The sequence below is a fragment of the Psychrobacter sp. SZ93C1 genome, from assembly GCF_015864635.1.
Taxonomy (GTDB): Bacteria; Pseudomonadota; Gammaproteobacteria; order Pseudomonadales; family Moraxellaceae; genus Psychrobacter; species Psychrobacter fozii.
The window spans coordinates 57,672-519,044 of the sequence record NZ_JADYWY010000001.1; the positions used below are offsets into that span (position 1 = coordinate 57,672).

At 42.1% G+C, this 461,373-nt stretch carries 383 protein-coding genes, 9 tRNA genes and 1 riboswitch (1 of these 393 cut by a window edge); of the genes, 214 read left to right on the top strand and 178 right to left on the bottom strand.

Features of this window, described 5'->3' with window-relative positions; translation table 11 throughout:
- The 11 genes from I6E83_RS00270 to fmt all read right to left on the bottom strand — a co-directional run.
- Positions 1–322: the 5' portion of a hypothetical protein gene (locus I6E83_RS00270; protein ID WP_197099462.1), read on the bottom strand. Its footprint begins 140 nt before the window's first position; 322 of the gene's 462 nt are visible here — the first part of the coding sequence; it begins with the start codon at positions 320–322; its stop codon lies beyond the left edge, outside the window.
- 44 nt (positions 323–366) lie between these two features.
- Complete coding sequence (locus tag I6E83_RS00275) at positions 367–816, bottom strand: hypothetical protein (RefSeq protein WP_197099464.1); 450 nt, start codon at positions 814–816, stop codon at positions 367–369.
- A gap of 41 nt (positions 817–857) precedes the next feature.
- Positions 858–1,811, bottom strand: coding sequence for a fatty acid desaturase family protein (locus I6E83_RS00280; RefSeq protein ID WP_197099466.1), 954 nt, complete (start codon positions 1,809–1,811; stop codon positions 858–860).
- 154 nt (positions 1,812–1,965) lie between these two features.
- Entirely contained in the window at positions 1,966–2,484 is a 519-nt protein-coding gene (locus tag I6E83_RS00285; protein WP_110922156.1) for a GbsR/MarR family transcriptional regulator, read from the bottom strand.
- A 167-nt stretch (positions 2,485–2,651) separates the two neighbouring features.
- A complete protein-coding gene (locus I6E83_RS00290) occupies positions 2,652–3,290 on the bottom strand; it encodes an L-threonylcarbamoyladenylate synthase (protein WP_197099474.1) in 639 nt (212 codons plus the stop codon).
- 158 nt (positions 3,291–3,448) lie between these two features.
- On the bottom strand, positions 3,449–4,687 hold the full coding sequence (gene dprA, locus I6E83_RS00295) for a DNA-processing protein DprA (protein WP_197099475.1): 1,239 nt from the start codon (positions 4,685–4,687) through the stop codon (positions 3,449–3,451).
- Between the two features lie 62 nt (positions 4,688–4,749).
- Positions 4,750–5,847 (bottom strand): LysM peptidoglycan-binding domain-containing protein, encoded by a 1,098-nt coding sequence (locus I6E83_RS00300; RefSeq protein WP_227680754.1) that lies wholly within the window; start codon positions 5,845–5,847, stop codon positions 4,750–4,752.
- 354 nt (positions 5,848–6,201) lie between these two features.
- Positions 6,202–7,623, bottom strand: coding sequence for a threonine synthase (gene thrC / locus I6E83_RS00305; protein WP_197099476.1), 1,422 nt, complete (start codon positions 7,621–7,623; stop codon positions 6,202–6,204).
- Positions 7,624–7,673: 50 nt separating this feature from the next.
- On the bottom strand, positions 7,674–8,207 hold the full coding sequence (locus tag I6E83_RS00310) for a hypothetical protein (RefSeq protein WP_197099477.1): 534 nt from the start codon (positions 8,205–8,207) through the stop codon (positions 7,674–7,676).
- 9 nt (positions 8,208–8,216) lie between these two features.
- On the bottom strand, positions 8,217–9,797 hold the full coding sequence (locus tag I6E83_RS00315) for a transcription antitermination factor NusB (protein ID WP_197099478.1): 1,581 nt from the start codon (positions 9,795–9,797) through the stop codon (positions 8,217–8,219).
- 66 nt (positions 9,798–9,863) lie between these two features.
- Positions 9,864–10,934 carry a methionyl-tRNA formyltransferase gene (gene fmt, locus I6E83_RS00320; protein ID WP_197099479.1) on the bottom strand — a complete coding sequence of 357 codons (1,071 nt, stop codon included), beginning with the start codon at positions 10,932–10,934 and terminating at the stop codon, positions 9,864–9,866.
- Between the two features lie 217 nt (positions 10,935–11,151).
- Here fmt and I6E83_RS00325 point away from each other — a divergent pair, with 217 nt between their 5' ends.
- A complete protein-coding gene (locus I6E83_RS00325; protein ID WP_197099480.1) occupies positions 11,152–13,992 on the top strand; it encodes a response regulator in 2,841 nt (946 codons plus the stop codon).
- Between the two features lie 82 nt (positions 13,993–14,074).
- Here the strand turns inward: I6E83_RS00325 and I6E83_RS00330 are convergent, their stop codons facing one another.
- The 8 genes from I6E83_RS00330 to rpmH form a co-directional block, all read right to left on the bottom strand.
- Positions 14,075–14,749, bottom strand: a complete 675-nt coding sequence (locus tag I6E83_RS00330) for a riboflavin synthase (RefSeq protein ID WP_110922149.1) — start codon at positions 14,747–14,749, stop codon at positions 14,075–14,077.
- 422 nt (positions 14,750–15,171) lie between these two features.
- The gene (gene ribD, locus I6E83_RS00335) at positions 15,172–16,227 is read right to left on the bottom strand and encodes a bifunctional diaminohydroxyphosphoribosylaminopyrimidine deaminase/5-amino-6-(5-phosphoribosylamino)uracil reductase RibD (RefSeq protein WP_197099481.1); all 1,056 of its coding nucleotides are present in this window, start codon (positions 16,225–16,227) and stop codon (positions 15,172–15,174) included.
- Positions 16,228–16,307: 80 nt separating this feature from the next.
- A complete protein-coding gene (gene nrdR / locus I6E83_RS00340; RefSeq protein ID WP_110922147.1) occupies positions 16,308–16,787 on the bottom strand; it encodes a transcriptional regulator NrdR in 480 nt (159 codons plus the stop codon).
- 84 nt (positions 16,788–16,871) lie between these two features.
- Positions 16,872–18,260, bottom strand: coding sequence for a tRNA uridine-5-carboxymethylaminomethyl(34) synthesis GTPase MnmE (gene mnmE / locus I6E83_RS00345; protein WP_197099879.1), 1,389 nt, complete (start codon positions 18,258–18,260; stop codon positions 16,872–16,874).
- Positions 18,261–18,526: 266 nt separating this feature from the next.
- Positions 18,527–20,215, bottom strand: a complete 1,689-nt coding sequence (gene yidC / locus I6E83_RS00350; RefSeq protein ID WP_197099482.1) for a membrane protein insertase YidC — start codon at positions 20,213–20,215, stop codon at positions 18,527–18,529.
- Positions 20,216–20,425: 210 nt separating this feature from the next.
- On the bottom strand, positions 20,426–20,806 hold the full coding sequence (gene yidD / locus I6E83_RS00355; protein ID WP_197099483.1) for a membrane protein insertion efficiency factor YidD: 381 nt from the start codon (positions 20,804–20,806) through the stop codon (positions 20,426–20,428).
- Position 20,807: 1 nt separating this feature from the next.
- Positions 20,808–21,179, bottom strand: a complete 372-nt coding sequence (gene rnpA, locus I6E83_RS00360) for a ribonuclease P protein component (protein WP_197099484.1) — start codon at positions 21,177–21,179, stop codon at positions 20,808–20,810.
- A gap of 186 nt (positions 21,180–21,365) precedes the next feature.
- Positions 21,366–21,500: a 50S ribosomal protein L34 gene (gene rpmH / locus I6E83_RS00365; RefSeq protein WP_007394757.1), complete on the bottom strand. Its 135-nt coding sequence runs from the start codon at positions 21,498–21,500 to the stop codon at positions 21,366–21,368.
- A gap of 610 nt (positions 21,501–22,110) precedes the next feature.
- Between rpmH and dnaA the strand changes: the two genes are divergently transcribed.
- The 5 genes from dnaA (at position 22,111) to I6E83_RS00390 (ending at position 30,118) form a co-directional block, all read left to right on the top strand.
- Positions 22,111–23,553, top strand: coding sequence for a chromosomal replication initiator protein DnaA (gene dnaA, locus I6E83_RS00370; protein ID WP_197099485.1), 1,443 nt, complete (start codon positions 22,111–22,113; stop codon positions 23,551–23,553).
- Between the two features lie 167 nt (positions 23,554–23,720).
- Positions 23,721–24,896 carry a DNA polymerase III subunit beta gene (gene dnaN / locus I6E83_RS00375; RefSeq protein ID WP_110922142.1) on the top strand — a complete coding sequence of 392 codons (1,176 nt, stop codon included), beginning with the start codon at positions 23,721–23,723 and terminating at the stop codon, positions 24,894–24,896.
- A gap of 168 nt (positions 24,897–25,064) precedes the next feature.
- The gene (gene recF / locus I6E83_RS00380; RefSeq protein ID WP_197099486.1) at positions 25,065–26,270 is read left to right on the top strand and encodes a DNA replication/repair protein RecF; all 1,206 of its coding nucleotides are present in this window, start codon (positions 25,065–25,067) and stop codon (positions 26,268–26,270) included.
- A gap of 503 nt (positions 26,271–26,773) precedes the next feature.
- A complete protein-coding gene (gene gyrB / locus I6E83_RS00385) occupies positions 26,774–29,383 on the top strand; it encodes a DNA topoisomerase (ATP-hydrolyzing) subunit B (RefSeq protein WP_227680755.1) in 2,610 nt (869 codons plus the stop codon).
- Between the two features lie 105 nt (positions 29,384–29,488).
- Positions 29,489–30,118: a manganese efflux pump MntP family protein gene (locus tag I6E83_RS00390; protein ID WP_197099487.1), complete on the top strand. Its 630-nt coding sequence runs from the start codon at positions 29,489–29,491 to the stop codon at positions 30,116–30,118.
- A gap of 214 nt (positions 30,119–30,332) precedes the next feature.
- Here I6E83_RS00390 and rlmF read toward each other — a convergent pair whose 3' ends face one another.
- A complete protein-coding gene (gene rlmF, locus I6E83_RS00395) occupies positions 30,333–31,391 on the bottom strand; it encodes a 23S rRNA (adenine(1618)-N(6))-methyltransferase RlmF (RefSeq protein ID WP_194363728.1) in 1,059 nt (352 codons plus the stop codon).
- A gap of 29 nt (positions 31,392–31,420) precedes the next feature.
- Positions 31,421–32,152, bottom strand: coding sequence for a LysE family translocator (locus tag I6E83_RS00400; protein WP_197099488.1), 732 nt, complete (start codon positions 32,150–32,152; stop codon positions 31,421–31,423).
- 239 nt (positions 32,153–32,391) lie between these two features.
- On the opposite strand from I6E83_RS00400, the gene I6E83_RS00405 reads away from it, so the two are divergent.
- The 3 genes from I6E83_RS00405 to I6E83_RS00415 all read left to right on the top strand — a co-directional run bounded on the left by I6E83_RS00405 (position 32,392) and on the right by I6E83_RS00415 (position 35,940).
- Positions 32,392–33,192, top strand: a complete 801-nt coding sequence (locus I6E83_RS00405) for a crotonase/enoyl-CoA hydratase family protein (protein WP_197099490.1) — start codon at positions 32,392–32,394, stop codon at positions 33,190–33,192.
- A gap of 195 nt (positions 33,193–33,387) precedes the next feature.
- Positions 33,388–34,767: a HEPN/Toprim-associated domain-containing protein gene (locus I6E83_RS00410; RefSeq protein ID WP_197099491.1), complete on the top strand. Its 1,380-nt coding sequence runs from the start codon at positions 33,388–33,390 to the stop codon at positions 34,765–34,767.
- A gap of 420 nt (positions 34,768–35,187) precedes the next feature.
- Complete coding sequence (locus tag I6E83_RS00415; RefSeq protein ID WP_197099493.1) at positions 35,188–35,940, top strand: IS5 family transposase; 753 nt, start codon at positions 35,188–35,190, stop codon at positions 35,938–35,940.
- 76 nt (positions 35,941–36,016) lie between these two features.
- Here the strand turns inward: I6E83_RS00415 and I6E83_RS00420 are convergent, their stop codons facing one another.
- Positions 36,017–36,853: a hypothetical protein gene (locus I6E83_RS00420; protein ID WP_197099495.1), complete on the bottom strand. Its 837-nt coding sequence runs from the start codon at positions 36,851–36,853 to the stop codon at positions 36,017–36,019.
- A 561-nt stretch (positions 36,854–37,414) separates the two neighbouring features.
- Here I6E83_RS00420 and I6E83_RS00425 point away from each other — a divergent pair.
- The 5 genes from I6E83_RS00425 (at position 37,415) to I6E83_RS00445 (ending at position 44,016) form a co-directional block, all read left to right on the top strand.
- Positions 37,415–38,572, top strand: a complete 1,158-nt coding sequence (locus I6E83_RS00425) for a MalY/PatB family protein (RefSeq protein WP_197099497.1) — start codon at positions 37,415–37,417, stop codon at positions 38,570–38,572.
- Between the two features lie 241 nt (positions 38,573–38,813).
- On the top strand, positions 38,814–40,409 hold the full coding sequence (gene guaA / locus I6E83_RS00430; RefSeq protein ID WP_197099499.1) for a glutamine-hydrolyzing GMP synthase: 1,596 nt from the start codon (positions 38,814–38,816) through the stop codon (positions 40,407–40,409).
- 809 nt (positions 40,410–41,218) lie between these two features.
- Positions 41,219–41,905, top strand: a complete 687-nt coding sequence (locus tag I6E83_RS00435) for a zinc ribbon domain-containing protein (RefSeq protein WP_197099501.1) — start codon at positions 41,219–41,221, stop codon at positions 41,903–41,905.
- A gap of 202 nt (positions 41,906–42,107) precedes the next feature.
- Entirely contained in the window at positions 42,108–42,254 is a 147-nt protein-coding gene (locus tag I6E83_RS00440; protein WP_197099503.1) for a hypothetical protein, read from the top strand.
- A gap of 91 nt (positions 42,255–42,345) precedes the next feature.
- The gene (locus I6E83_RS00445) at positions 42,346–44,016 is read left to right on the top strand and encodes a hypothetical protein (protein WP_197099505.1); all 1,671 of its coding nucleotides are present in this window, start codon (positions 42,346–42,348) and stop codon (positions 44,014–44,016) included.
- A gap of 70 nt (positions 44,017–44,086) precedes the next feature.
- Here the strand turns inward: I6E83_RS00445 and I6E83_RS00450 are convergent, their stop codons facing one another.
- The 3 genes from I6E83_RS00450 to I6E83_RS00460 all read right to left on the bottom strand — a co-directional run bounded on the left by I6E83_RS00450 (position 44,087) and on the right by I6E83_RS00460 (position 46,909).
- Positions 44,087–45,091 (bottom strand): YhdH/YhfP family quinone oxidoreductase, encoded by a 1,005-nt coding sequence (locus I6E83_RS00450; protein ID WP_197099506.1) that lies wholly within the window; start codon positions 45,089–45,091, stop codon positions 44,087–44,089.
- A gap of 174 nt (positions 45,092–45,265) precedes the next feature.
- Positions 45,266–46,243, bottom strand: coding sequence for a zinc-binding dehydrogenase (locus tag I6E83_RS00455; protein WP_197099508.1), 978 nt, complete (start codon positions 46,241–46,243; stop codon positions 45,266–45,268).
- 411 nt (positions 46,244–46,654) lie between these two features.
- Entirely contained in the window at positions 46,655–46,909 is a 255-nt protein-coding gene (locus I6E83_RS00460; protein ID WP_110922124.1) for a DUF2798 domain-containing protein, read from the bottom strand.
- A gap of 294 nt (positions 46,910–47,203) precedes the next feature.
- Here I6E83_RS00460 and I6E83_RS00465 point away from each other — a divergent pair, with 294 nt between their 5' ends.
- Positions 47,204–47,917 carry an aspartate/glutamate racemase family protein gene (locus I6E83_RS00465; protein WP_197099510.1) on the top strand — a complete coding sequence of 238 codons (714 nt, stop codon included), beginning with the start codon at positions 47,204–47,206 and terminating at the stop codon, positions 47,915–47,917.
- Between the two features lie 304 nt (positions 47,918–48,221).
- The gene (locus tag I6E83_RS00470) at positions 48,222–49,172 is read left to right on the top strand and encodes an alpha/beta fold hydrolase (protein WP_197099512.1); all 951 of its coding nucleotides are present in this window, start codon (positions 48,222–48,224) and stop codon (positions 49,170–49,172) included.
- A 2-nt stretch (positions 49,173–49,174) separates the two neighbouring features.
- Here I6E83_RS00470 and I6E83_RS00475 read toward each other — a convergent pair whose 3' ends face one another.
- From I6E83_RS00475 to I6E83_RS00500, 6 genes are all read right to left on the bottom strand, one after another.
- Positions 49,175–50,218: an NAD(P)H-dependent flavin oxidoreductase gene (locus I6E83_RS00475; protein ID WP_197099514.1), complete on the bottom strand. Its 1,044-nt coding sequence runs from the start codon at positions 50,216–50,218 to the stop codon at positions 49,175–49,177.
- A 148-nt stretch (positions 50,219–50,366) separates the two neighbouring features.
- The gene (locus I6E83_RS00480; protein WP_197099515.1) at positions 50,367–51,821 is read right to left on the bottom strand and encodes a hypothetical protein; all 1,455 of its coding nucleotides are present in this window, start codon (positions 51,819–51,821) and stop codon (positions 50,367–50,369) included.
- A 180-nt stretch (positions 51,822–52,001) separates the two neighbouring features.
- The gene (locus tag I6E83_RS00485; protein ID WP_197099517.1) at positions 52,002–52,379 is read right to left on the bottom strand and encodes a DsrE family protein; all 378 of its coding nucleotides are present in this window, start codon (positions 52,377–52,379) and stop codon (positions 52,002–52,004) included.
- 192 nt (positions 52,380–52,571) lie between these two features.
- Complete coding sequence (locus tag I6E83_RS00490) at positions 52,572–53,114, bottom strand: acyl-CoA thioesterase (RefSeq protein WP_197099519.1); 543 nt, start codon at positions 53,112–53,114, stop codon at positions 52,572–52,574.
- A 243-nt stretch (positions 53,115–53,357) separates the two neighbouring features.
- Positions 53,358–54,488 (bottom strand): YheT family hydrolase, encoded by a 1,131-nt coding sequence (locus I6E83_RS00495; protein WP_197099521.1) that lies wholly within the window; start codon positions 54,486–54,488, stop codon positions 53,358–53,360.
- A gap of 234 nt (positions 54,489–54,722) precedes the next feature.
- Positions 54,723–55,319: a YigZ family protein gene (locus tag I6E83_RS00500; protein WP_197099523.1), complete on the bottom strand. Its 597-nt coding sequence runs from the start codon at positions 55,317–55,319 to the stop codon at positions 54,723–54,725.
- A 302-nt stretch (positions 55,320–55,621) separates the two neighbouring features.
- Here I6E83_RS00500 and I6E83_RS00505 point away from each other — a divergent pair, with 302 nt between their 5' ends.
- The gene (locus tag I6E83_RS00505) at positions 55,622–56,326 is read left to right on the top strand and encodes a pseudouridine synthase (RefSeq protein ID WP_197099524.1); all 705 of its coding nucleotides are present in this window, start codon (positions 55,622–55,624) and stop codon (positions 56,324–56,326) included.
- 354 nt (positions 56,327–56,680) lie between these two features.
- Positions 56,681–57,745: a disulfide isomerase DsbC N-terminal domain-containing protein gene (locus tag I6E83_RS00510; protein ID WP_197099526.1), complete on the top strand. Its 1,065-nt coding sequence runs from the start codon at positions 56,681–56,683 to the stop codon at positions 57,743–57,745.
- A 32-nt stretch (positions 57,746–57,777) separates the two neighbouring features.
- On the opposite strand, the gene I6E83_RS00515 is transcribed toward I6E83_RS00510, so the two are convergent.
- Positions 57,778–58,866: a homocysteine S-methyltransferase family protein gene (locus I6E83_RS00515; RefSeq protein WP_413787038.1), complete on the bottom strand. Its 1,089-nt coding sequence runs from the start codon at positions 58,864–58,866 to the stop codon at positions 57,778–57,780.
- Between the two features lie 284 nt (positions 58,867–59,150).
- On the bottom strand, positions 59,151–59,801 hold the full coding sequence (locus I6E83_RS00520; RefSeq protein ID WP_197099528.1) for a DUF2939 domain-containing protein: 651 nt from the start codon (positions 59,799–59,801) through the stop codon (positions 59,151–59,153).
- Between the two features lie 412 nt (positions 59,802–60,213).
- Here I6E83_RS00520 and dnaJ point away from each other — a divergent pair, with 412 nt between their 5' ends.
- The 3 genes from dnaJ to I6E83_RS00535 all read left to right on the top strand — a co-directional run bounded on the left by dnaJ (position 60,214) and on the right by I6E83_RS00535 (position 63,330).
- Positions 60,214–61,347, top strand: coding sequence for a molecular chaperone DnaJ (gene dnaJ, locus I6E83_RS00525; RefSeq protein WP_197099530.1), 1,134 nt, complete (start codon positions 60,214–60,216; stop codon positions 61,345–61,347).
- Positions 61,348–61,519: 172 nt separating this feature from the next.
- The gene (dapB, locus tag I6E83_RS00530) at positions 61,520–62,350 is read left to right on the top strand and encodes a 4-hydroxy-tetrahydrodipicolinate reductase (RefSeq protein ID WP_197099532.1); all 831 of its coding nucleotides are present in this window, start codon (positions 61,520–61,522) and stop codon (positions 62,348–62,350) included.
- Between the two features lie 74 nt (positions 62,351–62,424).
- On the top strand, positions 62,425–63,330 hold the full coding sequence (locus tag I6E83_RS00535) for a hypothetical protein (protein WP_110922108.1): 906 nt from the start codon (positions 62,425–62,427) through the stop codon (positions 63,328–63,330).
- A gap of 92 nt (positions 63,331–63,422) precedes the next feature.
- On the opposite strand, the gene I6E83_RS00540 is transcribed toward I6E83_RS00535, so the two are convergent.
- The 8 genes from I6E83_RS00540 to erpA form a co-directional block, all read right to left on the bottom strand.
- A complete protein-coding gene (locus I6E83_RS00540) occupies positions 63,423–64,598 on the bottom strand; it encodes a type III PLP-dependent enzyme (protein ID WP_110922225.1) in 1,176 nt (391 codons plus the stop codon).
- Positions 64,599–64,738: 140 nt separating this feature from the next.
- The gene (def, locus tag I6E83_RS00545; protein WP_110922107.1) at positions 64,739–65,287 is read right to left on the bottom strand and encodes a peptide deformylase; all 549 of its coding nucleotides are present in this window, start codon (positions 65,285–65,287) and stop codon (positions 64,739–64,741) included.
- Between the two features lie 218 nt (positions 65,288–65,505).
- The gene (locus tag I6E83_RS00550) at positions 65,506–65,760 is read right to left on the bottom strand and encodes a GlsB/YeaQ/YmgE family stress response membrane protein (RefSeq protein WP_110922106.1); all 255 of its coding nucleotides are present in this window, start codon (positions 65,758–65,760) and stop codon (positions 65,506–65,508) included.
- A 286-nt stretch (positions 65,761–66,046) separates the two neighbouring features.
- Positions 66,047–67,516 (bottom strand): UDP-N-acetylmuramate:L-alanyl-gamma-D-glutamyl-meso-diaminopimelate ligase, encoded by a 1,470-nt coding sequence (gene mpl / locus I6E83_RS00555; protein ID WP_197099533.1) that lies wholly within the window; start codon positions 67,514–67,516, stop codon positions 66,047–66,049.
- A gap of 301 nt (positions 67,517–67,817) precedes the next feature.
- A complete protein-coding gene (locus I6E83_RS00560) occupies positions 67,818–68,450 on the bottom strand; it encodes a copper resistance protein NlpE N-terminal domain-containing protein (protein ID WP_110922224.1) in 633 nt (210 codons plus the stop codon).
- Positions 68,451–68,933: 483 nt separating this feature from the next.
- Positions 68,934–69,461: a disulfide bond formation protein B gene (locus I6E83_RS00565; protein WP_110922104.1), complete on the bottom strand. Its 528-nt coding sequence runs from the start codon at positions 69,459–69,461 to the stop codon at positions 68,934–68,936.
- A gap of 55 nt (positions 69,462–69,516) precedes the next feature.
- Positions 69,517–71,091, bottom strand: a complete 1,575-nt coding sequence (gene gshA / locus I6E83_RS00570) for a glutamate--cysteine ligase (protein WP_110922103.1) — start codon at positions 71,089–71,091, stop codon at positions 69,517–69,519.
- Positions 71,092–71,442: 351 nt separating this feature from the next.
- A complete protein-coding gene (gene erpA / locus I6E83_RS00575; protein ID WP_110922102.1) occupies positions 71,443–71,823 on the bottom strand; it encodes an iron-sulfur cluster insertion protein ErpA in 381 nt (126 codons plus the stop codon).
- Positions 71,824–72,276: 453 nt separating this feature from the next.
- Here erpA and I6E83_RS00580 point away from each other — a divergent pair, with 453 nt between their 5' ends.
- A complete protein-coding gene (locus I6E83_RS00580; RefSeq protein ID WP_110922101.1) occupies positions 72,277–74,298 on the top strand; it encodes an ABC-F family ATP-binding cassette domain-containing protein in 2,022 nt (673 codons plus the stop codon).
- 113 nt (positions 74,299–74,411) lie between these two features.
- On the opposite strand, the gene I6E83_RS00585 is transcribed toward I6E83_RS00580, so the two are convergent.
- Positions 74,412–74,774, bottom strand: a complete 363-nt coding sequence (locus I6E83_RS00585) for a septal ring lytic transglycosylase RlpA family protein (RefSeq protein ID WP_110922100.1) — start codon at positions 74,772–74,774, stop codon at positions 74,412–74,414.
- A gap of 501 nt (positions 74,775–75,275) precedes the next feature.
- Here I6E83_RS00585 and I6E83_RS00590 point away from each other — a divergent pair.
- The 5 genes from I6E83_RS00590 (at position 75,276) to I6E83_RS00610 (ending at position 80,083) form a co-directional block, all read left to right on the top strand.
- Positions 75,276–75,767 carry a DUF3015 family protein gene (locus I6E83_RS00590; protein WP_110922099.1) on the top strand — a complete coding sequence of 164 codons (492 nt, stop codon included), beginning with the start codon at positions 75,276–75,278 and terminating at the stop codon, positions 75,765–75,767.
- A 128-nt stretch (positions 75,768–75,895) separates the two neighbouring features.
- Positions 75,896–77,956, top strand: a complete 2,061-nt coding sequence (locus tag I6E83_RS00595) for a DUF4105 domain-containing protein (RefSeq protein WP_181416217.1) — start codon at positions 75,896–75,898, stop codon at positions 77,954–77,956.
- Between the two features lie 151 nt (positions 77,957–78,107).
- Positions 78,108–79,109 carry a DnaJ C-terminal domain-containing protein gene (locus I6E83_RS00600; protein ID WP_110922097.1) on the top strand — a complete coding sequence of 334 codons (1,002 nt, stop codon included), beginning with the start codon at positions 78,108–78,110 and terminating at the stop codon, positions 79,107–79,109.
- Positions 79,110–79,219: 110 nt separating this feature from the next.
- The gene (locus I6E83_RS00605) at positions 79,220–79,540 is read left to right on the top strand and encodes a chaperone modulator CbpM (protein WP_110922096.1); all 321 of its coding nucleotides are present in this window, start codon (positions 79,220–79,222) and stop codon (positions 79,538–79,540) included.
- Positions 79,541–79,543: 3 nt separating this feature from the next.
- Positions 79,544–80,083, top strand: coding sequence for a hypothetical protein (locus I6E83_RS00610; RefSeq protein WP_110922095.1), 540 nt, complete (start codon positions 79,544–79,546; stop codon positions 80,081–80,083).
- Between the two features lie 92 nt (positions 80,084–80,175).
- Here I6E83_RS00610 and sstT read toward each other — a convergent pair whose 3' ends face one another.
- From sstT to I6E83_RS00630, 4 genes are all read right to left on the bottom strand, one after another.
- A complete protein-coding gene (sstT, locus tag I6E83_RS00615; protein WP_110922094.1) occupies positions 80,176–81,378 on the bottom strand; it encodes a serine/threonine transporter SstT in 1,203 nt (400 codons plus the stop codon).
- 326 nt (positions 81,379–81,704) lie between these two features.
- Positions 81,705–82,205 (bottom strand): DNA polymerase III subunit chi, encoded by a 501-nt coding sequence (locus tag I6E83_RS00620; RefSeq protein WP_110922093.1) that lies wholly within the window; start codon positions 82,203–82,205, stop codon positions 81,705–81,707.
- Positions 82,206–82,268: 63 nt separating this feature from the next.
- A complete protein-coding gene (locus I6E83_RS00625) occupies positions 82,269–83,915 on the bottom strand; it encodes a leucyl aminopeptidase (protein WP_110922092.1) in 1,647 nt (548 codons plus the stop codon).
- 409 nt (positions 83,916–84,324) lie between these two features.
- Positions 84,325–84,942, bottom strand: coding sequence for a cysteine hydrolase family protein (locus tag I6E83_RS00630; protein WP_197099535.1), 618 nt, complete (start codon positions 84,940–84,942; stop codon positions 84,325–84,327).
- A 543-nt stretch (positions 84,943–85,485) separates the two neighbouring features.
- On the opposite strand from I6E83_RS00630, the gene I6E83_RS00635 reads away from it, so the two are divergent.
- Both I6E83_RS00635 and lptG read left to right on the top strand, forming a co-directional pair.
- Positions 85,486–86,757 carry an LPS export ABC transporter permease LptF gene (locus tag I6E83_RS00635; RefSeq protein WP_197099537.1) on the top strand — a complete coding sequence of 424 codons (1,272 nt, stop codon included), beginning with the start codon at positions 85,486–85,488 and terminating at the stop codon, positions 86,755–86,757.
- Positions 86,757–88,013: an LPS export ABC transporter permease LptG gene (gene lptG, locus I6E83_RS00640; protein ID WP_197099539.1), complete on the top strand. Its 1,257-nt coding sequence runs from the start codon at positions 86,757–86,759 to the stop codon at positions 88,011–88,013. Before I6E83_RS00635 ends, lptG begins: the two co-directional genes overlap by 1 nt.
- A gap of 79 nt (positions 88,014–88,092) precedes the next feature.
- Here the strand turns inward: lptG and I6E83_RS00645 are convergent, their stop codons facing one another.
- Positions 88,093–88,701 (bottom strand): class I SAM-dependent methyltransferase, encoded by a 609-nt coding sequence (locus I6E83_RS00645; RefSeq protein ID WP_197099540.1) that lies wholly within the window; start codon positions 88,699–88,701, stop codon positions 88,093–88,095.
- A gap of 240 nt (positions 88,702–88,941) precedes the next feature.
- Here I6E83_RS00645 and I6E83_RS00650 point away from each other — a divergent pair, with 240 nt between their 5' ends.
- Positions 88,942–89,385, top strand: a complete 444-nt coding sequence (locus tag I6E83_RS00650; protein ID WP_197099542.1) for a PH domain-containing protein — start codon at positions 88,942–88,944, stop codon at positions 89,383–89,385.
- A 181-nt stretch (positions 89,386–89,566) separates the two neighbouring features.
- Here I6E83_RS00650 and I6E83_RS00655 read toward each other — a convergent pair whose 3' ends face one another.
- The 10 genes from I6E83_RS00655 to recN all read right to left on the bottom strand — a co-directional run bounded on the left by I6E83_RS00655 (position 89,567) and on the right by recN (position 97,142).
- On the bottom strand, positions 89,567–90,190 hold the full coding sequence (locus I6E83_RS00655; protein WP_197099544.1) for a hypothetical protein: 624 nt from the start codon (positions 90,188–90,190) through the stop codon (positions 89,567–89,569).
- Between the two features lie 4 nt (positions 90,191–90,194).
- A complete protein-coding gene (locus I6E83_RS00660) occupies positions 90,195–90,458 on the bottom strand; it encodes a hypothetical protein (RefSeq protein ID WP_197099545.1) in 264 nt (87 codons plus the stop codon).
- A gap of 41 nt (positions 90,459–90,499) precedes the next feature.
- The gene (xerD, locus tag I6E83_RS00665; protein ID WP_197099547.1) at positions 90,500–91,438 is read right to left on the bottom strand and encodes a site-specific tyrosine recombinase XerD; all 939 of its coding nucleotides are present in this window, start codon (positions 91,436–91,438) and stop codon (positions 90,500–90,502) included.
- A gap of 52 nt (positions 91,439–91,490) precedes the next feature.
- Positions 91,491–91,883: a hypothetical protein gene (locus I6E83_RS00670; RefSeq protein WP_197099548.1), complete on the bottom strand. Its 393-nt coding sequence runs from the start codon at positions 91,881–91,883 to the stop codon at positions 91,491–91,493.
- A 36-nt stretch (positions 91,884–91,919) separates the two neighbouring features.
- Entirely contained in the window at positions 91,920–93,107 is a 1,188-nt protein-coding gene (locus I6E83_RS00675) for a methyltransferase (RefSeq protein WP_197099550.1), read from the bottom strand.
- Between the two features lie 87 nt (positions 93,108–93,194).
- Positions 93,195–93,521 (bottom strand): sulfurtransferase TusA, encoded by a 327-nt coding sequence (tusA, locus tag I6E83_RS00680; RefSeq protein ID WP_197099552.1) that lies wholly within the window; start codon positions 93,519–93,521, stop codon positions 93,195–93,197.
- A 59-nt stretch (positions 93,522–93,580) separates the two neighbouring features.
- Positions 93,581–94,096 (bottom strand): hypothetical protein, encoded by a 516-nt coding sequence (locus I6E83_RS00685; RefSeq protein WP_197099553.1) that lies wholly within the window; start codon positions 94,094–94,096, stop codon positions 93,581–93,583.
- Positions 94,097–94,186: 90 nt separating this feature from the next.
- Entirely contained in the window at positions 94,187–94,723 is a 537-nt protein-coding gene (gene ruvX, locus I6E83_RS00690) for a Holliday junction resolvase RuvX (protein ID WP_197099555.1), read from the bottom strand.
- Positions 94,724–94,780: 57 nt separating this feature from the next.
- Entirely contained in the window at positions 94,781–95,344 is a 564-nt protein-coding gene (locus I6E83_RS00695) for a YqgE/AlgH family protein (RefSeq protein ID WP_194196217.1), read from the bottom strand.
- Positions 95,345–95,462: 118 nt separating this feature from the next.
- Positions 95,463–97,142, bottom strand: coding sequence for a DNA repair protein RecN (gene recN, locus I6E83_RS00700; RefSeq protein ID WP_197099557.1), 1,680 nt, complete (start codon positions 97,140–97,142; stop codon positions 95,463–95,465).
- 674 nt (positions 97,143–97,816) lie between these two features.
- Between recN and I6E83_RS00705 the strand changes: the two genes are divergently transcribed.
- The gene (locus I6E83_RS00705) at positions 97,817–98,152 is read left to right on the top strand and encodes a pyrimidine/purine nucleoside phosphorylase (RefSeq protein ID WP_197099558.1); all 336 of its coding nucleotides are present in this window, start codon (positions 97,817–97,819) and stop codon (positions 98,150–98,152) included.
- Between the two features lie 252 nt (positions 98,153–98,404).
- Positions 98,405–99,175: a 23S rRNA (guanosine(2251)-2'-O)-methyltransferase RlmB gene (rlmB, locus tag I6E83_RS00710; protein WP_197099560.1), complete on the top strand. Its 771-nt coding sequence runs from the start codon at positions 98,405–98,407 to the stop codon at positions 99,173–99,175.
- On the opposite strand, the gene coaE is transcribed toward rlmB, so the two are convergent.
- The 4 genes from coaE to pilB all read right to left on the bottom strand — a co-directional run bounded on the left by coaE (position 99,138) and on the right by pilB (position 104,041).
- Positions 99,138–99,830 carry a dephospho-CoA kinase gene (gene coaE, locus I6E83_RS00715; protein ID WP_197099562.1) on the bottom strand — a complete coding sequence of 231 codons (693 nt, stop codon included), beginning with the start codon at positions 99,828–99,830 and terminating at the stop codon, positions 99,138–99,140. The genes rlmB and coaE overlap by 38 nt on opposite strands.
- 124 nt (positions 99,831–99,954) lie before the next feature.
- Positions 99,955–100,854: a prepilin peptidase gene (locus tag I6E83_RS00720; protein WP_197099564.1), complete on the bottom strand. Its 900-nt coding sequence runs from the start codon at positions 100,852–100,854 to the stop codon at positions 99,955–99,957.
- Between the two features lie 25 nt (positions 100,855–100,879).
- On the bottom strand, positions 100,880–102,103 hold the full coding sequence (locus I6E83_RS00725) for a type II secretion system F family protein (protein ID WP_197099566.1): 1,224 nt from the start codon (positions 102,101–102,103) through the stop codon (positions 100,880–100,882).
- A 222-nt stretch (positions 102,104–102,325) separates the two neighbouring features.
- A complete protein-coding gene (gene pilB / locus I6E83_RS00730; RefSeq protein WP_197099568.1) occupies positions 102,326–104,041 on the bottom strand; it encodes a type IV-A pilus assembly ATPase PilB in 1,716 nt (571 codons plus the stop codon).
- A 451-nt stretch (positions 104,042–104,492) separates the two neighbouring features.
- Here pilB and tpiA point away from each other — a divergent pair, with 451 nt between their 5' ends.
- The 14 genes from tpiA to pnp all read left to right on the top strand — a co-directional run bounded on the left by tpiA (position 104,493) and on the right by pnp (position 118,368).
- A complete protein-coding gene (gene tpiA / locus I6E83_RS00735; RefSeq protein WP_197099570.1) occupies positions 104,493–105,305 on the top strand; it encodes a triose-phosphate isomerase in 813 nt (270 codons plus the stop codon).
- 204 nt (positions 105,306–105,509) lie between these two features.
- Positions 105,510–105,818 carry a preprotein translocase subunit SecG gene (secG, locus tag I6E83_RS00740; RefSeq protein ID WP_110922073.1) on the top strand — a complete coding sequence of 103 codons (309 nt, stop codon included), beginning with the start codon at positions 105,510–105,512 and terminating at the stop codon, positions 105,816–105,818.
- Positions 105,819–105,960: 142 nt separating this feature from the next.
- Positions 105,961–106,044, top strand: a tRNA-Leu gene (locus I6E83_RS00745).
- Between the two features lie 124 nt (positions 106,045–106,168).
- Positions 106,169–106,245, top strand: a tRNA-Met gene (locus I6E83_RS00750).
- Between the two features lie 464 nt (positions 106,246–106,709).
- Positions 106,710–107,210, top strand: a complete 501-nt coding sequence (rimP, locus tag I6E83_RS00755) for a ribosome maturation factor RimP (protein ID WP_110922072.1) — start codon at positions 106,710–106,712, stop codon at positions 107,208–107,210.
- A 169-nt stretch (positions 107,211–107,379) separates the two neighbouring features.
- Positions 107,380–108,864, top strand: a complete 1,485-nt coding sequence (gene nusA, locus I6E83_RS00760) for a transcription termination factor NusA (RefSeq protein ID WP_197099572.1) — start codon at positions 107,380–107,382, stop codon at positions 108,862–108,864.
- Between the two features lie 151 nt (positions 108,865–109,015).
- The gene (infB, locus tag I6E83_RS00765; protein WP_194196209.1) at positions 109,016–111,739 is read left to right on the top strand and encodes a translation initiation factor IF-2; all 2,724 of its coding nucleotides are present in this window, start codon (positions 109,016–109,018) and stop codon (positions 111,737–111,739) included.
- Positions 111,740–111,942: 203 nt separating this feature from the next.
- Complete coding sequence (locus tag I6E83_RS00770) at positions 111,943–112,332, top strand: ribosome-binding factor A (protein WP_110922069.1); 390 nt, start codon at positions 111,943–111,945, stop codon at positions 112,330–112,332.
- Between the two features lie 9 nt (positions 112,333–112,341).
- Positions 112,342–113,415, top strand: coding sequence for a tRNA pseudouridine(55) synthase TruB (truB, locus tag I6E83_RS00775; RefSeq protein ID WP_197099574.1), 1,074 nt, complete (start codon positions 112,342–112,344; stop codon positions 113,413–113,415).
- Between the two features lie 406 nt (positions 113,416–113,821).
- The gene (locus tag I6E83_RS00780) at positions 113,822–114,346 is read left to right on the top strand and encodes a type 1 glutamine amidotransferase domain-containing protein (RefSeq protein WP_197099576.1); all 525 of its coding nucleotides are present in this window, start codon (positions 113,822–113,824) and stop codon (positions 114,344–114,346) included.
- A gap of 74 nt (positions 114,347–114,420) precedes the next feature.
- Positions 114,421–114,582, top strand: a complete 162-nt coding sequence (locus tag I6E83_RS00785; protein ID WP_197099578.1) for a hypothetical protein — start codon at positions 114,421–114,423, stop codon at positions 114,580–114,582.
- Positions 114,583–114,698: 116 nt separating this feature from the next.
- Complete coding sequence (locus I6E83_RS00790; RefSeq protein WP_197099579.1) at positions 114,699–114,875, top strand: hypothetical protein; 177 nt, start codon at positions 114,699–114,701, stop codon at positions 114,873–114,875.
- Between the two features lie 400 nt (positions 114,876–115,275).
- On the top strand, positions 115,276–115,542 hold the full coding sequence (gene rpsO, locus I6E83_RS00795; protein WP_110922066.1) for a 30S ribosomal protein S15: 267 nt from the start codon (positions 115,276–115,278) through the stop codon (positions 115,540–115,542).
- 723 nt (positions 115,543–116,265) lie between these two features.
- Positions 116,266–118,368 carry a polyribonucleotide nucleotidyltransferase gene (gene pnp, locus I6E83_RS00800; protein WP_197099581.1) on the top strand — a complete coding sequence of 701 codons (2,103 nt, stop codon included), beginning with the start codon at positions 116,266–116,268 and terminating at the stop codon, positions 118,366–118,368.
- A gap of 288 nt (positions 118,369–118,656) precedes the next feature.
- Here pnp and I6E83_RS00805 read toward each other — a convergent pair whose 3' ends face one another.
- The 5 genes from I6E83_RS00805 to I6E83_RS00825 form a co-directional block, all read right to left on the bottom strand.
- Positions 118,657–119,694, bottom strand: coding sequence for a tetratricopeptide repeat protein (locus tag I6E83_RS00805; protein ID WP_197099583.1), 1,038 nt, complete (start codon positions 119,692–119,694; stop codon positions 118,657–118,659).
- Positions 119,695–120,464: 770 nt separating this feature from the next.
- Positions 120,465–121,034: a hypothetical protein gene (locus I6E83_RS00810; RefSeq protein ID WP_197099585.1), complete on the bottom strand. Its 570-nt coding sequence runs from the start codon at positions 121,032–121,034 to the stop codon at positions 120,465–120,467.
- A 28-nt stretch (positions 121,035–121,062) separates the two neighbouring features.
- The gene (locus I6E83_RS00815) at positions 121,063–121,563 is read right to left on the bottom strand and encodes a hypothetical protein (protein WP_197099587.1); all 501 of its coding nucleotides are present in this window, start codon (positions 121,561–121,563) and stop codon (positions 121,063–121,065) included.
- Between the two features lie 120 nt (positions 121,564–121,683).
- Positions 121,684–121,941: a YheV family putative metal-binding protein gene (locus I6E83_RS00820; RefSeq protein WP_197099589.1), complete on the bottom strand. Its 258-nt coding sequence runs from the start codon at positions 121,939–121,941 to the stop codon at positions 121,684–121,686.
- Positions 121,942–124,101: a M3 family metallopeptidase gene (locus I6E83_RS00825; protein ID WP_197099591.1), complete on the bottom strand. Its 2,160-nt coding sequence runs from the start codon at positions 124,099–124,101 to the stop codon at positions 121,942–121,944.
- An 816-nt stretch (positions 124,102–124,917) separates the two neighbouring features.
- Here I6E83_RS00825 and I6E83_RS00830 point away from each other — a divergent pair.
- From I6E83_RS00830 to I6E83_RS00840, 3 genes are all read left to right on the top strand, one after another.
- Positions 124,918–126,030: a hypothetical protein gene (locus tag I6E83_RS00830; protein WP_197099593.1), complete on the top strand. Its 1,113-nt coding sequence runs from the start codon at positions 124,918–124,920 to the stop codon at positions 126,028–126,030.
- A gap of 208 nt (positions 126,031–126,238) precedes the next feature.
- Complete coding sequence (locus I6E83_RS00835; RefSeq protein WP_197099595.1) at positions 126,239–126,997, top strand: endonuclease/exonuclease/phosphatase family protein; 759 nt, start codon at positions 126,239–126,241, stop codon at positions 126,995–126,997.
- Between the two features lie 123 nt (positions 126,998–127,120).
- Positions 127,121–128,116: an NADP-dependent oxidoreductase gene (locus I6E83_RS00840; protein WP_197099597.1), complete on the top strand. Its 996-nt coding sequence runs from the start codon at positions 127,121–127,123 to the stop codon at positions 128,114–128,116.
- Positions 128,117–128,140: 24 nt separating this feature from the next.
- On the opposite strand, the gene I6E83_RS00845 is transcribed toward I6E83_RS00840, so the two are convergent.
- The 3 genes from I6E83_RS00845 to I6E83_RS00855 all read right to left on the bottom strand — a co-directional run bounded on the left by I6E83_RS00845 (position 128,141) and on the right by I6E83_RS00855 (position 131,655).
- Positions 128,141–128,758: an alpha-ketoglutarate-dependent dioxygenase AlkB family protein gene (locus I6E83_RS00845; RefSeq protein ID WP_197099598.1), complete on the bottom strand. Its 618-nt coding sequence runs from the start codon at positions 128,756–128,758 to the stop codon at positions 128,141–128,143.
- An 8-nt stretch (positions 128,759–128,766) separates the two neighbouring features.
- The gene (locus I6E83_RS00850; protein WP_197099599.1) at positions 128,767–129,657 is read right to left on the bottom strand and encodes an alpha/beta fold hydrolase; all 891 of its coding nucleotides are present in this window, start codon (positions 129,655–129,657) and stop codon (positions 128,767–128,769) included.
- A gap of 90 nt (positions 129,658–129,747) precedes the next feature.
- Positions 129,748–131,655 (bottom strand): ABC transporter ATP-binding protein, encoded by a 1,908-nt coding sequence (locus I6E83_RS00855; RefSeq protein ID WP_197099600.1) that lies wholly within the window; start codon positions 131,653–131,655, stop codon positions 129,748–129,750.
- A gap of 349 nt (positions 131,656–132,004) precedes the next feature.
- On the opposite strand from I6E83_RS00855, the gene I6E83_RS00860 reads away from it, so the two are divergent.
- The 3 genes from I6E83_RS00860 to I6E83_RS00870 all read left to right on the top strand — a co-directional run bounded on the left by I6E83_RS00860 (position 132,005) and on the right by I6E83_RS00870 (position 135,117).
- Entirely contained in the window at positions 132,005–132,853 is an 849-nt protein-coding gene (locus I6E83_RS00860; RefSeq protein ID WP_197099601.1) for an EamA/RhaT family transporter, read from the top strand.
- Between the two features lie 182 nt (positions 132,854–133,035).
- The gene (locus I6E83_RS00865; protein ID WP_197099602.1) at positions 133,036–133,926 is read left to right on the top strand and encodes a fructose bisphosphate aldolase; all 891 of its coding nucleotides are present in this window, start codon (positions 133,036–133,038) and stop codon (positions 133,924–133,926) included.
- Positions 133,927–134,049: 123 nt separating this feature from the next.
- A complete protein-coding gene (locus I6E83_RS00870) occupies positions 134,050–135,117 on the top strand; it encodes a hypothetical protein (protein ID WP_197099603.1) in 1,068 nt (355 codons plus the stop codon).
- A 55-nt stretch (positions 135,118–135,172) separates the two neighbouring features.
- On the opposite strand, the gene thiC is transcribed toward I6E83_RS00870, so the two are convergent.
- A complete protein-coding gene (gene thiC / locus I6E83_RS00875) occupies positions 135,173–137,308 on the bottom strand; it encodes a phosphomethylpyrimidine synthase ThiC (protein WP_227680756.1) in 2,136 nt (711 codons plus the stop codon).
- A 252-nt stretch (positions 137,309–137,560) separates the two neighbouring features.
- Positions 137,561–137,691: riboswitch (TPP riboswitch) on the bottom strand.
- A 332-nt stretch (positions 137,692–138,023) separates the two neighbouring features.
- On the opposite strand from thiC, the gene pstS reads away from it, so the two are divergent.
- The 5 genes from pstS to phoU all read left to right on the top strand — a co-directional run bounded on the left by pstS (position 138,024) and on the right by phoU (position 143,234).
- On the top strand, positions 138,024–139,181 hold the full coding sequence (pstS, locus tag I6E83_RS00880; RefSeq protein WP_197099604.1) for a phosphate ABC transporter substrate-binding protein PstS: 1,158 nt from the start codon (positions 138,024–138,026) through the stop codon (positions 139,179–139,181).
- A 166-nt stretch (positions 139,182–139,347) separates the two neighbouring features.
- Positions 139,348–140,298, top strand: a complete 951-nt coding sequence (gene pstC, locus I6E83_RS00885; protein WP_197099605.1) for a phosphate ABC transporter permease subunit PstC — start codon at positions 139,348–139,350, stop codon at positions 140,296–140,298.
- Positions 140,299–140,362: 64 nt separating this feature from the next.
- Entirely contained in the window at positions 140,363–141,277 is a 915-nt protein-coding gene (pstA, locus tag I6E83_RS00890) for a phosphate ABC transporter permease PstA (RefSeq protein WP_197099606.1), read from the top strand.
- Between the two features lie 288 nt (positions 141,278–141,565).
- The gene (gene pstB, locus I6E83_RS00895) at positions 141,566–142,324 is read left to right on the top strand and encodes a phosphate ABC transporter ATP-binding protein PstB (RefSeq protein ID WP_227680781.1); all 759 of its coding nucleotides are present in this window, start codon (positions 141,566–141,568) and stop codon (positions 142,322–142,324) included.
- 118 nt (positions 142,325–142,442) lie between these two features.
- On the top strand, positions 142,443–143,234 hold the full coding sequence (gene phoU / locus I6E83_RS00900; RefSeq protein ID WP_197099608.1) for a phosphate signaling complex protein PhoU: 792 nt from the start codon (positions 142,443–142,445) through the stop codon (positions 143,232–143,234).
- 90 nt (positions 143,235–143,324) lie between these two features.
- Here phoU and I6E83_RS00905 read toward each other — a convergent pair whose 3' ends face one another.
- Both I6E83_RS00905 and argH read right to left on the bottom strand, forming a co-directional pair.
- Positions 143,325–143,615, bottom strand: a complete 291-nt coding sequence (locus tag I6E83_RS00905; RefSeq protein ID WP_110922046.1) for an oxidative damage protection protein — start codon at positions 143,613–143,615, stop codon at positions 143,325–143,327.
- Positions 143,616–143,755: 140 nt separating this feature from the next.
- A complete protein-coding gene (gene argH / locus I6E83_RS00910; protein ID WP_197099883.1) occupies positions 143,756–145,129 on the bottom strand; it encodes an argininosuccinate lyase in 1,374 nt (457 codons plus the stop codon).
- A 206-nt stretch (positions 145,130–145,335) separates the two neighbouring features.
- Between argH and I6E83_RS00915 the strand changes: the two genes are divergently transcribed.
- The 6 genes from I6E83_RS00915 (at position 145,336) to I6E83_RS00940 (ending at position 151,351) form a co-directional block, all read left to right on the top strand.
- Positions 145,336–146,382, top strand: a complete 1,047-nt coding sequence (locus tag I6E83_RS00915) for a histidine kinase (RefSeq protein WP_227680757.1) — start codon at positions 145,336–145,338, stop codon at positions 146,380–146,382.
- 328 nt (positions 146,383–146,710) lie between these two features.
- The gene (locus tag I6E83_RS00920) at positions 146,711–147,448 is read left to right on the top strand and encodes a LytR/AlgR family response regulator transcription factor (RefSeq protein ID WP_197099610.1); all 738 of its coding nucleotides are present in this window, start codon (positions 146,711–146,713) and stop codon (positions 147,446–147,448) included.
- Positions 147,449–147,714: 266 nt separating this feature from the next.
- The gene (hemC, locus tag I6E83_RS00925; RefSeq protein WP_197099611.1) at positions 147,715–148,749 is read left to right on the top strand and encodes a hydroxymethylbilane synthase; all 1,035 of its coding nucleotides are present in this window, start codon (positions 147,715–147,717) and stop codon (positions 148,747–148,749) included.
- Positions 148,750–148,846: 97 nt separating this feature from the next.
- Positions 148,847–149,800 carry a uroporphyrinogen-III synthase gene (locus I6E83_RS00930; RefSeq protein ID WP_197099612.1) on the top strand — a complete coding sequence of 318 codons (954 nt, stop codon included), beginning with the start codon at positions 148,847–148,849 and terminating at the stop codon, positions 149,798–149,800.
- Positions 149,801–149,856: 56 nt separating this feature from the next.
- Entirely contained in the window at positions 149,857–150,798 is a 942-nt protein-coding gene (locus tag I6E83_RS00935; RefSeq protein ID WP_197099613.1) for a hypothetical protein, read from the top strand.
- Positions 150,799–150,859: 61 nt separating this feature from the next.
- Entirely contained in the window at positions 150,860–151,351 is a 492-nt protein-coding gene (locus I6E83_RS00940) for an acyl-CoA thioesterase (RefSeq protein ID WP_197099614.1), read from the top strand.
- 137 nt (positions 151,352–151,488) lie between these two features.
- On the opposite strand, the gene ribBA is transcribed toward I6E83_RS00940, so the two are convergent.
- Positions 151,489–152,601 (bottom strand): bifunctional 3,4-dihydroxy-2-butanone-4-phosphate synthase/GTP cyclohydrolase II, encoded by a 1,113-nt coding sequence (gene ribBA, locus I6E83_RS00945; protein WP_197099615.1) that lies wholly within the window; start codon positions 152,599–152,601, stop codon positions 151,489–151,491.
- 348 nt (positions 152,602–152,949) lie between these two features.
- A complete protein-coding gene (locus I6E83_RS00950; RefSeq protein WP_197099616.1) occupies positions 152,950–154,239 on the bottom strand; it encodes a replication-associated recombination protein A in 1,290 nt (429 codons plus the stop codon).
- 411 nt (positions 154,240–154,650) lie between these two features.
- Between I6E83_RS00950 and I6E83_RS00955 the strand changes: the two genes are divergently transcribed.
- On the top strand, positions 154,651–155,184 hold the full coding sequence (locus I6E83_RS00955) for a type IV secretion protein Rhs (protein WP_227680782.1): 534 nt from the start codon (positions 154,651–154,653) through the stop codon (positions 155,182–155,184).
- Between the two features lie 265 nt (positions 155,185–155,449).
- Complete coding sequence (locus I6E83_RS00960; RefSeq protein WP_227680758.1) at positions 155,450–156,427, top strand: hypothetical protein; 978 nt, start codon at positions 155,450–155,452, stop codon at positions 156,425–156,427.
- 86 nt (positions 156,428–156,513) lie between these two features.
- Here the strand turns inward: I6E83_RS00960 and gltA are convergent, their stop codons facing one another.
- Positions 156,514–157,794: a citrate synthase gene (gene gltA, locus I6E83_RS00965; protein ID WP_110922036.1), complete on the bottom strand. Its 1,281-nt coding sequence runs from the start codon at positions 157,792–157,794 to the stop codon at positions 156,514–156,516.
- Between the two features lie 1,069 nt (positions 157,795–158,863).
- On the opposite strand from gltA, the gene sdhC reads away from it, so the two are divergent.
- The 25 genes from sdhC to I6E83_RS01090 all read left to right on the top strand — a co-directional run bounded on the left by sdhC (position 158,864) and on the right by I6E83_RS01090 (position 192,163).
- On the top strand, positions 158,864–159,250 hold the full coding sequence (gene sdhC / locus I6E83_RS00970) for a succinate dehydrogenase, cytochrome b556 subunit (RefSeq protein WP_110922035.1): 387 nt from the start codon (positions 158,864–158,866) through the stop codon (positions 159,248–159,250).
- Positions 159,251–159,270: 20 nt separating this feature from the next.
- Positions 159,271–159,657: a succinate dehydrogenase, hydrophobic membrane anchor protein gene (sdhD, locus tag I6E83_RS00975; protein ID WP_227686587.1), complete on the top strand. Its 387-nt coding sequence runs from the start codon at positions 159,271–159,273 to the stop codon at positions 159,655–159,657.
- 352 nt (positions 159,658–160,009) lie between these two features.
- The gene (sdhA, locus tag I6E83_RS00980; RefSeq protein ID WP_110922034.1) at positions 160,010–161,860 is read left to right on the top strand and encodes a succinate dehydrogenase flavoprotein subunit; all 1,851 of its coding nucleotides are present in this window, start codon (positions 160,010–160,012) and stop codon (positions 161,858–161,860) included.
- Positions 161,861–162,072: 212 nt separating this feature from the next.
- Positions 162,073–162,783 carry a succinate dehydrogenase iron-sulfur subunit gene (locus tag I6E83_RS00985; RefSeq protein ID WP_055123743.1) on the top strand — a complete coding sequence of 237 codons (711 nt, stop codon included), beginning with the start codon at positions 162,073–162,075 and terminating at the stop codon, positions 162,781–162,783.
- 786 nt (positions 162,784–163,569) lie between these two features.
- Positions 163,570–166,455 carry a 2-oxoglutarate dehydrogenase E1 component gene (locus tag I6E83_RS00990; protein ID WP_197099617.1) on the top strand — a complete coding sequence of 962 codons (2,886 nt, stop codon included), beginning with the start codon at positions 163,570–163,572 and terminating at the stop codon, positions 166,453–166,455.
- A 153-nt stretch (positions 166,456–166,608) separates the two neighbouring features.
- Positions 166,609–167,832: a 2-oxoglutarate dehydrogenase complex dihydrolipoyllysine-residue succinyltransferase gene (gene odhB, locus I6E83_RS00995; protein WP_197099618.1), complete on the top strand. Its 1,224-nt coding sequence runs from the start codon at positions 166,609–166,611 to the stop codon at positions 167,830–167,832.
- 221 nt (positions 167,833–168,053) lie between these two features.
- Positions 168,054–169,508, top strand: a complete 1,455-nt coding sequence (lpdA, locus tag I6E83_RS01000; protein WP_110922031.1) for a dihydrolipoyl dehydrogenase — start codon at positions 168,054–168,056, stop codon at positions 169,506–169,508.
- 152 nt (positions 169,509–169,660) lie between these two features.
- On the top strand, positions 169,661–170,827 hold the full coding sequence (gene sucC / locus I6E83_RS01005; protein ID WP_110922030.1) for an ADP-forming succinate--CoA ligase subunit beta: 1,167 nt from the start codon (positions 169,661–169,663) through the stop codon (positions 170,825–170,827).
- Between the two features lie 149 nt (positions 170,828–170,976).
- Positions 170,977–171,852 (top strand): succinate--CoA ligase subunit alpha, encoded by an 876-nt coding sequence (gene sucD / locus I6E83_RS01010; protein ID WP_110922029.1) that lies wholly within the window; start codon positions 170,977–170,979, stop codon positions 171,850–171,852.
- 100 nt (positions 171,853–171,952) lie between these two features.
- On the top strand, positions 171,953–173,005 hold the full coding sequence (gene galE / locus I6E83_RS01015; RefSeq protein ID WP_197099619.1) for a UDP-glucose 4-epimerase GalE: 1,053 nt from the start codon (positions 171,953–171,955) through the stop codon (positions 173,003–173,005).
- Positions 173,006–173,228: 223 nt separating this feature from the next.
- A complete protein-coding gene (pseB, locus tag I6E83_RS01020; RefSeq protein ID WP_197099620.1) occupies positions 173,229–174,227 on the top strand; it encodes a UDP-N-acetylglucosamine 4,6-dehydratase (inverting) in 999 nt (332 codons plus the stop codon).
- Positions 174,227–175,393: a UDP-4-amino-4,6-dideoxy-N-acetyl-beta-L-altrosamine transaminase gene (gene pseC / locus I6E83_RS01025; protein ID WP_197099621.1), complete on the top strand. Its 1,167-nt coding sequence runs from the start codon at positions 174,227–174,229 to the stop codon at positions 175,391–175,393. The genes pseB and pseC overlap by 1 nt, the downstream gene beginning before the upstream one ends.
- Complete coding sequence (pseF, locus tag I6E83_RS01030) at positions 175,390–176,076, top strand: pseudaminic acid cytidylyltransferase (RefSeq protein ID WP_197099622.1); 687 nt, start codon at positions 175,390–175,392, stop codon at positions 176,074–176,076. Before pseC ends, pseF begins: the two co-directional genes overlap by 4 nt.
- Before the next feature lie 8 nt (positions 176,077–176,084).
- Entirely contained in the window at positions 176,085–177,224 is a 1,140-nt protein-coding gene (locus I6E83_RS01035; RefSeq protein WP_197099623.1) for an ATP-grasp domain-containing protein, read from the top strand.
- Positions 177,221–178,123: an NAD-dependent epimerase/dehydratase family protein gene (locus I6E83_RS01040; protein ID WP_197099624.1), complete on the top strand. Its 903-nt coding sequence runs from the start codon at positions 177,221–177,223 to the stop codon at positions 178,121–178,123. Before I6E83_RS01035 ends, I6E83_RS01040 begins: the two co-directional genes overlap by 4 nt.
- The gene (gene pseI, locus I6E83_RS01045) at positions 178,120–179,184 is read left to right on the top strand and encodes a pseudaminic acid synthase (RefSeq protein WP_197099625.1); all 1,065 of its coding nucleotides are present in this window, start codon (positions 178,120–178,122) and stop codon (positions 179,182–179,184) included. Before I6E83_RS01040 ends, pseI begins: the two co-directional genes overlap by 4 nt.
- A gap of 2 nt (positions 179,185–179,186) precedes the next feature.
- Complete coding sequence (locus I6E83_RS01050) at positions 179,187–182,135, top strand: hypothetical protein (RefSeq protein WP_197099626.1); 2,949 nt, start codon at positions 179,187–179,189, stop codon at positions 182,133–182,135.
- Between the two features lie 9 nt (positions 182,136–182,144).
- The gene (locus tag I6E83_RS01055) at positions 182,145–183,182 is read left to right on the top strand and encodes a PseG/SpsG family protein (RefSeq protein ID WP_197099627.1); all 1,038 of its coding nucleotides are present in this window, start codon (positions 182,145–182,147) and stop codon (positions 183,180–183,182) included.
- A complete protein-coding gene (locus I6E83_RS01060; protein ID WP_197099628.1) occupies positions 183,175–184,332 on the top strand; it encodes a tetratricopeptide repeat protein in 1,158 nt (385 codons plus the stop codon). The genes I6E83_RS01055 and I6E83_RS01060 overlap by 8 nt, the downstream gene beginning before the upstream one ends.
- Positions 184,333–184,560: 228 nt before the next feature.
- The gene (locus tag I6E83_RS01065; protein WP_197099629.1) at positions 184,561–185,553 is read left to right on the top strand and encodes a GSCFA domain-containing protein; all 993 of its coding nucleotides are present in this window, start codon (positions 184,561–184,563) and stop codon (positions 185,551–185,553) included.
- 24 nt (positions 185,554–185,577) lie between these two features.
- Positions 185,578–186,705 carry a phytanoyl-CoA dioxygenase family protein gene (locus I6E83_RS01070; RefSeq protein ID WP_197099630.1) on the top strand — a complete coding sequence of 376 codons (1,128 nt, stop codon included), beginning with the start codon at positions 185,578–185,580 and terminating at the stop codon, positions 186,703–186,705.
- Positions 186,706–186,857: 152 nt separating this feature from the next.
- A complete protein-coding gene (locus I6E83_RS01075) occupies positions 186,858–187,973 on the top strand; it encodes a hypothetical protein (RefSeq protein ID WP_197099631.1) in 1,116 nt (371 codons plus the stop codon).
- Positions 187,974–188,178: 205 nt separating this feature from the next.
- Complete coding sequence (locus I6E83_RS01080; protein WP_197099632.1) at positions 188,179–189,057, top strand: UTP--glucose-1-phosphate uridylyltransferase; 879 nt, start codon at positions 188,179–188,181, stop codon at positions 189,055–189,057.
- Between the two features lie 3 nt (positions 189,058–189,060).
- Entirely contained in the window at positions 189,061–190,737 is a 1,677-nt protein-coding gene (gene pgi, locus I6E83_RS01085; RefSeq protein WP_197099633.1) for a glucose-6-phosphate isomerase, read from the top strand.
- 79 nt (positions 190,738–190,816) lie between these two features.
- A complete protein-coding gene (locus I6E83_RS01090) occupies positions 190,817–192,163 on the top strand; it encodes a UDP-glucose/GDP-mannose dehydrogenase family protein (protein ID WP_413787043.1) in 1,347 nt (448 codons plus the stop codon).
- 99 nt (positions 192,164–192,262) lie between these two features.
- Here the strand turns inward: I6E83_RS01090 and I6E83_RS01095 are convergent, their stop codons facing one another.
- Positions 192,263–193,750 carry a phosphomannomutase CpsG gene (locus tag I6E83_RS01095; RefSeq protein ID WP_197099635.1) on the bottom strand — a complete coding sequence of 496 codons (1,488 nt, stop codon included), beginning with the start codon at positions 193,748–193,750 and terminating at the stop codon, positions 192,263–192,265.
- Between the two features lie 188 nt (positions 193,751–193,938).
- Between I6E83_RS01095 and mazG the strand changes: the two genes are divergently transcribed.
- The 8 genes from mazG (at position 193,939) to yjgA (ending at position 201,623) form a co-directional block, all read left to right on the top strand.
- Positions 193,939–194,820, top strand: a complete 882-nt coding sequence (gene mazG, locus I6E83_RS01100) for a nucleoside triphosphate pyrophosphohydrolase (RefSeq protein WP_197099636.1) — start codon at positions 193,939–193,941, stop codon at positions 194,818–194,820.
- Positions 194,804–195,178: a ComEA family DNA-binding protein gene (locus I6E83_RS01105; protein ID WP_197099637.1), complete on the top strand. Its 375-nt coding sequence runs from the start codon at positions 194,804–194,806 to the stop codon at positions 195,176–195,178. The genes mazG and I6E83_RS01105 overlap by 17 nt, the downstream gene beginning before the upstream one ends.
- A 166-nt stretch (positions 195,179–195,344) precedes the next feature.
- Complete coding sequence (gene pcnB, locus I6E83_RS01110; protein ID WP_197099638.1) at positions 195,345–197,573, top strand: polynucleotide adenylyltransferase PcnB; 2,229 nt, start codon at positions 195,345–195,347, stop codon at positions 197,571–197,573.
- A gap of 1 nt (position 197,574) precedes the next feature.
- Positions 197,575–198,099, top strand: coding sequence for a 2-amino-4-hydroxy-6-hydroxymethyldihydropteridine diphosphokinase (gene folK / locus I6E83_RS01115; RefSeq protein ID WP_413787039.1), 525 nt, complete (start codon positions 197,575–197,577; stop codon positions 198,097–198,099).
- A 92-nt stretch (positions 198,100–198,191) separates the two neighbouring features.
- Positions 198,192–198,992 (top strand): 3-methyl-2-oxobutanoate hydroxymethyltransferase, encoded by an 801-nt coding sequence (gene panB / locus I6E83_RS01120; RefSeq protein WP_197099640.1) that lies wholly within the window; start codon positions 198,192–198,194, stop codon positions 198,990–198,992.
- A 39-nt stretch (positions 198,993–199,031) separates the two neighbouring features.
- Positions 199,032–199,931: a pantoate--beta-alanine ligase gene (panC, locus tag I6E83_RS01125; protein WP_197099641.1), complete on the top strand. Its 900-nt coding sequence runs from the start codon at positions 199,032–199,034 to the stop codon at positions 199,929–199,931.
- 164 nt (positions 199,932–200,095) lie between these two features.
- Positions 200,096–201,061 carry an RNase adapter RapZ gene (gene rapZ / locus I6E83_RS01130; RefSeq protein ID WP_197099642.1) on the top strand — a complete coding sequence of 322 codons (966 nt, stop codon included), beginning with the start codon at positions 200,096–200,098 and terminating at the stop codon, positions 201,059–201,061.
- A gap of 49 nt (positions 201,062–201,110) precedes the next feature.
- A complete protein-coding gene (gene yjgA, locus I6E83_RS01135; protein WP_110922009.1) occupies positions 201,111–201,623 on the top strand; it encodes a ribosome biogenesis factor YjgA in 513 nt (170 codons plus the stop codon).
- Between the two features lie 195 nt (positions 201,624–201,818).
- On the opposite strand, the gene I6E83_RS01140 is transcribed toward yjgA, so the two are convergent.
- Positions 201,819–202,442, bottom strand: coding sequence for a thiol:disulfide interchange protein DsbA/DsbL (locus tag I6E83_RS01140; RefSeq protein WP_197099643.1), 624 nt, complete (start codon positions 202,440–202,442; stop codon positions 201,819–201,821).
- Between the two features lie 462 nt (positions 202,443–202,904).
- Here I6E83_RS01140 and ubiG point away from each other — a divergent pair, with 462 nt between their 5' ends.
- The 4 genes from ubiG to I6E83_RS01160 all read left to right on the top strand — a co-directional run bounded on the left by ubiG (position 202,905) and on the right by I6E83_RS01160 (position 205,870).
- Positions 202,905–203,732: a bifunctional 2-polyprenyl-6-hydroxyphenol methylase/3-demethylubiquinol 3-O-methyltransferase UbiG gene (gene ubiG / locus I6E83_RS01145; RefSeq protein WP_197099644.1), complete on the top strand. Its 828-nt coding sequence runs from the start codon at positions 202,905–202,907 to the stop codon at positions 203,730–203,732.
- Positions 203,733–203,809: 77 nt separating this feature from the next.
- Positions 203,810–204,520, top strand: coding sequence for an HAD family hydrolase (locus I6E83_RS01150; RefSeq protein ID WP_197099645.1), 711 nt, complete (start codon positions 203,810–203,812; stop codon positions 204,518–204,520).
- A gap of 146 nt (positions 204,521–204,666) precedes the next feature.
- Positions 204,667–205,452, top strand: coding sequence for a YciK family oxidoreductase (locus I6E83_RS01155; RefSeq protein WP_110922217.1), 786 nt, complete (start codon positions 204,667–204,669; stop codon positions 205,450–205,452).
- 151 nt (positions 205,453–205,603) lie between these two features.
- On the top strand, positions 205,604–205,870 hold the full coding sequence (locus I6E83_RS01160; RefSeq protein ID WP_197099646.1) for a DksA/TraR family C4-type zinc finger protein: 267 nt from the start codon (positions 205,604–205,606) through the stop codon (positions 205,868–205,870).
- 61 nt (positions 205,871–205,931) lie between these two features.
- Here the strand turns inward: I6E83_RS01160 and I6E83_RS01165 are convergent, their stop codons facing one another.
- Together I6E83_RS01165 and ompR are read right to left on the bottom strand one after the other, a co-directional pair.
- The gene (locus I6E83_RS01165; RefSeq protein ID WP_320158373.1) at positions 205,932–207,158 is read right to left on the bottom strand and encodes a GTP-binding protein; all 1,227 of its coding nucleotides are present in this window, start codon (positions 207,156–207,158) and stop codon (positions 205,932–205,934) included.
- Positions 207,159–207,237: 79 nt separating this feature from the next.
- Complete coding sequence (gene ompR, locus I6E83_RS01170) at positions 207,238–207,996, bottom strand: two-component system response regulator OmpR (protein WP_197099647.1); 759 nt, start codon at positions 207,994–207,996, stop codon at positions 207,238–207,240.
- A 391-nt stretch (positions 207,997–208,387) separates the two neighbouring features.
- On the opposite strand from ompR, the gene I6E83_RS01175 reads away from it, so the two are divergent.
- Positions 208,388–210,925, top strand: coding sequence for a Tex family protein (locus tag I6E83_RS01175; RefSeq protein WP_197099648.1), 2,538 nt, complete (start codon positions 208,388–208,390; stop codon positions 210,923–210,925).
- Positions 210,926–211,123: 198 nt separating this feature from the next.
- Here the strand turns inward: I6E83_RS01175 and I6E83_RS14810 are convergent, their stop codons facing one another.
- On the bottom strand, positions 211,124–211,648 hold the full coding sequence (locus I6E83_RS14810; protein ID WP_265091195.1) for a hypothetical protein: 525 nt from the start codon (positions 211,646–211,648) through the stop codon (positions 211,124–211,126).
- Between the two features lie 613 nt (positions 211,649–212,261).
- Entirely contained in the window at positions 212,262–213,548 is a 1,287-nt protein-coding gene (locus I6E83_RS01185; protein WP_110922000.1) for a saccharopine dehydrogenase family protein, read from the bottom strand.
- 578 nt (positions 213,549–214,126) lie between these two features.
- Here I6E83_RS01185 and I6E83_RS01190 point away from each other — a divergent pair.
- Entirely contained in the window at positions 214,127–214,282 is a 156-nt protein-coding gene (locus I6E83_RS01190) for a DUF1328 domain-containing protein (RefSeq protein ID WP_082624527.1), read from the top strand.
- Between the two features lie 145 nt (positions 214,283–214,427).
- Here I6E83_RS01190 and I6E83_RS01195 read toward each other — a convergent pair whose 3' ends face one another.
- The 4 genes from I6E83_RS01195 to I6E83_RS01210 all read right to left on the bottom strand — a co-directional run bounded on the left by I6E83_RS01195 (position 214,428) and on the right by I6E83_RS01210 (position 218,134).
- A complete protein-coding gene (locus I6E83_RS01195) occupies positions 214,428–214,721 on the bottom strand; it encodes a 4a-hydroxytetrahydrobiopterin dehydratase (RefSeq protein WP_110921998.1) in 294 nt (97 codons plus the stop codon).
- Between the two features lie 248 nt (positions 214,722–214,969).
- The gene (locus I6E83_RS01200; RefSeq protein ID WP_110921997.1) at positions 214,970–215,263 is read right to left on the bottom strand and encodes a GNAT family N-acetyltransferase; all 294 of its coding nucleotides are present in this window, start codon (positions 215,261–215,263) and stop codon (positions 214,970–214,972) included.
- A gap of 168 nt (positions 215,264–215,431) precedes the next feature.
- A complete protein-coding gene (locus I6E83_RS01205; RefSeq protein WP_197099650.1) occupies positions 215,432–216,760 on the bottom strand; it encodes a fatty acid desaturase family protein in 1,329 nt (442 codons plus the stop codon).
- Between the two features lie 102 nt (positions 216,761–216,862).
- On the bottom strand, positions 216,863–218,134 hold the full coding sequence (locus I6E83_RS01210; protein ID WP_197099651.1) for a flavin reductase family protein: 1,272 nt from the start codon (positions 218,132–218,134) through the stop codon (positions 216,863–216,865).
- Positions 218,135–218,613: 479 nt separating this feature from the next.
- Here I6E83_RS01210 and ettA point away from each other — a divergent pair, with 479 nt between their 5' ends.
- Positions 218,614–220,275 (top strand): energy-dependent translational throttle protein EttA, encoded by a 1,662-nt coding sequence (gene ettA, locus I6E83_RS01215; RefSeq protein ID WP_110921994.1) that lies wholly within the window; start codon positions 218,614–218,616, stop codon positions 220,273–220,275.
- 77 nt (positions 220,276–220,352) lie between these two features.
- Here ettA and plsB read toward each other — a convergent pair whose 3' ends face one another.
- Positions 220,353–223,136, bottom strand: a complete 2,784-nt coding sequence (gene plsB, locus I6E83_RS01220) for a glycerol-3-phosphate 1-O-acyltransferase PlsB (RefSeq protein ID WP_197099652.1) — start codon at positions 223,134–223,136, stop codon at positions 220,353–220,355.
- Between the two features lie 247 nt (positions 223,137–223,383).
- Between plsB and ybaK the strand changes: the two genes are divergently transcribed.
- Both ybaK and I6E83_RS01230 read left to right on the top strand, forming a co-directional pair.
- Entirely contained in the window at positions 223,384–223,872 is a 489-nt protein-coding gene (ybaK, locus tag I6E83_RS01225; RefSeq protein ID WP_194196136.1) for a Cys-tRNA(Pro) deacylase, read from the top strand.
- Between the two features lie 102 nt (positions 223,873–223,974).
- Positions 223,975–224,349 (top strand): 5-carboxymethyl-2-hydroxymuconate Delta-isomerase, encoded by a 375-nt coding sequence (locus I6E83_RS01230; RefSeq protein WP_194196135.1) that lies wholly within the window; start codon positions 223,975–223,977, stop codon positions 224,347–224,349.
- Between the two features lie 123 nt (positions 224,350–224,472).
- Here the strand turns inward: I6E83_RS01230 and I6E83_RS01235 are convergent, their stop codons facing one another.
- Positions 224,473–226,293: an acyl-CoA dehydrogenase C-terminal domain-containing protein gene (locus I6E83_RS01235; protein ID WP_197099653.1), complete on the bottom strand. Its 1,821-nt coding sequence runs from the start codon at positions 226,291–226,293 to the stop codon at positions 224,473–224,475.
- Between the two features lie 432 nt (positions 226,294–226,725).
- Here I6E83_RS01235 and I6E83_RS01240 point away from each other — a divergent pair, with 432 nt between their 5' ends.
- Complete coding sequence (locus I6E83_RS01240) at positions 226,726–227,853, top strand: FUSC family protein (RefSeq protein ID WP_197099654.1); 1,128 nt, start codon at positions 226,726–226,728, stop codon at positions 227,851–227,853.
- A gap of 83 nt (positions 227,854–227,936) precedes the next feature.
- Here I6E83_RS01240 and aroE read toward each other — a convergent pair whose 3' ends face one another.
- Complete coding sequence (aroE, locus tag I6E83_RS01245; RefSeq protein ID WP_197099655.1) at positions 227,937–228,797, bottom strand: shikimate dehydrogenase; 861 nt, start codon at positions 228,795–228,797, stop codon at positions 227,937–227,939.
- A gap of 479 nt (positions 228,798–229,276) precedes the next feature.
- On the opposite strand from aroE, the gene I6E83_RS01250 reads away from it, so the two are divergent.
- On the top strand, positions 229,277–229,945 hold the full coding sequence (locus tag I6E83_RS01250) for a hypothetical protein (protein ID WP_197099656.1): 669 nt from the start codon (positions 229,277–229,279) through the stop codon (positions 229,943–229,945).
- Positions 229,946–229,960: 15 nt separating this feature from the next.
- Entirely contained in the window at positions 229,961–230,950 is a 990-nt protein-coding gene (locus I6E83_RS01255; RefSeq protein ID WP_197099657.1) for an aminotransferase class IV, read from the top strand.
- Positions 230,951–230,953: 3 nt separating this feature from the next.
- Here I6E83_RS01255 and I6E83_RS01260 read toward each other — a convergent pair whose 3' ends face one another.
- On the bottom strand, positions 230,954–231,142 hold the full coding sequence (locus tag I6E83_RS01260) for a DpnD/PcfM family protein (RefSeq protein WP_197099658.1): 189 nt from the start codon (positions 231,140–231,142) through the stop codon (positions 230,954–230,956).
- 153 nt (positions 231,143–231,295) lie between these two features.
- Here I6E83_RS01260 and I6E83_RS01265 point away from each other — a divergent pair, with 153 nt between their 5' ends.
- Complete coding sequence (locus I6E83_RS01265) at positions 231,296–231,862, top strand: hypothetical protein (protein ID WP_197099659.1); 567 nt, start codon at positions 231,296–231,298, stop codon at positions 231,860–231,862.
- Here the strand turns inward: I6E83_RS01265 and I6E83_RS01270 are convergent.
- On the bottom strand, positions 231,854–232,618 hold the full coding sequence (locus I6E83_RS01270) for a DpnI domain-containing protein (RefSeq protein WP_197099660.1): 765 nt from the start codon (positions 232,616–232,618) through the stop codon (positions 231,854–231,856). The two genes, I6E83_RS01265 and I6E83_RS01270, sit on opposite strands and share 9 nt — an antisense overlap.
- A 170-nt stretch (positions 232,619–232,788) precedes the next feature.
- Between I6E83_RS01270 and mltG the strand changes: the two genes are divergently transcribed.
- Both mltG and tmk read left to right on the top strand, forming a co-directional pair.
- A complete protein-coding gene (mltG, locus tag I6E83_RS01275; RefSeq protein ID WP_197099661.1) occupies positions 232,789–234,069 on the top strand; it encodes an endolytic transglycosylase MltG in 1,281 nt (426 codons plus the stop codon).
- Between the two features lie 88 nt (positions 234,070–234,157).
- Positions 234,158–234,859, top strand: coding sequence for a dTMP kinase (tmk, locus tag I6E83_RS01280; protein WP_197099662.1), 702 nt, complete (start codon positions 234,158–234,160; stop codon positions 234,857–234,859).
- Positions 234,860–235,059: 200 nt separating this feature from the next.
- On the opposite strand, the gene I6E83_RS01285 is transcribed toward tmk, so the two are convergent.
- The gene (locus I6E83_RS01285) at positions 235,060–237,381 is read right to left on the bottom strand and encodes a cation:proton antiporter (protein ID WP_197099663.1); all 2,322 of its coding nucleotides are present in this window, start codon (positions 237,379–237,381) and stop codon (positions 235,060–235,062) included.
- Between the two features lie 992 nt (positions 237,382–238,373).
- Between I6E83_RS01285 and I6E83_RS01290 the strand changes: the two genes are divergently transcribed.
- The 8 genes from I6E83_RS01290 (at position 238,374) to I6E83_RS01325 (ending at position 246,501) form a co-directional block, all read left to right on the top strand.
- Positions 238,374–239,789 (top strand): Do family serine endopeptidase, encoded by a 1,416-nt coding sequence (locus tag I6E83_RS01290; protein ID WP_406947819.1) that lies wholly within the window; start codon positions 238,374–238,376, stop codon positions 239,787–239,789.
- Between the two features lie 455 nt (positions 239,790–240,244).
- Positions 240,245–241,432: a hypothetical protein gene (locus I6E83_RS01295; RefSeq protein WP_197099665.1), complete on the top strand. Its 1,188-nt coding sequence runs from the start codon at positions 240,245–240,247 to the stop codon at positions 241,430–241,432.
- A 520-nt stretch (positions 241,433–241,952) separates the two neighbouring features.
- Complete coding sequence (gene dapA / locus I6E83_RS01300) at positions 241,953–242,858, top strand: 4-hydroxy-tetrahydrodipicolinate synthase (protein ID WP_110921977.1); 906 nt, start codon at positions 241,953–241,955, stop codon at positions 242,856–242,858.
- Between the two features lie 135 nt (positions 242,859–242,993).
- Positions 242,994–243,308, top strand: a complete 315-nt coding sequence (locus I6E83_RS01305; RefSeq protein ID WP_227680760.1) for a hypothetical protein — start codon at positions 242,994–242,996, stop codon at positions 243,306–243,308.
- A gap of 127 nt (positions 243,309–243,435) precedes the next feature.
- Positions 243,436–244,149, top strand: a complete 714-nt coding sequence (gene purC, locus I6E83_RS01310; RefSeq protein WP_110921975.1) for a phosphoribosylaminoimidazolesuccinocarboxamide synthase — start codon at positions 243,436–243,438, stop codon at positions 244,147–244,149.
- Between the two features lie 398 nt (positions 244,150–244,547).
- Positions 244,548–245,102, top strand: coding sequence for a hypothetical protein (locus tag I6E83_RS01315; RefSeq protein WP_197099667.1), 555 nt, complete (start codon positions 244,548–244,550; stop codon positions 245,100–245,102).
- A 385-nt stretch (positions 245,103–245,487) separates the two neighbouring features.
- A complete protein-coding gene (locus I6E83_RS01320; RefSeq protein WP_197099668.1) occupies positions 245,488–246,120 on the top strand; it encodes a DNA-3-methyladenine glycosylase in 633 nt (210 codons plus the stop codon).
- Positions 246,121–246,189: 69 nt separating this feature from the next.
- Positions 246,190–246,501 carry an NGG1p interacting factor NIF3 gene (locus I6E83_RS01325; RefSeq protein ID WP_197099669.1) on the top strand — a complete coding sequence of 104 codons (312 nt, stop codon included), beginning with the start codon at positions 246,190–246,192 and terminating at the stop codon, positions 246,499–246,501.
- Between the two features lie 169 nt (positions 246,502–246,670).
- Here I6E83_RS01325 and I6E83_RS01330 read toward each other — a convergent pair whose 3' ends face one another.
- A complete protein-coding gene (locus I6E83_RS01330) occupies positions 246,671–247,330 on the bottom strand; it encodes a hypothetical protein (RefSeq protein WP_197099670.1) in 660 nt (219 codons plus the stop codon).
- A gap of 355 nt (positions 247,331–247,685) precedes the next feature.
- On the opposite strand from I6E83_RS01330, the gene I6E83_RS01335 reads away from it, so the two are divergent.
- Complete coding sequence (locus I6E83_RS01335) at positions 247,686–248,393, top strand: ZIP family metal transporter (RefSeq protein WP_197099671.1); 708 nt, start codon at positions 247,686–247,688, stop codon at positions 248,391–248,393.
- A 546-nt stretch (positions 248,394–248,939) separates the two neighbouring features.
- On the opposite strand, the gene I6E83_RS01340 is transcribed toward I6E83_RS01335, so the two are convergent.
- Positions 248,940–249,143, bottom strand: coding sequence for a CsbD family protein (locus tag I6E83_RS01340; RefSeq protein ID WP_110921969.1), 204 nt, complete (start codon positions 249,141–249,143; stop codon positions 248,940–248,942).
- Positions 249,144–249,562: 419 nt separating this feature from the next.
- Positions 249,563–250,810, bottom strand: a complete 1,248-nt coding sequence (locus I6E83_RS01345; RefSeq protein WP_197099672.1) for an NADH:flavin oxidoreductase/NADH oxidase family protein — start codon at positions 250,808–250,810, stop codon at positions 249,563–249,565.
- Positions 250,811–251,031: 221 nt separating this feature from the next.
- Here I6E83_RS01345 and I6E83_RS01350 point away from each other — a divergent pair, with 221 nt between their 5' ends.
- Together I6E83_RS01350 and I6E83_RS01355 are read left to right on the top strand one after the other, a co-directional pair.
- A complete protein-coding gene (locus tag I6E83_RS01350; protein ID WP_197099673.1) occupies positions 251,032–251,730 on the top strand; it encodes a TetR/AcrR family transcriptional regulator in 699 nt (232 codons plus the stop codon).
- Between the two features lie 65 nt (positions 251,731–251,795).
- Positions 251,796–253,994 (top strand): molybdopterin oxidoreductase family protein, encoded by a 2,199-nt coding sequence (locus tag I6E83_RS01355; protein WP_227680761.1) that lies wholly within the window; start codon positions 251,796–251,798, stop codon positions 253,992–253,994.
- Positions 253,995–254,087: 93 nt separating this feature from the next.
- On the opposite strand, the gene I6E83_RS01360 is transcribed toward I6E83_RS01355, so the two are convergent.
- Positions 254,088–255,413: a D-amino acid dehydrogenase gene (locus I6E83_RS01360; protein WP_197099674.1), complete on the bottom strand. Its 1,326-nt coding sequence runs from the start codon at positions 255,411–255,413 to the stop codon at positions 254,088–254,090.
- Between the two features lie 76 nt (positions 255,414–255,489).
- On the bottom strand, positions 255,490–256,242 hold the full coding sequence (locus tag I6E83_RS01365; RefSeq protein WP_197099675.1) for a YgfZ/GcvT domain-containing protein: 753 nt from the start codon (positions 256,240–256,242) through the stop codon (positions 255,490–255,492).
- 299 nt (positions 256,243–256,541) lie between these two features.
- Between I6E83_RS01365 and I6E83_RS01370 the strand changes: the two genes are divergently transcribed.
- Both I6E83_RS01370 and hemL read left to right on the top strand, forming a co-directional pair.
- Entirely contained in the window at positions 256,542–256,895 is a 354-nt protein-coding gene (locus tag I6E83_RS01370) for a zinc ribbon domain-containing protein YjdM (RefSeq protein WP_058025320.1), read from the top strand.
- A gap of 107 nt (positions 256,896–257,002) precedes the next feature.
- Positions 257,003–258,304 carry a glutamate-1-semialdehyde 2,1-aminomutase gene (gene hemL / locus I6E83_RS01375; protein ID WP_197099676.1) on the top strand — a complete coding sequence of 434 codons (1,302 nt, stop codon included), beginning with the start codon at positions 257,003–257,005 and terminating at the stop codon, positions 258,302–258,304.
- Between the two features lie 132 nt (positions 258,305–258,436).
- Here hemL and I6E83_RS01380 read toward each other — a convergent pair whose 3' ends face one another.
- On the bottom strand, positions 258,437–258,826 hold the full coding sequence (locus I6E83_RS01380) for a lysozyme inhibitor LprI family protein (RefSeq protein WP_197099677.1): 390 nt from the start codon (positions 258,824–258,826) through the stop codon (positions 258,437–258,439).
- Between the two features lie 292 nt (positions 258,827–259,118).
- Here I6E83_RS01380 and I6E83_RS01385 point away from each other — a divergent pair, with 292 nt between their 5' ends.
- Positions 259,119–260,867 carry an AMP-binding protein gene (locus I6E83_RS01385; protein WP_197099678.1) on the top strand — a complete coding sequence of 583 codons (1,749 nt, stop codon included), beginning with the start codon at positions 259,119–259,121 and terminating at the stop codon, positions 260,865–260,867.
- A gap of 126 nt (positions 260,868–260,993) precedes the next feature.
- On the opposite strand, the gene I6E83_RS01390 is transcribed toward I6E83_RS01385, so the two are convergent.
- A complete protein-coding gene (locus I6E83_RS01390; protein WP_197099679.1) occupies positions 260,994–261,401 on the bottom strand; it encodes a DUF962 domain-containing protein in 408 nt (135 codons plus the stop codon).
- Positions 261,402–261,821: 420 nt separating this feature from the next.
- On the opposite strand from I6E83_RS01390, the gene ppx reads away from it, so the two are divergent.
- The 5 genes from ppx to I6E83_RS01415 all read left to right on the top strand — a co-directional run bounded on the left by ppx (position 261,822) and on the right by I6E83_RS01415 (position 267,841).
- The gene (gene ppx / locus I6E83_RS01395; RefSeq protein WP_110921959.1) at positions 261,822–263,348 is read left to right on the top strand and encodes an exopolyphosphatase; all 1,527 of its coding nucleotides are present in this window, start codon (positions 261,822–261,824) and stop codon (positions 263,346–263,348) included.
- A 201-nt stretch (positions 263,349–263,549) separates the two neighbouring features.
- Positions 263,550–264,353, top strand: coding sequence for an acetyl-CoA carboxylase carboxyltransferase subunit alpha (locus I6E83_RS01400; RefSeq protein ID WP_110921958.1), 804 nt, complete (start codon positions 263,550–263,552; stop codon positions 264,351–264,353).
- Positions 264,354–264,516: 163 nt separating this feature from the next.
- Positions 264,517–266,127: a tRNA lysidine(34) synthetase TilS gene (gene tilS / locus I6E83_RS01405; RefSeq protein WP_197099680.1), complete on the top strand. Its 1,611-nt coding sequence runs from the start codon at positions 264,517–264,519 to the stop codon at positions 266,125–266,127.
- A gap of 145 nt (positions 266,128–266,272) precedes the next feature.
- Positions 266,273–267,106: a pyrroline-5-carboxylate reductase gene (proC, locus tag I6E83_RS01410; RefSeq protein WP_197099681.1), complete on the top strand. Its 834-nt coding sequence runs from the start codon at positions 266,273–266,275 to the stop codon at positions 267,104–267,106.
- 165 nt (positions 267,107–267,271) lie between these two features.
- Positions 267,272–267,841, top strand: coding sequence for a YggT family protein (locus I6E83_RS01415; protein ID WP_110921955.1), 570 nt, complete (start codon positions 267,272–267,274; stop codon positions 267,839–267,841).
- A gap of 132 nt (positions 267,842–267,973) precedes the next feature.
- Here the strand turns inward: I6E83_RS01415 and I6E83_RS01420 are convergent, their stop codons facing one another.
- Positions 267,974–268,762 carry a hydroxymethylpyrimidine/phosphomethylpyrimidine kinase gene (locus tag I6E83_RS01420; protein WP_197099682.1) on the bottom strand — a complete coding sequence of 263 codons (789 nt, stop codon included), beginning with the start codon at positions 268,760–268,762 and terminating at the stop codon, positions 267,974–267,976.
- Between the two features lie 466 nt (positions 268,763–269,228).
- Between I6E83_RS01420 and I6E83_RS01425 the strand changes: the two genes are divergently transcribed.
- The 3 genes from I6E83_RS01425 to I6E83_RS01435 all read left to right on the top strand — a co-directional run bounded on the left by I6E83_RS01425 (position 269,229) and on the right by I6E83_RS01435 (position 270,459).
- Positions 269,229–269,318, top strand: a tRNA-Ser gene (locus I6E83_RS01425).
- A 176-nt stretch (positions 269,319–269,494) separates the two neighbouring features.
- Positions 269,495–269,571, top strand: a tRNA-Arg gene (locus tag I6E83_RS01430).
- A gap of 216 nt (positions 269,572–269,787) precedes the next feature.
- Positions 269,788–270,459 carry an RDD family protein gene (locus I6E83_RS01435; RefSeq protein ID WP_197099683.1) on the top strand — a complete coding sequence of 224 codons (672 nt, stop codon included), beginning with the start codon at positions 269,788–269,790 and terminating at the stop codon, positions 270,457–270,459.
- Positions 270,460–270,532: 73 nt separating this feature from the next.
- On the opposite strand, the gene I6E83_RS01440 is transcribed toward I6E83_RS01435, so the two are convergent.
- From I6E83_RS01440 to I6E83_RS01485, 10 genes are all read right to left on the bottom strand, one after another.
- Entirely contained in the window at positions 270,533–271,516 is a 984-nt protein-coding gene (locus I6E83_RS01440) for a calcium/sodium antiporter (RefSeq protein WP_197099684.1), read from the bottom strand.
- Between the two features lie 209 nt (positions 271,517–271,725).
- Complete coding sequence (gene panD, locus I6E83_RS01445) at positions 271,726–272,106, bottom strand: aspartate 1-decarboxylase (protein ID WP_025651868.1); 381 nt, start codon at positions 272,104–272,106, stop codon at positions 271,726–271,728.
- Between the two features lie 173 nt (positions 272,107–272,279).
- Positions 272,280–272,861 carry an aminoacyl-tRNA hydrolase gene (gene pth, locus I6E83_RS01450; RefSeq protein ID WP_197099685.1) on the bottom strand — a complete coding sequence of 194 codons (582 nt, stop codon included), beginning with the start codon at positions 272,859–272,861 and terminating at the stop codon, positions 272,280–272,282.
- 208 nt (positions 272,862–273,069) lie between these two features.
- Positions 273,070–273,744: a 50S ribosomal protein L25/general stress protein Ctc gene (locus I6E83_RS01455; protein WP_110921950.1), complete on the bottom strand. Its 675-nt coding sequence runs from the start codon at positions 273,742–273,744 to the stop codon at positions 273,070–273,072.
- A gap of 381 nt (positions 273,745–274,125) precedes the next feature.
- Positions 274,126–275,073, bottom strand: coding sequence for a ribose-phosphate pyrophosphokinase (locus tag I6E83_RS01460; protein ID WP_110921948.1), 948 nt, complete (start codon positions 275,071–275,073; stop codon positions 274,126–274,128).
- Positions 275,074–275,183: 110 nt separating this feature from the next.
- A tRNA-Gln gene (locus I6E83_RS01465) sits at positions 275,184–275,259 on the bottom strand.
- 245 nt (positions 275,260–275,504) lie between these two features.
- A tRNA-Gln gene (locus I6E83_RS01470) sits at positions 275,505–275,580 on the bottom strand.
- Positions 275,581–275,746: 166 nt separating this feature from the next.
- On the bottom strand, positions 275,747–276,712 hold the full coding sequence (gene ispE, locus I6E83_RS01475) for a 4-(cytidine 5'-diphospho)-2-C-methyl-D-erythritol kinase (RefSeq protein ID WP_197099686.1): 966 nt from the start codon (positions 276,710–276,712) through the stop codon (positions 275,747–275,749).
- Positions 276,713–276,815: 103 nt separating this feature from the next.
- A complete protein-coding gene (gene lolB, locus I6E83_RS01480; RefSeq protein WP_197099687.1) occupies positions 276,816–277,439 on the bottom strand; it encodes a lipoprotein insertase outer membrane protein LolB in 624 nt (207 codons plus the stop codon).
- Between the two features lie 193 nt (positions 277,440–277,632).
- Entirely contained in the window at positions 277,633–279,585 is a 1,953-nt protein-coding gene (locus tag I6E83_RS01485; protein WP_197099688.1) for a tetratricopeptide repeat protein, read from the bottom strand.
- A 541-nt stretch (positions 279,586–280,126) separates the two neighbouring features.
- Here I6E83_RS01485 and hemA point away from each other — a divergent pair.
- The 4 genes from hemA (at position 280,127) to I6E83_RS01505 (ending at position 284,480) form a co-directional block, all read left to right on the top strand.
- Entirely contained in the window at positions 280,127–281,569 is a 1,443-nt protein-coding gene (gene hemA / locus I6E83_RS01490) for a glutamyl-tRNA reductase (RefSeq protein WP_197099689.1), read from the top strand.
- A 695-nt stretch (positions 281,570–282,264) separates the two neighbouring features.
- Positions 282,265–283,398, top strand: coding sequence for an aminotransferase class V-fold PLP-dependent enzyme (locus tag I6E83_RS01495; protein WP_197099690.1), 1,134 nt, complete (start codon positions 282,265–282,267; stop codon positions 283,396–283,398).
- A gap of 151 nt (positions 283,399–283,549) precedes the next feature.
- Entirely contained in the window at positions 283,550–283,987 is a 438-nt protein-coding gene (locus I6E83_RS01500; RefSeq protein WP_197099691.1) for a YeeE/YedE family protein, read from the top strand.
- A 73-nt stretch (positions 283,988–284,060) separates the two neighbouring features.
- Positions 284,061–284,480 (top strand): DUF6691 family protein, encoded by a 420-nt coding sequence (locus I6E83_RS01505; RefSeq protein ID WP_197099692.1) that lies wholly within the window; start codon positions 284,061–284,063, stop codon positions 284,478–284,480.
- Between the two features lie 103 nt (positions 284,481–284,583).
- Here the strand turns inward: I6E83_RS01505 and I6E83_RS01510 are convergent, their stop codons facing one another.
- Complete coding sequence (locus I6E83_RS01510) at positions 284,584–286,248, bottom strand: AMP-binding protein (RefSeq protein ID WP_197099693.1); 1,665 nt, start codon at positions 286,246–286,248, stop codon at positions 284,584–284,586.
- A 363-nt stretch (positions 286,249–286,611) separates the two neighbouring features.
- On the opposite strand from I6E83_RS01510, the gene I6E83_RS01515 reads away from it, so the two are divergent.
- Complete coding sequence (locus I6E83_RS01515; protein WP_197099694.1) at positions 286,612–288,747, top strand: NADPH-dependent 2,4-dienoyl-CoA reductase; 2,136 nt, start codon at positions 286,612–286,614, stop codon at positions 288,745–288,747.
- A gap of 149 nt (positions 288,748–288,896) precedes the next feature.
- Here the strand turns inward: I6E83_RS01515 and I6E83_RS01520 are convergent, their stop codons facing one another.
- From I6E83_RS01520 to I6E83_RS01560, 9 genes are all read right to left on the bottom strand, one after another.
- Positions 288,897–289,670 carry a lysozyme inhibitor LprI family protein gene (locus I6E83_RS01520; RefSeq protein ID WP_197099695.1) on the bottom strand — a complete coding sequence of 258 codons (774 nt, stop codon included), beginning with the start codon at positions 289,668–289,670 and terminating at the stop codon, positions 288,897–288,899.
- Between the two features lie 50 nt (positions 289,671–289,720).
- A complete protein-coding gene (locus tag I6E83_RS01525) occupies positions 289,721–290,155 on the bottom strand; it encodes a hypothetical protein (RefSeq protein ID WP_197099696.1) in 435 nt (144 codons plus the stop codon).
- Between the two features lie 120 nt (positions 290,156–290,275).
- A complete protein-coding gene (locus I6E83_RS01530) occupies positions 290,276–290,809 on the bottom strand; it encodes a carboxypeptidase-like regulatory domain-containing protein (RefSeq protein WP_197099697.1) in 534 nt (177 codons plus the stop codon).
- Positions 290,810–290,857: 48 nt separating this feature from the next.
- Positions 290,858–291,427 carry a hypothetical protein gene (locus I6E83_RS01535; protein WP_110921934.1) on the bottom strand — a complete coding sequence of 190 codons (570 nt, stop codon included), beginning with the start codon at positions 291,425–291,427 and terminating at the stop codon, positions 290,858–290,860.
- A complete protein-coding gene (locus I6E83_RS01540; protein WP_110921933.1) occupies positions 291,414–291,965 on the bottom strand; it encodes a hypothetical protein in 552 nt (183 codons plus the stop codon). Before I6E83_RS01540 ends, I6E83_RS01535 begins: the two co-directional genes overlap by 14 nt.
- A gap of 57 nt (positions 291,966–292,022) precedes the next feature.
- Positions 292,023–292,703, bottom strand: coding sequence for a hypothetical protein (locus tag I6E83_RS01545; protein WP_110921932.1), 681 nt, complete (start codon positions 292,701–292,703; stop codon positions 292,023–292,025).
- A 70-nt stretch (positions 292,704–292,773) separates the two neighbouring features.
- Positions 292,774–293,286, bottom strand: a complete 513-nt coding sequence (locus I6E83_RS01550) for a hypothetical protein (protein ID WP_110921931.1) — start codon at positions 293,284–293,286, stop codon at positions 292,774–292,776.
- A gap of 44 nt (positions 293,287–293,330) precedes the next feature.
- On the bottom strand, positions 293,331–293,939 hold the full coding sequence (locus I6E83_RS01555) for a hypothetical protein (protein ID WP_197099698.1): 609 nt from the start codon (positions 293,937–293,939) through the stop codon (positions 293,331–293,333).
- 1 nt (position 293,940) lies between these two features.
- The gene (locus I6E83_RS01560) at positions 293,941–294,468 is read right to left on the bottom strand and encodes a PAAR domain-containing protein (RefSeq protein WP_197099699.1); all 528 of its coding nucleotides are present in this window, start codon (positions 294,466–294,468) and stop codon (positions 293,941–293,943) included.
- Between the two features lie 306 nt (positions 294,469–294,774).
- On the opposite strand from I6E83_RS01560, the gene I6E83_RS01565 reads away from it, so the two are divergent.
- On the top strand, positions 294,775–295,473 hold the full coding sequence (locus tag I6E83_RS01565; RefSeq protein ID WP_197099700.1) for a hypothetical protein: 699 nt from the start codon (positions 294,775–294,777) through the stop codon (positions 295,471–295,473).
- Positions 295,474–295,510: 37 nt separating this feature from the next.
- Here the strand turns inward: I6E83_RS01565 and I6E83_RS01570 are convergent, their stop codons facing one another.
- A complete protein-coding gene (locus tag I6E83_RS01570) occupies positions 295,511–296,515 on the bottom strand; it encodes a lipoate--protein ligase (RefSeq protein WP_197099701.1) in 1,005 nt (334 codons plus the stop codon).
- 476 nt (positions 296,516–296,991) lie between these two features.
- Here I6E83_RS01570 and I6E83_RS01575 point away from each other — a divergent pair, with 476 nt between their 5' ends.
- The 3 genes from I6E83_RS01575 to I6E83_RS01585 all read left to right on the top strand — a co-directional run bounded on the left by I6E83_RS01575 (position 296,992) and on the right by I6E83_RS01585 (position 300,779).
- Entirely contained in the window at positions 296,992–298,044 is a 1,053-nt protein-coding gene (locus tag I6E83_RS01575) for a helix-turn-helix domain-containing protein (protein WP_197099702.1), read from the top strand.
- 428 nt (positions 298,045–298,472) lie between these two features.
- Positions 298,473–299,699, top strand: coding sequence for a tryptophan synthase subunit beta (gene trpB / locus I6E83_RS01580; RefSeq protein WP_197099703.1), 1,227 nt, complete (start codon positions 298,473–298,475; stop codon positions 299,697–299,699).
- 183 nt (positions 299,700–299,882) lie between these two features.
- Complete coding sequence (locus I6E83_RS01585) at positions 299,883–300,779, top strand: DMT family transporter (RefSeq protein ID WP_110921924.1); 897 nt, start codon at positions 299,883–299,885, stop codon at positions 300,777–300,779.
- A 32-nt stretch (positions 300,780–300,811) separates the two neighbouring features.
- Here I6E83_RS01585 and I6E83_RS01590 read toward each other — a convergent pair whose 3' ends face one another.
- Together I6E83_RS01590 and I6E83_RS01595 are read right to left on the bottom strand one after the other, a co-directional pair.
- Positions 300,812–301,963 carry a hypothetical protein gene (locus I6E83_RS01590; protein WP_197099704.1) on the bottom strand — a complete coding sequence of 384 codons (1,152 nt, stop codon included), beginning with the start codon at positions 301,961–301,963 and terminating at the stop codon, positions 300,812–300,814.
- A gap of 88 nt (positions 301,964–302,051) precedes the next feature.
- Positions 302,052–303,443: a hypothetical protein gene (locus I6E83_RS01595; RefSeq protein ID WP_197099705.1), complete on the bottom strand. Its 1,392-nt coding sequence runs from the start codon at positions 303,441–303,443 to the stop codon at positions 302,052–302,054.
- A gap of 425 nt (positions 303,444–303,868) precedes the next feature.
- Here I6E83_RS01595 and I6E83_RS01600 point away from each other — a divergent pair, with 425 nt between their 5' ends.
- On the top strand, positions 303,869–304,972 hold the full coding sequence (locus tag I6E83_RS01600; RefSeq protein WP_197099706.1) for an alkene reductase: 1,104 nt from the start codon (positions 303,869–303,871) through the stop codon (positions 304,970–304,972).
- A gap of 124 nt (positions 304,973–305,096) precedes the next feature.
- Here I6E83_RS01600 and I6E83_RS01605 read toward each other — a convergent pair whose 3' ends face one another.
- Positions 305,097–306,080 carry a pirin family protein gene (locus I6E83_RS01605; protein ID WP_197099707.1) on the bottom strand — a complete coding sequence of 328 codons (984 nt, stop codon included), beginning with the start codon at positions 306,078–306,080 and terminating at the stop codon, positions 305,097–305,099.
- 389 nt (positions 306,081–306,469) lie between these two features.
- On the bottom strand, positions 306,470–307,771 hold the full coding sequence (locus tag I6E83_RS01610; protein ID WP_197099708.1) for an NAD(P)/FAD-dependent oxidoreductase: 1,302 nt from the start codon (positions 307,769–307,771) through the stop codon (positions 306,470–306,472).
- A 475-nt stretch (positions 307,772–308,246) separates the two neighbouring features.
- On the opposite strand from I6E83_RS01610, the gene acs reads away from it, so the two are divergent.
- From acs to I6E83_RS01635, 5 genes are all read left to right on the top strand, one after another.
- Positions 308,247–310,208 carry an acetate--CoA ligase gene (gene acs / locus I6E83_RS01615; RefSeq protein ID WP_197099709.1) on the top strand — a complete coding sequence of 654 codons (1,962 nt, stop codon included), beginning with the start codon at positions 308,247–308,249 and terminating at the stop codon, positions 310,206–310,208.
- A 193-nt stretch (positions 310,209–310,401) separates the two neighbouring features.
- The gene (locus I6E83_RS01620; RefSeq protein ID WP_197099710.1) at positions 310,402–311,583 is read left to right on the top strand and encodes an NAD(P)/FAD-dependent oxidoreductase; all 1,182 of its coding nucleotides are present in this window, start codon (positions 310,402–310,404) and stop codon (positions 311,581–311,583) included.
- Between the two features lie 261 nt (positions 311,584–311,844).
- Positions 311,845–312,099: a hypothetical protein gene (locus I6E83_RS01625; protein WP_110921916.1), complete on the top strand. Its 255-nt coding sequence runs from the start codon at positions 311,845–311,847 to the stop codon at positions 312,097–312,099.
- A 687-nt stretch (positions 312,100–312,786) separates the two neighbouring features.
- Positions 312,787–313,467 (top strand): CDP-diacylglycerol--glycerol-3-phosphate 3-phosphatidyltransferase, encoded by a 681-nt coding sequence (gene pgsA / locus I6E83_RS01630; RefSeq protein WP_110922213.1) that lies wholly within the window; start codon positions 312,787–312,789, stop codon positions 313,465–313,467.
- Between the two features lie 214 nt (positions 313,468–313,681).
- Positions 313,682–314,455: a hypothetical protein gene (locus I6E83_RS01635; protein ID WP_197099711.1), complete on the top strand. Its 774-nt coding sequence runs from the start codon at positions 313,682–313,684 to the stop codon at positions 314,453–314,455.
- Positions 314,456–314,589: 134 nt separating this feature from the next.
- On the opposite strand, the gene I6E83_RS01640 is transcribed toward I6E83_RS01635, so the two are convergent.
- Complete coding sequence (locus I6E83_RS01640; protein WP_197099712.1) at positions 314,590–315,084, bottom strand: pyridoxamine 5'-phosphate oxidase family protein; 495 nt, start codon at positions 315,082–315,084, stop codon at positions 314,590–314,592.
- A gap of 557 nt (positions 315,085–315,641) precedes the next feature.
- On the opposite strand from I6E83_RS01640, the gene purL reads away from it, so the two are divergent.
- Positions 315,642–319,652, top strand: coding sequence for a phosphoribosylformylglycinamidine synthase (purL, locus tag I6E83_RS01645; protein ID WP_197099713.1), 4,011 nt, complete (start codon positions 315,642–315,644; stop codon positions 319,650–319,652).
- A gap of 111 nt (positions 319,653–319,763) precedes the next feature.
- On the opposite strand, the gene I6E83_RS01650 is transcribed toward purL, so the two are convergent.
- Positions 319,764–320,384 carry a glutathione S-transferase family protein gene (locus I6E83_RS01650; RefSeq protein WP_197099714.1) on the bottom strand — a complete coding sequence of 207 codons (621 nt, stop codon included), beginning with the start codon at positions 320,382–320,384 and terminating at the stop codon, positions 319,764–319,766.
- Between the two features lie 86 nt (positions 320,385–320,470).
- On the opposite strand from I6E83_RS01650, the gene I6E83_RS01655 reads away from it, so the two are divergent.
- From I6E83_RS01655 to I6E83_RS01670, 4 genes are all read left to right on the top strand, one after another.
- Positions 320,471–320,869: an ACT domain-containing protein gene (locus tag I6E83_RS01655; RefSeq protein WP_197099715.1), complete on the top strand. Its 399-nt coding sequence runs from the start codon at positions 320,471–320,473 to the stop codon at positions 320,867–320,869.
- A gap of 660 nt (positions 320,870–321,529) precedes the next feature.
- Positions 321,530–321,877, top strand: a complete 348-nt coding sequence (locus tag I6E83_RS01660) for a TIR domain-containing protein (protein WP_320158376.1) — start codon at positions 321,530–321,532, stop codon at positions 321,875–321,877.
- Positions 321,870–322,769 (top strand): DUF4231 domain-containing protein, encoded by a 900-nt coding sequence (locus I6E83_RS01665; protein WP_197099716.1) that lies wholly within the window; start codon positions 321,870–321,872, stop codon positions 322,767–322,769. The genes I6E83_RS01660 and I6E83_RS01665 overlap by 8 nt, the downstream gene beginning before the upstream one ends.
- A 117-nt stretch (positions 322,770–322,886) precedes the next feature.
- Entirely contained in the window at positions 322,887–323,933 is a 1,047-nt protein-coding gene (locus tag I6E83_RS01670; RefSeq protein WP_197099717.1) for a hypothetical protein, read from the top strand.
- Positions 323,934–324,020: 87 nt separating this feature from the next.
- Here I6E83_RS01670 and I6E83_RS01675 read toward each other — a convergent pair whose 3' ends face one another.
- The 9 genes from I6E83_RS01675 to I6E83_RS01715 all read right to left on the bottom strand — a co-directional run bounded on the left by I6E83_RS01675 (position 324,021) and on the right by I6E83_RS01715 (position 333,472).
- Positions 324,021–324,188 carry a hypothetical protein gene (locus I6E83_RS01675; protein WP_197099718.1) on the bottom strand — a complete coding sequence of 56 codons (168 nt, stop codon included), beginning with the start codon at positions 324,186–324,188 and terminating at the stop codon, positions 324,021–324,023.
- Between the two features lie 19 nt (positions 324,189–324,207).
- On the bottom strand, positions 324,208–324,954 hold the full coding sequence (locus I6E83_RS01680; RefSeq protein WP_197099719.1) for a pyridoxine 5'-phosphate synthase: 747 nt from the start codon (positions 324,952–324,954) through the stop codon (positions 324,208–324,210).
- Positions 324,955–324,998: 44 nt separating this feature from the next.
- Positions 324,999–325,874, bottom strand: coding sequence for an N-acetylmuramoyl-L-alanine amidase (locus tag I6E83_RS01685; protein ID WP_197099720.1), 876 nt, complete (start codon positions 325,872–325,874; stop codon positions 324,999–325,001).
- Positions 325,875–325,966: 92 nt separating this feature from the next.
- Positions 325,967–327,154 (bottom strand): hypothetical protein, encoded by a 1,188-nt coding sequence (locus tag I6E83_RS01690; protein WP_197099721.1) that lies wholly within the window; start codon positions 327,152–327,154, stop codon positions 325,967–325,969.
- Positions 327,155–327,198: 44 nt separating this feature from the next.
- Complete coding sequence (locus tag I6E83_RS01695; protein ID WP_197099888.1) at positions 327,199–327,972, bottom strand: MOSC domain-containing protein; 774 nt, start codon at positions 327,970–327,972, stop codon at positions 327,199–327,201.
- Between the two features lie 227 nt (positions 327,973–328,199).
- Positions 328,200–328,613: a ribosome silencing factor gene (gene rsfS / locus I6E83_RS01700; RefSeq protein WP_110921901.1), complete on the bottom strand. Its 414-nt coding sequence runs from the start codon at positions 328,611–328,613 to the stop codon at positions 328,200–328,202.
- Positions 328,614–328,754: 141 nt separating this feature from the next.
- Entirely contained in the window at positions 328,755–329,660 is a 906-nt protein-coding gene (locus I6E83_RS01705) for a nicotinate-nicotinamide nucleotide adenylyltransferase (RefSeq protein ID WP_227680762.1), read from the bottom strand.
- A 247-nt stretch (positions 329,661–329,907) separates the two neighbouring features.
- Positions 329,908–332,055 carry a phosphate acetyltransferase gene (pta, locus tag I6E83_RS01710; RefSeq protein WP_197099723.1) on the bottom strand — a complete coding sequence of 716 codons (2,148 nt, stop codon included), beginning with the start codon at positions 332,053–332,055 and terminating at the stop codon, positions 329,908–329,910.
- 187 nt (positions 332,056–332,242) lie between these two features.
- Positions 332,243–333,472 (bottom strand): acetate/propionate family kinase, encoded by a 1,230-nt coding sequence (locus tag I6E83_RS01715; protein ID WP_197099724.1) that lies wholly within the window; start codon positions 333,470–333,472, stop codon positions 332,243–332,245.
- 644 nt (positions 333,473–334,116) lie between these two features.
- Here I6E83_RS01715 and lptM point away from each other — a divergent pair.
- The 4 genes from lptM to I6E83_RS01735 all read left to right on the top strand — a co-directional run bounded on the left by lptM (position 334,117) and on the right by I6E83_RS01735 (position 338,118).
- On the top strand, positions 334,117–334,416 hold the full coding sequence (gene lptM / locus I6E83_RS01720; RefSeq protein ID WP_197099725.1) for an LPS translocon maturation chaperone LptM: 300 nt from the start codon (positions 334,117–334,119) through the stop codon (positions 334,414–334,416).
- Between the two features lie 62 nt (positions 334,417–334,478).
- Positions 334,479–335,810: a diaminopimelate decarboxylase gene (lysA, locus tag I6E83_RS01725; RefSeq protein ID WP_197099726.1), complete on the top strand. Its 1,332-nt coding sequence runs from the start codon at positions 334,479–334,481 to the stop codon at positions 335,808–335,810.
- A gap of 329 nt (positions 335,811–336,139) precedes the next feature.
- Entirely contained in the window at positions 336,140–337,027 is an 888-nt protein-coding gene (gene dapF / locus I6E83_RS01730) for a diaminopimelate epimerase (RefSeq protein WP_110921895.1), read from the top strand.
- Positions 337,028–337,074: 47 nt separating this feature from the next.
- Positions 337,075–338,118: a tyrosine recombinase XerC gene (locus tag I6E83_RS01735; protein ID WP_197099727.1), complete on the top strand. Its 1,044-nt coding sequence runs from the start codon at positions 337,075–337,077 to the stop codon at positions 338,116–338,118.
- Positions 338,119–338,153: 35 nt separating this feature from the next.
- Here I6E83_RS01735 and I6E83_RS01740 read toward each other — a convergent pair whose 3' ends face one another.
- Positions 338,154–339,050, bottom strand: coding sequence for a nitrilase-related carbon-nitrogen hydrolase (locus I6E83_RS01740; RefSeq protein ID WP_197099728.1), 897 nt, complete (start codon positions 339,048–339,050; stop codon positions 338,154–338,156).
- A 315-nt stretch (positions 339,051–339,365) separates the two neighbouring features.
- Between I6E83_RS01740 and rpoN the strand changes: the two genes are divergently transcribed.
- Together rpoN and hpf are read left to right on the top strand one after the other, a co-directional pair.
- Complete coding sequence (rpoN, locus tag I6E83_RS01745) at positions 339,366–341,030, top strand: RNA polymerase factor sigma-54 (RefSeq protein ID WP_197099729.1); 1,665 nt, start codon at positions 339,366–339,368, stop codon at positions 341,028–341,030.
- Between the two features lie 372 nt (positions 341,031–341,402).
- Positions 341,403–341,783, top strand: coding sequence for a ribosome hibernation-promoting factor, HPF/YfiA family (hpf, locus tag I6E83_RS01750; protein ID WP_197099730.1), 381 nt, complete (start codon positions 341,403–341,405; stop codon positions 341,781–341,783).
- 349 nt (positions 341,784–342,132) lie between these two features.
- On the opposite strand, the gene thiS is transcribed toward hpf, so the two are convergent.
- The 4 genes from thiS to I6E83_RS01770 form a co-directional block, all read right to left on the bottom strand.
- A complete protein-coding gene (thiS, locus tag I6E83_RS01755) occupies positions 342,133–342,333 on the bottom strand; it encodes a sulfur carrier protein ThiS (protein ID WP_194196045.1) in 201 nt (66 codons plus the stop codon).
- A gap of 72 nt (positions 342,334–342,405) precedes the next feature.
- A complete protein-coding gene (locus tag I6E83_RS01760; RefSeq protein ID WP_197099731.1) occupies positions 342,406–342,777 on the bottom strand; it encodes a DUF423 domain-containing protein in 372 nt (123 codons plus the stop codon).
- 46 nt (positions 342,778–342,823) lie between these two features.
- Positions 342,824–343,687 carry an RNA polymerase sigma factor RpoH gene (gene rpoH / locus I6E83_RS01765; protein ID WP_197099889.1) on the bottom strand — a complete coding sequence of 288 codons (864 nt, stop codon included), beginning with the start codon at positions 343,685–343,687 and terminating at the stop codon, positions 342,824–342,826.
- Positions 343,688–343,928: 241 nt separating this feature from the next.
- Complete coding sequence (locus tag I6E83_RS01770; RefSeq protein ID WP_197099732.1) at positions 343,929–344,387, bottom strand: sulfurtransferase TusA family protein; 459 nt, start codon at positions 344,385–344,387, stop codon at positions 343,929–343,931.
- A gap of 346 nt (positions 344,388–344,733) precedes the next feature.
- Here I6E83_RS01770 and I6E83_RS01775 point away from each other — a divergent pair, with 346 nt between their 5' ends.
- Positions 344,734–346,449 carry a M48 family metallopeptidase gene (locus I6E83_RS01775; RefSeq protein ID WP_227680764.1) on the top strand — a complete coding sequence of 572 codons (1,716 nt, stop codon included), beginning with the start codon at positions 344,734–344,736 and terminating at the stop codon, positions 346,447–346,449.
- A 54-nt stretch (positions 346,450–346,503) separates the two neighbouring features.
- Here I6E83_RS01775 and I6E83_RS01780 read toward each other — a convergent pair whose 3' ends face one another.
- Together I6E83_RS01780 and rpsU are read right to left on the bottom strand one after the other, a co-directional pair.
- A complete protein-coding gene (locus I6E83_RS01780) occupies positions 346,504–346,953 on the bottom strand; it encodes a GatB/YqeY domain-containing protein (protein WP_197099733.1) in 450 nt (149 codons plus the stop codon).
- Positions 346,954–347,096: 143 nt separating this feature from the next.
- Positions 347,097–347,312, bottom strand: a complete 216-nt coding sequence (gene rpsU / locus I6E83_RS01785) for a 30S ribosomal protein S21 (protein ID WP_110921885.1) — start codon at positions 347,310–347,312, stop codon at positions 347,097–347,099.
- A 409-nt stretch (positions 347,313–347,721) separates the two neighbouring features.
- Here rpsU and I6E83_RS01790 point away from each other — a divergent pair, with 409 nt between their 5' ends.
- From I6E83_RS01790 to I6E83_RS01805, 4 genes are all read left to right on the top strand, one after another.
- Positions 347,722–348,081 carry a hypothetical protein gene (locus I6E83_RS01790; RefSeq protein WP_110921884.1) on the top strand — a complete coding sequence of 120 codons (360 nt, stop codon included), beginning with the start codon at positions 347,722–347,724 and terminating at the stop codon, positions 348,079–348,081.
- 186 nt (positions 348,082–348,267) lie between these two features.
- Positions 348,268–348,816: a c-type cytochrome gene (locus I6E83_RS01795; protein WP_197099734.1), complete on the top strand. Its 549-nt coding sequence runs from the start codon at positions 348,268–348,270 to the stop codon at positions 348,814–348,816.
- Positions 348,817–348,955: 139 nt separating this feature from the next.
- The gene (gene tsaD, locus I6E83_RS01800) at positions 348,956–350,014 is read left to right on the top strand and encodes a tRNA (adenosine(37)-N6)-threonylcarbamoyltransferase complex transferase subunit TsaD (RefSeq protein ID WP_110921882.1); all 1,059 of its coding nucleotides are present in this window, start codon (positions 348,956–348,958) and stop codon (positions 350,012–350,014) included.
- An 81-nt stretch (positions 350,015–350,095) separates the two neighbouring features.
- Complete coding sequence (locus I6E83_RS01805; RefSeq protein ID WP_025651934.1) at positions 350,096–350,467, top strand: CrcB family protein; 372 nt, start codon at positions 350,096–350,098, stop codon at positions 350,465–350,467.
- A 204-nt stretch (positions 350,468–350,671) separates the two neighbouring features.
- Here I6E83_RS01805 and I6E83_RS01810 read toward each other — a convergent pair whose 3' ends face one another.
- The 5 genes from I6E83_RS01810 to potA all read right to left on the bottom strand — a co-directional run bounded on the left by I6E83_RS01810 (position 350,672) and on the right by potA (position 355,778).
- Positions 350,672–351,658 carry an RICIN domain-containing protein gene (locus I6E83_RS01810; protein WP_110921880.1) on the bottom strand — a complete coding sequence of 329 codons (987 nt, stop codon included), beginning with the start codon at positions 351,656–351,658 and terminating at the stop codon, positions 350,672–350,674.
- Positions 351,659–351,830: 172 nt separating this feature from the next.
- Positions 351,831–352,721, bottom strand: a complete 891-nt coding sequence (locus I6E83_RS01815; RefSeq protein WP_025651936.1) for a LysR family transcriptional regulator — start codon at positions 352,719–352,721, stop codon at positions 351,831–351,833.
- Positions 352,722–352,858: 137 nt separating this feature from the next.
- Entirely contained in the window at positions 352,859–353,647 is a 789-nt protein-coding gene (gene potC / locus I6E83_RS01820; RefSeq protein WP_197099735.1) for a spermidine/putrescine ABC transporter permease PotC, read from the bottom strand.
- On the bottom strand, positions 353,647–354,525 hold the full coding sequence (gene potB, locus I6E83_RS01825; RefSeq protein WP_197099736.1) for a spermidine/putrescine ABC transporter permease PotB: 879 nt from the start codon (positions 354,523–354,525) through the stop codon (positions 353,647–353,649). The genes potC and potB overlap by 1 nt, the downstream gene beginning before the upstream one ends.
- On the bottom strand, positions 354,525–355,778 hold the full coding sequence (potA, locus tag I6E83_RS01830; RefSeq protein WP_197099737.1) for a spermidine/putrescine ABC transporter ATP-binding protein PotA: 1,254 nt from the start codon (positions 355,776–355,778) through the stop codon (positions 354,525–354,527). The genes potB and potA overlap by 1 nt, the downstream gene beginning before the upstream one ends.
- 743 nt (positions 355,779–356,521) lie before the next feature.
- On the opposite strand from potA, the gene I6E83_RS01835 reads away from it, so the two are divergent.
- The 3 genes from I6E83_RS01835 (at position 356,522) to I6E83_RS01845 (ending at position 358,958) form a co-directional block, all read left to right on the top strand.
- Positions 356,522–357,160 carry a carbonic anhydrase gene (locus I6E83_RS01835; protein ID WP_110921876.1) on the top strand — a complete coding sequence of 213 codons (639 nt, stop codon included), beginning with the start codon at positions 356,522–356,524 and terminating at the stop codon, positions 357,158–357,160.
- 153 nt (positions 357,161–357,313) lie between these two features.
- Complete coding sequence (gene gloA / locus I6E83_RS01840) at positions 357,314–357,895, top strand: lactoylglutathione lyase (protein WP_197099738.1); 582 nt, start codon at positions 357,314–357,316, stop codon at positions 357,893–357,895.
- Positions 357,896–357,998: 103 nt separating this feature from the next.
- Positions 357,999–358,958: a mechanosensitive ion channel family protein gene (locus tag I6E83_RS01845; RefSeq protein WP_197099739.1), complete on the top strand. Its 960-nt coding sequence runs from the start codon at positions 357,999–358,001 to the stop codon at positions 358,956–358,958.
- A 109-nt stretch (positions 358,959–359,067) separates the two neighbouring features.
- Here the strand turns inward: I6E83_RS01845 and I6E83_RS01850 are convergent, their stop codons facing one another.
- From I6E83_RS01850 to ribA, 3 genes are all read right to left on the bottom strand, one after another.
- Positions 359,068–359,550: a c-type cytochrome gene (locus I6E83_RS01850; RefSeq protein WP_197099740.1), complete on the bottom strand. Its 483-nt coding sequence runs from the start codon at positions 359,548–359,550 to the stop codon at positions 359,068–359,070.
- A gap of 412 nt (positions 359,551–359,962) precedes the next feature.
- Entirely contained in the window at positions 359,963–360,955 is a 993-nt protein-coding gene (hemF, locus tag I6E83_RS01855) for an oxygen-dependent coproporphyrinogen oxidase (RefSeq protein ID WP_227680765.1), read from the bottom strand.
- Between the two features lie 7 nt (positions 360,956–360,962).
- Positions 360,963–361,607, bottom strand: coding sequence for a GTP cyclohydrolase II (gene ribA / locus I6E83_RS01860; protein WP_110921872.1), 645 nt, complete (start codon positions 361,605–361,607; stop codon positions 360,963–360,965).
- A 519-nt stretch (positions 361,608–362,126) separates the two neighbouring features.
- Between ribA and dxs the strand changes: the two genes are divergently transcribed.
- Both dxs and I6E83_RS01870 read left to right on the top strand, forming a co-directional pair.
- Entirely contained in the window at positions 362,127–364,190 is a 2,064-nt protein-coding gene (gene dxs, locus I6E83_RS01865) for a 1-deoxy-D-xylulose-5-phosphate synthase (RefSeq protein ID WP_197099741.1), read from the top strand.
- A gap of 405 nt (positions 364,191–364,595) precedes the next feature.
- Entirely contained in the window at positions 364,596–365,423 is an 828-nt protein-coding gene (locus I6E83_RS01870; protein ID WP_110921870.1) for an inositol monophosphatase family protein, read from the top strand.
- A 42-nt stretch (positions 365,424–365,465) separates the two neighbouring features.
- Here I6E83_RS01870 and I6E83_RS01875 read toward each other — a convergent pair whose 3' ends face one another.
- The 3 genes from I6E83_RS01875 to I6E83_RS01885 form a co-directional block, all read right to left on the bottom strand.
- Positions 365,466–366,893, bottom strand: coding sequence for a WS/DGAT/MGAT family O-acyltransferase (locus I6E83_RS01875; RefSeq protein WP_197099742.1), 1,428 nt, complete (start codon positions 366,891–366,893; stop codon positions 365,466–365,468).
- 243 nt (positions 366,894–367,136) lie between these two features.
- Positions 367,137–367,964: a thiazole synthase gene (locus I6E83_RS01880; protein ID WP_197099743.1), complete on the bottom strand. Its 828-nt coding sequence runs from the start codon at positions 367,962–367,964 to the stop codon at positions 367,137–367,139.
- Between the two features lie 594 nt (positions 367,965–368,558).
- Positions 368,559–369,281, bottom strand: a complete 723-nt coding sequence (locus I6E83_RS01885) for a DUF4442 domain-containing protein (protein ID WP_197099744.1) — start codon at positions 369,279–369,281, stop codon at positions 368,559–368,561.
- 327 nt (positions 369,282–369,608) lie between these two features.
- Between I6E83_RS01885 and I6E83_RS01890 the strand changes: the two genes are divergently transcribed.
- From I6E83_RS01890 to tfpZ, 20 genes are all read left to right on the top strand, one after another.
- Positions 369,609–371,087: an McrB family protein gene (locus I6E83_RS01890; RefSeq protein WP_227680766.1), complete on the top strand. Its 1,479-nt coding sequence runs from the start codon at positions 369,609–369,611 to the stop codon at positions 371,085–371,087.
- Positions 371,088–371,102: 15 nt separating this feature from the next.
- Positions 371,103–372,611 carry an McrC family protein gene (locus I6E83_RS01895; RefSeq protein WP_227680767.1) on the top strand — a complete coding sequence of 503 codons (1,509 nt, stop codon included), beginning with the start codon at positions 371,103–371,105 and terminating at the stop codon, positions 372,609–372,611.
- Positions 372,612–372,845: 234 nt separating this feature from the next.
- Positions 372,846–372,922 (top strand) — tRNA-Pro (locus tag I6E83_RS01900).
- A 96-nt stretch (positions 372,923–373,018) separates the two neighbouring features.
- Positions 373,019–373,095, top strand: a tRNA-Arg gene (locus I6E83_RS01905).
- A 39-nt stretch (positions 373,096–373,134) separates the two neighbouring features.
- Positions 373,135–373,210: transfer RNA gene (locus I6E83_RS01910), tRNA-His, on the top strand.
- A gap of 558 nt (positions 373,211–373,768) precedes the next feature.
- Complete coding sequence (locus I6E83_RS01915) at positions 373,769–374,704, top strand: AraC family transcriptional regulator (protein ID WP_197099745.1); 936 nt, start codon at positions 373,769–373,771, stop codon at positions 374,702–374,704.
- Between the two features lie 290 nt (positions 374,705–374,994).
- Positions 374,995–376,095, top strand: a complete 1,101-nt coding sequence (locus I6E83_RS01920) for a hypothetical protein (RefSeq protein ID WP_197099746.1) — start codon at positions 374,995–374,997, stop codon at positions 376,093–376,095.
- A 617-nt stretch (positions 376,096–376,712) separates the two neighbouring features.
- Positions 376,713–377,267, top strand: a complete 555-nt coding sequence (locus I6E83_RS01925) for a protein-disulfide reductase DsbD N-terminal domain-containing protein (RefSeq protein ID WP_197099747.1) — start codon at positions 376,713–376,715, stop codon at positions 377,265–377,267.
- 167 nt (positions 377,268–377,434) lie between these two features.
- Positions 377,435–379,582: a protein-disulfide reductase DsbD gene (dsbD, locus tag I6E83_RS01930; protein ID WP_197099748.1), complete on the top strand. Its 2,148-nt coding sequence runs from the start codon at positions 377,435–377,437 to the stop codon at positions 379,580–379,582.
- A gap of 391 nt (positions 379,583–379,973) precedes the next feature.
- On the top strand, positions 379,974–381,446 hold the full coding sequence (locus tag I6E83_RS01935) for a phospholipase A (protein ID WP_197099749.1): 1,473 nt from the start codon (positions 379,974–379,976) through the stop codon (positions 381,444–381,446).
- Positions 381,447–381,470: 24 nt separating this feature from the next.
- Positions 381,471–382,310 (top strand): ComF family protein, encoded by an 840-nt coding sequence (locus I6E83_RS01940; protein ID WP_197099750.1) that lies wholly within the window; start codon positions 381,471–381,473, stop codon positions 382,308–382,310.
- 361 nt (positions 382,311–382,671) lie between these two features.
- Positions 382,672–383,178, top strand: a complete 507-nt coding sequence (locus I6E83_RS01945; RefSeq protein WP_227686568.1) for a prepilin-type N-terminal cleavage/methylation domain-containing protein — start codon at positions 382,672–382,674, stop codon at positions 383,176–383,178.
- Entirely contained in the window at positions 383,178–383,744 is a 567-nt protein-coding gene (locus I6E83_RS01950) for a prepilin-type N-terminal cleavage/methylation domain-containing protein (RefSeq protein ID WP_197099751.1), read from the top strand. Before I6E83_RS01945 ends, I6E83_RS01950 begins: the two co-directional genes overlap by 1 nt.
- Positions 383,744–384,727, top strand: coding sequence for a PilW family protein (locus tag I6E83_RS01955; protein WP_197099752.1), 984 nt, complete (start codon positions 383,744–383,746; stop codon positions 384,725–384,727). Before I6E83_RS01950 ends, I6E83_RS01955 begins: the two co-directional genes overlap by 1 nt.
- Before the next feature lie 15 nt (positions 384,728–384,742).
- Entirely contained in the window at positions 384,743–385,603 is an 861-nt protein-coding gene (locus tag I6E83_RS01960; protein WP_197099753.1) for a pilus assembly protein PilX, read from the top strand.
- Positions 385,604–385,644: 41 nt separating this feature from the next.
- On the top strand, positions 385,645–389,541 hold the full coding sequence (locus tag I6E83_RS01965) for a pilus assembly protein PilY (protein WP_197099754.1): 3,897 nt from the start codon (positions 385,645–385,647) through the stop codon (positions 389,539–389,541).
- Positions 389,542–389,554: 13 nt separating this feature from the next.
- Positions 389,555–390,106, top strand: coding sequence for a type IV pilin protein (locus I6E83_RS01970; RefSeq protein WP_197099755.1), 552 nt, complete (start codon positions 389,555–389,557; stop codon positions 390,104–390,106).
- Between the two features lie 5 nt (positions 390,107–390,111).
- Positions 390,112–390,576 carry a type IV pilin protein gene (locus I6E83_RS01975; protein ID WP_197099756.1) on the top strand — a complete coding sequence of 155 codons (465 nt, stop codon included), beginning with the start codon at positions 390,112–390,114 and terminating at the stop codon, positions 390,574–390,576.
- A 612-nt stretch (positions 390,577–391,188) separates the two neighbouring features.
- On the top strand, positions 391,189–391,731 hold the full coding sequence (locus I6E83_RS01980; protein ID WP_197099757.1) for a pilin: 543 nt from the start codon (positions 391,189–391,191) through the stop codon (positions 391,729–391,731).
- A 151-nt stretch (positions 391,732–391,882) separates the two neighbouring features.
- On the top strand, positions 391,883–392,623 hold the full coding sequence (gene tfpZ / locus I6E83_RS01985; protein WP_197099758.1) for a TfpX/TfpZ family type IV pilin accessory protein: 741 nt from the start codon (positions 391,883–391,885) through the stop codon (positions 392,621–392,623).
- A gap of 460 nt (positions 392,624–393,083) precedes the next feature.
- Here tfpZ and fdxA read toward each other — a convergent pair whose 3' ends face one another.
- Entirely contained in the window at positions 393,084–393,407 is a 324-nt protein-coding gene (fdxA, locus tag I6E83_RS01990; RefSeq protein ID WP_110921842.1) for a ferredoxin FdxA, read from the bottom strand.
- A 92-nt stretch (positions 393,408–393,499) separates the two neighbouring features.
- The gene (mutS, locus tag I6E83_RS01995) at positions 393,500–396,634 is read right to left on the bottom strand and encodes a DNA mismatch repair protein MutS (RefSeq protein ID WP_197099759.1); all 3,135 of its coding nucleotides are present in this window, start codon (positions 396,632–396,634) and stop codon (positions 393,500–393,502) included.
- A gap of 588 nt (positions 396,635–397,222) precedes the next feature.
- Between mutS and secA the strand changes: the two genes are divergently transcribed.
- Positions 397,223–400,024, top strand: a complete 2,802-nt coding sequence (gene secA / locus I6E83_RS02000) for a preprotein translocase subunit SecA (protein ID WP_197099760.1) — start codon at positions 397,223–397,225, stop codon at positions 400,022–400,024.
- 260 nt (positions 400,025–400,284) lie between these two features.
- A complete protein-coding gene (locus tag I6E83_RS02005) occupies positions 400,285–400,554 on the top strand; it encodes a hypothetical protein (protein ID WP_197099761.1) in 270 nt (89 codons plus the stop codon).
- A gap of 213 nt (positions 400,555–400,767) precedes the next feature.
- Here I6E83_RS02005 and I6E83_RS02010 read toward each other — a convergent pair whose 3' ends face one another.
- The 5 genes from I6E83_RS02010 to I6E83_RS02030 form a co-directional block, all read right to left on the bottom strand.
- Positions 400,768–401,355: a YsnF/AvaK domain-containing protein gene (locus tag I6E83_RS02010; protein WP_227680768.1), complete on the bottom strand. Its 588-nt coding sequence runs from the start codon at positions 401,353–401,355 to the stop codon at positions 400,768–400,770.
- Positions 401,356–401,596: 241 nt separating this feature from the next.
- Positions 401,597–402,445 carry a DUF2382 domain-containing protein gene (locus I6E83_RS02015; RefSeq protein WP_110921837.1) on the bottom strand — a complete coding sequence of 283 codons (849 nt, stop codon included), beginning with the start codon at positions 402,443–402,445 and terminating at the stop codon, positions 401,597–401,599.
- A gap of 422 nt (positions 402,446–402,867) precedes the next feature.
- Positions 402,868–404,049 (bottom strand): thiolase family protein, encoded by a 1,182-nt coding sequence (locus I6E83_RS02020; protein WP_197099763.1) that lies wholly within the window; start codon positions 404,047–404,049, stop codon positions 402,868–402,870.
- 107 nt (positions 404,050–404,156) lie between these two features.
- The gene (locus I6E83_RS02025) at positions 404,157–405,515 is read right to left on the bottom strand and encodes a homoserine dehydrogenase (protein WP_110921835.1); all 1,359 of its coding nucleotides are present in this window, start codon (positions 405,513–405,515) and stop codon (positions 404,157–404,159) included.
- 362 nt (positions 405,516–405,877) lie between these two features.
- Entirely contained in the window at positions 405,878–406,732 is an 855-nt protein-coding gene (locus I6E83_RS02030) for a DsbC family protein (protein WP_110921834.1), read from the bottom strand.
- Positions 406,733–407,508: 776 nt separating this feature from the next.
- On the opposite strand from I6E83_RS02030, the gene I6E83_RS02035 reads away from it, so the two are divergent.
- Positions 407,509–408,444 (top strand): DUF808 domain-containing protein, encoded by a 936-nt coding sequence (locus tag I6E83_RS02035; RefSeq protein WP_110921833.1) that lies wholly within the window; start codon positions 407,509–407,511, stop codon positions 408,442–408,444.
- Positions 408,445–408,528: 84 nt separating this feature from the next.
- Here I6E83_RS02035 and I6E83_RS02040 read toward each other — a convergent pair whose 3' ends face one another.
- Complete coding sequence (locus tag I6E83_RS02040; protein WP_197099764.1) at positions 408,529–412,803, bottom strand: Rne/Rng family ribonuclease; 4,275 nt, start codon at positions 412,801–412,803, stop codon at positions 408,529–408,531.
- Between the two features lie 1,158 nt (positions 412,804–413,961).
- On the opposite strand from I6E83_RS02040, the gene I6E83_RS02045 reads away from it, so the two are divergent.
- Positions 413,962–414,972, top strand: coding sequence for an RluA family pseudouridine synthase (locus tag I6E83_RS02045; protein WP_197099765.1), 1,011 nt, complete (start codon positions 413,962–413,964; stop codon positions 414,970–414,972).
- A 127-nt stretch (positions 414,973–415,099) separates the two neighbouring features.
- Positions 415,100–415,813, top strand: coding sequence for an HAD family hydrolase (locus I6E83_RS02050; protein ID WP_197099766.1), 714 nt, complete (start codon positions 415,100–415,102; stop codon positions 415,811–415,813).
- A gap of 117 nt (positions 415,814–415,930) precedes the next feature.
- On the opposite strand, the gene yihA is transcribed toward I6E83_RS02050, so the two are convergent.
- Positions 415,931–416,716, bottom strand: coding sequence for a ribosome biogenesis GTP-binding protein YihA/YsxC (gene yihA, locus I6E83_RS02055; RefSeq protein WP_197099767.1), 786 nt, complete (start codon positions 416,714–416,716; stop codon positions 415,931–415,933).
- 396 nt (positions 416,717–417,112) lie between these two features.
- Here yihA and I6E83_RS02060 point away from each other — a divergent pair, with 396 nt between their 5' ends.
- From I6E83_RS02060 to I6E83_RS02075, 4 genes are all read left to right on the top strand, one after another.
- Positions 417,113–417,448 carry a c-type cytochrome gene (locus I6E83_RS02060; protein WP_197099768.1) on the top strand — a complete coding sequence of 112 codons (336 nt, stop codon included), beginning with the start codon at positions 417,113–417,115 and terminating at the stop codon, positions 417,446–417,448.
- Positions 417,449–417,769: 321 nt separating this feature from the next.
- Positions 417,770–418,438, top strand: a complete 669-nt coding sequence (locus tag I6E83_RS02065; RefSeq protein WP_110921827.1) for a c-type cytochrome — start codon at positions 417,770–417,772, stop codon at positions 418,436–418,438.
- Positions 418,439–418,768: 330 nt separating this feature from the next.
- Positions 418,769–419,911, top strand: a complete 1,143-nt coding sequence (locus I6E83_RS02070) for a hypothetical protein (protein ID WP_110921826.1) — start codon at positions 418,769–418,771, stop codon at positions 419,909–419,911.
- The gene (locus I6E83_RS02075) at positions 419,899–420,282 is read left to right on the top strand and encodes an RnfH family protein (RefSeq protein ID WP_320158374.1); all 384 of its coding nucleotides are present in this window, start codon (positions 419,899–419,901) and stop codon (positions 420,280–420,282) included. The genes I6E83_RS02070 and I6E83_RS02075 overlap by 13 nt, the downstream gene beginning before the upstream one ends.
- A gap of 11 nt (positions 420,283–420,293) precedes the next feature.
- Here I6E83_RS02075 and I6E83_RS02080 read toward each other — a convergent pair whose 3' ends face one another.
- On the bottom strand, positions 420,294–420,713 hold the full coding sequence (locus tag I6E83_RS02080; RefSeq protein WP_194195994.1) for an outer membrane protein assembly factor BamE: 420 nt from the start codon (positions 420,711–420,713) through the stop codon (positions 420,294–420,296).
- A 326-nt stretch (positions 420,714–421,039) separates the two neighbouring features.
- Between I6E83_RS02080 and fur the strand changes: the two genes are divergently transcribed.
- Positions 421,040–421,474 carry a ferric iron uptake transcriptional regulator gene (fur, locus tag I6E83_RS02085; RefSeq protein ID WP_110921825.1) on the top strand — a complete coding sequence of 145 codons (435 nt, stop codon included), beginning with the start codon at positions 421,040–421,042 and terminating at the stop codon, positions 421,472–421,474.
- Between the two features lie 166 nt (positions 421,475–421,640).
- On the opposite strand, the gene I6E83_RS02090 is transcribed toward fur, so the two are convergent.
- Both I6E83_RS02090 and I6E83_RS02095 read right to left on the bottom strand, forming a co-directional pair.
- The gene (locus tag I6E83_RS02090; protein WP_197099769.1) at positions 421,641–422,762 is read right to left on the bottom strand and encodes a PilT/PilU family type 4a pilus ATPase; all 1,122 of its coding nucleotides are present in this window, start codon (positions 422,760–422,762) and stop codon (positions 421,641–421,643) included.
- An 87-nt stretch (positions 422,763–422,849) separates the two neighbouring features.
- On the bottom strand, positions 422,850–423,905 hold the full coding sequence (locus I6E83_RS02095) for a type IV pilus twitching motility protein PilT (RefSeq protein WP_110921823.1): 1,056 nt from the start codon (positions 423,903–423,905) through the stop codon (positions 422,850–422,852).
- A 477-nt stretch (positions 423,906–424,382) separates the two neighbouring features.
- On the opposite strand from I6E83_RS02095, the gene I6E83_RS02100 reads away from it, so the two are divergent.
- Positions 424,383–425,099: a YggS family pyridoxal phosphate-dependent enzyme gene (locus I6E83_RS02100; protein ID WP_197099770.1), complete on the top strand. Its 717-nt coding sequence runs from the start codon at positions 424,383–424,385 to the stop codon at positions 425,097–425,099.
- A gap of 115 nt (positions 425,100–425,214) precedes the next feature.
- Here the strand turns inward: I6E83_RS02100 and I6E83_RS02105 are convergent, their stop codons facing one another.
- Both I6E83_RS02105 and I6E83_RS02110 read right to left on the bottom strand, forming a co-directional pair.
- Positions 425,215–426,489 (bottom strand): hemolysin family protein, encoded by a 1,275-nt coding sequence (locus I6E83_RS02105; protein WP_197099771.1) that lies wholly within the window; start codon positions 426,487–426,489, stop codon positions 425,215–425,217.
- Positions 426,490–426,746: 257 nt separating this feature from the next.
- A complete protein-coding gene (locus I6E83_RS02110) occupies positions 426,747–428,438 on the bottom strand; it encodes an NAD+ synthase (protein ID WP_197099772.1) in 1,692 nt (563 codons plus the stop codon).
- A gap of 853 nt (positions 428,439–429,291) precedes the next feature.
- Between I6E83_RS02110 and I6E83_RS02115 the strand changes: the two genes are divergently transcribed.
- The 3 genes from I6E83_RS02115 to epmA are packed head-to-tail and all read left to right on the top strand — an operon-like array spanning position 429,292 to position 432,691.
- Positions 429,292–430,419: an AI-2E family transporter gene (locus I6E83_RS02115; RefSeq protein WP_197099773.1), complete on the top strand. Its 1,128-nt coding sequence runs from the start codon at positions 429,292–429,294 to the stop codon at positions 430,417–430,419.
- Between the two features lie 47 nt (positions 430,420–430,466).
- Positions 430,467–431,579 (top strand): 4-phosphoerythronate dehydrogenase, encoded by a 1,113-nt coding sequence (locus I6E83_RS02120; RefSeq protein ID WP_227680769.1) that lies wholly within the window; start codon positions 430,467–430,469, stop codon positions 431,577–431,579.
- A gap of 56 nt (positions 431,580–431,635) precedes the next feature.
- Complete coding sequence (epmA, locus tag I6E83_RS02125; RefSeq protein ID WP_197099774.1) at positions 431,636–432,691, top strand: EF-P lysine aminoacylase EpmA; 1,056 nt, start codon at positions 431,636–431,638, stop codon at positions 432,689–432,691.
- A 229-nt stretch (positions 432,692–432,920) separates the two neighbouring features.
- Here the strand turns inward: epmA and I6E83_RS02130 are convergent, their stop codons facing one another.
- The 6 genes from I6E83_RS02130 to I6E83_RS02155 all read right to left on the bottom strand — a co-directional run bounded on the left by I6E83_RS02130 (position 432,921) and on the right by I6E83_RS02155 (position 438,301).
- Positions 432,921–433,553: an NAD(P)H-binding protein gene (locus I6E83_RS02130; protein ID WP_197099775.1), complete on the bottom strand. Its 633-nt coding sequence runs from the start codon at positions 433,551–433,553 to the stop codon at positions 432,921–432,923.
- Between the two features lie 310 nt (positions 433,554–433,863).
- The gene (locus I6E83_RS02135) at positions 433,864–434,313 is read right to left on the bottom strand and encodes a YaiI/YqxD family protein (RefSeq protein WP_197099776.1); all 450 of its coding nucleotides are present in this window, start codon (positions 434,311–434,313) and stop codon (positions 433,864–433,866) included.
- Entirely contained in the window at positions 434,313–435,665 is a 1,353-nt protein-coding gene (locus I6E83_RS02140) for a 5-(carboxyamino)imidazole ribonucleotide synthase (RefSeq protein WP_197099777.1), read from the bottom strand. The genes I6E83_RS02135 and I6E83_RS02140 overlap by 1 nt, the downstream gene beginning before the upstream one ends.
- Positions 435,666–435,862: 197 nt before the next feature.
- Positions 435,863–436,423 (bottom strand): 5-(carboxyamino)imidazole ribonucleotide mutase, encoded by a 561-nt coding sequence (gene purE / locus I6E83_RS02145; protein ID WP_197099778.1) that lies wholly within the window; start codon positions 436,421–436,423, stop codon positions 435,863–435,865.
- A gap of 99 nt (positions 436,424–436,522) precedes the next feature.
- A complete protein-coding gene (locus tag I6E83_RS02150; RefSeq protein WP_197099779.1) occupies positions 436,523–437,488 on the bottom strand; it encodes a metallophosphoesterase in 966 nt (321 codons plus the stop codon).
- 204 nt (positions 437,489–437,692) lie between these two features.
- On the bottom strand, positions 437,693–438,301 hold the full coding sequence (locus I6E83_RS02155; protein ID WP_110921813.1) for a rhomboid family intramembrane serine protease: 609 nt from the start codon (positions 438,299–438,301) through the stop codon (positions 437,693–437,695).
- A gap of 450 nt (positions 438,302–438,751) precedes the next feature.
- Between I6E83_RS02155 and I6E83_RS02160 the strand changes: the two genes are divergently transcribed.
- Positions 438,752–440,347 carry a hypothetical protein gene (locus tag I6E83_RS02160; RefSeq protein WP_197099780.1) on the top strand — a complete coding sequence of 532 codons (1,596 nt, stop codon included), beginning with the start codon at positions 438,752–438,754 and terminating at the stop codon, positions 440,345–440,347.
- Between the two features lie 366 nt (positions 440,348–440,713).
- Positions 440,714–442,285 (top strand): OmpA family protein, encoded by a 1,572-nt coding sequence (locus I6E83_RS02165; RefSeq protein ID WP_197099781.1) that lies wholly within the window; start codon positions 440,714–440,716, stop codon positions 442,283–442,285.
- 94 nt (positions 442,286–442,379) lie between these two features.
- On the opposite strand, the gene nagZ is transcribed toward I6E83_RS02165, so the two are convergent.
- Positions 442,380–443,465, bottom strand: a complete 1,086-nt coding sequence (gene nagZ / locus I6E83_RS02170; protein ID WP_197099782.1) for a beta-N-acetylhexosaminidase — start codon at positions 443,463–443,465, stop codon at positions 442,380–442,382.
- A 520-nt stretch (positions 443,466–443,985) separates the two neighbouring features.
- Between nagZ and I6E83_RS02175 the strand changes: the two genes are divergently transcribed.
- Entirely contained in the window at positions 443,986–446,196 is a 2,211-nt protein-coding gene (locus tag I6E83_RS02175) for a carboxy terminal-processing peptidase (RefSeq protein WP_197099783.1), read from the top strand.
- Positions 446,197–446,720: 524 nt separating this feature from the next.
- Here I6E83_RS02175 and I6E83_RS02180 read toward each other — a convergent pair.
- Positions 446,721–447,206, bottom strand: coding sequence for an FKBP-type peptidyl-prolyl cis-trans isomerase (locus I6E83_RS02180; RefSeq protein WP_194195977.1), 486 nt, complete (start codon positions 447,204–447,206; stop codon positions 446,721–446,723).
- A 322-nt stretch (positions 447,207–447,528) separates the two neighbouring features.
- Here I6E83_RS02180 and I6E83_RS02185 point away from each other — a divergent pair, with 322 nt between their 5' ends.
- Entirely contained in the window at positions 447,529–449,589 is a 2,061-nt protein-coding gene (locus tag I6E83_RS02185; RefSeq protein ID WP_413787040.1) for a M61 family metallopeptidase, read from the top strand.
- A gap of 197 nt (positions 449,590–449,786) precedes the next feature.
- Here the strand turns inward: I6E83_RS02185 and I6E83_RS02190 are convergent, their stop codons facing one another.
- The 3 genes from I6E83_RS02190 to I6E83_RS02200 form a co-directional block, all read right to left on the bottom strand.
- A complete protein-coding gene (locus I6E83_RS02190) occupies positions 449,787–450,596 on the bottom strand; it encodes a DUF305 domain-containing protein (protein ID WP_197099784.1) in 810 nt (269 codons plus the stop codon).
- 262 nt (positions 450,597–450,858) lie between these two features.
- Positions 450,859–451,473, bottom strand: coding sequence for a pseudouridine synthase (locus I6E83_RS02195; protein ID WP_197099785.1), 615 nt, complete (start codon positions 451,471–451,473; stop codon positions 450,859–450,861).
- A gap of 495 nt (positions 451,474–451,968) precedes the next feature.
- Positions 451,969–454,188 (bottom strand): NADP-dependent isocitrate dehydrogenase, encoded by a 2,220-nt coding sequence (locus I6E83_RS02200; RefSeq protein ID WP_197099786.1) that lies wholly within the window; start codon positions 454,186–454,188, stop codon positions 451,969–451,971.
- Between the two features lie 627 nt (positions 454,189–454,815).
- Between I6E83_RS02200 and I6E83_RS02205 the strand changes: the two genes are divergently transcribed.
- From I6E83_RS02205 to I6E83_RS02225, 5 genes are all read left to right on the top strand, one after another.
- A complete protein-coding gene (locus I6E83_RS02205; protein ID WP_197099787.1) occupies positions 454,816–456,189 on the top strand; it encodes a GNAT family N-acetyltransferase in 1,374 nt (457 codons plus the stop codon).
- 43 nt (positions 456,190–456,232) lie between these two features.
- Positions 456,233–456,724, top strand: coding sequence for a chorismate--pyruvate lyase family protein (locus tag I6E83_RS02210; protein WP_197099788.1), 492 nt, complete (start codon positions 456,233–456,235; stop codon positions 456,722–456,724).
- Positions 456,725–457,324: 600 nt separating this feature from the next.
- Positions 457,325–458,581 (top strand): serine hydroxymethyltransferase, encoded by a 1,257-nt coding sequence (glyA, locus tag I6E83_RS02215; RefSeq protein ID WP_197099789.1) that lies wholly within the window; start codon positions 457,325–457,327, stop codon positions 458,579–458,581.
- A 105-nt stretch (positions 458,582–458,686) separates the two neighbouring features.
- Complete coding sequence (locus I6E83_RS02220) at positions 458,687–459,433, top strand: type 1 glutamine amidotransferase (protein WP_197099790.1); 747 nt, start codon at positions 458,687–458,689, stop codon at positions 459,431–459,433.
- 382 nt (positions 459,434–459,815) lie between these two features.
- A complete protein-coding gene (locus tag I6E83_RS02225; RefSeq protein ID WP_197099791.1) occupies positions 459,816–461,351 on the top strand; it encodes an alanine/glycine:cation symporter family protein in 1,536 nt (511 codons plus the stop codon).
- Positions 461,352–461,373: the final 22 nt, after the last annotated feature.

Consider the following 461,373-nt stretch of genomic DNA (forward strand, 5'->3'; position numbering starts at 1 on the left):
TACCGATGATAGCTGAATACGATAAACCTTTATAATTGCGGTATAGCTTCAAACTCGCGACTAAACAACCAGTCAATGTTGCAGGAATCAGACCTATCATGAAACCAAAGAATGCACAGATAGGTACTGCTAATACAGCTAGCACTATTGATCTAACGATATTCTGCAAGACATCACTTTGCAAGACAGCTTCTAAGACCATCAGCATAGCTATTATTAATCCTATTAAGCTGCCACCAATGGCTCCACCAAAGAATAAATAGGATGCTATGACATTGGCTTTTGAATAATTTTCATGACCTTTGTTAGAATCTGAACCCATGACGATATCCTTAGAGACAGTTTTTTAGCTATTTTTTCAGTCGATTAGCTCAAGCATTCAACATTTTCTTCTAACGTAGGTAATGCTGACATGCCTGCTAACACAGCACTTATGCCTCCCGTTAGACCAATCCCTAACAAATAAGGGATACCTGCTATAGAACTTAAAAAAAGAAGATAGAATACCGTTGTTACAATATAGCCAACTAGGAAAGTCTGTATCCACCATCCTTTTTTGATAAATCGCTTTTTACTGACGTGCCAAGCACTAATGATAGACATCATACTCATCCCAAGTAGCCCACCACCTATGATATATATTGGAAAAAACAAGATAACCAATAAGCCTATGCTTTCATCAGAGGTGAATAAAATCGCTATAAATGGAAATAAGATTAGCTGAAATAAAGTACCCAAAAGTATGAATGTTCTATGCACTTTTTTCTCAGGGTAAATATTCAAACTATTACTTGGCTGAGTCAATAATATTTGCATACAACTATCCTTTTATTCAACTGTCTAATTTAATAAGCACACTAAGCAAAACGCTTACGAATAGGACATTCACTATCATTACTATTTTGATCTTTATCTTTTAACTTACTCGCATAATGATTTATAAATTCCATCACAGTCGCCATATTTGGCAATACATATGCCTTAGTCAGATGTGGTGCTGCTGCATCTAAACGCTTAGCAAGCTCAGGTAAATGATTGGATGGCACAGCAGGAAATAGATGATGCTCTACGTGATATAGCAGGTTAAAAGTTAGGAGATTGACCAAAGGATTGCGCTCGGTTCGGGCGATTGTCTCATCACAATCATGATGCACGCCCCACACGGCGATAATGCCGACACTCGCATTGGCCAACATCATCGTCAGTAGGTGATATATCAACACTTGCGCCAACGTTGAAATAGCAGGAACAGCTACAGGAAGCACAATCAATACCAGCGCAGTGATAATAACAAGGAAAATCAAGCCAAACTCTAACCAAGCAATACGTTGATTACGACGGCTGCTGAGACGCAATCCTTGGCGATAAATATCCAATCGATACGCTATTCCGCCAAGCAGCGCTTGCCACCACGAACCTTTTGCCAAACGGCCTTCGATATCACTGTCACCCAATGGATTGCGGTGATGTTCCATGTGGGTGGCTCGGATACTATGCAAACTGGTCATCAATAGTACACTGAGCAATAGCAATATCGCGGTGGTCGCGCGCTTACCTGTCCCTAAACTACGGTGATAGCCATCATGGGCTTGGCGAAAAGCGGCAGCAAAGAATAAATAAGAAGCGCCACATGCCAACACATACAAAGACTGGCTGGCGAACCACCAAGACAGCAATAAAAATGGATAAGGCAAAATGAGGTTATAAGCAATTTGAGCGCACGTCAGTTGGCGCAAATCCTGCCACTCGACTGAAGCAATCGCGCTTTTAATGGTCTTCTCTTTATCAGCGTGTATTTTGTTTGCATTCATTTTGCACATCCATTTGTCGTTGCTGTTTCTTGCTGCTATTTTTATCGAAACTCGTATCACTTAAACTTGGCTAGCCTTTATACTTTTTACATAAATTTCTGTCTAAAAAGAAATAGTTACTCAAATTTTTTATTTTAGATAACACATATCACTATCAACGTAGGATTTTTTTAATACTCGCACCCAGTTTAAGAACTTTTTTGAGGATGCTTGTGGGTAGCTTGAGCATCTCAGCAGACCAAGTGGTGAGCGTACTAACGAACTCTTGGGTGTCACGGATGCGTGCTTTTACGTCGCTGTTTTCGTGTTCGAATTCAGGACTGTCCATCAGCTCTTGTAAGAATTGCACCGTAGGCTCTAACTCGCGCTTTTGTCGTTCAACCACAATAATGCGTGCTAATTCCCAAACGTCGGTATTGGTCGTGAAATGGTCACGACGATCACCCAATATGGAGACCTTTTGTACCAAGCCCCAATGCTGCAACTCTTTGATACTGTTTGAGACGTTAGAGCGAGCAACACCAAGTGTTTCGGTAATTTCTTCAGCATTTAGCGGCTTACCGATGATGAATAGCAACGCATGAATCTGTGACATGGTGCGATTGACGCCCCACTGCGAGCCCATCTCACCCCAATGTAAGATAAATTTTTCGGTCACAGGATTTAGTTTCATAATGGCTATTCACTTATTTTTTTGCGATATGGCTTATTTCTTGATTGTTCTGCTTATTAACTTATCTTGCACCATTCTTTTATTTCTGTCAATAGTGAAATATAAAAACAATACCTATCATTTGTATGATGACGCTTAACTCATTATATTTAAATGACTGCTACTCTCTAACGAATGATTAAGCCAGTGGTTGCATCGCGAATTTGACTAGGCAAGGTATAGCCCAACGTATCAGCTTGTAAGTAACTGATGTGCTCGCCAAAATAGGCATAAGCATCGTCGAAGGTCATGGCAGGTTGCTGTCCTGATGGATTGCAGCTGGTAGAGACCAACAGTCCAAATGGATTGTGTACGCTGACCAATTTCTGGCACAACTGACGAATAATAGGATGAGCAATGACTCTTACTGCTATCGTCTGATGCTGGCCAGTAATCCAAGTGGGTATAGCTGTAGCCAGTGTCTGAGGAATAGGCAATAACCATGTATGTGCTTGCCTATATTGCAAACTATCATCGTTATTATGGCCACTATCTGTCTGCCAACTCTTTAGAATAGGGTCACGCTGTTCATCCGTTAAAGACGATAGCAAAGGAGCCAGACGTTCTGCGCTGTCCGTAATGACAATCATACCTTTGGCTTGTGGACGCTGCTTAATATCTAGAATACGTTGAACAGCTTGTTGATTATAAGCATCACAACCAATGCCCCACACGCTCTCGGTAGGATACGCGAGCAACTGCCCTTCTTTGAGGCTCTGAGCTGCTTGTGAGATAGAATCGGTGATAAAAGGTGTGAAATGGTTCATGGCTGAAATGGTTTAAGATAGTAAAAGATTAAGCGCTAATCATAACACAGGAGAAAGTTAGGCTCAGACAACAAATTTCAAAAGCTGCCAATTTTTTACTATGTTAAATGAATCAGAGACTAGCAAACAGAAACGTTTAAAGTTAGGCAAGTGTAGCGTTAGACGCGTAAATAACGTCCGCCCTGTACACTAATAATACCCATTAATTCAAGTTCCATTAGCTGCCCAATCAATTGCGGTGGTGCAAGCGCAGTTGCTACGATAAGCGCGTCTAAATCCTGTCCATGCCAATCAAGCTGCTCATAAACAGGCGTCAAATGCTCAGGTACTACGATAGCGCTAGGAGGAGTTTTGATGTTAGAGGGTGACGAAGTATCATGGCTAGATGCGACTTCACTTCTATCCGCACCTATCGTTTTTTGGGATGAGTTGTCATTCGATTGCAATACACTTGTTGTTTTATAAGAACCACGGTCATAGTTCAACTGACCGCTGACATCTTCTAAGACTTGCTGAGGATGATAAATCAAAGTGGCACCTTCACGTATCAAGTGATGACAGCCCTCGGCATTGCTATTGTCAATATGACTTGGAATCGCAAAGACTTGCTTGCCCTGCTCAGAGGTTAGGCGTGCAGTAATGAGCGAACCACTCTGAATAGTAGCTTCTGTCACGATAGTCGCTAGCCCAAGTCCAGCGACCAAACGGTTGCGACGTGGAAAAGTATGTTTGTGCGGCTGAGTATGAGGCAATAGCTCACTGATAATACAGCCACCTTGATCGATAATCTGAGCGAACAACTTATCATGATGGTTGGGATAATTAACATCAATACCCGTACCCATCACCCCAATTGTTCGACCTTGGTATTCAGCGTCCGCTTGAGCCAACGCACCTAAATGCGCTCGTTTATCCACACCCATGGCTAGACCACTGGTAATAATATAGCCTGCCTGTGCCAAATATTGAGCAATATCAAACGTGATTTTCTGTGCATGTGCGGTGGGTTTTCGGCTACCGACGATAGCGATTTGTGCTTGATGTAGACGCGCATGATTACCACGATAAAATAGTAATGGCGGTGGATCATAGATTTGTAAGAGTTGGGCGGGATAGTCAGATTCGTCAGCAAATAGTAGACCATAGCGTCCCTCTATAAGAGCTTGCTGAATTTTATCGATATTGGTGAGTGTTTGCTCTGGCTGTTCATGACGTTTGAGATGAGTATGATGAATACCTGCTTGCCGCCATGCTTCTACTTTGGCTTGCCAAGCAAGTTCTGCATTTCCAAAGGAAGTAAGTAGCTTATGATAAGCAGATAATGACGCATTCACTTCGTACCACAGCGCCAGTACAGTGCGCTGATCGTCTGTTAAAGAAGAAGTGACTGCTGTCATAGTCCTTTATCTCTTATAGGTGGATTTGGAATGGTTAGCCTTCCAACAATCCTGTTACTTCCTTATAAATAAGGAGGCGGTAGTAACTGGTCACCGACATTAAGCGGTAGCTCAGAACTAAGCACATAAGCATAGCTAATATGATCAAATGTATTGAAGACCATTACCATACCAGTTTGTTCATTTGGCAAACGTACAGGCGTATCTTCATCTTTGATATCACGTACCAAAGCACCTTTTTGATAGACCGTCAGGACATCACCAGGCTTAGCACCTTCGGTACTACCTAGATTAATAGCGACCACACTGCCCTTCGCGGCTGAACTGATTGAATCCATCACACGTACAATCATACCACCACGACTGGTACTAGCAGGCGTTGGATAAAACACAGGTGGAATAGAGTTATTCAATTCAACAAATACGCGGTCACCTTCACGTACTTCTTTGCCATAACTGTCGGTAAGCTGCAAGCTAGTAACACCATTGGTTTCGGTAGATGTGACTAAACCCGTTGCTACTTGCGTGACTTCTAAGCCAATAATATTTTTCGTCGTGGGATCAGTATATAACTCGCCTTCACGATAGATACCGTAGCGCTGTCCGATGATAAGCGGCACACCTTTAGCATATATCTTGTCACCAGTTGCAGTGATTAAGTTACCTTTTTTAGAGGCCAGTATATAAGGAGTCGTATTAAAATCTTGTGGATTAACAATGACTGTTTTATCTAGCCAATGTTGAATAGCAGACCGAGGAATAGAAGGAATGCTGTTGGCAGTTGACGTAACCGTTACCTTGTTAGCAACCACGTTGCCTGTAAGTTGCTTTTCAACCCCAGCACAACCTTCACCTGTATCCACACCAATGAGCGTCTGACCTTTAATCACACACAAGATAAGAATGTCGTTAGGATAGATAAGATTGGGGTTTTTGATTTGCTTGTTGGTCGCCCAAATCTCTTTCCAGCGCCATGGACTATCCAGATAGCGCCCTGAGATATCCCACAACGTATCACCTTTTTTGACAGTGTAGCGGTTGGGTGCATCTGCTTTAAGAGTGGGTGGTGGATTGTTAGCGTGGGCAGTGCTCATCAGCATCGCACTGCTAAATGTCGTCAGTAACAGTGCTTTTGCTATCTTGTTTAAGCTCATCTTCATTGTTATATCCACAATATGTACCGCTATTATCGCCATTAAAATCGCACTTAAGTCTATTTTTCTAGAAGCTCTTTGTCCGATACTTAAGCAAATAAGCCAGCATCAAGATCCAAAAAAAATATAGACTTAAAGTTGCATTTATTGTGACGCCTAGAGGGCAGCTGTTCAGTGTAGTTGACTGGTTTTATTCCTAAAAAAGCGCCTAGCACAATGATGACTCGCTGACGCTGTTCCTAATATTACAATTATATCTACCATAACACAATCATAAACACTTTATTACAATAGTGTAACCTTTATGTGGATATTTTCTTTAGGTTTTCTATTGAATATAAGCTCACCATTAGCAGTGGTTTATGCAGGGTTTGGCGTGACATGTTGGCGAATCTGCTCAGCAACCAATTCAGCATTGTTGTCTAGCACGACCACATGCTGCGGCAAACTCTCTAATCCTTCAGTATGAGCTGGGCGAGCGATATCTATCTGGCCGATAGCTTCAACGATGGTATCCGCAAACTTAACAGGTAATGCTGTTTCTGCACAAACAATGATTTCGCCCTCTTTCTGCAACTCTTTAGCGACCTTGATACCGTCAGCTGTGTGTGGATCAACCAGTTCACCATGTTGCTCATACAGTGCTTTGATGGTCTGCAAGCGATCACTGTGGGTAGATTTGCCAGCAGCAAATCCATAGCGAGTATTAACCGTTTCCATTAGCTCAGATAGATCGAAACCTTGACCAGACTTCACCCCTTCAAATAACTCATGGACGCGGGCGCTGTCTTTCTCTAGTAGCAGATAAACAAAACGCTCAAAGTTAGAGGCTTTTGAGATATCCATCGACGGGCTTGAGGTGATATAGGTTTTTTCAGTTGGACGCGGCTGATAAGCACCTTGATTAAAGAAGTCATTCAACACGTCGTTTTCATTTGTTGCGACAATCAAACGGTCAATTGGCAGTCCCATTTCACGAGCGATGTGACCGGCACAAATATTACCGAAGTTACCTGATGGTACGCTAAAGCTGACTTTTTCATCATTGCTCGTTGTGACTGCAAAGTAAGCTTTAAAGTAATAAACAATCTGCGCTAGGATACGACCCCAGTTGATAGAGTTTACCGTGCCTAGGTTATAAGCAGCTTTAAACTCAGCATCTTGCTGAAGTGCTTTAACGATATCTTGGCAATCATCAAACATACCATCGATAGCGATATTGTGAATATTAGCATCCGTCAAACTATACATCTGAGCACGCTGGAATTCACTCATTTTGCCATGTGGTGACAGCATAAACACTTCGACATTTTCTTTACCGCGTAGTGCATATTCCGCTGCACTACCCGTATCACCACTGGTCGCACCAATGATAGTAATACGCGCGTCTTTTTTCTTAAGCACATATTCAAAAGCATTGCCCAAAAACTGCATGGCAACATCTTTAAATGCCAATGTCGGACCGTTTGATAATCCTAGAATATATAAGTTATCTTCAAGCTTGCGGACAGGAACAATCTCGTCAGAGCCAAACACCTCGGTGGTATAAGTGCGCTCAATGAGGTCTTGCAAATCAGCCGCAGGAATATCTGTCGCAAAACGCTGCATAATCGCCATCGCAAGCTGTGGATAGCTGAGCGTACGCCACTCATCAAGCGTTGCGCTATCAATATTTGGATAATGCTCAGGCAACATCAAACCACCATCTGGGGCAAGACCCATCAAAAGCACATCACTAAAATCCATTGGCGCTGTCTGACCACGGGTACTGATATATTTCATGGTTTATCCTATATAAGCTTAGTTTTATGTGACTTCAGTCAGTATAAGTATCAATTAATACGAAAATTCGTTGGAAAATCAATATCTACAAATTCATCTCGGTGTTGATAAGCTTCAGTAAAGTCCCTCATAAACTGACTGAACACCTTTTCAAAATTATCTTTAGCAAACGTTAATTCAGGTACAGTATCAAACCAATCTATAGCATCTGGGTTTTGCTTTTCGATTGAACCTGTAAGCAGTCCAAAACGCTTCCATACCACTTTATCATCGATAATATATTGCTCAGTGGCAATGGTAGTACAAGACAAATCATTATCTTCCGGGCAGACTAATAATGGTACATAGCTAACATTACCATCACCTAACTGCCCTAAATAGTACCAAACAATCTTAGTATCGGAATATAAATCTAGGTTTAGACTCAGCCCTAACTCTTCAACACCTAGATTTCTGAACTGAGTAGCCTTATCTATATACTCAGCAAGCCACTCACTAAGTGCCACACTATCCACTGTGAGTTCTGAATGAAATACTTCAGGATTATAGTCTTGCTGAATATTAATCATAGAAAGGTTGTTCATGCTATTACATTAACTCTTCATCAACAACGCATAATAGAAACCATCGCCACTCGCGCTATCAATCGGTAAGCACTGACGACCGATCGCTTGTTCGATACCCCAACTGCAATCGTCAGTAAACTCAATCGCTACCGCATCATTATGATGAGTGATAAAGTCCTGCATTTGCTCAACGTTCTCTTGCTTTAAGATAGAACATGTCACGTACAGCAGATAACCACCAGCTTTGAGTTGTGGCCATAGATTATGCAAGATGTCTGCTTGTAGCAGCGCCGTTTGCTCGATGTCTTCTTCGGTACGCAAGATACTGATATCAGGATGACGACGAATCACTCCCGTCGCGGTACAAGGAGAGTCCAATAATATCGCATCAAATACTGGTTCATTTGTCGCTGCTTTTTTATTCTTGCCATGCTGCCATCTGGTCGCATCTGCACAGACAATGTTCAATGCAATGCTGTTATCTGCTTGCTGCAAATCATGCTGACTCAAATTTAGGCGCTGTAAATTCTCACGAATACGCTCGATACGTGGTGCTTCGTTATCGATAGCCGTTACCTTGATATCAGTAATTGCAGGTGACGTTTCAGCATTATCTTGTTTCACGTGAAACAACGATGATTCGTCATTAGCGCTTATGAGCTCTAACCAGTGAGCCAATTTACCACCAGGGGCCGCACAAGCATCTAAAATGTGTATCTCATTATTACTTTCATCACTGTCGCTGTCAGTATTCGCACTTTCAGCAATGAGCTTAGCCATCAATGCTTTATTAATAATCGGTGCAGCTAGCTGGGCATGCATGTCTTGAACGCTAGCCGTTCCTAAAGCGAAATCAGGCAAAGCGTTAACGGCAGTACTTTGATGTAGTCTAAGACCTTTGGTTGATAGCGTGGTAGAATCGGTAGTCTCTGATGAATTCGCTACCTTAAAACCAGTCGTTAGCTCAACAATATCTGCATCAATTTCTGCCCCGTCCAATGCATGCTGATAATCCTCTACCGAAGTAACCGCAGAATTCACTCGTAAAAACATCGGTGCTGGCTGGCGCAAGCCTTGTGTCAGATCATCATACTCCTCGCTCCAGTCTTGCTTAAGCTGATAAGCGAGCCAGTTCGGTAAACTATGTTTTTTATCGCACTTCTTACGGAATTTACTTGGGTTTTTGGCAACTTTACGCAAAATAGCATTCACCAAACCAGTAGAATGAGCGAACTCAATCTCTTTGGCAGCTTCAACGGTTTCATGAATCGCAGCATGGTCAGCTACTTCTAAATAAAGCAGCTGCACTAAACCTACTTGAATGGTGGTACGAACTTCAACTTCATCAATAGGGTTATCTGCTAAGCTGTCGAGCAAACGTGCCAGCGCGTGCCATTGACGCAATGTCGTGAGCAATAATGCATGGGCAAAGCCTTTGTCACCATCATGCAGACTATTCAATAATGGATCAAGGACGCTTGAGAGCGACTGACCGTTTTGAATGGCCAGTAAGGTACGAATCACACGCACGCGTACGCTACCATTCATAATAAGGTTGCTTGATGGTTTGAGCTTATTGTTTCTAGGCGCAGTACTGTTTTGTCTCATTAAATTTCATTTCCTTGACGTATGATCGATAGCGTCTTGTGCAAGTAGGTTAAATATAAGTAAAAGTTATTCTGATTCTGTCGTAAATTGATCGCCGTCATTTAATTGGTTGCCGTGGCAAACTTGTTCAGCAGTCATCGGCTTACCACCTGCAAACTGTAAATGAGTAATGGCTAAAGTAGTAGCCGACGACTCGTTATTGTTATCCTTACCACAAGCCACTAAAATCGCTTTTCGTCCGACACTGATAACAGTTCCAGCAGATTCATTAGTTTGCTGAGAGGCATTCACAGGCAAACTCGCCAACACTTTGACACGTTGCCCTGCAAGAAAAGTATAAGCACCTGGCCATGGGGTCAGCCCTCGGATTTGGCGTTCAATAGCAGCAGCAGGCTGTGACCAGTCAACTTCGCCTTCCGTTTTGACCAGCTTTTCAGCATAGTTGGCTTGACTATCATCTTGAGCGATAGCTTGCGCTTGATAAGTAGATAAGTCTTTTAGCACCGTACTGATGGCTGTCGCACCAAGCGCAGCCATTTTATCGTGTAGACTGGCAGCAGTATCAATAAGATCAATACTAGCGCTGACTTTATAAATCATATCGCCTGTATCCAATCCTTTGTCCATCTGCATAATGGTAATACCCGTCTCATCATCTCCGGCCAAAAGTGCACGATGAATAGGTGCAGCACCGCGCCAACGCGGTAATAGTGAGGCATGGATATTTAGGCAACCATGAGTAGGCGTCTCTAATACACCGATAGGTAAAATCAATCCGTAAGCGGCGACAATCATAATATCTGGTTGGTAAGTACGTAGAGTTTGCCTAGCAGCCAATCCTTCTGTACTAGATTTTTTAAAGGTGAGTGGTTGCTCTATAGGGATATCGTTTGTGAGTGCAACCTCTTTCACCGCAGAAGCCGCCAACTTTTGGCCACGACCTGCTTTGCGATCAGGCTGTGTGTACACCGCGACAATCTCTATATTCAGTACGTCTTGCTGACTAATTAGTGACTCCAGACTAATCGCTGCAAACTCAGGCGTCCCCGCAAATACCACCCTCAATCGGCCAGTAGATAGAGGATTATAGGGAATAGATGGCGTAGATAGTTCTGAGGTAGAAGCAATTGTAGTCATAATCATGCATTATATAGGGTTAAGTTGCTCATTATAGGTGAGTTTACAACGTTGTGCCATGATTGTAACTGTAGCAATGGGGCGTTACTAATGACGCCGTTTATCTTTATAATAGTTAAAGAACTTAAAACCATAAGGAATTAAGCAAACTACCTACTGATTCAAACTTACGATTCACTCACTATGTTTTTTCGTGTCGATATAGGACCACGTTTTCATGCAACAATTTCAGTCCTTAAAGCGCTTACTTATATTTTATGCACTGACGTTGCTAGTGATGCTAGTACTGTATTACTTTACGCTTTTTCACGAAATAAAGACAAACAGTGAACAACAAAGTATCAATACCTTTTACTCATTACAACATGAAATCACTGAGCATGCAGGCCCACTAAACCCTGAAATTGACAGATTTTTGAAGCAGCTTGCCTTTGAAGGTATCAGCTATCAGTTGGTGTTTATGATGCCATCTGGTCAGACTTATATTCACCGCTATACCCGTCCAGATGAGCGTGCTTTCCCTACTGTCAGCTTTCCCACTATTACATCGTCACCTCCTGATAACAGTAGTCATAGCGCCTATAAGCTTAACAGCCGTAACTTGACTGGTACCATCAAGCTCAAAAGTGGTCATCAAATTTATATTATATTACGTCATAAACCGCTTATCATTGACTGGATATCTTACCGCTATTGGTTACCGCTAATGACAGCGATTGTACTTTTTATCATCGCTTTGCTTTACATGTTCAACCGTCGTATCAATTGGGAACAGCTAATAAGTTATACCGACAGCCTAAACAGTCATAAACAAGAAGTTTATAGCACACCACCTTTTCTATATAAAAAATCCACGCCTGAGTTTTTGCGTTTAGGTCATGCGCTGAGCCGTGTCAGCTATCAACTACACAGTAACTATCGCCGTATAAAAACCCTAACACATCGTCTTGAACGTTTGGTAAACCAAGCACCACTGCCGATGATTATGATTATGCGTCACGGTCAGATTAGCTTTTGTAATCAACGTTTTGACCAAGTATTTACTTGTCCACCTGAGAGTAATAAAAACTATGAGCTAATAGACTTCGTCGCAGGTAAGGATGAGTCTACCCAGTTGCTATTACAATCACTGTCTAATCTACGTGTCACTCGTACCTTGAGCGTTTATGGATTAGAGGATGGACAAGCTTACCAATTAAATATCACACCATGGTTCGGTGAACACGGACAAGTTCATGGCTTTACAGTGATTTTTAACAACATCAATGAAATCGTTAAGCAAAACGAGCAATTGCAGCAAAAAAACAAACAACTGAAATCTAAGCTTGACGAATTCTATAAGCTTCGCCTTGTTATCGGTCATAAGCTGCGTGTACCGATAGAGGCAATGATCGATACTCTTGAGCCTATCGATCCCAAGAGACTGGATGCTAGGCAGAATAAGACGTTAGATACTCTGATAAAAACCAGCCAAAACATGCTAACCGTACTCAACGATACGCTGCATATTGGCAATATTGAAGTTAGAAAAAGTCGACTGAGTATTGAACCTGTTGATATTTATCAACTGACTAAGGAAGTTAATAGTCTAGTCATCAATGACATAAAACAGCAGGGATTGGAGTTAATTTACTTCTTTGCCCCAGACTGCCCACGTTACATTGATACTGATGACGTTCGTCTACGTCACATCCTATTAGACTTATTAAAAAATGCCATAAAATTTACAACTTCAGGCTATGTCGCACTCACGATAGATCGCGTCACAGAAGAGCAAATCAAACGCATAAATAGCGATCGTATACTTCCTACCCATAATACGATGGTACCTACTCAGGCTTCCCACTGGGTTCATTTCAGTATAAAAGATACAGGGGTTGGCATTGATGCTGATAAAAAAAATCAGCTCATCACTGTTTTTAATCAAGAAACCAATCTAGATAATAACAAACCAACTCAAGCTACTGAGCAAGCAGGCACAGGGTTAGATAATGCCAATAGCTTTGCACAATTATTAGGTGGTTTTATCGAGTTGAAAAGTACGATAGGCAAGGAGAGCATATTTAATGTTTACCTCCCTTGCCGCCGCCCTAACTATCAGCCGGTATATCATCAGAATCAACATTTAAGTGGCATCCACCTCATCGCTGTCATCGAGCAACCTCTTGTTGCTGAAAATTTACAGCGCTTGTGCAAACACTTAGCCATCCCGATGACTATTCATACCACTGTAGACTTAGTCACCTTGAGGCAATTAACAAATACATTAATACAGAACGAGCAGATGCTCACGCCTATCCTATTATTGGATTACGAGTACTACAAAACCATCACTTTAACTGATAATGATGACAACTCTCAAAATATAGAAACAGATATAGTAGAGAAGCAAATAGATTGGAAGTATAAAACACTCAATAATAGCGATAAGCTTCAGGCTTTGAACGACTTGCTAGCGACGCCTTTATTACCAAAATTATTATTTAGCATGAAGCCTGAACGTCATATTCCGTCTGTACTGTTAGACAAATATGATGGCTTTTTAACCAAACCACTAGATGCTAACTTACTGGTTTCTGAATTGCTGCGCTTAACGATATCAGCTAGGCAAAAGCTTGCGGCACCTATCAGCTGTGAAAAAGAGAGTAACCAACAACCAATAGACATAGCTGAACCAAAACCAGAAACCTTGTCACCACTTATTTTGGTAGCAGAAGACAGTCCAACCAATCAAAAAATAACCTGCAAAATATTGAGCAAACTAGGCTACCGTAGTGTTGTCGCAGAAGATGGTCAGCAAGCATTACACAAACTGAAAGAGCAGCGTCAGGATATTTCCCTTATCTTGATGGATTGTAGAATGCCTATCATGGACGGGTTACAGGCTACTCGGGCTATCCGTGCGCAAGATGACGATATTCCTATCGTGGCGCTGACAGCAAACAATGCACAAGAAGATCGTGATGCTTGTATGCATGTAGGAATGGATGATTTTCTATCTAAACCGATTAATAAGAAAGAATTAGAAGCAGTGTTAGAGCGCTTGATAGAAGCATAAAAATCACGCTAATTGCAACTGAGTAGTATGTTATTAGACAGCTACTCAATTGCTCAAATACTTATTTTTATATGGTTAGCGATTACTTCATAAAGCCATTATCTGCTAAGAAAGCTTCCGTAATCTGACTTTGTGGACTTGGCGCATTCATACCGCCCGTTTGCGACTTATTTAATAAACGCTCTAAATAGCGTGCAACAATGTCCACTTCGATATTAACTTTGTTTCCAACCAGCCAATGTTTAGCGATATTGGTTACTTGAGCCGTATGTGGAATAATATTTAAAGAAACAATATTGTCACGTACAAGGTTGGTTGTCAGGCTAATGCCATCAATCGTAATAGAGCCTTTCGTCGCTGTGTAATGTGCCAGCTCTTGTGGTATTTCGATTTCAATATAGATAGAGCGTGCATCTTGTTGTATCTTGCTTACTACCCCAACGCCATCCACGTGACCAGCCACAATGTGACCACCGAAACGTGTTGTTGGTAGCATGGCTTTTTCTAGATTGACAATATGACCAGGTTTTAAAGTCTCTAACGCTGTACGAGCGATAGTCTCACGTGAAACATCGACAGAATAATGGTTGCTACCGAACTCTACTACCGTCAGACAAATACCATTTGAGGCAATAGAGTCTCCCAGCTTTACATCACTGAAATCTAAATCATTAGATTCTATTGTCAAACGTATATCACCGCCCGTAGGCTGCATAGATTTTACTTTTCCCACACTCTCTATAATTCCAGTAAACATATTGGCCTCATCTCTTTGTAATATTGCCGTTATCGACAATATATTTTATTTCATTCGTATTTTAGTGGTGTTTGTCCAAACTAGATTTTTAGTGAAACCTAAGCTAATTCTATGCTCATTATGGGATAACTTGTGGATAAGTAATGATAAATCAACCTTTAGTAAGCCAAAAACCCTCGATAATAACAAGTTATCCACAGAAAAATAAAATTCAAGAATAGAATAAGCTACTTGTAAATTAAGTTTAAGTTATTGATTCAATTGTTTTTATTAATATTATTGTATGGAGACGTATAATATAAGTTTCATGTGAAACGAAGTTATACACAGTTTCATGTGAAACCTAGGTTATATAACATTACTTATCCACATTTAGCCCACACCAGATATAAATTATAGATAAACCCTTTACACTCAATGGCTTATAGAGGTAACAGCATTAACTTAAGGTCGGAGCCTACCTGTTCATGGCTACTAACACTAAAACGTAGCTGCTCTGCTAAAGACAGCGGATTGAACTCGACCATTGGTTTGGCCTGTGTGCCCAATAAACAAGGTGCTTGATAGACGATTAATTCATCCACCAATTGTTGGCTTAAAAAGCTACCAGCGACGCTAGCACCAGCCTCTACTAACACGTCATAACATTGATACTCACTCACTAATATTTTTAATAGTGTAGTCAGATCATCTGTACGCCAATATAGTATATTTGGACGACGACATAACTGATGACTAGACTCTAGATTATGCTCTAGCCGCTGACGTCTATCTAGCACTACTACGATAGGTGGCGGCACTTGCTCAGGTGGAATACCCAATTTTCCAGAACGTACATTGAGCTGTGGATTATCAGCAATAACCGTTTCACTACCCGTAATAATCGCGCCACTTTGTGCGCGTAGTTTCTGTACGTCTTCACGGGCAGCTGTTGATGTGATCCATTTTGACTCACCGGATGCCATCGCTGTGCGACCGTCCAGACTGGTAGCAATTTTGAGACGTACATACGGCATCTGAGTACGCATCGCCTTTAGAAACCCGCGATTTAATGCTTCTGCTTGCTCTGTCAGTACGCCAACTATAACCTCAATACCAGCTTGTTCTAACAACCTTACACCGCGACCTGCGACTTGTGGATTCGGATCTAGACCTGCAATCACGACACGCTTTATACCCGCATTAATGAGACCTAATGCGCACGGCGGCGTACGTCCTGTATGACTACAAGGCTCTAAAGTTACGTAAGCAGTTGCTCCTACTGCCTTCATACCTGCTTCTTTGAGCGCAAATACTTCTGCGTGAGGCTCACCTGCTTTGGGATGAAATCCTTGTCCGACTACTTCTCCTGCTTGGACAATGACACAGCCCACTGCAGGATTAGGCCTTGTGGTATACAAACCTTGTTTCGCCTGCTCAATAGCAAGCATCATAAAGTAGCGATCTTGTGCATCTTGAGCATGGTTTTGAATAGACATAACAGTAGACTTAATCAATAATTGAGGGTTCTATATAAGAAAGTAAGTGTTTGAGACCTGATTAATAGAGTAACTATGACTTATTTATCAGTTTCGTTCGATTGTTTTTCATTTGGGCGGATATTCGCAATTTCTTGATGAAAAGCATCAATATCTTGAAAGTCCCGATAGACACTAGCAAAGCGCACATAAGCGACATCATCTAGTGTTTTGAGTTCACTCATGATTATTTCACCTAAGACTTTACTACTAATCTCACGCTCACCCATTTGTCTAACACGCTTCTCAATTCGGCTAATCATCGCCTCTTGCTCATCAATTGTGATAGGACGCTTTTGCAAAGGCAATAAAATAGAGCGACGCAATTTTTCATTATCATAAGGCTCAATCTTGCCACTTGATTTGATAATTCTTGGCATCACGACTTCGACCATCTCAAAGGTCGTAAACCGCTCTTGGCAGCTATTGCATGAGCGGCGGCGGCGAACTTGCGCACCTTCCGCAGCAAGACGCGAGTCAATAACCTTAGTCTCTGACGCATTACAATACGGACAGTGCATAGCATTTTCCTTGTTTTAATATTGAGAGTCAGAGTCTTTATTTATGAGACCCATGTTAGATAAGCACATCATAGTAATACTTTATTATTTGCCAATACAAAAGCTACCAAAAATCTTACCCAGCAGATCATCAGCGCTAAATTCACCCGTAATCTCACCCAGACTGCGCTGTGCTTGACGTAAGCTTTCAGCGACTAACTCTCCTGCTTGAAAGACCGTTAATTGTTCATGCGCTTCAACCAGATAATCAGCCGTCCGCCTAAGGGCATCTAAATGTCTTGTACGAGCAATAAGACTGTTTTCTGGTGGATGAAAACCCACTTTAGCACACAATGTTTCGACCAAATTATCGATACCAACCCCTGTTTCACATGAAACATTTACTTGTTCATAGCCACGACTTTCTATTTCAGCTTGCGAAGTGGAAATAGCGCGCTCGCGCTTACTGTCGTTTAACAAGTCGCTTTTATTAGCAATGATTAATAAGCGTTTGGCCTCTGGCAACTCGCCAAATAATTGCTCTGCAAGCTGTAGCGGTGTACTTTCTTCCTCAAGATCACGGGTGACATCATAGACCATGAGTAGCATATCAGCCTGAGTAATGGCCGTACGTGCACGCTCAATACCAATACGCTCTACCGTGTCTTCTGTGTCACGTAGACCTGCCGTATCAGTCAAATGAAGTGTGAGCCCATTGAGAACTACTGTCTCTTGCAGCGTATCACGAGTAGTCCCTGCTACGTCAGTAACGATAGCCCTCTCCTGACCCGCTAGACGATTGAGCAGGCTTGATTTCCCTGCATTTGGTCTACCTGCTAGTACCACATGAATACCATCCCGTAGCAGCTGGCCTTGTTTTGCCGTTGCCAGTACTTGTTGTATTTTTTCCTGTGTTTGCTCAAGCTTATTTTGTATCACACCATCAGATAAAAAGTCGACATCTTCTTCATCAGGAAAATCAATAGCCGCTTCAACGTGCAAGCGCAGATGAATCAGCTGCTCTAATAACTGGTTGATTTTTTGTGAAAACTCACCGCTTAGTGAGCGAATAGCACTGCTGGCTGCAGCGGCACTGGTTGCATCAATGGCGTCAGCAATCGCCTCTGCTTGAACCAAATCCAACTTATCATTATCAAAGGCTCTATAAGAGAACTCCCCTGCACTGGCTTGTTTTGCACCCAATTCAAACACACGTGCTAGCAATTGATTTTGTAAAATCATGCCGCCATGTCCCTGCAGCTCAATCACATCTTCACCGGTGAATGAATGTGGACCTTTGAAGTACAGTACCAAACCTTCATCAATCACTGTGCCATCAGCCTGATAAAATCGGCAAAAACTGGCCATACGTGGCGTAAAGGCAGACTTACCTGTTAAGGCACAGGCCATATCATACGCACGCGCACCTGACAAACGTATAACACCGACACCACCACGCCCAAGCGGTGTTGCAATGGCTGCAATCGTAGCCAATCCAGCCGAGCTAGGTTTATTAGATGAGTGATGCGAGGTTGACGCGTTTTCTAGGGAATCCACTATAACTCTCAATAACTAAAAACCCCATTATAGACGCCTCAGCACAGACTGACAAAGCAAACTTTACATAGTGATACTTTAAGCATGTGGCACGTTTCTTTTATTTTTTATAGAGAGAATATTAAAGGTGATAGATATGTGCCACGCATAAAAAAACCACCGCCGTAGCGATGGTTTTCTATCAGTTCATAAGCTAGAGCTAGTTAGTCCAGTACTTTCACAGTACGGCGCTTTTGCTCTTCTTCAACTTTTTTGTTGACGATATATTGCTGAGTCATACTAAACAAGTTGTTCACCGTCCAATATAGAACCAGACCCGCTGGGAAGAACAGCATGAATGCAGTAAAGATAATCGGTAAGAACTTCATAACCTTTGCTTGCATTGGATCAGCTGGTTGCGGATTAAGCTGTTGCTGAATAAACATGGACGCGCCCATTAATAGCGGCAAAATAAACCATGGATCCATCGATGATAGATCCTGAATCCACAAGATCCAAGGGGCATGGCGCAGCTCAACACTTTCGACCAGTACCCAATATAACGCTAAGAAAATCGGCATTTGCATCAGAATAGGCAAACAACCCGCCATTGGATTGACTTTCTCTTCTTTATAAATGGCCATCATCTCTTGCGACATCTTCATACGATCATCGCCATGCTCTTCTTTGAGCGCTTTGAGTTTCGGTCCGATAGCTCGCATTTTTGCCATTGAGTAATAGCTCTTGTTAGAGAACCACATCAAGGCAATTTTAACTAAAACCGTCAATAGAATAATTGACCAACCCCAGTTACCGATGATTTTGTGAATACCATCCAAGATAGCAAACAAGATCTTAGATATTGGCCATAACAGACCATAATCGACCGTTTTGTTGAGGCCTACCGAAACTTCTTTGAGTTCAGACTGTACTTTTGGACCAGCATATAACGTGGCATTCAACGTCAACTGCTTGTTTGGTGCTACATTAATAGGCTGACTGTTAAAACCGATAAAGTAATCATCACCCGTTTCGCGGCTGAAGAAATTACCGGTAAAGTTTTCAGGCGTCCATGCAGATACAAAGTAATGCTGCACGATGCCAACCCAACCTTTATCACTGGTCGTCGTCAACTCACCATCACTAAAGTCACCAAACTTCAGCTTATTATAAGGATCGTCTGGAGTACCCCAAGCGCCGCCCAAATAAGTAGCCATGCTCAATGCGCCTTTGTCAGACGTACCAGGGTCTTTACTGTCATCACGCTTTAACTGCGCAAACATCTGACCTTGCCAAGCATTGGTAGAGGTGTTTTGAATTTGATAGCTAATATCAATCGGATACTTACTTTCAGTAAAGGTGAAAGTCTTGGTAATTGTCACGCCATCTTTTTTGTAAGTTAGCGGTACAGACAGTGTTTGCTGCCCTTCTTCCATTACATAATTATTGGCAGTATGACTGTAATTAGCACGACCTTCTGCCGTATCAATACCATCTTGACCAATTAGACCTGACTGAGCCACGTATACACGATTGCTATTATTTTCTAGCAATACGAAAGGCTTATCGCTATCGAGCTTCGCGTTATATTGCTTAAGAGCAGCATAAACAATATCGCCGCCTTCTGGATTGATTTTTATATCATAGCGATCGGTCGTAACCGTGATTAGACCTGTGTCTTTAGCAGGAGTAGGGATCGCAGTCACTGTGTCGCTGTCGACAGGTTGTGTCTGTGCCGGAATATCACCTGCTGCACCGGTCGAAGATGGAATGTCAGCACCCACTGAAGTGGTCGTTTCTGGCAGCACATCTACCGCTGGTGCATCGGCATAATCATCTCGCCATGCCAAAATCAGCAGATAAGCGGTGATTAGCATCGCAATGATGATCATCACCCGAAATATCTTTTGCATAAACCTTTCCTAGATTAAAAAATTAGGGAATGAAAAATTAGGGCATGTGTCATGACTGTACAGCACGGCTGTCCTGATGTTTAACAACAGTATTGCGAGTCATTTACATAAAATGTGCATTATTTTACTAAAAATCAGCCTCAAATGATACCAAGAGTGTGGATAACTTGTGGGTAACTCCTTGGTCTTTGTATCAAAGCCAATCGATATTCACTTCGATCCTAACGTCATCAAATGATTAAGGCGTGAAACATAGCTTTTGCTATCTCGATAAACACCCAATCCCTGAACATTTATATTTGGTAAGTAAGCTAAAGATACGTAACTATATTGGTAAGAAGCTAAAGGTAGCGGCACGAAATCAATACCATGTCCACCTAGAGGGTGACATCTGCCAATACGTTTTAACAGTAGCCAGCTGCCAGATCGGACACCGTGCCACATCAAAGCTTGTTTACCGTAATTTGAACAAGTTGGATAATATCTACAACGAGCAGGTATTATTGGGCTAATTATTTTCTGATAAAAAGTAATTATATTTAATAAAATTTTATAAAAAATAACTTTATTAGTTTTTATAAAAAAATTCATTTTATTTTATTTCTATTTTTTTAAAAATATTACTTATTTGATTTTTTAATTCTTTTTTATCTATGTCTTTTATTGATTTCTTAACAATAAAAACAATGTCTTTACTTTCTATTTTAAAAGCCTTTGATCGAAACTGTTCACGTATTTGACGTTTAATTAGATTTCGAGCGACTGCAGTAGGTACTTTGCGCTTTGTAATAGCCATACCAACTCTCGGTTTATCATGAGTATTAGTACGTACAAAAGCCATTAAATGACTTTGGTGAATCTTACGTTCAGGCGCATCAAACACCTCACGAAAGGCCGCTGGTGTTAGCAGTCGCTGTTCTTTAGTGAAATGGGCGGTAGGTGTAGCTGAAACAGTATTTGGCATATTAAGACCTAGTATAAGAGCTAATAGCAAGATTAGAAATAATAGTAAAATATAGAGACAAAAAAAGCGCCTATTTGGGCGCTTTTAATATATGGCTAAGTGTCAGTTGTGATGATTGACTATCGCAATCTATGAATAATAGAGACACAACAAGCACAATTAGCCATGCTTATCGCAATCTACTGATTATACAGTAAGGCGATGACGTCCTTTAGCGCGGCGACGAGCTAAGACCTGACGGCCTTTTTTAGTTGCCATACGAGCACGGAAACCGTGAGTACGTTTACGCTTGATCACGCTTGGTTGGAATGTACGTTTCATAACTCACCTATCAAAATAATGGACTAAATTCGTAATAACGGAGGATTATACCACCAGATACTCTCTTGGTCAATGAACTAATTTAATCAGTATTTATACAAGTAAAAATTACTATTGTTAGAAGCAAGTTTTTAGTAGCTGATTTTTGATAAGTAGAAATAACTAGCATTAGTTTAACTGCTCAGTAAACCTAGTTTGTGAAACTAATATTTAAAAGTTATCCACAGTTTGTCTCGAACTCTATAATAATTAACTATTGATATATATAAGTATTGTTGTTATTGGGAGCCCTATTATCTGTGGTTAACTCTAATTTTCTTTTTATAATCAAAATACTAGGCTATGGGCAAACCTGTGGATAACCTGTGGGTTAAATATGGATAACTCAAGATTCGAATTTGTCCACAAAACTATCCACAGTCTTATCCCCAAAAAACAAGGTTTTATCCACAGGGTAACTGTGTTAAATTAGCTACCTACTCGACGTGTAGTTTTACTCGGTTTACAGTGACTATCTTCGGTCTAGCAAGTAGGCACTGCATTAGTGCTCTAATAGCGATTTATACCGTTGAGATATCTGTTATTTCAAATTATAGGGTTAGTACTTTTCATGATAGACACAGCAAATATTTGGGATAAATGTTTAAACGATTTACGCTATAACGTAAAAGACAATGTATTTACTATGTGGTTGAGACCATTATCAGCCCATCAAGAGGCTCAAACCCTTATAATACTTGCCCCTAACGATTATTTTGTCACTTATATTAAAAAGAACCATTTGCAAGATATCCAGCAATTGGTCGCCAAGCATAGCCAAGGAAGTATTGAAGAGGTTATCGTACGTGTTGATAATGCAGGTCGTGATATCGACGATAACCAACCACAGTCAGGGTCTTTATTTGCAGAAGATAAGCCCTCCCCTCCCCCAGCAGAACATAATTTTGAGACGATCCATCACAATAATGCGAAAGCGGATATTGATGCCAACATGCGTCATGCAGAACTGGTTAATTCTGCTGATGCTAAGTCACTTAGTTATCTTAATCCTGAGTTTACTTTTGAAACATTCGTGACGGGTAAGTCTAATAACCTTGCTTACAAAGCTTGTTATGAGCTTGGTAAACGTCAGTCGAAAAATCGTCACAATCCTCTATTTATATATGGCCCTTCTGGTTTGGGAAAAACGCATTTAATGCATTCTGTAGCACATCGCTATTTAAAAAATAATCAAAGTTTTTATTATTTCACTTCTGAAAAATTTATTAATCAATTAGTTTATTCATTAAGAAATAATAAAATAGAAGATTTTAAAAAGAAAATTAAAAAAGTAGATTTATTAATTGTAGATGATATTCATGTATTAGCTGGAAAGACCAAAAGTAGTAATGAATTTTTGACGTTGTTTGCAGATTTCACTAGCGGTGACAAACAACTTATTTTGGCCTCTGATCGTCATCCATCACAAATGACTGAGTTTGACGAGCGCTTTAGATCGAGATTCTCTTGGGGTTTGACCGTAGCAGTTGATCCACCTGAGATAGATACTCGTGTGCAAATCTTGCAAAAAAAGGCAGCCTCATACGGCATGCTATTGCCTAAAGAATGTGCGCTATTTATTGCTCAGAATGTGGTGTCGAATGTGAGGCGTCTAGAAGGTGCTTTGAACCAAGTATTTGCTAATGCTAACTTAACTGGCGCGCAAATAACGCTTGAGATGGTGCAATATGCGCTAAAAGACATCGTTGCAATGCGCGTACAAGCCGTTAATATGGATAATATTCGTAAAGTAGTCGCTGAATACTATGATGTGACTATCAAAGATATGATGGGTCGTAAGCGCACGCGCAGTATTGCTAGACCTCGCCAAATTGCAATGGCTCTATCACGTGAATTGACGGGAGATAGTTTTCCTGAGATTGGTCAGTCATTTGGTGGACGTGATCACACAACGGTGATGCATGCTTGTGATAAAGTTAATGAACTACGAGCCGCAGATCCTGCGTTTGATAAGGATTACAAGACCCTAGCGCTAATGTTGCAAGCAGGTTAGTAGGCCACAGTATCACTATGTTTTAGTAGGATGATATGGTTTATAATATTGACGATATATGCACACAGATAGCTAATGGATTATAGTCAGTAGACAAGGTATTATTAAGCCTAAGCTATTGTTCTGAATTGATAAAAATACAGTCATTTAAATAAGAGTAACTAAGCATGCAATTATCGATTAATCGAGAGTCGTTACTAAAAGCCATTAATTTGATCGCCAAGGCTGCTGATAAACGCCATAACATGGTTATTTTAGGCAATATCAAGTTACAGCTGTCTGAATCAGCGCTTGTTTTGACAGCTTCTGATTTAGAAGTAGAGCTGACGTCGACGTTGAAATTGCCTGCAGGTGCTTGTGTTGAAGCTGGGACAACAACGTTACCTGCGACGAAGCTGAAAGATATTTGCAAATCATTACCAGCACAGGCGCAAGTCAATCTGGCGACTCAAGAGAATGAACGTTGCCTACTGACCAGCGGTAAAAGCCGTTTTACATTAGGTACATTACCAGCCGAAGACTATCCAAGCTTGGGTAATCCAGAAAACATCACACCATTAATCATCAGCCGTAGCCGCCTTACTGATTTGATCCACAAGACCCAGTTTGCGATGGCCATTCAAGATGTGCGTTATTATCTAACTGGCATGTTGTTTGATGTATCACAGCAGCAGCTAACCACGGTTGCAACTGATGGGCATAGATTGGCTTTAGCGCGTAGTGTCATTGATGTGAGTGCTGATCTGAATATGCAGGCTATCTTGCCACGCAAAGCTGTCATTGAGCTTGAGCGCTTGGCTTCTGAGCTTGGTAAAATGCTCGGAGATAAAGATAATCCAGTGACGTTAAGCTTTGGGCGTGAGTTTTTGCAAGTCAGCTTACCGTTTGGTGATGTTGATAGTGCAGGGCAGGTGAGCGATAATTTAATGGTCACGTTTACAGCACGTCTGATCGATGGCAAGTTCCCAGATTATCGCCGTGTTATGCCGAGTAATACGGATAAATTGGCTTTGTTCAACCAAGAAAAAATGACTGATGTGCTACGTCGTGTCGCGATTTTGAGTAATGAAAAATCTCGCGGTGTTGTATTTAATTTTGCCAGTGACGGTATGGTAGAAGTACGTGCCAATAATGCTGAGCAAGACGAAGCGGTGGAAATGATACAAGCTAAGTATCAAGGTGAGCCAATGGAGCTGTCGTTTAACGCGGCTTATTTACAAGATGTATTGGGCGTTATTCAAGGTGATTTGCAAATGCATATGAGCCAATCAAATGCTTCTGTGTTGGTTAATCAGCTGAATGATGAATTCCATCAGTATGTCATTATGCCCATGCGAATATAGTGATATTCGTTTTGCATAAGCAGCAGAATTGGATTTTGACGCTTTGTTTAAGTGTAAATTTACTCTTAGAGTAGATTTGCACCTTTAAGTTTTAATCTTTTTTACCTACAATTTAGTCAACTTATGATTACTTATTATATACTATTTTAATAGGCGGCTATCGGTATTATGATTGAACGTCTGCAAATATCACACCTTCGCAACCTAACACAAGTCAATCTACAGTCCGCTGCGTGTAACGTCATTATCGGCGCGAACGGTAGTGGAAAAACATCCTTACTTGAAGCTATATTTTTGCTGTCCAGAGGCAAAAGTTTCCGGCATCACCAGCCCAAGCGCTATATTCAACATCATCAAAATATGGTCACTGTACATGCTAAGCTTAATGATAGCAGTACCTTAGCTATCCAAAAACAAGCTGATGCTACAACACTCTTGCGTCTTAATCAGACTACTGTCTACAACCAAAGCATCTTAACTGAGCAACTGCCAACACTACTGATAGATCCTTCAACGATGGATATGTTAGAGCAGGGTAGTGCCAGTCGTAGACAGCTATTGGATTGGCTAGTGTTTCACATGAAACAAGGCTTTCATCCGCAGTGGGTTGCTTATCAACGATTGCTAAAACAGCGCAATAGTTTACTAAAAAAATCGCGACATTTGACCCAAGTGCAGCTTGCTGAGTTGAAATCATGGGATAAAGGCTTGAGTAGCCATGCAGCACTCATTCATCATTATCGCGAGCGGATATTTACTGAATGGCAGCCCTATTTTGCTGAGAGCATTGAGCAGTTACTGCCATCTTATGCTGAACAGCTGAGCTTAAGCTATAACGCTGGCTATGATACGAGTATTGCGCTAGATGTGCAGCTTAACGAGCGACTAGAGCAGGATCTGCAGCTAGGATACACTCGCATCGGTAACCACCGAGCTGATGTTCATGTGCATTGGCATTCTGATGATTCAGTAGAGATGAATAATGAGTCTGCAAGCACAGCGCTAAAAAACGATGTTAGTGCTAAATTGCCGACTCTAAAAGAGCAAGCGGCTAATGTATTGTCTCGTGGGGAAAAGAAGCTGTTAATCACGGCATTAAGGCTGTCTCAGTTACCACTATTGCTCAATGCTGAACAGGATATTGATTCACAGAGAGACGGCTTTAATACTAGAGCCACGCCAGTCGTATTGCTAGACGATATAACGGCAGAGCTTGATGGTAGGGCAATAGAGATTTTATTATCGACTTTATCGCAGTTGCCCTGTCAGGTATTTATGAGCAGTTTGACTGATGATATCGTGCCAATGATCCAAGATTTATGGTCAAATCCTAATATGTTTCATGTGAAACAAGGTAATATCCAACCTCTTTAATAACTCGCTTATACTGTCTATTTCATCCTGATTTACAACCTCATAAATCCTCTATACCTACCATCATTTTCCTACAATACCGTTTATTTTTTGAGAGCCATCAATACTAAGAAAACTGTCAGTAAACAGTGACTTAGAAGCAAAAAAATGCTAAAATTAGGCTTTATTTTTATCCTGTTTTCAGCAAGTTGTTTAATAGTGTTGTGTAGATATTTTTTATTATCTACAGGTTTCTAAGTGTTTGATAAGTATGTTTTTAATTTATTTTACTGGCTTTAATAATGTTTAAAAAAAAGAAGCTGATTGTGAAGTTATAAAGCACTGACTTTGTGTTCTCTGAGTCAATATCATCTCTGACGAAATTTTGGTTAATTATGCTTTAGCCAATGATGCGTATCGAAGATTTTTACTACAACAGTTGAGTCTAAAATAACGTTATGAGGCATCATCGTAGTGGTGAGTCCATAGCAAACGGCTGATTATGGCTAGATTAAGGAAGACACATGAGTGATTCATTACCTACCGACCACGAGCAACTGACATCAGATAGTATTGCTGCAACGACGTTGCCAGCTGTGGCGCCTGAAGTATTACCCTCTGATTATAGCTCTAAAGATATTCGCGTATTACGTGGGCTAGAAGCGGTACGTGTACGTCCTGGTATGTATATCGGTGATACCGATGATGGTACAGGCCTCCACCACATGGTCTTTGAGGTAGTGGATAACTCTATTGACGAAGCGCTTGCGGGTCATTGTGATCAGATTGACATCATTATCCATGAAGACGAATCTGTCAGTGTGATGGACAACGGTCGCGGCGTGCCTGTCGATATCCATCCAGAAGAGGGTGTATCTGCAGCACAGGTTATCATGACGGTACTTCATGCTGGTGGTAAGTTCGATGACAATAGCTATAAAGTGTCAGGTGGTCTGCACGGTGTAGGCATCTCAGTGGTCAATGCTTTATCTAAAAAGCTAGAGATGAATATCTGGCGTGAAGGCTATCACTATAATCAGACTTATACCGATGGTGTACCTGATGCTGATATTCAGCAGATGGAAGCCACGAATCAGACGGGCACGCAAATCCGTTTTTACCCTAGTAGTGATGTGTTCACCGGTACTATTTTTGAATATGATATCTTAGCAAAACGCTTACGTGAGCTATCATTTTTGAACTCTGGTGTGCGTATTGTATTGACTGATGAGCGCATTGATAAGCGTCATGAGTTTGAACATAAAGGTGGATTGCTCGAGTTCGTTAGCTATATCAATGCTGGCAAAGACGGTGTCAACGAAGTCTTCCATTTTACCAGTCAACAAGATGACGGTATCAGTGTTGAAGTCGCACTGCAGTGGACAGATACTTATAACGAAAAAGTACTATGTTTCACCAACAACATCCCTCAAAAAGATGGTGGTACGCATCTATCAGGTTTTCGCTCAGCGTTGACGCGCTGCCTGAATAGCTATATGGATCGTGAAAATTTATTCAAAAAAGAAAAAGTAGCTGCAACGGGTGATGATGCGCGTGAAGGTCTAACGGCTATCGTCTCTGTAAAAGTACCGGATCCAAAATTCTCTAGTCAGACTAAAGATAAGCTGGTATCAAGCGAAGTAAAATCAGCTGTTGAATCAGCGATGCATGATAAGTTTAATGACTATCTATTAGAGAACCCAAGTGCGGGTAAAGCGATTGCGAGTAAGATTATCGATGCAGCACGCGCACGTGATGCTGCTCGTAAAGCGCGTGAGATGACGCGTCGCAAGACGACTTTGGATATCGCAGGTTTACCGGGCAAGTTGGCTGATTGCCAAGAAAAAGATCCAGTATTGTCAGAGCTATATATTGTGGAGGGTGACTCTGCAGGTGGTTCAGCCAAACAGGGGCGCAGTCGTAAAACCCAAGCCATTTTGCCGTTAAAAGGTAAAATCTTGAACGTTGAGCGTGCTCGTTTTGATAAAATGCTGTCTTCTGCTGAAGTGGGTAACCTGATTACGGCACTTGGCTGTGGCATTGGCCCTGACGAATATAACCCTGACAAAGTACGCTATCATAAAATCATTATCATGACCGATGCTGATGTTGATGGATCTCACATTCGTACGTTGCTGTTGACTTTCTTCTTCCGTCAAACGCCTGAATTAATCGAGCGTGGCTATGTTTATATCGCTCAGCCACCGCTATATAAAGTCAAAAAAGGTCGTCAAGAACTATACCTAAAAGACGATGAAGCACTTAAAGCGTATCTACTGTCATCGACAATTGACAATACTAAGCTGCATATCAGTGCTGATGCGCCTGCGATCACTGGTCAAGCGCTTGAGACACTACTGAATGACTATAACCAAACGCAGCTAATCAAAGCACGTTTGCAAATTCGTTTCCCAGCGGTGCTTTTGGATGCTTTGACGCATACACCAAAGCTGACGACGGATATGACTAACGATAAATCTGCTATGCAAGCATGGAAAGAAGCCATGCAAACGCAGCTGGACCATTTCGGTAGTGATCTAAGTCCTGAGATTGAACTGATCAATATCCATGCACCGCAACCAAAAAATATGGATGCGGCAGCAGCTGATCTATTGGGTATGAAGCCAGAAGTCGTCGCTGAAGAAACTATCGATGGCGAAGCATTATCTACCAAAGCACAGTGGCTACCACGTATCACTGTCTATGTGCATCAGTTGGCTCATCATTATCTACTGGATGCGAGTTTCATCAGTTCAGGTGAATACAGTAAGCTGTTGCGCTTATCCGCTGAATGGAACACGTTGCTTGAAAGTGATGCCTTTATCCGCCGTGAAGCAACAGCGGGTACGACGAAAGATATCCCAGTACGTGACTTCGATTATCTCTGGCAGCAAATGATGGTCGATGCACGTCGTGGCCTAGCCATCCAGCGTTATAAAGGGCTAGGAGAAATGAACGCCGATCAGCTTTGGGACACAACGATGGACCCTGAAAACCGTCGTATGCTACGCGTCACTATCGAAGATGCTATCGCTGCTGATCATATGTTCACTTGCCTAATGGGTGATCATGTTGAGCCGCGCCGTATCTTCATCGAAGAGAATGCACTGACAGTGTCAAACCTAGACATCTAAGTCTGAGACTATCGTTAATAACATATAAAATACCGCTTCGAATATCGAAGCGGTATTTTTGTTTCACGTGGAACAAATAACTGATTACTTTACGAGAAAAATAAAATGATTGAAGTCGTATTACTCGCTATCGCATTAGCAATGGATGCATTCGCTGTGGCTATTGGACTGGGTGCTAAGTCACAAAAACAGAGTAAGTCTTATCTGCTGCGATTGGCTATTTATGCTGCCTTATATTTTGGCATTGCACAGGGCGTGATGCCACTTATTGGTTATCTATTAGGGGCAGCACTTTTGGGTTGGTTAGCTGCGGCTGCACCTTGGATTGGTGGGTTTATTCTTATCGCTCTCGGTGGAAAGATGCTTTACGAAGTATTTACTGCGGATGAAGAAGATGCTGTCGACAGTGAGCTTCACACAAACGGCAACGCTATAAATGCAGATAGTGAAGCAATGTCGGTGGTTCATCATGGCCACAAAACTGTCAATCATCGCACCTTATTTACACTCGCCATTGCGACGAGTATTGATGCGATGGCAGCAGGATTCACACTTAATCTGTTAGAGCTAAATGCATGGTTAGCTTGTTTAATCATCGCGTTAATCACTGCTATATTTGGCCTGTTTGGTGTTTATTTGGGCTGGCGATCTGGTACGTGGTTAGAGGACAAAGCAGAAGCGCTAGGTGGGTTGGTGCTTATCGCCATTGGATTCAAGGTGATGTTTTTTAGTTAATATAGTCAAAGAATGACTAAACTGCTACGGCGTTACCCTCCTTAGATGTACGACTTGTACTATCTGCAATCGGCTGCCTTGTACCTGTTTTAGACTTCTTTGACTATCAGTTGTTTTCCAAATTTGTTATTCTCAATAAAAAGCACCGCTCTAAACTTTAGAGCGGTGCTTTTTTGTTTCACGTGAAACTCAAACTAGTAAGCTTGCTTAGTGACTACTCTTCGTCAGTGTTAAAACGCCATGCTAATACACGGGTGCTTTTTTGACCCTGACTCATCTCAATAATACGCATTTGGGCGACATCAAGTTGCTTTAATAACAGCTGTAATGGTTTTACATTTTCAGATTTTGAGACTAGTGTCGTAAACCAACCGACATGCTCTGCAAAATCTTGGCTCTCTTTTGCCATTTTGGTCAAAAAGGCAATCTCGCCACCTTCACTCCATAGCTCTTTATGCTGACCACCGAAGTTTAGGTTTTGTGCAGCGTTACCTGTCTTCGACGAACTACGGCTTATTTGCTCGTTTTCATTTTTGCCGCGATGTCTTTGCAAGTTATGTTGCTTGCGGCTGTTGGATTCCATTGCTTCCTCTAATGACGCATGGAATGGAGGGTTACAGACCACCACATCGAAGTAGTCTTGGCGACCGATGATGCCTGCGAACATATGCTTAGGATTGGTTTGTAGTTTGACTTTTACGGCACCTTTTAGCTTTGGATTGGCATCGCAAATAAGCGCAGCGGTATTGACCGAAATTGGATCAATATCGCTGGCAGTAAAGCGCCAACCGTAGCTCTGGCTACCGATGATTGGATAGATGGCACTGGCACCCGTTCCAATATCTAAGGCATGGATTTCTTTACCTGTTGGCGGTGTGTTATCCGCATTCACATGAGTGGTCTGCGCAAGCAAGTCCGCAATATAGTGAATATAATCAGCGCGTCCTGGGATAGGTGGGCACAAATAGCCTTCTGGAATGTCCCAAAACTTCACGCCATAATAATGGGCCAGTAGCGCCTGATTGAGGACACGTACGGCTTGGTGATCCGAGAAGTTAATCGTCGGCTCGCCTTTAGGGTTGGTAATAGTATGCTTGGCAAGCTCAGGCAACGCGCGAGTCAATACCGCAAAGTCATAACGACCTTGATGCGGGTTGCGCGGATGTAGCTGACCGAGTTTTTTAGCGGTCGCCGGTGATCTGTTTCTGTGTGTACTATTTGCTGGAATACGGGTCATAGTGTGTGGCTTTGATGTTTGAATATAATCCACCATTTTAGCAGATTTCACGAGTAACGAATGTCTTATCGACTACGTAAAATCAGATTTAATCCCAATACTATCATCGCTGTACCCAATACGCGGTTGATCCAATGCTCAAAACGCTGAAACCGGCGATGAATAGCAGGGATGGACAGGAGCATCACGACCGTACTAAACCATGCCATTTGTAAGAGCATCATCCATACGCCATAAATGGCCAACTGCCACAGCGGTATATCAGGTGACAATACGAGTGTGAATATCGCGACAAAATATACGGGCGCTTTTGGATTAAAGACATTGCAAAAAAAGCCACGGCGCAACGTAGCAAAGGTGGATTCGCTATTGCTAGGTAACTTTTTGGTAGAGATGTTTTTAGCTGAGGGGGTGGCTTGGCTAATCATCGCATCCTGTGAAACGTGAGCGCTTGAACTTACTTCTGAGTCTGCTGCACTTGTTAAGTTGGCTAAATCTGATGGCTTTTTAGGTTTGGCTTGAATACCTTGCCAACCAAGATAAATCAGATAACCACCGCCCAGCCATTTAATCGTAGTCAATAGTGGCTGCGAATGAGCAATGACCGTTGCCAGTCCTAACACTGAATAGATAATGTGTACGGCAAGACCCAAGGTAATACCGAGACTACAGATCAAACCTGTGCGTCGACCCTTTGCCAACGTCTGCTGTGATACCAAGACAAAATCAGGCCCTGGGGAGGCTGCAGCCAGTAAGTGAACGGTAGTAATCAGCAAAAAACCGTGCCAAAATTCCATAGAATGCTCTGAGTAATGTCTATATTTTTCTCATGGTTACACTTAACGTGAGTGGGGTCAACTGATATTGATATGAGCTTTATTCGTAGCAGTTCTACTGCTTGTGTTATCGTGCGAGGGTGTCTATATTAAAAGTGGGTTTATCGACAAATTTCTATGAATGAAGTACCGAGATTCGACTATACCTATTGTATGACAACCTATTATATAACAATGATTATTTCAACAAGGACAGAACTATGACTACGGACAGCAACGCTACAGAAAACCGCATCACTTATAACACGCAAGGCCATGTTTGCCTTGTCGGGCTAAATCGTGCCAATAAACGCAACGCCTTTGACAGTCATATGATCGGTCAGCTGTCTGATGCGATGACCCGCTACGAGCAAGACGACAACTTACGCTGTGCGTTGATATTTGCGCATGGTGATCACTTTACCGCTGGACTAGATTTGGTCGAGCTGCAAGACAAGCTAAACGATGGCGTGTTTGAGTTTAATGATGATCAAATCGACCCGTGGGGCATCGGCGGCAAACTGCGTACCAAACCAGTAGTGGTCGCGGTCAAAGGCACCTGCTTTACGGTAGCCATTGAGCTGATGCTCAACAGTGATGTGGTCATTGCCAGTGATAACTGCAACTTTGCACAAATGGAAGTTCAGCGTGGCATCATGCCATTTGGCGGTGCGACGGTACGCTTTGTCGCGGCGGCAGGTTGGCAAAAAGCCATGCCGTATCTACTTACTGGCAAAGCATTCGATGCGCAGACGGCAGATAGACTGAATTTGGTCAGTGAAGTAGTGGCAAATGGTACTGAGTACGATCGAGCATTGACGCTGGCGCAAGAGATCTGTAAAGCCGCGCCTTTAGGTGTGAGAGGGGCATTGTCATCAGCACAAGATGCCAGCCGTAATGGTGCGGCGACTGCATTAGCCAATATTCATAGCTATTTGCCGCCGCTCTTTCATTCAGAAGATGCGAAAGAGGGTGTGATAGCGATGGTTGAGAGACGTGAGGCTGAGTTTAAGGGTAGGTAGGACATCAATTTAAATAACTCTTAAATGAAGCGTATGAGCTATAAATAATTTTCTTATCCACTATTTTTGTTTATATATTATAAAAGGGCTAAATTTTAACGTTTAATCTGATATATATATATGCTGCCTCAAACCGGATCTTCTATCTGAAATATACAATAAGCAATAGCAAGTAAAATATGGGATATATTCTTTATGGGAAGTTATGCACAGTGTTGGGTAAGCAGTATCAATGTAGACTGGACTAAAGGAGATGTTGCACCTTATATCATGAAGTTATTTAGCTCAAGTGATAAAAAAATTGTTACATCAAATAGTGAGTGCATTCCCAAAAAAATCAGTATTGTATGGAAAGATTATCTTGAGAAAGAAAAGGATGTTAATTTAGTTTTTTACTCTATTCCTCTAAGTACTTTAAAATCTAGATTAGAGCTTTTTGGATATACTTTTGAAACTTCTGAAAAAGCATTCAAGCATTCTTTAGAGAAAAAAATACTGCGGTGTGAGGACATGTCTACAAGACATGATATTTTTGACTCTACATTAACTATTCTTAAAGAGATGAATCTTGATAAATGGTTAGATGCTTTTAAAGAAATTTATGAGCAAGGACTGACATATGAAGGATATAAAAGTAATCACGAAACCGTATCACTAAGTGAAAAAAATGACTGCTCATTATCTTATATAAAATATAATTCTTTACTAGAATATATGTTGCGGAACGAAGATAGTTTCTATGGATTTCCTAGCGATTCTATATATTTGGCATTAAGACTTTGTCTTGAGGTTATACCAGAAGATGAAGACCTAGTTTACGATATTGGAGATTTGATTTTAGGTGGATATTTTGATGTGAACGAGGATTTAATTGAATATGTGACTGATCTAAGTTCTATTGAATATTACGATACTGGTAAATCTATTGTTCTAACTGAAGGAAAGTCAGATGCATTCATATTATCAGAATCCTTAAACTTACTTTACCCTAATTTAGCTGAATATTTTACTTTTATGGATTTCGAAGGTGCTAAAGTTGGAGGCGGTGCAGGAAGTCTTGCTAATCTTGTTAAGTCATTCTCTAGTGTTGGCATAGTTAACAAAATCATTGCAGTTTTTGATAATGATACCGCTGCTCATGCTGCATTGAAAGGAATAGAAAGAGTTAAAATTTCTAGTAATATTAAGATATTTATTCTACCTAACATAGATATACTCAATAATTATCCAACTATTGGTCCAAATGGGTTACTTAATATGAATGTCAATGGAATGGCAGGAAGTATAGAACCTTACCTTGGAAAGGAGTGTATTTCTGACTGTAGTGGCAATTATTTTCCTATTCAGTGGGCGGGATTTGATAAAGGTTTAGAGAAGTTTCAGGGAGAAATTACTGAAAAGGATAGGATTCAAAAGTGCTTTCGAGAAAAAATAAAGCTTTGTGCTGACAATAATTTGCTAATCAATGAATATGACTGGTCAGGTATTAAAGTGATACTTGAGGGGATTTTTAAGGTTTTTCATGATGATTATGAAAATAGTATACTTTCACAGGCGGAAGGATACTATGAATAATTATAAATTACTATTTTTTCCAATGAAACTGTGAATAGCTATAAAGTATTAAGCTAAGGACAAAATAATATTACGTTTTGTTTATTGGAATGATGAAGCTAAATCTACGATAGATATTTGTGAGAATTAGACTTAATCACCAGTTCTGACAGTAGAGGCTATCCTGTTTAAGCAGATAATAGCAGATAATAGCGGATGGCAGGATTGGCTCCAGCTTCATAGTAGCTCTAATAACCACAAAATCTAATACAGCACTTCGAAACACCATCAAGCAAACTAACCACACAAACCAAAAAAACCTCGCAATTGCGAGGTTTTTTGTTTTATCTAGGGCGTGTTGAACATTGGGAATAAAACGATGGCAAAAAAATAGCAAACGGTTAGTCTTTAAGTTCTCACACAAAAAAGACATCGTTTGCTATGCCTCGTACAATGCTCAAAGATCAACACTGGACAAGACTAAGACCTATATTACTAGAACTTAATATCTATGACAAAGGGAATCTTAGACAAACAGTCGAAGGCGTATTATATCGTATGCGTGTTGGCTGTCCTTGGCGTGATCTGCCATCTTACTTTGGTAAGCCTAATACCATCTACAAGGCTTATCAGCGCTGGTTTCGTAGCAATAAACTGATTGCGCTGTTCGCTTTATTAATGAAAGACTCAGACTGTGAATGGGTGTTTATCGATGGCACACACATCAAAGCACATCAGCACAGTAATGGTAGCAATGAGGTGGAACAAGCCATTAGTAAAAGTGTGGCAGGACGCACCACCAAGATTCATTTGGCGGTTGATGCTCACGGCAACCCTATTACTTTTATCTTATCAGATGGTACGACTCACGATGTAAAGGTGGCTCCAGACTTAGTTGATAAGATTAATTTAAGTGGTACAGATATGCTATGTGCCGATAAGGGCTATGATTCTGATCCGCTGCGAGACCATATTGAACAATCGGGTTGCTTCAACAATATTCCTCGAAAACAGAATGCTAAGTCCACCAATAACCATATGGACTGGCACTTGTACAAGGCTCGACACTTAGTAGAAAATGCTTTTGCTAAGTTAAAAAACTATAGGGCGGTTGCAACTAGATTTGATAAGCTCAAGCAAAGTTATGAGAATACGGTGGCTCTCGATTGTGCCTATCTTTGGTTGAAACTTTGAATGTTCAACACGCCCTAGTATGACTGGCTATAACTAAAACAGCGTCAGTGTTGACCATTCAATTATAGCTATTTAGCTATTTAGCTTTTTGGTAGTAATCAACCATCATAGTGCCTAAAGTGCCGTTGTCATCGATAGTGATGATTCTGACCGTACCTGATTGTGCTGCGGTACTCGACTGCACTTGTCCGGCCTTACCTAAGACGACTTGGTTGTTTTTAGCTGCCTTTGCTTCGTTACCGATAGCGATGCTATTCATGCCAGCTGCCATAGATTTATTACCGACAGCGACCGAATTTGCACCTTGTGCTGCTGCCGCTTCACCGACTGCCGTAGCACGAACACCACTAGCATCAGCTAAATGACCGAATGCTTGTGCGCGCTCGCTTGTGGCTTTGGATTTCCAGCCGATAGACGTTGAGCCTAGACCAGCAGCATTGGCTTCGCCGCCGACAGCGGTTGCTGAGTTCAGGCCTGCATTGGCTTTGTTACCGACAGCGACCGTATCATTAGTACCACCAGCCATGGCGGCTTCACCAACGGCGGTAGAGCGTACACCGCTAGCATTGGCTAGATGACCGAACGCCTGCGCGCGTTCAGCGGTTGCTTTTGATTGCCAACCGATAGAGGTTGAGCCTAGCCCTGCTGCATTGGCTTGACCACCGACAGCCGTTGCCGAGTTCAGACCTGCATTGGCTTGACTACCGATAGCGACAGTATCATTAGTGCCGCTAGTTGTGGCAGCGTTGCCAAGCGTGATGGCAGTACTGCTAGTCGCAGTTGCAGTGGTTGGAGCATCTGACATCTTATGCTCAGCGCCTGTTGCCATCGTCGTGCATGCCGTGGTTGCGGCGATGGCTAACGTGAGCGCACTGGTTTTTAGCACTAAATTCGGTAGAAAGTCCATTTTCATTCTTAATTCCTTTTTGATAGCCTTAACGGCTTAGTAGGTGGTTTGGATGGATCAAAGCCATCAGGTATATAGTGTTGACATACTATGATGACATTAGTTCCAGTCGGTAGATAAGCTTAACTCTAGTCAATCCCCTATACATTGGATACGGTGTCAGTCTCGCTTAGTCTACGATTTGTAGTACTTTCACTCGCCTTCCTTGTATCCAAATGATATTGAACCGACTATATACGACTTTTACATTAACTTATAGTGACCGTTCAAGCAATCAATATTCTATATAGTCAATCCTCTATAAAAGAGTGACAGCGTTAACCTCACTTGAGGTATCAGATATACATCTGCGCTCGGTTGCCTTGACCCTCTTTTAAACTGAATCAACTATCTCTTAAAAAAGTGGTTCAGCGAATGAGTAAACAGTAATTAAACAGCTGAACAAACAGTCATGCTCTAACACACGCTAACCATTCGTCTATCCATATAACCACCATAAAGCCATTGGCGATGACGCCCTTCATGTTGTACCCTAAACCACTATTTTTATAATTAAGAAGAAGTCCAATGCAATACAACTTTGATGAGATAGTCGATAGACGTAATACAGGGTCACTCAAATGGCACTATACCGATGACACGATTCCGTTATGGGTGGCGGATATGGATTTTAAGGCTGCGCAGCCTATCTTAAACGCAATTGAGCAAACAGTGCAGCATGGCATATTGGGTTATACCAAACCTACTGAGGCTTTGTATGAATCAATTATTCAGTGGCATGGCAGTCGTTATGACTTGCAGCTGACCAAAGAGAATATATTGTTCTCACCCGGTGTCGTGCCAAGCTTAGCGCTGATGATGAACGTCTTTACCGAAGTAGGCGAAGCGGTATTGGTGAATGATCCTATTTATACACCTTTTATGAGTAAAGTTGAGCAAAATGGCCGCAAGCTTGTGCTCTCTGCATTAAAGGAAGTCGAGGGTAAGTATCATCTGGACTTGGCCGATATCGAAGCCAAAATAGTCGAACATGATGTTAAGCTTTATTTATTGTGTAATCCACACAATCCGGGCGGGCGCGTGTGGACGGTTGATGAGCTTGAAGCGCTGCTTGCGATTTGTAAAAAGCACAATGTGGCGATTGTCAGTGATGAGATTCATCAAGATTTGACCTTGACTGGTCACACATTTATACCGTTTCTAACGTTAGCAAAAGGCTACGAGCACAATGTCGTAAGCCTGACCTCGATGACCAAAACCTTTAACATCGCAGGTATCAAAGGCTCGATGATATTTGCGACAGATGCCGCATTAATCAAAAAAATCAGTCAGCAGCAGCACTTAAATGACGAGTACGAGCTGAATTTATTTGCGTATACGGCCATGCGTGTGGCTTATGAGCAAGGCAATGAGTGGTTGACGCAGGCGCTGAATTATATCGAAGCCAATATTGATTTAACGGTGCAGTTTTTAGAAGAAAATTTGCCTAAGATTAAGGTCATGCGTCCAGAAGCCTCGTATTTAATTTGGGTAGATTGCTCGGCGTATGGTCAAGATGATCAAGTGCTTTATGACATGCTTAGAGAAGCTAAAGTTGAGCTGAGTGCAGGATTCAAATATGGTGAGGAAGGTCATCTTAAAATGCGTATTAATGTCGCATGTCCTAGAGCATTGCTATTAGAAGGGTTGACTCGTATGCATGCAGCGTTGGGTGATGCTACGTAGTAAGTGCAGTAAGTAGTACGGGTCTTTGCTAAATGGAGAGGCAGATAGCTTGTTTGTCACTGGGCTTATGATTGGGCTTACTGTCTCTTCTGTTCTTATTTTTAGCCCATTTAGACGACTATCGAGTGAATTGAAGGCACGCTCTAATAATAATCGCGAATAATTCATCATCTAATAGCCAATAGAGGGCGTAAACTTGTTAAAATAGGGCACCAATTTATCTATTGATGGACATCGATTTATGACCACAACTGCTGCCACTCCTACCATTAAAGAAGACCGCATCTTAATCCTCGATTTTGGCTCGCAATATAGCCAGCTGATCGCCCGCCGTGTGCGCGATTCTGGGGTGTTTTGTGAGATGTTCCCTTATGACATCGACGCTCAGCGCATCATCGATTTTGGTGCAAAAGGCGTCATCCTATCGGGCGGCCCTGAGAGCGTCCATGCTGAAAACAGCCCACGTATCAACGATGCGGTGTTTGATTTGGGCGTACCAGTACTAGGTATTTGCTACGGTATGCAAGCGATGGCAGATCGTTTCGGCGGGCAGGTTCATGCCAGTGATATTCATGAGTTTGGTGCAGCGACGATCAACATCAATGGCACGTCTACCTTGATCGATGGCATCGAAGACGCTGCTGGCACGCTCAATGTCTGGATGAGTCATGGCGATAAAGTGATTGAAGTCCCTGAAGGCTTCGATATCGTTGCCAGTACACCAAGCTGCCCGATTGCGATTATGGCCAATGATGACAAGCAATATTACGGTCTACAGTTCCATCCAGAAGTGACGCATACCTTACAAGGTCAGGCGTTGCTAGGTCGTTTCGTTCATGAAATATGTGAGTGCGCAGGCGATTGGACGCCAGACAACATCGCTGAGATGCGTATCGCACAATTAAAAGAGCAAATCGGTGACAAGCAAGTATTGCTAGGTCTATCAGGCGGTGTCGATAGCTCAGTGGTAGCAGCGTTACTGCACAAAGCCATTGGCGATCAGCTGACTTGCGTCTTTGTGGACAACGGCTTACTTCGTTTGAACGAAGGCGACCAAGTCATGCAAATCTTTGCAGAAAACATGGGCGTAAAAGTCATCCGTGTTGATGCAGAAGACTTGTTCTTAAATGCGCTAGCAGGCGAGTCTGATCCAGAGAAGAAACGTAAAATCATCGGTAAAACGTTCATCGACGTATTCGCTGATAGCGCCCGTCAAGTGAGTGAGCAAAGCGATGGTAAAGTCGTTGAATTCTTGGCGCAGGGTACGATTTATCCTGACGTTATCGAATCTGCTAAGTCGCATCAAGGCAAAGCACACGTGATTAAGAGCCATCACAACGTTGGCGGTTTGCCAGACGACTTGGCCTTTAAGCTGATTGAGCCGTTACGTGATTTGTTCAAAGACGAAGTGCGTAAGCTTGGTATTACCTTAGGTCTACCAGCTAAAATGATCTATCGCCATCCGTTCCCAGGTCCAGGTTTGGGTGTGCGTATCCTTGGTGAAGTGAAAAAAGAATATGCGGATATCTTGCGTTTAGCTGATGCGATATTTATGGCGGAGTTAGAAAAATCAGGCTGGTATGACAAAACGGCACAAGCATTTGCCGTATTCCAACCAATCAAATCAGTCGGTGTGGTCGGTGATGGCCGCCGCTATGCATGGGTGATTGCGTTACGTGCGGTTGAGACGGTAGACTTTATGACGGCTCGCTTTGCGCATCTGCCGTATGATTTGATTGAAACGGTATCGAACCGTATCATGAATGAAATAGCTGAAGTATCGCGTGTGACTTATGATGTTTCGAGCAAGCCGCCTGCAACGATTGAGTGGGAATAATTCTTCCTTAAGTAGCGCTGTTAGTCATAAAAAAAGCCCACGATAGCGTGGGCTTTTTTATGTTTATCATCTTTTCACTGATAACTTATATAGATTGGTAAGTTGGGAATATTACCTAACTCTCTTTTATCTAACTCATTGAATTAGGATGTTCAACGTAAATTTCTAAGACTAAGACTAAGACTTACTAGACTAAATTGGCTAATAAGAAAAGGCAATTTCGGTACTATTGTATTGAAGAGAAGCCAGTACAATTAGTTCTGGCTTGCTATTAAAAGTAAGATTATTTTATCCTCATTTGGAGGATTTACTTGGCTTTACAGATGGAGTATTTCCTGGAGTATTTTTATTATCACGTCGACGTTGATCTGGCTTCCCAGTCGACTTAGCAATTGGTTTCGGTCCTGGCTTCAAACTCATGATTTAATCCTTTAATTTAGAGAGGTTATTCCTCATCTATGAAATAAGGTCTTCGTCAGTAAAATTCAATATATAATTAAGAAAATATAAAAAATTATAAGTAACATTATTAGAATTATCAATAATATCCGTAAAGAGGCAGTTACTGGCGGTTACGACTGAGTGATAGTAAGATTCTAGATAATACTTAGCTTCAAATGATAAAAAAACACTCAACTTGGTTGGGTGTTTTTTTTGGCTTGAAGAAATAGGCAACTAAGAAGGCTTTAGTTTTTTATTGAACATTTGTCTTTATTATCTATAATATAGTCAACTTTAATTGGCTATTGATTATTGAAGTCGAGATAAGACAACTAACCGTTCAGTATTTAGTAAAACTAAGGGATAAGATGCTTTGTAATAATTGTGATCAAGTAAACTCAAGTGACGCAGGATTTTGCTCAAAATGTGGACAGCAGCTCTCTGATATTCAAGCACAGACACCACCACCGCTCACAGCCGTAAATATCTCAAAAGATGCGCAAAGCTCACAAAACACAATATCTTCTGACTCTGAGACAGCGGATACTTTACTGGCGGCCTTCGTCGGTGAAAAGTATGATGGTTTTTACCGTGATAAATGGTTTAAGGACAGTGAGCCACGCTTAGACGTCAATAATGAGGGTTCGAGCATTCACAGTTTTAATATTGCCGGACTTCTTTTGGGAATATCTTGGTTGTGTTATCGCAAGATGTACCTAGTGTCTTTATGTATTTTGCTCAGTATTAATATCTTTGATTTGGTCTTAATGTATTCGCTCGGTATGGAAGTATATAGCTCTATAGGTCAAACCAGTTTTCTTGTGGCATTGGCAATGTTTGTAGGTTTTTTAGGTAATTATTTTTACTTTAATCATAGTGCCAAAAATATAAAGAAAGTTATGAGCAACACAGTAGATCCAGCTACGCTTAAACAAGCACTAGCGGAGAAGGGTGGGACATCATGGGTTGGCGCAATTGTGGGTAGTATATTGAATATATTACTGACAGCGTGTATGTCTTACTTTTTTGCGCCTGATTGGTATTGGTTGGTGTAGTCGGTTTTTCTCTCTACTTAGCCTTTAGCTGAAATAAAAAGCACTCAACTTGTTTGGGTGTTTTTTATGGGTACGGTGGATAGTAAATTTATGTCGCCAAAATTATTGGTTATTAGAACCTTGTTTAACTATAGTGAACTTACTCACAGAGCAGTGAGTAGTAAGCCTAAATCTTCTAATTAAGTTTTTAAAGGAATTCTATATGAGCGCGAAGAAAACTACTGTAGCAGACAACAATTCTAACATGAGAAACCCAAATAAAGGAACGGGTGGTACTAATAAAGCTTATGACCAAGCCCAAGGAAACCGAGGTAAGCAAATGAATCCTAATCGAAAAAATAAAGGCTAGCTTTAACACTATATAGTCAGCCGTTAAGTCTTCTATAACCAGAAGACTTAACTACTTATTTTTGGGATAATATATCAATTTAGGAATTATTATGTCTGATTTAGCACAATTTCCGTCACAAGGTGATTTAATTAAATTTATTTATAATGCAACAGGCATTATCCCATCTAAGAATAAGAAAAATTTCATCATCGATATTGATATGGACGATAAAAGTTTACATAAAAGTCTTGATAGATTAGCTAAAGAAGAAGGTGATTTCTTAAAGAATTTTGAACAACATATTAGCGAGTTTAGGTCAGCAATACATAGTTTGTTTACGAATGCCATGTATAGCGGTACATTGTATGACCCACTTTTAGAATTATTCCAAATATATACTCAGACTGTACTAACTAACCAAACCTATCTAGGAAAAAAAGAGTCATTGTTTTTCCTAATAAGTACTGTTTTCCTACGAAGCTCTACAATCTCAATATTCCAGTATCAGCAATGTTATAGCGTGTTTTTAGACGCTTCTGTTTCACCTAGCAAGAAATTTTGGTACTTGGAATACGGAGATACAACACCGTTAGCTTATATTATTCATTGGATATATAATTGTGAGAATAAAAGCCAAGAAGGTTTTCATAATACTTTTTGCGAGAAACGTGGTGGAAATATTGATCAAATCGATAAGGATTTGGCTAACGTAAATAATTGGGTGTCTGGTGCTGTTAAGCTACCAACGTTCTCAAGTATTCTGGATGTGTTTGATAGAGGGTTCCAGTTCCATAATATTGATGATGATAGAAAGCAAAAATATAGATTTTTCTTATTGATAGCTAGATTTGTCACTTACTGTCTGAAAAGCTTATATGAAAACTATAAAGAAGAAGATGTTTCTAATATTTTAAAAAAATTAAGAGATTATTTAACTCTGATAAATAAAGATTTCGAGCAGTTTTACTCAATTAATGAAGTCAAGAGAGACTCTAAGTTAACAGGTATAGAAAAAGATATAGTTGAGAGTTGGCAGCAAATGCAAATTATAAATTTTTTTCTTGATAAATCCAAAGAAACCGAAAGAAAAATTGCTCATAACTTAAGTAAGATCCAGAAAAAGTATATTGAAGAATCTTCGAAAAACAGTCATATGTACACCAAATCTCTTGAAAAAGTTTATCAAGAAGAACTTGAAAGATGGTATAGCACTGCACCAAATAAGTTCGTTATTAGGTCTTTTCAAGATACTTTAACTCCTTTCAATGATGAAAGTTATAGGAAAAACATTGAAAACTGTGGGTATGGGTATTATGTAATGAAAGAAAAATATGACCATCAAAAATGGCTAAATGAGTATCATGATGTTGGTAATGATATTGTGTTTCCATGGTTAAAATATTGGATAGATGGTATGAAGCTATTTTATAGTAGGGATTTTGAATCGTCTCTTACTAGAATGAGAGAAGCATTTAATACCATTAGATATTCAGCAGGTAATCGTCAAATTAAATTTATAGAAGACTATATGCTAGTAGCGTTAGCACAACCTAATAAGAATGGTAACGTACAAGGTTGGAAGGATTTTAAAATAGCGTTCAAATGGGGCGTATTTATGAATCATTTTGACGCTTTTCCTGAATTTTATTCTGATAAAAATAATAAAGAACTAAAAACTATGTTCGAGGAAAAGAAGAAAGATTTTATAGCTTTTCCTTCAAATAGCATGGATACTAAAATTTTAGCAAAACTACTCTTTCATTGGAAATATGACACATAGTTAAAAATCACCTTAAAAAAAGCAGCACTGAGAAGTGCTGCTTTTTCAATCGATACTAACTCTTAAAGAACTACCCCTTCACATTCACCACATAACGCCCAACCACCTTACTCGACATAAAGCGATCTAAGTATTCTGGCGTTTGCTCTAGCGTAATCTCTTCGCCATAGCTTTCAAGGTTAGGCAGTTTCATATCAGTGGCGACACGTTTCCAAATAGCTTCTTTATCAGCCAGTGGGATATAGACCGAGTCGATACCCAATAGCGACACCGCGCGGGTGATAAAAGGTATCACTGACATTGAAAAATCCGCACCACTAGCTAGGCCACAACTGGTCACTGCACCACCAGATTTGGTTTGCTTGAGCAGGTTGGGTAAGTAGTCGCCACCGATGGTATCAATAGCGTTTGCCCATAGCTCACGGCCGATAGGTTTGTTACCGATTTCATTGATGGTATCGCGATGACGTACTTCGCTTGCACCCAATGCTTTTAGGTGCTCACTTTGCTCTGGCTTACCTGAGAACGCAATCACCTCATAGCCGAGCTGCTTTAAGATAGCGATACTGATCGTACCGACGCCACCTGTTGCACCTGTTACAGCAACTGGACCATCACTTGGTTTTGCGCCCATTTTCTCTAATTTTTGGACACTCAGCGCTGCGGTTAAGCCGCCTGTACCATAGGTCATCGCTTCTTTTAGTGTCAGCGTTTCTGGGCAAGCCAGCGCCCAATCTGCAGGGATTGAGATCATCTGACCAAGGCCACCATCGGTATCCATACCGAGATCATAGCCGAATACCAATACTTCTTGCCCTACGGTAAACGTGCCTGACTTGTCACTGACTACGACGCCTGCTGCATCGATACCAGGGGTATGCGGGTACTGTTTGGTGATTCTTTTATTACCCGATGCCGACATCGCATCTTTAAAGTTTAACGACGAATAATGTACTTCGATGAGCAAGTCATTCTCTGGTAAATCACTGATATTGCGTTCTTGAATGCTTTTTTTAAATTCACCATCGCTGGTTTCTTCGACGACTAATGCTTTGAATGTTGTATCGTTTGACATGGTTATATCCTTATTAAATCTTATTATTTGCGCTGATTGGCTTAGCGATACTATTACAGCAGAATGGTTAAAAAAGCCCACCGTATCTTATAGCTAATACAAATGGGCTTGCTTATATTTGTTAATACCGCTGGTTTTTGCCCTTATTACGAAATTACGAGGCGAGTATAGGAATTAAGGTTTTAAAAGAACTTTGCCTTTTTTACTTGATTGTACTTTTCCAGAGACCGCTGTTGCGATATCGTCCAAGCTATAAACAGCTTCGATTGGTAGCTTCAAATCGCCATTCGACGCACGTTCTAGCAATTCAGTGATCAGACGTTGTTTGTTGTCTAGATCCATTTCTTGGCTGGTTTTGCTACCCCAGAATCCTTTGACAGTCGCTTGCTTAAAGATCAAGCTACCAGCGTCCAGTGCCATGGGCTTGCCTGACATGATACCGAAAGAGACCAGTGTGCCTTTGCTACCCAGTAGCGATAGCAGCTCATTGCTCGACTCACCACCGACTGAATCAACGGCTGCTGTGATCTTGTCATCGCCGATGATGGCGCGGACTTGGTCTTTCCAGTCGTCATCAGCTGTGACCACATTGTTTTTGATACCGAGTGAGGTCAGCTCTTCTATCGCGTCTTTGCTACGGACGAGGTTAATCGTGTTCACGCCGCGCGCTGCTGCGAGCATGGCAAGGGTTTTACCGACAGCGCCATTCGCCGCATTGTGGATAATCCACTGACCGCTATTCACTTCTAAGAATTCTAATAGCATTAGGGCAGACAGCGGCATGGCAATCAGCTGGGCAGCCAACTCGTCTTCGATACTATCAGGCATGTTAAATACCATGCTGGCAGGAGCGACAAAATACTCTGCCCACGTCTCATGCACACTGGCACAAGCCACACGCTGACCCACACTAAAGTCTGTCACGTCATCGCCTACCGCATCGATAATGCCTAGCGCTTCACTACCACCGATGGCTGGCATCTCAGGCTTGTAGCCATATTGTCCACTCACTGTCAGCATGTCATGGTTGTGAATAGGTGAGAGAATGGTTTTGATACGGACTTCGTTGGCAGCCGGCTGCGGCATAGGACTGTCGCCCACGCTCAATACGTCAGAAGGTTTGCCAAAGCTGTTATGGATAGCACTACGCATAATAATTTCCTTTATGTATTTATGATTTGGTTTATTTATAAGTGTATTAAGAGTACGAATAACCGACTATAAATATCATGTTATCAAGGTCATTCACCAATGTATTTTTTCTTCTAGTAGAAACGATACCATGATAATGATGCTTATAGGTTATCGGCTAACAAAGACACTATACTTAAAAATAGACTGGTCGTCTAGACGTCAGATACATTTGCGCTAACGGGATTTTATTATAGAAAGCTTGGCTTACATCAGTAATATTTTCTAGCGTTAGATAGCCAAGCCCATATACATGGGATACGGCATCAGGCCAGTTCAGTCTATTCTCTGTAGAACCTTGACTGGCCTGCCTTACATCTAAACTATCTTAGACTGATGATGACTCAGAATGATGATAGCTATCGATACTATTTAATAAAACTCAATACGACTAAGCACATGCTCTTGTACCAGATAAGCACAAATATAAGCACTTGGCCACGCAAACATAAAGGCCAGTCCCCACGAATGCATCAACTCCATAAAAAAGCCGTCGATAAAGCCTTGTTTTACCACCAATAAGGCCGTTGAGATAATCAGTGACATCATCATTGCCATGATACCTGTGAAGATAAGGCGGTAGTATTTGCGCCGTGTGCGTATTCTGATGGTAGGAAAATTTGCCATAGTTTTAGAGTGTCCTGAGTGGTGCTAAAGACACTTCACTGATGAGGTAAGTGTCAATTTTATATAATAAGTGGTGGTGGGGGCCGTTAGAGTTTGCCATTGAGTACTATCATATCGCGTGCTGACCAATGAATAAAATGGTTATTATAAATGGCGAGGTTTGTTATGGTTAAACTATAGCCATTCTCACAACAGAATAGTTTTTACAGGAGTACAGTATAAAGAAATAGCGCACTAAATCTGATTAATTTTGCTACGATAAAGTCGATCACAATAAACATGTAGGACAATGAAATGGCAGCTCGAAAGCAGCGCACATTAGGTATCATTGGTGGTATGAGTTGGGAGAGTACTCAGGTCTATTATCGCTTAATCAATGACGGCATCAAAGTTGAATTGGGTAACTTACACTCAGCAGATTTGCTGATTCATAGTGTCGACTTTGCACCGATTGGTGTGTTGCAAGCACAAGGAGCATGGACTGAGCTTGGCGCAATGATGGCAAATAGTGGCGAGCGATTACAAGCCGCTGGCGTAGACGGGCTAATGATTGCTTCTAATACGATGCATAAATTGATTGATGATGTGCAAGCAGTGACCGACTTGCCACTAATACATATCGCTGATGCCACCACTCACGCCATCAAAAAGCAGAAGCTCACTAAAATTGCGTTGCTAGGTACGCAGTTTACGATGACCCAAGATTTTTATAAGCAGCGCCTTATCGATGCAGGATTACAAGTATTGATTCCTGAGACTGATGCTCGCGCAGAGGTGCATCGTATTATCTATGACGAGCTGTGCCAAGGACAGATAATCGATAGCTCACGTCAGTATTATCGCCAAGTCATTACAGATTTAGCCAATGAGGGGGCAGAGGGTGTGATATTGGGCTGTACCGAGATAGGCTTACTTATCAGTCAAGCCGATAGCCCGATTCCAGTATTTGATACCACGGCTATTCATGCTGCCGCAGCGGTTAATTTTCTGTTAGGTAAAAATGATTAGGTAAAGATTGATGGAAAGCAGTTAGGGCATGTCCTCAATTCAAACGAGTATTCTCTAAATGGGCTAAAAATAGCTAAATTTTGCCAAACATCGTCAAATAGTTGGTCAATATCTCGATATTATCTGCACTACTTTCCTCGTTTGACGGCAATTTATCTCATTTTTATCACCATTTTTAAAATGAGGACATGTCCTAGTGTATAAATTTTATTGTTTGGTGGCGAGTTATAGTAGATTGACTATACGCAGCACTAGCCGCATCTTGCACATCAGTCTATTACTGTTTCTTAATAGGGAAGTTTCGATGATATTAAAACGCCTAAGCCTCGCCACTGTACTCAGCTTGTCAGTCGTCGGCTGCACCACCGCACCCAATACATTAGCCGTAAATACGACTCAAAAAATCATCCAACACGAACGTGCTAAATCAGACCTTACCAGTAAAGTATTCACACTCGCCTCTGGTGAACAAATTACTTATACCGAAAATAACGCTATCAATGCTGAGCCTTTATTATTGATTCATGGTTTTGGCGGTAATAAAGACAATTTCACTCGTATCGCTGACATGTTGGCAGACTATCACCTTGTTATCCCAGATTTATTAGGGTTTGGCGATTCGAGTAAGCCTGATACTGCGGATTATCGCGCTGATGCTCAAGCGCAACGTCTGCATGAATTAATGCAAGCGACAGGCTTGGTATCGAATATCCATATCGGCGGTAATTCAATGGGCGGGGCGATCAGTGTGGCTTATGCGGCAAAGTATCCAGACGATGTCAAAAGTCTATGGCTCATCGATAGTGCAGGGTTTTGGTCAGTAGGCATTCCTAAATCATTGGAAAATGCCACGCTTGAGAACAACCCGCTATTGGTCAATAAGACGGAAGATATCTACGATATGTATGACTTTGTCATGTATAAGCCGCCTTATTTGCCCAAAACTGTGCAAGCGGTGTTTGCGCAAGAGCGTATTGCTAATAAAGCGCTTGAGTCCAAAATACTAGAGCAGATCGTCACAGACAATGTCGAAGAGCGTGCCAAAGTCATTGCGAACTATCAGATTCCGACGCTGGTCGTTTGGGGCGAAAAAGACCAAGTCATCAAGCCTGAAACGACTACGTTGATTAAAGAAATCATCCCGCAGTCAACGGTTATTATGATGCCAGAAGTCGGCCACGTACCGATGATAGAGTCGGTAAAAGAGACCGCCGAGGATTATAAAAAATTTCGGGCAACGCTAAAAGATGAGTAAATTTATAACGCTTTTACCAATCTCTCAAGCAGTTCAAGCGTGCTTTCTTGTTTGACCAAAGCTACCCCTTGTCCAGCCCAAAGGGATTGATGCTCTGCATCTCTGTTCTGAGAAGCATTGGCTCGCATAAATTTGGTCATGGCATTTAATTGAGGATAGGGCGGTAGCTCATTAGCACTGTCAAATTTGGCAAAATCACGTAGATAGTCATTCAATAAACCACGAGCGAGCTTACCTGAGAATAATCTAGTTAAGCGTGTCTCAGCGCTGCGTTTGCTATGACTGGCATCCAGTAAAGCTTGTTTATAAATGTCATTGATACCGCATGTATCGGTGGTCAAAAATGCTGTCCCTATTTGTGCCAGCTCGGCACCAGCTGCCTGAATAGCTTTGATAGCTTGTCCAGTCATAATACCACCTGCTGCGATCAACGGAATATCGGTACAGGCACGTGTCTGACCAATCAACGTCAATAACCCTAATGGATCACTTTCACTTTGCGGTAGCCAACCACCGCGATGCCCACCAGCTTCGACTCCTTGTACACATACCGCATCTGCGCCAATATCCGCCCACGCTTTCGCTTCTAATGGATGATTGGCGGTGCCGATGACGCGCGTGCCGAGACCTTGGAGATGCTGAACTTGCTCGGCACTGATAATACCAAAGGTAAAACTGGCAACAGGAACAGGATTGTCATAGAGCACTTGTAGCTGGTCTAAAAAGCTTAGCGCTGGGCGTTCAGGTAGTGCATATTCGATATTATTGTCTTGATAGTATTGACTTAACCAAGCAGGCATTGAGGTATCAAAGGTCGTACAGTCCTGCTCAGAGAGCACCATCAGATTGATCATAAAAGGTCGGTCGGTGAGCGATTGAATGGTATCAATTTGGCCAGTTAAAACATCTGGCGCAGTCATGCCAGACCCCAATGAGCCCAGTCCACCAAAGTTACTCACCGTCGCTGCCAGCTCAGGTGTGGTTGCACCTGCCATTGGCGCTTGGACGATAGGGTAGGTTAAGTTTAGGGTATTAAGTAAGGTCATGACTGACTGCCTTTTATTAGGGTGTTTGCATGACTTACTTTAACAGAGCTGAGTACAGAGTATGTGAGATAGTGTTTATTTAGTTGCTGAATAGGAGGGGTAGGTTTTGGCTACAGTTTTGTAGTTAACTATCAATACTAAGTAATTTTTATTCCTTAGAATTGATAGAAGGTAATTTATCAATAGTTTTGTCAAACATTCCAATTAGAGGGATATTATCACCATGCTTTTTATCCAATGTACTTGAGGCATTTGTAGCTATAGTATCAATAGCAACAGCCAAAAGTTTCTCTAATAAAGGCTCTTTGTTTTCACCGTCAAGCTCTTCTATTTGAAGCTTGAAGCTTTGATACGATTTAGCTAACGCCTCTTTATGTGCATATTCTTGTTTTAATCTTTCCGCTTCACTTCTTCTTTTTGAGGCGAATATTGCAAGCCATATTACTGGTAGAACTATTGGTAATCGTTGCAGTAAAAAGATAGCAATATCTTTCAAAATAGTGATATCAGAAGTAGTAGGAACATCAGTTAAAATTGCATTTTGATTAGTAAAATATAGGGCTAGTCCTAGAAGTACAACTATAGATAGAAAGAACAAACGTGTATATATTGTTATCGGCTTAACGAAAGAAACGCTTAGATCATGATATGCACTTGCTAGTCCCGCACTTGTGGCACCAGGCAACAAACTTTCAATATTTGCTTTTATAGCTTGATACTGATTTGTCTGCGTAGTTATAAGTGAGTCTAAGTTGTTCTTTCTCTCATTAATTTCAAATTTAAGTCCGTTTTCCACATCTCCTTCTGCATTGGGTTCACCAAATACTTTCTTGTGAAAATCTTTAAGCTCACTTAGCTTTTCAGATAAATCGTCACTAATTTGTTGAGTCTCTAAGTTTGTAGTGATTATTAGTTCTTGTGCTTCCTCAATTTTAGATTTTATTGAACCTTCATCTACTAAAAGAGAGCTATAAAACTCGTCTATTTTAGAATGTTGCTCATCTATGGATTGCTCTAAATCTTTTAATTTTTCTTGTAATGATGTTTCTTGATCTGTACCTACTACAAGCTCACCGTATAACTTTGAAAGATTTTCTTTGTATCCATGTAATTCATCATTAATATCTGAAGAAATAGTTAGTTTTTGCTCAAGATCTTTCACCAAATCGTCATTTTTCTTTTTATAAGCATCTAGCTGATTTGTGATGTATTTAATATAGGCATTAAAAGCAGGCTTCAGTGCCTTGATTTTTACCAAAGAGTCTTGAAAATAGGGAGCAAGTTTAGAAAGTAAGATATCTACTTGATTATTGGCTGTTAGAATAGTTGCTTCAGTACGGGTATTAACAGCTTCTTCAACACTTGGTTTGCAACTTATAGAATGATTTTTGCATTCACTCCATAAGGTCAAAGGAACCAGCTCACTATCAATACTTTTTATCGCTTCATCTATATAAGTAGTGACTTTTATTAGTCTGGCAAAATCTTGAGTGGAATCAATATTTTCATTATCGGTATCTACTATAGATATATTTTCAGTTACTTCTATCACTTCTTGCCATGCGTCCAAGAAGCTTTCATATTCATTATTCCTGTTGGTCATCTTTAAACCCACTCGTTCTTTACAGTTTATAATGAGATATTAGCACACTAAAGTTTATGTATTGATTTAAGTTACGAGCATTTCTATTGACAAAAAAAAGCCAGCCTCCGAACCATCCAAAATGATGATTAAGAAAACTGACCCACTTCTATAGCTTTATTAACTAACTTTGCTTACTGTTTAACTCAACTGCAAAGAGCCTTTCGCATTCATCAGTAGCTCAACCACGTCATCACCACTGATGACCGTGAAGCGCTTGTCGATGGCTGACTCTCCGATACCGTTATGTTTCATGCAAGCACTACAGACCAATACTTGGCCGCCTTTTTCAATAAAGGCTTCTAGTAACTCGCCAGCAGGTTCAAACGGCGCACCGATGTCCACTTTAGCCAACGCATTGGGCAATGCCAGATGTACCGCATCTACCATCAATATTACTGAGGCAGAGTGTCCTTTTTTGAGTGCCACACCTGCCATGGTAAAAGCCAAGGTGATTTTGCTTGGGTTTGATTCGCTATTGTCGAATAGCGTACCGACGTAATCCGTATTATTAATCATATTATTTTCCTTATGAGACTATTTTTAATTAGATAGTATTTGGTTGAGTGTCAAACTCACTACCATCCTAACATTTAATATATTTATTTGTATAATGTATTGTTATGCAATAGTAGCCATAAGGTGGCTTGTTTGTGACGTGCTTTCAATAAACGCTTATCAAGAGTTGTTCTAAGGTAAGATTTCTTGCCACTACTCCGTTGGTGGCCATGGGCGGTCGGCATCACTCTCTATCCATTCGGCGACGTAGCCAGTTGGTGGTAGATCCCACTCAGACTGCCCCAATGCTGCTAGCACTTGTGCCGTGTCGATCACTCTGCCACCCTTGGTCGCACCCGTACGCAGTAGCGCAGATGAGCAGGGCTTTCCCTTGACCCACATTGATTGCTCGATATAGAGCCAACGCGCATCGATACCGACGATTTTTGTCTTTAGCGTGACTTTTTGAAAGGCGCGAATACGCTTACGATATTGAATAGTACTGCCAGCGATGACCAAACCCCAACGCTGTTTCAACAGCTGCTTGCCAAGTCCAGTCCGTACCGCAAAGTCCATACGACCCAAATCGTACAGCGTGAATACGCGGCCGTTATTCATCTCCAAAAAGTTATCGATATCAGATAAGCGGCAGCGAAATTGAATCTCACTGGTATCCTTGAATGTCAATGTATCGCCTCGTTTTGCTTTTAGGACGGCATGAACGATGGTACTAGCGTAGCGGATAAATGGGTACATAAAACACTCTCAAAAGTTTATAAACGTTGGCGTTATTATTTTGTCATCTATGGCAATAATTATTTATTGTCAGAGATCGCATCTTGATAAGGTTCTCTAGGGCGTGTCCTCATTTTAAAAATGGTGATAAAAATGAGATAAATTGCCGTCAAACAAGGAAAATAGCGCAGATAATATCGAGATATTAGTCAGCTATTTGACGCCATTTGGCAAGATTTAGCCATTTTTAACCCATTTAGATAACTATCGATTGAATTGAGGACACGCCCTAATAGAAGCCACGCCAATATGATTAAAATAAGCACTGACAGTTTCTGGTATCCAGTTGATATCGAACTTTGAGGTTTTTGCTTTTTTACCATTGGTTCCAGATTGCTTAACGTTAGATTTATCATCAGTAGATTGACCGTTTACTGAAGAACTGTCTGTGCCATTTTCTGAATGATAACGCAAATAACCGATATGTCCACCGTGTTCCGTATCCAAGATAGTGACGCTATCAGAAACATCGTTTGGCGTCGCGGTAAAGCCAATAAAAGGATCGTCCTTTGCACTAATTAATAGTAGAGGCTTGGTTACGTTGATCAAATAAGGTAGCGCAGAAGAAGAGTGATAATAGTGATTGTTGGAGCGGTAGCCATGACGCGGGGCGGTGAAGATATCATCAAAGTCGCTAATACGATTGACGGCTTTGATAGCATCAATTTCTTCTTTGGTAATATCGTTCGCCAACGCTTTTTTGATAATTGGATTGAGTAGATACGGCGTATAAATACGATGACTCAAAAAGCTGTGCATGGTAATGGCCGCTGACGACATATCGACGGGAGCAGAGATGACCGCAGCGCCTTTGCAGATGGCTTCGTCACCATACTCGCCCATGTACTTCGCTAGTGCATTACCACCGAGTGACACGCCAGCCGCATAGATATTGGCGTACTGCGCGCGTAGGTTTTGTAGCGCGTGATGCACCTCGGCAGTATCACCTGCATTATAAAAAACTCGACCATTAGCTGGAATACCGCCACAACTACGAAAGTGCACCACCACAAAATGCCAGCCTTGCGCATGCATTTGATATGCCAGCGCGCGAGCATAATGGCTATCGCTGCTGCCTTCCATACCATGAAATAGCACAATCAATGGCGTTTGCTCAAGCTCACCAGCTTTTGATGCCTCTACAGAATGCGCATCATAAAAGTCGTAAGCAATATCGGTTTCACTTAAGGAATCTTGCATCACCACACGGCGATAGGTTGGTGCTTTGGGTGCAAAGAACTTGGGCAAGATGCTTTGTAGATGAGGATTGGTCAACCAAAATGGCGGTTTGAAAGGGGCTGGAGAGAATGGCTTGTTTGATTTGGAAACAGACATAAAGGGCTCTTATTTAATTATTGTTAAAAAGCAATGGCTTATCATACCGATGGCAATGGCCAAAACCAATGCTTTTCAGTGAACGCATGGTTACTGAATATCAGTTCCTCAATGTCATATACTCAAAACAGCTACTTAAAACCGTTACTTAAAACAACCACTGCAAAGTAGACGCTTAAAAACAGTCATTCAAAAGTAAATGCTGAGAAGCGGTCAATTAGCATCATGTATCATTTAGGGCTTATCCAACACCCGCCCATCCATTGCCAAGCGTTCTTTTAAATTATCGATATCGGCCTCAGCTAGCGTCACGGTCAGTGTCACTTGCTTACTATAAGCGACGTCATCGATGCTGCCGTTCAGACTATCGACGACGTAACGACATTGGGCTTCGGTGGCAAACTCTGCCAATATCTGTACTTGTGCCATTGGGACATAAGGGTTTAATGTCATCTGGTCAACGGCTGCTTGCGCTGAACCTGCATACGCACGGGTCAGACCACCTGCGCCTAGCTTGATACCACCGAAATAACGCACCACGATGATAATGACATTGCCGATAGATTTGTGCTGCAATACATTTAATATCGGGCGTCCTGCCGTGCCATTTGGCTCACCATCATCATCGAAGCCAGCACTGGTGGTATTATTTGGATCGCCAATGATATAAGCCCAGCAGTGGTGACGAGCATCGGGATATTGCGTACGTAGTTGTTCCACGTGAAACATTGCGTCCTCGCGTGAGGCCACGGGATAAGCGTAAGCAATAAACTCAGATTTCTTAATTTCTAAGCGAGCAGTGACGGTACGTTTTAGCGTTTGATAGCTCATATTTCATCAGGTCTAGGTTGGATATGGTAAACTTGTCTTACTTTCACTGTCGTCCGTATTTGGCGCAGTGTTTATTTAATTTTTATTATAGTACCACTTCTTACCCGTGAAGATAGCGATGCAAGCTCAATGTGAGTGCCTGCGTTGCTGCTATAGTCGGTTCAAGATAATTTAGAGACAAGGACGACTAGTGAAAGGACTACAAACAGTAGACGACACTAGCCTGACATCCTCTCTAATTTAGATAGAACTGAATATACCGAGGTAGAGTAGGTATCATAAAATGGATGGTAGTAAATAGTATGCGTCTAGATAAATTTATTAGTAAAGCCACTGAGCTGTCACGTAAAGAATCCAAAAAAATCATGCACGCTGGTGAGATTATGGTGAACGAGCAGGTCGTCAAAGATCCTGGTTTGCATGTCGATATCGTCAATGACGAAGTGATGTGGGGCGGCGAACCACTCTCGGTAGCAGCGGGCAATCGTTATATTTTACTTCATAAACCTGAAGGTTTTGAATGTACGTTAAAGGCCAAAGAATACCCTATCGTTACTGAGCTGATTTCAGTTCCAGAGCTTGGTAGCTTGCGTATTGCTGGTCGCCTCGATGTCGATACCACGGGTGCGCTGCTGATCAGTGATGATGGTGGTTGGCTACATCGTGTGACCAGTCCTAAGCACGAGCATGCAAAAACATATGAGCTGACCTTAGCTGATGCAATGGATAGTGATGCTCAAGCCAATGCAGTCAAAGAAGTAGCGGAAGGTATCTTGTTAGAAGGTGATCACGAAGAAACCAAGCCTGCGGTTCTTGAGTTCATCGACGCAACACATGCTCGCCTGACGTTAGAGCAAGGCAAATACCATCAAGTTAAACGTATGATGGGCTACTTTGGCAATCGAGTGACTGAGCTACATCGTGCCAGTATTGGGCATATCAATTTAGAAGGGTTGGAGAAAGGCGACAGTCGTTTCTTAACACCAGAAGAAGTTGCTAAATTCTAAATCGTTACTTTCTTTCGTTTTAAGATGATTTCGCTTTAAAATAACGCATAAGTATATTTTCAGAAAGAGCAGCCACTAAACAGTGTGCTGCTTTTTTTCGTTCATTTTCAGGGCAGTATGTGTTGCCTATCTCTTAAAGCTAGGTAGCAATTTTGCAAAATTGAGTCTTTAGTACTTTGCAACCATTGTCCTTGTGCTAAAGTCTTCTCACCTCTTTAATCTCTATATTTACATGGAATGGTACTTGTTATGCCACGTGGCTAGCATGAACAATGTGGTTATTAAAAACCATCGCTATTAAACACTATCGTTATTAAATACTGTCATTACTACAAATCAGATAGGACTGTCTCTGTGAAATTATCCGTATTAAAATCTGCTGGTCTAATCAGTACCATACTGTTGGCAACGACTGCATGTGCTGAGCCTAGTGCCAATGATGCTACCAGTAAGAATGTCAGTCAAAGTGCTCAAAGCCCTCAAGGTACTGGCACAGTAAGTAAATCTGTTGACAGTCGCTTACGCCAATTGCTAACTCAGGCAGGTATCAAAACGCAAATCACCTCTATTGTGCCTTCCAACTTACCCAATATGTATCAAGTCAATTTGGCTGGGCAGTTGCCTTTGCACATCACTGAAGATGGCAGATATGTCATCCAAGGTGAGCTACAAAAGAATCCAAGCAAGAGGGTAGTGACCAAAACACCTGCACGTAGCACGAGTGCGCAGGTAGGTAAACCTGTCAGTGCTAGCATCAAATCTGACATGCTAGCAAATATGGCAGCGCTGAAAAACATGAGTGCTAAAACACCGTTTTTCTATACTGCCGTACCTGGTGTTATTTGGGGAGCAACGTTAGAAGGCGTACCTTTCTTGTTGTCAGATGATGCGCAGTACATCACCGATGGCGAGATATCTGTCATCGAAAATGGCCAGTTTATTGGGCTTGACGAAGCGTTTGAATCACTGAAAAACCAGTCTGTGTTTGCGACGTTGGATAAGAGCCAACTGATTACTTACACAGCGACCAGCAAAGAACGTGCTGTCATCTATGTGGCTGATGATGTGAATTGTCCGTACTGCCGCCGATTGCATCAACAGATACCAATGCTCAATACAAAAGGTGTCACCGTCAACGTTATCGGCTATCCGATATACGAGGCGTCACCTGCGCAAATGCGTGGTATTTGGTGTCAAGCTGATGAAAGTAGTCGCCGCAAAGCTTTTGACAAAGCAATGCTAGCGGGTCAGATGACACCTGCACCAGCGAGCTGTAACATCGATCATATAACGCCAAACCGTGAAAAAGCAGCGGGTCTGGCCGTAATGGCGACGCCTGCTATTTACCGCGAGGATGGCGTACTCTATCAAGCCAGCTTTGAGAGTCCTGAATTCTTAGAGTTCTTAGGCGTAGACTGAACCACGCCACTAGCGATGCTACTAAGATATCGTTATCTATCGGTTAGGTGCTGCGCGAGTCGTTCGATATGCTCAACACCAATCCCGCAGCAACCGCCAATGATATTTGCACCCGAAGCTTGCCAGAGCTCAGCCCATGTCAGGTAATGCTCAGGTGTGGTGTCCTCACGCATAACGCGCAGTTGTGCATTGGCTTGTTTATGGACTTGCTCTGAGACAAAAGCATTGGCATAGACGCCCAGTTGCATAGGGTGCGCTGCTTTATCAATCAACTCTTTCGCAGTTTGCAATGCTGTATTCATGACCTCTGGCTGACTACAGTTAAACAGTACGGCATCGACATTCAATGCCATCATCGCCTGTACAGCCTCGGCTACTGATTCACCGGAGCGTAACGTCGGTGTGCTCACAGCACGATTGGGCTCAGCACTGCTATCAAGGTCATCGGCAGCAATATCTAACTGACTGTCATCTAGTGTAAATGCAATCCAAATAGGTTTGGCTACAGTTTCTGTTTTGGATATGCTTTCTTCCCAATCCGCTGTAAATTCTGTAATTAGCTGATGCCACGTTTGTGCTTCAACGATACTGCTTTGCGTCTCTACCAGCCACATATCCACATAATCTATCTGTGCAGACAACAACGGATGCGCAATCGTAGGGGCTTGCTTGGCATCGAACAAATCTGGACGGTAAGAGCCAAACAGTGGCGGTAAACAGCCAGCGATTTGTACGGCTTCAGACCTACTATGCTTGTCGCTTGCTTGTACGGCTTCAAATGCGAGCTGCGCCGCAGTTCTGATGAGCTGTTCACCGTCACTAAAAAATCTGTCTCCCAGATGGTAAGGAGTGACCGCATAGCTGTTGACGGTGATAACAGTCGCACCCGCTTTTATGTAGTCTAAATGGACATCACGAACACTATCTGGCGCTAGGCTCAATGACAGTGCTGACCATTCAGGTTGGCGAAAAGGAGCGCCGCGTCGCTCAAGTTCACGTCCCATACCACCATCTAGTATCGTGATTGGTGGTAGAGAGTTAGGCGCTGGCATGGTAAGCGAGTCATTAGGCTGAGTAGCTGTTACTGTATTTGTCATTGGAGAGGTTGTTTGAGTGTGCATCGTACGCTCACTTATAAATTGGTTTGATGTAGGGCGTATCATCAATTAGCACATTAATACATTTAGTGAATTTAAAATGGCTAAATTTTTCTCATTTTAAGCCCACAATCTAATTGAAGACACGCCTTCGTTGATTCAAAAAACAGCCAAGGCAATCTTGCTAAGAATATAGGTGATACTCCTAGCGAGGTTCGCGCCGTGACTGTTTTATAACGGATTATGATAGGTGCTTTTTTTATAGATAATTAGCGATAGCGCAAAAGTCGCAACCGCAGCGTCTTGTACTATGGCAACACGATATCGACGATTTTCCAGTCAATCAGACCCTCACGTTGCATCTCTATCGTGAGTGGGTAGCCTTTAACTTGCCCGCTAATAGTGAAGCAATTGATACCACAATAGCTCAGCTTAGGTTTGTCACTATCAGAGCCTTGAGCCACTTGTTTCTCAAGTTCAGCGGCTTGTTTTGTCATTATTTCCTGCATTTGGCTTTTGACTACCGCATCGACATCACCGCGCTGGATAATGAGGTTTTGAATCAAGTTTTTCAGATTGACCTGATTGCTTGCGATCGCCCATGCCGCTGCTAACTCTTTGGTTGCTGTATTGGCCTGACCCTGAGTGTTAATCACTTTTTCGATATTCTGCGGAGTGATGGCACCATCAACGGCTTTTGCGATAAAACTATTGGCAGCTTCGGTCAAAGGCTCGCCACCCAGCTGAGAAACTAACGGATATTGGGTCATCGTCGCCGTAAACTGACTGGTCAATTGGTTTTGGACACTAGGCCGTACTTGGTCATAGTCAATGGCCGCTGCAATAGTGGCACCGTCTTTGTCATCGTAGGCATTTTTGAGCTGATACGCACTGTAATAAGGCGAGCCTGCATAGACGGCGACTACGATGATGATTAATAAAACAATCAGCTTCTTCATAAAAAACGATACCTTGTCGCAAACTTAGTAATTTTAAGATAAATGGCTATAAACTTGGCGATAAATACTAGCACGGCTTAATTGTATTAAGGTATGAAAAACTTTGTTCGTTCCTTAATAAAACCTTTTTGTAGTGACGAAATACTCTTAAACGATACTTTCCATCCCTGAGAGCTTGATAAATCATTATGCCATCTCCATAAATAGCGCAAACTTTTAATAATTGATTTGGCTAAGCAGCATCCCGCCGTATTCGCTTGTAAGATTCTTAACATTATCATCTCTTTTTCTTCACTATTCATTGTGTTTCATGTGAAACCTTTAAGTGAGAAAACGAGTAGCAATAATATAATGATTGATAAGGGTTACTGAATCGACCGGCCGGTGGACTGTAAAGACGATAGGAGAGCCCATGAGTAAGCGTGATTTTTATGAAATATTAGGTGTCAGTAAGACCGCTGATAGCAAGGAAATTAAGCGAGCTTACCGCAAGCTGGCCATGAAATACCATCCAGACCGTAACTCTGACGACCCTGATGCAGAAGACAAGTTTAAAGAAGCATCAATGGCTTATGAAGTACTGAGCAGCGAAGAAAAACGCTCAGCCTACGATCGTATGGGTCATTCAGCGTTTGAAAATGGCATGGGCGGCGGTGGATTTGGCGGCGGTGGTGGCGGTAATTTCCAAGATATCTTTGGTGATATCTTCGGCAACTTCGGCGATATCTTCGGTCAGCAGCGTGGCGGCGGCGGGCGTTCACGTCGTGGTTCTGATTTGCGTTACGTCATTGAGCTGACGCTAGAAGAAGCGGTACGTGGCTGTAAAAAGGAAATCAGCTTTACAGCACCTGCACCTTGCGACACTTGTGATGGCAAAGGCGCAAAAAATGCCTCTGACGTTGTGACTTGTCAGACGTGTCATGGTCAAGGTCAAGTCCGTATGCAGCAGGGTTTCTTTGCTGTTCAGCAAGCTTGCCCACATTGCGGCGGCACTGGTAAGCAAATCAAAAACCCATGCTCTGACTGTCATGGTAATGGTGTCAAAGACAAATCACGTACGCTCGAAGTATCTATCCCAGCGGGTGTCGATGATGGTGATCGCGTTCGTCTAGCAGGTGAAGGTGAAGCCGGCGGTGCTGGTGTTCAAAATGGTGATTTGTATGTCGAAGTGCGTGTTAAACAGCACAACGTCTTCACGCGCCAAGGTGCCGATCTCTATATGGATGTGCCAGTGAGTATCACTGATGCAGCATTGGGTAAAGAAGTTGAAATCCCAACGTTAGATGGCAAAGTGAAAATCAAGGTTGCCGAAGGCACTCAAAGTGGTAAGTTGCTACGTGTCCGCGGTAAAGGCGTGACGCCAGTTCGTACGACCATGAAAGGTGATTTGATTTGCCGTGTCGTCATCGAGACACCAGTCAATCTAACTCGTGAGCAAAAAGACTTGTTACGTCAATTCCAAGATACATTAGATGGTGACAGCAAGCATCAACAGTCACCACATAAAAAGTCATTCTTCAAAAAGATTGGCGAATTATTTGACTGATAGTTTTGCTTAACTGAACAACGTCATTGTTGTAAGCCCAATAGTTTCACGTGAAACTATTGGGCTTTTTGCTGAGTGTATAAAAAGCCACTCGGGTAGGGATATTTGCTAAACTTACGATAAATAGTATTTAAAAACGCCTTTACTAAAACAAAGCATTTAGGACAAAGATATGAGTCAACAAGTAAAAGAACAAGCCATCAAAGTCGGTGTCATTGGTGCGGGAGGTCGTATGGGCCGTATGCTTATCGAAGCGGTAAAAGACAATACGCAAACGACATTAAGCGCAGCGATTGAGCGTCAAGGATCGAGCCTAGTGGGTGCTGATGCCGGTGAGGTTGCCGCTATCGGGCGCTTGGATGTGCAGATTGTCGATGATCTAAAGGCAGTCGTAGACGACATCGACGTATTAATTGATTTTAGCTTACCTGATGCGACTGAAAAAAATATGCAAGTTTGTGCTGAGCATAATGTTGCGATGGTCATCGGTACGACAGGATTCAATGAGCAGCAAGAGCAAGTATTGGCAAAAGTGAGTGAGCAAATTGCGATTGTTTATGCAGGCAACTATTCGACGGGTGTGAATCTGTCATTGAAGCTATTAGGTATGGCAGCGAAAGCATTTGGCAATGACGCAGATGTAGAAGTCATCGAGGCACATCATAAGCACAAAATCGACGCGCCATCAGGTACGGCTTATATGATGGCAGAAGCTGTCGCAGAAGCTCGTGGACAGAATCTAAAAGACGTCGCTGTTTATGGCCGAGAAGGACAAACGGGCGAACGTGAAGCAGGTACGATTGGTATCCATGCGATTCGTGGTGGTGAAATCATCGGCGATCACACCGTAATGTTTATCGCTGACGGCGAGGTAGTTGAGATTACGCATCGTGCTCGTGCGCGCATGACTTTTGCCGCTGGTGCTGTACGCGCTGCGACTTGGATTATCAAGCAAGAAGTAGGGCAGTACAATATGCAAGACGTGTTAGGGTTAAATGATTAATAATTGAATGATTAATTTTTCAGTCTCGTTTGATTAAATCTCAATAAATGATAAGTCGCTGCTAGGAGCCAAACATGAATACGTTTAGACGGAGTTTGATAAAGGTGCTTAGCAGTGCTGTTACTGCTAGTAAAAATATTGGCTATGCAGGTCAAACAGTCTTGGCAATCAGTCTGGTGGCTCTGCCTGTCGTTGTCCAAGCTGCCACTTATCAGACTTATGTTATTCATACTTATGGCGGTGACACATTACTACCTGCGGTGCGTCAGCAGTTAAACAGCAGCCGTGACGGCGGTACAGTCACAACTTATCAAGACAAATTAGTACTGAACACCACAGCGGTTAATTATCAGGCAATACAGCAGCTTTTGACTCAAATAGATGGCCAACCACAAGCGTTAACCGTCTCAGTACGCGTTGGCAATGATAGCAGCGCTCAGAGTAGTATCCAGCAAAGTCAGGTCATTATTACCAATCGTGGTATCCAAGGGTCAGGTATCATTAATCAAAGTAACAGTCAGCAGCAGGGCAGTAATTCATACCAAATAAAAACTTTATCTGGCAGCGCAGCGAGCATTAGCACTGGCACGCTCTACTCTCTAACTCAGGCTTATAGTAGCAATCGCTATGCAAATAACTATAATCTAAAGCCGCAGATTATTATTCAGCAGCAAGTATTGCTACCAACGACACAGGGAATTGCGGTAACACCAAGACTGCTGCCTACTGGCCAAGTTGAAGTACAACTGTCTCAAGTAGAAGAAAAACTGGTGCGATCTAATTCGCCCTATAATCGAAGCGGTTCTGTTAATAATGCTATTCAAGGTCAAAGTCTGAATAGTACGATTATCGTGCCTCGCGGACAATGGGTGACTATCGGAGAAATTTCTCAAAACAGTCAAAATCAAAGTACCAGCTATGGTGGTAATCAGACAATCAGTAGTAGTAACAGTGTGCCTATTTCACTCTTGGTACAGTAGCCAGTTATCAATGATACTGCCAAACAAACACAAAAAAGCGCGATACTGTGATTAACAGTACCGCGCTTTTTTATTAACAGTAGAGCAAAAAACTAGTCAATGTAAATCACTTCTAATGGCGGAAAACCATTGAATTCAACTGATGAGTAAGAATTGGTATAGGCACCAGTGGTTAGCCAATAGATTTTATCGCCAATCTCTAACTCTTCTGGTAACTGATAACCCGCTTCTTCGTACATGATATCAGTTGAGTCACACGTTGGACCGGCCAATACCACAGTACCTTCGCTAGTTGATGTTTCCATCTTAGGCGTATAGATAGGGTATTTGATGGCTTCACCTAAGGTTTCAATTAATCCTTGGAATAGACCCACGTCCGTATAGACCCAGCGTGTTAAATCAGTATGAGATTTACGAGAAATCAAAACGATGTCGCTGACTAGAACGCCTGAACCGCCAACCAATGAACGGCCTGGCTCAAGAATAATCTCAGGCATGTCCTCTTCGTTGTAGTCATCTGTCAGATAACGCGTAATCTCTTCAGCATAAACTTTGATAGGGTTTACTTCGCTGATATAGTTGGCTGGGAACCCACCGCCCAAATTAATCATTTGTAGCTTGATGTCTTCTTCATTTTTCATCCAGTCAAACATATATTTGACCTTGGCTAATGCATCATCCCAAGCGGCAACGTCTTTTTGCTGACTGCCTACATGGAAAGAGATACCGTAAGGTACCAAGCCTAGATCTCGGGCTTGAATCAATAGTTCAATTGCCATATTAGGGTGACAGCCGAATTTACGTGATAGTGGCCATTCAGCAGTCTCTGAACCCTGAACCAAAATACGAACGAATATTTTAGAGCCAGGCGCATGTTTCGCGATATTTTTTAAATCGGCTTCTGAGTCAGTCGCATATAGATCGACGCCTTTCTCAAAGGCATATTTGACATGATCCGCTTTTTTAATCGTATTACCATAAGAGATACGTGATGGCTCAACACCGCAATCAAGCACACGGTCAAGCTCGTAAATTGAGGCACAGTCAAAGTTTGAACCCAATTCAGCCAGTAGATTGATGACCTGAACAGCAGGACTGGCCTTCATGGCATAATGGATTTTGGCATTAGGAAAAAACCCAACCATCTCATGATACTTGGTCTTAATACGGCTAAGGTCCACCATCAAAAACGGTGTCTCACGACCTTCAGCAGCTTTGGTGAATTTCTGCCAGTTGGCAGGGTCAAAATATTGGTCAATTTTGATCATGGTCATGGTAGGGAACCTTTAGTATAGACAGCACATGTTATAGGGTAAAACGAGTATCATAATATTGTCATCGAGCCATTAGTAACACTTAGCTGATGTGACAATTAGTTTATATGACAATCAATTTATATGATGAATCATTAAGAGTTGGTAGGCTGTGGCTCAGCAGTTTGTTCGCCTTGTTTTTCACGTATTTTGACGACTTTACGTACTTTATCGCGAGCACGAGTCTGTTTTAGACGCGATAAATAATCGACGAATATGACGCCATTTAGGTGATCCATTTCGTGTTGGATACATACCGCGAGTAAGCCTTCTACTTCTTCGTCGATTTTTTCGCCATTCTCATCCAAGGCTTCAATACGTACTTTGTTTGGACGTTCAACGCTATCATAAACCTCAGGAACTGACAAACAACCTTCTTCATACGGCTGCTTCTCTTCTACCAGTGGCGTCACCTTTGGGTTAATAAAAACTCTAGGGCTATCTTTATCTTCTGATAAATCCATGACGATCAGTTGAATATGGCGATCCACTTGGCTGGCAGCCAAACCAATACCTTGAGCGTCATACATCGTCTCAATCATGTCGGTGATTAAGGTTTTTATTTCAGCAGTCACTTCTTTGACAGGCTTGGCAAGTGTGCGCAGGCGTGGATCTGGATAATTTAAGATAGGGAGTAAAGCCATAACGCTTACCTCAATGATAAGGATAAAATAGGGTTGATATTATAAGATAAATGGGGGCAAAAGTAATGTTTATCAATACTTTCCCGCAACTATCACCTCTTCCTGATACCAGATAACGAAGGTGAGGGCTTATCGTATGACAAACGAAAAGGCCTCGCAATCAGCAAGGCCTTCTCTTTATATCGTTATTACTGCATTACAATCAATACTGCGATTGACTATACACCGCGTTTGTTGGTAATCATCTCATATGCAAACAGCAGTATGATTGCACCGATAACTGAGAATATTAGACCAGTGAAACCGCCGTCAGCATTGATACCGACTAGGTTAGCCAGTAAACCACCAACTAAAGCACCGACGATACCCAATACGATAGTCATTATCCAACCCATAGGGTCACTGCCTGGCTTAATAGCTCGTGCCAATAAACCTGCGACCAGTCCTACAATAATCATCCAAATAAAACCCATAGTATTCTCCTAACTTATTATCATTTATAGTAATTTTCTCGTTTTGATAGGTACATTGTAAGCACTGAATCGAAGTAAAGGTAAGCGCGAAATGTTACCAGTGTATGAGCTATGTGAGGAAATCCATTGATTTGCTAATATGAAGATAGGATAAGTAAATGAAAGGTTACAAAGGTAGTAAAGTCGCAAACGTTGGTCGTGATTGATGCTTATTAAAACCAAAAAAAACGTGGCTCGTCGATAACAATGCCACGCTTTCACTTTAATAAAACTATATTCAGCTCAGTTATTTACTATGTAGAGCCGTTAATAGACGCTGATGAATCCCTTCAAAGCCGCCATTAGACATGATGACAATCGCATCACCTGATTGTGCATGTGTGCCGATATATTCAATGATAGCGTCAGTACTAGACAGTACTTGTTGGTCGCCCATATTCGGATTTGCAGCATTAGCGCGTTCGATGACTTCTCTTAAACCCCATTCAAGACCTGTAGGCTCATACCACAGTGTATGGTCAGCGAGTGCAGCAGATTCGGCTAGACTATCTTGATGAATGCCCATTTTCATTGTATTGCTACGTGGTTCGATAATAGCCCAAATACGTCTGTCAGACAGCTTCTTTTTGGCACCATCTAACGTCGTGGTAATAGCGGTTGGATGGTGGGCAAAATCATCGAAGACCAAGATATCATTTACATCACCGATCAGTTCCATACGGCGTTTGATACCAGCAAAAGCAGACAAAGCGGCACAAGCAGTAGAGACGCTGACACCCACATTGTAAGCTGCGGATACCGCAACTAATGCATTATTAACATTATGGATGCCGCTCATTGCCCAATTGACGGTGGCGGCAGAATCAAGGTCTTCGCTGAATCTTACTTTAAATTGGCTACCATCTTCGCTAATAAGCTCAGCTTGCCAGTCGCTATCATTTACAAGGTTGTCAGCGGCGCTCTTATCAACCACTGATGTACGCCAAACAGGTGTCCAAACGCCTTTCGCCAACGTGTCTTCTAAACTGGCGGTCGCTGCTGGCATGATGATTTTGCCAGTGCTTGGAATCATACGCACCATATGATGAAATTGAGTCTGAATTGCGTTGAGATCTGCAAAGATATCAGCATGATCAAATTCAAGATTATTTAGAATGGCGGTACGCGGGCGATAATGCACAAACTTTGAACGCTTATCAAAAAATGCAGAGTCATACTCATCGGCTTCAATGACAAAATAGCCAGTATCTGAGCTATCATCACTCGCCCTTTCTGCGCCCAAATAACTGCTGTGCGCAAAGACTTTTTGTAGACGCTCATCAGTCGTATCGACTAATGGTACACCGCCAATCAAAAACCCAGTATCGATACCAGCATAGTGCAATATCCAAGCGAGCATGGTAGTCGTTGTGGTCTTGCCATGAGTGCCTGCTACGGCTATCACGTGGCGCGATTGCAACACTTCCTCAGATAAAAACTGTGGCCCTGACGTATAGCGTAGTCCTGTGTCCAACATATATTCGATCACGTCCATGCCGCGCTTCATCGCATTACCGACAACGACCAAGTCTGGTGCTGGCTGCAAATGTTCTATCAGGTAGCCTGCTTCAATAGTGACGCCTGCATTTTCTAATTGGGTGGACATAGGCGGATACACATTGGCATCAGAGCCAGTTACGGTGTGCCCAAGTTCTCGCGCTAGTAAGGCCAACGAGCCCATAAAAGTACCACAAATACCAAGAATATGAATGTGCATAGACGTTCCGTATGAGCATAAATTGAAAGAATGAAAACGTAAAGTCGTTTGTAATATCAGCAGAATAAACAGCTGATTATTATAGGTCGAACCCCGCCTACATATTACCCGTACCAAGGACCTTTATTGCAGAATGAGCAAGCAGTCATCAAAGTATCAACAGGGTAAACAGCCACTCATTGTAAAGTAAACACTATTAGATGACCAATAAAAAACGCCTTAAAAGTAGGCGTTGTTTGGTGTATTGGCTTAGGTGTTTATTTATTCGAACTTGTTGATATCTGACGGTCTGCCTACAGTCTTATTTACGTGACAAGGTATAGTCATTATTAGGACTCTTATTTTCGTCCATCAATATAAGATGATTGTCTTGAATACTATAGGTCTCAATCTGTTTTTGTTGGTAGACAATCGTAATCTTATTATTATCTTGACGATAGATGCCAGACTCAAAAAGCGGTGAACGTGGCGTCTCAGGACTATTGTAAATACTGGTCTTGAGTACTGAGCCATCAGCGAATAAGTTCAGTGTGACATCGATATTATCACAAGACGAACAAGGCACCATACCACCATAATCGCCCATTAACGTCGCTTGTAATGCGCTGCTATGTGACTTTGAATCTGTCTGTGTTTGGTAGGTGTTCGACTCATTACTTGGTTGCGCAGCAGCAATAAGTGATTGGCCTTCTGCGTTATCTTGCTCACTATCAGAGCCTTGTAACCCGTCACTATTATCTGACAAGCTATTTGTAAGGTCAGCTGACGCTGAGCCATCAACAGGGATAACTTCATTTACCATACCCTGATCAGTATTAGGCGAAGCATTGTCACAGCTGATAAGGACTACGCAAAAAGGTAGTGCCAGCAAAAAACGGCCATAGCGTCTGATGACAGTCAATGTAATAGAGCAAACAGGCGCAAAATATATCATGGTCACACCAAAAACAGTTTTTAAATAATATTTCTGTAGATTACCCATACTATGAGCAATGTGATTCTATCGTCAAAAATACAAGATAGTGGGAAATATAAGCGTTGAAAGAGCATTATTTGAGGTTTTGTTGCCAAAAGATATGATACGAAGCAGACGGAACATTAGCCAAAAACAAACATCAGAGTAAAAGCTATCTCAGTCATATCAACCAATGAGAAAAAAAATAAGCAGGGTCAAGATACCAAAGATTGAAGATATCTCTGTAGAATTTTTGTTATGGGGGGCTTAAAGGGGAGTGTTGTTTAAGGAATGAAAGCTTTGGATAAGAAAGCGTAGTAGAGGTGGTTATCAGGTCAGCAGAGCTTAGTGGTAAAGCAGTTTTCATCTAAATAGATATCGAGTCATATTGCCTGCATATCTATCTAGATGAACGATGGTAGCGTAAAAAAGTATGGAATTTACGTACTTGTTAAGCAGTTATTAAGCGGTGTGGCTAGGGGTGACAGGTCGTAAGATACGCCATAATATCAGCACATGTACCAATAACAGCACGCTAAATAGAATCAAAGACTGCTCAGGGATACTTAATCCTATAAAGGTCCAAGCAATTTCAGCACATTCACCAGAGCCTGCAAAAACTTCTTTGAATACTTGCAACACAGGTAGGGTGTCTATCCAATAATTTAGACCTGGGCCACAAGATGGAACTAAATCGGCAGGTAAGTGCTGTAACCAGACATGGCGTACTGCGACTGCTGTAGACCAGCCAATGCCTATCAAGCTACCCAGCCACAATAGCAGTCTCATGCCTTTAGACTTGGGATTAAATACTGCCGATATCAGAGCAAAACTGCCCATGACAATTAGGCCAACACGTTGAAAAATACAAAGTGGGCACGGTAAAAGCCCCAAATGACGCTGTAGAAAAAACAGCGCAAAACTCATACCGATGACGGTCATAATGACCAAAAACACTTGCAAAGAGCGGTAGGTGGCTAGCTTTAGCATTGGGCAGTTACTCTTATAAAATAGTCAGCTATAAATGTTAAATGGTAATCAGAACTTAGCGGTACTGTTGCAAAAATTCCATAAAATCTTCTGTTTCTGCTTTTTCGATATCTGCTTGCTGCAGTATCGATTTTTCTGCCAGCACTTCATACTTAGCTTGAGTGTTTGGACTAAGCGTTTGCTGCAATAACGAATTGCGATGCTGCTGCGCCAAAGTAAAGCCAAGCTGCCATAGGCTGCCCAAACGCTGACTATCAGAATTGACTTGTGCTGAGATGGTTGACTCAGAGTGTCCTGCTTTGCCTTGCATTAACGCAACTGCTGCACGGTAATCATTGCCGCCATAATGAGCATCAAGTAATGCGGCAAGTGGCTGCATACGCTCTAGGTGTGTCAGCATCCAGCTCTCAAGCAATTGCTCCTCGCCGTTATTGATGATGTGTAGATCATCACGGCGACCCTCGTTTACCACACGTTCAAGGTTGATAGCCAGTGCTTCTTCTTCCTCAGGTAGCAAGTCAGGAGAGTCATTGAACAGGCAATACAGTGCCATGACTTCTAAGAAGCAGGCACTAGACAGACGAATACCGACATCACTATAAGGGTCAAGATCAATGGCGCGGAACTCAACATAAGCGATACCACGACGTTCAAGCGCTTCAGTTGGCGTCTCGCCACTCATCGCAATTTGTTTGGGACGGATAGGGCTATAGTATTCATTTTCTATTTGCAAAATATGATTATTGATCTGAATAGGGTTGCCCTCAGCATCCTCTAATCCAAGCTTGGCGAAGCTCTCATGCGGCGTTTGAATCGCACGGCGCAATCCTTCTACATATTCTGGCAAGTAGTTATAACGAATATCGAGCTGCTCTTGCACACTATTGGTATAGCCAAGCTTGCCCATACGTAGGCTAGTAGCAGTCGGCTTATAATAGGTTGAGTTGTTTAGCAGTTCTAAATCATGCTCGCGACCCGCTAAGAAACAAGGACAAACGCTTGGACTGGCACCCAATAGATAGAGAACCAGACTGGTTAGTCGCTTGAAGTTACGGATAAGCCCAAGGTATTTTTCATTTTTGAATTCTGTGGGCGTTTGGTCTTGCGCGGTAGGTGTTTGCGCTTGCCAGACGTCAAAGAGTCCGTCACCGAAAGACAAGTTATAATGCAAACCAGCAATCGTCTGCATACGGCGACCATAACGAATGCCCAAACCACTACGATATAACGTCTTGAGCTTACCAGTATTAGAGCTACCATAATCAGCTAATGGGATGTCTTCATCTTTTGATGACAGCATGCAAGGCATCGACAGTGGCCACATCAGCTCACCTTCAGGCATGGCTTGATAGACCAGTACGTGCAACTGACGCAGCATGTTTAGCGTTTCTTTTGGTGAAGTCTTGGGGTCAGTAATGAGCTCAAGTAGGCTTTCTGAATAGTCAGTAGTGATAAATGGATGGGTGAGTTTTGATCCAAGTTTGGCTGGGTGTGGTGTTTGAGCCAGATATCCGTCAGGTCTAACGCGCAGACCTTCTTTTTCGATACCGCGTAACATGCCCGTTAAATGCTTGCTGTCAAACCAGTTAGGGATTTCAAAGTTCACAAAGCTACTCGCAAAATTACTCATAATAGTCATCTATTGTTATTTATTATGGAGGATCAAAACACGACTAGCGTTCGACCATAAAAGAGGTAAATATTGGATTAAGAATTCCGTCAGTTTAGCTCAAAGCTGCCTTGAAAACCACGGACGATTACAAATACGATAAGCTTTACAATGGCTTATCTGTCTGAATGTCAGCGGATATTTAAGCCACACTGGTTTTTGAATAACGTGTCATTTATGCACTATAAAACCAAGTGAATAAAAAGCACCTACCTAGCAGATAGATGCTTTTAATAGATGACGTCAAGCTACTTATCATCGCTATAGCCAATAACTAGGGCATCTGAATGAACACTCACGGATACCGCTAATTTAGATTGAGAATGAAGAGCCACAGCCACAAGTAGTCGTTGCGTTCGGGTTGGTCACGATAAAGCGTGCGCCTTCTAACCCTTCAGTGTAGTCAACAGTAGAACCTTGCAAATACTGGTAGCTTAGTGAGTCTACCACTAAGGTCACATCTTCATTGTCAAAGTTGGCATCATCTTCATTCAACTCATTGGCAAAATTAAAGCCATAAGAGAAACCTGAGCAGCCACCGCCAGTCACATAGACGCGTAGCATAAGGTCGCTATCACCTTCTTCTTCACGTAGGCGACGTACTTTTTGTGCGGCACTATCGGTTAGGCTTAGTACCGTTGGATCTACTGGCTGGCTCGAGCTTGGACTAAATTGGTTGGCTGATTCGTTCATATCTACCTCAGTTGCTAGGATCAAATGCGGTCGTCGTCCTGTTTGGGTTTGCAATGAAATGGTTGCAAATAAAGATACGCACGGCGTTTGATTTAATTGGGTGCTGTTATTAGGATAAAGCTATTGGAGCAATATAAGCTGTTTGTGCCATCCAAACGCTTGGGCATACAGTCGGCACTTATCTTTTAGCATTATATCATAATGGGGGTCGCGAATCGTTTGTCAAGAGTGACGCTGCTAATCGAATTTATCGCATTCAACATAAGCCTTTGTGACCCTGATAATTGCTTATAAGGCGAAAGGCTTTTTACCTCAATAAATACTTAGTTTTGAAATAGTTATTTAATCGTTTGCCTATCGGGCAAGCGTTTGAAATAATAGCCGCCAGTTAGCATGCCAGATGTGTGTTTTTATTGCCTTATTTTTATATTACTGTTGAGATGAAGAAATTATATGATCGAATTTAAAGACGTTGGTGTTCGCCGTGATGGTCGTGAATTGTTTGCAGGTGCAAGCTTCCAGCTACATCCGGGTCACAAGGTTGGCTTAACAGGCAATAACGGCACAGGCAAATCTACTTTGTTCGCTTTATTACTCACGCGAATGGGTAAGGGCGATACTGAAGTTACCCTTGATAAGGGCGAAGTGAGTATTCCTGATAGCTGGCATGTGGCGCATATGGCGCAGGAAGTTGGTGCGACTAAGCAGACGGCCATTGATTATGTATTAAGTGGTGATGAGCAGTGGTATGAGATTAATGCTTCATTGAATGATTTGAGCAGCGTCAGTGATGAGCAGATTGGCATATTGCATCAGCAGTTTGATGAAATTGATGGCTATCGTACGCCAACTAAAGCCGCGCAAATTATGGCGGGCTTGGGTTTCAATACCAATCAGCATGAGCTACCAGTAGAAGGTTTTTCGGGTGGTTGGCGTATGCGCTTAAACCTTGCCAAAACTTTGATGAGCCGTGCGGATCTTATGTTACTCGATGAGCCAACCAACCATTTGGATTTGGATGCGATCCTTTGGCTAGAGACTTGGATCAATGCTTTTATGGGTCTCGTGATTGTCATCTCGCATGACCAAGCATTTTTGGATGCGACGGTCGGTCATATTTTGCATGTCGAACAACAAAAAATCACCCTTTATACCGGTAACTATCAGCAGTTCATTCGCACGCGTCATGAGCGTATGGCACAACAGCAGCAAGCGTTTGAGAAGCAAGAAGCGACCAAGGCACATTTGGATGACTTTATTCGTCGTTTCCGTGCCAAAGCCAGTAAAGCCAAACAGGCCCAGAGCCGTATCAAGCAGCTTGAGCGTATGGCGGAGCTGTCGCCAATGATGGCGGACAACCCGTTCTCGTTCCGTTTTTATGAGCCAGCCAATATGAGCTCACCGCTGATTGAGCTGACGAAAGCGGATATTGGTTATAGCGACGTACCACTGCTGCATAATGCCAATGTACAGGTGACGCCAGATACGCGTCTTGGCTTGCTGGGTATGAATGGTGCAGGTAAATCTACACTGATTAAGGCGTTGGTTGGCGAGCTTGGTGTATTAACAGGCACGTATCGTATGTCTGATACACTGAAACTGGGCTATTTTAACCAGCATCAAATGGACATCTTAGATGCCAAGGCAACACCGATAGAGATGCTGCGTCGTCTAGCAGGCAAAACGTCTGATGCGATGCTACGTTCATTCTTAGGCAGCTTTGACTTCCGTGGTGATCGTATTGACACCCCAAGCGAGCTGTTCTCAGGTGGTGAACGTGCACGTTTGACGCTAGCATTAATTGTCTGGCAGCGCCCGAACGTTCTAGTGCTTGATGAGCCAACCAACCATTTAGACTTACAGATGCGTCAAGCATTGACCATCGCGCTACAAGGCTTCGAAGGGGCAGTGGTCTTGGTCTCGCATGATCGTGAATTGATTGCTAACGTTTGTGATGAGCTGTATTTGGTACATGACGGTATTATCGAAGAGTTCGATGGCGACATCAGCGACTATGGTAAATGGTTGGCAGAAAAGCGCAAGCAAGAGAATTCATCAGATAAAAACACTGGTAAGAAAAAAAGTAAAAAAGAGAGCAAGAAGTTTGTTTCACGTGAAACAAATATCAGTCAAGTGAACAGTCAAGCATCTGATACTTCATCAAAAAGCAAAGCTACTGAGCCTGCACTAAGTAAAGAAGAGCAGCGTAAGTTAGCGGCTGAACAACGCAAACTTACTGCTCCTATTCGCCGTGAGATAGAAGACACAGAAAAGCTATTGGCTAAAATTGATGGACAGCTTGCGACGCTTGAAGAGAAGCTTGCGGATACCACATTGTATGAAGAGAGTCGTAAGTCTGATTTGCTTGTTTTGCTCAATGAGCAAACAGCACTACAACAGCAGCATAGTAATAACGAAGAGAAACTATTGCTATCAATGACGACGTTAGAGGAAATAGAATCTGCTGCCAAGTAGAGAGGGTTATATAGAGAACTGCAATCAGAAGGTTTAAGTGTTTGTTCAGCAGTTTTTAGATTATATAAGCAGGCATAAAAAAGGGAGAGCTAACGCTCTCCCTTTTTATTACATTATTCCTTACGGTATTTACCATCACCATAAGAGAGTATTTCCATTGTCGTCGTGCACAATTGACAGTTTATTTGACCAGCAGCGGCTTTTGATAAATCAAGAATACGGCCTCGAATAAAAGGTCCTCTATCAGTGATTTTTACGATTACGCTCTGCTTTGTCTTTTGGTTGGTTACTTGTACCTTCGTGCCGAACGGTAACGTGCGATGCGCAGCGGTCAATGAGTTCATGTTGAAGATACTACCACTAGCCGTACGTTTCCCATGAAACTTGCTGCCATAATAGCTGGTGTTGCCAGCGAAAACAGTGGTACTAAGCAGTAGTGATAAAGTGATAACTAAAGACTTGATTAAATAAGACATTTAATACCTTTAAGCAATTTATAAGATAGACAGATACTCTTGCCTACGTTATCTATACTCCCTATGAGTATGAATAATAGGGGGATTTTACAAGAAGGAGCTTGTCATATTATTACTGTCATGTAAAAAAACTCATAGGGTCAAATGCCTGTTTTTTAAGGGAAAAAGACATTTTTTGGAATAAGTAATAAGATAATGAGTTCTAAAAATGGTCTTATAGAGATTGATTCTTATAAAGAGCTCAACAAAATACTGGAGAGCTAGCAACACGACATAGATAGGTAATATATAAAGGCTGAAACTGTTCATATAGTACAATTAACGTCCAATAAGCCTAATCAAAAATATCGAAACTAATGTAAAAAAACCTTGCTATATTCTTACTATTTTGTACAATGCGAAAGGTTAAACAATATTCTGGAATATCTATCAAAAATACTCAAAATAAATTTGATTGTATTACTGGATAACCTATCTTTTATCATCCTTTAAGGAAGTTTTATGTTGAAAAAAATTGTATTTGCTTCAGTTGTCGCCGCAATGATTCCGTTTAGCACAGCGAATGCTGACCTTGGTTCTAACTTTAAGACAGCAGATACCGGCCGTACTATCGAACAGATTTATAAGCAATGTGGTATCGGTGGCGCTTTGTTCGGTAACTCAAGCCCTATCCTTGCTATTATCTCTAACGTGACTTGGGATTTAGGTACAACAGCGGCTACTTCTGATTCTATGTCTCCTGCCACTTGCCAAGGTGGTAATGTTAGAGCTGCTGTCTTGATCAAAGAAGCATTCCCAAGTGTAGAAAAAGACTTAGCTTCAGGCCAAGGCGCTCATTTATCAGCACTACAGAGTGTTGCCAACTGTGATTCAGCTGCTAGCGTACGTGCACAATATGGTCAATATGCTCAAACTTCTGCCTATCGTACTGCTACGCAAGATCAAAATGCAGAAGCGCTATTTGGTATCGTTAAGCAAAACTGTGCTATCTAAAGATTAAAAGTATTAGGTATTCAGCTGTTATTTGAATGCGGAAGCTTTTGATTATTTTATGATGAAAACACGTAAGCCTAGCGCTTACGTGTTTTTTATTGCTCATGTATTTAGGGTGTCTGGATAGAATGCAAAAATTATTTTTATGGGTAGCTTGTTTTGCGGCAACGACTGCTGGTGCGGCAGAGGTTGATGAGTTAAATGCTTATACGCCAAAGCCAATAATGATGGACAAAGAAGATAAGATTGCTTCTAACACTGATACGGCTATTGAAGCGCATTTAGCTATCAGCGAACTGGATAGTTTGCCAAGTGTTGAGCAGAGCATACAACCACTGGCAGAAGAGCAAGTACAAGAGCAAAAACCAAGTGCCAATAAAAATATTGTTATCGACCCCTTAATTCTAAAGTCATTGGCGAAGCATCCTCAGTGGCAGCATTTATTATTTTATAAAAATGGTAAGGCGGAAGTTATCTCGCCAGATTTTTATTTAACCAACCCCAAGCCACGTTCGAAACGCAATTTTGATCCTTATGCAGAGCTCTTGGCAACGATAGAGCAAAGTAACGATGAAAGCGTCGTCTGTAAATATCCGGCCAGATATTTATGGCTCACTCATCACTTACCTGAATTGAATGTCGATCTTAAAAATTGCTCACAATTACCAGATCCCAATCAGGAAATAAGCCTGATTTTGGTGAGCAATTACCTAAAAAATCCAGCCTCTTCATTTGGTCATGTACTGGTCAAGACCAATATGCCTATCGATGATTCAGACTCTACGGAACAGGATGTTAGAGAGCTTTCTAGCGAGGATTTGCTTAATAGCTCATACAATTTTGGTGCTCGCATTCCAGCAAATGAAAATGGTGCTATGTACGCTATTAAAGGGCTTTTTGGGCTTTATGATGCGGGGTTTTCGGAGACGGAATTCTTTAAACAAGATGCGGTATACTCTAAGAATGAGCAACGAGATATGTGGGAGTATGTGCTCAATCTTGATACATTCGATACGCAATTATTGAACTACCATTTATACGAAGCAAAATCCGCTCGTTTTGACTATTACTTCATCAAGCAAAACTGTGGTTATCGTTCAGGCGAGATACTTGAGCTGATAAGCGATGTAAAAACGACTGAGCGAATAGGCCCTTGGTATGCGCCAGATTATGTGTTCGATCAGTTATTAGAGCATGAAGGCGAAACTGAGTCTGAGTCACTCGTATCTTCGGTACGTTATTTGCCGTCTGAGCAAACGCAGCTGCGTGAGAAGTTTGTACAGCTCTCAAAGCCAATACAAGACATCATAAATGCTGTCATTCGTACAGAAGACACTGCGCCGCTTGCTACGTTGGATGAAGAGAGCAAAGCACTGGCGCTTGATTTCTTGATTTTGCATCGTACTTATAAAATATCACAAGACAACACACCGAAGCAGCAAGCCTTTAAAAGCGTGCTGCTCAGTCAGCGTTTTACACTACCAGCCAGCAATGGTTTGGCTCAACTGCCTGTCCCGAATAAAGCGTCTCCAGCATTGAGCAACAAAACCACGCAGACCAAAATCGTTTTATCTGATGAGATGGCAGAAGTTAGTTTATCACTATTTGTAAAAGACCCACTCAACGCCTATACGGATATTGATAAACGTTTTGAAGCGGTCAAGGCTTCATTGGGCTATAATTTTGATGAGCGTCAATGGACGTTAACGGATTTTGTATTTTTAGACATGCAACAGATTGAAGATCTTAGACAACCGTTATCAGGTGAGCCTAAACTGTCTTGGCAACTAAAAACAGGCGCTCGTACCGATTGGTTTACGGGTAACCACCATAGCCCTTATGCGCAATCGGGCATTGGTGCAGGTGCCAAATTTGGCAAGCACTTACTTGGCTATGGTATGGTCAATGCGACTGTCCATGACCAAGACAAACACGCAGATGTTGGTATTGAGCTTGGTTTACGTGCAAAACGTGATGGTCGAAGTGCTGAGTTATCTTACATTGCTTCCAAACGAGAAGGGCGTAATGCCATTGATTTGACCAAACTCACAGTACGCCAACAGTTATCGAAGAATAACGATGCCAGACTGATAGTGACGTACTCTGACACAGTAACGGCTGATAATGATGTGATATTAGACGACTCAGATACGTTGAATGCTGCAATAGCTTGGCATCATTATTGGTAATATTTATATGACCGTCTTTATTTATTATTGCTATTATAATTAGGTCATAGCCACAACTTGATATGTCGCAGTCAAATAAGCTGTCACACTATACCGTTTAAAATTGGCATACCAGTATCATCAACATGCTTTTATTTTGAGGACTAATAACATGGCAGAGAAAAACTACTATGACATTTTAGGGGTCAAAAAAGACGCCTCAGACGCCGATATCAAAAAAAAATACCGTAAGCTCGTTCGTCAATATCACCCTGATGTCAGCGATCATCCAGATGCTGATAACAAGATTGCGGAGATTAATAATGCCTACGAGACCATCAGAGACAAAGACAAACGTGCTGAATATGATGCCATGTTAGACAATCCTTTTGCAGGTCAAGCTGGTGCCGGCGGCTTCGGTGGTCAATCTACAAGTGGTGGTCAGGGCGGATTCCGTTGGGAAGATGTCAAAGACCAGTTCGGTGATGGTGAAGCCTATGGTGATGGTGGTTTTCGCTTCGATGATATTTTTTCAGCATTTGGTCATGGCGCGCGTGGCTCGACTAATGGTCAAGCTGGTGGCCAATCACAACGTGGCGGCTTTGGGTCGCAAGATAGCAAAGGTCAAGACCAACATGCAGAGATTACGGTTGATTTGGCCTCGGTCTATAATGGTGACGACTACAGTATCAAATTAAACGTACCTGTTCGTCAGACCAATGGCAGCGTAGATTATGATAATAAGACGCTCAAAATTAAAATTCCTAAAGGCATCACTGATGGCAAGCAGATTCGTCTAGCAGGACAGGGTGCTGCGGGTGCTGGTCGTGGTAAAAATGGTGATTTATTTCTAAAAGTCAAAATCTTGCATGCAGACAATATCCGGATAGAAGGTGCTGATGTCTATCAGACTGTCAATATAGCGCCATGGGAAGCGGCTTTGGGTGAGAAAATAACTGTCAGTACGCCTGCAGGCAAACTTGGTGTGACCATTCCTAAAAACAGTAAGTCTGGCAGCAATCTACGACTGAAAGGTAAGGGCATTCCAGCCAAGCAAGTGGGGGATTTATATTTAACCCTGAATATTATTAATCCTGATATCAATACTGAGGCTGCGAGCCAAGCTTATGAGCAATTAAAACAAGCCTTTGCCGAGACGAGTATAGAACGTTAATGGCAATGGAAATGCTTAGTAACAGTGCTTAATAACAGTCAGAAACCACTGCAACAGAGATGAAGACCATACGATAACGATGAAATAAAGCGCAAACGAGGATAATAGCTATGAAACACTCGCCTGAATTGACCGATATTATCATGAGCTTAGATGAGCTAGTATCTGCCTGTGGCCAAGAGCGCCAATGGGTCATCGAATTGATTGAAGAAAATATTATTGAATATGATGTGCCAGAGCGTGAGCAGTTTACTGGTTATCAGCTGACGACCGTGCGCCGTGCCTCACGACTTAGCCGCGACTTTGAAGCCAGTGTCCCTGCAATTGGTCTGATACTCGAGCTGTTAGATGAGGTGGAGCAGTTACGCCAATTAAAACGCCAACTAGACCTGCAAGCACCAGTGATTGAAGTGGATATTGAGGTGAAATAATTAGTGGTAAAAATTACTCCTATTAGAAAACTCGATTTCTTTCTTGCTGTAAATTTATTTGTTGTGAGTGGTGTGCTAATGACGGCATATCCTGATATGAGCTTTCCCAAGGAAAACGAGCTAAATTATTATTCTGGCAAGCTAGATGTTTTGAGAGTAAGGCCTGATCCTGACTCAAAGTCGATGCACCAATATTTGGCTTTTTATGATAAAAAGACTAAAACAATACTGGAGTTTTCCTGCGCATATTCACAAGCATTTTTTGGTACATCTGACCGCAGTTGTGGTTCAAATGAAGATTTTGAGCCCTATATTGGTCAGATGGCCACTGTTGGATGGTATGAACAAGACGGTTTTCCAAGTTGGTCCAATAACAGGCTGCAGGTGGTCACTTTAGAGTCAGAAGATAAAGTTATACGTAGTTATGACGACACTGTGGCAATACTTGAGAGTGATAAAAAACGATTAAGATATTTCATGCTGTTTATTTCATTAGCGTCTATATTTGTGTACTGGTCTTTTGGTAAGCTGCCACGACACTAATAAATAATAGCCAATAAAAAAGGGCCTCAATGATAAATTGGGCCCTTTTTTATTTTTAGTTTCTCTATTTATAGCGTTTTATTTTCTATAAATTAACGAGAATACGTCGGATCAGCTGCTGCTGTGAATAGTACATCCGTTGACGAGTTCAGCGCTGTTTCTGCCGAGTCTTGTATCACCCCGATGATAAAGCCAATCGCAACTACTTGCATAGCGATGTCGTTTGGAATGTTGAATAAGCTAGCAGCTAGTGGAATCAGTAGCAATGAACCACCGGCGACACCAGAGGCTCCGCAAGCACTGATGGTTGCGACCAGACTCAGTAGAAGTGCTGAAGCAAAGCTCACTTCGATACCTAAAGTATGTGCTGCTGCAAGCGTTAAGACGTTAATCGTAATCGCTGCACCTGCCATATTAATAGTAGCACCGAGTGGAATAGTCACAGAATAAGTATCTTCGTGCAGGCCCAGTTTGCGCGCAAGGTTCATGTTAACGGGAATGTTGGCCGCTGAACTGCGAGTGAAGAAAGCCGTAATCCCTGATTCACGTAGGCATCTGAATACGAGCGGATAAGGGTTTTTGCCCGTTTTGACCAGCACGATAACTGGATTTGCAACTAGAGCGATAAATAACATACAACCGATAAGTACCATCAAGATACGTGCATAACCTGCCAAAGAAGCAAAGCCTGTTTCAGCGACAGTGTTTGCAACCAAGCCTAAGATACCGAAAGGTGCTAGAGCAATGATCCATTTGACCACTTGCGAGATTGCATCAGAAAAGTCACTGACCACTGTTCGTGCAGTATCACTGGCTTGACGTAGTGCAAAACCAATGATGATGGCCCATGCCAGAATACCAATATAATTGGCTTCAGCAATAGCATTGATAGGATTGGCCACCAAGTTCATCAGTAAGTTGGTTAATACGGCTTCTAAGTTGGCTGGTGGTACTTGCTCAATCGTCGCATTTATCAAAACTAAGTTCGTCGGGAATAAAAAGCTGGCACCTACCGCGGTCAGTGCAGCCAAAAAAGTGCCGAACATATACATGATAAGTACGGGTTTGACATAAACTTTGTTGCCGCTACGGTGTTTGCTGATAGCAGCCATGACCAAAACAAATACCAGTATCGGAGCAACGGCTTTTAGCGCGCCTACAAACAGCGTGCCCAATAATCCCAATGCAATACCGATTCCTGGTGCTAGCCAACCAATCAACACCCCTAAAATTAAACCAATAATAATGAGCGGCACTAGCCCTATACGCTGGTACATCGCAATTAGTGAACGCATCTATACATCCTCGATTTAGTCAATATTCCAAATTATTTATAAATGGTTATCGCGTTAATCTTGCTTAAAATAAGCAGTTTCCGCTCGGTTGCTTTGTCGCCATTTTGAAATAATTCGACTGTAAATAAGACGTTTATAGTGAAAACAGAAAATTAATCGAAGGATGGTAGCATTTTTTAAGATAAGCGCCTACCTTTACCACGAACCGGCATAGGCGGGTAAGCTGAAGGTAGAGACTTAATATGAGAAAATTGGCAAATATTCTCTGATGAGAAATCGTGATTTTTCGTGAGAAATTGAAGAAAAGTTATGAAGCAGGATGCAACTTAAACTTTGAAATGAGTTAGCTCATAGCCTAATTGTTGATAGGTTTTATACTTATTACGACCTTCTTCAACACTGGTCGCATCAGGTTTTATCAGCTCAAGCACTCGAGTTGGTTGGGCATTACTGGTCGCTGCCATAAAGGTATTCACGGGACGTATCGTAGTATTGAGCACGATTCCCTTGAAGTCGGCTGGCATATGGTTGCCAAGTAGGACAGGTGCTAGCGATTCGTTATTAGTATGTGCAGTAGCAGTATCCACATCAGTGCCTTCAGTATCAGTACCTTGCGCACCCGTATCCAAAAGGCATTGATGTGGTATAAAGCTCGTGGCCTCTTGTGCCCATAGCGCTTCATCAAGCGACGACAGTAACGCATCATCTTCGATAAGAATCAGCAGTGACTGCGTGCTTTTATTGAGCGCCGTTTGGGTCAATTGACAAATAAAGCCCAAGAAATCTTGGGCTTTACTCTCGCTTAAAACATAAAAACTGATCTTCATAGAATTGTTTTCATAAAGTGATTTTCATCAAATAGTTTTCATAAGTTGACTGTCATTGATTGACTAGACCATATCTGCGCTATTTTTTAGATATTGCATAAATAGTGGTACTGGACGACCAGTTGCAGCTTTGTCTTTACCTGAGTTCCATGCCGTGCCAGCGATGTCTAAATGCGCCCATGCTTGACCTTCTTCTACAAAGCGAGACAAGAAGCACGCAGCAGTGACAGCACCTGCACCTTTACCACCGATGTTTTGCAAATCAGCGATAGGTGATTCAAGCTGCGCTTGATATTCGTCATCTAACGGCATATGCCAAATGAGATCGCCTGATAAGTTACTAGCATTTTCTAAGTCAAACAATACGTCTTCGTCATTACTAAAGACGGCCGAGCGAACACTACCAAGTGCAACCACACAAGCGCCGGTCAAGGTTGCAACATCAATAATTGCTTTTGGCTGATAACGCTGTACGTAGCATAAAGTATCTGCCAATACTAAGCGACCTTCGGCATCAGTATTCAAGATTTCAACCGATAGACCATTCATTGCCTTGACGATATCGCCTGGACGCGTCGCATCACCTGATGGCATGTTTTCAGCACAGGCTAGTGCGCCGACTACATTGATTGGTAGACGCGCTTCACACAATGCTTTGATGGTACCTAATACTGAAGCCGAACCACCCATGTCAAATTTCATCTCATCCATCGCCGCACCTGGCTTGATAGAGATACCACCTGAATCAAAGGTCACGCCTTTGCCGACCAATACGATAGGAGCATCATCATTTATTGCTTGCACATTTGCATCGTTGGTTTTAGCCGCTTTCTTGGTTGGCAGTTTATCAGCCAAGGCTTTTAGACCGCCGCTGACTTTAGCACTGCTAGTCGTTGCTTTGGTAGAGCCAGCATCACTACTGAAGTTAGACTTACCGCGGTACTCCATGAGTACGAGCTTGCCTTCTTTGGTAGAGCCTTGCGCGACTGCTAAGAAGCAATGCATACCTAGCTCTGACATTTCATCTTCGCCCAGTACCTTAACGGTTAGTAGGTCAGGATAGGTCGCTGCAAGTTCTTGGGCTTTTTCTGCCATGTAAGCCGGGAAGCAAATGTTACCTGGTTCATTGGCTACATCGCGAGTCAGGCTTTGACCTGCAAATACTGACTGTGCAAATGCTAACGCAGGCTGTAAAGCAGCATCAGCAACTAGGTAGATATCAGTTAATATAGGCGTCGCTTGCTCAGATTTATATTTATCAAAGCGGTAGCTCGCAGCCAACAGATTAAGCGCAAATTGACCGAAGTGATTTTCTTCTAGTGCATCACCCAACGCGACAGTGATAGAAGACACACGCTTTTGCGTGCTGCTATAAATAGTGTTGGCAATTTTTTGCAGGACAGTGTTGTTAAACTTATCCGTATTACCCACACCGACCAATAACAGTTGTACAGGGTTTTGCTTGGTGGTTTTTTTGTCGCCTGCCAATGCGTAGTCAACAACCGTTTCACCAGCCTTACCTTTAAAGTGTGACACGTCAATCAATTGTTCAATACGTGCAGTGTAATCAGTCAGAGCAGATTCAGCCAAGATGTTTTTCTTGTCATCGATTAAAACAACCAGACAAGCTTCATCTTTGCTCTTTGCTTCTTTTTTTAGAATTTTTTGTGTATGAGTCTTTGGTAGGTGCTGAGATAATTTAATATTCATATAGTTATCCTTATTAGAGTTATGAAAATTGCAGGATTTGTGTGATTGCTTATACCTGTCAGATTATTAGATTATTTGGTCTATCGAGCAACCACAATAGTGTAGCATATTGCGATGACAGTGCGCAGTTAGCAAGTCTTGGGTAATGAGTTTGAACCATTCTGCTGTACCAATTTACACAATCATTTAATACTGTATGAATGGTTTATGGTGAGTAATATTAAGTGAAATAGTTAACTAGGGCATGTCCTCATTTCAAAAATGGAGATAAAAATGAGATAAATTGCCGTCAAACGAGAAAAATAGTGTAGATAATATCGAGATATTAACCAACTATTTGACGCTGTTTGGCAAAATTTAGCCATTTTTAGCCCAGTTAGATGACTATCGCTTGAGTTGAGGATATGCCCTAACCGTTAACCAATTCGTCCGTTGTTACTAATGCGCTAAATCTATCTTGTAGTGCTGCCATGGCGGTGTCATGCATGACATCGGCACTTATCGTTTCTTTTGTGGCACTAGGTAGGTCACGAGTGGCACAGGCGTCATGGCACACAAAATTTTGAAAACCCAAATCAAATGCAGCGCGGGCGGTTGAGCTGACACACATATGGCTCATAAAGCCAGCAAAGATAATTTGCTTTTTTTGTGCCGCTGTAATAAGTGCTTGAAGCTGGGTGTCGTGAAAAGAATTGGGATGCTTTTTGGCAATTACCGTTTCGCCATCATGCGGCTTTAATAGCTCGACAATCTCGATGTTGGGTGACAATGGATCGAAGACATTACCATTCTCCGGGCCGTGATGCATGATATGAAAGACAGGGATATCTTGCTGACGGGCTTTATCAAGCAGTAAGCGCGCGTTTGCGATGGCTTTGGTGCCAGCTTGCCCTAATGGCATAGCACCATCGACATATTCGTTTTGATAATCGATAAGGACAATAGCGCAATTGGACCAATCAAGCGTATCGAATGAGCCACCAGCGAGCTCAAGTAGGGTAGAGGGTGTAGACGTGGTTTTATTCATTAGTTGTGTTTCTCCGTATGGCATAAACATATTTTTTGAATATTCAACAGATGTCATTCAGTCTAGCAATTAATCTTAGTCATCCGCGTGACATGATACGAATGACAAACAAACCTTTATAAAATAAATAAAGCAAAAATGCCACAACAGAAGCATGGTCAACTCAAACGTTGCTACAAGCCTAACTGTTAATATGACTAATAACGAATATATATTTCATTTACTGCTTTATGGTCTATCATCTATTGAATGGGGATGGGCTGTTAGCAATAGGAATGTAATGTTTCCAAACACATTTCACCGCCATTTTTAGGCAAAACATGCTAGCATTAGCGGTTATCTTTATCGCCAGTATTTATAGGGTGTCACTAACAAGTGACGCTGTTATCTTTATACCTGCTTAAGTCTTTCACTAAGCGGTGCTGTCCCTATAATACTCAATTATCGCGCTTGAATTTGTCAGTACTCTGTCAATAATTGTGTAATTAATGAGTGCGAATACCAACCCTTTTAAGAGTGCCTATTGTGATATTACGCCGCTACATGACCCAACAAGTTGCCTCAACCACTGCTCTGGTATTGGGGTTTTTAGTGGTGATGATGCTCGGTGGTCGTTTGATACGTTACTTTGGCATTGCAGCAGAAGGTAACCTGGACATAAGCTTATTATTTACCATCATTGGTTATAATTTGCCGTATTTTTTAGAGTTGATTCTACCTTTAGCTTTTTTTATCGCGCTAATGCTAGTGTTTGGACGCTTGTACGTCGATCAAGAGATGGCAGTCATCAATGCCAGTGGCGTCTCGCGCGGTAAGCTTGCCCGCTTGATAACACCTTTGATATTGGCACTGTTCGTCGGTGAAGCCGCGCTTTCAATTGTCGGAAAACCGTGGGGCGTACGCTCTTCTGAGAGTGTTTGGCAGCAGCAAGCGTTGACCAGTGCTTTTGATTTGATACGTCCAAATGAATTTATCAGTAGTGGCAATTATCATTTGTATGTGGGCAGCTTGAGTGATGATAAAAAACAATTACAGAATGTGATATTGATTCAGTCTGAACCTGAAGCAAAGGGTAGTGCGGCTAAAAATGCAGCGGTTGATACCAGTAACAGTATCGACCCAGAAACGGCAGAATCATTAGATATACCAGACCTACCAGCCGCTGTTATCAATGCTAATATTAGCAAAGACACCATCACACTCGCCAATCGTGCTGAGCAAGTAGACACGGGAGATAGCGGCGTGACCCAGTTGGATTTATTCCAAGGTCGCCGTTATGAAGTTGGTGCAGGCAGTCTAAAATACAATCAAGTGGGCTTTGATCGTTATCGCATCACGTTGACGGAATCATCCAAAGAAGCGGTAACCGAAGACAATATCGAAACGCAAGAGATAGGCCCATTATGGCAGGCGGCGACTGGTAGCGGGCAAGTGGGCAATACCAATGCACTACGAGCAGCACAAGGTGAGCTTGGGTATCGTTTTGCCTTACCGTGGCTAATGATTATCGCGCCTATGCTGGCCGTACCACTCGCGCAAGTACGTCCGCGTCAAGGTCGCTGGTTACGTCTGTTCCCCTCTATTTTATTATTTGTCAGCTGTGCACTGGGTATTATTTCACTCAAAAATGCCGTGAGTAAAGGCAGTGTGAGTGTGTGGGCTAATGCATGGTTGGTGCTTGGGTTTATGGCACTAGCGCTTTATATGAACTGGGGCAGCCGCGTGCAGCATCGATTACGCTTTCGCAAACAAGAGAGTGAGCCACTAACGGTTATCGACAGTCAGAGCAATGGCTCACAAGGAGGGCAACCTTAATGAGTGCTTTATTCTCTAAATCTCAGGATGCTAAGTCTCAAAACACTAAGTCTCCAAACACTGGCCCTCAAGACCCTAAAGCTAAGTTTGCGAAAAGACCTGCCAATCTAAAAGTCCTTAGTCGCTACGTCAAACTTAATGCGTTGCTCGCGATTATCGGCGCAGTTTTAGGTCTGTGGGCTTTGCAGCTGGTATTCTCTTATTTGTCAGAGCTTGATTCACTAGATGACAGTTACACGATGGGTCAGGCGATTAAATATATTTTTTATCGCTCGCCTTACTTCTTAGAGCAGTTTATTCCAACGGGTGCGTTACTTGGTGCCGTAGTAGGCTTGGGCTTACTCGCCAACAAAAGCGAGCTGGTAGTGATGCGTGCCGCTGGGGTGAGTGTATATCGCATTGTCGGTTGGGTGCTACAGCCTGCAATGATTTTTGTGTTAATTGCATTGGCGATCAATCAGTTTGTCTTACCTTCTTCTAATCAATTGGCAAAAGAGATCAACGATGCAGATAGCCGTTCGTTGGTCACTTCGGTACGTGGCTACTGGACAGTGCAGCCACGGTTTGCGCGCGCAGAGGATGGCGGCACGACACCTGATGGTAGCGACGTTCTGTATATTGATTATGCTGATGTACAAGGCAATATCGGTGAAGTAAAACGCTGGCATTTGGATAATAATGGTAGCTTGCAAACGGCTGTTCATGCGGAAGATGGAAAGTATATTGGTCGTGAACCACTTGACACCACTACTGATGAACCAAGCGAGCAGTATCGTTACGAGTGGCAGCTGAATAATATGACCAAACTGAATATCGGTCAGGGTTTTGATAGCAGTCAAGCCATCTCACCGTCAGATACTTTAAGTCTGCCGTTTGCTCCTGAGTCAGTGTATTTGCTCACTCGTAAGGCAGAGGATTTATCTCTGACTCAGCTGTATGAACATCGTCAGTTTATGGGCCAGCAAGGCACACGTTCCTTAAGTCATGAGCTGGCATTTTGGCAAAAGCTGTTATCACCGTTGTCTATTCTGTCATTGGTGATCGTCGCTTGCTCATTCGTCTTTGGCTCATTGCGTACACATAGCTTAGGCTTGCGTATCGTAGTGGCGTTATTGTTTGGTTTGCTGTTTAGTTACGTGCAAGATTTGGTTGGTTTTGTCTCGCTCGCGACTGGGTTTTCGCCATTATTGATGGTGCTACTACCGATCATCGCTAGTGCGATATTGGGTGGCTATTTGCTCAAACGGCAGATGTAGCCAGATATCATTTGCCATAAAGAAGCCCGCTAAAACATATTGTTTTAGCGGGCTTCTTATTTGTATCACTTTCAGAAATTTAGTCTTTAGTTGCCATGGTAATGGTGTATGTTTTACCTTGTTTTACCTTATCGCTGTTGCCAAATACCTCGGTAAACGAGCGCTTCACAAACTGGCGCAAACCATTGATGGTCACTACATAAAAACGGCCGCCTTTACGCATGCGTGCATAAGCATCGAGGAAATACAGATAATGCTGCTCTTTACCCACCTTGGCTGGCAAGTTCGACATCACCAAGCTAAAGTCTTTGTCTTTTGCCACATGGTTAAAGCCGTTTGATAAATGCACATCGACATTTTTCAAACCGTTTTTCTCGCAGTTACGGCGCGCATATTCGACTGCCATAAAGTCTTTATCAATTAACGTATGCAGCCCGTTCGGACATTCACGTGCTGCTGTCATACCAAGTACGCCATAGCCACAACCCAAATCGATCGAATCATCGTCAGCTTCAAAATCAATATAATCAAGCAGCATCAAGCTACCATCATCAAGCTTCTGCGGAGAGAAAATACCCCACGTGGTCGCAAAATCAAACGGCTTTCCCAGTACATCTTGGCGAAAGTTAATGTCTTCGCGCCAGTGTTGGGCGTTTTTTAATAGGTCAGCAGGTGGTCTATGGCTCATGAGATTCTCAGATAATGGATAAGTAAAAGGTGGTGCGTTGCTCAGTTATGCAGCGTGCACATCATACGCGTATTGTAGCGAGAAAAGAGGGAGTTTGCAGTATCGTATTGCGAGAATTGTTCTAGCAGCTAATTTTTCTATGTAGAAAAAACTTATCAGAAAAAGATATTGGAAACATTAGGTAAGAGGCATAGCCTAAGATAGAATCTAGTTTAACCTGATAGTTTCTAAGTATCATTTATGCCAGACATTCTATTCGTATCTAAAGTCGACTTTTGGATTGCATCAGTTTTGTGGCTTGGTAGTTTGTCACTTATCCTGATTCCATTGTGGGAATGGCGATGGGGCAAAAGCGATTCACGTATGCGAAACATACTGCTTATGGCCATCCTACTGCCTTTCGCAGCACTCATGCTCATGCCTTTTTTTGAGACTAAATATACACTAACCGATAGCCAGCTACACGTAAATAGCGGCCTTTCTACTCAAAAAATCGAGCTGACAGATATTACGTATATTACGCCAACTCGAAGCATGAGTTCTGCGCCAGCACTATCATTGGATAGACTTAAAATAGCCTATCGAAATCAAGAAGTATTGATATCACCAAAAGACAAGTCGCGCTTTTATCAAGAGATACAGGCACGTAATCCTAAAATAGTGATAGATGAGGTCAGTGAATAGTCTTAGTTGACAGATGAAACAGCTAAAAACACCTCTATAGTATCACTAGCCACAGTTCTTAAAGTTGTCGTTTGCAACAGGATGTCGCTATGAAATGAGAAAGTAATTTGCGCTATTTAACTCAGATAATATCTAACACTAGTATACGAAGCGTGTCTTATGACTGGATAAACGATTAATTTTAAAACCCAAAATTGGACAGTTCTTTCCTATTTTCTTTTAGTACTTGTGCAACGAAGTCAGGGTCAACTTTTAAGAACAGTTCAATAACATCATGAATTCTCCAATAATTATCTTCTGGATTCTTAATTATGATTTGAAGATGTTCTTTTAGTAATGGAATATATTCATTAAAGTCATCATCAAGCACTAGTCGAAATATTTTATCAATTTGGAATAATTGTGTATTAGATGCTTTAATTATAATAGACACAGGCTCAAATATCGCTTTTCTGGCTTGTTCTCCTTTACCCATATCTGATTGATTTGCCCAATAGCTAATAAACGCATATAGAACGTGTTTATAAGTCTCATCATATCCATATATACGATGCTGTATCATTCCTTGCAACTCATTCTCTACCAGTAATTTTTCTAAAGTATGGAAGCCTTCTTCAATGCCCCAAGAAGTTAATAATCGTGCTGCCTGAAAAACGATATAATCATCTTCATGGCTTAAAAGATCGACAATACCTTTAATACGTTCGGGTGGTATGTCCTCAGGATCTATATCTTCAGGCAACTCTGTGTAATCAACACCTGTTGGAATATCACGTAGTAATGAGTTAATGTGAGCTTCATTCATTGTATTACCCTGACATAAAAAAATATTTTTCAGGTAACTTACCATTTTTCTTATAACTTTTCATGACGGCTACCATTGCTCTTTGATAGTGCGCCTCAGGAGCATAACCATCAATAGGCTTAATCAACCGACATGACATATCAAAGGTAAATGGCTCCATTCTATCCTTGTATAGTACAAAAATTCCATTAGAGACACACGACCCATTAAAAAACTCATATGTTATCTCATTACCATCTTCTTTAATTTTTTTGACTTCAACATACATAGCAAAACTCTTTATTTATCAATATTACTATGATAAGAAATCTAACCTCTCGGGTGATGCTCCGCATGTAATTTCTGCAATCTTGCCGTTGCCACATGAGTATAGATTTGCGTGGTTGATAAATCACTGTGCCCTAGCAATAATTGCACGCTACGTAAGTCTGCGCCATGATTCAGTAGATGCGTGGCAAAAGCGTGACGCAGGGTATGCGGCGATAGCTCTTTATCGATACTGGCGACTTTGGCATACTTTTTAAGCAAATACCAAAAATTCTGCCGTGTCATATAGCCACCTTGTGCGGTCAAAAATACCGCTTGGCAATTTCCTGATTTCAAATGCGCAATCAAATCACCACGAGCATGCGTTAGATAATCTTCTAGCGCATCGTTTGCATATTCGCCTAATGGCACCAGTCGTGTTTTATTGCCTTTCCCCGTAATTTGTAGCCAGCCAGCGTTTAGATTCACTTGTTCTAATGAGAGATTAATCAACTCGCTCACACGCAGGCCACAGGCATAGAGCACCTCTAGCATGGCTTTATCACGCAGTCCGAGTGCAGTGCTGGTATCAGGCGAGGCAAGTAGATTGTCGACATCTGCTTCAGCCAAATCTTTCGGTAGTGGACGACCTAGCTTTGGGCTTTTGATACGCTCGCAAGGATTGTCTTCACGCAGATTACTGGCAATCATCCACAGATAAAACTGACGCAAGCTTGAGAGCATGCGTGCTTGGGTACGTGGGGTTTTGCCTTCTTGAGTGAGTGTCGATAAGCAGTGCAGCACGTCGTCAGGCTGCCAGCGTGTCAGGGCGATAGGATTGGTCAGCTCGCAGGAGCGCAGGTCGCGGACATACGCATTACGAGTACGCGTCGCTAGACCACGTGCCAGCATGGCTTGACGAAACTCAGTCATATAACTGGGTTCGTCATCTACTGCCAGCGCCTTGGGTTGGCGCTGTTGCACGGCACGATCACGACTCATAAGATTTACTCTAATATAAGGGTCGACTTTATCTCTAAGTAAAGGTATCAAATCAATTAATTGAACTAGATAGCTTTAAGTCTGGTGAATTTAAAAGCGAGTTTTTTTGGCAAATATGCAAAATTGATAACAACTCATTAATTGTTTTTAAAGCAGACTCCTTATTTGAGATTGTTTCCATAGCATCTATTTCATCAAAATTTTTGACACAATTTAATAATTCATCAGATAAAAAATTTGTTTTATCAAAACTGTTCCAAAAAGCTGGTCTTCCCAAACTCCAAATACCTTCTTCAAAAGATACTGTACCAGACTTCATCCCCTCAAGTATGCCGATAGCAAGTGAAGATATATAAAACTCACTGCTGGCAATGTTAGTCTCAAGTTTTAGTATCTTAGTCATGCTGGCTTCTACATCCTCACTCTCAATCGGTACTTGAAGCATACCCTGCAAAAAATTATCGAAAAGTAGTTTTTTACTTTAAGAGTTAATGACTGTTAAACACCATAACGAGGTGACTTCAGCACTGCGCGCGACATGTAGAGGGTCGGTATCATCTTGGCTGCGACCATGCTTCGGTTTTGTATCGAGACGGTATTTCACTGCCAATCCAGCATCGGCAAACAAGTTTAATAACTCATCACGGGTGCGTAGCTGTAAATGCTCAGCTAAGTCCGACATTATCAACCAAAGCTCTCCGTGCTCAGCTAAGTGCTGTTTAGCACCCTGCAACACCCCACGCAACATCGCGCTATTGGCATCATAGACTGCATATTCGAGCGGTGAGCTTGGCTTAGTAGGTAACCAAGGAGGATTGCAGACAATGAGGTTAGCAAGTGGCGCATCAGTTGGATACAAATCTGCTTGCTGTAACTGTACGTTAGATAACGTCAAACGCGCAAAGTTCTCGCTAGCACAGGCCAAAGAACGCGGATTCAAATCCGTTGCTATCACTTGTGGGATGCCGCGCTGCGCTAAGATAATGGCCAGTAAACCCGTGCCAGTACCGATGTCATAGGCGACATCATGAGTCGCTGGTAGCGGTGCATCGAGCAACAGCTGCACATACTCATGACGGGTTGGCGCAAATACACCATAATGCGGGAAAATCGATAACCCTAAGCTGTCTATTGGGACGCCTTTTTCGCGCCATCCTGCTGCGCCAAGTGCGCCTTGCATATCACGAAATGATAATACGCATGGCTCATCAATTTCACCAAACGCTGCTGTACAGGCCGCACTGACATCAGGTGCGCGGCGTAGTTGACTGACATAACTGGCATCAAGCTCTAGTAGCAAACGGCTCAATATGCGTGAGCGCTGTGCTTGTAATTGACGCTGCTGATGAAATAAGTTGGGAATGCCCTTAACCTTTGCTGTGTTAGGTTTATTCGCCGCTTTTTTAATCTTACGCTGTTCAGATCGTTCATTCGTGCGATCTATGCGACGACCAAGTGCTTGTAGCAATTGCCGTGCATTATGGAAGTCACCATGCCATAGCAGCGATGTGCCTTCGCAAGCTAAACGGTAAGCATCATCTGCGGTCGTTGTATCATCGACCAATACAATGCGCGCAGGTGGCATATGATTGCTTTCAGACAACCAAAGAGCATTACGTAGAGTTTCGTTTTCTTGCCATTGTACATACTGCTTTTCTGTTTGTAACACGTAGTAGCCTACCTTTTGTGAAAGATATATCTCGTAAAAATCAAAGATATCTTTATATTATTAGTGTTCTAAAGTTGTTGAACGTTTTTAAGCGCTTTTTTTCTTAACCAAATAGCGATAAAGCGTCACGCTCATAGGTGCAGTATCATCACTATCGACCTTGATTTCATCAGGGTCAGTATCTAAGCTCACGTTCTCAGCCAGCGTCTCTTGAGCCAATAGTTCGTGACCCAAATGACGACAGAAATTAGGAATATCGCGCGTGGTGGCAGGATCAGTCGCCAATATTTCAATCACCTCGCCACTGTCTGCTTTGCGAATGACTCGATGTAGCATCATCACAGGCTCAGGGCAAATAAGCCCCTGCGTGTCCAGATGATGGCTGATAGAAATATCTGTTATTGAAGTTGTCATAATTGTTTTAATAAACCTAAGAGATAAGTTTGATAATGGATAGTTTGTTGATGTGCTTATTAGGATATGCTTTCTGATTTTTCTACAATCTCTGTCTCTAGCACTTCGTCAGTATCAGGCAAATCAGCCACTTCTAAAAAGTTAAAAAAGCGCTTAAAGCTCACTTTGAATAAAAATGCCACACCCAACCAACAGGACAACCCTAACCATGCAGTGTCAGCGAATAATAGACCACCAATTAATATGATGGTCGATACACCGATACTCATGGCAATCATCGAAGGTTGGTTCAAACGATAACGATAAACGACTAAGGCGTCATAAAGCGTAATGGGAATCGTGAGCGCAACCAAGGCGTATGGCAAATTATAAAATAGTTGGTAAAGCAGCTGATTGTCATGAAAGGCTTTAATACTGGCAATGGTGCCAAAGACCATGAACGCAAAGATAGCAGCATAAATAAGATAAATGGCTGCTTGGTTTATCCGTTGTGCGCCTTTAATGCGGGCAATGGCAAGCGGAGAAAAACCATGTTGCGATTTATTTTGCGTGGATTGGTCTGAAACAGTAGTCATAATAATCAGTCATTTATCCGTTGAGATGATATGGTCAATCCACTATATAGCAGAAATTATTGGCATAGGAGTGACAAGCTTGTTGCTAAGTTAATCTGCTTTGATTGCATCGATGGCGATACTGCTATTCGGATCAGCAAAGTACGTCGACATCAGGATACATGCAGAAATATCATCAATAGGGTCGCGCTCATTCTTAATCCAGCCATTGTCCCAAGCGATTTCGCGTGCTGCGACAGAGGTCAGGCGCTCATCACAGAGTGACACGACCACTGGCAGATGCTGCTCCATAACTCTATGTGCTAGGCGACGAGAAAATTTATGCGCACGCTTAGACAGCATCGAGCTACTACCATCCATATTAAGCGGTAGGCCAACGACCACCTTTGACACGCCCCACACCTTAATAATACCGAGTAGATTGTCCCAGTCAGGTTGACCATTATTCATCGCTAAAATATCAAAGGCACGTGCTGTCTCGGTAATGGTATTACCAAGTGCCATGCCCATTTTTTTGACGCCATAATCTAGGGCTAAGACAAGATGTGGCTTAACGGTCGCTTCAGCAACGCCAGTATCAGTCTCTATTGCATTGGTGCTATCTGTTATGAGAGTGCTATCTACCATAGTAATGGATGTATCCTGTTTTGATTTTTTATTTCTGTATTCATGGAACATCTGAGGTTAAGCGTGACCGATATCACTGCTTAGGTAATCAAAGTTGATCCCGATTTTATCAGCGGCTATTTGCCAGCGCTCTTCAAATGGCGTATCAAACAATAAGTTTAGATCCGCAGGGCAGACCAACCAGTCACCATTATTCAATTCTTGGTCTAGCTGTTTTTTGCCCCAGCTGGCATGGCCCAAGCACAGTTGATAGTGACCAACACCTTGACCGGCGGCGATACGCTTGAGGATATCTTGACTGGTCGTGATGCAGACATTCTCTGAGATAGCAAAAGAAGACGCCCACTCTGGCTGACCCGTATGCAGCACAAAGCCAACCTCAGGATACATAGGGCCGCCCTCTAATGCCAAATCTTCCATTACCTGTGGATCAGTCACCTCAATATCTAAATCTTCTAGCAGCTTACCCACATGTGATTGCTCTAATGGACGATTGATGACCAAGCCGAGTGCACCGTGCTTATCATGACGGCAGATATAGATTAGCGCCTGCTCAAACCTTGGGTCTGACAGTTCTGGCGCCGCGATTAAGAAATGATGAGTCAAATTGGTTTTAGACATAGAGACAAGCAAAACCTAATAATGAAGGTGAAAGACCACTATATGGCGATAGTGAGTAAAAAATCAACTAAAGCAAATATTTAGCCGTGATGTAGAGCTAATCATAAACTTAGAATGTTTATTTAACATCTGTCAATAAACTACGAGCATGGTCACGGGTAACGTCAGTAATAATCACACCACCGGACATACGTGCCAGCTCATCGACCTGTGCACTATCGGTCAATATCAACAGTTCACTCTCAGTCTGCTCCTGATGATGCTTTTGTACCAAGATATGCTGATGCGCTTGCGCCGCCACTTGTGCTTGGTGCGTAATGGCTAATAATTGTTGTGTACGGCCAAGCTCACGTAATAACTCGCCGACGACTTGCGCCGTGCCTCCACTAATACCGACATCAACCTCATCAAATACTAGCATTGGCTTGGCAGCGTTATTGTCCGCATTGGTGGCTTGCAATACTTGCATGACTAAAGCCATTCTTGACAGCTCGCCACCTGACGCAATCTTGTGCAGTGGCTGCATCGGCATACCAACATTGGCGCTAAATAACAGGTCAATATCAAAACAACCTTGCGCACTATATTGGCTAGGATTTACTTTTTTGGTAAAGACAAACTCGCAGCGGGCATTGGGTAGCGCAAGCGGTTGTAATTGCTTAATCAATTGCTTACTGACAATTGGTGCAGCTTTAGTGCGTTCTTTATTTAACTTAGTGGCTAGTGTCAGATATTCTTGCCAAGCTTGTTCAATTTGTGCTGCCATCGCATCGCTACTTGGCTCATTTTCTAATTGCTCTAATTGTGTTTCCCAGCCTTTTGCTTCCTCAATTAAATCACTGGCTGGCAAGCTGTGCTTTCGTGATAAACGATGCCCCAAGCTGATAAGACTGTCTAGTGTTTGCAAGCGCTCAGGATCAGGCAGTTGTTGCTCTGCATAATCTGATAATAGGCCAGTCACTTCAGTGATTTGCTGCTGTGCTAAATGTAGCTGTTCAGACGCTTGCTCAAAGGTTTGGCTGACGCTCATTTGATTGTCACAGAGCTTAATAGCTTGCCCTAATAGGGTCATAACATCTGGCTCATCTGTATCATTATCGAGCAGATGTAAGCCGTGGCTGGCCTCTTGCATCAGTGCTTCTATATTCGACAACTCTTCATGCTCTGCTTCGACTTCTGCGTAATCGACGGCTAGTAATGGGGCAATGTCTGCTAGTTGGCTTTGCAAAAGTTGAATACGGTCTTGACGTTGGGCTTCACGACTGGCGATATCATCGGCGCGGCGTTTGAGCTGCTGATAGGTTTGATAGCTGCTGGCTGTTTGTAAGGCTAGAGGTGTGATTTGCGCCATCTCGTCTAACCATTTCACTACAAACTGTGGTTTAAGCAACGCTTGCTGAGCATGCTGACTATGGATATTGACCAGTAGTGTGCCCAAACTTTTTAGCTCAGCCAAACTCACTGGCACACCATTTAACCATGCCTTTGAGCGGCCGTTGTTACTGAGTTGGCGGCGAATTAATACTTCCGGCTCTTCTAGCCCTCTATCGTTTTTAGCGAACCAGTCAGCAATGACATGGTTGTCTTCTACATCAAACTGCGCATAAATATCTGCATGTGCAGCACCATGTCTGACCATGGCACTGTCTGCACGCTCACCCGCACACAGTGATAACGCATCAAGTAAGAGCGATTTGCCAGCTCCCGTTTCGCCAGTGATGACATTGAAGCCTTCAGCCACACTCAGCTCATGCTGAGCGATCAACGCAAACTGATGTAAAGTTAATGATACTAGCATCAACGCCTCTCATGATAGACAATGAGCTTCACTTATAAAACAGTAAAGCCATATCTAAAATAGAATAAATAAGTGAAATCGTTCAGGTACTAATACTAGCTATATAACGATAATTAGCAAATATTATGGTGTTAAATGTGGTCAAATACAAATTTTAATAGCAGTGAATACAATAAATTGAGGAAAAAATATTATCACAAAATTTGCAATAGCTAATGGTTCATTGCTGTCATTTGCTGCTTAATATTAGTCATGAATTGAATAAGTTAATCAAATTTCAGTGAGATATTAGAATCAAATATTCAGCCGAAAAGACATTCTAGAATGGGCATTAGATAAAATTTTCCTAACCGCTTTAACAAACTTTATAGATATAATGTGGTAGCATAATCTAACATAATGATAAACTCTTACTGGCTAGCTTTTATGCCTCATGTTACATGACAACGAGTCACAATACTTTCAAATTAAGCAGGTATAGTGCTAAAGGTAAGAATCTCAACTATGAGTCTATATCGTCTTTGTAAAGCCTGCGCCCACAGCTAGAGCACAGGTTCTAGAACAATAGAAAACACAAATTAGAATCTATATTTTCTAAAATATACACTTTCACGGTACTCTACCCAGTTACTTATTTTTTAGTTTTGCAATAATTATTTGATAAGGAAGCCACTATGACAGCGGCGCAATTTACTAATGTAACAGTCAATGCTCAAGCAACGATATCTTATGATGGTCGTTGTTCTAGCCACACTATTATGTTCGAAGATGGTCGACATAAGACATTGGGCGTAATTTTGCCTTGTGATAATTTGGTCGAGCACTATCACTTTAGCACCAACACCTCTGAGCGTATCGAAATCATCAGCGGTGAGTGTGAAGTCAAAACGAATGGTGAAGAAGAGTTCAGTTACTACCGTGCAGGTCAGTCATTCGTGGTTGAAGGCAATAGTGGTTTTAACTTACGTACCGAAGAAATTGTACAATATGTTTGTCACCTAGAGGGCTAATTTGATTGGCAGGTCTTTATCAAAACCAGCCGGTTGAAATCATAGTTTAGTGGCTTACCATTTATCATGCCAAGCACTTCTCATTCAAAAGAAATAAACAATACTGAATTGGCATTGTTTATTTCTTTTTCAATTGTCACACCCTTTTATTCACAGTGACTTGCTACAATCATTTCTCTATTCTTTTTCTGTTTTATCGCATTAGGCGTTGACCACCTTATAAACAATCACTTCATAACTAGTAGGCCTACTATGGCAAAACCTATTTACTTCTATGGTATTCATGCAATTGATGCCTTACTCGAACATCGTCCTCTTGATGGGCTTAGCTTGTTCGTACAGCAAGGCCGCGAAACTGATAGTCATGTCCAAGCAATTATGGCACAGGCAAGCGCCAATGGCATAAGCATTCAGCCAACGCAAAAAGACAATCTCACGCAATTATGTGGTAGCCCGCAACATCAAGGCGTCGTGCTAAATGCTCGCCCATTAGGCTTTGCTAACGAAGGGTTGCTGGATACGATTGTTGGACGTGATCAGTGCTTGCTATTAGTTTTAGACCAAATCACTGATGCGCATAACTTTGGCGCTTGCTTGCGTACTGCTGTAGCAATGGGCGTGGATGCTGTGGTTTGTCCAAAGCATCATGCGGCAAGCCTAACACCAACGGTTTCCAAAGTATCTGTTGGCGCAGCTGAGATGATGCCGATCATCAGTGTAACCAATCTGGCTCGTACACTGTCACAGATAAAGAGTGCAGGCGTATTTGTTTTTGGGACCGCGCTCAATTCTGATGCCAAGCCGATACATGCTGCCGATTTAACAGGTAAGACAGCTATTATCATGGGTTCAGAAGGGGAAGGGATGCGTCGTCTGACGATGGAGAGCTGCGATGAGCTGGTTTATATTCCAATGTCAGGTAATGAGTATGGCAACCTACAGAGTCTAAATGTGAGTGTTGCCACGGGTATGGCATTATACGAAGTTAATCGGCAGCGAACTTTAGCTGCTGGGCCAGTATAAGATATTCTTGATGTAGTGGTTCTAATTGTGAGTATAGATCTGTAAGATTACTTTCATTTAGCACCACATCATCAGCATGGCGATTGCGCTCTTCGCGGCTTAGTTGATTGAGCATGATGGCTTTAATCTTTTGCACGCTTTGCTCGTCACGCTGACTGGCACGTGCAAGCTGCGTGTCTTCAGTGGCATCCATTACTAGAATACGTTGGCATAGATTCGCCAGTCCTGCTTCTGCAGCTTCGATGAGTAGTGGTGCTGACAACACTATATAAGGTGTGGTACTAGCCGCTAACTGAGCTTTTGCTGTCTCGCGTATCGCAGGATGAGTGATTGCTTCTAACTCAATTAATGCATCAGGGTGTGTGAATACGTGCGTTCTTACGGCCGCTCGATCCATGGAACCATCACCATTCAATACCCAATCACCAAATTTCTTCTGAATTTTTCGCAAGGTCGAACTGCCTTTAGCGACGATTTCATGGGCAATGACATCGGCATCAATAATATCAATACCTTGCTCAGCGAACCAAGCACTAGCAGCAGACTTCCCACTACCGATACCACCCGTCAAACCGACTACTAACGTCTTATTTTTAGTTTGTGGGCTTTGCGATTGATGTGAGTAAGGTGAAGAGTTGATTGTGTATTTTGACATAATGATGACTTATCTGATTGGTATGATAATAGTAGCAGTTGCCAATTGAAAAATATAGCTTTCAAGTAGGACATTTAAAGGCTGATAGTTTGCTGTCCTAACCTGTTTTTATTGTCACAAACTATTAAGGATACATACCGAGATACCAGCTGACAATCTCTGAGCCATATAGTAAAGCAACGATACCTGCAATAGCGATGTAAGGACCAAAGGCGAATGGTTTACTCTCACCTTGCTTTCTCATTAGGATAATTCCGACAATTGACCCTAGCAATGAAGATAATAAAATAATCAATGGCAACATCATAGGCCCGAGCCAAGCCCCTAATACTGCTAAAAGCTTAAAGTCTCCTTGTCCCATACCATGTTTTTTAGTGATAAGGAAAAACACCTTAACCACTACCCATAATGATAAAAAGCCAAGCAATAAACCCCAAATTGACTGAGTTGGTGAGGCAAACCAGCCTTGTGAGTTCACGGCCAATCCTAAACCTGCTAAAGGAAAGGTTAAGCGATCTGGTAGTAACTGAGTATCAAAATCGATTCCTGTTAAGGCAATGAGCGTCCACACTAACAGTAACGCTGACAATCCAGCGGCACTAACCCCAAACTTATAAATCACTAACACTGACAGTAATGCAGTAACCAGCTCAACGATAGGATAACGCAGACCGATAGAAGCCTTGCAGTCTGAGCATCGTCCGCGTAGTACCAACCAGCTAACTAAAGGTATATTTTCATACCACTTAATTTTATGGCTACAATGAGGGCAGCGTGAGGCAGGTAGGCTCAAAGTAATAGGTTGGTCAGCGGCTACGATATTTGTTAGAGGTAGAGTATGTTCATGTGGAAGGTCTACTTGCTCGGACATAAACTGGCTGCATTCTTGTCGCCAACCATAAAGCATCATCAGTGGAATGCGGTGAATCACCACATTCAAAAAACTGCCAACACAAAGACCCAATAGACCAAATACGATTAAAGCCATAACCGTATTATCTTGCAGTAACTGTATAAATTGCATGAAGTAGCAGTCCTTTAATTCGCTTTTAACCTACCACTGCGCCCATTTGGAAGATTGGCAAGTACATTGCAATGACCAAGCCACCAACTAATACACCTAATACAGCCATGATCATTGGCTCCATTAAGCTAGTTAATCCATCAACCGCATTATCAACCTCGTTTTCATAATAGATAGCTACTTTGTCAAGCATCTCCTCTAAACTACCAGACTCTTCGCCAATACCAACCATTTGGATAACCAAGCTTGGGAAAAGGTTGGTTGAGCGTATTGAAAATTGTAATTGCTGACCAGTGGAGACATCATTTTTGATTTGTTGGGTCGCATTATAGAATACGACGTTATTGGTGGCACCAGCGGTAGAGTCTAGAGCATCAATAAGCGGCACACCTGCAGCAAAGGTAGTCGATAGCGTGCGTGAAAAACGCGCGATTATCGCTTGATAAGCGATATTGCCAAATATAGGCGCTTTCAGTACGGCACGGTCTAAAAAGTCTCTAAACTTCTTAGAGCGCTTTTTACCTTCTGAAAAACCAATAATGGCACCACCAATGAGGATAATGAGTACAAACCACCATGCTTGCATCCACTCAGACATACCCACTACCATTTGTGTGAACGCAGGCAGTTCTGCACCAAAAGACTCGAAAAGATCTGAGAATACGGGTACTACCTTAATCAGTAGAATCATAGTAACAATAATGGCGACTACAATAACGGCAATCGGATATTTCATGGCTTTTTTGATTTTAGCTTTGAGTAATTCACTTTTTTCTTTGTAGGTCGCAACTCGTTCAAGCATGGTTTCAAGGGAACCTGACTGCTCACCCGAGTCGACAAGAGAGCAAAAGAGATCATCAAAGTAGCGCGGATGGTTACGCAGTGAAGAGGCAAAAGTACCACCCGCTTCGATATCAGATTTTATTTGTAAGACCAGTTCTTTCATACTAGGGTTGTCAAGTGAGTCAGCAACAATCTCAAAAGATTGTGTCAGTGGCACACCTGCTTTCATCATAGTTGCCAACTGCCTAGCAAAAATAGCAATATCAATAGCTTTAATAGACTTTTTGAAAGTATAAAGAGGCTTCGGTTTCTTTTTAATGCCTTTGACAGAGATACCTTGTTTACGCAAAGTTGCTTTCGCAAGCTCTAAACTACGACTAGTAGTCTCCCCTTTGACTTTCTGTCCGCGCCGGTTCACCCCGTCATAGACAAAGTCTAACAGCATGTCGGTCTTCGCTTTTGCCATGATACTACCCTCAAATATTGTCTAATATAGATATTGCAAAGATGTATAACGATGCCTGACTCACTAAGTTAGAGTGGCATACTTTATTTTAACGCAAAAAACCAGTATATATCTGTTTTATATTTAAGTATATCTGGTATGTAGTATTGCTGGTCTCTAAAAGTCTAAGCTAATAGAGCAAGGCTTATATAAATAACAATACTATTTATGAGCTAGGAATAGCTACTCTGAGGTAACACGCATCATTTCCTGAATACTAGTGACACCTTGTAATACTTTCAAAATACCAGAGCGGCGTAAGTCCCGAAAACCATTTTTAAGAGCCGCATCCTTAATATCTATCGCATTGCCATCTTCCATGATAATTCGTGAAATATCTGGGCTAACTTTCATTACCTCGTAAACACCCACACGGCCTTTATAACCTTCACGGCACTCATTACAGCCAACGGGCTCATAAATGATGCTATCCGGATTGTCTAAATCTGTATCAGTAAAACCGAGCTCGAGCAGGCTCTGCCGCGGAATATTGATAGGTTTTTTGCAGTTTTTGCATAAGCGGCGTGCCAATCGCTGGGCAATAACTAAATTGACTGAGGTAGCAATGTTGAATGATGCAACCCCCATGTTTTTTAAGCGGGTTAGCGTTTCGGGAGCAGAGTTGGTGTGAAGTGTTGAGAGGACCATATGACCTGTTTGCGCAGCTTTAATCGCAATCTCAGCCGTTTCAAGGTCACGAATCTCACCAACCATCACAATATCCGGATCTTGGCGTAAAAAAGATTTAAGCGCATTGGCAAAGGTTAAGCCTACTTTAGGATTAACGTTGACCTGATTGATACCTTCTAGGTTAATCTCGACTGGGTCTTCGGCGGTGGAGATATTGGTCGCCCCAGTATTTAAAATGTTAATGCCTGTATAGAGTGAGACCGTTTTACCAGAGCCAGTAGGCCCCGTGATAAGTAGCATGCCTTGTGGTTTGTTAAGCGCTTCCAAGAACATCTCTTTTTGGTCGGGCTCATAACCTAAAGCTTCAATACCGAGCATGGCAGATGAAGGATCTAAGATACGTAAGACAATTTTTTCGCCAAATAAGGTCGGTAAAGAGTTCACTCGGAAATCAATGGCCTTGTTTTTAGACAATTTCAGTTTGATACGTCCGTCTTGCGGTATACGTCGCTCTGAAATGTCCATTTGCGACATCACTTTTAAGCGTGCCGCAATTTTACCTGCCAACTGTACAGGAGGGTTAGCCATGCTTTGCATCACACCATCGACGCGAAATCGCACCCGATATGTTTTTTCATACGGTTCAAAATGTAAGTCAGAGGCACCCATCCGAATCGCGTCAACCAACATTTTATTAACAAACTTTACAACAGGCGCTTCATCCACACTATCAGTAAGCTTGGTTTCTCCTTCACTTTCGTCATCTTCACCATCGTCAAATCCAACATTCAAATCACTGTCATTGAAGCTATCAAAGCTTTGCATGGTATCAGCGTAAAGGCTTTCAATACGCTTTTTTAGCTTATCTTCTTCAACGACGATAGTTTCAATAGACAGCCGTGAGTTAAAGGCAATGGCATCGATAGCATCAACGCGAGTGGGATCACTCAATGCGACAAATAATCGTTGCCCTCGTTTAAATAATGGCAGCGCATTAAATTTACGAACGATTTTTTCGTCTACTAAATCTTTTGGAACGACATCATTGCTTAAGGCATCAAGGTCGAAGAGCGGGTCGCCAAATGCTTGTGACAGCATCTTAGCAAGATGATAAGCATCGGCGAGTTTGTGGTCTACTAAATAAGATACGAGTCCTATTTGTTGCTGTTGCGACTCAGACTGTGCAGTTTTCATGTTTGCTTCGCTAACAATACCTTCGCTGATTAGCTGATGTGCTAAACCACCATACTTATTAGATGTGATAGACATTACGACCTCTCCTTGATACCAAGTATTCTGTATATTTGCCTGAAATTTAGATACTATTTATAGTCTTTGACAGACACATTTTATCAGTCATCATTGCCCCTTGGACTGTTGCTAATGAAAATTGATGAAAAGGTGTTTTTGTAAGAGGTTCAATAGATAGTTGTTATTAATAGTATATGCCATCATCGGCTTAATACATCAGATGACTAATCATAGTCTTTTATATGTAGATGCAATAGTATAGAACTTTACTTTAGTTTAAAAACTTTATATAGACTATTAAGCGACTAGCCCGTAAAAAACGTCACTTATAATAGTGTCGTTTTAGTATTTGCCTTGATAGCCTGTTTATTTGCGGATAGCAGCATACTATAGCACTGGTGAATTATTTGTTATACTGGCGCGCATATTAGCCGAATTGGCAGGAATACATGAGACAGGGTAGATGAGTATGAAAGCTTGGGTGATAGGTAATTGGAAACAGAATCCAGCCGCGAGTCAAGACGTCGATACGTTGTTAGAAAGCTTATTGACAGCAATAGATAGTGGAGCAGAGGCTGGTACTGAGCTTTCAAATAGTCATTGCAACTTAATGGTGGCACCAAGCTGTATTCACTTAGCAGCTGTCAGTACTCGTTTAAAAGGTACGCCTATATTGTGTGCTGCACAAAATATTAGTGCTCATAGTGCGAGTACGGGTGCATATACAGGCGATTGCTCTGCGCAGCAAGTGGCTGACACGGGTGCCATGTGGACGTTACTTGGTCATTCTGAGCGCCGTCAGTATCATCAAGAGTCTAATGAGTGCTTATTGCAAAAAATGACTCATGCATTAACGCAAGACTTAGGTGTGGTACTTTGTATCGGTGAAACCCAAACGCAATATGATGCGAAGCAAACGCTAGAAGTGATCGATGGCCAGTTATCCGTCATCAAGGACTTATTGGTTCAACAACCAGATATAGCTGCTTCATTATCTGATCGTCTGATCATTGCTTACGAGCCTGTCTGGGCGATTGGTACGGGTAAAGTACCGACCGTGACGGAGGTCAGTAAAACCCATCAGCATATAAAGCAGACAGTGGCAGGTTTTGCGGATAGTTTGAATGAAATGACTGTTTTATATGGCGGTAGTGTCAATGCCGATAATGCGGATAGCTTTGCTGCCGACTCTATGATCAATGGTGCATTGGTTGGCGGTGCTTCATTAAAAGCAGAGAGTTTTCTGGCGATTGCTAATGCATTTAGTCGTGCTAGCACTTAGACCTTAATGTAGCACTTAGAGATAAAGTTCACTATCTGTATGTAAAGTGTCTTTATCAGTTGGCAAAAGTAGGTTTAACAGTACCCTTGCAATCGTGTACAATGCGCCTTATTTATATAATCGATTTGGCGTGATGATACGTCCTACTAAACTTAAGATTTATTTACCGTTATCAGTCGTCATTATGCGGCAAAAGAGGCCACCATGTTTACGTTTATATTAGCCCTGCACATTATTGTGGCGATTGCCATGATCGGCTTGATTTTGATACAGCATGGTAAAGGGGCAGACGCTGGAGCTTCTTTTGGTGCTGGCTCGTCAGGTACCGTATTTGGTGCAGCGGGCACTGCCAACTTTTTGACGCGCGCTACCGCTGTGTTGACGGTGATATTTTTTATCACTAGTATGACGCTTGCTGTTCATGCCCGTAAGCAAGCTGAAGATCAGTTTCGTCTAGATGCGCCCGTTTCAGTACCACAAACACCGCGTCCTTTGACTCAAGATCCTCAGTAAGTATCTTTTAAACATGCAGCCCTTGCTATTTTGATGCGTTAGATTTACAATGCGTTTCTGTTTTCAGAAGTACCACTCTATGGATGCCTACCTTAAGCATCTTTTATAGTAGACTGGATATGATGGAACAGAGTAGTAAAATGCGATTGTGGTGGAATGGTAGACACGCCATCTTGAGGGGGTGGTGGCGCAAGCTGTGGGGGTTCAAGTCCCCCCAATCGCACCAAGTTTTATTACGCAGCACAGCGTAAGGTTATGTTTTATAGTCATCAATTGTTTTATTTGAAATTAGTTTAAAATAAACGTTGACACTTCTATCAAACCTACCTATAATGTGCGTTCTAGATTGATGCGGGGTGGAGCAGTCTGGTAGCTCGTCGGGCTCATAACCCGAAGGTCGTTGGTTCAAATCCAGCCCCCGCTACCACTTTTTATACTGATGTTTTGTACACTAAATTTGTCAGTAGCGATTAGCCCACCATTATGCTTGTGGGTTTTTTTGTATCTGGCTGTCAGCATTATCGCGGTCTTTATCCTACTTATGTTAAGCTCTAGCTCTATAGAGTACGATAACATCTACTGTAGCTTGTCGTGACTCACCGTTATTAGAGTGATGCTCCTTAAGCACACTATCTTTATACTCCTCACTCTTTTATCGATAGTATTGCTTTATGAATAATAAAAGCATTGTCTGGCTGAGCTTGATGTTTTTTATGCTCATCCCTATATAAAGGCATAGCGCATAAACAATATGCTAGTGATTTAAAACAATATTATGACCGTGTCTCCTACTATATAAGTGCATACTACTAATAAGTAAGAGATGAATGAAAAATTCAATACGGTTTACTAAGTATGATAGATACGCGAATAGGAAAAGATAAATAGATTATGAAGCTTTCGACCAAAGTTACAGAACTGACCAACATTATTGCCCCTGCCGTCGCTGCTTGCGATGTGGCACTATGGGGTATCGAGTTTGCACCACAAGGTAACCGTTCATTGTTACGTATTTATATTGAGGCATTGCCAGAAGAGCAAGCCCAAGATAAGCAAGTAACGATTGAAAACTGTGCTGCAGTGAATCATCAGGTAAGCGGTATTCTTGAGGTTCATGACCCGATTGCCGGTGAGTTTATCTTAGAAGTCTCTTCACCAGGTTTTGATCGCGCATTCTTCTCAGATGAGCAGATGCATGGCTATGTTGGTCAAACCGTCAGCTTGCGTTTGATACAAGCGATTGGTGAAGGTGATCAAAAGCGTCGTAAAGCGACAGGTACTTTAGACAGTATCGATGCAACCTCGCTAAAATTGACATCAAGTGATGGTCAGCAGTTTGAGATTGCACTGAGTAATATAGACAAAGCCAATTTGATTTACGAAGACGCTTAATCAGCTAGAGTGTTCATCTTATGAATGTATCTAGTTTAATCTAATGAGCAGCTTATTATAAATCAAGATTTGAATCTCCAAATAGCCTTATAGCTAATGGTGAAAATATAATATCAGTACATAAATTATAAAATTTAAGTCAATTAAAAAATGATAGGACAGGTATAGCATGAGTCGTGAAATCTTAACGGTAGTAGAAACTGTCAGTAATGAAAAGGGCTTAAATCCTGAAGATATCTTTGAAGCGATTGAAGACGCTTTAGTGGTATCTACCAAGAAAAAAGTATACACCGAACAGCCAGAAGTGGAGGTACGGGTTGCCATCGATCGTGCAACGGGCGATTATGATACTTATCGTTATTGGACAGTGGTTGCAGATGAAGACCATGAAATGCCTGCATGTCAGCTAGCCATTACCGATCTTGATCAAGAAGAATGGTCAATCGGCGATATAAAAGAAGAGCAGATTGAATCGATTGAATTCGGTCGTATCGCTGCCACGCAAGCCAAACAGGTCATTATTCAAAAAATTCGTGAAGCTGAGCGCGCGCTAGTCGCTGATGCTTTTGAGCCACGTACTGGTGAAATGATGTATGGCGAAGTCAAAAAACAGACTCGCGATGGTTATATCATCGATTTGGGCGACAATGCCGAAGGTTACTTGTCACGCGATCAGATGTTGCCACGTGAGCAGCTACGTGCCAAGTCACGTATCAACGCTATTTTATATCATGTAAACCGTGAAAACCGCGGTGCACAGTTATTACTCTCTCGTACTCATCCTGAAATGCTTTCAGCACTGATGCAAAAAGAAGTACCTGAGATTGCTGAACAAATTATTGAAATTCGCAACGTCGCGCGTTTGCCAGGTACTCGTGCTAAAATAGCAGTGAAGACCAATGATCATCGTATCGACCCTGTAGGTGCTTGTATCGGTATGCGTGGTACGCGTATCCAAGCAGTACAGCAAGAGCTTGATGGTGAGCGTATTGATGTGGTGGTTTGGTCAGATGATCCTGCCCAATTTATCATCAGCTCTTTAGAGCCAGCTGACGTTAGCAGCATTATTTTAGATGAAGATACTCAGACTGCTGATATTATCTTTAGCACCAACGATCAGTTAGCACGTGCTATTGGCTCACAAGGCCAAAACGTACGTTTAGCATCTGAATTGACGGGCTATAAGCTTAATATGATGCTAGAAGAAGAGTATCAGCAACGTCAACAAAATGAATCTAAAGCGTTTATCGAATTATTCTATGAACGCCTAGAAGTGGATAAAGACTTAGCCCAAGCGCTTGTCGATATCGGCTTTACCAGTATTGAAGAAGTGGCCTACGTACCAGTTGAAACCTTTTATGATATCGAAGGTCTAGACGATGACGCGATTGAGATGATTCAAGAGCGCGCTAAAGAAGTGGTCATTGCTGATGAACTGGTCAAACAACAGAACATGAAAGAGCCAAGTCAAGAGCTACAAGAGCTTGAAGGTATGACCGTTAGTTGGGCTTATAAAATGGCACAACAAGACATCATTACCGTTGATGATTTGGCAGAACAAGCAGTCTTCGATCTCGAAGATATCGAAGGTTTAGACTCTGAAACCGCAGGAAAACTCATCATGAAAGCTCGGGAATCTTGGTTCAATGAATAAGCGGTAACTGCATATCGCTGTCTTTTGGTGATATGCTATCGATAATAAAGTGCTGGTATGACTGCAACACAAATACCAGCCTTACCCCAATCATTTGTAGCCAACAACTGAATTGAACATATAGCAAATAATAGACAGTAGGTGATAATAAATGGCAGATAAGACCGTCAAAGAACTGGCAGATATGGTAGGCAAAACTGCAAGTGCTGTAAAACAGCAATTAGTAGATGCTGGACTACCTGCTCGTGCAGAGGATGACCTAGTCTCAGAAGTTGAGCAAGAGAAGTTGGTGACGTATTTAAAGCAAAGTCACGGTCAGCAAGAGAAGCGTCGTATTAGTCTCAAGTCTAAAACGACTAGCACCGCGCGTGTGACTGGCTCTTCAGGTAAATCTAAGAGCGTCAATGTTGAAGTGCGTAAAAAGAAAGTATTCGAAAAGCCTGATCCAGAAAAAATGGCTGAAGAATTGGCTGCGCGTGAGCAAGCGATGATTGAGTCGCAAGAACGTGCTGCTAAGGACGCTGAAGAGCGTGCTGCTACTAAGAAAAAATCTGAAGAACGTCAAGCAGCAACCTTAGCTGCGATGCGTGCAAGCTTAGGTTCTAGCAAAAAATCTGATGACAAGAACGACGATATTTCAACGTCAGTTGTTGTGAAAAAAGGTGGAAAAACGACTGTTGAAGTCAAGCCTAAAGAACAACCGAAGAAAAAAGTCGCTGCTACGAAACCAAAAGTTGAAACAGCAGTAGAGCGTAAAGCTCGTGAAGCACGTGAAAAAGAAGAAGCACGTTTACGTGAAATCGAAACAGAAACACGTCGTGTTCAAGCTGAAGAAGCGCAAAAGCGCACACTTGAGCAAATGCGTAAAATGGCTGGTAAATATACGGATCAGCCTGCTGCTGAAGTTCGTAAAGATGAGCCATTGGCTGAAGGTCTAGTCGGTGACGCATTAGAAGAGTCATTTGAAAAAGAACGTCGCGAAATCAAGCGCGGTGCAAGCAGCACTGGTGCTCGTGGTCGTCGTCGTAAAAATCAAGATGAGCGTGAGATCAAAAACCGTAAAAACGGTTTGCGCTCAACGCAAGCATCACAGCATAAATTTGAAAAACCTGTTGAAAAAATCGTTTATGACGTTGAGATCAGTGAGCAAATTACAGTAGCTGATCTTGCTCAACGTATGGCGGTTAAAGCTCGCGAAGTGACCAAACTGCTTATGAAAATGGGTGAGATGGCTCGTGAGTCAGACACTATTGATCAAGCGACAGCAAGTTTACTTGTTGAAGAAATGGGTCACAACCCAGTTCCAGTCAGTGATACTAAAGTTGAAGATGACTTACAGTATGCGGTTGATGAGCGTAGTAGCAACGTGCAAACGCGTCCACCAGTTGTAACCATCATGGGTCACGTCGACCATGGTAAGACGTCACTACTAGATAAAATTCGTGAAACGAAAGTTGCGAATGGTGAAGCTGGTGGTATTACACAGCATATCGGTGCTTACCATGTAAAAACCGAGCGCGGTGTTATTACTTTCCTTGACACACCAGGTCACGCAGCCTTTAGTGCAATGCGTTCACGTGGTGCTCAAGCGACTGATATTGTTGTACTTGTCGTTGCAGCTGACGATGGTATGATGCCACAAACGGCAGAAGCCATTGATCATGCACGTGCTGCTGGTACGCCGATTATTGTTGCTATCAACAAAATGGATAAGCCAGGCGCTGATCCTGACCGCGTTCTTAATGAATTGACGACGAAAGAAGTCGTATCAGAAGAATGGGGTGGTGATACACCAATGGCACGTATCTCAGCCAAAACAGGCGAAGGTATCGACAACTTGCTAGAGTTTATTAGCTTACAAGCTGAGCTAATGGAACTAGAAGCCCCTGTAGATGGCGCTGCACAGGGTGTCGTTATTGAATCAAGACTTGAAAAAGGTCGTGGTCCTGTTGTTAGTGTCCTAGTTAAAAAAGGTACATTGAAGCAAGGCGACTTGGTTCTAGCTGGTGAGCATTATGGTAAAGTCCGTGCGCTAACAGATGAGCATGGTCAACGTATCCAATCAGCTGGTCCTTCTATCCCTGTAGAGATTTTGGGTCTGCCTGAAACGCCAGCCGCTGGTAGTGAATTCTTAGTTGTCACTGATGAGAAAAAAGCTCGCGAAGTTGCTGACTTTAGAACCAACCGTGAGCGTGAGCGTCAACTTGAACGTCAAAACGCCATGCGTCTTGAAAGCATGTTTGATCAGATGGAACAAGGCGATGTGTCATTCTTGAATATCGTATTGAAAACTGATGTTCGTGGTTCGCTTGAAGCATTGCTTTCTGCACTAAATGAGTTGTCAACTGACGAAGTTAAAGTCAGAGTGATTAGCTCAGGCGTTGGTCCTATCTCTGAGTCTGACGTAACACTTGCAGAGTCTAGCGAAGCAGTATTACTAGGTTTCAACGTTCGTGCGGATGCTACTGCACGTCGTAAATCAGATTCTGCCAACATGGATATTCGCTACTATAGTGTCATCTATGGCTTGATCGACGATGTAAAAGCAGCAATGAGCGGTATGTTGGCCCCTGAACATCGTGAGAAAATCCTTGGTGTTGCAGATGTTCGCGAAGTATTCCGCTCTAGTAAGTTCGGTGCGGCTGCTGGTTGTATGGTGGTTGAAGGTACAATCTATCGCAACAAGCCTATCCGCGTATTGCGCGCTGACCAAGTTATCTTTACTGGTCAATTGCAATCATTGCGTCGTTACAAAGAAGACGTCAATGAAGTACGTACTGGTATGGAATGTGGCCTAGCGGTACGTGGTTACGATGTCGAAGCTGGTGATAAGATCGAAGTCTTCGAAATTCAAGAATTCGCACGTACTATCTAAAGTCGCTGTTCGATATAAAGGTCTCTAATAATGCAATACGCTTAATCCGCTGAGCATATTAGTATACCTTTCATATCTAGCTGTACTTAGGCCTAACAGGTACATCCTGCTAGGCCTTTTTTAACAAATATCAGCCCTTAAATGTATTAATAAGCAAATGGGCTAATCAATAAAAATGAGCCCTACCAAATTAAGGTAATAAAATGAACCAACGTTTACAACGCTTATCCGATCAAATTCAGCGTGAGCTTGCTGTTCTTATTCGTGATGAAGTTAATGACCCACGCTTGACTGGTTTTGTCACTATTTCTAGTGTCAAGGTTAGCCCGGATTTAGGGTATGCTGATGTCTATGTCACTATCATGGAGCCTGGGCTCAATGATGCGATGACTAAGACCAATCACGAAGAGAGCGTTACCGTACTGAACAAAGCAGCCGGTTTCTTACGTACTGAGCTAAGCCATAGTCTAAAGACACGTACTACACCGCGCTTGCGTTTTCATTATGATGAAGTGACCGCTCGTGGTAATTACATGATGGATCTGATTAGCCAGGCCGTCACTAAGACAGAACAAAATGAGAATGACGAGTAAATCTATATTATGTCTACATCGCCCAAGCAAGCTGATAAAATAAAAGTCTCAGGGGTTATCTTAGTAGATAAACCCAAAGGTATGACCTCACAGCAAGTGGTGTCAAAAGTGAAATATCTGTTTAAATCGCCGAATCATGACAGCAAAAAAGCGGGACATACGGGTACGCTTGATCCAATGGCAACGGGTCTATTGCCGATTTGCATGGGTGAAGCAACCAAGTTCAGTCACTATCAGCTTGATGCTGACAAATCCTATGAAGCAATTATTTTGCTTGGTGGTCAGACCGATACTGGCGATGCAGATGGCAAGATCGTTGAGCAAGCAGCTATTCCAACATTCGACACTGCATTATTAGAGCAAGTTGCTCAGCAATTTTCAGGCGTTCAGCAGCAGATACCTCCCATGTATTCTGCGCTAAAAAAAGACGGTAAAAAACTCTATGAATATGCCCGTGCTGGTATAGAAGTAGAGCGAGCCCCTAGAGGTATCGTGATTAAGGCGATTGATTTAAAAGCAATTGATCACGAGCAGATCCAATTGACAGTGACTTGTACTAAAGGTACTTATGTACGTGTTCTTGGCGAAGATATTGCCAAAGCGCTAGGTACATTAGGGCACCTGACAGCATTGCGACGTACGCAAGTTGGTGATTTCAACATTGATAATGCGATAACTTTGCCAAATTTAGAAGCGCTAGCGTTGGATAGCCGACAAAGACAAATGATGCCAGTAGATGCTTGTATCAATATCGACGCTGAAATGATATTGACGACTGAACAGTGTACTCGTATACATATGGGTCAACGTCTAAATGTGTTTGAGCAACTGACAGATGATATCAAAGCGTACATAGCAGGCAATATTGACAGCGAATCATTGGAAAATAACGAAGTAGCTGTTAATGTTAATCAGCAATTTATTTCTGAAACAGATGATAGCGAGCAGCTTACTGATACGAAGCCATTGAAGCATGAAATACCGGTGGATATTCGCTTGATAAACGAAGATGGTCAGTTTTTAGGTTTAGGTGCAGTCAGTCTGAATGGTCGATTACAGCCAAAAAAATTAATTCAGCGTTAGTTTTATTCTTGTTAAATAAGTCGCGATAAAGCCTTTTTGGCTTACTAACAGTTTACACTAATCACATATCCTCACATTTTATTGCAGGTTTCACCTATGGTGGAACCTGTTTTTTTTGTACATTAGATATGTCAGCTAGGGAAAGCCAGACGAAATAATTAATATAATAAAACGATAAAAACAAAAAGTAAGAAAAACAAAAATCAGGCTAATAAGAAAAACTCACAATAATAAAAAACTAGTATGGAATAGTTCTAACAAGGAAGGTTGTACGGCCCAAGGCTCGACACTTAATAAAAATAACTCGACGCTCAATAAAAATAAAAGGCACTAATAACAAGAAAAATAGGCAAATCAATAATAAATTTTCTTATATAAAATCACAAATATAAAGACAGGAAGTATTATGAAAACTATCGCTTTTTTACTACACAATAACTTCGAACAAGCAGAGTACGAAGAGGTTAATAACCAACTTAAAGACAAAGGTTATAAGACAGTTCTTATTACTACTAACGAAGATAAAGAAGTCCAAGCGATGAATCAAGATGTCGATAAAGGTGATATTTTCACCGCTGACATCTTTGCAAGTGAGGCCAATGTTGCCGATTACGATGCGTTGGTGCTACCAGGTGGTACTGTAAATGCAGATACCATCCGAGGCAATAAAGAAGCTCATGGAATAATTAACGCTATCAATAATGCGAATAAGCCATTGGCTGTTATCTGTCATGCACCTTGGGCACTCATTAACACAGGTATTGCTAAGGGTAAAACATTGACTGCTTATCCTACGCTTCAGACAGATTTAGAGAATGCTGGCGCAAATTATGTAGATAAAACAGTACAAGTTGATGGCAATCTTATCACCTCGCGTAATCCAGACGATATAACCAATTTTGTTGATGCTATCGATAAAGCACTATCTTAGAATCTTTGCTATCTAATCGCCAAACAAGCATCAAAATACTTTAATCATTCATAACCATAACTAAGGAAAATATTATGTCAAATTCTAACCCAAACGATACTAAGCTTGAGCAACAACGTTCTGATTCAACGACTGCAGCGCTCAAAGACCAGACTGAAAACAATCACGCAGCAGACACTGAAGCAGCTGCAGACCGTATTGCCGATAATGTAGAAAGTACCAAAGAAGACAAATAACCTGTCCGATGTGTTTTCCAGAGTAGAGCCATACTAATGTATTTATAGTTTCCACGTTTCAGTATTAATGAGCGCAATAACATTTAGTCCAAAAAAATAATAATTCAGGAGCTAATATGAGTAATTCAACGAACAATATGGACGAGCAAGAAAAAGAAATTGAAAAGCTTGCAGAAGAGATTAATCCCAGCGAACATAGTGCTCCAGATAGCTTAGCGGAAGTCACTACGGCGGCACCGCTCAGAGATGACGAGCTTGGTGGTAATGCTACCGAGAGCGATATTAAAAAATAAATAGCACTATCAGATGACTCAGTTTGTAAATGACTAGAGTTTGTAAATGATTAGGTTTGATGTTTTCGATAGAAGCTAATTTAGCCGTAAAACTAATGTGAAAAACTGCTGCTAGTTCAGTAGTTTTTTGTTATAATCAGCGTCACATTTAAATTTAGTTTAGATGGGATATTGTATCGAGTAGACTATTCAAAACGGATAGCTATATTAGATACTGTCTCATAGCAGCTTAATATAAATGATCGTTATAACACATTGAGCTTGTCGTACACTAGGTCAACTCTAGTAATGCAGGGTTGTCCTGAATGACGTGCAAGTTACTTTATTTACTATTCTACTGCTTTTAAAACGACTCAAATTCGAGTGTATTTTTAAGCTTTTAGCATTGCCGGAGATATTTATGCTAACTAATACTGATCGCGAACAAATCATTGCTCAATACCAACGTGGCGAAAGCGACACTGGTTCACCAGAAGTTCAAGTAGCTTTGTTAAGTGCTCGTATCAACGATCTACAGAACCATTTTAAAGCGCATAAAGCGGATCATCATAGCCGTCGCGGTCTTATCCGTATGGTTAACACCCGTCGTAAATTGCTTGATTACCTAAAAGGTAAAGATCTTGGTCGTTATACCACCCTTATTAGCCAGTTAGGTCTACGTCGTTAATCTAGCGACAACTGTGCGAGTGGCTGCCAAATTAAAAAGTGCCCGTATGTGGCATTACTTTAAAGGTTTTGCTAAGCCGCTTAGCACTTGCTCGCTAATATCGATAAAATAGATTTTCCTAAAAACGGTGTGGAATAGTTTCACGCCGTTTTTTTATGCTTATCAGTATGGGCTATTAAGAGTTGTTGTCTTAACTGATATAGCCATCTGAGAGTAAGTGATAAATAGCTGATTAGCGATAACATTGATGGTTTAATCAGAACTGAAGTGCGAACTGGCAGGATATGCTCCATTTTGCAATTCATTGGTCAATGACTATAAATCACTGTAAAATAATGCCTAGTAAGTTTTATCATATGGCTGCTAGTTATATAGCGATTATTTACAGAGTGATTGGCTGTAGCCTAGCCCCTATAAATATAAATACTTAAAGAACACAGAAAATATCATGTATGTTAGTTTTGATCACTGATGCCTTTTGTATGAAGGCCTTTGATGGTATTTATAGTACAACCGAATTTGAACGACCACATATACGTAAGCGTACGATGTCTATCATAGACATATATATGAGATAAATAGGTAGCGATATTGACCCTAATTGACATCACCCTACAACAGGAGCCTTGTCAATAAACGGCTATATACAAAGAATTTTAATGACAGATATCAGGTTTTTATAGCGCTGATATTATTTTTGTCAGTCAACATTAGGAATATTATATGACAATGTTTAACACTATTAAGCGTGAATTCCAATACGGTAACCAGCAAGTTGTTATCGAAACTGGTCGCGTAGCCCGTCAGGCAAACTCTATTTTAGTTCACATGGGCGGCGTTACCGTCCTAGTTGCTGCGGTCGTAAAATCTGAAGCCAAAGCAGGTCAAAGCTTCTTTCCGCTAACTGTAAACTATCAAGAAAAAATGTATGCAGCGGGTAAAATTCCAGGTGCTTATGGCAAACGTGAAGGCCGTGCAAGCGAGTTTGAAACATTAACTTCGCGCTTAATCGATCGTCCGATTCGTCCGCTATTTCCTGAAGGCTATGTTAACGAAATTCAGATCACTGCGACAGTCGTTTCATCAGATAAAACTCAGTCTGCTGATATCGCTGCACTAATCGGTGCTTCAGCGGCATTGGCTATTTCTGATGCGCCATTCAATGGTCCAGTTGCAGCGGCACGTGTTGGTTTTATCAATGGTGAATACGTACTGAACCCAACCATTGAGCAGCTCAAAGAGAGTGATCTTGATTTGGTTGTGGCTGGTACTAAGTCTGCAGTATTGATGGTTGAATCTGAAGCGGCAGAGCTTTCAGAAGATCAGATGCTAGGCGCGGTATTATACGGTCATCAACAGCAGCAAATTGTTATTGACAACATTGCGTCAATGGCTGAAGAAATCGGTACTGCTAAGCAACAGTATAGTGCCCCTGAACGCGATCAAGCGCTTACCAGCAGCATGAAAGAGCAGTTTGGCGCACAAGTTGCAGACGCTTACACTACCACGGACAAGCAAGAACGTTACGCTAAGCTTGACGAAATCAAGCAGTCAATTATTGATGCGCTTGCTGGTGATGCTGAGTCAGAAAGTTATGCTGATACCGTAACTGAGCTTAAAGAAATCTATAACGACCTTAAGTATCGCACGGTTCGTGACAATATCTTGTCAGGTAAGCCACGTATCGATGGTCGTGATCTTGAGACCGTTCGCGCGCTTGACGTACAAGTTGGTGTATTGCCATTCACTCATGGTTCAGCACTATTCACTCGTGGTGAGACGCAAGCATTGGTTACGACCACATTGGGTAACAGTCGCGACGTCAACATGATCGACTCGCTAGGTGGCACTATCCGTGACCATTTCATGCTGCATTACAACTTCCCGCATTTCTCAGTAGGTGAAACGGGCCGTGAAGGTATTCCAAAACGTCGTGAAATCGGTCATGGCCGTTTAGCACGTCGCGGTGTACAAGCAATGCTTCCAGATAGCGAACGCTTCCCATATGTTATCCGTGTGGTATCAGAGATTACTGAATCAAACGGTTCATCTTCTATGGCGTCTGTTTGTGGTGCAAGTTTGGCATTGATGGATGCAGGCGTACCATTAAAAGCACCAGTTGCTGGTATTGCGATGGGTCTGGTCAAAGAAGGCGAGCGTTTCGCTGTACTATCAGACATCTTAGGTGATGAAGATCATCTTGGCGATATGGACTTTAAAGTTGCTGGTTCTAAAGATGGTATTACTGCGCTGCAGATGGATATCAAAATCGAAGGTATTACGCCTGATATCATGGAGCAAGCGCTTAAGCAGGCTCATGCCGGTCGTATCCATATCCTAGATGCGATGAATAAAGTATTGCCAGAGAGCCGTACTGAAATCAATGCTCATGCGCCTAACTATGCGGTTATCGAAATCAATCCGGACAAAATCCGTGATGTAATCGGTAAAGGCGGCGCGATGATTCGTCAGTTAACTGAAGAAACTGGCGCAGTTATCGATATCGATGATGGTGGCACGATTCGTATCTTTGGTGAAAACAAAGCAGCGACTAAAGCAGCAATTGGTAAAATCGAAGCATTGACTGCTGAAGTTGAAGTTGGTAAAACTTACGAAGGTACAGTTGCCCGTATTGTTGACTTCGGTGCATTCGTTAACGTATTGCCAAACACTGATGGCCTAGTACATATCTCACAAATCGCAGAAGAGCGCGTAGAAAATGTATCAGATTACTTGAAAGAAGGTCAGATCGTTAAAGTCTTCGTTCAAGACGTTGATAACCGTGGTCGCATTAAGCTGACTATGAAAGGTATTGAGCAGAACTAATTTTTAACAATTGGTTTTGTTTAATTTAGTACAAAAAAACCGCTTTGAGCTACTCGTCATGAGTATTCAAGGCGGTTTTTTTCATGCCTGTACTTTTGGATAATGCTTGAAAATTTGTTTTGAATGACGGTGTTGGGCTGGATATTAAGTAAATCTACGGCTGTTCTAGCGCTTACTTCAGCTGCAAAAAATTATAACAACCGTCGCTGTAATTTTTTACTTATTTTACAATGGGTTATCTTCATAAGAGTAGTTTAGCATAATGCTTATCTACTGCAGTCCCTAATTTCATTCATTTAAACCATTGTAGTACTTGCAACCTGGCTGGTAACCTTTATCGCAAGACTGCTTATAGAGATTTTTTGCTTTATCTTTATTTTGAGTTACACCTTTGCCTGTTTCATACATAAACCCTAGGCTAATTTTTGCGCTAACATCTCCCTGATCAGCTGCTTCTTGATACAACTTAAATGCTTTACTATAGTCTTGAGGAACTCCCATTCCATAGTTATAGATAGAGCCAAGACTGTTCAGTGCAGAGATGTTCTTTTGAACAGCTGCTTTCTCATACCATTCTATAGCCTTGAAATCATCTCTTAGTACACCTTTACCACTTTGATAGCTATACCCAAGACTAGCTTGCGCAGGTGCATAACCTTGATTGGCTGCTCTGTGATGCCAATCAAAGGCTTTTGTATAGTCTTTAGAGAAGCCGAATCCCCATCTATACATGCCACCAAGACTATTTTGCGCAGGTGCATAACCTTGATCAGCTGATCTTTGATACAAATCAATAATTTTCGCATAGTAATCATCTTGAGACATATTTTTGTCTTTTTTATACAATAAACCAAGATTATATTGAGCTTCAGCAACTCCTCGATTAGCTGCTTTTTCATACCATTTGATTGCTTGTATATAAGCATCACCTTGAGACATATTTTTGTTTTTTTGATCTTTCAAATTATAAATGTTTGACGTAGGAAATTCTTTTTGGCTATCTGTCTTTTTATACCATTCCATTGCTTCATTATAATCTTGTGGCACACCATAAATGTGCGAGTAAATCAAACCAAGATTGTATTGAGCCATAGAATGATCTTGGTTAGCAGATTTCAAATACCAATCTACTGCTTTTGTATAATTTTTTCCAACGTCTTTGCCGTTAGCGTATATCTTACCAAGATTAAATTGGGCCTCAGCATCTCCTTCATACGCTAATTGCTGAGTTTGTTGAAAGCTCATTGCCATTGCCATTGTCGATAACATAGTTAATGCAATAAATATTATTATTTTGCGTTTGAGTAAATATGTGAGTAGTAACATAATGTATCTCTGATATTAATTTGGACGCTCATATCTAATTATCGCTCGTATATTAGCAGATATATTACCAAGTACTATAATCGACAAAATTCTTATCCCGCTTTATTATATTTAATCCATTTGAAATGAATATTACTCAATAACGTATTAGAAATGCGGTTACTATGTAACATAGTTCGGATGATATTGTTATTGAAATTTCTGCCGAAAACTATTATTGAAAAGTAGCGAATTATTAGTGGCTAGATGAAAGCCAATTAAACCATCGTAATCCTGAAAAAACAACGTGGTATCCGTCAAATCTAAATGATTAAGCAGCAATTGTATCTAGTCAACATGGCGCTGATAAGGGTAGTCTGTACGCGTAGTAGTCTTATCTGAGACCCTCTAACTAGATAAATCTGGTGCAATAATACGACGACTTTCTGCCTGCAGTATTATTAGCATTTTGCGGTATAGTTAACACTATTAAGGCTCAATATATAGCAGCAGTATTGAATCAGCGTACTTTGAACATTCATTGAGATAATGAATATATCTGCAGCTCACTACCTTCGCAATCGTTGACCCTCACATAGTGCGGCGCAAAATCTTAATTTAGCAGGTTTTCAAAGTAGGAACAGGGGTTCTAAACGTGATGGGAAAAAATTTGGCACTTGTAAATAGCATATGATAATTTAGCATAGCATTGACGCTACTATTAGTTTCTTATTTTTTGACTACTATGCCGTTCTATACACTGTAAAGTTTCACACATTATAAATCGTCAATCATGTGGCGATATTAATGTTTTTAGGTACATGTACGTCGATACGTAACTTAGGCAGATCTTGTAGTTTCTCAATCACTAACGGCAAAATATCCGTATCCCAATCTAAAGGAAGTGGGTGTACTGAACTTCGTGTTTCAGGATCGTTATTCCGTGCACTATTATGTATAAGCGGACGTGCAAGTAGGGCAATCCTACGGATACCTTGATAGCGTATCAAAGGTATGAGCTGCTGCTGACAATCAGTCAATGCTGCAATCAACCAACGCATGCGTACCGGGTGGTAAGGATGGTCTGATATAACAAGGTTGGCGATATAGCTTGGTTGATTGCCATTACTGCTTATGCCCAGTCCAGCTTGCTCAAGTGCACGCTTATGGAGCATACAACTACCCACATTTAAACTACCATCACGGCACGCGCGATAGTAACGTTGATAATTATCAGGAAATAAAGTCTTAGATTTTGTGAGTACAGGATCTAGAAGAATACCTGCCGTATTAACTGGCAAGATAAGTAGCTGCGCACTACTCATTAGAGTGGGGGCGTGGGTTAATTGTATAGTTGCCATTACCAGCCCCTTTATAATAAATATAAATTTATTTGACCTCAGTCTTAACAGTACCACTCGCTTCTAGTTGAGCTATCTGTTGCTCAACCAATGTAATTTGCTCTGCTTTCATGTCAGCCAACTGCTTATTCATAGCAAGTTGTTCAGCCAGTAACTTCTCTTGCTCAACTAAGCGGTTGGTCTCGTCATTGAGACGATCGCTCTCTTCTTTGGCTAAACTATCCGTTTCTGGTAAAGGCGCGCTCAAAATAGCATCGGGATCAAGCGATTGATTATTTGAAGATATAGGTGCATCTGTATCTTCCAAATCGCTCGTCACACTATTAAGTGGCGTGGAAATAGACTCTGTCGCTTCAATTTGTTTTGTGACTGGTAGAGATGTGCTTGTATCAGACAAAGCACTTTTCCAAATCAAGTAACCAATAAATAGCGTTGCTAATATCAATACTAGCAACCATTTTTTCCAAGATTTAGTAGAACTTTCTTCTGATAGTTTAGTTGATAAAGGACGCATATTTTGGCTTTTCATATTGTAGTCGATTTATGTTAGAAATATAGATAGCCATACTATAGCAAACTCAAAATAAAAAGCCTATCTATTGATAGATAGGCCAGTAGCGATTAGGACTTGACGCGTAATATCAGATAATTAGGATTTGAACTTCACTGTACCACTTGTACCTGTGGCCATTGCATCACGAGCCAGCTGATCCTCGAGATGGTTTTTGGCACTGATTGCATCAGGGTCAGGGCGATGCTCTGCGTGCCTACACAAAGTACACTCGATGTATTCATCAGGTGCTGGAGTCACGATATTCACCTGTACTACCGCGTCTATCGCTTGGCATTTTGGACAGCGAACGCCTGCTAAAAATCGGCGTTTAGGACTTGATGATTGGTAGCGCATTTAAATCGCCTCGTGAGTCGTTTGAGCATTGGCAGCGTTGATGTTTTTAGAATTATCAAAACCACTATGACGTAATAAAGCATCGATGCTGGCACTACGACCACGGAAGTTCTCAAAATTGGTTTTGGCTGGAAAACTGCCACCAACGGACAAGACAGACTCGCGGAAAGCTTTACCTGTGGCTGGGTTGAAAATACCGTCTTCTTCAAACTTACTAAAGGCATCTGCAGATAACAGCTCAGCCCACTTGTAAGAGTAATAGCCAGCCGCATAACCACCTGCGAAGATATGGCTGAATCCGTTAGCAAAGCGGTTGTAATCAGGTGTTTGCATGATAGAGATATCGCTACGTACTTTGTTTAGCGTCGCTAAAACACCATCATAATCAAGTGCTGGCGAATGCCCATGAATCAATAAATCAAACAGGGCGAATTCGATTTGACGCAGTGTTTGCATGCCGCTCTGGAAGTTTTTGACAGCCAATAGTGCATCAAGTTTGTCTTTAGGTAACGGCTCACCGGTCTCGACATGACTACTAATGAGTGCGATACCTTCCGCATCCCATGCCCAGTTTTCCATAAACTGGCTTGGTAGTTCAACTGCATCCCACTCGACGCCATTGACACCAGCGACATCACCGACAGTCACTTGGGTTAGTAGATGATGTAAGCCGTGACCGAACTCGTGGAATAAGGTCAATACTTCGTCATGAGTCAATAAGCTTGGCTTGCCCGCAAGTGTAGGCGTGAAATTGCCGACCATAAAGCAAACAGGCAGCTGTTGGTGATCTTGCTCGTCATAAGTATAACGCGACTGAAAACCACTCATCCAAGCTCCGCCTCGCTTACCACTGCGTGCAAATAAATCGAAGTAGAAGCCGCCAAGTAAATGGTCGTCAGCATCAAATAACTGATAAAAACGCACGTCATCATGCCAACGTGACACAGATTCACTTTGCTCTTGAACTTTAATGCCGTACAAGCGCTCAACAATGGCAAATAAACCATCAATCACTTTTGGCAATGGGAAGTAAGGTCGTATTTCTTCTTGTGACAAGCTAAATTCGCTTTGCTTTACTTTTTCAGCGATATAGGCACTGTCCCATGATTGCAGGTCATCGATACCATGGTTCTTCGCGTATTTTTGCAGTTGTGCTAAGTCCTGCTTAGCAGTAGGCGTTGCTTGCTCTGCTAGGTCACGTAAAAATGCTTCAACTTCCGCTACGTTGTCAGCCATTTTGGTCGATAATGAGACCTCTGCGTAATTATCGAAACCTAATAACTTTGCCTTTTGCTCACGCAAACTCAGAATTTGACTCATGATATCAGCGTTGTTTAGCGACTCACCTTTGGCATTGGTATGCTCATCAAATTCAGACGCACGAGTAACGTAAGCACGGTACATAGTCTCACGCAAATCGCGATTATCAGCATGGGTCATGATAGCGAGATAGACAGGAATGTTTAGACTTGCCATATAATAAGGCGTTGGTAGCGTCTCAATATCAGCTTGCGTGAGCACACCGCTGGTAAGCTGACTGGCTTTGTATTGCTCACCTGCATCTGCCAATAGTGACAAGCCGCTTTCAGTCAAACCGGCTAACTGATCTTCTTGTAAAGGCAGTGCAAATGCTTGTGTGGCATCTAAAACATGGTCAGAGAAGGTTGCCGATAAGGTGGATAGTTTGCTTTGAATGGCCGCAAACTTTTCTTGTTCAGCTTTAGGTAGTGCAACTCCTGATAACTCAAAGCTTCTTAAAGCAAGCTCAATGGCACGTGATCTCGCAGGCTCAAGCGTCGCAAAAAATACTGTGTCATTCACGATCGTTTGATAACGATTAAATAGTGGCTGATGTTGTCCTACACGAGTGCCATAAGCTGATAGTTTAGGCAGTAGTTCATGATGTACATGACGAATTTCATCATTACTCATCACACTGTTAAGATGCGATAGGATACCCCAACTGCGATCTAGCGCGAGATTGATATGATCAAAAGTCATCACATCCTCTAGGGCGGAAGTACTATTATCTATGGTATCTGTCATCGCATCTAAAAATGCATTGGCATTATCGATAGCATCGATAACTTGGCTTTGTAACATACTCGGCGTAGCAGTAGCAAAATCGACAAGCCGTAAGTCTGAAGAAATAGATGTCATAAAGGTATCCGATATTAGTGAATGAATTATTATTAATTAAGTGTGATGTGATAAAAATATTAATTAACCAAAAATGCAGTGCGTTGGCTTTTTAGTATCTTACAGTTTTATAGGTAGGTTATATAAAAGATGGGTTCGATTGATAGAAATACAACCTGAGTACTCATAATATAGAGGGTAAAGGAATGTCGTCGTTGATATACAGAGGATATGGAACAAAAAGCCTCAATGTCTATGGTGATAGAAATCTTTCTATTTACAAAGAACCATCATTTGATTGCAAATTAGTCGTATAGATAGGGTGACCTTACTGTTAGCATCAAAGTAATAGCACAAAAAAATAATCGTTAATGCGTTGATACCCAAGGTATTAAGGTTCTATGTAAGGTATTAAGATTCTATGTATTAAATATCGACTACATAGACTGATATGAAAGTATGTACGGCCTCGAAAGAAAAGTAATAGAACATTAGGGCGTGTCTTCATTTTAAAAATGGTGATAAAAATGAGATAAATTGCCGTCAAACAAGGAAAATGGCGCAGATAATATCGAGATATTGACCAGCTATTTGACGCCATTTGGCAAGATTTAGCCATTTTTAACCCATTTAAATAACTATCGATTGAATTGAGGACACGCCCTAATCAAAGAGGATATGATTAAATTTCCTGACACATGAAAGCAGGCATTTATAAGGCCTCGATTTTTTATCAGTTTTAAAAGCGTACATTGCATAAGTGGTTAGTTATTAATAACTGACACCTAGAAAATCTACAACGTTAAGAGTAAATGATAATAAAACAAGGAGCAATATATGAAAGCAACTCTCAAAAGCTTACGCGAGACCAATGCTAATCCTGCGGTCAGTATTTTTGTCAAGACTCATCGTGAGCATCCTGCCAATGATCAAGATCCAATCGCCCTAAAAAACCAATTAAAAGTAGTCGAAGAACGCTTAACCAATGAATACGACAAGCGTATAGCGACCACGATTCTAGATAATATTCATGCCAAAACCAAAGAGCTAAATCATAACTTAAATCTCGATACTTTAGCTATTTTTGCCAGTACTGAAGATGTGCAAGTGATTCGTATGCCGATCGATACCACTGAGCGCGTTATGATTTCACATCGTTTTGCGACTCGAGATTTGGTGCGTGATATGGCAAGTGCGGTTCATTATTATACGGTAGTGCTAACCCGTGATGGTGCACGTTTAATCGAAGCATCTAATGATCGAGTCATTAGAGAGTTAGGTAAAGACGACGATGTGCAAAACAATATGGATAATATCCCGTTCCCAATCGAAAATAATGGCCTGTATACAACAGGAGATGGCGGCACAGATCGCTCGTCGAACAATGAGAGCAGCTATTTAAAAGAGTTCTTTAACCAAGTAGATAAGAGTGTGCAAGAGCTATGGGGCGAGCATAAAATGCCGCTCGTGGTCGTGGGCGATGCCAAAAATATCGGCTATTATAAAGAAGTATGCGACCGTCCAGATAACATCATTGCCACAGTATCAAATGCAACCAACTTAGAAGATGGCCATGCCCAGCATATCATCGACAGTGTACAAGAAGCAGTAGAAGGCTATCGTACGTCGCTACATCAAGCAGCCATGGGTGAGATTGATAAAGCTCGCGGTGCCAATATGTTACAAACTGACCTACAAGAAATCTATCGTAGCGCGTTCCAAGGGGTGGGTGAGACACTTTACGTGCGCCGCCGATATATCCAGTCTGCTAAAATTGATGAGCAAGCGCAAACATTGAGTATCGTAGATGATGCTACCACCGAAGGTGTCACTGATGATGCAGTAGGCGAAATCATTGAGCATGTCATTCACAATGGTGGTAAAGCGGTATTCTTACCAGAAGAAATCATGGGTGCAGATCAACCGATTGCTTTGGTAACCCGTTACTGATTTGCTAAGACACTCCATCAATGAGAGTTATGTATGAATTAGCCATTGATGGCGGATAGGTATAACATGGAAGCATTGGTTCTATACGAATCAATGCTTTTTTATGTTGATGTGTGTTTGACCCCACATTACTAAATATTTTTGCGATAAATTTTGAAGAAGCACTATCAATCCTTACTTTATAAATACTAAGTCTATGACTAATAAAATGAAAACTACGACCTCTTTTGTTCTAACCAGCTATAACATTCATAAAGGTATGTCGCCATTAAATCGACAAGTCAAAATGCAAGGTATTGCCCAAGCACTTGATATCGTTGGTTCCGACATACTATGTCTGCAAGAAGTGCAAGGTCAAAACCTGAAGCGAAACCTGCAATACAATGAATATCCTGATCAATCACAGCATGAGTGGTTCGGTGAGTATTTACAGCTACAGAATAGCTATGGCAAAAACTCAGAGTACGAGAATGGTCATCATGGCAATGCCGTATTGAGCCGTTTTCCTTTAGATCCAAAACACAATGTTAATATTACCGTCAATAAGCTAGAGCAGCGCGGCGTGTTGCATTGTGAAGTACAGCCGATAGGTTGGGAGAGACCGGTTGTGGTGCTGTGCGCGCATTTGAACTTGTTTGAGCGTGATCGTATCAAGCAATACGAAGCCATTACTAACTATATATGTCATGAAATTTCTGATGATCAGCCCCTGATTTTGGCAGGTGATTTTAATGATTGGAAAAAAATGTCCTGCGATAAGCTGGCCACTAGTCTAGGGATGACGGAAGCCTTTAAACACTGCCATGGTAAGCTGTTGCCAACATTCCCAGCCAAGTTACCTGTACTCAGTCTAGATCGCATTTATGTGCGAAATCTAAAGATAAAGGATGCGTGGGTACACACTGGTAAGCCTTGGTCGACGCTGTCGGATCATCTGCCAATCAGTGCAGAGTTGTCGCTGTTGTAAAATACATCTAAATCCGTTATAAAGTAGTCGTCAGTATGTTTTGAAATTAACGTTTTATTAAAACAATACCAATCAAAATAGTGGGTGCAAAAAACGCCCGATAATATATAAGGATATATAACGATGTCTAATAGCCAACTACTAACGACCCAACATGCTGTACTCATCAATGAGTTCGGTACACCTGAAGTGATGATTTACCAAGACAATGTCGCTGTGCCTGTATTAGAAGATAACCAAGTATTGGTCAAAGTCGCTTATGCTGGTATCAACCCTGTCGATTATAAAACACGTCAAGGAAAAGGTTGGGGTGCTGCCGCTATTCAAAAAGAAAAATTTGATAATAATGAGTCAGCTATTTTAGGTTTCGATGTATCAGGTGTGGTGGTCGATAGTAATAGCGAGCACTTCAATATTGGCGATCAAGTTGCTGCGCTGACTTTCAACGGTGGTGGTTATGCTGAGTATGTCGCAGTCGATGCCCAGCTACTGGCAAAAGTGCCAGAATCAGTGACATTGGAGCAAGCAGGTGCATTGCCTTGTATCGGACAGACGGCGATACAGTTTGTAGAGTTTGCAGATATTAAAGATGGTGAGCATGTAGTGATCAATGCACCAGCGGGCGGTGTCGGTCACTTGTTGATTCAGCTATTGATGAATAAAGTGGCTAAAAACAATATCAAAGTGACGGTTATTTGTTCACCAGAAAAATATGCCAAGCTTGGTGAATTGATAGATGTATCTAAGCTGGCTGGCTGGATTGACTATACCAAAGACAAGGCATTTCCTGAGTTAAAAGCCGATGTGCTACTGGATTTAGTCGGTAATGAAGCAGGTGTGCGAGCGCTTGACGTCATGAAGTCTGAAGGTAGTGTGTATGTGTTACCAACGATTTGGGTTGATAAGCTTAAAGAAGCAGGCAGCCAAAAGAGCTTAAATGTGGCGGGTTATAAGTCGCAGCGTAGTGGTGAGGACATGGCTCGAGTTTTACAGCTTGTTGCGGATGGTGCGTTGACGTTACGTATTCAGCAAACTTATCCATTGTCTGAGGTGGTTGCGGCTCACCATGAGCTACAAAAAGGCGATGCCTTTGGCAAGATTGTTTTGAAAGTAAGCTAAGATACGCTCTAAACTATATTCAATCTAAGGCGATAGTATTTGTCGAAACGTTAGGCTAATACGTCCCGCTGCAACGGTTTTAGTTTTTGTAATGGTGTGCTTCCAGAATTTTTGTGTATCACCATGCATGACTACTAACTGACCTGACTCAAGATGAAGTTCAACTTTATCTTGGGTTTTTTTATGCTTTAAAACAAATTTTCGTGTGGCACCAAGAGATAGTGAAGCAATAATTGGCTGAGCACCCAATTCCTTTTCATCATCTGCATGATAGCTCATACCATCAGTACCAGACGGATAATAATTGAGTAAACAAGAATTAAAAGTAGCATCGATGCCAATGGCTAATAGCTGCTGCTCGATGTATTGTTTCACGTGAAACACGAAGTTTGTCCATGGAATGGCGTGGCGCGACTGTCCAGAGTAGTGGTAAGTAGTATTGCTTCCACCCATCCAAACGATTTGACGTGTGGTGATATGAGTCCGTCCAAACAATGTCACGATATCAGATTGCCAAGGTAACTCATTTAATAAGCGATCATACAAAGTGTCGCAGTTCTCAACAACAACACCGAAGTCGTTCACATTACCCTCATAAGGCAATAGATTGTCAGTCGGTGTAGGAGAAAAAAGATCCGTCATAAATACGCTTATTTGCTACTCTGATAGTTCTCGTTGATAATTTGAGCGCATAATTCAGGCGCTTCCATCGGCAACAGATGACCATATTCTGATAGGGATATTATGCGATTGTCCGGTACGAATTTTCGCCACTGCTTACGCACTTTGTCATTGATAAACAAAGTAGGCTTGCCAGTAATCAGCGTATAAGGACATTTGAGCTGCTTGAGTGCGCTATCGATATGAGGGGCGCCAAAATAGTTGGCGAGCTCTTGCTCAGGTGCGAATATCAAGGTATAGCTGCTATCAGGATTTTTGATTAAGCTTTGTTCAGCGAATATCCGTAAGTGTGCATCACTGATACGTCGATAGGCACGTTGCTCACGCAAGTGCTCATAATAATCATCGATACTTGACCATATGGTTTGTTTGGCTAGCGTGCTTTTAAACGGCTCACGGTTTAGCAGAAGCTTACGTGGCAATAGGTTATATAGTCTGGCTTGTCTTTTAGTAAAGGTCACAGGCTCTATTAAATATAGCTGTGAAAACAGTTCCGGGCGTTTGGCCGCGGCGATTGCAGTGGAAGTTGCTCCTTGCGAGTGACCAATGCCAACGACGGGTTTGTCTTGTGTTCTTTCTAAGAATTCAATAAGTATCTCGGCATCTTGTTCGCGCGTTAGACGACGGCGTTGTGGTTTGTCATACCAGTAGCCGCGTAAGGCGAGGGATCTGATATCAAAGTTAGTTGCCAAAGCACCTAGTAGTGGCAAGTAGGTACCAACAGTGAAGCTATTGCCACCATAAAAGTGTGCCGGTACACGTGAGGCAGTGCTTGATGGTACCGACGGAGCAAGCCGACTAAGATTATAGTAGCGCGCTTGTTTTCCACTAATATTAATACTTTTTGCAAATGCTTTCATAAGGTAAACACCTCCTTGTGTCTGATTTTTAATGAGAATTAACCACTTTTAGCCCATTGAGATGACTATCGAGTGAATTGAAGACACGCCCTAGCTGTCTTCACCTAAGAAGCCACCACTTTGACGATGCCATAACCGTGCATAGACACCGTGTAGAGCCAATAGCTCATCATGACTGCCTTGCTCGATAATTCGACCTTTATCCATGACGACCAGTCGATCAAGTGCGGCAATGGTAGAGAGACGATGGGCAATGGCAATGACCGTTTTGCCAGTCATAATGTCATTCAGGCTTTCGGTAATGGCAAATTCAATCTCAGAGTCAAGTGCACTGGTTGCTTCGTCCAATAATAAAATCGGCGCGTTTTTTAGCATAACACGTGAGATGGCAATACGTTGACGTTGTCCGCCAGAGAGTTTGACACCACGTTCACCGACTTGGGTATCCAAACCGACATTGCCTTTGTCATCGTACAAATCTTTGATGAAGTCCCAAGCTTGGGCTTGCTTGGTAGCCGTAATGATTTCTTCATCGGTCGCATCAGGGCGGCCGTAAGCGATATTTTCGCGGACAGTCCGATGTAATAAAGAAGTGTCTTGGGTGACCATGCCGATTTGTTGGCGTAGAGACTCTTGGGTAACCGCATCGATCGCTTGACCATCGATCAGGATTTTACCGCTATCAACATCAAAAAAGCGTAATAGTAAATTTACCAATGTTGATTTACCCGCACCAGAGCGACCAACTAAGCCTATCTTCTCACCTGGCGCGATGTCCAAATAAAAGTTATCGAGAAGCTTGATAGTAGACGTTGCTGGTAACTTTGCTTCGTCTACATTTTTGCTTTCGATATTATCGGCATTGTTATTACTTTCATAGCTAAAATCTACATCATCGAAGACGATACGACCTTTAGATACATCTAGGGCGGGCGCGCTTGGCTGATCGACAATGGTTTGTGGGGCTGATAATGTGCGCATGCCATCTTGTACCGTACCGATACTTTCAAATAAACTCGCAGTTTGCCACATAATCCAACGTGTCAGACCATTCAAACGTAGCGCCATCGCAGTCGCAGCAGCAAACGCGCCCACACCGACGTCTCCTTGCTGCCAGAGATATAAACCAATACCAGCAGTACTACTGACCAAAATAACACTGATAAGATGAGTAGAGACTTCTAAATAGCTGACCCAGCGCATCTGTGCATGGACAGTGCCTAAAAACTGCCCCATGGCATTTTTAGCATAACCTAGCTCCCGGCGTGAATGGCTAAATAGCTTGACGGTCATGATATTGGCATAAGCATCAGTGATCCGTCCAACCATTAATGCACGAGCATCTGCCTGAACAATGGCAGTGTGTTTTAATTTGGGAATGAAGTACCAAATGCTAAGGGCAACCAGGACGAACCAGATGATAAATGGAATTAATAGCAAGCTGTCTAAGTTGAATAAAATAATACCTGAGGTAATAAAGTAGACAGAGACATACATGAACATGTCGGTAACGGTCATCACGGTATCACGGACAGCCAGTGCCGTTTGCATGACTTTTGCGGAGACGCGTCCTGAAAATTCATCCTGATAAAACTGCATTGACTGACCAAGCATACGCTGATGAAAACGCCAACGCATTTGCATCGGGAACACGCCTTGCAAGGTCTGAAAATGAATGAACGATGATAAGGCAATCCATAATGGGCTGACTATCATGACTGCTAGCATCATCAGCAGCATATCGCCTTTTTCTAACCATAAATTCTGCGGTGTATATACGCCGAGCCAGTCGACGATATTACCAATCCAAGCAAACAGCATCGCTTCATAAATACCAATACCTGCTGACAAAAGCATAAATAGCAGTAGCCAACCGCGTAGACCTTTGGTACACACCCATAGGAATTTGAGCATGCCATCACGAGGTGAAGGCAGCGGCATGGGGGAGTCAGGGAAAGCAGGCAGGCGAGTTTCAAAAAAGCGAAATAGAGTATTCATAGGTAGTCATAAAACATCAATAGCAGTACGCCAAAATCAACGATATCACCCGTTATTTTGAATCGTTACTTTAGTTATTAGGATTGCTCGCTATTTTAGCAAACTTCACAATTAGACCTGCATGCTAATTGTAATTTGAACGGTATAGGTCAATTAGTTATTAGGTCTTGTCCTCAATTCAATCTATAGCTACGCAAGAATATTTTGTTACATGTTATTATTCTACTCTTTTGGGCAGCTCAAATTTCATATGCAAACTTTCTGGTTTTTGAATTTTCTATTTTTTTGAACTTTCTGATTTTTCGAAAAGTAATCACGCAAAAATGGTCGTTTAACAAGGTAAAAGCTCATGGTGTACTTAACGATAGCGGTGTTTTGTAGCGTCGCTGTTTCAGTGTTATTAAAGATATTACGGCAAAAAAATATAGATATCCGTCAGACCATCGTTGCTGGTTATCCAGTGGCTTGTTTATTAACTTGGCTTTTGCTAAAACCAGATATAAGCGGGATGAGTACCCTTGGTAGCGCATGGGGTGTGATTGGCGCTCTCGGTATAATGCTACCTGCTGTGTTCATTATCCTTGGTCGGACAATCGAAGCAGTGGGTATGGTCGCGACCGATGCAGCACAGCGTCTATCATTAATTATTCCTATCGTGGCCTCTTTCTTATTGTTTGGTGAGCTGATCACGGGTACGCATATATTGGGATTGGCGTTAGGATTTCTGGCATTAGCAGCTTTGGTCTATCGTCCACAGCATGCTGAGATTAGTCAGCACGCTAAACGTACTCCACTTTGGTTGTTTGGCGTATGGGCGGGCTATGGCATCATTGATATCTTATTCAAGCAGGTTGCCAAACAAGGCACTGCTTTTCCACTCACGCTATTTGTCAGTTTTGGGTTAGCAGGTTTATTACTGCTGATTTATTTACTGGTTACTCGCGTGCGCTGGCAAGGAAATGCGCTTGCGGCAGGACTGTTATTAGGTACGCTTAATATGGGTAATATCTATGCCTATGTACGGGCCCATCAAGTAATGCATGACTCTCCCAGTATCGTCTTTACTGGTATGAATGTTGGCGTTATCGCAGTCGCCACTTTGATTGGTGTTGGGGTTTTTAAAGAGCATCTTAATCGTATTAATGTATTAGGTTTATTATTAGCGATTTGTTGTGTGGCGCTACTGTTTTTAGCATAAAAAGTTATTCTAAAGACGTGAGTGTGATGACGACTTTATGAAAGCGTTAACCGATCAGATATAGGCGTAAAGAGCGTCCTATGTTAAGGTTGTCTACAAACAGCAAGGCTGATATAAGTTGACAAAAAGCAGTTGGTTTTGTGACACTTGACCTCAATCAATAAAAATAGGATGCACTCTTAATGGAATACGAAAAACAATTACAGCGCGTAAAAACCAGTTCAGGTTTCATCGCAGCACTTGACCAAAGTGGCGGTAGCACACCAAAGGCGCTAGAAAACTATGGTGTCACAAGTGATGATTATGACAATGACGAAGCTATGTTCGACTTAGTCCATGAGATGCGTGCCCGTATGATGACTTGCACCGCTTTTGATAACGAGCGTGTCCTTGGCGCGATTTTATTTGAAGATACCATGGAGCGTGAGGTCAATGGCAAATCAACGGCCAACTATCTGTGGGAAGATAAGAATATCGTGCCATTTTTAAAAGTGGATAAAGGATTGGCTGAGCAAATGAGTGGCGTGCAAGTTATGAAGCCAATGCCGAACTTAGACCTATTATTAGACAAAGCAAAAAATTATCCTGTATTTGGTACTAAGATGCGCTCAGTCATTTACGAGCCAAATGTGGATGGTATCGAGCTAGTCGTACAGCAGCAGTTTGATGTCGCAAAGCAAATTATTTCAAAAGGTTTGATGCCAATTGTTGAGCCTGAAGTGGATATTAACAGTAGTAAAAAGCATGAATGCGAAGTCATACTCAAGACAAGTATTTTGCATAATCTGGATCGTTTGAACGACGAGCAGCAAGTCATGCTAAAACTGACATTGCCAGAGGAAGATAGTTTCTATCAAGAGCTGGTTGATCATCCAAAAGTATTAAAAGTCGTGGCGTTGTCGGGTGGTTATAGCCGTAGTGATGCTTGTGATAAGCTTAAGCGAAACCCAGGTATGATTGCGAGCTTCTCACGTGCCTTTACTGAAGGTTTGAGTAAGCAACAGAGTGATAGCGAGTTTGCTGAGACAATTAATGCTTCAATTGAAAAGATTTACGAGGCGTCGAAGGTTTAAAGTTAAAGATTGAAAGCGAATTTGTAGTCCCAGTAAATGCTATGTTTACTGGGATTTTTTTATAGTTTTTATTATCAATAAATAGTAAACTTGTGTTTGTTTTTAATAAAGCTTGGAGATATTATGTTTCGACTTACTATCATAGGGTTGTTGTTAATAAGTTGGACTGTTTCTAGCCAAGCTATGGAACCAGTCACCTATTCAGGAACTTGGGCAAGTGCTGCTTATTTCAATAAGAGTATTGATGTCATATCAGAATCGGTCGACATCAACGTTATAGAAGACGCTAATAATTATACGGTAACCTATGAGCTATATAATAATCATGAAGGTCTTCGGTTCCCATTAGTGCTCGAGGTGTTCGATGGTTTGGATAGTTTTGAGCAAAGTGGTGATTTCGAAATCTCTATAGATGGTCAATCAGTGCCTGTTGAGGTACTTGCCGAAGATGATACTGTGCTTGATACGGCTGACTTTTATTACTCACCTACAGATACAGACGGTCAAACGTTTAGAGCAGAGTCTAAATATATCAACGTAAATTTATCACAAGGGTTGCACACTGTCATAGCTACTTATGATGCCCATCCACACTATTATGGTAGTGATTGGACGGCAAGACATACCTATTCATATAGCTTAAAGCCTATGCAGCAGAGTGATACACAGAGCCAGCTATTTCAAGGTTCAACGGTCACTCTAAATTTTGATGGTAATACTGACCATGTCACTGTCAATATCGATAATGAAGAAGCGGCATTATCTGTGAATCAACCATTACATTTCAATGATAATCTTGCGAAAGAGATTGATTTTATTATTCAGAAACCACTGAGTCCATTGGCTAAGGTTTTAACGGCGGCCTCGCCATTTATAGCTTTTATTGCGTTGTTTGCGCTAGGTATATTACATTTACGCACGATGAGTAGACGTGAAGAAACTCAGCCTGAGAATCGTTGGGTGGTTATACTGACCGGCGGATTCCTAGTCCCTTTTCTTAGTTTGATAGCCTACTATATCTTTTTACTGGTAACGGACATAGTCATTGGTAAAGGTGCAACGGGAGAAAGTCGAGCTTTATTCTCTATTTGGGTCCTGCCATTAGGTTATATGGTGTTGACACCTATCTATCTGGTGATTAGCTTTGTGGCTTTTATAGAGATTAAAAGGAAGAATATAAAAAAAGCTTGAACCCATTGGTTGGATTCAAGCTTTTTAAGTTAATCAGTTTCTAGTAAGTAAAGCGCTACACCTCTTTATACAACTGACGTCCTTCACTATTATACTTTTCGGTCATTTCTGTCATACCTTTATGGATCTCATCCAAACTGGCCTCACCAACTTGACGAACCAGCTCAGTATCCACTTCTTTAATCAGATGACCTGCATCAGTCAGATCACCCGTTTGCGGGGTTACCTTTTTATCCGCGGCAGCCTTATCCAAACCCGCCGCATAATCCCGTACGTTTTGAGTTATTTTCATTGAGCAAAATTTAGGACCACACATCGAGCAAAAATGGGCAACTTTGTGCGCGTCTTTTGGGAGGGTCTCATCATGGAACTCACGTGCCGTGTCAGGGTCAAGCGCCAGATTAAATTGATCGTCCCAGCGGAATTCAAAACGGGCTTTGGATAACGCATTGTCACGAGACTGCGCACCTGGATGACCTTTAGCTAGATCAGCTGCGTGAGCCGCGATTTTGTAAGTAATGATGCCGTCTTTAACATCCTTTTTATTGGGTAGACCCAAATGCTCTTTTGGTGTGACATAGCAGAGCATGGCTGTACCAAACCAGCCAATCATCGCAGCCCCTATAGCACTGGTAATATGGTCATAGCCCGGCGCGATATCAGTCGTTAAAGGCCCTAACGTATAAAATGGCGCGTCAGCACACAGCTCAAGTTGCAAATCCATATTTTCTTTAATACGGTTCATGGCGACATGGCCTGGTCCTTCAACCATGACTTGCACATCGTGCTCCCATGCCACTTTGGTCAGCTCACCCAAGGTTTTGAGCTCGCTAAATTGCGCTTCGTCATTGGCATCTTGCAAGCAACCAGGGCGTAGGCCATCACCCAAACTAAAGGCCACATCGTAGGCTTTCATAATCTCACAGATGTCTTCAAAGTGCGTGTACAAGAAGCTCTCTTGTTGGTGCACCATACACCACTGCGCCATGATAGAGCCGCCGCGAGACACAATGCCTGTTAGGCGTCCGGCAGTCATCGGTACATAATCCAACAGCACACCTGCGTGAATGGTGAAGTAATCAACGCCTTGTTCGGCTTGCTCAATAAGAGTGTCGCGGAAGATTTCCCACGTGAGGTCTTCTGCCACGCCGTCGACTTTTTCTAATGCTTGATAAATCGGGACAGTACCAATCGGTACTGGCGAGTTACGAATCAACCATTCACGGGTTTCGTGAATATGGTTGCCAGTAGATAAATCCATGATGTTATCTGCACCCCAACGCGTAGCCCATGTCATTTTAGACACTTCTTCATCAATAGAAGAACCCAGTGCTGAATTACCGATATTGGCATTAATTTTTACCAAGAAATTACGTCCGATAATCATCGGTTCAGATTCTGGATGGTTGATGTTGTTTGGAATAATCGCGCGACCTGCCGCTACTTCGCTACGCACAAATTCAGGGGTGATAATTGTCGGAGTGTTAGCACCAAAGTTCTCACCATCGTGCTGACGCATATCGGTCAGCTCATGCTGCTTTTGCGTTTCGCGAATGGCGATATATTCCATTTCTGGGGTAATGATACCGCGACGTGCGTAGTACATTTGCGTGACGTTGCCAGCTTTGCCATCGACATTTTTGGCACGGCGAGGTTTATCAATATGAGCAAATCTAAGGTTGGCAGTACTGATATCGCGGGCGCGTGCCAGTCCGTATGAGCTAGATAAACCATTGAGCTGCTCAGTATCACCGCGCTCCGCAATCCAGCCTTCACGCAGTTTCGGCAAGCCTTTTGTCAAATCAATATCGACGTTGGGATCGGTATAAACACCTGATGTGTCATAGACATAAAATGGTGGGTTTTGCTCCCATTCACCTTCAGAAACGCCTTGCACAGGAGTAGGGTCAAGCGTTATTTCGCGCATGGGTACTTGAATATCAGGGCGTGAGCCTTCGATATAGACTTTACGAGAGGCGGGGAGTATGCGGTGCAAGTCGCGAGCATCTTCTTCGAATCGCGCATCACTTGCTGTGCGATGAGCTGGTGTTTTTAGCGCATCAGCTTTTTTATCGGCTTTACTGTTGGTCGTTTGCGCTGGCTCTGAAGCCAAAAGGGTATCGTCAGCTGGGATATGAATTTTGGCTGCTTGTGTATTGGAAGGGGCTGCTTGTACATTAGAAGTTGTCATATGCTGTCCTAGCGTGTTGGTTTTTGAATAAAAGCAACACCGCCAGTAGCTGCGGGGGTAGCATTTGTAATTTTGGCAAGTTCAGCTCATGAGCATCATTCGCGACTAAAACTGAGTGATATAGTCGTGAATGATACTCATCAAACGTTGGACGCAGCTTTGTATCAGTCTTCACTATTTAGTAGTACATCACGCACACTAAGATAGTAATGAAGATAAAAAGGCATTTCTGCACGTCCTTTGCTATAAATAACAAAGTGCTTAAGACTTCCCTGCGTCGGTACTAACCGCATCAGGTTCGGCGGGTGATCTCTCAGCGAATGTATTAGGGCGACTACTTTAATAAAGCGAGCCAATAATACACCGCACCCCGAGTCTGTCAGTGTTGTGAATCTTCTTCATACTAACAAAATTCTGCTATGAGGGCTAATGGTATTTGGCCATAGATATTCCAGTCTACATAGCAGATTTCAAATCTGTGATAAGCACAGAACATGAGCACCCTTCGATAAGCGCTCTTTAATTATTACTTAATAAATGCGCTGTAATAAGTAGGCGCATCTTTATTCTTCTAAGACTCCTTGAATTGCACATTTATTACAGCAAATGAAAGATTCATAAGGTTGTCATTAAACTGTCATAAAAACTTGGCAAGATAGCACGCATGTCACAAACAATGCTTTTTTGTATCGTTGTTAAACTTTAGGAGTCTTACATGCGTTATTCGTTATTAGCAGTGGCCGTTAGTTGTACATTAGTGCTTACGGCATGTAATAAATCGACTGAAACGGCAGAGTCAGCTGCTGATAGTAGCGCTGTCAGTACTGAGGCAACCACTCAGACAGCATCTTCTTCTACAACAGGTTTTAAATCTGCTGAGAATATCGCAATGAATATCACGGGTGCAGGCGCATCGTTCCCGCAGCCTATCTATGCCAAATGGTCTTATGACTACAATGGTGCGACTGGTGGTCAAGTCAATTATCAATCAATTGGCTCATCTGGTGGTATCAAACAAATTCAATCAAAAACTGTCGATTTCGGCGCTTCTGATGCACCGATGACGCCTGAAGAGTTAGACGAAGCAGGCTTGATTCAGTTTCCAACCGTTATCGGTGGTGTTGTACCTATCGTAAACATCGATGGTGTTGAGCCTGGTCAATTACAGTTAGACGGTACAACGTTAGCAGATATCTATTTGGGCAAAATCAGTAACTGGAATGATCCGGCTATCAAAGCAATGAACCCAGATTTGACCTTGCCTGATGCTGCTATTACTACCGTATTCCGCTCAGACGGTTCAGGCACAACCTTTAACTTCACTGATTACTTAGCCAAAGTTTCAACAGACTGGAAAGACAGTGTCGGCGTTGATAAGACTGTGAAATGGCCAACCTCTGCGACTGGTGCAGGCGGTAAAGGTAACGAAGGTGTATCAAGCTACGTAAACCGTATGAAAAACTCTATCGGTTACGTTGAGTATGCTTATGCCAAGCAAAACAAAATGTCACACACAGCGCTAAAAAATGCTGCGGGTAACTTCGTGCAACCTTCTGCAGAAACCTTTGCAGCAGCTGGTGATATCGACTGGTCACAGCAAGAAGGCTTCTATAAAGTTATTACCAACTCTGAGACTGAGCAAGCATGGCCAATCGCTGCTGCAACCTTTATCTTAGTACACAAGCAACCAGAAAATCCTCAGCAGGTTGCTGGCGTGTTGAACTTCTTTGATTGGGCCTATACCCAAGGCGATGATGATGCCATGGCACTAGATTACGTTCCATTCTCTGATACGGCTGTTGCCTTATTCAAAGCCAAATGGAATGACGTAAAAGGCAGTGATGGACAACCAGTCTACAAGCCAGCTCAGTAACGGTTATCTACTAAATACGCTTTATGAGTCACCCTTTCGAATAACTATTCTCCGGTAGTTATTTGAGAGGTTTTATCACAGTCAGTTTGATCCTAAGCTTGCTGTGATAAAACCCAATAAAGATTTCTAATATTTTGACTCAACCCTATTCAATGCTGAGACACTTATGAATGATTTAAGGTCCCAATTGGCTAAACAAAAACGTTACGATTTTTTGTTTGTTAATGCAACCAAAGCTTTTGCCATTCTTGTTCTAATGTCTTTAGGTGGTATTTTAGTTTCATTGATAGTCGGCGCATGGCCGAGCATTCAAGCATTTGGTTTGGGTTTTTATACCAGTAATAACTGGGATACAGTCGGCAATGAGTACGGTGCATTAGCGCCTATTTACGGCACGTTGGTGACGTCCTTTATCGCTATCTTAATTGCCGTTCCAGTCAGTTTTGGTATTGCCATATTTTTGACTGAGATGTGCCCAAAGTTCTTAAAAAAGCCCCTTGGTATCGCTATTGAGCTGTTGGCTGGTATCCCTTCTATCATTTACGGTATGTGGGGATTGTTTGTATTTGCCCCTTTCTTTGGTGATCACATTCAGCCATGGTTCATTGAGCACATTGGCCCACTGCCTATCATCGGTAAGTTGTTTGAGGGCGCGCCAATGGGTCTGGGTATGTTCACAGCATCCCTTGTACTTGCCATCATGATTATTCCGTTTATCGCAGCCACTATGCGTGATGTCTTTTCTGTCGTGCCCGACCTGCTGAAAGAGTCGGCTTATGGAATGGGTGCGACGACTTGGGAGGTCATGTTCAAGATTATCCTGCCATATACCAAAGCAGGTGTGGTAGGTGGTGTCATCTTGGGATTGGGTCGTGCATTGGGCGAGACCATGGCAGTGACCTTCTTGATTGGTAACGCCTTTAATATCAGTCCAAGTCTGTTTACGTCAGGCGTTACGATTACGTCAGCCTTGGCCAATGAATTTGCAGAAGCGTCGAGTGAGCTACATTTGGCTTCCTTACTACATCTGGGCTTAATCTTGTTTGTCATTACCTTCATCGTGCTATCGCTTGCTAAGCTGATGCTCATGAGTATGGATAAAAAAGCAGGCAACTGATCGTCTCCAAACGGATTGATTAGACCTTGATAGATATTGATAAAAGATATGGGAACTAAATATTATGCCTGCTAACAATGCAACTAACGCAATCAATGCACCGTCACCGCTGAACACTGGCTTTGAAGGGCGTTATAACAGAAGCTTATATAACAAGCGCCGCTGGGCCAATAAATTGGGTCTAGGGTTCGCTATGGCTGCGATGGTTTTTGGTTTGTTTTGGCTGTTTTGGATTTTGCTTACGCTTTTAGTGGAAGGTTTTCAGGGCATGGTACAACTGCCTATCTTTACTGCTGATACGCCACCGCCTATGAGTGCTGGCGGGTTACGCAACGCGATTGTCGGTTCAGTCATGTTAGCGTTTTCAGGGTTGTTTATCGGGGCACCTATCGGACTGATGACAGGTATTTATTTATCTGAGTTTTCTCAAGGTAGCATGCTTGGTAAAGTCACACGATTCTTAAATGATATTTTGTTATCGGCACCATCTATTGTCATCGGCCTGTTTATTTATGCGCTTATGGTAAAAGGTCAAAGTTTCTCTGGTTGGGCGGGCGCATTGGCATTGGCATTGATTGTCATCCCTGTGGTCGTGCGTACGACTGAGAATATGCTGAATCTGGTTCCTAATAGCATTCGTGAAGCAGCCTATGCATTGGGTACGCCTAAGTGGAAGATGGTTACGCAAGTAACGATCAAAGCTGCTAGAGCCGGACTTACGACTGGGGTGTTATTGGCCTTTGCGAGAATCACAGGTGAGACGGCACCATTGCTATTTACCGCGCTGAACAACCAGTATTTCAGCACTGATATGGGTCAACCTCTTGCCAACTTACCAAATACGATCTACCAGTTTGCGATGAGTCCTTATGACAACTGGCATACTTTAGCGTGGGCAGCGGCGCTCCTTATTACTACTTCTGTCTTGGTACTCAATATTTTGGCGAGATTCATTGGTAGTAGAGGTCAGGTCAAATAAAGCCTGATGTCAGATGACACAGCACTAAGATACTAAGATACCAAGATACCAAGATACCAAGATACCAAGATACCAAGCATTTACTCACACTTATACGAAATCAATTAAGCTAGGTTGGATAATATTATGAATGATGTCGCAAGCAAAACACGCACCAAAAGCACGGTTGATACATTCAATACGACAACTGGCAATTTATTGAATCGTTCCATGTCTACGAGTACACAAATGCAGCAACCTGATATTGCCAGCCTGACCAAACAAACCCTTCATGATCTCCCGCAAAATATGCCGCAGGCAAAAATGCAGATTCGTGATTTAAATTTTTATTATGGTGATTTCCAAGCACTGAAAAATATCAATATCGATATCCCTGATAAAAAAGTAACCGCTTTTATCGGTCCTTCAGGCTGCGGAAAGTCTACGCTACTACGTACCTTCAACCGTATGTATGACTTGTATCCAGGTATGCGTGCCGAGGGTAGTATCAACCTTGATGGCAATAACATATTGGGGAAAGACGTCGATGTGAACCTGCTACGAGCCCAAGTCGGCATGGTCTTTCAAAAGCCAACCCCATTCCCAATGTCGATTTATGACAATGTCGCTTTTGGAGTACGCCTTTATGAACGACTGAGCAAGGCTGAGTTAGACAATCGCGTGGAATGGGCACTAAAAAAATCAGCATTATGGCCAGAAGTAAAAGACAAATTGAAGGCATCTGGATTGTCTTTATCAGGTGGTCAGCAGCAACGCTTATGTATCGCACGCAGCGTCGCCACTAAGCCGGAAGTACTGTTGCTTGATGAGCCGACATCCGCGTTAGATCCTATCTCGACGGGTGCGATTGAAGACTTGATTGAAGATCTAAAAAATGACTATACCATTGCTATCGTCACTCACAACATGCAACAAGCAGCACGTGTATCTGATTACACCGTCTATATGTATTTAGGCGATATGATTGAGATGGGTGAGACGGATCAAGTATTTACTAAGCCTGCTCAGAAAGCGACAGAAGACTATATTACAGGTCGTTATGGCTAACACTGAGCATCAATAAGTGAAAAATGCTCGATACGTTTAATAGTGTTTCGTGAGCCAATTCGTTTAACCTAAAAATCTCATCGCGCTATTAATACATGGATTTCAGGGAATACCTCTTATGCAAAGTGATAAGCATATCTCTAAAAGTTTTGATCAAGATCTTGACGAAGCCATTCGGTTGTTTCTATACATGGGTGATAGGGCCGCTGATCAAGTGGCCCAAGCCATTCATGCGCTCATCGATAAAAATGAGACGTTGGCGCAAGAGGTCATCGATCTGGATTTTGAAATCAATCGAATGGAAGTAGAGTTGGATGAACATATTCTATTATTGGTCGCAAAACGTCAGCCCGCTGCCAGTGATTTACGTTTGGTCATGTCTATCAGTAAAGGTGTGGTTGATTTAGAACGCATTGGTGATGAAGCCGTAAAAATCGCCCAAATGGCAAATAAAATCGCTGCGCAAGGCAAGCTATCGTATGGCTATTCAGAAGTTCAACACCTAAGCAATCAAGTTCGCCTCATGCTACACAATGCATTAGAGGCTTTTAGTCAGTCGAATGCTGAGCAAGCGTTTGAGGTTATGCGTAATGATAATGTGGTCAACGATGAGTACCAATCGGCTATTCGCGCGTTGATGACCTATATCATGGAAGACTCGCGCCATGTCTCAAAAGTGATCAATATTATGTGGGTATTGCGCGCGCTCGAGCGTATTGGCGATCACGCACAAAATGTTGCTGAGCTAGTGATTAACTATATCAGTGGTCAAGATGTTCGTCATTCTGACTATGCACTGGTCGAGAAAGCCGTACAAGAAGCCAATGTTCGTATGGCAGCACGCCAAGTCAACACAACATCAGCCACAATGTCAGCTTCTGACAGTGATTCATCAGACAATGATGAATAGTAAAAACTATTCATTTAGTATTTGATTGTTAAAAAAACGCGCTATATAAAATAGCGCGTTTTTTGATGATTATCAGAAAGTGAGGCACGACTAGCTTTCTGGTGTCCAACCCTGTGCACGTTCATAGTCTTCATTGTCTAAAAACTTATCACGTTGTTCGGTTAAGAATTTTTTGGCGGCAGGATCCATCATGCTTAAATGGTTTTCGTTGATCAGCATGGTTTGATGTTCGATCCATTCTTTCCACGCTTTGTCAGATACGGTTTCTTGCAGCTCTTGACCTTTCTTATTAGGAAAAGGCGGGTGTGGCATCTTTGGCAAATCTTGCTTATATTTACGGCAAAATACAGTATTGGCTTGAGGGTTAAAAGTCTCAGTCATAAGGCGTTCCTTATTATGTATGGATCTTTATAAATATATTTTAAATGACGTTACCTGCTTATGGTAACAAAAACACCCGCCTAAGTAGCGGGTGTTTTTCAATTATTAGAGTAATAAACTACTTGGTTATAGAGTCGCTTTTAAGCAAAAACTTTCAAACGAGCACGACCATTGATTACGGCCTTTTTTACTTGATTCGGCGCAGTGCCACCTAAATGGTCACGGGCTGCTAATGAGCCTTCTAGCGTTAGATAATCAAAGACATCTTCACCGATAGCATCGCTAAACTGCTGTAGCTGTGCCAATGATAAATCACTCAAATCAACGCCTTCTTTGATACCCAAAGCAACGGCATTACCAACCACTTCATGGGCATCACGGAACGCAACACCTTGGCGTACCAGATAATCTGCAAGGTCAGTGGCAGTCGCATAGCCTTTCATGGTGGCAGCACGCATGTTTTCTTTATTAGGCGTGATGTTAGGTAGCATATCACCAAAAGCCAATAAACAGCCGGTAAGGGTATCGACGCAATCGAAAAGTGGCTCTTTGTCTTCTTGATTGTCTTTGTTATAGGCCAGTGGCTGACTCTTCATCAGGCTAAGCAGAGTCATTAGCTGACCAAAGACACGTGCTGCTTTACCGCGGACCAATTCAGGTACATCAGGGTTTTTCTTCTGCGGCATGATAGATGAGCCAGTACAGAAGCGATCTGGAATCTGCACGAAGTTAAACTGTGCTGACATCCAAAGAATAATCTCTTCACTCATGCGTGACATATGCATCATAAGAATAGACGCGGCAGAGGTAAACTCAATGGCAAAATCACGATCAGAAACGGCATCTAAAGAGTTTTGGCAGATACCTTCGAAACCAAGCAGTTCAGCAGTAATCGTACGATCGATTGGGAACGTTGTGCCAGCGAGCGCTGCGCTGCCAAGTGGCATCTGATTGATACGGCGGCGCGCATCGACTAAACGTTCAGTATCGCGATACAACATCTCAAACCATGCCATCACGTGATGACCAAAGCTGACGGGCTGTGCCGTTTGCAAATGGGTAAAGCCTGGCATGATGGTATCGGTATGTTGCTCAGCTAAATCCAACAAGCCACTTTGCAAGCGTACCAGTAGAGCGATGATGTTATCCGTCTCTTCACGTAACCAAAGACGAATATCGGTAGCTACCTGATCGTTACGGCTACGGCCAGTATGGAGCTTTTTACCAACCGCACCTATAATGTCAGTCAGACGTGATTCGACGTTCATGTGTACGTCTTCAAGCGCGATTGACCAGTTAAACTCACCGGCTTCAATCTCACGCAGCACTTGCTGCAGGCCATCGATGATAGTGGCTACTTCGGCAGCAGTTAGAATGTCACATTCTTTGAGCATCGTCGCATGAGCGATTGAGCCCTGAATATCGTGACGCGCAAAACGTTGGTCGAAGCCGACGGATGCGGTAAAGGCAGCAACGAAGCTGTCGGTTGCTTCACTAAAGCGACCGCCCCACATTTGCTGACCCTGACTGCTTGTAGGGCTGTTATTTGTTGTAGAGGCATCTGTGCTAGAATCAGAGACAGATGCAGTTACATTTGATTCGGGATTACTAAGGTTTGAAGAATTGGCGTTCATATCGGTACAAGACAAGTCAAGAGAATAAGAACTCGAGTATAGCAAAGGATGAGGTAGCCTTGCTAGCGGAGCGCTTAGAGTTTTTTATGCCCAAGCTCATGGATGTCATGAAAGTTTGGCAGTGGCTGTTGTATGTCTTTTTTTGGTCGATATTCGTAACGGTGACGCATCGTTACGAGATCGCCACTTGGGCAGATTTTTTGATGCAACTCTCGAGCAGGTTACTCCAAAATATTTTGAGCATCATGCCATCGCTGTATATCATTGACTATCTGCGCGATATCTTTAAAAGTATGAGCATCCCCAAAGTTACGGTATATGTAGTCAGTATACTAATGACTACCTATGCCATTTCAATGACGCTAATCAGTCTTATTATGATTAATATGGGTTGGGTCGAGTACAATCATCAGACGTTCATTCCAGATATATTAATTGATACCGTGAGTGCCGGTGGTTTTGCCTTGATATTTTTGCTGTATTTCTTACGCCGCTATCGTGAGATGAATGCCCTTAAGCAGTCATTTGAGCACAAGTTGAGTGCCCAAAACGATATCATCAAAGCGCGTCTTTCCCCGCATTTTTTCTTTAATACCATCAACACACTTGTGTCACTTATCGAATCCAACCCACCACGAGCTGCTGCCTTGCTACAGAACGTTTCCGCATTATTCCGTGCCAGCTTTAATGGGGCGCGCGAGATTAGCTTCGAAGAAGAGATCGCTCTATGTGAGCATTATTTGGCGATTGAAGCTAGCCGTTTGGCAGATAAGCTTGAGGTGACATGGGATCTACCTGACGAAGATGTGATGTATGACATGGTTATCAATGCCTTAACCCTGCAGAGTATATTGGAACGAATGCTGCTAAATGTGGTTGAGATGACCACTGAAATTATTTGTATCAATATTAAAGTAACGTGGCAGCAGCATCAGGTTATGATTGTAATTGGTGTCGACCTTCCCAAAAGAACCTTAATCATTAATCATGATTTACGCCAAAACATGAGTTTTTATGTTCAAGCTGAGCGTTTACGTTCCTATTTCGGTCAAAGTGCTGATATTAAAAGCACAGTGACCAACACCCAAATTATTACTGTTATTGACTATCCGCTACAAGACGTCAGTCTATGATGATTTTTTCATTACTTATTTTTTATTTTTCTTATAAATAAATAACCGTGGCATACATATTGCATCGTATATCTATATTATTGTTTTACTTTGTATTTAGTAGTGATTAAGAATCATTATTATTGATGGTGAATAAATAAACATGAAAAACGAGATACAAAAAATAGCCTCGTATTAAATTTATTATTAGCCCTGATTTATCGGTTATTATAGAATTTTTTATTTGTGGTTTTATTAAATATTTTTATGCTAAGCGAATGGTAATGAGTGATAGTATGTTTGTAATGTCTATTGAAAGTATTAAGTTTGTCCAGGGATGGGAGTTTGCATGCGTATTGTAGTTTGTGATGATGAACCGCTAGCGCGTGAGCGTTTGGTCCGAATTGTACAAGAGTCAGGTCATCAAGTGGTCGCTCAAGCAACAACAGGTAAAGAAGCCATTATGGCTGTCAAAACTCAGCAGCCAGATATCATATTGTTAGACATCCGTATGCCTGAAATGGATGGTGTACGCTGTGCTCAAGAGCTTTCGCAACTTGATCACCCACCGGCGATTATATTTGTCACCGCTTATGACCATTATGCAATTGCTGCCTTAAAAGCCAATGCAATTGGCTACTTGTTGAAGCCTGCGAATAAAGATGAGCTACTAGAAGCACTGAATAAAGCAACAAATCTAAATGCTGCTCAGTTAAATGAAATTCGTAAACTAGAAGATCCCACCGCACGGCCAGTACGCGAACATATCGCTGCTCGTACTCACCGAGGTGTGGAGCTCATTAAGCTTAAAGATATTTACTATTTTACGGCTGATCAGAAGTATGTCAAAGTACGCCATAAAGATGGCATTGTACTCATTGATGAAACGCTAAAAGAGCTTGAGCAAGAGTTTGAAGATCGGCTGTTTCGCGTGCATCGTAACGCAATTATCAATCTCAGCTTTTTAGATTACTTAGAGACGTTAGATGCAGGGCAGTATCAGATACGTTTCAAGGGTATTGATGAGACGCTAGCCGTTAGTCGTCGCCACTTGCCCGCACTACGTGACAAAATTCAAAGTATGTAACTTAACACATGTAACTTGCTGTTTTAATAGCGAAATAATCATCCCATATCATCAAACCCTTATTTATGCTTAAATAGGGGTATTTTTTTGCGTCAGTATTCACTATAACAGGTGTATAGCGTTCGTTTTCTGAGGCAATTTTCCGCATTGTTTAGTACGGGTGTCATGCTATAAAGATATTATGCCGTACAGATACGAGCAGCTCTGACAGCACAGCCCAACATTACAGCACCAACATAATAATACCGAACTTATTGAGGCCCTTTATGAGCAATTCTCAGCAATCTGCATTGACCACTTTAAACATAGCCACACGTCAGAGTCCTTTAGCACTATGGCAAGCTGAGCATATTCGTGCTCGGTTATTAGAGATGTATCCTGAATTAACGATTAACTTGCTCAAAATTGTCACTAAGGGTGACAAGATATTGGACACACCGTTGGCCAAAATTGGCGGCAAAGGATTATTTGTCAAAGAGCTTGAGCAAGCGTTGTATGACAAGCAAGCGGATATTGCAGTCCATTCATTAAAGGATGTGCCGATGCAGCTGCCTGAAGGGTTGACGCTAGGTGTCTATTGTAAACGTGCTTCACCTACGGATGCTTTTGTCTCTAATACTTATAATAGTATTGATGAGTTGCCAAAAGGCGCAGTAGTGGGAACGTCTAGCTTGCGTCGTCAGTGTCAGATCAAAGCTTATCGCTCAGACTTACAGATCAAGACTTTGCGCGGTAATGTTGGTACTCGTTTGGGTAAGCTAGACGCGGGCGAGTATGATGCGATTATTTTAGCGACCAGTGGCTTGCAGCGTATTGAGCTAGATGAGCGTATACGCGGTGAGCTTGAGATTGATGCTTGCTTGCCTGCAGTTGGACAAGGTGCGCTAGCAATTGAATGCCGTGAAGGTGACGATGAAGTATTAAAGCTACTAGCCCCGCTCAATGACGATAAAGCCCGTATTCGCCTTATCGCAGAGCGCGCGCTAAACCGTCATCTAGAGGGTGGTTGCCAAGTGCCTATTGCAGCCTATGCTGTTTTACAGATGGCTAGTGAGACAGATGCCAATAACGATGACAATGGCGATAACGGTAATAACGACAATGGTAATGTGTTGTGGCTCCGTGGCCGAGTAGGTCAAGCTGATGGTAGCAAATTATTAAAAGCAGAAAAGCGTGTCACATTAGTCGGTACGCAAGAAGAGCAAGAAATACAGGCCAATCAACTTGGTATTGATGTTGCTAAGCTCCTACTTGCCGATGGCGCTGGTGATATCTTATCAGCGATTTATCACCCTGAATAACACGTCAGTATCTTTATTAGCTTAGCCATAACGGCCTCACTGTAGATGTTGATGGGTGGTTAAGCCAACTTTATCAGTCTTTTGTCATGGTACGTCTATGTCATCGTCAATTTACGCCAAATCTGTGCATAAAGGTCAGGCAACGGATGCCCATCTGTTGCTACCACAAGTCGTCATCAATACCCGCCCAGTAGAGCGGTCAGCACCACTGACGCAGCACTTACAAGCGGCGGGGTTGAGTGTGGTTGAGATGCCAATGTTGGCGCTACAGTCGCGCCCAACGACTGATGATGACATTATGTTGATGCAGCAGTGGCTAGCAAGGGCTTATAAGGCACTTGTTATCGTCAGTCCAACGGCGGCCGCTGCAGGTCTAGCTGTCTGGCAAATGCTGGAGCATGAGAATCAAGTGCGAGATGACGAAAATGATCAAGTAGATGCACCTTTAAAAGCACCAAGCCATATCATTGCAGTTGGTGAGGCGACGGCGGCGGTCTTAAGTAATAGCCTTGCTCATGAGTTAGAGTATCAGGTGCGCCAGCCAGAAGTTGCCAATAATGAAAGTATGTTGGCGATGCCTGAGATTGAGAGTTTGCAGGCAGGTGATAAGCTGCTGGTATGGCGTGGGCTTGGTGGTCGGCGATTATTGGTCGATGCATTACAGGCGCGTGGTGTCCATGTCGATAGCATTGCTTGGTATGAGCGTAAGAGGCCTCTAGAAGCAATGGCTCAGTATCAGCAATGGCTACAAGGTTCTCTGACATCTTGTTCGAAGCAAGATATAGCGTTATCAGAGCAGCCGAAGCCAATCGTGGTTGTCAGCAGTGGTGCAGCTTTTGAGCATTGGGAAACCATCGTTAGCGCTGTGGCAGAGAAGGGCCTAGAACCAGCTGCTGATACAGTTCTTCGACCACTTGAGCTAGCAGATTTTGCGTATGTGGTACTAGGCGAGCGCTTAGCTAATATGGTCGCAGAGCAGCAACTATATTATTGGCGTGTAGAAGACTTGGCGCCAGAAACTATCCTCGCTGCGATCAGATCGAAACATTAATTTTTTGCATTCTTAATTTTAACTATATTTAAATCTACCAATAACGGCGTTGCCTTATGTCAATTAATTCTGAATCGTTACCTAAGGAACCTTCGGCTGTTCAACAACGCCGGCAAGCAAATATGTTGTTGGTGCGACTGCAATGGTTCGTTATTTTGTTGCTGGTTGCTGCGTTGTTTTGGCTTTATATCAGTCAACAGCGTTTTCAAAATAACGTCAATGATCGCTTACAAAGCAATGAGCAAATTACCAGTCGTCTTAACGAGATGGATGATCGCTTATTTTCGATGAGTCAACAGACGTTACCGAAACCTAGTGCCGCTGTTAGCAGTCAAGCTCAAAACCAGCTAGACTTATTACGTATTCAAATACAAGCCGCTGATAGGTTGTTGGCAGATAATAATGATAATGCTGCGATTGAGTTGCTGCGAGGATTACATTGGCAGCTCTCACAAAGTAGTAATGAGATTGCGCCAGCGCTAACCATCGTTATTAAACAAAGCTTGATGAAAGATATTGAGCGTTTACAAGCCAGAAGCTCGCAACCCAGTCCTTGGCAGCTACAAAATTTAGCCATCCAAAACATTCAAGATTTTTTGCACAGTCATGAGCGTGCGACTAGACCACCGTCTCCGACGAAAGCCACCGATAATAATGCAGGTCTAACACGTAGACAGCTCGTGATTCATGAAGTTATCATGACATTAAATCTAGCAAATCAAGCCAGTAATATGCGTGAGCAAGATCAATTTATCAGCTATTTGACGCAAGCGCGAAAGCAATTGCAGAGTCTAGTACCTCAAAACCCAGAGCCAAAAAATTCAGACGAACAAGCCTCGCTAAGTACAAAAAAAGCGGCTAACGAAACCAATGTGCAAACTAAATCATCACCTGCGAATATTCCAGAAGTTATAGATTGGTTAGATCGATTAATTGCCAATGCACCAAAACCAACACCGTTGTTAACGACACAGATTTTGGATCAACCAAAACGTTAATGTTCAACAGACCCTATTGTGCCAAAAATTTATTAATACAAAGAATAAGAGAAATGACATTATGGACAGTTTGAACCAAGAATCACATTTGGCCTCTACTCTCGCAGAAGACCATAATCCTGACGAATTGTCTCACTATCCAGTGATTCATCATCAACCCATTCATTGGGGCGAAATGGATGCCTTTAATCATTTAAACAATGTCGTTTATTATCGCTATGCTGAGTCAGCACGTATTGGATATTTGCAGGCATTAGGGATGTTTGATGGCAGTATGATCACCGTATTGGCGCAATCGAGTTGTCAGTATTTACGTCCTGTGATTTATCCAGATACTTTATTATTGGGTGTGCGTTGTCAGCGCTTGGGTAGGACCAGCATCGTAATAGAGTACAGTTACTACAGTACGGCACAACAGGCAGTCGTTGCGACGGCTGAGGCAGTTGTAGTGCGTCTAGATAGTAGTGGAAAGGATAAATTACCATGGACAATCGAGGAGCGTGAACGGCTATTAGCACTAGAGGCAAAATTTGGCCATACGCCTGAGTACTGAAACTCAAAGAACTATTCTATATAAGTGAATGAGTTGAAAGAGTAATTAAAATTATCAAACATAAAAAAGGCACGCTAACATTGGAGTAGCGTGCCTTTTTTAAGCTTAATTTTTCGACTCAATAACACAAACAAATATTAGTCTTGTTGCGGTGCTTGAACGAAATCGACCACGTTTAATTCAAAACCTGATAACGCATAAAACTTCATCGGTGATGATAATAGACGCATATCACGGACACCTAAGTGACGTAATATCTGTGCGCCAACACCAACGCTACGATACGGCTGTTGAGTGAGCATTGATTGTGATTCATTGTCTGCCGCTTTATCTAACGCATCCCCTAAATCAACGGGTTGATTGTTACCAATCCAAACCAATACACCGCGATCTGAGGCGCTAATTTCTTTTAATGCCGCTTGTACGCTCCAGCCACTACGGCCAGTCATATCATTTTTAGCCGCAAACAAATCACGTAATGGATGGAAACCATGAACACGTACCGTACTAATGCCTTCGCTGACATCGCCTTTGACTAACGCTAAATGAGTCTCATCAGCACCAAACTCACGGAAGCGATGCAAGGTGAACGTACCATGTTCAGTCTCGAAAGGATGTGATTCTACTTCTTCTACTGTTTGCTCATTGGCAATACGATAGTTGATAAGATCAGCAATCGTACCTATTTTTAGATCATGCTCTTTGGCAAATATTTCTAGATCATCACGACGTGCCATCGTACCATCAGCATTGATGATTTCGACCAGTACAGATGCTGGCTCAAGGCCTGCTAAGCGTGATAAATCACAACCTGCTTCTGTGTGACCAGCGCGATGCAATACGCCACCATCTTGCGCAATGATAGGAAAGATATGGCCAGGCTGTACAATATCTTCAGCTTTAGCAGTAGCAGAAACCGCTGCTTGAATAGTACGGGCGCGATCGGCAGCAGAAATACCAGTCGTAACGCCTTCAGCCGCTTCGATTGATACGGTAAAGTTGGTGCTGAATTTCGCTTCGTTGCGCTCAGACATCAGTGGTAAAGACAGCTGATGCGCACGAGCTTGTGAGATGGTTAGACAGACTAAGCCACGCGCATGGGTAATCATAAAGTTAATATCTTCAGGGCGCACGTGGGTCGCTGCCATGATGATATCACCTTCGTTTTCGCGGTCTTCATCATCCATCAAGACGACCATTTTACCAGCACGAATGTCTTCGATAATCTCAGGAATCGTATTTAAACTCATAGTAAATCTCAATATTTTATTATTTATAGATAGGTGTGATTTGGAATCTAAAGCATTATCTGTCTATTAGAGCATAGATAATACAGAGCGCTGTTACGGTCAAGCAAAGCGCTATTACGGTCAAGCAAAGCGCGCTATAAGCAATATCATTTGATATAAAGGTGACTCACTTAATTGCTTGTATAGTTCATTATGAGGTTATTTTAACGCTTTTCATCGCAACGTGCTGTGTCATCTTCCCACTATATCGTTCAGTATGTCAAAAATCGTCATAAGTATTATCAATGACTGCTACTATTTATGCATTAAAGCGCACGTCACATAATAAGATGGCACGTCTATACGTGGTTAGTCATTACTTGCTGCTTGGGTTTTTAGCCAATCCATAAATTGTTTACTATGTTGTTCTCGCTGATTGTCTGCAAACTCATAAAAGCGTGTGCCGATTAAATTTTCTGGTAAATAAGACTGCGGATAGTAATGGTTGGGATAATCGTGAGGATAGACATAGTCCTGACCATAACCTTGATGTCGCATCAGCTTGGTCACGCCATTGCGCAGATGTAGCGGTACAGGAGAGGCATCTTTTTCTGCCAACGTCATCGCAGCATTGATCGCTTTATACGTGCTATTGCTTTTGGCACTGGTCGCCAGATAAACCACCACTTGACCTAAAATTAGACGTGCTTCAGGCATGCCAATGGATTGCACACTGCGTAGTGCTGCATCAGCTAGGAGTAAAGCATTGGGGTTGGCATTGCCGATATCTTCGCTGGCTAAGATGACCAATCGGCGCGCGATGAAGTCCGCAGGCTCACCGCCCACTAGCATCCGAGCCATCCAATACAGTGCTGCATCAGGGTCAGAGCCACGTACTGACTTTATCATTGCTGATACGATATCGTAATGCTGCTCACCATCTTTATCGTAGCGGATCAGTGCAGTCTGTGCTACCCGACCGACCAATGCATCATCGACGATAATCGGTGATTGCTTAGAGTCAGCCGTTTGAATGGCAAGCTCTAATAAGTTCAGCGCCTTTCTAGCATCACCATGTGCCAGTTGACTGATAGTGTCTTTTGCTTGCAAGTCGACGGTCAGTTCTTTTAGCACGTTGTCTTCCGACAGAGCCCGTTGCAATACTGCGCTGATTTGCTCTGGTGTCAGAGGTTCTAGACGATACACTTGGCAACGTGAGAGTAGGGCATTGTTGACACTAAATGAGGGGTTTTCAGTCGTAGCACCAATCAAAGTGATATCGCCAGACTCTACCGCGCCTAGTAGTGCATCTTGCTGTGCCTTATTAAATCGGTGAATCTCGTCGATGAACACCACAGGCGACTCGAATACCAGTGAGTCCTTATTGTCTAATACTTCGCGTAACTGTTTAACCCCAGTATTCAACGCGGACAGCGCATGAAAAGGTCGATTAACCGCATCAGCCAGTAGCATAGCAATGGTTGTTTTACCAATACCCGCTTCCCCATGCAAAATAATCGATGGCAGGTGCCCTTGTTCGACCAAACGTCGCAGAGGTGCACCTGCTGCCAGTAAATGCTCTTGACCTATGATATCGGCCAGCGTAGTGGGGCGCATGCGCTGAGCAAGTGGAGTATCAGCATGAAAACTAGGTGGCATAGGGCTTCTCTATTATCAATTTAAACAGCTATCAATTCGCGTGTCACAACAGTGATGGATAAGTTTGTATGGTTGCATTTAAACAGCTACACATCACGCTACACTTATTATTCTATTGGAAATGAACATTTCTGCCTGTTTGGCATGATTTTCGCACTAATGAATATTAGATCTTAGCAATAAAAAAAGGCTAATTGAATCGACTATATTTGCTATGTGTCTACACGATAGGTTAACGCAATCTTATGTTAATGAAAGCTCGCTAAGTGTATAGCTTATGTCCCAGTCACTTTGGTTTGCAGATTTTATCCCTATTAACGGTTCAGTCATATTAATGAGCAGTATCAATAAGCATGGCTCACCAAGCATAATTTATTAAAAGTGGTCTATCAAGCATAGGATATTACAGTGATGACGTCTCAATCGATATTTAAGCGTTTTTTGAATCGATGTTTATATCGCAGTGCACAGCAAAAATCACGCTTACTCACTGTGAGCGAGGTGACGCTAGCACGTTCAGTATTCGGTGACAGCATTGACCTTGATGGCGTTCAGCTTAAGACTGCTTGGTGGGTGCTAAAAAATTATGCCGTTAGCCCTAATGGCAATATTTACTTTAATCCTGCAGATTGGATTACAGATTTTAGCGAGGCCTCACTAGGTAAGCAAAGCTGGCTGATACATGAGCTGACCCATGTCTGGCAGCTACAACAAGGCTTGAAAGTCGTGCGTGGTGCGGTTATCGATCGTCGTTATGATTATGTGCTTGAGGTAGGGAAACCTTTTCTTAAGTATGGTATCGAGCAGCAAGCACGCATGGTACAGGATTACTTTATTCGTCATCGGCGCGGGCAAGACTGCCAAGCTTTGGAAGCCTGTATTCCATTTTTGGTCACAAGCTCTATCGACGAAACAAAAAATACAGATAACTCGTTCACAATTTAATTTTTTTATAGAGACAAATAGTGACTATAGCTGATTCAATTTAAAAGTAGTACAAGGCAACCGAGTGTAGAGGTATGTTTAATACTTCAAATGAGGTTAAAGCAGTAATACTTTTATAGTGGAATGACTATATGATAAGAATTAGTATAAAGCATGCTTTGTGCTTTAAAAGGTCACGATAACTCTGAGAAAAGTAAAGTAGCAAAGGATTGCTACGATAACTATAGCTTTTAATATTTGTGCTTTAACAAGGATATTTACGCTCATGTTTAAATTTTTGCCAGTAAAGCTCGCTCTGAGTGCCAGCCATAAAGCGAATAACCGTTCGGCTTATGATAATTCTCTTAATGAGAGTGTTCAGCCACGGCGCTCGTCCCCAACACTGCTAGCGGCAACACTGACAGGCATGATTTTATTGATAGGTTGTCAGCAGCAGTCAGATACACAGCCTGTCGTCGATGCCAGTCAGACCAGTGATCCAGAAAACGCTCAAGACAGTGAGCCAATGGCACAAAGCGATGCGGCCGCTGCTCGTATAAAGCAGTTTCAGCCCATTTACGTCACACAGATGCAAGGGTTACAGCGCCGCTTACAAGCAGAGTATGAATCACTGGAAGTTGCTGATACCTCAGAAAATGCAGACTCGCTACTAAACACTAATATCAAGACCGATAATACTAGCGATGTCATTGATGGCAGCGACGAAAACGTAGCTGCTCCTACTTCTTCAGCCACCGCACCTACTAATTCGGTGGATACTACTGCTATAGATAGCGATGTTGATGCTACGGCTGATATCAATACCAGTACAGAAGTAGGTGAGCGAGATTTAACTGTCTTAAAACGTATCAGTCTTGAGCCACGTAAACCTACTATGATGACCGAAGATCAAATCATTGACAGCTATCAGCAAGCGATGGAGGCTCTTTATCAGCCTGTGACGTCTCCGCTTAATGCAGAAGATATCAATACTTTAATTAATATAGCGACGTTGGCACCACAATTGTTTGAAAGCGCAGAAATTGCTGGGAGAGTCAGTGCCAAGAGTCCAGCGCTGGCACGGTTGATAATCCAACATCAAGTTTGGGAGCAAATAGAAGCCCAGCAAGTCATTGATATGCAACAGATGAAAATTGATCAACAAAAAGAGTTTGAGTCGCTCATGTCTAAGTTCAACGAGACAATTGAAGGATACGATGAACAGATTGCCAAGTACGAGCAGACATTAGAATCGTTTAAATAAATATTTTCAGCAATTAAGACAATTTCTAAGCAATAAAAAATCCCGCACAATGGCGGGATTTTTCATTGAGCAAAAATTATCTCTATCTATTTGCGGTCTTCAACTTTAACAAAATCGCGATGCGACTCGCCAGTGTATAACTGACGTGGACGACCGATTTTGAACGGTGCGCTGTGCATCTCTAACCAATGGCTGATCCAACCTGAAGTACGAGCTAGTGAGAAGATTACGGTAAACATTGACGTTGGGATACCGATGGCTTTTAAGATAATGCCAGAGTAAAAATCAACGTTTGGATATAAGTTACGCTCAACGAAGAACGGGTCTTCTAAAGCAATCTTTTCAAGCGCCATCGCCAACTCAAGCTTAGGATCGTTGATACCAAGTGCCGCAAGTACTTCGTCACAAGTTTCTTTCATGACTTGTGCGCGTGGGTCAAAGTTTTTGTAAACACGATGACCAAAGCCCATGAGCTTCACTTCACGGCTCTTCACTTTTTCCATGAATGCAGGTACGTTTTCAACTGAACCGATTTCGTCTAGCATCTCAAGAACAGCTTCGTTCGCGCCGCCATGTGATGGACCCCAAAGGGCTGCGATACCAGCTGCGATACAGGCATAAGGGTTTGCACCAGTAGAACCAGCCAAACGTACAGTAGACGTTGAAGCATTTTGCTCATGGTCAGCATGCAAAGTAAAGATTTTGTCCATTGCGCGAGTGATGACGTCGTTAGTTTTATAATCAACATCAGCAGGCGTAGCAAACATCATGTACAAGAAGTTTTCTGCGTAGTTAAAGTCATTACGCGGATACATGAACGGCTCGCCTTGTGAGTATTTATAACTCATTGCAGCAAGTGTTGGCATCTTAGCGATTAGACGAATAGCAGTGATTTCACGATGCTCTTCATTGCTCACATCTAGATTTTCATGATAGAACGCTGATAACGCACCAACGACACCGACCATAATGGCCATCGGATGCGCGTCACGGCGGAAACCTTCAAAGAACTTACGTAATTGGTCATGAACACCCGTATGTTTACGGATTTTTTCAAAGAAGTCTGCTTTTTGCTCAGCGTTTGGTAGGTCACCATGAATCAGTGCATAAGCAACTTCTAAGTATTCAGCGTTGTTTGCTAACTGATCGATAGGGTAGCCGCGGTGTAATAACTCACCTTTGCCACCATCAATATAAGTAATCTTTGATTCCACAGGGGCTGTTACTTTAAAACCAGGGTCATAAGACCAAAAGCCTGAGTCTTGTAGAGCAGCAATATCGATAACTGGGCGCCCTAAAGTACCTTCGATGATAGGAAATTCGTACTCTTTACCATTTACGGTTAATTTGGCATTAGTGTCAGCCATAAATTGCTCTCCATTGTTTTAGCTTGTTAGAATAAAATTATTGCAGACGCATACCCTCGCGTCGTCGATTATTACAGGCACATACCCTTGCGCCATCATCAGTCAAATGCTCAAAATACATCTAACTCGTTTAATACGCAGAGTATATTAGCAGCAATTCCCTATGATTTGAAAAGACTTTTACTGTCAACACTGCCAATTAGTATGGTTTTGACGTGTTTATTCACTGTAATTTTTGTATCAAAATATGTCTGGTAAGCTATTTGTCTTTTAAACCGCTTCTTTATAGAAAGTAATGATTATCATTAACATTATAATATTAAAGTGTTTTTAGCAATATTATAAGTTTAACGGTTTAGTCATATTAACTATAAAACAGACAGAGTATGAACAAACGACCATTTAGTTTAGATTTATGGTTCGTTAGGGGTGGGTAATACTAATGAATTAATATTGCAAATAGCCAGCTTTTTGTTAATTAATCTCTAATAACCAATATTTAGGGGATAAATTTGTAATTAGCGCCCAGTCATTTTATAATTAGAGGGATTTAACTGGCACTAGCTTTGCGCATATTGAGCGATCATCTTAATGGAATAATCAGTGAAGCTTTGCTTTACTCATATTTTGTTACGATTGGACGACCAGTTTATAGACCAAAACCTAGCTTATCGTTTGAATATTCTTGTTAACTGTTCTATTTTTAGATAGCCAACAGTGAAGTTTACCTTAATAAATTGATCGTATAGAGATGACACAATGGCGTTATCTTTTTTTGTTAATGGGAATCAGTAAAAATAGAATAGTTAATCGATTGATCCCAAGCTTCGTACTTATTGTCATAACGTAAGTAGAAGGCTCGTTAATAAAAGGGTGTATCAGTTCAACGAGTCAGGTTCGACCGTCTATAATGATCGTATAAGACATATTCGCCTTTTAACTTTAGCGCAAATTAAACTACGTCAGCTAGCCCTTCCTTACTTTATTCGTCTCATGTGTTGCTCGTCGCTGTTGTATAGCATTTATACAAAGCGTGGATAGCAGATACAGGAGTATAACCGCAAAAAGGATGCCCGCTGTGAAAAGCAACCGACCTATTGATCTGCCTTTAAGCCAAGTGATTAGCGTTAATCGCTCACCGATTGCAATTGCCTCAATTTTGCATCGTATATCTGGCATTATTTTATTCTTACTTATTCCTGTCATGTTGTGGTTGTTACAGAATTCTTTGGCATCGCCTGAGAGTTTTGCAACCGTATTTGACAACGTACTCGTGCGCTTTTTGGCATGGATATTTGTTGCCGCGATCGCTTATCACTTTGTGATGGGCATCAAGCACTTATTTGCTGATATGGGCATGAACGAAGAGCTAAAATCTGGACGTGCCGCTTCTAAGGTCAGTTTTGTGATCGCAGCGATTCTAATTGTCGCGTCATTTGTATGGGTGATGTTCTAATGATTAAAAACGATTCAGGAATAAAAAGTGCGACTGGTCTGACCGGCTCAGGCTCACGTGATTGGATTATCCAGCGTATCAGCGCTGTTGTTTTAGCCGTTTATAGTGTGGTGTTGCTGGGTTTCTTTTTGACCCATGGCGACGTCACTTATCTTGAGTGGTCATCATTTATGACTAGCCTGCCTATGCGTTTATTTAGCTTAGTAGCAGTACTTGCGCTAGCAGGCCATGCTTGGGTTGGAATGTGGACAGTCTTTACTGACTATATTACTACTGGCAAACTAGGCTCAAGCGCAGCAGGTTTACGTTTAGTCCTACAGTCATTGATGATTATCGCTATTTTAGTATTTCTATTTTGGGGTATCATGATTTTTTGGGGTAGTGGCTTCAGTGTTGTTGCCGTTTAACCAATAATTTATACCTTTACTATCTATAAATAATAACGGATGCACTCAGCAGCATTATTGGCTGCTGAATGACTCCAAAGCCGTCCGTTATAGCCGATAATAGTCATAGCATTGGGCAATTTCTGACTTGAGCAGTCATTTAAAGATAACTGAGTCAAATTGAAAGTAAACGAAATTAGCCTAATATAACGATAGATATGCAAATTAAGTGGTTAAAGGTTGTTCGCGTCACCGTCTTAAATAATTGTGTTCAATGGCCGAATAAATATGACATTTGGCCCTGCAACGAGATGACGCTTAATACAGCTTTTTTATTTAATTCTAAGCATTAACAGGCATTAGGAAAACCGTAATGGCAACTAGACAAGATAATACCATTAGTAATATTAAGACCCTAAACTACGATGCAGTCATCGTCGGTGGTGGCGGCTCAGGTATGCGTGCTTCACTACATTTGGCTGAAGCAGGTATGAAGGTTGCAGTCCTTACCAAAGTATTCCCAACGCGTTCGCACACGGTTGCGGCTCAGGGCGGTATCGGTGCAAGTTTGGGTAACATGAGTAACGATAACTGGCATTTTCACTTTTATGACACCGTCAAAGGGTCAGATTGGTTGGGTGATCAAGACGCTATCGAATATATGTGCCGTGAAGCGCCAAAAGTCGTCTATGAGCTTGAGCACATGGGCATGCCGTTTGACCGTAACGAAGATGGCACGATTTATCAGCGTCCGTTTGGTGGTCATACCTCTAACTATGGCGAAAAAGCCGTTCAACGTGCTTGTGCTGCTGCTGACCGTACAGGTCACGCACTGCTACATACGTTATATCAAAAAAACCTAGAGCAAGGTACTGAGTTTTTCATCGAGTGGATTGCCCTTGACTTGATTAAAGATGAAGCTGGTAACATCAACGGCGTCATCGCACTTGAGCAAGAGACTGGTACTATTGCTGTATTTCAGTCACCGATTACTGTTCTAGCGACAGGTGGTGCAGGCCGTATCTTTGCAGCTTCCACCAATGCTTATATCAATACTGGTGACGGTATTGGCATGGCGGTTCGTGCAGGTATTCCGTTACAAGATATGGAATTCTGGCAGTTCCACCCGACGGGCGTTCATGGTGCAGGCGTACTATTAACTGAGGGTTGCCGCGGTGAAGGCGCTATCTTGCGTAATAAAGATGGCGAAGCATTCATGGAGCGTTACGCACCAACCGTAAAAGACTTGGCACCACGTGATCTAGTATCACGCTCTATGGACCAAGAAATCAAAGAAGGCCGTGGTTGTGGTCCTAATGCTGACCATATCGTTATGGATATGACGCATTTGGGTGTTGAAACCATCATGAAGCGTCTGCCATCAGTATTTGAGATCGGTAAAAACTTTGCCAACGTAGACATCACTAAAGAGCCGATTCCAGTTATCCCAACCATTCATTATATGATGGGCGGTATTCCAACCACTATTCATGGTCAAGTGGTGACACCTGATTTAGAAGCAGGTACGGACGAAGAAGGTCAATACACGCAAGGCAATGTCGTTAAAGGTCTTTATGCCATCGGCGAATGTGCTTGTGTGAGTGTTCATGGTGCCAATCGTCTAGGCACTAACTCACTACTTGATCTATTGGTATTTGGCCGTGCTGCTGGTAAGCATATTGTTGATGAATTCCATCATGCTGACCATAATTACAAGCCACTTGATCCTCGTGTACTTGATTACACTATGCGTCGTTTGGACAAGCTGCAACAGTCTACTGAAGGGTACAATGCTCAAGAAGTGGCTGACGAGATTCGCAGCACTATGCAATTACATGCCAGTGTATTCCGTACTCAAGCAATGATGGACGAAGGCGTTGAGAAAATTTTAGCGCTAGGCGACAAAATCGACCAAATTCATTTGGCTGATAAATCACAAGTCTTTAATACTGCGCGTATCGAAGCTTTTGAAGTTGCCAACTTGTACGAAGTGGCCAAAGCGACAATGATATCAGCGGCTATGCGCCATGAAAGCCGTGGTGCCCATAGTGTGTCTGATTATGATCGTCCAGAAGATGATGAGCATGCACCAAATGGCCGCGATGACAAAAACTGGATGAAGCATACCTTATGGTATTCTGAAGGCAATAAAATTATTTATAAGCCAGTTCGCAAAGTTCCATTGACAGTTGATTATATCGAGCCAAAAGTTCGCGTCTATTAATCTTAGATGTTGCGCCTGATATACAGCAGCAGCGTTAATGTTTTATCCTTTATTAATTTATTAAAAAGGTGACCGCCAGCTACATGCACTTGCCAGCGCTAGCACACTATTAATCGGTATTTGATATCGTTTATCAGTACAGATTAATAGTTAGCGTCATCCTGTTGCAATCTTTGTATGCCCGCCATCACCTACGTGTGGAGTTTAGCATTATGAGCCGAGGTACTCGCACCATCGAAATCTATCGCTACGATCCTGATCTGGACGCAGCGCCACGCATGCAAACGTATACCATTGAGTTGTTAGACTCAGATCGTATGTTGCTTGACGTGTTATTACGCCTAAAAAAGGAAGATGAAACACTGACCTTCCGTCGCTCTTGCCGTGAAGGCATCTGTGGCTCTGATGGCATGAACATCAACGGCAAAAATGGTCTAGCATGTCTAATCAACATGAATACTTTGCCAGAAAAAGTAACGGTACGTCCGTTGCCTGGTCTTCCAGTTGTTCGTGATTTGGTCGTCGATATGAACCAATTCTACGAGCAATATGAAAAAGTACATCCGTACTTAATCAATGACCAACCAGCACCGCCAACAGAGCGTCTGCAATCGCCTGAACAGCGTGAAAAACTGAATGGTTTGTACGAATGTATCCTATGTGCTTGCTGTTCAACCAGCTGCCCATCATTCTGGTGGAACCCTGATAAGTTCCTAGGTCCATCAGCATTACTACATGCTTATCGCTTTGTTGCTGATAGCCGTGATGGTGATACTCAAGCACGTTTGGCTCGTCTAGATGATCCATTTAGCTTGTTCCGCTGCCGCGGTATCATGAACTGTGTGTCAGTTTGTCCAAAAGGCCTAAATCCAACCAAAGCAATTGGTCATCTGCGTAATATGTTGATTGACCAAGCAGGTTAATCGTTTATAATTGCATGGTTTTTTTGCAGATATAATACGAAAAACACCACCTAATATATTAGGTGGTGTTTTTTATGATTTAGACTCTGAGAGAGTTTGGCTTTTTCTTTAGATGCAAATAAGCTGTAGCGATGAGGAAAACGACCGACGATCAAAGGTAAGGCTGTGCTAACAATACGTTGGCCGTGTGTAAGAAAACATGATATATGCACAAGCAATCTATATAATTGGCAACAGTAAAAAGCATTCATCAAGAGATATTGGCTACGTTAAATGTTAGAATAGCGCATAGTTGTACTGGTAGGATGTTGTGATGAGTAAATATCAGTTAGCGATAGTTTGTGTTACTGGTAATATACCAACAAGATATCATATCGAGACAGAATAGGGTCAATATGCAGTACCTAAGGTGAGAATAGTTATTCATTACCTAAATACCTAGTATTGAACAAACAAACTATGGCCTAAAATACAGGCGTGCTACTCTATACAGCAGTGTATGTTTGGCTGAAAAGTTGTAACATGTTAGAAATAATAAAAAATTGTAGTGAAAATTATCAGTTAAAACGTTGATAGTTTAACGATAACTTTTTACCAATTAATTGGTTATGGCTAACAGTAGTATATATAAATTAATTTTGTGAAACGAGCCGGATAACAAAACTGGACGTTCACAAATAATTGTATTGCTAATATAGATATTGCAGGCGACAGCACTTAACGTACGACAGATGACACAATAATAAGCACGATTCCATTCATTTATCTATCAAATAGACGATTATTATGAATAGTATAACTAAAGAAGCAAAAGGCTCAGGACATACAGAACTGGCCGCTGATAACGCCCAGTATATCGAAGCTCTTTATGAGCAGTATCTGAATGACCCAAGTAGTGTTGATACCGAGTGGCAAACGTATTTTGCACAATACAAATCGCCAAATGATGCACCGCATAATGCTATTAAAGACCAGTTCTTATTGCTTGCCCGCAATCAGACTGCAGGCAAAAGTAGCGATCAAGCGACCAGCTCAGCGCCTAGTGCTTTAGTAGATGGTGGTAACCCAAAGAAAATGGGTGTACAGCAGCTGATTTCAGCCTATCGCCGCCGTGGTCATCGCCGTGCTAGCCTCGATCCGTTAAACCTTGAAGTACGTGCAGAAGTAGAAGATTTAACCCTCGCTTACCATAACCTTTCAGAAGCTGACCTTGATACCGTATTCCCTACCAATGATCTAAGTATCGCTAAAGATTCAGCACCTTTACGTGAAATCATTGAGATCATGGAACGTGTTTATTGCCGCCACATTGGTGTCGAATACATGCACGTAACCACCAGCGTAGAAAAACGCTGGATGGAAAAATATCTAGAAAGCAACTTAGGTCATATCAAATTTGATACAGAAAAACGTATCTCTATTCTTAAACGTCTTACAGCTGCTGAAGGCTTAGAAAAGTATTTAGCACGTAAATATACGGGTGTGAAGCGTTTCGGTCTAGAAGGTGGTGAAAGCTTTATTCCTGCTATCAATGAAATCATCCAACGTGCTGGCGGTTATGGCACCAAAGAGATGGTCATTGGTATGGCTCACCGTGGACGCCTAAACCTGTTAGTAAATATCTTAGGTAAAAACCCTGCGGACTTGTTTGACGAGTTCGATGGTAAGGTACAGCCAGAAAAAGGCTCAGGTGATGTTAAATATCACAATGGTTTCTCATCTAATGTGATGACGCCAGGTGGCGAAGCTCATTTGGCTTTGGCCTTTAACCCGTCACATCTTGAAATCGTTGCGCCAGTATTGCAAGGTTCAGTACGTGCCCGTCAGGTGCGTCGTAATGACCAACCTCTTTTAGACAATAAAGGCGGTAATTCAGTACTACCAATCGTCATTCATGGTGATGCTGCTTTTGCTGGTCAGGGCGTGGTTCAAGAAACCTTCCAGATGTCACAAACCCGTGCTTATACCACTGGTGGTACCGTACATATTGTTATCAACAACCAAGTAGGCTTTACCACTAGCCGTCAAGAAGATGTTCGTTCAACTGAATATTGTACTGACGTGGCAAAAATGGTACATGCGCCTATCTTACACGTGAACGGTGATGATCCAGAGTCAGTCGTATTCGCAGCTCAATTGGCATTAGATTATCGTCATGAGTTTGAGAAAGACATCATTATTGATCTGTTCTGCTATCGTCGTAATGGTCATAACGAAGCTGATGAACCATCAGCGACGCAGCCACTTATGTATGCTGTCATCAAAAAGCTACCAACCACTCGTACGCTTTATGCACAACAGCTTATCAAAGAAGGCATCCTGAATGCCGATCAAGAAAAGCAGTATGAAGATGAGTATCGTGAGTCTTTAGATCGTGGTGACTATGTTGCCAACTCATTGGTCAATGAACCGAATGAGGGCTTATTTGTAGATTGGACGCCTTATTTGGGTCATGATTTGGTCGATGAGTGGGATACCAGCGTCGATATCGAAGTCCTAAAAGGTTACGGACGCCGTATGGCCGAAATGCCAGAAGGCTACAAGCTACAACGCCAAGTTCAAAAAGTAGTTGAGCAGCGCCTAGCTATGCAAACTGGCGAAGAGCCATTGAACTGGGGTGCAGCTGAGACATTGGCTTATGCTTCATTGGTCGATAACGATAAAGTATTGGTACGTATTACTGGTGAAGATGTAGGCCGTGGTACGTTCTCACATCGTCATAGTGAAATATACAATATCAATGACGGCAGCATGTATGTGCCATTGGCTCATATGAGTGAAGACCAAGCTCGTTTTGCAACTTATAACTCATTGCTATCAGAAGAAGCAGTGCTAGCCTTTGAATATGGTTATGCAACGACAGTCCCTAACGCATTGGTCGTTTGGGAAGCGCAGTTTGGTGATTTCGTCAACGGTGCACAGGTTGTTATCGATCAATTTATCTCAAGTGGCGAAACTAAGTGGCAGCGTGTTTGTGGTCTAACGATGCTGTTACCACATGGTTTTGAAGGTCAAGGCCCTGAGCATTCATCTGCGCGTCTTGAACGTTTCTTACAGCTATGTGCTGAAGACAACATGCAAGTCATCACGCCGACGACTCCAGCACAGATTTATCATGCACTACGTCGTCAAGCGGTACGTCCTATTCGTAAGCCGTTGATCGTTATGTCACCGAAGAGTTTGCTACGTCATAAGTTAGCAACTTCAAATCTGGAAGAGCTTGCCAATGGTAAGTTTGAAACCGTCATTTCAGAGATGGACGATCACAACGCAGACAAAGTGACTCGTATGGTGCTATGTGGCGGCAAGGTTTATTATGACTTGCTTGAGCAGCGCCGTGCACTAGGTCTAGAGCATGTAGCTATCGTTCGTATCGAACAGCTTTATCCGTTGCCAGAGCAGCGTTTGATGGCTGAGATTGAAAAGTATAGCAACTTGGCTGAGATCGTATGGACGCAAGAAGAGCCGCTTAACCAAGGCGCTTGGTATTACTTAGCACCGCATATGTACCGTATTGTCGTACCGCACCCAACCAAGGCGAAAGTCATGGAGCCGGTGGCACGTCCTGCTAGTGCAGCACCTGCAACAGGTTCACCAAAACTACACGCTCAACAGCAGCAAGCGTTAATCGCTGGCGGTCTTGGTATCAGTGTTGATGAGTTGTCTAAGTAACATATTATTGAATGCAAATGAATCAGGCGATAACAGTCAGTATGCTGTAATAAAATCTAGATAGTATTATCTAAGATCGCTATCCAAGATGGCACTGACTGTTTATCACGACTTAATAACAAATATGAATATCCAAATCTAAGGAGTATATCGATGGCTGATATCAAAGCCCCCGTTTTTCCAGAATCGGTTGCCGACGGTACAATCGTTGAGTGGCATGTTACTGAAGGTCAGCAAGTTAACCGTGATGACCTATTGGCTGAAATCGAAACTGATAAAGTCGTATTAGAAGTTGTAGCGCCTGACAACGGTGTTGTGACCAAAATCGTCAAGCAAGTTGATGATACTGTTTTGTCTGATGAGCTTATCGCTCAATTTGAAGCGGGTGCGAGCGCTAGTGCAGACACTGCTACAGAAGCAGCAGTGCCAGCACAAGCAGCAGACGGCGGCGAGCCAGTACAAGCAGCGGCTCAAAACGACAGCAATGATGCAGATCATAAAGATCAAAGCCCAGCGGTTCGCAAAGCTGCGAAAGAAAGCGGCGTAGATCCTAAAGAAGTTGAAGGCAGTGGTCGTGGCGGTCGTGTTACCAAAACTGATATGGCAAATCCAACATTGAAATCAGACAGCAGCATCAAGTCTGACAGCGGCCGTCCAGTTGCTGAATCAACAGGTGAGCGTACTGAAAAACGTGTTCCAATGACGCGCCTACGTAAAACAGTAGCGAATCGTCTATTGTCAGCATCACAAGATACTGCGATGCTAACGACGTTTAACGAAGTGAATATGAAGCCGTTGATGGACATGCGTGCTAAGTACAAAGAACAATTCGAAAAACGTCATGGTGTACGTTTGGGCTTTATGTCATTGTTCGTAAAAGCAGCAACAGAAGCACTCAAACGCTTCCCAGCTGTGAACGCTTCATTAGATGGCGATGATATCGTTTATCATGGTTATTATGATATCGGTGTTGCAGTCTCTTCAGATCGCGGCTTGGTTGTTCCAGTATTACGTGATACAGATCGCATGAGCATGGCTGATGTCGAAAGCCGTATTCGTGAGCTTGGTGGCCTTGCTCAAAAAGGTAAACTTGGTCTGAATGACATGACTGGCGGTACTTTCACTATCTCAAACGGTGGTGTATTTGGTTCATTGATGTCTACACCTATTTTGAACCCACCACAAACGGCTATCCTAGGTATGCATGCTATCAATGACCGCCCAATGGCTGTCGATGGCAAAGTTGAAATCCTACCAATGATGTACTTGGCACTCTCTTATGACCATCGTATGATTGATGGTAAAGAAGCAGTACAGTTCTTAGTAACCATCAAAGAATTGGTTGAAGATCCAGCCATGCTTCTACTAGACCTATAAGCTTCTAAGCTTGTATTGGCAACCGCTGATACAAGCTTTTTAACTTTAGTCTAGACAGTGGTATTAGTTGTTTGTTAATAAATAAGAACGTTTCGCTGACATGGTGTATTGACCATTAAGCAGAAGCATACTGAGTAAAAACATCGCTTATTTATTAACGAGATAATCCTCAGTTAAATGATATTTACAATTAGAATGATAATTAAAAATAGGAACGTACTATGAAAGACAATTATGATTTAGTCGTCATCGGCGGCGGTCCTGGTGGTTATGAAGCCGCTATCCGTGCAGGTCAGTTAGGTATGAGCGTTGCTTGTATCGAAAAACGTGTTTATAAAGGTGAGCCAGCGCTTGGTGGTACTTGCTTGAACGTTGGTTGTATCCCATCAAAAGCATTGCTTGATAGCTCACATCGCTATGAAGCGACCAAGCACGATCTTGCTGAGCATGGTATCAGCACTAGTGACGTAGCAATCGATATCGAAAAAATGATTGCTCGTAAAGAAGGCATCGTTAAGCAATTGACTGGTGGTGTTGCTGCTTTGCTAAAAGGCAATGGTGTTGATTGGCTGCAAGGCTGGGGCACATTGGTTGATGGTAAAGGCGCTGACAAGCAAATCAAATTCACTGCACTTGCAGACGAAAGCGAAACCACAATCACTGCTAAGAACGTGATTCTTGCAGCAGGTTCTGTCCCTATCGATATCCCTGTGGCCAAAACTGATGGCGATCGTATCGTTGACTCTACTGGTGCACTTGATTTCACCGAAGTTCCTAAGCGTCTAGGTGTTATCGGTGCTGGTGTTATCGGTCTTGAGCTTGGTTCAGTATGGCGTCGTTTAGGTGCTGAAGTTGTTGTCTATGAAGCGCTTCCAAGTTTCTTAGCAGCTGCTGACAAAGACATCGCAAAAGAAGCTGGAAAAATGCTGAAGAAGCAAGGTCTTGATATCCGTGTTGATACCAAAGTAACCAATGCTGAAGTTAAAGGCGATCAAGTTGTTGTCACTAGCGAAAGCAAAGGCGAATCAAGTGAAGAAAGCTTCGACAAACTTATCGTTTGTGTAGGCCGCCGCGCATACTCTGAAAAATTGCTTGGTGATGACAGTGGTATCACATTGACTGAACGTGGTCTTATCGACGTAAACGATCAGTGTAAGACCAACCTTGATGGCGTCTATGCTATCGGTGACTTAGTCCGTGGCCCTATGCTTGCGCATAAAGCAATGGAAGAAGGCATGATGGCTGTTGAGCGTATTCATGGCGAAAAAGCTCAGGTTAATTATGATACTATCATCAACGTAATTTACACGCATCCAGAAATCGCATGGGTTGGTTTAACTGAGCAAGAAGCTGAAGCAGCTGGCTATGAAGTTAAAACTGGTTCATTCAACCTAGCAGCTAACGGCCGTGCACTTGCTCAAAGTGAAGCGGAAGGCTCTGTGAAAGTTGTTGCTGATGCCAAAACAGATCGTCTGTTAGGTATGCATGCTATCGCTGCTGGTGCTGGCGATATCGTCCATCAAGGTATGATCGCGATGGAATTTGTCTCTAGTATCGAAGATTTGCAATTGATGACATTTGCGCATCCAACTATTTCAGAAGCTGTGCATGAAGCTGCTCTGTCTGCTGATGGCCGTGCTATTCACGCCATTCAGCGCAAAAAGCGTAAGAAATAAGTAGTTAGTTTGATAAGTACTGACTTATAACCTGACTGTAGTGTCGCTGTCAAAGCTATCGCTACAGTCACGAGTGCGCCAGACGGATGTCTAATATATATGCGCACTCATTTTCACTTTTTATTAATTGTAAAAAATAAAGGATACAATCAATGAATTTACATGAGTATCAAGCAAAAGAGCTGTTAAAAAGCTATGGTTTGCCGATTCAAGAAGGCATCATCGCCTATAGTGGCGACGAAGCTGCTGCTGCTTTTGATAAAACGCCAACTGACATTGCGGTTATTAAAGCGCAAGTACATGCTGGTGGTCGCGGTAAAGCTGGTGGTGTGAAGCTGGTTAAAACTCGTGAAGAAGCTAAGCAAGTAACTGAAGAGCTAATCGGTACCAATTTGGTTACTTTCCAAACTGACGCTGATGGTCAACCAGTTAACTTCGTATTGGTTGCAGAAGATATGTATCCAGTACAAACTGAGCTATATCTTGGCGCAGTGGTTGATCGTGCGACTCGTCGTGTGACTTTCATGGCATCAACCGAAGGTGGTGTTGATATCGAAGAAGTAGCAAACGAGACGCCAGAAAAAATCTTCAAAGTACATGTTGATCCTTTAGTTGGTCTAATGCCTTTCCAAGCGCGCGATGTTGCGTTCAAACTTGGTCTAGAAGGCAAGCAAATCAACCAGTTCGTTAAATTGATGACTGGTGCTTATAAAGCATTTGTTGAAAACGACTTTGCGCTAATGGAAATCAACCCATTAGCGGTTCGTGAAAATGGCGAAATCGTTTGTGTTGATGGCAAAATCGGTATCGATTCAAACGCACTATATCGTCTGCCTAAAATTGCAGCACTACAAGACAAAACTCAAGAAAACGAGCGTGAGCTTAAAGCTGCTGAGTTTGACCTAAACTACGTTGCCCTAGAAGGTAACATCGGTTGTATGGTTAACGGTGCTGGTCTTGCAATGGCAACGATGGATATCATCAAATTGTATGGCGGCAAGCCTGCTAACTTCTTGGACGTTGGCGGCGGTGCAACTAAAGATCGCGTTGTTGAAGCTTTCAAGATCATTCTTGAAGACAGCAGCGTTGAAGGTGTTCTAATCAACATCTTCGGTGGTATCGTACGTTGTGACATGATTGCAGAAGCCATTATCGCTGCTGTTAAAGAAGTCGATGTACAAGTACCTGTGGTTGTACGTCTAGAAGGTAATAATGCTGAAAAAGGCTTACAAATTCTAGAAGAGTCTGGTCTTAAGCTGACTACAGCTCAAGGCCTAGCAGATGCCGCTCAAAAAATTGTCGATGCGGTTAAAGCCTAAGTCTTTAATGATTGGTATTTAGCAATAAATACCAAAGCATAGTAGTCAACGCGTGATAGTGGCTTTTATATAAACATTGACCATTAATATTGAATAAAAATGGTACTAAGAGTCGCTATCACAAGACAACCGAATACAAGGAATAAATAATGAGTGTATTAATCGATAAAGATACCAAAGTATTGGTACAAGGTTTCACTGGTAAAAATGGTACGTTCCACTCTGAGCAAGCGATCGAATACGGTACTAAAGTAGTCGGCGGCGTAACGCCAGGTAAAGGCGGTCAAACGCATCTAGGCCTACCAGTATTTAATACTATGGCAGAAGCCATGGAAGCGACTCAAGCTGACGCTTCTGTTATCTATGTACCTGCACCATTCGTACTAGATTCTATCGTTGAAGCAATCGATGCTGGCGTTAAGTTGATCGTTGTGATCACTGAAGGCGTACCAACTATCGATATGCTAAAAGCCAAACGCTATCTTGAAGAAGCGGGCGATGTGCGTTTAGTTGGTCCTAACTGCCCAGGCGTGATCACTCCGGGTCAGTGCAAAATCGGCATCATGCCAGGCCATATCCATCAGCCAGGTAAAGTGGGCATCATCTCACGCTCTGGTACATTGACTTATGAAGCCGTAGCTCAGACAACTAAGCTTGGTTTTGGTCAGTCAACTTGTATCGGTATCGGTGGTGATCCTATCCCTGGTATGAACCAGATTGACGCATTGAAATTGTTCGAAGCTGATCCACAAACTGAAGCTATCATCTTAATCGGTGAGATCGGTGGTACTGCTGAAGAAGAAGCTGCTGCTTACATCAAAGACCATGTAACTAAGCCAGTTGTTGGTTATATCGCTGGTGTTACGGCTCCAGAAGGCAAGCGTATGGGTCATGCTGGCGCTATCATCTCTGGCGGTCAAGGTACTGCTGAAGAGAAATTCAAAGCGTTTGAAGATGCTGGCATCGCGTATACGCGTGACCCATCTAAGCTTGGCGAAAAACTGAAAGAAGTTACTGGCTGGTAAGCAAGATAGGCATAAGTCTACAGTTTCACTACTGAAACTACATTGAAAAAAAGTAAAGACACCCCTACAATGGGGTGTCTTTTTATTTAAAAACGATATTATGAAACATAAGATATTAGTTACTGGTGGTGCTGGATATATTGGCTCTCACACTTGTATTGCACTGTATGAAGCAGGCTATGATATTGTAGTATATGATGATTTATCTAATAGTAGCTATGAAGCAATTCGTCGTGTTGCTACTCTAATTAACCAACATATTGAGTTTATCGAAGGTGATGTTAGAGACACTGAGTTGCTCAAAAAAGTATTTGCATCTCATAATTTTTTTGGCGTAATTCATTTTGCAGGGCTAAAAGCGGTTGGAGAGTCAGTTGTCAAGCCACTGCTATACTATAGTAACAATGTCAGCGGTACTGTTACATTATTAGAAGTTATGACGGAGTATAACGTTAAGAATTTTATTTTCTCATCATCCGCAACTGTATATGGTGATCCTGAAACTCTACCTATTGATGAGAAATCGAAGCGATCCTGTACCAACCCTTACGGACAAAGTAAGCTTACAGTGGAACATATATTAGAAGACCTAGCCTTATCAGATGCTACGTGGAGTTTAATTCCTCTTAGATACTTTAATCCAGTTGGTGCCCATCCATCAGGACAGATTGGGGAAGACCCAAATGATACCCCCAATAATTTGATGCCTTATATTTCACAAGTAGCAGTCGGTAAGCTTGCTAAACTCGATATATTTGGAAATGACTATTTTACTATAGATGGAACAGGTGTACGGGACTTCATACATGTTACTGATTTGGCGCAAGGTCATGTAGCTGCACTTAGTTATTTAGAGCACCAACTTAACTCAGGAAGCTGTTTAGATATTGCAGGTGCAGTAGGTTTTCTGCCTATTAACCTAGGAACAGGAAAAGGTACTTCTGTATTAGAGTTGGTAGATACATTTTCTGAGGTCTCTGGGAAATCTATACCTTATCAATTTACGGATCGCCGTGCAGGAGATATTGCCAGCTGCTATGCTAGTGTCAGTAGTGCAAAAGATTTATTAGGGTGGGAAGCTAAACTGTCCATTACCGATATGTGCCAAGATACATGGCGCTGGCAGATAGCTAATCCTAATGGCTATAACTAAAAATATTAATGATATTTGATAATAGATAGATTTTCATTTTTTATAATAATTGGTATAGATTTATCATATTTTTTTAAATTCTAATTTAAGATTTTTTATAATGTTTTCTAAGATATAGGTATGCAGGGTAACTGCGAGAACTATACTGAAAGGATATACTGGCACTCATAAAATAAGAGTGTTTTTACTAAAATTTATATATAAATACTTGAGGAAAAATAACATGCTTCGTAATTCAACTATATTAGTAACAGGTGGAACTGGCTCATTCGGCCATAAATTTATCCCTATGACGCTCGAAAAGTATAATCCTAAGAAAATAATCATTTTCTCAAGAGATGAAATGAAGCAATGGGAAATGGCTAAGCTATTTGAAGGTGATGATCGAGTAAGGTTCTTTATTGGTGATGTTCGTGATAAAGAACGTTTATATCGTGCTTTAGATGGAGTAGATTACGTTGTTCATGCAGCAGCAACTAAAATCGTACCTACGGCAGAATATAATCCTTTTGAATGTGTAAAAACAAATGTACATGGGGCAATGAACCTAATTGATGCATGCATAGATAAAGGTGTTAAGGGCGTAGTTGCGTTATCAACTGATAAAGCAAGTAGTCCTATAAATCTATACGGTGCTACTAAACTCACTTCTGATAAATTATTTGTAGCAGGAAATGCTTATAGCGGACAGCACATGACCAAATTCTCTGTCGTAAGATATGGGAATGTGATGGGATCACGTGGATCAGTAATTCCTTTCTTTTTGTCAATTAAAGAAAGAGGCGAGCTACCTATTACTGATGATCGTATGACACGTTTTATGATTACTTTGGAAGAAGGTGTTGAGCTTGTATGGCATGCTTTTGAAGATATGGAAGGTGGTGAGATTTACGTTAAAAAAATTCCATCAATGAATATTATGGATGTAGCAAAAGCTGTAGCACCAGAAGCTACCACTAAGGTGGTTGGTATTAGACCTGGTGAAAAACTACATGAGCAAATGATTGGTGCTGAAGATTCTTATTATACTTATGAGTACCCTGAACACTTTAAAATCTTACCCACTATCAACAATTGGGGTCATTCACCTGAAAGAGTAAAAGATGGTAAATTAGTTCCAGAAGGCTTTGTCTATTCAAGTGATAATAATACTGAATGGATGCCAAGAGAAGAGCTAGAATCTTGGATACAAAAGAACAAAGATAATATTGGTAAAATCTAATGAATTTTATTCCCTATGGTCGCCAAAATATTACAGAGGAGGACATTGACGCAGTCGTCAATGTCCTCAAGTCTGATTATCTAACGCAAGGCCCTAAAGTACCAGAGTTCGAAAATGCAATCAAAAAGCATTGTAATGTTGAATATGCTTTGGCAATGAACAGTGCTACTTCGGCCCTCCACGTTGCGTGTTTGGCTTTAGACGTGGGCAAGGATGACATTGTCTGGACGACACCTATTACGTTTGTAGCATCTGCAAACTGTGCTTTGTATTGTGGTGCTACAGTTGATTTCGTGGATATTGATCCAAGAACCTATAATTTATCTATTCAGTCTCTAAAACATAAGCTTAAAACTGCTAAAGAGCAAGGTAAATTACCGAAGGTAGTGATTCCTGTGCATTTATGTGGTCAGCCTTGTGATATGGATAGTATATATCAACTTTCTAAAGAGTATGGCTTTTCTATTATCGAAGATGCTTCACATGCTATAGGTGGTAAATATAAAAACGAGCCAATAGGTAACTGCCAATATTCGGATATTACGATTTTTAGCTTTCATCCAGTCAAAATAATTACGACTGCTGAAGGCGGCTTAGCGACCACGAAAAGTGAAGAGTTAGCACAAAAAATGGAATTGTTACGTAGTCATGGTATTACTCGTGACACTGATTTAATGACCCATGAACCAGATGGCTCTTGGTACTATCAACAAATTACGCTTGGTTTTAATTATCGAATGACTGAAATGCAAGCTGCGTTAGGTGCCTCTCAGATTAAACGTCTTAGTACTATTACTGAAAAACGTCATCAACTTGCTAGAAAATACGATAGCTTATTGGCTGATCTACCTGTAATAACTCCTTATCAACATTCAGACGGATATTCGGGGTTACACCTTTACGTGATACGTATTGAAACTAAGCAGGTTCGAAGAACCCATAAAGAAGTGTTCGATGATTTACGGGCTGCAAATATTGGTGTTAACCTTCATTATATCCCTGTACACCTTCAACCTTACTATCAACAAAACCTAGGGTTTACGGTAGGGGATTTTCCTGAGGCAGAGTCATACTATGCACAGGCAATTAGCTTACCTATGTATCCTGACCTTTCAGAACAAGAGCAAGAATATGTAGTAAAAACGCTAAGGAGTATTCTCATATGAGTAGTGTAGCTTTGATTCCTGCTCGTGGCGGAAGCAAACGTATTCCTCGGAAGAATATAAAAAACTTTTCTGGAAAGCCGATTATTGCTTATTCTATTGAAGCAGCTTTGAAAAGTGGCTGCTTTGACAAGGTGATCGTATCTACAGACGACGAAGAGATTGCATCTGTAGCAAAAGAGTATGGGGCTGAAGTTCCTTTTTTAAGGCCTGAAGACATCAGTAATGACTTTGCAACCACTAAGGATGTTATTAATCATTTCCTAGAGTATCTGAAAGAAAGTGATTTTGACTATGACTATCTCTGTACAATCTATGCTACAGCACCACTTCTCCAAGAAAGATATCTTGTGGAAGGTTATGACAAGTTAAAGAGCTCAGATGCTGTAAATGTATTTAGCTGTACAACGATGCCATTTCCTATACAAAGAACTTTTAAGTTAGGGCGTGATGATCGATGCGAAATGTTTTGGCCAGAAAATTTTAATAGCCGTAGCCAAGATTTGGAAGAGGCTTATCAAGATGCAGGTCAGTTCTACTGGAGAAATCTACAAACCACCTCTACAAAAAATATGTTTGGCTCTGATAGTGCTGGAATAGTTATACCAAGACATTTCGTACAAGATATTGATACATTAGAAGATTGGGAAAGAGCCGAATATATGTATCAGCTAATAAATAGATAGGATAAACAATGAATAATACAATATTAATTCTGGGTACAAACTCAGGGCAGCTTGATTTAATCAAAACAATGAAAGAGTTGGGTTGGTATGTTATTGGTTGTTCAAATAGATCTGATGAAGTGGGGGTTAAATACACAGACAAATTCTATGAAGTTGACATTCGTGATATTGAAGCAGTCTCAAAGATAGCAGCAGATAATGATGTTAACTTAGTATATTCAGTATCATCAGATACAGCGATTAAATCAGTAGTGCAGGTGTCTAGCAAACTCAACTTGCCTACTTTTTATTCAGAAGAGCTAATCCGATTACTTGATAATAAGCAAGATTTGAGAAGTTTTTTAAATAACATGAAGCTCAGTATTGTTAACTATGTAGAAGTTGATGACGTGGATGACAGCAACAAATGGAATACGTTCCCATGTATTGTAAAGCCATCTAATGCGCAAGGTCAGCGAGGCGTAAAAAAAGTTAATAGTGCTTATGAACTAAAGAACTCAGTCATAGAGGCTAAACAATTTTCGTCAAACAACACTGCAGTGATCGAAGACTTTCTAGATGGAGTGGAGATATCATGTAATGTGCTAGTTTCAAATGGCCAAATTGTATTTGACATACTATCTGAACGTCTAACTTATAACGATGAATACTTTGGTATACCAAAAGGGCATCTAATTCCTTGCGTAAACATTGACGAAGATACTAAGAAAGAAGCTGTTGAATTGGTTTCTAATGTAGTAAAAGCATTAAAAATTGAAAACGGACCTTTATATTTTCAAATGAAAGCGACTACAAACGGAGTCAAAATTATCGAAATAGCTCCGAGATTGGATGGCTGTCACATGTGGAGACTTATTCAGCATGCTACCAATAGAAGTTTTCTAGTAGAAACAATTGAGGCGCTATTAAATAAGCATCAAAGTATGCAGCGTGTGCAGCTGAAAGACAACAAATACTACGAATTGATTTTTCAACATTCAAAGCCGAATCAAACATTTGAAGATAAATGCTTCCCTATTCCAGTAGGTGCTCTATATCATGAATATAGATACTCTAATGGAGAAGCGATTAATATTATCAATGGCAAAAAAGAAGTAGTAGGTTACTATATTTCTGAATTTCAGAAAGATAAGTGGGAAGATGAATGAGACTCATAGTCACAGGTGCGACAGGTTTTATCGGTAGGTATCTAGTTGAATCCGCTCAGCAGCATTTTGAAATTATCTGCTTGACGAGAAGTAATGAGAAAAACAGTGAGAATCAAAGCGTAAGTTTTGTTCAGACAGACTATGAGCTAAATAGTCTAGTAAATATTTTCCAAGAAGATGATGTGCTAGTTCACTTGGCTGGTCAAAGATTAACCAGAAGTGAAGAAGAACCTAAGCTAAGTGGCTTTATTGACTCCAATGTAAAGATGACTGAAAACTTGCTTTTAGCAGCATGTGAGGCAAAAATCAGTCAGGTTGTTCTGACTTCTACCATTGGAATATATTCCGAAATAGATAAAACGCCATACTTAGAAGATACTGTTACACATCCTAATACTATATATGGATTGTCAAAGTTGATGGGGGAGCAGCTGGTCGTCTATTACTGTCGAAAAAATAATGTCAAAAGTACTATATTTAGACTGTCTCAGTGTTTTGGTGTGGGAGAAAAGGACTCTCCAGTCTTAATGAGGTTTATAAAGCTAGCTAGAGAAAAAGAAAAGCTTACCGCCCAAGACAACGAATTTTACTTGGATGAAGTTTATGTTAAAGATGTTGTCGAAGCAATAATATTGTCCATCACTAAAAAAGCAGAAGGTACTTTTAATATTGGTGGTGGTAAAGCATATTCTATTTTAGAAATAGCAGAAACAGTAAATGAAGTTTTTGATAATACTGGTAATATTGAAATAATCTCAAGTATAAAAATTAAAAACGAGGATAATTTTTTATCAACTCAAAAAATAGAGACTCAATTAAATTGGACGCCTAATTTCAACTTAAAAGAGGCTTTAGTTGATATGAGAAATACTTATAATGCAAATAAGGAGTTGAAATGAATACATTAAAGGAAGTTCTATATAAAGGTGACTCTAAAGAAAATGATCCAACTCCATTTATCATTGCAGAAATGTCAGGGAACCATGGGGCCTCATTAGAACAGGCACTAAAGATCGTCGATCATGCTTCACAAACAGGTGTAGATGCTCTGAAGTTGCAAACCTTCACACCAGAATCGATGACCTTAAATTTAGATCACGATCATTTCAAGGTAACTAATAAAAAGTCATTGTGGTACGGCAGAAGACTTTACGACTTATATGAAGAAGCTCAAACAAAATATGAATGGCACAAGGCTATATTTGACAGAGCACGTGAAAAAAATGTCTTATGTTTTAGTACTCCTTTCGATGAAGAGGCAGTAGACCTTCTGGAATCGTTAAGTGTTCCGGCTTACAAAATTGCTTCTTTTGAATGTGTCGATATTCCTTTGATTAGATATGTTGCTCAAACCAAGAAACCAATGATTATCTCTACTGGTATGGCCTCTATTTCTGAAATAGACTTAGCTGTGAATACAGCTCTGAAAAATGGCTGCTCTCAGCTGACGCTTTTACAGTGTACTAGTAGTTATCCAGCTCCTGCATCAGAAGCAAATTTAAGAACAATTCCTCATATGAAAGAGCTATTTGGTTGCCAGGTAGGCTTGTCTGATCATACGTTAGGGATAGGAGCCGCTATAGCTGCTACAACATTGGGTGCAACTGTTATTGAAAAACATTTTAAGCTAGAAGATGATGAGGGTAGCATTGATGCAGCATTTTCATTAACACCGAGTCAGTTTAAGCAGCTTGTTATTGAATGTAAAACTGCTGCTGAAGCTATGGGCTGCGTATCTTACGGAGTAAGTGATGCTGATACATTAGCAAGAAAAAATAGAAGATCTATTTATGTTGTTAATGATATTAAAGCTGGTGAATTGATTACAACTGAAAATGTAAGAAGAATAAGACCGGGACATGGTTTATCACCGAAATATTTTGATGAAGTAATTGGCAAAAGGGCTGCATCAGATATGAGTATAGGCACACCGTTAGATTGGAATAACTTAGAGAATTGATTATGACTCATTACTGGCTCAAGAAAGCAAAAAAAAGTCTTTTAAACTCTAAAGAGTTTTCTAAAGCGAAAGAAATCTTGGAGACGAACAGTTTTTTAGAGAAGAAAGAGTTTGCAAAAGTAAAAGAACTCTTGGATTCTAAAGAGTTCTCAAAAGCAAAAGAGTTCTTAAAAGCTAAAGAATTAGAGTTTTTCAAGGCAAAAGACTTTTTAATCACTAAGGTGAATCAGAGTCATAGTCAGGATATAGAAGAAACATTGCAAGAGCTGGTAAGCAATGAGCAGCTACGGGTTACTTCTCAAAGAAAATACGGTTTACATCTTGAAGAGCTACTAAACTCAGAAGAAAGTTTAAAAGACTTGGGTGCAGTTGCAAAAAGATTCTTAGACATCAATCCCGATAGTATTTTACTGATATATTTGACAGTTGTCTCTTTGGCTAAGCAAGAAAGATTTGAAGAAGCATCTGATCTTATTTCAAACAAAGTTGTAAAACTAAAGTTAAATAAAGCTAAAAATATTAAAGTCAGAGATAAGCAATTAGTTGCCTTGCTAAAGATTTGGAGAGTTCTCGATCTTATAGCAAGAGAAAATATGAAATGGGCAGATGGTGATAATTTAAAAAGTAAAAACTACGATGAGTTAGAGTTTTTGTTGTCTGATCATGACTTAGAAGATCCTGAGTTAACCTCTGACCTTATTCTGTTCTATGCCGAGCCGTATTTACAGGGTAAGCTTCATCATGATTATCTAAATATATGTCAGTTAGCATTTGACAAATCCAAAACGCTAGATAAAAAGCTAAAAGTCATTTATGCCTTTAGACGAGAGGGTATTAGGCGTCTTCCGAGTTATCATAGGAATTATGAGATAGCGATATCGTTGTATATCTCATTAGAAGATGAAATTAACGAGTTTGTTAGTCAATCTTTGTTAGATCCAACCTTGAAAAATGTAAAAACTCTAAGAGCAGTTATGAATGTCGGAAGGTCTTTGGGCCAGTATGATATATATAGACCTGCGAAAGAGGCAATTATTCAGATCGCAATGTCAGATACAGGTCAGTCAACAGTATGGACTGCTGCCTTTGCACTTATGGAAGATGATAAAGAGAATTACGAAATATCCAAAAAAATATTGAGCTTGGGTGATAAAGAGCCTCAGCACGCATCCGATATCCAGCATTTCTTGGATTGGGCCATATTGGCAGAAGAGTATCAATTAGCTTATAAGTTCTTCTCTAAGCAGCCAAGAAAGGTAAAAGAGTCAAAGAGTGCTCTTTCTTATGTAAAAATTCTTCATAGACTTAAAAAGTTTGAAGAAGCAGAAGAGATAACTAGAGGAGTTCACATTTCTCTCTTATCTCGGAGTCATAATTTATGTCCGTATACTAGTTGGTCATTGGTCAAACGGTCAGGCGAGCTTAAATTTTTGAAGGATACAGCCATACTGTATCAAAGTATTCCACAGCCCAAGAATCCACAGGGAGTAATTTTTATTACTCCAAGATCTATAGAGCAGTTGAGAAAAACACCTATCGTTCTTCTCATGGAACTTAAAAGACTTGGTTGGGCCGTCATACCTTTATCAGAAGGTCTTTTGCCGACAGAAAAAACGAACAATGTATACATTAATGAGTTCATCGATGTCATAACGATGAATCGAGAAATAAAGAGGGACTCTAAGCTTGAACTTGATACAGAATTCGATATGAGTTTGAATCAAGGTAAAATGCAGTGGAAAGATATTGATCTATCCCATGTTTTATGGGAAGAGTCAGCTATCAACAAACGTATTTATGACGTAGATTACACTTGCCCGGCATTAAATATTTACTTAGAAAATATTTACACTACAACAAAATCGGCAGCGACTGTTTTAGACAATATTCATAAACTGAAAGATGATATTGGGCTAAGAATTGGGTTTATTGTACAGTTTAATGCAAGATTACCAGATGCGCTTTATCGTTTTTATTGTGAGCAATATGGAGATCCCAAGGATTTCTTTTGTATACACTCTGCAAACGGCTATCAGAACTATTTTTCTAACTTCTCTACTAATATATCGTCTAAGTGTGTTGTTAGAAATATGACAAAATATCCTCATACAAGGTCAGCTAGCTTCCCATTGCCAGAAGAGTTTGAAGTTTTCTATAGAGAAAACAAATATCGTGCTCAAGATATTTTAGAGACAGTAAGTGGTGTTACCAATGTAAAGAGATCTGTCTCTTATGATGATGACTCTGTTGAGAAGAGGGCTACCATTCAGTATATCAATAACTGGAGAGCATCTGGTAAAAAGGTAGTCTGTGCATTTGGCAAGGTTGTCTATGATTCAGGAGTGCCGTTTGATGGAGGAGCTGCACATTCAAATATGAAAGACTGGATTAATCATTCGATTGAAACCGTTGATGGCACAGATACTTTACTACTTATTAAACCTCATCCACACGAGTTGAACCAGCAAATTTCAACATTTGGTAATGCGGTATTTAGAGATATTATTGAGAAAGAAAACCCAAATATAATATTTCTAGACCATAATTGGTTCAAAATGCATGATTTGAAGGATTTAATAGACTTTGCAATCGTTTATAACGGTACGTCTAGTATTGAGCTAGGTGTGATGGATATTCCCGCTATTTTATGTGGACATTTCGGAACAGTTGATTATCCAGTCGGGCACCCTTCGCCAAGTAATAGGCTACATTTTGAACAAATGTTAAAAGGTGAGGTTGAGCTTGAATTTGATGATGAGTTAAAATACAAGTCAGCATTATGGCTTTTTTATATGGGAAGTAGTTTGTTTACGACAGACTATAGATATCATTCAAGACCCGTTACTAATAAAGTACTGTACCCTCCATATTGGTTTAATAAAGATGTAAATCATTATTTAACTAAAGGCGATCAGAATGTAAGAAAACTTGCATTAGAAATTATTGAATAGGATTATAAATTGGATATAGTCGTTATAAGATGTTCAGCAAGTGCTAACGTTGGATTTGGCCATTTGGTTAGGTGTAGAGTGCTTGCTGCAGAGCTACGTAAAAGAGGATATGGCGTTATTATGATTGGACCACCTCTTAGCTTAAAAGATAAAGCTGACGAAACCAATTTTTTCGAATGGATTTCTCGAGAGAGTTGGTTAAGCTCTGAAAGTGAAGCCGATTTTCATCTTAGTATTTTGGAAAAGTATAACTCAAAATATATTATCATCGATGATTATAGATCTGATGGAGAACATCAGAAAAGATTGCGCGAAGAAAACGTAAGAATCGTTCAGCAATATGACGCCAGTAAAAAGCAAAATTTTGCGGCTAATCTGGTAGTAAACGGTAGCCCACATGAAAGAGCGGAATTCTATAAAAAAGATGTTTTATATAATGATGTAGAGTTTTTATTAGGCCCTCAATATTGTATATTGCGACCAATATTTTTTAATTCTGAGCTCAAAAAATGCTATAAGCAAAAAAGAATCTTGATGACTTTTGGTGGCGGTAGTGATAGAGGTGCTATTCTCTACATTTTAAGAAAATTCTATCAAATTATTGCAGACAAGAATTGGAAGCTAACGATAGTAGTTAGTGATAAAAATGAAAATATTGGAGAGATATCTAATTGGATAAGATCAAATAGCTCTAAAGATATTGAGCTTATGGTCAGCCCTGAAAATATGGCAGAGATAATGTCTACCTGTAGTTTTGCAATTTTGGGTGGTGGTACTACTATATTTGAAGCTGCCTATCTTGGTATTCCAGCACTGTTAATACCTATTGCTGATAATCAAATAAATCAATGCATAGGTTGGGATGAGTTAGGCGGGATGATGTATGTCTCAAACTTTGATGAACTTGATGATGCTAAGTTTGCAGAGAATCTAAGAAGTTTCTTGAGTGAGCCTAGCCTAATTGAATCACATAGACAAAATCTAAAGACAATTATTGATGAGCATGGCTATGAAAGAATACTCGATAAGTTGTTGAATGATGAGTAACAGTGCATTTCCAACACCTTTGAAAGGTGATAATCATTCTATATTTGTCAGATCGGGTTCGTCAAAGTTAGTTATTTTCTTTTCTGCAATTAATATGAAAGAAAATCAGTTTAATTTTTGGCAACTAGGAAGAGAAATTGATGAGAATGTGATTTTTGTAAACGATCCTTCCAATCAATGGTATCTAAATGGCATACCAAGCTTAGGAACAAGCTTGGATAAGACAATGGTGTGTCTCAAAAATTGGATAGACCATTTAGAGGTTGAAGAGATATACACTGTCGGAACTAGCATGGGTGGTCATGCAGCCATTCACTATGGCATAGAACTAAATGCGAATATACTATCATTTCCAGCTGAGATTATATTAAGAGAGCAGCATTCTAGAAGTATTCAGAATTTAGAACGAGATATAGTAAAGAAAGAGTTTCTGTTGGAAAAAATAGAGAATTTTGATAAAACGATACATATGATAATAGGTGAGTCTACGCCTAAAGATTTGATCAATGCAGGTTATATAAGGGGTTTTGAAAACGTTAAAGTTTACTCATTATTAGGAACTGATCATTACGTACCTTCTGTAATTTCACGTTCTAGTAAACTATATACATTGTTGATGAAGTTTGTCTCTACGGGTATGATTGAAAAAGAGCTGTTTTCAAACTTAGGAAATTTCAATCTATACGATGACGAGTTGTTTGCTGACCTTGCTAAAGCACACCAAAATTTTGGTTCTGCTAATTTTGACAAGGCTATTTTTTACGCCAAAAGAATACTCATTACGTTTCCTGCTTTCGAAAGTGCTTTATATATGGTTGGAGACAGTTATCTACAAAAAGAAGAGTATCAATTAGCGATGAGTTATTTAGCGAGAGCTATCATAGTAGCTCCTAATAATGCAGATTATTTATTCAAGTACTCACATGCTCTCAGGATGCTAGATGATAAGAAGAGCAGTCTACATATTTTAGATACTTTGATTCAAAAATTCCCGAACTATGCTAGAGCTTATTATGCTAGAGGTAATATGCAAATAGAAGAAGGTAATGAGTTAAAGGCTTTAGAGTCGTTTAAGCTAGCATTTTCACTAAATAACAAGAATGAAAAATTCGAGAAGAGATATTTAAAGTTGCGTCATAAACTAAAGTAGTTTTTTACATTTATAGATTCAAAATAGCAGCTGATATGCAAATATCCGTATTGTCTAAATTAGGAGTCTTACTATGTGAATGTAAGATTATAAATTCCTAGTAAACTGTAACCTTGTCGTTATTAGTTAAAATACATTATCTTGACTTCATCAACCTTATTCTGCATCATTCATACAATGTAAGCATTACTTTCAATATTAATAACTTGATAAAGGGAAATACTTAAAATGAGTAAAATACCAGAGATTGATATTTCTGATAGTCATATAGTCAGGCTTAATAAAATACAGGCTAGAGAGAAGCCAAACCCACGATGGAGTACACACTTCAAAAATAATCTACTAACGACAACTACAAAGCCAATTTTTAAAAAAGATGATAAGATCTTTGCTGTTGGTAGTTGTTTTGCAGAACGAATACGTACAGCACTGAACGGTCAAGGTTTTGAAGTTGGTCCACCAATGCAAAACATTGTAATGGATACTGAACGTTTCAAAATTGATCGTCTTCCAAGTCGGCCTCATATGGATTACTTTAATAGTTTCACTGTTCGCCAAGAATTTGAGCGGCATATTGGAGAGTGGAAGCAATCGGAAGATGATTACTGGACTATTAATAAAGATCCTTATTGGGGTGGCAATAAGGTATATCAGGATCCTTACCGCCGTATGGTGATAGGACGTACACCGGAAGACCTTCAAGAAGCAGTATCTCATTGCAACACTGCTATCGATAAGGGAATCAGAGAGGCTGACTTGTTTATCATAACCTTTGGTATGGCAGAAGTTTTCCGAAATCTATCTAGTGGAAAAATCGCTTGTCAAAAGCCTGGCTATTCAGGTGGTGCCGGAGAAGCTGAAACAGAATTTCATATGTCTACGTTTTCTGAAAATTATGATAACTTGAAAAGAATTACTGAAATTATTAAAACGGTTAGACCAAATGCCCAAATTGTTTTTACATTATCTCCGGTTAGTTTAGCTCGTACTTTTTCTGATAACGATATTTTAGTTGCAAACTCTGAAGGTAAAGGAATACTTCGAGCAGCAATTGGACAAATTGCTAGAGAATACGAACAGGTTTCATACTTTCCATCATATGAGATTGTCATGCACAACGCTCCTGAGAGTTTCCGTGAAGATGATGGGCGTCATGTTTCAGACTGGGTTGTTAAACGAATTGTTGACGCATTTGTTGAAACGCATGCAGACTCAAACTGATCGATTCAATTACAAGGATTACTGATGTATCAGCCGATTGACAAGCTACTGATTGAAGCTCGGGACTATAGTGTTCGACTTGAGGCAAGCGCTGCCCAAGATTTATCCATGAATCTTGATAATTATCTCAGCCCTTCTTGGACAGTACGCAAGGTGCTTGAAGGCTATGAGCGCTATGCTAAAACAGGTATCAATGATGAACTGACTTATATGCGCTTTCGAGAAGCTTTTAGTGAAACTGAAGGGCGTAGCAATCGTGTATTCAGTAATGTGATGGCTGATCATATCGGTAAGACAGAATATGATTTTTCACAGACTATTTTTGGTGAAGATATCGATGCCATTAATACTGTTAAGACAGGACTTTACCATCTAAAGCATCATGGCTTTTACAAAACTAAACTTCAAGTGCCTGCTGAAATTGTTGAGAGACTGAAAAACAAAGTTTTGAATAGCATGGAAGCTGATCATGGAAGTGATGTTGGAAAGGCTATTTTTGGAACGGACGATGCTCCTTTACAGATTAAAGGAAAGCACGGCCCATTAACTACGTTTGAAGAACTGTATGAAATTTCAAGTGACCCTATATTGTTAGCAATGGTTCAAGAGTATATGGGTGTACCACCAATTTTTAACACTCCTGTCGCTTTCTTAAATTCAGCACGAAAAGTTAAATCACAAAGAGAACTTTCAGATACGGCACAGCTCTACCACCATGATATGCATCGCTTGCAGTTTGTGAAACTTTTCATATACCTTACAGATGTTGATATGGAGTCTGGTCCACATACATTGATTCCGGGTACACACCGTAATAGACCCTCAGAAATGTGGTCAGATGGTCGGCATACAGATGGCGCAGTAATCAAGTCAGGGCTAATGGATAATGAAGTTAATATTGTTGGTCCAGCAGGAACAGTTTTTTTAGTAGACACAAGTGCTCTACACAAAGGGGCTAACCCGATCAGTAATCATCGTTTGATGGCACAGGTTCAATATACCAATTCACTATTTGGCAGACCTTGGCCTGAAACAGAGCGGAAGATTTCTCGGGTTGCAACAAGTGAAAATAGAGCATTAAATCAAGCTGCTGATCTAGTTCGAAAATATGCACAGCGATCAGGTGTCCGTTTCATGCAGAACTATATTTAATTAATGTTTTTATAACGTTATATTGTCAGGTCAGCTTTTGCTGGCCTGAATTTTGAGGGTAAGTTAAAGGTTTAACTATTTCTAAATGTATGACTGTAGATATTTTACGAGTTTTCAAGTTTTATTTATAGAAATTACTTAATAGGTTTTCAATGGTATTATATCGCTTAACCAGAAAATTAGTATTAAATCCTAAACAGTTTTTCCTGGATTTTTTCAACAACCGAAAAAATCTCAAAATTGATCCACAAAGAACTATTTTTGCCTTTAATATCAAAGAGTGGAAAAAACCTTACTTAGAGAGCTTTTATCCAAATAAAAAAATTGTATATATCCCTATAAACCTGAATGAATCTTTACTTAAAAGAAAGTATCTGCCTCATATTATCGATAATAATATTGAGGTTTTAGTTTGGGGTATGACTTTACCTAAAGTCATTAAAGACAGTAGTGCAAAAGTTACGTATGTCGAAGATGGTTTTATACGTTCAATAGGTTTGGGTTCTGAACATACTCCACCTATGTCACTAAATTTTGATTCTAAAACGGTTTATTTCAATGCACAACAAGCATCTACTCTAGAAGATACTCTTAATACTTACGACTTTGCCTCAAACTCAGAGTTAATGGCCCGTGCTATACGACTAAAGAATGTTTTACTTGATACTGGGATAAGCAAATACAACCATAATTCGGATGTTGATATTAATGGCATTTACGGAGAAAAAACTAAAAACCGAGTTTTAGTGATTGGGCAAGTTGAAGATGATGCCTCTATCAAGTATGGTTGTTCTGTTCCTATCACTAATAATGATTTAGTGCGCTTGGCCGTACGTGAAAATCCTACTTCCCAAGTAATTTATAAACCTCATCCAGATGTTTTACTTCAAAAGCGTAGAATGCTTTCAGATCCAAAAGAAGTGGCAAACATCTGTAAAGTATTAGTCGATGACATCCCACTTGCTCAGTCACTAGAAACAATCGATCATGTATATACGATAACTTCCCAAGCAGGATTTGAAGCATTACTCAGGAATATACCAGTAACAACTCTTGGTTGTCCTTTTTATTCTGGCTGGGGAGTTACGGATGCTCGTCAGCCAAACTCTCGGCGTAAAGTAAAGCGAACTGTAGAAGAGATTCTTGCTGCTGCCTATATTCTGTATCCTAAGTATTTTGATTTTGATAAGAATGAAAAAGTTGAAGTAGAAGACATTATTAAGAAGTTATTGGCTGAGAGAGCTACTCATTCTAACCTTGAAGGCTAAGAAGTATAAATTTCAAACTATATTTTATTAAACCTCTTGCGAAAGTACCAGTCCACTGACTTCCACCAATGGAGGCACAAGGACTAGCGATGATTCATGCAAGAGCTCTATCATAGCCTATTCTAATTATTACTATTTTTTACTTTTGAAATAATGATATTCTCTCAAAAGATAAAATTTTTCCTTAATAAGGTGCTTTGTTTATATGATTGGACCTAACATCACCCACGCCGTTATACCTGTCGCAGGCTTTGGCACTCGTATGCTGCCATTGTCTAAATCCGTGCCAAAAGAGCTACTACCGCTTGGCAATCGTCCTGCTATTCATTACGTCGTCGAAGAGGCAATCGCTGCGGGTATCAAGCATATCGTCTTGGTCGGTCATGCGCAAAAAAGTGCGATTGAAAACTACTTCGATATCAATGCCGAGCTTGACAGCCAGCTTAGAGCGAAAGGCAAAGAAGTGCTAGCTGATAGCTTAAACTGGCTACCAGAGGATGTGACAGTATCGATGATACGTCAGGGTAAAGCTTTAGGGTTGGGGCATGCGGTACTCGCTGCTCGACCCATTATCGGAGAGCATGACTTTGCTGTATTGTTGCCTGATGTCGTGCTCGACCCATTTACTGGTGATATGTCTGCCGATAACTTAGCGTTTATGATGGATGCTTTTAGCAAAGATAACCATTCACAAATATTGGTCGATAATGTTGCCGATGAAGATGTGCATAAATACGGTATTGCTAAGCTGAGCGATGCCAGTAATATTGATGAGCAATCAGACATTAACACTAGCTTTAAAGTAGCTGGTTTTGTCGAAAAGCCCAACTTAGCTGATGCTCCTTCCAATCTGGCTGTGGTAGGGCGCTATGTATTTAGCAACCATATCTTTGATTACTTAGCCAATACTAAAGCCTCAGTCGGTGGTGAGATTCAGCTGACGGATGCTATTGATGCATTGATTAGTGAATACGGAGTGAATGTCACGACGATGCGTGGAAATAGCTATGATGCAGGCGATATGCGCTCATATGTGCAGGCATTTATCTATTTCGCCGAGCAGCAACTAGCAGAAGATAAATAGCTGATGGTTGATATCAAAGACGACATAATCTATCACAGTGCTCGCCGTTCTAAATACTGGCAGCAACTACAGATGCTTGCTAAGCAGCCATGGTCGCTTGCACAGCTGTTTGCACAGGATGACAGTCGTGCTGCACGCTTTAGCATGCAAGCTGGCGCGCTGTACATGGACTATAGCAAGCAATGTATTGATGAGCAGATACTATCAACTCTATTTCAGCTAGCAGAGAGCTGTGAATTATCGACACGTATTGACGCGCTTATGCAGGGCGCCTTGGTAAATACCAGTGAAGAGCGTGCAGCGCTACACACGGCGCTACGTCTGCCAGAAACAGCGACTTTACAAGTTGAAAATCAAAATATCGTTGCTGATGTACATCACAGTTTAGCGCAGGTAGCGAGACTATCTGAGCGGGTTCGTAGTGGTACATGGCGTGGTTTTTCAGGTAAGGCTATCACTGATGTGGTCAATATTGGCGTTGGTGGTTCTGATCTTGGACCACTCATGGCAACGACTGCGCTTGATGAATGGGCAGACACCGAGATTGAAGTTCATTTTGTGTCCAACATGGATGGTACTCAGCTTGATAACTTGCTCAAACATCTAAATCCTGAGACAACCTTATTTATTATCTCATCCAAATCCTTTGGTACCGTTGATACCCTATCCAATGCTAAGACAGCATTATCCTGGTTGCTTGCCACTGCTAAGCTGCGTGCAGGCACTGAAGACAGTGTGTTACGCCGCCACTTTATTGGAATATCAGCCAATAGTAAGAAAATGAGTGCTTGGGGGATTCATCCTGAGCATCAGCTACAACTTTGGGAATGGGTCGGTGGTCGGTTCTCTTTATGGTCGGCGATTGGATTGGCCATTGCTATTCGTATTGGTATGTCTGGTTTTAAAGAGTTATTGGCTGGTGCGCACAGTATGGACGAGCACTTTGCACAGGCTGATTTTTCGGAGAACCTACCGGTATTATTAGGGCTGCTTGCCGTTTGGAACAGTACCTTTTTACAGGTGAACGCTCATACCGTATTACCTTATGATGGTCGTCTCAGCTATTTGCCAAGCTACTTAACTCAGTTAGAAATGGAAAGTAATGGTAAGTCCGTTACCCAGCATGGCGATCATATTGACTATGATACGTGCCCGATTCTATGGGGTGAGATTGGCTCCAATGCTCAGCATGCGTTTTACCAATTGCTACATCAAGGAACACAGCAAGTCTCTTGTGATTTTATCGCTTGCGTGCGGCGCTATAGTGGCGAAGTGAAAAACGCCTCATTACAACAGCAGCATGAACTGTCTTTAGCCAATTGTTTGGCGCAAAGTCGGGTACTGGCGTTTGGCAATGCTGCGCTCCAAGAGTCTGAGGTTCAAGTAGCTTCTGCTGCGGACAAGTATAAATACTACCGTGGCAATCAGCCATCAACCACGCTTTTGATCGATGAGCTGACGCCGCATAGTTTGGGAGCGCTGATTGCGCTTTATGAACATAAGGTCTACGTCATGGCCAGTATTTGGGATATCAACCCGTTTGATCAATGGGGCGTGGAGATGGGTAAGCAAATGGCAGAGTCCGTACATCAAGCGATGCAACACACGCAGCAAGAGTCTCAAGGACAATTCGACACCTCTACTGACCAGCTGCTACAACGCATTAGACAGCTGTCTTAATTCTGCTGCCGATACATTAATAAAGTGAAAAGGTAAGCTTATGAGCGCTGATTCTATAAATGATAATACTCCCAAATATATGCATGTGGCTAAGCCACAAGGTGCTAATAGCAATCCAGTTTGTGTGCTGGTTGGTCATAGTATTGAAGCCATTACCAGTGCCGTGGTGCTGGCAAGCTTAGGTCAACGCATCCATTTGTATGCGGATATGGATTTATTAACTCAGCAGATACAGCAATATGGCTTTGAGCATCATTTACAAGCGCTGTGGCAGATGTATGAGCAGCAGCAGGTTATTACCAGCAAAGCGTTGCCCGATAGTGCCGATACGTTAATAAAGTGCTATGAATCGGCAAATCATGGCGAAGTGGATAATCAAAGCACTGTAGCATTTTACTGGTTGTTTTTAGATAGCATCAAATTAGTATGGACGGAAGCCAGCTGGATTACGGCATTCAATCATAGCCATCAGCAGGTGCTACCTGTAGTTATGAGCGGTATTGAGCAGTTAGGGAAAGTCTCAGCACTGGCTCAGCAGTTACAGCGTGCTTGGATATACTATCTGCCATTTGTCTTTTTGCAAGACGGCGATGCTTATAGCTCGATGTTAAATCCTTCATTATGGTTACTCGGTGAAAAAACCGCCAACAGTAGTCAACATCTAGAAGTATTAAAACCTTTAATGCAGCACGCGCGTGCCGCCCATCACGCTGATATTGCGACGATAGAATTTGCCCGTAGTAGTATTATGGCGATGCTCGCGACGCGAGTGAGTTTTATGAATGAGATGTCACGCTTGGCGGATAGCCAACAGGTCGATATCAAGCAAGTTAGTCGTATTATGGGGCTGGACGAACGCGTTGGTAGCAGCTACTTACAAGCAGGTTGGGGCTTCGGTGGTAATACACTCCCGACTGAATTGTCTAAATTACAGCAGTCAAGCCAAACGCACAGTTTGAATATGCCGCTGTTGCAGTCAGTTATGCACATCAACGAAGACCAAAAAGAGCTGATATTCCGTAAGTTCTGGCAATATTTTGATGGCTTTATTGATAATAAAACTGTGATGGTTTGGGGTGGCAGCTATAAAGCAGGATCTGGACGTACTGCTGGCTCAGCTATTCATCCATTATTGGCTTTGTTGTGGTCTTATAATATTCGTACGATAGTCTATAGTGACAAAGCGCAGGCCGAACTTGCTGTGCTCTATGAGCAGCAACCCTTACTTGAGTTAATTGACACTCCTTACGAGCAACTTCATGAGGCTCAGGCAATTTTTATCGTAAGTTGGTCGCCACGAGATCAATTAGATATCGCAAAAATGAATCAGCAAGCCATGCCAGTATTTGATGCGCAAAATGCGTTGACCAGAATGCAAATCAATAGCTTAGTTGGTGACTATATGGGCATTGGTCGCACTAAGTAAGTTTCTTAAAAATATTTTTTATGAAAAAGGCTCACTAATTATTATTAGCGAGCCTTTTTTGATTTTTAAACAAAGCTATTCTTATTGAACAGTATGAATTTACGCTGATACAGCACCTTGTACTGCTAACCATTCCTTTATTTCTTGTACCTTATTGGCTAACAATTTTTGATTGCCGCGACTTTCAATGTTTAATCTGATAAGCGGCTCAGTATTTGAAGCACGCAGATTAAAGCGCCACTCGCCAAAGTTTAGACTGAGGCCATCAAGCGTCGATTTAATTGGTTGCTCGCTACTGAATTTGGTTTCAATAGCGCTAATAATCGTCGATGCATCGTGAGTGGTGAGGTGAAAGTTTAATTCGCCTGAGCTGGGATAGGCGGCAATATAGCCTGTGACCAATTCGGATAAGGTTTTACCTGTGATGGACAATAGCTCAATGGTTAATAGCCAAGGAATCATGCCGCTATCACAATAGAAGAAGTCACGGAAATAGTGATGGGCAGACATTTCACCCCCGTATACCGCGCCAGAGTCACGCATGACTTGCTTAATAAATGAGTGTCCAGATTTACTGATGACGGCCTTACCATCGTGTTCTTCTATCACCGCTTCGGTATTATAGATCACTCGCGGATCATAGACGATTGATTCACTTGGATATTTATTCAAAAAGGCTTGCGCAAGCATACCAACGATGTAGCTACCATCGATAAATTCGCCACGTTCATCGAATAGGAAACAGCGATCAAAGTCACCATCAAAAGCAATGCCAAGATCAGCATTGTTTTCCAAAACGGCTTGCTGGGTAGCCACTCTATTGGCTTCGATCATAGGGTTGGGAATGCCGTTAGGAAAGCTGCCATCAGGGGCATGATGTAATTTAATCACTTCAATCGGTGCATCCACTTGTGCTAGCTTCTCAATTAATAAATCAACCACTGGGCCAGCGCTGCCATTGCCTGAGTTAATGACCAGCTTGAGTGGCTTTAGTTTATCCGTATCGATAAAGGTCATGACATGATCGACATAAGCACTTTTATCGGTCAATAATTTTAGTTTTCCTGATGGATTGTCAGTCGTGAATTTGCCAGATTCTGCAAGTGCCTGAATCTCTGCCAAACCATCATCAGCACTGATTGGTTTTGAATGTTCTTTGACCAGTTTTAGGCCATTATAATTGATAGGGTTGTGACTGGCAGTCACTTCGATACCACCCAATGCCTGATAATGACTGGTGGCAAAATATACCTCCTCAGTACCAGTCATACCCAAATCAATCACATCAATACCAGCATCAATAATACCTGCTATGGTAGCCTGTTTAAGCTGTTCACTAGAATGGCGAATGTCGCTACCGATGACAATGGCAGGTTTTAGATTTGTCATATCATTGTCATGAGTCTCACCTACTGTACTATGACGCTGATATAGAATCTGCGCAAAGGCGCGCCCAATACGGTAAGCAATCTCTTCATTCAGATTAACGCCAAGCTCACCACGTATATCGTAAGCTTTGAATGAGCTGATCGTAATAGGATTGAATTCAGTCTTTGGCTGATAGCTAATGGTCGCAGAAGTAGACATAATGTTAAAAATTCCTTGCGCGTGAGCAGTGGTAAAATAATAAAGCAGATAGCACAATTATAGGCCAATCAGAGTTCAATGATACACTAACCACTCAATGATGAATCAAACGCGCGCCAATAGTTATTGATTAACTTTATACTAAGCCACCGAATAAAATAACAAACAAAACGATAAGAGCCTCCTTTATGAATACTCTCGACAATAAAATCACAGTACCTGCACCAGTACAAGGAACACCAGAAGCCACAGGACAGCTTGATGATCTCTTGGCATTGATGGCGCGGCTGCGAGTTGATTGTCCATGGGATAAAAAGCAAAGCAATCATAGCCTCATTCCTTATGCCATCGAAGAAGCTTATGAGTTAGGCGAAGCGGTACAAAGTGATGATGATGAAGATATCAAAGGCGAGCTGGGCGATGTGCTACTGCAAGTGGTGTTTCATTGCCATATGTATGCTGAGCAAGACCGATTTGATATGAGCGACGTCATTACTACTTTACAAGAGAAACTGATTCGTCGTCATCCGCACGTGTTTGAGGCCGAAACCCTAACAGACGATGCAGCGGTAAAAGTACGCTGGGATGAGATTAAAGCGGAGGAGCAGCACGCACGCGAGGCACGCGGTAAACCAAAGCGTCGATTAGACAATACCAAAGTAGGCAGTGCGCTCATGCAAGCACAAGATGTACAAAAGCAAGCCTCAAAATTGGGGTTTGATTGGGCAGGTATTGCAGGGGCAGTGGATAAGCTAGATGAAGAGATTGCCGAGCTAAAAAGTGAGTTGACGGATAAATCTAAAGAAGCTGCTAAATATGACATAAGCAAAGCCAATATCAGAGAAGTCGAAAAAGAATTGGGTGATTGTATGTTTGCCCTAGTCAATGTCGCACGCAAATTAAATCTTGATGCAGAAACAGCAACGCTGACGTGTGTGCATAAATTTAAGTCACGTTTTGGTTATATTGAAACGCAATTAGATGCAGCTGGCAAGCGTTTGGAAGACAGCGATATAACAGAGATGGATGCATTATGGGAAGCGGCGAAACAACATGAACGCTCATCCTAAAATCTCGTTTGCTAGCCTAGCCAAAACTGCTATTTTAGGTTGTGTTTTGGCTATTCTGATGCTTGATAATACTAATGCTGCGCCCTGTTTTGATAATCCTCAAAGCGCCTATGAGTACCTGTTGTCACAAGAAAATGCCAAAACTCAAGCGCGTGAGCAATATACCGTGAACATCAATCGTGCTAGCGAAGGTGAGTTGGTTTCACTCAATGGTATTGGTAGTAGCAAAGCCCAAGCGATTATTTTATATCGTGAGATGTTTGGCAACTTTAAGACAATTGATGAGTTGGCAAAGGTCAAAGGTATTGGTGCAAAAACCGTTGAGAAAAATCGAGGACGTTTAAGCGTACAAGATTAAGGGCATTATTTTGCTTTAATTAACCCCGATATTGACAAAATAGCACGTAAGTAAATGTCATAACACACCTACTGCGTCCAAAATTTGTTAAACTACTGGGTACATCCGCCTGATAAACGCTGTGTTCATCAGGGGTGGTCAAAGAATACCGGCGAGGAGTAGATGCATGGCCGAGCGTGCCGCCAAGCAGTTAGAACTGAATAAATCTGAATTACCCAATTCCATTACTGAAGTAATTGCCACTTTAACCCGAGCTGGGTTTGACGCATATATCGTCGGTGGTGGTGTGCGTGACACCTTATTGGGTCTGCGTCCAAAAGACTTTGATGCGGTCACTGATGCCAAACCGCATGAAATCAAAGACGTCTTTGGTAAGCGCTGCCGTATTATCGGTCGCCGCTTTCAGTTGGCGCACGTGTATTCAGGCAGAGAACTGATTGAGGTTGCTACCTTCCGTGGTCCGCCAACGAGTGATGCCAATACCAATCAAGATGGCATGATTCTGCGTGATAATGTTTGGGGTGATATCAAACAGGACTTCTCTCGTCGTGATTTTTCTATCAACGCACTCTATTATCAACCGCTTAAAGGTGTGGTTCATGATTTTTGTGGTGCGCTTGAAGATATTGATAACAAAATCATTCGACTGCTCGGCCATGCGCCCGTTCGTATAGAAGAAGATCCAGTACGGTTATTACGTGCCTTACGTTTTAAGGCAAAGCTTGGTTTTGAATTTGATGAGGCATTGTCTGATCAGTTTCATGATGGTAATTGGGCGCTGCTTGAGCAAATATCACCGCATCGCCTCTATGATGAAACGCAAAAGATGTTTACGGGTGGCTATCTAGTGCCACTGCTGCCGTTATTGTTTGAATCAGGTGCGATTGACAGCTTAATTATTTATCCACCGTCTGAGCCAAGTGCGCTTGTCAAACAAGTAGCCATCAATACGGACAAACGTATTGCAGCGGGTAAAAGTATCAATCCTGCGTTCTTTTATGCCGCGCTATTGTGGGAAAACTACCTCCATCAATTGGCAAAAGCTAAAAAACGTAATATGCCATTTGCTGAAGCACAAATGCATGCTGCTGGTAAAGTGATTGACCGTCAACGTATTAAGACCGCGATTCCTAAGTTTGCAGAGCAGTTTATCCGTGATATTTGGGTATTGCAGCCAAAACTTGCCGCCCCACGTAGCAAACAAATCGTCCAGCTCTCTGAGCATCCACGCTTCCGTGCGGGTTTTGACTTTTTGTTATTGCGCGAGCAATGCGGTGATGCTGAGCATCCGTTGTCAGAGTCTACCAATGGTATGGGCGACTGGTGGCAGACGTATCAGACATTATCTGAGCAAGACCAAGAGCAAGCTGTCGATGAGTTTGATGAGAATATTCGCCGTGGTGCCTACAAGCAACAAGGACAGCGTGGTCGTGGGCGCAATCGTCAAAAGCCAGAGTCAAACAGTGTTGATAACACAGTCTCTCATCAAAAAAACACCAAGCAAAGCAAAACTAGTAACAGTGCCGAGCAAGGTAGGAATGAGCAGACAATGGTAAATGATGCGTCAAATATTCCAGCACGCCGTCGCCGCGCTGCCAGTCAATCAGCTCCTGCTAAGCAGTCTGGTAGCAACCAAAGCAATAGCCATGAGTTTCAGCAAGCAAAGCAAGACAGTAATGAGCTTGCCCAGTTGCAGCAGTTATCTCTTGCCAATACTAGCAGCCAAACTGCAAATAAACGCCATCATTCTAAGCCTGCGCCGTTATTTGTTATAGAGCATGAGAAAGTCGTGCCACCATTACAAAAGCAACTGTCAGGTAATGATAAGTCTAAACGTTCTAATGAACCTGTGCAGCAAAAAGCAGCAACTCAGAACACGTCGGCTAAGAAGGCGGAGCGAGTAGAAGGTACACGTCCGGCTCGTTCAAATAGTGTTCCATCATCTAGAGCTAAACCATCAGAGACTCAGCCTGTATCTACAACACATATTACTCGTTCGGTGGCCAGATCGCCTGCACTAGTAAGTATGAATAATGAGCCGATACCGCATAAGCGACGTCGTCGTGAGCCTACTGTAGACAGTGTAACGCCTCAAATAGTGGCTAATAACGAGCAAGCTACTGCTAGTGCTAAGTATACGAAAAAAGTACCTAAGTCGGCAGTTCAGTCCGCTGATAAAGCAGATACTAAAGCCAAGAAGCCGTCAGAGCATAAGCAAGTAGCGAAAGTTACAGCTCCTGCAACAGCTAAAAAATCAGCAAAAGCGGTAGAAAGCAAAGCTGCTAAAACCAGTCAAGTATCTCATAGCAAGGCTACTGCTAATAACGTAAGTGACAATAAAGGTCCTGTGCCAGCGAAGCGTCGCCGTCGTCAGCCAAGTATTGAAAATGCCTAATATGGATAACAATACGGATCATACTGATTGGGTTACCTGCTATGTGGGCTTGGGTAGCAATCTCGCTAATGAGCTGGGCTCACCAGCAGAGCATTTGCAGCAAGCAATTGCAACGATGCGAGAGCATGAGCAGGTACGTGATGTTCAAGTATCCTCATTTTATGCATCAGCTCCTATGGGGCCGCAAGATCAGCCTGATTTTGTCAATGCGGTTGTTGGTTTTGAGACGACGTTACCCGCGCTTAAGCTGCTTGCATTTTGCCAGCAGTTAGAGTCGCAAGCCATGCGTGCTCGCATACGACATTGGGGAGAGCGTAGTCTCGATGTCGATATTTTATTGTATGGTGATGTGCGCATTGCAGAGCCGCAATTAAACGTACCGCATGTTGGATTGACTGAGCGCAATTTTGTACTGATACCGCTCCGAGAATTGGCGCCAAACTTGATAATCAAAGGTACGCCGATCGGTGATTATCCACAGAGTGCAGATTGGACAGGTTTAAAGTTACTGGCAAACGACGCATGATTTTCAAATGTTAGAATAGTCATTGTTAGCATTGTTAATGACTGATAAACAATATTAATGAGTAGCTGCACAGCAGAATAATTGAGGGTCATATGACGACGTTATCTACTTTAAATAAATTCAAAAAAGAAGGTACTAAGTTCACTTGCTTGACGTGCTATGACTCTATGTTTGCACGGATGATGGACAAGGTAGAGATTGATACCATTTTGATCGGTGATAGTTTGGGCATGGTTGTACAAGGTCATGACTCAACACTGCCAGTGACGGTCGATGATATGGCTTATCATACAGCCAATATCGCCCGTAGTAACAGCCATGCACTTATTTTATCTGATCTGCCGTTTATGAGTTATGTGACACTGCCAGAAGCGATTGCTAATAGCCGTAAACTGATGCAAGCGGGTGCGCACGTGATCAAAATTGAAGGCGGTAGTGAGCTTTGTGAATTGGTGACGACCTTAGCGCAAGCGGGCACGCCGACTTGTGTGCATCTTGGTCTGACTCCGCAGTCAGTCAATGTCTTTGGCGGCTACAAAATTCAGGGTCGCGGTGATGAAGCGGCGGACAAATTGCTTACTGATGCCAAAGCAGTTGTCGCTGCAGGTGCTGCACTACTAGTATTAGAATGTGTGCCTGCTGAGCTTGCAAAAGCCGTTACTGAAGCCGTTGCCGTGCCAGTTATTGGCATTGGTGCTGGTGCAGATACTGACGGTCAAGTCTTGGTTATGCATGACATGTTAGGCATGGCTCACGGCCGTGTTCCGCGCTTTGTTCATGATTTTCTTACAGATGAGCGTAATACTGCGCACAGTATTGAAGGGGCATTTGCCCTTTATCAGCAGGCAGTACGTGAAGGCAGCTTCCCTACTGAACAGCATCAATTCAATTAATAGTTAGTTTTACGATTATAGATAGAAGAATATTTAATCATGCCTATTATCCATCATCATATCTCAGCACTGCGTGCCGCTTTACAGCCTTATCGTGGTCAAAAAAACGAGAATCAGAGCAGCCAACCGCGTATTGCCTTAGTACCCACGATGGGCAACCTGCATGATGGCCACCTTGAATTAGTGAAGATTGCTAAGCAACATGCTGATATTGTAGTGGTTAGTATTTTTGTCAATCCTACTCAGTTTGGAGAAGGAGAGGATTTTGAGAGCTATCCTCGCACACTTGATGAGGATGTTGCAAAGCTAGCCACGGTTGATACAGACTATGTCTTTGCGCCTAGTATTGATGAGATGTACCCAGTACTACCGCCACCGACCTTTGTTCTTGCCGGCGATATTACGACTCAATTGTGTGGTCAGTCGCGCCCAGGACATTTTGATGGTGTTGGTATTGTCGTTTCTAAATTGTTTAATATCGTACAACCTGATATTGCTGTTTTTGGACAAAAAGACTACCAGCAGTTAGCGATTATTCAGCAGTTGGTACGTGATTTAAGTTACCCCATTGATATTATCGGTGCACCCATTGTCCGTGCTACTGATGGCTTGGCACTATCATCGCGGAACCAATACTTAAGCGCTACTGAGCGTCACATAGCACCAGTATTACATCAAGCGTTGCAGTATTTAGCAGAACGGTTAGAGACTGGTGAGCAGAGTCCGCAAGTTGTTCAATCATTGCTAGCAGAAACCCAGCTGTGTATTACTGATGCTGGTTTCACGATTGATTATTTAGAAATAAAAACTGATACTCTAGACTCGGTTGTTAGTGAGACTGATATTTTTAACGTAGAAAATAAAAACTTGATTATTCTGGTTGCTGCTTGGCTAGGACGTGCGCGTTTATTGGACAATCAATTAGTGATAGTAGATTAGCTACTGTTAGTTATAGTTGGTTCAGTTTAAAAGAGAGTCAAGGCAACCGAGTGCAGATGTATATGTCATACTTCAAGCGAGGTTAACGCTGTCACTCTTTTATAGAGGATTGACTATATATACATGGCGATTTGTTAAGTGCAATGGACTAGGGTGGGTAGAGCATGGATATAAATCAAGGCGAAAACAACGATCAGTCTGAGCCGGCAGCACGTAAAGCAACCTCTGATACACTTAGTATTCTCGTTGTATCGGGCCGTTCAGGATCAGGTAAAACTTCAGTATTGAATATCTTAGAAGATTTGGGATATTACTCTATCGATAATCTGCCACTGTCCTTGTTACCCGATGCAGCGCATAAATTGGTCAACGAAAGTGGTATTCATCGTATTGCGCTTGGTGTCGATATTCGCACGCCGCGTGCTGATTTATCTAACTTTGCACAAACACATGATCTGCTCAAAAAAACGTATGGCGCAAATGCTGTTCAAGTGCTCTATGTGACCGCACAAGAAAGCACATTGATAGCACGTTTTAATGCAACTCGACGGGTACATCCTTTGATGTCGCAGGATATTGATAGTGATAATGCAAAGCATATAGCTTTTAATTTACCAGCGGCTATTAAAAAAGAAGTTGAGCTATTAGAACCAATCGCGGGTCATGCTGATATTAGAATTGATACCAGCACGCTGAATATCCATCAATTAAAAGACAGTTTGCGCGAGCATACTGGTGTCGATAATCAGATAGTCATTAATTTGCTGTCTTTCGGTTTTAAATACGGCAGTCCTATTGATGCTGATTTTGTATTCGATGTGAGAATTTTGCCCAATCCACATTGGAACCCTGAACTACGTACGTCGACAGGTCTAGATACTGAAGTGGCAGCATTCTTTGCCGATTATCCAGAAGTCGCCGAGATGACCGACGATCTCGAAAAGTTCTTAACACGTTGGCTACCAGATTTCTTACACAATAACCGCCATACGGTGACAGTGGCGATTGGCTGCACTGGTGGTAAGCACCGTTCCGTATTCATCACTGATAATTTACAGCGTCGTCTTGCTGATGTTATGCCGAAAGGCGTAAAAGTGCTGGCTAAACATCGCGAAAAAAGTCGCTGGTAATAGCAGCAGACACTATTCATTTTATTATTTATTATTTTGGAAAGCTTTTATGATCGACTGGAAAGAACAGGATATGCGCGTCTCGCGCACAGAACTCAAAAAAGCCCATGAGCGCTTACAGCAGTTATCGATACCGCTTGCGAGTTTATCAAAGAAACAGCTAAAAGCCTTACCTGCCAGTGATTACTTTATGGCAGAGCTGATGGCACTTGCCGATATTACTAGCGCTAATGCGCGTAATCGTCAGACCAAACGTGTTGGCAAGCTTATGATTGAAGAAAATCGCCATGAGCTGATCAAGGCACTATTCGATTCATACTTTCCTAAAGAGCAAGTTTCTAAGATAGAGAGCTGGTATGAGCGTCTCAATATCAATGATGAAGGTACGCTCAAGCAGTTTGTTAAACAATATAAAGCTTCTGAGCACCATAGTATGTATCAGCTATTGCTTTGGATTGAGTATGCTAAGCATACAAATGATGATGAGCTAATGTCAGAGTCAAAAGCAGATTTGGCCAGTTATATTCGTGAAGTGGCTATATTGTCACAGCTAAAAAAATAACGAACGTATAAACTTGATAGTCAGGCTTAGTTTATAGACACCACAGTTTATAGGTACACAGTGTTTATAGACCTACAGGCTAGCTAAAATATTTAATCAGCAATACTGAAACACAAAAAAGCCAATCATATAATGATTGGCTTTTTTGTATGGCTTAATATAGCTTCTATCTATATATAATAGATAGAAGCTATATTATTTTTTCTTTTCAGCACGAACTTTATCGACTAAAAAATCAACGATTTTAGGTACAGTAGCGTCTTGACCACTGATGACATATTTACCTTGTACCACAACCGTTGGTACACCTGATACTTGATAGCGTTTGGCGCCAGCTTGTGAGCGACCAATTTTTGTACCAACAGCGAATGAATTATAAAGGCTGTTGAATTTTTTCTCGTCAACACCTTGTGAACCATACCATTTGCTTATTGACTGTTGGTCAAACAATTTTTTACCATCTTTGTGGATTGCATCAAACATGGCATCATGTGTTTTGCTTTCGAATCCTAATAACTGCGCTGCATAGAAACCACGAGCATTGGTTTCCCAAACAGGATTCATTGCTGCTGGGGTTTTGAAAAAGGCAACGTCTTTGTCTTTGTTCTTCGCCCATTTTTCCATATGTGGATTCAACACGTTACAATGCGGGCAACCATACCAAAAAAACTCACGAACAATGATAGCATCACCGCTAATTTTTTCTGGATTGTCTAGCACGCGATAGTCTTTTCCAGCGACATAGTCAGCGGCTTGTGCGCCTGTAGTGGCAAGACCAATAGCCATGGCTAGACCAGTCAGTGTGATGACACGTTTCATACTTTATCCTTGAGATGTAGAGACTTAGGGTGTGTTGGGAGGCTTCTATAACTATAGTTTTGAGTGTATAAACGATATAGCGTCGAGTATAATCTAACTATAATAGCGTATCGACTATGATAATGTAAAATGTGTGTATTTGTGAATCCGATTCTTAACCAATGGTTGTAAAGCTGTCAGCTATTATTTAAGGTATATTGCTTATTGTTCTATACACTCATTATTATTGATTTTTATGGCTTTTGATCTTGTTTTTTAGAGTTTGGTCGTCCGAATGGTATGCTGCTTGAGCTTATTACCAAGGGTGGCGGCCCAAACGATTCAAAGTGGTGATTGGCTAGAGTTTGTGACCACACTTCACAATCGGTGACGATGTCCTCACAACAAAATGGCTGCTCGCATGCTAATATTAAACGCATAATTGCGTACTGTACATGATAATGACAATAAAGGAAAAACGCTATGAGTTCAGCTCTATCTTCCCAGCCTTCTTTGAATGAGCAAATGACTACCACCGTCAATGATACCCATGCTAATGCTATCAATGTCGATCCTAGCGAAGTTGAAAAATTTAACAATTTGGCCAGTGAGTGGTGGAGCAATACGGGCGCGTTTGCAACTTTGCATGAAATCAATCCATTACGCTTAAATTGGATAGAAGAAAATGTTAAGCGCAGTTATCAAAGCCACGACTCTAGCAAGTCAGCTGAGATTGGATTAGCGGGTAAAAAAGTGCTGGATGTCGGTTGTGGCGGCGGTATATTGTCAGAATCAATGGCGCGTCGTGGTGCTGATGTGACGGGTGTTGATCTGGGTACTGAAAATCTAAAAGCAGCAGCGTTACATGCAGAGCAAAGTGGTTTAGAAGATACTTTGCGCTATCAACATATTCCAGTAGAGAGCTTAGCGCAGACGCATGCAGGTCAGTTCGATGTGGTGAGTTGTATGGAAATGCTTGAGCATGTTCCTGACCCGAGTTCAATTGTGCAGGCTTGTTTTGATCTACTAGCACCAGGCGGGGTTTGTGTGCTTTCGACCATTAACCGTAATCCCAAATCATATTTGTTTGCCATTGTCGGAGCAGAATACGTACTGCGCTTACTCGATCGTGGTACCCATGATTATGCCAAGTTTATTACCCCAGCCGAATTAGATAAAATAGCAGGCAATGCTGGATTTGTGCGTAAAGACATCATTGGTCTGCATTACAATCCATTGACCAAGCGTTATTGGCTGGCACAGAATGTCGATGTCAATTATATGATTGCTGTACAAAAGCCAATGGCTTAGATCTCTGATACTGTGTTCGGTTGCTTTTGTGACATCATATTTTATTAATCTTGTTATTCACCTTGAGAGTATTTGCTATGGCCCAATTTGTAAAAGCAGTGTTGTTTGACCTCGATGGGACCTTAATTGATACTGCTGCTGACTTCGTCCGTATCATCGGTAAGATGAGCCTCGAAAATAACTGGCAAGCACCACCTGAGTCGGAGATACGTGAGCAGGTTTCTGCCGGTGCCTCAGCGATGGTACAGTTGATGTTACGACATAACGAGCAACTCGATGTCAGTGAAGAAACCTTGCTTGATTTTCGTCAGCAGTTTTTGGATGATTATGAGGCAGATATATGTGTCGATAGCTGTGTATTCGCTGAATTAGAGGAAGTGCTTACAGACCTCGAAGCGAAAAGAGTGCCATGGGGTATCGTGACCAACAAGCCGCGTTATTTGGCAGAGAAACTATTAAGCACAATGCAGTTGGACGAACGCTGTGCTGTGTTGGTCTGTCCTGATGACGTGTCTCGCCCAAAACCTGATCCAGAACCTATGTATATGGCACTCGAAAAGCTAGGTATACCTCGTGGTGCGGCTGGCTGTGTGATTTATGTTGGTGATCATATACGCGATATCGAATCTGGCAACGCAGCTGGCATGCCGACGATTTTGGCTGCATATGGCTATATCCCGCCGCAAGATCAAAAAAACCTAAAGAAGTGGGGCGCAGACTATATTACCGAGACACCTGAGCAATTGAACAAATTGCTGCTGTCATCTGGTAAATTTGATTATTTATAAATTATTGAGCAAAGGTATGGATATAAGTGATATCCAATAAATGACTCTGAATCAGACAATGTAAGAAAACATCCCAACCTATTAAACGATAAGCAGTGAGCAATTACATGAGCGCAAATATTGACCAATCGGCTGACCAACAAGATATGAAAAACACCAAGCAACCTTTAACTCATGATGATATTCGTTGTTTTGTGCCATCTGATAACTGTTTAGATGGTAAAACTATTTTGGTGACAGGTGCCGGTGATGGTATTGGTCGCGTCGCTGCACTAACCTACGCTCGCTATGGTGCGACGGTGCTGTTACTGGGTCGTACCAGTAGCAAGCTGGAATATGTGTATGATGAGATAGAGAGTTTTGGTGGTAAGCAACCAGCGATGTTACCGATGAATCTAGAAGGCGCAACTTATGCTGAAATGCAGCAGCTCGAAGGATTGATTGGCAAAGAAGTCGGTAAACTGGATGGTATCTTGCACAATGCAGGTCTGCTTGGACAGCTGACGCCGCTTGAGATGTATGATGTCGATACCTTTGCTCAAGTGATGAAAGTTAACTTCACCTCTACGTTTATGCTCACCCAAGCGTTGCTACCACTACTTAAAGATGCGGATAATGGCTCTATTGTCTTTACGTCTAGCACAGTTGGCACACATCCTCGTGCATTTTGGGGGGCTTATGCGCTCTCAAAGCAAGCGGTAGAGGGTATGAGTGATATCTTTACTCAGGAGACGCAGAGCACCACTAACTTGCGTTTTAACTGTGTCAATCCTGGCGGTACTCGTACCAACATGCGCGCCCATGCATACCCAGGTGAAAATCCTATGAGCCTAAAAACACCTGAAGATATCATGGCAGGCTATGTTTGTCTGATGAGTGATGACAGCATCGGTGTACGCGGGCAAGTGGTCGAGCTCCAACCAAAAGATTAGCAGGGCAATTTTTGCTAGGGAATATCGTTATTTAGCACTTTCATACATATCTTTTGCACCTAGCAGTAGGTTGTAATCAGTTATAAACAACCCCATCTATCTGTTATTAAAGTGATTTGTAATATCTAATGATAATAAATAGGATGGAATTATGGCAGGTGGTTGGTCAAGAGATGGTGCTGAGCACGAGCAAATGGATGCGACCGTTAATGATGCACTGGAACGGGCACGACGTTCGCTGCCAACGGGTGATAGTGCTGAGCTGTGTGATGAATGTGGCAATCCTATTCCAGAGGCAAGGCGTTTAGCCGTACCAGGTATTCAACACTGCGTAGGTTGTCAGACAGAACTTGAACAAGAGGCGAGAGCTGCCGAGTTGTTCAATCGTCGGGGCAGTAAGGACAGTCAACTACACTAAAAAGTAAAAGGGCGGACATTGCTATTTTATATCGCAATGTCCGCCCTTTTTTTGTCTATTACTATAGAACCAATGCCATTAGCTCAGTATCGTATGCTTCCCAGTCTATAGAAGAAGAAAGCGCTGTCTTATCTTTTTCTTCTGAACAATCGCTTTCTACCGCTGAATCGTTGTCATCATGACTAACTTCATCCAACTGCAAGATGATTTCCAATCGACTATCTACCTGAGGACTGACCGTGCTCGTGGTCAAGCTGTCAGGAGTAAAGTTAATCTGTAGCCAGCCGTCAGAGGTATGTACCACGCCTTTGATGCGTTGCCAGCTTGGTAGCCTTAATAGCCAACTCTGTAATTCATCAGCTTTCAATACATAGTGTGCTGGCAGTCGCCATCCTGCCAATAATATGTCTTGCTGCGTTTCATGATAGCGGTAAGGCTGCTCTGTATCGGTAATGGTCTCATCGTCATTGTCTACTAGGGCGTTGGACGATGGGGAAGATAACGAAGCAGCTGATATAGCGCCAACCCGAGGTTGTAAGCCAATCACTGACTTGTTAGGGCGAGCGATATTTATCGTGCGTTGTTTTGATATAGTCTGACTAGGCTTGGTCAGTTGAATGCCTAACTCTGATAGGCTTGATTTTGATAGATGGATATTGGATGAGTCACTCGTATCATGAGATACCTGCTCAGATACTGTCCAAATGATATTTACCTGCGGATTTAAAGTGATTACCCACGCTTGTAATGCCTGTTTTTCGCTATCGCTTAGTTGGATATAGCGGTTAATCACTAACACATCAGCATCGCGGACATGCGCTTGAAACCCATCATGATTGCGATACTTATCTTGTTGCCATTGCGCACCACTAAGTACGGTTATCACCGCTTGCATTTTCAGCGCTGTCTGCCAATGCGGAGCACTGAGTTGCATGATCAGCTCACGTGGATGAGCAAGCCCTGTCGGCTCAATGAGCAGGCGCTGGGGATGGTGCTCACTGAGCAGTCGGCTGATAGCTATTTGTAAAGGTAGCTGACTGGTACAGCAAATACAGCCACCGCTGACCTCACGAATCGCAATGTTCTTTTGCTCACTCGAGTTGTCTTGTGAGCTGGCTAGTAATGCACCATCAATACCGATACGACCAAATTCATTAATCAGTAATGCCCAGCGTTCATCAGCTGGTTTTGTTGCAAGCAGCTGATTAATGACAGTGGTTTTGCCAGCACCCAAAAACCCTGTCACCAAGGTGCAGGGTATGTTTTGGAAAATAGTAGGGTTTTTCACAGAGATACTCATCATATTGGCACGTGTTTGTGAACAATCAAACACGGCCTATATTAAAAGAAATGACATCAGCCAAAGGTTATTCACCCTTAATGGCTTCTACTTCAGCTTCGTCAGGGACGAATACATAGCCCACGCCCCAAACAGTCTGGATGTAGCGTGCTTGAGATGGGTTATCTTCGATCAGGCGACGTAAACGTGATACCTGTACATCGATAGAGCGCTCCATCGCACCCCATTCACGACCACGTGCAAGGTTCATGAGTTTGTCACGGGTCAATGGCTCACGTGGATGCTGTACTAAAGCTTTTAGTACCGAAAACTCACCTGTTGTTAAAGTAACAACGTTGCCGTCACGTTTGAGCGTACGAGTCGATAGGTCTAATGTCCACGGCCCAAATTCAACCACTTCAAGCTGATGGCTAGGTGCACCAGGTAGCTCGCGGTTTTGGCGACGCAGTACAGCTTTGATACGGGCCAATAGCTCTTTTGGATTAAATGGCTTAGGCAGGTAATCATCAGCACCCGCTTCGAGTCCTGCAATGCGATCTGCATCGCCACCTTTAGCGGTCAGCATAATGATAGGGATGTCGCCATTGTCTTCGCGCAGACGTTGGCAGATACTAATACCGTCTTCGCCTGGTAACATCAAATCTAGTACGACTAAAGAAAACAGTTCGCGCTGCATTAACTTGTCCATCTGACTGCCATCATGAGCAGTACGAACGACAAAACCGTCGTCTTCCAGAAAGCGTTGTAACAACGAGCGCAGACGTGCATCGTCATCGACGACTAAAATACGCTGAGTCAAAGTATCGGGGCTGGTATTATCAGGCATACAGGCATCCTCTTATAAAAATTATTATTAGCAGAAAATATACATAACAACATGTGTAAAACACGTGTGAAAAATTATGAATAAAAACAGTATCATTATCTAATTACTGGTCAGAAGCAATATCTTCACATAATTGAAAACTATTGTTCAATGTATCAGAACATACCGATATTTTAGTTATTGATACTTTAGTGTATAAGATTGCACAACTAATTGCATCACTCATAAGGACAAATGCTGTATGCGTTTGTTTAACAAGGCGACAGAACCTATGATATTCGGCGATTTTTGATATAAAACACGCTATAAATAACGAAAAGATAAAAAGGATTTTTATTCATGCAGCTTTTGCTATAATGCAAAACTACATTTCTCAACGATTGATACGTATATGAGTAGCACTGATACCTTAACGCCATCTCAAACCTCGACAAATGCAAAGGTTTTGGATGCAACCACACACGCGAATATTCACGACAAGCTTGCTCGCGCGCTTGGCATTAAGACTGCTCAAGTCAATGCGTTTGTCAAACTTTACGATGAAGGCGCGACTGTTCCGTTTATTGCCCGTTACCGCAAAGAGAAGACTCAGGATCTTGATGATGCACAATTACGAGCGTTAGAGAAGTCTCTCAATTACGAGCGTGACATGGCCACCCGTCGCCTAAAAATTACTGAGCTGCTCAGCACGCAAGGTAATTTAACTGACGAGCTACAGGCACGTATCGATAATGCGACGTCTAAGCTTGAGTTAGAAGATATCTACCTACCATATCGTCCGCGTCGCCGTTCACCTGCTGCTAAAGCACGTGCTGCTGGTCTCGATGTTGCTGCCCAAGCGGTGCTAACACAAGAGATTACCCCAACAGAGGCGCTAGCAGACTATCAAGTACAGTCTAGCATTACCGATGATAGTGGTAATGAGATTGACGTTGATTTCAGCGATATCGAAAAGCAATTGGCTGGTGTACAAGCCATCATCGTTGACGAATGGACGCAAGCACTAGATTTGCTAGACAACTTGCGCAGTGGTTTTGCCAAGACGGCCAGTATCGTATCGAGCGTTGCTAGTGATGAAAAACGTGAAGTCGGTGAAAAATTCAAAGATTACTTTGAGCACAGCGAAAGCCTAGCTCGTCTGCCTAATCATCGCCTATTAGCGATGCTACGTGGTCGCCAAGAAAACGTCTTGGGTCTGAAAATTGAAGGCGAAGACGCACCCTTTATCGAAAAAGCTATTAGCCATTTCAATGTTGGTGCTACTGCACCAGCCGCTCGCCGTGAGTTTTTAACAGAAGCGGCCAGCAGCCTATGGAAAGACAAATGGCGTCCGCATATTGAACATCGCATATTGACTGAAAAACGTCTGACCGCTGAAGCAGATGCCATCGATGTGTTTGCGAATAACCTGCAGCACTTATTAATGTCAGCCCCTGCCGGTCGCAAAGTTATTTTAGGTGTCGATCCTGGCATTCGCCATGGTGTCAAAATGTCGATTGTCGATGCTCAAGGCCATGTCATGCTAGATAGCGAAGACAAGCCTGTTGTTTCAACCGTTTATCCGTTTGCCCCTGATAATAAAATGGGTGAAGCCAAAAAAGTCATCGATGAATTGTTAAGCACTTATAACGTCGATCTAGTGGCTATCGGGAATGGTACGGCAAGTCGCGAAACAGATGCGATGATTAAAGAGATTTTGGCAGCCAATGCTGAGCTAAAAGCCAAAGCTGTTATCGTCAATGAGTCAGGCGCATCAGTCTACTCAGCCAGTGAGCTGGCCAGTGATGAGCTTGGCAATATGGACGTCTCTGTACGTGGTGCAGTATCTATCGCTCGTCGCTTGCAAGATCCGTTGTCAGAGCTCGTTAAAGTTGATCCAAAAGCCATTGGTGTGGGTCAATATCAACATGACGTCAATCAGACTCAGCTAGCAGATAGTTTAGACAAAGTAACTCAAGATAGCGTAAACGCAGTTGGTGTCGATGTGAACACTGCTAGCCCTGCTATTTTGGCGCACATCGCTGGTCTCAATCGCAATGTCGCTCAACAAATCGTTACCTATCGTAAAGAGCACGGTGCCTTTGACAGTCGTGAGTCATTGAAAAACGTACCACGCTTGGGTGCTAAGACTTTTGAACAAGCAGCAGGCTTCTTGCGTATCCATGATGGTAGTAATCCACTTGATGCCACCGGTGTGCATCCAGAAAGCTATGCATTGGTCGATAGCTTACTGGCACAAACTGGCAAAGCGTTACCAGAAATTATCGGTAATGATGGAATACTAAATACTATCGATACCACTACAGTTGCTGCTAACGATGACAATATCAGCATAAAAGCAATCTTAGACGAACTGGCTAAACCAGCACGTGATCCACGTCCTGAGTTTAAGACGGCCAATTTCCGTGATGATGTAAATAGCATCAAAGATTTAGAAGAAGGCATGCAGCTTGAAGGTGTCGTGACTAACGTGACAGCTTTCGGTTGTTTCGTCGATGTCGGTGTTCATCAAGACGGTTTGGTTCATATTTCACAGATGGCCAATGATTTCGTCGCTGATCCTATGAACCGCGTCAAGCCAGGTGATATTGTGTCAGTACGTGTCATCTCTATTGATGAAAAGCGTGGTCGTATTGGTTTCAGCATGAAGCCTGAGTCTGAAAAACCAGCACGTTCAGCAGCAAAACCTACTGTTAAAGAAACTGGCTCTGATGAGAAAGTTAGTCGTCCTCGTAGCAATCGCCCAAATAGCAGCCGTCCAGCTGCTGACAAGCGACCAAACAAGCCACGTGGTGATCGTCAGGACAAAGGCAATGCTAGCAGTAATCGTAGCAAAGCGCCAAGAGCTGAGAAAACTGAAGCGCCTAGCAAGATGGGTACCCTTGGTGCACTGTTGCAAGAAGCTGGTGTAACCAAAACTAAGAAATAGCCTAATGGGCAATTAAGTTTTATAAGACAAAAAAGGCAGCCATTAGGCTGCCTTTTTTTGTCTATCATTTATGTCATTCGCAAAAAATAAAGTATCTTAAGATTGGTTAGGTGAGTGGTCATTAATACTTCACCGCTGCCCTTTATTTTTGGAAGAACAACATAATATTACGGCTTTACGTAATTCGATATTGCTTAACTATCTGATGATAGGTTGTTGCATGTCTGATTGTTGCATGTCTGATTGTTGCATGTCTGATTGTTGCATGTCTGATTGTTGCATGTCTGATTGTTGCATGTCTGGTTGTTGCATGTCTGGTTGTTGCATGTCTGGTTGTTGCATATCTGGTTGTTGCATATCTGGTTGTTGCATGCCTGGTTGCTGCATGCCTGGTTGCTGCATGTCTGGTTGTTGCATGTTTGGTTGTTGCATGTTTGGTTGTTGCATGCCTGGCTGTTGCATGCCTTCTACTTGCGTAGCCATGCCTGCATTACTATTGGTTCGCGCAATAGTAATAGTTTGAGTTTCACTGATTTGAAATGGGCTAGATTCAGCAGAAGCGATCTCACCCTCTGCACTTTCAACGTTAGCTTGCATCGCGCTATCAGCAGCTGCTTTTTGCATATCTACTGGTTTCATATTTGCAGGTGCTGCCATTGCCAAACTTGGAAGAGTCAGCGCTGCACCAATAAGTAGCGATAGAGGTAAAGTACGTTTTTGCATGGATTAATTCCTTGAATTACAAATTTAATGTGCCAGTTCAAAGTAGTCTTATTAAAAACTCTTAAACTAACCAGTGTTCAATATTATTTCGCACAACTTGTTCCGTATAACATAGAGCTGTTTATAATTTTATATATATATATTTAGTATAGTTAACAAATAATATATAGGTAAAATAAAATCATGATAACCGCTACGTTGGCTATCATGATTGAGTAAGATGATATTATTAACTGACTATTGACCAGTCATAAACTCTGTAGAGGAGAATACCAATTAAGCTCACATTAATTCAGTAGTACATAAATTAATAGCCTCACAGCTTGATGTTTTCATGTGACATCGTGCAATGACTGTATTTTTGTTGTTGTAATGGAGCATGTATTGGTAGTTGCGATGTATTTTTCTCTTCCTTAAAATCGTTATGAAATCTCAATACTAAGAAACCGTACCTCGATATCAAGATACGGTTAGAAGAGTAATAAAAATTAAATTTCTTATTAGCTATCGTCGTTCAAAGAGAATTGGAAAGTAAGAAGGCTAAGTAAAATTGCTACAGCTGCTAATTTGAGCAAACTTCATGCTATATCTCTTTTATATAGGGTTAACGACATTAATGGTCGACGACTTCGAAGCTCAATCCTGCATGCTCTTCTAAGCGTGTAAGTAACTGATCACCCATCGCAGATGCTGGTGTCCAAAAACCACCGCCAACAGTCTCTTTACTGACATCTTGTGCCAAACACAGTGCCGCTTGAGCCAGCATGCGCGAGGTGCTGCCGTAGCCAGGATCTTTATCACCTGTAACTTTGGTATTAATCGTGTCTTTCTTAGCGGTCTGTCCAAAGAGACGAATATCAAAATAGCCGTTTTTCTGCTCTTCTTTAGACGGGCCAGAACCTGATTTGGGCAATACATGTTTGGATAATAACTCACGGCTCGGTGTAATCATCATGGCTGTGGCAAATCCAAACAAACCTGCGCTCAAGGCATAGCTTGATAGCTGACCCTGCACCCCATCTTTCATCCACATCGCTTCGTCATATTTGAAGCCACGACCATATTCATAGCCGAGCAGCTGATTGCTACGGTGTACGATACGAGTATTGATACTTGCCATCACAAAAGGTGCAAGCCAACGCTTATGCTCACTATCGTATTCTGGCTTGCTGACATTATCTTGGCGCACGTTTGGCGCATCTGTATCATCGTTGAGTAAATAAGGGTTTGCTACCTGCTTACGACGTGACTTGTCTTTCCCGACTTCTTCAAAAATAGTCGCCATAGAGGCAATGGTACCGCCCGATAGACCACCTTTTGCCGCTTTTACACGCATATGAATTACATCGCAAGCTTCGCCAAAATTCTCTTCCGCTTTGGTTTGCGTAAAGTACACACCCAAGTCTGATGGAATAGAGTCAAATCCGCATGAGTTGACGATACGAGCACCGCTTTGTTTTGCCGCATCTTGATATTTATCCATCATGTCTTTGATAAAGATGGCTTCACCAGTGAGATCGACATAATCCGTACCATTAGTACTGCAAGATTTAATTAGAGGTTCACCATACTTGAGGTAGGGGCCAACGGTAGAGATGATGACTTGGGTTTGTTTGGTCATCTCATCGAGGCTCGCCGAATCATTACTGTTAGCAATAATGATATCTACCTTGCTTTCTAGCTCCGACTGTAGCTCATTCAGTTTTGCTTCGTCACGACCTGCTATGGCCCACGTCACGTTAGCACCACTGGCGTCTTTAGCATTGGACAAAAACTCTGTTAGATAATGTGCCGTAATTTTTCCAACGAAGCTGGTTGCACCGTATAGAACAACCGCGTAAGGACGGTTCTTACTAATGCTTTGTAGCGTGTTGTTTGAGGTTTCCGTATTGGTATCCATATTTATTATCCTTAATAGGTTATTGAATGAGTCACTTTAAAATGAATGGTTTCTTGATGAATGACTTAGCACAACCAAGACTAAGCCAAATTATCTATACGAGTGAAATATATATCTGACTATGGCTATCATGATTGGCATTTGTGTTTTGCAAAAAACGGTCATTGAGAGTAATGATGACGAATGAAAGGTATTTGCTACTTACTGTTTATAGCAGATTATATGATGAAAGTGGTAGTGGATAAAAAGCAACTCACTCTCTCTATACACAAGTCCTATAAAACTAGAGAAAAATGCCAGAAAGCTAAGATTTGCTACAAAGATTACATAACTTACCGATTTTATTACCAAAGTGAACGTTTTTTGAAGATGAATATTGCTAATCTAAAGTCGTAAGCAGTTATTACTAATACTAAAAATTTCACTAATACTAAAAACAAAAAAGGAGATGTCAGATATAACAGGACAAATATAGATAATAGCTATTGATTGTACTGGTCAGTATTTTCCAGTTTTAATTAATACTTATCTTATGAGTCTTATTTCTGATTTTTCAATAACTATTTAAGGAGAAGATTATGTTTCGTTGGGCTATTATTTTTGCTGTAATCGCATTGTTGGCAAGTTTCCTAGGTTTTGGCGGTGTCGCTGGACTGTCTGCTAATTTGGCATACATTTTCTTAGCTGTTGCTGTCATTTTATTCATCGTCGCGTTCGTAAGCCGCAAGATGTAATAATTAACCGTGGAATACTAAATAAAAATAAATCGTTAAACAAAAAAGTCCTCATATATGATGAGGACTTTTTTATGGCTAATTTTCTTTGAACTGTTTATTTAAATATCAAAGTATTCACATATCAAAAATTATTCACGTATCACTATAGGCGTTTGGGTTGGATAATATATTCCATACGTTTGGCCAGACGAATATCATGACTGGTAATGCCACCTGTATCATCAGTGGTGAGTCGCACTTCTACCACGTTATATGTATTACGCCACTCAGGATGATGCTCAAGTGCTTCAGCATAAAATGCCGCTTGATTCATAAAGCTCATGGCTTCAATAAAATCGCTAAAGTGATATGTTTTCACGATAGCATTACCATCACGCTGCCAGCCTGGCAAATCTTCTAGCTGCAAATCTACTTGTTTATCAGATAGACTACTCATATTAATAACCTTTATTGTTATGCTGACTTGGTTTATTAAAAATTATATTAGATGACATCTAATACGGTGCGACTAACGATACAGAATAAATGTAAAAGTGCCTTATCCTATAAATTATTATAAGACATAAATCGCTCCTGTATTTGTCATCTTGCCATATATTTAAAGATAAATATACGAGCGCAGACAACAAATAAAAAAGAAGGTAAGGCTAAGTTCTTGCTTAGAATATATTTGCTAGTATTGGATTACAGCAAGTCTTTATATTCCGGATGTTTATTGATGTATGACGATACAAATGAACATTGTGGCACCACTTTCTTATCATTCTCACGTGCATAATTGAGTGCGTGTTTGACCAATGTTGACCCGACACCGCGTCCGCCTAAAGCTTGCGGTACGATAGTGTGGTCGTAGATCAGTTTGCCATCACGCTCTTGATAGCTGATATAGCCAATGTGACCGTCGATAGCAGTCTCAAATCGTTTGGCTTCTATGTCGTGGCTAATTTTTATAGGTTGTTCAGCAGTTTGATTACTCATAGCTACTCTCCATTATTATTAAGTGTCTCTGTTATCAGATATCGTTTGTGTCTCTACTTCTAATTCTTATTATGCGTATTCTGTCATTTAATCTATAGCTCTTTACCGTAAGAGTAGATAGGGTAAATGTTAAGAATCATTGGAGTAATTGGCTATGTTGGCGATGTCCTACAAATAAAACAAAGCTTGGCGCATGACGGGGGGAAGATGCTTTCCTAACCCACGGATGACTGGAGCATCATCTTGTTCTTCTTTAGCAGCATGAGTCGATTCTGAGGCTTGCGACTGTAAATACGCCTGCCATTCCTCAGCGCTCGGCTTGCTAAAGTGACGTATACGACCGATGACCTGACGCAGCTGGCGACCAAAACGGCCAGTATTGTAGGGTAAGTTGTATTTGCGGCATATCGCTTGTACTTTCGGTGATATGCGCGCGTAGTGATTGGCTGGCATATCAGGAAAAATATGATGCTCAATCTGATGTGATAAATTGCCCGTCAAAATATGGAATAACTTGCTACCTTTAATATTGCTCGAGCCGAGAATTTGGCGTATATACCAGTCACCTTTACTTTCATTGGTATCGAGTTCAGTGTAAATATGTGCTTGGTCTGTGAAATGCCCACAAAATATCACTGCCCATGTCCACAAATTGCGCGCCATGTTGGCAGTAATGTTACCGCTTAGGGTAGTCATCGCACTACGTCGACCTAACGCCAGCCCTGCTATAGTAGGAAATGCGATATGGTCTTTGCCGACCTGCCTTGCAATTTTGGCAAATAACCCACGAGATTTTGGTCGCATGATCTCTGTGAGCTGCGGCGAATCAGCATACTCATCAACACTAATTTGAATATCATGAAAGGCGACTGCCCACTCAAACCCCAAGGCCAATACCATGGTACTGAACAGGTTATAGCGGTCGCTAGGTGTCCAAGACTGCTCGTCAGTCACGCGAATTAAATGATAGCCGACATCATGGTCACGGCCAACGATATTGGTAAACGTGTGATGCAAATAATTGTGCGAATGCTGCCATAGTGGCGCAGGGCACACAATATCCCAATCAAACGTTTGGCTATTTAGATACGGATGCTGCATCCAGTCATATTGCCCGTGCATGACGTTATGCCCAAGCTCCATATTATTCAAAATTTTACTGAAACTCAGTAAAGAAGTACCAAGTAGCCAAGTAGCGACCAGACTGCGTTTCGATGGCATACGCCCAGCCACTGCAAGTAAACCACGAGAGATAATCTCGCTATAGACTACAGTGGCATGTACACGTTGAATATAACGCGCATCATCGCTACCCAATGAATCCATGACGCTTTGGTAAAGCGTGTTTAACTCATCGGCTAGCGCGTCACTTTGGTCTTTGGGTAACTGCGCACCCGTTAATGTTGGATAGAGCTTTTGTTTCGATTGAATATTCGTATCTGTCGAAAATGTAGATACGGCAGATTGTGCAGTGAACATAGGCGGTAATAAACGCATAGAAATTCCTTAACTAAGGCTATTAATATCGAATGTCATAGGGTTGGTTTCAGTAAGTGTCTAGATTTTATTGGACAATCTGACTCATGATTTTCAATCATCTTATATATCTAATACCACATCTGTCATGGCAATATTGATGCAGGTTTGAATCGATTCATAGCCGTCGCTACTTATTTTTCCCGTCTCAATATTCTTGACCACACCGCTGGCTTTGTTACAGCGACATAGCTGACAGATACCTTTCCTACAGCCGTGACTGAGAGTTATACCTGCTTGCTCAGCACCGATAAGTAACGTGGTATTGGTATCGAATTGTCGCTGTCGACCACGCAAGTAGACCGTTTGCGTTGCTATATCGTTTTTTGCATTCTCTGTGTTGTTCTTATCATTGATACTTTCATGATTACTATTGCCAATGCTAGCAGGCTCGTGTGACAGATTGCCAAAGCGTTCGAATATAATATTGTCGCGTAACGACCGTCTATCGTTCAGTGAGTCCATATCTGACAATGTAATGGCTTGAACAGCATCATATAGTCCGGCTAATAATGCTTGCGACCCACAAACAAATATCTGTGTATCTGCCAATGGCAAACTAAGTGCTAACAAGCTTGCCGCGCTTAAATGTCGCGTATCTGCCAAATAACTATTAGGGTCTTCTGTATTGATAAAGTGATAGTCAAACCTTGGATAACTATCTCTTAATTGCTGCCAGTGCTTTAAAAAAGGCGTCTCTGCCAGTGGCATGCGACTGTAATATAACAACGTGACCGTATGGCTTTGAGATAAGGCTTGTGTGATGAGGCCTAGCATTGGGGTAATGCCACTACCTCCTGCTATAAACAGTAGTGATGACGGCGTAGATGGTAAGCGGTTAGCACTTTGTGTATCAAGCTTTGCCTGTGCCAAGGTGAAATCGCCACCAGGCAAACTACTATCGAATATAGTGCCCAGTGGTGCTTGCTGTGTTAGATAGTTGGAGACCAATCCTTGAGGTTTGATTGCAATGGTGACGATATTCGATTGTGACTGCTTGTTTTCACTATTCTCATTATTGTCGATATCCGATTGCAAAGATAAGGATTGGTTGGGCAAACCTACCAACGAGTAATGGCGCTGATGGTAAATGGCGTCAATAACGACCGTTAAACTGATGTGTTGACCACCATGCCAACCGCCGTCTGAATCAAGTGCTCGCCGTTTAAAAGCATGATTGCCTTCGAACTGAACCGCAACCAAGTCATCATTGAGAGCATGCCGTGCAATTAACCGTAATTTAGGGCGGGTCAACGACCAAAACGGATGCAAGCGTGACCCAATGAAGTCAACAAACGCACGTTGTATAATTTCAGGGCGATAGCCAGTGGCCATAAACTCATTACCTTGTTTGATGCTTTTTAGAGATAAATATCATATGTTTTATAATCAGCTCTAATGACTTAGGTTTAATACTTCAGGTCTAAGGCTTCAGATTTAGAGATGTCGTACTGAGTGTATCTCAAATTAAATGACGTTACCTTATTAAGGTAAGCTAATATTCTAAAGGCTATTCATTAAGTTTTCGAAAGGTTTGATGCTATTTTTTGTGGTCTTTATAAAGCAGTAATGAGTCAAAATGTTAAACGAGGCGTTTTGATGGTAGGTTTCGTCACTGCTTTTAGGTAGAAAGCGTCATGCTAAATGCCAAAAGCGGCAAAACAACCGCTAAAACAATCTGTTGGCTTGCAGGGTATGCGCCACAATGCGATAATGGCTCATAATTTGTAACCCTGATTTTGAGGTGCGGCGCGCTTGGCATCATTGCCAAGTATGATTTGCTTGCCTCTTCTATGCAGTCTATCGGAGTGTTAATGGCTCAATATATCTACACGATGAACAACGTGTCAAAACTTGTTCCACCTAAGCGTGAAATTCTAAAAAATATTAACCTATCGTTTTTCCCAGGTGCCAAGATTGGTGTATTGGGTATCAATGGTTCAGGTAAATCGACCTTGCTACGTATCATGGCGGGCGTTGACACTGAGTTCAGTGGTGAAGCACGTGCACAAGCAGGTACCAAAGTCGGTTATTTGCCGCAGGAACCACAGCTTGATGACAGCAAAGATGTACGCGGTAACGTTGAAGACGGTATGCGTGAAGCGTTAGATGCATTGGCTCGTCTAGATGCGATCTATGCTGAATATGCTGAGCCTGATGCTGATTTTGATAAGCTTGCTGAAGAGCAAGGCAAGATGGAAGACATCATCCAATCGTGGGATGCGCATAACTTAAACAATCAGCTAGAAAAAGCAGCCGATGCGCTACGTCTGCCACCATGGGATGCAGATGTTAGTAAGTTGTCTGGTGGTGAAAAACGCCGTGTGGCACTATGCCGTCTACTATTGTCACGCCCTGATATGCTATTACTTGACGAACCGACCAACCATTTGGACGCCGAGTCTGTTGCATGGTTAGAGCAGTTCTTGCAGAACTACAGCGGTACCATCGTTGCTATTACCCATGATCGCTATTTCTTGGATAATGTCGCCCAGTGGATCTTAGAGCTTGACCGTGGCCATGGCTATCCGTATGAAGGTAACTATACCGAGTGGCTAGAGCAAAAGAACACGCGTCTAGAGCAGCAGAACAAGCAAGAAGAATCGTTTGCTAAAGCGCTGAAAAAAGAGCTTGAGTGGATTCGTAAAAATCAAAAAGGCCAACAAGCCAAGTCTAAATCTCGCGTACAGCGCTTTGAAGAGTTGAACTCAACAGAGTTCCAACAGCGTAATGAGACGGCTGAGATTTATATTCCACCTGGTCCACGTTTGGGTAACAAGGTTATTGAGATCAACGATATCTCTAAATCATTCGGCGATCGCTTGCTTTATGAAAACCTAAGCTTTAACGTGCCAGCTGGTGCGATCGTTGGTATCATCGGTCCAAATGGTGCGGGTAAAACCACGCTATTTAATATGATTACCGAGCGCGATACGCCGGATACTGGAACCGTGGATTTGGGTGAAAGTGTTAAAGTTGCCTATGTCGGTCAGGTACGTGATCACTTAGATGATAGCAAAACTGTTTGGGAAGAAGTATCTGACGGCCTTGATATTATCACTGTTGGTGAATACACCACGCCAAGTCGTGCATATATCGGCCGCTTTAACTTTAAAGGCTCAGATCAGCAGAAGCGCGTTGGTCAGTTGTCAGGTGGTGAGCGTAACCGCTTGCAACTAGCGAAGACGCTAAAGCAAGGCGCGAACGTATTGCTACTCGATGAACCATCAAACGATTTGGATATCGAGACCTTACGTGCACTAGAGGATGCGATTCAAGTATTCCCAGGTACAGTCATGGTTGTATCGCATGATCGCTGGTTCCTTGATCGTATCGCTACCCATATCTTGGCATTCGAAGAAGAAGGTCCAGTTTGGTTCGATGGTAACTACTCTGAGTTTGAAACCTATCGTAAAAAGACCATGGGTGATGATGCCAGTCCTAAACGTGCTAAGTATAAGAAAATTACGAACTAATATGAATGCTTAGTGTTTTGAAATCAAAAAAAGACCTCTAATCGTTAGAGGTCTTTTTTGTGCTTAAGCTACTGACTCTAGCCAAGAATCAATTTACGCTTTCGCCCAAATTTACGCTGCTTTTTATTACTAATTTCAGTAATGGCATGGTTAATTTCATTTTCATCTAAGGTAGCGACTTGCTGCAAAATTTGCATCATATCAGGTGTTAGGACGTACTTAGCATGATGGGCAATGTCATTGATACGGTGATCAAATGTCAGAACGCCAGTCTCTTCATCCTTTTGTAAATAATCAAGACGTGTCAAAGCACCAATGAAACTGGTGAATAAAGCACGGTCAAAGAAGTCAGGAATGTCGTCTGCATATAGCACAGATAATCGCTGACCAAGTAGATGACACAGATCAACGACTTCATTTTCGGTCAAATTACCTGAGCCTTGCTGAGCGAGCAAAGCGAGTGTCATAAAGTAACGCTCTAAGCTCTGTCCAACTGGAGTCGCCAGTACTTGTAGCTGCTGATAGGACTTGCTATTCGATTCAGGAACGCTAAGTATGCCGTCGCCCAATTCAACGATTAGCCCATGAGAGAGTAGGCTGTCCACTTTCTTATTGAGTGTATCTGCTAAGCCGTGTGCTGGATAATATAAGAATAGCTCACTTTGTAAGAATGGATACAGCTGCTCTGCAATACTATCTAGACGACTGCGTTTGATACGGCCATTGCGTGCAACTAGCGCTGACAAAAATGACAGCAGAATGAAGACATGCAAGATGTTATTACGGAAATAACTGAGTAGGGCAGCCTGCTTGCCGACAACCTGAATGATATCGCCTAGGATATGCGGAGTTCGCTCGATCAACTTAAGTTTAATACCGTAATCAATGATTTGCTGAGGAGTCATGTCTGTGATGACGGTATCATCCGAATAAGCAAGTTGCTTAGCCAAACCTTGATAAAGCTCGATTTGCTCTCGGCAGCTGTTTTCATCTAGTGCCGCTTTGGGTGCTGACAATAACACCAGTGATAACAGTGATACAGGTGTGACCACGGCAGCTTTATTAATATGCTGCATGATTTTTACACCGATATTGTCGACCATCGCACTGGCTTTCTCATCGAGTGGGGTATCGGTACGGTCCGAAGGTAAGCTGTCTGCGGACACATCAAACTTTGTCATAAACTCAGTGAGATGTAGTGGCGTCCCAAAGCTTAAATGTACGTTACCGAAGATACGCTCAATTTTGCGACCTACCTTGAGCAGACCAAGCAAAGATTCAGATTCTTTTGGCTTGCCTTTCAGCTCACCAACATACGTGCCACCTTCCATAATACGTTCGTAGCCGATGTAAGTAGGAATGAACACGACAGGCTTATTGGTTTTGCGCAACTGACTGTGTACTGTCATCGCAAGCATACCCATCTTAGGCGGTAGCAGACGACCTGAGCGTGAGCGACCACCTTCAATAAAGTATTCGATAGGCGTATTGCGCGTGATTAACGTGTGCATGTATTCGCGTAATACAGAGGTGTATAGTGCGTTACCACGGAAACTACGACGAATAAAGAATGCCACGGCACCGCGTAGCATAGGGCCTAATACTGGCACATCAAGGTTATCACCCGCAGCGACATAAGGAATACTCAAACCGCGTTTGTAAATAACATAGGACAGTAATAGGTAGTCAACGTGGCTACGATGGCACGGCACATAGATAATTTCGTAGTCGGTTGCTAGCTCTCGTACTCGTTCAAAATGGTGTACTTCTACGCCATCATACAACTGCGTCCACAACCACGTTAAGAAGCGGTCGAATACTCGAATGATAGGATAAGAGTAATCATTTACCATCTCATTGGCATAGCCTTTTGCTAAGCTTCGTGCCTCACGGGTAGTCGTACCTTTTTCTGCAGCTTCCGCTTCTATTGCATGCTTGATAGCTGGTGAGTACACCAGTTTGTCTACCAAATTGCGTCTGTCTGACAAATCAGGGCCGAGCATGCTGGCGCGTTGTTTGTCTAAATAAATCGAAAGCTGCTGCTGCAACATACGCACCAGTTCGCGATTGCTATCGGCAGTCGCTACCAACGCGTAACTTGGTGCATCGTCAGTATCTTCCTTTATAGAGGCTTCTTTGACAGAGCTATCTTGTAGGTCAGTGGCTAGCGAATCAAAAATAGAAGGCCCTTCTACATCGCCTTTGAGGCTATTATCGATAAGGGTGCGCAAATCTTGTGGTGGATGAAACTGTACAAAGGTATCACGTCCCATGACCCCAATATTAAATAACTGCTTGGTAATGCTTGGGTCTTCCCAGTTATCAGTAGTCAACAGCTTAAACAGTGAATCTTCTTTTTCTGGCGCACGTCCCCATAGGATAGAGACAGGGACCAAACGCACCTTTAGCTCTGGATACTGCAGTACAGCCGATACCAAGCGTGACAGGCGCGGTGATAACTGACTGTCTTTGGCACCTGGATGGTTCAAAAAGATGATGGCCGCATTTTCTTTAATATTATGCTCGGCATCGTGTACCCCGACCAATGCTGGCGGTAAATTGTGCTCTTGCGTCTGCAAATCGATCAAAATACTGTTGGAGCGGGAATAGTCTTGTAGAACATAAAATCTTAATGTCTGATCGTCAGCATCAAAATCAGGCAACTCACCTAACAGTTTAGGTTTGACGGCAACGTCGAGCATGTGACCCGATAGCTTGCGATATAGCTGATTGATCGGAGCACCCGAATAGGACTTGGCGGCGATTGGATTGACGTCAGTATTAGAGCCGCTGTCAGTAGTGACGGGCGCTTTAAAAATCCGTTTTTTTAGGAACTTATTCTTTAAGAAACTGGGTATCATAATGGATATCAAAAGTAGTTAAATATATTGCGCTTATGATGCCATAAAAGCCATCAAAGCGATATATAGTGTCTGTATATACTACTAATATTCATACGGGCTGTTTACTATCTTGTGAGCGAGCTGCATACGAAATACGCTTAATTATTTGAAAAATAAGATCTTTAGCATAATAATATTGTGGTATAAAATACGATAAATACTATTTATCCTACTCAATAACTTCACTTAATGATATGAAAGTATTATGACCCCAGCAATCAATCTTGCCAAAAAACGTGGCCTTGACTACCAATTGCATGAATATACTCATGACAGTAATGCGGCTTCTTTTGGCTTAGAAGCTGCCGAAAAACTCGGTGTAGATGTAGCACAAGTTTTTAAAACTTTGGTAGTAGCGACCGAAGTGGGTACGCTCGCTGTTGCTATTTTGCCAGTAGACAAGACTTTAAACTTTAAAAAAATGGCCAAAGCTTTATCCTCTAATAAAGTACTGCCCTGCAAAAAGGTACAAATGGCAGATCCCAAGCAAGTAGAGCGTAGTACAGGCTATGTACTGGGCGGTGTCAGTCCACTAGGACAAAAGAAACGCTTAGCGACAATCATAGATATCTCGGCTGAAGCGCATACAACGATGTATGTGAGTGGTGGTCGCCGCGGTTTAGAGATTGAGCTGCCACCTCTGCAATTGGCTACGGCTCTATCGGCACTTTTTAGTAACATTACTGATGATTAAAAAGCATTGTCGCTGATATCAAATAAGTTTATCCTTTTGAATGTTCAACAGACCCCAACCATTTAAGTCCTACCTTCACTTATACTTTATAAGGATATATTCATGCCACATTTAACCCTGCAAGTGACCCCTAATGTCAGTGTTCCTCACGAAGAATCATTGCTTAAGTCTTTGAATAAAGCGCTATGGGATACTGGACATTTTGGTAAACCAACGGATATCAAAGCCCGCATCGTACCTCTTGAGACTTTTTTGGTAGGTGTTGAGGATGATGAACAAGCAAATGGCATGGTTTATGCGAATCTAAAAATGATGGCTGGTCGTGATATTGCGACTCGCAATCAACTTGCTGAGCTATTGATGACAACGATAGAAGAGCAGCTAAGCGCAGAGCAGTCAGGCCGAGCAGCACTGCAAGTATGTGTGGAAGTGGAAGAGCTTAGTGCGGTATATCACAAAAAAATGCTAGGTAGCTAGAAATTGGCTATTGGTTGGTTTTTTTAGTTCGAGAATGCTGACTTTCGTTAGCCACAAAAAAGCGCCTATATTTAGGCGCTTTTTTATGAATGATCTATTAACTTTGTAATCTTAGTCTTAATTTTAATCTAGGAAAGCAAAGCTTTCGATTGGCATTGCCATCATGCTTTCGCTTGGTGCAACCATACCTTCGGCGTGACCTGAAGTACGTGGTAACAGTTTATCAAAGTAGAATTCTGCCGTTTGGATTTTGGCTTTATAGAACTCTGGGGCTTCTACGCCGCCATTTTTGAGTTTGTCATGAGCCACTGCTGCCATACGTGCCCAGTGGTAACCCATCATTACATAGCCTGAGTACATCAAAAAGTCATCAGATGCTGCAGAGATGATTTCGCGGTCTTTACGTGCCATTAGCATCAAGCGAACGGTCAAAGTATTCCATTCAGCACATAGCTTGGTGAGTGCCCAAACAAATTTACGCATGTCTTTGTCTAGCGCATATTCACCACACCATTTCATGATGCTTGAAGTATAGTCACGAATGATTTTACCTTTTGACTGCAAAATCACTTTACGGCCTAATAAGTCTAACGCTTGAATACCAGTTGTGCCTTCATACATGGTGGCAATACGGGCATCACGAGCAATCAGCTCCATACCCCATTCTTTGATATAGCCGTGGCCGCCGTAAATTTGCTGACCATGTTTGGCTGCTTCAATACCAAGCTCGGTTAAGAAGCCTTTTAGGATTGGCGTGTAGAAGCCAAGCTTGTCATCCCATTTTTCAAACTCTTCGTCATCACCATTAACAATGCCTTGAGCCATTTTGTCCGCATAGCGTGCTGAATGATAAATCATTGAGCGGCCGCCTTCGGCAAAGGCTTTTTGAGTCAATAGCATGCGGCGTACATCGGCATGATTGATGATGGCATCAGCCACTTTTTCAGGTTCTTTAGTACCTGATAGCGCACGCATAGAACGACGATCTATGGCATAAGGTAGGGCGTTTTGGAATGACAGTTCAGTATGTGCTAGACCTTGGATACCAGTACCGATACGTGCCGTGTTCATAAAAGTGAACATAGCTTTTAGGCCTTTGTTCGGCTCACCAATCAGGTAACCGACCGCATCATCAAAGTTTAGGACACACGTTGCTGATGAGTTGATACCCATTTTGTGTTCAATAGAGCCACAAGTGACGCCATTACGCTCGCCAATCTCACCTTCTGCATTTGGCAAGAATTTTGGTACGATAAATAGCGAGATACCGCGAGTACCTTCTGGTGCATTTGGTAAGCGCGCTAGTACAATATGTACAATGTTTTCTGTTAAATCATGCTCACCACTTGAGATAAAGATTTTGGTGCCGCCAAGCTTATAAGTGCCGTCTTCTTGAGGAATAGCTTTAGACTTAACCTGACCCAAATCGGTACCACATTGCGGCTCAGTCAAGCACATGGTGCCAGCCCAAGTACCTTCGATTAGTTTATGCAAGTAGGTTTCTTTTTGCTCATCAGTACCGTATTGCAATATGGTATTGATACAACCTGTTGATAGACCAGGATACATTGCCCATGGCCAGTTAGCCGTACCAATCATTTCAGCTTTAATTAGGTTTAACGAGGTTGGTAAATTCATACCACCGTATTCTTCTGGGTAAGAAATACCTTGCCAACCGCCTTCGACAAACTGGTCATAGGCATCTTTAAAACCTTTAGGTGTAGTCACCACGCCATTATCAAAATGACAGCCTTCTGCATCAGCCGGTTGATAAAGAGGGGCAAGTACGTTTTCGGCAAAGTCAGCCATACCTTGCAAAATCATGTCGATTGTTTCAGGGTCAGCATTTTCGCCATTGTCTAAATCTTTATAATGCGTTTGAAAGTCAAAAACATCATTTATCAAAAACTTGATATCACGTAAAGGCGCTTTGTAAGTTAACATAGTTGCTCTCTTTAATTTGTTGATGTCGATTTATAGGTGAGATATGCGTTAAATATAAGTGTGTTCAGAAATGGGTTGGTTAAGGCGGTTTCTTCGATGCTTTTATTAGCCGATATGTTCTATTTAATAATGGGCAGTGGTGTATAATTTTTCTTATTATAAATCTTCTTTAGTAATAAATATATGTTTCATAACTAATATTCATAAATATTATGTTTTTTAATAAAAATTAGTTATAAATAAAAAAGGTTTCTTGAGGGCCAATCAAGTATTTCCAATACATTTATACATTTAGCATTCTGTTAGATGTTCAGAATTACCAACACTCAGGTTTATCAGTACTCAGATTTATCAGTACTAAGAATATCATCACATACTTATTAACCGCCATTGTGTTAATAACGTTACGTTATTTCGTAAGGACAGAGTTTTATGGTTGCATCCAAACCGATGTCGTCGCTCAGGCGATGGGTCGCTATTTTTAAAATTTTTATTACGAAATTTATCAATAGTGAGCTAGCACATTTAACGACAGTCAATAAAAGCCGTCGGCCGTGGCACATCCCACTTTTTTCTGCGACCACCATCAGCTTTCCTGTTTTTGTCAGCGCTTATTTTGATGCGTTATCCGCAGGCATCATCAGCTCGTTAGGCGCAATGGTGATTCTGAATTTACCCTTAGTTGGTAAGCTACCATATCGCTTGGTCACTGTGATGGCTTGGGGCTTCGGTATGTCGCTATGCTTTGCGCTCGGTCTGATGGCGCAGCAGATTCCTATTTTGATATTCCCCATCTTTGTACTGATATCTTTGAGTGTGGTTCTGTTTGGCCGCTACTATCAGCAGCCACCACCGGGAGGGTTGTTTATTATGATGGCAGGCGCTATCGCGTTATTTATGCCTATAACGCTTGCTCAACTGCCACATACCATTGGTCTTATCATGCTTGGTAGTGCATTCGCAGTGCTGATGGCACTGCCATACTCTTTATTTTTATTGCTGACACGTGAGTGTAAGCCTGCGCCAATCTATACTTATCAGGCAGATACCATTAGTGAAAGTGTGATTGTGGCAGGGTTTGTGACATTGTCTTTGGTCATCGCGGTGATGCTGAATATGTCTCACCCTTATTGGGCGGCAGTTAGCTGTTTTATTATTATTCAAGGGATTCATCTGCGTACGATATGGATTAAGCAAGTACACCGTTTGCTTGGGACATTGGTGGGTGCAGGGCTGGCCAGTTGGATGATGTCGTGGGGATTGTCGGTATGGGGCGTTGCTGCTTCAGTATTGATGATGATTCTGTGTATTGAATCCTTGGTTGACCGTCATTATGGTTTAGCCGTGATATTTATCACACCGTTGACCATATTTATTGCAGAATATGGCAGTGGTGTACCGCTAGTAGAGCAGGCGTATAAACATGTGACTTACGTACGTTTGGTTGATACCGCTATCGGCTGTATGGTGGCTCTGGCTGGCGGCGTGGTGATGCACTCTACCAATTTACGCGTACCATTACGGCGTATGGAAAACTGGCTACTGGCACGTTTTGGATAAGAGCTAGATAATAACTGGATAAGAAAAAGGCGTATAAATTCAATTTATACGCCTTTTTATTGGTAAAGCCTGTGTCTCTTAGCTTAACGACCACTTAAGATCTTTGTGGCTTGAGTCACGTCAACGGTATGACCCGTCCAACGCTCAAAGCTTAAGGCCGCTTGCCCAATCAGCATGCCATAACCCTCTGATATCTGTGTGTCACGTGCCGCAAAATGCTGTAAGAATGGTAGCGTGCGACCGTACATCATGTCGTAAGCGTAGTGGCAGTTTAAGTCATTATCCAGTGGCAAGGTATCGCCTGACAGACCGATAGAAGTGGCATTAATAATGATATCAAATTGTCCGGTCAATTCACTGGTCGCACAAGTCTCAATACTGTGTTTACCGATAGTCTCACTCGCGGTACTTAGCTCATCTACTAAATTGGTCGCCTTGCTCAGTGTACGATTGGCAATGGTTAATGCCCCGATACCCGATTGAATCAATGGCAATACCACGCCTCGCGCCGCACCGCCTGCACCAATGAGTGCCACACGCGCACCTTTTAATGGCCAGCCTAAGCTCGTGATATGATTGACGAGACCTTGACCATCAGTATTGTCACCATAGAGTGCATCAGCGATTGGTGTACCACTCTCTAATAGTGCTTTATTCAACAGTAGCGTATTGACTGCACCTGCAACTTTGGCATGCTCAGACAGACCGCCACGCGCCACGCAGCAGTCATAAGCGATCTGCTTAAAGGGAACCGTTACGTTTGCACCGACGCCGCCACCATGAAAAAACGCTTCGACCACTGCGGTAAAACTGGCAGCATCGTCAGGGCAGTACTGGCGCTGATAGCTGATATCAATAGCTGCTTGCCCTGCAAATAGCATTTGGATTTCAGGGGACTTACTGTGGGCAATAGGATTGCCAATAACGATAAAATGCTGAGTCATATATGGTCCGCGAACTATAAAAGGCAAAAAAGCGTTAATAAAAAAGTCGTTGAAGCGCTATTATCATAAGGGATAACGTGATGTTTGACAAACCGAGGCTTTCGTGAATAAATGCTTGAATAGATGGCATTTTTTTATGCGTTAGGTATTTAACAAATATGTACTCTCTAGGAGTGTTATCCGTAACGTAAAGGGTAGTCAAGTATCAAGCAGTTGGGTAAACTATATGACACGCCCTATATAGTCATTCCACTATAAAAGTATGACAGCGTTAACCTCGCTTGAAGTATCACAGTTACATCTACACTCGTTTGCCTTGTACTACTTTTAAATTGAATCGACTATAGTGGTTATTACATTATAAAAAATTGACTTTGAAAATGTGAAGTCATAAAAAAACATTATTCATTAGCAGCGGCATATTTGCTTGCGCGCTAATATTCTTTTGAGATCAATCTGAAAGTGTGAGTAAATTGCCCATGTGGAATAATAGCCTACAGACCTTTTTGGCCAGTACGATAATGGCAGTTGGTGTGTCGTTGAGTGGCTGTAATAGCAATACAGATGATGACCAAAGCGTCGATGCAGGAGCCAGCGAGCAAGTAGTCGTTGAGACTACTTCAGCAGATGATAGCGCTGCAACGAATACTGAGGTAGAAGCTGGAAAGGCCCAGCAACGCACACAAGTAAAGTATGACGTCTCGGCATGGGGCAACGAAAGCGTAAACTCAATCAACGTCGGTGACTTGGAAGGTATCCAGTCGACCTTTGGTAAGGTTTTGAGCACTGATGAAAACAGCTTAGACTATGCCAGTAATCCAGCAGCCAAGTATCGTTTTATGGATACTGAAGCGCCTTATTTAGATATTATTGATTCTGAAAAGTATCTTGAGCTTGGTTGGTATTTTGCGAATCCTACCGACTCTGATGAAGAGAAAGAACTGAGTCAAAATCATGCCAAAAAGGCCTATCAGCTCGCCCGTAAGTTGATGGGTGATGAGGGTGGTAACCTCGTAGCTGATATGCTTAATGTACAAATCATCAAAAACAAAACCATCGGTGGTCAGAAGGTAGAGCTGGCGAAATGTGAGTTCTACAGTTGTATGCTGGTCATCAATAAAGCAGATGCTCAAACAGACAAGAGCTAAATAAGGCAAGTGTCGATGCCACATTCAATAGCCAGTGCCATACCGCCAAGTGGCTGGATATGTCTAGATTCATCAGGCAATACGATAGAGCCATCAAAGGCCACTATATCGTTAGACAATCGTGGACTGGCCTATGGTGATGGGTTCTTTACCACTATGGGTGTCATCGATGGTCAGATATTGTGGCTAGATTATCATCATCAGCGCCTTGTTTCTCATAGCAAGGCATTGCATATTGAGCTAGACAGCCGTTCACTACTGGCTACATTACAAGCGTATGCCAAGCAATTGCAGCAAGGCATGCTCAAGCTGATTGTCACGCGCAGCATGCAAGACATCCGTGGTTATGGTTATACGCCAAGCGCGTCTGGTAGTGCGTGTGACATTTGGCTGAAGTCTTCTGCAATGACTGTCGCGACTGCTGAGCCGCTATGTCTACCTTATGGTCGCTCAATTCCTATACAGCCTAGTAGTGCCGCTATTTGCTTGTCTTCGCAGCTCTCCTGCTTACCACCGCCACTTGCAGGACTCAAAAGCCTCAATCGTCTTGATAACGTGCTGGCGAGTGGCGAGTTACAAGGTATCAAAGCTCAAATATTAAAATCCAATACGGAACGAAGCATCAGCGAGGGTCTATTACGCGATATGAGTGGGCAGTGGGTCGAAGGTACGATGAGCAACGTATTCTATCAATTGTCAGAATCGCCATACGCAGCATCAAAGAAATCTTCTACGCTTCCAGCTCATCAGGGCAATGCTAATTATTTGACCACTGGTCAATGGTATACGCCATCTATGGCTCAATCGGGCGTTGCTGGCGTTATGCGGCAAGTGATTATCGATACTCTATCAAGTACGGAATATCCAGTGGTGACAAGGTCGCTACAAGATGAGGACTTACCCAAACTAACGCAGATTTTCTTTTGCAATGCATTACGTGGCATCATGCCAATGAGGAGTTTGACGTTGCTGTCAGGTGAGGTTGTGGATTTTCAATCCGTTTAGCTATTATTGAAAAATATTGAATTTAGTATCAATGAAGTCATCATGATATAAAACCACTTGCTCATTTCTATACATCTCTTGCGCCTTCATCAGAGCATCTTGCTCATCTTCAGCATTTACTTCCACGATATTACTCAGCGTTTCCACAATCTCTATTTGAAATTTTTGTGCTGCTTTCTCATCTTTTTTCATCGTATTCACTTCCACTTCTCACAAATAACTTCAGTCATCAATGCCAACTAGATTAGCAAAAGCGCTCAAAAGAAGTGATCGTCTTTTGTTACGTGGTCTTGTGTCTTAGAGAAAATCGATCAATGATCCTGTTTTTTAAAAGGATAAAATTGCATGCGCTCAGTCTATGAAGAAACTAGGATTCCACTACAAATTCGTCGCTTGATGGTTTTTGATGAAATTTGCAAAATGGCTAAAAGTAAGCCTGACGAAATTGTGCATTTATCACCTTATACCCAATTATTATTTGGTGTGATGTATTTATTAGACTTTAAAAAATTTGTGGCCTTCGGCGGTACGTTCGAGTATGCGTACACGCGAGAGGAGGTTATTGAGCAGCGTATTTCTGTCATTCCTAATGATGAGCTAGTGATGTGTGCACTGACAGTCAATTTAAAAGCTTTTACCAAGCCTGCTCGCAATGCAGTTGGGCTTTTATGGCAGTGGAATGATTATGTGAAAAATAGAATGCACGCTTACGTTGATTATCGTGAAGAGCATTTTTTCAAAATTAATGATGAGATTGATTGGAATTACCCAGCGCATAAGTTTCATCAGCGCCTTGTTGCTACTGCAAGATTACCGCTATGGGATGATAGAGATGAGCTAGTTGCCGATGTATACCGTGATAAAAAAGGAAAACCGAGACCTGATCGCTACAATGAGAAGCGATTAGTATAATTTTCGATAATGACCACGGCTCACAAACTCAATAATGCCTTTATCTCGTAATACTTGTAATTGTTGGCGAATTTTATCTAAAATATGGTTGTTTTCGGGGTATTTAAGTTTTAACTCATCAGCAAAAGCATAAACTTGCTTTAGAGAAAAGTGAGTATCGAGTCTATCGATACACTGCCAGATATCTAGTGTCCAACCACGAGAAGCGACAGACTGTTTTCGTAAAAACAAGGTTTTTTGAAATTGTTGGCTGACCTCTTCGCGTGGTATTACTTGCTGATTTTTGACCAAAAATACTTTGCCTGATTCTGGTACTTGGCGCAAGTCGATGTTGCATCCGACCCAACCTGCGCGTTTGGCAGTCGCTGATAACGGCTTACGTTTGATAATAATATCCGGCTTAAAGAACTGCTTAGGAATAATCAAAAAGTTATTGACGGTATATTCTTTTGAGTACGTCAGGAAGAAAAAATTGGGATTGTCTTTACTGTTGATGCGTTCAATCATCGTCTTATAAGCACCATCGTTAATAATGTTACTTAATTTAGATTTTTTACTTTTTAGCTCATATTGCTCACTACAGTGTGAGCAATAAAAATCAGCCACAGGTTTGCCGTTCGTAAATTCTGATAATGGTTGGGTATTACAGTTAGGGCAGTAGCTATTGGTTGCGACCCAGTTTTCACTTAATACCCGAATTATTTGACTAGGTGATTTATAGTTTTTGGTAAGACTTTGATTAAAATGTAGGTTCATAAGATATTTTCATTATTGATAGATAAGCTGAGAATACTGAAAAAAGCGTCTGAGTATTAAGCCATATAAATGAGCATCAATAGCAAGATAATTCATAAGCTAAGCAAATACCATTGAAAATCGCACGGTTCAGTGCTAAATTCTAGCAAACATCTGCCTCGCGAGTTGCCATGAGCACACCTACACCTGAAACGCCTCCTGAACGTCCTAATAATGAGCCATCTAATAAAAAAGATAGCAGCGTTGAGGAGCGTGTCGATACCACACTACCAGACTCGAAGCCGGTAGTGGATAAGGTGGAGGATAAGCCCGCGACCAATGTCTCACTTATCAGCGGAGAGAGTAAACCGCGTCAATATAGAGTGGACAATCAATCGTTCTTTATGCAGCGTGGTTATCAGGTGTTGCTCGTACTTGGACTGATTGCTGCGTTTTTCTTGGTGATGGTCTATCAGACATTGTTTGGACGTATCGAGCAGCCAGCGAAGAAGGTCACGATTGAGCAGGGTCAGACTTACTATGGTCTACTGCCACAGTGGCAACAGCAGATTCCACTATTTTCTGCCAGCGTGGCCAAGCTTTATATCAAGTCGCAAGTCGATGCACCATTACATTCAGGTATTTACCAGCTACCAGAAAATCCCACGATTGCTGAAGCGTTGCAAGTACTAGCACAAGGTGCAAAAGCAGCGATGGTAAAAGTACAAATCATCGAGGGTAAAACCTCTAAAGACCTATATCAGACACTGCGTGATAATGACGGTATCAAAAAAGAAGTACTGACTGCTGATAGCGACAATGCAAGTATTGCCAAAGCATTGGAGTTAGATGGCATCTTGCCAGCGTCGGTTATCAATGACAGTGATCCTATCGTCAATCACAATCTCGAAGGGTGGTTTGCCCCTGATACGTATTATTATGGTGAGGATACCACTGATAAGCAGGTACTGACGGATTTGTACAAGCGTCAGCAGCAAGCGTTGACCGAAGCGTGGGAAGGCCGTGCGCCCAACTTGCCTTATAGCACGCCTTATGAGGCATTGGTGATGGCTTCTATTATCGAAAAAGAAACCAGCGTGGCAGAAGAGCGTCCGTTGGTGTCGGCGGTATTTAGAAACCGTCTGAACCAAGGCATGCGCATGCAAACTGATCCGACCATTATCTATGGTATGGGCAGTCGCTATGACGGCAATATTCGTCGCAAAGACATCAATGAAAAAACGTCTTATAATACCTATCAAATTGATGGCCTGCCACCAACACCCATTGCATTGCCATCAGCTGCTTCTATCGAAGCGACTTTGCATCCGGCAGACAGCGAAGCATTATATTTTGTAGCGACTGGTACCGGTGGGCACAAATTCACCAATAGCTTGGCTGCACACAATCAAGCGGTAAAAGACTATCTAAAAGTCATGCGCGAAAAGAAAGCACAAGCAGCATCACAGTAATTTAGTCCGTCTCTCTTTTAAAACCTATCATTTACTGAGCGTTATGCAATTATCTACATAACGCTCATCAATGACATAAGGTCATATCATGTCAGCACCTATGCAAGATCATTTATCTCAAACAACTTCGCCCAAAGAAATCCATGACATCATGCCTAATCAAGGATGCTTTATCAGTTTTGAAGGCACCGAAGGCGTGGGGAAAACCACCGCAATTGAACAGTTATGCTTACGACTAGAGGACAGTGGCATCCAGTATCTGCGAACCCGTGAGCCAGGTGGCAGTCCATTTGCAGAGCGTTTGCGAGAGATACTATTAGATCCTACGACTGATATTAATGATGATACAGAGCTGTTGCTGCTATTCGCCGCGCGCTGTGATCATCTGCAGCAAGTGATTATACCTGCGCTACAAAGTGGTACATGGGTGATATGCGACAGGTTTACGGACTCTACCATTGCCTATCAAGGCTTTGGTCGTGCGCATGGGGATGAGGCAGTGAGAGCTAAGATTGATACGCTGATTGAGCAATTTGTGCCGCAGCTCCCTGAGCTAACATTGTGGTTGGATTTGTCAGTATCAGAAGGCATGACACGTGCCAACAAGCGTAGTGCTGCCGATCGTTTTGAGCAGCAAGCGACCGATTTTTTTACATGGGTACATAAAGGTTTTGGTGCGCTTGCTAACCAGCATCCTGAGCGCATCCAGCGTATTGATGCGTCAGGCACTGCCGATGAAGTAGGTGCGCGAATATGGACGACGGTACAGGATAATCTAGATATTAAATAGCCGTCCGATTAAGGAACTTCTGAGCTTCCAGATTTTGACTACTTTCAATAATAAGATGATTATCAAAATCACCGCCATAAAAAGCCCCAACATTACGTCGGGGCTTTTGTGTTTCTTAAACCATTAATAGAGTAGATAAATAGCCACTCAAAAAGTAGTCATCATTATTTATTTACTGGCTATTTGCTAGCTATTTACTCTTATTTCTCTTTATTATTTACTTCGTTATCTGCCTTGCTTTCTAAGCTCGTCAGCTTGGTATCCTGAGCAGTCTCGATATCAGCACTTTTGGTATTGTCTTGACCAGAGTCAGGTAAGCGATTTGGATCAAGCGCGCCTTTCTTGGTCTTGGGTGCATTACCATTACCGTTAGCATTGCTATTGCTAGATGCCTTAGTTTTGGAGATAGCGGTTGAGTTCGCTGACATTACCCCTTTATTAGCAGACTCATCTTTTGGTTCGACAGTTTTGTCAGTCGTCGTTGCTGGCGACGTTGGAGAGTCTTTAGACTCAGCATCGTTGCTTGAATGACTTGATGAGTTATCAGCAGTGTTTTGCTCAGTGCTTTTCTGCTCAGCGCCTTTTTCTTTGTCGCTATCCGTCGCTTGCTCGGCTGCATCAGCACTTTCATCGCTCGGCTCTTTCTCTTTACGCTTTTCCGGTGCTTTTGAGCTAGATTCAAAGTTGGCATCTGCCGCCATACGTGCTTGCTCTTGCTTCGGTGTTACATCTACTGGCTTTGGCTGTACTTCATCCTCTACCACTAGTGAGATAAGCTTACGATCGCGTGGTACGATGCCATCGAACTTATCAGTAATAACGTGCAACTTGCCTTCTTTGTCTATGGTATAGAGCGGTACAAATTGCTTGTTATCCGCTTTATATTGTTCAAAGCTGTAGCTATCAGTGATGTTAGTAATTTTGATACGCGCCTTTTTTGACAGCATACTGGCAAGCTTGGTATAAGTCGCATCTTTGCCAAATAGCCACTGTGATTGAAAGCTCGATTGCTTGTCTTCACGTTCGCTTTTGACTTTTTCATCACTGAACTTGAGACGATACAATTTGCGCTCACCGAATTCATGACGATAATGAATCTCGGACAAGGTATTCATCTCTTTATCCATACTCATGGCAAACAGACGACCGATACCGATAAGATCAAGGTTATGATCGGCATGGTCAGAGATAGGATTACCAAAATAAGTACGCAAACCACTCATGCGTGCACGGGCAATATTGGTATAGTTATTATGCGCAACGATGACATCGAAGCCTTGATCTTTTAAAGACGTGGCTATCAGTAGTGCGATGGGGTTTGAACCGACGATAAGAATACCGTTGGTCTCAGGCTCACGGACGCCAAGCAAGTTGCCGACCACTTTTGAGCCTAAGCCCTGAATCATAACCGTACCAATGATGACCATAAATACTAATGGTACGAGCAGCTCAACGCCTTGAATATCATACTCTTGCAAACGAATGGCAAACAGCGAAGAGATAGCTGCCGCGACGATACCACGCGGCCCAATCCAACTGATCATCAGCTTTTCGTTGGTCTTGAGGTTTGAGCCGATAGCTGATGCCCAAACAGACAATGGGCGCGCCACGAACATCACGATAGCAAGTAGCACCAATCCTGCAAAGCCCACACTCATTAAGCTTGCTAGTTCTACACGTGCAGCGAGAATAATAAAAAGCACAGAAATCAGTAGAATAGTTAAAGACTCGTTGAACTCTAGAATGGTCTCACGTGGGAATTTTGGCCAGTTTGCTAATGCCACACCCAATACTGTAACGGTCAATAGACCAGACTCATGCTCTAAATGGTTAGATATTGAGAATAGAACCAAGACAAAGGCAAGGGTAAAGACATTGCGTAAAAACTCAGGAATCATATGACGGCGCATAAGGAACGCCAGTACCCAAGCGCCTGCCATACCCATTGCAGTCGCTAATACAACGATTTTAGCAAACAGTAATATACTGCTAGCTTCGCCGCCAGAGATAATATATTCATAGACCAATACCACCGCAATGGCGCCGATTGGATCGATGATGATACCTTCCCATTTTAGGATGTTAGATATCGTCTTATTCGGGCGCACACTGCGCAGTAACGGCATAATGACCGTTGGGCCAGTCACGCAAACCAGCGCACCGAATAGTAAGGCGATCAGTGGATCGACATCAAATAGTAGATAGGTCGATAACGCGACGATAGCGATGGTAATAAGTACGCCGACCGATACCAACATCTGTACGACAGTTCCATGCTGCTTAATCTCATCGAACTCTAAGGTCAGCGAGCCTTCAAAGAGAATAATTGCCACGCCCAAAGAGATGAAGGGAAACATCAGTTCCCCCAATACCAAGTCGGGATCGAAGATACCCAGTACAGGACCTACGATAATACCAATCAGTAATAAAAATAAAATGGACGGTTGCTTTAAATACCAAGCCAACCACTGGGCGGCGATGCCAATCCCAACCACGCCAGATAATAATAGGGCGGTATCCATAAATTGATCCTTTTATAATCTTGTCATATTTTATATCTATCAATCGCTCTTTAGCACCTACCTATAGAGGCACATTTTACAAAAGCTGAATGACAACAATGGCCAAGTGACAATAATGGTTAAGTGACAACAATGACAACCATCATGAATCATAACGTGAGCCAGATATGATATATATACTATAAAGTAATAGAGACAAACGCATTCCTAGACAAATAATGCCCATCTCAAGAAATACAATTAGCAGTGTCAACCTTGCTTGTGCTACTGGCTTGGCTTACGAGCGGTAGTACCTGCACTTGTTTTACTGTTATTCAAATTTTTAGAAATGGTATAAGCGTCTCTAGACATGCAAAAGATGAAAAATAAGGGTGATGATAGCCAATTCTATAAATATATAGTCCGTAATAATAATGGCTATTAACCTACGTTTTTTATAAAGTTATTAGGTTTGCCATCATAACATGATTTTATTTCATACCTACTAAGGCTGAGCTTACCACGACACAGTTTATCCACTATGACACTGCCACATCGTCAACTATATAAAGGTATTGCTTGTACTCGGCTATCTTGTATCGATATTATAGTGGGTTGATTATAGTATTGAGCAACCACAACAGGGTATAGAACCGTTATGAAATAACCAATCCTTGGGTTATCCTGAATTACTGAAATGATAGCAAAATAGCGTGATGGTTTATTATACAGTAGCGGCATTTATCGTGTACGTAGCTTGTATCGAGAATCCACTATGAAAGAGTTACAGCAACGGTTGCCATGCAAAAGCTATAAAATATAGATATAGCATGCAGACAAGCTAAAAAATATTAAGATGGCTTAAGCTAAAGTCACATTTTTTACCTGTCTTATAATGGCTCTAGAGAATAACCAGAACCAATTTATTCACATTGACAATAATAACAATCATGATCACTCATATGGAGGATGGTATGCGTACAGATATGTTTACAGCACAATCTAAATTGAATATGCAGCATTGGTTACAGCGTAGTGCGTTGGCGCTTGCTGTCAGTACATCGATGGTCGTTGGTATGACCGCCACGACTATGACCAGTGCTCAAGCGGCGGTCAGCACGGCAGACTTCTCTGACTTGGTACAACAAGTGACCCCGGCAGTCGCCCGTGTGAACGTCACAAAAACGATTAGTGAAGCTGAGCTTGCCAAGGCACAGACAGCTGAGCTGTTACGTCAGTTTTTTGGCGATCGTCTAAGTATTCCTGAACAGGCTACCATGCCAGCGATTGAGCATGCTTATGGCACAGCTTTCTTTGTCAGCTCTGATGGCTACATGCTGACCAACCATCATGTGGTGGAAGGCGCAGATAAAATCACGGTCACGCTCAATGATAGAACCGAGCTAGATGCGGTCTTAATCGGTAGTGATGAGCGCTCAGATGTGGCAGTGTTGAAAGTCGTGGGTAATAAATTCCCACCTCTACCTATCGGTGACTCGAATGCGCTGAGAGTAGGGGAGCCTGTACTTGCGATTGGTTCACCATTTGGTTTTGATTACTCGGCATCCGCTGGTATTGTTAGTGCTAAGTCGCGCAGTTTTTCGCGTGAGACCAGTGTGCCATTTATTCAAACAGATGTGGCACTGAACCCCGGTAACTCAGGTGGTCCATTATTCAACCAGCGCGGTGAGGTTATTGGTATTAACTCGCGTATCTTTAGTGGTACTGGTGGTTATATGGGGCTGTCGTTCTCGATACCGATTGACGCGGCAATGGATATCTATCAGCAGCTAAAAACAGATGGCGAAGTGGTGCGTGCTTATTTAGGTATTTATCCACAAGATATCGATCGTAATCTAGCTGAGGCTTATAAGCTGGCTCGTCCGCAAGGTGCTTTATTGACACGTGTGTCACCAGACTCACCAGCACAAAAGGCTGGTCTAAAACCTGGTGATATTATTTTGCAATATAACAATGTGCAGATTATGCAGGCCTCAGATTTATTGAATCTTCTCAATCGAGCTAAGCCAAGTGATGCATTCCGTGCACAGATTCAGCGTAATGGTAAGCAGATGATAGTCAGTGGCCAGCTTGCGTATGCACCCGATGATGTTAGAGCTCAAGGCGGTGATCAACAGAATGACGATGTACAGTTGGGCTTACGTCTACGTAATTTGACTGTTGATGAGCAAGCCGAAATCGCCGTGGATCATAAAACAGGCATTTTGGTGACGACAGTTGACCCCACTGGACTTGCTGCACGTTCAGGTATATTGGCAGGGGATGTCATTACCAATTTCCATCAAAAACCGATTAAGGAAGTGACTGACTTTTCAGATGCGATTTCATCACTACCTGAAAAAGGCGTGGTCACGATGGAAGTTATCCGTCAAGGTATCCCTGCGATTATAGGGTTACGGATTGAGTAGTCAGTAGGGTAGTGATAATCAATTTCTTATGGAAGAGAGGTCACGTTAACCGTGCTTGTAGTCGCTTAGATACATCTGTACTAGGTTGTCTTGGCCTTCTTTTCGATACGAGAGATAGTATTAAAAACTGTATGAGTAAACAAATTGTGACAGTGAGCGTCGATAATTGTACTTGTTTATCGTAGAGGCTGACCTCTATAATGGCTGATTTTTTATCCCATGATTGAAAGTGTGTCTTTAGCGAGATAGAAGATTGTTTCGATAACAATCATTTTGATGGGTTAAACGCTCGATATTATGGTTGTTATTACAATCGAAGCACGCCCTTATAAACTATTACAACCTATGATAAACGTACGCATGAAGTGATTTATTTAGCAGGCCATGCACTCTAATATAGGATTGACTATAAGCTGTTTGATAGGCTCATACCGTTACATAACCATCAGGTAATTATGACTGACCATGTTTTATATATACTAGGTATCTCTACGTCAGCAGCATTGCTAGCGTACATCGTACTGTGGTCAATATTACAAACGTTCAATGCTAATCCTACCAAGCGATTTTTGCGTATCTGGGTGAAATTGGTGCTCTATTACGCAGCCTATACCATGCCCGTTTGGATTGTATTAATGGTGATAGGTTGGTCGCAGAATATGCTACCAGTACTGGCTCAGTTGTCCGTACCATCATTGTTGTTAGCCATATTCGTAATGGCCATGTACTTTTATACTGTGGTGGTGCAGCCTAATTGTTTACGAGTAGAGCATCATGCTGTTGATTTGAATTTATCAAAACCACTGACCGTCGCTGTGCTAGCTGACTTACGCATTGGGATATATAGCGGTAAGCCGCGCCATATTCGCAAGCTTGTTGCCACTATCAATGCTTTGTCAGCGGATGCCGTATTAATTACAGGCGACTGGCTGTATTATCCAAGTGCAGATTTGGTTGGGCAGCTCATGCTGTTCAAAGCGGTTAATAAACCTGTCTATACAGTGATGAGTACGTCGGATTTGTGCTATCAATCGATTAATACGACCAAGCAAGGTCAGCCGCTATTGGAAGATACGTTGGCCAGCACTTTCGATGTACTTGATATCAGTTATATCGGTCAGCAGTGTACCTCGTTGCCGCTTAAGACTATGGATATCGGCGCGGTGAATAGCCGACCATTGAACCAAGATATTCTTAGACAGCAAGATAGTGATGCCAACTCAGTGGTCGCAGCGCTCTGCGGCTGGCAAGATATCCCTCAGAGACTCGCTGATATTGATGACTCAAACACGGCTGCAAAAGTAGCACTTGGTGCTGAAATCGCCAATGCTATCAACCCTGTTATTATTTTGGCTTCACGATTTGATAGTCTCAGCGACTTACCTAAATCTCTACAGCCGCGACCGTTATTGATTACGGGCGCTGCAAAAGCCACTCAAGAGAACAGTTGGTGGGCACAAAAAACCCAAGACGTGCAACAAAGCGATGAGCAATCGACATTGTCAAATAATAGTCGGTTGGGTAAGCAGCGAGGTTTATATCAACATGCCAGTGCGCAGATATTCGTCAGTAGCGGTATAGGCACACGAGGGCTGCCTTTTCGGTTGTATCGCCCCACTATCGATGTGTTGACAATTCGTTAATATGTGCCAAAAGTCTTATAAGTACTGAGCCATTGCGCTAAACTGAATGTTAAGTAATAATGTCAGTATTGATGTGCTTTTTTGAGCGCTATATTGGCATTACAGGACAAGAGAGGCGACGTGTTATTTGCTGCATAATAACCGTGTTGACCGTCAATTGATTGATAGCGGTCAAATTAAAATATGCTACACTAGCAGGCGTTTTTATTATTTAATTTTTATTGCTGAATAAGCCTTATCAGTCATTGGCAAGCACAGTGTCAATACGGATTTGAGCACATCATTGTTTATGTGGTGGCTGCTTTTGCAGTAGAAAAATATTTATTTTAGAAAGATACTTATTTTAGAAGTATATTTTTTAGAAAGTTACTTAGCACTACCATCAGGCAAGACATTGCTAATTGCGTTTATGGCTGTACATAATATTATGTGCAGCCATAAGCATGAGAATTGGCTCTTGCAAACGACCTATCATGTGACAGCTTTGACAAAAGCTAGGATAATACAGTAAGGCACGGTTATGAGCACAGCATACGACGAGATCAAAACCCGACTACAAGGCTCAATGGTAGCTTTGGTAACGCCCATGCATCCTGACGGCAAGGTTGATTATAAACGTTTGGCAGATCTCATAGATTGGCAGATTGAACAGGGCACCCATTGCTTAGTTGCTGTCGGTACCACTGGTGAGTCAGCGACACTGTCTATGCAAGAGCATAGTGATGTGATTCGCTACTTTGTACAGCATGTTAAAGGTCGTGTACCAGTCATTGCTGGTACAGGCGCCAACAATACAATGGAAGCCATCAAGCTGACTCAAGATGCAGCCGATGCTGGTGCAGACTGCGCATTGCTCGTAGCACCTTACTATAACAAACCACCTCAAGAAGGTTTGTTCCAACATTATAAAGCCATCGCTGAAGCGGTAAATATTCCGCAGATGCTTTATAACGTACCAGGACGCACAGTCGTTGATATCGCCCAAAATACCGTTGAGCGTTTATGTGATATTGACAATATTGTGGCCATTAAAGATGCGACCGGCTCTGTTAGCCGCGGCGAGCAATTGATTAAAGCCGTTGGTGATAGAATGGTTGTGCTGTCAGGTGATGACGGCACTGCGCTAGAGTTGATGAAATTCGGCGGTAAAGGCAACATCTCAGTAACGGCCAACGTCGCACCGAAAGCGATGAGCGAGACGTTTACGGCTGCGCTCCGTGGTGACTTTGACGCTGCTAATAAAGTACATGATATCGTTAAACACTTACATCGTGACTTATTCATCGAATCAAGCCCTATCCCAGCTAAGTACGCCTTACATAAAATGGGCATAATCGATAAGGGTATTCGCCTACCATTGGTTTGGCTAGCGGAGCAACATCATGCGACTATTGATGAAGCATTGGTTCGTGCTAACTTAATATAGATTCGTTTGAATTTGCTATAAAATTGAGCGCTATAAATGCTAAGTCAGTCACTGATGATAGGCTTAGCGATATCTATATGACCTCATACACACGATAAGCCAAATAAGCAATCATTGCTAACTCAGAGAGATAATATGATGAACAGCTCATCAACGACCACAAAAATATTCCCTGCGATGCTGACCTTGATACTAGGAAGTACGCTAGTATTGAGCGGCTGCCAAGCGACTAAAAACTTACTTGGTAAGCGTGACAACGGTAGCTTAGAGTATCAGCAAAGCAAAAAGCTTGCGCCAATAGAGCTGCCAGCTGCTACAGAAACAGCACCTTTCGTACCCTTATACGCCACACCTGACGCAGGTGCAAATACGCTAAAACTAGCGAACGAATCTGGTAGCCAGTATAAATTACCACAGCCTCAGCGTGCTGTAAGCGGTCTTCCGAATTAAAACTATTTCCCTATTTTTACCGTTGGTTTTTTATACTTGTTAATTTAACTATTAATACCGTCATATAAAAACTAGCGGTAGCTGCGCGTTTTTACCACATAAGCTTGAACGAACAGGAACTCTCATAATGCAAAAGCAACAACTGCTGTATAAAGGTAAAGCCAAATCTGTCTATGAAACAGAAGACAATGATCTTTTGATTTTACATTTCCGTGATGATACATCAGCGCTTGATGGTAAGCGTATCGAACAGTTAGCACGCAAAGGCGTGGTCAATAACCGTTTCAATGCTTTTATTATGCAAAAGCTGGCCGATGCTGGCATCGAAACGCATTTTGAAAAGCAATTGTCTGAAGACGAAGTGTTGGTCAAACGCCTAGATATGATTCCGGTTGAGTGTGTAGTACGTAACTTTGCTGCTGGTAGTTTGGTTCGTCGTTTGGGTTTAGAAGAAGGCCAAGCATTGACGCCGCCTACTTATGAGCTATTTTATAAAGACGATGCGCTTGGTGATCCAATGGTCAATGAGTCACTATCTGTTTCTCTTGGTTGGGCAACCGAAGCACAATTAGCAAGAATGGAAGAGCTGACTCATCAAGTGAACGATGTACTAAAAGCACTGTTTGATGCAGGCGATTTGATACTGGTTGATTTCAAGCTAGAGTTTGGTGTATTCCATGACCGCATCGTTTTAGGTGATGAGTTCTCACCAGATGGCTGCCGTATTTGGGATAAAATTACCAAGAAAAAATTGGATAAAGACCGTTTCCGCCAGTCATTAGGCGATGTGATTGAAGCTTATGAAGAAGTGGCTAACCGTATTGGTGTACCATTAAGCTAAGCAAATTAACGCTGACAACATAAAATAAAAGACTGAGCCATGTGCTCAGTTTTTTTATGGCATCATATTAATGTCGGTACGCTAGTGAGGACTTGAATCTTCGGCTGTGGGCTAATGGTATCAACGTTTTAACTCGCTGAAATAGTCACAGTGTACTTCATGGTGTACTTACCATACATATTCTATTCGTGATCGGTGCGCTATACAGGCATCGAACTCCTAGTATTAGCTGTAACTTCAGTAGCTATGAAATCGGTAATATGGGTCATGCAGACCTATGTATTGGGGGTAGTACAATCCTAAACGATTAATCAAACAGGCTATCCAAAATGACGATTTAGATATTTGAGGAATCAACATCAAAGAATCCATAGGTTATTGAAAATTGGGATTATAAAATGAATGAGTTTATCGACCAGTTTATGCCATACATTAGTAAAGATATTTGTTGGAACATAGATATAAATGCTATTGATGGACTTAAAAATGAAGAAATAGATGTTTATACGGAGAAGTTAAACATAGAAGCCAAAGGGGATTTCAGGCTTTGGTTACGGACTTTTGGTAAATGCTCTGGAGGCCTTTTTATGGATGACTTTTTTGTATTCAATAAATACAATAATCGTTCTGATGAGACAACATTTTTAGTTCATATGAGTATCAACTTAGGGTGGCAACAAGAACTAGTTGATGAGGGTTTTATTACTCAAAAAGATCTTGATGGTAAACCTTACTTTTTTAGTCGATTGAATGAAACGTCTTATTATTTTATTTATACGACAGATCCAGAACTACAAGTTTGGCATTACTGTGATGGTGACGATACATTTGAATGTACCGGATTTAGTTTTATAGAGTACCTTAAAAGTTATCTTAGTGGTATAAAATGCTCTAAAGGTATTTGGCTAAATAAATCTGATGTACTTAGAATATCAACATCAGATTTGTTTTAGGTAATCAGCGTTTGAGCTGACTTGAACTTACTATATTTAGCCTATACCCTAACGGAACCAGTTGTTTTGCCCCTCAAACCTATTAACAAACCACTTAAAATAGATTAGATTTGTGGAACTACTCAAAATAGACTGCGATTTTTATCTGTTTATCAGTAATACTTAATGATGAAATCCTCTTTATCCATAAGTATTGATGCTTAATACGCACTATCAATATTGGCCTTTTGAACACAGTTTTATAACTTAACTCGTATAAAAAATCAAACATAGCACAAACATTACCCTTAATACCTTATCTTAATTTCATGTTAATTTATTAATACTTGTTTATTAGTATTTGGTCATGTCAATTAGATTATCAAAATAAGAAAAGGTTTCGCTAATGTCTACTGCCTCGTCAACTGTCTTAGCACCTGACTGGTTTACGCGTCCAACTTGTGTAGTCGCTGCTGACTTGGTTGGCAAAGTGCTCTGTAGAAAATTGATAGATACCGATGGCACCGCGAAAATACTGCGAATGCGTATCTCAGAGACCGAAGCTTATATCGGTGAAAGTGATCCTGCCTGTCATTCGCATGCAGGCACAAGAACCTCACGTACTGAAATTATGTATGAGCAAGGCGGTGTGTTCTATGTCTATTTGACCTACGGCGTACATCATATGCTTAACTTAATCAGTGGTGCTGCAGAGTCGCCGGAGTCGGTGTTGATACGGGCTGGGTTTTTGACAGAGGATAGTGGTCGTCTATTTGATGAGCAGTTGCTTAGCTCAGACAAACAGCTTAGTCATCCCAAGCAGTTTGCTGGCCCTGGGAAGCTAACCAAACGATTGCAAATTGATCGTGATTTATATGGCAAGGTAATTGGCCTAGCGTCAGCTGTTTGGATAGAAGATGATGGGTGTCAGCCTCCAATATCGCTGCGCCCACGTATTGGCATTGACTATGCAGGTGAAGCGAAAGACTGGTTATTACGTTATGTTTGGAGCGATCATGCTTCTTTGTCCAAAAAATAGTATCGCCTGTAGATTAGACAGTTTATCTTTAATGTATTTCATGAGATTAATGTAGAAAGGATGGATGATATGTATAAGCTCACGGTTTTTATCCCAGAATCTGCTCTAGATCAGGTGAAGTCTGCGTTGTTTGTCGCCGGTGCAGGTACCATTGGTAATTATGAGCAATGCTGTTGGCAGGTAAAGGGAACAGGACAGTTTATGCCATTATCAGGTAGTACGCCGCACATCGGTACACATGATAGCTTAGAAATGGTCGATGAATGGCGAGTTGAAATGGTGGTTGATGAAGCGGTCATTGAAACTGTTATCGCTGCGTTAAAAGAGGCGCATCCGTATGAGACACCAGCTTACGATGTAATAAAGGTCTTAGATTTTTAGTGTGAATGAGGACACGGCCTAGTCTTGCGTAATAAAACGAAAAAAAGGTCAAATATACCAAGGGCTGGTTTATTTGACCTTAGGCATCAAGAGGTTAGTGATGCCAAAATTTTATACTCGTATCTATACTATAAGATACGAATGTTGTGAATAGTAGTGGTGTTGAAATCTAGTCTTTTTTTACCTTAATGACATTTAGATTGGGATAGCCAAGTAGTATTTCATAATCTTGTGAGCCACGTCTTGCTTCGACTTCAAACACACCGCGATTATTTTTTTCTTCAAGCTCAATATCTTTTACACGGTAACCCATCGCACTAACTTTTCTGATGGCTTGTTGTTTGATGGCTGGGTAGCGGGATTCTCTTGTAATATTGCCTTCGATATCACCGTTTTTATGATGCTTACTGTTTTTATGCTTACCATTATTTTTATATTCATCCTTTTTATCATGGTCTTTTTCGTATCTATCATTTTTTCCAGTAGATGACCATGATTTCTTGTCTGAGCTGATAAGCCTCAAGTTAGGATACGTATACTTAAGCTCATAGGCTTGTTTACCTTTAGTGGCATAAGCCGTAAGTATCTGACTGCCTCGGTAATTGTTAGCTTGAATGTCTCTGACATCATAACCCTTGCGACGTAAGTCTTGACGTAGCTGCTGACTAACGCGGTTGACGTTATTTTTACTTGTATTGCTATCACGGTACACAGGGCGATTGTCATAAGGGGAGGCAATAGTGGTACAGCTGACCATCGTGCCCAACAAAGCAACCGCAAGCCCTGATGAAAGAATCGTCTTTATGGTGGAGCGTTGTAATGTTCTCATAATGAACCTTCCTATTGTTTGGTATAGCACAGCGACTGTGTATTTTTAACTATGTATTCTTAACTTGGTATGCTTAGTTTGATGGATTTGACATCTAATATATTGGTATTCACTACCATACTGGCGAAAATACCTTGCCTAGCAACTGCGTTCTGATAATTCAGCTAATGATGAAATATTTACTTACATTATCAATCATAAGGTATAAAGCTTGGTGTTAGATGTCATTTACGTTAAGAAGTTGTAAATGAACAAAACAGTCATGCGTTAGACATAGTATCCAAGACAAGCCGTTGAGCAATATAATACAAAGATAATAAATTAATAAGATACTCAACCAACAATAAGGAAAAAAATGCCACTCAAACTTATTTTGTTTTCAGGATTTGCAGGTGCAACGGTATTTATAGGTGGACTGCTGGCCAATATGTTTGACCATCATATTAAAGACAGTCCGGTTAAGGCGCAGCTGGTTCATACATTAATGTCTTTTGGTGCAGGTATTATTTTATCTGCTCTGGCATTGGTATTAGTGCCTAAAGGTATGGATGAGTTAGGTGTTTGGGGCGTGATGGGCTCGTTCTCATTTGGCGCTATCTTATTTATGTTGATAGACCGAAAGCTAGCATCATCAGGCAGTCAGCAGGCAACGTTGCTAGCGATGATGATGGATTTTGTGCCAGAGTCTATTGCTTTAGGTGCTGTCTTTGCTATCGAACCACAAATGGCATTGTTGTTGGCTATTTTTATTGGTTTGCAAAATCTGCCTGAATCTTTTAACTCGTTTCGTGACTTAGTGCGCAGCGGTTTTAGTGTGCGAAAGACATTGACCATATTTTTTGGTTTGAGCTTCTTTGGTGTCATCTCAGCACTTATTGGGCATTTTTTATTGAGTCAGCATCCCAATATTACTGCACATTTAATGACGTTTGCGAGTGGTGGTATTCTTTATTTATTGATTCAAGACATCATTCCTGAAAGTAAATTAGACAATAATTATCTGACGTCACTGGGTGCCTCACTAGGATTTTTGGTCGGCGTGGTCGGTGAAATGGTCATTTAGCCATGTAAAAGCAAGACAAATTGGCTCATTATTAAAATGCTTGTAAGCATATGCTTACACTCAATGACGCTTATGCGACTTAACATCAGGTTGGGAATTGGGCATTATAGTCACACGGCATTAGGAAATGTGACTCAAGGATTGAGTTGACCGCATTAAGGATAATGACTGACTTATTAGCATCAGGATGATAATAATGAGTGAGGTAAGGACACATAACCTTTGCTGATAGCAGCAGTTAATGCTGTAGACGTAGTAAATAGGGCAGGATGCCCAGTATCACAATATGCTGAAGACTATGCAAGGATGTATAGGAAACGGTCGTGATAGGTAACATGGATAGTTAACAATAAAACCGCATAACAATTAATTGCTATGCGGTTTTATCGTGTCTGGGTATTGAGAAACTTTATTAAGCTGAAGGATGAATGGTTTTTTATCTGTCCACTTATACTTAATATATCTATCAAGCTCTACAGAAATCATTACCCAATAAAAAGCCGCATAGTTTCTATGCGGCTTTTTGTTTTTTATCATTAAAATAAATTAGTATTTATTTTCACGGCGCCAGTCATCTACTTCACGCTCGGCGTCGTCTTTAGCGTGGCCATAACGCTCTTGTACACGGCCAACCAATTTGTCACGGCTGCCTTCGATATGCGTTAAATCATCATCAGTTAGTTCAGCCCATTTTTGCTTTACTGAGCCTTTTAGCTGATTCCATTCACCTTTTAGCGTATGTTCATTCATTTTTGTTTTCCTTGTTTTATTGGAACGTGCTTGAGTAAGTCTTATTTTTAACTGCTCTTATTATTGGTTGTTTTTATAATTATTTGATCACTAAAGCAGTTATTTTTTATTGTTATTGACTGCCTTGTGGTAATAAATATAATCAGTTTTGACAGCGGTGTCTGTACATCCAATGTTTATAGTGTTGCTTAATTATGATGAATGGCATAGGTCTGTTACCTATACCATCATTGTGTCAAAATCGGGCTCACTTGTGTTTGCAATACGTAGTAGCTACCAAGCGTGTTTTTATAAAATTATGATTTCAAAGCCATTTAAATTTATAAAGTGGTTCTATTGAGCGCTTAATAAGCATAAAAATATAAATAGCAATGCACCTACAATGTGTTAAATCATACGAATAACTTTTAACTTTGATATTACTGTGTGGGATTTTTTAAGGTAGCCAAATATGTGTGATAGCGTTTGGTCAGCTTTTTTAATCGAACGCGATCAGCAATGAGTGAGAATATCGGTGAAGCATTGGGTTTAGGTGGCTTGCCTTTGCCCATACGCTGAAGTTGGCGTTTAATCACTGCCATAGTCGCAACAGCGCTCAAGGTTTTATCGCGCCATTGTACGACTGGGTTATGAGCGCTTAGGGTGCCGTCCTTTTTCCAATCATTGGGTAACGAAGGATTCATGGCGAGAGCCGTTCCCATACCAACGATATCAATTCCCTGCGCGAGTACATTTTCTGCAACGGCCAAGCGTCTAACGCCACCTGTGGTCATAACTGGCATGGTAGCTACTTGCGCAATCTCTTTTGCAAAGTCTAAAAAATAGGCTTCTCGCTGTAGTGTTCTACCGTCTGCGGTACTACCTTGCATAGCAGGACTTTCGTAACTGCCACCAGACAGCTCAACCAAATCTACCGCCAACTCATTCATGGCTAAAATAACCACTTTTGCATCATCTGCATCAAACCCACCACGTTGAAAATCTGCTGAATTTATTTTGACCCCAACGGCAAAACTGGGTGACACTTCAGCACGAACCGCTTTAATGACTGCAATCAATAGTCGCATACGGTTTTCAATTGAGCCACCATATTCATCTTGGCGCTTATTGGTCAGCGGTGATAAAAACTGAGAAATGAGATAACCATGGGCGGCATGAATTTGGACACCGTCAAATCCTGCCTGTTCGGCTCTGATTGCTGTGTCTACGAAGCGTTGAATGAGCTGTTCAATATCTTGTAGCGTCATGGCACGTGGTTGGCTAAATAGGCCAGAGTGTTTACCCAAGTCGATGGTCACATCAGAAGGCGATAACACATCACCTCCCATGGCAGCATACACTTGACGACCAGGATGGTTGAGTTGCATCCAAACGTGCGTGTTGTTTTGTTTGGCAGCCTGTGCCCATGCTGTAAAAGGAGCGATATCGCTGTATTTATCTAATACGATGCCACCAGGGCCTGTCATCGCAAGGCCATCCACCATGACGTTACCAGTGATCAGAAGGCCTGTGCCACCTTCAGCCCAGCGCTGATATAAGTGCAAAAGTGCATGGCCAGGAATCTGGCCTTCATCCGCCATGTTTTCTTCCATAGCAGCTTTAGCCAAGCGGTTAGAAAGGGTGGCGCCACAAGGCAATGTGAAAGGGGAAAAAACAGATGATGTCATGATGGCAACCTAAAAATTTCATTTTGTGAAGCACGAGTTCTACTATGGGTTTCACTATAGACTTATGGTTTAAATGACTATAACCTTATAGTTGAAATAATAGCTATCGGCGTGTGGCCGTCATCATCACATTTTTTCGGCGCAATAGCACTCAAGGTAAATTACTGGTGTGTCGATTTAATTATTTATCGAATAAGTAAATAAACAAGGATGCTTCTTCATTGACTGTACTAGCGCAATATTCAGATGTACCAACAGAATCTAAACGCGAGATGGCGAAAGCCAAAACACGCCGTGCATTACTAAAAAGTGCATTAAGACTGTACAGCTTAGAGGGCGCTCAGGGCATGAGTATGAATAAAGTGGCTAAAGGTGCTGGTATTGCGCAGCCAAGCTTTTATAACCATTTTGACAGCCTAGACGCGCTGCAAAATGAATTGAGCACTCAGTTAAAGGATAACTATTTATCGCCCATGCGACTGGCGTGGGTCGATATGCTCAAAGATTATGATGTATTAAGTAAAGCGCAGTTTAATGAGCGCTGTCAGCAATGTTTGGTGATGATTTTTGATTCGGCCTTTCAAAACATTGCACTGTTTCAGCATTTGTTAGAGGATCGCCCACGGTTTACTGCCAATATAGAAAACCAGTCTTCGTTAAACAACGGATTGGGCAATTTAGTCATCGAGATACAAGAAGAGTGGACAGAGATATTTATTCAAGGATTGCAGCTATCCAATCGTTCTTGTGAACGCAGTGCTGTCAATCTTTGTGTTGATATTGCTGCTGCACAAGTACATGAGCTCATATTAGGCTGTCATCAGCAGCGCTACTCAAGGCAGCAAGCGATTGATACGTTAAGCAGCAGCTTTGATGCACTGTTCGCCAATTTTTTGCATGGAAGCAATAGTAGTGAATAACGATAATAAGCGACAACTATTATCGTAAAAACTAGGATTAATCAAAAACAACAGGGAGAGTTATTATGGCCACAACCATGGCTACATTAGATACAGCCAATGAGCAAACGCATTTTAGAACTTGTACATTATGCGAGGCGATGTGCGGTGTCGAGATCAAACATGACGGTGAAAAAGTCTTGTCGATTAAAGGGGATAAAAACGATCCCTTTTCTCAAGGCTATATTTGCCCAAAAGCAACGGCTTTACAAGATTTGCATGAAGATCCTGACCGTCTACGTCAGCCTGTCGAAAGAACGGTGGATGGATGGAAGACGCTCAGATGGCCAGAAGCCTTGGATAAAGTGGCCGCAGGTATTCAATCAGTACAGCAAAAATATGGCCAAAATGCATTGGGGGTGTATCTGGGCAACCCTAACGTGCATAACATGGGCGGTATGCTTACCATCAAACAGCTACTCACTAGCTTAAAAACCCGCAGTCGATTTTCTGCCACCTCCATTGACCAACTGCCGCATCATATCGTTAGTATGCATCTATTTGGTCACATGCTACGCATTCCTGTACCTGATGTGAACCATACTCAATATATGCTGATTATCGGCGGCAATCCGCTGGCCTCTAACGGCAGTATCATGACCGCACCCAACATGCGCCAAAAGCTAAAAGATATTAAAGCCCGTGATGGCAAAGTGGTGGTCATTGATCCGCGCCGCACAGAAACGGCAGATATCGCTAGCGAGCATCATTTTATTCGCCCTGCCACAGATGTCTTGCTATTACTGGCCATGCTGAATGAAATCTATGCGCAAGGCTATGCGAAGTTAGATGGCAAGGTTGCTGATTTGGCACCAGAGATTGACCGACTTGCTTTGTTTGCTAAGGAATATACAGCTGAGTCAGTCGCAGATATTACCGGTATTACGGCACCTGAAATCAAACGTATTGTCAAAGAATTCTGCGAAGCGGAAAGCTCAGTCTGCTACGGCCGAATGGGTATCTCAGTGCAAGAATTTGGCCTACTGAGTCAGTACCTGTCTATGGTCATTAATATCGTCACAGGACGTTTAGATGAAGTGGGCGGACTGATGTTCCCCAACCCTGCAATGGACGTTGTGAATAGCTCAGGCCCAGGCTATTTGGGTAAGTGCCACAGTCGCGTGAGCAACTTGCCTGATTTTAATGGTGAGTATCCTGTAGTAGCCATGGCGGATGAGATGTTGGTCGAGGGAGAGGGGCAATTAAAAGGATTCGTCACCGTTGCAGGTAACCCTGTGCTCAGTACCCCAAATGGTGAAAAGCTAGACGAAGCGCTGTCAAAACTAGAGTTTATGGTGTCACTTGATTATTTTGTGACCGAGACCAGTCGTCATGCCAATATTATCTTGCCGCCTGTATCACCACTCGAGCGTGACCATTACGATGTGACGTTTAATGGATTTGCAGTGCACAACGTCGCCAAATACTCGCCAGCCTTGTTTGAGAGATCAGAAGAGACGAGACATGATTGGGAGATTTATTTAGAGTTGGCAGATCGTTTGGATAAAGATGCGCCAGAAGCAACACAAAAAGAGCGTGCAGCGATAAAAGCATTTGGGCCGAAATTTGTTTTAGAGCAAGGTCTAAAGTATGGGCCTTATAAAGAGGTCACGTTAGATGTACTCATTGAAAACCCGCATGGTATCGATTTAGGGCCATTGCACAGTATGTTGCCAGACGCTATCAAGCATGCAGACAAGCAGATTCATCTTCATGTGGATTTTTATCAAGCAGATTTGGCACGGGTGAGAGAAATGGTACAGCAGTATAATGATGATGAGATTTTGCTCATTGGCCGTCGTCATGTGCGTAGCAACAACTCATGGTTGCATAACAGCCATCGATTGGTAAAAGGCAAATCTCGTTGTACCTTGATGCTGCATCCTGAGACAGCGGCGCAGCATGGCATCGTTGATGGTCAATCTGTAAAAGTTACCTCACGGATCAGCAGTGTGATCATCGCAGCAGAAGTGACCGACGAGCTGATGCCAGGTGTGGTGAGTATTCCGCATGGCTTTGGTCACGGCCGCAAAGGGGTTAAGCAGAAAATTGCCCAAGCACACGCAGGGGTGAGCGTTAACGACTTGACCGATGACACTTTGATTGACCAGTTGAGTGGTAATGCCGCAGTCAACGGTGTACCTGTGCAACTAGAAGCATTGGATATGGATGTAGATAGTTTATCTACTGCTACAGAAACTGTAGCGGAAGGCGCATTAGCATAAAGTTAATTATAAACTTATAGAAATGCAAAAAAGGCGTTCACGTAAAGTGAGCGCCTTTTTTTTGTTTGCAATCTGAATATATCGCTGACCCGATTAAACGCTCATACCGACGAAATCAAAATCGACGTTAGGGGTTTCGCCTTGGATTAACAAACTAAGGGCCTTTGCAGAGCCACAAGAGTGTGTCCATCCCAATGTGCCATGCCCAGTATTGAGCCATAAGTTGTCAAAAGTAGCTGAAACATTATGACTACCATGTTTGACCTGACCGCAGTGCGCACGACCAATCAAAGGCACGTTCGATGGGGTCATCGGGCGCAGTCCTGTCCAATATTGTACCGAGTTTGCGATAATACCTTTCGGAAATAACTGCTGTACACGCCGAGTAATGGCTTCACAGCGAGTGGCATTCAAGTCTAAGTTGTAGCCATTAAACTCTGCGGTGCCAGCCACTCGTAACTTGTCACCCAATCGTGAGGTAACCAGTTTAAACTCATCATCAATCAAGCTAACAAAAGGTGCTAGATGTGGTGCTCGTGGATTGACGGTATAGGTGGCTGAATAGCCTTTTGCTGGAAATATTGGCGCGTGTATCCCCAAAGGTTTTAACAATGATACGCTATAGCTGCCAAGCGCCAACACATAAGTACCTGCAGTAAAAGTCTGGGCATTTTCACCTGCTGGGCGAATGGTGATACTGTGCACATGCGGGCGCGAAGAGTCAGCATCCGTATTGAGTGCCAAAATCTCGGTATCATACAAAAACTGCACGCCAGCATCAATGCAGCGCTGCGCCAAACGTTGAGTAAATAGATGGGCATTGCCAGACTCATCACGACTGGTATAGGTTGCTCCAGTCAGCTTATGAGCAATTGGGTAAAGCGATGGCTCTAAATTGACGGCGTTATTAATATCAATCACGTAGCGCTCACAACCAAGCACTTGCATGCGTTCGGTTGGTTCTATAGCCGCATCAAACTCTGCCTGATTGGTATAAAAGTGCATGATACCGCGGGTTTGCTGCTCGTAATTAATACCGGTATCTGCACGCAGCTTTTGCAAAGCGTCTCTAGAATACAGACCCAGACGTACCATTTGTACAAGATTGGCATCGGCTTTGTCAGCGCGGCATTCTTGTAGAAATTGCATCGCCCATTTGAGCTGCGCTTTATCCGCACGCAAGCGATACAATAGCGGGGCATCTTCTTTAAACAACCATTTCAGCGCTTTCATCGGAGTCGCAGGGTTGGCCCAAGGTGTGGCATGCGACACCGATATTTGACCACCATTTGCAAATGAGGTTTGCAAGCCTGCTGCGGGTTCACGCTCAATCACAGTCACATCATAGCCTGCTTGACGAAGATACCATGCGGTGGTCACACCGACCACGCCTGCTCCAAGTACTGCAACATGTGTCATAGGGTTCTCTACTGTGATTGTCTAATGGCTTGACAGTAATGGGTTAAACTTCTAACACCATATATAAGGCAAGTTTTTATTTGGCGCGGGCTACATCAGCTTGAAGGGCGGCTGGCAAGTCTAGTGGCGTCAGTGCGCTATCAACAAGGTATTCTGGACGAGTGATGACCAATGCTTCAAAACCTTCGGCATTGGCAATTGCATTAACCACTTGGATTTTACCGATTTTATCACCTGCAGATGGTAGCTCACCAACGCCTTTTACATAGTGCAAAAATGCTTTGGGTGCTGATTTGAAATAAATACGAGCGATGACTTCTTGACCTAAGTAGCAGCCTTTATCGTAATCCATGCCGCCGCGCTGATGCAGGCGCAGCTCTTGCGGTTGAAACTCGCCTTGAGTGGCGGCTACAATCCAATAGTTACCAGTGGCAATACTGCATTGCATCCAAGCTTGTGTATCCTCAGTCGTATTATGGTCATCTTTATGGCTAAAAGTTGGTACATTATCAAGGACACAAGGATAAATTGGCGTCGGTGCGCTGGTTTCAAATTTAGAAAACGCCCCGAATTTTTTTAAGTGGGCTTGCAATGACTCAGCACAGTCGCTACTGATGACCACATCATATTGCTTTTCTGCTTGCTTCTTAATCCAAATACCAAATTCAATGCGTCCCTTTAAATTACCAATGGCAGCAGCTTGATAGCTGAGGCCAAGCTTGGTGACATCACAGGTCAACTGTCCTTGAAAGAATTTTTCGGCATCCTCGCCTTGAATGGTTAATTGGGCAAACTTTGGTAATATCGATGTATTTGAAATTTGAGTCATTATTATTATCCTTCTGATGAGAGCTTACTTATTAATAATATAGAGGGTAAATCGAAGTGATAAAAAACTATATGGGTGCTTTTATCATTGACAGTATATGTGCACATAAATCTAAATGAGGTTAAGAAGAGTACCACAAAAAACACGGTCATAAAAAAGCTCGTGGTTAAGTGGTGAGTTAACAGTTAAATTGGGCTCAGTACCCAGTTTTCAACCGTACAAATTGGTTAAAATTGTCGAGTTACGGTACAATGTTGGCTCTAGTAAAAACCTAATCTGTCATGGCTGCCGAGGAAATAATGAGCTTACCAAATTGCCCTAAATGTGATGCTGAATATACGTATGAAGATGGTGCGTTACTGGTATGTCCAATGTGTGCTCATGAGTGGACGGCGGCTGAGACCGATGCTGCGCAAGCTGAAGAGCAAGATGCAGTTATTCGTGATGCTGTCGGCAACGAGCTACAAGACGGTGATGCCGTGACTGTAATCAAAGACTTAAAAGTCAAAGGCTCTTCACTCGTGATTAAAGTCGGGACGAAAGCAAAAAGTATTCGTCTGTTGCCAGATGCTACTGACGGTCATGATATCGACTGCAAACTTGACGGCTACGGGCCAATGAAGCTCAAATCTTCTGTTGTCAAAAAAGCCTAGCGCTCCAAACGTGCTTGAAAAATTGGATAATAAACAAATATAAAATAGACGTTTAGTCAAAAAATACAGAAGTTATAAAACATAGAACCTATGAGTAGAGAATAACTATGAGTACTAAAAACGAACAGCTCTTTGCACAAGCTAGCAAACATATCCCAGGCGGCGTCAACTCGCCAGTCCGTGCCTTTGCTGGAGTTGGTGGTACGCCAATCTTTATGCACCGTGCCAATGGCAGCAAGATTTATGACACCGAAGACAATGCTTATATCGATTATGTCGGCTCTTGGGGCCCAATGATTTTGGGTCATGCACATCCAAAAGTCATTGATGCGGTTAAAAAAGCCGCTGATGATGGTCTAAGCTTTGGCACACCAACACCGTTTGAAACAACCGTTGCAGACAAGATTTGCGAGATCGTTCCTAGCGTTGAAATGATTCGTATGACCAGCTCAGGTACGGAAGCGACCATGAGTGCGATTCGCTTGGCACGTGGTTATACCCAGCGTGACAAAATTGTTAAATTTGAAGGCTGCTATCATGGCCATTCAGACAGTCTGTTAGTAAAAGCGGGTTCGGGCATGCTTGATATTGGTGAGCCAACCTCGAAAGGCGTGCCTGCTGATTTTGCTAAGCACACGATTACGATTCCTTATAATGATCCGCAAGCGATTAAAGACTGTTTTGAGAAATGGGGCGAAGAAGTCGCTTGCGTTATCTTGGAGCCAATCGCTGGCAACATGAACATGGTCATTCCAACACAAGAGTTCCATGATACGTTGCGTGCCGAGTGTACTGCCAATGGCGCGGTATTAATCTTTGATGAAGTTATGACAGGCTTTCGCGTCGGCCTTGGTGGAGCACAAGCCCACTTCGGCATCGATCCTGACTTGACTTGTTTTGGTAAAATCATCGGTGCAGGCTTACCTGTTGGCGCTTTCGGTGGTAAGAAAGAAGTCATGTCTTGTATCGCCCCACTTGGCGGTGTCTATCAAGCGGGCACGTTATCAGGCAACCCGTTAGCGATGCGTGCTGGTATTGCGATGTTTGAAGACTTAACGGCAGAGGGTTTTTATGACGAATTGGCAGCGAAAGTTGATCGTCTGGTAGACGGTTTCCAAGCGGCGGCTGACAAGCATGGTATCAACCTTCGTACCAATAAACTGGGCGGCATGTTTGGTATGTTCTTCGTCAGAGACAATGCGACCACTGTGCCTCAGAACTTTGATGACGTGACAGAGTGTGACATGACGGTGTTTAATACTTTCTTTCATGGCATGCTAGATCGTGGTATTTATCTTGCACCCTCTGCTTATGAAGCAGGTTTTATGTCTATTAAGCATAGCGATGAAGACATTGATGTGTCGATCAAAGCGGCTGATGAGATATTTGCAGAAATGGCCAATGTTTAGTTTATTCTGACTCAACGTCATAAGTAGTATTAGTCAAAGCAATAGAAAAGCTAGCAATAAAAAACCAGTACCTTAAGAGGTGCTGGTTTTTTTATGGCTAATTCTTTATGACTACTTATTTTCTAAAGTTATCTATTTACTTTTGATGTTCTTAATATCGGCATCTAATTGTACGCGGCGTTGCTGTGTATAAGTGGTCAAACAACCATTGAGCGCCATTGGGTAAGCACTACCGCTACGAACTGAACTGGCAGAAAACTGGCAAGCTTTGTCTCTAAAATCGATCCATGCTAGCTGCACCTCTTTTAGTTCTTTTTTCTCAGAGCTGTTAAGTAAGCGCTGAAAATTACGGTAAGATTGGTTTAGCTTTTGGTCTTCTACGGCCAATCTAGCTGCAGCGCACTTATTCATATCTGTTTGAGTATAGGCATTGTCGCAGGTGTCTGCTGCAGACGCTTGAGCACTGACAAATAGTCCTGTTGACAGTAAAGCAAGACAGCCAACTTTTTTAATATGGCTCATGATAAACATATAATCTCGTTATTTGTGTGAAATGGCATTTAGCATAGCATGGCTATATTCCGCATATATCTTGAATTTATGAGGGGTTGGTAAATGTGTATTTTCGATTACATCTATATGTTTTAAGCTAGTCGAGCCAAGTTTTTGTTCTGTATATTGCTCATAAAAAGCGATGCATATGGCCCAAGAAATACTGCTAATAACAGACCTGATAAAGTGACTCAGCCGCTTAAAAAATCGTTATTAGAGTGTGCTATGCTGAGAAAAACATACTCAGCAAGGACGCTAACTCATGACTACCAGCACCAATGATATGCCTAGCAGTAATACGCCACCGTTATGGCAAGCCTCGTATGAGAAACACGGACTTAGAAACAATCTAGATGTGTTAGAGGGTAAGCATAATCTGCTAGATTTATTGCAACCCAAGATAGATCAGCATAGTGATTCTGTGGCTTTTAGTATGGGGCCCGCTACGCTTACCTTTGCACAATTGGATATTGCCAGTCGCCGCTTTGCTGCTTTTTTACAAGCAAAAGGAATCAACAAGGGCGATCGTGTCGCGGTACAACTACCCAATATATTGCAGTATGCAGTCGTGCTGCTTGGCTGTTTGCGCTCAGGCACCGTACTGGTAAACGTCAATCCAATGTACACCCATTATGAATTGGCACACCAACTGACGGATGCTCAAGTTAGCGTGCTGGTTGTCCTTGATGGGATGACCGCCGCTTTCGATCAATTAGACGATGCAGTGAAATCGCAGCTGTCACTAGTCGTACATTGTTCTGTCAATCCGAATGCGGCACCTGCTGATAACGATATTGCCTTGCTTACCCAACTTGAACCGTCCGCCGATACTCCTCGTCAATTCAATCAAACCAACCAAACCAAAGCTGATGATGTTGCAAATGATATCTCAGAGCAGAGTGTCAGCTTTGCGCATATCATAAATACATACCACGCTGAGCAATATCAGTCTGTGACTATCGAGCGTGAGGATTTAGCATTATTGCAATATACGGGCGGCACGACTGGTAAGCCAAAAGGCGCCATGCTGACACACTATAATGTCATGGCTAATATCTGTCAGTGTTATGCGATGTTTGGCAGGGCGATTGAAGCGGGTCGTAGTGAGCAGATCAAGATACTGAATCCTTTACCGCTTTATCATATCTTCTCATTTACTGTGTGCGGTCTGCTCGGTATATATGGTGGGTGGGAAGATATATTGGTTACTAATCCACGTGACATTGATGGGCTAGTCAATACCATTGAGCAGCATCGTCCGCATATCATTCCTTCTGTGAATACTTTGTTTATTGGTATGCTCAACCATCCAAAATTTGCTGGCCTTGATTTTAGTCGATTGGCATTATCTATCGGTGGTGGTACTGCCATCATCAAAGCAGTATCTGATCAGTGGCAACAAGTGACGGGTATGATGATTCATGAAGGTTATGGGATGTCTGAGACCGCACCGGTTATCTCGTTCAATCCACCAGGGATTAAGACTTTTAATGGTAGCGTTGGTCTGCCGTTAGCAATGATGAATATCAAAATCATTGATGATAATGGATCCTCATGTGCGATCGGAACACCGGGAGAAGTCGGCATCAAAGGACCACAAGTGATGCAAGGTTATTGGCAGAAAGACAATACAGATACTTTTACTGAAGATGGTTATTTTAAATCTGGCGATATTGGCGTCATGGACAGAGATGGTTTTTTGACACTCGTCGATCGTAAAAAAGACATGATATTGGTCTCAGGATTTAACGTTTATCCTAATGAAGTAGAGGCCGCATTAACTGAGCATCCAAAAGTGCTAGAAGTGGCCGTCATTGGTGTCGAAGACAAACACAGCGGTGAAGTACCCAAAGCCTTTGTGGTTAAAAAAGATCCAAGTTTAACGGCTGATGAACTGGCGGCTTTTGCTATTGAGCGTCTGACTGGCTATAAGCGTCCGCAGTCTTATGTGTTTATCGATGAGTTACCGAAGACAGCAGTCGGTAAAATATTACGTAAATCTTTGCGATAAATGAATACGTCATTTCACTAATGAATGTGGAATGACACGAATAAAATCCTCAAAACGAATAAAAAACTGGGCTGCTATTTTAAGCAGCCCAGTTTTTTAATGCGTGCTGTATGTAACGATTGAATTTTATCGTGATTTATCAAACTTGCGATCTCTCAAGCTTAAGTTGCCGCGCACCACATCGCCATACATTCGGAAGTCGCTAGCAAAGCTTTTTAACGGAAATTTAAAAGAGGCCGGTTTGTTTTTTTCAAAGAAAAAATGTCCGACCCATGCACAAGCATATCCTGCGGCAATACCTTTGAGTAGTGGTTTGGGTGAACGGGTTTTGACAGACTTGGCCAGTCCTAACAAACCAAAACTACTACCTGCGAAGTGCAAGCGACGGCAAGCCATGTTTTGATGCTCATCCAAATAGAAATCATAAAATTTTTGAGCAGCTGGCGTATTGGTTTTGACGATTTCTTTTTTGGCATTGCTATTGATCTGCGTATCAGTAGTTTTGGCCATGTTCTGTATGGCAGTATTATTCATTTTTTAGCTTCCTTGCTAGTGGTATCGTGTATGCCATATAAATTGAGGCAGACTTTAACATTGGTGAGTAAATCTCTTTCTATTGAAATGCTGACTATAGGTAATAGCCTATTTATAAGCTGACACCAAGTCACTGTTATTTATTATAATATTGGTGGCTTTCAATGTAGCAAACCCATATTATTAACACAAGCAATAGATGCTGAGTGTGCCTCGTTTACTGTATATATGGTGTCATGACACGTTCACTGTGATTTTGTGTCGCTTGCGAGTGTTTGGCATAAATGCTTTAATGGCAAAAATAGCGTCTATTCGTATAGATAGCCCTATTTTATGCATCTGTAATTTTTGCACAGATCAGCCGCCTGATTTTTAATAAGTATTCTTTTTCCCTTATCTAACATGGTAACGACTTCTCCTATGCCTATTGACTACCTTACGAATCCACCGCTTGCTGATGACGAAATGATGGCAGCCATTGATATTGGCTCCAACAGCTTTCACCTAGCCATTGCGCGTCTCGATCATGGTGAGGTGCGAAAAGTAGTGTCTATGTCTGAAAAGGTGCAGCTGGCCGCCGGATTAGATGAAAATAAGATCCTAAGTGCAGCAGCTGAAAAGCGTGGTCTTGATTGTTTGAGTCGGTTCGTGGCGCGCTTGGACTCAGTGCCTCCAGAGCGTATTCGTGTGGTTGCAACCAATGCGTTGCGCCAAGCCAAAAACGCCAACGACTTTATTGCACGTGCCAATAAGATTTTGCCCAAGCCTATTGAAATTATTGCAGGGCGCGAAGAAGCTCGATTGATTTATTTGGGTGTTTCGCACACCAATGCCAGTAGCGATAAACGCTTGGTGATGGATATCGGTGGTGGTTCGACAGAGTTCATTATTGGTCAAGAGTTCGATCCACTATTGACTGAGAGTCTACAGATGGGTTGTGTGGCTTTTACGCAAAAATACTTTTCTGACGGATTGATTACTAAAGAAGCTTTTAATAATGCTATCTCAGGCGCGCGCAAAGAAGTACTCGCAATCAACGGCCGTTATCAAAAGACTGGCTGGAGTAGTGTGGTTGGCTCTAGTGGTACGATCAAAGCAGTGCGTAATGTCCTTGTCTCAAAAGGCTGGGCTGATGAGCAAGAGCGAATTACTTATAAAGGTGTCAAAAAACTAGAGAAGCTGCTGCTCAAGATTGGTAACGTTGATGATATTGACTTAGAAGGTGTGAAAGAGCACCGTAAAGCAGTATTCCCAGCGGGTGTTGCCGTATTGCGTGCAGTGATGAAAGTGTTAAGCATTGAAACCATTGCTTATTCAGATGGTGCGCTACGCGAAGGGGTTATGTATGACATGCTCGGACGTTTTGCTAGTGAAGATGTGCGTGACCGCAGTGTATTGGCACTGATTAAGCGTTATTCAGGTGATAAGAAACAAGCCAAACAAGTGGTCAAGACCAGCCGTCATTTATTTGAACAGGTCATGGATAAGCTTGCGCTTAGTAGCGATGATGGTGACTTGCTCAGACGTGCAGCCTTCCTGCACGAGATAGGGCTCGCGATCAGTCATAGCAGCTATCATAAGCACAGTGCGTACCTGCTCGAATATTCAGATATTCCAGGATTTTCGCAAGTCGATCAAAAACGTATGGCGCAGTTGATGCTCAATCATCGCCGTAAGCTCAAGGCTGATATGCTTGAGCAAACGTGCACTATCGGTGGTGATCAGCTCGTTTATCTTTGCTTACTATTACGTCTGGCAGTGTTGGCACATCATAGCCGCAGCGATTATGAGTTACCAGAATTAGAATTAAAAGTTATGGATGATAACTGTTGGCAAATCACCGTTATTGATAGCAGTGAACACTATGCTTTCTTATTGTCTGATCTCCTGACGGAAGCGGATCAATTTGCCAAGTGGGGCGTGAAGCTGAGCGTGGTTGAAGCTTAGCGCTTATAGAAATTACGGTTGTAATTATTAAGCTAAAGATTCGCGTAACAAAAGCTGCTCTGTCGGTAATGTTATGCGATTTAAGATGTGCTACTATAGCTTCTATTGAGTTTACAACTGTACTTTCATTATCTACAAACCCATTATCTACAAACCGATAACGACGCTATTGTTAAATATAATTATTAAAGGGAAAGGTCTATGAGCACTGTCTGGGATAGTGTGCAGCTTGCACGACACGCCAAGCGTCCATTATTTATGGACTATGTTAATCAACTGTTTACCGAATTTGATGAGTTGCATGGCGACCGTGCTTTTGCCGATGACAAAGCCATACTTGGTGGCTTGGCTCGTTTTGACGGTATGCCAGTAATGGTAATTGGTCAACATCGTGGTCGCAGTACTCGCGAGCGTATTGCTCATAACTTTGGTATGGCCAATCCTGAAGGTTATCGCAAAGTGATTCGTTTGGTCAAAATGGCTGAGCGTTTTAATATTCCTGTGATGACCTTTGTGGATACCCAAGGCGCATATCCTGGTATCGGTGCTGAAGAACGTGGTCAAGCACAAGCCATTGCAGAAAGTATTGCGGTGTTCTCTAGCCTAAAAGTCCCTATCATTGTCACCATTATCGGTGAAGGTGGTTCAGGTGGTGCATTAGCCATTGGCGTGGGTGATAAAGTAAACATGCTGCAAAACAGTATTTACTCAGTCATCTCTCCTGAAGGTTGTGCGTCCATCTTATGGAAAACCGCTGAAAAAGCACAAGATGCTAGTGAAGCATTGAAATTAAACGCCATTAACCTATATCAAATGGGCTTAATTGATGCTGTTATTGAAGAAGGCGAAGGTGCTCACGTGCAACCGCAGCCAGTCATGACTGCACTAAAAGCACTCATTGCTGAACAGTTAGATGAACTTAAAGACTTAGATGCGCATGATCGTTGCGAGCTACGTTATGAAAAGCTAAAAACGTTTAACTCTGAAGTGATGTTGCCTGCTTAGTAATCTAATACTGTACCAACCTAATATTAAACATCACGAATACGTGGCTTTTAATATTAGATGTTGAGCTTAGTGCTAAAATAAAAACGTGTCATTTAATGGCGCGTTTTTTTGTGGCTGTTACTATATAAAGCACCTAACGTAACTAAAAATAAGGCTGACTATGACCAGCAGTGCAATACTTTCTTACTCTATTGAGCCAGTCGCTGAATTACCCGCTGACGATAAGCTAGCTGCAGCATTATTGAGCAGTTTGGCTGAGTATGATGAACAGCTGCATGGGCGACGAATTTGGCTAGCATGTAGTGGTGGGCGTGATTCACTGGCATTAGCAGCGTTATGTGTGCAGCTCTATCGACAAGGTAAATTACCATTTTTACCGCAGCTCTTACATGTAAATCACGGCTTACAAGCAGACAGTAGCGCTTGGGCAGCCCATGTCGCTGATTGGGCAGCGGCTCAAAAAATACCGTGTTATATATTACGTGCGCAAGTGAACGGTCATGATGAACAAGCAGCACGGCAAGCTCGCTATGAGGTAATGCGCGCACATATCAATCAAGGTGATGTTTTGCTATTGGGCCATCATGCTGACGACCAAGCAGAGACCGTATTGATGCGATTGATTCAAGGTGCTGGTGTGAATGGTCTATCGGGCATGCAGCCGTGGCGCGTACAGAGACAAGGCGGACAGCATAATATACTATGGCGGCCTTGGCTTACCATTCAGCGTAGCCGTATCAGTGCCTATGCTCAGCGTCTACAACTGCCCTATATTGATGATCCAACCAATGACACAGGCGATAACGTGCGTAGTGGATTACGCCGTGACATCATGCCGGTATTGGCGTCATACAATCCCAACGTCATTGATAATATTGCTCGTAGCGCGCAGCTATTGAGTGAAGCACAGGCAAGTGTCAGTGCACAAGCCGCTACAGATTTGCAGCAGACAGCGGTTGCTTCATTGCAGTTGCCATCTGCTCAGCAAGTCATAAATATTGATGAGCTGCACAAACTACCACTGTATCGCCAACGTCAATTATTACATTATTGGCTGGGTCAAGATGAGCCATTACCACCAGCTAAGCAGCTCGTAGATGATGTACTCCATCTAAGCCAACGTGATGACCACGATCATCAAACGGAACTGTTTTGGCAAGGTCGTAAGCAATCTTATACTATTCGTCGTTATCGGCAGCAGCTTTATCGTCTAAGCAATAAGTGGCTGACTTGGCTGAAATTGTCGCTTACCGAACAGGCGCGACGATTACAACAAACCTCTTCACCTGAGTTTAATGCAGCTGACGAACAGCCTGTCTTGACTACTTTACGTAGTGACCATAATTTCACTTGGCAGGTGCAGATTTTGGCAAATGAATTGGCGGGATTATTAGACCATGACCAATATGACACACTGCTAAAATCATCAAGAACAGCAATGTTAAAGATAGCACCGTTGGGTCGTAAGCAGCGTGTACAAACAGCACTAGCGTCACGCCCACAGTCTGGCAAAAAGCTTTACCAAACTTTGGGTATCCCCTCATGGTTACGCGATAGCTTAATAGTGATCAGTGTGGATTTTATAGATGAGAAAATGACCGAAAATGAAAGTCCGATAGCGTTGCCTATTTTATTGCTGTCGCCTTTTGATCGTTGGATATTAAGCGTTGATAATCTGAAAACTGACACTACCAATCATCAGCTCGCTCACCTTATTAAAAGTAATCTAAGTCCCAAAAAAGGTGCAAAAAATAGAGCAGATTGCTTGTAATTTATTAGATGCTCTTAAGTTTGATGGCACTATGGTCGGCATGAATTTATCAAACGGTGCTGGTAGCAGTATGGTAAACTAAATGTCATTTTGTATATGCATATGTTAGTTTGAATAACTTTGAATTTTTGTGTAGGAGACAAGTATGTCAGTATTAGATAATAAAAAAATCAGCTTTATCGGCGGCGGAAATATGGCTCAGGCTTTGATTAGCGGGCTAGTGAGCTCTGGCGTCAATCCTGAACTTATTACTGTATCAGCACCTAGCAAAGAGACACGTGAGCAGTATGATAAGCAGCAAATGAACACGGTTGATGCCAGTGCAAACCCTAAAGCTGCTGTGATTGGCGCTGACATCGTCGTACTGGCTGTTAAGCCACAAGTAATGAGACAGGTTGTTGGTGAGTTTGCTGATGCTCTAGACAATCAGTTGGTGATTTCAGTGGCAGCAGGTCTGTCGACGGATCTCTTATCTGACATGTTGGGTGGCTATAGCAACATCGTACGCGCAATGCCAAATACGCCTTCGATGATTCAAATGGGTGCAACTGGTCTATATGGTACGGATGCTATTTCAGCTGAACAAAAGCAGCTAGCAACCGCAGTCGTAGAAGCCTCAGGCTTGGTCATATGGGTTGATGATGAAGCGCATATGCATGCAGTTACGGCCGTGTCAGGCTCAGCACCTGCTTATATGTTTTACTTCATCGAATCGATGGTTGATGGAGCCGTGGCTTTAGGTTTGGACAAAGAAAAAGCCTCAGCGCTAGCGATGCAAACCATGTTAGGCGCTGCGAAAATGGCGATGAACAGTGATGATACGCCTGCTGAATTGCGTCGTAAAGTCACCTCGCCAAAAGGTACTACTCAAGCCGCAGTAGAGTCTATGCAAGCCAATGAAATCGGCCGTCAAATCAGCGAAGCGATGAAAGCCTGCTCTGATCGCAGCCAAGCGCTTAGTGAAGAGATGAGCAAATAGTTAGAAAAACCCAAAAATACGATTGCCGGTGTCCAGATGATTGTAATCTACAAATTATCATACTGACACCGTATCCAATTTATAGAGGGTCGACTACACTAAGCATCTGATAATGACATTCGTCATCCTAGAACCTGTTAATAACGTCACATTGAGTAGCACTTCATGAACAACATGTTATTTCAAATCTTTGATTTGGTCACCACCTTTGCGATGATGTTGGTGTTTATTCGTTTCATGCTGCAATTTGCAGGTATGGATGCGAGCAATCCAATGATAGCTCCTGCTTATAAAGCCACCCATATTGTCGATGTTTTTGGACGTATTTTTCCAACGGTTGGTCAAGGTCGTATCAGTATTGCAGCGATTGTACTGATGTTTTTGATTCGTCTGATTGATATCTCTGGAAAGGCAGCACTGACCCATAAAGGCATTGCACCTGTACCGTTATTTTTCACTGGTACTGTCAGTTTGATTTTAGATTTTTTGCGTATGTGTCGCTACTTGGTTATTGGTTCAATTATCGTCAGCTGGATTGTCGTGTTTACGCAATCTCAGCATCCGATTATTGGCATCATTATGAATCTTGCGGAGCCAATCTTGGAACCGTTTCGCCGTATCACGCCAAACATGGGTATGCTTGATTTATCACCGATGATAGCCTTTGTTGCTTTTATTCTGCTAGAGATGTTTATTGGTGGTTTGGCAGCGAGCTTCTTGCCGATGTTAGGCTAAGCCAAATTTATTAAGCTAAAAGCTACATTGTCGAAAATACAATACATAAAAAAGGCGCTCTATAAGACATAGAGCGCCTTTTTTTGTCGCTGATAAAAGATATCCGTATATAAGGACATCAATCAGTTGCAATCAGATGAAACGATTGGGTATCAGTTGGGCGCGAGCATTATCAGGGTGCGGTGCATCAGCAGCACGCAGTGTTTGGGTAATCCAACTATCCGCTGCCTTAACTGCATCAACAAGTAAATCTCCCATTGCTAAACGTCCAGCGATAAAGCTAGCCAGTGAGCAGCCTGAGCCGTGAAATTCGCCTTCTAGACGCGGCAAAATGCTTTGATGTACCATCTCACCTTTTATATATAGATACTGCTCAATATCACCGCTATCAAAATCATGTGACGTTTTTACCAATACGGCATGAGTACCTTGCTCACATAGCTTCTGTGCGCCGATGTGTAAGTCCTGCTCACCGCTTAATGCACGTAGCTCATGCGTATTCGGTGTGATTAGAGTGGCGTAGGGGAGAAGCAATTTAAAAGCAGTGACTAATGTCTTTTCATCACCTAGGCTGCCACCGCTGTTGGCGACCAATACTGGGTCTAATACAAAAGGTGTCTCAGCAGCGATAACTTGCTCAGCAAACAACTGGGTCAACATCGCGATATTATCAGTCGTACCAAGCATACCTGATTTGATAACGCTAACAGGCAGATCATCGAGCACTGCTGTGGCTTGGTCTTTTACCAAGTCCGCGGCACAAGCCTCAAAGCCAAATACTTGTTGCGAGTTTTGTACGGTGATGGCAGTACAGGCAATGGCAGCATGAGCACCTGCTTGGCCAACGGCTTCAATATCGGCTTGTAATCCAGCACCACCGGAGGGATCCAATCCTGAAAAGCAAAGAACCACTGGTCGCATAACACTTCCTTTGATATATTTTAAAATGAATAATAAATACTATAGCTATCCACTGCTGAAAAAGCCACAGTAAGTGAGAGATTGTATCGTTGAGTTCAAATAATTTCGATACAAGGAAACTGAGTGCAAGCTATACATTAGTGTGCTTAGCGAGGATGACGATGTAGCGGATTGATATGGATTTGACTATATATTGAAAGTTAATGCATCGATCAAATTTACCGATAAATAGTAATTAACCGCATATTGATTGGCTTAGACCTCATTCTTGCTAGTTTTTAGAGATACTTTACTCGTTAAAAAAGGCATAAGACGATATAAACAAATAAATATCATAAAAATTGCATTAAATAGCTAGACAATGCTTGCAATTCTTTTTGGTTTTGCTATAATCATCGCCCACGGGATAAGACGTATTATCAGCAATAATACTATTTTTTAGAACTTAAAAAGTCTTACGTCGTTTGGTGAAGTGGGTGAGTGGCTGAAACCAGTTCCCTGCTAAGGAACCATACGTTTGCGCGTATCGAGGGTTCGAATCCCTCCTTCACCTCCATTTATAGTGTTGTTTTTAGAGTAGCATCGCAAAAATCAGTTGTTAGTCTTTATAAGTTAAAAATTAATTATATTTTAATGAATAAAGATGTTGACACAAGCGATATTATCTATATAATGACCAACCTAATTTACTGTAATTGTTATTAACAACGCAGTGGATGATGTGCAAAATACGCGCCTGTAGCTCAGTTGGATAGAGCACTTGGCTACGAACTAAGGGGTCGGGAGTTCGAATCTCTCCAGGCGCACCATTTGCATACTAGCTTATTATGTAAGCTTAAGAAGTACCTAAAATAATCGCCTGTCTTATGACAATTTGGCGGTTTTTTTATGTCTGTTACTTTTGTCTTTATACTTCCTGCCGTGAGCAAATGTATGAGCAGATAGCATCTGAGGATAATGTACGATACAACCGTGAATTACGGTACAATGGAGCCATTATTCACTGCTTGCTATGAGCTTTTACCATGTCAAAAAGTTTATCTAAACGCACATCCAAAGCAACCGCAAAATCAAAGCCTCAACGTAATGCTCCTATGCAGCAAATACCTGATGAAGAGCCAACGATCGCTAAGCCCACTACACGTGTCGTGGCGGTACTCTATGATGGCATGTTGATTTTGGCATTGTTGTTCCTAGTGGGAACGATGCTGACTGTGATTGGCACATTGCTGACCATGAATACAGGTACAGACTCTTCTCAAGCACAGTCGTTGCCAACTTGGTATCAGAACGTCATCATGACGCCGTCTTTTGTATTAACGTTAGTGGCGTTCTATGGGTTGTTTTGGCGTCGTGGTGGACAGACACTGGGTATGCAAACTTGGCGATTAAAAACCGTGAATAACTCAGGTCATTTACTGACATGGGGACAGTCATTTAAGCGTATTTTGGCGGCATGTTTGATGCCATTACTGTTTGGTATTATCGGTAGCTTAATCGGTGGGTCACGTGCGTTATTATTAACCAGCGCCTTATTAGGTTGGGTTTTTAATTACGCCTTTTGTTTGTTTAATCGTCGCGGCTTAGCAGTGCAAGATATGTTATCCAATACCATAACCCTAAAAATGCCAAAAGTAGCACACGAAGGGTTATGGCGTGGTTTTAGAAACCGCAAGCAGTCACAAAATAAACCTTAATATATAACCATGATATATATAGCTACGTATGACTTATTATGTATGGATATGTGCGAGCAATCACGTCAACACTTTATAAATTGACGGTTTGAATCAGCCATCCGGTATAGCCCACAAAAAATAGCATTAACATGGCACCAGAGGTTCGTCCAAATGGTCGATTGGTGACAAAAGCAAATCCACAAAGTACCACTAGTAATACCGTAATCAGGCCCATGGCCATCACGTCACGTGAAAAAATCACTGGGTTTACGGTGATAGGGGCAATGACGGTTGCCAAGCCAACCACGGCAAGGGTATTAAAAATATTAGAACCAATAATATTGCCCAGCGCCATGTCATGTTCACCTTTACGAGCAGCAGACAAGCTAGAGACCAGCTCAGGTAATGAGGTGCCAACTGCAACAATCGTCAATCCAATGATCAACTCACTCAGTCCCCAAAATGTTGCGACCTCAACTGCGCCCCAAACAATGGCTCTTGAACTGGCAACCAACATCAACATGCCCAAAAACAAACTGCCCAAGCCTCTTATTACGCTCGGCTCTTCATGGTTTGTGCTCGCATCATCTTCTGTTATGACATCGTCGTCATGTTCATGATTGCCTTCTCGAATACTTAATACGATTTGAGTGGCCAATACCAATACCAACAGTACCAATAGCACAATACCATCCACTTGGCTGAGTGAGCCGTCACGCAGCTGCCATGCTGCAACAGCCGTAATCATCAGTAAGATAGGCAAGTCACGCTTGACGATGGCCTTACGGATGATAATGGGGCTTATTATTACGGTTGCGCCCAGTACCAACGCAATATTAATAATATTAGAGCCATAAGCGTTACCGAGTGCCAACTCAGGGCTGCCTTCTAACGCTGCTAGTACCGATACCACCATCTCAGGTGCTGAGGTACCAATACCCAAAATAAGTACGCCAATTAAAAAACTGGGTACTCGAAACTTTTGTGCCAATGCTGTTGCGCCATCGATAAAAACATCAGCGCTCCAAACCAAAATTGCTAGACCAATCAAAATTGCAATGACTGCCAACCACATTTAGATAACTCCTTCGTTAGGGATAAAAATAGATATTGGGTTTTGAATAAGCTTACATCATATAAAAATGGCATAAAAAAAAGCTGAATCACAATCTGGATTCAGCTTCGATATAAGTACAAGTATTTTAATGGGATTTTGACAACTACAGCAACTGTATGATTAGGTATTTACTCATACTTTATGTAACAAGCTTTTTAGTGATTTTCTTAAGCCACTTGTACAGGAATAATATTAGCTGTGTCTTTTACGGTGTTGTCTTCATTACAATAGACCAGTTTTGGCTGATAAGTTTCTGCTTCAACCTCATCAAAATGAGCATAGGCACAAATAATCACGATATCGCCCAAATCGGCCATATGAGCAGCAGCACCATTCAATGAAATGATGCCTGAACCTGCTTCAGCACGAATCGCATAAGTGCGAAACCGTTTGCCATTGGTAACGTTATAGATATCGATAGATTCATTTTCGCGCAGACCTGCAAGGTCTAATAAATCGCCATCAATACCGCAAGAGCCTTCGTAATGAAGCTCTGCATGTGTGACGCGGGCACGGTGCAATTTGCATTTAAGCATATTAAGTAGCATGGATTGCTTCCTTAGCGTGATGAAAGTAATAAGTTAATGGGGGCAAATCTACCTAAAAAAAGGCAGTATTACCCAAACCCGTAGCTGAATGAACAGTTGTAGGTAAGTTGTTGATTAACTGGGCAGAATTGGAATTAAAATACGTCTGCCAGAATAGGCGGTATCATACCGTGTTATTCGGGTAGTTTGAAACCGTTTATCTGAGAACGCGCGCGTTCAATATCGCCATCTAGCAGTAATGGCAATGCTTCAAAAGCAGCAGTTAAGGCGCTATCGATGCCAATTTGCTCATCAGGAGAGGCTTTTGAAAGGACATGTCCACTAACTTTAGACTTATGACCAGGATGACCAATACCCACACGCAATCGATGAAAATCGCTACCAATATGCGGCGTAATATCACGCAAGCCATTGTGACCACCGTGGCCACCACCTGTTTTTAATTTAATGCTGCCAGCAGGAATATCGAGCTCGTCGTGAGCAATGAGCAACTGATCATTATCAATGCCATAAAAATTCACCATCGGCACAACCGACTCACCTGACTTATTCATAAAGGTGAGTGGCATCAATAAGCGCACATCATGCCCATGAATTTGCCCGCGTCCTGTGACACCATGGAATTTTTTGTCATGGCTCAGGTCAATATTGAACTGCTGTGCCAAATGATGGACGAACCAAAATCCTGCATTATGACGCGTAAACATATACTGCTGACCAGGATTACCAAGACCGACAATAAGCTTTATGGCCATAAAAACGTCCTGCTTGAGTTTAATAAATGAGTGGTAAGGTTTGGGTATCAAAGTATTGAATTATAGACGTATCGAATTACCGATATTATTTTTATACCCAAACTGTACTTACAAAAACAGCAGGAGATATTCATCACCTGCTGTTTTTTTGACTAAGCGCACCAGTAACTATATAACAAACAATAGGTCGCTATATAGAGTTTGGTTATTACTCGCCGTCTTTCTTGTCTTCAGACTGTTCAGTAGCAGGTACTTCAGCTGCGTCAACTTCTTCAGCATCTGCATCAACTTCTTCAACTGTCGGTGGTAGCATGTTAGCGATAGTACGGTCATGACCGTCTTCTAGCTCAAGCTCGTTGATAACAACGCCTTCAGGAAGTTTGATGTCTGATAAACGAAGCAAATCACCGATTTCCATACCAGATACGTCTATTTCTAGATACTCAGGTAGTAGTGATGGAATGCAAGAGATTTCGATATCAGATACTAGCGTTGACAGAACACCAGCTTTTGCTGTGCCTGGCGCTTCTTCTTTACCAGCAAAATGAACAGGAACGTTCATAGTGATTTTTTGACCTTTCACAACGCGCTGGAAATCAGCATGCATTGGGAAGCCTTTAGCTGGATGGCGTTGCAAGTCTTTGATAACTGCTTGATGCTCTACGCCGTCAACATTGATGGTCAAGATGTGTGAGAAGAACGCTTCAAATTCAAGCGATTTTACCAACTCGTTGATTTTGATAGAGATAGAGGTAGGCTCTTCGTTGCCACCATAGATAATAGCAGGAACTAGATTCTGCTTACGTAGGCGGCGGCTCGCACCTTTACCTTGTTGTTCAGCAGAACGATCAACTGCGTTTAGCTCAAAATGGTTAATGCTCATGGATATAATCCTATAAAAAGAATGATGAAGTGTCTGGTCATAAAAAAGTGGATTTGCGACCAATCCACTAATACGTGATGATAGCTAAGTATTATTAGTGATAGTTACTACCAAAAACTCTACGCTTAGCCATTTGCTTGTCGTAACGATTTTTATGATAGTTATTATCATGGTCGTCGTTACTTCACAGCATGATCAGCACTTTCGATAATGCCAACCTGATTGAATAAAACAAACGGGCGGCACAGGCGCGCATTATACGTGATTTTGTAGTAATAATAAAGACCTACGAAAAAGGGCTGTGTAAAATTATTAAGCAAAAAATAGCGCCAAGTAATGAAACTTGACGCTATTTTTATGATGAGCACTACTGCTTAAATGTTAGCCATCAAACATTGCGCTAATAGATTCTTCATTATTAATACGACGTAGGCTTTCAGCCAGCATCGGCGCGATGCTTACTTGACGAATTTTGCTACAAGCTTTTGCTGCATCAGACAGTGGAATCGTATCAGTCACAACCAGCTCATCTAACGCAGATTCACTGATGTTTTTCAATGCATTACCAGATAGAACAGGGTGAGTGATGTAAGCTAAAACGCGACGCGCACCATTCGCTTTCAATGCTTCAGCGGCTTTGCATAGTGTACCTGCAGTATCAACCATATCATCAACGATCACGCAATCACGGTCACGAACGTCGCCGATGATGTGCATAACTTGTGATTCATTGGCACGAGCACGGCGCTTATCGATAATTGCCATGTCGGTATCACCCAACTGCTTGGCCATTGCACGTGCACGAACAACACCACCGACATCAGGTGAGACAACCATGATGTTGTCATAATCTTGTTTTTGTAGGTCATTCAATAGCACAGGCGTGCCGTAGATGTTGTCTACAGGAATATCGAAGAAACCTTGAATTTGATCTGAGTGCAAATCAACCGTCATTACGCGGTCAATACTGACGATGTTTAGCATATCAGCGACGACTTTAGCAGAGATAGGTACACGAGCTGAGCGTGGACGACGATCTTGACGCGCATAACCGAAATAAGGCATGACAGCCGTGATGCGACCAGCACTAGAGCGACGCAAGGCGTCAGCCATCATCATGATTTCCATCAAGTTGTCATTGGTCGGTGCACAAGTAGGCTGCATGATAAACACGTCTTTACCGCGCACGTGCTCTTTGATTTCCACGGCAATTTCGCCATCAGAAAAACGCGTGATGTCAGCTTTACCAAGAGGTATGTGAAGATGATCGGCTACGGTTTTTGCTAATTCTGGGTGGGCATTGCCCGTAAAAATCGCCAAATAAGGCATGACAGAAGTCCTATTGATTGACTCAAGCAGAGACCGCTAAGCAGTGTCAAACTGCTCAAATTCAGAAAAGAGTGGTGAAAAGTTTTGATGACTACTATTACAGTAAAAAATGGTAGGGGTAGCTGGACTCGAACCAACGGATGTCAGGATCAAAACCTGATGCCTTACCAACTTGGCTATACCCCTGTAATGTCTAGGCTGTGTACGTCCGATTTCTAGCAGTAACTTTTAGTAATTGTTACTTTTAGAATGGCGTTACGACCTTTCAGTTATTTACAAAACGGATAAACCGTTTGATATCTAACTTTTCCCTAGCGGCGTTCATTGCGAACTATACCGAAACTGGGATGGCGTTGTCAATGGTAATACGATAAGTGGCTGTCTATAAACCGCTTATAATGTATACATATCAAACACTTCGAACTTAAAAATGGCAGGGGTAGCTGGACTCGAACCAACGGATGTCAGGATCAAAACCTGATGCCTTACCAACTTGGCTATACCCCTATTGAGGCGACCTATTATAAGTAAATTTTCAGATTTTGCAAGTCATTTGCGGATTTTTATGGCATTTATTCGCAAGTCATGAAAAACAGCATCGTTTTGGCATCCTACGATACCTGCAATTTTCATTACTGTTGTACCAAAAATAAAATATCTAACACCGCAAAGGCTATGCCAGACTATTTACCAAATACCCCGTACAAGGTGCTTCCGCAACCCACTTTGCTAAAAGTACTTTGTCAGTAGTCATGCTTGCATCCAATGGCAAAAACACTGCGCTACCAGAGCCAGTCATTCGTGCTGTACCTATCGCTTGCTGCTCTAACCCTTGTAAGTAACGTAAAGCCTCTTTAACAGCAGGTGCGAGGCTCGTCACCACTGGCGTAAAAACATTGTGATAGGGCGCAATAAGAGTCTGCAAATAATCATTGGACTGGTTTTTGATGGTTTCAGTCGATAAGGGCGTGATGTCTCGCTTTAGTTTTGGATGCGCGAACAGCTTTGCAGTATTCACATGAGCGTCAGGCATCAAAATCAAATATTGCTGTTCTGGTAAATCAATGGCGGTCAGTTCCTCACCAATACCCATCGCAATCGCATCTTGCCCAAAGATAAATATGGGCACATCAGCGCCCACTTTTGCACCGATTTTTATAAGCTCGTTACAAGTAAAGCCAAGCTGCCAAATCTCATTTAATGCCAATAAAGTAGTAGCTGCATTAGAAGAGCCACCACCCAATCCTGCGCCCATCGGTAAGTGCTTATCTAAAGTGACATTCACTGATGTTAACTGCTTAGGTAGCTTGTCAGATTGTACGGAAGCCGTTAATAATGCGTGTGCTGCTTTAAAAATGAGATTATCTTCTATGCTGGTCGTTATCGCTTCTGCGCCAGTTAGTGTCAGTAGTTGATGGCACAGCTTTGTAGCGTCTAACGCGTTATCGCTAGTATCAATGACTACATCACTGTCTACTGAAAAATGTAAATAATCACCACAATCGAGCAGACGAAAGACTGTTTGTAAATTATGATAGCCATCAGTACGCTTACCAGTAATATGCAAAAACAAATTAATCTTTGCAGGTGATAAGCGGGTGATAGTAGAGGCAGACGATGCGGCTATATTTTTAATCATAATGTACAGTCATAAAGTTTTCAGCCATAAACGGCTATCTTAATAAGCACGGGTGGTTTGATGAGTAACTGCTCTCATTAGTGAGTGATTAGCGATTGATAATTTAGTGATTAATCGTCATTACAACCTTGTTGCCTTGAGGCTGCACAGCACTGATTTTACTTGGTAGCTTATCATTGCCCTTATAGGTGAAGCTAGCCGTCCACTCACCGTTAACTGAGCTGATTAAGCGCTTTTGGGCATCCATTTCTGGCGCACTGTCTGAAGGTGCTGGACGACCAGATATCCAATAAGGCATTTGTGAGATAGGAGCCTGCCAGCCGGTTGCTTTTTTCAATAGAGTCTCAGGATCATTGGCTGTCAATGACCCTGTTTTTTCACTGACTAGCGTGGCGGTTTGACCATCATATTCGATATTGGTTTTACCGATACCTAGCGCGCCAATCAGCTCGATAGCAAAGCGGTCGTCTTGTTGTCCCCACGCATAAAAGGCACTACCACCTTGAGCACCTGTGGTGTCGTTAGCAGGCATCGTTACACCAATTTTGCCAGTAATATTAAAGGTCTCAAGCTTTTGTGGTTGCTCTTGTATAGTCGTAGTAGGTTGGTTGGTAGTCGCACTCGCTGTTTTTAATGACTGGCAACCAGACGTTATCACGAGCGCTGCCGCCATAGCTGTGAATAGAGTGACTTTATTAAGCTTATAAGAAGTAGTAATTACTGACATGATGTTTCCCCAATAATGAACAAATTTACAAAGATATTAGCTTAAATGTTATTTGTTACTCGGTTATGCGTGGCTGTTAGCTTCTTATAAGTGCCTTGTAATTAAGTGCCTTGTAATTAAGTGCCTTGTAATTAAGTGCTCTGCAATCGTTGAACTGCTTTGCCTACATCAAAATGGATTATTGACCATGCATTTAATACAGTTGTATGCGGTCATTAATATTATGCTGTCCGAATGAAAAGCGTTTCTGCAAGTCTATGAGTAGCGTCTCGACTCTTGCATTGTTGCCTAGGCCTTGATACGCACGTAACAGTAAAGCACCTGAACGTAGCGTAGGCAATACGTCATAAGGTGTCTGTAGGTAGTCGATAACTTGCTGGTAGTTTTTATTAGCCAGTGCATTGCTTGCTAGGATATTGAGTGCTTGTAGATGTAGCTCATTATCATAACGTGGGTCATCATAGTGAATTTTAATGATCGCTGACGCAAGCGCGAGACCTTGTTCGGAGCTGCGTTCGTTTGCTAGCAATAGCTGTGCATAACTGAGCTTATAAGAGAGATTGCTAGGATCTAAAGCCTGTAAATGATTGAGCAGTGGCCGTTTTACGATATAGTCTTCTTTATCATCGAGGAGCTGGGCGCGTGCAAACAAGAGCATTTCATTATCGGGATAATTACGCGATGCTTTAGTTAGCAAGCTCAGGGCTTCGTCAGGTTTGTTTTGCTGCCATAAGATATCGGCTTGCATCACAAACGTGTCAGGTGCAAATACTTCAAAGTCTTTACGCAGCTTTTCTAAGACTGACATTGCCGCCTTGGTATTGTTACTGAGTAATTCAAATGCGACAACTTTTCTACGAGCTTCTAGCACCAAGTCTTCTTGCATAACGCCATTGAGATAGTATTTGGCTTGTTCAAATTTCTGCTGGCGCTCAGCACTGATACCAAGGTAGTAATAAGCCTGATTAAGATAAGCGGGTGTCTTTGCCAGCATATTGAGTAACTGATCGGCATTATCATATTTTTCGATATCCAAGCTTACTAATGCTGCTAATAAAGTAATCTCAGCATCATCATTGAAATGCTTATGTGCTTTTAGTAATAACTCCCATGCTTTTTGGCTTTGCTTTAAATCCAACAAATAGCGGATTTCATACAAGTACAGGTTCTTACTGTCTGGATTACGCAGCCGTGCTTGGCTGACATAATTGATCACTGTCTCAGCAGTAACGATTTTGCGCAATATGTCGGCCTTTAAGGTAATAAAGGGCACATAGTCTGGTTGGCGTTCTAAAGCGCGGTTGATATGGATAATGGCATTTTCAGGCTCATTAAACTGGTAAAGCAAGCCTGCTTTTAATACGGATAGTGAAGCATTTTGCTCGCTATCTAGCGGTTGTAGCGCGGCAAGTAATTCTCGCTTATCTTCATCATCGTTTGGATAGATACCGATAAGAATTTCGCTTAGGTCTGCGCGAGGGTCGTAACGCAAGATACGGTTCAATGTCTCGCCAGCTAGTAAGTAGTCATGTGCTCGTAGTGCCAAATGTGCTACATAAAACCAGGCAGGCACGTGATCAGGGTTTTGGTCTTGCCATGTTTTGGCAAACTGTAACGAATCCTCGACTCGTTCATTACGCAAAGACAAACTAAGCGCTCTCTCAAACACTGCCGTTGCATCTTCTTTAAAAGATTGCTGCTTGTAGATAGTAATCGCGCGATTTTTGTCATCGCGATCTGCTGCAAACTCCGCGTCTAGCAGCGCATATAAACTTGGCTCTTCGAGCTCAGGTTGCCATAAGCTTGCTGGGGCTAAGCCATTAATATTGGCAACCTTGCCTGTGGGCTGTATGCTTGTCTGAATAGTTGTTGTCGTATGACTCGTCGCATTGTTATTCGATGCATTGTTGCTGTATGCATTGTCGTCTACGATAGCTGCTGATACGCTGGGTCCAGTGGTCTGTAATAAGATGTTGGAAGGGTTTGCGTATACAGAAGAAGATCCTAGGCACAGACAGACGGCCAACGATAATGTTAGCTTATAGTGTTGCCATAGACGTTCAATAATGTCATGCCATAAAGCATGAAGGTTAGATTGGGCGTCATGCGCAAGTTTTGATCGAAGTAATGACCCGAAAAAAATCATAGATAACCGTATTTGCCCGTTATTTATCTATATCGATAAGTAAGCTATTTTTTAATTATTTTAAACTAAATGTTGGTAACGAGTACCCATAACCAACATTATAAGAGTAGATAGCTGGTATAAACAATAGTGACCGTGTTACTCGGACAGTGGCATTAACTATTCTAACAATAGCTGTTGGGGAAAGGCGTGGTTCTCTGACTATTTATGCCGATAATTCGTGATCAATATTGGTCAGAATATTATGAAAATATAACAAGTTAATGCAAAGTAAGCGAATAGTTTGTAAGCATTTTTTAAACATTTGCTCAAATTCAAACATTGGCTTTACCAATCGTATGAGTAGTTGATTTGTGACATACGCGCCCAGATACAAGCAAATAGTTATCATCGGTAGGTGAGTGTTAATTAAAGCTGGCAATAATGATATAATAAGCGGTTTTCAGATTATTTCTTTTAACGCTGTCGTCTAAAACTGTCTTTTAAAAATAATAAGATAGAGCGGTTGGCAGATGAGCATCATTTTTATGGTCTATCAATAATGAGATTAGTGGTCATTGGGGTCAATCACAAAACTGCACCAGTCGCTCTACGAGAGCGCTTGGCGCTAGTAGGTGACGATGTGAATGTCGCGCTCAAACAGTTAGAAGCATTCACAGATGGTAGTGTGATTGTCTCTACCTGTAACCGGACTGAGATTTACGCCCTTGTACCACAAACCTTAGCGTCGCAAACTGTAGTACCACAAACAGCATCGCAAAATCCGATCTTACCGTCGTTAGATTCACAATTATCAGAATCCCAAACGGCTGAGTCTACTGGTCAGGAAGTGGCTAGCAATGCTTTTATCAGTAGTAGCAAGCTCTCATCTGCCACCATCAGTGCTCATATTATCAAAATTAAAAGCTGGCTGGCTACTTTCAAGCAACTGTCACTCTCTGAAATTGACTCGTATCTTTATGTGCATCGTGATACGCATGCTCTGACCCATTGGCTCAGGGTCGCCGCAGGGCTAGACTCTATGATATTAGGTGAGCCGCAGATACTCGGTCAAATCAAGCGCTCGGTACATCTCGCACAAGAGCAAAAAGTATTGAGTAATCAGCTAGGCTGGGTCGTCGATCAAGTGTTTGCGGCTGCCAAGCGTGTGCGCAATGAGACCAAAGTAGGTGCACAAGCGGTATCGCTCAGCTTTGCAGCGGCCAAACTCGTTACGCAAATATTTGACGATTTGCCCAGTCGCACTCTATTGGTTGTGGCAGCAGGCGAGATGAATCGTCTGGTCGCGACACACATTGCGGGGCTTGGGGTCGGGCGGGTTATCATTTGCAATCGCAACCCCGAACGAGCGGAAGCGTTAGCGGCGGAGCTGCGCAATCCTAATCGCCGTGTGGAAGTCAGAACACTGCAAGAGCTACCGCAAGTGTTGGCAGAGGCTGATATTGTCAGTAGCTGTAGCGGCAGTATGGATTTATTGATTGATAAAACCATGACGTTGCAGGCGCTCAAGCGTCGCCGCTATCAGCCAATGTTGATGATTGACTTAGCAGTGCCGCGCGATATTGACTCCACCATTAGCCGTATAGATGATATCTATCTGTATTCTGTCGACGATCTGCAGCACGTGATTGCTGGTAACATCGAGCAGCGCAGACAAGCAGCCGTAGATGCGGAGCTACTGGTCAGCCAACTTGTCGTTGAGATGGATCGTCGTTTTCAAGTGCGCCAAGTCGGTAAAGACATTGAGCAGTATCGTGCGCGTACTCAGGATCAAGTAGACAAACTCCTGCATGATTCTATCGCTCAGTTACAGCAGAGTGATGCTAGCCCTGAAGATATCCTCACCGAGCTGTCACGCCGTCTGACCCAGAAACTCACACATGCACCATCGAAGCTGATGCGTAAGGCTGCCCGTGAAGGTGACAGCGAACTATTAGACTTTGTGGTAGCAGGCTTGAACGAGTCACATCGCGGCCGTCGATAGTTGCTATTTCTTTATCAAAAAATCATAGATTCGCCAGTGCATGCATTGCGCGAACATATCGTTGTCAACCTGCATTATCAGTGCTAATATCGAGCTGTGATAAGCATATTAAGCGATGATAATCTGTCGAGATACGCTGGCCATTATTCGATAAACGCCTTAGCGCACTTATGCTGGCTCAGTATCTATTCATGTCATCCATCATCCGCGACCACTGTAATGAATCTACCACTGCGTAGCATTTATATCGGTGCATATGTTTTGTACGATTTTGTCTCAAGTTAATAAAATCAATGCATGCAAGACACAATCATCAACGGCAATAGCACTAGGATAAAGCGCTATATCGTCAACCCTGCGTCGTACTCTCGATTATTACTCGATATTAGTATCCAAATGAATATTAGCTATAGTATAGTCATTCCACTATAAAAGTATTACTGCTTTAACCTCACTTGAAGTATTAAACATACATCTACACTCGGTTGCCTTGTACTACTTTTAAATTGAAACAACTATAGTCTCTAGCAATAGTGCTATTTCACTATAAATAGTATTTGGCTAGGTTGGCATTTAGATTTTTGCACTTAGACTCTAGTATCGGGATTCTAGTATCGGAATTTTAGTGTCTGGAGCTTGCTGTAGCCACTGCCTAAAAATTATTAAATCATCTAACAATAAACTAGGAGCGCCCTATGACTGCATTACGTCAAGATATTGATCCAAACGGCTTATTAGAATACTCAGTGGTCTATACTGACCGCGCCCTCAATCACATGTCAAAAGTCTTTCAACAAGTGATGAATGACCTGTCTAGCGACCTAAAATCAGTCTATAACGCTGATGCAGTCGTGATTGTACCGGGTGCTGGTACCTATGGTATGGAAGCGGTTGCGCGTCAATTGGCAAACGATGAAGATTGCCTCATTATTCGTAATGGTTGGTTTAGCTATCGTTGGTCGCAAATACTAGAAAAAGGCAAAATTGCCAAATCGACTACGGTCTTGACTGCTCATCGTGAAGAGGGGGATTCTCCAAAGCCATTTTCACCTGTCGATATCGATGAGGCAGTTGCAAAAATTAAAGCAGAAAAACCAGCAGTGGTATTTGCTCCGCATGTCGAAACCTCATCAGGGATTATTCTGTCAGCGGACTACATTAAAGCTTTGAGCGCTGCCGTGCATAGCATTGGTGGTTTATTGGTCATTGACTGTATCGCATCAGGTTGTGTTTGGTTAGACATGAAAGATTTGGGGATTGACGTCCTTATCAGTGCTCCGCAAAAGGGTTGGAGTAGTACGCCATGTGCTGGTCTGGTCATGCTCAGCGATGCTGCTATCCAAAAAGTAGACAGTACAGAATCTGATAGCTTTAGTTTGGATTTAAAGCAGTGGTTAAACATCATGCGTGCCTATGAGAATGGCGGTCACGCCTATCATGCAACTATGCCAACCGACAGCTTACGCCAGTTCCGCGATACCATTTTAGAGGCTAAAAAAATCGGCTTCGATACATTGTGTGATGCGCAGTGGGAGTTGGGCAACCGTATCCGTCAGGTATTTGCTGATAAAGGTATCGAGAGCGTGGCAGCCAAAGGCTTTGAAGCGCCAGGTGTTGTCGTGGCTTATACCGATCGTGATGATATGCATAAAGGCAGTGCTTTTGCAGAAGCGGGTATGCAAATCGCTTCCGGTGTACCGCTCAAAGTAGGTGAACCTGATAACTTTAAGACCTTCCGTTTGGGTCTATTTGGTCTAGATAAATTGACTGATGTTGATGGCGCAGTCACACGTTTTGAGTCAGCACTTGATAAAGTATTGGCTAAATAGTATTTAGCACACGCCTTAGCTAAAAGAATACTGAGCCTGTTTAATATAGGGTCAGTATTTTTTTACCCTTTTATTATATTTTATAATATAATGTATTTTTATAAATTAATATTTAGGCACGTATTTAATAAATTTAATTGGGTAGTCCGTTATGAGTATACAAATAGACTGGCAGGCCTTTACACCAATCTCCTTAGTAGGCGGCCTAATGCTAGGTGTGGCGACCGTTATACTGCTACTGGGTATTGGGCGTATTGCGGGTATTAGCGGCATCTTTTCAAGCCTGCTAAAGCCCAAGCGTGTTGAGATGTGGCAGATACTGTTCATCGTGGGGCTTGTCATCTCACCAGTACTATACAGTCTGGGAAGACCGTTACCTGATATAGATATTAGTACTTCTTTGCCATTGTTGATTGGTGCGGGATTGTTAGTTGGCTTTGGGACGCGTTTGGGATCAGGTTGTACCAGTGGGCACGGTATCTGTGGCAATGCACGCTTGTCTCCACGCTCGATGGCAGCGACGGTGACCTTTATGCTCTTTGGTATTGTGACGGTGTATTTTGGTCGGCATGTTTTAGGTTTGATTTAAAAAAATCGCGCTAAGACGGCGTTGAGTACTGTTTATAGCAGCTTGAATTAACATATTAGGTGTGAGAAAAAACATGCTAAAAAATATAATTGGATTGTTAGCAGGGCTACTATTTGGCTTTGGACTGCTGGTGTCAGGTATGACCGATCCTGTGAAGGTGCAAGGGTTTTTGGATGTCTTTGGTGCATGGGATATTTCCCTCGCATTGGTCATGGGTGGTGGATTAATCGTGGCAATCGTTGGTGTGCAATTGGCCAAGCGTCAGCAGACGAGCTGGATTGGCACATTGATAGAAATGCCAAGCAAAACCGTTATTAATAAAAAACTCCTTATCGGCGCGATGCTGTTTGGTATCGGTTGGGGTTTGGTGGGTATTTGTCCAGGGCCAGGAATCGTACTGCTCGGAACAGGACAATGGCAAGCGTATGTATTTATTCCTGCCATGATAGTTGGCATGTTGGTTTATCAATGGGTGGAGCCAAAACTTGGTTAGAGCGCTCACAAAAAAGGGTCAGCCTAATATGATCAAGCTAACCCTTTCTATATTTCTATAAAAGACGTTTCACGTTATAAAAGTATTTTACACTTTTAAAAGCCTATTTCGCACTGACCGTGACTTTCGGGGTTTCGTGCGCCAATGATTTGGCCGCTTGTCGCAGTTCAAATTTCTGAACTTTGCCCGTACTGGTCTTTGGTATTTCAGCAAAGATAATATATTTGGGTACTTTAAAACCCGCTAAATGCTGCTTGCAATGCGCCATCACGGTATCGCGCTGCAAGGTGCTATCAGCATGAATCTCGATAAAAGCAACGGGCACTTCGCCCCATTTTTCATGTGGTGCAGCGACCACGGCGCAGCTTTGAATCTCAGGCATTTTATATAGGATGTTTTCGACCTCAATACTAGAGATGTTTTCACCACCTGAGATGATGATATCTTTAAGCCTGTCCATGATTTTGATATAACCATCAGCGTATTTGACGCCTAAATCACCCGTGCGAAACCAGCCATCAGCAAAGGCCGTTTCGGTAGCTTTACGACTTTTGAGATAGCCTTTCATCACCATATTACCGCGTAGTGCCAACTCGCCCATTTCTTCACCATTGGCCGCGACAGGTTCAGTTGTACCTTGCTTAAACACCTCAAACCCAGTCATCAAGTGTGAAGTCACACCTTGTCGTGATTTCTTTTGCGCACGTACAGTGACATCCAGCTCATCCCACTCTGCTTGCTCGGCACAGACCGTCACCGGTCCATACACTTCAGTTAGGCCATAAACGTGGGAGATGTGGAACCCCATGGCTTCCATTGCGGCTAGCATGGTTTCAGATGGTGGCGCACCAGCGACCCAACCATTTACTTCGTGGGTAATCGCCTCTTTATATTCAGACTTACCACCTGCAATCATATTGTGTACCACAGGCGCTGAGCAATAATGGCTGACTTTGTACTTAGCAATTAGTTGTAAAATCAAATCCGCATCAATATTACGTAAGCAGACGTTGATACCGGCACGCTCAGCGATGGTCCATGGAAAGCACCAACCGTTACAGTGAAATAACGGCAGCGTCCAGAGATACATAGGATGCTTCGGTAGGTCCCAATCTAGGATATTGGACACAGCATTGAGCGTGGCACCGCGATGGTGGTAGACCACACCTTTGGGTTTGCCTGTGGTGCCAGAGGTATAATTCAGTGCAATCGCATCCCATTCGTCTGATGGTTTTTCCCAGTTATCCAAACTGTCTGAACTGGCAACCAATTCCTCATAGCTCATTTGTCCAAATCTATCGACTTTGAGAGCCGCATCTGTTGCATGAATAACAATTAGGTTGGGAAAGGTTTCATCGATAATCTCGGCATATTCAGCAAACTCACTGTCCAAAACCAGAACTTTGGCTTCTGAATGTTGTAGACAAAAGGTGAGGGCGTTGATATCGAGTCGGGTATTCAATGTACAGAGTACACCACCTGACATCGGCACACCAAAGGCACATTCAATCATCGCTGGCGTGTTCGGCATCATCACTGCCACGGTATCGTTTTTATCAATGCCCAGTTTGCGTAGCCCATCGGCTAACTGCCTGCAACGATTATAGGTTTGTTGCCACGTTTGGGTGAAGTTATTATATTTTAGGTCGTCATAAATGATGGCAGTCTTGTCAGGGTAAACCTGCGCACTGCGAATGATAAAATCAATGGGGGTAAGCGGTTGATGGTTGGCTGCATTTTTGCCAAGACCAGTATGGAAGTCTGTCATTGTGATAATCCTTTATCATATATTTGAGATTTTCTGAGGTAATACCTTAGTCGATCGACTTTATCAGGGCATGTCATCAATTGGAAGTATTTGTATTTTTACCCTTATAATCTAATCGATTAATCCAGTCGATGCTACGTCTTAATACCTAATTATTATAGACATTCGTCATTGATAATTGGACTGGTTTTGTCGTGTTTGTTTAACCGCATACTAGGAAGTCAGCTATTAAGCAGAGCCATTTGGTATGGTAATGAATAAACGTCCACTCATCAGTCGTTTGTCTGCGTAGCTGATGATAATAGCGGTGTGGTACGATACCAGTAACGTTAAACCCCGCAAGCTATTCATAAGGAAAATGATATGACCGCCAGCCGCACTGCCGCGCCGATTGAAACTGCCACTACCAATGAACATTACCCGCATTTATTTGAGCCACTTGATTTGGGTTTTACCACGCTCAAAAACCGTCTAGTGATGGGCTCTATGCATACGGGTCTTGAAGATCGTTTCTATAATTATGGCAAGCTGGCAGCATATTTCGAAGAGCGTGCCAAAGGCGGCGTGGCGATGATGATCACTGGCGGTATCTCGCCCAATCGCGAAGGGTGGTTGCTCCCTGCGGGCGGTACCATGAATACAAAAGCCGACGTCATCAATCACCAACGCGTGACCCATGCTGTGCATAAACATGACAGTAAACTCATCATGCAAATCTTGCATAGTGGTCGTTACGGTTATCATCCATTCGTACTGTCATCAAGCCCGATTAAATCGCCAATTTCACCATTTAAACCGCGCAAGATGAGTATTAAAAATATCGAGCAGACGGTAAAAGACTATGCCCGTTCAGCCAAGCTTGCCAAGCAGGCAGGATATGACGGTGTCGAAATCATGGGGTCAGAAGGATATCTGCTGAACCAGTTTTTATCGCGTCATGTCAACAAGCGTAAAGACATTTATGGTGGTGACATCGAAGGCCGTATGAAGTTCGCCGTTGACGTGGTTAAAGCGGTTCGTGCTGCTGCCGGTGAAGATTTTATTATTCTATTCCGCCTGTCAGTGATTGACTTGGTCAAAGATGGTAACGTCATGGATGAGGTCATCACAGTGGCTCAAGCGCTAGAAGAAGCGGGCGTGACCATCATGAATACGGGTATCGGCTGGCACGAAGCACGTGTCCCGACGATTGTGACGAGCGTACCACGTGCTGCGTTTGTTGACTTCACTGCTGAAATTAAAAAGCACATCAATATTCCTATGATGGCAGCAAACCGTATCAATATGCCAGAAACGGCTGAAGAAATCGTCGCGACTGGTCAAGCTGATATGATTCAAATGGCGCGTCCATTCTTAGCTGATGCACATTGGGTCAATAAAGCCAAAAATGGTCAAGCAGACCGTATCAATACTTGTATCGCCTGTAACCAAGCCTGCCTAGATCATACTTTTGAAAACAAACGTTCGACTTGTTTGGTCAATCCACAAGCCTGTTATGAGACTGAATTGGTCTATAAGAAAGCGAAGAAGCCGAAAAAAGTTGCTGTCATCGGTGGCGGTGTTGCAGGTATGTCAGCGGCACATGTGGCCGCACTGCGCGGTCATGAAGTAACATTGTTCGAAGCCAAAGACGTGTTGGGCGGTCAGTTCAACTATGCCAAAGTCATCCCTGGTAAAGAAGAATTCTTTGAAACCATTCGCTACTATATTAATGAGCTTGAGCACTTGGGTGTCAACGTAAAACTGAATACCAAAGTCGATAAAGATATGCTTGAAAAAGCCAAATTCCACCATGTCATCGTTGCAACAGGTGTCGTACCTAGAAGCTTAGCAGGTAAGCTTGAAGGTGCAGATTTGCCACAAGTGATGAGCTACGCTGAACTGCTATCTGGTGAGAAATCAGTTGGCAATACAGTTGCTGTCATCGGTGCTGGTGGTATTGGTTTTGATGTCAGTGAATATCTCACTGCCAAACATGGTCAGCCACTTGATGAGCTAGATCCTGAGACATTGAAAGATCCGAGCTATCGTCCAAAAGCCCAGTCTATTAGTGAGTGGCGCGAAGAGTGGGGCGTGACCAATGATGTCAATTATCAAACGGATGGCGGTCTGGTGAAGCCTGAAGCCATTAAACCAGTTCGCCAAGTTTACCTCATGCAGCGCAGCAAAGGTCGCTTGGGTAGTGGATTGAATAAAACCTCAGGTTGGGTACATCGTGCTCATATCAAATCACACGGCGTTATCCAAGTCGCGGGTGTGCAGTATGACAAAATCACCAATGAAGGTATTTGGGTGACCAATGGTCAAGGCCAAAGCCAGCTATTACGTGTCGATAGCGTCGTCGTCTGTGCTGGTCAAGAGTCAGTCGTTGAGCTGATGCCAAATGTCGGCGATGCGCCAGATGCGCAATATCATTTAATCGGTGGCGCTAAGCTCGCGGCTGAGCTAGATGCTAAACGCGCGATTCGTGATGGAGCTGAGGTTGCAGTGCAGATTTAAACGATTGATTTAAAATCAGTGTCTAAGATTAGAAGACGGTAGGGGAGTGATCTCCTGCCGTTTTTTTTATTTAGAGCTTAAATATAACTCAAGGTTTTTATTTCAATTGAGATAAAATTTAGCCTATTGTTGCTTCGAAGTTTGAAAACCTAACTCACCTCGCGCTCTAATATAATCCGGTCAAAATACCCTCGCATACCACAATGCAGTCTTCTATATTGATCATCCATATCTCTTAATAATAATTGAGTTTGGCCTTTATAAGTTGCTGGATACAAACGCAGCTCAACGTTTTTATCTGACTGATCATCATTGATGACCCAATGATTCTGTGACCATATGGCTTTACTCTCTCCCAAATCACAGGTATGAGTATTGGTGAAAATTAAAACGCCATCGATAATGGAAAGATAAGGCTTATTAGCGACACTATGAATCGATACGGTGTTTGTTGCCTCTCCTGAATCCTCCCATTGCTGAGTGTCTGAATTGTATAGTGAGATTTGAGAGGTTTGAGAAAAATTCCCCAAGGCACTTTTGCTCGGTAAATCAGAAGGACTTAATTCATCTGAAAAATTCCAAGCCACACCGTAATTGGTTTGCTCTTCGATATATTCTTTATACTCACGTATCAGACATTCTTCACTTTTACAGGTATTACGCTGAAACGTAAGCCATGTGCGTTGATTCGCAATAGTTCTGTTTTTAAAAGCTTTGCTGTCTTCATAGTCAGAAGAAGCGGCAAGATTGCTTTTGTACTTTTCTGCCATGGCGTCATCAAGCTTAGAAAGCTCAGGACTGTCGCAAACGGTTTTTTCTATCCAGCTAGCCGCTTTTTTGCAATCAAAACTCGCTGCATTTGCAGGCGTATATAGTAAGCAAGTGCTTAAAATACTTATTGTCGCTAAGAGTAGATTTTTCATAGGGTTCTCATTGCTTTTGGCTAGTAGGTGTTTTATAAAGGATTTGATATTTAGTCTAGTATTACTTGCTCAACTCTATTTATTCTAATGACTATAGAAACCATGACTTCAACTATAACTACAACCATAACTGCAATAACCACACCTGTTAAAAAATACATGTTTCTCCACGTATCGTGATTCAATGCTTCAGAATAAACAGCGAATTCAGGAGGCTTTATTGGTACATTGGGGCCTATACTAAACATAAATCCACCAAAGTCAGCATAAGAATCCACTTTATCTCCTAACCAGTTGTCATATAAACGTACACAAGTTAATGAAAACAGATAGGCAAACAACCAAGTAGGTAATGTTCTAAATAACAATGAGAGATAATTACGTAGATATAAATTAAAAATTATAGTCATTACGATAGTAATAAATAAAATCGATAAAGAGTCATGAGCAACGAGAAATGATAAAAGTGGTTCATTATTAATCATGCTATTTTTTCCCAGTAAAGTTATCAGGATATGTTTCTTGCCAAATATAAGGCCTGTAGGCAAAAGGTGTGATTCTTTTTTGATACCTCAAAACTTCATTAGGAAAAATTATTTCATCAGCTAATTTGAACTCACTTGCTCATACGTTTTGCCTTCTGGCACGGGTATGCAATCGACTTCTTTTTGCGATTGGTTAGGTTTACAGTAGTCTAAAGTCTGATAGTAAGTTTTATAATCCCTTTCTTTACCGACGGGTACTGGCATAAGATAAATTTGACCCATATTCACGTAACTTTTCTCAGTATATGGCTTAGGTATAGAAGCCAATCCTCCATTTGCATACGACTTGATCTCATAGCCTGGCTTACTTATTGAAAAGCTTGTGTTTCCTATAGACATAACTTCTCTATGATTTGGGTATTTCACTATATATTCATAAGTAACTGGTGGTACAGTGAAGCGTCCTTGTGCACCTGTAAAGGCAAAAGCATTTCCACCTATTACTGTCTTTACATTTGCAATCGGTTGATTGGTTTTCTTATCAACCACCTGACCTGTAATTTGCGGCGTAGCATAGATCACCTTTTTTTGACAGCCAGTTAAACTGGCTAATGAGAGTACGAATACAGTTAAATAAAGCGTTCTATTTTGCATTCAAAGCCTTTTTATTTTGACACTAATCACTAAAGCCAACTACTTTATTTATTCAATAGGTCGATTCGGACTCACTTGCTCATACGTTTTACCTTCTGGTACGGGTATACAATCAATTTCTTTTTGAGACTCGGTAGGTTTGCAGTATCTCATCATCTCAGTATATTGATATACCCTATCATAGACATGCTCACCTTCTGCTAGTGGCGTGAGGTATACACTACCCATATTTATTGACACTGGTGTATTAATATCCAAAGCTGGCGTAGGTAAAGCCATACCATCGACATTAACTAATCGGCGTTGATATCCCTCACTTTCAATCATGATGTCAGCGTATTCATAAATGAATTGCAGCTGTTCTTTATTCCGCCTTTTATTCATATCATCTGAGACGACCATAGGTGGCAAGGCAAACTTGCCTGTGCTGTCAGAAGTCGTTTGATGTTCATCCGTTAAGTAAATACTTACATCAGTAACAGGTTGCTGAGTGACACTATCTAGTAATTGGCCTGAAAGTGCTGGGGTGACGTAGTAATCAGTAGGCTCTGGTATCAAGCAAGCGCTTAATGGGATAGTTAGTACACTGGTAAAGACAAATAGTTTATAAGGCTTCATTTGTAACTCCATCTGGTAGTGGCATACAATTGACGTCTTTTTGAGAGTCATTAGGCTGACAAAATGTCATGTCATCAATGTACTCATCTTCAATATCGTTCATGTCCACACCCTCTGGTAGCGGCTCTAAAAACACCTTGCCCAAATGAATATGATACGGAACTTCTGAGGTATATTTAACTTCTAGTTTCTTGATACCAGATTTGTTGTAACTTATACCTTTATAGCCTTCTTTGCCTATAGAGAAGCTTCCGCTAGATGCTTCATTTAATGAACGCACGTCATAATCCGATGTAGTATATGAAAACTTGAAGGCAGGTAATTTAAAATGTCCATTGATATCAGTTTGAGTTTGATGAATACTATTTTCATAGATTGAGACATTACTCAAAGGTTGGTTGGTTATGTTATCCAAGACTTGCCCCGTAATGATTGGGGATGCATAGCCATGGATGTCCTGCCCTGCTGAGCAGCTTAAAAGACACAAAGAAACAAATGTACCGATAATTAAACCGCTCGACTTGCTAAATATACTCATAAACGTGCTGCCTTCTTATAGGGTAGTGGCATGCAATTGACGTTTTTTTGAGATTGATCAACCAATACATGGTGCCAAAATAGATACGTCAGCTGACTCAGTCTCAAAGTCAAGTTTCTCGTTTAGACATTCTATTTTTTTGACTAACTGTTGCTCTTCTTCCTTGCTTAAGCTCTGCTCTTCTCTGTAATCTGTTTTAGGATAACGATTAAAACCTAGCGCCACACCATAGGTGGATAGAACAATATTTCTAACAGAGCTTCGCTTCCTCTGGGTAACACGCCCTTGTTCATTTAAGCAAAGTTCGCGGTCGCAAATAGTGTCGAAGTTATTCACAATATGAAGTATCTGTGCATCCCCTGCTTTCACTAATAGCTTAGGCGAGGGGTAGTGAATAGATCCTGCGCTATATCTATACCAAGCTCCACCATAGTTTCCTTCGGCAAGCTTAATGTCCCCGTATTTTTCAAGATTGAGTAAAGATTGGTAGTTTCTTGCTTTTTCATCAGCACTTATGGGTTCCTCCCATTTATCAATCACATGACGTAGAACAGCTTCAATATCTCTATGTTCGTCGACTATTTGGTCTTTTTCTTTTATTGTTTGCTTATTACTTATTTTTGAGCTGTTAAGGTTTTCAGTAGAAGCAGTATTGGTCTTATCATGATTAGGATCATTACTAGACATGCAAGATGTAAGTAGAAGTAGGGTCAACAGAGTGAAAGCTTTTTTTTGCATCAGGTTATACCTTTCTAATTATTAGCTTGCCTACGTATCGCCTATCAGTCTGCCGATGGAAGGATAGTTGTCACTCAGGTGTATAAGGATAGTTAAACTCTTTTTGAAAACTTATAAAATGGTCTTCCTTATCGTCTAAACCTCCAATTGAAACTATTAATAATTGCCTATCTAACTTAGAATAAGTAATTTGTTCTAAATTAGGATTATTAGAGTTTAAACATATTTTTTGCCCATCTCTCAAACTGAAATAATTTTTATTCTTGGGTTTAATCTGTATTTTGACATGATCACTTATTTCAGCATTCGGATCCAATATAGCAAGCTCTTCCATTTTAATATAATTAAAAATTATAGGATTTTCCATAACGACGGCAGAACTGAATATTGGCATAAAACATAAATCACCTTTGCTATTTTTCGATATATCAATACTTCCTTCGATAGGAGGGCTATGCGTAGGATAGTCTTGGAAACATCCAAGAAGACTAGTTGTTGATAGCACGAATATTATTTTAAGTATATTGAATATATGAGATTTATTTATATGTATTTTTTTGTTTTCTTGAGTGAACAAATACATTATAAAATATCCTATTTATTATTAATGAAGTTAATATTTTTTTATTACTTTTTGATTATTTCATCTACAACTATTATATAGTGAGTTAAATATGCTTCACTACGATTAGTAGCTCTTATGGAATTTCTAAGTTCAATATGTAGTCCATTTTTCAGTGCCCAATAATCCGCAACAATAGATGCTTGCTGTTCAATTCCATAATCTAGTAAGGTTTTTGTTTGGTCAAGTTCATACTTATACGCGCCATGCCCTAACCCTAATTTTTGACTTGGATATTCTATAAACATCTGTTCACTTACGGCTCGTAAAACTACCATTTGCCCATTTTGATGCTGCCAAACATGAGTCATTTCGTGTATAAAAAAATGCTTACTAGTATCTGAAGCTAAAGAAAAATCTTTTTTATGCACCTTAGGAGCAAAATATATACTACCATTAGGTGCTATTGCCATAGTGTCCTTTTGTTTAGACCATAATTTTCTGTTATAAATACGAACGGTTTTAAAATCTATGTTGTTACCAAACATTTCTTTAATAAGACTTTCTTCACCAGAAGTTAGCTTTCTTCCAGCATCCACTTCAATACACTTATGATCACTGTTATTTTTTTCAGTAAGATGACGATTACCACAATCAATTTCTTTTCTTGACATATTACTCTTCCTCATCAAATAGTATCTTAATACTCACTTCCGCTGGATAATCTGCTCCAATGGCTTCAGTGAACCCTTCTTCATCAGTCGTACCTTCAACCGATTTACCGTCATAATCTAAACGGTAGTTGATATAGGCTAGTGGAAATTGACTATGTTGATCCAGTAATTGAAATCTATCATCATAAATATCTTCATCTATGTTGTTAAGCAAGCTTTTTGAGTCCGACTTTGCAGACTGCAATGGTTCAATATTGCCCACATCAAAACCCGACTCCGAAAAAGCTTGTTGACTAGCAATCAGTTTTGAGCCGCAGCTGGTCATATCACCTACACGGGCAACAGGCGCACCATCTACTATATAGGACGGATCACCAGTGATAATTGTCACGACCTTTTTGCACTTCTTACAGACGACTTTGTCCCCTTTGCGAGCGACAGGAATACCATTATGAGTGGTTTGCGGTGAGCCAGTGATTACCGTACCGCCATGCGTCGTCTTTGCGCCGACAGTGATATAGGCTGCCATAGTGCTACCTCTTTGTAATTTGTAAAATCTGATACATTATGTTTGATTTGTCATGGATAGTTCATTATAACGGGTCTTTTATCACTAGCCACTATACTTGATTGACTAAACAATATTCAACTTAAATTCATTATCAGTTATGATGACCGCGTATGTTTTCTTTACCTACTATCACTTCTGACATAGCGAAACTGACGCATGAATTCTGCTCAAAGATCCGTTACATTCTCTACCATTATAAATATCTTAAAAAAGCGGCCTATTGCTATATTTTTTGCAGTTATATTCGCCTTTTTTGCCTTACTAATGGCGACTATTTTTACCCTAGTATTTTCTTTGACTGGCAATGATATGCCAAAAGTAGACTATGAGTTAATTGATGCCCAAGGTATAGAAACCACTGCCGAGATTAGCAATATCGAAACCGATTATACGGTCACAGTAAATGGCCTGCATCCAACAGTGATTTCATATCAATATATAGAAGATGGTCAAGCAATTGAGTCTGAATATAAAGTGCTCGAAGAGGTCAAGATAGAGGCGTTGGCGGCCGGTGACGATATAACGATTAAATCTCTCAATGGTCAGTCGGCTATCAAAAACATCAAGCCTTATCACTTCCCTACGACTTTGTTTTTCCTTGCTCCTATACCTTTTTTGCTATTCGGATTGCCATTTTTACTCTATATAATAGTAACGACTAGCAAAGAGCTTAAGCTCTATAAATATGGGCAAGTAAAATCAGCAAGGATTGTATCTATCATGCCAAAATACACGATCCCCTTTGTCAGTATTGGGCAAGGCGTCAAGGTGCATTATGAGTATGAGACTGGAGATGGCAATAAGATTGTCGGCGAGTCGGTGACCAGTGATTTCTCAATCATCAGTGATAAAAGAACAGGCGATACTATTCTGATATTTGTCGAGCCTGACAACGAATATAAGTCATGTGTCGTGCCTAAGCTCGATGCGCTTAAAAATAATTGGCATATTAATTTTGAATAGTATAAAGGCAGGCAAGGAGAAGGGAAGGGCGGTTTTTCTAACCTTCCATCTCGCTAGTCAACCACTCAGATACGTCATCCACTTGCGCTGCCAATTCAGGTTGCGCTGTGCCTAGTTCATCGAGCTTAGTTTTTACGTCATTGCGATTGTATTTGCTATCAGTCAGAGTCTCTTTTAACAGCTCAATCAAATCAACATTTAGCGCATCAGAGAAGATAACGACTTCACGAATCACTGCTTGCTTTACATCAAGGTGCAAATCGATAATGCCCCAGTCAAAGCGTGTCTCAATATGGTGAGTAAACTCAGGGGTCTTGCCAAAACGCCAATCCCAATCCGCCATTTGCTGATAGTATTTGTGCAAACTAGGCTGCTTGGTGAGACTGGCTTCATCTAACGCTTCTACTGCCGCATTGTCGCCGTAATATTCACAAAGCGCCTCGATAATCGCATCGGATAAGGTTTCGTGATTGATGTCGTTATTGAACTCAACCAAGTTAGCGACTCTTGCACGCACGGATTTTATACCTTTGGCTTTTAGCTTGAGTGGGTGCGGATTGAGGTAGTCCCCCAGCTTTTGCATGTTGGCATTGACGAGTAATGTCCCGTGATGAAAGCTGCGATCCGCTGCATGTTTAAAGGCGCTACCTGAGATTTTTTTATCACCCACTTGCATGTCATTACGACCAGATAAGTCAGCATCTATGCCTAATTTTTTCAGCGCATTGATGATAATGGTAAAGTTCGCTGCTTGATCGTAGTCATCTTTAGGCGATAAAAAGGTAAAGTTGGTATTGCCCAAATCATGAAACACTGCACCGCCGCCACTTTGACGCCGTGCCAAAAACACATCGTCGGCTTCCATCTTATCGATTTTGCATTCCACCCATGGATTCTGCGAGCGTCCGATGACCACGGTCTCAGAATTACGCCATAGAAACAGCGTGTGCGAGTCTGGGTCGAGTGCTTGAAATATCCAGTCCTCGGTCGCGAGGTTAAACCAAGGGTTGGTCACAGCAGATTTTAAGATGCGCAGTTTCATTATTTATCCTTTTGAGTAGAAGGTTATTTATTAGGTTTTATGAGTTGGCTTTTATAAATAGGTATTACCATTCTTACCGATGCGAGGTTGGGATTCAATGGCGATATGGTGGGAAGAAGTTTTTGAGGTTTTGTATATAGTGATGGATCGAAGTGTTTTTATTAGATTTTGGAGAAGGTGATTTATAATTTTTCGGAAGAATTGTTAGCTGTTGGAGCTAATCCTACTATCCGCTTGTATCTCACTTGTCGATGGCCTGCAGACTACTTTGTCTGGTAGAGTTCCTGTTATCTCGATACCGCCACCAGCCATAGTCCGCATCGCCATCGTCGGCGTTAGGATACCACTACTATCAGGGCTAAAATGTGCCCCAATTTGACAGGTGATATTTTAAAACCTCACTTACTCTTATGCTACTATTAGGACTAAACTTAAGTAAATAAAAATTCATTTGAAAACTACCTTGGTGACAATAGATGTCAAATAAAAAGATATTAAAATTAAATGAGTTGTTAATACTTAATGTTGATGCCTTGACTAAAAGAGTTAGTAACAGAGAAAGTGAACGTAGAGAGTTTAAGCTAAAGTTTGATAATAATAATTTACCTAAGCTAGCTCGAACTATGGCATCTTTTGCTAATAGAGAAGGTGGGGTTTTATTCTTTGGCATTAGAGACCAACCTAGAGAGCTAATAGGGATAAAGGAAAATGATATACCTGATGACGTTGAGTTTACTAACTTCTTAAAACAATATTTCGAACCTGAAATTTTGTTTGAATCAAAAACTATAGACTTGCTGGGCAAGAATATTCATTGTTTGATTGTAAAACCATCAATTAATAAACCTGTAATTTGTAGAAAGTCAAAATCTCTAGTAATACAAGGCAAGCCACAGAAGGAAATTTTAAGAGAGGGAGCTATTTATTATCGCTACTCTGCTTCATCAGATGAGATTAAGTGCGCTGACTTAAAAATCATACTTGATAATGAAAAAGAGAATTTTTTTAAGTCTATGATAGATAATATTACCCTTTTAAATAAAGTTGGAATGGATAGAGCTGCTATTATCGATGCACAAGAACTGTCTGAGAATGATAGATCTGCGTCTGTATTTCTAACGAATGATACAGCGCGAAACCTAAACTGGATAGATAGTGGCAAGTTTGTCGAAGATGAAGATGAAGGTGATGGAGAAAAGGCTTATTACGTGGTAAGAAAAGTTGAAATAAAACATGGTGTAGAAATAGCTAAACCAACAGATTTTGCAATAACGCATCAGCTAACAAAATCTGCATTATGTAATGTCGTAAAAATAAGTACAAATCATATTGAAGCAGTTATATGGAAATTAGGAATTAAAGACAATCCTAGATATCATATATCTTCAAGTCACGGGAAAAATAAAATACATAAGTTTAAAAAAGAATGTGAAAATAATATTTTAGATGCTTATCCCTTAGATATGGAAAAACGTCTTGAAGCAATAAAAAAAGTCGCTGAAGAATATAAGGCTGCTCTACGTAAATAGTAACGGTCATCTTGAGGTATGAGTTAGACTAGACGAGCAGATATAAGCTGATGGCGGGATTAGCTCCACCAAATCCATAACCCAAAAAAACGCTCGTCAAAAGCATTCGTTATCCAACCAATTCTCCAAAAACCTAAATAAAATCTTCTCTCAATATAGTTGCTATATTGCGCTCCGCAAATCCCGTGATAAACGTATACGGATTTATGCCTGAGCTGCCGAGTACGAAGCTACTTAATGGCTGATAGCAGAAGTTATTGCCAAAGCCTTTGACCGCATCAGCCATTCCATCCTGACAGATTTACTCCTTAACTTGACCAAATAATAAATTTGACTTATTATCTTGTTTCAATGTACTAGAACGTAAATACAATAATTCTATAATTAAGAACTCATCAATAAGTGACTAAACATAATAAGGTTCAAATATGAGAACAGAAATTACAGCAGCTGGCTACGGATTACATCAATCTATCCTGCCCAACGATGATGGCTTATATGGGGAGTTCGGTGGCAAAATTGGACACCCTGAGCTGGCTAAAGCCATGGCAGAGATTGAAACAAGTTTTCGTGAGATTATTAAAGATGATGACTTTATCGCTGAGATGAAGCGACTGCGTGAGACGTATGTGGGTCGTCCAAGTCCTCTATATCATGCACAACGCTTAAGCGAACATTGCGGCGGGGCACAGATTTATTTTAAGCGTGAAGATTTAAACCATACGGGCGCGCATAAAATTAATCACTGCTTGGGTGAGGTATTATTAGCCAAGAAATTAGGCAAAACCAAAGTCATTGCTGAAACTGGTGCGGGGCAACACGGTGTGGCACTAGCAACAGCGGCTGCGCTGATGGGTTTGGAGTGCGAGATTCATATGGGTGTCGTCGATATTGAAAAGGAGCATCCCAATGTCAGCCGCATGAGAATTTTAGGAGCCAATATCGTTCCTGTATCACGCGGGGCAGGGACATTAAAGGAAGCAGTGGATAGCGCTTTTGAGACGTATCTGAATGAGCTTGATACCAGTATGTTTGCCATTGGCTCAGCATTAGGGCCTGCACCCTATCCAGAAATGGTGAGCTATTTTCAGTCTGTTGTCGGGCATGAGGCACGTGCGCAATTCATAGCAACGACAGGTCAGTTGCCCAATAAAGTGGTTGCTTGTATTGGTGGTGGTTCCAATGCTATCGGTATGTTCAGCGGATTTTTTGATGATGCAGGTGTGGAAAAAATAGGCGTAGAACCAGCAGGAGAGGGTTTAGATACGCCCAATCATGCAGCGACCATGTCGTTAGGGGTCAAAGGTGAGATTCATGGTTTTAAATGCTATGTACTGCTCGATGAGAAAGGTGAGCCAGCCCCCGTGCATTCGATTGCATCTGGTTTAGACTATCCTGGCGTTGGCCCGCAGCATTCACATTTACGAGATTTAAAATTGGCTACTTATGAGTTAGCCACAGATGCAGAGTGTTTAGAGGCGTTTATGGCATTGTCTCGGCTTGAAGGTATTATTCCAGCTTTGGAGTCTGCACATGCCATTGCCTATGCGATGAAAATTGCTAAGACTATGTCAGCGGATGAGACCATTTTGGTTAATTTATCAGGGCGCGGTGATAAAGATATCGATTTCATTTTAGATAAAGTAAATTTGTAAACAAAAGTGAGTGATGAGTATAGAAAAATAATCCCTTTTGAGCGATTAAAAAGTTATCATCGTGGTCTTTTTTTACGATTTAACCTTTTTCACGACTGGGACCTTTTATAACGGTACATTTATCATAAATGACCCTCTCTTATAAATAGAGAACAGCCGTCCCATGCTTGATAGGATTTTTTCATGACTAACCGCGACCTCATTATTTTCATCACGCTGTCCTTTATGTGGTCGCTGTCTTTTATATTTTATCGCGTGGGTGTGCCAGAGTTTGGCTCTTTGACCTTTGCCAGTTTACGGGTCATATTTGCTGGGTTGGTCATGCTGATCTTTGTATTAATTAGCAAGAAAAACAGAGAGGGCATCCGCGAAAATTGGAAAGTGTTGGCGCTTGTTGGATTATTCTCCGCTGCCGTGCCATTTATGCTGTTTTCTTTTTCTGCACGTTCGGTGAATGCGGGTGTTTTGGCAGTGCTCAATGCTTCTGTACCGATGCTGAGTGGATTTATCGCCAGTACGTTCTTTAAAGACAGACTGTCAAAAAAGCAAATTCTTGGCCTCATTATTGGTGTTATCGGTGTGGTGATTTTGATGAGTGAGAGTTTGTTTGGTGGGCAGAATGCGACGTCGGGTTCGAGCCTGTTGCCGATGGGTTATGGGTTATTGGCCTGTGTTGGTTATGCGCTAGGGGCGAACATTACTAGGAATTACTTGAATGATGTCTCTCCAGTGGCGATTACCGCAGGGTCACTCATCATTGCCAGCGTAATTATGCTGCCGGTTGCAATATATGAGTTCCCTTATGGCAAGAGTATCAGTGCCCAAGCTTGGGTTTCTGTTATCTGTATTGGTGTGTTTTCTACCGCCATTGCGCTGATTTTTATGAATCAATTAATCAAAAGTATCGGCCCTATGAGAGCGACGAGTATTACGCTAGTGATTCCAATTTTTGCGATTATTTTGGGCTATTTATTACTGGGTGAAGCATTAGATACACCTGCCATTATCGGTTCGGTGGTGATATTGTTTGGGACGTATTTGTCTTTAGAATTATCTGTTACTAGGATGATAAAGTCGTAAATTATGTACAGAATAATATGTGTATTTTGGCTTTACTGAGCATTATCATCTACACAAATAATGCCATTCAAACAATTTCTATGTTGAGTGACGGTCCATGGCGACGATAGGTCTAATGCTTTATGCAATTGATAGGGTGTGATGTTTCGCTCATCTATTTCACGACCGTTTTCATCTTTGTCAAGTATAGGGTATCGCTTAAAACGTTCGGTATCGGACTGATCCATAAATATTAAAAAGTTTTGCACATTTTTAGCCAGTTTACTATCAGAGCGTTGAGCCAGCTGCACCATCAGTTGTTCGTTATCTGAGTCATAGAAATTGCGCATTTCCTCATCTGTCCATTGGGTATTCTCTGACCCAAAAAACAGTAGATAACGATACATATTGAATAACACGTTAGCATCGTTATAAAAGATACTTTGTGGATAATGGTGCATGAAATCTTCCCAGAAGACGGTACGCTCTACCAACTCATCAAAAGAAAAAGCTATCGCTGCATCAAACCAAAATATTCCTTGATTGTCCTGAGCCATTCGCTGGACGAAGGCCGCTTGATCCTCTGGTAGATAGGGGCTGAATATATCTGCCATAGCCGTTAGGTCGTGATGAAACTCATAATCACCTTCGCCCAAATAGCGCACACTGACGTCAGACCTACTCATGATTAAACTAACCAAATATCGAACATGAGGGTTCACTGCTTTTAATTGTGTCACCGAAACCTTTTTACCTTGTTCAATACTACTCATCAAGTCATAAAATGCGCTGTCGTCTATAGCGCTATCAACATTCAGAAAACGTGCATACATCGCCTGATACTCTGCTAGCCATTGCAATATTTCAGCGTTGTTGGCCACTGGTAGGCAAGCGGTTAACTGGTGTTGAACCGCATGAATATCTTCGATTTCACTTTTATTATTAATGGTATTTATGGTGTCTTCCAGCTTGCTACAAATGAGCTGCTCTTTTAATGTATCTTCCGATAATTTTACCAAGGCTTTAGTGAGTTCTTTCGGCGTCTTTGCTTCTGCGATAGGCTGTTCGCTTTGGATAGTTGCCGTTTGTGCTTCTGATGAAGTAGCTTTGTCAGAAGGAGGCTGGCAAGCGGTAAGGGCAAACACTAAGCTTGAACCTATGATAAGCGGTAGTTTTTTGTTTTGGATAAGTGATAACAACTTCATTTTTTATTTCTATACCTGTAGCAGGAAAGAGTGAGTAGGGCATGTCCCAACAGTCTAACAGACCCTAATAAAACAGCCATCTTGTATTTTATTTTAGGGCAAGCTCACAATCTTCTAAATTCTCATACACGTTTTTGTATACCTCTCTGTCGCTATAAATATCAATATTTGCGTTCTGGTGCCAATCAATGCTGAGGTTACATTCAAACTGCGAATACGCTTTTAGATTAGAAGGTTTACAGCTTGACGCTTGCTCGGAAGATTCGGTGTCGAGTTCCCAAACTTGCAAGTCGTTTTCAAGTTGCATTGCTCCCTGCATAGCAGAAGGGCAGGCATAAGCGAAATCTGATGAGACGTTTAGGTTATCGAGGTCTATCTGGTCAGTGCAAGAGATACCATTTAAGCAATCTCTATCATGCCGCACATCCCAAGGAGAGGGTATTTGTAATACTTGGTGTAATTGATAACGCACTTTGGACCAATCATGTATTTCATAACCATCTTCATCTGTGCTAGGTACAGGATATTTAGTCTGTCGTTCGCTATCGGGTAACGCCAAGAAGCTAAGAAAAAGCTGAGCATTTTTGGCTAATATACTGTTGGGACGTCTGGCTAAATCAAGCATTATTTTTTTATAATCAGGTTCCATAAACTGATGTATAGCGTCATCTGTCCATTGTGTATTGTCTGCGCCATAGAAAAGCACATAGCGATATAAGTTTAATAAAGTCTTGGCATCTTTTACAGCATAGCCATTTGGATACTGCTGTATATAACGCTCCCAAAATGTTGCACGTTCGACCAATTCCTGAAAGGTGGTAGTCACCGATGCATCCATCCAAAAACTCTCTTGATTGTCTTGTGCCATACGTTGGACAAATGCTGCTTGGTCATTCCGTAGATAAGGCGCAAATATGTTTACCATCGCTAGCATATCATGATCAAATGAAAATAGACCTTCTCCCAAGTCACGGAATCTCACATCGGCACCACTTTGTATTAGCCCAATCAAGTATTGTGCACGTGGGCTTAGGGTCGCTAGCTGCTTTGATGTTGCACTTTCTTCATAATATAAGTCATAGACAATGCTGTTAAAGTTTTCATCGTCTATATCAATATCACCTACTAAAAACTGTTTATACATTGACTCATAACTGCTCAATAATTCCATTACTCCAGCATTGCTGGCCGTCGGTAAGCAAGAATCGAGTTGCTTTTGAATGGCGTAAATATTTTCAATTTTGCTAGTACCATCGACTTTTTGCATTGTCTGATTCAGCTGTACACAAGTTTTTGCATCTACGCCTAAGCTCTTTTTACTAGGTTCAGATTTCTCTACGACCGTTGGTATGTTTGATTCCTCAACAGCTTGTATTTGATCTGATGGGGTATTCGAGGTTGGCTGGCATGCAGTGACAGTAACAGTGCTAACGAGCAGCAGGCTTGAACCTATGATGAATGACACTTGATTTTTTTGCACAGACTGTATCCTTTTAACATGCCGTAAAATATAAATATTCATAGTTTAGAATGAGTTCTAATAGACAAATAATAAAACTATTGTTTGCTTATGTTGATTTTACCTTTTAATAGGCTGTCGAGATAGTAGGTATCGTCCTTTATTAAATAAATATAAAGCAGTGTTTCTGTTTGTAAAGTTTACTTGAATAATAATGGACACTCCCTATAAAGATAACGGTCGTTCAATATGCGTCTTTACTTAGCAAATAGGCAACGATATATTCTATTGACCCAGTACTATTGATTCAATGGCTCGCATTTTTTTATGGTTCTAAGCCAGTTTTTTTTGAGGGCTTTAATGAATAGTCGAGCACTTTAATTAATAGTAATGAACCTCATAATAAAGAACAGTAACTTATAACGACAAACATAATAAGGCATAACATGGCACACGATAATTTATTTGAACCCGTAAAAATGGGCACGCAAACGCTAAAAAACCGTATCATTATGGCACCGTTGACGCGCCTGCGTTCAGTAGAGCCTGGTGACGTACCGACTGTACTTGCTAGCGAGTATTATTCACAGCGTGCTAGCTCAGGGCTTGTGATCACTGAAGCAACGCAGGTTTCTTTTCAAGCGAAAGGCTATGCAGGTGCACCTGGCGTTCATACCCAAGACCAAATCACTGCATGGAAAGGCATCGTTGATAATGTCCATGCCAAAGGTGGCAAGATTGTGGTACAGCTATGGCATACCGGTCTGGTCTCGCATGAGAGCGTACAGCCGGATGGCAAAGCACCAATCTCTGCCTCTGATGTCCATGTCGGTATACGTACCTCGTTGCGTGATAGCAATAACCAGGCTATCCGCGTTGAAGCAACGACGCCACGCCCAGCCACACTTGATGAAATCAAGCAAGTCATCGCTGACTTTGCACAAGCGACCAAAAATGCCAAAGAAGCGGGCTTTGATGGGGTTGAGATTCATGGTGCCCATGGTTATCTATTGCATCAATTCTGGGTTGAGCAAACCAACCAGCGTGAAGATGAATACGGCGGTAGCCGCGAGAACCGTGCGCGTCTAACATTAGATGTTATCGATGCTTGTGTGGATGCTTGGGATGCTGATCACGTTAGTATCCGTATCTCACCGCTTGGAACATTTAACAATGTAGAAGCTGGCTATAACGAAGATGAGAATATCTGGCTAATTGAGCAGATTAACAAGCATGGCTTGATGTATCTACATCTGTCAGAGCCTGATTGGGCTGGTGGCACGCCTTATAGCGATGGATTCCGTCAACGTGTCCGTGCTGCTTTTGATAACTTGATTATCGCTGCTGGTGGTTATACTGCCGAAAAAGCAGAGAAAAATGTGAAAGCTGGCTACATCGATGCCGTCGCTTTTGGTCGCGATTATATTGCCAACCCTGATTTGGCCGAGCGTATCCGTGAAGGCGCTGCACTAAATGAGCAGCATCCTGATAGCTTTTATGGTGGCGGTGCTGAAGGTTACACCGACTATCCGTTTTTAAACCAAGCGTAGTGTTTTATTAGTTAGTTAAAAATAAGATCTGCAAAAAAGCCACCAGACAATTATCGTCTGGTGGCTTTTTTTGTGCATTGCGATATGTATATTTCAACTACCTGAGCTACTTCAGCTAATTGAGCTACTTAATAAAATTGCCCGTTTGATAATCTCGAAACGTTTTGCGCAGTTCTTCTTGTGTGTTCATGACAAAAGGCCCATAACCTGCCACTGGCTCACCAATAGGCTCACCGCTGAATAACAAAAGTTTGATAGGCGTTAAAGCCTGTCCTTCAGTGGTGGTAGTAGGGCAGTGCAGCTCAATGGTGTCAGTATCAGGTGCTTGCTCATCTTGAATGTCAGCACGATGTTGCGTGGGTGGCTCAAATTGAATTAGATTGCCTGCACTCACAGGCGTATCATTGACCCGTAGTTCGCCTTCTTGCACTAGCAGCAGGGTATTGTGCGTATTGGGTATTTGCAGCGTCGTTGAACCAGAGGCATACAGCTCGATATTCCAGACATTAATGGGTGTAAAGGTACTGGCTGAACCTGTTACTCCTTGCCATTCGCCAGCGATGATAGCGGCTTTGCCAATAGTGGCTTGATTGCTACCGTCACTGTCGTCGCTGTTATCTATCAAGTCAACGAGAGGTATCTCCGCCCGTTTAATGCTTTGGTATTTTGGATGGGTTAGTTTGTCTGCGCTCGGTAGATTGACCCACATTTGCACCATACTAAAGACGCCGCCACGCTGCCCAAACGCTGCTGAATGGAACTCCTCATGCATGATGCCGCGTCCTGCCGTCATCCATTGCACATCACCTTCTAGAATATCACCGCATCCACCAGTCGAGTCTGCATGGCTGATTTCGCCCGAATAGGCGATGGTGACTGTCTCAAAACCTTTGTGTGGATGCTTACCGATGCCATGCGGTTCCGTCTGGTAATTAGGGTTCGGCTCAAAGGTAGTCGGTTCGCCATAATCGAATAACAGAAATGGATCAGTATGCTCATAGTTAAAGTCTGGGTTTTCTTCGAGATGGTTGATGAAGGTTTTTACATAAAAGCCATCACCGACCCAATGCGGTGCTTTTTTACTATGAACGTTCTCAATCGGACGCATGTATTCCCCCATAAGACGAAACGTATAGTCAACCCTCTATAAATTGGATGCGGTGTCAGTCTCGCTTAGTCTACTACTTGTAGCCCTTTCGCTCGGCTTCCTTGTATCCAAATTATATCGAACCAAATATATTATTCTAATTTTTATTATTGCTTTTCAAGCGTGACCACTAAGCGGCTTCACTTTTGTCATGCTTCTTATTCTAGCAGTTATCAAGCCTTTATTGAGTTAAAAATCAACTTAAGTAGAATAAAAAATTAAACGTAGATAGTTATAGCGTGTTCAGCAGGTTCTAAAAACACGCCCTAATACCTGATCAAAATCATTGAGCACGACTGACTTTTAAATAGACTAATGGCTAAACAGATGAGTTGTTAAAAAATGAACCGTTAGACAATCTCGCCACTGACGAAACCGCTTGCCCACGCCCATTGGAAATTATAACCACCAAGCCAGCCTGTGACATCGAGTACCTCACCGATAAAGTACAGACCATCTTGCAAATTACTCTGCATGGTTTTTGAGGATACCTCATCGGTTTTCACACCGCCGCGCGTGACTTCAGCGGTACGATAGCCTTCTGTACCAGACGGTTTAAGTTGCCAACCATTCAGGCTTGCACCGAGCTCTGCCAAACGCTCATCTTTGATGTTAGCAAGCTCGGTATCTTTTATGTCTTCCCACAGGTGAGTCTGCAGCGCGGTCAGCAGCTTTTTGGGTAAGGCATTGTCTGTATAGTCAGCCAACACCGTACGAATCAGCTGCTTGGGGTGTGATTTTTTATGAGCCAATAATAGCGCTGTCGTATCTGTCTCTGGTAGCAGGTTAATGCTGATGGTTTCACCCGTATGCCAATAGTTGGATAGCTGCAGCATAGAAGGACCGGACAGTCCACGATGGGTGAACAGCAGTGGTAATTTAAAGGAAATGCGCTCATTACTGGCAATGACTGGCAAGCTAATGCCTGACAATGCTCGAATCAGCTCACCTGTTTTATCAGTGAATGTAAAAGGCACGAGACTGGCATCAGTCGGTATGAGTGTATGCCCAAACTGCTGTGCTAACTCGTAGCCCAAGCCACTAGCGCCCATCGTTGGGATAGATAGTCCGCCAGTGGCGACGACTAACGACTCACAGCTATAGCCTGTTTGTGGCAGCTTGGTTTGATTTGCCGCCTCTTTTCTCTCTTGCTTTTCTTTTTTACTGAGTTGCTTGGTAGTCAATAATTGAAAACGAGCATTTTTATCATTTTCGACAGTTTGAACGCTTTCAATTTGCGCATTTAGTTTGACTTGTACACCGGCTGCTGCACACTCATCAAGGAGCATGCTCAAGATATCTTGTGCAGAATCATCGCAGAACAGCTGACCGTGCTCACGCTCATGGTAAGGAATTTTATGCGCTTCAACCATACCGATAAACTCCCAACTGGGATAACGGCTGAGGGCTGATTTGCAGAAATGCTGATTGGCACCAAGGAAATGCTCAGGCTCGACGAAGTAATTGGTAAAGTTACAGCGGCCACCACCTGACATGAGGATTTTTTTGCCTGCTTTATTGGCATGATCCAATACCAGTACGCGGCGACCACGGCGACCCGCAGTGAGCGCACAGTATAATCCTGACGCGCCAGCACCGATAATAATGACATCGTAGTGGGCGTATTGTGATGTATTGCGTTGATTGCTCATTGTGGTCTCATAAAATGATAGAGCCTGTCCACTATAAAATCGCTACAGGTATCAACCTCGCTCACTATCCAACGGTATAGCGGGCACTCAGTTTGTTGTATCGATCATAGGGTGAATTGACTATAGATATAAAATAGTAAAAATAAAGCCGATTGCTTATATTTAATAAAGTCGTGCTTCAAAAGAGTCAGTCGCTCTTAGCGTTCGCTTTAGAGTAGCTATTGTCCATATTTTATTTAAGGTTACAAGGATTAAATAGCTTATTGCCCTGTCCATAAATTTTATCATGTATGACCAATTATACAGCTGTACAGTGATATTGTTATGAATGGCAGTTGATGCCTTGCAACCATCCGGCTTATTTGTCAAACTAACCTTACGTGTCACGCATTATGGAAGATGGCTCTTATTACCTGTACAGACGGTCTTTATTGACGATTGGTACAGGTCATAATAATTAAAAAGGATGACTATTATGACTCAGAAATCATTTCCCCTTGCAGCCGAGTTCATCGCTGCTGCCAATACGACAGCCGAACAATACCGCACCGACTACCAGCAGTCTATCGAATCCCCTGAGTCTCATGATGCCTTTTGGGCGCAGCGTGCCGAGCTGATTGATTGGATAAAAAAACCAACCAAAATCAGCGACGTTAATTATGATTTAAAGGATTTTCGAATCAAGTGGTTCGAAGATGGCGAGCTGAACATTTCTGTCAATTGCCTAGACCGTCACCTACAAAACAACCCTTACAAGCCAGCGATTATTTGGGAGGGAGATCATCCTTCCTTACATAAAATCATCTCCTTTAAAGAGCTGCATGAATCGGTCTGCCGCTTGGGTAATGCCATGCGTAAGCTGGGGGTCAAAAAAGGTGATCGCGTCACCTTATATATGCCGATGATACCGGAAGCGATGGTAGCGATGCTGGCATGTACGCGTATCGGTGCCGTGCACTCAGTGGTGTTCGGTGGGTTTTCTGCTGAGAGCTTGGGCAATCGGTTGATAGACAGTCGCTCGAAATTGGTTATCACTGCTGATGAAGGTCTACGTGGTAATAAACGTACACCGCTCAAGGCGAATGTCGATCGTGCACTCGATATGGATGGCACTGACAGCGTGACCAACGTCATCGTCGTCCACCGTACTGGCAACTCTGTACCGATGAGTGGTCGCCGCGACCTTTGGTATCATAGTTTAGTAGACGGTGAGTCGCAGTATTGTGAGCCTGAAGTGATGAATGCCGAAGACCCGCTGTTTTTACTCTATACATCTGGCTCGACTGGCAAGCCTAAAGGCGTGTTGCATACGACTGGCGGCTATATCACTTATGCGCTCTCTACGTTTCGAGATGTTTTCGATATCAAAGACGACGATGTCTACTGGTGTACAGCCGACGTGGGCTGGATTACGGGTCATACTTACTCAACTTATGCACCGCTCGCCAATGGGACGACGACAGTGATGTTCGAGGGTGTACCAGAATATCCAACATGGGCACGCATCGGCCATATCATTGATAAGCACAATGTGACGGTCTTATATACCGCGCCAACCGCGATTCGAGCGATGATGAAGGAGGGAGATGCCTTTGTCCGTGAGTCTAATCGTTCTAGCCTGCGCTTGCTCGGAACCGTGGGAGAGCCAATCAATCCCGAAGCATGGGATTGGTACTATCATGTGGTTGGTGACGGTAAATGTCCAATCGTCGATACGTGGTGGCAGACGGAGACAGGCGGTATTCTAATGGCTCCGATACCAGGTGCAGTCGCACTCAAACCCGGTGCGGCGATGAACCCTCTATACGGTATAAAACCAGAAATCGTCGATAGAGATGACACTATATTAGAAGGCTCTGCCGAAGGTAACTTACTGATTAATAGTAGCTGGCCGGGACAAATGCGAACGATCTACAACGACCATGAGCGATTTTTAGCGACTTACTTTAGCGATTATCCAGGCTATTATTTCACTGGTGATGGGGCACAGCGCGACGAGGACGGACATTACTGGATTACAGGACGTGTCGATGATGTGCTCAATGTGGCAGGACATCGTCTGGGTACAGCCGAGATTGAAAGTGCCGTGGTCGCACACCCTGCCACGGCTGAGGCTGCTATCGTCGGTATGCCACATGAGATTAGAGGGACGGGTATTTGCGCCTTTATTATTCTAAAATCAGGTGAGAAAGAGACAGCGTCACTGAAGGCTGAGCTGAATCGACACGTGCGCTCTGAGATTGGCCCCATTGCCAATTTGGATACGATTCATATCGTCAATGTACTACCAAAAACGCGTTCGGGTAAAATCATGCGCCGTATCTTGCGTAATCTAGCGGCAGGGCAGTATGTCGGCTTGGGAGATTTATCTACCCTTGCAGACAGTTCTGTGATTAATCAGTTGGTCGAAGTGGTCAAAGCTGAGCGTGGAGAATAGTCACAGCTATATCCTCATTAGGCAATTAAGAAAAGCCATGTTATAGAAATAGCATGGCTTTTTTACGTAGACGATATTGATATGAGTAGGTTTTAAAGGTTCAATGCTATTTAAAGGTGCATCGATTAAAACAAACCGTTATTTTTATACATACTATTTTTTGACCACATACCCTATAAGGCTTATTGTCATTATGACTCATCATCCTTTAAACCGTACTGATACTACTTCACCTAAAATCGCTATCATCGGTGGTGGTCTGACAGGACTATTTACTGCCACATTATTAGAGCGTGCTTTTAGCCAAGGTAATGATAAAACACCAGTCCCTAATATTACGATTTTTGAAAAGTCGCGAAGCGTTGGACGTTTAGCTACTCGTTATCGTACCGACAGTCAAACGGGTAAAAACTGGCAATGGGCATTCGGGGCACAGTTTTTTACGGCTAAAACAGCCAGTTTTCGGCATTTCATTGCGCCTTGGTTAGAGACAGGTTTACTGCACCCATGGTGTGCACAAGTAGTCAACCTAACGCCCGCAAACAATAGTATTGAGTCATCCGATATCCAAAGCAAAGAGCAATGGAATACCACGCAAGCACGCTATATCAGTACGCCAAAAATGACCAGCTGGGGACGAAAGGTAGCTGATGAATTGCAGCACACCACTATGAAATTTAAAACCCGCGTTGCACCGTTAGCTCAATATGATAGCTCTATAGCAGAAAAGGTTGATAAAAAAACGGAGCTATTTGACGATACTGGCGCGAGTCTCGGTTACTTTGATTGGGTGATTTGTACCGCACCAAATGGTCAGGCAGCCGAGCTAATGGAGAGTAGTGGCTTTGCTGCACAATCAAAAATTACTGAGCCACAGATGCAGGCTTGTTATACGTTGATGTTGGGGTGGAGCGATATTGCCGCCTTACCGAAAACGCTAAGCAGTTTGGCAGCACAGCAATGGGATGTTGCTTATCTGAACAATTCTATTCTCGATAGAGTATTCATCGAGCATCAAAAGCCTGCTCATGATGATCTGCTACCCAGTATTACCATTCATGCCAGCAATCATTGGTCAGAGCAGCATGTCGATGATGATATCGAGACTGTCCAAGCACAATTGCTACAAGCCGCACAGCAAGCATTGAGTTGGAATGAGGAAAGCGCACCTAGTCAAATAGACAGTCATCGCTGGCGTTATGCGGCAACGGTGGTTAATGACAACAACGACAAAGATGCGTCAGGCATTTTAGTCGACGAGACGCATCAGTGGATTGTCAGTGGTGACTGGTGTGGCCAAGGCAATATCGAAAGCTGCTATCAAATGGCACAACAGACGGTTGAGGCTATCTATAATATTCATAAAGTTGTCTAATGGGAGATGAGTCGCTCATTATCCCGTATGGTCTGATCAATGATAAAATGTATCTGAAATGTTAACAAACTAATTCAAACCAATTCTACAAAAGTAGAAGAGTAATCAATGATGTGTAAAGTCGAGAGAGATTGATTTGCATATAAATAATCAATATTTGTGTATTAAATATCGACTTTAAGTTACAAATAACACTATTAAAATCTCTAATAAACCGATATATTTGCTTTTCGTAATATATTAAATAGTATGAAGCTAGAGGTGGATAAAGTGCTGATAGGAAGTGATTTAACTCGCGTGATGCTCGAAAATGGTTGTCAGGAGATATGGTGTGCGGTAGATGATAATAGCGATGAAGATGCTATGAGAGATCAAATCGAGAATGATTTTACAGCGAGAATCGTATCTTATGATGATGAAAAATTCTACTGTACCGCAGGTATAGCATGGTTATGTGCTGTACCAATCAAAGTGTTGCCAATGACTTTGAGTGATGTGAAATTCGAAATGTCGTAATTTATATTGTATTAGCTCAACAGGTTTACAATCTGTATCAAAAACCCACCGCTGAGTGGGTTTTTTAATTTAAAGTAAAAAATGCTTTCATAGGGTTTTAACAATAAAAACGCTCAGGTGGGTATAAAAGGGCATTGTATTAGTATAAATGATGAAATATTTATTGATGAATAAATGTAGACAAAAAAGAGCCCACAAAGGAGAAACTGTGGGCTGAGGAAACTGAGCGTGTAGTAATAACTATGACTACAAGGGCAGTGATTAGGCGTTGTTGTTATTATAAGTAACTCTACTATCAGTCTCTAAAATTAGAGTGGTAGCGGTTAATTCAATAGGTAGATGTAGTTACTTACCTGCTTAAGTGTACAAGTGTTTTATTGGAATAGTCATCATAGCGTAAACAGCCACGGTTTGGCGATTTTGGTTACATGATATTACGTTTAAAAGTACATCCGGAGGAGGTATCTGATAGAACATATCGCCAGTATGATGTCGAATAAACATGGATGCTTTTGTGATTTTATGCACATTACTAATATATAGTGTTAATGCTTCGTAGTTATATGACGATTATGGATGGATTTTAATATAATTGGTAACTTAGTAGCTAAAGAGATGGCATGACGACTTGCCCGAAAAATGCTAAGCTATCCGCCATTATTATGTCTATATGAAACTGGGTTTGCCATGACTGAGAATACGCATTTGCATACGCAGGAGCCATCAAGTACGCAAAATACTAAGAGTATTTTTAACTTGCCCAACAACCTGACTATTGCGCGAATATTAATGATTCCGCTATTTGTCGCCATTGCTTATTGGCCACCTTCTATGGGAATCGGCATGCCAGCCATCTCAGATAATGTGATTGCGCGGGTAGGCATGAGTGAGTTCAGCGATAGCTTGGTACGTCATTTATTATTGACGGGCGTTTTTATTATCGCTGCGATTACCGATTGGCTAGATGGCTACTTTGCGCGTAAGCTCAATGTGATGTCAGCCTTTGGGCGATTTTTGGATCCTGTCGCTGATAAACTGATGGTCGCAGTAGCGCTTATCATCTTAGTGCAGTGGCATCCCAACATCATAATGGCGATAGCAGCGATTGTCATTATCTCGCGTGAGATTGCGGTATCCGCATTGCGTGAATGGATGGCAGAGCTAGGCAAGAGTACCAGCGTGGCAGTGTCTTATGTTGGTAAGCTTAAGACAACATTCCAGATGGTGGCAATTACCGTGCTATTGCTCAATTGGGAGTCGCTTGAAACTATTGGCTATGTGCTGATGGTAGCAGCTGTTGTTCTGACATTATGGTCGATGATGATTTATCTAAGAGCCGCTTGGCCATATCTCAAGCAGAGTGGTTAAGCCATATTATTGATTGTAGTATCATAAAATTTAGATAAAACGCCAGTCGCATTAGCCATTGGCGTTTTTTATTGTCTAGTATTCGCTTATGGGGCGATTGATTTATTTTACTCTTTGATTGTACATACTGTTGATATATACTCAAAATTAGTAAACAAAATACAAGAGAATTGGCCGAAGTATGACGAGAGGTCATTCAAATAAGGAAATAGGCATGACATCACATCAGAAAAAGTCGGGCGCTGCCGTATTACTATTGGCATTATTGACAGGGTGTTCTTCTGGCTCAAATATGCAAGAGCAGTCCACTTCAACTATTCAGCAAGAAAAATCCATTCAAACAGACTCTGCTGCAGAACGTTCTACTCAGGATGCTGCTGAATCAGAACGCTTGGGTACCAAATGGGGTGATGATGTTAATTCGGAGGTCACTACTGTTGATTTGCGCCGTACCAATCCTGAGCCTATTGAGCAGATGCAGGTTCGTTATGCAGATAAATCCTATACTGGCCGTGCCGTCAATAGCATGTCGCTACTGGCTGGCAAGGTTGATTTTTCGATGGAAACAGATACGGGTGCACTATCACTTTATCGAGACTCGGGCAATTATTATGTCCAAGGTCAAGCAGGTCAGGCCTACCGTCTGGTGTATCATAATAATAGCGCCAATACTTATGAGATCGTCGCTAGTGTCGATGGAATAAACGTCCTCAATGGCAGCGCTGCCAGCCGTTATGATAGTGGATATGTGCTAAATCCCAATGATGATTTGGTGATTGAAGGCTTCCGTAAGAGCCAGAGCTCGGTGGCATCCTTTATTTTTAGCAAGCCAGAGAGTGCCTATGCTGCCAATACCAGCTCGGGCTCTATCAATAATACGGGTGTAATCGGTACGGCAGTTTATGGGCTGTACGATCCTTCTAAGCCCAAGCCAGCGCAGCCACAGGCTTATCCAGCAGACAATGGTTATGCGAAACCACCGCAATAATCATAACTTTTATTCTACTGTGAAATAAGAGACAAAATACCAAACATAAAAAACGCCAGTCGCATTAGCCACTGGCGTTTTTGTATTCTACTATTTTGCTTTTACATAACAGTTTTTTATAACATTACTAATTTTTATAAAGTCACTGAGTTATTTTCACCTAGATTGGTCGCTTTCTTACCATCCATCACCGCAGCTGTGGTCATCTTAAACATGTTAACCACTGAGCTACCGCTGAGCCAGTATTCTGCACCGTGTGGTACGACCTTAATTAATTGTATATTTGGATCTTCTTTACCTTGCTCATAAAACGCATTGTAAATTGGCGACCACAGTTCATCTAACTTTTCTTGGTCTTCGACCAATTCTGCCTTACCGTTGATAGAGACATAATTCTTAGCATCTTGACTGACGTAGGCTAAGTTGACTTGCGGATTTCTTTCGATATCTTTGACCGTTTCAGTGGTCTTATCACCGATGAACCAAATTTCTTTTGCGCCAATGCTTGTCTCACTGGTAGTCATTGGGCAGGCATGTAGATGGTCTTCATGAGTGCGAGTGGTCATCATGGCAAACTTGATGTCTTTTACCAGTTCTTGCACCTTATCGATATGGTCTTGTCTGCTCATAGTAAATTTCCTTTTCTTTATATTATTGGGTTAATAGTTATGAAGTTTTTGTTAGGTAGATTTTTATTTATTAATTTTTAGCTTTTTGACAATTCGTATTTAGAATACCGATAACCAGTAGTCTATTTATATAGGTTGCCAGTAATACGATGTGAGAGTTTGTAAGGAGTATAAGGGTTAAGTAAAAATTGTGACGTTATACTCATTTCACTATAAAAGTGTTACCGCGTTAACTTCGCTTGAGGTATTTAATGTACATCTACACTCAGTTGCCTTTCACTGCTTTTAGATGAAATCGACTATAGGTGCTCAAGCTTTCTGTTCTAAAAAAATGGTATGCAATATGATGTCGAAGATAGAAGCCTAAAGAGTAGATTAGGGAGAAGGTCAAAGGGAAGAACAAGGCAATTATTTGCTAACCGTTTGCGAGTTCAATAAATGCGCTTTTCGGCAATTTATCTTGGTTTAGACCTGCTTATTACAGGGCTTCTTGTTATAATACGCAGACCATTTACTTAGCATGGCAGAGATGCCTTGATCTTACGGATTATGCCTTTATGATGACCATCGCCGGACAACCGTTTCTTACCGATTTTCAGACGCAGCAACTCATCAGTCAGTTTCAGCAAAAAACCGAGCTCAATGTCAGTCAAATAAGTACCCAGCAAGTGTATGTGCTATCACGCAAGCTCGAAGGTGATGAACATAAAAAGGCGTTAGACCTACTCGCTGTTGACAGTGCGACAGTGCTCGCCGACCCACAAGCTAATCAGATACAAGTCATCGTTGGTCCACGTTTTGGCACGATTTCGCCATGGGCAAGTAAAGCGACTGATATTTTTAATAACTGTGAAATCGAGCTCAACCGTGTTGAGCGTGTGGTTGTTTATACGTTAACCATTGATGGTGACGCAGGCGAAAAACTACCAGTAGACGCTGAGCAATTATTGTTTGACCGTATGACGCAGAGCTTGGTTTATGATTTGAACGATTTGAACAAATTGTTTGATGATGAGCAGCCAGCATCATTGAATCATATTGATGTCATCGGACAAGGTCAGTCAGCACTAGAGTCTGCCAATACCCAGTTTGGTTTTGCATTATCTAGTGAAGATATTGATTATTTGATGAATGCTTATGTCAATGAGCTTAAGCGTAATCCAACTGACGTTGAGCTGATGATGTTTGCACAGGCAAACTCAGAGCATTGCCGTCATAAGATTTTCAATGCTGAGTGGACAGTGGATGGTGAAGTACAGCCAAAGTCACTGTTCCAAATGATTAAAAATACCTACCAGTCTAATCCACAAGGTATCTTGTCTGCCTATAAAGACAACGCTGCTGTGATGGCAGGGTCTGACGGTATGCGTTTTTACCCCATTCCGACTGACGCGATGGACGCAAACTCTGCCCATCCTTATGACTTCCATCAAGAAGCAATCGACATTCTGATGAAAGTCGAAACGCACAACCATCCAACGGCTATCGCCCCGTATGCGGGTGCAGCGACGGGTGCTGGTGGTGAGATTCGTGATGAAGGCGCAACAGGTCGTGGCGGTAAGCCAAAAGCAGGTTTGACAGGCTTTCACGTATCACATTTGCATATTCCGGAGCTCGCTGAAAAGTGGGAGCAGTCAGGTCAATTGAGCACTCAGGCCTATGGCACGCCAGATCGTATGGCAACCAGTCTTGAGATTATGACTGAAGCACCACTGGGTTCAGCCAACTTCTCAAACGAGTTTGGTCGTCCTAATCTATGCGGTTATTTCCGTAGTTTCCAGTTGGATACGTCAGCGGCAAAAGACGGCAGCGAGATGCGCGGCTATCACAAGCCAATCATGCTGGCAGGTGGTTACGGCAATATCAAACGCAACCTCATTGAAAAAAATGCCATTCAACAAGGTGATTTATTAATCGTCCTTGGTGGCCCTGCCATGCAGATTGGTCTGGGTGGTGGTGCAGCGTCTTCTGTTGATAGTGGTTCACTTGATGAAGGCTTGGACTTTGCCTCAGTTCAGCGTGACAATGCTGAGATGGAGCGTCGTTGCCAAGAAGTGATGGACCGTTGCTGGGCACTAGCCGGTAGTGATGTCGATGCCAGCAATAATGGCAAAGACGGCAACCCTATCGTGTCATTGCATGATGTGGGCGCGGGCGGTATCTCTAATGCAATGCCTGAGTTGGTCAATGACCACGAGATGGGCGCAGTACTAAACCTGCGTAAAATTCCTTCGTTAGAAGCTGGCATGTCACCAATGGCCATCTGGTCAAATGAAGCGCAAGAGCGTTATGTCCTCGCGATTCGCCCAGAAAGCGAAGCCCAATTCGATGCGATCTGTGCGCGTGAGCGTTGCCCGTATGCCATCTTGGGATCAGCCACGGATGTGCGTCAATTGGTTGTTAATGACGAGTTGCTAGAAGACCAACCTGTCGATATGCCGATGCAAGTATTGCTAGGTGGCACGCCGAAGATGAAGCGTAGCTTTGAGCGTCATGAAACCAGCTTACCTGCACTAGAGCTTGGCGATGTTAATTTAGCTGAGTCTATCAAAGACGTCTTGCGTCATCCAACCGTCGCTAGCAAATCATTCTTGATCAGCATTGGTGACCGCTCTATCACTGGTATGGTCGTGCGCGATCAGTATGTTGGTCGCTATCAAGTGCCAGTATCGGATTGTGCGGTGACAGCGTCAGGCTTGATCGCACTCGATGGTCAGGTGATGAGCGGTGAAGCGATGAGTATCGGTGAACGTACGCCAGTTGCGCTAATCAGCCCACAAGCGTCAGCACGACTCGCAATTGGCGAAGCGATTACCAACATCGCTGGTGCGCGTATTGCTCAGTTATCTGATATTACGATGTCAGCGAACTGGATGGCAGCTTGCGGTGATGATGCAGAAGACGCAGCATTGTTTGACGCTGTCTATACAGTCGGTGAAGAGCTGTGCCCAGCATTGGGTATCGCTATCCCAGTTGGTAAAGACTCGCTATCGATGCGTGCCAACTGGACTGACAGCAGTGAAGCAGGTGAGACGGATAAATCAGTCGTATCACCAATGAGCTTGGTGATTACTGCCTTTGCTCCTGTGGTTGATGTAGCAAAAACGCTAACCCCTGAGCTAATCAATGGTGACAGCGCGTTCTACCGTATTGACTTGTCTAAAGGCAAGCTACGTCTAGGCGGTTCAATCCTTGCGCAAACGCTTAGCCAGTTGGGTAAAGATTGCCCAGATTTAGCACAGCCAAGCGACTTGGTCGATTTCTTTAACTTTGTCCAAGCGGGCAACGCGCAAGGCGTCATCAGCGCCTATCACGATATCGGTGATGGTGGTCTATTGGCAACTATTGCTGAAATGCAGTTCACCAGCCGTCAAGGTATCAAGCTGTCATTGACGGACGATAACTTACTCGGTCAGCTGTTCAGTGAAGAGCTGGGTGCCGTCATCCAAGTATTACCAGAAAACGTCGCAGCTTTAATGCAATTGGCAGAAGAGTTCAACGTTGCTGATATGCTCAGCCTCGTGGGTCAAAGCTCAGAAGAAGACAGTCTACTTATCCAAACGCCAACGCTCATGGGTGATGATACTCTCAGCTTTAGCCGTACTGAATTACAGCAAGCGTGGACTCAGGTCAGCTATCAAATCGCTCGCCGCCGTGATAACCCAGCGTGCGTACAGCAAGAGTATGACTTAATCGCTGATGCTAGCCATAAAGGTTTGATCGCTGCGCCAAACTTTGATTTGAATCAAAAAGTTGAAGAGCCGTATGTAAACAGCCGTGCTGATTCTGATAACAGCAAGCCAAGAGTCGCTATCTTGCGCGAGCAAGGCGTCAACGGTCAAACGGAAATGGCAGCAGGCTTTACCCAAGCTGGCTTTGAAGCGGTCGATGTACACATGAGCGATCTACTGAATGGTCGCATCAATCTACGTGACTTCGACGGTCTGGTCGCTTGTGGTGGCTTTAGTTATGGTGATGTACTGGGCGCTGGCTCTGGTTGGGCGAACTCTATCTTGTTCCATGACGAGTTACGCATGCAGTTTGTCCGCTTCTTTGCCCGTCCTGATACCTTCTCACTAGGTGTCTGTAACGGTTGTCAGATGATGGCTCAGTTAAAAGACCTCATCCCAGGTGCAGATAACTTCCCACGCTTCATCGCCAACCAATCGGCTCGTTTTGAGGCGCGTACGGTCAACGTAAAAGTCGAGCGTACCAAGTCTATCCTGTTCAAAGGTATGCAAGACAGTATCTTGCCAATCGCTGTGGCACATGGTGAAGGCTATGCCACTCTAGACAACAACGAAATCGACGGTATGGCAAAACACGGACAGCTCGCCATGCGTTATGTCGATAGCCAAGGTCATCCAACTGAGACCTATCCGCTCAATCCAAACGGTTCTGTCGGCGGTGTCACGGGTCTGTGTAGCACTGATGGTCGTGTGACGATTATGATGCCGCATCCTGAGCGTAATCTAAAAGCGTATAACCATAGCTGGAAACCAGAAGAGTGGGATGAGGACGGCGCGTGGATGCGTATGTTCCGTAACGCTCGTGCTTGGTTGCGCTAGGAAAACTTGAATTAATCTTAGATAATAAAAAAGGTGGGCTTCGGCTCACCTTTTTTGTGTTTGACGTTCGGATGTTTAAGAAGCAGGAGAGCTGATCCCCAAGGTGGCTATTTATAGCCTCACAAAATTGGGCAGTGATTCGATACGTTTAAGCCAATTGAGTAAGTTTTTATAAGGCAATAACTCCAGCCCACCTTCCTCTGCATTATGCGTATACGCATATAAGCTAATATCCGCAAGACTCACATCATCTCCTAATATGTAGGCTTTATTTTGAAGATGTTCGTTCAAATAACTAAGAATGTCTTTTGACTTATCAAGCTTCTGCTGATATTCGGCCAACCGACTGGGTATCATATTCTGGAATTTTTTAATAAAACGCACAGAGGCTATATTAGGTCGAACCTCGGTTTGTTCATAGAGTAACCATTGCCACATTTCTGCATATTTTATGGCAGCGTTTGGAATAAGTGATGAACCATCCGCCAAATATCTAATAATGGCATTAGACTCTAATATTTTGGTAGGTTTGCAACCAATAGATGAGTCGTCAGGTTCGATTAATAAAACTGGTACTTGGCCTAATGGATTGATTTGTAAGAATGTCTCTTGTCGGCTTTCTTGCGTCAATATATCGACCTCAATCCATTGGTAATCAATGTTTAATAACGCGCAAGTTAGGCGCGTTTTATAGCTATTTCCGGATATTTTATTACCGTATAAGGTGTACATGGCTTATCCTTGTTATGACAATCAAGTGGTAATATATCTATCATTAGCATTGAATACTAGGGTTAAGTACATTTAGGAGTCATACCATGTCAGGAATTACAGATATCAATGAGCTATTGAGTTCGATGCAGCCAGCACTGGTTGATGAGTTATTTGTGTTTTGTACCGTAGCAGGACAGCTAGCGGAATACATAAACTTAGCGCCAATAGCGACGTTTGTGGAGACAGAAGGGTTGACTCTGGTTTTGACAAAAGACAACGCTGATGAGACAGGTTTGCAGTATGAAAGCGTGTTTCGGCAAATCACTCTAACGGTGCATTCAAGTTTAGAAGCGGTAGGTCTAACCGCAGCCGTGTCAACCAAACTAACCTCAAAAGGTATCAGTGCCAATGTGATCGCTGCCTATTATCATGACCATATATTTGTGTCGGACGATAAGGCGGAGCAGGCGCTATCAGAGTTAAAAGAGCTGAGTAATATATAAAGTTTTTTGATGCCTTGATTTACTTCGTTAAGATTAACTAAGTTAGTTTAGAATATTGTTCTACAAATGAAAAAGGTGGGCTTAGGCTCACCTTTTTTGTGTTTGGGTGTTTTACATATTGACTTAACTTTGATATCAAGTGATGCGGAGTAGGTTGGTGTGGAGCTTGCGACACCCAACGATTTTTTAGGGGAGCTATTCCTGCTTTTCGCTAATATCTTGGCTGACACAGGGGCAGTCGCTAAGGCTAGGCTCGTTCCTGACTCAGCGATAACGTCCCTAACTAAGCGTCTGCAACCCTGTTCTGTGCCATGTATATACGCTGCAACTAGGGTTAAACCATGTTTCAAGGTAACTACTATAGATAGCATAAATTTCAGCTAAGTTTTAATTAATATTTTAGATTAGCGCATAACCTACCATAGACAGTTTGAAGCATAAAATATTAAGCGATAAATGTTTAATTTTATACAGTTTTCAATAAATTCTGTTATATTGATACAACATTACTTTAATAACAACGAGAGAAATTTTATGGGATTACCACGTGCTTTTGTTGGGTTTAGTTCAACTGATATTAGATACTTTAGACTAATGAAAGCTTGGAAAGCTAATACAAGATTTGACTTTAATTTTGCAGACTTTTAGATTGAAAAAGCAATCAACTCTGAAAATGAAGAATATATTAAAGGTTTGATTAGAGAAAGAATAAATATGTCTGGCACATTCATATCGTTAATAGGTGCAGATACTAAAAGTAAGCATAAGTTTGTCAGATGGGAAATGGAGGTTGCGCTAGAGAAGAATTGTAGAATAATAGGCATCAACCTTGATGGAAATAGAAATTTTGATAATATACGATGCCCTCCTATTTTGAAGAATAAGGGAGTATTATTTTTACCTTTCTCTCCTAATATTATTGCATATGCGCTTGAAAATTTTCAGAAGAAAGAGGAAGGTAATTTAGTTTATAAAGATAGTGTGTATAGAGAGCTAGGTTATGAATGAGTCTTTTGAGGATAGTGACTTCCCTACAGTTTTTTGTATGGCAGATAAATGTTCTATCGATAGTCAAAAGGAATATTTAAATAAAATAAAATTAAATGCTTTTTTAGGAACAATTTCTATAGGGTTAGCTCTTTTTACTGACACCTCCAAAATATCTCTAGCATTATTAGTTATATCATTAGTATTTTGTGTTATTTCAATGTGGTCATTAGTATCTGAACAAAAAGAGAAATCATGGTATAGAAGCAGAGCACTAGCTGAATCTGTGAAATCTCTTACTTGGAAGTACATAATTGGTGGAGAGCCTTTCATACATGATCTTAACATTGATAAAGTTAATAAAGATTTTATTATTAAGATCAAGGGACTAAGAGAAGAACATAAATTAATTTTCCGAGATATGATAATAAGCGATGACAACTTATCTATAATAACTGAAAAGATGAAAAAAATTAGAAGCTTTTCAGATAAACAGAGAGCAGAGTACTATTTGAAAGAAAGAATACAATCTCAAAAAGAATGGTACATTAAAAAATCTAAATATAATGGTAAAAGAAGTAAGTTTTGGAGTCATACAATAGTAGTATTGCTAGTATGTGCGTTAGTCTTCGCTGTTCTAAAAAGTATATTTCCTGAATATAAATATTATCCCATAGAACTGTGCATATTCTTGTCAACATGCTCTTTTACATGGTTACAAACTAAAAGGTTTAATGAACTCAATGCTGCATATAACTTAACAGCTCATGAAATTGCTGATATAGAAGTTGAGATGACTAGAATAATTAATACTAATTTATTTGAAAATTATCCAGAGTTCATATCCGATTGTGAAACTGCTTTCTCAAGAGAGCATACACAGTGGTTAGCTAGAAGAGATTCTCTAAGTTGAACGTTGATAACTTTCCGAGAATAATCAAGTGAGTACATTCTAATAATTTTTTTTACTACATTCAAATTAGTCAATAATTTTTCAATGCGTATTTAAACTCAGCCATAAGGGTAAATTTTGTTAACGTTAATTGTAATTTTGATTGCTTACTATGGGAGTATGTATTATTTAAAAAAATATGCAGGCCGTCACAACCCGCTGTGGGGACTTAGTTTTGCTTTAATAAGTTATATAAACTTATTTTTATTTACTATCTTCATTATGACACCATTCGAAAAATGTAGATTAAACGTTTTAAGTTGTGAAGGATTTATAATCTTCTCTCATTTTTTTAATGCGATCATAATAGTTAGTATTGCTCTTCATATCAGTAAAAAAATAAGAAAAATAGATATTAGGAGCCAGAAGAAAATAGTACGAATGAACTTCAAATGGACAACAATTATAATTGCCTTGCTTTTATTAATATGGATTTTATTCATATATTATGAGACTGGAATTCAAAGTACATGGATTCTAGTCGTTTTGTTTTTAATAGTTGTCAAAGGATCACGTTTACATCAGCGCTCTTTAGCTTCAATTGCAAAGCTTGAACTAACTGCATTAGAAAATGAACCATATGTACTTTTTTTGAGAGATTTCAAGATTGACAAGATTGTTGCAAGACCGAGTAATATTCGATTAAATGTCTTAGATTCAATACTAGGTATCACTATTGATAATTATTTAACTGAATATTTAAAGGAACATATTACATTAGTTGCTTTAGGAAGTCCTGATGATTATCTACCAACACTTGGTGCAAAAAAAATATATTTGCCTGACGAAAAATGGCAAGATTATATAACTAAGTATTTGCATAATGCAGCTTTAATAATTATTTTAGAAGGAAGTTCTGAAGGTCTTCGATGGGAGCTGAGCTACATTAAAAAAAATATTTTACCAGAAAAGATTAAGATTATATCGCTACCTAAAGAGTTCAAAAAGCACAGTCTATTCGTTGATAAATATCCTATGAAAAATTTTAAAGATATTTTAGCTGAATGTGGCTATACAATTGACGGTGAATTTAGACAAGGTCAGTTAATATCCTTAAACAATAACTGGGTAGCAGATAAATACGAAGATTATGAACAGCTAATACGTTATTTACCTTCATATTAATACTATTATTAAAATTTATTGGTTTCTCTATGATGTCTAGTTAGTTTTTTAAAGTGCTTTTTCGTCTTACTTTGACGATTCATCCTATCAAGCCTCAGCGATCAACTCATGAATCTTAGCACTTTCCTTTAGCACACAAGCATCATAAGCAGAAAGCGGTTTCGCTTCCTGCTCATTTTCTTGCGCTTGTTTGGCTTTTTCTTCTAGATATTTCTCAAGCTCGTCTTGTTGCTCTTCACGTATTAAGTCACTCATATCGACTCCTTCTACATTTTTACTCACATATCGCCAAATACTGACGCACGACATTATCCATGCCTTGCTCTAGCGACTCAATCGTAAAGGCATGACCAATCGACACCTCAGCGATATCACTAAGTGCGAGCAAGTCAGCCAAATTATCCAAATTCAAATCATGACCCGCATTGACGCGGATACCGTTTTGATTGGCTAGGGTGATACAGTCGCTAAAGCGTTGCTTGACCTCATCGAAATCAATATTGTCATCGCTCTTACCATTACTGTAAGCGCGCGCCCATTCTTCGGTATACATCTCGATCGTCTGTACATCACTCTCAATGACCGCTTTGATTTGTTCGATATCAGGGTCGATGAATACCGCACAGCGCGTACCGAACGTTTCTAGCTCTTTGCTCAACGTTGATAAAAATTCATGATGTTTGATGATGTCAAAGCCATGATCAGAGGTCAGTTGATCGTCACTGTCTGGTACGAGCGTGCATTGATGTGGCTTTACCTCACGGATAATCTTTAAGAACTGCTCATTCGGGTTGCCTTCGATATTGAACTCAATCTCTGGATAGTCCGCCAAAAATGCACTGATATCATAGACATCTTGGTATCTGATATGACGCTCATCGGGTCTTGGATGTACGGTAAAGCCTTTAACCCCTAGGTCAATCAGCTTTTTCACAAAATACAATAAGTTAGGGTAGTCAGTACCGCGAGAGTTACGGATTAAAGCCAATTTATTCAAATTTACGCTAAACAATGTGCTCATAAAATTCCTTGTACAGCTCGTTTATTATTGATGATATGAAAGGGTTAATAAAAATCGTTGGTATCAGCATACTTCTTATTCAATGCCTTTAAAATAGCATAAGTTTCTAAATCTATTTCGCCCGTTGGATTCAGAGGTCGAAAGTGTAGCTGAAACGCATAGACGACATCGCGACTGGCGTTGTCCCACTCGTCGCTGTTATTGACTTGATATCCATACTTGCGAAAGGCTTGCTTGATCTCCTGCACGCTTGGCGCGACCAAGGTACGCCGATTCATAATTTCTTGCTTGTCCGCTTCATCATACCAAGCGCCGATACCGTACTCTTTATACAGTTGCTCCCATGGGAATTTGGCACCGGGGTCGATCTTACGAGAGGGTGCCATATCAGAATGACCGATGATATTCTTTGGTGAGATGTCATATCTCGCGGTGATATCTTGCACCAGCTCTGCGACCTTTTTAATCTGTAACTCGTCAAAAGCGACATAATGGTCATAAGGATGATATGCCAGCTGGCCGTCTTTTAGGGCATTTTGATACTCAGGCGCAATCCCTGTATTGACAATCTCTATGCCGATAGAGGTGTCGTTTAATATCGTCCGTCCTGCAAAACTGCCGTCACCCGCATGCCAAGCGCGCTCGTTTTCTGGTACTAGATTATAAATTTTATCATCGTCATTATCTAATACCAGATAATGGGCGCTGACCTTGCCTGTGGTCAGTGTTTTGATAGATCGGTCATTGTCTGAAACCGTATAGTGCAGCACGATGGTTTTGATACGTTCGCTTTTGCCAGTGGCTTGGTAGGTTTTACTATCCACGATGTAGCTTTTGGTGGTCGCGACTGGAGAGGTAGTGGTCACGCAGCCAATCAAAGGCAGTGTTAGGCCAAATGCTAAGAAGATGTTTTTTACCATGAAATGCTCTGTTTGGAAGTGATAAAAACAATGATGATTTATTACTGCAGATATTATATCAATGAGTAGTTACTCAATTAATTTTGATTATACTATTTTACAAAGTACCACCCGTGAACTAGCTTTAATGAGTCTTTAATAACATGATTTAACAATCTGTCCTCTTTATAAAGTTTTATATAAAAGTTTTTGTCAACACTATGTCTACGTCTTGAGGAAGCTAATTTTTCACTAATATATGTACTTATTTCAGATTCACAGTAACGGCAATGGTTTAACAGAAAATCGTTTTTTTCTGATAGGAATATCTCGCCATGGCCAAGCTTAGCCTGCCATTGATAACTATTTAATTGCTCTATAATGCTTTGATACTCGAAGTTAGCGAGCTTTGATAGAGGTAAACTATTTAACAAGCAAGAAGAAGAGTCATGCACGTTCGGCAAATAAAAATCTATACCTTGAATCAAATTAGTTAATTTCCTACACTTTGGACATTTGGTAGAGCCAATATTAGGATAGGCAAATATAGGTAATTTTCTACTTGGAAACCACTGGATATCACCAGCTAGTAAGTGTTTGATAAAATCTGTCAGCTCAAAAGTCATTACATCATCATTGTTAGAATTTGAACCTTTAAGGGCTTGCCAAAGTATAGTTCTAGGACTCAACAATATTGATAAAGGCTTGATACCTGAAATTATAAACTCTTTTGTCACCCTATCGTGCAGAGGAGCCGAGTTCATCAGCTGTAAATCAAAAAGAGGTAACCATCTCTTCTGTTGAAACTCTAAACTTTTTAGTTTTCTTTTTCCAACATTTTGAAGCCATACTGCTCTTATAGGTAAAGATTTAAATAGCCTAGAATGATACTTTGCTTGTCTTTCTCTAGTTCTACTAAATGTTTGGGACGACCACTGTATTTCTACAGGGATGGCAACTTTATCGTTGTAAATTATTAAATCAGAAATCCAGACGTTCGGCTTCTTATCATCTGATCGCCTTTCAAATTCAACTTGCCATCCAACTTCTAAGGCTGCTCGGGCACATAAGTACTTAGCATACATATGCTCGCTAGACTCGTCGGTAACAGGACATTCACCACGTTTTTTATGAGCAAAAAACTGAGTGCCGTAATGACTGGTTTTAGGTAACGCTTTAGCGTCACAACAAGACATATAAATATCTGTTTGATGGTGAGTTTTTTTAAAATCAGTCCATTCATCTGTAGAAAAAGAAAAACTAAAAATCTCTACACTATTTTTTATGCATGAAAATGGCATCTTATTACAAATATCCTTGATGAAATTAGTTCCTTAAAATCGGACTAACCTTTCCGAATCTTCTTAGCCAACACCTTTTTCCAACTCTCTTCCAAACACTTAATCGCGAGCCATGGCTCAATCAACTCTGCATCATATTTTTCTTTAGAATTGGCCAGTTGCCATAACTTTTCGAGCGTTGCAAACGGATAGGGGCGCTCGATTAAATATACGGGTAAGTCCGCATCAATTAGACCATCACGTACGACTTGAAAGTACCAGCCAGAGATACCTTGTTTACTCACCCATGCCGCGATATTTGGTACTTTGGTAAACTGTCCGATCTGATCATTGATTTTGTAGCAGGGGCGCCGCGGTTGAACGATGCGTAGCTGAACGCTATCACCATCATTACTATTATCTTGTCCGTTTTCAAAATGTCCACCATATTGAAAAACATCACCAATGCAAACCGTAGACTCAGTCATTTCCGGTAGACCGTTGACGGTTTCGGTCGTGAGGTTTTCGCCCAATGTACCGACGCGTACCTTTAGACTAAACGCTGCATTGATTTTTTCATAAGTCGCAGGTGCCAGTTGATGCACGGCTTTTAGCGGGCCACCATGATGCTTACGGTCAGCCTGTTCATCAGTGGTTAAGCCCATAAAGTTGACGGCGACAGGCGCTTTGATTGGTGCTTTATCGATGGCACTCATCTCTTCGCGGGCAAATGGCATCGCTTTACCAACGCGGACGCAGGTTAAGTTGGCGATATGTAGCGGCAGGTCTTGGTTAAAGTCTGGCTTGCTTTGTGCCGTTGCTGGTAACGTAGATATCATCGGTTCTGTGCTCATAAGCCGCTCTGATGGTTGGTTGTTTTTTGAGGCAGTAATGCTGACTGGTTGCTGATATCTTAGCGTAATCTTGAACCATTTTCAGAATATTTATCAGTGCGTGTATTAGATGCAGAACCGCTTATTTTTACATAAAAAAAAGACCAGAATAATCATCTGGTCTTTTTGGCGGTACTTTTTTCAATGTTGAACGAGTATCGTAATCAACACTCTTATTTGTTTTTGTTACGACGACCCGCAGTTTTCTTTTCACGTGGCACAGCGACTAGCTCAGCCAACTGCTCTGGTGATGACCATAGGCCTTCTAAGTCATAGAACTCACGAGCTTGTGGCGTCATCATATGGACGACAACAGCGCCCAAATCGATCAACGTCCAATCAGAGTCGATACCGCCTTCACGGCCAAGTGGCATAAAGCCAGCTTGCTTGGCTTCAGCGCCGACACTGTCAGCCATCGCGCGTACATGGCGCTTAGACGTACCATCAGCGATGATGATGCGTTCTGTTACGTCAGTCAAATCTTCTACATTCATCACGGTGATGTTTTTTGCTTTCATGTCGTCTAGAGCAGTTTCAACAACGGCTAAGCATTCTTTTAAGCGTTCTTCGGTCATGGTGTTGGTCATAAATTTTGATCTCTTGAATCGTAAACATTAAAAATAAAAAGGTAAATCGTCAATTTGCATGCGTTGGCATTGTCGAATGAACTAGATGTCGCCCGTCACATATACAGACAGGATAGGCAAAGTGACAAAGATAAGGCGATTTTAACGGAATTGAGCAGCAGAATATAGCTGATGGGCGATAATATATTGATAAACAGCAGGATTTAGCCATTTAGCTAATGGATTAAGTTCAGTATTGCACATGATATCATTTATTGGTTGCAAAGATGCGATTTGCATTTCGGCAGTATGCTTTATATTTAATGCGTGAGAGATTTGCTGAAGTTTTTGACGTACTTGCGTGCTGGATACGGCTGTCACAGGGCGCGGGTCTATATAAATGTGGCCTTGATAGTTATTTTTTAGAGCGCTTTTATTTACCAGTGCTTGAGTGTTGGCCATTATCAATTCAGTCGGTGAGTCGATTACCAAACATTGCAGCTCCGCGGGTAGTTGTGACTGCAATTTGGTCACGTCTTGCGTTATGTGATTTTCGTCTACTAAATTTTTCGTATTTTCGGCAAAACTGTTATTTTTAACATCAACATCAGACAAGCTATCGCGATTAAAAATCCACAGATTGACATAGTCCGTCAGCCCAAGCCCTTCTTTCCATTTGCTCAAACTCAGCGCACTGTCCATGCCGATGATGAATATCAAACTGTCATGCGGATAGCGCTGCCGTAACGCACGCACACTATCGATGGTATAGACAGGTGGCGCTTGCCAAAGCTCAAGCTCATCTATTTGTATCGGTGTATTGATTGTCGCTAGTTTTAACATAGCTAAACGATGCTTGGGATCGGTACTTTCCTGTTTAAAAGGTGAGCGAGCATTGGGCAATAGTGACACATGCAACTCATGATTTAGCTGCTTCGCCATCGGCAATAAATGTTGATAGACGTACATTGCTATTTGCAAATGACCTTTATGCACAGGATCAAATGAGCCACCAAGATAAGCACGGATGGCAGGCGCAGGATGTTGAGTCTGTTTATGGTTAGTCATATTAAGCATAAATTGTCGGTCATATTAGATATAAATAGGTCAAATGGCTGGTAAGAAAAACGTGATGGTGGATTCAAAAGAAACGATAGCGCTATTGTAGTGGGCAAGCAGGTATATGTCACTACAAGAGCTCAAAGACCAGAAAACTATAAGTGCTAAAAACTCATAAAATAGGCTTAATAAAAAACCGACTATCACGAGGATAATCGGCTTTATAAGGTATGTCTTACCTAATTTATTTAAAAAATTAAATCAGGTCGCTATGTGCCTGAATAGCGGTCAGTGCGATGGTATAGACAATATCGTCGACCAATGCACCACGTGACAAATCGTTTACTGGCTTATTCAAACCTTGTAGCATCGGCCCAACACTGATGACGTTGGCACTACGTTGTACCGCTTTATACGTGGTGTTACCCGTATTGAGATCTGGGAAGATAAAGACGTTGGCTTGTCCGGCAACGGGTGAGTCAGGTGCTTTTTGTTTACCCACGCTCATGACCGATGCTGCGTCATACTGTAGTGGGCCATCAACGGCAAGCGTTGGCTCACGTTCGCGAACGATTTGGGTCGCACGAATGACTTTTTCGACATCCGCGCCTGTACCTGATGAGCCAGTAGAGTAGCTGATCATTGCTACTTTTGGTTCGATACCAAACGCCGCCGCAGACTGGGCAGATTGGATAGCGATTTCAGCCAGCTCTTCAGCTGTTGGATCAGGGTTGATGGCGCAATCACCATACACCACGACTTGCTCAGGTAGCAGCATAAAGAAGATAGAAGATACCAATGAATACTGCGGTGCAGTCTTAATCAACTGGAATGCTGGACGTACGGTGTTGGCAGTCGTGTGCACCGCACCTGAGACCAATCCATCCACTTCACCCATCTGTAGCATGATAGTACCTAGGAACACGGTATCTTCAAGCTGTTCAGCAGCGACCAGTTCGGTGGTTTTGCCTTTGCGACGTTCCACGACAGCAGCGATATATTTGCTCATATCAAGCGTGTCAGGATCCATAATCTCAATGCCTTCTGGCAAGATTAAATCGCGATTTTTGGCAACTTGTTCCACTTCGCTGCGTTTTGCGAGCAGTACGCAATCAGCGATACCACGGCTTTGACAGATACAGGCAGCTTCTACCGTACGTGGCTCAGCACCTTCTGGTAATACGATGCGTTTCTTAGCTGCTTGTGCTTTTTTGACCACTTGATGGCGGAAGGCGGCAGGCGATAGGCGCGGCTGATGGTCATGGCTAAAGTATTCTTTAATCCAACTCAGGTTTAAGTGAGCGGCCACATAGCGTGTGACTTCTTGTGCGCGCTCAATATCATCGTTTGGAATCTCAGCACTCATGTGCATCAAGCTCTGTACGGTCTCAAAGCTATCTGTTTCAACACTCATGACAGGAATACCTGTTTTGAGTGCAGATTGCCATAGCTCAGCGACGGTTGCATTTGGTGAGACGCCACCAGTCAGTACCAGACCTGCTAGCGGGATACCGTTAATACAGGCCAATGCAGCGGCGAGCAACAGGTCATCACGATCGCCAGGTACGACAATGAGCGTACCACGTTTGAATACTTCATCAACGCGCGCGACTGAACGAGCTGTCAAACTGATATGATTGATACGGCGTGTCTTTGCTTCACCGACATTTAACCAAGTAGCATCTAGCTCTGCGGCGATATCCCACGTACGGGGTACTGACAATGAATCGCTAAAAGGTACCACGCCGATTAGGCGGAACCGATCGGTATCAAAATGTGGTGACAGACGCTTCACTTCTTGCATAAAGCCAGCATCCAAGCTGACCATAGCTTCGCCCGGCGCTACTGGCTGAGTGTCAAAGGTATTTGGCACATCATGCACACGCATCAAGATGCAGCCTAAAGTACGCTCATGCGCGATACCACCAAATTCACGAGCATGCACATCCAGCTTATCGGCTAAATGGGCTGGGTTTTTGGTATCGACTGTACTAACAAAGATGATTTTGGCATCTAAAGCATGGGCAATAGCACGGTTGATTTGTGATGCATAAGAGGCTTCAGTAGTGGGTACTAAACCTTCACAAATCACGACGTCTTGGTCATCACCGATGCTATGGAAGTTTTCGATCACTTCTTCCATCAATTCATCAAGATTGCCATCACCAATCATACGCTCAACGCGCTGACGGTTGATAGATTTAGGCGGTGTCAGACCAAATGCATGCATGGTTAATGCGCTTGAGCTGTCTAGGCTGTTTTGCTTATCGAGCGTATCATCTTGCAGAAATGGCTTCATAAAACCGGCTTTAACGCCGTTATAATCGAGCGCACGAATGAGACCTAGCGCTGCTGATGTCAGGCCGATACCGCGACTAATAGGTACAAGTAAAATGGTTTGCATAGCATATCCTACTATTTATTTTATTATATCCGTGAGAGAGGTGTTGCTGACTGGCTAAAATGATGGCTGCTGCTTTCGCTTGCAGTAATTGGTCAGTAGAGCCGTTACTTAAGGGCTTATGTCATATAAAAATATTTATACGACATAAGCCCTTAAATAAGCATCACTGTAATAGCCGAGCTATTTTCTATTTTAGACCTAATGCTTGGCGGGTTTCTTTAGCGATCTGGCATTCTTCATCAGTTGGGACAACCCACAGCTCGATGCTACTACCTTCGTCTTGGAAGCTGCCTTCTGCACCGCCGACTAAATCATCATTCTTTTCAGCATCAAACTTGATACCGAAATGACGCATAACGTCTAAGATGCGAGCACGTGTGGTTGCTGAGTTTTCACCGATACCACCAGTAAAGACGATACCAGTAAAGTCAGGTAGCGCACAGCTTAGGCTGGCTAGGTATTTACCGACACGATAGCAGAACATCTCGATAGCGAGTTGAGCATCTTTATGGCCTTCATTCGCTGCTTGTTCGATCGTACGTAAGTCATTCGACAGACCTGAGATACCCAATAAGCCACTTTCACTATTGAGCATAGTATCGATTTCTTCTAGGCTCATACCCAGTTTACGCTTGAGATGAATGTGCAAGCTAGGATCGACGTCACCACTACGCGTACCCATCATTAGGCCTTCAAGCGGGGTCAGACCCATGCTCGTATCCAAGCTTTCACCGTTATAGACGGCAGTCGCTGAGCAACCATTGCCTAGATGAGCGGTCAGCCAACCATGTGGACCTTTAGCATCTGTAATTTCGCTGGCACGCTCTGAGACATAAGCATGTGAGGTACCATGGAATCCATAACGACGGATTTTTTCTTCTTCGTATAGTGCTTTTGGAATTGGATAGCGGTAAGCAACTGGTGGCATCGTTTGATGGAAAGCAGTATCAAAAACGACCACTTGTGGGATGTCAGGATAAATGGCTTCAACCGCTTCAATACCTAATGCATTGGCAGGGTTGTGTAGAGGTGCTAGGATTTTTAAGCGTTTTACTTCATCAAGTACATGTTGGTCAACACGGACGGCTTTTGAGTACTCACGACCGCCGTGAACCACACGATGTCCTACAGCGACAAAATGATATTGCTCAAGTAGTGCTAGGATTTTTTGTAGTGCCAATTCATGACGACCACCAGGGATGGTAATCTCAAGTTTTTCGCCGTTTAAAGTAGTATGTTTAATACGAGCGGTATCAAGCCCCAAGTTTTCGGCAAGACCGGTAATACGAGTGGATTCGTCTTCGCTGATTAGCGCATATTTGATAGAAGATGAACCACAGTTGAGAACCAAAGTAGGGTTGATAAGTTTTGATCTGCCAGTATTACGATCATTAAAGATGGGGGTGCTATCGCTCATGCTCTATCCTTAGATTATGTTTTTTGACAAGGGGTGAATCATAGCGGATTAATTTCCGCCGAACAAACAAAAATCAGCAGACCTTTCATAAAAATGAAATAAGCGATATCACGCTTACAGGTCTACCAATAAATCCCTACTCGTCACTTTGTTTGGTTGCTTCTAGCAATCCATCAAAGCGATATTTTCGGAGTATAATGTAACACAATTAGTATCTTATACCACAGTAACTATAAGGTTTAAGATTGAACATCGTCAAGCACTGTTACACCTGTGCACCGAATATAGCCATCAAATAGTAAGTGCTATAAAGGCAAGATTGCCCGCAATAAAAATTGTAAGAAAGTTTTTCAAAATGTGTTTAGCCGTGTTTTGCACCATAAAACCGTGTTTCACACACAACAATTGCCATATAAATTGTGTCGGTTTTTCACAATTTACCAAATAATACGTATCAATTATTATCGTCATAAGCCGTATTTATAAATCATAAAGTTAGCAAAATTATTGGTCAATCACCCTCAAGAGGCTTACTGCTTTACTGATACAATGCTATGCTTACATAGATTATAATATTTTGAATATTTCAGTCGTAAACGTCCTGTTTTCAATCATATTCACACTGCTGCAAGGTTATTTGCCCTATGCTTACTATACGCCGTGTTTCAAACACTGAGTGCAATTCTCATTTATCTATTAACGCCAGTCGCCGTGCCGTTTCTGCATTGATTATCGGTAGTGCGGTCATGCTAGGGTTAACGGGCTGCGGGCAAAAGGGCGACCTCTATCTAGCCGATTCCAACAGCTCAAAGGCGGCAGGGTCAGAGATGCTGTCTAATGCTGGAGAGTCAAACAATGCAGCATCGGTAAGTAATGATGAACAGAACGCTCGCTATTTAGAGCAAGCACTATCAGACGTGAACGAAGATTCTAACGATTATTAATCGTTTGAGAGTATTAATAATTCCGAATAAACTTACCTGATTTGACGAGAGACATAACCACAATGACTACAGTGACGACCCAAACAGAACAAGGGTTATATATCAACCCTGAAGCCTTAACTGCTCATTTGCCTGCGCTGAATTATCGCAACGATGCTTTACATATGGAGCAGGTCAGTATAACTGAATTGGTCGATTGCTATGATACGCCATGTTATGTCTACTCAAAGCAGGCGATATTGGATGTTTATCAGGCTTATACCGATAGCTTTGCCAGTCTAAAACATCAGGTCTGCTATGCCGTTAAAGCTAACTCTAATCTTGCGGTGCTCGGTGTTTTGGCTCAGGCGGGTGCAGGATTCGATATTGTCTCGCGTGGTGAGTTGATGCGAGTATTGGCTGCAGGTGGGGATGCTGCACGCGTTGTATTCTCAGGCGTCGGCAAAACTTATGGCGATATCGAGTATGCTCTCACCCAAGGTATCGGCTGCTTTAACGTCGAGTCTATTAGCGAGCTGACTTTAATTAATGAAGTGGCACAGCAACTAGATAAATCGGCACCGATATCTCTACGAGTCAATCCCAATGTCGATGCCAAAACTCATCCTTATATCTCAACCGGTTTAAAAGACAATAAGTTCGGTATCACGCACGAAGACGCTGTCGCTGTCTATGAGCAAGCAGCCGCATTGTCGCATATCGATATCGTCGGTATTGATTGTCATATTGGTTCGCAGTTGACGGAAGTAGAGCCATTCGTTGCTGCATTAGACAAAGTAATTGAGTTGATACATACCCTTCGTGAAAAAGGTATCGAGCTGCGTCATATAGATTTAGGTGGTGGCTTAGGGGTGCGTTATATCGATGAGACGCCTGTATCTATGGATGAGTTTTCTGCTGCATTATTACCAAAACTAAGCGAGCTTGGCCTTACGGTATTCTTTGAGCCGGGCCGCAGTATCGTTGCAAATGCGGGCGTACTATTAACGCGTGTCGACGTGTTAAAGCCTACCGAACACAAGAACTTTGCTATCGTCGATGCAGCAATGAACGACTTGATTCGTCCTGCACTGTATCAAGCAGAAATGGCAGTGATTCCAAGTGTGTTACCGAGCAAAGGTATCGACACGGATGGTACGCAACCGTGGGATATCGTTGGTGCAATTTGTGAGACGGGAGATTTCTTAGCAAAAGGTCGCTTATTAGCATTAGAAGTGGGAGATACATTGGCTATCACGGGTGCTGGTGCTTATGGCTTTACCATGAGTAGCAACTATAATTCGCGTCCACGTGCTAGCGAAGTCATGGTGTCTGGTAACCATCATCAGTTGATTCGTCCGCGTGAAACGATTGAATCATTATATGAAAATGAAACGTTGTGGCAGGCGCAGTAAGTCTATTAAAGACGAGCCAAAACTATCGCCGTATCTGATGATTGAAGAAAACCCATTGTGATAATGACAATGGGTTTTTTTATGACTGGATTTTGAGGAAGTTGTTTTTTAATTAAAGCTATCTCTTGATTGAAGATATACCTTTAGTTGACAGCAACACCATGCACAACAATTAGAGTAGCAAGGAAAACGAGTGTAAGTACTACTCACTGTAGACTAAACAAATTTGACACCGCTAATCGTATTTTTTGGGATTGGTATTATTATGATTGTATCTGACAGCGTGCTAAGATAAGCCATACATAAAAATAGGATAGGATATCAAGGGTATGCTAATAGAATTTACTAAGATGCATGGTCTGGGCAATGATTTTATGGTCATCGATTTGGTGACTCAGCGCTTAGAATTAACCAAGGATTTGGTACAGTTATTGGGTGATCGTCATTTGGGTATTGGTTTTGACCAATTGCTCGTAGTCGAGCCACCTATGCGTCCGGATGTTGACTTTAGCTATCGCATTTTTAATACCGATGGCACAGAGGTCGAGCAGTGCGGTAACGGTGCACGCTGTTTCGCTCGTTTTGTACAGGCACGCAAACTGTCATTTAAACAGCGCTTACGTGTTGAGACGGCAAGTGGAATTATCACCCTGACTACAGACCGTTATGGCTGGGTAGAAGTCGATATGGGCAAACCCAAATTTGAGCCAGACGAAATTCCATTTAGCCCAAGAGCCACTACTAAAATCCAAAACGCCTACCATTTGGATGTTAATGGAACACCGGTACAGCTCTATGTTGCCAATATGGGCAATCCACATGCAGTCATCAAAGTCGATAATGTGCTTGATGCTGAAGTCGAAACCTTGGGTAAAGCCATTGAATCTCATCCTGCGTTTCCAGATCGCGTCAATGTTGGCTTTATGCAGGTGATGAATCAACGTCATATCCGTCTACGGGTCTTTGAGCGTGGTGTCGGTGAGACTCAAGCCTGTGGTACAGGTGCATGTGCTGCAGTGGCTGTTGGTATACGTGAAGGCTGGTTGGATGAAGGCGAAGAAGTGCGCGCACAGCTGTATGGTGGCAGTATGATTATTAAATGGCAGCCGGGTTATTCAGTCATGATGACAGGTCCAACGGCCTTTGTTTATGAAGGCGTGTTTAGCCCAGATGGACTAATGGCGCAAGCGGGTATCAAGCCTAATTCTGAGGGCTAAACTCGGATGGCGAATGGGTAAATGCTATGGTCATCTCTAACAGGGCTATGTCCAATAAAAAAGGTCAGATAGAGCCAGCATCGGGTTCAGAAGTACAATCAGCAGCGTGGCTGTCAGACACGCTGGCAGCCACGCTAGAGTCGGACACAGCATTACGTGAGCTGCTAGCACCAGTGCATCGTTGGTTAAATACTTTATCGGTACGTAACCACTCGCCGCATACCCTAACGGCTTATTTTGCTGGCTTGAACCAACTGGCGCTATTTTTACGTGGCAAACGGCTGACATGGACGCGTTGTGACAAGCGCCAATTAGCGCAACATATCGGTCAGCGCATCGATGAAGACAAGCTTGCACTTGCCAGCGTCCAGCAGGAGCTGTCAGCAATTCGTCATTTTTATGGATGGCTGATTGAAGAAGGGCTAGCACGCATTAATCCTACTACTGGCTACCAGCTGAAGCGTAGTCCTAGACCATTACCGTCTATCGCGGACGTGGATTTGCTCACTCAATTGCTTGACCAAGAGATTCCTGATACGCCTGAGCAAGCGCGCTTATGGTTACGGGATAAAGCTATGTTTGAATTGCTCTACAGTAGTGGCTTGCGTGTGGGTGAGCTGGTCGCGTTGGATATGGCGGATGTAGATTTATCCGACTTACGCGTACGTGTGACGGGTAAAGGCAATAAGACACGCTTAGTACCGTTAGGGATAAAGGCAGCAGAGGCAGTTACACGCTATCTACCACATCGTAATCTATGGGTAGAGCAAATGGACACGGCATTATTTATTAGTGAGAAATTAGGTACGCGCTTATCAACACGGGCAGTGCAGCAACGTCTAAAAGTTGCTGCTAGTCGTGCTGGCATCTCACAAAATATGTATCCCCATTTATTACGGCATTGCTTTGCGTCACACATGTTGTCAGGTAGCGGTGACTTGCGCGCCGTACAAGAAATGCTGGGTCATAGTGATATCAGTACCACGCAAATTTATACCCATGTCGATTTTGCCAAATTGACCCAAGTCTATGATCGTGCCCATCCGCGAGCGACTCATGCTCAACGCGACGATGACTCAAATCAAAAATAAGGTGTGTTGAATATTTAACACACCTTAATCATAATTTACGCTAAACGATGACAGTCAAAGATAGGCATTTTTTGGCGTCCTTGCTGTTGGGCGTGCTGATCTAATGATGCCAATACCATGGCGTAGTGCTTGCTGTCTTCCTGATTAGTAGCTTCATTCAATCCACTATCATCGTAATGGTTGATAACTGTACCATCATAAGCGGTAATCGCCGTGTGTCCCCACGTCTGACGTATATCACCATTCTTGTAAGTATGATCGCCACCTTGTGCTGCACCAATGACCATACACTGGCTGTCTAACGCACGTGCCCGTAGCAACAGCGACCAATGTGCTTGTCCCGTTAGATAGGTAAATGCTGACGGTGCACTCAGTATGTCTGCACCTGCTTGACGTAGACGCTGTGCCAATGCAGGGAAGCGCAAATCAAAGCAAACCATCATGCCTAATTGATAGACCGTATCATTTGCTTCGAGTGGTGCAACTACAGTTTGTGTTCCTGGCTCAAAAGTGGCTGCTTCCTTATAGCTGCCGTGCTTATCCGCCACAGTGGCTGTGAACAGATGAATCTTGTCATAACGTGCCACTCGCGAGCCATCAGGTGCAAACAACTGACTGACTTGGCGTAGTCTGCCATCAGGGACGATAATGCCGTCAGGTCGATAAGGGCAGGGTAGCGAGCCTGCTAGTACGTAGACACCATAAGTGCTGGCATAGTCTGCTATCGTCATCGATAGATCGTCAAAGCGCTCTGCAGTAGCAAACTGCTCGCCCATGCTACAGCAGTTCTCTGGTAATACGACAAGCTGAGCCCCTTGCGTACTTGCATTAATAATGGCAGCTTTTATAGTAGCTAAGTTTTGCTCAATATTCTGTTGGCTATTCATTTGAATAGCAGCAGTGGTCAATTGATTATTCTGTGTACTATTCATAGTTGTGGTCTCAGTTATTTTTTAGGTTAATTCAATTTGGCTATTTCGTAGTCGTGTATCTCATGACTTTTCTTATAAGAATCATATGATGGTAAGCAAATTTTTGATATTAATTATTTAGCGGTTAATGCTGAAATGCTAATATTTATAGGCTTTAATGAGAAAAGCGTAACAATTGTATCTGGCTAGAGTGTAAATTATCATAGCAAAATTGCGCCAAAAAATGCTATCGTCATGTCCTAATAACGTTAAACCACTGGTTTGACCAAAAATATTTGTAGAATATTATCACTACCGGAGTGTAATAAGCCGCCCATGAGTATGTCGTTCGGATTGGCGACCACGCTAAGCACCTCACAGAAACTGACCCCGCAGATGCAGCAAGCCATTAAATTGCTGCAGCTCTCTAGTCTTGAGCTCGCGCAAGAGGTTCAGATCAAGCTGGATAGTAATCCACTGCTTGAACGTATCGAAGATGATGACGATGAATACGAGCATAGCAATGACGATATCACAGACGAGCTGAGCGACTCACTCACATTGGATAGCTGGAATCAAAGTACGGGCACTGAGTCATTTACTACCAAATCCGACAGCAACACGACTACCTCTGACTATGATAATGAACTTAGTGATAGCTTTGATAAATTGCAGCAAGCCAATATCGATGATGGTGCTATAGACAATCATACGATGGATAGTGACGACTATAGTAGCTTTGATAATAGTGCGGATAGCAGCAACTATGCATCTGCGGCTAGCAGTTCAGGAAGCAAAGGTGACGATGACTTTGATAGCTATCAAGGCGGCACCTCTGCCACTATCCAAGATCATGTACGTTGGCAGCTAAACTTTAAACATCTATCAGAAGCAGATATGTTGATCGCCACCTACCTGATGGACTCTATGGATGATATGGGTTTTGTTCGGCTTGATATCGATGAGTTGCTACAAAGCTTTGAGACCATGGCGAGTTTCTATCAATGGGATGAGTCTGTCGAACAAGATGAAGTAATGGCTGTCTTGCGTATTATTCAATCTTGCGACCCACTAGGTGTTGGGGCACGAAATCTCAGTGAATGCCTAGCGATTCAGCTGTCCAAACTTGATAGTAATACGGAGTCTCTAAAAGAAGCACAAGCGCTTCTATCTGCCAGCGAATACTTAGTCAGCAATAATATCAAAGCACTGACCGAGCAGACAGGACTTGCAGCTGAGAAGATCACCCCTGCATTAAATCTACTACGCAGCTTAAACCCTTCACCAGGCTTGTTATTCCATAGTAGTCAACCGGATTATGCACGGGAGCCAGACAGTTATGATATTCCTGATGTGCTGGTCACGCCTGTCCGTCGCCACAGTAGTAATACCACTGCAGGGACAGATGCGCAAGAGGATGGCTGGCAGGTACGGCTCAATCCTGACACACTACCGAAGCTAAGAGTCAATCAAGAGTATGCCAGCTTAGTTAAACGGGGTGATGATAGCCCTGACAATCAGTATCTGCGTGAAAACCTCACTGATGCTCGCTTGTTTATTCGCAGTATCGAAGAGCGTAATCAAAACCTATTAAAGGTCGCCACCAGTATTGTGCGTTATCAGCAAGAGTTCTTACAACATGGTGCGACTGCCATGCAACCACTTATCTTAAAGGTCATCGCAGAAGAAGTTGATTTGCATGAATCGACCGTGTCACGTTTGACCACCAGCAAAACTATCCTGACACCCCAAGGACTGTTTTCGCTAAAGCATTTCTTCTCATCTCATGTTAGCAGTACAGATGGTGATGTCTCGTCAACCGCTATCAGTGCCATGATTAAACAACTCATCGCCGATGAGAATCCGAAAAAGCCATTATCAGACAGTCGTATCAAAGACAGTTTGTTGGTTGAAGGCATTGATATTGCCAGAAGGACTGTAGCCAAATACCGAGAAGCAATGAATATCGGATCGTCTACCCAGCGCAAACAAAAATATTAAATGAGGTAATTCAATAAGTTATAAGCACGCTCATATATTGACCAATGTATTTCAGACAGAATATAAAAAATAAAATTTTTTGATTATATAGAAACATGATAGAAACAACAGGTATTGTTACACTTAATTACAATTTAATGGCTTGCTACTATCCTAATTTCATGACAAATTAGAGTCATACCAACAACGAAATCTAAGTATCGATTTAGCATATTTACAATAGCAATCAGGAGATGATGAAAGGATATATCGGCATTTTTCTGGATGTACTGGCTATAAAAGATAGTAGAGCGATTGTTGGTAAAGCAGGGTGATAAAAGCAGGAATGCTACCTCATCTGTTGACTGTAAGTACAAACAAAAGGACAATAATATGAATGTTTCTATCAGTGGTCACCATATCAGCGTTACTGAAGCTATGGACAAGGCAGTTCGTGAAAAGCTTGAGAAAGTAGAGCGTCACTTCGATCAGATACAAAGTATTAAAGTGATATTATCGTTAGACAACAGCGGTGCTAGTGATGGCGGTAAAAAAAGCCATAAAGCTGAAGCGATTATGCGAGTCTCAGGTCAAGAAATGTTTGTTCAAGCGTGTGAAGATGATATGTATAAAGCCATCAACGAAATGGCAGACAAACTTGATAGACAAGTGCGTAAATACAAAACCCGTCAAGAGCGTAAAAAAACTCAGGGTGCTGGACGTGATGAACGTTACGAAGACTTTACAGTCGATGATGTAGCACCAGCCGTTTAATTTGATGAGGTTTGGTAGATATCGTATTTAATGAGTACTGGCTGACCAAATAATAATAAATAGTATAGATAGCCAATAGTATAGACAGCCATATGATTTATATTTGATTCTACTGAACTGAAATCAGAATACACAAAAAGGAAAAAGGCCTCAAACGTATCATACGTTGAGGCCTTTTCTAGTACTAATATCAAGAAATAAGAGTATCAGTAAGTCTATGTATTAATCAAAACTACTGCTAATCTTTTTGAAAGTTTGGTTGTAAGCCAAATGAAACCAGTATTTTATTCAATAAACTAAGCATATTATACTCAGATTTATTTAATCTACGATAAGTAAAATGCAGTGACTAGCCGCCACCAACGGCTTGTACCACTTCGATGTTCATGCCCTCAACGATACGTAGCTGACTCAGCTCGCTCTTTGGAATAAGCTCACCTTCGACTTCTACGGCATAACGGCCTTGGCTAAGTCCAAGCTCATTGATGACCAGTTGTACTGTCTGATGAGTGGTCTGTAGTTTTTTGCCATTGACACTGATGTTGCTCATTGTATGCTCCTGAACGATGTAAAATTCTTTTGGACAGCACAAGTATCAGTCACACTACATCTGCTGCTTATTTTATTTTTGATTGTTTATCTTGAATGCTGATAGCGCCAGACACAACCAGCCTGCGATCATTAGCCCACCACCGATAGGCGTAATGGCTCCAAACCAAAGTGGTGCGCCAAGTGTCATCGAATACAGACTACCGGCAAATATTATAATGCCAATCTGTAAAAGCCAAGCAGTCGTTTGAGTGACGTATTTGAGGCGTATTAATAGACCCACCAGTAACAAGCCTAGTGCATGTATTAATAAATATAATGTTGCCGTATGCCACCATTCGAGTTGCTGAGGACTGGCTATATTTTTCAGGCCATGCGCACCGAATGCGCCTAGCGCAACGGCGATAGCCATATTAATCGCCGCAATACCTATCCAATTTAACATGGCACACTCATATTATTTAAAAGTGGTCGCTACTACAAAATAACAGCTATTGAATATCATCCGGCAAAATAACGCTATCGATAGTCATTGCATCACGGATTTTGTCCATGGCATTCTTTTCGATCTGGCGTACACGTTCTGCCGAGATAGAGTAAACGGCTGCTAACTCATGCAAGGTTGATTTTTGTTCAGAGAGCCAGCGTTGCTCAACGATATCACGTGAGCGATCATCTAACGTTCCCATTGCCGCTATTAATGCTGAAGAATTGTTTTCTTCCCAGTCAGCTTCTTCTAACTGCTCAGCAGGATCAATACCATCTTCTAAGAACAGTTGCGGTGCATAGCGCCCATCGTCATCATCGCTCGATTGCGCTTCAAACGAGGCGTCATAGGATGTAAGTCGTGACTCCATCTCTAACACTTGCTTGCGCGTGACATTTAGGTCATTTGCAATAGCATCGGCTTCTTCTAGCGTCAGCTGATTGTTGGTCTTTTTAAGACTACGCAAATTAAAGAATAATTTACGATGTGCTTTGGTAGTCGCTACCTTCACGATACGCCAGTTGCGAATGACAAACTCGTGAATCTCCGCTTTAATCCAATGCACTGCAAAGGATACCAAGCGTACGCCTTTGTTAGGATCAAAGCGTTTTACTGCTTTCATTAGTCCCAAATTACCTTCTTGAATTAAATCGGCTTGTGGCAGACCGTAGCCTGAGTAGCTGCGTGCAATGTGAATCACAAAACGCAGATGTGACATCACGAGCAGACGTGCCGCCTCAACATCGCCTTCGTCATAATAGCGATGCGCCAGCTCTTGCTCTTGTACTGGCGTCAAGATTGGAATTTGATGGACGGTATTGATATACGCACCCAGATTGACCCCAGGCGCTGATAGATGCGTTGGCATTGCTGGTACCAAATCACGAGTACTGGTATCACCTAGTGCATCCGCATCATAAGGTGGTCGCTGTGCCGCAGCTTTCAATGCTGCATCACGTGCTTCGTTTTTTACAGGTGCTGCATCGTCTTTTTTACTCGTTTTTGCAGCATCATTAGCAGTGTTAGCCATATTCTTGACCTTGATTAAATAGTGACGCAAATAGTAAGATAAAAATATTTATAGTTGTAATTGTAAAGGATAGCGACGCTTAGTTGCTATCAGTTTTGGTAATGATGAAGTGATATATTGTATCGAAACGCTGTGATGGTGTGCTATCGGTTGTCTGTTGACTGGTAACGCTATTGGTGGTCAATAGCAGTCGATTGGTCGTGTCTGTTTGCTTACTTTGTCGACAGAAAGCAGCGATATCTGCTTGTGAATTGGCATCAGTGGCGACCACATACAATGATTCACCAGCTGCGACATCGCGTAATGCCACTTTGGTTTTCAAAAGCGGCATTGGACAAGCAAGCCCACGTCCATCGACGAAACGTATAATATTGATAGGGGATTGCTTTGCAGCTACTTCGTTATTTGAATCAATATCGTTCACCGACAGTAATGCCAGTAGGTTATTGATATTTTGTTGCTCAGTACCAGAAAATTTTTCTGATAAGTTTATGAAGTCAGGCGCATGGATGATGGTGGACTGGCTATCAACAGACATAAAACAACCCTTATAAATACCAATACTGTGGTTTGTACTACTATTTGTATTATCAATAGTTCGCTTTCAAGCATCGTTAATTTTAAGAGTTTTTATTGAATATCTTGTGCTTAATAGCGACGTAAACCTATTGTTGTAACTGCCATTATAGCAAATAGCTAGGGTGCAATTGAGTTGAATATAATCAACTCAACATTCGGTTCATTAGAATTACACAGTCATGTTGCGCAATAGTGACACGCCGCTTAGTTATTGGTAGTCGAACCTATACTAGAATTGACCTTATATGCACAAGCTCGTATAGTCGAGAGGATGTTGTCATTACTCACCTGCATAGGATAAGCATTTGTATCACGCCAATAGACAGTCGATGCTTGATAGCGCAGCCATGAATCACTCAAATAAATATGTGGTCGCCACACCTTCGTTTGGGCGGGTGTCGCTGTTGTGCGAGCGAAAAAAGGGTGCTCTGTCTATAGCGATATCGAGCATGTTTATATTAGGAGTTTCAACCGCATTATTGATGGCCACAACGGTTGCCAATAGTAGTGAGTGGAACAGTAGTAATAATAGCAGCCAAACGTCACAATACAATTATAACTCATGGCAATCCACGGACTCCGAAGATTTAGACTTGCCTAACCTGAGAGGACAAGGCTTGAGCTTCGCTGAGCAGTATCAAAATAAGCTACTAGGCGAATGGTCACTACGGAATATCAATGGTGGCGTTAAGATGGAGCATGATCCTTGGATTCAAGAAACGCTTAAAGACATGACGTGGCGTTTGAATGCTCAAGCACGGCAGCAAGCATTAATGGGCTTGGTGATTATTGATAATCCGAGTATCAATGCTTTTGCAGCACCAGGTGGTGTCATTGGTCTAAATACAGGCACTATATTGGCCGCCAGTAGTATGGACGAGCTTGCTAGTGTGGTAGCGCATGAAGTGGCACACATTAGCCAGCATCATTATGAAAGTGGTGTGGATGATCGAAAAAAAGCATTGCTCATGCAAGTAGGTGGCATGCTAGCAGCAATTGCTGCATCAGCAATCGATGGTGATGCGGCGACAGCCGTTTTGATGGGTAGTCAGACCGCTACGATGAACAGTAGCATGGCATTTAGCCGCAGTAATGAGCGAGAGGCTGATCGAATAGGGATGCAAATCATGACTCAAGCGGGTTATGACCCAAGAGCCATGCCGCGGTTTTTTGCCACCATGAATCAACGAAGTCAGCTCAATAAAGTTGAAAACCAGTTTTTGCCAAGTTTTATTATGTCCCATCCACTGAGTAATGAGCGTTTGAGTGATTCACAAAGTCGCGCGCAGAGTTATCCTCCATTATCATTAAACCAGCAGCAACGTCATCAGGCATTGTTTGATTTGCTCTATTGGCGTGTGCAGATTACTGGTAAGCATGCTTCTGAGACCGTATTGACGACTGCTGCAAAGAATAGCGTCGGTGCCAAGTTGGCTTTGATGCACTGGTACAGTGAACAGCAACGTTTTACAGATGCTAACAAGCTACTGGCTGAAATCGATGCATTATCAGCGGCACAGCGTCAGGTATTAGAGCCTTTATTGTCAATTACTCACAGCTATATGCTAACAGAACAAGGCAAGTGGTCAGAAGCTGCACAAATTTTAGAAAGCCAGCAGCGCATCTATCCTGAGCGTCGTGATCTACGACTCTACTTAGCGGAAGCACTCACCAATAGCAACCAGCCCACACAAGCACAAGCGTTGTTAAAGCCACTGACAGAGCAGCAGCCAAGCGATCGTTATGCTTGGCAAAGTCTACAATTGGCCAATGAAAATTTGGCAAAAACAACGACATCACCGCAGCTGGCCAATATTGCCACCATTAATGCGTTACGTTACCGTAGTCAAGATCAGCTATGGAGTAATCGCTACGAAAGTGCGCTCATATCGCTGACACAAGCCAAGCAACTGACAGAGCGATTACAGAGTACACCCCAAGCCAATAGCGCTCGGCCGCTATTAGCCAATATTAATGCAGAACTCAAAGCAGTAAAAACCGCCAAAGACTTTAAGCCTTAGGCGGTTATTTTTACAGACAGAGAGACAGACAGACCTACCAATCAATAGTAAGTGCTAGCCTTGTAGGGCGTCTTTTACCATCTTAGAGATGAGGGCTGGATCTGCACGGCCTGCAGTTTTGTTCTTTAGTACACCCATCACGCTACCCATATCACGCATAGACGTTGCACCTTGCTCAGCGATTTCAGCATTGACTAAAGCAGCAACTTCATCATCGTTCATTTGTTTGGGCATAAACCCATTGATGATATCAATCTCAAACTGCTCTTTGGTCGCTAAGTCATCACGATTGTTTTCTGTAAAAATAGTGAGTGACTCTTGACGCTGTTTCAACTGCTTTTGTAATACGTCTAATACTTGTGCATCATCTAGCTCTATCCGGCGGTCAATCTCAATCTGCTTAATGACTGCTTGTACGTTACGCAATACTTTAACGCGCTCAAGCTCACGTGCTTTCATAGACACTTTGATGCTGTCTAATAAAGTCTGTTTAAGTTGACTCATAGTTATTATCCTTATTCGTTAAGAGTTATTTATTCAGATTTTGAGCAATAGTAATAAAAATTGTAGCATAAAAAACGCCACTGATATCAATGGATAACAGTGGCGTTAATGTAGCACTTGTACTTAACTAATCGTATTATGGATTAGTACATACGAGTGGTACGAATAGTTTCGCGTTGTAACTTCTTTTTATAACGCTTTACGGCAGCAGCTTTTTTACGCTTGCGTACTTGCGTTGGTTTTTCATAAAACTCACGCTTACGTACGTCTGACAATACACCAGCTTTTTCACATGAACGTTTGAAACGACGGATAGCGATATCTACTGGTTCGTTTTCTTTAACCTTAACTGCAGGCATGAAGACTCCTCGATTAGGATGAGATATAAAGGCATTAGTTTGGCTGTGTATTAGTATTTAGTCGTAATATCTCAAGATTACAGACATCAGCTCAAACTAGGATAATCTTGTACATGAGCACAAGGGCAGGTATTTTAATAAAAAATAGCAAGTAAGTCAATGAATTTGTTGTATTAATCCATATTTATCATTAAGTTGCAGAGTTTTTTGTTGATATAGAGTCAGTTTATTAGAAAGCATTAATGGTTTTAGTTAAATAAGAGTGACTATATAAGTGTGCTACAGAACATCATTATAAATAAAAAACCCTACTGTCTATAACGGTTTAGGTGGAGTTTATGCTATGATAATTCCCATATTATAGTAAGCCTATGAACCGTTTTGTGTGTATTTTATTGAGGATGTTTGAATGAAAAAGACAGTATTAAATACAGCGTTAAGCAGCGCATTTATCGTCGCTTTTAGTTTTGGTGTTAGTGCTTGTGGCGGCGAAGAGCATGAAGAAGTAATGGCAGTAGATCGCGTTGATGAAGCGGCTGCACTTGCTATTGAAAATGCACCGGAAGCTGAAGACATGAAGTTTCCAGAGACAGCAGCGATGCCTGCGGCTGATGCAGCTGCCACGGAAGCTGATGGTACGGCCACTGCTGAAGAAGGAACGGATGCTACTGCTATGGTAGAAACAGCGACTACAGCAGAAGCAGATAGCGCCGATGCTGACGCAGCTGCTACTGACAGTGCCGAACCTGAAGCTGCTGCCGCTGAATAAGCATGGATTTAATGGTCATTTGGGCTGCCAATATAGCCATTCCACTATAAAAGTATTACTGCGTTAACCTCGCTTGAAGTATTTAATATACATCTACACTCGGTTGCCTTGTAATACTTTTAAATTGAATCGACTAGTGGTAAATAAGCTTTATCAGCAGCCACCATATAGTATAGAGGTGTGATCATGATGAATAAACGACAGCGTATAAGCAAGCTTACGGTCTCTGTTATGGGTATTAGCGCATTATTAGCACTGAGTGCTTGTGGTGGTGAGGATACAAGTATTGAAAAAGCATCTACTGCCAATAAACCTGTTGATACTACTGTAGCGGTCGCTGACACACCAGTTGCTGAATCTGAAGTGTCTGAGTCTGAAGTGACTGAGTCTGAAATTGCTACGCCTAAACCAGAGGTTGAATTAGAACCTGTTGAGGCGCCTGTTACTACGGAAGAGTCAGTAGCAGAAGTTGCTGCTGAGCCTGAAGTATTGGCCGCGGATGCAGGCGCTAAACTATATGAATCAAACTGTCAGGTTTGTCATGCTGCAGGTTTGCTCGATGCACCAAAATATGGTGATAAAGCCGTATGGGCAGTGCGCCTTACTAAAGGTAAAGATACGCTACATATGCACTCTGCGAAAGGCTTTAATAAAATGCCAGCGCAAGTCACTGATAAAGTAAGTGAAGCTCAGGTTTATGCGGCTGTAGATTACATGATTGCAGCGGTTAGCTGATATTGGCCATTGAAATTTGCTAAACTGACCGTCATTGTGACTGACAATGGCGGTTTTTTTGTGCATATTTTTTCGCACATAAGCTAAGGCGAAAACGCTGCAAAAGATGACACGCAGACAAAAGTATAAAGGCAAACATATGAAAGTGTTGGGTTTAGAGACCTCTTGTGATGAGACTGGTTTAGCGATTTTTGATAGTGAGCAGATTTCGAGCGACAATCAAGGTTTGGTTGGTCAAGTGCTGTATTCACAAATAGAGCTGCATGCTCTCTACGGTGGTGTGGTGCCTGAGCTCGCTAGTCGCGATCATATTCGAAAGCTCGTGCCTTTGCTCAATGAGTTGTTAGATCAGTGTGATATGAAAAAAAGCGAGATTGATGCGATTGCCTATACCAAAGGGCCAGGACTGATTGGTGCATTGATGACGGGTGCGTTATTTGGGCGCAGTTTGGCTTATGGTTTGGATATACCTGCGATTGGCATCCACCATATGGAAGGCCATTTGTTGGCACCGCTGATGGGTGCAAATCCTCCCGCATTTCCTTTTGTGTCATTGCTCGTCTCTGGTGGACATACTTTGCTTATTGCTGCCCGTGGGGTTGGGCAATATGAGATATTGGGTGAGTCGATAGACGATGCGGCGGGTGAGTGCTTTGATAAAGCGGCTAAGATGCTAGGCTTGCCATATCCTGGTGGTCCTAATATCGCCAAACTGGCTGAGACAGGCAATCAAAACGCGTATAGCTTGCCCAGACCGATGCTACATCGTGGTTTGGACTTCTCTTTTAGCGGTATGAAAACAGCCGTGCACAACCTTATCAAGGATACCCCACACTCAGGGGGTTCAGGAAATAGTGCCGAGAGTAATCCACAAGTACGCGCTGATATTGCAGCTAGCTTTCAACATGCAGTGGTCGATACACTGGTAAGAAAATGCGTCAAAGCACTTAAGCAAGTAGATATGAGCCGCTTAGTCATTGCTGGCGGCGTCAGTGCCAATACTCATCTACGTGAAACGTTAGAAGCTGAGCTGGCCAAAATAAATGCAACGGTGCACTATGCCCCGCCTGCATTATGTACCGATAATGGGGCAATGATTGCTTATGCCGGTTACGAGCGCTTGCAAGCAGGACAGTCAGATGATTTGGCCGTTAGCTGTGTGCCACGTTGGCCGATGACCGAATTGCCTCCGGTATAAAGGTGCTATTGATTGGGGCTTATGCCCATGTTTGTGCCCATGTTCATGCTCATGAAATCTATCTGAAGTAAGGATACCGCTATGCAGTGGATTGCGATTGGTCTAGGCGCCGCATTTGGAGCGTGTTTGCGAGGGTGGCTGGCGCGCTTTAATCCATTGCACCATTGGATACCGCTTGGTACATTGGGCGCGAATGTCTTGGGTGGACTATTAATAGGGCTAGCTTTAGTATGGTTCGGAAGGATGGGTACTGGCTTATCTGATAACGTGAGACTATTCGTCATCACTGGATTTTTGGGCGGACTGACGACATTTAGCACTTTTAGCGCGGAGGTTTTTACCTTCGTCAATGATGGCCGTTTGCTGGCAGGATTGGCGCTTATCGGTTTACATGTTGGGTTAACATTACTGGCAACCGCGCTGGGGTTTTATTTCTTTAAGTTGGTTTTGTAGGAAATATCATCTGACTTTTGATTCAATCTGAGGTGCTGCGGGCTGCGTGTAGCACTGAGAAGAGTTAAACAATGGGGATGTCTTTAATTAGAGTTTTTATGAAAATGTATAAAAGTAAAAGCTGAGTTAGAAACCCAGCCTTGTATTATAAAAATGCCAAAAAATATAATGTAGAACATGATAACTATAAGTTAAATTTACGCTTTAATAAGGTTCTAGAACAAAGTTCATAGATGGATCATTCCAACATCCCCAAGCGTGAACTGGTTGACCATTTTGACTAAGCCCATATAAGCACTTATTTTTGCCTTCAGCTTTTAGTCTGACAATATTACCTGTCACTGGCTCTAATATAAATGTATTTGCATATTGACAGTCAACTAGAGATGCCCGTGCTCCATTTGTATTACTATTCACTGTTAAACAGTCTTTAGATTCTTGATGTTGAAGTTTCTTTTTTCCAGTCGTTGGATTGACTTGAATTTTAAACGCCATACCTGGGTTCTGGTAACATGACCAAGTATAGGCATTATTATTGGTTGTGCCTGGTGTTTGATAACCATATATACACTTATTTGTCGTAACTTGTTTTAGTCTAAAAGTTCCGCTTGTATCAGGAGCAGGGTTTGGAGAAGAATAGCAAGGAAGTGTTTTTTGATTTACCCTATACCATTTGGTGCTGTTTTTTCGTTTAACCCTGATTTCATACTCGGTGCTACAAGCAACTGGTTGAATGCCATAGTTGTTAATAGAACCTGTGTTATTACCAGAATTAGAACAGACTTCATTATCTCCTTTTGTCCATGAACCAGACGAGCTAGCCCTATAATCTATTTTGTAGGTTTTGCCACTTTTACAGTTAAATTCAATAAATATTTCAGGCTGATTGTAGTAATCGTTGTGTGTTGATGATTTTAAGTTCCAAACATTAGGATTTTTAGATTTCAAATCACCCATATTGAGGCTTTCAGATTTTGATTCCTCAATGTTTGGGCTTTCATATTTCAAGTTTTCAACACTGAGGTTATCAGGCTTTATCTTATCGAGATTGAGGTTTTCAGATTTTGAGTTTTTAATATTAAGGTCACTAGATTTAAGCTCATTAATATTGAGGTTTTTAAATTTTAAGTTATCAGATGCATTAGCACATCCAGCTATTATCGAAAGTAGAATAACAATAGTTTTACTCATAGAAACTTCCTTATATATTGTTACTGACAATATAAAAATTCGTTACCTAACTATCATTAGCACTTAGAGCATGCATAGTCAATTTTTTTCAAAAGAATATGGCCTCTTAATAGGCAGGATTACTGCTTCCTATAGCAGCAGTTCAAACTTTGAGGGAGGTTAGCACAACAGTTTATAATGGTTTAACGATCCCTTCTAGTAAGTTCGCAAACCCTTGCATATACGCTGTGTCTTGGCTAGAGGTACGCGTCGCTGCATACAGCTGACAATGCACACCTGCACCCAACTTCCGCGAGACGACCCAGCCTTTTTTCTCATATTCCGCCACGACCCAATCAGGTAATGCAGCTACTCCGCGTTCACTAGCGACCAGCTGAATGAGCATCGCTGTCAGCTCTGTAGTACGCACATTCTCAAAGCTCACCTGTGCAGGTGTCATAAAGTTGGCGATAATATCGAGACGCTTGGCCTCTACTGGATAAGCAATTAAGGTTTCTTCAGTCAAATCACTGGGTTCAATAAATTCTTGTGCTGCCAAATCATGCGTGGGCGATAGTACCAAGCGACTCTCGTACTCAAACAGCGGTTGATAGCTGATACCGTCTATCGGTAAATCACTGGTGGTAATCAATAAATCAATATCACCTTCCATGAGCAGATGATGCGGCTCAGGCTCAAACCCTGTGGCAAAGTCTAGCTCTACATCTGACCACTCACGGCGATAGTGATTGAGTATCGGCATTAGCCAATCAAAACAACTGTGACACTCGGATGCTAGGCGTAGTCTGCCTGCTTGGCCATGTGCTAGGCGCTTAAGGTTGGATTTAGTACGGGTAACTTGCGGCATTATACTATCTGCCAACGCCAGTACTGTCTTGCCAGCAGGGGTAAAGGTGAGCGGGCGCGTACGACGATTGACCAAGCTGATATCGTAGTAATTCTCTAGCTCTTTTAACTGATGTGAGACCGCTGAAGCCGTAACATGCAGCTCATCGGCAGCAGCAGCGAGTGAACCATGCGCCCGTAGCGCGGTTAGAGTATTGAGGTGACGGAGCTCTAGCATAAGGTAACCTAACCGCGAAGGTGAGAAAAATTCATTATAATAGATATAGCGCTGACTTTCATTCAAAGCTTGCTATTAATAAACAGTGCCAATAATAAGCAGTGCTAAACTAGCGATGTCAGATTGGCAGCGGTAAACTAGCGCCTACGTAACAGCAACTGCGAGATGATAACCAAGATTAAAGAAGCAGCCAGTAGCAATGTACCGATAGCATTGACTTCTGGTTTGAGTCCTACCCGTACCATAGAATAAATCCGTAACGGTAAAATCTCATAGCTTGGACCGGTGACAAAGGTTGAAACCACCACATCATCCAATGACAACGTAAAGGCGAGTAACCAGCCTGCCATCACCGCTGGTAAAATAACAGGAATGAGCACGGTGCGTACCATCGTTGACTCGTTAGCGCCCAAGTCGCGTGCCGCCTCCATCAATCGCTCATCTAAACTACTCAAGCGTGCAAAGACAGTGATGACCACAAATGGTAGACAGAAGGTAATGTGTGCTAATAACAGCGAGACAAATCCTAATTGCAGACCAATTAACAAAAATAGCGCCAATAATGAGATGGCCAATACAATTTCAGGTGACATCATCAATACGAACAGCAGCCCGTTTAGCAAACCTTTACCACGGAAATTATAACGGTGTAGTGCCAAAGCGGTGAGCGTGCCTATCAGTGTTGAGACGGTCGCAGCGACCAATCCTAATACTATAGAATGCCAAAATGCATCTAGCATGGCTTGGTTATTAAATAGTGATTCGTACCACTTTAGGCTGAAGCCGCCCCAGTTGTAGCCAATTTTCGATTTGTTAAATGACATCACCACCAAAACAATGATGGGTAGGTATAGCAGGGCATAAATCAGGCTGAGGTAGCCTTTGGCTGCGATACTGCCAGTTTTTGTTGTACGCGAATGAGACATTAGGCCACCTCACTGAAATCAGTTTTGCCAATGCGGCGGCTACTGGCGCGATAGGCCAGTAACAGCACGGCCATAGCGAGGGTCAATAATACGCTGGCTGCGGCCCCAAATGGCCAATCGCGCGCATCCAAAAACTGGTTTTTGATGATATTTCCGACTAATAGGTTGCGTGAACCACCTAAGATATCGGCGACATAGAACATTCCCATTGCTGGCAGCAAGACTAAGAGCACCCCTGAGATAATGCCTGGTGTCGTCAATGGTAGTACGATATGCCAAAAAGTCTGCGTCTTGGATGCACCCAAATCTTGTGATGCCAATAGCATGTCCTGACGCAAATCAGTAAACACGGCATATAGCGGCAATACCATAAATGGGAATAGTAAATACGTCAGACCAGCTATCACCGCACCTTGCGTATATAGGATATCGATAGGAGTATCGATGACGCCTATCGCCAGCAGTGACTTATTGATTAAACCATTATTGGCAAACAGCAACTTGAGTGCATAAGTACGCACCAGAGAGTTGGTCCAAAACGGTAGTATTAATAGCATCATCAGCAGTGGTTGCCAACGGGTTTTTGCTCTAGATATAAGCCATGCAAAAGGGTAGCCAAGTAATAAGCAAATGATAGTCGTGATGCCTGCCATCCATAATGAATGAATAAATACGCCAAAATAGAGCGGATCAATCATGCGTGCATAGCTGTCGATGCTGACGGGCAAGCTGATAAAAGCACTGCTATCACGGGTCAAAAAACTGACCGCGATGACCAAGATATTTGGCAGTAGCGCGAATATCAGTAACCAACCCCAAATGAGCCATAGCGTTGCGGTACGAAAAGGACTTTTGCTGCCTAAGTGGTTGCGTGCCATCAGCTGGCATCCTTTTGTATGGTTGTATGGTCTCCACCTTTATTTGGCTCAGTAGAGTCTTCTGGCAATACCCATTCCCAGCCGTCTACCCATGAGACTTTGACAGCCTCATTCAGCTTATAGTCAAAGCTTGGGTCATCTTCGTCAAAGAATTCAGAGGCTTTAATAATATGGCCGTTTGCTAGTTCAATGATCGAGTCAAGCGTACTGCCTTTGTAGTTACTTTCAATCACTCGGCCAAACAGTCCCACATGCTCATCATCTTGTGGATCGTAAACTCTTAAGTCTTCTGGGCGAAGTAGTAAGTTTACGATGTCGCCTACTTGTACGTCATTGGCAAAATTAGGCCGACGTAAATTACGTAAGCTGGTTGGGCCATCTTGAGCTTGTGCCTCGCAAACTTCTACCTCGATACGTCCGTTGGTGATTTTACCATCACGATCTGGTTGATCGGGGTAGACGCCTTTTACTTCTGCTTTAAATAGATTGGTCTCACCGATGAACTTGGCTGTGAACAAATTAGCAGGCGTTTCATAAATCTCGATAGGCGTGCCAATTTGCTGAAACGTGCCGTCTTTCATCACTGCGATACGATCTGACATCGATAGCGCTTCTTCTTGATCGTGGGTGACAAAGACAAAAGTGATACCCAGCTCACGTTGTAGACGCTTAAGCTCAGATTGCATCTGCAGACGCAGTTTGTGATCGAGCGCAGATAATGGCTCATCGAGTAACAGCAGTTTAGGACGATTAATCACGGCACGCGCAATGGCAACACGCTGCTGTTGACCACCCGATAAATCTTGCGGTTTACGGTTGGCTAGATGTTCTAACTGCACCATCGCGAGCATCTCGCGTACACGTGTCTTAATCTCATCTTTCGGTATTTTTTTGAGTTTAAGGCCATAAGCCACGTTTTGGGCGACAGTCATATGAGGAAACAACGCATACTGCTGAAATACCGTATTGACCGGACGCTTATCCGCAGGCAAACCTGCCATCTGCACGCCATCTAAATGAATGGCACCAGCGTTTGGCTGCTCAAAGCCTGCAATCAAACGTAGCAGTGTTGTCTTGCCGCAGCCTGAAGGGCCAAGCAGTGTCAAAAACTCACCATGCTGGATATCGAGGTTGATGTCTTTTAATACTTCAGTTTGATCGTAGGTTTTTTTTAGACCAGTCAGTTGCAGCAGCACCTTGTCATCATGAGGTGATGCAGAGGTTTTGTGCGTATTGGGCAGCGGGATGGTCATAATATTTTTCCTAAGCATCTAACATCGCAGTATGGCCATTCATTTAGGATACTGTGGTCAAAGTCATTTGGTGTGGGTGTAAGCTATGGGGATAGACTGAGTCTGGTTGCCACGTATTATAACAAACCCTTGATATAAATTAGTGCAAGTTCGTCATAAGTTACGTGAGTGACACGGTGGTGATATCGAGGAACTTTTATTTCTAGCTTCTAGGTTCTAATTTCTAGCGAGCATATTTAGGACATTTGGTAAGGGGGTTTTAGTTCTATGATTTGGGGCAGCTAGCAATAATTACGTCATATAGCGACATTAATACAAAGTTTTTTGTCATTTTTTAGACGGTATTCCTATACAATTACTCTGTGGTAGACCAATATAATTAGTCTGTCAGTACCTAATAATGACTAGTCAGTTATTTAGTCGATTTGTGTTTGAATATAGCCAGTGAAATATGACTTAGATACTAGGGCGTGTCCTCATTTTAAAAATGGTGATAAAAATGAGATAAATCGCAGTCAAACAAGGAAAATAGCGCAGATAATATCGAGATATTAGTCAGCTATTTGACGCCGTTTGGCAAGATTTAGCCATTTTTAACCCATTTAGATGACTATCGATTGAATTGAGGACACGCCCTAGAGAGGTGAGCAAAATTACTACAGATAGTAGACTGAGTGAGCCTAATTCTAGATCCAATTTAAACAGCTTATAACTCTAATATTATTGATGATAAAGGATATCTTATGCCGAACAATACGCGCCCAAAAACAGGTCAAGAAGCCCTTGAACTTTTGAAAGAAGGAAATGCACGTTACGTTGATAGCTTGAGCAATACTGATCCGATGATGCAAAGGCGTCCAGAGTTGGTCAAAGATCAAGACCCTTTGGCTATTATTTTGGGTTGCTCGGACGCACGTGTACCGGTTGAGATTGTATTTGATCAAGGCTTGGGTGATTTGTTTGTGATTCGAGTCGCTGGTAACGTAGTAGCACCATCACAGATTGGCTCGATTGAATTTGCGGCCGAAAAATTCGGTACCAAGTTGGTTGTTGTACTTGGACATTCACATTGCGGTGCGGTTACGGCCTGCGTAGAAACACTGATTAATCCTGAAACAAACTACTCGCCCAATTTGCAGTCCATCGTAGATCGCATCCGTCCAAGTGTTTATAACCTGCATGAATTGGCGACTGCCAATGGTCAAGACGTCGATGCCGATGAGCTAGTTGATCGCTCTATCCGTGCCAACGTACGTATGTCGGTTAGCCAACTTAAGCATGGCTCGCGTGCACTAGAAGACTTGACCAATAGTGGTCAGTTGCTAGTCGTTGGCGCAGAGTATGATTTAGAGACAGGCAAAGTACGGTTCTTAGACAGCTAATAAATCGTCTAAATTGGCCATATCAAATAAGCACTATTACAAAATCCTCTCAATCCTTTCGTGATTTTTTATTATGATAAGAGAGTCAAGCGCGTAAAAAGCCTTTACGCGCTTGTTTTTTTAACTCTATATTTTGTCAATATTAGGATAATTATGTCTATATCAAATAATGGCTCAGCCACCGATAATAATAACGAATCACTTATAGCCCAGCCTACTAGGAGCGTAAATACCGCTGGTGTTCAGCCTATTTCAGGTCAGACGACTGGCTATACGTTTAACCATACGATGCTAAGGGTAAAAGATCCTGCCAAGTCATTAGCGTTCTATACGGGCGTCCTTGGAATGACGTTGCTAGCAGTAAAAAAATTCCCTGACATGGGGTTTGATTTATACTTTTTAGCCAAGCTAACGGAGAGTGAGCGAGACAACCTGCCTGCTGGTGATGACTTAGAAATCTTTGCATTTCGTCAGCGCGGTATCTTAGAGTTGACTCATAACTACGGTACCGAAACCAAAGCTGATTTTAGCTATCATGATGGTAATCAAGATCCACAGGGTTTTGGTCATATTTGCTTTAGCGTGCCGAGTCTGGATGAAGCGGTGGCTTGGTTTGATAAAAATAACGTCGAATTCAAGAAGCGTCCAGAAGATGGCAGCATGAAAAATATTGCCTTTATCAAAGACGTCGATGGCTACTGGATTGAGATTGTACAAGCTGACTTGATGGGCTAATTTTTAAGCGTTTGAAAGCTTTGAATATTTGATAAGTATTCGTTGCTAATACTTATCAATAAACCTTATGATCAAGATGACCAACCAAAGGAGTGACACCTAGATGCGAACCTCTGAGGCAGAAACGATAGCAGGTACAGAGCCAACGACCGCTGCACTAACGTATCAAAGTATTATTGATTCTGCGAATGGCATATTTATTGGTTTTGTCGAACGTATTCCGTATTTTGTCGCTTCGATTATCGTTGTCTTAATCTTTTGGTTTTTGTCGATACTCTTCAAAAAAATCGTCTATAAAATATTAGGCAGTCGCAGACGGCATCAGAACTTGGTCAAAGTATTTCAGCGAGTAGGTGGTGCTTTAATTATCTTCGTAGGCTTTATGATAGCCATGGTGATAGCTGTGCCGGAATTCACCCCTGCCAAGCTAATCGGTGCACTCGGTATCGGTTCCGTCGCTATTGGTTTTGCGTTCAAAGATATTTTTCAAAACTTGCTGTCTGGTATTTTGCTACTCATATCAGAGCCATTTCGTATTGGTGATCAGATTGTCTCAGGAGAGTATGAAGGTACGGTCGAAGACATTAAAATCCGTGCAACCACTATCAAAACTTATGATGGTCGGCAAGTCGTTATTCCGAACTCTGACTTGTATACCTCAGCGTTGACGGTCAATACCGCCTACAAGCAGCGCCGGTTACAACTGGCAGTGGGTATTGGTTATGAAGATGATATAGAAGCGGCAAAAGCTGAGATTTTAAAAGCGCTAGATAGGGCAGATAGCGTGTCAAAGAAAGCTGAGCCGAGCGTGATTGCAACAGGTTTTGGAGATTCAACGATAGATTTGATGGTACGTTGGTTTATTGAGGATGGCACGCAAGCCAATAAAGTTGCCTCGATTCACCAAGTATTTGTAGAGATTAAACTCGCGCTAGATGCAGCAGGCGTAAATATTCCATTCCCGATTAGAACGATAGACTTGAGTGACTCATCGGTGATGACGATCGTTGATAAGCTCAATGAGCAAAAAACCATCAATGTGGAAAAAGTAGCAGTAGAGTAATCAAGCTATCACTAATATCCATAAACGCTAGTTCCCATAATAAAAAACCGCCATATCAAATGATGTGGCGGTTTTTTTGTGCATTTTTATTTGTTATGAGTATAAATATTTATTCATCTTTTGCTCTAAAGTCTGTATGGCATGACTTACAGCTCGCACCAACTTGACTGAATGCAGGTTTGATGTCATCCATGCTAGTAGCTGTTTGAGCGGCAGCACTTAGCTCAGCAGTAACTTTTTGGAAGTTATCAGCTTCTGCACGGAAACCCTCAGCATTAGACCAAACTGCTTCGGTTGCATTACCCATGTCTTCTTGGTTTTCGAAATGGCTCCACGGCATACTAGAATCTTCTGCTAAGAATGCTGCTTGTTCTTTAACGACATCCGCATCAAAGGTATCGGGTGCTTTGGCCATATCACCCATGATGCCCATTGCATCACCCCAGTTTTTCATGCTGTCTTGACGGGCTTGTATATCAGGGCTAGAGCTAGAGTCAGTTGAAGTGCTACAGGCGGTTAGACCCAAGGCGGCTGCCATTAAGGTGATACCGAAGATAGATTTCAATGATTTGTTAGAATGAACCTGTGCCATATAGATTACTCCTTTAAATTTGGCTAATAGTATGCGTATTGCAGACGGTGGCTTTGATACTGTTGTCAAAATCAACTCATAATTACTTAAAAGTATGTCCGCTTATCAGTGATTTTTTGAAAATTTAATCTGTATTGTAACCATTATTTGCGTAGCTATGGTTAAAATAGTTGTTATATCATCGTAATATTTAAAGTGACGATGATTATCTAAACCATATCATTGAGTTGACTGACATGCGATACATCGTGGTTTCAATCAACCATATTGAGTTCAAATAAATGGCGGTTTATATCTCTGTGAAGGTGATAAGCCCCATATGATAAAGGTCAGCTATAGCAGCTGACCTTTATTTAAATATACTAGACAATAATCTAGTAGGTATAACTAATCTTTATTATATTCACATAAGCTATAGAGTCAACCACTCACGCGGCTTTAGATAAACGTCAGTCAACTCAAACTCGGGTGAGCCTTCAGTAGGCTCAAAACGATAATGCCAACTCGCCAGTGGTGGCATACTTACTAAGATAGACTCGATACGGCCATTACTCTGTAGTCCAAATAGCGTGCCGCGATCGTAGACCAAGTTGTACTCAACATAGCGGCCACGACGATACAGCTGAAATTCACGCTGCTGTTCAGTATAAGGCGTGTCTTTACGCTGCTCAAAGATAGGTGTGATACCGTCAAGATAGCCGTTACCCACTGCTTTCATAAAGTTAAAACAGGTCTCAAAGTCCCAACCACGACTCTCAGTATTGACATCATCATAGAATAAGCCGCCGATACCGCGCTGCTCGTTGCGATGACGTAGGTGGAAGTACTCATCACACCATTGCTTAAAGTCAGGATAGACGGTATCACCAAACGGTGCACACAGATCGTGGCAGACTTGATGCCAGTGGATGCAGTCAGCCAGTACTGGGTAAAACGGTGTCAAATCAAACCCACCCCCAAACCACCAAATCGGCGCTTCGCCCTCAGCTTCAGCAACGAACAAACGAACATTGGCATGACTAGTAGGGACGTTAGGGTTTTTGGGATGCACGACCAGTGACACGCCCATGGCTTGAGCTTTGCGGCCAGCGATATCGGGATGGCGCGCTGTTGCTGACGCTGGTAGGTTGTGTACATGAATATGGCTGAACATCACACCTGCTTTTTCAATCACGTCGCCATCTGCTAGTACGCACGAGCGACCACCGCCACCTTCCGGACGCTCCCAGTCATCAGGTACAAAGGTTGCATTACCACCACCATCGCGCTCTTGCGCTTCTAGTGCTTGGCAGATACGCGCCTGCAAATCGACTAAAAACTCACGCACTCGTGTGATGTCATTATTGGTCGGTGTTACCACTGACTCTGACAGGTCTGACTTATTATCTATATTTGAAATACTCATAAAATATCTATTTATTCAGGTGTATTGCAGTATTGAAATCTTTATCCAATAGATGTCCCATACGGTCACGCTTGGTCGCGAGGTATTCAGCATTCATATCATTGACCCCTACCAATAATGGCACGCGTTCCACGACATTGATGCCATGCTCAGTGAGATAAGCAATCTTGTTAGGGTTATTAGTAATGAGTCTGACCGCATCAACACCGATATGAGCGAGCATCGGCCCACACATGTCATAAATACGCGCATCCGCAGGCAAGCCCAACATCAGATTGGCATCTAACGTATCATGCCCTTGGTCTTGAAGGGCATAAGCGCGAATCTTATTGGTGAGACCAATGCCACGACCTTCTTGGCGCAGATACAAAATAGCACCACAGCCAGCCTCTTGTATGGCTTGCATCGCCGAATTAAGCTGCGGACCACAGTCGCACTTCAATGAGCTAAAAGCATCGCCAGTTAAGCACTCAGAATGAATACGAATCAAGGGAGCCGGTCGCTCTGATGGCGTCGCTGTATCTGGGTCGACCACAGGCAGCCCGACGGTCAGCATCACATGCTCTTGACCGTCTTCGTTTTCAAAGATATGAATATCAAACTCGCCATAACGAGTCGGTAGTTTGGCACTAGTAATAAATTGATATGACATTAATGTCCTGCATAAGCCGGTAGTTGTGGCAGTAAGGTCTGTATTAGCAGTAATAACGCAGCGATGTCATCCTAGCTGTATTAGGATAGTTAGGATGATAGCAGTATAATCTGTTCGTAAAACATGCGTGCTGATTGTCTTTATTATAAAAACACACAAAGTTCACAGACGATGCACGATGATTAAAGCGACCATTAAAAAAAAATGCTATTATGCCATACTATTTTGACGGATACAGTGACAAGTCTTTACCCTTACATTACTATGTCGTCACGAACATTCGATATTGATGCAAAATAATAAGGCATAATATCAACCCTTAGTATGGAAGCGCTGTCTATTATGACGGCGTGTTTGTTGTTAGGCGCCGCGTAGGTATAGATACGTAGGCATTGCATGAATAATTATATGGTCAGTTACATCAATAATGATGTAGATATTATTGACGTCGCTTAGCTATAGTTATCTTTATACTCTAAAGCACGTCTTGTCAGCAGATTGGTAGGTATCGTACGGTTTATGCAGCAGTCACCTCATTCCCCACAGTCTCAGTCCGTATCTGCGTCAGCCATTGAATCCGCTGCCCAGCTGTCAAATTTGCAGCAGACTTACGCTGTCATTCCGCGTGTGCGTCCAAATACGCCACTGCTTGATAGCATCGATGCGCCATCTGATTTAAACGCGTTTACCACCAATCAGCTTATTACCTTGGCAGATGAATTACGACTGTTTCTATTGTATTCAGCCGGTCAGAGTGGTGGGCATTTCGGTGCCAATTTGGGCGTGGTTGAATTGACCATTGCGCTACATTATTTATTAGATACACCGCAAGATCAGATCGTTTGGGACGTAGGTCATCAAGCCTATGCTCATAAAGTATTGACTGGTCGTCGTGAGCAGTTAGGTACTATCAGATCTAAAGATGGATTGACGGCTTTTCCTGAGCGTGCAGAGTCCATTTACGATACCTTTGGCGTTGGTCATTCATCGACTTCAATCTCAGCGGGTCTAGGCATGAGCTTAGCGCTGCGCTATCAAGGCCGTGCACAAACAGTGGCCTGTATCATCGGCGATGGTGCGATGACAGGCGGCATGGCGTTTGAGGCCATGAATGATGCAGTACAGCAAGACGCTGATTTGCTAGTTATCTTGAACGACAATGATATGTCGATATCTTGCTCTATCGGTGGATTTCCACGGCATTTAGCCATGCTATGGGAATCAGGATATCAGGTTGATATCTCTGAGGCAGGCGAGCCTGTTCTCTGTCATCGTCCTGATATGCAAGGATTTGATCGCCGTAAGCGTCACAAAGAGCTGCGCGATGTCCCACAGTTAGAAGACAACTTATTTAAAGCGATTGGTTTTACCTATTTTGGTCCATTTGATGGCCACAATATTCCTGAGCTATTGCGTGTATTGTCATTGGCAAAACAAGTCTCAGGTCCAGTATTGGTTCATATTTACACCACCAAAGGTAAAGGATTTGCGCCAGCTGAATTAGATCCAGTCGGTTATCATGCGATTAGCAAACTGCCTGTCGAAGATGATGAAACAAAGACCGAAGCAGCTGATACTTCAGTAGCTAATGCTTCAAAAGGTAAGCCAGCGTTAAAATACTCGCAAGTGTTTGGCCAGTTTTTGTGTGATAAAGCCGCTGAAGACGACAAGCTAATTGCCATTACACCTGCCATGGAAGAAGGCTCTGGAATGATCGACTTTGCTCGTCATTTTCCAGCACGTTTTTTTGATGTAGCGATTGCTGAGCAACATGCAGTCACGTTAGCAGCGGGCATGGCAACTCAAGGTGTCAAACCGATTGTCGCGATTTATTCAACGTTTTTGCAACGTGGCTATGATCAGCTGATTCATGACGTTGCGTTGCAGAATTTAGACGTAACGTTTGCTATTGACCGAGCAGGCTTAGTCGGTGAAGATGGCGCAACCCATGCTGGCGTATTTGATTTTGCATTTTTACGCTGTGTGCCTAACATGGTGATTGCAGCGCCAAAAGATGAAAATGAATGTTACCATCTGCTCAATACTTGTTATGACTATCAAGGTTGCACGGCTGTACGCTATCCACGTGGTGTGGGTACGGGCGCCGTTATCGAACAGCCAGCACAAATTTATAAAATTGGCGAAGCTGTGGTGGAGTCAGTATTAGGCTCTAATGATGCACCAAAAAAGCTCGCATTATTGGTATTTGGTACGATGATGACCACGGCTCAGCATGCAGCAGAAGCTATCATCAATGATAACGCAGAGTTAGAGTGTCAAGTGCATGTGGTGAATATGCGCTGGGTAAAACCTTTAGACACCAACCTATTAGAAACGCTATTGGTAAAAGGCATTACTCATATTGCGACCCTAGAAGAGCATGTAATTACTGGTGGCGCGGGTAGTGCGGTCAATGAGTATTTGCTCAATGAGTCAGCTGCTTTTAAGCGTACTCGTCCAGTTATTGCTAATATTGGTATCCCTGATCGCTTTATTGCGCACGGTTCCCAATCTGAGCAACTGGTTGATTGCGGTTTGAGTGCCGACGGTGTGAGTAAGCAGCTTCGACAGTTATTGTTATAAGTCGTGTTGTTATAAATCGTATTGCTATAAGCCGTGTTGTGATCAACAACGTTGTCATAAATAGTATGGTCGAAATTGATTTAAAGTTAATGATATTAGTTTGAACACATAAAAGCTCGATAGATAGAGCTAACGCCTGCTTAGCCGTAGGTGCTGACTTTTTTACAACTTGCGCAGTTTGTGATGACCACCAAAATAGGGGTTGGTTTGGCGAACGTAATGGTTTTTTCGTTTTTATTGAACAATTTTAGTATAATGCGGTTGTCGTTTATAAGTTTTCATCTATAAAAGACACGTTTTTTAAATCGCATAGATGTGGTGTGATGCGGCTAGTCTAATCGGCATGTTGTGGGCACAAAGTTAGTCTTATTTTTTATATTCATTCATCAAGCAAATAGGTTATTTATGGAACCCATGGTCGTCATCGCAGCGCGTACTGCTGAAAAAGTTGGTAAAGAGATTTTATATGCGCATCAAAACCGCCACAAAATCGAATTGGATATCGAGTCGAAAGGACTTGATGGATTGGTCACACGTATTGATCGTTTCAGTGAAGAGCTGACGATTGAGACGCTAAAAGCCAGCTATCCGAATCATTCGTTTTTGGGTGAAGAGTTTGGTATGCAAGAAGGTCGCGGCGAAGACGCTGACTGGTGCTGGATTATTGATCCGCTCGATGGCACCAAAAACTTCGTTCATGGTGTGCCGCAGTTCTGTGTTTCTATTGCTGTACAGCATAAAGGCGTGACTCAACATGGCGTGGTCTATGATCCAGTCCGTGATGAGATGTTCTCTGCTAGCCGTGGTAAAGGCGCGCGCTTGAATAATCGCCGTATGCAAGTGAGCGAACGAAAAACGCTTGATGGTGGTCTATTTACTACGGGTCATCCACTTGAGCGTAAGCGCAATGGTGAAGTGATTTCTTATGCGAAAGAGCATTTTGAAAGCCTACAGAAAGTCTCTGAAGCGGGTGGTCAAATTCGTCGTTTAGGCTCAGCTGCGCTTGATTTATGCTATGTGGCAGCTGGTCGTTTCGATGGTTATTTTGAGATGTCTATCAAGCCGTGGGATATCGCTGCTGGTGAGCTTATCGTCACTGAGGCACGTGGTGTGGTCGTCGATCATACAGGCGCGCACAATTCTATGACTTCAGGTTCTATTTTTGCTTGTAACATCAAGCTGTTAAAGCCATTGATGCAAGTAGTCGTTCCGAGTTGGGGCGAGGCTGTATAAGTAGCAATATTTAAAAGTATTGATAATAAAAAGCTGGTTCCGTTAAGGAGCCAGCTTTTTTGTTGTCTTATCGCTTTCGCTGCCGACGGTTATACCCTGAAATTCGAGTGTTTTACTGGTCGTTTCTAACAGCGTTAATTCTTCTTCTATTAGTGTGATCATGTCTTGTACATGAGGCAGGGCCTTACTGCAAGCTGCAATGCCAAATTCAATTTTATCCAAATAACTGGCTAACGTAATATTCATCGCTTGACCGTTGAATACGATAGAAGCCGGATATAAAGATTGCAAGCGCGCACCATTCCAATATAGAGGTTTCTCAGAACCAGGTACGTGGGAGATAATGAGGTTAAAGGCTTGTTTTTTCGGGAATAGCCCGGTTGCTAGATTGATGCCTTCCCAAGCGTAGGCGATAACACTATAGTTGATAACTTGTGCTTGGTTCATACGACGGAAGCGGCGCTTACCACTATTCATACTACGATGGATGAGCTGTATCCGACGTAATGGGTCATCCAAATGCGTGCCTAGATTGGCCAATACAAATGACAGCTGATTACCCGATACGCTATTATCTGTACGCAGCGACATCGGTACAAAGGCAATTAGTGGCTTACTAGGTAACGCATCCATTGATATCAAATAGCGACGGATGGCACCAGCGCAAACTGCTAGCACAACATCATTTCTACTGATTTTTAATCTGTCGGCAATATCATTAAAGCGCTGAATATCATAAGACTGCGCTGCAATACGCCGCGATGCAGAGATACGCTTGTTCAAAATACTCATGGGCGCATCAAAAGTGCCGACATAGCCATCATCTCCAGAATTTTTGAGATTGTCTAGCAATTCTGTAAACACAGGCTTGATGGTAGATATCTGCTCTTTAATGATGCGTCTGATAGATCTTTTCGAAGGAAGTATGGCGTTGACGTGGTTACGATGACGTGCCATTAAAGACCAGATTGGCAGGGTTACTGGTTCAGTAGGTGACTGCGATAAAGACTTTTGTACGAGGCGCATGGCAGCAATACCATCTACCAAAGAATGATGAATTTTGAAATACAAAGCAAAACGTTCAGGATCGCCTTCATTTTCTGGCTGAATGCCTTCAATCACGTGACATTCCCACAAAGGCATCGCGCGATCCAAGAGACGTCCATGCTCTCTTGAGACATACATGAGCAGTTCGCGTACCCGTGCAGGTTTTGGTAGTGCGACATGATGAAGGTGATGCTCGACATCAAAGTTTTTGTCATTTTGCCAAAACGCCATATGCTCCAATACTTGATTAAAAGGGAAGCTTGGCGGTACATCAGAGTCTTGCATCTGTTTGACTAGCTGATAGACAAAGTCGCTATCAGCCGCATCTGGTACTTCAAATAAAAATAAACCACCCACATGCATAGGTTGTTTACGCGACTCAAGAAGCAAAAACAATTGGTCGACTGCTGTGAGAAGTCGCATAATAAATCCTTTTATGACGATGTGGTTGATTCAATTTAAAAGTAGGACAAAGCGGTCATGCATAAGTGTATATATAATACTTTAAGCAAGGTATTCAATGAAGCAGTGATTAGGTTATGTTGAACATCTACCACTAGTCGCTGCCAATAGTAGAATGTTCAAAATTCCTAAGTGCTTATTTACGCCTGACGTCATTTTTTCTTATTGTTTTATCACAGACTTTTAGGCGTGTTGCTAGATATTTTACTGAAAAAAGTATCCGGTTTGTGGCGAGCTAGCAGTCGCCATTTTACGTACCGGCATACGCCCTGCTAAAAATGCTTCGCGACCAGCCCACATAGCATGCTTCATAGCATGCGCCATCATAACTGGGTTCTGGGCGTTGGCAATCGCAGAGTTCATCAGTACACCATCACAGCCGAGCTCCATCGCAAGTGCTGCATCAGAGGCAGTGCCGACGCCTGCATCTACCAATACGGGTACTTTAGCGTTTTCAATAATCAAGCTAAGCGTATGACGATTGAGCAGACCAAGACCTGAACCAATCAAGCTACCTAGCGGCATAATAGCGACACAGCCCATGCTTTCTAATTCTTGTGCGACGATAGGATCATCTGACGTATAAACCATTACTTCAAAACCATCATCGATCAATACTTTGGCGGCTTTTAACGTTTCCATTACGTTTGGATAAAGCGTTTTTTCGTCGCCCAATACTTCAAGCTTAACCAAGTTATGTCCACCCAATAGCTCACGAGCCAGCTTGCAAGTACGAATGGCAGTCTCGGCATCAAAACAGCCAGCAGTGTTGGGCAGTATGGTGTACTTATCAGGTGAAATTACATCCAGCAAGTTCGGCTCATTACTGTTCTGACCGATATTGACTCGGCGAATAGCAACCGTGACAATCTCTGCTTCTGAAGCCGCAATAGCAGCACCAGTTTCGGTCATGTCTTTATACTTACCAGTGCCAACCAACAATCGAGAAGAGAATGTACGACTGCCCACAGTAAACGTATCTTGTGAAAGTGGCGTAGGGCTGGTAGTAGAAATAGCGGCTTGTTGTGACATAAGGATAATCCTAATAGCGGGCGAACAAAGGTGACAAACGAAGAGTTGGTTCAATAGTAAAAGTTATTCATCGTAGGCAGTAGTCTATGGCAGGCGACAGCTTCTCATCATGATGGTAAAGACCAGATAGGGAGCATCCAAAATTGGAGCCTTGCTACTCACGAAAAACAAAATGTTATTATAACAAACTCATGCACGCTTACAGACAATCTTTACCCAGTTTAACGATTTAAGCAACCCGTCTCTTTTATCATCAACTTTATCAAGGCATACGACAATGTATGCAGAGGTAGCTATAGCAGTGGTATTTATGAGTCATACGTTACGACGGGCTATGTGCCGTAATAAGGTCAGATAAGGGGTAGAGGGCTGTACATGTCAGAAGGCTTCAGCGATAGGTTCTGATGGACTACACTATATTATAGTTGAAGATAAACGCTAGAAGTGGATAAGACGTTAGATATCTAAACAGAGAGTATTGTTGCTGGTTATTTATATAAGTGCTAGCCCTAATCAACTACCAAAACGATGCGCTATACAGATATAAAAAGTGTACAGCGCATCATTTTTCATTGAGTCGGGATGAACTATTGGCTATTTAGCTACTTCTTCATTTACCACTGGTTGACTGCTCTGCTCGGTTTCTGCCGGAGACTCTGTAGCAACTGCTGCAGCTTTTTCATTCGCTTTGCCTTGACGACGCGCCTCTAGCTCAGATTTGGGTATCCAAGCCCATGTCATCTCAACCACGATCGGGTCACGGTCACTATCAGACTCACGGTCATGAATCACGCAAGGTATAACCATTTCACCTTTTGGCGTATTTAAGATATCTAAGCGCTGCTCATCAGATAAACTGGCCACCGCTGCAATTTGACCTTTTTTGATGGGGCGATAAAAGTTAACCGAATAAGACTTAATTAATAGCACGCGGTCAGAGGGTAGGTTTAAACCCAAGATAAACCCTGTGGCCGTTTCAGCCAATAAGGTAATGGCCACTGCATGGATGGAACCAATGTGATTCTGTACAGCCTTGGTGTTATTTAAACTGACAACCACTTGATTGGGATTGACAGTTTCATAATAGACGCCTGTCGTGCCGACATATGGCACGACCTTGCCAAAGGCTTTGGACAAGATGCTCGATCGTGCACCGGCAGGCAAGTATTTAGTCACTGATAACAGTTTGGTGAATTGGTTGCTGATGGGCTTAAGTGTGCTGGTTGGCTTGTCGACTGGCAATCTTGTGTTGTCAGATATTTTAGCTGGCAATTTATTGGTCAGCTTGGTGGGGAGTTTTTTTAATAAACCTGACATACAAAATTCCTTAACTTAGATGCGTTGAATGAGATTTTGAGTATTAGCGTGTATCATCATAGCGGAAAAATACGGAGTATTATGCAAGCCGCTATACTCACTATGTTACATTAACTACTGCTGTCCGACTATTATTAGAATGAACTGATGCGCTTATAAAACAACACTCATATAGTGATGTCTTGGACACTAGAAATAGTTTAGCTCGTAGCTATATTGTTCACAATAATGCCGTTAGATGCCATGTGGAGCGTCACGCTATAATGACACCGTTTTAGCATACTTTATTTATTTTTCTCATGTACCTCTTATCTGCTGGATGACGCTATGCCCGACACATCAACTCATAAGCCGACCAATATTATTTATACAGGTGTGGCTGGTACGGGTAAGACTTATCGATTGCTACAAATTGCTAAGCAATATACCGACTACTTACCTAGAGCCAATCCTAAGGACTTGTTAGTACAGCTGTTGCAAGCGCTCAGCTGGCGAGATGTTGTCTGTCTAGTATTTTTAGATTTGCAATCCAAAAATCAAGACTTGGTCAAGGTGCCTGAAATTGTCAATCATGAGTTTTTTGTTGCAAAGGCATCGCAGAATGAGCGAGAGAAACACTTAAGTAATACGGCTTGGTCTGTGCTGCAAATGCATACTCCTACTAGCTCAGACACCGTAAGTTATAAAAATCGTGCTGGCCAAGCTTACTTTGATAAAGACAATAGTGGCGCATGGTATTTATTACCAGAGAGTAGGGAGTTGTTAACGGGTTTGTCGCAGCAACTAGAAGAGTTTCAGCAGGCAAAGCGAGACAATGACACTAGCCAAAACCAAGCTTTCAGTCAGCAGCGTTTTAGTATGGTGAGCTTCCATCAGGCTTATGGTTATGAAGAGCTCGTCGAAGGCATTCGTCCTGTGATGGTGGCTTCTGGTCAGTCAAACAATGCTAATAACAGTCTGTCTCAAATGAGTTATGCGATTCAAGATGGGGCATTTTTAAAATTATGTCAGCGCGCGGCAAACAATCCCAAACAGCGCTATGCCATGCTGATTGATGAAATCAACCGCGCTAACGTGTCACGCGTATTTGGCGAACTACTCAGTCTGATCGAACCCGATAAACGTACGGGTATGGCAAATGCCATGACAGTGAATCTGGCTTATTCTGGACGTACCTTTAGTGTTCCTGACAATATCGATATTTATGCGACTATGAACACCCAAGATCACTCTTTAGCACCGCTAGACATGGCACTACGCCGACGTTTTCGGTTTATTGACTGTCCACCACAGCCGGAACTACTACCAATTATCAATATTAGTAAAGGCTCAGAAACGTCTAGTACAGCAGAACATAATGAAGCCGATACCATAGACTTGGCCAGACTATTAACAGGTTTAAATCATCGCATTATTCAGACGCTAGGGGTCGATTCGCAATTGGGTCATGCATTCTTATTTTCAGTAACGACTCTTGAACAGCTACAAGACGTATTAATCGAACAAATTATTCCGCAATTGGCGCAAGCGACTGGCGGACAAATTACTATGCTGCAGTATATTTTTAAAGATGAGCAGCAGCCAATGAGTGCCCAGTTTATTCAAGATGGCCAAGCACTGATGACAAACGAGTCAAATGCTCAGGTCGCCAATCAGAATAATCTAGCTGCACAAAATCAGATGTTTTCAGGGCATCACTTATTTCTCGATCAGTCAGTCAATACAGGTAGCTATAGAATCAATAGCGACCTTATTGCCAAGATAGGTGAGTTTATAAAACCTGCTGTCTACCAGCGTTTATATTAATTGGGTTATTGGAAATTGATAAATAGCGATGGGAATAATCAGGTCCTCACAAGCAATAGTATCGATCGTAGTGGTATGGGCGCGCCTGATACGAACGTTATCACTGTATTTGAGCATCAACGCCTAACAGCTGATAATTTCTTACAGATAGCTGATTTTCATTGGCTAATGGCACAAGAATTCTCTGTGTTCAGCATCAAACGTCAGCAAGGGCAGTGGCAGCTGAAAGTCGGGCACTATATTGGTATCATTCTCTTGCCTAGTGGTATGGTACTAGAGATATTGCCAAAGCTTAATCCGTCTATTCAAGACAGCAATCTCGCACAAACCCGTCAATGGGTGCAAGGCATGATGTCTGATTTGATTGGTAATCGTGATCGCACCTACAATAAACTGCCTCATACAAAAAATTTAGGCCAGTTCAGTACTCAGCTTACGTCACTACCGATAGCCGCATTGCCTCTATCAGATTGGCTGGTCACGCAGTTTTTGCAGCGATTGGCACAGCAGCAACCGACCCTGCATTATCAGTCGCAAACTCACAACCAAGCATCGCTACAAGGTCGACTACTCATCAAAGAGCAGCTGCGCCATAACAGCATGCAGCCGCATAAGTTCTTCTGTGAGAGCAGTGTGCTGAGCCAAGACATGCTAGGCAATCGATTGATTAAGAGTGCTTTGATGTTATTAAGCCCACTATTAAGCCAATCAATGACACCTAAATCTTTGCAAGCGTGGCAGCCCGTACTCGTGCTTAGCCAACATGAGATGCAGAGGCTCGACTCGATGTATCATCAGGCAAAGCAACAGCTAGCAGTGCTGCCACTTCACGTGCAAAAATTACAGACGATGCAGCAGTTGGTGGATTTGGCTTATTGGTTATTGCAACAGTCAAATACCGAAACGGGTCACATGATTGATCCCAGTAAAGCATCCAAACATAAACAAGCATCAACACGATTGTGCCTATTGATCGATATGAATCAAGCCTTTGAGCAATGGGTCAGTCAGCGTATCGCCTCAATGTTTAGCCAAGTAAGTCCGAATTATAGACCACTATATCAAGCGCAAAGCATCTGGCTGAGTGATACAGAAGGGCAGGCCTGCTTGTCTATACGACCTGATTTACTTATATATAAGACAGCGATTGATACTGATACTCATGCCGATACCCATACCCACCAAGGTCAGGACAATACAGCAGCAGCTTCTCACATTAGCGCGTCAGGTAGCTATAGTCATGTCATCGATATTAAATGGAAGCATTTATCTCACGCAGCGAGCATTAGTGCCAGTGACGCTTATCAATTGACCAGTTATGCGCAGGCTTACCAAGCAGATCAGGTCTGGTTGGTCTATCCTGTACAAGGTGATGAGAGACAACCGATAGCACTTAGTCAACGGTCTCTGAATGGTCAAGATATTGATAATAATATGAATTCTGCTCAATTATGGCTCATACCATTTAATGTCTTTACTGGAACGATAAACGAGCGCTTGTGTTCGGCCTTGAATCGAGTATAATGGCGCTATCGATGGTTAGCGCCGTCGTAGGAAAGACTTTTTGTTTAAGCTGTTTTGATGAAAAGTAGGTGTTTTTGAAATAATTTAGAAATTTTTTAAATTAATCAAAAATAAGTGTTGACACTACCACCGTTTCCGCTTAATATGTGCACCTCGATAGCGAGGAACATTAACGAGTTAGCAGTATTTCTGATAACAAGTTAAGCAACAAACTATCGTGATAATAGAAATTTTCGGAGTGTGGCGCAGTTTGGTAGCGCATCTGGTTTGGGACCAGAGGGTCGTAGGTTCGAATCCTATCACTCCGACCATCTATTTTTAAGAGCCTTACAGGCTTTTTTTTATGTATAATGGTTTAGTTTCTGGTATATTTAGAACTGACTTTAATGTATAAAAGTCCTCTAAGAGCGCCTGTAGCTCAGCTGGATAGAGCATCTCCCTTCTAAGGAGGTGGCCGCAGGTTCGAATCCTGCCAGGCGCACCATTTAGCCTGCAAATTTTGTCTTATCAGGCAATAGTTATGGCGGTTGTAGCTCAGTTGGTAGAGCCCCGGGTTGTGATCTCGGTTGTCGTGGGTTCGAGTCCCATCAGTCGCCCCAATTTTTTCTGCATTACCTTTCTTTAGTATCTATAGCTTCACCTCATTATAAAACCCTTTATAAATAATCATACTATGCCATTTTTGGCGATTTTTTGCGTCTATACGATTTGTTTTGATGACAAGTCTTCTGTATAAGCGACCTGTCACTGTACCTTCTTCATTATTCCTTAATGGCTATTATATAAGCCAATAAAGATAAGCTTTGAAGTTGTGCATCATGATAATGTTTTAAAGACGGTTGGTATAGATGATTGATTCAATACAACATCAGCTATAGTCCATGCTCTATAAATTGGATACGGTGTCAGGTTCGCTTAGTCTACTACTTGTAGTACTTTCATTTGCCTTCTTTGTATCCAAATTATACTGAACCGACTATATCAAATCAAAATAGTGCTGCCGTATATAGATTTTTGCTTGCTCATAGTATGGTTAAATCTATATTAGTCTAGAACACTACGTACATATCATATATCAAGCGACACTACTACCGTGGCGATTCATAATTATTTGGCTATAGGCTGCGACTGATCTTATATTATCGAAGGGGCAACTGATGGATGCGTTGAGTGTACTGCTACAAAATGTGCATTTGTTCGAAACCAAATATTATCGCCTGAATGGTACTGGTAATTGGTCTTATTCAATCACTCGACAAGATACGATTTTATTTTATTTGGTCATGTCTGGTAGTTTCTGTATTGACGTTGGTAATGGTCTGCGGCAGGCACATGCTGGTGATATGATTATGATTCCTAACGCGCATAGGCATGTCAGCTACGCGTTGAACCATCATGGTGATGGTGCAGAGTCATTGGATGATTTACTACCTAATTGTAAAAGTAATACGCTTGAAATCAATGGTAACGGTGATCCCAATTCATCTTTGATATTGATTGAGTGCAAATACGATAAAGAAATGATCCGTCCTTTATTATCTGTACTGCCTCCAATTTTGCCTGAAATAAATGATGCAGCTGATGGTCGGTTCGAAGTCATCGATGTCGAGATTAAGCTCCTAACGCTAGAAGCTGAGCGTGAACGCATGGGCAAGACTGCGGTTATCAATCATTGGGCAAGTATTATGATGATTGAGTGCTTACGTGTGTATATTGAGAGCCTGCCTGAGGCTACAGAAAACTGGCTCAAAGCGATGAAAGATCCATTTCTAACCAAAGCGTTGGCCGCTATGCATGAAGACCCAAGTCAAAGCTGGACAATTCATAATCTCGCCGAGGTAGCGGGTATGTCACGATCAAGCTTTGCACAACGTTTCAAAGATACAGTTGGGATGCCGCCGTTGACCTATCTGATCGATTATCGCCTGCGCTTAGCTGCACGTTATTTGCGCTTACAGCAAAACAGCATCAGCCGTATTAGTTCGCTGGTTGGCTATGCGTCAGACTCAACCTTTAGCCAGGCATTCAAGCGTGTTTATGGGGTGTCTCCTAAAGTGTATCGCCAGCAATATCAAAAAAGAATAATGGCTTAGCTTGCGGTCATCGCACCTATTTATATTAAAAGCGTTAAGGGCACCACTGAGCCTTTAGCGCTTTTTTTTATTTTTGACCATGGTGAATGAGGTGTCGATAGAGACTTTTTATCTGACTGCTACGCCTGGTATTTTGATGATGTATGGCTGACAATGTGCTTGTGTTAAGGTACTATGGAATAATGAGTTGTCTAGGCGTGCGTGCGTATTTTTAGCGTACTATATTTCACTGTATGGTAGAAATAGCATCTAGTCTAGATGATGTTTATTTTTGCTGCTGATGGTATGTTATGACTGAACCGACCGCAAAGCCAAGCGCACAAGCCGATAGCCAAAAAAGCTCTGCTGCGTCTGCCAAAAAACAAAGCAATACAAGTACAAACAACGCTACAGACAAGGTTGAGGATAACCAATGTCTGGTAGAAAGTACGGAACAAGACAATATAGCCGAGCCACTTGATAAGGCGACATTGCTAGCGCTGTTTACCTTACCAAATTCAGAAGAGATAGTGGCTGAAGGGTCAGAGACAGACGTAACGTCTAAAACTTCATCTACTGGGCTTTCTCATAGCCGTTCGACCACGCAAAAACCTACTGATAACCAGAGTAATATTGCTGAACAGCGAGTGGCGCTTTATCAGGCTCAGCACGAGCGTACTCGGCTGCTATATATGGCTTCTGCCAGTACGCGTCCCACTTATCTGGTACAAACGCTTAAGTTACAGTTTGCAGAGCATCAGCAGTATCTACTCGCTCAGCAGCTTGATAAGCGCGGTCTCATGGATACGGATGGGCTAGAGCGTCTTTGGCAGCAGTTACATGTGGTTGATGATATCATCGCCGATATTATCCGTCACATGCCAGCCCAACAACCAGCAGGGTGGCAGCTGACTACCCAAGATGGTCGCAACCCGTTGTGTTTTGCGACTGTGGGCAAGCTAAAATACGGTAAACCTATCCGTGATCAAGGCAGTCTCAATAGCTATGTGCTTGGACACTTTGGTGTGAGTAGCTTTACCTATGACCGCGGCTATTATATTGGGCATGTCGTTGGTTACTTATTTAGCTGTTATTTCTGTGCTCATTTATCTATCAGCTATGGTGTTACGGCGCTTAGTCAGCCGGTCGTTGCAGATTATGACTATGCCAGTCTCGAGACCCCGCATATGGTCAGGCTGTTGCAAGGGTTAGATGGATATTGTAAAAAACGTATCTATCAATTGGCGGTTATCTGTGCGCGATTGAGTGTGTTTGCTAGTGACAAGCGTATCGAAAGAATGCTGATTGCAGAAGTAAATGACTTTGACAAAAAACTGCAACAGCAGCATTTAGATGTTTTGCTGTTGCAAGGTTTGATGCCAGATAGTGGCGACTCTACGCCGCTTCTTTAAGTTTTTGATTCTCTCAAATTGATTGTTAGATACTATTATTGAGTATGGCTGTATTTGTATTGCTCTTTAGCGCTCTGTCTTTCCTAATATCGCCAAAGATTCGAATGGTTGGATCGACCGTTATCACTGATTACTTGACTTGTTCCTTTCATTATCGAATGTCCAATATAGCTACTTTCTAAACCTTACCTTAGCTTTCTTAATATTTGCTTACTGTTGTATATTATTGACTGAGTCACATTTTTACTATGGTAAAACCAGTCATCAAGCTATAGTGAGCCTTATTTGAGAAGTCAGTATTATCCAGAAGCGATTCTTATAAAAATTAGCCATTATGCTATTCATTATTATTAAGAGTATCAGTACAGAGGTCTACTAAAATAACCGTGTATAGGTGGGATGCTTGACTATTTAAATGAGTCATCGCTCAAAATCAATCAATAAGGCAATTATTGGTTGATGTTTTTTATCAAGAGATAAAATAAAAGCCATTCTATACCGTTTTTACATTATAGAGTTTTGTATGAGACAGTCATTTTTAGATAATTTGGATACAAGAAAGCCAGTTTAGGTTTTCCCCACCAGTCCTTAATAGTAGCAATCAAAGGTAGTTATTCATGTCAATCCAAACGTCAACATCAGCCGCAATAGAAAAGCGTGTGGCTAACAAATCTTACGTGCTTGCATTTACTGTGATGAGTGCTTCGTTAATGGCTGGATTGTCAATGACATCCATGAGTGCGCAGGCAGCTGGTTTGGGTGAGCTGTTCAATAACAGTAATACCAAATCAAAGTTTTTGCCTGTTGATGAAGCCTTTCAAGTGGTGAGTAGTACTAAGGCGACATCTAAAGGCACGCGCTTATCGATTAATTTTGATATCACACCAGGCCATTATGTCTATAAGAATAAATTAACCTTGAATTTTCCTAAAGGTGTGAGCGCTACACCGTTTACTTTTAGTCAGTCTCCTGTTTCAATTGATGATCCGACCTTTGGTAAGGTGCCTGTATTTACGCAAAGAAATATGGTGGCCACCACGATGCTGACCACGAAGAATGGTAAAGGTGCTAAGAATGTGCCAGTTGTGATTGGCTGGCAAGGCTGTGCCACTGCAGGTTTGTGCTATCCACCAGAAAAGGTAAAAACCACGGTCGATATTGCTGTTAGATAGGTAGTAAGTCGCTTTATATCTTGGTCATAAATATAGTCAAATCCATATAAGTCCGCTACATCGTCATCCTTGCTAAGCATACTAATGTATAACTTGCACTCGGTTTCCTTGTATCGAAATTATTTGAATTCAACTATAGAATATTGGTAATAAATAGGTAGCCATTCATGTCGATTAAGGCAAAAGAAAAACCCTCATCGCTAACGCTAAGCCGTCCTGCTAAAAAGTCTTATCTACTGGCATTTGCGATAAGCAGTAGCTCGTTATTTGCAGGACTGTTACCTACTGGTGTAGTTGCTACTGGGTTGGCAGCGACGTCCATGACTACGCAAGCGGCCGGATTGGGTGACTTGTTTGGCAATAGTAAGAGTGACGCAAAGCAAAAATTCCTACCAGTCGATCAAGCATTTCAGGTCATTACCGACACTAGTGCTACGGGTAGTGGTACACGCTTAGCCATTAATTTTGATATCACGCCTGAGCATTATGTTTATAAAGATAAAATCAAGCTAACGCTGCCTGATGGAGTGACAGCAGCACCGTTTACCTTTAGTCAAAAGCCCGTGCTGATTGATGATCCCACCTTTGGAAAAGTACCTGTATTTGATCAGATCAATATGGTCGCCACCACGACTCTGACGAATAAGAGTGGAAAAAGTGTAGACAATGCCGCGGTTGTCATTGGTTGGCAGGGTTGTGCCAAGGCGGGGCTATGCTATCCACCTGAAAAAATTAATACGACTATCAGTATCGCTGCTACAACGTCACAGTCTGTAGAAAATAGCACCAATACTTCTAATGCTGACGTAGTAGCTAACGCTAGTCTAGCAGCTGGTTCACAGGTGTCTGAAAATGATATTGATATAGACAATGCTGAAGCAGGGCAAGTACAGACAGATGATGAGGTTATTGATTATGCCTTGTTAGATGAAGGCTCTCTAGACAGCGAGCTGACAGCGACTAATACGATTTCTGGAGCAGATGGAGAGGCCACGGCTAACGCTGCGCAAAGTGATACGGTAGCGGCTACCAATAGTGTCGTCGATAGCGATCCTTTTGGCTTAGGAACGCATCCTGGCTTGGCACTGATTTTACTGTTTTTAGCAGGTCTTGGTTTGGCTTTGACACCATGTGTATTACCCATGCTGCCTATCGTCGCCAATATTGTTGCTCGTGAAGAGAACCCAACGGTTAAACGTGGCGTTATCTTAACCACCAGTTATGCCATCGGTGTAGCGACCGCGTATGGTATTTTGGGCGCTATCATTGCGGTGTTCGGTGAGTCATTGGGTATTATTGGTTGGCTACAAAATCCCATTATTTTAATCAGTTTTGCGATTGTCTTCGTTCTACTAGCACTCTATATGCTAGGGGTGTTTAGTATCCGATTGCCACGAGCCATCAGTAGTAAAATGCAAGGGTTGAGCCAAGCAGGTGATAGTAAGCTTGGTAGTACAGGTGGTAGCTTGGTCGCTGGTTTCTTGTCCGCCTTAGTAGTATCGCCTTGTGTCTCTGCACCATTATTTGGTGCGCTGCTTGCAGTGTCTACCATTGGTAGTCCGCTGCTCGGCTTCGCTGCTTTATTTATGCTTGGGTTTGGTTTGTCTGCTCCGCTTATTTTAATCGGTGCAACTCAAGGTAAAATCATGCCGAAAGCTGGCGAGTGGATGAATTGGGTCAAGCAAGGTTTTGCCTTACTACTCTTTGCTGTGGCGTTATTATTAATTGAACGAGTCTTTATATCGCCAGTAATGCTGATAGTGTGGGCATTATGGTTCATGGTAGTAGCGACATGGACGTGGAGCTGGTTGGGTAAAGGTCGAATGCTCACCCAAGCATTCGGTTTGCTTGCAGGTATTTGGGCGGCTTGTTTGATGGTAGGTGCCGCATTAGGTAACGATGATAGTCTACATCCGCTTGCATCATTGAGTGCAGTGCCAATGATACAGTCAACGACGAGTCAGTCAACTGCTAATAATGTAACAGATCAGACGGTCACTACGTTGGCTGAGTTAGATGTCATTATCGCTGCCAATCCAAAAGTCATAGTAGATGTCACCGCTGAGTGGTGCATAGAATGCCGCATTATGGACAAGAATTTGTTCCATAATCGTCCTGTACAGATGCAAGACTGGCAATTGGTCAAACTTGATATCACTGAGACTACGGCTGACTCTAAAGCTATCTTGGCACGCTATAAGTTATTTGGCCCACCTGCTTTACTGTATTATCAGGATGGTCAACTGGTCAATCAACAAGTAGGTGAAATTGGTCGTTCAGAATTTGAGCAGACATTGACGATGCTTAATAACTGATAATTAATAGTTCATGCTTAATGACTTATGCTTAACAATATGAGTAAGTCTTTTGCTGAGGCTTAATAATCCGAAAGAGCCAATATACTATGATGATAGTATATTGGCTTTTTTAATGTGCTTAAGAATTGTCTATCACAATGAGACTAAGCACTTGGTTTAACATCTTTTATTCATATCTACATTTGTATTATGAAGCGATAACGCTAGTATAATATCCATATTTTCATTACAATAAAGCAACAATGCTAAAGACGCATTTCCGATGACAGTTTTGGACTTTTATACCTGAATATCATTGGTCTTGTTCTATTTTAGCGATGACGCTAATGGTCATATTCATTACTTCATATACTTGCTGGCGATGATGCCAGTGAGACAAAGGATACTTATGTTTCCCCATATCACTGCACAGCGCCCATCTATGCCTCTTACCAAAGCGAGAAAAAATATCTTACTTCAAACAGAGAAACATCATCTGAACATTGCTATCGGAATAGCGTTAACTTGCTTTACAGTGCAAGTGCATGCTGCCGACAATACGCAAACTTATAATGAGTTGCCAATACCAGAGACAGCATTTGAATATGAAGATTCTGAAATACCACAAGGTATGAATGAGCAGTCAACAAAATCAGATACGGCTGAACAAAATCGCAAGGTAGTGAGCAAAGAGTTTATTGCTGAGCAAGCTAAGCTATTTTTTGATTGTACCCAAGTACATACCAGTGCTGCACGTTTGGCCTGTTTTGATAAAGTGGCTGATCAAGGTAAAACGCCGAGCTACACCACGACCAAACAGCCATTGGATTTAGCAAAAACCTTTCAAAGTACGATTTCAGGCAATCCACAAGTGGTATTTGCTGAGGCTGAAACGGCTATGAGTGGTACGACGGTTGAAGATGCAGATACTATTTTAGTGAGCAATCAACGACTCGCAAAAAGCAACTTGGAGAAAAACGACAGCGTAGAAACGGAAGATGATACCAATACTGAGGCACAGATTTTATCTAACATAGGTGTCACTCAGACTGATATCGAAAAATATACACCACTGAGCTTATCTTACGATTTGGATAAAAACAGTGAGCGCGGGACTTGGACCGTAAGACCGTATCGACCGACTTATCTATTACCGCTATTTTATACTTTTGACCCTAATTTAAACCCAAGCACACCAACGCGGGAAACAGAGTCTTTCACTTCTAATGATGTCAGAGAGTCTGAGTTAAAATTCCAGATATCTTTAAAATCTAAAGTTGCAGAAGATTTATTCGATAGTAATGCTGACTTGTGGTTTGGTTATACGCAAGAGTCACATTGGCAGGTCTATAACGAAGATAACTCACGTCCATTCCGTGCGACTGACTATCAGCCCGAAATATTCCTGACCCAACCTGTCACCGCCAACCTGCCTTTTGGCGGGCGTCTGCGTATGTTGGGTGCTGGTGCCATTCACCATTCTAATGGACAAGATGATCCTTTATCACGTTCATGGAACCGTGCTTATCTGATGGCAGGCGCAGAGTGGGGCAAGCTATCGATCGTACCGCGCTTATGGGCTCGAGTAAATAACGAGAGTAGTAGTACAGATGATAACCCAGATATTGAAGACTATATGGGCTATGGCGATATCAAGTTCTTATATGATTTGCCTGATCAACAAAGCTTGAGCGGAACCCTTCGCTATAATCCAGGCACCAATAAAGGCGCGGCGCAACTAGATTATATTTATCCATTGTCAGAAAACATCAATGGTTATGTGCAGCTTTTCCAAGGTTATGGTGAGTCTATCATCGACTACAATCATGAAAACACCTCTATCGGTTTCGGTATTGTGCTGAATGATTGGCGCGGTTTTTAATAGCTTGTCTACTTACAGTAATTTATGCGGCGATTAGCGGCTTACCAAACTGGATTATGGCTGGCAGAGTATCTAGATATACGCTGCCAGTTATGCCGTGTTTATCGTAGCTCTCCACAGTCTCAACTGTTACAAAGCCAATCAACGCTAAGTAGTAATAGCAATGATCCACTAAATACCAATACAGTCTTTAGACCTTCAAATAATAACTCCCTCTCTGCCAAGTTGATCCAACAGGCTTATCACCTCTTAAGTAGAGGGCTACTGTGTGCTCACTGTCATCATAGTATCGTTTGGTTACCCAAGCCTTTCGAGGTTGATATTTCTGCTGGTACTTCATTGCCTATTCAGGCCACCACTTATTACGACTATCCGATGCGTCAAGCCATTAGAGGCTTTAAACATCACGAAGATATAACCAAACTGCCAATACTACTGCATGCCATACGTCAGTTACCACGGCCGCGTGGTTGTCATCATGATAATAGCGTGATTGTCGCCATGCCAACGACCGATCAACGGTTGGTAAAACGTGGATTCGATCCAGTGAGTATTTTATCGGCACAACTGTCCAAGCACTGGCGGATACCATTGTGGCACGGCGTGATGAGAGTTGATGATACGATCAGTCAGCAAGGACTCACGCGTGCTGAACGCTTGAGTAATTTGGACAATGCTTTTGTATTGATAGAAACCCCTCCCGTCAAACGCTTATTACTATTCGATGATGTTGCAACCACAGGTGCCAGCTTACAGGCATTAGGGCGTGTACTGTCTGTACCAAAAGCAACCGTGTTAGATAATCAAAATCATAGCAACTATCTCCTGTCTGCCTATGCGTTAGCACATGGAAGTCAGCCTTAATAGCGATTTTCATCCACTCAAAATATACTAATATGTTGCTAATTTGTTACCTTAGCGCTATATTGTGAAAACTGTATATATTAAATTGTTGGCTATTAACAAAATATTTTTCTCACCGCTGAATTGAATAATACGATAAAAATGACGAGTTCTAGATAGCTTGTGCTATTGACGCATCCGCTATTACTTCGTTATTAAATAGCAACTAAAAATTATGGAATAAAAATTGCAGGTTTTATGTTCTATAAACATAAAAAGTTTAGCGAAAATACTATAAAAATATGAGTCCATGATTAATGCTTTCAGCGGAACTTAGCATCGCTATCAGACAGACAACGGCCGTTATAAATAGGGATTTGATGTGAACGCATCTACAAATAGTCTACCAATCAGTTTACGAATGAACAGCTCCGGATTTACTCTAATTGAGCTGATGGTAACAATTGCTGTACTTGCCATTATCGTTAGTATCGCGGGACCTAATATTAGTACCCAACTTGCCAATCAGCGTGTGAAATCTACTACTTCGACACTACTTACTGCATTAAAAGAAGCTAAGGTCGAAAGTATTATCCGCCGTCAAGATATAACGGTTATATATGATGACACTGTTAGCCCTCAGACGATTACACTGCAAGCTAATAATGTCGATATATCTAGCTACGATATCAGTGACAGGAGTACGGTTACTCAGACGATTACACCGTCTACTGTAAATAACATTGTTTTTAAACCAAATAAGACAATAGATAATAGCGCGACAGTCCTATATACGATCTGTGATAGCGGGTCTGATAATGAGACACCTAAACAAGTAGAACTCACTACAATTGCTAATGTTAATACTATGAATGCTGGGAGCTGTTGATGAATACTAAAAGCACGCAAGCAGGCGTAGGACTAATAGAAGTGATGGTGTCATTACTGTTACTAGCTGTGGCTGTTTTAGGATTTAGTGCCATGCAAATGTCAGCGATAAAAGCAACAGACGAGAGTCTAATGCGCACACGATCTTTGACCATCATGAGAGGTGGTGCTGAAACGATGCGCCTTAATCCAAGTGGTATTAGTGCTTTTAAAACTGCTATAAATAGTTCTTCGGATTCGATAAGTATTGACGGTGTTAGTATAACTAAGGACAGCTGCATAAAAAATACAGATACTGTTCCCGTAGCAGCAGACAGTTGTACTATCGACCAGCTTGCAACGCGTGATGGATTGTTGATGAAATCTTATGCAGCCCAAAATGATATTAATGTTGGCATGGTTCCAGGCGGTTGTCCCGATACATCGGGTAACCAAGAACGTCAGTGTTTTGTAGCTAGTTGGGGAGACACAACCGTTGCGTTAGATAATACTGCAGAAGATGCATGCGCCAACGCAAATGGTACTTATAAGAATGGTGCAGAGTGCTTTATTATGGAGGCTTACTGATGATATTTTCTCATAACCGTGAATATAGCCATTACAATCAGGCAGGTTTTACTTTAATAGAGCTAATGATCTCCTTAGTCCTTGGTCTAATAGTATCTGCTGCTGTTATTCAAGTTTATATAATTAATGTAAAAACCAGTAGTATCCAAGCGAGTGGCAGCGAGTTACAGGATGCAAGTGTATTTGGACTACAGCAACTAGAAAAACACATGCGACTAGCGAATCTTGGCAACCCCACTACTCAGATTGATAGTACTACTGTAAACGGTGGCATTGTATTGACAGGTGCTAATCTTGGTATTACAGCAGCGACTTATAGCGATACTGGTTATTTGACGAGACGAGCTGGTGATAGTACTAGTGGTACTAATGGTTGGACAGGCGTTTCAAACACTACTGTAGGCAGTGATCAACTAACCATTCAATATACTAATATTACAGGCAATACCTTGAGTGACTGTGAAGGATCAGATGTTGCGGTGAATGACATTGTAGTAGAACGTTATTTTTTACGTCAAGCGACAGGTGCGAGCAGTACGGGAGTTATTAGAGACTTAGTCTTAGCCTGTGATGCAGGACGTGTTAATCAAGCTGGTGGCATAGACACGACACCAACGGACTCACGTCGTTTCGGCCAAGCAGGTCAGGAGTTCATCGTTAATGCTGACCAGTTTAAAGTTTTATTAGGTATACAAGAAGTTAGTGGCGCTAATGCTGGACAGGTGATGTATCTACCCAGCAGCGCATATCTAGCTATCACGACAGATAGGCCAGCAATAACAGCTCTTAAGGTAGGCATTATTGTACATGGAAGCACGGCTGTATTAGGTAGTGCTGACCAAGATGAATTTATTTTATTAGGTCAAGACAACAATCTAAAGACAGATGCTAATCGTACGAGACAAGTGCGTTCGACTTATGAGGCTACGACCTTACTACGTAATGCACGTGTAGTAAATGTAAGTACTAGCTTATCACCCTGAGTAGAGAGACCAAAAATGACTCATTACCACTATCCATCAAATTTGAAAGCAAAAAATGTCGATATTAGCTTGACATATCGAAGTACTGAGCAAGGTGCAACGCTAGTAGTGGTTCTACTATTTCTGGTTCTTATAATGTTGGCAGGGGCTATAGCGGTTAGACAGAGTAATACAGATCTGAAGATTGCTACCAGTGATCAGATTAATACTGTCTTATTACAGTCGTCTGATAGTGCTAACCAAAAGTTAGAAGCGATGATTAATGGTAGTTCAACATCTACTGAGTACCTAGATGTCACTAGTGTGGCAGGAGTTTTTGGTCACTTCTTATTAAATGAAGAAAACTCAGAAAATGAGTTTATCTATTGCTTTAATCCTCGTACGAAAAAATATCTGACGGCAAATGCGACAGTGAGACAAGCTACGGGTGGTTACTGGAGTAGTTTGAATAATGGTATATGTGATTACACAAGTGCAGATGGATATACTAGCGCAAGACAAACTGTTGTTACGCAAATAAGTGTAACAACCACTCCTACTGCTGCTGATGCAGAAGCTTTTGGTCATATGGTTCTTGGTAAAGAAGTTGAGGATAGAACAAGCAAAAAGTATCAGTTTGATATTCGAGCTGCTTCCGCTTTGCCATCTTATAGTGAGCCTGTAGATACAGAGGGTTCTTGTTTTGCAAAAACAAGTATTAGCGCTAATGTAGCGTCAGGAAAAAACTCACTAAATGACTGCATGCTAGCGGCTACTACACCAAGCAAAATGCTATATGAGCAAGCGGACGTTGAAAACGTTTCTTCTTCTACTTTATGTATTCCATTTGGTAGAGCATCACTGGATCCACAGTGTGTTCTCTCTGTGACACCTTAGCACATCAATTATTGGCTCTAATATATACAAGGATAAAAGTCATGAAACGACTTGGCAACGTACTACCTGATTCTGAAAAACTTGAGTTACCCTTAAAGTACTTAGTCGTTATCATGGCATCGATGATGGCCATGCCTGTATCACAGGCAGATGTGGCTGGCAAAAAAATCGGTGATTTAGAGATTTATAAAGCAGCTGAAGGTGGTAAGACTACTATTACCATGATGCTAGATACATCAGGTAGTATGGCTGCCAATGTTTCGACCGCTGCCTGTGATCTACCCTCAGGAGTTTCTTCTAGAGGAGTTGGAAGTGAAAGCTCATCTACGTTACCAAGCTATACTAAACAATATTGTGAAGTTCGAAAGTTTTTTTATAGAAAAAGTAGTAACAATAAATGGTACCGTTGTGGTGATAGTGATGGTTTAGGAAGCTTTAGTTTTGGCACTACAGAATGCTCTACGGAGATAACACAACCAACAGTAACGGGATTGAACTCAGGCACTAATAGTGGTAATACCTATTATTTTACAAATAACGATAAACAATACGATCGCCTCACCCGTCTTAAAGATGCTATTTTTACTTTAATGGATAGTAGTCAGCTAGATTCAAGTAAGGTTTCTATTGGTATTGGTCAGTTCTCTGCACAGAGTGACCAGTTTAACAACTATACAGGTGCTGACGGTAGAAGTGGTAAAATACTGGTACCTGCAGCATTAGTAAGCGATGCACAGCGAGCTCTGATTAAGGCCTCGATAGCAGGTCTAGTGGGATCTAACGGTACTCCGACTGCAAATGCTTATGCAGAAGCGGGAGCTTATATGCTAGGTACTAACACAATGTATTATAATGGAGGTGGCAACTATAGTGGTTTTGATGATTCTGTTACTACCTCCAAAACTAATAGCAACTATATTAGTCCGTTATCATCTCCTTCTAGCTGCGATGGGCGAGGGATATACTTCCTAACAGATGGTAACCCCAACAGTTCTCCAGATCCTGCAAGAATCATGCGTACCGTCTTAAATAATAGCAGTTTTGCAGCATCTTCAGATTCACTACCCAGTGGTAGTGAAAGCAATAATGGTATGCCTGAAGTTGGTGCATTTGCTAAAGCACTTCGTGACCCAACGATTAATCCATTAGGCACGGATAGAGAGATTTATACCGCAGTTGTTGGTTTTGGCTCAGTTTTTGATGTTGATAAAACGACAGATGCAGCAAAACCGATAGCGAACCGAGTTATTAGAAATTTGTCTTATACCAATCCAAAAACTGGTGTAACAGCCAATCGTGATTTTTATAATTGTGCAAATATTTCAGATATTGATGCAAGGAACGCATGTAATTGGGGTGAAAAAGCACATGAGGATTTACCTGGTGTAGGTGGCTTCGGTGAGGGTGGTTTCTTCTCAGCACAGTCTACAGATGATATTGTCGATAGTATTATCACTTTCGTTAGTGACTTAAACCAAAACTTACCTTCTACTTCATCAGGTACTATTATTATCCCTGATGATCCATATCGTGCTGATAGCCAGCTCGCGGTTGCGTATTATCCAACGTTACAGCCTAAGGTCGCTGAAAATTCAGTAATCTGGAATGGCAATATGAAAAAATATAGCTTAAATGAAGGCACGCTGTATGGTCAAAATAACAGAAAGCTGTTCGAGAATGTAGCAGGAGAGTTAGATCCAGCAACACAAGACCTATGGTCAGATAGGGATTACCCTAATGCTAATAGCGGTGTGGAATCTGGTGGGTTTTATGCACGACTTAATACACCAACAACAGGCGTATCTACAGTCAGAGCTTTATACGTAGAAGATTTGAGAAGTGCTACTGTTGATACTACCGATGCTGATGCTACGGTATTGAGAAAATTCGGTGTAAATAGCTCAGGGCAAGTGACTTTAGATAATACGTCTTTATCGAGTACTACGTTTAATGACTCAGCGACTTATTCTGAAGACACCTTAAGAAAACTACTTAATTTTTTAGGATTTGATACCCTTCCTAGTACAGCGACGCTTGTCAAAGACATGACATTGACGACTGCTAATGCTTCAGTACCAATCAAAGTTGTTGGTGCAACAGTACACTCAACACCAGCATCAGTCTCCTATTCTGCCACTTTAGATGCTGATGGCAAAGTAACAGACCAACGTGATGATTATGTACTATTTGGTTCTACTGAAGGCGGTTTACATTTAGTAGACGCAGACGACTATAGTGCGACAGGTGATGGTGGTAGAGAAAAGTTCGTTATTATCCCAAGAGAGATACTAAAAGACTCAAACAAATCAGCTGGACTCGTTAAAGATGCAACGAAGACTGATATAGGGTCACCAAATTTTGGTATCGATGCACCATGGTTAGTGACTGCTGATTATCAATATGATTTCCCCAACTTAAGAGTCGATATTGATACTACTAATGATAAAGGCCTTTTTGCTTATGGTGGCTTACGTCTAGGTGGTGAAGCTTTTTATGGTATTGATATTCACGATCCAGACAACCCTAGTATGCTGTTTTCTATTACTCCAGCGACGACAGGTTTTAGTAGAATGGGACAGATATGGTCAAAACCGACTGAAGCAAAAATAAAAACCAGTGAGACTGATACTGGTACAGATGTGTTGGTGTTTGGTGGTGGCTATGATACGTGTTACGAAAACGAAGGTTTCCAGGTTGGCATCATTGATACAGCACTAGGTATTTGTTCGAATAAATCTTCGGCCAAAGGTAATGCTGTTTATATCATCAATGCCAATACAGGAGATTTGATATGGTCTGCTTCTAGTGACAGTACTGCATCAAGAACAGTTAGTAGTATGACAAACAGTGTTGTCGCTGGTATTACTACCCTAGACCGTGATAATGATGGTTTTATGGATCATCTCTATTTTGCAGATTTGGGTGGTCAAATATTTCGTGCAGACTTTACCAATGCAGGTTTTGTTAGGCCTGTTACATCAGGAACAGCATCACCTGAGAGCTCGTTTACCAATACAAGAGTTACCCGTGTACTAGCAAGTGCATACACAGGCACTGATACAAAATACAATTATCGTTTTTATGAGCGTCCTGTTGTAAGCTTTTATCGTAACTCGGTGACCAATGCATTATTTGCCTTAGTGAATGCTATTTCAGGCGATCGAAGCTCACCTTTATCTAAAATACGTGATACTACCAAATCCGATCGGCTATATGGCATTATCGATAATGATGTGACTAAGTCGGACAATATTTTCTATGCAAGTGACTTTGCGACGACCAGCGGCAATCAGGATGTAGTTGACTTGAGTGATGCTCAGTTATCTGCTTTGCCATCGGCTCTCGGTACTCAGCCAGCTGATGGTTATACCCTGAATCAGAAAAATGCAGTGATCAATACGATGAGAGCGGGCGCAAGCCAAGGTTGGTATTATCCACTCAACCGTTTTGATGGTTATAACAACGTTAGATATACCAAAGGCATAGGTAAGTCAGAAGTCATTAGTAACTTCCTGTATACCACCGTATATAATCCAGATATGAGTTATGGAGCTACAGATTCTTGTACAGCCAAAATTGTTGGTGGCTCAGAAAGACAGCTGTACTGCTTACCTTATGGTGTTTGTACAGATGCGACATCTAATAATGGTACGGGAGGATTTGCTAGAGCAGGCGAGGGTATCCAAGAGCTAACACTAGGCCCTCGTAGTTCAACACTGTCTAATCAGCGTTTACTTATTGGTACGCAAACACTGACTGAACGTACCCAAGATAGAGTTGATTTTGGCACTGATTCGAGTAAAGGTGGTGATAGCCCTATTGATGAAAGCCAAAGTCTGACAGTTGCTGACCAAATATCTGGTGATGGAACAGCTGGTGAGTACATATTCAATGATCGCTTCACTCTACAACCAAAAACATGGTATGAAGTAGATTAATAGGGGTCATAGCATGAATATAAGAACTTTAAAATACCAGTCAGGATTTACTCTTATTGAGCTTATGATGGTCATTGTAATAGTGGCTATTTTAGCAGCGATCGCAATTCCATCTTATCGACAGTATGTCGTGAGAAATGCTGAATCGCAAGCTCAAGCACGTATGCAGCAGTTAGAGATAGAACTAAACCGTTGGCGTGCTACTGTACTGACCTACAAAGGCTTTCAACCAAGGAAATTGGCAAGTGACGGGTCGATCAGTCATGGCTATGATGATACGGTTACTAATACAATAGTATATGTCCCAGAAGGCAGTGATAATCTAGACTTTGATTATCGGATTACCCTCGTAGATGGTAGTACAGGAAATAGTTTGGCACCTACGAGTACGGCCTACTCTACCGCAGGTAACTCATGGCGTATGTTGGCAGAGCCAAATGCAGCATTTGAAAACTCAAATGCTCAAATTATTATGACTACGAGTACAGGCGTACAGTGCAAAAGCACAGATAGAACGGTTACTAGTGCATCGACTGACTGTGGTACTGGAGAGAAGAGTTGGTAATATTTATGGCTAATAAAACATCTAAGTACTCTTTAATACAGCAGCGAGGCTTTACTTTGATCGAGCTGATGATAGTTGTTGCTATCATTGGTGTGCTAGCTGCCATTGCTTATCCAAGTTATCAGCAATATGTTATCAAAACAAAACGCACTGATATGATGAGCGAGATGCAAAACATTGCCTCAGAGATTGAGAGTCGTAAACTGGCTCAAGGCAGTTACAATACCATTAGTGCTGATATCCGTACAGACTTTGCTATCGAATATCCTAGACAAGGCACCGCACTCTACGATGTTACTATCAACCCGGATCCTTTAACAGCCCAATGGTTAATCACTGCTACTCCAAAAGTCAATACTCAGATGGCTAACGATGGTAGCCTTAGTTTAAATAACCAGGGTATCAGATGTCGTGTGATTGTGATTGGTGTAGACGCAAAATGTGGTACAGACAGTAGCTGGAACGAATAAGTTAGTAACTTATAAATGGATGGCTTCAAAGCTTCAATAATTTTACCTAATACAAATAAGTTTTGCTTACGATACTTTACGGGCTGCCCTAGAAATTTTTTCTAGGGTAGCCTTTTTTGTATTATGTCATTAATGATATAAAGTTTGTTCTTACTCTTTGACAAAAAACGTCATGCTTAATTACCTCATACAACTAAAGATCACTTAAACTGACAAATTTCAGCAATTTAACTGTAACAATAAAGGGTAGACAAAAATTGTCACTAGCTTAATTATACCACTTTATGGCTGCTGCCTACAATATTAAGCTCAGAGTAAATTGCATTTAACACCTTGTTTATTATACCTTCGCACACTGGAAGTTAAGCAATCACAAGCTATAGGTAACCAGTATTTGCAAATAGATTTTAATATCAGTAGCAATATTTCTATAGTAAAAGATAAATACAAACTAAAAAGTTGGCACATTACCTGCAACAATAATAATAAGACAGTCAGTAGGATAAGTTACTAACTTAGACTGACACCCACATTATCTATAATAGATGGCAGATAGTGATACCGAATAGCGTATCAATCGATTTGTTATCACCTTACTCTAAAGGACGTACTATGAACGCTACTACTCAAAAAGGTTTTACCTTAATCGAACTAATGATCGTTATCGCTATTATCGGTATCCTAGCTGCGATCGCTCTACCTGCTTATCAAGACTATACAGTTCGTTCACGTGTATCTGAAGGTTTCAATTTAGCAGAGCCAGCTAAGACAGCATTGTCTACTGAAGTATCTACTGTTGCTGATTTAACTAGAACAGCAACTTCTTGGAACGCACAAGCGGCGAATACAGGTGCTAACTCTAAGTATGTAGATAGTATCCAAATCACTGATGATAGTGGTCTCATCACTATTACTTATAATGCAGCCACAGTAGGTGTGGGCGCAGCAGCTAATACTCTAACTTTAACTCCTTGGACTCGTAACGGTGCAGCTGGCGCAGGTGAAGCATTTGTAGCTGCATTAACTGCTGGCAATTCTGGCTCTCTAGACTGGGCTTGTGCGTCATCAACTAATGCTCAAGCAACTGCTGATGGAATTACTGTTTTAGCAGCTGGTTCTATGGAACCAAACTTTGCTCCAGCACAGTGCCGTTAATAGCTATTTGATTATTAAAGCTTAGTATAAAAAAGCAGCCAACTGGCTGCTTTTTTATGGGCTGAATATTTTCAAAATTTGTTCAGTAAGCTATGAGAACAGGCTACAATAGCCAGAGTGATTACCTATATATTTTTAGAGTACTTTTTGAATGCTTATATATAAACTTAAAGCTTTTGGCTGGCATTTAGTAGCCAGTTTAATGATTGCAGCTGTTAGCTTAGTAATCGTTTTGTGTGTGTGGTATCCACAGCCTCTATATCAGGCAACTGGAGTAATTAAGATATTTTTGATTATGCTTGGGATAGATATTATATTGGGACCTTTGCTAACATTTATTGTGTATAAACCTAACAAGAAAACTCTTAAATTTGACCTGACCGTAATTGTCTTACTACAATTAGCAGCATTTTCATATGGGTTTTATCATGTCTATGATGGGCGTCCTGTTTGGATCGCTTATAATGTAGATCGGTTTGATCTTGTCAAAAATAATGAGATAGATACTCGGAAGATTGCAGAGGCATTACCAGAATATAGACAAGTTAGTCATTGGAAACCAAAATACGTTGCTGCCATTATTCCTGCAGGTGATATAGAAGCAAGCAATGAAATATTATTTGATGAGGTCGGTTTGGGTGTTGCTCCGTCACAGCGTCCAGAGCTATATCAACCACTTGGAGCTGTAGATAATATCATTGTGACAAGAGCCAAGCTTATTGATGAGTTATATAACTATAACACTGAAGGACAAGTAGATAAGATCTTGTCTCAATATCCAACAGCAGACGGCTATTTACCATTAAAGGCTAGTGCTTCAAATATGGTAGTATTAATTGATAAGAAAGAAGGTGGAAAAATTGTTGACATCGTAGATTTGCGACCTTGGTAAGCTAGTCATGTTCTTCTGATGCTTTTTGTAGTTAGATTTAGGAGTTGCTATGAAATATATGATTGCTGCTGTACTAATTAGTTCTCTCATTTTTTTTCTAATTATTTTGCTGATAAATGCAAGTGGACTTATGCCCCCTCAAAGTATATTGCAGTTTAGTTGGGTTATATGGGGCGTATTAACTGTTTTATGCTATCCTTTGGCTAGAAAAATCATGGTTTAAGCTGTGGAATATGCTGTATAAATTGATAAAATAATAGCTTTTGAACCTATTTGTGTCATGCTCAAAAAACTGAAGTCGTGTAGTTCATTGTCTTACAACCATTCAAGATAATTATTATCGAAGTAACTTATCTCAAAAAATGAGACACAAAAAACCACCTAATAGCATATCACCATTAGGTGGTTTTTTGTGTCTCAAGATATTAAACCAACTAAAATTGAGATTTTAAATCGCTAATTATTTCTCTAAATATTGAATCTTACCTTCCACGCCATCCCACTTTGCCGCTTCCGGCAACTGATCTTTCATCTCAGTGATATTCGGCCACTTTTGCGCCAATTCTTCATTGAGCTGGGTAAACATCTCTTGGCTTTTTGGCACTTCATCTTCTGAAAAGATGGCATTGGCAGGACATTCAGGCTCGCATAGCGCACAGTCGATGCACTCATCAGGATCGATGACGAGGAAGTTTGGACCTTCATAAAAGCAGTCCACAGGACAGACTTCTACACAGTCGGTGTATTTGCAAAGGATGCAGTTATCTGTAACGACAAAGGTCATAGTGATGTCTACCTGTTATTGGCTTAGGGCTAAATAGAATAGATTAAAATAAAGCGTATTTTAACGCCTTTATGACTAATTGACAATTCCCTTTAATGACTAATGATTTTCTTTAAATGATAAAGTAAATCGTGTGCTTGCTTGGGTGTTAGGCTGTCAGGATCAATGGCGTGCAGTTCGTCTTGCAAGCTAAATAACTGATTTTGTTGTGGAATAGTTCCCATACTTTGACGTTGGCCATCAATACTTATGGTTGCCTTGTCTGTTTCAATATCATAAACCTGTTCACGTTTATCCTTTACTGACTTAGCTAAGTCATTTTTATCATCAATAGGTCGTTCTTTTTCTGCTTTTAGATTATCTAACTTTACATTATCTGCCGTTAAGTTATCTAATAAGTAGCGTTTGGCATCATTTAGTACTTGAGTAGGGATACCAGCCATCTTCGCCACATGCAGTCCAAAGCTAGAGCTTGCTGCACCCTGCTTGATTTGATGAAGTAATAATAACTGACCATCGATCTCACTGGCTGCAACGTGCACATTACGTATACTAGATTGATCTTTCTCATTATTTTTCGCCAACTGTGTTAGCTCAAAGTAATGAGTGGCAAATAGTGTCAGACAGCCAATCTCTACCAATCGATTGACACAAGCATGGGCGATGGCCAAACCGTCAGTGGTAGCTGTACCGCGTCCGACTTCGTCCATCAGTACCAATGACTTATCCGTTGCTTGATTAAGGATATTAGCGGTTTCAATCATCTCCACCATAAACGTCGATTTACCGCCTGCCAAATCATCAGCTGAGCCAATACGGGTAAAAATACGATCGATATCACCGATATGAGCACTCGCTGCTGGGACGAAGCTGCCGCAATGAGCGAGTAACACAATCAGTGCGGTTTGGCGCATATAGGTAGATTTTCCGCCCATATTAGGGCCAGTAATCATTAGTAGTCGCTCAGGATTTTCATTGCTGCCTACTGTTTGACCAAGAATACAATCATTGGCAACGAACTGGGTAGGGTGTTTCGCCTTACTTTGAGTCACGCTATTTGTTGTCTGTAAGGCTGCTTCAACAACGACATGGCGACCTTGTTTAATATTGATGCTAGTTTGATTGCGAGTATCTATAGTGTGTTCTGAATTGTTACTCATTACTGGACGCTGCCAGTTATAATCCAAAGCGAGCTGCGCCCAATTACTCAGCACATCTATCTGCGCGATGGCGGCGCTAAGCTGTTGTAGGTCAGCTAAATGACTGCTCAAGACAGTTAATAGCTCTTGATACAATTGTTTTTCCCGAGTTAATGCTAACGTCTGTGCGCTTAGATATTCTGTCTCGACTTCTTTTAATTCATCCGTGATAAAACGCTCGCTACTTTTGAGTGTTTGCCGACGGATAAAGTGCGCTGGTGCATTTTTCGCCTGCATTTTGGGCAACTCGAAATAAAAGCCGCTGACTTTATTAAAGCCAACTTTTAGACTGGGCAGTTGACTGTCTTGACGTGCGCGCTCGACCATTTCATCCAAAGTTACTTGGATGTTGTCATGTAAATGAGTCAGGCGATCAAACTCTTCATCATAGCCAGCAGCAAGCATGCCACCATCCCGAATATGGGCAGGTGGTTCTATGACAATGGCTCGCTCTATCAGCTCGGCCACGGATTGTATGGCAGGTAACTGAGCTGGCAGTTGTTGCATAAGCATCGGTAATAGACCAGCATGCTCATGGCTAATACCTGATTCATTGAGTAAGGTCGTCAGTTGGTTGCTACTGGCAATGCCATCGACAAGTTTACGTAAATCACGGGGCTTAGCGCTCATCAGACCGATGCGACTACTGATTCGCTCAACATCACCGATGGCATGTAGCGTCTCGCGTAAGTTTGTCACCAGTGAGCTATCTTTTGAGCTTTGAGCAGGTTGGGTTGAATGACCCTCTGTATTCAATAGAGATGCTATCGCGTCCAAACGCATATTGATACGCGCATGTTGACGGAGTGGGCGCTTCATTTGTTGTACTAGCAATCGTCTACCCATTGGAGTCTGGCAATGATTTAATATGGATATCAATGAAGTTCCGTTGCTGCTAACAGGCGTAAACAGCTCAAGATTCTGTTGGCTATTGGCATCAATAATCAGATAGTCGTCGTTGTATTCTACGATTAACTGATTGAGTTGTGGTACATGGCGTTGCTGCGTTTGCCGTGCATAATGAATGAGCGCTGCACAGCTAGATTGAGCCAGTGCTGCATCACTAATACCCAATCCATCGAGACGTTGTACCTCAAATTGCTGGCATAAGGTCGAGCTGGCATGCTCAGGATGAAAGTCATTGGCAGCGACTTCTATAATAGGGCAGTCAAGATTTTGACGTAACCATAATATCCACGCTGCATCAGTATCGCCAATACTATCGCTGAGTGCTTCACTAATGATGCATTCACTAGGAGCAAAGCGTGCGAGTACCGTCAGCATTTGAGTTTGCAAACCTTCGATATCATCGTGATCCGCACTGAGGGTTTGCGTGGTCAACGTTCCAGCGGCCAAGTCCATTTGGCTAATAGCAGCTTGCAGAGATTGTTTGCTATTTGCTTTGGGTATGGCAATATCAATGGCAACGACAGTAGGCGTATGGTTTGGCGCGATTAATGCATCATCTGTAATCGTCCCTGCTGTCAAAGTCTTAACCACTTCGCGGCGCATGATGCTAGCAGCAGCAGATTTACTTTTGTCTTTCTTTTGCTTGTCGCCCATTGCAGGGACGTTGGCCTTGTCACTAGCATTACCAGTTGTTGATTCGTCAATTTGTTCGCAGACAACTACTGTCTGACCAGCCGCGATCAAGCGTGCCATATAGCTATCGGCAGCATGGAACGGCACACCTGCCATGGCTATCGTGTTGCCTGCTTTATCCGTACCACGGCGAGTGAGCGTGATATCCAATATGTGTGCTGCGCGCTTGGCATCGTCAAAAAACAGCTCATAAAAATCACCCATCCGGTACAGCAGCAGCGCTTGTGGATAGTTGGCTTTCATGGTTAGATATTGCACCATCATCGGCGTATGATCGGCCAAGTTATAAACGCTATCGCCTATCATTAAATGGTCAGCAGTTAATGGCTCAGAGCTGTGTTGAGCGCTAACTTTTTTTGACGTGGCATCTATTGATGGGTTAGGTTTTGAGGTATTAGAGTTTTGAGCGGATGGCTTAACGGTCATGCAGAGTCTCTTATAGGTTTAAATACAAATGGTGCTTAAACATTAAATGAATTTTTATTGATGATTTTCAGTAAATGGGCATTGGATAAGCAGGGTTAAATATTAAATCTAGGTATTGAATCAAAGAATAAATGAGAAAAACATTGGATGATGAGTTCTTATTGTTTTGGTTGAATCGTACTAAAAACCTTCGTTTACAATGGGTCATAACGGGTGAATTACACCCTAATAAATTCGATAGATTTGAGTATGCAAGCATCATTTTAACACGTCCTACTGAGCTTTTATGTTGGCAAATATCTACTCGTTGCCCTTGTATCCATCAGCAGCATAACCATATATAATGGCGTCACACTTAATTGGGCAATACTTCATTAGGCGATACTTCATTGAGTGGTATAGTCAGAGAACTACTAAATAGCTATGGCGTTATCCTCCTTAGATGTACGACTTGTACTATCTGCAGTCGGCTGCCTTGTAGCTGTTTTAGACTACTTTGACTATAGTTAGCCGGATAATGACAAGGCAGCGAGCTAAGCGTTGGCTAATGCGCACTAATTATCGAATATTTCCATAGGTCAAAAAATTATGTTATCAAAGATTATAGGCAGTGTCGTTGGCACTAAAAACGAGCGTGAATTGAAACGCATGCGTAAAGTGGTCAGCAAAATCAACGCACGAGAGGCCGAAATACAAGCCCTGTCTGATGAGCAATTACAACAAAAAACCGCAGAGTTTAAAGCGCGTCATCAAAATGGTGAAAGCTTAGATGCATTGTTGCCAGAAGCTTTTGCCGTCTGCCGCGAAGCATCACTACGTGTCAATGGTATGCGTCACTACGATGTGCAGCTGATCGGTGGTATCACCTTGCACGAAGGCAAAATCGCTGAGATGAAAACCGGTGAAGGTAAAACCTTGATGGGTACCTTGGCTATGTATCTAAACGCTATCAGTGGTAAAGGTGTACATCTGGTCACGGTCAATGATTACTTGGCCGCGCGTGATGCTGAATTAAACCGTCCGTTGTTTGGATTTTTGGGCATGACGGTTGGCGTTATTTATTCGCAGCAGCCGCCACAAGAAAAAATCGCCGCTTACCAAGCCGATATTACTTATGGTACCAATAACGAATATGGTTTTGATTACCTACGCGATAACATGGTCTTTAAGTTAGAAGAGAAAAAACAGCGCGCCCTAAACTTCTGTATTATTGATGAAATTGATTCTATCTTAATTGATGAAGCACGTACGCCGTTGATTATTTCAGGCCAAGCCGAAGATTCGTCACGTATGTATGCGCTGATTAATACAATTATTCCTGTGCTAATCCGTTCAAAAGATGAAGAAGCCAATAAGAATAACGAAGAAGAAGATTTCTGGATTGATGAAAAGAACCGTCAGATTGAGATTAGCGAGAAAGGCTACGAAAAAATCGAGCGTTTCTTAATCGAAGTCGGTGAGCTTGGTGAAAATGAAAGCTTATATAGCCCAAGTCGTTTGCCACTATTGGCTCACGTACAAGCCGCTATTCGTGCCCATCATGTGTTTGTCAAAAACGTTCATTACATCGTTGATGAAGGCGAAGTGGTCATCGTTGATGAAAATACTGGCCGTACAATGCCTGGTCGTCGTTGGTCAGAAGGTCTGCATCAAGCAGTAGAAGCAAAAGAAAATGCCGAAATTCAAGCAGAAAACCAAACGCTTGCGACCACTACATTCCAGAACTATTTCCGTCTGTATGAAAAGTTATCAGGCATGACTGGTACGGCTGATACTGAAGCCGCAGAATTTAAGTCTACGTATGACCTAGATGTCATCGTCATTCCAACGCATGAGCCGATTGCTCGTATTGATATGGATGATCAGATCTTCTTAACTAAGTTAGGTAAATACAAAGGCATCATCCGCGAGATCAAAGAGATTCAAGCCAAAGGCGCACCAGTATTGGTTGGTACGGCGACGATTGAAGCCAGTGAAGAGTTGTCTTACTTATTGGATCAAGAAAACGTCAAGCATAACGTCTTGAATGCCAAGCAGCATGAGCGTGAAGCTGAAATTATCGCTCAGGCAGGTAGCCCAAAATCTGTCACCATCGCGACCAACATGGCAGGTCGTGGTACCGATATTATCCTTGGTGGTAACTGGCAGTCGTTTATTGAAGATATTGATTCTGTCAGCCCTGAAGAAATGCAGCGCCTAAAAGCCCAGTGGCAAGTTAAGCATGACCAAGTGGTAGCCGCGGGTGGTTTGCATATCATTGGTTCTGAGCGTCATGAATCACGCCGTATTGATAATCAGCTACGTGGTCGTGCTGGTCGTCAGGGTGATCCAGGTATGTCGCGCTTCTTCTTGTCATTAGAAGATGATCTCATGCGTATCTTCGCAGGCGATCGCGTCGTTAATATGATGCGTGCGATGGGTCTCAAAGAAGACGAAGCCATCGAACATAAAATGGTATCCAAATCAATTGAGAACGCGCAGGGTAAAGTAGAAAGCCGCGATTTTGATGCCCGTAAAAACTTGCTGAAATATGATGATGTTGCCAATGAGCAGCGTAAAGTCATCTATGGTCAGCGTGATGATTTATTGGCAGAGATGGATTTGCTCGATGCTCTTGAAGTGATGCATCGTGAAGTCTACAACGCAATGATAAACCAATTTATTCCGCCGGGCTCTATCGATGACCAATGGAATGTCGACGGTCTTGAAGATGAGCTAGAAGACGAGTTCAAAATCTCAATGCCGATTAATGATTGGCTTGATGAAGATCGTCGCTTAGATGAAGAAGGACTGCGTGAAAAAATCGTCCAAACAGCACTAGAGCGTTATCATGGTCGCCGTGACCAGATGGGTGAACAAGACGCAGCTCAGCTTGAGCGTCACTTTATGCTCCAGAGTTTAGATAAACACTGGAAAGAGCATTTGACCCAGATGGATCAGCTCCGTAAAGGTATTCATCTACGTGGCTATGCACAGAAAAACCCTGAGCAAGAATATAAGCGTGAATCGTTTGAGTTATTTCAGATGATGCTTGGTGCTATTAAGTCTGAGACCGTACAAGATTTATCACGTGTACATATTCCAACCAAAGAAGAGTTAGAAGCGTTAGAGATTCAGCAACGTGAAAATGCCGCTCATATGCAAATGCAGTTCGAGCATGATGGTGTTGATAACCTAGATAGCAACGGAGACAGTAACGAAAATAGAGTTGCTGGTCAGGCGCAAGCCCAAAGTAGTACTATAGGTGGCGGTGTTGCAGCAGCTGGTGTGAGCGGTGCTATAGCAGGTGATGGTGAACCAAATCCATATGCTGGCTCGAATATCAGTCGTAATGCACTTTGTCCTTGTGGTTCAGGCCTCAAGTACAAACAATGTCATGGTAAAATATAGTTTCGACTATCCATAAACACATATCAAATATGGGTATTTGAGCATTAGTAGTGATGTATTAGTCGCGTATTATGAAAGGCCCTTATCTGAAGCGGATAGGGGCTTTTTCGTAGTCGCTAGTATCATTCTATAATTTTTCGATAGTAAAGCTGACTCTGTTAAAATTCTCAGTTATGCTGTATTGATTGCTTACAAATTCGGCATAGGCGTAAATTTATCGAAAGGCTATAGTGTTTAACATGTTTATTTGGGAGTGTGTTATGAGTGTGGAGTTATTAAAACGGTTACGTGGATCAGTAGTGGTTACCGCACTGCTTGCGGGTGTTCTATCTATCAGTGCCTGTCAGCAAAAGTCAGAGACAGATGTCGACATGGCGCATGGTGCTGATACTGAAGAAACAATACCGATGTCTGCCGAACCTGCTGAACCTAATAATATAATCATCGATACATCAGATACGTCTGTAGATGAAGTCGAAGAGGGTACCGTTATTTCGGTAGATGAGGATAGCGATAGCGACGTTAACTAGACACAGTGGTGCAAAATAAGACAATCATAACTGTCACGACGCACTTTTAGTATAAGTTTTCTTCAATTGCTGTGTATAAAGCTCGCTAAAGGTTTTAATAAATGTATCCCAGAAATACATCATCTTGTAGAAAGTGAATCAATGATAGCAGTCAAAAAAAGCAACATTATCGTTGCTTTTTTTATCTGTAATTTTTGGGAAATTGGTCAGACATTATTTGTTTGTAGTACCAGATTCAGACTCATGCTCTAAAAACCCTTCTTCCGTCACATCTAACTCTTCATGCTTCAGCGCTACTTGGATGGTATCGGTATGCTTATGTGTGGTCTTGCTGATATCGACTTCTTGGATAACATAAGTATCTTTGGTAATAGTGGCTACTTGTCGAGATAAGACTATTTCGACAGGTTCATCACCAATTTCAATTTGCTTACCGTTGACAGTGACGACGGCTTTACTATCAAGTGATGGCTCAACATGACGCAGTATGTCCTGCTTATCGTAATCACCAGATAACAGATCCTGGCTGGCCGCGTCATGGTATTCAGGGCGAATAGTAATATACTCTTCTACGAGCTCAATAGGTACATCAATGGTTTTGGTGCGTGCATGCTTGGTGACGGTTACTTTGCCCACATCTAGACGTTCTTTATTAATGACAGGACGTTCTTCTAACAGCTCTAAATAGCCAGATTTCTCTGCATTGCTGAGTTTTTTTATATCACGTTCCTCATTAGATAGTGGTGCTTGCTCTTCATGAGTACTGTCTTTGTGAAATCTATTATTGTTATCAATCGTCATCATAATTTCCTTATAATTGGGCAGTATTTATAGTTATACAGCTAATGGAGCGTCAATATTAAAAAGTTTGGTTGATTTAACGTTATTATTAATTTTGTCAGACCCATTAGCAAAAAAAAGACCAGAGACATGCTCTGATCTTAATTCACTAAGTAAATATCTTTAGTTGCTCATTACTATCGCGTTTTGCTTGGAAAATGCTTTTAGCAAGAGCCCAGCAAAGATACGATGGCTTGGCATATTACATACCACGAGCACGGCGTACGTCTTCTGCAGTGATGCCATCACGATCTATAATGTTACCTTCGCGGTCGACTACGTTACCATCGCGGTCAACATCTAACTCTTCTCGCTGAATGGTTTCAACAATGGTTTCAGTATGGCGTTCAGTTGTTTTGCCAACATTTACTTCTTCAGTGACATAAGTTTCTTTACCGACACGAGCACGTTCAGCCTGTAGCTCAACTTCTACGGTCTCATTGCCATTCACTTCACCGATACGGCGGTCTGTTGGACGATCCACATTGGTACGTTGAATATTGGCATGTTCTTCTTCTAGCTCTACGTCTACGTTACGTTCTTCAGTCACGATATGCTTACCAACTTTCACTAAGCCTGCAACGATACGGTCTTTATTGACGGTTAAACGTTCTTCTAGTAGCTCTAGCGTATTTGGTGCGTCATAGGCATGGTCTTCAATTTCCATACGCTCTGCAACAGGGACGGTATCAGCGACAAATGCCTGACGATCTTTTTGATACTGGTCTTTATAGCTATATTGATAGTCGTGATCATATACTTCCATCGCTTCAACTTGTGCTTGCGTTAAGCTGTCGAAGAACACGTCATCTCCAATGATACGAGCCAAACCTGCTGGTACTAGCACTTCTTTTGAGCTGAACCAACCGCCTGCATCGACGATTAAATAACGGATGCGGCCTGTCGTGTCTTCTACTAGTGCGCCTTCGATTTTACCGATTTTTTCTTCATTGACACCGTAAGCAGTTTTACCTGTTGGGTCATAATAGTCGTCACCGATAAGGTCTTGGTGAGTTGCTTGAATATCTTTTAAACGAATTAGTTGGCTCATTGTTGTCTTCCTTTTTTATGAGTTAATTATTGATAGTTATTGTGGAAATATCATATTTTTGAAAAGTTATTTTTATAATAAAACATGTACCAAGTCATTAAGAAATGCTTCTACGTTGACTTGGAACAATCCTAACATCATGATTTTTTATGAGATATATGAGCAAGGTAGCAAAGTGTGCACTTGAAGTAATTGCGTGTAATGGGCTGTAAGTGGCATAACATAGCTAGGGGTATAAGTTAACGTGACTTTACAGAGAGTAATGTTCTATGCGTGTTGAGAATTGATAGACACAAAAAAACCGCAGAGTAATAAGCGCTGCGGTTTTTGAATACTAATGAAATTAATAAAATTCGAAGCTATCAATCCAGTTTGAACATGCTAAGTCATTAACGTGCTCAAATTTTAAGTAGTTTTAAATACTAGGCAAGTTCTATTGCAACAGCAACGGCTTCACCGCCACCGATACATAGCGTGGCAACGCCTTTTTTGCCGCCTGTACGCTTTAGAGAGTTAATAAGCGTGACTAAGATACGAGCGCCAGAACAGCCTACTGGATGACCGAGTGCACAAGCGCCACCTTCGACATTGACCTTAGCGTGTTCAATTTTTAGCTCGTCCATAGTAGCCATGGTCACCATTGCAAATGCTTCGTTGATTTCCCATAGATCGATATCTGCTACTGACCAACCAGCGCTAGCCAATACTTTTTCAATCGCACCGATTGGGGCAATTGTGAATTCGCTAGGATGACGAGAGTTAGAAGCGGTCGCAATGATACGCGCTTGGTAATCCAAACCTTCAGCTTTTGCTTGAGACTCTTTCATGACAACAACAGCAGCAGCGCCGTCAGAGATTGAGCTGGCGTTTGCGGCAGTAATAGTACCGTCTTTTGCAAAGGCAGGACGTAAGGTTGGGATACGATCAGCATTGGCAAGTGCTGGTTGCTCATCGGTATCGACAGTTTGCTCACCTTTACGGGTTTTAAAGGTAACGGCTTCGATCTCGTCTACGAAGTGACCATCTTTGATAGCGGTTAGCGCACGATTCAGCGATTCGATAGCAAACTCATCCATTTGCTCGCGTGTATAGCCTTTTTCATTTGCCATTTCTTGAGCAAAGTTGCCCATGAGCTTACCAGTTTCAGCATCTTCTAGACCATCTAAGAACATGTGGTCTTTGACTTCTTTGTGTCCCATACGATAGCCGCCACGCGACCCTGGCATAAGGTAAGGGGCATTGGTCATAGACTCCATGCCACCAGCAACGGCAACATTGAAGCTGCCTGCTTTGATACCATCATGTGCTTGCATCACTGCTTTTAGACCTGAGCCGCATAGCTTGTTGATAGTGACAGCACCAGTAGCATCAGACAGACCAGCTTTACGCATGGCTTGACGTGCAGGACCTTGTCCCAAACCTGCTGTTAAGATACAGCCCATGATAACTTCATCAATATTATCAACACTCACACCTGAGCGCTCAACCGCAGCTTTGATAGCGGCAGCGCCAAGATCAGTTGCGCTCATGTCTTGCAACGCGCCTTGGAAGCCGCCCATTGGTGTACGTGCGCCGTTTAAAATTACAATTGCATCATTTGACATTTTTATTATTCCTTTTTGCGTATTTTAAATGAGAGTATCTTACATTGAGTAAAATCAAACATTTACTAATGATCAAACGCTGATAATCTAGCAGGTTTTGGACTTGCTTACGCTAGCTCATCTAAGCGAATGCGTACTACTTTATCAGTAATAGTCTCTAGCTTTTCAATTTTTTCAATGGCTAGATTCATCTGGCTCTCGACCACAGGTAGCGTCAAGATAATCACGGGTACTTGACCCACTTTATGCGCAGGCTTTTGCAAAATCGCATCAATATTGATACCAGCATCGCTTAGGATACGGGTAATATCCGCGAGTACACCTGGATTGTCATTAGCATGCACACGCAAATAATAACCAGTGATCATCTGCTCGGCACGTAATATCGGTGTATCTGATAGTTGCTCAGGGATAAAGGCCAAATGTGGTACATGATGACCATGGTTGTTTTGATTATTGCTACCTTGGTCGTCATTGTCTGTACTACCCAATACGCGAACCAAATCCATGACATCGGCCATGACAGCAGAAGCCGTCGCGCCAGCACCAGCACCATCACCACAATAGAGCGTCTGCCCAAGTGGGTGAGAGTTGACCAATACGGCATTTTTTACGCCATTAACATTGGCGAGTAACGCATCTTGCGGGATAAGCGTTGGATGTACACGTAGCTCAATACCAGCGGCATTATTGTCGCCTTGACCATCACGGCGTACGGCAAATCCTAAATGCTTGATACGGTAGCCAAGCTCTTCCGCATAGTTCACATCTTGTAAAGTAATGCCAGTGATACCCTCACAGTAGACTTTATCAAACTGTAATGGAATACCAAAAGCGATAGAGGCGAGTAGGGCCAATTTGTGCGCCGCATCAATCCCTTCAACATCAAAAGTTGGATCTGCTTCAGCATAACCCAGCTCTTGCGCTTCGTTCAGTACGTCTGCAAACGGGCGACCTTTGTCACGCATTTCAGTCATGATAAAGTTGCCAGTACCGTTGATGATACCTGCAAGCCAATCGATTTTATTGGCAGCGAGTGCTTCACGCATCACTTTGATGATTGGAATACCGCCTGCCACGGCTGCTTCATAAGCAACGTGGACGTTATTGGCTTCAGCAAAAGCAAAAATCTCATTGCCATGCTCAGCCAACAGCGCTTTATTAGCAGTGACCACATGCTTGCCATTTTTAATAGCGTGCATGATGACGTCTTTAGCTAAGGTCGTACCACCGATCACTTCGATCACGATATCGACATTTTCGCTCGCAGCAATTGCCATCAAGTCACTGTTTTGAATAATATCGGGATCAATATCATCACGCTGACGGCGCGTACCGACTTCGGTAATAATAATATTGCGTCCGCTACGGCGTTTTAGCTCATCTAAGTTATCATTAATTAGATTGATCACGCCCGTTCCGACGGTGCCCAGACCAAGTATCGCTAGTTTGATGGAATTGCTCACAGTATCCTCAAGAGGTTAAATATAATGAACCAAGTATAAAGCCATTACGAGTCAAATTTGCGAATAGTATTCAGCGTATTTTGACAGTAGTCGTATTATCGCGGCGCCATTATAGTTGAATAAAAAATGCTCAAATAAAAGTATGCTGCAGATTTTTCATAGCGCTTTATCGTATCATACCGACAAGCAGTTGTGACGTCTATACAATGTCGCAATCGTTATACCGTCTATTCTAGATAAGTCAGACATGTGGTTAGGTTTGTTCCGTCTACTATGTGCAGTACTTTCACTCGCCTTGCCTATATCTGAATTATCTCGAACCAACGATAAGTGTCACAAATAATTAAATCATCTGATAAATTTTAGTTAGCGCCAGCAGCTTCTGCCAATTGTGCTGCAGGTAAATAGCCGCCAATTTGTTGTCCTGCTTCAGTAAAGATAGCTGGAGTACCACGCACGCCAAGTTTGGTACCAAGCGCCATATGCTCTTGCACAGGATTGACACAGCTAGGCGCTTGAATATTGGCACCTACTTTTGCTTGATTCATTGCGGCGTGACGATCTTCACTACACCAAATCGCTTCCATCTTTGGCACCGACTCTTGGCTGCGTGGCCATGCTAAATAACGCACTTCGACACCGCGCGCATTGATATCATCTATTTCTGAATGCAGTTTACGGCAATAACCACAGTCTGCATCGGTAAAGGCATAAATGATAGCCTTCGTTGCGCCTTTTGCTGGATAGATAACCATGTCTTTTTTATCGACTGCTTTTAATGCGTCTTGCGCTGTAGTAGCAACCAAGGCAGCACTAATATCGACAGGAGCACCTTGACCTACCGCGATGATTTGCCCTTGAATAATGTGCTTACCAGCCTTGTCAGCAAAGAAAGGAGGTAATCCTTCTGCTGTTACCCAATAAATTCCGTCCATATCAGTTGGTACTGCTGAAATAACTTTCTCTTCAATACCAGACGCTTTTAAGTTTGCTTGCAACGCATCTACCACGGTAGCATCGTTATCCGTTGACGTTTTAGTGGTGCTGACGTTGGTCTTTGTATTGTTGACAACACTGGTATTGCTGGTTGCATCCGCTGCATTATTTGAGCAGCCTGCCGCCACAACAACAAGCAAGGCACTCATCATAAAACGAGATAAGTTACTTTGAGGAAAGCGCTTACGAGCCAAGGTGTTTTTTACAAAGGGAAGTGGCATATGGGTGTCCTGTCGGCATCGAGCCTAGTCATAAATTTTTTTTGAGAAGGAAGGTGATGAAATTACATATATGATAGTGCATGAAAAACCCCTTAAGATTTTGAATATTAAGGAGATTTAGGAAAGTATCGGTCATGTAAGGTAAGTGGTAATGTCGTCTATATTAACATATTTATGGTAAATAACAGCCACAGGCTATTGGTCTATAGTCGGTTCAATATAATTTCGATACAAGGAAACCGAGTGCAAGTTATACATTAGTATGCTTAGCGAGGATGACGATGTAGCGGATTTATATGGACTTGACTATATATAGACTATGATTATAGTGCTACTGATAAAGGTAGACTCAAAAACTAAGATACATTTGTACTATTTAATATCTATGCTTGTATCGCTAGGCTATTAATATAGGTGGTTTAAGTTAGGGCGTGTCATCAATTAGCACATAAATATATTTAGTGGCCTTAAAATGGCTAAATCTTGCTAAACATCGTCAGTAATTTTGCCAATATGTTCATATTAACGGCAATTTCTTCCTTGTTTATCTATAATTTTTCTCATTTTAAGCCTCACAATCTAATTGATGACACGCCCTAGTTCAGATACAAGGAAGGTGAGCAAAAGCATCATAAATAGTAGGTTGAGCGACCCTGATACCGTATCTGGCTTATATAAGATTAACCGTAGCAGTATTTAACATTGTTTTTATCAGACTCTATATAATAATATGCTTATAGTTGTTTACTTCAGAAAATTCATAATAAGGAACACACATGGCAGGCGCCAGTTTATTACTCTTACTTGATGACATGAGCCTATTGATGGATGACGTAGCTGTCATGACCAAGGTAGCTGCTAAAAAAACAGCCGGTTTGGTTGGGGATGATTTAGCACTCAACGCTGAGCAAGTAACTGGCGTTAGACCAAGTCGTGAATTGCCTGTCATCTGGGCAGTGGCCAAAGGCTCGTTCGTCAATAAGCTTATCTTAGTACCAGCTGCACTACTCATCAGCTACTTCATTCCTTGGTTAATCACCCCTTTGCTTATGGTGGGTGGTCTATACTTGAGTTATGAAGGGGCTGAAAAGGTCATTCATAAATTTTGGCCAAAGCTATTACCGCATGATGAAGTTCATGAAGCACGACGTGCGGCAAATGCGGATGATAATGTCGATATGGTCGCGTTTGAAAAAGAGAAAATCAAAGGGGCTATTCGTACTGACTTTATTTTGTCAGCCGAAATCTTAGTTATCTCTTTAGGTGCAATAACTGCAGCAGGAGCAGGTATCTTAGAGAAAGGGATTGTGCTTTCTATCGTTGCTATTGTTGTGACCATTGGTATTTATGGTCTGGTTGCTGGTATTGTAAAAATTGATGATGCGGGGCTACATCTAATTGAGAAGCCAGATGCTAGCGATGGTACTCGCAAGCTTGGTCAGTTTATGTTGTCTGCTGCACCAAAGCTGATGAAGTTTCTATCGATTGCCGGCACGATAGCTATGTTCTTAGTGGGTGGTGGTATTATCGCCCATGGTATTGCACCTTTAGAGCACTTTTTAGAAGGTATTGTGCATCAGATAGGGGTACTAGAAGGTTTGGTCACTATGTTGTTGCATGGCATTCTTGGATTCGTGGTTGGTGCCATTGTTTTGTTTATCATCACTGCCATCAATAATGTCCGCGGTGGTAAAGAGTCTACTGCCCATTAAAGTTTATAGATTCTAACTAACAGGTAATAAAAAGCCCCGCATATTATATGCGGGGCTTTTTACGTCTAGAGTAACTAATGACTATTAACTGTCTGAGTTATCACTATCCAGCTGTTCTGCTTGCGTTGGCTTCTTATGATCCGTCTTAGGCTTACGAGTGCGAGCCTTTGGGACTTTAGGTGTGGTTAAGTTGAACATACCTGTCTGAGGTAATAGTTGCTCAGCCACATTTTCGATCATGTTTTTATAACTGGCTATCGTGGTTTTTGACTTTGCCGCCTGAATTTCTTCTTTGGTAGGCTCTTCTACTTTAGCTTCAGGTGCTGGTTCGATAACAGTGTCAGCCGTTGCTTCATCACTTGTGACACTAGTCTCTTCAGAATCTACATTTTCAGCAGCCGTGTTTTCTTCAGCTGGCTGGCTGGTAGATTCTGATAAGGCTTGATCTGCCTCTAGCAGCTGTTCGCTATCAGCACTGACGTCGTCCGTTTGAGCCTGACTGGCTAGCGCATTGGCCTCTACATTATGAGCATCTACTTCGTTCTCTGCTTTTTCAGAGACTGTTTGCTCGGTATGAGTATCAGCTGCTTGTTCAGTCGGTAAACTTAACACTGCTGGCTCCTGATAATCAGGGTGCTGACCACGTGGATCATTGCTAGCACGTTTGCCGATAGCACGAGGTTCAACGTCGGTTTTACCTTGCGTGGCCGCAAACTGACTGACCGCTTGGGTCATCGTTTCGAAGCGTGCTAGATAGTCTGCTGCTAATGGCTGATAGCCGTAGTTGCTAAAATTAAAGCTCTGAGTTGCAAGCTCGTTACTATCGATAGCGCTTACAGTTGCACTATTATCAGAGCTCTGAGCTTGCGCCATGTGCAAAGCAACCGTCTCGATAAAGCAGTTGATCACGCCATCTGCTGTTAAGCGAGTCTGAGCTTCTGGCAATGTCGCACGAATAAACTCACCAACCGTACCGCGAATAGCTGGCACGCTTACGACTGCTTGCTCGTTGACTTGAGGCTCTGAAGTAACCTGTGATTGCGCCTGCTTACTAAGCACAACACGTGGATCGTTACTGGCTTGACCAAACTTTTCAGCAGTCACGTAGCGTGTCGCAAACAATGCTTCATGTGTCAGCTCAAGTGCTGAGCTGCTCTTGGTACTGTCATTATCATTGCTACTACTACTACTATTATTATTAGCCTCTACGCTAGGGCTAGTAGTCTGAGCGCTCGCAGCTTTCTCAGCATTGTCACCCTCATTACTGCTCTTAGTAGTTTCATCAATAGCAACTTCATCAGTAGCAGCTTCATCAGGCGTATTCGCTTCCTGAGACTTATCTACTACTGGCGTGCTATTTGCTTCGGCAACTACTGGCTTCACAGTGTCAGATGCGCTGTCTTTATCACTTTTGGATACTGACTGCTCATCTACGACAGGCTTTTTAACATCGGTGTTAGCATCAGCTTTCACGACGTTATTTTGGCCATCATGACTATCGTCTTTAGCAGTGCTATCAACCTTAGCTTCGCTGACTTCTACAGCATTATCGTCAGTTGTTTTTTCAGCCGTGACCTTAACTTCAGCCTCTTTTTTATCAGTGCTTCTGCTATTAGTCTGCGGTTGAGTATTAGACGCTTTGGCTACTTCATCTTTCGCAACGTCATTTGCTGAGCTTTGCTTTTCAGCAGGTTGAGGTTTTGCCTGTGTTGACTTACTGTCATCTAACGACAGATGTACAACTTCTGATGGCTTAAGCGCAGCAGGTGCTTCGTTGACTTGTAGCACGACTTCGTTAGGGTTCTGATTACGGCGCGTATTGGCTTGGTTTCTACCGCCGTTATTGCTTGCCGTCGCTTGCTGATTGTGTTGTTTAACATTTTCAGCTGTTAGCGTTTCACCGCGCTCTAGCTTGCCACGTGAGCCGCGTTGAGTGTGCGATTTACGTTTAGTGCGAACTTGCTCCTCTGATGCTTCACTTTCTTTGTCATCAGTAGCGTTGCGCGCGTTTGCATTGCGGTTACTGTTTTGATTATTGCTGTCTTGACGATTGTTGCGATTGCGATCATTCGTACGTCTATTGTCATGCTGACGTTTGTCCTGATTGCTCGACTGTTTGTCATCAGCATTATTTGCGACATTATTTGCGGCATTCTCTGACGTGTTGCTATCAGCATCGCTACTTACATTATCGCTAGTCTCATCCGTTTGATCTTTTCTTTGACGTGGCTTAGAAGATCTAGATTTACGCGGTTTACGTCTTCTTCTATCTTCATTATTACTATCATCAGTGTCGCTGTCAGAGGTACGACGATCTTGCTGACGATTGGTATCGTTATTTGACTGGGGTGCATCATTCTTCTGATTACTGTGCTGCTGAGTTGCTTGCGCAGGGTTAGCTGCAGTAGTCAAAGCACTGTTATCAGTTTGTCCAAATGAACCTAAGCTTTGTGCGCCAGTGTTTACTAGTGCTTCAATAGCTTCTGCTGCATCACGACTGCTCACGCTAGGGGTTGTCGATGCTTGTGGTGCTTGAGCAAAGAGATTTGACAACCATGCTACAGCTTGTGGCTGTGCAGCTGTCTCAACATGCACAGGAGCTGGTGCTTGAGCCGCTACTGGAGCGACAGGTGCTGCAACACTTTGGCTTTTGCTAGCTTGCGGTGCACGCGCAGATGAAACGTTCGTGGTACTTTTATTGTTGCGATGATCGTTGCTATGCTCAACGGTATTGTTTGGCTTATTATTAGTAGCTTTATTGTCTACTGCTTGACGTGGCTGGCGAGTAGGCTGCTGTTCTGGACGCTCTTTTTCAGCGGTTTGCCAGTCAACTTCATAGCCCAAATCGCTATGTTCTTGGGCGGTATCCGTAATACGCTCATAGCTAGAAGGTGCAAAACCATCACGGTTGAAGTGCAGTTTGAAGTTTGGTGACTCTAAATGTGCGTGCGGTAATATCGTGATACGAGTGCCGCTGTCTTGCTCAAGATAGACCAAGCTGTCGCGCTTTTCATTTAATAAGAATGCTGCGATGTCAGTTGGTACTTCTGCTTGTACTTCACCTTGACGTTCTTTAAGAGCGATTTGCTCAATTTGACGCATGATAGATAGTGACAATGAGCGCAAGTCACGAATCATGCCGTTACCGTGGCAACGTGGGCAGATATAGCCAGTTGATTCTTCTAGTGAAGGACGTAGACGCTGACGGCTCATTTCCATGAGACCAAATTTAGAAATATCACCGAATTGAACGCGTGCACGGTCATATTTAGTGGCATCAATCAGACGTTTTTCCACTTCTTTTTGATGCTTATTGTCATTCATATCGATGAAATCAATGACAATCAAACCACCCATATCACGCAAACGTAGCTGACGAGCAATCTCATCAGCGGCTTCTAAGTTAGTATGGTAGGCAGTTTCAGCGACATCTGAACCTTTGGTCGATTTGGCTGAGTTGATATCGATAGAGACCAGTGCTTCCGTTTGGTCAATAACGATTGAGCCACCTGAAGGCAAACGAACTTCACGCTGATAGGCTGTTTCGATTTGTTTTTCGATATTAAAGCGCGAAAACATCGGCTCATAATCAGTATATTTACGCAATTTTTCAGCTTGTTTTGGCATCACTGCATCGATAAAGCCTGCCGCTTCAATATAAGCGTTTTCATTATCGATCCAAATTTCAGCGATGTCATCACGTAGATAATCACGAACGGCACGTGTGACAACGCCCGCTTCTTGGTGAACCAAGCGCGGCGAAGGATATTTTTGGTTTTGTTCTTGGATGGCCTGCCAGATATTGAGAAGGTGGTTCAAATCGTGTTGCAAGTCTTCTTGAGTTTTACCAATACCAGCAGTACGAATGATGACACTCATACCTTTTGGCAAATCAAGATTGCTCAGCATGCGCTTCATGTCTTCACGAAGTTTGCCTGAGATTTGACGTGAGATACCACCGCCGCGAGGGTTGTTTGGCATCAATACCAGATAGCGACCTGCTAATGATACATAGGTCGATAGGGCAGCGCCTTTATTGCCACGCTCTTCTTTTTCAACTTGGACGATTAATTCATCGCCTTCTTTGATCAATTTTTTGATATTTTCGTCACGTGGGTTACCGCTTAGATATTCAGCAGAGATTTCACGAATCGGTAAAAAACCTTGACGCTGTGAGCCATATTCGACAAACACCGCTTCTAGCGACGGCTCGACACGGGTCACATGACCTTTATAGATGTTAGATTTTTTTTGTTCACGGGTACGGTTTTCTAAGTCGAAATCGTACAGGTGGTTGCCTTTACATAAGGCGACACGAATTTCTTCGTTTTGAGTAGCGTTGATCAAAATGCGTTTCATATTTGTATCCTATGAGTACGCATAACAACGACGAGACGGGCTTTAGGGCGTGATGGCAAGTATGGCTAATGTGTTATTAGCATTGGTAGACGTTAGTCAACGGTAGAACGTAAATGATGTATTTAATAAAGCGCTTGGGCTTTTTTAATGGCTTATTTTTACCTAAAGCATGTTAGCAGTGCTAACGTAAATATAAATCGTATAGGGTGTAAGGCTATCTATTCATATCTTATTATTAATAGGCTTAGTTTAAATGTTCATGCGTTAGCATACTATTAAATTTTCATTATCAGTAAGTTCTGTTGGTAGCGATGTCAGCACGCTTTGTAGGAGCAGTCGACGGTCAGTTACTGGCTTAAAAATATTGAAAAGATATATTGCTGTTGCAGTCAATCCATCAAAGTCTAGCAATAATATCGCTGTTATGAGTCCTATTATATAAAATAGTTATTCAGCAATTATCTCTCTAGGTAAAGTAATTGGTCATTCTTTATTTATCGTTCTTTCTAGTATAACGTCAATAATATCTTGGGTGTTTTAAGGTTAGGCATCGCGGCTTTGGTTATTAGCGGGGCGTACTTGGCAAACAGAATAAATGACCAGGCTATCGGCGTGGTGCTGTATTTACATTGTTATCGTCATCTGTTTGACCACCAATACTTAGGCAGCTATCGATATACTTTTCGATCCTAATGCTAAATCACCCATACTTGCTCAGCTACGCTCGCATAAAGGACTATCAAAAAATGTCATTGTTATGCAGGTTGTGAGTCAATGTAGTGTTATTAGCGATTGATAAATAGGCATTTTGCCAAATTTATTAATGCTGAATTTATTAACACAAAGGTATTTAGTGTCACTATTTAATGTTATGGCACTGCATAAAAGTCAGTGCGGTTCTTTCAATTTATGGGCTAATATCTATAAATATCGGTAATGGATATTTTTAAACAGATAGTACACCCTAAAATTAGATGAAACGTACAATCTTGGCAGGGTATACAGCTTCTACCTTGTTGCTAGCAAGTAGCAAAAATGGTGGCCAGCTATCTGAAACAACAATGATTATTGCCGCAGCCTCTGCTTAATTGTCGCTCAACATGCTAAACTATAGCAAATCTTTGTGTAAATACCTAACTAAAAATGACGAACTCAAAAATGACTGAAGACGCACCTACCCACGAAGCTCCTGCTATTTTTAATAGCAAAACACGCCCGCAAAGCGCTGACGATGAAATCAGCAACTTTGGTAAGGTTAATTATCTTGAAGTAACACGCCATCAGCACGATCAACGCTTGGATAATTTTTTGTTGAACCGTTTAAAAGGTTTGCCAAAACCGCATATCTATAAAATGATTCGCTCTGATGAAATACGTGTCAATAACAAACGCTGCAAAGCGCACGATAGAGTACAGCGTGAAGACGTGGTACGTATCGCGCCAGTGGTACTCGCTACCCGTGAAAAACCAATCATTAGCACCGAGTTTGCTAAAAGTTTATTAGCACGTGTGGTTTATGAAGATGAAGGGATGCTAGTGCTGAATAAGCCTTCTGGTATCGCCGTTCATGGTGGTAGTGGTTTGGACTTTGGCGTCATCGAAGCCATGCGTGAAGTGACGGGTAAAAAATACCTAGAGCTGATACATCGTATTGATAAAGATACGTCAGGTCTGTTGATGATTTCTAAAAAACGCTCAGCACTAAAAGCATTGCAACAGCATCTAGTAGACAAAACCATCCAGAAGCATTACTTGTGTATCGCAAAAGGCCAACCAGCGTTAAACGAGCAACGTATCGATGCGTCATTACTACGCTATACAGTCGCTAGTGGTGAACGCCGCGTCAAAGTAGATAAGCAAGACCCACAATCTAAAGAAAGCCAGACAGATATTGTCGTTCATGGTCGTTTTATGATTGCTGATCAGCCAGTGAGCTTGATCGAAGCCAAACCATTGACTGGGCGCACGCATCAAATCCGTGTGCATTTGGCTCATATTGGTCATGCTATTTTGGGTGATGATAAATACAACGTACATGACAAGTCAGGTGTTCATCGCCTGTGCTTACATGCATGGCGCTTAGATATCCCAGGTTATGAAACCATTACCGCACCGCTACCAGATGACATGGCAGACTGGCTACCAGAGCAAATTACATTGCCTGAATAAGTAGCACAGTCAACGCCTTACTTGTTAAGTATTCATCCTAAACGTCACGAACTCTTATTTTTCCTAATAAGCCGCCGTGACGTTTTCGTATCTACACTTTATTATCGCTATTCGCTAAGGTCTATTCATGAGTGAACAATCTGTAGCCAGTACTACAACTTCTACCGAAAACGCTTCGTTATTAGCCAATCATCAGTTAGCAGATAAGACGCTGATTATCTTTGATTGGGATGGTACATTGATGGACTCAATTGGTTTAATCGTTGAGTCGATGCATGTGGCAGGGCAGTCGCATGGATTTCAGACGACTGATAAAGCCGTGCAGGACATCATTGGCCTTAGCTTGATGAATGGCATTGAGATTTTGTATCCGCAAGCAGATGAGTCGCAGAAGCTGGCTATTCAACAAAGCTATGCAGAGTACTATATTGCCAATAGCCACAGTACGCCGCTTTTTGCGCCTATAGAAGGTATGTTGCAGACTTTGCAGCAACAAGGTAAAAAGCTAGCGGTCGCAACTGGCAAAAAAAGAAAGGGTTTAGATCGTGTGTTAGATGCTTCAGAGAGCCATCATTACTTTGTGATGACGCGCTGTGCTGATGAGGCAGGCTCAAAACCTGATCCACAGATGCTGACTGATATTCTGAATTATACGCAGCAGCAAGTTTCTGATGCTGTATTTATCGGTGATAGTATCTACGATATTCAAATGGCGACTCAGCTGGGTATGACCAGTATAGCGGTGGATTATGGTACGGCATCTAGTGCTGAGCTTGCCGCACAGCACCCTACTTATCAGGTCGATACACCAGAAGCACTGGCTAAAATCCTATGTGGATAAGTTCAATTTGAGTGGCTTAGCTATTTAATAGTGTCGCTACAATGTGCTCTCTGTGACAATAAAAAAGGATTTATCGATAATAACGATAAACCCTTTTTTTATAGCAAACCATAATAGCTATTTGCTCTCGTTTTGAGCGCCTTCTTTTTGAGCGCCTTCTTTTTGAGCACTGTCTTTTTCAATAGCGTCTTCTAGCTCTTCGCCTTCTAATAATGCAAAAGAGGACTCAATAATTTTGTCTGCATCAAGCTGGTACTCATACCAGTTGCCCATTATCCCAGCCAACTCATCTAAGCCTTCTTTTCTCAAAGCTGAAAATAGCTGAATGGTGCAATTCAACCCCAGCTCTTTTAGCCTTTTACGAGTATTAAGTAGAGCATTCTTGGACGCGCCATATTTCAGTTTATCTGCTTTGGTTAGCAAGATATGTACTGGCAGTTCGCCATCATTTGCCCAACGTAGCATTTGCTCATCAAAGAATTTCAATGGATGACGAATGTCAGTCATCAGTACCAAACCGGCAAGGCTTGAGCGTGATACCAAGTACTCTTCTAGCTCAACCTGCCATTCTTTTTTCATCTCAAGTGGCACCGCTGCATAGCCATAACCAGGTAAATCAACTAGGCGTCTATCAGCATCACCGATACTAAAAAAGTTAATCATCTGCGTACGTCCAGGTGTCTTAGACGAACGTGCTAGTTGGCGCTGATTGGTCAAGGCATTAATAGCCGACGATTTGCCCGCGTTTGAACGTCCGGCAAAAGCAACTTCTAACCCCATGTCAGGTGGGCAAAGACGAAAAGTAGGTGCTGACATCATAAATTCAGTTTGCTGAATCTTCTGACGGGATTTGGTGTTGAACACCGCATGTTCGGCGGCGACATCTGTAAACGGGGTATTCATAAATGGCTCATTAATCTTAAAAAATTGGATACGGTTATAAAATTTGATTTAGCGGGTTGTGAAAGCGGTGCATTCGACAAAAGACTGAGCAACGTTGTGCGTTGCAACTTTCAGTGTCTTTGGGTCGTAAAAGCAGTCGTTTCAAATTACTGACCATTCTATACTATTAGTGGTCTTACTTATTGAAATAACTGCGATTAGCATCATATAAATAGCAACATAACATTAAAGTCATGGGTACTGGTTATCGCTATACCAAATGCATTACCAAAGTGAAACTTGATTTATCTATATTTAGATGACATATATTGTTACAATATTCAATAAGATACAATAAATGGAAGACGTTTAATAGGAAGAGTGATTAAACGAATAAGATAGCAAAAGGGGTGTTATATGATTTCAATCACCACGCTTTTTAGCCAAGCTCGCCGTATTCTAATAGCTAGTGTTTCGACATTAGTACTAAGCACCGTCTTTATGACCAACGCAAACTCTGCTGATACCGCCACGACCTATAATAACTCATGTGCAGCTTGCCACGATAGTGGGGCGCTAAATGCGATTAAAAAAGGTGATAGTGCGAAATGGCAGCAGCTCATAAAGCAAAAAAGCATGCCTACGCTGATCAATTCAGTCAAAAGCGGTATGATTCAAATGCCTGCTGGCGGTCTTTGTGACGCTTGCAGTGATGATGACTATCGTAAGCTTATTGAATATATGAGCAAGTAATAGATGCGGGAATAAGACAAAGTCATACTAAACAAAGCGCTGGGTTTTACGACTCTTATGCGCTTTTTATTTTTTGTGAGTATCCTAGCGTGCTTTGTTAGAAAAACTGACGGATGTGACGATTAAGTAGGCAAATGCTACAAAGTCTTGCTATAATAATCGAAAATAAACCCTGATGTTAGTAAGTACTTTCAGATTGTTTGTGGCCAAGACCTTAAATCATATACTTGCCTCGCTAATTATAAGGCAGTTTGTATCAGGTGTCTTATTAGTACACTCATTCTCAATAATACTTACACCGAGTTAGTAGGATTTGTATCAATGAAAAAGTTAATCGCTGCTGCCAGCTTATGCGTTGCAAGTTTCAGCGTACAAGCTGCTATTATTGTTCCTGAACACGACGTCAATGCTGGTAAGCAAATCGCAGAAACCGTATGTGCTGCCTGTCATGGTGCTACTGGTGTTAGTGTTGTCCCTGCGCAGCCTAACTTAGGTGGCCAAAACGTCAAATATCTTTATAAACAGCTGGTCAATTTTAAAGCGGGTTACCGCAAGAATGGCATCATGCAATCGCAAGTTGCGAACTTATCGCAGCAAGACTTGGCCAATGTGGCCGGTTACTATGCTAGCCAAGCGCCTTGGGGTGTTGGCTTTGGTAATCCTGCGACCAATCAAGCAGCCTCTAAGTTATTCTTAGGTGGTGACAAATCACGCGGCGTTATCGGCTGTGCGGGTTGTCATGGGCCAGATGCTGCTGGTAATACTTGGGCGGCATTTCCAAAGCTAGGTGGTCAGCATGCAGAATACATATCTACTCAGCTAAAACTCTTCCGTGCCGCTGGCCGTGTCGATGATATCGACAGTGATGACCAAAAGCGAGTCAACGATGCAGCGAAAGAAGGCGATATGGGTATGATGCAGACAGTTGCGTCGAAACTATCGGATCATGATATTCGTATCTTGTCAGACTACGTAAGTGCTGTTCACTAATTTATTAATACTGTTTACGAGTACGTAGTAGATGCTTCGTAAGTGCCGCTACTGATCTCTAGACCGTATAGCCGTCATTGTTTTATTATTAAACCCCGATTTCGGGGTTTTTTTATAACTATTCATCCCTTATATTATAGGGGCAGTATATATACAGGTGCTCTTCCTTGTACCGTATAATTATAAATTATCGTTATTCACTTTACATCAAACTCAAAAAGTATGATTAGCCGTGTCAAAGTCATTTAGCCTATATTGTATAGCGCTTGCACTCATTTTTCTTGCTACTCTAATTTTTGTGAATGATATTAGCTCGTTTGGATTTAGATTATGATGATCCGTTATGCCTCTTACTTTATCGCAGCCCTGCTACCGTTACTCTTGTTTCGTTGGTTTGCACCTGCATCTATTGGCGAGATTGATTTCTGGCTACTTTGGTTACTAGCAATGGTACTGGTATCATTGCCGGTCATTTATGCTGAAATAGCGTTGGCCTATCGTAGTGTCGAAGCACCATTAGCAGGGATGCAAAAGCTGACTCGTGAAGCAGATGCCAGTCCAATCTGGCGTAGTTTTGGTTGGTTAGCAGCATTGGTGTCTATCATCATCGCAGCATTGGTTGTATCTGGTGCAAGCTCTGGCATATTAGGTGCATTGACTGAACTGAATAGCGCACCTGATGTGCCAAGCTTTGCAGTTGCTGCGGGCTTGATGGTCATCGCTCTATTATTGAGTTTAGTTGGCGTTGCTCCTTTAGCGATTGGACTGGGGTTGATGGTTGTCGGTTTGGTACTAGGTGTGGCCAATGGTCTACCTAGTATCGACTTTGCGATGACTGACATTAGCTTAAATGAATGGGCACGTGCAGTAGCGTTAGCGCTAGTGAGTGTTGGTGCAGGGACAGGCTTGTACTGGTTCGGTCAAAATTTAATAACCAAACAGACGGCAACAGCAGTAGACACAGACAATTATAACGCGCAAACGCCTGCTCGCAGTCGAGTGACAGCTGAGTATCGTGCAACCAAATTGGTACTACCTATTTGGATATTGCAGTTAATCGTTGGTGTGGTTGCACTATTAATTAGCGGCGTGTCATTACCACCAATTGGACAGCTGTTATATTGGGTAGGGGTGCTGTTCGTCGCGAGTTATCTGCTACATTATAGTACGCAACAGTTGGCACACAAGTTCGGGCTGTTGGTCAGTTTGGGATTGACGTTGGTGCTAGCACTGGTGTTAGTCATTTCCATTCCAACCACGTGGTTAGTCGGTATTTTGGTCATTATTAGTAGTGTGGCAGTGTTGCTGTTATCGATCTTTGCAGGTTGGCAGATGAAAATCAGTCATTTGCGTAAGTCGTTGAACTTTGGCAACGAGGCGTTGTATAACTTATGGCGGATAGCGATACGTTTGGTCGTACCAGTCGCATTGTTATTGGCCTTGATAGGTTGGGTGATGCAGTGGATAAGCTAACAGCTGATCAAAATAATGTTATTGGTAGTAAGAATGTGTTGCCGTCAGAGCAGACCACATTAATGACCGTATACTTGGCATATGCCGAAGATGAAAAGCGTCAGCATTACTTAGCGTTACAAGTTAGCCGTGATACCAGTCTGTATGATGCACTAAAGCAAGCAGGCTGGTTGGTAGAGTTTCCGGATTTAGCAAAATGGTGTGATGAGGTTGCTGATATTGCTACTCCGACTGCTAAGCGTTGGCATGTAGGTATCTACGCACAGAAGCAACCGCTTAGCTATCGTTTACAGCCTTTTGACCGTATTGAGGTATATCGTAGCTTAAGCGCTGATCCTATGTCTCAGCGCAAAAGTAAATCTCGCAGTTAAGCCTATCACTATTACGAAGCAGGAAGACTTTCTATACCTTCGATACGACTGACCAAACCGTTATCATCGAAATAGATAACTAAGTGTTGGCTAGCATTTTTGACATCAGCAATACCTTTACGGCTGCCTTCTGTCCCTGCTTTATAGTCATAAATATAATCCCAACGCTTAGGTTCTAGAGTGTCTCTAATGGCTGGGCTACCAAGAATATAAAGTACTTGGTTTTGATTCATGCCTACTTGTAGATTTTGCGCTTGCGCCTGAGTAATAGCAGTGCCTTGTGGCAAGTCAATCTTATAAACACTCAATAATGAGCAGCCAGACATAGCGACAGTGGCGCTAAGCATACTGGTGATGACAATCTTGCGTAATGTGCTTGTACGGCTCAACGGACGAAAAGTTAATGTCTTTATCATGGTAAGATGACTCACAAGAAATGAATTAGGCGCGGCCAAAGCTGGTTGGTGCTAGTCTGACCGACAATCTTGGACAAATGATACGTCATTTACTTGCAATTTCCTACCACTTACGACATTATTTACCAAACGCTACCTGAGTGGTGTTATCATTTATATTTTAAATTCATATACTTGCATAAATATTTATTGAAAAATAATAGACGAATAATTCACTCAGAATAAGTAAGTTTACTGTTCTTAAAATGCTTCATATATTATAAAAAATAATCGCTAATGATTATTTATCTCATATTTTTGGTTCTTTATTTGCTAAGACTGTCACAGTCAGAAGGGATATTATGGCTTCTTTTACCAATCAAGATTTACGTAAAGCCGGATTAAAGGTGACGTTACCTCGTATCAAAATTTTAGAGCTGCTGGAAAGTGCAGCGCTGCATCATATGAGTGCAGAAGAGGTTTATAAAGCGTTAATTGAACAAGGCGAAGATGTTGGCCTAGCGACTGTTTATCGAGTGCTTACGCAATTCGAGCAAGCAGGCATCGTTGAACGTCACAACTTTGAAAACAATTTGTCAGTGTTCGAAATTACCCAAGAAGGTCATCACGATCATTTGGTTTGTGATGTTTGTGGAAAGATTGTAGAGTTCCACAATGAGGTAATCGAAGAAGAGCAGCTAAAGGTTGCAGAAAAACATGGCTTTAAGCTGTCAGGTCATTCATTGGTGCTATATGGTATCTGCGACGAACAAGAATGTCAGGATAGTATCAAATAACCATCTTTGATTTTCTTAATTCTCAAAAACAAATCGTTTCTCAGAGCTTATAAAGATCTTTGAAACAGCGAAAAGCCCTCATTATTAGTAATGAGGGCTTTTTTGTGGTCAAGAGTGCAAGTGTTCTAGCAAAGGCTCTATTACCGCTTCAAACAGACAGCCGTATTTAAGTGATGTTTAAAGATAAGCTGTCAGCACCTTCATCTAGATTGCCTGTACTATTTTTACTATTCAGCTTAATTTGAAGGCGTAAATCGTTAGGAGAGTCCGCATGGAGAATGGCTTCTTTATACGTAATTTCTCCTTGCTCATATAAGTCAAAAAGCGCCTGATCAAAAGTCTGCATGCCACTATCACGCGAGCGTTTCATGACATCTTTAATCTCATGAACTTCACCTTTACGGATATAGTCACTGATGAGCTGTGAGTTCAATAGAATCTCAATAGCAGCGCGGCGTCCTTTACCATCAGGTGTTGGAATGAGCTGCTGCGCGATGATTGCTTGCAAGTTAAGTGATAAATCCATGAATAGCTGATTGTGGCGATTTGCTTCAAAGAAGTGAATGATACGGTCAATTGCTTGGTTGGCGTTGTTAGCGTGCAAGGTTGCAAAAACCAAATGCCCAGTTTCTGCATACTGAATGGCGTAGCTCATGACTTCAAGGTTACGAATCTCACCAATCAAGATAACATCTGGTGCTTGGCGCAAGGTGTTTTTTAGGCCTGCTTCAAATGAGTGAGTATCGATACCAACTTCGCGCTGGGTGATGATACATCCACGATGTTGATGCACAAACTCAATAGGGTCTTCGATAGTGATGATGTGACCATGAGAGTTTTGGTTGCGGTGTCCTATCATGGAGGCAAGGGTGGTGGATTTACCAGTACCCGTTGCACCCACAAGTAGAATGATACCGCGTTTTTTCATGGCTAACTCTTTTAGCGCGGGTGGTAAACGTAGCTCTTCAACCGTTGGAATTTTATTTTCGATTTTTCGTAAAACCATCCCTGCCATATCACGCTGTATAAAAGCACTGACACGAAAACGGGCTTGTTGTGCTTCATCTGCAATAGCAAACTGACACTCGTTGGTTTCATCAAATTCTTTTATCTGGCCTGGTGTCATGACACCTTTGACCAATCGCATGGTTTGTTCTGAACTTAAGGGCGTTTTACCAACAGGTAGAATCTTCCCGTTTACTTTCATGGAAGGTGCTACATCAGCGGTAATAAAAAGGTCAGAGCCATTTTTATTGATCATTAACTGTAATAGTTTATCAATATCCATATCGTACCTGCATTCGATGTAACTCGATTAAGAAAATGTCTGAAATCATGATTGAAAGATCGCTAATGGTGAATAATAAAAATAATGCTACAAAAATGCATCAGGCTGTTTAGCATAAGGACGGGCAACGTCTTTACTGATTGTACCTTTTGACACTAGATTTTTAAGTGTCTGATCGAGTGTGATCATTCCATCACCTGCACCTGTTTGGATAGCAGAATACATCTGAGCGATTTTATTTTCACGTATTAAGTTACGAATAGCAGGAGTACCTAGCATAATCTCGTGTGCTGCAACACGTCCACCTGCCTGACGGCGTAGCAGCGTTTGCGATATCACGGCTTGGAGTGATTCTGATAACATGGCACGAATCATATCCTTTTCTGCTGCAGGAAATACATCGATGACACGGTCAATTGTTTTTGCCGCCGAGCTGGTGTGCAGAGTACCAAATACTAAGTGACCAGTTTCTGCCGCAGTCAATGCCAAACGAATGGTCTCAAGGTCACGTAGCTCACCAACCAAAATAATATCAGGATCTTCACGTAATGCAGAGCGTAGAGCAGGCTCGAAGCCTAAAGTATCACGGTGAACTTCACGTTGGTTGATCAGACTTTTTTTAGATTCGTGGACAAATTCGATAGGGTCTTCGATGGTTAAGATATGCTCTTTACGGCTTTCATTGATATAATCAATCATGGCCGCTAGTGTTGTTGATTTACCAGAACCTGTTGGACCCGTGACCAGTACCACACCACGCTTTAAGTCTGAGATGCGCTTGAATACTTCGCCCATACCCAGATCTTCCATGGTCAATACCTTGGAAGGAATGGTACGAAAGACAGCACCAGCACCGCGATTTTGGTTAAAGGCATTTACCCGAAAGCGTGCTAGATTAGGAATCTCAAAAGAGAAATCCGTCTCAAAGAATTCCTCAAAGTCTGCACGTTGCTTATCGTTCATGATGTCATAGATAAGCTGATGTACGACTTGGTGAGTCATGTCTGGCATATTAATACGCGTCATTTCACCATCGACACGAATCATGGCAGGCATGCCGGCTGAAATATGTAAATCCGATGCTTTATGCTTAACGGTAAAGCGCAGCAAATCTTCGATGCTTAAGTTGTTTTTTTCAGCCATAATCAGGTATTCCTATCAATCAATAAGGGTAGAACAAACGAGCATAAAGGGGCGTGGTTGATAATCGACAAAAGACCTATCTTAGGTACACTATATGAATAGAATATAATTTAGTGCTTTTACCATTACTATTATATTCAGTAGCATATGTTAAACCATGTAACAATATAATAACAAGACTGCTGACATTTAACCATCTACTACGATAAGAAAATGTAAATTATCCATTTACCCCCGTAATTTATAGATTTGAATTCATTTATAGCTGAATTCAAATAATTTCGATACAAGGAAACCGAGTGCAAGTTATACATTAGTATGGTTAGCGAGGATAAAAATATAGCGGGTTTATATGGATTTGGGCTAGATATGGAATTATGGCTATAAAAAATGCGATCATGACCAATAATAGATATCGGTACAAGAATTAAAAATTACGAATTTAAAAACGGATCAAATTACCTCTGTGAGTGATACATGAATAAAACTGAGAATAATATGGATAATTCAAGCCTTATTGATAACTGGCAGCAAGTCAGTAAACAAATACATCAGACAAGTGATCGTGCTGGAAGACAAGCTGATAGTGTTGTTTTATTAGCTGTGTCCAAAACCAAGCCAGCCGATATGATTTCTGCTTTGGCTCAGAAGGGGCAGCGTCATTTTGGTGAAAATTATCTACAAGAAGCTCTCGAAAAAATTAACAATTTAAAGTCGCAACCCGAAGGTAAGGGAATAGTTTGGCACTATATTGGTAGTATTCAGCGTAACAAGACCCGCGATATTGCTGAGAGTTTTGATTGGGTGCAAACGGTTGAGCGCGACATTATTGCCAAACGTTTAAACGATCAACGTCCAGCTGAACTGCCACCATTGAACGTACTAATTCAATTAAATATCGACAATGAAGAAAGTAAATCAGGTTGTCTGCCAGATCAGCTACTGGAATTGGTAACCACTATCAAAGCATATGAGAGACTAAAGTTACGTGGTCTGATGATTATTCCTGCCAAGTCAGATACTGGTGCATTTGCTCGTACTAAGCAACTATTTGAGGAGGTTAAAGAAAAGCATCCAGAGCTGAATGGTTGGGATACATTGAGTATGGGTATGAGTGGCGATATGACGGAAGCCATAGCCAATGGCTCGACGATGGTGCGTGTCGGCACTGGCATATTTGGTGCACGAGCTTAATCTTAATTTACTAACGCTAGATAGTCGGTAAGGTATGTCATCAATGAGATCATCAGGACGAAAATAAGAATGTTTTGACTGATGACATTATCCTAGATTCATTAGGTGCTATTTATCAGACAATCTCATCGATTTTGGTCACTAGCATTTGAGTGATTTTGAGATTGTCGGTCGCGATAATCTCAAATCGATAATTGGCATACTCGACCGTGTCTGTTTTCTTTGGAATTTTGCGTAACATATACATCATAAAACCACTGAGTGTCTCATAGTTTTGACTGCGAGGCAGATTGACAATATCTAACGCACGAACCACGTCCTCAATAGGCGTCATTCCATCGATTAACCACGAGTTATCAGTCCGCTGTACAATGGGCTGCTCCTCTAGCGTCACAAGCTCACCCATGACGATACTCATCACATCCTTGAGCGTAATAACACCTACGACTAATCCATACTCATTGACGATTACGGCAAAGTCAGAGCCAGTAGATTTGAACATCTCTAGCACTTCAAATAAAGACAAAGTATCAGGGACGAAAAGGGCAGGCATTAATAGCTCTTTGCTCGTTAAGCTGACTTCTTGTCGGTTAAGCACTAACGCGAGAAAGCTTCGTGATTCTACATAACCCACAATATGCTCTAAATCATCATCATGACAAACCAAAAATTTGTTGTGCGGTTGATCGATCATCACTTCGACCACTTTTTCAGTACTTGTCTTTGTATCAAAATAAACGATATTTTCGCGCGGGTTCATCACTGAAGTTACCGTACGTTCTTGCATATCAAAGATGTTTTCTATCAGGTGGTGTTCTTGTTTCTTAAGTACCCCAGCTTCAGCACCAGCATCCATCACGGCATAAATATCTTCTGGCGTCATATCGTCTTGACGTGTGGTGGAGATACCTAGTACTTCAAAGAGAACGTTTGCCGCACCATCAAATATCCAAATCACTGGTTTCAAAACAAAAATCAAAAGCATCATTGGTCGTACAAGTCGCACGGCTATATTCTCTGTGTTTGACATTGCCAATCGTCTGGGCATTAAGTCGGCGAGCAGAGAAAATAAACTGGTAATCAATACAAAGGATATAACGGATGACACTGCTTCATTGTTCACTAAAACCCGCAAGTAAGGACTGATGGCTGACTCACCTACTGCACCAGCTGAAATCGCGACAGCGTTCAAAACAACTTGTACGACAGTGATAAAGCTGCCAGGGTTCTCCTGCATTTTAAGGACGTCAAATGCGCGAACATCCCCTTCTTTTGCCATGATTTGTAGCTTAATTTTGCGACCAGCTGCGATAGCAATCTCGGCAGCAGAAACAAAGGCACTGAGAGCCAGTAGTAAAATAAGAAAGACACTAGCAGTTAGCAAACTCATGAGATACTCGGTAAAAAGGATAAGGATTAACAAGAAAGGTAATTGGTTGAATGTAAAAAATAAGCGGTTAGGATTAAAAGATAGGTGTTATGGATAGAAATTCGGTTTATAGAACCTAAAAAAGCTGGGCAAGCACCCAGCTAGTCATAAAGTATTTTAGTTTTTGGCAAAACATGAGGTTATCAGCGCCGCCTAAACCCCTAGGTAATAGAAGTCAGGCAAATAGAGACGCTGGATGTTGATTAACCTTATATTACTTAGCCTTTGATTGACCATTTATTTACTAGAGGATAACGGCGTTCACGACCAAAAGCTTTGTGGCTAATTTTAGTGCCAATCGGTGATTGCAGACGCTTGTATTCGCTATTGTCTACCATTTGAATGACTTTTGCGACCATCTCAGCATCAAAGCCTTTATCAATAATATCTTGATAGCCCATGTCTTCATCGATATATGACATAAGAATACCGTCTAGGATATCGTAGTCAGGCAAGCTGTCTTGATCTTTTTGATCTGGACGCAACTCAGCAGATGGTGGACGAGTAATGACTCGCTCAGGAATGACTGGGGTATCTTCTAAGCGATTGCGATAGCTGGCTAGCTTATAGACCTGTGACTTGTAAACATCTTTTAGTACGTCGAATCCGCCTGCCATATCACCGTATAACGTCGAGTAGCCAACTGCTAATTCAGACTTGTTACCAGTGGTGATGACCAAGTGACCGAACTTGTTAGACAATGCCATCAGAACCACACCACGCGCACGTGCTTGGATGTTTTCTTCGGTAGTATCTGCCGGTGACTTGTTAAATAGAGGCGCTAGGGTATGACGGATACCTTCGACAGCATCAAAGATAGGACAAACGGTATAAGACACATTCAAACGACGTGCTTGTGCTTGTGCATCTTCTAAGCTGATTTGCGATGTATATTCGTAAGGCATCATCACCGCGTATACCTTGTCAGCACCCAACGCATCAACTGCGATACATAGCGTCAATGCTGAATCAATACCACCTGATAGGCCAACGATAATGCCAGAAAATCCTGAGTGGTTTACATAGTCACGTAAGCCCACAACCAATGCTTGATACATCTCTGATTCACGGCTCAAGGTCAAAGGTGCTTTGACTTGGCTATCAAACTTAGCAGTCTTGACGTCTAAAGTAGCTAGCAGTAACTGATTCATAAAGCGCGGTGCTTCGTGTGCAACACTACCATCAGCTTGTATGGCCATAGAGCCACCGTCAAACACTAAATCGTCTTGACCGCCAACGGCATTGACATAAACGATAGGTAAGTTATTTTCACGGCTTCGTTTGGCAAGCATGGTTTTACGGTTTTCTTGTTTTTCGATCTCGAAAGGTGACGCATTTAAGCTAACAACCAGATCGGCTCCTTGCTTTTTGAGCTCAGTAATCGGGCCTTTTTCCCATAAGTCTTCACAAATGAGCAGGCCGATAGTGATACCTTTATAATCAAACAAGACTTGATTGCGGCCTTTATCAAAGTAACGACGCTCATCAAAAACGCCATAGTTTGGCAAGATTTGCTTATGATAAAAGCCTTTCTGATGGCCATTGTGTAGGATAGCAGCAGAGTTAAACGTGCCATGATGATCAACATGTGGATAGCCAACAATCATCACGATATCGTTGATATCACTTAAGCTAGATAAGGCGCTTTTGACACGGCCCGATAAGCTTGGGCGTAGTAACAAATCTTGTGGAGGATAGCCAAGTAGTGCTAGCTCTGGGAAGATAATGACATCCGCACCTTGCTCACGTGCTTCTAATGCTAATGTACGCATTTTTTCGGCATTGGCAGTGATGTCACCAACCAAAAAATGTGATTGGGCCAAAGCAAAAGTAACGGTGTCTTGTGTTTTCTTAGTCTTGTTGGCCTCGGTTGAGGGGGTTATATTGGGATTATCAGTGTCTTTTGACATTTTTATTGTTCCTATCGATATATTATTTAAAATTTGATGGGTCAGTATTGATTTAAAATAAAATCAAAGTAAGTCCGAAATTAACTAAAAATAGCACTTTTTCATATCGAGTTCTAATATTGAACCTATATGATGAGCTTAAATTACGTGTAGGCTTTTATATGACGTTGGCAAAATACAGTGCTGACGAACGCTTACGCATAATATCCAAAATTATGACGCCGCTCTAAAGGTTAGATCTTATGATAGTCTATAGAAGGGCGATAAAAGAGGGTTGTGGCATATAGTTCGAAAAATACGGTGTCTGTATAACGGTCAAAATAAATGAGGCCAAACAAACTTAACTATATTGAAAAGCTTAAAATAATGACTTTAGTATAACATCAATTGTCGCGACAAATAGAACGCGCCAGTGAATTACCTTACAAGGTATTGCTTTAAAGTGTGAATGTAGAATCCGTTATTAATGTATTGTTTTTACATACTAAACCCATGTATTGGCTTCTATCTATTCCTGTCATCATCTAGTAAGCTTACGCATAGAAAGTTGTAAGTAAAGATTACAACATAGCGTTATAATAGTCATCGTATTTTGTTGCATAATAAGCGGTGATAATCGCTTTGTTTTTATCTCACTTTAGTCAAAATTATAGCCAATATCTATGTTACGGTATCCTATGATCTAACGCTCTCAAATTAGATTTTTACCCATATGTTTATGTTGGTGATTGACAACCCTCGCTAATGGATGCAGTTTATGGACACGGTCTGTAAACTGCGGTTCATCTCACATTTATAAACTCGTCAGCAGAGTCATAATAGGTCTTTGCTGTGTGTACTTGGTTTATACGCTATGATTGAAAATTGGACAAAAGAGTTTATTATTCAGCGTTTACTGGCCATTACCTTATTGGTCGTGCTGTTTGTACTGTGTTTTCAGGTGATACAGTTTTTTATCGTGCCAGCACTGTGGGCAGCGATTTTAGCGTATGTGACTTTTCCTGTTTATAACTTTTTTTATGAAAAAGTAAAGCTAAGCCCCAATGTCAGCGCTGCCATCATGACGATGAGTATCTCGTTAATGATAGGTGTGCCACTTGTCATTGGTGTGTTTATCCTACAGCAAGAGGCGCTCAGTTTAATCAGTAATTTGATCTATCGTATAAAGGTCGGCTACTTAGATGTGCCGGACTCTGTTAAAGATTTACCTATCGTTGGTCAGCAAGTCAAAGATGTACTGTGGAGAATCAATAAAAATCCTGAAGGGACGTTAGAGACGTTTCGCCTTTGGGTACAATCACATTTATATTATGGCAAAGTCGCCTTTGATGTGGTGTTTAGCGGTCTTGCTAAGTTGGGCATGGCACTGATGACGCTGTTTTTCTTTTATCGTGATGGTACCAGCTTGGTTCGCCAGATCCGTCAAGCACTGCGTAATATCATTGGCAATCGTATTGATGGTTATATTGATTCTGTAGGCACGACCACGCGAGCCGTGGTTTATGGTATTGGTTTGACGGCATTGGCACAGGCATTGCTTGCGGGCGTTGGTTATTATTTTTCTGGTGCGCCAAGTCCTATTTTATTGACTATTATAACTTTCATCATTGCATTGATTCCATTTGGCACACCATTCGCTTGGGGCGCTGTCTCTATTTGGTTAATGAGTCAAGGCCATACGACAGAAGGGATTGGCTTGGCACTATGGGGTGTATTGGTTATCAGCTGGGTTGATAACTTAATCCGTCCTATTGTGATTAGTGGTGCAACCAAAATTCCTTTTATTATTATTTTTATTGGTGTGCTAGGTGGTTTGACAGCTTTCGGTTTTGTTGGTCTGTTCATCGGGCCTGTGGTATTGGCTATCGGGCTTGCGGTATGGCGTGAATGGATATCACAGCATAAAAATGAAATATTTTCGCCACAAGAGATAGAGCTGACTGATGACGACGCATTGCCACCAGTGAGTGAGTCACAATAAATAACAGCTATTATAGCGTCGCGGTTATAAAAACGATGAAGGGTAGAATGAATATTATTAATCATATTACTATTTTGGCTGATAGCAATATCGCCAGTTTGGACAAGTTTTTTAACGCCTCTACACTTGGCCAAGCATCGGAGCAGGCTGTAGATATCATCACCGTTGCTGGACGAGATATCAACGCGTTATTACTTGCAGAACTGCAACCTGATATCTTGTTGATACGTTCTGTGACGCAAGTGAATGAGGCATTGTTGGCGAATAACGACAGTGTTCAGTTTGTGGGTTCTGCAACCATCGGTACGGATCATGTCGATCAAGATTATTTAATGCAGCGCCACATCACTTTTGCCAATGCTGCTGGCTGTAGTAAGCATTCTGTCGCACAGTATGTATTGACGGCAGCATTAACGTTGCGTCCGCAGTATTGGCAGCAATCAATCACTCTGGGCATCATCGGTCTGGGCAATATTGGTAGTACGCTTGCGCAGTATGCCAATGATTTGGGTTGGCAAGTATTAGGTTATGATCCATTATTACCAAAATCCAAGATAAATAACGCCAGTTTAGAGCAGGTACTTCGCCAAAGCGATGTGGTCAGTCTGCATGTGCCTTTAACAAATGAAAAGAATACGACTAATCCCAAAGGTAGTGATTATCCAACGCGTCATCTCATTGATGCCGATACATTGGCTATGATGCCTGCTGATACAATACTGATTAATAGCGCGCGTGGGCCTGTGATTGAGGCAGATGCGCTGGTAGCAGATATTGAGCGTACTGGGCGACAAGTGGTGCTTGATGTGTTTGAGCATGAGCCTCAGATTGCTGAGCAATTATTATCCAAACTTGCTATTGCGACTCCGCATATCGCTGGCTATACGTTAGAAGGTAAGTTGCGTGGCACACAAATCATTTATGATGCGCTATGTGAAAAACTGGCCGTTATACCTACCCAAACGATGCACGCGCTATTACCGCTTAACTTATTTCTATGGTCTGAATTAAAAGCACATCCAGACAGACTGATAAAGTTTTATGATATTCAGCAAGATGATGCCTCATTGAGAAGCAAGGAAGCTGATGGGCAGATAGATGGTGCTGACTTTGATGGTTTGAGACGCGATTATCATTTACGTCGTGAATGGCAGTTTTAAAAAATTCAAACACCCAATTACCAAACCGATTATTTATCAATCGCAGTAGATCACAAATGACTCAAGCAAATAACATTTCTTCGCAGCCTATTACTTCTAAATCTATTAGCTCTAAGCCTAGCTATGCACCGACCATGACATTAGCGATGGCACAGCAGCGTGCGCAGTTTATGAGTAATATCCGTCAGTTTTTTGCCAAACGACAAGTGTTAGAGGTGCAGACACCGCTACTGTCACAAGCGGGTAATACCGATACTTTTTTGCAGTCAGTCGCGGCGCAGGTCACTTATAAAGATAAACCTCAAACCTATTATCTGCATACGTCACCTGAATTCGCTATGAAGCGTTTATTGGCCAGCTGGCAGGTGCCTATTTATCAGATTTGTCCTGTTTTTCGAGACAATGAAATAGGTGTACGGCACAATATCGAATTTACGATGCTCGAATGGTATCAGCCAAACTATAGCCTAGATGATATGGCAACTGAATTGGGTGAGTTACTAGAAGCGCTTTATGGTAATGCGGTCGTCATGAGCCATTACCGTTATGTTGATGCTTTTATGGATTTTGTTGGTATTCATCCGTTAACTGCTAGCCTCGCCACACTACAAGCAGTAGCAGAAGATAAAGGCTTAACAGGTTTTGACTTTAACAGCGAGTTAAGCCGTAATGTAAATACGGAAGAAGACCGTCGCCAGAGCTGGCTGGATTTGTTATTTAGTCATGCGGTTGAGCCAAATTTAGGCCATGATCTACCAACGTTAATTATAGAGTATCCGCCAACGACCGCCGCATTGGCAAAAACGGCTTTGGACAAAGATGGTAATAAAATTGCCAAACGTTTTGAGCTCTATATTAATGGTATCGAGATTGCCAATGCTTATGATGAACTGGCAGATGGGCAAGCGTTAAGAGAACGCTTTGAGCAAGATAACCAATTGCGCCAGCGTCACAATCTGCCACAAATGCCAATCGATGAGCATTTACTAGCGGCATCTGATGATTTGGTTCCCAGTAGCGGTATTGCCGTTGGGATAGACAGACTGCTAATGGTCATTACAGGAGCTAGTAGTCTAGAAGAAGTCATTCCGTTCCCAAGTGGTTTGGCATAGTTATTTTTTAATAGTTACTCTTTAGGGGCCAAATATAGTCAAAGAAATATAAAACAGCTACAAGGCAGCCGACCGTAGATTGTATAAGTCGTACATCTAGGGAGGATAACACCGTAGCGGTTTAGCAGTTCGTTGACTATATCATTACTCACTTAATAATCTACTCTCAAATGACAGCCATAAAAAAGCGAGTAAACCTTTCGGCTTACTCGCTTTTTTGCTTCAATGATTATAATTTTGCGATAGCTTCCTCAATGGCTGTCTCACCATTTTGCATACTAAAGACGGTCTTGATAGTATTGTCTGCCTTTAATACAGCGGCCAAAGTAGTGGCGACATCTTCAATTGAATTTTCGCCTGAGCTGTCATTATTGACAGTAATTTTGCCAGTGGCTTCACGCTCTTTTAGCGCGCCTGCCTGTACGATGGTGTAGTCCAAAGTGCTATTGTTGATTAACCATTGGTCAGCATAATGTTTACAGATATAATATTCTTTTAAGTCGGCAATTTTATCCCATTTACTGGTGTCTAACGAGAATACCGTGCTGAGCATAATATAGCGTTTGATGCCTTTGTCTTGCGTCGCTTGAATGGTCTTAACTGCACCATGCAAGTCTACTTCTAAGACGTCTTTACCACCTGACCCTGCAACAAAATAAACAGCGTCAATATCTTGATCGATTTGCTTTTGAATTGCGTCTTTTTCAGCTGTAATGTCTAAGTCTAGCTGGCTATAATTGTCATCTTTAAATAGCTTTTCTTCCTGACGGGTAGTACCAATCACTTGATGGTCGTCAGCCAATAACTGCTTAACCAAGTCAGTACCGACTCGACCGCTTGCGCCAATTACTAAAATCTTCATAATCATTCCTATTATTGTTTACGTTATTTTTGTTCAAAAACTGATGTTTAAAAGCTGAATGTAGAGTAACAAAAAAATCGGCACGCTTCGTTATGAAGCGTGCCGATTTAATAGTATTTGGTTATCAGTGTATACGGTTTGCAAGATATAGCCATTCCACTATGAGTATTATGGCGTTAACCTCGCTTAAAGTATTAGATATACCTCTACACTGGTTGCCTTGCCTCTCTTTTAAACGGAATCAACTAGGCTTTTAAATTGAATCGACTATAGCTAAAAACGTATAACCGAAGAGTAGGATGTCTTAAGATTAACGCACCAATTTATTTAATCCATCGGCAAATGCTTTTTTATCGCGGTCACCATAAGGCTTCTGTCCGCTCATCTCTTGTAGTTCCAAGACGCCAGTACCACGCATGGTATCCATAAAATCACGCATATTAAGCTTTTGCTTGATATTATTTTTATCGTAGATCACACCGCGAGTGGTCAAAACCATGCCACCTTTGTCCAAAATATCATTGGCTAAGGGTATATCGCTGGTAATGGCCAAATCGCCTGGCTGTATTTGCTCAACGATATAATCGTCCGCTTTATCAAACCCTGACGGTACCACTGTCATAGTGAGCAGTGGTGACTTGCGCAGTTTAATCGACTGATTGGCGACGAATATCGCCATGGTTTGTGTGCGTTCAGCCGTTTTGATAATCAAGTCTTTGGCTATCAATGGTACTGAATCCGCATCCACCCAAATCTGCATTATTTCTTAGCCTTTTCTGTTTTCGACTTAGCATTGATAGCTTTATCTGACTGGCTGTCTTCAATAGCCAATTCTTTACTTTCTACAGTATTGTCAGGGTCAGCCGTGGTTAGACTATCTTCCACTTTCGGCTGGCTATCAATCGCAGAAGGTTTTTTCTCAAGCCCCATCTTGTTAGGTAGAGTCGCGACGAGCTTGGCTAAAGCGGGCTCTAAATCGGCCACATCGTTCGGCATCAGAGTAATATGCGCAATCTTACGATCGTCACGTTCTTCTTTATGGTAGCTATGATAGTGCGCACCATCTATATCTAGCACGGCGCTGATATCAGGATATTGTCCCAAGATATTGAGCATAATCGCTGGATGTACATTATCCGTATCACCTAATGGTAGGTTGACGACTGCGCGAATATGGTTTTCAAACTGACTGGTAATAGCACCTTCAATACTCCAATGCCCAGAGTTGTGTACGCGTGGCGCAATTTCGTTAGCAAGCAATGCGTCATTACCGCGTGCGTCTTTTGTCACAAATAGCTCCAGCGCCATGACACCAACATAGTCTAAATGGTTCATGACGGTGGTAATAGCATCGGTCGCTTGCTTAAGCAAATGGCTAGTTCCAACAGCAGGGGCTTGGGTTTTGGCTAAAATACCATGGTGATGATGGTTTTCGACCAAGTCATAGCAACGAACCTGACCGTTTTGTGCACGTGTCGCAATCATAGACACTTCACGGCTAAAGTTAATAAAACCTTCGGCAATTAATGGTGCTGGCGTCGGTGTGAGTGAGCCTTTTCCAGTAACTGCGTCTTTGAGATCTTGCCAAGCGGCTTTAATATCGCTGTCTTGTTTGATGACGAATTGACCTTTGCCATCATAACCGCCGCGGCTGGTTTTTAGAACGATAGGCAATCCTAACTCATTACAAGCTTGTTTTAGTTCAGCTTCAGAATTGACAGCCATAAAGGGTACGGTGGCAATATCAAGCGAGTTAAACATCTGCTTTTCTTTTAAGCGATCTTGTGCAATGTCTAGCGCAATCAATGGTGGAAACATGCCTTGCTTGCTACCAGATTTTGATAAGGCAGTAAGCTGTTCGACAGTTGCTGTCGGCGTGTTTTCAAACTCAAGAGTAAAAACATCAGCAGCTTCGATAAATGCTTCTAATTGCTCGCTATGAAAGACGTGACCGTATAGGCTGGCAGGGCAGTCGGCACTGTCTTCTAAAAATACACATTGGTAGCCTAGGGGTATGGCTGCTTCGGCAAGCATCATACCAAGCTGACCACCGCCTAAAATACCGATGGTACGAATGGTTTGGGTAACAGGATAAGCGTTTGCTGTAGTCATGGCAGGCTCTTTGAGTAAAAGTGAATAAGGTTTTTGTATATTAAAATCTAAAAATCAATGGGTGAAAATAGGAAAAGGTGCACTGTATGCACCTTATATCTAATCGGACTTGCTTAAAAAATACAGTGTGATAGCTTTTATTTTTGGGCTACCACTCTTAAAGACTCGGCTATAAAAGTCGTCCAGTCTATACTTACTTAGGCATTGATAATACCTGGCGTTGGGCTGGCAAGAATGGTCTCTGTCTGAGACTGTCGCATCTGATCTAGCTTAGTAGCAATCGTGTCATCATGCAAGGCTAAGACTTGAATCGTAAGTAGAGCAGCATTATAAGCACCTGCTGAGCCAATGGCCAATGTGCCAACGGCGACACCTTTAGGCATCTGTACGATAGACAGTAGGCTATCCCAACCGCTAAGCATAGATGATTTTACAGGAACACCAAAGACAGGGAGTGGTGTTTGGCTAGCACACATACCGGGTAAGTGAGCGGCGCCGCCTGCACCAGCAATGATAACTTGTAAGCCGTTACCTTTCGCATTTTTGGCATAATCAAATAGTCTATCAGGCGTACGATGTGCTGAGACCACTTCGCATTCAAAAGCGATATCGAAATCTGCTAGTAATTGTGCAGCGGCGCTCATGGTTGCCCAATCAGACTGTGAGCCCATGATGATGCCAACTTTCGGTTGACCAGCAGGAGAGGTGATAGGTCCGTTTTGCTCAACAGTGTTAACAGTTGCCGATGTGGTGCTCATGCGTTGATATCCTCAAAAAGACCATCATACAAAAATTTAGCCGCCTTCGTAAAGCCAAGTTTACGGTTTAATACGATAGATGCGTCAATATTGCTAATATTACGGGTTTATATGGATATTTTCATCATGGCGATATTGTATGAAGTTGCTGGATCGTAATGGTAGTGGCTGCTCGGTATCGAGCTGATAGCAGGTAAGATAACCACTGTCTACTGCCGCTGAATAGTCGGTACAAGCGACCTGATTGCTCAGTGGTTCGGGCATGCCGGTTAGCCAATAATGACCAACAAATACAGGTTTGTGCGTCTTTAGAGCAAAGTCGATGTTTTCGGCCATTGCATCTTTCGGTATTTGAGCCATTGCTGATGAAGGCGCACGTGAAATCTCATGCAGTGTGCGCGACTCTAATTCATCAAGCCACCACCGTACTCGTACACGTGAGCGTTCAGTACCTTCTTTATCGACCATGACCAAACCGTCAGGCAGTGGTGTTTCTACACCTTTTAATACTCGCTCTAATGCATCGAACTGTGCGGTATCTTCTTTGGCAGTGGCGATTAAGCCGTATGGGGTTAGGCAGTTATTATCAGTCAATAATGGCATTAATACCGCCATACTATCAATATCCCAGCAGGCATGCACAAAGCAAGCATAGTCAGTTTCAATCCATAATGGAATTTCATATAACCGCTGTAGCCAATATTGATGGCTCTCTGAGCCAAATGGTAGTTCGGCTAAAAATGCTTCATGCTGGCGTGTATGCACATCATTGTGTGAGCGCAGATATTGGGTAGGACTATCAGGATTAGGTGCGGCAAAAGCCAGCGCATTGTATTCATGGTTGCCCATTACCGCATCAGCCACATCAGCATCTAGCATCGCAAAGACAATCTCTAATGTCGCCACCTGCTGTGAGCCACGGTCGATTAAATCACCGATGAATAGGGCTCGATGACCTGCTGGCGGTATAAAGCACTCACCATTATGAACATATCCTAACTGTAGTAGCAGGCCGACCAGTTTGTCTGCATAGCCGTGAATATCACCGATAACATCTATAATCATAATTAACTATCAAATCTTAATATATATAAAGTCGAAGAATACGAAACTGATAAGGCTAAGATAACTACTGTCTACAATAATTTCAGAAAGCTGCTATCGTTAAGAGCTATTGTCTTCAAAAGCTACTATCGTTAAAAGCGATGGTCGTTAAGAGCAGCCCTGTACCATTACTGTTTTATTATTTCTAATCCAAAAGCTATCTATCTAGAAGCTAGGAGACAATAGCGCATTGATAAAGTGTGATAACACCCGTGGCTCTAGCACAATCGTCGCTATGACGCCGAATGCACCACCCCACATATGTGCCATGTGATTGATATTGGAGCCACCACGTTTGTCCGCATATATACTATAAGCGACATAAGCGACTGCAAATAATATAGCAGGGATAGGAATGACCGCAAATAGATAGATTTTTTCCCACGGTGCTAGCAAAATAAAGGCGAACAATACCGCTGATACACCACCCGAAGCACCAAGGCTTAAGTAGCTGGCATTTTTTTTATTCTTAAGGTAGCTTGGAATCATCGCAATGATAATGGCCAGTACGTAGAACACCACAAAACCATAACCGAATAAAAATGACTGATATAATCCTTCAATCGCGCGACCAAAAAAGTACAAGGTAAACATGTTGAAGAGCAGGTGCATACTATCGGCATGAATAAAACCATGCGTCACAAAACGATCCCATTGACCATTATTTACCGCTGGTGGATAAAAAATAAGTCGATTGAATAACGCTTTATTTTGCCACGCTAATAAGCTAATAATAACGGTGATTATAATGATAAGGGTCGTATGATTGAACAAAGGAAAATCCTTAGGCCGCGCCTGATGTATGACAATGTTATAAATGGCAGTATTATAAATGCTGGCAGTGTTCAAAGCCTAAGTGTTACGGCTGAGTAAAAACCTACATATGACCAATAATTAATGATTAAATGTCGAATATTAATAATGAAGTCATACTAACAGTAGTTATGATGATACGAAAACTTATTGTGTGACAAAACAATGCATTTTCAGGCTGTTATAGTGAATAATATAACAATGTATCAGGCAGAATAAGTAATGCTTCGTATAATGACAGTAACTAGTGCTAATAGTAATGATGATTGATAGTAAGTAGAGCTGATGGCAGCAGTCTCATCAATGATAGAAATATGCTAAGAATACGTCATTAGTAGACAAAATTAAAATTAAAACCAACACTCAATTCTTTTACACGTATAAAGCGAAGGCCGAAAGAGGCAATAATCTATGAGTATTATCGACCAGTTAGAAAAAACCGTTACCCCAGCTGTATTAGGTCAGAGTGATAGCAAAGATAGTGTGGCGCATGTCAGTCTACTTGAGCAGTTTTATGCCATTTTAGCCGCACGCCTAGCATTGCCTCAGGTTTACTCGCAACTACTTCGCACCGATCAATTGCTGGCGACCAACAATGGCACAGAGACGACATTGTTTAAGCAGCTATGGCAAGATAATGAAATGCAGCAGACTATCATCCAAGAGCTTGCCGCTACGCATCATATTGATGAATCAATGACAGCAGAGTTACTTATCAATTCATCACCACTCGCTTATCGTGAGCTAAAAATATTGGCCAATGGACAGTTTTTGCCAGCATTTTTGCAGGGTGAGCAGGCGGCGCTGCGTCAGTACTTACCGATATGGTCAGCACCTATTATTGCCGCCAATTCAAGTCTGAACAATGAGTTAGGTTCAAAAACCATAGCGGAAGTAAGTCCTGTATTAGAGACTGATAACGTTTTAGGTAAACTTGATAAGCCCAATGTAGAGACAAGCGCAATCAGTGCAGTGGCATCAGCTGATATGGATAGCGCTGAGACAGAAAAAGAAAGCGATGACCTGAGTCCTAACTTGGATGCCATTCATGTCAACCCATCAGCACATCATCTAGCAGAAAACAGTAGCGTCAAGCGAGCAAAAGTACGCACTCGTAATCAACGCAATGATTTATTGGTAAAGGTGTTTTTATTAGTCCTCGCGATTGCTGCTATGGCACTGGCTGCTTGGGCGCTACTAATCAAGCCAAACAATGTCCCACCTGTGGAGCCAATTGCGACAGTACCTGCCGTCGTTGCGCCTACGCCACCTGTAGAAGTATTGACACCGGTCGAGCTAACCATCGGAATGGATAACAGCGGAGGACTCACTAGCTGTAGCGCTGTCGTGGGTGATGAAGCGCTACAGAGTGCATTGCAACAAGCGTTCAATACCAGTTTTGGTCAGCAATCAAGCACTTGTGAGTTGACAGTGCGGGCAGGCGTCGCCAATAGTATGGCAAATCTACCGACAGAGATGCTGCCTAATATTTTAAACATGCTTAGAGCGGTGCCATTTGCACGTCTAGAATTGCAGAATGATCGCCTCACGTTAGCAGCGCCAGATAGTGATTTATTGCAACGACTGGTCACGGATATCCGCACCTTGGCGCCAGCGATGATAGTAGATAGCAAAGAGCCACTGCCATTACCTGACAATGTCAATAATGGCAACAATGATAACGTGAACGGTATGTCAGGAATGAATGAGATGGGCGGTCAGTTTGCAAACGATGAGGCTGCTTTAAATAATCAGTATGGTAACGGTGATAGCAACGGCGGGTCTGGAGAGTTCCAAGCAGCAGATGACAATACAGGCGATCGTATGGTGCCAGCCCCTAATAATGGCATGAACAATAATAATATGAACGAGCCTGTTAATAATACTCGCAATATTCCCAACAATGCACCGACGAATAACCGCCCATCAGGCCCTATTTCAGAATCAGAATTAGATGATTTGGCGGGTACCTCTTTTATAGCTGAGCCTGCCCAAGTCAGAAATTAGTAAGTTTGATAACAAGAGATGTTTGATTGTTTTTACTTTAGGATTAACAATTCAGATAGATAAGCAGTATGGGGTGGTGGTATGAGTTTCTCGTACCACCATTTTTTTATCTAAGGTGCTGTGTGATATAGGATATTGTGTGTGATAGGTTTATATGTGACAGTGGCGACATTACCTAACGTATCATTCGCACAACAACGTGTTGATTGTTAAAGCTGATTTAATGCTTTTATAATAATGAAAAACTGAATACAGCAATAATGACACCGACCGTTATAGCTTTTATCTATCATCAAAATCTTATCTAACAATATTTTTAAGTATTTTAAGCCTATAATCAGGTATTAATAAATAGGGAGTTATATTATGGATATTACCAGTCATTTGACCCGAACAGTAAGTCCAGCAGTATTGGAGGATGATCGTAGCCCAGCTAAAAAAAATCTACTTGAGCAGTTCTACGCTATTTTTGCTGCCCGCCTAGCGGATAATGCTACCTATGACCGTTTTGCCAATGAGAGTATTACTCGTGATGATCAAGAGTTCTATGATCGTGTATGGACAGACAGCTCGCAACGTGATCAAATCGCTCGTGAGCTGGCAGGCAAACACAATGTCGATGCGACAGCCTCTCGCGGACTCATTGCTATGGCCGCGCCACTTGCTTTTCATGAAATAAAAAGCTTGGCAGGTACCACGCCTGTACCACAATTTTTACATGATAATCTAGACAGCTATCAGCACCACATTCCTACATGGGCAAGCGCTGTCTTACCAGTCAGTACCTTGGCCGCTGAGCCTGCAACTGAAGTGCCTATTTCTCAGACAGCGACTACAGAACCATTGCCACGTGAAGACGAGCCAAAAGACAGCTTTTTGAAAGCGCTACTACCAATTATTGGCTTGATTATTTTGGGTGCATTGGCTTGGGCATTATTACGTGGTTGCCAAGAAAATCCTGAGCCTGTCGCTACACCAGCGATGGCGCAGCAAGTCGCGGGTGTCAGCAATGTAGAGCTTGCCTCATTACGTATTGCCACTGATGAAAACAGCGAACTGTACGCTTGCCGTATGCGTGTGGGTGATGAAACGTTGCAGACCAACATGATGAATGCACTCACGGCTGCATTTGGCGATGAAGCCAATAAATGCCGTGCTGATGTCGATGATAAATTTGCGATAGATATGCCAGCCACAGCTCAGCTGACGACCATTTTGCCTATTCTCAAAAATGTTCCAAATGCGAGCATGCTGATCGAAGGCGATACTATCACCGTTAATACGTCTGATGTACTAGCACTGGACCAGCTAATCGCTGACTTAAAAGCCGCTGCTCCAGCCATGAAGGTACAAGCAGAAAGACCGTTAGACTTAAAGAATGAGATAGAGAGTAGTCTATTCGCTGCAAACAATGCTATGAAAAATCTTGGTGACAATCCCGATCCAAGTGATGTGGCTCGTGCGCTAAGTATTCAGGTTATCAATTTTACTGTAGATGATGCGACACTTCCTGAAGTTAATAAAGAGTTGCTTGACCGTGCTGCAAAAATTATTAGCGAAGCACCGGATATAAAACTGATGATTGTCGGTCATACAGATGGTCAAGCATCGGACGAATATAATAACAAGTTGTCTCTTGCACGTGCTGAATCTGTCAAACAGTACTTGGTTTCTAAAGGTGTTGATGCCAATAAACTCACAGTAAAAGGCATGGGCGAATCAGAACCTATCGCTGATAACTCAACCGAACAAGGTCGTTTCCATAACCGCCGTATTGAGTTTGTCGTTGACGATCAGCTCACTGGTGCAAACGATGGAATGATTGTTGGTAATGATGCGCTTGACCCAGACTTGAACCCACTGGACAGTGATAACGATGATATATTGCCTGATGGTGACGATGCGACTCAGGGTACAGTAATAGATCCAACCAATTAATCGATACTATTTCGATTGAAGTACTGCTAATAATAAAAAACCGCACCTTAATGAGATGCGGTTTTTTATTTTGTTATTTATAAATTATAGAGAGCTATTTATAGTCAGTAGGGTCTTTTGGCGCATTGGTACTATTAGGTGTTTGCCCATCAGCTTGAGGACTAAAAAAGGCTTGAGTCACATTTTGCTTGGCCTGTTGCCAATACTCAAACTGCTGGCAAGTAGATTCAAGGTCCCCTTGCCATACTGGTATGTCGCCACACATGGTTTTTATGCGGTTTTGATTGGGATAAGGAAGGTCTTGAGCTGCTTGAGCTGCTTCATGCGCAGCAACTCGATCATTGCAAACCAGTGCAATGTCACATCCTGCCTCAATTGCCGCTTTTACACGTGCGCTGACATCGCCCGCTGCTTTGGCACCTGCCATGCATAGGTCATCAGAAAACAAGACACCATCAAAATCAAGCTGATTACGGATGATGTCTTTTAGCCAAATTTTAGAAAACCCTGCCGGTTTATCATCGACTTGCGAAAAGATAACATGGGCAGGCATTAACGCATCAAGCGATGTGAGCGTTTGCGCAAACGGCTGCATATCGCTATTCATAATCTCATCAAAACTACGTGTATCGATGGCCTCAGCTACGTGTGAATCAGGCGCAACCGCACCGTGTCCGGGGAAATGCTTGCCTGTGGTTGCCATGCCTGCCGTTTTCATGCCGCGCATAAACTGTGTCGCTAGGGCAGTGATCGCCTGTGGCTCATTATGAAAGCTGCGATCACCAATGACTTGACTGATGCCGTCTCTATCAAGCACTGGTGCAAAACTGAGGTCAATACCCACGGCCAATACTTCTGTCGCCATTAGATAGCCACAATCATAAGCAAGGCTCAACGCAAGGCTAGGGTCTTGGTTGAATAATTCACCGAGCTTGCCCATCGCTGGTAAAGGGGTGAAGCCATTGCGCAGACGCGCGACGCGACCGCCTTCTTGGTCGACGCCGATTAATATATCAGGGTTGTGGTAGCGTACATCATCGCACAAGGCTCGCACTTGCGCAGCATCTGCCACGTTTCGAGCAAATAAAATTACTCCGCCAACTTGTGCCTGTTTGAGTAAACTAACATCTTCAGCAGTCAGTGCGGTACTATCGATATCAATCATTAAGACGCCGTACATTGCGTAATCCTTATGGTGTTATATATTGTTATATGATGGGTAGCGCTAAAAGTAGCAAGTGATGAATCAAAACTGTCTTATTATGACAGCTATTATTAATTGAGCATAATGTGGCACAGGTATCGACTCAAATCAATTTTTAGATAGCCATTAAAGCAGTACCAACATGTCCAAATAATGATGCAAAACAAATATCATAGAAAGTTTGGTATGTGCAGGTGTAGCGTGTAATATTGCTTATACAGTTTGAGACAGTCCAACCATAATGCTCATGATAATATTGATTGATTTCGAACGCTATTTGAACATTGTATTGGCAGTTTTTGACGAATTTTAGGGGCTATTATTAGGACGCTATAATCGAAAAATATCTAACAGGCATTATTAGTGACAAACATGATCAGCAACAAATATTTAAACGTACAGAAGAAATGAAATTTATAGGTAGCGAGATATTTAAGCACTTTTGATCTTTATAAAACAAATAATATTATTAACGCAAAATAACTAGGGATACATGATGAAAAAACAACCAGCACAGTGGTTACTCAGTGCAGCGTCAGTGGGCATCGCCGGTATTATTCTTACCCAGAGCTATGGCACGGCAGTCGCCGATACCAATACTGAAAGCTTCGTACAAACTCCCGAACAAAAAGTCACCACTCGCCAAGTAGCGGCATTGCTGGACCGTAGTCATTATCTGAATCAGCCGCTCGACAGTAAAACGGGTAGCGAGATTCTATCTATGTATATTGATAGCCTTGATCCAAACCATACTTTATTTTTGCAGTCCGATGTCGATGAGTTTAAGAAAAAATATGCCGATGACTTCGGTGCTCGTCTCAAACAGGGTGATTTATCTGCAGGCGTATATGTTTTCGAGCGATATCGCAAACGTTCAAATGAGTATTTTGCGATGGCAAGTAAAATGCTAAAAACGAAGATCGATTTGACTGGCAAAGACACCATCGTACTCGACCGTGAAAAACTCAATCATTTCAAAACCAAAAAAGAGCAGCGTGATTATTGGGCGCGTCAGTTAAAATTTAGTTTAATGAGTATCACACTGGGTCAAGAAGACGAAAAAGCTAAAGAAGAAGTGTTTTTAAGCAATCCAGATATTACGCGTGGACAAGATTTGGTTCGCAATGATCAGCGTACCCCGAGCGAAATTTTACAAAACCGTTTATCGCGTCAGCAAGAGCAGTCAAAACGCCTTACCAATGATGAGATCATGGAAACGGTCTTAAATACAGCAATGCTGACTTACGATCCACACAGTAATTACTATGCACCGATTCAGGCAACTGAGCTGCAAATTCAATCTAGTTTACAACTAGAAGGAATTGGCGTTTCTATCCGTCCAGACCGTAAAAACCCAGATTATACTCGAATTGTCACTTTAGTAGATGGTGGTCCAGCGGCTAAATCTGGACAAATCAAGCCAAATGATTTGATCGTTGGTATCGCAAAAGACGGTGAAACCATGACCGATGTGGTTGGCTGGTCAACGCGTGAGATTGTGAGTTTGATTCGTGGTAAGCGCGGAACCTCAGTGACCATCAAAGTACGTCAGCCTAATACTCCTGATGCTAGCGCCCGTAACGTCACGGTCGTCCGTGATATTATTAAACAAGAAGAGTCAGGTGTTACTCATCGTGTCGTAGAAGTGCAGCGTCCTAATATTGATAAAACACCAAAACGCATTGGTGTTCTTGAGATTCCAAGCTTTTATCTGAATTATCAAGCCCGCCGTAACGGTGAAGACTACCGTAGCGTCAGTATCGATACCGAAAAAGCACTAAAAGAGCTCAATAAAGAAAACATTGATGGTTTGGTTGTCGATCTACGTAATAACCCAGGTGGCTCATTAGATGAAGTCGCTAGAATGCTTGGCTTCTTTATTAAGAGCGGGCCGATGGTGCAAATTCGTGACAATCGCGGCAATATTCAAGTCTACCGTGACGATGATGGTGGCGAGCAACTTTATAGTGGCAACATGACGGTCATTACCAACTTAGCATCTGCTTCAGCCAGTGAGATATTTGCGGCTGCTATTCAAGATTATGGGCGTGGTCTGGTCGTCGGTAGTACGACGACAGGTAAAGGCTCTGCCCAAATTCAATTGGATAGTTTGGCGCTAGGCTCAGCCACTTTAACGCAGCGTAAATTCTACCGTATTACTGGTGGTAGTACGCAGAATAAAGGCGTGGTGCCTGATGTTGAACTGGTCAATATCTATGATGATGCTACCTTTGGTGAGCGCGCACAGAAAAAAGCCTTACCATGGGATACTATCAAAACAGCCCCTTATAAGCCTGAAGGCAAGTTTACCAACGATACATTAGCGACACTCAATCAGCAATCCAAAATCCGTCAAGAGCAAAATCCACAGTTTGTTTATTTATCAGCGCTAAATGATATTCGTGATATGGAAGATGAGAAAAAACCTATCCAGCTCGATATCAATAGTCGCCGAGCCAAAATGCAACTGATTGAAAAACGTTCGTTAGAAGCTGAGAACAAACGTCTTATCGCAACTGGTGAGCGTCCTTATGCCAATTGGAATACTTATCAAGCGGCAATGGATGCAAAATTTGAAGAACGCAGTCGCATGAAGGCCAGTGAACGTCCAGAGTTACCTGAAGACGAAGCCTTCATCGATGAAGCCGCTTATGTCATGCTGAGCGCTCAACCGAAAGCGTTGCTTAGTCCTCAAGAGAAGCTATAAACAACAGTGCTGTGAATGGCAAAAATGTATGATTCAATCCATGTAAGCATATGCTTACATGGATTGACGTTTATACCTCTTACTAACCATGGGGCAATCTGCGATTATAACTGTACGGCACGGCTGAACGAAAAGGTTCATTGGTACTAGGGATTGGTATCTTACAAGTCGCATCAAGGATAGGTGGTTTGCTGGTTAGGGATGATAGGGCTGGATGCCCGAATAGTTACAAGATGCCCCGGGATTAGGTATCTTATAACGATGACATGGATGGTTAGTGATAAAAGCCGCATAACGCTTGTCGTTATGCGGCTTTGTTACGTCTGGAGGATAGTAATCGATAGATTTTGGCTGAAGACCTATTGAACATCATACAGTCTCAGTAGTATTTTCTACAAATTGTAGGTATAAAAATAAGCATAAAAAAAGGGTCAGTAGCGATGGCTACTGACCCTTTTTAGATAAAACGACAGTCACATTGGTAATTTATCGCCTCATCCTTTCTTACTCTTCTCTAAAAGAGATTAGTGCTCAACGCCACCAGCACCATGTACATGGCCATGGTTTAGTTCGTCTTCAGTTGCTGCACGTACTTCTTGAATTTCAACGTCAAACGTCAAACGCTTACCAGCCAATGGATGGTTTGCATCAACGGTTACTTCTTCATCGTTTACAGCAGTAACGGTAACTAGCATGACTTGGCCACCAGCTTCTGACTGAAATTGCATACCAGGTTGGATGTCTTCAACGCCTTGGAAGTTGTCACGTGGTACGTGTTGTACTGCTTGCTCTTGATACTCGCCGTAGCCATCAGCAGGTTCAACAACTGCATTGACTTGTTCGCCAGCAGATTTACCTTCTAGCTGTTGCTCAAGGCCTGGGATGATGTTGCTATGGCCATGCAAATAAGCAAGTGGTTGACCTTCTGGTGATTGGTCAAGAATGTTGCCTTCGTCGTCTTTTAGTGTGTAATTGAATTTGACGGCGGTATCTTTTGCGATAGTAGTCATAAATTATCCTAAATATATCTGTGTAAAAAATTAAATACGGTTGCAATAAACCTAAAAAATCCAATTAGCAGGCCAAATAGCCACGTCATGAGTCAATTATCATCAGTTTATTAAAGTAACTTTAGCAGTTAGCATCTTTAATTGAGATGGCACATATAACTTTCAAGGTAAAAACAAGAAAAAATGCCATTTAATCTCAATAAATGTCACATTTTATTAAAATAAACGGTGTTTTAAGCAGTTTAGAGTGAGCTATTGGGTATTCGTGGTTTGGCGGTTGCGTTTTTGAGTAAGGGCTTCTAACATAATGATAAAAACAAGGATGAAAAAGACAATGACTTCCGTTACCAATACTGCGAATAATAAACTCATAGATAGCAATACCAACAATGATAGTGCTAACGATGCCAACGTAATCGCTGATATCAGTTATCGATTCAATTTTGATCGTTTCTTTGAGCATTTGATCGATGTGTCGCTGAGCTTTACAGCAACGGCCAATTCTCCTCAGCTTTGGTTGCCAGCATGGATACCGGGTAGTTATCTGATGCGTGAGTTTGCCCGCAACATCACCGCCGTGCACTATCAGGTGTTAGATGGTCAAGCAACGGATAGCAAAACAACTAGCCAAACAACAGATAGCGACACACCACTTAAGACTTATCGTGCGCAAAAAATATACAAACATACTTGGCAGCTACCTCAAGTAGAGGCAGGGCAAACAGTAGAAGTTCACTATGAAGTGTACTGTTATGATCTGTCGGTACGTACTGCCTATGTTGATCAGCAGCGCTTATACGGCAATTTCACCTCGCTTGCCTTGGCAGTTGAGGGGCAAGAGCATACGCCTGTCAATGTGAGCTTAATCATTCCGGCCGCGTTTTTTACAGATAAAGAAGAAGAGCGTGTCGTTTTGGCATCTGGTTTGAAATCTACCCATTTGAAACTCGACGGTCAGCATGCTTACGGGCTACAAGCAGATAGCTATCACGAGATGATCGATTATCCTTTTGAAATCGCAGAACAAGATAAATTTGATTTTATTATTCAAGATAATGAACATCAGACGCTACATCATAGTTTTTACCTCGCTGGTAAGCACAATGCCAATATGGGCAGATTGCAGCAAGATATTACTCAGATTTGCCAGACGTATTTAGGCTGGCTAGGTGATGCACCTTTCCATGATTATACGTTTATGACGTTTGCCAGTGGTCAAGATTACGGTGGCCTTGAGCATATCAACTCTACCAGTTTGATTACTCCGCGCCGTGACTTGCCAAGTATCAATGAGCCAAAAATACCCAGCACAGATTATCAGCGATTTTTAGGTTTATGCAGCCATGAGTATTTTCACTCATGGTGGGTTAAAACAGTACGCCCCGATGTCATGCTAGAGGTTGATTTGCGCCGTGAGGCTTTCACGCCGTTACTTTGGGTGTTTGAAGGTTTTACGTCTTATATCGATGACTTTATGTTGCAAGCGTCAGGAGTGATTGACAAATCAAGCTATCTCAAGCTATTGGCTGAGCAAATCAATCGCTACTATCAAACCGCTGGGCGTGCGTATCAGAGTGTCGCAGAGTCGAGCTTTGACGCTTGGATTAAGTTATACCGCAATGACGAAAATACGGGTAATGCGGGTATTAGCTATTACAATAAAGGAGCGCTGGTTGCATTATGTTTGGATTTGACGCTGCTACAAAAGAGTGCTGGTCGCTATCGTCTGTTTGATGTGGTCAAGGCCTTTTATACTCAAGCCAAGCAAAATGATAACAAGCGTGTTGGCATCAGTAGTGCTGATATGGGTGCGGTCATTGGGCAGTTTATGCCAGTAGAGGAGTGGGAAAATTTTGAGCATCGTTATGTCAATGGTGTTGAAGAATTACCGATTGAAGCGCTGTTGGCTGCCAATGGTACTAACATGCGTACTAATACCAAAGAGACCGCGGATAAGCATGTGCCGTGGGGTATGCGTTGTACTGAAACGCCCGCCGGACTAAAGGTTAATCGCGTACAGCGTGATAGTGCGGCTGCCAGATCTGGGATTTCAGCACATGATGTCATTGTTGCGATTGATGGTATCAAAGCGGATAGTAAACAGTTGGTTTCGCTTAGCAATGCAGCACATAACGTTGAATGTTACTTGTTCCGCCGTGATGAGTTGATACGTGTCAATGTACTGCCGAAAGCGGCTATGGAATTACAACAGTCAGCCAGTGCTGATAATAGTACGAATGACATTAATGAAAAAGCATTTCCGCATAAAGTAAGTCTGCACTTAGCAAAAAATGATATATCGTCAGGAATTAGTGACGAGCACTCTCTAAATAATGCGGGCTGGCAAGCGTGGCTAAATGCGATAGAGCGTTATCAGAATTAAGGGCATTGAGTTAAGTATACTAATTTGAGTACGCTAATTTAAGGTTATCGATTTTAGCCACTCTGCCTAAGTATTCAGTTTGAGCATTCATAGAAAATAAAAACCTCTGCTAAATGATCATATTTAGCAGAGGTTTTGCGTCATACACTATCAGTATACTTTGGGGTTTTCTTCAAACATCAGAAGTAACTCAGTCTTTAAGAGTCAGGTGTTTCAGTTTTTGCGTCTACTTCACCTTCATCAAGTTTATCTTCTGTACTTTCATCTGTTTGAGAGTCTGCAATCCAATTTTGCATCCGTTTGATTTCGGGTTGCTGAGTGTCGATGATATCTTGTGCCAGTTGACGCATCTCTTCGTCAGTACCATATTTCAGCTGGATAGTGGCCATTTCTACTGCGCCCAGATGATGCGGTAGCATGCCGCGCGTGAATGCCATGTCAGGGACAGGATCGGCAATACCTAATACCATCTCACCATTCAAGACATCCATACTTCTAGCATAGGCCTGTTGCATGGCCTCAGTATTAGGTTTAGGTTTGGCTGTATCAGGGTGGCTGGCAAGCCATTTATTCAAAATATCGATTTCAACTTGTTGAGCGTCAATAATCTCTTGGGCGAGCTGACGCACTTTTTCGTCAGTGCCGTATTTAAGCTGGATTTTTGCCATGTCTATCGCGCCACGATGATGTCCAAGCATGCTTTTAGCGAAGGCAGTATCAGGGTCGTTGTAACCCATACCGATCATCATTTCATCATGCATTCTAGTCATTGATTTTGTATAGTCTTTGAGCACATCAGTCATTTGGCTTTCGTCAATGATGTCTTCATTTTCCGCCAAATCATTAGCTTCGGCTTCATCTTGAGTCTCTGCTATATCAGTCACTGGCGTGGTGACTTCTTCGTCAGTGGTCGCTTCATTGTTTTCTGTTGTCGGCTGACAGGCACTCAGTATGAGCGCAGCAGAAATACTGGTGGCCAACAATAAAAAACGATGAGAAGCAATCATAATGTATTCCTAGAATAAAAATTTAATAATAAATGAATGAAACCTATTACAGACAACCACTCATGTTTCGAAGCTTAGCAGATAAACCTTACCCGTTCGAGACGCTATGTTTAATGGGTCGTAAGCTAACTAATTTATAGACAAAAAATGCTATATAGTTGATTCAGTTTAAAAGTGAGTCAAGGCAACCGAGTGCAGATGTTTATGTGGTACTTCAAGCGAGGTTGACGCTGTCACTCTTTTATAGAGAATTAACTATAGATTAACCGAATATCCCTAACTGCTTACAGCGCTCACTATCTAAATGAACTCGTATAGACTGACCAACTGCTAAGTCACTTAATTCAAAACCTGCAACTGACCAACGTATCAAACGTAAGCAAGGTAGCCCAACGTGCGCAGTCATGCGTCTTACTTGGCGATTTTTACCTTCATAAATAGTCAACATCAGCCATGAGTCTGGCACACTTTTACGCTCACGTATCGGTGGGTCACGTTGCCAGAGCGGCATTGGTAACTCATCTTCACTGACATGTTTAATCTCAGCAGGCAGGGTTTTGCCATCTTTGAGAATCACGCCTTTTTGGAGCTTACTAAGCTGCTCAGGTGTAGGGATGCCTTCAACTTGTACTAAGTAAGTTTTGCCTTGCTTGCGCCCAGCATTGGCTTTGGGTGGATGGGTAATTGCTTTATTAACTCGACCATCATCAGTCAGAATCAGCAAACCTTCTGAGGTCGCATCAAGTCTGCCTGCTACCCGCAATGATTTGTCCGTAAAGTATTCAGATAGCGTGGTGTGGTTGTTATTGCTGTCATCTCTGAACTGACTTTGCACGCCATAAGGCTTGTTGAATAGTACGAGACTAGAGGTCGACATAAACAGCTGTTTCCTAAATATAAATGAGTCAGTATTACTTACTATCCAAATGATGATACACCTTAACATTCAAAATAAAAATGAGCACACACTCTGGATATACTGCGTCCTGCTACAAAAATAAGGCAGTACGAGCTAGGGGCTTCCATTTCATCTATATTTTGATAGGTTTGTCATGTTTTTTTGAATACTATATATTTTTCTAATTAAGATAAGCATCTATTATAAAGTGTTTTTCTATTGTTCACAGGGCCACTCATGTTTTTTGCTGAGGTGATTGAGAGCGTAGGCTGTATGACGGCACCCAGAAAAGGGCTCTACAATATAATCGTTCCAATATAACTTGGATATGCTATGAAAGACCATAAAAAACACCTCAACGCCCTAAGGCAGTTGAGGTGTTTTCTTTACTAAAGCTTAAACTTGCTTAATCGCTTTTGGATATAAACCCCAACAGCGATTGAGCTTAACTGTCTAAGTGCAATCGCTTAGAAATTACAGCGATGCAAGTGTTTCGTTAAACAAAGCACTTGGACGCATGGCTTTCTTAGCCAATTCTTCATCGGCATAGTAGTAGCCTTTGATGTCCACAGGCTTGCCTTGAGCTTGGTTCAGCTCTTTGACGATAGCTTCTTCGCTGTCTTTGAGCTTTTTCGCAAATGGTGTAAATTGTGCTTTTAGCTCGCTATCTTGGTCTTGCGCTGCCAGCTCTTGTGCCCAGTACATGGCCAGATAGAAGTGACTACCACGGTTGTCTAATTCACCTGTTTTGCGTGATGGTGATTTGTCATTCAACAGCAGTTTTTCTGTCGCTGTATCTAGCGTGTCAGCCAATATTTTGGCTTTAGCATTGTTATCGTTTTCGGCTAAATGCTCCAAAGATACGGTCAAGGCCAAAAACTCACCCAATGAATCCCAACGTAAATGGTTTTCTTCTACGAGCTGCTCAACGTGTTTCGGAGCTGAACCACCTGCACCTGTTTCGAACAGACCACCACCTTTCATTAGTGGTACGACTGATAGCATCTTGGCACTGGTGCCTAGCTCTAGAATTGGGAACAAGTCAGTGAGGTAATCACGTAGGATGTTACCAGTGGCAGAGATAGTATCCAGACCGCGAGCAACGCGCTCTAGGGTATAACGCATGGCACGAACTTGTGACATGATTTCAATGTGTAGACCTGTAGTGTCATGATCCTTCAAGTAAGTCTGAACTTTTTTGATCAGCTCATTCTCATGTGGACGATATGGGTCTAACCAGAAAATAACAGGCGTGTCTGATTCGCGCGCACGGCGAACAGCCAGTTTCACCCAATCTTGGATAGGATCATCTTTAACCTGACACATGCGCCAGATATCGCCTTTTTCAACACGTTTTTCGAGTAATACTTCATCAGTATCTACATCAACAATACGTGCAATACCCGCATTGCTTGACTCAAAAGTCTTGTCATGTGAGCCGTACTCTTCTGCCTTTTGTGCCATCAAGCCAACGTTAGGAACCGTACCCATTGTCGTTGGATCAAAGTTACCATGCCATTTACAGAAATTGATCATTTCTTGATAAATACGGGCAAAGGTAGATTCAGGCATAACGGCTTTGCAATCATATAGTTTGCCATCGGCGCCCCACATTTTACCGCCATTACGAATCATAGCAGGCATTGATGCATCTACGATAATGTCGCTTGGAGAATGAAAGTTGGTGATACCTTTTGACGAATCAACCATGGCCAGACGTGGGCGATGCTCTTGGCAAGCATGCAAGTCTTGCTCAATCTCTTCGCGCTTTGAGGCTGGCAAAGTTGCAATTTTGTCAAACAAATCAGCCATGCCGTTATTGACGTTAATGCCTAGCTCGTCAAACGTCGCGCCATGCTTTGCAAAGGCTTCTTTGTAGTAGATACGAACCGCGTGACCAAATACGATAGGGTGTGACACCTTCATCATCGTGGCTTTTACGTGTAGTGAGAATAGAATACCGGCTTCGCGGCAATCTTCCATTTCACGCTCATAAAAGTCTAGCAATGACTGTTTGCTCATAACCATTAAATCAATCACTTCTTTATCAAGCAAAGCAATTTTAGGTTTCAAGACTTTGTTGGTTCCGTCATCAAGCAACAACTCCATACGTACGGTACGAGCTTTATCTAAAGTGATAGATTGCTCGCCATCATAGAAGTCACCGCCATGCATGTGTGACACGTGCGTGCTTGACCACTGCTTCCACTCACCCATAGAATGCGGATGCTTGCGAGCATAGTTTTTGACGGCTTTAGGGGCGCGGCGATCTGAGTTACCTTCACGTAGTACAGGGTTAACTGAGCTACCTAAGCTTTTACCATAACGGCGACGCAGTTCTATTTCTTCGTCAGTCTGTGGATCTTCTGGGAAATTAGGTAATGCAAAGCCTTTGCTTTGCAACTCTTTGATACAGGCTTTAAGTTGCTGTACAGAAGCACTGATGTTTGGCAATTTAATGATATTGGTGTTTGGATCTTGTGTCAGACGACCAAGCTCAGCCAAATTGTTTGGTACGCGTTGCTCTTCCGTCAAATATTCTGGGAATTCAGCCAATACTCGCGCTGCAACAGAGATATCAGTTGTCTCAACAGCAATCCCTGCCGTTTTGGTAAACGCTTCAACAATAGGCAAGAATGAAAGGGTTGCTAGAGCAGGGGCCTCATCAGTTTTTGTATAGATAATTTTTGACATTGTAATCGGGTATCCCTTTAGTTGTCGTTAAAAATAATACGTACACATAAATTCGAATATCGTCGGATGATACTATGCAATAACGAACTATGTGGTTAGATCAAGTACATCATATGTGGTCTCAGAAATATTGAAGACCATTTAAATTTTTCTTTTACGCACGTCTATTAGCGTTCATCAAACAGGCCTCTTAAAACAGTACGATGCTTTGACTGCCTATACAAAAGGGCTTGAAGGTGAACTGCTGACTTCATATTATAGTTAATCCACTATAAATCGGCTATGATGTCAATCTTGTATAATGAACTAAGTATACTGTTTTCGCTCATATCCTATGTATCTGAATTATATTAAGCTAATAACAACCTTATTCTACCAGTCATCAGCTTCGATATCATCTTTTCCATGCAACTACTGTCTTTTCTTGAGCTTTTATATTGAGATGGAGAATAGGATAGTAAGCACCATTATAAAACATAGCCACCTCTATTATAGTAGGTGGTTTTTTATTGCATATAGATGAATTTTTGCAAATTGTGACAGCAAACTATCAAAAATTTGCTAGGCTAGGCCACTAACCAATCGGTTATCGATAAATATATAGCGACTATAATAATGATAAAGAGTATGAGTTTAGAATACGCGCTGATTAATGATACCAGTTGGCAGAACCAAGCAGACTGGCAGACACCAGATACGCCCTTTATGTCGTTTGCTTTTTGGCAGGCGCTGGTAGACACAGGTGCGATAGGTGAGCAGGCAGGTTGGTTGCCAATATTCATTTTAGTGCACCGTGTCGCCAATTATGCTGATAGCGACGACAGCAACGACAAAGAAAACAGCAATGGCAATACAATAAAGAACGTAGCAAAAAACGCATTACATCCTGTTGCAGTATTACCCGTATTTATAAAAGGTCATCATCGCGGGGAGTTTGTGTTTGATCATGCGTGGGCAGAGGCTTACGCGCGCTACGGCGTGGACTATTATCCGCGATTAGTCACCAGCGTACCCTATACACCGATTACCGGTCAGCGTCTGTGGTTGGCAAAAGGGGAGACGTTAAATGAGGATATCCTCAAAACCGCCATCGCAGGTGTCGACGATATCGCTCAACAAGTAGGCGCCTCAAGCTGGCATGGATTGTTTGTCACGCCTGAGATGGCATCTGTTGCCACCACATCTATGCCGACTGAGGTCGATGTGGCGCTGGCGATAGCAGCACAAGAACGTGGCGTAGAATCTGCGCTAATCGAGATGCCGATACTTGAGCGTCAAGGCTGTCAGTTCTTATGGCAAAATAAAGATTTACTTAATGATAGTAAGCCGTTTGCAGATTTTGATGCATTTTTGATGACCCTAAAAGCCAAAAAACGTAAAACCATCCGTGCTGAGCGTCGCAAAGTTGCTGAGCAAAATATCAGCTGTCAGCGTAAGTGTGGGGCGGATATTACCGATGCTGATTGGAAGGCCTTTTATCACTGCTATGTGATGACCTATGCAGTGCGAGGTCAACACCCTTATCTGACGATAGATTTTTTTATGGCATTAGCACAGAGCATGCCTGAGCATCTGATGCTCGCCCAAGCACTCAATGATGATGGTGAAATTATTGCCAGTAGTTTGTTCTTATACGATAAACCTGATAGCGACAATATTGATGTTGATAATAATGCGACCTTATATGGGCGCTATTGGGGGGCGCTGGGCGAGTACGACAGTTTGCACTTTGAGCTGTGCTACTATCAGGGTATCGAGTTTGCCATTGAGCAAGGTCTGACGTATTTTGACCCAGGTACGCAAGGGGAGCATAAACTGATTCGTGGCTTTATCCCAACGACGACGCACTCGCTGCACCGCATCTATGATCCACGTTTTGTACCCGCGATTGCAGATTTTTGTCGCAAAGACCGTGAGCATATGGCGCAGTATCGTCAGCAGGCATTTGAGGCCTTGCCTTTTAATGCGGACAATATGCCAGAGTTTGATATAAATAATTAGTATCAGCCTTTCTTCTTCAATACTTCACAATTAGCCGTTAACTATGTCCAGTACTCAAACGTCTTGTTTTAGCAATCTGTCACCTCCTAGTGAGCTACTACCGTGGCTCAATGCTAAAGGCTCTCTCACTGCCATGTTGGAAGTAAAAGCAGGGAAGCCCTTACGTGTAGAGCGCAGTTTTGAGGGTTATCGGCAGCTGTCTCTGATACAAAAGCAGCAATTGGGTCTGCAGGGTGCTGCGCTTAATCGTCCGATGTTGGCTTGGGTGCGTGAGGTGCAGCTTTATGGCAATGATGAATTACCATGGGTAGATGCACAAAGTATCTTTCCGCTATCCAGTCTAAAAGGCCGTGCCCGCCGTCTACAACAGCTCAAAGGCACACCCATCGGTTATGTGCTATTCAAGCGCAGCCGAACACTACCTAATCAGCGATTTATTCAGCAAACGGCCACAGGTTGGCAACGGCGAACCCGTTATGATTGGTATGGCCGTACGCTAATGATCAGTGAAACGTTTCTACCGGCATTCTTATAATCACTTCACTATAATAGTCACTCCACTATAAAAGTATTACGGCGTTAATCTCGCTTGAGGTATTTAATATACATCTACACTCGGCTGCCTTGTACTACTTTTAAATTGAATCGACTATATCTAGCCACGCTTAAAAATATTTTATGCTTATATACGTGTAAAACGGTCTGTTACCAAGAATTCATAGCAGGTAAATCCTTTATTTTATTGGCTATTTATCTGTGTTATATGGTCATTTAATTCCATCATCTTAAGGTGAGGTTTTTTTGCGTTCGCAGCACAAATTTTCATGTTACACTTAATCTTTAGCGATGATATCGGTACATACGTGTATCGAATTTATTGCCGAATTGGACAACTTCATGGCGGGCCACTCGCTTGCATTTATTCTTGTTTTAATCTCTGCTAATAGACCCCATTCACAATAATGGTCATACCATAAAACAGATTGCCGAAAAACAATAGATTGCTGAAAAAAGTGCAGAGGTATCACACATACTTCTAGCGGTATTGACGCAGTAGTTGTTTTATTGTGGGCAGGCTATAAGCTTCTTTTAAATGACGTTTTTTCAATGACAGTCACTACTTAGGACATTAAATATGTTTAAAAATATCTCTCTTCAAAGTTTTGATCCAGTACTTGCTGAAGCGATGGCCGCAGAAAGCGTTCGTCAAGAAAATCACATTGAGCTTATCGCTTCTGAAAACTACTGCTCACAAGCAGTGATGGAAGCGCAAGGTACTGACCTAACCAACAAATACGCTGAAGGCTATCCTGGTAAGCGTTATTATGGTGGTTGTGAGCATGTGGATGTTGTAGAGCAATTGGCCATCGACCGTGCTAAAGAATTGTTCGGTGCAGAGTATGTGAACGTTCAACCACATTCTGGTAGCCAAGCAAACTCAGCGGTATTTTTAGCATTGCTAGAAGCAAATGACACAGTATTGGGCATGAGCCTAGATGCTGGTGGCCACTTGACTCATGGCGCACACATCAACTTTTCAGGCCTGAACTACAATGCCGTACAGTACGGTTTGGTAGATGGCACTGGTCTTATTGATTATGACCAAGTAGATGCTCTAGCACGTGAACACAAGCCTAAAATGATCATTGCTGGTTTTTCAGCTTACTCGCAAGTGGTCGATTGGCAGCGTTTCCGTGACATCGCGGATGAAGTAGGCGCTTACCTGTTAGTAGATATGGCTCACGTTGCAGGCCTAGTTGCTGGTGGTGTTTATCCAAACCCAGTACCTTTCGCTGATGTGGTTACGACTACCACGCACAAAACCCTACGTGGCCCACGCTCAGGTATGATTTTGTCTCGTGATGAAGTACTTGCTAAGAAACTAAACTCTGCGGTATTCCCGGGCAACCAAGGTGGCCCATTGATGCATGTTATCGCTGCTAAAGCGGTTTGCTTCAAAGAAGCATTAGAAGCCAACTTCTCTACTTATCAGCAGCAAGTGGTTAAAAATGCTAAAGCAATGGCAAAAGTCGTTCAAGATCGCGGTTATGAAGTTATCTCTGGCGGTACTGAAAACCATCTAATGCTGATCAGCCTCGTTAAGCAAGAAATGACGGGTAAAGAAGCGGACAAATGGCTTGGCGAAGCTCACATCACTGTGAACAAAAATGCCGTACCAAACGATCCAAAATCTCCGTTTGTAACGTCTGGTATCCGTATCGGTACACCAGCCATTACTACTCGCGGCTTCAACGAAGCACAAGCGGGCGAGTTAGCAGGTTGGATCTGTGACGTACTAGACAGCCGCGGTGATGAAGCGGTTGCTACTGAAGTACGCGGTAAAGTAGAAGCGATCTGTGCAGAATTGCCAGTTTACGAAAAAAACCAGTAAGCTTAACTCTGTACTGATTTAGACGGCGCTTATTAAGCGTTGTATAATAAAAAACCGCTTAGCTTTTGCTAGGCGGTTTTTCTTTTTTAATAAAAGGATAATTCGATGACGTTACGTATTCATGCCCTATACCATGTTGATTTTGAAGAACTCAGCTATATTCAACAGTGGGCAGATAATCAAGGTCATAGCATTGCTGTCACTCGTTTTTACGAGAATGATTCATTGCCTTCTCAAGACAGTTTTGATTGGTTAGTTATTATGGGCGGGCCAATGAGCATTCATGATGAAGCTGACTTTCAATGGTTAGCGGATGAGAAGGCCTTTATTCAGCAAAGTATCGAAGAAGGAAAAATAGTAATTGGTGTTTGTTTGGGGGCGCAGTTAATAGCGGATAGTTTGGGGGCAAAAGTTGCTCCATCAGGTATAAAAGAGGTTGGTTGGATGCCAATCCAATTAACCAAACAAGGGCTAGAGCATCAGCTACTAAAAGATTTACCAAAGCACGAATTTACAGTGTTTCATTGGCATGGCGATGGTTTTGAGTGTCCTCAAGGTGCGACTGCAATTGCAAAATCAAACGCTTGGGCCAATCAAGGTTTTATCTATCAAACGCCAAAACATAAAGAGTTAGGTACGTGGGTGCTTGGTTGGCAATGTCATTTCGAAGTGACTAAAAATAGTATGGTGGATATGGTGATGCATGGGCAGGATTATATACAAGACGCCATGACTGACTATCCTCACACAGTTCAAGCGGGTGATGAAATCATCGAGCTAGGGGACACGTATATTGCAGATAATAATGCATGGCTTTCTACAATGCTGGATAACCTAGTGAAATATGGTTAAGGGTTTGTAGACGATAAAAGTCCGGTATAAATGAAAGGACTAAAATTTTAGAAAAATAGAACATGTAACGTAAACCTGTGTTGAGATTGTCATGTCGCCCTTTTAATGTTATTTAGGTCTGTTGTTTATAATAATAACAGCTACCGACATTTATCGATAATATAGTGAGTTTGACTGATTCTGGCTGTCAGCTTTAAAGCGCTAAGTTGATGTTTAATTGAGAAAAATATGCAAATGTTTTTGTTTATATAAAATTATTAGTATATAGTCGACATTGAACATTTAGTAATAATACTGATACAAAGTATAATAAATAATTACACTTTGTATCAGTATCGCTGTAAATGATTATATAAATATTATTTTCACTAAAGGAATTTATATGAAAAAACAATATTTAGTCGCAACGATCCTATTACTTAGTACTACTCTTGCGCAAGCAGAAGAACAATCAGGTTTAGCAGCATTTGGTGCTGGCCTCGATGGCTTTATGGCCAATATATTTGGCTGGTTCGTTGATCTTATTTTCTTTTCAGTACCTCTTGGTGAAGTAAGCTTTCCGCTAATTGTAGGTTGGTTATTAATTGCCGCATTAGTCTTTACCTTTTATTTTGGTTTTATTCAATTTCGTCATATAGGCTTGTCTTTGGATATTGTCAGAGGCAAATATACTGATCCAAACCCTGCTGTCAAAGAAGAAGGCGAGGTTAGCCATTTTCAAGCATTAGCTACTGCTTTGTCAGGTACGGTTGGTCTTGGTAATATTGCTGGTGTCGGTGCAGCACTCGCTATTGGTGGACCTGGTGCTACCTTTTGGATGATTATGGTTGGTCTGTTCGGTATGGCGACCAAGTTTGTAGAGTGTACGTTAGGTGTTAAATACCGTACAATTCTGCCTTCTGGTGCCGTATCAGGTGGACCTATGTACTACTTGAGCCGTGGTATGGCTGAACGTGGTATGGGTGGATTTGGTAAGGTGTTAGCCGTCGGTTTTGCCCTTATGTGTATATTGGCGACCTTTGGTGCTGGTAACATGTTTCAGGGTAACCAAGCCTTTGCAGTCATGAGCTCTACTTTTAGCATTCCAACGGATTACAGTATATTCTTTGGTATTGGCTTAGCGTTTTTAGTCGGTATGGTTATCATTGGTGGTATGCCGCGCATTGCAACCGTTACCGAAAAAGTCGTGCCTTTTATGGCTTTATTGTATATCACAATGAGTGTCATCGTACTGGTTGCAAACTTTAATCATATCGGCGCTGCATTTGGCGAGATTTTCACGGGTGCCTTCACTGGTGCTGGCGTGGCTGGTGGCTTTATTGGCGCGTTAATTCAAGGTTTAAAACGTGCGACTTTCTCTAACGAAGCAGGTGTTGGTTCAGCTGCTATTGCTCACTCAGCGGTAAAAACCAAAGAGCCTGCTACTGAAGGTTTAGTAGCGCTGTTAGAGCCTTTCATTGATACGGTTGTTATCTGTACTATGACGGCGCTCGTTATTACTATCTCTGGGGTGAACACTGTCGCAAACTTGCAAACCCAAGCGCTCACTGGTGTGGATCTAACCCGTGCTGCCTTTATGGAAACGGCGCCTATCTTCCAGTATTTCCTAGCTGTCGCGGTATTATTGTTTGCTTTTTCAACGATGATTTCATGGTCATATTATGGTCTAAAAGCTTGGACTTATCTCTTTGGTGAAGGTAAAGGCGGCGAGATGATATACAAACTTATCTTCTTAGTTTTCGTTGTTATCGGTACCATCGTACAGTTTAGCTTTGTTATCGACTTCTCAGATGCGGCTCTGTTCGCTATGGCAATCTTTAACATCATCGGTCTATACTTCTTGATGCCAATTGTGAAAAAAGAAGTTAATTCTTTCATAGCTCGTGTGAAAAGTGGTGAAATTAAAAAGTATAAATAATGGGTTCGATTGAACACTCTAT

Coding starts and splice junctions, on each gene's coding strand:
- panC (WP_197099641.1), top strand. CDS start 199,032: ATGCCTATTATCCATCATCATATCTCAGCACTGCGTGCCGCTTTACAG.
- I6E83_RS00990 (WP_197099617.1), top strand. CDS start 163,570: ATGAATAGTATAACTAAAGAAGCAAAAGGCTCAGGACATACAGAACTG.
- pth (WP_197099685.1), bottom strand. CDS start 272,861: ATGGCCATAAAGCTTATTGTCGGTCTTGGTAATCCTGGTCAGCAGTAT.
- tusA (WP_197099552.1), bottom strand. CDS start 93,521: ATGACAACTTCAATAACAGATATTTCTATCAGCCATCATCTGGACACG.
- thrC (WP_197099476.1), bottom strand. CDS start 7,623: ATGAAATATATCAGTACCCGTGGTCAGACAGCGCCAATGGATTTTAGT.
- rlmB (WP_197099560.1), top strand. CDS start 98,405: ATGGCAAAACCTATTTACTTCTATGGTATTCATGCAATTGATGCCTTA.
- I6E83_RS00850 (WP_197099599.1), bottom strand. CDS start 129,657: ATGAAAGCATTTGCAAAAAGTATTAATATTAGTGGAAAACAAGCGCGC.
- potC (WP_197099735.1), bottom strand. CDS start 353,647: ATGTCTCATTCGCGTACAACAAAAACTGGCAGTATCGCAGCCAAAGGC.
- pstA (WP_197099606.1), top strand. CDS start 140,363: ATGCCTGCTAACAATGCAACTAACGCAATCAATGCACCGTCACCGCTG.
- I6E83_RS01200 (WP_110921997.1), bottom strand. CDS start 215,263: ATGAGTAATCAAACTGCTGAACAACCTATAAAAATTAGCCACGACATA.
- I6E83_RS02030 (WP_110921834.1), bottom strand. CDS start 406,732: ATGCCACTTCCCTTTGTAAAAAACACCTTGGCTCGTAAGCGCTTTCCT.
- lptG (WP_197099539.1), top strand. CDS start 86,757: ATGAGTGCTTTATTCTCTAAATCTCAGGATGCTAAGTCTCAAAACACT.
- I6E83_RS00770 (WP_110922069.1), top strand. CDS start 111,943: ATGAACCAACGTTTACAACGCTTATCCGATCAAATTCAGCGTGAGCTT.
- I6E83_RS01495 (WP_197099690.1), top strand. CDS start 282,265: ATGACTGCATTACGTCAAGATATTGATCCAAACGGCTTATTAGAATAC.
- I6E83_RS01265 (WP_197099659.1), top strand. CDS start 231,296: ATGCGCTCAGTCTATGAAGAAACTAGGATTCCACTACAAATTCGTCGC.
- I6E83_RS02115 (WP_197099773.1), top strand. CDS start 429,292: ATGATTGAAAATTGGACAAAAGAGTTTATTATTCAGCGTTTACTGGCC.
- I6E83_RS00685 (WP_197099553.1), bottom strand. CDS start 94,096: ATGACTACTGTTTCAGACCAATCCACGCAAAATAAATCGCAACATGGT.
- I6E83_RS01510 (WP_197099693.1), bottom strand. CDS start 286,248: ATGACAGACTTCCATACTGGTCTTGGCAAAAATGCAGCCAACCATCAA.
- I6E83_RS01160 (WP_197099646.1), top strand. CDS start 205,604: ATGGCAGGTGGTTGGTCAAGAGATGGTGCTGAGCACGAGCAAATGGAT.
- I6E83_RS00825 (WP_197099591.1), bottom strand. CDS start 124,101: ATGACATCTATTTCTTCAGACTTACGGCTTGTCGATTTTGCTACTGCT.
- nrdR (WP_110922147.1), bottom strand. CDS start 16,787: ATGCACTGTCCGTATTGTAATGCGTCAGAGACTAAGGTTATTGACTCG.
- rpoN (WP_197099729.1), top strand. CDS start 339,366: ATGAGTATGTCGTTCGGATTGGCGACCACGCTAAGCACCTCACAGAAA.
- I6E83_RS02060 (WP_197099768.1), top strand. CDS start 417,113: ATGATTTCAATCACCACGCTTTTTAGCCAAGCTCGCCGTATTCTAATA.
- I6E83_RS01805 (WP_025651934.1), top strand. CDS start 350,096: ATGCAGTGGATTGCGATTGGTCTAGGCGCCGCATTTGGAGCGTGTTTG.
- I6E83_RS00655 (WP_197099544.1), bottom strand. CDS start 90,190: ATGAATGAAGCTCACATTAACTCATTACTACGTGATATTCCAACAGGT.
- I6E83_RS00485 (WP_197099517.1), bottom strand. CDS start 52,379: ATGATTAATAATACGGATTACGTCGGTACGCTATTCGACAATAGCGAA.
- I6E83_RS01890 (WP_227680766.1), top strand. CDS start 369,609: ATGCCCGACACATCAACTCATAAGCCGACCAATATTATTTATACAGGT.
- I6E83_RS02130 (WP_197099775.1), bottom strand. CDS start 433,553: ATGAAGATTTTAGTAATTGGCGCAAGCGGTCGAGTCGGTACTGACTTG.
- I6E83_RS02095 (WP_110921823.1), bottom strand. CDS start 423,905: ATGGCTGAAAAAAACAACTTAAGCATCGAAGATTTGCTGCGCTTTACC.
- I6E83_RS00440 (WP_197099503.1), top strand. CDS start 42,108: ATGAGCGCGAAGAAAACTACTGTAGCAGACAACAATTCTAACATGAGA.
- I6E83_RS02220 (WP_197099790.1), top strand. CDS start 458,687: ATGACGTTACGTATTCATGCCCTATACCATGTTGATTTTGAAGAACTC.
- lpdA (WP_110922031.1), top strand. CDS start 168,054: ATGAAAGACAATTATGATTTAGTCGTCATCGGCGGCGGTCCTGGTGGT.
- I6E83_RS01140 (WP_197099643.1), bottom strand. CDS start 202,442: ATGAAACGTGTCATCACACTGACTGGTCTAGCCATGGCTATTGGTCTT.
- plsB (WP_197099652.1), bottom strand. CDS start 223,136: ATGATACCCAGTTTCTTAAAGAATAAGTTCCTAAAAAAACGGATTTTT.
- I6E83_RS02040 (WP_197099764.1), bottom strand. CDS start 412,803: ATGAAACGCATTTTGATCAACGCTACTCAAAACGAAGAAATTCGTGTC.
- sdhC (WP_110922035.1), top strand. CDS start 158,864: ATGCCCGCTGTGAAAAGCAACCGACCTATTGATCTGCCTTTAAGCCAA.
- I6E83_RS01770 (WP_197099732.1), bottom strand. CDS start 344,387: ATGTCTGTTGATAGCCAGTCCACCATCATCCATGCGCCTGACTTCATA.
- I6E83_RS01870 (WP_110921870.1), top strand. CDS start 364,596: ATGGAACCCATGGTCGTCATCGCAGCGCGTACTGCTGAAAAAGTTGGT.
- nagZ (WP_197099782.1), bottom strand. CDS start 443,465: ATGTACGGCGTCTTAATGATTGATATCGATAGTACCGCACTGACTGCT.
- ompR (WP_197099647.1), bottom strand. CDS start 207,996: ATGCCTGATAATACCAGCCCCGATACTTTGACTCAGCGTATTTTAGTC.
- I6E83_RS00285 (WP_110922156.1), bottom strand. CDS start 2,484: ATGAAACTAAATCCTGTGACCGAAAAATTTATCTTACATTGGGGTGAG.
- hemF (WP_227680765.1), bottom strand. CDS start 360,955: ATGAGTATTTCAAATATAGATAATAAGTCAGACCTGTCAGAGTCAGTG.
- I6E83_RS00605 (WP_110922096.1), top strand. CDS start 79,220: ATGAAACACTCGCCTGAATTGACCGATATTATCATGAGCTTAGATGAG.
- I6E83_RS02020 (WP_197099763.1), bottom strand. CDS start 404,049: ATGTCAAATGATGCAATTGTAATTTTAAACGGCGCACGTACACCAATG.
- ribD (WP_197099481.1), bottom strand. CDS start 16,227: ATGTCTATTCAAAACCATGCTCAAGATGCACAAGATCGCTACTTTATG.
- I6E83_RS01150 (WP_197099645.1), top strand. CDS start 203,810: ATGGCCCAATTTGTAAAAGCAGTGTTGTTTGACCTCGATGGGACCTTA.
- I6E83_RS01680 (WP_197099719.1), bottom strand. CDS start 324,954: ATGAGCACATTGTTTAGCGTAAATTTGAATAAATTGGCTTTAATCCGT.
- rpmH (WP_007394757.1), bottom strand. CDS start 21,500: ATGAAACGTACATTCCAACCAAGCGTGATCAAGCGTAAACGTACTCAC.
- secA (WP_197099760.1), top strand. CDS start 397,223: ATGTTATCAAAGATTATAGGCAGTGTCGTTGGCACTAAAAACGAGCGT.
- ybaK (WP_194196136.1), top strand. CDS start 223,384: ATGACCCCAGCAATCAATCTTGCCAAAAAACGTGGCCTTGACTACCAA.
- I6E83_RS02195 (WP_197099785.1), bottom strand. CDS start 451,473: ATGTCGACCTCTAGTCTCGTACTATTCAACAAGCCTTATGGCGTGCAA.
- I6E83_RS01675 (WP_197099718.1), bottom strand. CDS start 324,188: ATGAGTGACTTAATACGTGAAGAGCAACAAGACGAGCTTGAGAAATAT.
- I6E83_RS02065 (WP_110921827.1), top strand. CDS start 417,770: ATGAAAAAGTTAATCGCTGCTGCCAGCTTATGCGTTGCAAGTTTCAGC.
- sucC (WP_110922030.1), top strand. CDS start 169,661: ATGAATTTACATGAGTATCAAGCAAAAGAGCTGTTAAAAAGCTATGGT.
- mutS (WP_197099759.1), bottom strand. CDS start 396,634: ATGACCGTTAAGCCATCCGCTCAAAACTCTAATACCTCAAAACCTAAC.
- potB (WP_197099736.1), bottom strand. CDS start 354,525: ATGGCACGCAACCACTTAGGCAGCAAAAGTCCTTTTCGTACCGCAACG.
- I6E83_RS00330 (WP_110922149.1), bottom strand. CDS start 14,749: ATGTTTACTGGAATTATAGAGAGTGTGGGAAAAGTAAAATCTATGCAG.
- I6E83_RS01435 (WP_197099683.1), top strand. CDS start 269,788: ATGTCAAAAAGTTTATCTAAACGCACATCCAAAGCAACCGCAAAATCA.
- I6E83_RS01705 (WP_227680762.1), bottom strand. CDS start 329,660: ATGACTAACCATAAACAGACTCAACATCCTGCGCCTGCCATCCGTGCT.
- I6E83_RS00580 (WP_110922101.1), top strand. CDS start 72,277: ATGATCGAATTTAAAGACGTTGGTGTTCGCCGTGATGGTCGTGAATTG.
- recN (WP_197099557.1), bottom strand. CDS start 97,142: ATGCTAGTATCATTAACTTTACATCAGTTTGCGTTGATCGCTCAGCAT.
- mltG (WP_197099661.1), top strand. CDS start 232,789: ATGAGCACACCTACACCTGAAACGCCTCCTGAACGTCCTAATAATGAG.
- I6E83_RS02045 (WP_197099765.1), top strand. CDS start 413,962: ATGACTGAAGACGCACCTACCCACGAAGCTCCTGCTATTTTTAATAGC.
- I6E83_RS01235 (WP_197099653.1), bottom strand. CDS start 226,293: ATGTTAACTTACAAAGCGCCTTTACGTGATATCAAGTTTTTGATAAAT.
- I6E83_RS00870 (WP_197099603.1), top strand. CDS start 134,050: ATGTTTCGACTTACTATCATAGGGTTGTTGTTAATAAGTTGGACTGTT.
- I6E83_RS00905 (WP_110922046.1), bottom strand. CDS start 143,615: ATGACTGAGACTTTTAACCCTCAAGCCAATACTGTATTTTGCCGTAAA.
- sstT (WP_110922094.1), bottom strand. CDS start 81,378: ATGCGTTCACTAATTGCGATGTACCAGCGTATAGGGCTAGTGCCGCTC.
- I6E83_RS01345 (WP_197099672.1), bottom strand. CDS start 250,810: ATGACATCATCTGTTTTTTCCCCTTTCACATTGCCTTGTGGCGCCACC.
- I6E83_RS01955 (WP_197099752.1), top strand. CDS start 383,744: ATGATATTTTCTCATAACCGTGAATATAGCCATTACAATCAGGCAGGT.
- I6E83_RS02160 (WP_197099780.1), top strand. CDS start 438,752: ATGAGTATTATCGACCAGTTAGAAAAAACCGTTACCCCAGCTGTATTA.
- I6E83_RS01185 (WP_110922000.1), bottom strand. CDS start 213,548: ATGGATACCAATACGGAAACCTCAAACAACACGCTACAAAGCATTAGT.
- I6E83_RS01390 (WP_197099679.1), bottom strand. CDS start 261,401: ATGAATAATACTGCCATACAGAACATGGCCAAAACTACTGATACGCAG.
- purE (WP_197099778.1), bottom strand. CDS start 436,423: ATGAGCACCACATCGGCAACTGTTAACACTGTTGAGCAAAACGGACCT.
- dsbD (WP_197099748.1), top strand. CDS start 377,435: ATGTCGATTAAGGCAAAAGAAAAACCCTCATCGCTAACGCTAAGCCGT.
- I6E83_RS02185 (WP_413787040.1), top strand. CDS start 447,529: ATGAAAAAGACAATGACTTCCGTTACCAATACTGCGAATAATAAACTC.
- I6E83_RS00845 (WP_197099598.1), bottom strand. CDS start 128,758: ATGACGGATCTTTTTTCTCCTACACCGACTGACAATCTATTGCCTTAT.
- I6E83_RS00520 (WP_197099528.1), bottom strand. CDS start 59,801: ATGAAGAAGCTGATTGTTTTATTAATCATCATCGTAGTCGCCGTCTAT.
- I6E83_RS01355 (WP_227680761.1), top strand. CDS start 251,796: ATGGCCACAACCATGGCTACATTAGATACAGCCAATGAGCAAACGCAT.
- I6E83_RS00720 (WP_197099564.1), bottom strand. CDS start 100,854: ATGCAATTTATACAGTTACTGCAAGATAATACGGTTATGGCTTTAATC.
- ribA (WP_110921872.1), bottom strand. CDS start 361,607: ATGTCATATCAATTTATTACTAGTGCCAAACTACCGACTCGTTATGGC.
- I6E83_RS01795 (WP_197099734.1), top strand. CDS start 348,268: ATGATGAATAAACGACAGCGTATAAGCAAGCTTACGGTCTCTGTTATG.
- I6E83_RS01575 (WP_197099702.1), top strand. CDS start 296,992: ATGTCAAATAAAAAGATATTAAAATTAAATGAGTTGTTAATACTTAAT.
- I6E83_RS02090 (WP_197099769.1), bottom strand. CDS start 422,762: ATGGATATTGATAAACTATTACAGTTAATGATCAATAAAAATGGCTCT.
- rnpA (WP_197099484.1), bottom strand. CDS start 21,179: ATGCCAAATACTGTTTCAGCTACACCTACCGCCCATTTCACTAAAGAA.
- I6E83_RS01635 (WP_197099711.1), top strand. CDS start 313,682: ATGACATCACATCAGAAAAAGTCGGGCGCTGCCGTATTACTATTGGCA.
- I6E83_RS01610 (WP_197099708.1), bottom strand. CDS start 307,771: ATGAGCAATCAACGCAATACATCACAATACGCCCACTACGATGTCATT.
- I6E83_RS01360 (WP_197099674.1), bottom strand. CDS start 255,413: ATGACACATGTTGCAGTACTTGGAGCAGGCGTGGTCGGTGTGACCACC.
- hemA (WP_197099689.1), top strand. CDS start 280,127: ATGAGATTAGTGGTCATTGGGGTCAATCACAAAACTGCACCAGTCGCT.
- I6E83_RS01415 (WP_110921955.1), top strand. CDS start 267,272: ATGAACAACATGTTATTTCAAATCTTTGATTTGGTCACCACCTTTGCG.
- I6E83_RS01915 (WP_197099745.1), top strand. CDS start 373,769: ATGGATGCGTTGAGTGTACTGCTACAAAATGTGCATTTGTTCGAAACC.
- I6E83_RS01540 (WP_110921933.1), bottom strand. CDS start 291,965: ATGAGTATATTTAGCAAGTCGAGCGGTTTAATTATCGGTACATTTGTT.
- I6E83_RS00535 (WP_110922108.1), top strand. CDS start 62,425: ATGAATACGTTTAGACGGAGTTTGATAAAGGTGCTTAGCAGTGCTGTT.
- fmt (WP_197099479.1), bottom strand. CDS start 10,934: ATGACTACAATTGCTTCTACCTCAGAACTATCTACGCCATCTATTCCC.
- I6E83_RS01230 (WP_194196135.1), top strand. CDS start 223,975: ATGCCACATTTAACCCTGCAAGTGACCCCTAATGTCAGTGTTCCTCAC.
- I6E83_RS00400 (WP_197099488.1), bottom strand. CDS start 32,152: ATGGAATTTTGGCACGGTTTTTTGCTGATTACTACCGTTCACTTACTG.
- gloA (WP_197099738.1), top strand. CDS start 357,314: ATGTCTATATCAAATAATGGCTCAGCCACCGATAATAATAACGAATCA.
- mpl (WP_197099533.1), bottom strand. CDS start 67,516: ATGCACATTCATATTCTTGGTATTTGTGGTACTTTTATGGGCTCGTTG.
- I6E83_RS01315 (WP_197099667.1), top strand. CDS start 244,548: ATGAATGAGTTTATCGACCAGTTTATGCCATACATTAGTAAAGATATT.
- potA (WP_197099737.1), bottom strand. CDS start 355,778: ATGACCATCCCGCTGCCCAATACGCACAAAACCTCTGCATCACCTCAT.
- dapB (WP_197099532.1), top strand. CDS start 61,520: ATGAGTCAACAAGTAAAAGAACAAGCCATCAAAGTCGGTGTCATTGGT.
- I6E83_RS00290 (WP_197099474.1), bottom strand. CDS start 3,290: ATGAACCATTTCACACCTTTTATCACCGATTCTATCTCACAAGCAGCT.
- I6E83_RS01640 (WP_197099712.1), bottom strand. CDS start 315,084: ATGAGCAGACAAGACCATATCGATAAGGTGCAAGAACTGGTAAAAGAC.
- odhB (WP_197099618.1), top strand. CDS start 166,609: ATGGCTGATATCAAAGCCCCCGTTTTTCCAGAATCGGTTGCCGACGGT.
- I6E83_RS01835 (WP_110921876.1), top strand. CDS start 356,522: ATGCCGAACAATACGCGCCCAAAAACAGGTCAAGAAGCCCTTGAACTT.
- I6E83_RS02205 (WP_197099787.1), top strand. CDS start 454,816: ATGAGTTTAGAATACGCGCTGATTAATGATACCAGTTGGCAGAACCAA.
- I6E83_RS02135 (WP_197099776.1), bottom strand. CDS start 434,313: ATGCAGATTTGGGTGGATGCGGATTCAGTACCATTGATAGCCAAAGAC.
- hemC (WP_197099611.1), top strand. CDS start 147,715: ATGAGCAATTCTCAGCAATCTGCATTGACCACTTTAAACATAGCCACA.
- I6E83_RS00475 (WP_197099514.1), bottom strand. CDS start 50,218: ATGACCTTACTTAATACCCTAAACTTAACCTACCCTATCGTCCAAGCG.
- pstB (WP_227680781.1), top strand. CDS start 141,566: ATGCCGCAGGCAAAAATGCAGATTCGTGATTTAAATTTTTATTATGGT.
- I6E83_RS01370 (WP_058025320.1), top strand. CDS start 256,542: ATGAGCTTACCAAATTGCCCTAAATGTGATGCTGAATATACGTATGAA.
- I6E83_RS00620 (WP_110922093.1), bottom strand. CDS start 82,205: ATGAAGATCAGTTTTTATGTTTTAAGCGAGAGTAAAGCCCAAGATTTC.
- I6E83_RS02110 (WP_197099772.1), bottom strand. CDS start 428,438: ATGTCAAAAGACACTGATAATCCCAATATAACCCCCTCAACCGAGGCC.
- panB (WP_197099640.1), top strand. CDS start 198,192: ATGACGACGTTATCTACTTTAAATAAATTCAAAAAAGAAGGTACTAAG.
- I6E83_RS01090 (WP_413787043.1), top strand. CDS start 190,817: ATGCATGTGGCTAAGCCACAAGGTGCTAATAGCAATCCAGTTTGTGTG.
- glyA (WP_197099789.1), top strand. CDS start 457,325: ATGTTTAAAAATATCTCTCTTCAAAGTTTTGATCCAGTACTTGCTGAA.
- I6E83_RS01690 (WP_197099721.1), bottom strand. CDS start 327,154: ATGCCATTTTCATGCATAAAAAATAGTGTAGAGATTTTTAGTTTTTCT.
- ppx (WP_110921959.1), top strand. CDS start 261,822: ATGCCTATTGACTACCTTACGAATCCACCGCTTGCTGATGACGAAATG.
- I6E83_RS01505 (WP_197099692.1), top strand. CDS start 284,061: ATGCTAAAAAATATAATTGGATTGTTAGCAGGGCTACTATTTGGCTTT.
- I6E83_RS00810 (WP_197099585.1), bottom strand. CDS start 121,034: ATGGCAACTATACAATTAACCCACGCCCCCACTCTAATGAGTAGTGCG.
- I6E83_RS02070 (WP_110921826.1), top strand. CDS start 418,769: ATGATGATCCGTTATGCCTCTTACTTTATCGCAGCCCTGCTACCGTTA.
- hemL (WP_197099676.1), top strand. CDS start 257,003: ATGAGTACTAAAAACGAACAGCTCTTTGCACAAGCTAGCAAACATATC.
- I6E83_RS00645 (WP_197099540.1), bottom strand. CDS start 88,701: ATGAGCCATAGACCACCTGCTGACCTATTAAAAAACGCCCAACACTGG.
- I6E83_RS01365 (WP_197099675.1), bottom strand. CDS start 256,242: ATGACTCAAATTTCAAATACATCGATATTACCAAAGTTTGCCCAATTA.
- rpsU (WP_110921885.1), bottom strand. CDS start 347,312: ATGCCTGCAGTTAAGGTTAAAGAAAACGAACCAGTAGATATCGCTATC.
- lysA (WP_197099726.1), top strand. CDS start 334,479: ATGACTACAGTGACGACCCAAACAGAACAAGGGTTATATATCAACCCT.
- I6E83_RS01500 (WP_197099691.1), top strand. CDS start 283,550: ATGAGTATACAAATAGACTGGCAGGCCTTTACACCAATCTCCTTAGTA.
- I6E83_RS00415 (WP_197099493.1), top strand. CDS start 35,188: ATGCCTCGTACAATGCTCAAAGATCAACACTGGACAAGACTAAGACCT.
- I6E83_RS00785 (WP_197099578.1), top strand. CDS start 114,421: ATGTCAAATTCTAACCCAAACGATACTAAGCTTGAGCAACAACGTTCT.
- epmA (WP_197099774.1), top strand. CDS start 431,636: ATGACTCAAGCAAATAACATTTCTTCGCAGCCTATTACTTCTAAATCT.
- fdxA (WP_110921842.1), bottom strand. CDS start 393,407: ATGACCTTTGTCGTTACAGATAACTGCATCCTTTGCAAATACACCGAC.
- tpiA (WP_197099570.1), top strand. CDS start 104,493: ATGAAAGCTTGGGTGATAGGTAATTGGAAACAGAATCCAGCCGCGAGT.
- I6E83_RS02050 (WP_197099766.1), top strand. CDS start 415,100: ATGAGTGAACAATCTGTAGCCAGTACTACAACTTCTACCGAAAACGCT.
- I6E83_RS01980 (WP_197099757.1), top strand. CDS start 391,189: ATGAACGCTACTACTCAAAAAGGTTTTACCTTAATCGAACTAATGATC.
- I6E83_RS01920 (WP_197099746.1), top strand. CDS start 374,995: ATGACTGAACCGACCGCAAAGCCAAGCGCACAAGCCGATAGCCAAAAA.
- phoU (WP_197099608.1), top strand. CDS start 142,443: ATGCAAAGTGATAAGCATATCTCTAAAAGTTTTGATCAAGATCTTGAC.
- I6E83_RS02015 (WP_110921837.1), bottom strand. CDS start 402,445: ATGAGCCAACTAATTCGTTTAAAAGATATTCAAGCAACTCACCAAGAC.
- I6E83_RS00425 (WP_197099497.1), top strand. CDS start 37,415: ATGCAATACAACTTTGATGAGATAGTCGATAGACGTAATACAGGGTCA.
- I6E83_RS01340 (WP_110921969.1), bottom strand. CDS start 249,143: ATGAATGAACATACGCTAAAAGGTGAATGGAATCAGCTAAAAGGCTCA.
- I6E83_RS00585 (WP_110922100.1), bottom strand. CDS start 74,774: ATGTCTTATTTAATCAAGTCTTTAGTTATCACTTTATCACTACTGCTT.
- I6E83_RS00660 (WP_197099545.1), bottom strand. CDS start 90,458: ATGTATGTTGAAGTCAAAAAAATTAAAGAAGATGGTAATGAGATAACA.
- I6E83_RS01095 (WP_197099635.1), bottom strand. CDS start 193,750: ATGTCTACTTCTGCGACCATTAGCTATCAGCCAAAGACTGAATTCAAT.
- purC (WP_110921975.1), top strand. CDS start 243,436: ATGCAAAAGCAACAACTGCTGTATAAAGGTAAAGCCAAATCTGTCTAT.
- I6E83_RS01550 (WP_110921931.1), bottom strand. CDS start 293,286: ATGTATTTGTTCACTCAAGAAAACAAAAAAATACATATAAATAAATCT.
- I6E83_RS02225 (WP_197099791.1), top strand. CDS start 459,816: ATGAAAAAACAATATTTAGTCGCAACGATCCTATTACTTAGTACTACT.
- rimP (WP_110922072.1), top strand. CDS start 106,710: ATGAAGCTTTCGACCAAAGTTACAGAACTGACCAACATTATTGCCCCT.
- I6E83_RS00505 (WP_197099524.1), top strand. CDS start 55,622: ATGCGTCTAGATAAATTTATTAGTAAAGCCACTGAGCTGTCACGTAAA.
- I6E83_RS01195 (WP_110921998.1), bottom strand. CDS start 214,721: ATGAGTAGTCTATCTGATAAACAAGTAGATTTGCAGCTAGAAGATTTG.
- def (WP_110922107.1), bottom strand. CDS start 65,287: ATGGCTTTACTCCCTATCTTAAATTATCCAGATCCACGCCTGCGCACA.
- purL (WP_197099713.1), top strand. CDS start 315,642: ATGATGACCATCGCCGGACAACCGTTTCTTACCGATTTTCAGACGCAG.
- hpf (WP_197099730.1), top strand. CDS start 341,403: ATGAATGTTTCTATCAGTGGTCACCATATCAGCGTTACTGAAGCTATG.
- gltA (WP_110922036.1), bottom strand. CDS start 157,794: ATGGCTGACACTAATGCCAAATTAACCGTAAATGGTAAAGAGTACGAA.
- I6E83_RS01525 (WP_197099696.1), bottom strand. CDS start 290,155: ATGATTAATAATGAACCACTTTTATCATTTCTCGTTGCTCATGACTCT.
- I6E83_RS01270 (WP_197099660.1), bottom strand. CDS start 232,618: ATGAACCTACATTTTAATCAAAGTCTTACCAAAAACTATAAATCACCT.
- I6E83_RS00490 (WP_197099519.1), bottom strand. CDS start 53,114: ATGTACCCATTTATCCGCTACGCTAGTACCATCGTTCATGCCGTCCTA.
- I6E83_RS01440 (WP_197099684.1), bottom strand. CDS start 271,516: ATGTGGTTGGCAGTCATTGCAATTTTGATTGGTCTAGCAATTTTGGTT.
- dprA (WP_197099475.1), bottom strand. CDS start 4,687: ATGACAGCAGTCACTTCTTCTTTAACAGACGATCAGCGCACTGTACTG.
- rpoH (WP_197099889.1), bottom strand. CDS start 343,687: ATGCCAACGCATCTATCAGCGCCTGGGGTCAATCTGGGTGCGTATATC.
- aroE (WP_197099655.1), bottom strand. CDS start 228,797: ATGACTCAGCATTTTATCGTTATTGGCAATCCTATTGCCCACAGTAAG.
- I6E83_RS01965 (WP_197099754.1), top strand. CDS start 385,645: ATGAAACGACTTGGCAACGTACTACCTGATTCTGAAAAACTTGAGTTA.
- I6E83_RS00670 (WP_197099548.1), bottom strand. CDS start 91,883: ATGCTTCAAGTACCGATTGAGAGTGAGGATGTAGAAGCCAGCATGACT.
- I6E83_RS00935 (WP_197099613.1), top strand. CDS start 149,857: ATGTCAATTAATTCTGAATCGTTACCTAAGGAACCTTCGGCTGTTCAA.
- dxs (WP_197099741.1), top strand. CDS start 362,127: ATGCAGCAGTCACCTCATTCCCCACAGTCTCAGTCCGTATCTGCGTCA.
- pseI (WP_197099625.1), top strand. CDS start 178,120: ATGAATACATTAAAGGAAGTTCTATATAAAGGTGACTCTAAAGAAAAT.
- pcnB (WP_197099638.1), top strand. CDS start 195,345: ATGGCCGAGCGTGCCGCCAAGCAGTTAGAACTGAATAAATCTGAATTA.
- I6E83_RS01960 (WP_197099753.1), top strand. CDS start 384,743: ATGACTCATTACCACTATCCATCAAATTTGAAAGCAAAAAATGTCGAT.
- I6E83_RS01285 (WP_197099663.1), bottom strand. CDS start 237,381: ATGGATACCGCCCTATTATTATCTGGCGTGGTTGGGATTGGCATCGCC.
- I6E83_RS01655 (WP_197099715.1), top strand. CDS start 320,471: ATGTCAGGAATTACAGATATCAATGAGCTATTGAGTTCGATGCAGCCA.
- I6E83_RS01520 (WP_197099695.1), bottom strand. CDS start 289,670: ATGAAAAATCTACTCTTAGCGACAATAAGTATTTTAAGCACTTGCTTA.
- nusA (WP_197099572.1), top strand. CDS start 107,380: ATGAGTCGTGAAATCTTAACGGTAGTAGAAACTGTCAGTAATGAAAAG.
- tmk (WP_197099662.1), top strand. CDS start 234,158: ATGTCAGCACCTATGCAAGATCATTTATCTCAAACAACTTCGCCCAAA.
- I6E83_RS00805 (WP_197099583.1), bottom strand. CDS start 119,694: ATGTTACTACTCACATATTTACTCAAACGCAAAATAATAATATTTATT.
- sucD (WP_110922029.1), top strand. CDS start 170,977: ATGAGTGTATTAATCGATAAAGATACCAAAGTATTGGTACAAGGTTTC.
- ruvX (WP_197099555.1), bottom strand. CDS start 94,723: ATGGTAGATAGCACTCTCATAACAGATAGCACCAATGCAATAGAGACT.
- I6E83_RS00470 (WP_197099512.1), top strand. CDS start 48,222: ATGATATTAAAACGCCTAAGCCTCGCCACTGTACTCAGCTTGTCAGTC.
- I6E83_RS01665 (WP_197099716.1), top strand. CDS start 321,870: ATGAATGAGTCTTTTGAGGATAGTGACTTCCCTACAGTTTTTTGTATG.
- pta (WP_197099723.1), bottom strand. CDS start 332,055: ATGCAAACCATTTTACTTGTACCTATTAGTCGCGGTATCGGCCTGACA.
- I6E83_RS02190 (WP_197099784.1), bottom strand. CDS start 450,596: ATGATTGCTTCTCATCGTTTTTTATTGTTGGCCACCAGTATTTCTGCT.
- dnaN (WP_110922142.1), top strand. CDS start 23,721: ATGCAATTATCGATTAATCGAGAGTCGTTACTAAAAGCCATTAATTTG.
- I6E83_RS01650 (WP_197099714.1), bottom strand. CDS start 320,384: ATGTACACCTTATACGGTAATAAAATATCCGGAAATAGCTATAAAACG.
- I6E83_RS14810 (WP_265091195.1), bottom strand. CDS start 211,648: ATGCAAAAACGTACTTTACCTCTATCGCTACTTATTGGTGCAGCGCTG.
- I6E83_RS00455 (WP_197099508.1), bottom strand. CDS start 46,243: ATGCGTAGTGCTATCCATAACAGCTTTGGCAAACCTTCTGACGTATTG.
- I6E83_RS00310 (WP_197099477.1), bottom strand. CDS start 8,207: ATGAACAACCTTTCTATGATTAATATTCAGCAAGACTATAATCCTGAA.
- ettA (WP_110921994.1), top strand. CDS start 218,614: ATGGCTCAATATATCTACACGATGAACAACGTGTCAAAACTTGTTCCA.
- I6E83_RS01565 (WP_197099700.1), top strand. CDS start 294,775: ATGGCGACTATTTTTACCCTAGTATTTTCTTTGACTGGCAATGATATG.
- I6E83_RS02175 (WP_197099783.1), top strand. CDS start 443,986: ATGAAAAAACAACCAGCACAGTGGTTACTCAGTGCAGCGTCAGTGGGC.
- I6E83_RS02210 (WP_197099788.1), top strand. CDS start 456,233: ATGTCCAGTACTCAAACGTCTTGTTTTAGCAATCTGTCACCTCCTAGT.
- I6E83_RS01790 (WP_110921884.1), top strand. CDS start 347,722: ATGAAAAAGACAGTATTAAATACAGCGTTAAGCAGCGCATTTATCGTC.
- I6E83_RS01240 (WP_197099654.1), top strand. CDS start 226,726: ATGGTTGCATCCAAACCGATGTCGTCGCTCAGGCGATGGGTCGCTATT.
- I6E83_RS01485 (WP_197099688.1), bottom strand. CDS start 279,585: ATGATTTTTTTCGGGTCATTACTTCGATCAAAACTTGCGCATGACGCC.
- I6E83_RS01950 (WP_197099751.1), top strand. CDS start 383,178: ATGAATACTAAAAGCACGCAAGCAGGCGTAGGACTAATAGAAGTGATG.
- I6E83_RS01845 (WP_197099739.1), top strand. CDS start 357,999: ATGCGAACCTCTGAGGCAGAAACGATAGCAGGTACAGAGCCAACGACC.
- ubiG (WP_197099644.1), top strand. CDS start 202,905: ATGAGTTCAGCTCTATCTTCCCAGCCTTCTTTGAATGAGCAAATGACT.
- rlmF (WP_194363728.1), bottom strand. CDS start 31,391: ATGGTGGATTATATTCAAACATCAAAGCCACACACTATGACCCGTATT.
- I6E83_RS02035 (WP_110921833.1), top strand. CDS start 407,509: ATGGCAGGCGCCAGTTTATTACTCTTACTTGATGACATGAGCCTATTG.
- I6E83_RS01420 (WP_197099682.1), bottom strand. CDS start 268,762: ATGCGACCAGTGGTTCTTTGCTTTTCAGGATTGGATCCCTCCGGTGGT.
- I6E83_RS00860 (WP_197099601.1), top strand. CDS start 132,005: ATGGTGTACTTAACGATAGCGGTGTTTTGTAGCGTCGCTGTTTCAGTG.
- I6E83_RS01035 (WP_197099623.1), top strand. CDS start 176,085: ATGAATAATACAATATTAATTCTGGGTACAAACTCAGGGCAGCTTGAT.
- pstC (WP_197099605.1), top strand. CDS start 139,348: ATGAATGATTTAAGGTCCCAATTGGCTAAACAAAAACGTTACGATTTT.
- I6E83_RS02150 (WP_197099779.1), bottom strand. CDS start 437,488: ATGATTATAGATGTTATCGGTGATATTCACGGCTATGCAGACAAACTG.
- I6E83_RS01735 (WP_197099727.1), top strand. CDS start 337,075: ATGTCCAATAAAAAAGGTCAGATAGAGCCAGCATCGGGTTCAGAAGTA.
- ispE (WP_197099686.1), bottom strand. CDS start 276,712: ATGATTAAAAATATAGCCGCATCGTCTGCCTCTACTATCACCCGCTTA.
- pseB (WP_197099620.1), top strand. CDS start 173,229: ATGCTTCGTAATTCAACTATATTAGTAACAGGTGGAACTGGCTCATTC.
- pstS (WP_197099604.1), top strand. CDS start 138,024: ATGCGTTATTCGTTATTAGCAGTGGCCGTTAGTTGTACATTAGTGCTT.
- xerD (WP_197099547.1), bottom strand. CDS start 91,438: ATGAGTCGTGATCGTGCCGTGCAACAGCGCCAACCCAAGGCGCTGGCA.
- I6E83_RS00635 (WP_197099537.1), top strand. CDS start 85,486: ATGACCCAACAAGTTGCCTCAACCACTGCTCTGGTATTGGGGTTTTTA.
- I6E83_RS01815 (WP_025651936.1), bottom strand. CDS start 352,721: ATGCTAGAGCTCCGTCACCTCAATACTCTAACCGCGCTACGGGCGCAT.
- gshA (WP_110922103.1), bottom strand. CDS start 71,091: ATGAGTAATTTTGCGAGTAGCTTTGTGAACTTTGAAATCCCTAACTGG.
- I6E83_RS01940 (WP_197099750.1), top strand. CDS start 381,471: ATGCGGCGATTAGCGGCTTACCAAACTGGATTATGGCTGGCAGAGTAT.
- I6E83_RS01545 (WP_110921932.1), bottom strand. CDS start 292,703: ATGCAAAAAAAAGCTTTCACTCTGTTGACCCTACTTCTACTTACATCT.
- proC (WP_197099681.1), top strand. CDS start 266,273: ATGTCAGTATTAGATAATAAAAAAATCAGCTTTATCGGCGGCGGAAAT.
- I6E83_RS00855 (WP_197099600.1), bottom strand. CDS start 131,655: ATGAATACTCTATTTCGCTTTTTTGAAACTCGCCTGCCTGCTTTCCCT.
- mazG (WP_197099636.1), top strand. CDS start 193,939: ATGAATACTCTCGACAATAAAATCACAGTACCTGCACCAGTACAAGGA.
- I6E83_RS00515 (WP_413787038.1), bottom strand. CDS start 58,866: ATGCACACTCAAACAACCTCTCCAATGACAAATACAGTAACAGCTACT.
- I6E83_RS00590 (WP_110922099.1), top strand. CDS start 75,276: ATGTTGAAAAAAATTGTATTTGCTTCAGTTGTCGCCGCAATGATTCCG.
- I6E83_RS01555 (WP_197099698.1), bottom strand. CDS start 293,939: ATGTCAAGAAAAGAAATTGATTGTGGTAATCGTCATCTTACTGAAAAA.
- I6E83_RS00930 (WP_197099612.1), top strand. CDS start 148,847: ATGTCATCGTCAATTTACGCCAAATCTGTGCATAAAGGTCAGGCAACG.
- I6E83_RS01715 (WP_197099724.1), bottom strand. CDS start 333,472: ATGAGCGATAGCACCCCCATCTTTAATGATCGTAATACTGGCAGATCA.
- dapA (WP_110921977.1), top strand. CDS start 241,953: ATGAGCACAGCATACGACGAGATCAAAACCCGACTACAAGGCTCAATG.
- I6E83_RS00790 (WP_197099579.1), top strand. CDS start 114,699: ATGAGTAATTCAACGAACAATATGGACGAGCAAGAAAAAGAAATTGAA.
- I6E83_RS00420 (WP_197099495.1), bottom strand. CDS start 36,853: ATGAAAATGGACTTTCTACCGAATTTAGTGCTAAAAACCAGTGCGCTC.
- I6E83_RS00445 (WP_197099505.1), top strand. CDS start 42,346: ATGTCTGATTTAGCACAATTTCCGTCACAAGGTGATTTAATTAAATTT.
- acs (WP_197099709.1), top strand. CDS start 308,247: ATGACTCAGAAATCATTTCCCCTTGCAGCCGAGTTCATCGCTGCTGCC.
- I6E83_RS01210 (WP_197099651.1), bottom strand. CDS start 218,134: ATGGCCACTGGCTATCGCCCTGAAATTATACAACGTGCGTTTGTTGAC.
- pnp (WP_197099581.1), top strand. CDS start 116,266: ATGACAATGTTTAACACTATTAAGCGTGAATTCCAATACGGTAACCAG.
- pseC (WP_197099621.1), top strand. CDS start 174,227: ATGAATTTTATTCCCTATGGTCGCCAAAATATTACAGAGGAGGACATT.
- I6E83_RS00480 (WP_197099515.1), bottom strand. CDS start 51,821: ATGACCAACAGGAATAATGAATATGAAAGCTTCTTGGACGCATGGCAA.
- infB (WP_194196209.1), top strand. CDS start 109,016: ATGGCAGATAAGACCGTCAAAGAACTGGCAGATATGGTAGGCAAAACT.
- I6E83_RS00835 (WP_197099595.1), top strand. CDS start 126,239: ATGAAAACTACGACCTCTTTTGTTCTAACCAGCTATAACATTCATAAA.
- I6E83_RS01040 (WP_197099624.1), top strand. CDS start 177,221: ATGAGACTCATAGTCACAGGTGCGACAGGTTTTATCGGTAGGTATCTA.
- I6E83_RS00565 (WP_110922104.1), bottom strand. CDS start 69,461: ATGCTAAAGCTAGCCACCTACCGCTCTTTGCAAGTGTTTTTGGTCATT.
- I6E83_RS00540 (WP_110922225.1), bottom strand. CDS start 64,598: ATGATCAAAATTGACCAATATTTTGACCCTGCCAACTGGCAGAAATTC.
- I6E83_RS01530 (WP_197099697.1), bottom strand. CDS start 290,809: ATGCAAAATAGAACGCTTTATTTAACTGTATTCGTACTCTCATTAGCC.
- I6E83_RS01335 (WP_197099671.1), top strand. CDS start 247,686: ATGCCACTCAAACTTATTTTGTTTTCAGGATTTGCAGGTGCAACGGTA.
- I6E83_RS02120 (WP_227680769.1), top strand. CDS start 430,467: ATGAATATTATTAATCATATTACTATTTTGGCTGATAGCAATATCGCC.
- lptM (WP_197099725.1), top strand. CDS start 334,117: ATGCTTACTATACGCCGTGTTTCAAACACTGAGTGCAATTCTCATTTA.
- yjgA (WP_110922009.1), top strand. CDS start 201,111: ATGATCGACTGGAAAGAACAGGATATGCGCGTCTCGCGCACAGAACTC.
- I6E83_RS02140 (WP_197099777.1), bottom strand. CDS start 435,665: ATGACTACAGCAAACGCTTATCCTGTTACCCAAACCATTCGTACCATC.
- I6E83_RS00915 (WP_227680757.1), top strand. CDS start 145,336: ATGCCCAAGCTCATGGATGTCATGAAAGTTTGGCAGTGGCTGTTGTAT.
- I6E83_RS01850 (WP_197099740.1), bottom strand. CDS start 359,550: ATGGCACAGGTTCATTCTAACAAATCATTGAAATCTATCTTCGGTATC.
- I6E83_RS01875 (WP_197099742.1), bottom strand. CDS start 366,893: ATGCGACTTCTCACAGCAGTCGACCAATTGTTTTTGCTTCTTGAGTCG.
- I6E83_RS00315 (WP_197099478.1), bottom strand. CDS start 9,797: ATGAGACAAAACAGTACTGCGCCTAGAAACAATAAGCTCAAACCATCA.
- I6E83_RS01925 (WP_197099747.1), top strand. CDS start 376,713: ATGTCAATCCAAACGTCAACATCAGCCGCAATAGAAAAGCGTGTGGCT.
- panD (WP_025651868.1), bottom strand. CDS start 272,106: ATGCTACTTAATATGCTTAAATGCAAATTGCACCGTGCCCGCGTCACA.
- I6E83_RS02005 (WP_197099761.1), top strand. CDS start 400,285: ATGAGTGTGGAGTTATTAAAACGGTTACGTGGATCAGTAGTGGTTACC.
- folK (WP_413787039.1), top strand. CDS start 197,575: ATGGATAACAATACGGATCATACTGATTGGGTTACCTGCTATGTGGGC.
- I6E83_RS01780 (WP_197099733.1), bottom strand. CDS start 346,953: ATGAGTCAACTTAAACAGACTTTATTAGACAGCATCAAAGTGTCTATG.
- I6E83_RS02165 (WP_197099781.1), top strand. CDS start 440,714: ATGGATATTACCAGTCATTTGACCCGAACAGTAAGTCCAGCAGTATTG.
- I6E83_RS01155 (WP_110922217.1), top strand. CDS start 204,667: ATGAAAAACACCAAGCAACCTTTAACTCATGATGATATTCGTTGTTTT.
- I6E83_RS00650 (WP_197099542.1), top strand. CDS start 88,942: ATGCCAGACATTCTATTCGTATCTAAAGTCGACTTTTGGATTGCATCA.
- I6E83_RS00950 (WP_197099616.1), bottom strand. CDS start 154,239: ATGCCACCTAGTTTTCATGCTGATACTCCACTTGCTCAGCGCATGCGC.
- I6E83_RS01695 (WP_197099888.1), bottom strand. CDS start 327,972: ATGATATCTACGTTACCAGCAACGGCACAAAGCAAGCCAGACTTTAAC.
- dnaJ (WP_197099530.1), top strand. CDS start 60,214: ATGAGTAAGCGTGATTTTTATGAAATATTAGGTGTCAGTAAGACCGCT.
- I6E83_RS00940 (WP_197099614.1), top strand. CDS start 150,860: ATGGACAGTTTGAACCAAGAATCACATTTGGCCTCTACTCTCGCAGAA.
- I6E83_RS01380 (WP_197099677.1), bottom strand. CDS start 258,826: ATGAGCCATATTAAAAAAGTTGGCTGTCTTGCTTTACTGTCAACAGGA.
- I6E83_RS02100 (WP_197099770.1), top strand. CDS start 424,383: ATGAATAAAACTGAGAATAATATGGATAATTCAAGCCTTATTGATAAC.
- secG (WP_110922073.1), top strand. CDS start 105,510: ATGTTTACGTTTATATTAGCCCTGCACATTATTGTGGCGATTGCCATG.
- I6E83_RS00280 (WP_197099466.1), bottom strand. CDS start 1,811: ATGAATGCAAACAAAATACACGCTGATAAAGAGAAGACCATTAAAAGC.
- I6E83_RS01585 (WP_110921924.1), top strand. CDS start 299,883: ATGACTAACCGCGACCTCATTATTTTCATCACGCTGTCCTTTATGTGG.
- rsfS (WP_110921901.1), bottom strand. CDS start 328,613: ATGACCAACACCATGACCGAAGAACGCTTAAAAGAATGCTTAGCCGTT.
- I6E83_RS01685 (WP_197099720.1), bottom strand. CDS start 325,874: ATGGTAAAAAACATCTTCTTAGCATTTGGCCTAACACTGCCTTTGATT.
- dnaA (WP_197099485.1), top strand. CDS start 22,111: ATGATAGACACAGCAAATATTTGGGATAAATGTTTAAACGATTTACGC.
- pgsA (WP_110922213.1), top strand. CDS start 312,787: ATGACTGAGAATACGCATTTGCATACGCAGGAGCCATCAAGTACGCAA.
- lolB (WP_197099687.1), bottom strand. CDS start 277,439: ATGTCAGTAATTACTACTTCTTATAAGCTTAATAAAGTCACTCTATTC.
- I6E83_RS00865 (WP_197099602.1), top strand. CDS start 133,036: ATGGAATACGAAAAACAATTACAGCGCGTAAAAACCAGTTCAGGTTTC.
- I6E83_RS00695 (WP_194196217.1), bottom strand. CDS start 95,344: ATGTCTAAAACCAATTTGACTCATCATTTCTTAATCGCGGCGCCAGAA.
- sdhA (WP_110922034.1), top strand. CDS start 160,010: ATGGCAACTAGACAAGATAATACCATTAGTAATATTAAGACCCTAAAC.
- I6E83_RS01175 (WP_197099648.1), top strand. CDS start 208,388: ATGAGTAGCACTGATACCTTAACGCCATCTCAAACCTCGACAAATGCA.
- I6E83_RS01295 (WP_197099665.1), top strand. CDS start 240,245: ATGACTGACCATGTTTTATATATACTAGGTATCTCTACGTCAGCAGCA.
- I6E83_RS01105 (WP_197099637.1), top strand. CDS start 194,804: ATGAACGCTCATCCTAAAATCTCGTTTGCTAGCCTAGCCAAAACTGCT.
- I6E83_RS00815 (WP_197099587.1), bottom strand. CDS start 121,563: ATGAAAAGCCAAAATATGCGTCCTTTATCAACTAAACTATCAGAAGAA.
- galE (WP_197099619.1), top strand. CDS start 171,953: ATGAAACATAAGATATTAGTTACTGGTGGTGCTGGATATATTGGCTCT.
- I6E83_RS01740 (WP_197099728.1), bottom strand. CDS start 339,050: ATGAATAGTACACAGAATAATCAATTGACCACTGCTGCTATTCAAATG.
- I6E83_RS00500 (WP_197099523.1), bottom strand. CDS start 55,319: ATGAGCTATCAAACGCTAAAACGTACCGTCACTGCTCGCTTAGAAATT.
- I6E83_RS00560 (WP_110922224.1), bottom strand. CDS start 68,450: ATGATATATTTTGCGCCTGTTTGCTCTATTACATTGACTGTCATCAGA.
- I6E83_RS00405 (WP_197099490.1), top strand. CDS start 32,392: ATGACTACGGACAGCAACGCTACAGAAAACCGCATCACTTATAACACG.
- I6E83_RS01885 (WP_197099744.1), bottom strand. CDS start 369,281: ATGTCAGGTTTATTAAAAAAACTCCCCACCAAGCTGACCAATAAATTG.
- pgi (WP_197099633.1), top strand. CDS start 189,061: ATGGTTGATATCAAAGACGACATAATCTATCACAGTGCTCGCCGTTCT.
- I6E83_RS00985 (WP_055123743.1), top strand. CDS start 162,073: ATGAGCCGAGGTACTCGCACCATCGAAATCTATCGCTACGATCCTGAT.
- I6E83_RS01190 (WP_082624527.1), top strand. CDS start 214,127: ATGTTTCGTTGGGCTATTATTTTTGCTGTAATCGCATTGTTGGCAAGT.
- I6E83_RS01810 (WP_110921880.1), bottom strand. CDS start 351,658: ATGAGTAAAACTATTGTTATTCTACTTTCGATAATAGCTGGATGTGCT.
- I6E83_RS01305 (WP_227680760.1), top strand. CDS start 242,994: ATGATGAACAGCTCATCAACGACCACAAAAATATTCCCTGCGATGCTG.
- I6E83_RS01760 (WP_197099731.1), bottom strand. CDS start 342,777: ATGTTAAATTGGATAGGTATTGCGGCGATTAATATGGCTATCGCCGTT.
- I6E83_RS01320 (WP_197099668.1), top strand. CDS start 245,488: ATGTCTACTGCCTCGTCAACTGTCTTAGCACCTGACTGGTTTACGCGT.
- erpA (WP_110922102.1), bottom strand. CDS start 71,823: ATGAACGAATCAGCCAACCAATTTAGTCCAAGCTCGAGCCAGCCAGTA.
- I6E83_RS02180 (WP_194195977.1), bottom strand. CDS start 447,206: ATGACTACTATCGCAAAAGATACCGCCGTCAAATTCAATTACACACTA.
- I6E83_RS01590 (WP_197099704.1), bottom strand. CDS start 301,963: ATGAAGTTGTTATCACTTATCCAAAACAAAAAACTACCGCTTATCATA.
- I6E83_RS01570 (WP_197099701.1), bottom strand. CDS start 296,515: ATGAAACTGCGCATCTTAAAATCTGCTGTGACCAACCCTTGGTTTAAC.
- yidC (WP_197099482.1), bottom strand. CDS start 20,215: ATGCAAAAGATATTTCGGGTGATGATCATCATTGCGATGCTAATCACC.
- I6E83_RS00830 (WP_197099593.1), top strand. CDS start 124,918: ATGAAAGCAACTCTCAAAAGCTTACGCGAGACCAATGCTAATCCTGCG.
- I6E83_RS00625 (WP_110922092.1), bottom strand. CDS start 83,915: ATGAATATTAAATTATCTCAGCACCTACCAAAGACTCATACACAAAAA.
- I6E83_RS02200 (WP_197099786.1), bottom strand. CDS start 454,188: ATGTCAAAAATTATCTATACAAAAACTGATGAGGCCCCTGCTCTAGCA.
- I6E83_RS01460 (WP_110921948.1), bottom strand. CDS start 275,073: ATGCCTTATTTGGCGATTTTTACGGGCAATGCCCACCCAGAATTAGCA.
- ribBA (WP_197099615.1), bottom strand. CDS start 152,601: ATGAGTTTAAATACGATTCCTGAGATTATCGAAGACATTCGTGCTGGT.
- fur (WP_110921825.1), top strand. CDS start 421,040: ATGGCTTCTTTTACCAATCAAGATTTACGTAAAGCCGGATTAAAGGTG.
- pseF (WP_197099622.1), top strand. CDS start 175,390: ATGAGTAGTGTAGCTTTGATTCCTGCTCGTGGCGGAAGCAAACGTATT.
- I6E83_RS01255 (WP_197099657.1), top strand. CDS start 229,961: ATGCCACATTCAATAGCCAGTGCCATACCGCCAAGTGGCTGGATATGT.
- yidD (WP_197099483.1), bottom strand. CDS start 20,806: ATGAATTTTTTTATAAAAACTAATAAAGTTATTTTTTATAAAATTTTA.
- I6E83_RS00955 (WP_227680782.1), top strand. CDS start 154,651: ATGACGTCTCAATCGATATTTAAGCGTTTTTTGAATCGATGTTTATAT.
- I6E83_RS01535 (WP_110921934.1), bottom strand. CDS start 291,427: ATGAAGCCTTATAAACTATTTGTCTTTACCAGTGTACTAACTATCCCA.
- I6E83_RS00275 (WP_197099464.1), bottom strand. CDS start 816: ATGCAAATATTATTGACTCAGCCAAGTAATAGTTTGAATATTTACCCT.
- I6E83_RS01325 (WP_197099669.1), top strand. CDS start 246,190: ATGTATAAGCTCACGGTTTTTATCCCAGAATCTGCTCTAGATCAGGTG.
- I6E83_RS01250 (WP_197099656.1), top strand. CDS start 229,277: ATGTGGAATAATAGCCTACAGACCTTTTTGGCCAGTACGATAATGGCA.
- tilS (WP_197099680.1), top strand. CDS start 264,517: ATGACCAGCAGTGCAATACTTTCTTACTCTATTGAGCCAGTCGCTGAA.
- tsaD (WP_110921882.1), top strand. CDS start 348,956: ATGAAAGTGTTGGGTTTAGAGACCTCTTGTGATGAGACTGGTTTAGCG.
- I6E83_RS00595 (WP_181416217.1), top strand. CDS start 75,896: ATGCAAAAATTATTTTTATGGGTAGCTTGTTTTGCGGCAACGACTGCT.
- recF (WP_197099486.1), top strand. CDS start 25,065: ATGATTGAACGTCTGCAAATATCACACCTTCGCAACCTAACACAAGTC.
- I6E83_RS00550 (WP_110922106.1), bottom strand. CDS start 65,760: ATGGGTTTTATTTGGATGATTATTGTAGGACTGGTCGCAGGTTTATTG.
- guaA (WP_197099499.1), top strand. CDS start 38,814: ATGACCACAACTGCTGCCACTCCTACCATTAAAGAAGACCGCATCTTA.
- I6E83_RS01065 (WP_197099629.1), top strand. CDS start 184,561: ATGAGTAAAATACCAGAGATTGATATTTCTGATAGTCATATAGTCAGG.
- I6E83_RS01060 (WP_197099628.1), top strand. CDS start 183,175: ATGAGTAACAGTGCATTTCCAACACCTTTGAAAGGTGATAATCATTCT.
- I6E83_RS00820 (WP_197099589.1), bottom strand. CDS start 121,941: ATGCGCTACCAATCATCAAGTCCTAAACGCCGATTTTTAGCAGGCGTT.
- I6E83_RS00920 (WP_197099610.1), top strand. CDS start 146,711: ATGCGTATTGTAGTTTGTGATGATGAACCGCTAGCGCGTGAGCGTTTG.
- I6E83_RS00630 (WP_197099535.1), bottom strand. CDS start 84,942: ATGAATAAAACCACGTCTACACCCTCTACCCTACTTGAGCTCGCTGGT.
- I6E83_RS01600 (WP_197099706.1), top strand. CDS start 303,869: ATGGCACACGATAATTTATTTGAACCCGTAAAAATGGGCACGCAAACG.
- I6E83_RS01455 (WP_110921950.1), bottom strand. CDS start 273,744: ATGAGCATTAACCATTTTGAGCTAAACGCAGTTGATCGTTCTGCTGAA.
- I6E83_RS01080 (WP_197099632.1), top strand. CDS start 188,179: ATGATTGGACCTAACATCACCCACGCCGTTATACCTGTCGCAGGCTTT.
- argH (WP_197099883.1), bottom strand. CDS start 145,129: ATGTGGGGCGGTCGCTTTAGTGAAGCAACCGACAGCTTCGTTGCTGCC.
- truB (WP_197099574.1), top strand. CDS start 112,342: ATGTCTACATCGCCCAAGCAAGCTGATAAAATAAAAGTCTCAGGGGTT.
- I6E83_RS02105 (WP_197099771.1), bottom strand. CDS start 426,489: ATGAGTTTGCTAACTGCTAGTGTCTTTCTTATTTTACTACTGGCTCTC.
- I6E83_RS01385 (WP_197099678.1), top strand. CDS start 259,119: ATGACTACCAGCACCAATGATATGCCTAGCAGTAATACGCCACCGTTA.
- I6E83_RS01515 (WP_197099694.1), top strand. CDS start 286,612: ATGACCGCCAGCCGCACTGCCGCGCCGATTGAAACTGCCACTACCAAT.
- I6E83_RS01560 (WP_197099699.1), bottom strand. CDS start 294,468: ATGGCAGCCTATATCACTGTCGGCGCAAAGACGACGCATGGCGGTACG.
- I6E83_RS01400 (WP_110921958.1), top strand. CDS start 263,550: ATGAGCACTGTCTGGGATAGTGTGCAGCTTGCACGACACGCCAAGCGT.
- I6E83_RS00325 (WP_197099480.1), top strand. CDS start 11,152: ATGCAACAATTTCAGTCCTTAAAGCGCTTACTTATATTTTATGCACTG.
- I6E83_RS01970 (WP_197099755.1), top strand. CDS start 389,555: ATGAATATAAGAACTTTAAAATACCAGTCAGGATTTACTCTTATTGAG.
- I6E83_RS01975 (WP_197099756.1), top strand. CDS start 390,112: ATGGCTAATAAAACATCTAAGTACTCTTTAATACAGCAGCGAGGCTTT.
- I6E83_RS00780 (WP_197099576.1), top strand. CDS start 113,822: ATGAAAACTATCGCTTTTTTACTACACAATAACTTCGAACAAGCAGAG.
- I6E83_RS00705 (WP_197099558.1), top strand. CDS start 97,817: ATGACAGCGGCGCAATTTACTAATGTAACAGTCAATGCTCAAGCAACG.
- I6E83_RS01330 (WP_197099670.1), bottom strand. CDS start 247,330: ATGAGAACATTACAACGCTCCACCATAAAGACGATTCTTTCATCAGGG.
- I6E83_RS01605 (WP_197099707.1), bottom strand. CDS start 306,080: ATGCGTCCGATTGAGAACGTTCATAGTAAAAAAGCACCGCATTGGGTC.
- tfpZ (WP_197099758.1), top strand. CDS start 391,883: ATGCTTATATATAAACTTAAAGCTTTTGGCTGGCATTTAGTAGCCAGT.
- rapZ (WP_197099642.1), top strand. CDS start 200,096: ATGGATATAAATCAAGGCGAAAACAACGATCAGTCTGAGCCGGCAGCA.
- I6E83_RS01075 (WP_197099631.1), top strand. CDS start 186,858: ATGGTATTATATCGCTTAACCAGAAAATTAGTATTAAATCCTAAACAG.
- coaE (WP_197099562.1), bottom strand. CDS start 99,830: ATGTCAAAATACACAATCAACTCTTCACCTTACTCACATCAATCGCAA.
- rpsO (WP_110922066.1), top strand. CDS start 115,276: ATGCTAACTAATACTGATCGCGAACAAATCATTGCTCAATACCAACGT.
- pilB (WP_197099568.1), bottom strand. CDS start 104,041: ATGTCTATCACATCTAATAAGTATGGTGGTTTAGCACATCAGCTAATC.
- I6E83_RS00465 (WP_197099510.1), top strand. CDS start 47,204: ATGGCAGCTCGAAAGCAGCGCACATTAGGTATCATTGGTGGTATGAGT.
- trpB (WP_197099703.1), top strand. CDS start 298,473: ATGAGAACAGAAATTACAGCAGCTGGCTACGGATTACATCAATCTATC.
- I6E83_RS01260 (WP_197099658.1), bottom strand. CDS start 231,142: ATGAAAAAAGATGAGAAAGCAGCACAAAAATTTCAAATAGAGATTGTG.
- I6E83_RS00600 (WP_110922097.1), top strand. CDS start 78,108: ATGGCAGAGAAAAACTACTATGACATTTTAGGGGTCAAAAAAGACGCC.
- dapF (WP_110921895.1), top strand. CDS start 336,140: ATGCTAATAGAATTTACTAAGATGCATGGTCTGGGCAATGATTTTATG.
- I6E83_RS01935 (WP_197099749.1), top strand. CDS start 379,974: ATGTTTCCCCATATCACTGCACAGCGCCCATCTATGCCTCTTACCAAA.
- I6E83_RS02010 (WP_227680768.1), bottom strand. CDS start 401,355: ATGACGATTGATAACAATAATAGATTTCACAAAGACAGTACTCATGAA.
- I6E83_RS01050 (WP_197099626.1), top strand. CDS start 179,187: ATGACTCATTACTGGCTCAAGAAAGCAAAAAAAAGTCTTTTAAACTCT.
- I6E83_RS01070 (WP_197099630.1), top strand. CDS start 185,578: ATGTATCAGCCGATTGACAAGCTACTGATTGAAGCTCGGGACTATAGT.
- I6E83_RS00435 (WP_197099501.1), top strand. CDS start 41,219: ATGCTTTGTAATAATTGTGATCAAGTAAACTCAAGTGACGCAGGATTT.
- yihA (WP_197099767.1), bottom strand. CDS start 416,716: ATGAATACCCCGTTTACAGATGTCGCCGCCGAACATGCGGTGTTCAAC.
- I6E83_RS00410 (WP_197099491.1), top strand. CDS start 33,388: ATGGGAAGTTATGCACAGTGTTGGGTAAGCAGTATCAATGTAGACTGG.
- I6E83_RS00495 (WP_197099521.1), bottom strand. CDS start 54,488: ATGTCTGTTTCCAAATCAAACAAGCCATTCTCTCCAGCCCCTTTCAAA.
- I6E83_RS01290 (WP_406947819.1), top strand. CDS start 238,374: ATGCAGCATTGGTTACAGCGTAGTGCGTTGGCGCTTGCTGTCAGTACA.
- I6E83_RS01205 (WP_197099650.1), bottom strand. CDS start 216,760: ATGCGTTTATTACCGCCTATGTTCACTGCACAATCTGCCGTATCTACA.
- I6E83_RS00725 (WP_197099566.1), bottom strand. CDS start 102,103: ATGGCAAAAGCGAAGACCGACATGCTGTTAGACTTTGTCTATGACGGG.
- thiC (WP_227680756.1), bottom strand. CDS start 137,308: ATGACAACTTCTAATGTACAAGCAGCCCCTTCCAATACACAAGCAGCC.
- I6E83_RS01620 (WP_197099710.1), top strand. CDS start 310,402: ATGACTCATCATCCTTTAAACCGTACTGATACTACTTCACCTAAAATC.
- thiS (WP_194196045.1), bottom strand. CDS start 342,333: ATGAGCAACATCAGTGTCAATGGCAAAAAACTACAGACCACTCATCAG.
- I6E83_RS00960 (WP_227680758.1), top strand. CDS start 155,450: ATGTTTAAATTTTTGCCAGTAAAGCTCGCTCTGAGTGCCAGCCATAAA.
- I6E83_RS00460 (WP_110922124.1), bottom strand. CDS start 46,909: ATGGCAAATTTTCCTACCATCAGAATACGCACACGGCGCAAATACTAC.
- I6E83_RS00840 (WP_197099597.1), top strand. CDS start 127,121: ATGTCTAATAGCCAACTACTAACGACCCAACATGCTGTACTCATCAAT.
- gyrB (WP_227680755.1), top strand. CDS start 26,774: ATGAGTGATTCATTACCTACCGACCACGAGCAACTGACATCAGATAGT.
- I6E83_RS00390 (WP_197099487.1), top strand. CDS start 29,489: ATGATTGAAGTCGTATTACTCGCTATCGCATTAGCAATGGATGCATTC.
- I6E83_RS00450 (WP_197099506.1), bottom strand. CDS start 45,091: ATGTCAAACGATACAACATTCAAAGCATTAGTCGTCGAAGAAACCAGC.
- I6E83_RS00300 (WP_227680754.1), bottom strand. CDS start 5,847: ATGAAGATGAGCTTAAACAAGATAGCAAAAGCACTGTTACTGACGACA.
- I6E83_RS01880 (WP_197099743.1), bottom strand. CDS start 367,964: ATGTCACAACAAGCCGCTATTTCTACTACCAGCCCTACGCCACTTTCA.